This window comes from Prosthecobacter algae (genome assembly GCF_039542385.1).
GTDB lineage: Bacteria > Verrucomicrobiota > Verrucomicrobiia > Verrucomicrobiales > Verrucomicrobiaceae > Prosthecobacter > Prosthecobacter algae.
The window spans coordinates 403,701-865,073 of record NZ_BAABIA010000001.1 but is presented as its reverse complement, the minus strand read 5'-3'; the positions used below and the strand labels follow the sequence as shown (position 1 = coordinate 865,073).

General features: G+C 59.2%; 383 protein-coding genes, 2 tRNA genes and 2 pseudogenes (2 of these 387 running past the window's edge). 171 read left to right on the top strand and 216 right to left on the bottom strand.

Annotated elements, in window-relative coordinates; genetic code table 11:
* On the top strand, positions 1 to 269 hold the final stretch of the coding sequence (locus ABEB25_RS03470; RefSeq protein WP_345734984.1) for a diflavin oxidoreductase. Its footprint begins 892 nt before the window's first position; only the last 269 of its 1,161 coding nucleotides appear in the window; its start codon lies off the left edge, out of view; its stop codon occupies positions 267 to 269.
* Between the two features lie 85 nt (positions 270 to 354).
* Here ABEB25_RS03470 and ABEB25_RS03465 read toward each other — a convergent pair whose 3' ends face one another.
* Entirely contained in the window at positions 355 to 1,698 is a 1,344-nt protein-coding gene (locus ABEB25_RS03465) for a sulfatase family protein (RefSeq protein ID WP_345734983.1), read from the bottom strand.
* Between the two features lie 81 nt (positions 1,699 to 1,779).
* A complete protein-coding gene (locus tag ABEB25_RS03460) occupies positions 1,780 to 2,727 on the bottom strand; it encodes an MJ1477/TM1410 family putative glycoside hydrolase (RefSeq protein WP_345734982.1) in 948 nt (315 codons plus the stop codon).
* A 130-nt stretch (positions 2,728 to 2,857) separates the two neighbouring features.
* Between ABEB25_RS03460 and metK the strand changes: the two genes are divergently transcribed.
* Positions 2,858 to 4,078 (top strand): methionine adenosyltransferase, encoded by a 1,221-nt coding sequence (gene metK / locus ABEB25_RS03455; RefSeq protein WP_345734981.1) that lies wholly within the window; start codon positions 2,858 to 2,860, stop codon positions 4,076 to 4,078.
* Positions 4,079 to 4,181: 103 nt separating this feature from the next.
* Here the strand turns inward: metK and ABEB25_RS03450 are convergent, their stop codons facing one another.
* The 3 genes from ABEB25_RS03450 to ABEB25_RS03440 all read right to left on the bottom strand — a co-directional run bounded on the left by ABEB25_RS03450 (position 4,182) and on the right by ABEB25_RS03440 (position 12,536).
* Entirely contained in the window at positions 4,182 to 6,302 is a 2,121-nt protein-coding gene (locus ABEB25_RS03450; protein ID WP_345734980.1) for a COG1470 family protein, read from the bottom strand.
* Positions 6,299 to 9,280 carry a Calx-beta domain-containing protein gene (locus tag ABEB25_RS03445; RefSeq protein ID WP_345734979.1) on the bottom strand — a complete coding sequence of 994 codons (2,982 nt, stop codon included), beginning with the start codon at positions 9,278 to 9,280 and terminating at the stop codon, positions 6,299 to 6,301. Before ABEB25_RS03445 ends, ABEB25_RS03450 begins: the two co-directional genes overlap by 4 nt.
* 538 nt (positions 9,281 to 9,818) lie before the next feature.
* On the bottom strand, positions 9,819 to 12,536 hold the full coding sequence (locus tag ABEB25_RS03440) for an AsmA-like C-terminal region-containing protein (RefSeq protein WP_345734978.1): 2,718 nt from the start codon (positions 12,534 to 12,536) through the stop codon (positions 9,819 to 9,821).
* 188 nt (positions 12,537 to 12,724) lie between these two features.
* On the opposite strand from ABEB25_RS03440, the gene ABEB25_RS03435 reads away from it, so the two are divergent.
* The 6 genes from ABEB25_RS03435 to ABEB25_RS03410 all read left to right on the top strand — a co-directional run bounded on the left by ABEB25_RS03435 (position 12,725) and on the right by ABEB25_RS03410 (position 16,797).
* Positions 12,725 to 13,417: a 3-keto-disaccharide hydrolase gene (locus ABEB25_RS03435; RefSeq protein WP_345734977.1), complete on the top strand. Its 693-nt coding sequence runs from the start codon at positions 12,725 to 12,727 to the stop codon at positions 13,415 to 13,417.
* Positions 13,418 to 13,502: 85 nt separating this feature from the next.
* Positions 13,503 to 14,300: an Hsp33 family molecular chaperone HslO gene (locus ABEB25_RS03430; RefSeq protein WP_345734976.1), complete on the top strand. Its 798-nt coding sequence runs from the start codon at positions 13,503 to 13,505 to the stop codon at positions 14,298 to 14,300.
* Between the two features lie 17 nt (positions 14,301 to 14,317).
* A complete protein-coding gene (locus ABEB25_RS03425) occupies positions 14,318 to 14,701 on the top strand; it encodes a HesB/IscA family protein (RefSeq protein ID WP_345734975.1) in 384 nt (127 codons plus the stop codon).
* A gap of 8 nt (positions 14,702 to 14,709) precedes the next feature.
* Positions 14,710 to 15,279 (top strand): hypothetical protein, encoded by a 570-nt coding sequence (locus ABEB25_RS03420; RefSeq protein ID WP_345734974.1) that lies wholly within the window; start codon positions 14,710 to 14,712, stop codon positions 15,277 to 15,279.
* 54 nt (positions 15,280 to 15,333) lie between these two features.
* A complete protein-coding gene (locus tag ABEB25_RS03415) occupies positions 15,334 to 16,296 on the top strand; it encodes a 3-hydroxy-5-phosphonooxypentane-2,4-dione thiolase (protein WP_345734969.1) in 963 nt (320 codons plus the stop codon).
* A 114-nt stretch (positions 16,297 to 16,410) separates the two neighbouring features.
* Complete coding sequence (locus ABEB25_RS03410; protein ID WP_345734973.1) at positions 16,411 to 16,797, top strand: ApaG domain-containing protein; 387 nt, start codon at positions 16,411 to 16,413, stop codon at positions 16,795 to 16,797.
* Positions 16,798 to 16,880: 83 nt separating this feature from the next.
* On the opposite strand, the gene ABEB25_RS03405 is transcribed toward ABEB25_RS03410, so the two are convergent.
* On the bottom strand, positions 16,881 to 19,226 hold the full coding sequence (locus tag ABEB25_RS03405) for an FAD-dependent oxidoreductase (protein WP_345734972.1): 2,346 nt from the start codon (positions 19,224 to 19,226) through the stop codon (positions 16,881 to 16,883).
* Positions 19,227 to 19,462: 236 nt separating this feature from the next.
* Here ABEB25_RS03405 and ABEB25_RS03400 point away from each other — a divergent pair, with 236 nt between their 5' ends.
* On the top strand, positions 19,463 to 21,094 hold the full coding sequence (locus ABEB25_RS03400) for a right-handed parallel beta-helix repeat-containing protein (protein ID WP_345734971.1): 1,632 nt from the start codon (positions 19,463 to 19,465) through the stop codon (positions 21,092 to 21,094).
* 91 nt (positions 21,095 to 21,185) lie between these two features.
* Here the strand turns inward: ABEB25_RS03400 and dhaL are convergent, their stop codons facing one another.
* Both dhaL and ABEB25_RS03390 read right to left on the bottom strand, forming a co-directional pair.
* The gene (gene dhaL / locus ABEB25_RS03395; protein ID WP_345734970.1) at positions 21,186 to 21,815 is read right to left on the bottom strand and encodes a dihydroxyacetone kinase subunit DhaL; all 630 of its coding nucleotides are present in this window, start codon (positions 21,813 to 21,815) and stop codon (positions 21,186 to 21,188) included.
* Positions 21,816 to 21,825: 10 nt separating this feature from the next.
* On the bottom strand, positions 21,826 to 22,788 hold the full coding sequence (locus tag ABEB25_RS03390) for a 3-hydroxy-5-phosphonooxypentane-2,4-dione thiolase (RefSeq protein ID WP_345734969.1): 963 nt from the start codon (positions 22,786 to 22,788) through the stop codon (positions 21,826 to 21,828).
* Positions 22,789 to 22,890: 102 nt separating this feature from the next.
* On the opposite strand from ABEB25_RS03390, the gene ABEB25_RS03385 reads away from it, so the two are divergent.
* Positions 22,891 to 23,709, top strand: coding sequence for an AraC family transcriptional regulator (locus ABEB25_RS03385; RefSeq protein ID WP_345734968.1), 819 nt, complete (start codon positions 22,891 to 22,893; stop codon positions 23,707 to 23,709).
* 53 nt (positions 23,710 to 23,762) lie between these two features.
* Here ABEB25_RS03385 and ABEB25_RS03380 read toward each other — a convergent pair whose 3' ends face one another.
* A complete protein-coding gene (locus ABEB25_RS03380; protein ID WP_345734967.1) occupies positions 23,763 to 24,419 on the bottom strand; it encodes a 3-keto-disaccharide hydrolase in 657 nt (218 codons plus the stop codon).
* Positions 24,420 to 24,534: 115 nt separating this feature from the next.
* Between ABEB25_RS03380 and ABEB25_RS03375 the strand changes: the two genes are divergently transcribed.
* From ABEB25_RS03375 to ABEB25_RS03360, 4 genes are all read left to right on the top strand, one after another.
* Positions 24,535 to 25,155, top strand: coding sequence for a L,D-transpeptidase (locus ABEB25_RS03375; RefSeq protein ID WP_345734966.1), 621 nt, complete (start codon positions 24,535 to 24,537; stop codon positions 25,153 to 25,155).
* A gap of 49 nt (positions 25,156 to 25,204) precedes the next feature.
* On the top strand, positions 25,205 to 26,455 hold the full coding sequence (locus ABEB25_RS03370; protein WP_345734965.1) for a 4-hydroxy-3-methylbut-2-enyl diphosphate reductase: 1,251 nt from the start codon (positions 25,205 to 25,207) through the stop codon (positions 26,453 to 26,455).
* A 53-nt stretch (positions 26,456 to 26,508) separates the two neighbouring features.
* Positions 26,509 to 26,958 carry a hypothetical protein gene (locus ABEB25_RS03365; protein ID WP_345734964.1) on the top strand — a complete coding sequence of 150 codons (450 nt, stop codon included), beginning with the start codon at positions 26,509 to 26,511 and terminating at the stop codon, positions 26,956 to 26,958.
* 89 nt (positions 26,959 to 27,047) lie between these two features.
* Positions 27,048 to 28,940, top strand: a complete 1,893-nt coding sequence (locus ABEB25_RS03360; protein ID WP_345734963.1) for an adenylate/guanylate cyclase domain-containing protein — start codon at positions 27,048 to 27,050, stop codon at positions 28,938 to 28,940.
* A gap of 35 nt (positions 28,941 to 28,975) precedes the next feature.
* On the opposite strand, the gene ABEB25_RS03355 is transcribed toward ABEB25_RS03360, so the two are convergent.
* The 32 genes from ABEB25_RS03355 to ABEB25_RS03200 all read right to left on the bottom strand — a co-directional run bounded on the left by ABEB25_RS03355 (position 28,976) and on the right by ABEB25_RS03200 (position 53,703).
* Positions 28,976 to 29,536 (bottom strand): response regulator, encoded by a 561-nt coding sequence (locus ABEB25_RS03355; protein WP_345734962.1) that lies wholly within the window; start codon positions 29,534 to 29,536, stop codon positions 28,976 to 28,978.
* A 599-nt stretch (positions 29,537 to 30,135) separates the two neighbouring features.
* Complete coding sequence (locus ABEB25_RS03350; protein WP_345734961.1) at positions 30,136 to 30,627, bottom strand: hypothetical protein; 492 nt, start codon at positions 30,625 to 30,627, stop codon at positions 30,136 to 30,138.
* A gap of 582 nt (positions 30,628 to 31,209) precedes the next feature.
* The gene (gene map, locus ABEB25_RS03345) at positions 31,210 to 32,040 is read right to left on the bottom strand and encodes a type I methionyl aminopeptidase (protein ID WP_345734960.1); all 831 of its coding nucleotides are present in this window, start codon (positions 32,038 to 32,040) and stop codon (positions 31,210 to 31,212) included.
* Between the two features lie 8 nt (positions 32,041 to 32,048).
* Positions 32,049 to 33,557, bottom strand: a complete 1,509-nt coding sequence (secY, locus tag ABEB25_RS03340; RefSeq protein ID WP_345734959.1) for a preprotein translocase subunit SecY — start codon at positions 33,555 to 33,557, stop codon at positions 32,049 to 32,051.
* 98 nt (positions 33,558 to 33,655) lie between these two features.
* Positions 33,656 to 34,096, bottom strand: coding sequence for a 50S ribosomal protein L15 (gene rplO / locus ABEB25_RS03335; RefSeq protein ID WP_345734958.1), 441 nt, complete (start codon positions 34,094 to 34,096; stop codon positions 33,656 to 33,658).
* Positions 34,097 to 34,133: 37 nt separating this feature from the next.
* Entirely contained in the window at positions 34,134 to 34,667 is a 534-nt protein-coding gene (rpsE, locus tag ABEB25_RS03330) for a 30S ribosomal protein S5 (RefSeq protein ID WP_345734957.1), read from the bottom strand.
* 18 nt (positions 34,668 to 34,685) lie between these two features.
* Positions 34,686 to 35,042 (bottom strand): 50S ribosomal protein L18, encoded by a 357-nt coding sequence (rplR, locus tag ABEB25_RS03325; RefSeq protein ID WP_345734956.1) that lies wholly within the window; start codon positions 35,040 to 35,042, stop codon positions 34,686 to 34,688.
* Positions 35,043 to 35,058: 16 nt separating this feature from the next.
* Complete coding sequence (gene rplF / locus ABEB25_RS03320) at positions 35,059 to 35,598, bottom strand: 50S ribosomal protein L6 (RefSeq protein ID WP_345734955.1); 540 nt, start codon at positions 35,596 to 35,598, stop codon at positions 35,059 to 35,061.
* A 16-nt stretch (positions 35,599 to 35,614) separates the two neighbouring features.
* Positions 35,615 to 36,004 carry a 30S ribosomal protein S8 gene (gene rpsH, locus ABEB25_RS03315; protein ID WP_184212351.1) on the bottom strand — a complete coding sequence of 130 codons (390 nt, stop codon included), beginning with the start codon at positions 36,002 to 36,004 and terminating at the stop codon, positions 35,615 to 35,617.
* Between the two features lie 26 nt (positions 36,005 to 36,030).
* Positions 36,031 to 36,618, bottom strand: a complete 588-nt coding sequence (rplE, locus tag ABEB25_RS03310; protein WP_345734954.1) for a 50S ribosomal protein L5 — start codon at positions 36,616 to 36,618, stop codon at positions 36,031 to 36,033.
* A gap of 84 nt (positions 36,619 to 36,702) precedes the next feature.
* A complete protein-coding gene (rplX, locus tag ABEB25_RS03305; protein ID WP_345734953.1) occupies positions 36,703 to 36,978 on the bottom strand; it encodes a 50S ribosomal protein L24 in 276 nt (91 codons plus the stop codon).
* Positions 36,975 to 37,343, bottom strand: a complete 369-nt coding sequence (gene rplN, locus ABEB25_RS03300; RefSeq protein WP_133797521.1) for a 50S ribosomal protein L14 — start codon at positions 37,341 to 37,343, stop codon at positions 36,975 to 36,977. Before rplN ends, rplX begins: the two co-directional genes overlap by 4 nt.
* Positions 37,344 to 37,387: 44 nt before the next feature.
* The gene (gene rpsQ / locus ABEB25_RS03295; protein ID WP_184212357.1) at positions 37,388 to 37,669 is read right to left on the bottom strand and encodes a 30S ribosomal protein S17; all 282 of its coding nucleotides are present in this window, start codon (positions 37,667 to 37,669) and stop codon (positions 37,388 to 37,390) included.
* Between the two features lie 35 nt (positions 37,670 to 37,704).
* A complete protein-coding gene (gene rpmC / locus ABEB25_RS03290; RefSeq protein ID WP_345734952.1) occupies positions 37,705 to 37,914 on the bottom strand; it encodes a 50S ribosomal protein L29 in 210 nt (69 codons plus the stop codon).
* A 20-nt stretch (positions 37,915 to 37,934) separates the two neighbouring features.
* Positions 37,935 to 38,354 carry a 50S ribosomal protein L16 gene (gene rplP / locus ABEB25_RS03285; RefSeq protein ID WP_184212362.1) on the bottom strand — a complete coding sequence of 140 codons (420 nt, stop codon included), beginning with the start codon at positions 38,352 to 38,354 and terminating at the stop codon, positions 37,935 to 37,937.
* A gap of 46 nt (positions 38,355 to 38,400) precedes the next feature.
* Positions 38,401 to 39,240 (bottom strand): 30S ribosomal protein S3, encoded by an 840-nt coding sequence (gene rpsC / locus ABEB25_RS03280; RefSeq protein ID WP_345734951.1) that lies wholly within the window; start codon positions 39,238 to 39,240, stop codon positions 38,401 to 38,403.
* A gap of 25 nt (positions 39,241 to 39,265) precedes the next feature.
* The gene (rplV, locus tag ABEB25_RS03275) at positions 39,266 to 39,661 is read right to left on the bottom strand and encodes a 50S ribosomal protein L22 (protein ID WP_345734950.1); all 396 of its coding nucleotides are present in this window, start codon (positions 39,659 to 39,661) and stop codon (positions 39,266 to 39,268) included.
* Between the two features lie 4 nt (positions 39,662 to 39,665).
* On the bottom strand, positions 39,666 to 40,346 hold the full coding sequence (locus tag ABEB25_RS03270; protein WP_345734949.1) for a hypothetical protein: 681 nt from the start codon (positions 40,344 to 40,346) through the stop codon (positions 39,666 to 39,668).
* 148 nt (positions 40,347 to 40,494) lie between these two features.
* A complete protein-coding gene (rpsS, locus tag ABEB25_RS03265; protein WP_184212377.1) occupies positions 40,495 to 40,773 on the bottom strand; it encodes a 30S ribosomal protein S19 in 279 nt (92 codons plus the stop codon).
* 32 nt (positions 40,774 to 40,805) lie between these two features.
* Positions 40,806 to 41,645, bottom strand: coding sequence for a 50S ribosomal protein L2 (gene rplB, locus ABEB25_RS03260; protein ID WP_345734948.1), 840 nt, complete (start codon positions 41,643 to 41,645; stop codon positions 40,806 to 40,808).
* Between the two features lie 42 nt (positions 41,646 to 41,687).
* Positions 41,688 to 41,972 (bottom strand): 50S ribosomal protein L23, encoded by a 285-nt coding sequence (gene rplW / locus ABEB25_RS03255; RefSeq protein WP_345734947.1) that lies wholly within the window; start codon positions 41,970 to 41,972, stop codon positions 41,688 to 41,690.
* 1 nt (position 41,973) lies between these two features.
* The gene (rplD, locus tag ABEB25_RS03250; RefSeq protein ID WP_345734946.1) at positions 41,974 to 42,582 is read right to left on the bottom strand and encodes a 50S ribosomal protein L4; all 609 of its coding nucleotides are present in this window, start codon (positions 42,580 to 42,582) and stop codon (positions 41,974 to 41,976) included.
* 17 nt (positions 42,583 to 42,599) lie between these two features.
* Complete coding sequence (gene rplC / locus ABEB25_RS03245) at positions 42,600 to 43,253, bottom strand: 50S ribosomal protein L3 (protein ID WP_345734945.1); 654 nt, start codon at positions 43,251 to 43,253, stop codon at positions 42,600 to 42,602.
* Positions 43,254 to 43,291: 38 nt separating this feature from the next.
* Complete coding sequence (rpsJ, locus tag ABEB25_RS03240; RefSeq protein WP_133797533.1) at positions 43,292 to 43,600, bottom strand: 30S ribosomal protein S10; 309 nt, start codon at positions 43,598 to 43,600, stop codon at positions 43,292 to 43,294.
* 36 nt (positions 43,601 to 43,636) lie between these two features.
* Positions 43,637 to 45,787 (bottom strand): elongation factor G, encoded by a 2,151-nt coding sequence (gene fusA / locus ABEB25_RS03235; RefSeq protein ID WP_345734944.1) that lies wholly within the window; start codon positions 45,785 to 45,787, stop codon positions 43,637 to 43,639.
* A 51-nt stretch (positions 45,788 to 45,838) separates the two neighbouring features.
* Complete coding sequence (gene rpsG / locus ABEB25_RS03230; protein WP_184212389.1) at positions 45,839 to 46,312, bottom strand: 30S ribosomal protein S7; 474 nt, start codon at positions 46,310 to 46,312, stop codon at positions 45,839 to 45,841.
* 52 nt (positions 46,313 to 46,364) lie between these two features.
* The gene (gene rpsL / locus ABEB25_RS03225; RefSeq protein WP_133797536.1) at positions 46,365 to 46,775 is read right to left on the bottom strand and encodes a 30S ribosomal protein S12; all 411 of its coding nucleotides are present in this window, start codon (positions 46,773 to 46,775) and stop codon (positions 46,365 to 46,367) included.
* 575 nt (positions 46,776 to 47,350) lie between these two features.
* Positions 47,351 to 47,827 (bottom strand): Fur family transcriptional regulator, encoded by a 477-nt coding sequence (locus ABEB25_RS03220; RefSeq protein WP_345734943.1) that lies wholly within the window; start codon positions 47,825 to 47,827, stop codon positions 47,351 to 47,353.
* 76 nt (positions 47,828 to 47,903) lie between these two features.
* Positions 47,904 to 49,637: a lysine--tRNA ligase gene (locus ABEB25_RS03215; RefSeq protein WP_345734942.1), complete on the bottom strand. Its 1,734-nt coding sequence runs from the start codon at positions 49,635 to 49,637 to the stop codon at positions 47,904 to 47,906.
* A gap of 129 nt (positions 49,638 to 49,766) precedes the next feature.
* Positions 49,767 to 50,870: a radical SAM family heme chaperone HemW gene (hemW, locus tag ABEB25_RS03210; protein ID WP_345734941.1), complete on the bottom strand. Its 1,104-nt coding sequence runs from the start codon at positions 50,868 to 50,870 to the stop codon at positions 49,767 to 49,769.
* A gap of 125 nt (positions 50,871 to 50,995) precedes the next feature.
* Positions 50,996 to 52,936: a transcription termination factor Rho gene (gene rho, locus ABEB25_RS03205; protein WP_345734940.1), complete on the bottom strand. Its 1,941-nt coding sequence runs from the start codon at positions 52,934 to 52,936 to the stop codon at positions 50,996 to 50,998.
* 17 nt (positions 52,937 to 52,953) lie between these two features.
* A complete protein-coding gene (locus ABEB25_RS03200) occupies positions 52,954 to 53,703 on the bottom strand; it encodes a YebC/PmpR family DNA-binding transcriptional regulator (protein ID WP_345734939.1) in 750 nt (249 codons plus the stop codon).
* Positions 53,704 to 54,022: 319 nt separating this feature from the next.
* Here ABEB25_RS03200 and ABEB25_RS03195 point away from each other — a divergent pair, with 319 nt between their 5' ends.
* The 4 genes from ABEB25_RS03195 to ABEB25_RS03180 all read left to right on the top strand — a co-directional run bounded on the left by ABEB25_RS03195 (position 54,023) and on the right by ABEB25_RS03180 (position 59,451).
* Entirely contained in the window at positions 54,023 to 55,966 is a 1,944-nt protein-coding gene (locus ABEB25_RS03195) for an NAD(+) synthase (protein ID WP_345734938.1), read from the top strand.
* A 60-nt stretch (positions 55,967 to 56,026) separates the two neighbouring features.
* Complete coding sequence (locus tag ABEB25_RS03190) at positions 56,027 to 57,463, top strand: glycoside hydrolase family protein (protein ID WP_345734937.1); 1,437 nt, start codon at positions 56,027 to 56,029, stop codon at positions 57,461 to 57,463.
* A gap of 114 nt (positions 57,464 to 57,577) precedes the next feature.
* Positions 57,578 to 59,083, top strand: coding sequence for a peptidylprolyl isomerase (locus tag ABEB25_RS03185; RefSeq protein WP_345734936.1), 1,506 nt, complete (start codon positions 57,578 to 57,580; stop codon positions 59,081 to 59,083).
* 26 nt (positions 59,084 to 59,109) lie between these two features.
* Entirely contained in the window at positions 59,110 to 59,451 is a 342-nt protein-coding gene (locus tag ABEB25_RS03180; protein WP_345734935.1) for a tetratricopeptide repeat protein, read from the top strand.
* A gap of 47 nt (positions 59,452 to 59,498) precedes the next feature.
* On the opposite strand, the gene ABEB25_RS03175 is transcribed toward ABEB25_RS03180, so the two are convergent.
* Genes ABEB25_RS03175 through ABEB25_RS03165 form a run of 3 tightly spaced genes read right to left on the bottom strand, consistent with a single transcriptional unit; the run spans position 59,499 to position 61,143 of the window.
* Positions 59,499 to 59,879 (bottom strand): rhodanese-like domain-containing protein, encoded by a 381-nt coding sequence (locus ABEB25_RS03175; RefSeq protein ID WP_345734934.1) that lies wholly within the window; start codon positions 59,877 to 59,879, stop codon positions 59,499 to 59,501.
* A gap of 45 nt (positions 59,880 to 59,924) precedes the next feature.
* The gene (locus ABEB25_RS03170) at positions 59,925 to 60,500 is read right to left on the bottom strand and encodes a hypothetical protein (RefSeq protein ID WP_345734933.1); all 576 of its coding nucleotides are present in this window, start codon (positions 60,498 to 60,500) and stop codon (positions 59,925 to 59,927) included.
* A gap of 4 nt (positions 60,501 to 60,504) precedes the next feature.
* A complete protein-coding gene (locus ABEB25_RS03165) occupies positions 60,505 to 61,143 on the bottom strand; it encodes a superoxide dismutase (protein WP_425571958.1) in 639 nt (212 codons plus the stop codon).
* 187 nt (positions 61,144 to 61,330) lie between these two features.
* Between ABEB25_RS03165 and trmB the strand changes: the two genes are divergently transcribed.
* Entirely contained in the window at positions 61,331 to 61,924 is a 594-nt protein-coding gene (trmB, locus tag ABEB25_RS03160; RefSeq protein ID WP_345734931.1) for a tRNA (guanosine(46)-N7)-methyltransferase TrmB, read from the top strand.
* A 9-nt stretch (positions 61,925 to 61,933) separates the two neighbouring features.
* Here the strand turns inward: trmB and ABEB25_RS03155 are convergent, their stop codons facing one another.
* The 4 genes from ABEB25_RS03155 to ABEB25_RS03140 all read right to left on the bottom strand — a co-directional run bounded on the left by ABEB25_RS03155 (position 61,934) and on the right by ABEB25_RS03140 (position 68,203).
* A complete protein-coding gene (locus ABEB25_RS03155; RefSeq protein ID WP_345734930.1) occupies positions 61,934 to 62,716 on the bottom strand; it encodes a hypothetical protein in 783 nt (260 codons plus the stop codon).
* Positions 62,717 to 62,755: 39 nt separating this feature from the next.
* The gene (locus ABEB25_RS03150) at positions 62,756 to 64,171 is read right to left on the bottom strand and encodes a DUF1501 domain-containing protein (RefSeq protein WP_345734929.1); all 1,416 of its coding nucleotides are present in this window, start codon (positions 64,169 to 64,171) and stop codon (positions 62,756 to 62,758) included.
* A 448-nt stretch (positions 64,172 to 64,619) separates the two neighbouring features.
* Positions 64,620 to 66,899, bottom strand: a complete 2,280-nt coding sequence (locus tag ABEB25_RS03145; RefSeq protein ID WP_345734928.1) for a hypothetical protein — start codon at positions 66,897 to 66,899, stop codon at positions 64,620 to 64,622.
* Positions 66,900 to 66,937: 38 nt separating this feature from the next.
* Positions 66,938 to 68,203, bottom strand: a complete 1,266-nt coding sequence (locus ABEB25_RS03140; RefSeq protein WP_345734927.1) for a DUF3142 domain-containing protein — start codon at positions 68,201 to 68,203, stop codon at positions 66,938 to 66,940.
* A 111-nt stretch (positions 68,204 to 68,314) separates the two neighbouring features.
* Here ABEB25_RS03140 and polA point away from each other — a divergent pair, with 111 nt between their 5' ends.
* From polA to ABEB25_RS03120, 4 genes are read left to right on the top strand one after another with little or no spacing between them, the layout of a single operon-like run.
* Positions 68,315 to 71,206: a DNA polymerase I gene (polA, locus tag ABEB25_RS03135; RefSeq protein ID WP_345734926.1), complete on the top strand. Its 2,892-nt coding sequence runs from the start codon at positions 68,315 to 68,317 to the stop codon at positions 71,204 to 71,206.
* 45 nt (positions 71,207 to 71,251) lie between these two features.
* Positions 71,252 to 72,298 (top strand): hypothetical protein, encoded by a 1,047-nt coding sequence (locus ABEB25_RS03130; protein WP_345734925.1) that lies wholly within the window; start codon positions 71,252 to 71,254, stop codon positions 72,296 to 72,298.
* An 8-nt stretch (positions 72,299 to 72,306) separates the two neighbouring features.
* Positions 72,307 to 73,836 carry a molybdate ABC transporter substrate-binding protein gene (gene modA, locus ABEB25_RS03125; RefSeq protein WP_345734924.1) on the top strand — a complete coding sequence of 510 codons (1,530 nt, stop codon included), beginning with the start codon at positions 72,307 to 72,309 and terminating at the stop codon, positions 73,834 to 73,836.
* A 47-nt stretch (positions 73,837 to 73,883) separates the two neighbouring features.
* Positions 73,884 to 74,318: a rhodanese-like domain-containing protein gene (locus ABEB25_RS03120; RefSeq protein WP_345734923.1), complete on the top strand. Its 435-nt coding sequence runs from the start codon at positions 73,884 to 73,886 to the stop codon at positions 74,316 to 74,318.
* A gap of 29 nt (positions 74,319 to 74,347) precedes the next feature.
* Here ABEB25_RS03120 and ABEB25_RS03115 read toward each other — a convergent pair whose 3' ends face one another.
* From ABEB25_RS03115 to ABEB25_RS03105, 3 genes are all read right to left on the bottom strand, one after another.
* Entirely contained in the window at positions 74,348 to 74,692 is a 345-nt protein-coding gene (locus ABEB25_RS03115; RefSeq protein ID WP_345734922.1) for a DMT family protein, read from the bottom strand.
* A gap of 8 nt (positions 74,693 to 74,700) precedes the next feature.
* On the bottom strand, positions 74,701 to 75,405 hold the full coding sequence (locus ABEB25_RS03110) for a zinc ribbon domain-containing protein (RefSeq protein ID WP_345734921.1): 705 nt from the start codon (positions 75,403 to 75,405) through the stop codon (positions 74,701 to 74,703).
* A 114-nt stretch (positions 75,406 to 75,519) separates the two neighbouring features.
* Positions 75,520 to 97,962 carry a beta strand repeat-containing protein gene (locus ABEB25_RS03105; RefSeq protein WP_345734920.1) on the bottom strand — a complete coding sequence of 7,481 codons (22,443 nt, stop codon included), beginning with the start codon at positions 97,960 to 97,962 and terminating at the stop codon, positions 75,520 to 75,522.
* A 981-nt stretch (positions 97,963 to 98,943) separates the two neighbouring features.
* Between ABEB25_RS03105 and ABEB25_RS03100 the strand changes: the two genes are divergently transcribed.
* The 6 genes from ABEB25_RS03100 to ABEB25_RS03075 all read left to right on the top strand — a co-directional run bounded on the left by ABEB25_RS03100 (position 98,944) and on the right by ABEB25_RS03075 (position 107,407).
* Positions 98,944 to 100,476, top strand: coding sequence for a LysM peptidoglycan-binding domain-containing protein (locus ABEB25_RS03100; protein WP_345734919.1), 1,533 nt, complete (start codon positions 98,944 to 98,946; stop codon positions 100,474 to 100,476).
* A gap of 106 nt (positions 100,477 to 100,582) precedes the next feature.
* The gene (locus ABEB25_RS03095) at positions 100,583 to 102,199 is read left to right on the top strand and encodes a sialate O-acetylesterase (RefSeq protein ID WP_345734918.1); all 1,617 of its coding nucleotides are present in this window, start codon (positions 100,583 to 100,585) and stop codon (positions 102,197 to 102,199) included.
* Between the two features lie 89 nt (positions 102,200 to 102,288).
* Entirely contained in the window at positions 102,289 to 103,929 is a 1,641-nt protein-coding gene (locus ABEB25_RS03090) for a fumarate hydratase (protein ID WP_345734917.1), read from the top strand.
* A 39-nt stretch (positions 103,930 to 103,968) separates the two neighbouring features.
* Positions 103,969 to 105,306, top strand: a complete 1,338-nt coding sequence (locus ABEB25_RS03085) for a hypothetical protein (protein WP_345734916.1) — start codon at positions 103,969 to 103,971, stop codon at positions 105,304 to 105,306.
* Between the two features lie 161 nt (positions 105,307 to 105,467).
* On the top strand, positions 105,468 to 106,901 hold the full coding sequence (locus ABEB25_RS03080; RefSeq protein ID WP_345734915.1) for a DNA-3-methyladenine glycosylase 2 family protein: 1,434 nt from the start codon (positions 105,468 to 105,470) through the stop codon (positions 106,899 to 106,901).
* Positions 106,898 to 107,407, top strand: coding sequence for a methylated-DNA--[protein]-cysteine S-methyltransferase (locus ABEB25_RS03075; RefSeq protein ID WP_345734914.1), 510 nt, complete (start codon positions 106,898 to 106,900; stop codon positions 107,405 to 107,407). The genes ABEB25_RS03080 and ABEB25_RS03075 overlap by 4 nt, the downstream gene beginning before the upstream one ends.
* On the opposite strand, the gene ABEB25_RS03070 is transcribed toward ABEB25_RS03075, so the two are convergent.
* Positions 107,394 to 109,268 (bottom strand): monovalent cation:proton antiporter-2 (CPA2) family protein, encoded by a 1,875-nt coding sequence (locus ABEB25_RS03070; RefSeq protein ID WP_345734913.1) that lies wholly within the window; start codon positions 109,266 to 109,268, stop codon positions 107,394 to 107,396. The genes ABEB25_RS03075 and ABEB25_RS03070 overlap by 14 nt on opposite strands.
* A 322-nt stretch (positions 109,269 to 109,590) precedes the next feature.
* On the opposite strand from ABEB25_RS03070, the gene ABEB25_RS03065 reads away from it, so the two are divergent.
* The 3 genes from ABEB25_RS03065 (at position 109,591) to ABEB25_RS03055 (ending at position 113,437) form a co-directional block, all read left to right on the top strand.
* Positions 109,591 to 110,550: a class I SAM-dependent methyltransferase gene (locus ABEB25_RS03065; RefSeq protein WP_345734912.1), complete on the top strand. Its 960-nt coding sequence runs from the start codon at positions 109,591 to 109,593 to the stop codon at positions 110,548 to 110,550.
* A 314-nt stretch (positions 110,551 to 110,864) separates the two neighbouring features.
* Positions 110,865 to 112,187, top strand: coding sequence for a sensor histidine kinase (locus ABEB25_RS03060; protein WP_345734911.1), 1,323 nt, complete (start codon positions 110,865 to 110,867; stop codon positions 112,185 to 112,187).
* Positions 112,184 to 113,437: a hybrid sensor histidine kinase/response regulator gene (locus ABEB25_RS03055; protein ID WP_345734910.1), complete on the top strand. Its 1,254-nt coding sequence runs from the start codon at positions 112,184 to 112,186 to the stop codon at positions 113,435 to 113,437. The genes ABEB25_RS03060 and ABEB25_RS03055 overlap by 4 nt, the downstream gene beginning before the upstream one ends.
* Before the next feature lie 66 nt (positions 113,438 to 113,503).
* Here ABEB25_RS03055 and ABEB25_RS03050 read toward each other — a convergent pair whose 3' ends face one another.
* From ABEB25_RS03050 to ABEB25_RS03040, 3 genes are read right to left on the bottom strand one after another with little or no spacing between them, the layout of a single operon-like run.
* Positions 113,504 to 114,085, bottom strand: coding sequence for a DUF1802 family protein (locus ABEB25_RS03050; protein WP_345734909.1), 582 nt, complete (start codon positions 114,083 to 114,085; stop codon positions 113,504 to 113,506).
* Between the two features lie 26 nt (positions 114,086 to 114,111).
* Positions 114,112 to 114,459, bottom strand: coding sequence for a rhodanese-like domain-containing protein (locus ABEB25_RS03045; protein WP_345734908.1), 348 nt, complete (start codon positions 114,457 to 114,459; stop codon positions 114,112 to 114,114).
* Between the two features lie 23 nt (positions 114,460 to 114,482).
* A complete protein-coding gene (locus tag ABEB25_RS03040; RefSeq protein WP_345734907.1) occupies positions 114,483 to 115,109 on the bottom strand; it encodes a L,D-transpeptidase in 627 nt (208 codons plus the stop codon).
* A gap of 136 nt (positions 115,110 to 115,245) precedes the next feature.
* Here ABEB25_RS03040 and ABEB25_RS03035 point away from each other — a divergent pair, with 136 nt between their 5' ends.
* Entirely contained in the window at positions 115,246 to 116,232 is a 987-nt protein-coding gene (locus ABEB25_RS03035; RefSeq protein ID WP_345734906.1) for a metallophosphoesterase, read from the top strand.
* Positions 116,233 to 116,328: 96 nt separating this feature from the next.
* Here ABEB25_RS03035 and ABEB25_RS03030 read toward each other — a convergent pair whose 3' ends face one another.
* From ABEB25_RS03030 to ABEB25_RS03020, 3 genes are all read right to left on the bottom strand, one after another.
* The gene (locus tag ABEB25_RS03030) at positions 116,329 to 120,561 is read right to left on the bottom strand and encodes a DUF7453 family protein (RefSeq protein WP_345734905.1); all 4,233 of its coding nucleotides are present in this window, start codon (positions 120,559 to 120,561) and stop codon (positions 116,329 to 116,331) included.
* A gap of 697 nt (positions 120,562 to 121,258) precedes the next feature.
* Positions 121,259 to 122,107 carry an SCO family protein gene (locus ABEB25_RS03025; RefSeq protein WP_345734904.1) on the bottom strand — a complete coding sequence of 283 codons (849 nt, stop codon included), beginning with the start codon at positions 122,105 to 122,107 and terminating at the stop codon, positions 121,259 to 121,261.
* Between the two features lies 1 nt (position 122,108).
* Positions 122,109 to 122,564 carry a thioredoxin family protein gene (locus tag ABEB25_RS03020; protein ID WP_345734903.1) on the bottom strand — a complete coding sequence of 152 codons (456 nt, stop codon included), beginning with the start codon at positions 122,562 to 122,564 and terminating at the stop codon, positions 122,109 to 122,111.
* Positions 122,565 to 122,623: 59 nt separating this feature from the next.
* On the opposite strand from ABEB25_RS03020, the gene ABEB25_RS03015 reads away from it, so the two are divergent.
* The gene (locus ABEB25_RS03015) at positions 122,624 to 123,799 is read left to right on the top strand and encodes a hypothetical protein (RefSeq protein ID WP_345734902.1); all 1,176 of its coding nucleotides are present in this window, start codon (positions 122,624 to 122,626) and stop codon (positions 123,797 to 123,799) included.
* 43 nt (positions 123,800 to 123,842) lie between these two features.
* On the opposite strand, the gene ABEB25_RS03010 is transcribed toward ABEB25_RS03015, so the two are convergent.
* Entirely contained in the window at positions 123,843 to 124,094 is a 252-nt protein-coding gene (locus ABEB25_RS03010; RefSeq protein ID WP_345734901.1) for a hypothetical protein, read from the bottom strand.
* A gap of 152 nt (positions 124,095 to 124,246) precedes the next feature.
* Between ABEB25_RS03010 and argB the strand changes: the two genes are divergently transcribed.
* From argB to ABEB25_RS02910, 20 genes are all read left to right on the top strand, one after another.
* Positions 124,247 to 125,098, top strand: a complete 852-nt coding sequence (gene argB, locus ABEB25_RS03005; protein ID WP_345734900.1) for an acetylglutamate kinase — start codon at positions 124,247 to 124,249, stop codon at positions 125,096 to 125,098.
* 69 nt (positions 125,099 to 125,167) lie between these two features.
* A complete protein-coding gene (locus ABEB25_RS03000; protein WP_345734899.1) occupies positions 125,168 to 126,469 on the top strand; it encodes an aspartate aminotransferase family protein in 1,302 nt (433 codons plus the stop codon).
* A gap of 59 nt (positions 126,470 to 126,528) precedes the next feature.
* Positions 126,529 to 127,428 (top strand): ornithine carbamoyltransferase, encoded by a 900-nt coding sequence (gene argF, locus ABEB25_RS02995; RefSeq protein ID WP_345734898.1) that lies wholly within the window; start codon positions 126,529 to 126,531, stop codon positions 127,426 to 127,428.
* Between the two features lie 69 nt (positions 127,429 to 127,497).
* Positions 127,498 to 127,917, top strand: a complete 420-nt coding sequence (locus ABEB25_RS02990; protein ID WP_345734897.1) for a hypothetical protein — start codon at positions 127,498 to 127,500, stop codon at positions 127,915 to 127,917.
* 93 nt (positions 127,918 to 128,010) lie between these two features.
* A complete protein-coding gene (locus tag ABEB25_RS02985) occupies positions 128,011 to 128,463 on the top strand; it encodes an acyl-CoA thioesterase (protein ID WP_345734896.1) in 453 nt (150 codons plus the stop codon).
* Positions 128,464 to 128,484: 21 nt separating this feature from the next.
* Positions 128,485 to 129,120 carry a DUF4339 domain-containing protein gene (locus tag ABEB25_RS02980; protein WP_345734895.1) on the top strand — a complete coding sequence of 212 codons (636 nt, stop codon included), beginning with the start codon at positions 128,485 to 128,487 and terminating at the stop codon, positions 129,118 to 129,120.
* 32 nt (positions 129,121 to 129,152) lie between these two features.
* Positions 129,153 to 129,692: a dihydrofolate reductase family protein gene (locus tag ABEB25_RS02975; RefSeq protein WP_345734894.1), complete on the top strand. Its 540-nt coding sequence runs from the start codon at positions 129,153 to 129,155 to the stop codon at positions 129,690 to 129,692.
* Between the two features lie 98 nt (positions 129,693 to 129,790).
* Positions 129,791 to 130,432, top strand: coding sequence for a DUF4339 domain-containing protein (locus tag ABEB25_RS02970; protein WP_345734999.1), 642 nt, complete (start codon positions 129,791 to 129,793; stop codon positions 130,430 to 130,432).
* A gap of 102 nt (positions 130,433 to 130,534) precedes the next feature.
* The gene (locus ABEB25_RS02965) at positions 130,535 to 131,116 is read left to right on the top strand and encodes a hypothetical protein (protein WP_345734893.1); all 582 of its coding nucleotides are present in this window, start codon (positions 130,535 to 130,537) and stop codon (positions 131,114 to 131,116) included.
* Positions 131,116 to 132,429 carry a CCA tRNA nucleotidyltransferase gene (locus ABEB25_RS02960; RefSeq protein ID WP_345734892.1) on the top strand — a complete coding sequence of 438 codons (1,314 nt, stop codon included), beginning with the start codon at positions 131,116 to 131,118 and terminating at the stop codon, positions 132,427 to 132,429. The genes ABEB25_RS02965 and ABEB25_RS02960 overlap by 1 nt, the downstream gene beginning before the upstream one ends.
* Positions 132,430 to 132,567: 138 nt before the next feature.
* Positions 132,568 to 133,038 (top strand): SMI1/KNR4 family protein, encoded by a 471-nt coding sequence (locus tag ABEB25_RS02955; RefSeq protein ID WP_345734891.1) that lies wholly within the window; start codon positions 132,568 to 132,570, stop codon positions 133,036 to 133,038.
* Positions 133,039 to 133,389: 351 nt separating this feature from the next.
* Positions 133,390 to 133,977, top strand: coding sequence for a thioredoxin family protein (locus ABEB25_RS02950; RefSeq protein WP_345734890.1), 588 nt, complete (start codon positions 133,390 to 133,392; stop codon positions 133,975 to 133,977).
* 168 nt (positions 133,978 to 134,145) lie between these two features.
* The gene (locus ABEB25_RS02945; protein ID WP_345734889.1) at positions 134,146 to 135,840 is read left to right on the top strand and encodes a GspE/PulE family protein; all 1,695 of its coding nucleotides are present in this window, start codon (positions 134,146 to 134,148) and stop codon (positions 135,838 to 135,840) included.
* A 40-nt stretch (positions 135,841 to 135,880) separates the two neighbouring features.
* Positions 135,881 to 136,120, top strand: coding sequence for an addiction module protein (locus ABEB25_RS02940; RefSeq protein WP_345734888.1), 240 nt, complete (start codon positions 135,881 to 135,883; stop codon positions 136,118 to 136,120).
* Between the two features lie 316 nt (positions 136,121 to 136,436).
* A complete protein-coding gene (locus ABEB25_RS02935) occupies positions 136,437 to 137,675 on the top strand; it encodes a type II secretion system F family protein (protein WP_345734887.1) in 1,239 nt (412 codons plus the stop codon).
* Between the two features lie 111 nt (positions 137,676 to 137,786).
* Positions 137,787 to 138,239 (top strand): type II secretion system major pseudopilin GspG, encoded by a 453-nt coding sequence (gene gspG / locus ABEB25_RS02930; RefSeq protein ID WP_345734886.1) that lies wholly within the window; start codon positions 137,787 to 137,789, stop codon positions 138,237 to 138,239.
* 106 nt (positions 138,240 to 138,345) lie between these two features.
* Positions 138,346 to 139,020, top strand: a complete 675-nt coding sequence (locus tag ABEB25_RS02925; protein WP_345734885.1) for a pilus assembly FimT family protein — start codon at positions 138,346 to 138,348, stop codon at positions 139,018 to 139,020.
* 71 nt (positions 139,021 to 139,091) lie between these two features.
* The gene (locus ABEB25_RS02920; RefSeq protein WP_345734884.1) at positions 139,092 to 139,451 is read left to right on the top strand and encodes a type IV pilus modification PilV family protein; all 360 of its coding nucleotides are present in this window, start codon (positions 139,092 to 139,094) and stop codon (positions 139,449 to 139,451) included.
* Positions 139,426 to 140,406: a prepilin-type N-terminal cleavage/methylation domain-containing protein gene (locus ABEB25_RS02915; protein WP_425571957.1), complete on the top strand. Its 981-nt coding sequence runs from the start codon at positions 139,426 to 139,428 to the stop codon at positions 140,404 to 140,406. Before ABEB25_RS02920 ends, ABEB25_RS02915 begins: the two co-directional genes overlap by 26 nt.
* Positions 140,403 to 141,344 (top strand): hypothetical protein, encoded by a 942-nt coding sequence (locus ABEB25_RS02910; protein WP_345734882.1) that lies wholly within the window; start codon positions 140,403 to 140,405, stop codon positions 141,342 to 141,344. Before ABEB25_RS02915 ends, ABEB25_RS02910 begins: the two co-directional genes overlap by 4 nt.
* 25 nt (positions 141,345 to 141,369) lie before the next feature.
* Here the strand turns inward: ABEB25_RS02910 and ABEB25_RS02905 are convergent, their stop codons facing one another.
* Genes ABEB25_RS02905 through ABEB25_RS02895 form a run of 3 tightly spaced genes read right to left on the bottom strand, consistent with a single transcriptional unit; the run spans position 141,370 to position 143,614 of the window.
* Positions 141,370 to 142,221 (bottom strand): amidohydrolase family protein, encoded by an 852-nt coding sequence (locus ABEB25_RS02905; protein ID WP_345734881.1) that lies wholly within the window; start codon positions 142,219 to 142,221, stop codon positions 141,370 to 141,372.
* Positions 142,222 to 142,223: 2 nt separating this feature from the next.
* Positions 142,224 to 143,009, bottom strand: a complete 786-nt coding sequence (locus tag ABEB25_RS02900; protein ID WP_345734880.1) for an amidohydrolase family protein — start codon at positions 143,007 to 143,009, stop codon at positions 142,224 to 142,226.
* Between the two features lie 8 nt (positions 143,010 to 143,017).
* The gene (locus ABEB25_RS02895) at positions 143,018 to 143,614 is read right to left on the bottom strand and encodes a hypothetical protein (protein ID WP_345734879.1); all 597 of its coding nucleotides are present in this window, start codon (positions 143,612 to 143,614) and stop codon (positions 143,018 to 143,020) included.
* A gap of 139 nt (positions 143,615 to 143,753) precedes the next feature.
* Here ABEB25_RS02895 and ABEB25_RS02890 point away from each other — a divergent pair, with 139 nt between their 5' ends.
* Complete coding sequence (locus tag ABEB25_RS02890; RefSeq protein WP_345734878.1) at positions 143,754 to 144,956, top strand: magnesium transporter; 1,203 nt, start codon at positions 143,754 to 143,756, stop codon at positions 144,954 to 144,956.
* Positions 144,957 to 145,103: 147 nt separating this feature from the next.
* On the opposite strand, the gene ABEB25_RS02885 is transcribed toward ABEB25_RS02890, so the two are convergent.
* From ABEB25_RS02885 to ABEB25_RS02875, 3 genes are all read right to left on the bottom strand, one after another.
* The gene (locus ABEB25_RS02885; protein ID WP_345734877.1) at positions 145,104 to 145,625 is read right to left on the bottom strand and encodes a hypothetical protein; all 522 of its coding nucleotides are present in this window, start codon (positions 145,623 to 145,625) and stop codon (positions 145,104 to 145,106) included.
* A 94-nt stretch (positions 145,626 to 145,719) separates the two neighbouring features.
* On the bottom strand, positions 145,720 to 146,652 hold the full coding sequence (gene fabD / locus ABEB25_RS02880) for an ACP S-malonyltransferase (RefSeq protein WP_345734876.1): 933 nt from the start codon (positions 146,650 to 146,652) through the stop codon (positions 145,720 to 145,722).
* A 104-nt stretch (positions 146,653 to 146,756) separates the two neighbouring features.
* Positions 146,757 to 147,866 (bottom strand): glycerate kinase, encoded by a 1,110-nt coding sequence (locus ABEB25_RS02875; protein ID WP_345734875.1) that lies wholly within the window; start codon positions 147,864 to 147,866, stop codon positions 146,757 to 146,759.
* Between the two features lie 223 nt (positions 147,867 to 148,089).
* On the opposite strand from ABEB25_RS02875, the gene ABEB25_RS02870 reads away from it, so the two are divergent.
* Positions 148,090 to 149,493 (top strand): AI-2E family transporter, encoded by a 1,404-nt coding sequence (locus ABEB25_RS02870; RefSeq protein WP_345734874.1) that lies wholly within the window; start codon positions 148,090 to 148,092, stop codon positions 149,491 to 149,493.
* Positions 149,494 to 149,544: 51 nt separating this feature from the next.
* Here ABEB25_RS02870 and ABEB25_RS02865 read toward each other — a convergent pair whose 3' ends face one another.
* Together ABEB25_RS02865 and ABEB25_RS02860 are read right to left on the bottom strand one after the other, a co-directional pair.
* Positions 149,545 to 150,702 (bottom strand): right-handed parallel beta-helix repeat-containing protein, encoded by a 1,158-nt coding sequence (locus ABEB25_RS02865; protein WP_345734873.1) that lies wholly within the window; start codon positions 150,700 to 150,702, stop codon positions 149,545 to 149,547.
* Positions 150,703 to 150,937: 235 nt separating this feature from the next.
* Positions 150,938 to 152,203 (bottom strand): polysaccharide pyruvyl transferase family protein, encoded by a 1,266-nt coding sequence (locus ABEB25_RS02860; protein ID WP_345734872.1) that lies wholly within the window; start codon positions 152,201 to 152,203, stop codon positions 150,938 to 150,940.
* A 126-nt stretch (positions 152,204 to 152,329) separates the two neighbouring features.
* On the opposite strand from ABEB25_RS02860, the gene folD reads away from it, so the two are divergent.
* Positions 152,330 to 153,202: a bifunctional methylenetetrahydrofolate dehydrogenase/methenyltetrahydrofolate cyclohydrolase FolD gene (gene folD, locus ABEB25_RS02855; RefSeq protein WP_345734871.1), complete on the top strand. Its 873-nt coding sequence runs from the start codon at positions 152,330 to 152,332 to the stop codon at positions 153,200 to 153,202.
* 219 nt (positions 153,203 to 153,421) lie between these two features.
* Here folD and ABEB25_RS02850 read toward each other — a convergent pair.
* A pseudogene (locus ABEB25_RS02850) lies at positions 153,422 to 153,664 on the bottom strand (VF530 family protein); the annotation flags it as partial.
* Between the two features lie 120 nt (positions 153,665 to 153,784).
* Between ABEB25_RS02850 and ABEB25_RS02845 the strand changes: the two are divergent.
* From ABEB25_RS02845 to tnpA, 8 genes are all read left to right on the top strand, one after another.
* Entirely contained in the window at positions 153,785 to 155,449 is a 1,665-nt protein-coding gene (locus tag ABEB25_RS02845) for an ABC1 kinase family protein (protein WP_345734870.1), read from the top strand.
* Between the two features lie 73 nt (positions 155,450 to 155,522).
* Positions 155,523 to 156,701: a BtaA family protein gene (locus ABEB25_RS02840; RefSeq protein ID WP_345734869.1), complete on the top strand. Its 1,179-nt coding sequence runs from the start codon at positions 155,523 to 155,525 to the stop codon at positions 156,699 to 156,701.
* Positions 156,698 to 157,333 carry a class I SAM-dependent methyltransferase gene (locus tag ABEB25_RS02835; protein ID WP_345734868.1) on the top strand — a complete coding sequence of 212 codons (636 nt, stop codon included), beginning with the start codon at positions 156,698 to 156,700 and terminating at the stop codon, positions 157,331 to 157,333. Before ABEB25_RS02840 ends, ABEB25_RS02835 begins: the two co-directional genes overlap by 4 nt.
* A gap of 203 nt (positions 157,334 to 157,536) precedes the next feature.
* Positions 157,537 to 158,217, top strand: coding sequence for a hypothetical protein (locus tag ABEB25_RS02830; RefSeq protein ID WP_345734867.1), 681 nt, complete (start codon positions 157,537 to 157,539; stop codon positions 158,215 to 158,217).
* A 44-nt stretch (positions 158,218 to 158,261) separates the two neighbouring features.
* Positions 158,262 to 159,104 (top strand): prephenate dehydratase, encoded by an 843-nt coding sequence (locus ABEB25_RS02825; RefSeq protein ID WP_345734866.1) that lies wholly within the window; start codon positions 158,262 to 158,264, stop codon positions 159,102 to 159,104.
* Between the two features lie 98 nt (positions 159,105 to 159,202).
* On the top strand, positions 159,203 to 161,749 hold the full coding sequence (locus ABEB25_RS02820) for a PVC-type heme-binding CxxCH protein (RefSeq protein ID WP_345734865.1): 2,547 nt from the start codon (positions 159,203 to 159,205) through the stop codon (positions 161,747 to 161,749).
* A gap of 82 nt (positions 161,750 to 161,831) precedes the next feature.
* Entirely contained in the window at positions 161,832 to 162,869 is a 1,038-nt protein-coding gene (locus tag ABEB25_RS02815) for a BPSS1187 family protein (RefSeq protein WP_345734864.1), read from the top strand.
* 449 nt (positions 162,870 to 163,318) lie between these two features.
* Positions 163,319 to 163,765 carry an IS200/IS605 family transposase gene (gene tnpA / locus ABEB25_RS02810; RefSeq protein ID WP_345734863.1) on the top strand — a complete coding sequence of 149 codons (447 nt, stop codon included), beginning with the start codon at positions 163,319 to 163,321 and terminating at the stop codon, positions 163,763 to 163,765.
* 139 nt (positions 163,766 to 163,904) lie between these two features.
* Here tnpA and ABEB25_RS02805 read toward each other — a convergent pair whose 3' ends face one another.
* Positions 163,905 to 164,828, bottom strand: a complete 924-nt coding sequence (locus ABEB25_RS02805; protein ID WP_345734862.1) for a LysR family transcriptional regulator — start codon at positions 164,826 to 164,828, stop codon at positions 163,905 to 163,907.
* A gap of 71 nt (positions 164,829 to 164,899) precedes the next feature.
* Here ABEB25_RS02805 and ABEB25_RS02800 point away from each other — a divergent pair, with 71 nt between their 5' ends.
* The 3 genes from ABEB25_RS02800 to ABEB25_RS02790 all read left to right on the top strand — a co-directional run bounded on the left by ABEB25_RS02800 (position 164,900) and on the right by ABEB25_RS02790 (position 167,515).
* A complete protein-coding gene (locus ABEB25_RS02800) occupies positions 164,900 to 165,823 on the top strand; it encodes a metallophosphoesterase (RefSeq protein ID WP_345734861.1) in 924 nt (307 codons plus the stop codon).
* 18 nt (positions 165,824 to 165,841) lie between these two features.
* Positions 165,842 to 166,456 (top strand): histidine phosphatase family protein, encoded by a 615-nt coding sequence (locus ABEB25_RS02795; protein ID WP_345734860.1) that lies wholly within the window; start codon positions 165,842 to 165,844, stop codon positions 166,454 to 166,456.
* 63 nt (positions 166,457 to 166,519) lie between these two features.
* A complete protein-coding gene (locus tag ABEB25_RS02790; RefSeq protein ID WP_345734859.1) occupies positions 166,520 to 167,515 on the top strand; it encodes a 3-keto-disaccharide hydrolase in 996 nt (331 codons plus the stop codon).
* Between the two features lie 81 nt (positions 167,516 to 167,596).
* Here the strand turns inward: ABEB25_RS02790 and ABEB25_RS02785 are convergent, their stop codons facing one another.
* Positions 167,597 to 168,898, bottom strand: coding sequence for an outer membrane protein assembly factor BamB family protein (locus tag ABEB25_RS02785; protein WP_345734858.1), 1,302 nt, complete (start codon positions 168,896 to 168,898; stop codon positions 167,597 to 167,599).
* 81 nt (positions 168,899 to 168,979) lie between these two features.
* Here ABEB25_RS02785 and ABEB25_RS02780 point away from each other — a divergent pair, with 81 nt between their 5' ends.
* Complete coding sequence (locus tag ABEB25_RS02780) at positions 168,980 to 169,861, top strand: hypothetical protein (RefSeq protein WP_345734857.1); 882 nt, start codon at positions 168,980 to 168,982, stop codon at positions 169,859 to 169,861.
* A 20-nt stretch (positions 169,862 to 169,881) separates the two neighbouring features.
* On the opposite strand, the gene ABEB25_RS02775 is transcribed toward ABEB25_RS02780, so the two are convergent.
* A complete protein-coding gene (locus tag ABEB25_RS02775; RefSeq protein WP_345734856.1) occupies positions 169,882 to 171,009 on the bottom strand; it encodes an aminotransferase class V-fold PLP-dependent enzyme in 1,128 nt (375 codons plus the stop codon).
* A gap of 111 nt (positions 171,010 to 171,120) precedes the next feature.
* Between ABEB25_RS02775 and recO the strand changes: the two genes are divergently transcribed.
* From recO to ABEB25_RS02755, 4 genes are all read left to right on the top strand, one after another.
* On the top strand, positions 171,121 to 171,678 hold the full coding sequence (gene recO / locus ABEB25_RS02770) for a DNA repair protein RecO (RefSeq protein WP_345734855.1): 558 nt from the start codon (positions 171,121 to 171,123) through the stop codon (positions 171,676 to 171,678).
* A 24-nt stretch (positions 171,679 to 171,702) separates the two neighbouring features.
* A complete protein-coding gene (locus tag ABEB25_RS02765; RefSeq protein WP_345734854.1) occupies positions 171,703 to 172,857 on the top strand; it encodes a cysteine desulfurase family protein in 1,155 nt (384 codons plus the stop codon).
* 139 nt (positions 172,858 to 172,996) lie between these two features.
* The gene (locus tag ABEB25_RS02760; protein ID WP_345734853.1) at positions 172,997 to 175,471 is read left to right on the top strand and encodes a U32 family peptidase; all 2,475 of its coding nucleotides are present in this window, start codon (positions 172,997 to 172,999) and stop codon (positions 175,469 to 175,471) included.
* A gap of 139 nt (positions 175,472 to 175,610) precedes the next feature.
* A complete protein-coding gene (locus ABEB25_RS02755) occupies positions 175,611 to 175,925 on the top strand; it encodes an HPF/RaiA family ribosome-associated protein (RefSeq protein ID WP_345734852.1) in 315 nt (104 codons plus the stop codon).
* Between the two features lie 183 nt (positions 175,926 to 176,108).
* On the opposite strand, the gene ABEB25_RS02750 is transcribed toward ABEB25_RS02755, so the two are convergent.
* Positions 176,109 to 177,572: a right-handed parallel beta-helix repeat-containing protein gene (locus tag ABEB25_RS02750; protein WP_345734851.1), complete on the bottom strand. Its 1,464-nt coding sequence runs from the start codon at positions 177,570 to 177,572 to the stop codon at positions 176,109 to 176,111.
* Positions 177,573 to 177,809: 237 nt separating this feature from the next.
* On the opposite strand from ABEB25_RS02750, the gene ABEB25_RS02745 reads away from it, so the two are divergent.
* Positions 177,810 to 179,555 (top strand): SUMF1/EgtB/PvdO family nonheme iron enzyme, encoded by a 1,746-nt coding sequence (locus ABEB25_RS02745; protein WP_345734850.1) that lies wholly within the window; start codon positions 177,810 to 177,812, stop codon positions 179,553 to 179,555.
* 193 nt (positions 179,556 to 179,748) lie between these two features.
* Here the strand turns inward: ABEB25_RS02745 and ABEB25_RS02740 are convergent, their stop codons facing one another.
* The 3 genes from ABEB25_RS02740 to ABEB25_RS02730 form a co-directional block, all read right to left on the bottom strand.
* Positions 179,749 to 180,651, bottom strand: coding sequence for an anti-sigma factor domain-containing protein (locus tag ABEB25_RS02740; protein ID WP_345734849.1), 903 nt, complete (start codon positions 180,649 to 180,651; stop codon positions 179,749 to 179,751).
* Entirely contained in the window at positions 180,651 to 181,217 is a 567-nt protein-coding gene (locus ABEB25_RS02735) for an RNA polymerase sigma factor (RefSeq protein ID WP_345734848.1), read from the bottom strand. Before ABEB25_RS02735 ends, ABEB25_RS02740 begins: the two co-directional genes overlap by 1 nt.
* 173 nt (positions 181,218 to 181,390) lie before the next feature.
* Positions 181,391 to 181,909, bottom strand: a complete 519-nt coding sequence (locus tag ABEB25_RS02730; RefSeq protein ID WP_345734847.1) for a glutathione peroxidase — start codon at positions 181,907 to 181,909, stop codon at positions 181,391 to 181,393.
* Between the two features lie 160 nt (positions 181,910 to 182,069).
* On the opposite strand from ABEB25_RS02730, the gene ABEB25_RS02725 reads away from it, so the two are divergent.
* Positions 182,070 to 184,427 (top strand): DUF1592 domain-containing protein, encoded by a 2,358-nt coding sequence (locus ABEB25_RS02725; protein WP_345734846.1) that lies wholly within the window; start codon positions 182,070 to 182,072, stop codon positions 184,425 to 184,427.
* 11 nt (positions 184,428 to 184,438) lie between these two features.
* On the top strand, positions 184,439 to 185,701 hold the full coding sequence (locus ABEB25_RS02720; protein ID WP_345734845.1) for a DUF1552 domain-containing protein: 1,263 nt from the start codon (positions 184,439 to 184,441) through the stop codon (positions 185,699 to 185,701).
* A 172-nt stretch (positions 185,702 to 185,873) separates the two neighbouring features.
* On the opposite strand, the gene ABEB25_RS02715 is transcribed toward ABEB25_RS02720, so the two are convergent.
* From ABEB25_RS02715 to ABEB25_RS02700, 4 genes are all read right to left on the bottom strand, one after another.
* Positions 185,874 to 186,752, bottom strand: coding sequence for a metallophosphoesterase family protein (locus tag ABEB25_RS02715; protein WP_345734844.1), 879 nt, complete (start codon positions 186,750 to 186,752; stop codon positions 185,874 to 185,876).
* 197 nt (positions 186,753 to 186,949) lie between these two features.
* Complete coding sequence (locus tag ABEB25_RS02710) at positions 186,950 to 188,581, bottom strand: outer membrane protein assembly factor BamB family protein (protein WP_345734843.1); 1,632 nt, start codon at positions 188,579 to 188,581, stop codon at positions 186,950 to 186,952.
* Between the two features lie 27 nt (positions 188,582 to 188,608).
* Complete coding sequence (locus ABEB25_RS02705; RefSeq protein ID WP_345734842.1) at positions 188,609 to 190,882, bottom strand: outer membrane protein assembly factor BamB family protein; 2,274 nt, start codon at positions 190,880 to 190,882, stop codon at positions 188,609 to 188,611.
* A gap of 577 nt (positions 190,883 to 191,459) precedes the next feature.
* Positions 191,460 to 192,926: a DUF3482 domain-containing protein gene (locus ABEB25_RS02700; protein WP_345734841.1), complete on the bottom strand. Its 1,467-nt coding sequence runs from the start codon at positions 192,924 to 192,926 to the stop codon at positions 191,460 to 191,462.
* Between the two features lie 112 nt (positions 192,927 to 193,038).
* Between ABEB25_RS02700 and ABEB25_RS02695 the strand changes: the two genes are divergently transcribed.
* Positions 193,039 to 193,221: a hypothetical protein gene (locus ABEB25_RS02695; protein ID WP_345734840.1), complete on the top strand. Its 183-nt coding sequence runs from the start codon at positions 193,039 to 193,041 to the stop codon at positions 193,219 to 193,221.
* A 12-nt stretch (positions 193,222 to 193,233) separates the two neighbouring features.
* On the opposite strand, the gene ABEB25_RS02690 is transcribed toward ABEB25_RS02695, so the two are convergent.
* The 3 genes from ABEB25_RS02690 to ABEB25_RS02680 all read right to left on the bottom strand — a co-directional run bounded on the left by ABEB25_RS02690 (position 193,234) and on the right by ABEB25_RS02680 (position 198,715).
* Positions 193,234 to 194,820 (bottom strand): hypothetical protein, encoded by a 1,587-nt coding sequence (locus ABEB25_RS02690; protein ID WP_345734839.1) that lies wholly within the window; start codon positions 194,818 to 194,820, stop codon positions 193,234 to 193,236.
* Between the two features lie 68 nt (positions 194,821 to 194,888).
* Positions 194,889 to 197,972, bottom strand: a complete 3,084-nt coding sequence (locus ABEB25_RS02685; protein ID WP_345734838.1) for a WD40 repeat domain-containing serine/threonine protein kinase — start codon at positions 197,970 to 197,972, stop codon at positions 194,889 to 194,891.
* Between the two features lie 29 nt (positions 197,973 to 198,001).
* Positions 198,002 to 198,715 (bottom strand): RNA polymerase sigma factor, encoded by a 714-nt coding sequence (locus tag ABEB25_RS02680; protein ID WP_345734837.1) that lies wholly within the window; start codon positions 198,713 to 198,715, stop codon positions 198,002 to 198,004.
* A 228-nt stretch (positions 198,716 to 198,943) separates the two neighbouring features.
* Between ABEB25_RS02680 and ABEB25_RS02675 the strand changes: the two genes are divergently transcribed.
* The 5 genes and pseudogenes from ABEB25_RS02675 to trpE all read left to right on the top strand — a co-directional run bounded on the left by ABEB25_RS02675 (position 198,944) and on the right by trpE (position 206,258).
* Complete coding sequence (locus ABEB25_RS02675; RefSeq protein ID WP_345734836.1) at positions 198,944 to 202,177, top strand: LamG-like jellyroll fold domain-containing protein; 3,234 nt, start codon at positions 198,944 to 198,946, stop codon at positions 202,175 to 202,177.
* Positions 202,178 to 202,286: 109 nt separating this feature from the next.
* Entirely contained in the window at positions 202,287 to 202,658 is a 372-nt protein-coding gene (locus tag ABEB25_RS02670; RefSeq protein ID WP_345734835.1) for a hypothetical protein, read from the top strand.
* A gap of 184 nt (positions 202,659 to 202,842) precedes the next feature.
* Entirely contained in the window at positions 202,843 to 203,145 is a 303-nt protein-coding gene (locus tag ABEB25_RS02665) for a hypothetical protein (RefSeq protein ID WP_345734834.1), read from the top strand.
* A 65-nt stretch (positions 203,146 to 203,210) separates the two neighbouring features.
* Positions 203,211 to 204,666: pseudogene (locus ABEB25_RS02660) on the top strand (L-lactate MFS transporter).
* 80 nt (positions 204,667 to 204,746) lie between these two features.
* Positions 204,747 to 206,258, top strand: a complete 1,512-nt coding sequence (gene trpE / locus ABEB25_RS02655; protein ID WP_345734833.1) for an anthranilate synthase component I — start codon at positions 204,747 to 204,749, stop codon at positions 206,256 to 206,258.
* A 100-nt stretch (positions 206,259 to 206,358) separates the two neighbouring features.
* Here the strand turns inward: trpE and ilvD are convergent, their stop codons facing one another.
* Together ilvD and ABEB25_RS02645 are read right to left on the bottom strand one after the other, a co-directional pair.
* Positions 206,359 to 208,080: a dihydroxy-acid dehydratase gene (gene ilvD / locus ABEB25_RS02650; protein WP_345734998.1), complete on the bottom strand. Its 1,722-nt coding sequence runs from the start codon at positions 208,078 to 208,080 to the stop codon at positions 206,359 to 206,361.
* 62 nt (positions 208,081 to 208,142) lie between these two features.
* Positions 208,143 to 208,787: a 3-keto-alpha-glucoside-1,2-lyase-like domain-containing protein gene (locus ABEB25_RS02645; protein WP_345734832.1), complete on the bottom strand. Its 645-nt coding sequence runs from the start codon at positions 208,785 to 208,787 to the stop codon at positions 208,143 to 208,145.
* A 44-nt stretch (positions 208,788 to 208,831) separates the two neighbouring features.
* Here ABEB25_RS02645 and ABEB25_RS02640 point away from each other — a divergent pair, with 44 nt between their 5' ends.
* The 13 genes from ABEB25_RS02640 (at position 208,832) to ABEB25_RS02580 (ending at position 220,704) form a co-directional block, all read left to right on the top strand.
* Positions 208,832 to 209,212, top strand: coding sequence for a nucleotide pyrophosphohydrolase (locus tag ABEB25_RS02640; protein WP_345734831.1), 381 nt, complete (start codon positions 208,832 to 208,834; stop codon positions 209,210 to 209,212).
* Entirely contained in the window at positions 209,202 to 210,278 is a 1,077-nt protein-coding gene (gene rsmH / locus ABEB25_RS02635) for a 16S rRNA (cytosine(1402)-N(4))-methyltransferase RsmH (protein WP_345734830.1), read from the top strand. The genes ABEB25_RS02640 and rsmH overlap by 11 nt, the downstream gene beginning before the upstream one ends.
* A 33-nt stretch (positions 210,279 to 210,311) precedes the next feature.
* The gene (locus tag ABEB25_RS02630) at positions 210,312 to 210,926 is read left to right on the top strand and encodes a redox-sensing transcriptional repressor Rex (protein ID WP_345734829.1); all 615 of its coding nucleotides are present in this window, start codon (positions 210,312 to 210,314) and stop codon (positions 210,924 to 210,926) included.
* Between the two features lie 451 nt (positions 210,927 to 211,377).
* A complete protein-coding gene (locus ABEB25_RS02625; RefSeq protein ID WP_345734828.1) occupies positions 211,378 to 211,734 on the top strand; it encodes a hypothetical protein in 357 nt (118 codons plus the stop codon).
* Between the two features lie 155 nt (positions 211,735 to 211,889).
* The gene (locus ABEB25_RS02620) at positions 211,890 to 212,270 is read left to right on the top strand and encodes a hypothetical protein (RefSeq protein ID WP_345734827.1); all 381 of its coding nucleotides are present in this window, start codon (positions 211,890 to 211,892) and stop codon (positions 212,268 to 212,270) included.
* 104 nt (positions 212,271 to 212,374) lie between these two features.
* Positions 212,375 to 214,513 (top strand): multicopper oxidase domain-containing protein, encoded by a 2,139-nt coding sequence (locus tag ABEB25_RS02615; protein ID WP_345734826.1) that lies wholly within the window; start codon positions 212,375 to 212,377, stop codon positions 214,511 to 214,513.
* Positions 214,514 to 214,554: 41 nt separating this feature from the next.
* On the top strand, positions 214,555 to 214,803 hold the full coding sequence (locus tag ABEB25_RS02610) for a hypothetical protein (RefSeq protein ID WP_345734825.1): 249 nt from the start codon (positions 214,555 to 214,557) through the stop codon (positions 214,801 to 214,803).
* 34 nt (positions 214,804 to 214,837) lie between these two features.
* Complete coding sequence (locus ABEB25_RS02605; RefSeq protein ID WP_345734824.1) at positions 214,838 to 215,116, top strand: TRASH domain-containing protein; 279 nt, start codon at positions 214,838 to 214,840, stop codon at positions 215,114 to 215,116.
* A 97-nt stretch (positions 215,117 to 215,213) separates the two neighbouring features.
* Complete coding sequence (locus ABEB25_RS02600; RefSeq protein WP_345734823.1) at positions 215,214 to 215,948, top strand: heavy-metal-associated domain-containing protein; 735 nt, start codon at positions 215,214 to 215,216, stop codon at positions 215,946 to 215,948.
* A gap of 86 nt (positions 215,949 to 216,034) precedes the next feature.
* Entirely contained in the window at positions 216,035 to 217,348 is a 1,314-nt protein-coding gene (locus ABEB25_RS02595) for an ATP-binding protein (protein ID WP_345734822.1), read from the top strand.
* Positions 217,345 to 217,875 carry a response regulator transcription factor gene (locus ABEB25_RS02590; RefSeq protein WP_345734821.1) on the top strand — a complete coding sequence of 177 codons (531 nt, stop codon included), beginning with the start codon at positions 217,345 to 217,347 and terminating at the stop codon, positions 217,873 to 217,875. The genes ABEB25_RS02595 and ABEB25_RS02590 overlap by 4 nt, the downstream gene beginning before the upstream one ends.
* A gap of 52 nt (positions 217,876 to 217,927) precedes the next feature.
* Positions 217,928 to 219,373, top strand: a complete 1,446-nt coding sequence (locus ABEB25_RS02585) for a cytochrome c (RefSeq protein ID WP_345734820.1) — start codon at positions 217,928 to 217,930, stop codon at positions 219,371 to 219,373.
* Positions 219,374 to 219,378: 5 nt separating this feature from the next.
* Complete coding sequence (locus ABEB25_RS02580) at positions 219,379 to 220,704, top strand: c-type cytochrome (protein WP_345734819.1); 1,326 nt, start codon at positions 219,379 to 219,381, stop codon at positions 220,702 to 220,704.
* A 1-nt stretch (position 220,705) separates the two neighbouring features.
* Here the strand turns inward: ABEB25_RS02580 and ABEB25_RS02575 are convergent, their stop codons facing one another.
* Both ABEB25_RS02575 and ABEB25_RS02570 read right to left on the bottom strand, forming a co-directional pair.
* Positions 220,706 to 221,635 (bottom strand): sugar phosphate nucleotidyltransferase, encoded by a 930-nt coding sequence (locus tag ABEB25_RS02575; protein WP_345734818.1) that lies wholly within the window; start codon positions 221,633 to 221,635, stop codon positions 220,706 to 220,708.
* Positions 221,636 to 221,690: 55 nt separating this feature from the next.
* Positions 221,691 to 223,307, bottom strand: coding sequence for a formate--tetrahydrofolate ligase (locus ABEB25_RS02570; protein ID WP_345734817.1), 1,617 nt, complete (start codon positions 223,305 to 223,307; stop codon positions 221,691 to 221,693).
* 135 nt (positions 223,308 to 223,442) lie between these two features.
* On the opposite strand from ABEB25_RS02570, the gene ABEB25_RS02565 reads away from it, so the two are divergent.
* The 4 genes from ABEB25_RS02565 to ABEB25_RS02550 all read left to right on the top strand — a co-directional run bounded on the left by ABEB25_RS02565 (position 223,443) and on the right by ABEB25_RS02550 (position 225,967).
* Positions 223,443 to 224,357 (top strand): metallophosphoesterase family protein, encoded by a 915-nt coding sequence (locus ABEB25_RS02565; protein ID WP_345734816.1) that lies wholly within the window; start codon positions 223,443 to 223,445, stop codon positions 224,355 to 224,357.
* Positions 224,358 to 224,393: 36 nt separating this feature from the next.
* Positions 224,394 to 224,723, top strand: coding sequence for a hypothetical protein (locus ABEB25_RS02560; RefSeq protein WP_345734815.1), 330 nt, complete (start codon positions 224,394 to 224,396; stop codon positions 224,721 to 224,723).
* Positions 224,724 to 224,826: 103 nt separating this feature from the next.
* Entirely contained in the window at positions 224,827 to 225,426 is a 600-nt protein-coding gene (locus ABEB25_RS02555) for a nitroreductase family protein (protein ID WP_345734814.1), read from the top strand.
* The gene (locus ABEB25_RS02550; protein ID WP_345734813.1) at positions 225,419 to 225,967 is read left to right on the top strand and encodes a DUF456 domain-containing protein; all 549 of its coding nucleotides are present in this window, start codon (positions 225,419 to 225,421) and stop codon (positions 225,965 to 225,967) included. The genes ABEB25_RS02555 and ABEB25_RS02550 overlap by 8 nt, the downstream gene beginning before the upstream one ends.
* Positions 225,968 to 225,973: 6 nt before the next feature.
* Here the strand turns inward: ABEB25_RS02550 and ABEB25_RS02545 are convergent, their stop codons facing one another.
* The gene (locus tag ABEB25_RS02545) at positions 225,974 to 226,345 is read right to left on the bottom strand and encodes a hypothetical protein (RefSeq protein WP_345734812.1); all 372 of its coding nucleotides are present in this window, start codon (positions 226,343 to 226,345) and stop codon (positions 225,974 to 225,976) included.
* 191 nt (positions 226,346 to 226,536) lie between these two features.
* Here ABEB25_RS02545 and ABEB25_RS02540 point away from each other — a divergent pair, with 191 nt between their 5' ends.
* The 5 genes from ABEB25_RS02540 (at position 226,537) to ABEB25_RS02520 (ending at position 230,832) form a co-directional block, all read left to right on the top strand.
* On the top strand, positions 226,537 to 227,532 hold the full coding sequence (locus ABEB25_RS02540) for a hypothetical protein (protein ID WP_345734811.1): 996 nt from the start codon (positions 226,537 to 226,539) through the stop codon (positions 227,530 to 227,532).
* Entirely contained in the window at positions 227,533 to 228,258 is a 726-nt protein-coding gene (locus ABEB25_RS02535) for a MotA/TolQ/ExbB proton channel family protein (RefSeq protein ID WP_345734810.1), read from the top strand.
* Complete coding sequence (locus ABEB25_RS02530) at positions 228,255 to 228,701, top strand: ExbD/TolR family protein (RefSeq protein ID WP_345734809.1); 447 nt, start codon at positions 228,255 to 228,257, stop codon at positions 228,699 to 228,701. The genes ABEB25_RS02535 and ABEB25_RS02530 overlap by 4 nt, the downstream gene beginning before the upstream one ends.
* An 83-nt stretch (positions 228,702 to 228,784) precedes the next feature.
* Positions 228,785 to 229,351, top strand: coding sequence for a peptide deformylase (gene def / locus ABEB25_RS02525; protein ID WP_345734808.1), 567 nt, complete (start codon positions 228,785 to 228,787; stop codon positions 229,349 to 229,351).
* Between the two features lie 98 nt (positions 229,352 to 229,449).
* Positions 229,450 to 230,832 (top strand): neutral/alkaline non-lysosomal ceramidase N-terminal domain-containing protein, encoded by a 1,383-nt coding sequence (locus ABEB25_RS02520; RefSeq protein WP_345734807.1) that lies wholly within the window; start codon positions 229,450 to 229,452, stop codon positions 230,830 to 230,832.
* A gap of 98 nt (positions 230,833 to 230,930) precedes the next feature.
* Here ABEB25_RS02520 and ABEB25_RS02515 read toward each other — a convergent pair whose 3' ends face one another.
* The 3 genes from ABEB25_RS02515 to ABEB25_RS02505 all read right to left on the bottom strand — a co-directional run bounded on the left by ABEB25_RS02515 (position 230,931) and on the right by ABEB25_RS02505 (position 233,717).
* Positions 230,931 to 231,233, bottom strand: a complete 303-nt coding sequence (locus ABEB25_RS02515) for a hypothetical protein (protein ID WP_345734806.1) — start codon at positions 231,231 to 231,233, stop codon at positions 230,931 to 230,933.
* A gap of 172 nt (positions 231,234 to 231,405) precedes the next feature.
* Positions 231,406 to 232,920 (bottom strand): sugar ABC transporter ATP-binding protein, encoded by a 1,515-nt coding sequence (locus ABEB25_RS02510; protein ID WP_345734805.1) that lies wholly within the window; start codon positions 232,918 to 232,920, stop codon positions 231,406 to 231,408.
* Positions 232,917 to 233,717 carry a Fic family protein gene (locus tag ABEB25_RS02505; protein WP_345734804.1) on the bottom strand — a complete coding sequence of 267 codons (801 nt, stop codon included), beginning with the start codon at positions 233,715 to 233,717 and terminating at the stop codon, positions 232,917 to 232,919. The genes ABEB25_RS02510 and ABEB25_RS02505 overlap by 4 nt, the downstream gene beginning before the upstream one ends.
* 179 nt (positions 233,718 to 233,896) lie before the next feature.
* Between ABEB25_RS02505 and glpX the strand changes: the two genes are divergently transcribed.
* Complete coding sequence (gene glpX, locus ABEB25_RS02500; protein ID WP_345734803.1) at positions 233,897 to 234,946, top strand: class II fructose-bisphosphatase; 1,050 nt, start codon at positions 233,897 to 233,899, stop codon at positions 234,944 to 234,946.
* Between the two features lie 36 nt (positions 234,947 to 234,982).
* Here the strand turns inward: glpX and ABEB25_RS02495 are convergent, their stop codons facing one another.
* The 5 genes from ABEB25_RS02495 to ABEB25_RS02475 form a co-directional block, all read right to left on the bottom strand.
* The gene (locus ABEB25_RS02495; RefSeq protein ID WP_345734802.1) at positions 234,983 to 235,432 is read right to left on the bottom strand and encodes a hypothetical protein; all 450 of its coding nucleotides are present in this window, start codon (positions 235,430 to 235,432) and stop codon (positions 234,983 to 234,985) included.
* Between the two features lie 81 nt (positions 235,433 to 235,513).
* A complete protein-coding gene (gene aroE, locus ABEB25_RS02490; protein WP_345734801.1) occupies positions 235,514 to 236,422 on the bottom strand; it encodes a shikimate dehydrogenase in 909 nt (302 codons plus the stop codon).
* A gap of 53 nt (positions 236,423 to 236,475) precedes the next feature.
* Positions 236,476 to 238,005: an MFS transporter gene (locus tag ABEB25_RS02485; protein WP_345734800.1), complete on the bottom strand. Its 1,530-nt coding sequence runs from the start codon at positions 238,003 to 238,005 to the stop codon at positions 236,476 to 236,478.
* A gap of 224 nt (positions 238,006 to 238,229) precedes the next feature.
* Positions 238,230 to 238,664: a hypothetical protein gene (locus ABEB25_RS02480; RefSeq protein ID WP_345734799.1), complete on the bottom strand. Its 435-nt coding sequence runs from the start codon at positions 238,662 to 238,664 to the stop codon at positions 238,230 to 238,232.
* Positions 238,665 to 238,677: 13 nt separating this feature from the next.
* Entirely contained in the window at positions 238,678 to 239,583 is a 906-nt protein-coding gene (locus ABEB25_RS02475) for a TIM barrel protein (RefSeq protein WP_345734798.1), read from the bottom strand.
* Between the two features lie 465 nt (positions 239,584 to 240,048).
* Here ABEB25_RS02475 and ABEB25_RS02470 point away from each other — a divergent pair, with 465 nt between their 5' ends.
* Positions 240,049 to 240,606 carry a hypothetical protein gene (locus tag ABEB25_RS02470; protein WP_345734797.1) on the top strand — a complete coding sequence of 186 codons (558 nt, stop codon included), beginning with the start codon at positions 240,049 to 240,051 and terminating at the stop codon, positions 240,604 to 240,606.
* 450 nt (positions 240,607 to 241,056) lie between these two features.
* Here ABEB25_RS02470 and ABEB25_RS02465 read toward each other — a convergent pair whose 3' ends face one another.
* On the bottom strand, positions 241,057 to 241,707 hold the full coding sequence (locus ABEB25_RS02465; protein ID WP_345734796.1) for a lipid-binding SYLF domain-containing protein: 651 nt from the start codon (positions 241,705 to 241,707) through the stop codon (positions 241,057 to 241,059).
* 185 nt (positions 241,708 to 241,892) lie between these two features.
* A complete protein-coding gene (locus tag ABEB25_RS02460; RefSeq protein WP_345734795.1) occupies positions 241,893 to 242,735 on the bottom strand; it encodes a sterol desaturase family protein in 843 nt (280 codons plus the stop codon).
* 116 nt (positions 242,736 to 242,851) lie between these two features.
* Between ABEB25_RS02460 and ABEB25_RS02455 the strand changes: the two genes are divergently transcribed.
* Together ABEB25_RS02455 and dnaG are read left to right on the top strand one after the other, a co-directional pair.
* The gene (locus ABEB25_RS02455; protein ID WP_345734794.1) at positions 242,852 to 244,156 is read left to right on the top strand and encodes an MFS transporter; all 1,305 of its coding nucleotides are present in this window, start codon (positions 242,852 to 242,854) and stop codon (positions 244,154 to 244,156) included.
* 234 nt (positions 244,157 to 244,390) lie between these two features.
* The gene (dnaG, locus tag ABEB25_RS02450) at positions 244,391 to 246,211 is read left to right on the top strand and encodes a DNA primase (RefSeq protein ID WP_345734793.1); all 1,821 of its coding nucleotides are present in this window, start codon (positions 244,391 to 244,393) and stop codon (positions 246,209 to 246,211) included.
* 85 nt (positions 246,212 to 246,296) lie between these two features.
* Here the strand turns inward: dnaG and ABEB25_RS02445 are convergent, their stop codons facing one another.
* Both ABEB25_RS02445 and ABEB25_RS02440 read right to left on the bottom strand, forming a co-directional pair.
* Positions 246,297 to 247,760 carry a class I adenylate-forming enzyme family protein gene (locus tag ABEB25_RS02445; protein WP_345734792.1) on the bottom strand — a complete coding sequence of 488 codons (1,464 nt, stop codon included), beginning with the start codon at positions 247,758 to 247,760 and terminating at the stop codon, positions 246,297 to 246,299.
* A 9-nt stretch (positions 247,761 to 247,769) separates the two neighbouring features.
* A complete protein-coding gene (locus ABEB25_RS02440) occupies positions 247,770 to 248,375 on the bottom strand; it encodes an acyloxyacyl hydrolase (RefSeq protein ID WP_345734791.1) in 606 nt (201 codons plus the stop codon).
* Positions 248,376 to 248,484: 109 nt separating this feature from the next.
* On the opposite strand from ABEB25_RS02440, the gene ABEB25_RS02435 reads away from it, so the two are divergent.
* A complete protein-coding gene (locus ABEB25_RS02435) occupies positions 248,485 to 249,141 on the top strand; it encodes a L,D-transpeptidase family protein (protein ID WP_345734790.1) in 657 nt (218 codons plus the stop codon).
* 40 nt (positions 249,142 to 249,181) lie between these two features.
* On the opposite strand, the gene ABEB25_RS02430 is transcribed toward ABEB25_RS02435, so the two are convergent.
* The 6 genes from ABEB25_RS02430 to ABEB25_RS02405 form a co-directional block, all read right to left on the bottom strand.
* Entirely contained in the window at positions 249,182 to 250,030 is an 849-nt protein-coding gene (locus ABEB25_RS02430; protein ID WP_345734789.1) for an ATP-binding protein, read from the bottom strand.
* Positions 250,031 to 250,088: 58 nt separating this feature from the next.
* A complete protein-coding gene (locus tag ABEB25_RS02425) occupies positions 250,089 to 250,916 on the bottom strand; it encodes a hypothetical protein (protein ID WP_345734788.1) in 828 nt (275 codons plus the stop codon).
* 248 nt (positions 250,917 to 251,164) lie between these two features.
* Positions 251,165 to 252,310, bottom strand: a complete 1,146-nt coding sequence (locus ABEB25_RS02420; RefSeq protein WP_345734787.1) for a 6-phosphofructokinase — start codon at positions 252,308 to 252,310, stop codon at positions 251,165 to 251,167.
* A gap of 96 nt (positions 252,311 to 252,406) precedes the next feature.
* Positions 252,407 to 253,900, bottom strand: a complete 1,494-nt coding sequence (locus tag ABEB25_RS02415) for a histidinol-phosphatase (RefSeq protein ID WP_345734786.1) — start codon at positions 253,898 to 253,900, stop codon at positions 252,407 to 252,409.
* Positions 253,901 to 253,917: 17 nt separating this feature from the next.
* Positions 253,918 to 254,748 carry a hypothetical protein gene (locus ABEB25_RS02410; protein WP_345734785.1) on the bottom strand — a complete coding sequence of 277 codons (831 nt, stop codon included), beginning with the start codon at positions 254,746 to 254,748 and terminating at the stop codon, positions 253,918 to 253,920.
* A gap of 68 nt (positions 254,749 to 254,816) precedes the next feature.
* Positions 254,817 to 254,891: transfer RNA gene (locus ABEB25_RS02405), tRNA-Thr, on the bottom strand.
* Positions 254,892 to 255,040: 149 nt separating this feature from the next.
* On the opposite strand from ABEB25_RS02405, the gene ABEB25_RS02400 reads away from it, so the two are divergent.
* Positions 255,041 to 255,244 carry a DUF4032 domain-containing protein gene (locus tag ABEB25_RS02400; RefSeq protein WP_345734784.1) on the top strand — a complete coding sequence of 68 codons (204 nt, stop codon included), beginning with the start codon at positions 255,041 to 255,043 and terminating at the stop codon, positions 255,242 to 255,244.
* A 136-nt stretch (positions 255,245 to 255,380) separates the two neighbouring features.
* Here ABEB25_RS02400 and ABEB25_RS02395 read toward each other — a convergent pair whose 3' ends face one another.
* Entirely contained in the window at positions 255,381 to 257,432 is a 2,052-nt protein-coding gene (locus ABEB25_RS02395; RefSeq protein WP_345734783.1) for a sodium-translocating pyrophosphatase, read from the bottom strand.
* Between the two features lie 250 nt (positions 257,433 to 257,682).
* On the opposite strand from ABEB25_RS02395, the gene ABEB25_RS02390 reads away from it, so the two are divergent.
* Positions 257,683 to 258,123 (top strand): DUF5069 domain-containing protein, encoded by a 441-nt coding sequence (locus ABEB25_RS02390; protein ID WP_345734782.1) that lies wholly within the window; start codon positions 257,683 to 257,685, stop codon positions 258,121 to 258,123.
* Between the two features lie 72 nt (positions 258,124 to 258,195).
* On the opposite strand, the gene ABEB25_RS02385 is transcribed toward ABEB25_RS02390, so the two are convergent.
* From ABEB25_RS02385 to ABEB25_RS02330, 12 genes are all read right to left on the bottom strand, one after another.
* Positions 258,196 to 258,984, bottom strand: a complete 789-nt coding sequence (locus ABEB25_RS02385; RefSeq protein WP_345734781.1) for a 3-keto-disaccharide hydrolase — start codon at positions 258,982 to 258,984, stop codon at positions 258,196 to 258,198.
* 43 nt (positions 258,985 to 259,027) lie between these two features.
* On the bottom strand, positions 259,028 to 260,092 hold the full coding sequence (locus tag ABEB25_RS02380) for a PA0069 family radical SAM protein (RefSeq protein WP_345734780.1): 1,065 nt from the start codon (positions 260,090 to 260,092) through the stop codon (positions 259,028 to 259,030).
* A gap of 86 nt (positions 260,093 to 260,178) precedes the next feature.
* Positions 260,179 to 261,405 carry a type II secretion system F family protein gene (locus ABEB25_RS02375; RefSeq protein WP_345734779.1) on the bottom strand — a complete coding sequence of 409 codons (1,227 nt, stop codon included), beginning with the start codon at positions 261,403 to 261,405 and terminating at the stop codon, positions 260,179 to 260,181.
* 18 nt (positions 261,406 to 261,423) lie between these two features.
* Positions 261,424 to 261,903, bottom strand: coding sequence for a type IV pilus modification PilV family protein (locus ABEB25_RS02370; RefSeq protein WP_345734778.1), 480 nt, complete (start codon positions 261,901 to 261,903; stop codon positions 261,424 to 261,426).
* Complete coding sequence (locus tag ABEB25_RS02365; protein WP_345734777.1) at positions 261,900 to 263,489, bottom strand: hypothetical protein; 1,590 nt, start codon at positions 263,487 to 263,489, stop codon at positions 261,900 to 261,902. Before ABEB25_RS02365 ends, ABEB25_RS02370 begins: the two co-directional genes overlap by 4 nt.
* Before the next feature lie 9 nt (positions 263,490 to 263,498).
* Entirely contained in the window at positions 263,499 to 264,497 is a 999-nt protein-coding gene (locus ABEB25_RS02360; protein ID WP_345734776.1) for a pilus assembly FimT family protein, read from the bottom strand.
* A complete protein-coding gene (locus tag ABEB25_RS02355) occupies positions 264,494 to 265,225 on the bottom strand; it encodes a hypothetical protein (RefSeq protein ID WP_345734775.1) in 732 nt (243 codons plus the stop codon). The genes ABEB25_RS02360 and ABEB25_RS02355 overlap by 4 nt, the downstream gene beginning before the upstream one ends.
* 29 nt (positions 265,226 to 265,254) lie before the next feature.
* Complete coding sequence (locus ABEB25_RS02350; protein WP_345734774.1) at positions 265,255 to 265,836, bottom strand: hypothetical protein; 582 nt, start codon at positions 265,834 to 265,836, stop codon at positions 265,255 to 265,257.
* A 19-nt stretch (positions 265,837 to 265,855) separates the two neighbouring features.
* The gene (locus ABEB25_RS02345) at positions 265,856 to 266,407 is read right to left on the bottom strand and encodes a hypothetical protein (RefSeq protein ID WP_345734773.1); all 552 of its coding nucleotides are present in this window, start codon (positions 266,405 to 266,407) and stop codon (positions 265,856 to 265,858) included.
* Positions 266,408 to 266,426: 19 nt separating this feature from the next.
* Positions 266,427 to 267,296 carry a hypothetical protein gene (locus tag ABEB25_RS02340; protein ID WP_345734772.1) on the bottom strand — a complete coding sequence of 290 codons (870 nt, stop codon included), beginning with the start codon at positions 267,294 to 267,296 and terminating at the stop codon, positions 266,427 to 266,429.
* A complete protein-coding gene (locus tag ABEB25_RS02335; protein ID WP_345734771.1) occupies positions 267,283 to 268,347 on the bottom strand; it encodes a type IV pilus twitching motility protein PilT in 1,065 nt (354 codons plus the stop codon). The genes ABEB25_RS02340 and ABEB25_RS02335 overlap by 14 nt, the downstream gene beginning before the upstream one ends.
* Positions 268,348 to 268,364: 17 nt before the next feature.
* Positions 268,365 to 269,972, bottom strand: a complete 1,608-nt coding sequence (locus ABEB25_RS02330; RefSeq protein WP_345734770.1) for a choice-of-anchor K domain-containing protein — start codon at positions 269,970 to 269,972, stop codon at positions 268,365 to 268,367.
* 335 nt (positions 269,973 to 270,307) lie between these two features.
* Between ABEB25_RS02330 and ABEB25_RS02325 the strand changes: the two genes are divergently transcribed.
* Complete coding sequence (locus tag ABEB25_RS02325; RefSeq protein ID WP_345734769.1) at positions 270,308 to 272,263, top strand: type II secretion system protein GspD; 1,956 nt, start codon at positions 270,308 to 270,310, stop codon at positions 272,261 to 272,263.
* A 105-nt stretch (positions 272,264 to 272,368) separates the two neighbouring features.
* On the opposite strand, the gene ABEB25_RS02320 is transcribed toward ABEB25_RS02325, so the two are convergent.
* Complete coding sequence (locus ABEB25_RS02320) at positions 272,369 to 273,028, bottom strand: hypothetical protein (RefSeq protein ID WP_345734768.1); 660 nt, start codon at positions 273,026 to 273,028, stop codon at positions 272,369 to 272,371.
* Positions 273,029 to 273,279: 251 nt separating this feature from the next.
* Here ABEB25_RS02320 and ABEB25_RS02315 point away from each other — a divergent pair, with 251 nt between their 5' ends.
* Complete coding sequence (locus ABEB25_RS02315) at positions 273,280 to 273,759, top strand: peptidylprolyl isomerase (protein ID WP_345734997.1); 480 nt, start codon at positions 273,280 to 273,282, stop codon at positions 273,757 to 273,759.
* 68 nt (positions 273,760 to 273,827) lie between these two features.
* Here the strand turns inward: ABEB25_RS02315 and ABEB25_RS02310 are convergent, their stop codons facing one another.
* Positions 273,828 to 275,570 carry a hypothetical protein gene (locus tag ABEB25_RS02310; protein WP_345734767.1) on the bottom strand — a complete coding sequence of 581 codons (1,743 nt, stop codon included), beginning with the start codon at positions 275,568 to 275,570 and terminating at the stop codon, positions 273,828 to 273,830.
* Between ABEB25_RS02310 and ABEB25_RS02305 the strand changes: the two genes are divergently transcribed.
* Positions 275,551 to 278,049 (top strand): hypothetical protein, encoded by a 2,499-nt coding sequence (locus ABEB25_RS02305; protein ID WP_345734766.1) that lies wholly within the window; start codon positions 275,551 to 275,553, stop codon positions 278,047 to 278,049. The genes ABEB25_RS02310 and ABEB25_RS02305 overlap by 20 nt on opposite strands.
* Before the next feature lie 236 nt (positions 278,050 to 278,285).
* Here the strand turns inward: ABEB25_RS02305 and ABEB25_RS02300 are convergent, their stop codons facing one another.
* From ABEB25_RS02300 to ABEB25_RS02275, 6 genes are all read right to left on the bottom strand, one after another.
* Positions 278,286 to 281,657 (bottom strand): beta strand repeat-containing protein, encoded by a 3,372-nt coding sequence (locus tag ABEB25_RS02300; protein WP_345734765.1) that lies wholly within the window; start codon positions 281,655 to 281,657, stop codon positions 278,286 to 278,288.
* A gap of 231 nt (positions 281,658 to 281,888) precedes the next feature.
* Positions 281,889 to 282,674 carry an MlaA family lipoprotein gene (locus tag ABEB25_RS02295; protein WP_345734764.1) on the bottom strand — a complete coding sequence of 262 codons (786 nt, stop codon included), beginning with the start codon at positions 282,672 to 282,674 and terminating at the stop codon, positions 281,889 to 281,891.
* Positions 282,671 to 283,258, bottom strand: a complete 588-nt coding sequence (locus ABEB25_RS02290) for an MlaC/ttg2D family ABC transporter substrate-binding protein (protein WP_345734763.1) — start codon at positions 283,256 to 283,258, stop codon at positions 282,671 to 282,673. The genes ABEB25_RS02295 and ABEB25_RS02290 overlap by 4 nt, the downstream gene beginning before the upstream one ends.
* On the bottom strand, positions 283,255 to 283,731 hold the full coding sequence (gene mlaD / locus ABEB25_RS02285) for an outer membrane lipid asymmetry maintenance protein MlaD (protein ID WP_345734762.1): 477 nt from the start codon (positions 283,729 to 283,731) through the stop codon (positions 283,255 to 283,257). Before mlaD ends, ABEB25_RS02290 begins: the two co-directional genes overlap by 4 nt.
* The gene (locus tag ABEB25_RS02280; RefSeq protein ID WP_345734761.1) at positions 283,728 to 284,534 is read right to left on the bottom strand and encodes an ABC transporter ATP-binding protein; all 807 of its coding nucleotides are present in this window, start codon (positions 284,532 to 284,534) and stop codon (positions 283,728 to 283,730) included. The genes mlaD and ABEB25_RS02280 overlap by 4 nt, the downstream gene beginning before the upstream one ends.
* The gene (locus ABEB25_RS02275) at positions 284,534 to 285,223 is read right to left on the bottom strand and encodes an MlaE family ABC transporter permease (protein WP_345734760.1); all 690 of its coding nucleotides are present in this window, start codon (positions 285,221 to 285,223) and stop codon (positions 284,534 to 284,536) included. Before ABEB25_RS02275 ends, ABEB25_RS02280 begins: the two co-directional genes overlap by 1 nt.
* A gap of 183 nt (positions 285,224 to 285,406) precedes the next feature.
* On the opposite strand from ABEB25_RS02275, the gene ABEB25_RS02270 reads away from it, so the two are divergent.
* Entirely contained in the window at positions 285,407 to 286,111 is a 705-nt protein-coding gene (locus ABEB25_RS02270) for a M90 metallopeptidase family protein (RefSeq protein WP_345734759.1), read from the top strand.
* 77 nt (positions 286,112 to 286,188) lie between these two features.
* Here ABEB25_RS02270 and rplQ read toward each other — a convergent pair whose 3' ends face one another.
* The 5 genes from rplQ to ABEB25_RS02245 form a co-directional block, all read right to left on the bottom strand.
* Positions 286,189 to 286,677: a 50S ribosomal protein L17 gene (rplQ, locus tag ABEB25_RS02265; protein ID WP_345734758.1), complete on the bottom strand. Its 489-nt coding sequence runs from the start codon at positions 286,675 to 286,677 to the stop codon at positions 286,189 to 286,191.
* Positions 286,678 to 286,708: 31 nt separating this feature from the next.
* On the bottom strand, positions 286,709 to 287,827 hold the full coding sequence (locus ABEB25_RS02260; RefSeq protein WP_345734757.1) for a DNA-directed RNA polymerase subunit alpha: 1,119 nt from the start codon (positions 287,825 to 287,827) through the stop codon (positions 286,709 to 286,711).
* A gap of 501 nt (positions 287,828 to 288,328) precedes the next feature.
* The gene (locus ABEB25_RS02255; RefSeq protein WP_345734756.1) at positions 288,329 to 289,975 is read right to left on the bottom strand and encodes a hypothetical protein; all 1,647 of its coding nucleotides are present in this window, start codon (positions 289,973 to 289,975) and stop codon (positions 288,329 to 288,331) included.
* A 63-nt stretch (positions 289,976 to 290,038) separates the two neighbouring features.
* The gene (locus tag ABEB25_RS02250) at positions 290,039 to 290,872 is read right to left on the bottom strand and encodes an SDR family NAD(P)-dependent oxidoreductase (RefSeq protein WP_345734755.1); all 834 of its coding nucleotides are present in this window, start codon (positions 290,870 to 290,872) and stop codon (positions 290,039 to 290,041) included.
* Positions 290,873 to 290,884: 12 nt separating this feature from the next.
* Positions 290,885 to 292,414: a cryptochrome/photolyase family protein gene (locus tag ABEB25_RS02245; RefSeq protein ID WP_345734754.1), complete on the bottom strand. Its 1,530-nt coding sequence runs from the start codon at positions 292,412 to 292,414 to the stop codon at positions 290,885 to 290,887.
* Positions 292,415 to 292,509: 95 nt separating this feature from the next.
* Here ABEB25_RS02245 and ABEB25_RS02240 point away from each other — a divergent pair, with 95 nt between their 5' ends.
* The gene (locus ABEB25_RS02240; RefSeq protein ID WP_345734753.1) at positions 292,510 to 293,241 is read left to right on the top strand and encodes a CorA family divalent cation transporter; all 732 of its coding nucleotides are present in this window, start codon (positions 292,510 to 292,512) and stop codon (positions 293,239 to 293,241) included.
* 49 nt (positions 293,242 to 293,290) lie between these two features.
* Here the strand turns inward: ABEB25_RS02240 and ABEB25_RS02235 are convergent, their stop codons facing one another.
* Together ABEB25_RS02235 and ABEB25_RS02230 are read right to left on the bottom strand one after the other, a co-directional pair.
* Positions 293,291 to 295,732, bottom strand: coding sequence for a VIT domain-containing protein (locus tag ABEB25_RS02235; RefSeq protein WP_345734752.1), 2,442 nt, complete (start codon positions 295,730 to 295,732; stop codon positions 293,291 to 293,293).
* 18 nt (positions 295,733 to 295,750) lie between these two features.
* On the bottom strand, positions 295,751 to 296,218 hold the full coding sequence (locus tag ABEB25_RS02230) for a MerR family transcriptional regulator (protein ID WP_345734751.1): 468 nt from the start codon (positions 296,216 to 296,218) through the stop codon (positions 295,751 to 295,753).
* Between the two features lie 111 nt (positions 296,219 to 296,329).
* Between ABEB25_RS02230 and ABEB25_RS02225 the strand changes: the two genes are divergently transcribed.
* Positions 296,330 to 297,631 (top strand): nucleotide sugar dehydrogenase, encoded by a 1,302-nt coding sequence (locus ABEB25_RS02225; RefSeq protein WP_345734750.1) that lies wholly within the window; start codon positions 296,330 to 296,332, stop codon positions 297,629 to 297,631.
* 48 nt (positions 297,632 to 297,679) lie between these two features.
* Here the strand turns inward: ABEB25_RS02225 and ABEB25_RS02220 are convergent, their stop codons facing one another.
* The gene (locus ABEB25_RS02220) at positions 297,680 to 299,857 is read right to left on the bottom strand and encodes a transglycosylase domain-containing protein (RefSeq protein ID WP_345734749.1); all 2,178 of its coding nucleotides are present in this window, start codon (positions 299,855 to 299,857) and stop codon (positions 297,680 to 297,682) included.
* 159 nt (positions 299,858 to 300,016) lie between these two features.
* Here ABEB25_RS02220 and ABEB25_RS02215 point away from each other — a divergent pair, with 159 nt between their 5' ends.
* Both ABEB25_RS02215 and ABEB25_RS02210 read left to right on the top strand, forming a co-directional pair.
* Positions 300,017 to 300,982 carry a S1C family serine protease gene (locus tag ABEB25_RS02215; protein WP_345734748.1) on the top strand — a complete coding sequence of 322 codons (966 nt, stop codon included), beginning with the start codon at positions 300,017 to 300,019 and terminating at the stop codon, positions 300,980 to 300,982.
* A complete protein-coding gene (locus ABEB25_RS02210; RefSeq protein WP_345734747.1) occupies positions 300,979 to 302,088 on the top strand; it encodes a PDZ domain-containing protein in 1,110 nt (369 codons plus the stop codon). Before ABEB25_RS02215 ends, ABEB25_RS02210 begins: the two co-directional genes overlap by 4 nt.
* Here the strand turns inward: ABEB25_RS02210 and ABEB25_RS02205 are convergent.
* Entirely contained in the window at positions 302,069 to 303,265 is a 1,197-nt protein-coding gene (locus ABEB25_RS02205) for an MGDG synthase family glycosyltransferase (protein ID WP_345734746.1), read from the bottom strand. The two genes, ABEB25_RS02210 and ABEB25_RS02205, sit on opposite strands and share 20 nt — an antisense overlap.
* Positions 303,266 to 303,293: 28 nt before the next feature.
* Between ABEB25_RS02205 and ABEB25_RS02200 the strand changes: the two genes are divergently transcribed.
* Genes ABEB25_RS02200 through ABEB25_RS02185 form a run of 4 tightly spaced genes read left to right on the top strand, consistent with a single transcriptional unit; the run spans position 303,294 to position 306,667 of the window.
* Positions 303,294 to 304,040 (top strand): peptidoglycan recognition protein family protein, encoded by a 747-nt coding sequence (locus ABEB25_RS02200; RefSeq protein WP_345734745.1) that lies wholly within the window; start codon positions 303,294 to 303,296, stop codon positions 304,038 to 304,040.
* Positions 304,041 to 304,052: 12 nt separating this feature from the next.
* A complete protein-coding gene (locus ABEB25_RS02195; RefSeq protein WP_345734744.1) occupies positions 304,053 to 304,952 on the top strand; it encodes a hypothetical protein in 900 nt (299 codons plus the stop codon).
* Between the two features lie 18 nt (positions 304,953 to 304,970).
* A complete protein-coding gene (locus ABEB25_RS02190) occupies positions 304,971 to 305,540 on the top strand; it encodes a peptidoglycan endopeptidase (protein WP_345734743.1) in 570 nt (189 codons plus the stop codon).
* Between the two features lie 14 nt (positions 305,541 to 305,554).
* Complete coding sequence (locus ABEB25_RS02185; protein WP_345734742.1) at positions 305,555 to 306,667, top strand: BPL-N domain-containing protein; 1,113 nt, start codon at positions 305,555 to 305,557, stop codon at positions 306,665 to 306,667.
* 1 nt (position 306,668) lies between these two features.
* On the opposite strand, the gene ABEB25_RS02180 is transcribed toward ABEB25_RS02185, so the two are convergent.
* Entirely contained in the window at positions 306,669 to 307,697 is a 1,029-nt protein-coding gene (locus ABEB25_RS02180; protein WP_345734741.1) for a Gfo/Idh/MocA family protein, read from the bottom strand.
* A 68-nt stretch (positions 307,698 to 307,765) separates the two neighbouring features.
* Here ABEB25_RS02180 and ABEB25_RS02175 point away from each other — a divergent pair, with 68 nt between their 5' ends.
* Positions 307,766 to 308,239, top strand: a complete 474-nt coding sequence (locus tag ABEB25_RS02175; RefSeq protein WP_345734740.1) for an MOSC domain-containing protein — start codon at positions 307,766 to 307,768, stop codon at positions 308,237 to 308,239.
* A 95-nt stretch (positions 308,240 to 308,334) separates the two neighbouring features.
* Positions 308,335 to 310,539 carry a redoxin domain-containing protein gene (locus tag ABEB25_RS02170; RefSeq protein WP_345734739.1) on the top strand — a complete coding sequence of 735 codons (2,205 nt, stop codon included), beginning with the start codon at positions 308,335 to 308,337 and terminating at the stop codon, positions 310,537 to 310,539.
* A 6-nt stretch (positions 310,540 to 310,545) separates the two neighbouring features.
* Here ABEB25_RS02170 and ABEB25_RS02165 read toward each other — a convergent pair whose 3' ends face one another.
* Positions 310,546 to 312,405 carry an N-acetylmuramic acid 6-phosphate etherase gene (locus tag ABEB25_RS02165; protein ID WP_345734738.1) on the bottom strand — a complete coding sequence of 620 codons (1,860 nt, stop codon included), beginning with the start codon at positions 312,403 to 312,405 and terminating at the stop codon, positions 310,546 to 310,548.
* A gap of 155 nt (positions 312,406 to 312,560) precedes the next feature.
* Here ABEB25_RS02165 and ABEB25_RS02160 point away from each other — a divergent pair, with 155 nt between their 5' ends.
* Positions 312,561 to 315,203: a hypothetical protein gene (locus tag ABEB25_RS02160; RefSeq protein WP_345734737.1), complete on the top strand. Its 2,643-nt coding sequence runs from the start codon at positions 312,561 to 312,563 to the stop codon at positions 315,201 to 315,203.
* Between the two features lie 20 nt (positions 315,204 to 315,223).
* Positions 315,224 to 316,645 carry a hypothetical protein gene (locus ABEB25_RS02155; protein WP_345734736.1) on the top strand — a complete coding sequence of 474 codons (1,422 nt, stop codon included), beginning with the start codon at positions 315,224 to 315,226 and terminating at the stop codon, positions 316,643 to 316,645.
* 42 nt (positions 316,646 to 316,687) lie between these two features.
* On the opposite strand, the gene ABEB25_RS02150 is transcribed toward ABEB25_RS02155, so the two are convergent.
* Together ABEB25_RS02150 and ABEB25_RS02145 are read right to left on the bottom strand one after the other, a co-directional pair.
* Entirely contained in the window at positions 316,688 to 318,889 is a 2,202-nt protein-coding gene (locus tag ABEB25_RS02150; protein ID WP_345734735.1) for an efflux RND transporter periplasmic adaptor subunit, read from the bottom strand.
* Between the two features lie 2 nt (positions 318,890 to 318,891).
* Positions 318,892 to 319,626 (bottom strand): efflux RND transporter periplasmic adaptor subunit, encoded by a 735-nt coding sequence (locus tag ABEB25_RS02145; protein ID WP_345734734.1) that lies wholly within the window; start codon positions 319,624 to 319,626, stop codon positions 318,892 to 318,894.
* A 169-nt stretch (positions 319,627 to 319,795) separates the two neighbouring features.
* Here ABEB25_RS02145 and ABEB25_RS02140 point away from each other — a divergent pair, with 169 nt between their 5' ends.
* Positions 319,796 to 320,260: an RDD family protein gene (locus ABEB25_RS02140; protein ID WP_345734733.1), complete on the top strand. Its 465-nt coding sequence runs from the start codon at positions 319,796 to 319,798 to the stop codon at positions 320,258 to 320,260.
* Positions 320,261 to 320,287: 27 nt separating this feature from the next.
* On the opposite strand, the gene purT is transcribed toward ABEB25_RS02140, so the two are convergent.
* Together purT and ABEB25_RS02130 are read right to left on the bottom strand one after the other, a co-directional pair.
* Positions 320,288 to 321,469 carry a formate-dependent phosphoribosylglycinamide formyltransferase gene (gene purT / locus ABEB25_RS02135; protein ID WP_345734732.1) on the bottom strand — a complete coding sequence of 394 codons (1,182 nt, stop codon included), beginning with the start codon at positions 321,467 to 321,469 and terminating at the stop codon, positions 320,288 to 320,290.
* 30 nt (positions 321,470 to 321,499) lie between these two features.
* Complete coding sequence (locus tag ABEB25_RS02130) at positions 321,500 to 322,846, bottom strand: LysM peptidoglycan-binding domain-containing protein (RefSeq protein ID WP_345734731.1); 1,347 nt, start codon at positions 322,844 to 322,846, stop codon at positions 321,500 to 321,502.
* Between the two features lie 190 nt (positions 322,847 to 323,036).
* Between ABEB25_RS02130 and ABEB25_RS02125 the strand changes: the two genes are divergently transcribed.
* The 4 genes from ABEB25_RS02125 to ABEB25_RS02110 all read left to right on the top strand — a co-directional run bounded on the left by ABEB25_RS02125 (position 323,037) and on the right by ABEB25_RS02110 (position 326,199).
* Positions 323,037 to 323,765 carry an N-acetylmuramoyl-L-alanine amidase family protein gene (locus ABEB25_RS02125; RefSeq protein ID WP_345734730.1) on the top strand — a complete coding sequence of 243 codons (729 nt, stop codon included), beginning with the start codon at positions 323,037 to 323,039 and terminating at the stop codon, positions 323,763 to 323,765.
* A gap of 71 nt (positions 323,766 to 323,836) precedes the next feature.
* On the top strand, positions 323,837 to 324,586 hold the full coding sequence (locus ABEB25_RS02120) for an amino acid ABC transporter permease (protein WP_345734729.1): 750 nt from the start codon (positions 323,837 to 323,839) through the stop codon (positions 324,584 to 324,586).
* Positions 324,576 to 325,313 (top strand): amino acid ABC transporter ATP-binding protein, encoded by a 738-nt coding sequence (locus ABEB25_RS02115; RefSeq protein WP_345734728.1) that lies wholly within the window; start codon positions 324,576 to 324,578, stop codon positions 325,311 to 325,313. The genes ABEB25_RS02120 and ABEB25_RS02115 overlap by 11 nt, the downstream gene beginning before the upstream one ends.
* 175 nt (positions 325,314 to 325,488) lie before the next feature.
* On the top strand, positions 325,489 to 326,199 hold the full coding sequence (locus ABEB25_RS02110) for an AMP-binding protein (RefSeq protein WP_345734727.1): 711 nt from the start codon (positions 325,489 to 325,491) through the stop codon (positions 326,197 to 326,199).
* Positions 326,200 to 326,211: 12 nt separating this feature from the next.
* On the opposite strand, the gene ABEB25_RS02105 is transcribed toward ABEB25_RS02110, so the two are convergent.
* Positions 326,212 to 326,286: transfer RNA gene (locus tag ABEB25_RS02105), tRNA-Val, on the bottom strand.
* A gap of 154 nt (positions 326,287 to 326,440) precedes the next feature.
* On the opposite strand from ABEB25_RS02105, the gene ABEB25_RS02100 reads away from it, so the two are divergent.
* Genes ABEB25_RS02100 through ABEB25_RS02090 form a run of 3 tightly spaced genes read left to right on the top strand, consistent with a single transcriptional unit; the run spans position 326,441 to position 329,454 of the window.
* Complete coding sequence (locus ABEB25_RS02100) at positions 326,441 to 327,949, top strand: class I adenylate-forming enzyme family protein (protein ID WP_345734726.1); 1,509 nt, start codon at positions 326,441 to 326,443, stop codon at positions 327,947 to 327,949.
* Positions 327,950 to 327,955: 6 nt separating this feature from the next.
* Positions 327,956 to 329,194 (top strand): type III PLP-dependent enzyme domain-containing protein, encoded by a 1,239-nt coding sequence (locus tag ABEB25_RS02095; protein ID WP_345734725.1) that lies wholly within the window; start codon positions 327,956 to 327,958, stop codon positions 329,192 to 329,194.
* An 8-nt stretch (positions 329,195 to 329,202) separates the two neighbouring features.
* Complete coding sequence (locus ABEB25_RS02090) at positions 329,203 to 329,454, top strand: phosphopantetheine-binding protein (RefSeq protein ID WP_345734724.1); 252 nt, start codon at positions 329,203 to 329,205, stop codon at positions 329,452 to 329,454.
* On the opposite strand, the gene ABEB25_RS02085 is transcribed toward ABEB25_RS02090, so the two are convergent.
* The 9 genes from ABEB25_RS02085 to ABEB25_RS02045 form a co-directional block, all read right to left on the bottom strand.
* A complete protein-coding gene (locus tag ABEB25_RS02085) occupies positions 329,451 to 330,437 on the bottom strand; it encodes a hypothetical protein (RefSeq protein ID WP_345734723.1) in 987 nt (328 codons plus the stop codon). The two genes, ABEB25_RS02090 and ABEB25_RS02085, sit on opposite strands and share 4 nt — an antisense overlap.
* Before the next feature lie 36 nt (positions 330,438 to 330,473).
* Positions 330,474 to 331,451, bottom strand: a complete 978-nt coding sequence (locus ABEB25_RS02080; protein ID WP_345734722.1) for a hypothetical protein — start codon at positions 331,449 to 331,451, stop codon at positions 330,474 to 330,476.
* 68 nt (positions 331,452 to 331,519) lie between these two features.
* Positions 331,520 to 332,941 carry a DUF1501 domain-containing protein gene (locus ABEB25_RS02075; protein ID WP_345734721.1) on the bottom strand — a complete coding sequence of 474 codons (1,422 nt, stop codon included), beginning with the start codon at positions 332,939 to 332,941 and terminating at the stop codon, positions 331,520 to 331,522.
* 72 nt (positions 332,942 to 333,013) lie between these two features.
* Positions 333,014 to 334,831 carry a hypothetical protein gene (locus ABEB25_RS02070; protein WP_345734720.1) on the bottom strand — a complete coding sequence of 606 codons (1,818 nt, stop codon included), beginning with the start codon at positions 334,829 to 334,831 and terminating at the stop codon, positions 333,014 to 333,016.
* An 18-nt stretch (positions 334,832 to 334,849) separates the two neighbouring features.
* Positions 334,850 to 335,350, bottom strand: a complete 501-nt coding sequence (locus ABEB25_RS02065) for an RNA pyrophosphohydrolase (RefSeq protein WP_345734719.1) — start codon at positions 335,348 to 335,350, stop codon at positions 334,850 to 334,852.
* Positions 335,351 to 335,403: 53 nt separating this feature from the next.
* Positions 335,404 to 335,934: a 2-amino-4-hydroxy-6-hydroxymethyldihydropteridine diphosphokinase gene (folK, locus tag ABEB25_RS02060; protein ID WP_345734718.1), complete on the bottom strand. Its 531-nt coding sequence runs from the start codon at positions 335,932 to 335,934 to the stop codon at positions 335,404 to 335,406.
* A 19-nt stretch (positions 335,935 to 335,953) separates the two neighbouring features.
* Positions 335,954 to 336,691: a 4-hydroxy-tetrahydrodipicolinate reductase gene (gene dapB / locus ABEB25_RS02055; protein ID WP_345734717.1), complete on the bottom strand. Its 738-nt coding sequence runs from the start codon at positions 336,689 to 336,691 to the stop codon at positions 335,954 to 335,956.
* Positions 336,692 to 336,733: 42 nt separating this feature from the next.
* Positions 336,734 to 338,083 carry an MFS transporter gene (locus ABEB25_RS02050; protein WP_345734716.1) on the bottom strand — a complete coding sequence of 450 codons (1,350 nt, stop codon included), beginning with the start codon at positions 338,081 to 338,083 and terminating at the stop codon, positions 336,734 to 336,736.
* 132 nt (positions 338,084 to 338,215) lie between these two features.
* Entirely contained in the window at positions 338,216 to 339,646 is a 1,431-nt protein-coding gene (locus ABEB25_RS02045) for a hypothetical protein (protein ID WP_345734715.1), read from the bottom strand.
* Between the two features lie 201 nt (positions 339,647 to 339,847).
* Here ABEB25_RS02045 and ABEB25_RS02040 point away from each other — a divergent pair, with 201 nt between their 5' ends.
* Complete coding sequence (locus tag ABEB25_RS02040; RefSeq protein WP_345734714.1) at positions 339,848 to 340,231, top strand: hypothetical protein; 384 nt, start codon at positions 339,848 to 339,850, stop codon at positions 340,229 to 340,231.
* 57 nt (positions 340,232 to 340,288) lie between these two features.
* Here ABEB25_RS02040 and ABEB25_RS02035 read toward each other — a convergent pair whose 3' ends face one another.
* From ABEB25_RS02035 to ABEB25_RS01940, 20 genes are all read right to left on the bottom strand, one after another.
* Complete coding sequence (locus ABEB25_RS02035) at positions 340,289 to 342,136, bottom strand: heparinase II/III domain-containing protein (RefSeq protein WP_345734713.1); 1,848 nt, start codon at positions 342,134 to 342,136, stop codon at positions 340,289 to 340,291.
* Between the two features lie 3 nt (positions 342,137 to 342,139).
* Positions 342,140 to 344,287 (bottom strand): bi-domain-containing oxidoreductase, encoded by a 2,148-nt coding sequence (locus tag ABEB25_RS02030; RefSeq protein ID WP_345734712.1) that lies wholly within the window; start codon positions 344,285 to 344,287, stop codon positions 342,140 to 342,142.
* Between the two features lie 30 nt (positions 344,288 to 344,317).
* Positions 344,318 to 346,729: an aminotransferase class I/II-fold pyridoxal phosphate-dependent enzyme gene (locus ABEB25_RS02025; RefSeq protein WP_345734711.1), complete on the bottom strand. Its 2,412-nt coding sequence runs from the start codon at positions 346,727 to 346,729 to the stop codon at positions 344,318 to 344,320.
* 16 nt (positions 346,730 to 346,745) lie between these two features.
* Positions 346,746 to 347,546, bottom strand: a complete 801-nt coding sequence (locus ABEB25_RS02020) for a PHP domain-containing protein (protein ID WP_345734710.1) — start codon at positions 347,544 to 347,546, stop codon at positions 346,746 to 346,748.
* Positions 347,547 to 347,622: 76 nt separating this feature from the next.
* Entirely contained in the window at positions 347,623 to 348,420 is a 798-nt protein-coding gene (locus ABEB25_RS02015) for a hypothetical protein (protein WP_345734709.1), read from the bottom strand.
* Between the two features lie 105 nt (positions 348,421 to 348,525).
* Positions 348,526 to 349,701, bottom strand: coding sequence for an acyltransferase family protein (locus ABEB25_RS02010; protein WP_345734708.1), 1,176 nt, complete (start codon positions 349,699 to 349,701; stop codon positions 348,526 to 348,528).
* Positions 349,691 to 351,388, bottom strand: coding sequence for an exosortase/archaeosortase family protein (locus tag ABEB25_RS02005; protein ID WP_345734707.1), 1,698 nt, complete (start codon positions 351,386 to 351,388; stop codon positions 349,691 to 349,693). Before ABEB25_RS02005 ends, ABEB25_RS02010 begins: the two co-directional genes overlap by 11 nt.
* Positions 351,385 to 352,392 (bottom strand): glycosyltransferase family 4 protein, encoded by a 1,008-nt coding sequence (locus ABEB25_RS02000; RefSeq protein ID WP_345734706.1) that lies wholly within the window; start codon positions 352,390 to 352,392, stop codon positions 351,385 to 351,387. The genes ABEB25_RS02005 and ABEB25_RS02000 overlap by 4 nt, the downstream gene beginning before the upstream one ends.
* Before the next feature lie 56 nt (positions 352,393 to 352,448).
* The gene (locus ABEB25_RS01995; RefSeq protein ID WP_345734705.1) at positions 352,449 to 353,642 is read right to left on the bottom strand and encodes a glycosyltransferase family 4 protein; all 1,194 of its coding nucleotides are present in this window, start codon (positions 353,640 to 353,642) and stop codon (positions 352,449 to 352,451) included.
* Positions 353,642 to 354,337: a class I SAM-dependent methyltransferase gene (locus ABEB25_RS01990; protein WP_345734704.1), complete on the bottom strand. Its 696-nt coding sequence runs from the start codon at positions 354,335 to 354,337 to the stop codon at positions 353,642 to 353,644. The genes ABEB25_RS01995 and ABEB25_RS01990 overlap by 1 nt, the downstream gene beginning before the upstream one ends.
* A complete protein-coding gene (locus tag ABEB25_RS01985; RefSeq protein ID WP_345734703.1) occupies positions 354,337 to 355,149 on the bottom strand; it encodes an FkbM family methyltransferase in 813 nt (270 codons plus the stop codon). The genes ABEB25_RS01990 and ABEB25_RS01985 overlap by 1 nt, the downstream gene beginning before the upstream one ends.
* A complete protein-coding gene (locus tag ABEB25_RS01980) occupies positions 355,146 to 356,717 on the bottom strand; it encodes a hypothetical protein (RefSeq protein ID WP_345734702.1) in 1,572 nt (523 codons plus the stop codon). The genes ABEB25_RS01985 and ABEB25_RS01980 overlap by 4 nt, the downstream gene beginning before the upstream one ends.
* A complete protein-coding gene (locus ABEB25_RS01975; protein WP_345734701.1) occupies positions 356,714 to 357,799 on the bottom strand; it encodes a glycosyltransferase family 9 protein in 1,086 nt (361 codons plus the stop codon). Before ABEB25_RS01975 ends, ABEB25_RS01980 begins: the two co-directional genes overlap by 4 nt.
* Positions 357,778 to 359,070: an oligosaccharide flippase family protein gene (locus tag ABEB25_RS01970; protein WP_345734700.1), complete on the bottom strand. Its 1,293-nt coding sequence runs from the start codon at positions 359,068 to 359,070 to the stop codon at positions 357,778 to 357,780. The genes ABEB25_RS01975 and ABEB25_RS01970 overlap by 22 nt, the downstream gene beginning before the upstream one ends.
* A 1-nt stretch (position 359,071) precedes the next feature.
* The gene (locus tag ABEB25_RS01965) at positions 359,072 to 359,848 is read right to left on the bottom strand and encodes an FkbM family methyltransferase (RefSeq protein WP_345734699.1); all 777 of its coding nucleotides are present in this window, start codon (positions 359,846 to 359,848) and stop codon (positions 359,072 to 359,074) included.
* Between the two features lie 22 nt (positions 359,849 to 359,870).
* Complete coding sequence (locus ABEB25_RS01960; RefSeq protein ID WP_345734698.1) at positions 359,871 to 360,650, bottom strand: FkbM family methyltransferase; 780 nt, start codon at positions 360,648 to 360,650, stop codon at positions 359,871 to 359,873.
* Between the two features lie 56 nt (positions 360,651 to 360,706).
* Positions 360,707 to 361,282: a D-sedoheptulose 7-phosphate isomerase gene (locus tag ABEB25_RS01955; protein WP_345734697.1), complete on the bottom strand. Its 576-nt coding sequence runs from the start codon at positions 361,280 to 361,282 to the stop codon at positions 360,707 to 360,709.
* A gap of 5 nt (positions 361,283 to 361,287) precedes the next feature.
* Positions 361,288 to 362,274, bottom strand: coding sequence for a D-glycero-beta-D-manno-heptose-7-phosphate kinase (rfaE1, locus tag ABEB25_RS01950; protein ID WP_345734696.1), 987 nt, complete (start codon positions 362,272 to 362,274; stop codon positions 361,288 to 361,290).
* A gap of 72 nt (positions 362,275 to 362,346) precedes the next feature.
* A complete protein-coding gene (locus ABEB25_RS01945; protein ID WP_345734695.1) occupies positions 362,347 to 363,411 on the bottom strand; it encodes a 3-deoxy-7-phosphoheptulonate synthase in 1,065 nt (354 codons plus the stop codon).
* 366 nt (positions 363,412 to 363,777) lie between these two features.
* Positions 363,778 to 364,209, bottom strand: coding sequence for an RNA-binding regulator (locus ABEB25_RS01940; protein ID WP_345734694.1), 432 nt, complete (start codon positions 364,207 to 364,209; stop codon positions 363,778 to 363,780).
* A 207-nt stretch (positions 364,210 to 364,416) separates the two neighbouring features.
* Between ABEB25_RS01940 and mnmM the strand changes: the two genes are divergently transcribed.
* Complete coding sequence (gene mnmM / locus ABEB25_RS01935) at positions 364,417 to 365,052, top strand: tRNA 5-(aminomethyl)-2-thiouridylate-methyltransferase MnmM (protein WP_345734693.1); 636 nt, start codon at positions 364,417 to 364,419, stop codon at positions 365,050 to 365,052.
* Here mnmM and ABEB25_RS01930 read toward each other — a convergent pair.
* Positions 364,985 to 365,812 (bottom strand): sterol desaturase family protein, encoded by an 828-nt coding sequence (locus ABEB25_RS01930; RefSeq protein ID WP_345734692.1) that lies wholly within the window; start codon positions 365,810 to 365,812, stop codon positions 364,985 to 364,987. The genes mnmM and ABEB25_RS01930 overlap by 68 nt on opposite strands.
* A 37-nt stretch (positions 365,813 to 365,849) precedes the next feature.
* Complete coding sequence (locus ABEB25_RS01925; RefSeq protein WP_345734691.1) at positions 365,850 to 366,986, bottom strand: coiled-coil domain-containing protein; 1,137 nt, start codon at positions 366,984 to 366,986, stop codon at positions 365,850 to 365,852.
* Positions 366,987 to 367,143: 157 nt separating this feature from the next.
* Here ABEB25_RS01925 and ABEB25_RS01920 point away from each other — a divergent pair, with 157 nt between their 5' ends.
* The 3 genes from ABEB25_RS01920 to ABEB25_RS01910 all read left to right on the top strand — a co-directional run bounded on the left by ABEB25_RS01920 (position 367,144) and on the right by ABEB25_RS01910 (position 374,621).
* Positions 367,144 to 368,178, top strand: coding sequence for an AraC family transcriptional regulator (locus tag ABEB25_RS01920; protein WP_345734690.1), 1,035 nt, complete (start codon positions 367,144 to 367,146; stop codon positions 368,176 to 368,178).
* A 51-nt stretch (positions 368,179 to 368,229) separates the two neighbouring features.
* A complete protein-coding gene (locus ABEB25_RS01915) occupies positions 368,230 to 373,815 on the top strand; it encodes a LamG-like jellyroll fold domain-containing protein (protein WP_345734689.1) in 5,586 nt (1,861 codons plus the stop codon).
* Between the two features lie 107 nt (positions 373,816 to 373,922).
* On the top strand, positions 373,923 to 374,621 hold the full coding sequence (locus tag ABEB25_RS01910; RefSeq protein ID WP_345734688.1) for a metallophosphoesterase: 699 nt from the start codon (positions 373,923 to 373,925) through the stop codon (positions 374,619 to 374,621).
* Positions 374,622 to 374,640: 19 nt separating this feature from the next.
* Here ABEB25_RS01910 and ABEB25_RS01905 read toward each other — a convergent pair whose 3' ends face one another.
* The 24 genes from ABEB25_RS01905 to rfbA all read right to left on the bottom strand — a co-directional run bounded on the left by ABEB25_RS01905 (position 374,641) and on the right by rfbA (position 403,274).
* Positions 374,641 to 376,917 carry an O-antigen ligase family protein gene (locus tag ABEB25_RS01905; protein WP_345734687.1) on the bottom strand — a complete coding sequence of 759 codons (2,277 nt, stop codon included), beginning with the start codon at positions 376,915 to 376,917 and terminating at the stop codon, positions 374,641 to 374,643.
* Between the two features lie 248 nt (positions 376,918 to 377,165).
* Positions 377,166 to 378,638 (bottom strand): MraY family glycosyltransferase, encoded by a 1,473-nt coding sequence (locus ABEB25_RS01900; RefSeq protein WP_345734686.1) that lies wholly within the window; start codon positions 378,636 to 378,638, stop codon positions 377,166 to 377,168.
* Positions 378,639 to 378,642: 4 nt separating this feature from the next.
* The gene (locus ABEB25_RS01895; protein ID WP_345734685.1) at positions 378,643 to 379,857 is read right to left on the bottom strand and encodes a glycosyltransferase family 4 protein; all 1,215 of its coding nucleotides are present in this window, start codon (positions 379,855 to 379,857) and stop codon (positions 378,643 to 378,645) included.
* A 4-nt stretch (positions 379,858 to 379,861) separates the two neighbouring features.
* Entirely contained in the window at positions 379,862 to 380,599 is a 738-nt protein-coding gene (locus ABEB25_RS01890) for a glycosyltransferase (RefSeq protein ID WP_345734684.1), read from the bottom strand.
* Positions 380,599 to 381,438 (bottom strand): glycosyltransferase family 2 protein, encoded by an 840-nt coding sequence (locus tag ABEB25_RS01885; protein WP_345734683.1) that lies wholly within the window; start codon positions 381,436 to 381,438, stop codon positions 380,599 to 380,601. Before ABEB25_RS01885 ends, ABEB25_RS01890 begins: the two co-directional genes overlap by 1 nt.
* The gene (locus ABEB25_RS01880; RefSeq protein WP_345734682.1) at positions 381,438 to 382,091 is read right to left on the bottom strand and encodes a class I SAM-dependent methyltransferase; all 654 of its coding nucleotides are present in this window, start codon (positions 382,089 to 382,091) and stop codon (positions 381,438 to 381,440) included. Before ABEB25_RS01880 ends, ABEB25_RS01885 begins: the two co-directional genes overlap by 1 nt.
* The gene (locus ABEB25_RS01875) at positions 382,088 to 382,654 is read right to left on the bottom strand and encodes a WcaF family extracellular polysaccharide biosynthesis acetyltransferase (protein WP_425571956.1); all 567 of its coding nucleotides are present in this window, start codon (positions 382,652 to 382,654) and stop codon (positions 382,088 to 382,090) included. Before ABEB25_RS01875 ends, ABEB25_RS01880 begins: the two co-directional genes overlap by 4 nt.
* Before the next feature lie 80 nt (positions 382,655 to 382,734).
* Positions 382,735 to 383,907 carry a glycosyltransferase gene (locus ABEB25_RS01870; protein WP_345734680.1) on the bottom strand — a complete coding sequence of 391 codons (1,173 nt, stop codon included), beginning with the start codon at positions 383,905 to 383,907 and terminating at the stop codon, positions 382,735 to 382,737.
* 14 nt (positions 383,908 to 383,921) lie between these two features.
* A complete protein-coding gene (locus ABEB25_RS01865) occupies positions 383,922 to 385,139 on the bottom strand; it encodes a glycosyltransferase (RefSeq protein ID WP_345734679.1) in 1,218 nt (405 codons plus the stop codon).
* Positions 385,136 to 386,449 carry a hypothetical protein gene (locus ABEB25_RS01860; protein WP_345734678.1) on the bottom strand — a complete coding sequence of 438 codons (1,314 nt, stop codon included), beginning with the start codon at positions 386,447 to 386,449 and terminating at the stop codon, positions 385,136 to 385,138. Before ABEB25_RS01860 ends, ABEB25_RS01865 begins: the two co-directional genes overlap by 4 nt.
* The gene (locus ABEB25_RS01855) at positions 386,443 to 387,549 is read right to left on the bottom strand and encodes a glycosyltransferase (protein WP_345734677.1); all 1,107 of its coding nucleotides are present in this window, start codon (positions 387,547 to 387,549) and stop codon (positions 386,443 to 386,445) included. Before ABEB25_RS01855 ends, ABEB25_RS01860 begins: the two co-directional genes overlap by 7 nt.
* 54 nt (positions 387,550 to 387,603) lie before the next feature.
* Positions 387,604 to 388,731 carry a glycosyltransferase family protein gene (locus ABEB25_RS01850; protein ID WP_345734676.1) on the bottom strand — a complete coding sequence of 376 codons (1,128 nt, stop codon included), beginning with the start codon at positions 388,729 to 388,731 and terminating at the stop codon, positions 387,604 to 387,606.
* A 12-nt stretch (positions 388,732 to 388,743) separates the two neighbouring features.
* Entirely contained in the window at positions 388,744 to 389,433 is a 690-nt protein-coding gene (locus ABEB25_RS01845; protein ID WP_345734675.1) for a class I SAM-dependent methyltransferase, read from the bottom strand.
* A gap of 27 nt (positions 389,434 to 389,460) precedes the next feature.
* Positions 389,461 to 390,273 (bottom strand): FkbM family methyltransferase, encoded by an 813-nt coding sequence (locus ABEB25_RS01840; protein WP_345734674.1) that lies wholly within the window; start codon positions 390,271 to 390,273, stop codon positions 389,461 to 389,463.
* Positions 390,274 to 390,341: 68 nt separating this feature from the next.
* The gene (locus ABEB25_RS01835; RefSeq protein WP_345734673.1) at positions 390,342 to 391,112 is read right to left on the bottom strand and encodes an FkbM family methyltransferase; all 771 of its coding nucleotides are present in this window, start codon (positions 391,110 to 391,112) and stop codon (positions 390,342 to 390,344) included.
* Positions 391,109 to 392,353, bottom strand: coding sequence for a glycosyltransferase family 4 protein (locus ABEB25_RS01830; protein ID WP_345734672.1), 1,245 nt, complete (start codon positions 392,351 to 392,353; stop codon positions 391,109 to 391,111). The genes ABEB25_RS01835 and ABEB25_RS01830 overlap by 4 nt, the downstream gene beginning before the upstream one ends.
* A gap of 47 nt (positions 392,354 to 392,400) precedes the next feature.
* Positions 392,401 to 395,253: a hypothetical protein gene (locus ABEB25_RS01825; protein ID WP_345734671.1), complete on the bottom strand. Its 2,853-nt coding sequence runs from the start codon at positions 395,251 to 395,253 to the stop codon at positions 392,401 to 392,403.
* Between the two features lie 12 nt (positions 395,254 to 395,265).
* Entirely contained in the window at positions 395,266 to 396,204 is a 939-nt protein-coding gene (locus tag ABEB25_RS01820) for a glycosyltransferase family 2 protein (RefSeq protein ID WP_345734670.1), read from the bottom strand.
* Between the two features lie 66 nt (positions 396,205 to 396,270).
* The gene (locus ABEB25_RS01815) at positions 396,271 to 397,416 is read right to left on the bottom strand and encodes a glycosyltransferase family 4 protein (RefSeq protein WP_345734669.1); all 1,146 of its coding nucleotides are present in this window, start codon (positions 397,414 to 397,416) and stop codon (positions 396,271 to 396,273) included.
* A gap of 108 nt (positions 397,417 to 397,524) precedes the next feature.
* Entirely contained in the window at positions 397,525 to 398,703 is a 1,179-nt protein-coding gene (locus ABEB25_RS01810; protein ID WP_345734668.1) for a glycosyltransferase family 4 protein, read from the bottom strand.
* A gap of 117 nt (positions 398,704 to 398,820) precedes the next feature.
* Positions 398,821 to 400,389, bottom strand: a complete 1,569-nt coding sequence (locus tag ABEB25_RS01805; RefSeq protein WP_345734667.1) for a lipopolysaccharide biosynthesis protein — start codon at positions 400,387 to 400,389, stop codon at positions 398,821 to 398,823.
* A gap of 26 nt (positions 400,390 to 400,415) precedes the next feature.
* Entirely contained in the window at positions 400,416 to 401,393 is a 978-nt protein-coding gene (locus tag ABEB25_RS01800) for a GDP-mannose 4,6-dehydratase (RefSeq protein WP_345734666.1), read from the bottom strand.
* Positions 401,394 to 401,403: 10 nt separating this feature from the next.
* Positions 401,404 to 402,378 carry a dTDP-glucose 4,6-dehydratase gene (gene rfbB / locus ABEB25_RS01795; RefSeq protein ID WP_345734665.1) on the bottom strand — a complete coding sequence of 325 codons (975 nt, stop codon included), beginning with the start codon at positions 402,376 to 402,378 and terminating at the stop codon, positions 401,404 to 401,406.
* Positions 402,375 to 403,274 (bottom strand): glucose-1-phosphate thymidylyltransferase RfbA, encoded by a 900-nt coding sequence (gene rfbA / locus ABEB25_RS01790; RefSeq protein ID WP_345734664.1) that lies wholly within the window; start codon positions 403,272 to 403,274, stop codon positions 402,375 to 402,377. The genes rfbB and rfbA overlap by 4 nt, the downstream gene beginning before the upstream one ends.
* A gap of 286 nt (positions 403,275 to 403,560) precedes the next feature.
* Between rfbA and ABEB25_RS01785 the strand changes: the two genes are divergently transcribed.
* Positions 403,561 to 405,207, top strand: coding sequence for a formylglycine-generating enzyme family protein (locus tag ABEB25_RS01785; protein ID WP_345734663.1), 1,647 nt, complete (start codon positions 403,561 to 403,563; stop codon positions 405,205 to 405,207).
* Positions 405,208 to 405,236: 29 nt separating this feature from the next.
* On the top strand, positions 405,237 to 406,964 hold the full coding sequence (locus ABEB25_RS01780) for a tetratricopeptide repeat protein (protein ID WP_345734662.1): 1,728 nt from the start codon (positions 405,237 to 405,239) through the stop codon (positions 406,962 to 406,964).
* Between the two features lie 6 nt (positions 406,965 to 406,970).
* On the opposite strand, the gene ABEB25_RS01775 is transcribed toward ABEB25_RS01780, so the two are convergent.
* A complete protein-coding gene (locus ABEB25_RS01775; protein ID WP_345734661.1) occupies positions 406,971 to 409,370 on the bottom strand; it encodes a serine/threonine-protein kinase in 2,400 nt (799 codons plus the stop codon).
* 98 nt (positions 409,371 to 409,468) lie between these two features.
* Here ABEB25_RS01775 and ABEB25_RS01770 point away from each other — a divergent pair, with 98 nt between their 5' ends.
* Positions 409,469 to 410,374 (top strand): RluA family pseudouridine synthase, encoded by a 906-nt coding sequence (locus ABEB25_RS01770; protein WP_345734660.1) that lies wholly within the window; start codon positions 409,469 to 409,471, stop codon positions 410,372 to 410,374.
* 13 nt (positions 410,375 to 410,387) lie between these two features.
* Here ABEB25_RS01770 and ABEB25_RS01765 read toward each other — a convergent pair whose 3' ends face one another.
* A complete protein-coding gene (locus ABEB25_RS01765; RefSeq protein ID WP_345734659.1) occupies positions 410,388 to 410,831 on the bottom strand; it encodes a GAF domain-containing protein in 444 nt (147 codons plus the stop codon).
* Between the two features lie 66 nt (positions 410,832 to 410,897).
* Between ABEB25_RS01765 and ABEB25_RS01760 the strand changes: the two genes are divergently transcribed.
* Positions 410,898 to 411,515, top strand: coding sequence for a hypothetical protein (locus tag ABEB25_RS01760; RefSeq protein WP_345734658.1), 618 nt, complete (start codon positions 410,898 to 410,900; stop codon positions 411,513 to 411,515).
* Between the two features lie 31 nt (positions 411,516 to 411,546).
* Here ABEB25_RS01760 and ABEB25_RS01755 read toward each other — a convergent pair whose 3' ends face one another.
* Positions 411,547 to 413,478, bottom strand: a complete 1,932-nt coding sequence (locus ABEB25_RS01755) for a protein kinase domain-containing protein (protein WP_345734657.1) — start codon at positions 413,476 to 413,478, stop codon at positions 411,547 to 411,549.
* A gap of 245 nt (positions 413,479 to 413,723) precedes the next feature.
* Between ABEB25_RS01755 and ABEB25_RS01750 the strand changes: the two genes are divergently transcribed.
* From ABEB25_RS01750 to ABEB25_RS01670, 17 genes are all read left to right on the top strand, one after another.
* Positions 413,724 to 414,464: an RNA polymerase sigma factor gene (locus ABEB25_RS01750; RefSeq protein ID WP_345734656.1), complete on the top strand. Its 741-nt coding sequence runs from the start codon at positions 413,724 to 413,726 to the stop codon at positions 414,462 to 414,464.
* Between the two features lie 232 nt (positions 414,465 to 414,696).
* Positions 414,697 to 414,996, top strand: a complete 300-nt coding sequence (locus tag ABEB25_RS01745; RefSeq protein ID WP_345734655.1) for a hypothetical protein — start codon at positions 414,697 to 414,699, stop codon at positions 414,994 to 414,996.
* An 86-nt stretch (positions 414,997 to 415,082) separates the two neighbouring features.
* On the top strand, positions 415,083 to 415,454 hold the full coding sequence (locus ABEB25_RS01740) for a hypothetical protein (protein ID WP_345734654.1): 372 nt from the start codon (positions 415,083 to 415,085) through the stop codon (positions 415,452 to 415,454).
* Positions 415,455 to 415,470: 16 nt separating this feature from the next.
* Positions 415,471 to 418,158 (top strand): TraG/VirB4 family ATPase, encoded by a 2,688-nt coding sequence (locus ABEB25_RS01735; protein ID WP_345734653.1) that lies wholly within the window; start codon positions 415,471 to 415,473, stop codon positions 418,156 to 418,158.
* Entirely contained in the window at positions 418,155 to 418,664 is a 510-nt protein-coding gene (locus ABEB25_RS01730) for a hypothetical protein (RefSeq protein WP_345734652.1), read from the top strand. The genes ABEB25_RS01735 and ABEB25_RS01730 overlap by 4 nt, the downstream gene beginning before the upstream one ends.
* A gap of 30 nt (positions 418,665 to 418,694) precedes the next feature.
* Positions 418,695 to 419,591, top strand: coding sequence for a hypothetical protein (locus tag ABEB25_RS01725; protein ID WP_345734651.1), 897 nt, complete (start codon positions 418,695 to 418,697; stop codon positions 419,589 to 419,591).
* Between the two features lie 77 nt (positions 419,592 to 419,668).
* Positions 419,669 to 420,667, top strand: coding sequence for a hypothetical protein (locus ABEB25_RS01720; RefSeq protein ID WP_345734650.1), 999 nt, complete (start codon positions 419,669 to 419,671; stop codon positions 420,665 to 420,667).
* Between the two features lie 18 nt (positions 420,668 to 420,685).
* The gene (locus tag ABEB25_RS01715) at positions 420,686 to 421,312 is read left to right on the top strand and encodes a hypothetical protein (protein WP_345734649.1); all 627 of its coding nucleotides are present in this window, start codon (positions 420,686 to 420,688) and stop codon (positions 421,310 to 421,312) included.
* Between the two features lies 1 nt (position 421,313).
* Complete coding sequence (locus ABEB25_RS01710; protein ID WP_345734648.1) at positions 421,314 to 421,946, top strand: hypothetical protein; 633 nt, start codon at positions 421,314 to 421,316, stop codon at positions 421,944 to 421,946.
* Positions 421,943 to 422,875: a hypothetical protein gene (locus ABEB25_RS01705; RefSeq protein WP_345734647.1), complete on the top strand. Its 933-nt coding sequence runs from the start codon at positions 421,943 to 421,945 to the stop codon at positions 422,873 to 422,875. The genes ABEB25_RS01710 and ABEB25_RS01705 overlap by 4 nt, the downstream gene beginning before the upstream one ends.
* Positions 422,876 to 422,890: 15 nt before the next feature.
* A complete protein-coding gene (locus tag ABEB25_RS01700; protein WP_345734646.1) occupies positions 422,891 to 424,096 on the top strand; it encodes a TrbI/VirB10 family protein in 1,206 nt (401 codons plus the stop codon).
* On the top strand, positions 424,093 to 424,788 hold the full coding sequence (locus tag ABEB25_RS01695) for a hypothetical protein (RefSeq protein WP_345734645.1): 696 nt from the start codon (positions 424,093 to 424,095) through the stop codon (positions 424,786 to 424,788). The genes ABEB25_RS01700 and ABEB25_RS01695 overlap by 4 nt, the downstream gene beginning before the upstream one ends.
* A 30-nt stretch (positions 424,789 to 424,818) precedes the next feature.
* On the top strand, positions 424,819 to 425,715 hold the full coding sequence (locus ABEB25_RS01690) for an AAA family ATPase (RefSeq protein ID WP_345734644.1): 897 nt from the start codon (positions 424,819 to 424,821) through the stop codon (positions 425,713 to 425,715).
* Positions 425,690 to 426,127, top strand: a complete 438-nt coding sequence (locus tag ABEB25_RS01685; RefSeq protein WP_345734643.1) for a hypothetical protein — start codon at positions 425,690 to 425,692, stop codon at positions 426,125 to 426,127. Before ABEB25_RS01690 ends, ABEB25_RS01685 begins: the two co-directional genes overlap by 26 nt.
* Before the next feature lie 25 nt (positions 426,128 to 426,152).
* Positions 426,153 to 426,554: a hypothetical protein gene (locus tag ABEB25_RS01680; RefSeq protein WP_345734642.1), complete on the top strand. Its 402-nt coding sequence runs from the start codon at positions 426,153 to 426,155 to the stop codon at positions 426,552 to 426,554.
* A gap of 21 nt (positions 426,555 to 426,575) precedes the next feature.
* Positions 426,576 to 426,947 (top strand): hypothetical protein, encoded by a 372-nt coding sequence (locus tag ABEB25_RS01675; RefSeq protein ID WP_345734641.1) that lies wholly within the window; start codon positions 426,576 to 426,578, stop codon positions 426,945 to 426,947.
* Between the two features lie 5 nt (positions 426,948 to 426,952).
* The gene (locus tag ABEB25_RS01670; RefSeq protein WP_345734640.1) at positions 426,953 to 427,276 is read left to right on the top strand and encodes a hypothetical protein; all 324 of its coding nucleotides are present in this window, start codon (positions 426,953 to 426,955) and stop codon (positions 427,274 to 427,276) included.
* 78 nt (positions 427,277 to 427,354) lie between these two features.
* Here the strand turns inward: ABEB25_RS01670 and ABEB25_RS01665 are convergent, their stop codons facing one another.
* Positions 427,355 to 429,496: a protein kinase domain-containing protein gene (locus ABEB25_RS01665; RefSeq protein WP_345734639.1), complete on the bottom strand. Its 2,142-nt coding sequence runs from the start codon at positions 429,494 to 429,496 to the stop codon at positions 427,355 to 427,357.
* 226 nt (positions 429,497 to 429,722) lie between these two features.
* On the bottom strand, positions 429,723 to 429,866 hold the full coding sequence (locus tag ABEB25_RS01660) for an entericidin A/B family lipoprotein (protein ID WP_345734638.1): 144 nt from the start codon (positions 429,864 to 429,866) through the stop codon (positions 429,723 to 429,725).
* A 195-nt stretch (positions 429,867 to 430,061) separates the two neighbouring features.
* On the opposite strand from ABEB25_RS01660, the gene ABEB25_RS01655 reads away from it, so the two are divergent.
* Complete coding sequence (locus ABEB25_RS01655) at positions 430,062 to 430,826, top strand: dienelactone hydrolase family protein (protein ID WP_345734637.1); 765 nt, start codon at positions 430,062 to 430,064, stop codon at positions 430,824 to 430,826.
* A 99-nt stretch (positions 430,827 to 430,925) separates the two neighbouring features.
* On the opposite strand, the gene ABEB25_RS01650 is transcribed toward ABEB25_RS01655, so the two are convergent.
* The 5 genes from ABEB25_RS01650 to ABEB25_RS01630 form a co-directional block, all read right to left on the bottom strand.
* Positions 430,926 to 431,360 (bottom strand): cyclic nucleotide-binding domain-containing protein, encoded by a 435-nt coding sequence (locus tag ABEB25_RS01650; RefSeq protein WP_345734636.1) that lies wholly within the window; start codon positions 431,358 to 431,360, stop codon positions 430,926 to 430,928.
* A gap of 172 nt (positions 431,361 to 431,532) precedes the next feature.
* Positions 431,533 to 434,871 carry a hypothetical protein gene (locus ABEB25_RS01645; RefSeq protein ID WP_345734635.1) on the bottom strand — a complete coding sequence of 1,113 codons (3,339 nt, stop codon included), beginning with the start codon at positions 434,869 to 434,871 and terminating at the stop codon, positions 431,533 to 431,535.
* A 270-nt stretch (positions 434,872 to 435,141) separates the two neighbouring features.
* On the bottom strand, positions 435,142 to 436,635 hold the full coding sequence (locus ABEB25_RS01640) for a type IV secretory system conjugative DNA transfer family protein (RefSeq protein ID WP_345734634.1): 1,494 nt from the start codon (positions 436,633 to 436,635) through the stop codon (positions 435,142 to 435,144).
* A 470-nt stretch (positions 436,636 to 437,105) separates the two neighbouring features.
* Positions 437,106 to 438,032 carry an amidohydrolase family protein gene (locus ABEB25_RS01635; protein ID WP_345734633.1) on the bottom strand — a complete coding sequence of 309 codons (927 nt, stop codon included), beginning with the start codon at positions 438,030 to 438,032 and terminating at the stop codon, positions 437,106 to 437,108.
* Between the two features lie 88 nt (positions 438,033 to 438,120).
* Complete coding sequence (locus ABEB25_RS01630) at positions 438,121 to 439,248, bottom strand: M20 family metallopeptidase (RefSeq protein WP_345734632.1); 1,128 nt, start codon at positions 439,246 to 439,248, stop codon at positions 438,121 to 438,123.
* Between the two features lie 109 nt (positions 439,249 to 439,357).
* Between ABEB25_RS01630 and ABEB25_RS01625 the strand changes: the two genes are divergently transcribed.
* From ABEB25_RS01625 to ABEB25_RS01595, 7 genes are all read left to right on the top strand, one after another.
* Positions 439,358 to 440,251, top strand: coding sequence for a hypothetical protein (locus ABEB25_RS01625; protein WP_345734631.1), 894 nt, complete (start codon positions 439,358 to 439,360; stop codon positions 440,249 to 440,251).
* Positions 440,252 to 440,323: 72 nt separating this feature from the next.
* Positions 440,324 to 442,570 carry a glycosyltransferase gene (locus ABEB25_RS01620; protein WP_345734630.1) on the top strand — a complete coding sequence of 749 codons (2,247 nt, stop codon included), beginning with the start codon at positions 440,324 to 440,326 and terminating at the stop codon, positions 442,568 to 442,570.
* An 11-nt stretch (positions 442,571 to 442,581) separates the two neighbouring features.
* A complete protein-coding gene (gene asnB, locus ABEB25_RS01615; RefSeq protein WP_345734629.1) occupies positions 442,582 to 444,531 on the top strand; it encodes an asparagine synthase (glutamine-hydrolyzing) in 1,950 nt (649 codons plus the stop codon).
* Positions 444,532 to 444,575: 44 nt separating this feature from the next.
* On the top strand, positions 444,576 to 445,838 hold the full coding sequence (locus ABEB25_RS01610) for an O-antigen ligase family protein (protein WP_345734628.1): 1,263 nt from the start codon (positions 444,576 to 444,578) through the stop codon (positions 445,836 to 445,838).
* A gap of 143 nt (positions 445,839 to 445,981) precedes the next feature.
* Positions 445,982 to 446,155, top strand: coding sequence for a hypothetical protein (locus ABEB25_RS01605; RefSeq protein ID WP_345734627.1), 174 nt, complete (start codon positions 445,982 to 445,984; stop codon positions 446,153 to 446,155).
* Positions 446,156 to 446,257: 102 nt separating this feature from the next.
* Positions 446,258 to 446,668 (top strand): YlbF/YmcA family competence regulator, encoded by a 411-nt coding sequence (locus ABEB25_RS01600; protein ID WP_345734626.1) that lies wholly within the window; start codon positions 446,258 to 446,260, stop codon positions 446,666 to 446,668.
* 67 nt (positions 446,669 to 446,735) lie between these two features.
* A complete protein-coding gene (locus tag ABEB25_RS01595) occupies positions 446,736 to 447,449 on the top strand; it encodes an ABC transporter ATP-binding protein (RefSeq protein WP_345734625.1) in 714 nt (237 codons plus the stop codon).
* Between the two features lie 13 nt (positions 447,450 to 447,462).
* On the opposite strand, the gene ABEB25_RS01590 is transcribed toward ABEB25_RS01595, so the two are convergent.
* Together ABEB25_RS01590 and ABEB25_RS01585 are read right to left on the bottom strand one after the other, a co-directional pair.
* On the bottom strand, positions 447,463 to 448,680 hold the full coding sequence (locus tag ABEB25_RS01590) for an MFS transporter (RefSeq protein WP_345734624.1): 1,218 nt from the start codon (positions 448,678 to 448,680) through the stop codon (positions 447,463 to 447,465).
* Between the two features lie 6 nt (positions 448,681 to 448,686).
* The gene (locus ABEB25_RS01585; protein WP_345734623.1) at positions 448,687 to 449,457 is read right to left on the bottom strand and encodes a creatininase family protein; all 771 of its coding nucleotides are present in this window, start codon (positions 449,455 to 449,457) and stop codon (positions 448,687 to 448,689) included.
* A gap of 189 nt (positions 449,458 to 449,646) precedes the next feature.
* On the opposite strand from ABEB25_RS01585, the gene ABEB25_RS01580 reads away from it, so the two are divergent.
* Positions 449,647 to 451,203: a phospholipase D-like domain-containing protein gene (locus tag ABEB25_RS01580; RefSeq protein ID WP_345734622.1), complete on the top strand. Its 1,557-nt coding sequence runs from the start codon at positions 449,647 to 449,649 to the stop codon at positions 451,201 to 451,203.
* Positions 451,204 to 451,209: 6 nt separating this feature from the next.
* Here the strand turns inward: ABEB25_RS01580 and ABEB25_RS01575 are convergent, their stop codons facing one another.
* On the bottom strand, positions 451,210 to 452,613 hold the full coding sequence (locus ABEB25_RS01575; protein WP_345734621.1) for a DUF1501 domain-containing protein: 1,404 nt from the start codon (positions 452,611 to 452,613) through the stop codon (positions 451,210 to 451,212).
* Between the two features lie 20 nt (positions 452,614 to 452,633).
* A complete protein-coding gene (locus ABEB25_RS01570) occupies positions 452,634 to 455,693 on the bottom strand; it encodes a DUF1553 domain-containing protein (protein WP_345734620.1) in 3,060 nt (1,019 codons plus the stop codon).
* A gap of 156 nt (positions 455,694 to 455,849) precedes the next feature.
* On the opposite strand from ABEB25_RS01570, the gene ABEB25_RS01565 reads away from it, so the two are divergent.
* Positions 455,850 to 456,695: an AraC family transcriptional regulator gene (locus ABEB25_RS01565; RefSeq protein WP_345734619.1), complete on the top strand. Its 846-nt coding sequence runs from the start codon at positions 455,850 to 455,852 to the stop codon at positions 456,693 to 456,695.
* Positions 456,696 to 456,704: 9 nt separating this feature from the next.
* Here the strand turns inward: ABEB25_RS01565 and ABEB25_RS01560 are convergent, their stop codons facing one another.
* The 5 genes from ABEB25_RS01560 to ABEB25_RS01540 form a co-directional block, all read right to left on the bottom strand.
* Entirely contained in the window at positions 456,705 to 457,166 is a 462-nt protein-coding gene (locus tag ABEB25_RS01560) for a VOC family protein (protein WP_345734618.1), read from the bottom strand.
* 130 nt (positions 457,167 to 457,296) lie between these two features.
* Complete coding sequence (locus tag ABEB25_RS01555) at positions 457,297 to 459,324, bottom strand: FAD-dependent oxidoreductase (RefSeq protein ID WP_345734617.1); 2,028 nt, start codon at positions 459,322 to 459,324, stop codon at positions 457,297 to 457,299.
* Positions 459,325 to 459,390: 66 nt separating this feature from the next.
* Entirely contained in the window at positions 459,391 to 460,266 is an 876-nt protein-coding gene (locus tag ABEB25_RS01550; RefSeq protein ID WP_345734616.1) for a DMT family transporter, read from the bottom strand.
* Complete coding sequence (locus ABEB25_RS01545) at positions 460,263 to 461,282, bottom strand: DUF4886 domain-containing protein (protein ID WP_345734615.1); 1,020 nt, start codon at positions 461,280 to 461,282, stop codon at positions 460,263 to 460,265. Before ABEB25_RS01545 ends, ABEB25_RS01550 begins: the two co-directional genes overlap by 4 nt.
* 59 nt (positions 461,283 to 461,341) lie before the next feature.
* Positions 461,342 to 461,373, bottom strand: the final stretch of a protein-coding gene (locus ABEB25_RS01540; protein ID WP_345734614.1) for a TetR/AcrR family transcriptional regulator. It continues 577 nt past the right edge of the window; 32 of the gene's 609 nt are visible here — the last part of the coding sequence; its start codon lies beyond the right edge, outside the window — the gene reads right to left on this strand; its stop codon occupies positions 461,342 to 461,344.

The following is a 461,373-nucleotide window of genomic DNA, read 5'->3' as shown; positions in this document are numbered from 1 at the left end:
TGACCAAGCTCACCACGGCCTGGAGCCGCGACCAAGCCGAGAAAATCTACGTGCAGCACAAGATGCTGGAAAACAGCGCCGAGATCTTTGCTTGGCTTGAGCAGGGTGCCATCGTCTATGTCTGCGGCGACGCCGCCCGCATGGCGGTGGATGTGGACAAGGCCCTGCACACCATCATCGAAAAAGAAGGTGGCAAGACCCCTGAAGAAGCTGTCGCCTACATGACCGCCTTCAAGGAAGCCAAGCGCTACCGCCGCGACGTGTATTGATTTGTTTCCCCGCCAGGGGTTGAACTTCAAGGGCCTCAACGGTTTTCGTTGAGGCCCTTTTTGTTAGGCGATTACGCGAAATGAATCACTCCACATCTGCCCGCCATTTCAGAGCCATCTGTTTCAGGCGTGCAGCCACTTCGGGCTCGCTCTCCGTGCGGTTCATTGTTTCATTGGGGTCGGAGTTAAGATCATAGAGCTCAGTCCCGCTGCCATCGGCATTGACCAGGAGTTTCCACCGGCCCTCCCGCACCGCGACATTGGGCGATTTGGCATCGGCTTCTTTCGGATAAGGAAAGGTGCGTATTCCCTGCCCCTTTAGCGCCGGTTTGCGTCCGTATTCCCAGAACAGAGGATGGCTACGTTCGCGGGGCACGCCTTTGAAGGCAGTGGTCATGTCCTCACCATCGGAGGCATAGTCCGCAGGCAGCGGGATGCCGGTCAGCGAAGCCAGCGTGGGGAACAAATCCACCGCGCCCACCAACGTCGTTTCATCCACTTGGCCAGAAGGGATCACGCCAGGCCACCGCGCAATCAAGGGAGTGCGGATGCCCCCCTCATAGAGGCTCCATTTCATCCCGCGAAGACCGCCAGTGCGGGCATGATCAAAGGAAGGCTCCGGCCCATTGTCTCCGGCCAAAAGAATCAGGGTGTCCTTCTCAATTCCAAGCTCGCGCAGCCCCTCCAGCAGCCGGCCAATCTGGCGATCAGTCTCGATGAGGACTGCCCGGAATTTCTCCAACTGATCGCGCTCATCGGTGCCATCCACCGGGCGAAAGGGCGTGTGCGTATCATCCAGCCAGAGATTGACCAGGCAGGGTTTGCCTGACTTGGCTTTCAGGAATGCCAGCGTCTCATCCACCATCCAGCGGGTGCGATCATGACGTGCCACCTGCTGAGGTTCACGCTCCATCGTCCAAGGCATCGTTTTCAAACCGAGGGCGGCGGCAGGTTCCGGGCTCTCATAAGTACCCAGTCCCATATCATAACCATAGGCGGCAAATTTGGGCGCATCCGTCACATCGCGCCCGCCCCCCAGGTGCCATTTGCCAATGTGGGCCGTAGCATAACCAGCTTTTCTAAAAAGCCGAGGCAGCGAGGGAGCCGCAGGATCCAGGTAATCCGCCTGCTCACAGAGGCGGTTTCCCTCCCGGGTCTGTAGGTAACTCGTGAGGTGCCAGCGCGCCGGATATTGCCCAGTGACGATGCCACAGCGCGAGGCCGAACAGATGGGTGAAGCGACATAAAACTGGCGAAACTGCATCCCCTCCCGGGCGAGGCGATCCAGATTCGGCGTGGCAATCTTGCCCCCGTAGCTCGCGGGATCTCCCCAGCCGAAATCATCCACCAAAACAAATACCACGTGCGGCGGTGCCGCCTGCGCCGTCAGAGCCAACAAAAAAAGGAATGAGAGAATGCTTCTGATCATGCCATCCAAACGTGATTTATCTGAACTAAAATTCCAGCCATTCACTCCTGAGGATATTCAAAGAACACCTTTCACCGACAGTCAGCGCGATTCACCCAATGTGGTCAGTTCACGGTCCGTCAACAGAAGGCTGAAACCCAGCTTGGCCGCCTGATCAAAGGCTGCGGCGTGAATGGAATCCGACTTTGGATAATCAATCAGCAGGATGGGTTTGCCCTCCGCCTTCAGTTTTTCGAGGAAGCCGATGACATGCCGCATCTCCGTTTCACGGCTCAATCTTTTTCCTTTTACCAACAGGTCCTCCACCCCGATACCGCTGATCATTTGCCGATATTTTTTGTCCTGCAGCAAGGCGGCGGCATTTTGAGGAATGACCCAAAAGCGGGGATTCTTCGCCCGAGCCCGTTTGGCGATCGTCTCCACCCACGCGATCATGTCCTGCCGATAAGGGCGACCTGTTTCCGAGTTCACCCGGTTGTCCTGCCAATCTTTGGAGACAGCATCGTATTCGTAAAACTCAAACGCATCCACGATGTCCAGGTAGATGCCGTCAAAGCCCTGCTGGACGACCTGATCCACGGCCGGAAGCATGATCTTCTGCCACTCGGACTGCCAGAACCGCACTCGATAATTGCCCTTCCAGTCTGGATTTTCCGTATTGAGAAATGCAGGCGCAGAGGCATCGGGCTTGCCGTCTTTGTCCGCATCCCAGTTTTTCTGCCAATACGGACGGTAGTCTTCCGCCTCGCCAATCGAGACGTACGCCAGCACACGTCGGCCTGCTTTGCCCTGGCGAATCTTGGCCAGTTCCTCCACCGTCCAGGGTCCCTTAGCAGCCGTGTTGTAGGCTGCATCCAGGACGATGACGTCGCGTCCACAGGAAGCGAGCCGTTCCACCACGGCCTCACGGCTGGCCGCTAGACTGTCCGCCTGCAAGACATAGGCCATGGATTCTGGCTTGAGAGCGACCGTCTCTGCCAATCCACACACACTGAAGCCCCACAAAATGGGTAAAAGGATCCTTTTCATGCGAATCATTCTGAAGAACTGCCACCGTGCAGACCAGCCTTAATTCCACATTGACGCCACCGCACACGGCGATACTCTGCACAGGACGCATCAACGCATCATCATTCGTCCATATAACCAACACAGCACCATGTCCCGCTCTTACATCTTCTCTTCTGAGTCCGTCGGCGAAGGCCATCCAGACAAAGTCTGCGACACCATCTCCGATGCCATCCTCGACGCCTGCCTTACCGTGGATCCGAAGAGCCGCGTCGCCTGCGAAACCTTCGCCAAGAGCAACATCGTGGTCGTCGGTGGTGAAATCACCATCCCCAAGCTCCAGGACAAAAAGAAAGGCACCACCAAGCCGATCGACGAAGTGATCAACGTCGGCAAAGTCATCCGTGACGCTGTCCGCGGCATTGGTTACACCAACAACGACGACGTCTTCCACGCCGACCAGATCTTCATCAACAACTACCTCACCATCCAGAGCCCCGACATCGCGCAGGGCGTGGACGAAAAGGCCGCTGAAGGCAAGAAGCACGCTGAACAGGGCGCTGGTGACCAGGGCATCATGTTCGGTTATGCCTGCGACGAAACCGAAGAGCTGATGCCTGCCCCGATCATGTATGCCCACCGCCTGGGCCGTGAGCTGACCAAGATCCGCAAGGCCGGCAAGGCCGCCAAGTGGCTGCGCCCGGACGCGAAGAGCCAGGTCTCCGTAGAATACGTGGACGGCCGCCCAACCCGCATCGTCAACGTCGTCATCTCCACCCAGCACGCCGCCAGCGTGGAGCACGCTGAGATCGAGAAGTTCTGCATCGAGCAGGTCATCAAGAAGGTCCTTCCAAAGGGCATGCTGACCAAGGACACCGAATACCTCATCAACCCAACCGGCAAGTTCGTCGTCGGTGGTCCTCAGGGCGACAGCGGCCTCACCGGCCGTAAGATCATCGTGGACACCTACGGCGGCATGGGCCGTCACGGTGGTGGTGCCTTCTCCGGCAAAGACCCGTCCAAAGTGGACCGCAGCGCTGCCTACATGGGCCGCTGGGTCGCGAAAAACGTCGTCGCCGCCGGCCTCGCTTCCAAGTGCGAAATCCAGTTTGCCTACGCCATCGGCCACCCGCTGCCAGTCAGCGTGCATATCGACAGCTTCGGTACCGGCACCATCAGCGATGACGCCATCCTGGATGCCGTCCTGAAGACCTTCTCCTTCAAGCCTGCCGACATCGTCAAGCAGCTCGACCTCCTCCGCCCAATCTATTCCAAGTCCACCAACTACGGTCACTTCGGCAAGATCGGCGATCCTGACCTCACCTGGGAAATCGCCAGCAAGGCCGAAGCCCTCAAGAAGGCTGCGAAATAACACTTCCAGTTAGGCGAATGCCTATCTTATCAGCCGCGTGGGGTCAGCCCTGCGCGGCTTTTTTGTGCCTGCATTTCCAGGTTACCCCCGCAGGGTCGTACGGTCAGTAGTTCACCGCGCTCACTGCATCCAGGTCAAAGCCGGAGCTGCCGCTGCCGTTGATGGAATTGTTTTCTTCCGTGTGGCGAACTAGCCTTCCGGCCGCATCGCGAATGGCGCGATCGCCGGTCGAGGTAAGCCGCATGAAACGAAACCACTGCAGGTCTGGCCGACCCAGGGCGCTCACGTCAAAGCTGTCGCCCCCGCTGCGGGACGGATTGGTGGGATCTTCCCCGGTGGAGGCATTCACGCCGGCAAATCCCTGGGCATAGTAGGCAGGCTGGGAAAGATCCGCCGTGCCATCCGCCGCTACATTGACCCGAAAGGGGAAGCGCTGCCACTGCCCTTCAAACAAAGCCACCTCGACGGTTGCCGGCTCCATGAAACGCTGGTTCGGATCCTTGTTCTTGAAGAACACATTTTCGAACACCGTGAAGTCAGGACCGGCGGACGACTCGACAATGTTGTCTGTAAATTCCAACACGATGCTGCCCCCTCCGGCGGAGCTGGCATGCAGGGACAACAATTGGTTAGGCAGATAGGCCGGAGTGAAGGTGCTGGACCCTTCGGGTGGGCCCGTGACATTGCCCGGCACGCTGCCAGAGCCAAAGCCACCCGCAGATAGCGGAGAAAAATGCTGCACCTTGTCTGCAAAGGGGTCACCGGACACGCCCGCCTGTCCACGCTGACGTGTCATGGGCAGGATCTGCGTAACTGCGGCCGCATACGGCAGCCAGCGACCGTCCGGTGTCAGTGCCGTGAGTTCGTAGGAATAGCCCATGCCAGTGATGAGCTGGCGGTCCACCACATTGGTCCCCTGCCCCCGATAGATCTCCACCCCGTTTCTCTTCAGGCTCACTCCGGCCACGGGTGTGCCCAGGGCGGCACTCATGGCCTCATATTGCCAGGCCAGGCCCGCCTTGTCCCGAGAAGGGATGACCAGCAGCCCCTTGCTAACCGTAATCTGGAATGTTTTTTGAAACGTCAGCCCCAGGGAGTCTTCCACCTGGATCTGGAATTCAAACCTTGCCTCTGCATCTGGGGCGAAGCCCGCCAGGGCACCCGCTTCTGTCAGCGACCAACCTGGGGGGATCTGGCCGCCTGTCAGGGTCCAGCGATAGGGGGCCGTACCGCCGGTTGCCTCGAACTGGCCGCTGTATTGTGCGGCCGGTGCCGCAGGTGGCAGCAGGGTCTCATTCACAATCTCCAGCCCGCCTTCCGCCACCACTCTGAAAGCACGCTCCACTTGCGTGAGAGAGTCGCTCACCGTGACCCGCAGCTCATGCTCCCCCGGTTCATCGAATCGCCCGGTGATCACTCCCGTATCCTGATGGCAGGTCCACCCAGACGGTGCCGCCGTCAGCATCCATGCATAGGGTTGCGCACCTCCGGTGGCGTTCAGCGTTGCCGTGTAAGCCTGACCCGGCTCTCCAGGGGGCAGTTCCACCGTCACAATGGAGAGGGGGTCTTCAGAGGCGATCACCAGCATTGTCGCAGCGGAAACCTGCATGCCCTCGGCATCGGTCACATACACATTCATGGGCACATTCAGCGGTTTTTCCGCCATGCCCGAAAACTCGCCCGTCAGGGCATCCAAGGAGAATCCGGGAGCGTCCTCCTCGGTCTGAACACTCCATACATACGGCGGCAGCCCGCCCACCACCGCAAACCGATGCGACAGCCACTCCTTCGCCCGCACAGGGGCTGGATGAGGGGCCACAATCATCAGCGGCACGCGGTTCAGCTTCACCTGACCAGATTCCGCCGCGCCTTCTCCCGAAATTTGGGACAGATCGAACACAGGAAACCACAGCCCGTGCGAGCGCACCTGGCGGTTCAGCCCGTGCCCGCCGCTGCCGCTAATTTCCGTGATGCCACGGGGCAGCAGGTCATCCAGAGCACGGTCATCCTTGCCGTGTAGAAAGCGGTCTAACAAACTTTTCAATCCAAGATCACCATCACCCGCTGCGGACTTGCCGCCCGAGCTACCTGATGAAGAAGGGGCCCCGCGATCCGTCGCAGAGCCCCCGTTGTCAAAGCCCAACCACGCCCCTCCCATCGCCAGGACCGCGAGCACTGCCAGGGCCAAGGCTTTGAGGGAAGAGCGTGGAGGACCGGAGGTCATGAGTCAGTCACGGCAGACAAGATCACAGCCCCCGAGCGGGTGACGCCCGGTGCAGCCGATGGCAGCAGGAAATGGCCGAAACCTTCGCAGTCAAAGGCATTGGCCGTAGCGGCATCCGGCACCAGCAATCCCTGCACCGGGATGACCTTGCGGGCAGCCCCTTCGCCCAGCGTGATGCTTCCGCTGAAGGCACCCGTCGCGTTGACGATCTTCAACTTCTGGGGTGCTGCCATCGTCGCGCTGGCGATGCTGACGATGCGCACGCCAAAGGTCTTCGGATTGGTATTGCCGCCCACGGCTTCGATGCCGCCGTCCTGCAATACCAGTTCCGCATTATTGGAGGCGGACTCCTGGGCATCCAGAGGCAGCGTAGCGCCGCCCGCCGGACGATATTTTCCGCCCAGGGCAACCAGAGTGATGGGAGATTCCCACCCGTCCTGATAGACGGGTCCTTTCGCCTGCTCAGGCTTGCTCCAGGTCAGCGTTCCTGTGATGGAATGGGCCAAATCATCGGCCAGATTTACCCGGCCAGCCAGACTGCCCACCGTGGTGTAAAGAGACTGATAAAGGACCACATCACCCTGGATGGAAAGAGGGCTGCTGCAGGTGAATTTGCTGCCATCTGCCAGCACGCCGGTGACCGTTGCCACGGCCTTTGGCGACAGTTTCAGGCAGCCATAACTGGCCCCCTGGGGCACGTTGGCAGCCGGAGATCCGGCCTGGGCTGCACGGAAGTTATAAATTCCCGTACGGGTCGTCGCGGGCTGTGCGCGCCAGCCTGCCAGGGTGGCCCCTTCAGGCAAGGTACCCGTGAAAGCCCCGGTCGTGGCATTGAGAGTAAAGCTCAACGGCTGGGTGGCGCTGCCCACCTTCAGATCGCTAAAACCGGTAGGGTTCACCGTTGCGGCATCCAGATTGCCTTTGATGGCATAGGTCTTTTTGCCGATCACCACTTTGCCAGTGTAGGTGGCCTTGGCCGTGGTGGTGACCGTGACGAAGCCGCCGAGACCTTCCGTTACGCTGCCAGAACGATTCACCAGGCCGCTGAAGGTGCCCACTGCGCCTGCGGGGAATTCTTCCACATTCATCAGCAGCACCACGGAGGTGCTTACACCGTAAGCATTCGTCGCCGTTAGGACCACTTGGTCATATTCACCTGAAGCTGTCGGCGTGCCGGTGATCGTGCCATTGGCATTGATCTTCAACCCTGGAGGTAGGCCCTTAGCGGACCATTTCACCGCCGTGCCGCCAAAGGTCAGAACGGACACATTCAACGCAGCACCCACACGCAGTGTACCAAACTCCTGGTTAGCCGCGATGCGTGCCTTGTTCTCATCATCCTGGATTGTCAGGGTAAACTGGCGGGTCGCAGGCAGGCCCAGTCCGATTTGATTGGCCGTCAAGGCACCAAAATTGACGATGACAGTTTCATCAGTCTCCAACGTCGTCGTATCATTCAGCACCTGGATGGCCAGGGTCTTGGTGAGATCACCCGGCTCGATCACCAGTTCGCTAACGGTCGTGAAGTCCGCACCGCTTGTAGCAGTGCCAGTAATCACCAGAGGCACTGTCACCGTCTGAGTCACCGTGGGAGAGACATTCACCGTCACATTCACCGTGCCATCGGCCTCATTGACAGTACGGGTAGCGGAGGCAAAACCGATGATCGGCAGCGGATCATTGTCCTGAATCGTGAGTGTGAACTTTTCCGAGTTCAGCGCACCGAGGCCCGCCAACGCCGTCGGGGTCGGTTCACCCAGAGTCACGGCCACCGTTTCGTTGCCTTCACCTTTGAGCGAATCGTTGACCACGGCGATGTCGAAGGTCTTGCTGGTCTCACCGGCGGCAAACACCAGCGAAGCCGGGGCCGTGGTGGTGTAGTCACTGGCCAGCGTCGCCGTTCCGGCCAGGGTGACTGGCACCGTGACTTCCGCAGAGGCGGCAGGCGTCAGCGTCACCGTCACGGTCGTCGTGCTCGCGTCCCCTTCAGAGACGGACTGGGAAGCCGTGGTGATCTGGGCCGCACGAACAATCAATTCCGAGGCTGGACGATAGCCCAGCACCAGGTCCGATGTGGTGGTGTAAAAGCTGTCGTTGGCCAGGAAGCTCACATACTCCGTGGCATCTTTGGAGAAGACTTTGACTGCATATGCCGCAGGGCCGCCAGCATTCGCCAGCGCCGGATGGTCTGGCGTGAACCGCCGATTCGCTCCGGTGGCAGGGTCATAGGCCTGGAGGTGATTGATCTGGTAGCCCGTGATCCACAGACGACCAGCAGAATCCGCTGCCAGACTACTCGAGGCATCGGCGGTGAAAACCGGTGTGGAAGCGGCCACAGTCAGAGGCGAAGCTTCATCCACCAGCACGGCGGCCACAGCGGCATCCACTTGAGCGGAGGTGAATTTGATGACCTTGTTGTTAACCGATTCGTCAAAGTCCGCGAGGCTAACGAACACATTTCCTTCCGCGTCGGTCGCCAAGCCGCCCGAAAAGGCGCTCAGAGCTGCCGTCAACGCCCGGACGGTCTGGCCATCCGTGGAAACAAACGTGAGGTTGCTGGAAAAGCCTGCATTGGCTCCGCCGATGAGCCAGCCTTCACGGCCAGAGGTGGGATGCTTCCAAAACACGGCATTGTAATTTTGCAGGGTTGCCAGGGCTGGCGTCACCAGCGGTGTGGCGGGGGAGGAAGGATCAAAAAGATACACGCCGGATGGGCCGGAAAATCCGCCACCGCCCACCAGGGCCTGCGTGCCGGAACGGCTGATCACGAAAGATGGATCCAGAAGGATGCTTGTTGGATTGGCCACCTGAGTGGCCGCAGCCGCCCCGAAGGTGTCCTGAACAAAGGCTTTGCCCTCAGTGCCAAACAAGAATCGTCCATCCGGCAGATGGGCGTGGCTAAAGGAAAAATTGGCGAGTTCGCCAACCTTGAGGCTGGTCCACTCCTGGGCAAAAGCTGCGGTGGACGCGAAGGCCATGGCCGACGCGCACAGGACCGCAGCCCGTTTCATAAGGCTGATGTGCATAGATAGGTGCTGTATGTCTCTGACGGGTTTATGCGAGAGACGGGCACCTGGCCGTGAGGCCAGCCGATCACATCTCTCACTCTTCATTGTGCGATGAAGTTTTCTCACCTCTCCGGGCGGGAAAGGCGGAAGTGAGCATTCGCAGCGAGATATTCGGACTCCGGGTTTGTGGTGGCCTGATGAAGGAAAAGACCGAATACGGACCTTTCTTCTCTCAGAACCACACGCCTTTCTCACTCGCCTTCACCGCAGGTTGCCCCGCGATTGACTTTGCCTGACCGTCATCACTGACGGCCACGTTGTGAAATTGTGACCCGATACCGCAGCGCAACTGTGACCGAATCTAACGGTCTTCCCTGCATCTGTGAATGGCTGCCAGAATCACTCATGCATGATTCCGGTCTTGATAAAGAAAACGCGCCCGCACTGCTGCACAGGCCCGCCATGAAATGCAGATAGATTGCATCAATGCCCTGCGCAACGTGAAACCTCACCTTCCTCCCGGACGGCTGAACATGGAAGCAGGCCTTTTGGGTTCCTCCTTTTTAGATGGAGGCAGCGCCTCCCCGGCGATCCTTTCCGCCGCCTGCATGTTGGCGGCGCTCGGTGGCGCACGGTCCGTTGCCTTCCTGCTACCGCTCAGCAGGTTGGATTTCCAATTCGTGTCGCTGACGGAACCCGTGCCCCGATACTCCAGCAATTCACTGAAGGGCAGAAATACCAGCCCCGGGAGACCACGGATGCGCACCTGCGCCGTCAGATCCACCGCATCGCGGATGAAATCAATCTTTCCGCCCATGGCGATTTTAAACACACTGGTCAGAGCTTCGAAATTCTCCGTCACCACATACCCATCGGCGATCTCAAAGGTGCAGTTGGCCTCCTTCGCCAGATTGTAGCCCTTGATCTGCCCCGGCAGCACACTGCCCAGAATCGGGGTCAGCGGTCCCAGGATGGGAATGGCATACAGGTTGCCATTGACGATGATGGCCGCACCGCCGCCCTTCAGCGCCATCCAGTCATTTTGCCGCCCGGCGAAACGGAAATGCCCCGTGATGTCACCCTCTGTGTCATTCGTCTTGGAATACACCTGGGCAAAGCGCTGAAAGCTCACCCCGTCCACCCGCAGTTCCCCGGAGTAGGGCTGCGGCAGTTTGGTTTCATCCATTTTACCCTTCAGGGAAAACGTTCCGCCCATCAGGGAGGAATCAATGTCAAAGGCCGTGGTGCCACCCGTGCTTGAGACATCGGCCGTCAGCTTTTCAAAAGGCACCTTTTTGCCAAAGATCTCATAGGGGAACTCGCCCGCCTTGACCACCACATCGAAGTCGTTCGTGCCGGGCGACACATCCACGCTGCCTTTGGCAGACAGGGCCTCGCCAAACAGCTGTCCGCGAATGTCGAATTTCATGTCCAGGCCCTTGAAAATCAGCTCCCCTTCAGGAGAAGCGATGAGAAAATCATCTCCCCACAGGGAGTAGCGGCCCGTGCCGGTGGGGTGCCTGAACTTCACCTGAAAGTCGCTCTTCGATCCCTCCTTGTAGTAGATCACTCCGTCCATCTCCACCGCCGTTGTATTTGGCAGGCGATACTTGGCAATCTGGTCTGCCACTTTGGGGGCAAAGCAGCTCGTCACAGCCACCGGGTCCAGTCCTGCGCGGATGCCTTCCAGCCGCACCCACTTCTCGCCCACCGCATCATTTACATGCACGTGGGCCACTTCGCCCACACCTTCTGGCCGCCGAATCTTGGCATTGCGGAAATGCATGATCGGTCCCTGGAATTCCACCTCCGCCTCCAGTTGCTCAACATCGACACCTCGGTAGCGAAGGTTGCGCAGATCTCCCCGCCCTTTGTTAACACACTCTTGCAGGTCCGCCTTTGGCCCGGCCCCTTCGACCTCAAAGTAGATACTCGACTTCGGGTTACACTGAAAGCGGCTGATGAGCTCCCGCGTCTGCTTCATCTTCGCAAAGGGCATGAAGGCATTCGGATCCATCTGTAGCACCGCCCGATAACGAAAGCCGCCCACCTCATGCGACAGAGCCTGGGCGGTGAGAGTGCCGGTTTCATGTTTCAGCACTAGATCCCGCACATAAACGCCCTCTGGAGCAACCCCAATGTTGGCTTCCAGCCCGTCAAAAACCGCCCCGCGTGTGCTGAAGCGGCCACAGTCCAGCCGCCCCGTGGCCTGCACAGGCCTTTTTCCCTGAGCCAGTGGCCCATCCACATGCCACACTCCATTCAGAGCCAGGTGGGGCGTGCCGTAAAAGACGATTTCGCGCAGGTTATCGCTGTTTAAAAAAGCCTGCGCCATCCCAGGCAGATCCGCGCTGGAGGTCAGTTGAAACCGCATCTCAGGCGTGCCCATCCGCCAAGTGGCACTGGCATTCACCTGCCCGGTAGGATCTTTGAGGTAGAGACGGGTGAGATCAATGAGGCCCGCATTGTACTCGGCCTCGGCCACCAGTTCCTGGCACAGATAGGAATCGTAACGCATGCCAGTTGTTTCAAAAAACAGCCGGGCGGCCAGTTCCTGCGGCCGGTCCAGCGCCCCGTTCACTTCCAGGCGAAGCTGCGGCACGGTGTCAAATTTGAACCGCTGCAACCAGTCCAGCGCGCGCTGGATGCGGCGGTGGTGGGCATTCAGCACCTGCATCTGATGGGCCACAGAGAGGCTGTCTATCTTGGGTTTTGGAGGTTCGTCCGCCTTCTTTTCCGGCAGCGTCAGCATCCCCGTGATGCTGAGATGGATGCCCGACAGAGTGCCCTCGGCCTGCCTCACCTCGAGAACGCCTTCACGCAGAAAGGCACGTGCGCTCAAATCTTCCAGGGCGATCACCGTCTGGCCTCCGCCAGGATCATCCACCGGCAGGGAGACGCTGGCATGGCTGAGTTCCAGACCATCCACCACAAACTTTTTCTCCATCAGCTTGCCGTAATCGAAGTCCAGATTCAGCCGGTCCACTGAGGCGAGTACATGAAGCCGATCCGGCCCGGTGAAAACCCGGACTTCCCGCGCGATCAGGCCGCCAAAGGGATTCAGCATCAGACGCTCGAAATCCAGGTGCAGTCCGCGCTCCGCCATCTGCCCCACGATGAACTCCCGCCACTTTCGCGAAAAAGAATCCGTGCCCGCATACAACAGTCCCCCCAGCAGGGCACTCGCCATGCCGAGCTTGAACATGCGTCGGATCATCCGTTTCATCTGTTTCTAAGCTAACCCTCATCCCCTGCATGACAAGGTTGAGGAAACCTGATTCGAGAAGGTTTCGATCGCATGCATTTTTCCCGGTGGCCTCCTGGCACCCGTCAAAACAACAGCAGAACCACCTGTGGGATCGGCCTTCGTCCCCCTTGCCTCCAGGCCAGCCAACGTGTAAGTCACAGTTCTCCATGAAAATCAACCACCTCACTGCCATGGCCGTCCTTCTTGGGCTGGCCGTTTGCCAGGCCGCTGACGACAAGTCCGCCGCCGCTCCTGCCGCCACTTCCGCTGCCGCCCAGGCAGAGGGCTGGGTCTCCATGTTCAATGGCAAGGACCTCGCCGGCTGGAAGTCCAATGAAGAAACCCCTGGCAGCTTTTCGGTCGAAGATGGCAGCATCAAGGTCAGCAATGGCCGCTCCCACCTCTTTTACGTCGGCCCAAATGGCGACGCGAAGTTCACAAGCTTCGAATTCAAGGGCAAAGTGAAGCACATGTCCGGCTCCAATTCCGGCCTCTACATTGCCACCGAATATCAGGACAAAGGCTGGCCTGAAAAGGGCTATGAGTGCCAAGTGAACAGCACCGAGCACAAGGACCCGAAGAAAACCGGCGGTCTCTATGCCGTGAAGGACGTCCTCAACACCGCCCCTGTGGGTGATGGCGAATGGTTTGACTACAGTATCAAGGTCGAAGGCAAGCACATCACCATCAGCATCAACGGCAAAGTCACCACCGACTGGACCGAGCCTGAAGGCTGGGATCCTGCCACCGCCCTGAAAAACATGGCTGGCCGCAAACTCAGCCCCGGCACCATGGCCATCCAGGCCCATGACCCGAAGAGCGTCGTTTATTACAAGGACCTCTTCATCAAGCCTCTCTGATTATCCTGGATGCGGCTTTCTGCCGTCATCTCTACCCCTGAGTGGGGGCTGAAAAGCCCTCACTCCCCCCTCAAATACGACGATTATGAGCCAGATGCTCAGCCCAGACCTGTCCGCCATCGAAATCCGCTGCTACTTTGTGCGGAAGCGTAACTGCCTGCTCGTACGCGGCCGTTTTGGCCCCCTGTACATGGATTACTACCTGCATCTCATGCAGCACGGCATCAAGCATCCGGACAAGCTGGACCAGATGCTCAAGGACGGCCTAACGGGCGTGGCCCTGCACCTGGCTTCACGTCCCCATGACGAAGGCTGCGCCTGGACCATCAATCTTCATGACCCGCTGCTGAACATCTTTGTCACCGGCGCCACCATCCCTGGCCGCGTCACCGGGCGGCTGTTCACGGAAGACGTCAAGGACACGGGCAAATCCCTGTTCATTGCGCAGACCACCCGCACCCACATGCAAAACCGACAGAGCATGATCGAGTTCCAAGGGAACGATGTGCTCGCTGCCGTGGAGCAGTTTTATACCCAGAGTGAGCAGCGGCTCACTCGCATTTTCCGTCTGGAGGACGAAGACTTCGTCCAGATTTCTGCCGAGCCTGATGCCGATGAAGAATGGCTGGCCGGGCTCACCGATGCCGATATCCTCACCTTGGATGAAGCAGAGCACCTGACATTGCTTGAAACCCGCAGTTATGTGTTTGACTGCGGCTGCACTGCCGAGCGCATGTTTCCCATGCTCAGCCGCCTCAATGAAGAGGACCTGGGCTACATTTTCGAAGACGGCTCCGCCACCATCACCTGCCCGCGCTGTGCTGCCATCTTCCGCACACCGAAGTCCGACTTCGACGAATGGAAGTCCCGCCAGACCTCCTGACCGTATCCATTTGCATCATGACTACCACCGCCGCTCCCCAAGCCGCCCCTAACTACAAGATCGGCAACGAGAAGCTCATCAAAGTACTGCCCAATGCCGCCCGCAAGCTCACCAGCCTGCTGACGAAACAGGGCCGTGCTGAAAACGGCGCGCTGCGCGTGGCCGTCGTCGGCGGCGGATGCTCCGGTTTGCAATACAAAATGGACCTCGTGGATGGCCCAGCCAACCGTGATATCATGGTGATCTCCAGCGAGGTCCGGGTGGTGATTGATCCCAAAAGCGCCCTCTTCGTCAGCGGTTCCGAACTGGATTTCAGCGACGATCTGCAGCAGGGCGGTTTCAAGGTCACCAATCCCAATGCCATCGTCACCTGCTCCTGCGGCGAAAGTTTCGCGGCCTGATCCGAGCTATGTCTGCTGATGCCTTTGCCCTCCTCGGTCTGCCGCCCCGGGCAGCGCTGGATGAGGATACCCTGCAATCAGCCTACCTCAGCGCGACCCGCAGAGCGCACCCCGATCAAGCGGGTGGTGACGCCACTTTGAGCGCTGATTTGAATGCTGCCCTGGAGACCCTCAAGTCCCCGGTTACCAGGCTGAAGCATCTGCTTGATCGTCACTCGGACACTCCCTGGCGTGCCGTGCCTTTGGACTCGGCCCTGATGTCCCTGTTTGAAAAAGTCGGCCCACTGCTGCAATCGGCACAGGCTTTTCTCAAAAAGAAACAAACCGCCACTACGGCGCTGGCCAAAGCCTTGCTGGCAGGTGAGGAAATGCGTCTGCGTGAAGCCTTGGAAGAACTCGGCGTACAGATCGAGGATGCATGGCAGCAGATGGAATCCCAGTTAGGTCCGTATGACGCCCGCATCATCGCTGGAGATGTCACTGTCTGGGCCGAACTCCAGGCTGTGCAGGCGCGTCTGGCCTACCTCTTCAAATGGCGAACACAAATCCGAGAAGCCCTGCTCGGTTTGATGCTCTGAAGGTTGCGCTCAGCCAATTCATGCCGACTGTGCGGGCCCAACTTATTACCCATTATGGCCGACATCAGCACCAGCGCAGCAGACAAGAAAGAGAAGGAATACTTCGCCAACATCCCTCAGGAGGCCCCGGGCTTCTTCCTCAAGGGCTCTCACCAGTATGACTGGGGTCTCAAGAACCGCCTCAGCCAGGTCTTCAATCCCAAGGACGGTCGCACCGTCATGCTCGCTTTTGACCACGGTTATTTCCAGGGCCCCACCACCGGCCTGGAGCGTGTGGACCAGACCATTCTCCCCCTGGAGCCCTACGCTGATTGTTTGATGCTCACACGTGGTATCCAGCGCAGTGTCATCCCAGCCTCCACTCGCAAAGCCATCGCCCTGCGCGCCTCCGGCGGCACCTCCATGGTCAGCCCCTTTGAAGAGTGGGAAGGCGAACTGGACGGCAAGAAGATCAAGTTTGGCCGCCCCGGCTTTGAGCCTCTTTCCAATGAGAGCACCGCGCTGAACATCGAAGAGGCCATCCGCCTTAACGCCAGCATCCTGGCCGTGCAGGTCTTCATCGGCAGCGCCTATGAGCGCCAGTCCCTGAAAAACCTGACCGATCTGGTGGATGCAGCGAGCCGTTACGGCATCGCCGTGATGGGGGTGACGGCCGTGGGTCGTGCAATGGCACGCAACGCCCAGTATTTCCGTCTGGCCACGCGCATCATGGCGGAGCTGGGAGCCAACGTGGTGAAGTGCTACTACACGGAAGAAGACTTTGAAACGGTGACGAGCTGCTGCCCGGTGCCGATCGTGATTGCCGGTGGGAAGAAGCTGCCGGAGCTGGAAGCGCTGAGCATGTGCTACAACGCGATCCAGCAGGGAGCCAACGGGGTGGATATGGGACGGAACATTTTCCAGAGCGATGCGCCGATCAGCATGATGCAGGCAGTGCGCGGGGTGGTGCATGAAGGGCTGACGCCTGAACAGGGCTACCAAATGTACAACGACCTGAAGGCCAAGGGCACCAAGTAAGTGTCATCGCCGGCACGATGGCAGCTCCCGCTGCCACCGTGCACCTCCGGGCCGACCGAGGGAGAAATGGCCATTCCTTGACCCCCGGCCCCTTTGCCGCTATTCTGCGAGATAATGAACGTTAGCTTCGAGCATCTCACAGGACTCTCCGTCACGGTAGACGAGGTGCAGTATGATCCGACGCGGCCCGCGCCGCCCGACCGGCCCCACCCGTTCGTGTATCACGTCTCCATTCACAACGACTCTCAGGAGACGGTGAACATCTTTGGACGCAAGTGGATCGTCCGCGACACCGATGGCGACACCCTCGTGGTGGAAGGTGATGGTGTGGTAGGCCAGTTCCCAAAACTGGAGCCCGGCCAGACCTTCAGCTACAATTCCTATCACGTGATCAAGGCCGAAAGCACAGCCACGGGTTCCTTCTTTGGCACCACGACTCAAGGCCGCCCTGTCTGCGCGCGCATCCCCCGCTTTGAGATGCACCCGCCGCTGCTGGCCTAACCAGCAATTGGCAAAGCCGATTCCCAAAGACACAAAAAAGGCCGATTCCGCAAGGAATCGGCCTTTTGAATAAATCCAAAGAACTACTTCTTCACCACCTGCACAGCATCCAGGTGCACGTTGCCCTTGGCACCTTCGGTGCGAATGATCACAGCGGCCTCTTCACCTGCATTGAACTTGAAGGTGCCGATCGTATGAGCTCCCTGCTTGCCATTGGCAGGCTTCGTCTGGTCCACTGGCACGGTCTTCTCGCCATCGGCACTCAGCACGGTGACGGGGACAGACTTGCCACGGTTTTCATGGGGCTGCCAGTAAACGCGCACTTCGTAGTCGCCGCTTTCTTTGACGGCAAAGGAGAACTTGGCGCTGGCACCTTTGTCCTGGCCATAGCTGTAGTGGTCGCCCACAAAAGGCTTCAGGCCTTCACCCTTGGTCCACTTGCCCGTCAGTTCGGCATCTTCATCATCAATGACCAGACCTTCCAGCTTTTTGGGATCCAGCGTTTCATTGACGATCTCAGGTAGCTTCTTGGCATTGGCAGGCAGATAAAGCGGACCTTCCAGACTGTCGCGGCGCATCGCACCGGGCTGGCTCATGAGGTCCTTCAAGATGTCCAGATACTGCTCATAGACGCCACGCGGGGTGGTGTGATGGCGGACGCTGATCCAGGCGGCCTTGCCGACCACTTCGCCGAACATGCCGCAGGTGCGCATCACGCGGGTGCTACCCAGGGCATAACGGTCCACACTGATGTTGCGGCCAGCCATGAACAGGTTGCCGATGTCCTTGGAATAAAGGCAGCGGTAAGGAACTGGATAACCATTTTTGCGGTCAGTGTGCTTGCCGAACTGGGCGCGGGAAATGAAGGGATTCTCAGGAAACTTCACGGCATACTGCTCTTTCGGATAGTGCAGGTCCTGGTCCCAAGTCGTGGGCACGCAGGCATCGGGATGGACGATCCCCTTCACCATGTCTTCACCTGGAAGGATGAGATCACCGACGATGCGGCGGGATTCACGCGTGCCACCCACATAGGCCAGCCACTGCATGTCATAGTCCTTGTATTTCTCAGGAGCCAACTTCTTCAAGGCAGTCACAGCCCCGTAAACGGCGCGGAAGTTCCAGTCACGGATGCGCTCCAGGCCATCAATCGGGTCCTGGTCAAAACCACTCTCCCAGAACCATTCGCCATGCAGATAGTCCTCGGAGTTTTCCACGGGGGTGTAGCCCAGGTCATAACCGGTCATGTTCGCCTTGTTCTTGATACCGGCAGGTTCCATCACCTTGGGAGCCGGGAAATCTTCCAGCTTCAGATCCAGTGCCCAGGGGGTTTCTGGCCAAGCTTTGGCATTGGCCGATTTTTTCAGCACCCACATGTTGCTCATGCCCATGCGGCCTTTTTCCTCTTGGAGAATGGTGGCTCCTGCGAGGAAACCCACGCTACCATGACCGGTGCAATCACTGAAGAACTTGCCACGGAAACGAGTCTCCTTGCCCGTCTTGGTATCCAGGCCCGTGACGCTGCGGATTTTCTTGTCAGCGCCCTTTTCCATCTCCACGGCATAGACATGCGTGTTGAGAAAGAGATCAATGGTCTTCTCGGCCTTCACGACTTCTTCTTTGAGCTTGTCATTGAATTCCTCAGGGGTCGCCGCAGGGCTGTTGCTGGCGCGATCCGCGAATTCTTCCACGATCTCGCCCAGGTGCGGATACAGACCACGGCGGGTGCCGCCCATGGCCCAGACCTGCACTTCGCTGGAGCCGTTGCCGCCCAGGACGGGACGATTCTGAATGAAGGCGACCTTCAAGCCCTGGCGTGCCCCGGAAAGAGCAGCGCCCATGCCCGAGTAACCACCACCGACGACGACAAGGTCATACTCCTCAGTCTCAGGAGCCTCAGCAGGCAGGCCTAACAACTTTTTGCGCAGAGCATTGGTCGCTGCAAAATCCGCAGGCGGCGTAAAGGACGCATCCTTGCTGAGGACGATGGCATCCACACGACCGTCAAAGCCGGTGTTGTCCACCAGGGCGATCTTTGCTGTGCCCTTCAGTTCTACGCTTCCAGCTTCCTGCCACAACCAGTCCTTGCCTTCAGTGCCAAGCACTTTGTCCAGGGTTTTGCCGTTCACGCTGACCTGGAACTTACCGGGAGCTCCGGGAGCATCCCAGGGGCCGACCCAGTTTTTCGTGCGCACCCAAACCTTGTAGCTGCCGGGCTCCGCCACGGTGACATCGGTTTCGGCGTTTTTGACAGGAGTGCCCATGCCATGCGCAAGCAGGTATGGCGAACCCATGATGTCAATGAACTGGGTGTCGAGCATCCAGCCACCAGGGTTGGCAAAGGACTCCGCCTCCACCCAGACCTGCTGGGCGTGAGTGGAAAGAGCAGTGGCCGCCAGGGCGGCTAACAAAGTACGACGTAACATCATGTGTAACAAAACGGGGTTGGTTCTTCCAAGCCTCTCATAAACGCGAACCGAGGGCAATTACAATCAGGCGTCTTCTGTTACAGTAACATAAGAGAAACACACTCTGTCCAAATCCCTGCGAGGCAGGAAATCGACAAGTCGGCTTGAACTTTGTGGGGGCATTTGCAGTCAAACGATTGGTCACGGTGGCCTTGGCACCCCGTAGCCATGCTGCGGTTCCCTCTTGCCTCCCGCTGATGATCCTTCTTTCCCCCACCATTGGCCGCCATCTGGCCGTTTGCGTCATTCCCCTTCTCTTCGGATGGGCGCTGGCACAGGGGGCTGTCTATCATGTCAGCCCCACGGGCAACGACAGGAATACAGGCACCATCGAATCGCCCTTCCGCGAAATCCGCAAAGCCATCACTGTTCTAACCGCCGGCGACACGGTGATCGTCGCCGATGGCAGCTACAAAGGATTCGATATTATCGGCAAGGGTGCCGCCAACCTAGACACCACCATCACCGCCCCTGGTCGAAATGCAGTCATCACCCCCACCACGGATCGGGGTATCAACAACCCCTACAACATCCAGATCTGGGAATGCACCCGGTTGATTTTGGACGGTCTGCGCACCTTCAATTCGACCCGGGCGGGCCTGCGTATTGTTTATGGTTCCCATGTCACGGTCAAAAACGGCGTTTTTGGCAACCATGAAAACTGGGGCATCGTCACCAGCCACACCGACGATGTCGTCATTGAGGCCAATGACTGCTACGGTAGCAGACGGGAACACGGCATCTATGTAGCCAACAGTGGCGACCGCCCCATCGTCCGGGGCAACCGCCTGCATGACAACGTCGCTTCCGGCCTGCGGTCGAATGGCGATGTCATTCAAGGCGGTGATGGGATCATCAGTGGCGCACTGTTTGAGAATAACATCATTTACAACAACGGCAGCATTGGTGGTGCCGGAATGAACCTCGACGGCCTGCAAGAAGGCATCATCCGGAATAACTTATTTTATAACAATCAGGCCACAGGCATCGCCCTGTTCAAAGGTGGCGGTGCCGAAGGCCCCAAAGGCATGCAGGTGCTCAATAACACCATCATCGTCCCCGCCGCTGCACGCTACAATCTGCGCATCACCGATGCCATCGGCCCCATCCAGGTGCGTAACAATCTGCTCTACAACGCCACCACGGCCAAAGGCCCTTACTCATGGAACACGCCCACCGATGCCGCCTGGACAGACAGCGATTACAATGTCTTTGGCGGCGGCCAGTTTGTCTCCACAGACGGAGAAGCCACGCGTATTTCCATGGAGACTTGGCGCGCCTCTGGACATGAGCCCAACTCACGGCCTAACGTCATGCTCATCAATGTGGTGGTGGATCCGGCCAGCCATGATTATCGGCTCAAGGCGGGATCGCCCTTGATTGATGCGGGCACCGTTCTTGCCAATGTCCCCACAGACATCCTGGGCACCTCCCGGCCATTGGGCGCGAAACCCGACATCGGTGTCTATGAGTACGGGCAATATGCAGCCTGGAAGGCGGCGGAGGGCTTCTCCGATGAAGTCCCCGATGACTGGGATTCCGATAAAGACGGCATTCCCCTGCTCCTCGAATATGCCTTGGGCCTGGACCCGCAAGAATCATCCGTCATGCAGTTGCCCAAAGTCCGCCTCACAGAAGACCGGCTGCAAATGGATTACGTGCGGCTTCGCACAGATCTTTTCTATGCTGCCGAGCAAAGCCCCAACTTGGTGATCTGGACTCGAAACGGTGTGGACCAGGGACTCCTCGGCCCCAGCACAACAGCCTCCGTGCCACGCGCCTTGTTTCCCAAACGGCAGTTCATGCGACTGCAGGTGACGCTCCCCTGAGAGTCGTTGAATAGCGCCCATAAAAAACGTGGAGCCGGTTTCCCAGCTCCACGTTTGATGAAATCCAGATTTAACCTGGAAACACTTTCAGTTAGTCAGCTTTCACAAAAGCCAGCATCGTCTGCAGCATGATGGTCACAGAGAGAGCACCAGCGTCGGGAAACCCGATGCAGGCTTCACCGAGCGTCTTGGCACGGCCAAACTGGGCGATCATCGCCTTGCTGGCTTCCTTACCGGCTTCTGCCGCGGCGGCCACGGCCGTCAGAGCTTCTACCAGAGGCTGGCCACTGACTTCTTTGGCTTTGTCAGCCGCAGGAGCGAGGGCATCAATCATGGTCTTGTCACCGGGCTTGGCACCGCCACGCTTCATCACGCCTTCCAGCGCAGCTTGAAGAAATAGGGCCAGACCTTCAGCATCCAAAACCTCGCGGCCTGTCACAGCCTTGCCACCAGCACGATAAACCGTACCAAAGAGGGCGCCGGAGGCACCGCCCATGCTGGTCATCATGGCTGTGCCCGTAGCGACGAAGACTTGCTCCACGCTGGCAGGTTCCATGGGCTCAAGTTGGGCTTTCACCGCTTCCATGCCGCGCTTCATGCCAAGGCCATGATCACCATCACCGAGATCGCGATCTGCCTGAGACAGCATCGGCTCGGCCACAATGATGGCGTCCGCCACCTGTAGCATCATGAGCCGGACTTGATTGGGTTTCAGTTCCATGAGGATGATCTTACTTGGTGCCCTTGGCCTTCAGGTCGTTGTACATTTGGTAGCCCTGCTCAGGCGTCAGCCCTTCATGCACCACCCCGCGCACCGCCTGCATCATGCTGATCGGCGCATCGCTCTGGAAAATGTTCCGGCCCATGTCCACCCCGTTGGCTCCCTGCTGGATCGCGTTGTAGCACATGCTCAGCGCTTCCAGCTCCGGCAGCTTCTTCCCACCCGCAATCACGATCGGCACTGGGCAGCAGCTCGTCACCGTTTCAAAATCTTCTTCCGTGTAGTAGCACTTCACCACGTTGGCTCCCAGCTCCGCCATAATGCGCGTGGCCAGACGGAAATACTGTGCGTTGCGTGCCATCGCACGGCCCACGGCTGTCACGCCCATCACGGCGATGCCGTAACGGCTCGCTGCATCCACCAAGTCGGTCAGGTTTTTCAGGGACTGGCGCTCATAGGCGCTGCCGATGAAGACCTGCACGGCCAGGATGCTGGCGTTGAGGCGGATGGCCTCTTCGATGTTCAGCGCGGTGCTCTCATTGGAGAGAGGCTCAAAGCCGGGGCGGCCAAACTTGATCTTCTTGCCGTCCAGTTCGCCTTCCCACTCCTCAAAGGGGCTGACCATGGAGGTGCCTCCGGAGGCGCGCAGGGCGATGGCTTTGCGAGTAGAAGCTGGGATGACACTGCGCTGGATGCCGCGGGTGAGCATCAAGCAGTCAGCGTAAGGTTCCAGGGGGAGAATGGTCTGGTCCACACGCTCCAGGCCGGTGGTAGGGCCCTGGAAATAACCGTGGTCAAAAGCGAGCATGACGGTGCGACCGTCCTTGGGATTGAAGACCTGGCTGAGGCGGTTCTTGAGACCCCAGTCATACTGGTGAGAGCCCTTGAGGAAGAAGCCCGGGGCCTCCTGAGGGATGTTGGCGAAGTATTCCTTCTCTTTCTTGTCTGCTGCGCTGGTGCTGATGTCGGCCATAAGTCGTGGTTAGGTTGGAATTAAGGACGCATATGCTAACCATCCGGCCCTTGTCATCCATGCCACCATTGGCTAGACTTGTGTCGAATTTCGCAATCCACCGTGGAAAAACCCGTTCTCAGCCTCGTCCCCTCAGGCACCGCACACCGTGTGGTGGGAAACCGCGCCGTAGCCCTGCCCGGTGTCACGGTGGACATCCTGACCACCCGGAAGATCGAGCTGGAGCAGTGGGAACTGCGGCGGTTTCACGATCCCTACTGGCGGCTGTATTGGCCACTCATCGCGGGCGGCATCGTCGAAATTGATGGGAAAGAAACAGCCCTCGCGCCGGGCAACGTTTACCTCATTCCGCCCCACACCACCTTCAGCACTAGCACGTACCAGCCCTTCGCCAAATGGTACGCGCATTTCAACCTGGGGCCGCTGGCAGATCGCGCAGCCCCTGGCATCTACCAGTTTCCCATCACTGCCGAGATGCGCCGACTGATGCAGAAACTGGCCCGCCCAGAAAGTGAAAAAGGCCGCTTTCCCTGGCACTCCATTCTGTGGGTGGCGGAGGCTGTGCAATGCCTGCCCGACAGCGTCTGGGAGCAGCAGCGGCTGGATGCCCGTGTGCTGACGGCGATGGAATTCATGAACACCCACCTGAGCCTGAAGCTAACGGCAGAACAAATCGCCAAATACGCGGGGCTGAGTGTGCGAAATCTGAACCATCTCTTTCAGCAGGAACTTCAACAGGCCCCCATGCGCGTTCTGCTGGATTACCGGCTGGATGAAGCCTGCCGCCTTCTGAGACACGGCGATACCAGCATTGACGAAATCGCGGAACAGTGTGGTCTGATCAACCGCCACTATTTGAGCCGGATGATGCGGCAATACCGCAACACATCCCCGGCGGCCTACCGCAATGAGATGGTGTGAACTGCTGCGGAAGCGACGTGCCGAAAGAGGGTCTCTTTACCATCCTGGTTCGGCTACTTGGCCGGAGTAAGCACCTTGAAACGCACGCTTTTGATCGCCGCCATGGTGTTGAAGGTCGTCAGTGACAGTGGGGCATAGGCATCAATAGGCCCCTCGCGCAGGGCGACTTTGCGGCCTTTGATATCCTGATCCACCACCTGCTTGTCATCCACCCAGGCGCTGAGATTGTCCGGAGTCACACGCAGGCGGATGGTGTACCATTTGTCATCTTCATAACGCTGATAGGTGCCCGTGGCATTGTTGGCAGCATCCAGGCCATCAATGCTGCTGATGCCGGTCACGCTGCCGCCCCAGCCGCCGCAAACAAGCGTGGCGCACTTTTTTACATCACCAATAGGAAAGGTAAGCCCGCAGAAGAAGTCCACGCCCTGCAGACGCTTGGCCTGAAGGGTGATTTCATAATGGCTAAGGGGTAATTCCTCGATCTTTTTATACACCACGCCACTGAGGCTCTCGCCCTGATTGATGATCATCTGGCCGCCTTCCATGGTCACCTCGCCGCTGCCGCCCATGTCCACGACCTCCCAATCCTTGAGGGAGGTGCCGTCAAACAGCACCCATTCTACCTTGGCCGGGGCTTCTTTGGCCACCTCCTGGGCCGCAAGGGTGCCAATGACAAAAAAAGTAAGGGCGGAGAACAGAGTTTTCATGAATGCGGCGGGGGATGCTGCTACTAAACGCAACCAGTCGTCAAGAATACTGAGATTTTCTCGACAATAAAAACGAGTGGAGACGCGGCCAGAGCATGCTAACCATTTCCCCTGCATGAAAGCCAATACCCCTCGTCGTCTCCTCCAGGCCATCGCCCTTGTTGCGGTCGCCGCCACCATGAGCAGTTGCGCCACCAAGAAGCGCGGCAATTTCTCCACCAGCTTTGACCCGCCCGCCAAGGCCGTCACCAATCCTTCCGCCGTGAAGGTGAAGCTGAGCACCGGCGCCCAGCGCGTGTACGTCATGCAGGGCAATGAAGTTCTGCTGGCCACCCCTTGCTCCGTCGGCACGGCGAGCACCCCCACGCCACATGGCACTTTCCGCATCTACAGCAAGCAGGCCAACCGCCGCCGCCAGAGCAGCCCAGGCGCTGGTTACCCGATGAGCTTCTGGATGGAGTTCAAGACCGCCTACGGCATGCACTGGGGCTGGGTGAAACCCTACCCTTGCACCCACGGCTGCGTGCGCCTGCCCATCAAGTCCGCCCAGAAAATCTTCTCCATGGTCCCCCAGGGTGCCCCTCTGATCATCGCCTCCAGCCATCCTGAAGACGCCACCATCGGCAAGACCCTGCCTGTGCTGGATGACTCCACCCTGGCTGACCCGCCGATGAACTACATGCTGAGCCAGCAGGTGTTTGATGATGCCAAGAAAGGCAAAATCTACACCTACTAAGCTCACTGCATCTCCTTCCCGCTTCCTTGCCCCGATCCCGTCTCCACCGATGTCCGCCGTCCCCTCAGCTCCCGCCGCCCGCCGTGTCAACGTACGCACGCCGGAAGTCATGGAACGTGTGCAGGCCGAGGTGGAGACTCACTATCGCAGCACCCTGGTCGAGGCGATCCGCGCCCAGGGCAGCGTCATCCAGATCGGCAATACAACGGTCCGTCTGGCCCGTGATTTCGGGTTTTGCTATGGAGTGGAGAGGGCGATTGACCTCGCCTATGCTGCGCGCCGCGTCTTTGCCGACCGGCGCGTTTTTCTCCTCGGGGAAATCATTCACAATCCCGAGGTGAACCGCCAACTGACCGAGATGGGAATCGTCAGCATCCCGGTCAGTGAGCATGAGGAAGAATTGGCCAAACTGAACAGTGATGACGTCGTCATCGTGCCGGCCTTTGGCGCGGAGACGAAGCTGATGAAAATCATCGCCGAACGCGGCTGCATGGTGGTGGATACCACCTGTGGCGATGTAATGAGCGTGTGGAAACGCGTACGCAACTACGCCAAGAACGACTTCACCTCCATCATCCATGGCAAGGCCAGCCATGAGGAAACCCGCGCCACCTCCTCCCGTGCGCTGGGCGACCAAGGCAATGGCCACTACCTCGTGGTGCTAACCCTTTCAGACGTGGACTTCGTCTGTGATTACATCCGCAGCGGCGGAGACAAGGCCACCTTCCTGGAACGCTTCAAAGGAGCAAGCGCCCTGTCTGAAGGATTCGATCCCGACCTGCACCTGCAGCGTATCGGCGTGGCCAACCAGACCACGATGCTGAAGTCCGAGACCGAAGAAATCCAGCGCCGCCTGCAAAAAGCCATCGAAGACCGTGACGGCCCTGAATCCTCGCAAAAGAATTTCCAGGTGTTTGATACCATCTGCGGTGCCACCCAGGAACGCCAAGACTCCCTCTTTCTCCTGCTCCAGCAGCCTCTGGATGTGCTGTTGGTCGTAGGCGGCTACAACAGCTCCAACACCACCCACCTGGTGGAAATCGGCGAGCAGCAGCTTCCCACCTTTTTCATCCGCACGGCCGAGTGCCTGACCTCGCTGGAGCAGATCGTCCACTTTGACCTGCATCTGAAGGCAGAAAAGACCAGCTACTCCAACAAACTGGCGGAAGACGGCCCCGTGATCATCGGCATCACAGCCGGTGCCTCCTGCCCGAACAACCTCATCGAAGACACCTTGCTGCGTGTTTTCCAACTGCGCGGGATTACCCCTGAGCAAGTGCGTGTGGTGGCCGGGGTCTGATTCACCGTCAAAATTGACTGCTGAAAAAGCCATGTTTGGAGCGTTCCTCCAACATGGCGACTCGACTGCTTTTTCTCCTGTGTTTCAGCGCATTGCTCAGTTCCTGCACTCTCGGCTTTCAGCGTGAGTGGAAAGCGGCCCTGAAAAGCGGCCCGCAGCCAGGCATCGAAGGAGCCTGGGAAGGCAGTTGGAAAAGTGAATCCAACGGGCATCACGGCCGCCTGCGCAGCGTCATCGGCCCGGTCAAAAACGAGGAAGGCGACCATGCCTTCCATTATCACGCGACCTGGGCGGGCTTTCTCAGCGGGGCCTACCGGGTGGATCACCGGGTAAAGCCAGGCAAAGGAGCGGAGAATTTCCAGTTTGAGGGCCAGCACCGAATGCCAGGCTGGGCGGGTGGACTGTACACCTACCAGGGAACCGTGAAAGGCGATGAGTTCCATGCCACCTATGAGTGCGCCCTGGACGAAGGCAGTTTTCAAATGAAGCGCGTGAAGAAATAGTGGCCCGATACGAGACAGTTCGCATCTCCTGCGCAGCTTTCGGCTCGACACGGAGTTAAACCTTGCAGCACCATCCAGGGTGCTGCCCGATGAAACTTCTCTCCAGCTTTCGCGCCAAGCTCATCCTGACGATCTTTCCCGTCGTCGCAGGAGTGACGACGGGGGCGCTGATGCTGGCGGAATGGAAGTTCAGCGCGACCTACCAGCGATTGTTTGAGGAGCAGTTCGAGAGCCAGATCACGGCCGTGACGCTGGCCAAGGCCCGCCGCTTCAACGCCCTTTCCACCGTCCTGGAGCGCATGGCCCAAAAGCCAGAGGTGATCCAGGCCATGAAAGAGGGCGACTTTGCCAAAGCGGGGCGAGATCTGCGACCCGCCCTGGAATCTCTGGCCCAGGAGCGGCTGCAGAATGAATTCACCAACCTGGGCCGGCTATCGCCCCCGCCCGGAGAAAATAGGGATGACAGGCAGCGTAACCCTCGGGGAGAGCCGCAGCGGCCCCCAAACGGAGGCCAATCAGCCCCCTTCATCGCCCTGATCAATGCGGAAGGGCAATTTGTCATGAATCAGCGGCCACGCAGCGGCAGTGCGGTGACAGTCTTTCCAGGGCAGTCCGTAGAGACGATGCAAATTCGCCGCAACTCCGACAAAATCCCCTGGCTGAGCGATCACAAGTTTGAAGAGATACTCAATCAGCAAGAGGTGGGTTACCTCCTGGTCGAAGCGGGTGAACGTCGGGGAGAGCAGGTGCGCGAGGTCTTCATCACCCCGGTAAGGGATCCCCAGGACGGCACCTTTCTGGGAGGCCTTGTCTTTGGGCTCCCCCTTCCCGCCATCGCCGACCGAGTATTGTATGAACAGACGCGCCGCAGTGACTACGGCGAGATCATGGGCGGCATTTTTATCGAGGGAAAGCTGGTCTCCACCTCCGTGCCGGAAAACCAAAAGGAGGTCATTGAAAAAGCTATTGCCGAATCGCTCGGTCGCACAGGCCAGGACAATCAGGAAATCCTGCTGCCCATTGGGAATGCCCCGCATCGGCTCATCTACAGGGTGCTAAATCCTGGAAGCCCCTTCCCTCAGGCAGTGCAAGTAAACCTCTATTCGCTGGCTGCCTTGCACTATGAGATCCACGACCTCCGGCGTAGCGCCGTCAGCCTCACGATCATCGCACTCCTGGTGGCATTGGCCCTGGTAATGCTGATTTCTCGTAACCTTTCCGGCCCTATCCGTAACCTGGTGACAGCCGCACAAGAGATCCAGCGCGGCAATTATGACATCCGCGTGCCAGTGACGCGGGATGAGGTGGGCCACTTGGCACACGCTTTTAACGAAATGGCCGCTGGATTGGCCCTCCAGGAAAAATACCGCAGCATCCTGAACGCCGTCGCTGATCGCACCGTAGCGGAAAGACTGATCGAAAACCGCGAAGCCCTGGGCGGAGAGCTGCGAGACGTAGCCATGCTGTTTTGCGATATCCGTGGCTTTACTGCTCTGACTGAAAAAATGCCCCCGCATGAGGTCATTGAGCTGCTCAATGAACACATGACCCTGCTCACGCAGGTGGCTTATGATCACGGCGGCATCGTGGACAAGTTTGTGGGGGACCTCATCATGGTCCTTTTTGGTGCGCCCATCACCACCGGAAATGATGCCCAACGGGCCGTGGCATGCGCAAAGGAGATGCTCGATGCACGGCACAGCCTCAATCAAAATTGCCGACACCCTCTGGAGATTGGCATTGGCATCGCCACCGGAAATGTCGTAGCCGGCTGCATGGGATCCGACCAACGCCTGAGCTACACTGTCATTGGCCACCGGGTGAACCTGGCGTCCCGCCTCTGCAGCATTGCCCAGGCAGGAGAAATCGTGGTGGATGCGGATACCGCCCGGGAACTTGCTCCCGACACCATCATGTCAGCACTCCCAGCCACACAATTGAAAGGTATATCAGCCCCTGTGGAGGTCTTTCGCATCCATTGATGCAAGACGGCTCCACAGGTCATCAATAAGGGCGATCAGACTTCGGCACCCTTGTGGCCGAGCTGCTTCACCGCCTTGTTAAGCTGATCGTATTCGATCGGCTTCTTGATCACGGTCACAGGGCCATGGGAAAGAATCCTGCTCAGGATTTCGCTGTCCGGATAACCCGTGATAACCACAATAGGCAGATCTGGATACATTTCCTTCAACTGGGAATACACCTCGTCTCCAGGCACGTCAGGAAGTTTCAAATCAAGGAAGACAAAGTCAAAGCGCTGCTTTTTCGCCATGCTGATGGCCTCTGCACCCGTACCTACAACGAGGCGTCCAAAGCCAGCTTTCTTGAGGAACTGCTTAAAGAGGGCCTGCAATGCGGGATCATCGTCCACAACCATGACAGTGGGCTGGCCTGACTCATCTTCCTTACGAAGCACATCACGATCAAGCAGACTGCGCTTAATGCGCCAGCGGCCACCAATCTGGACAGCAGGCAACTGGCCGCGCTGGACGAGATAGTACACCGTAGGAAGAGGGATGCGCAGATACTCAGCGGTCTCTTTCACCGTCATGAGTTCGGGGGAGGATAGTTCAGCCATAAAAAGTGTTGTGATAAAAATGAAGATTGCTCGAAGTCATTGCGAGCAATTGAGCAAAATCAGAATTGAGTCGAAGTTGCTATATAATTACCATGACGGCAAGCCTATTTTTGCAGATTTTAGCGATCTTGAAAATAATTATGACTGTCAAATATGCGAAACCCACCACAATTGCGCCTTAATCCAGTTCATTTTCAAGAATCACCTGCTCCTTGTGTCGTTGATAAAGAAGGGCTAATGGCACTCTAAAATTTAGAAACTTGAGAAAAATTAATGTTCAAAGAAACTGATATTCTTGCTTTCCGTCCTTTTTCGCGACTTCATAAACAACGGATTAACACAGAAGAGACTCCCTAACAGAGACTCTAAGGAATGGATTCGTCTAAGCGATTGTCGGATTTCAAACCCATCGAATCCATGAGCCCAGAGAACCACTGAAGAAACAGCATGCCGGCTAGCCGAAATCGAAGACCGACTGGCAGCGGGGCATCGCATCGGGCTTAGGAAGCCTCCAGGGTCTGCTGGATAAGTAAAGTCCCCTCGCAGAAGAAGATGAAATGAACCAGGCTGAAGCTGTGGCCGGGCAACATGGCGGCGTGCTAAAGCTGCATGGACTTCATGCGCGAGATCATTGATGAGGCAATGGCGGGGTGAAGTGGTTCTGATGCGTGGTGATAGCGGCTTTTACACCAAAAATACACAGCGTCCTGGAAGAACGGAGCCATAACTGCATCGTCGCCGCGCGAACTTACGCCAAACGGAAGAACAAGATTTACGGAATGAAGGATGGGGTGGAAGTCTACCCCGACATCGCGGTTAAAGTATGGCGGCACCAGCCTGCCGATCCCAAGGCCAAGGCGCGTCGGCACATCGTCGTGCACAAACAGATAAGCCGCCATCCGCAGGCCAGGGGCAAGTGACTCTTTGAGGACCTGCCCGACTATCGGTTCAGCCTGTATGTGACCAATTTCGATCTGGCGCTCAAGCAGATTTGGAACATTTACAATAACCGCGCGGACTATGAAAAACGGATCAAGGCGCTCAAGCAGGACTTCGGCTAAAGACGTTTTGCCTGCAGGACTTTTGTGCAACGAAAGCCTCCTTCCACTTCATCATGGCGGCTTATAACCTACTGAGCCTGTTTCGGTATTTGGGTCTTAAAAGTCACAACCTAGCGACCTTGGCAACGCTGAGATCTTATTGCTTTGCAACAGACGGATGGTTGGACCATTACGCGGGCAAACGAGTGATCAAGCTCTCACTGCATCGCAAAAAGCACCCTAGCTGGACTGCATCATCCACCATATCGAAGCCTGCCGCCCCTTCATCTAGTCCATTGCATAATCCGGGATGAATTTGATTCTGAGTTGAGGTGGCTGGTTGATTCTCGGCGTGAAAACCACCCACGGATGGCGTCGCCAGCATGATCCTGAAAGCTACCGAACAAAGGTCTTTGTCAATCGCCACTGGGTATTCGAAATAGCGCCAAGACTTACAATCAGAAGGCCAGATATCTTCCTCAATAATCACATGGCTGTTTTTGATGAGATCTCCCCTGCCCTTCTCCCTCCGCACATCAGGCTACAATGATCATGAAAGCCAAAGTGAATAACTAACAACAAAAAGGGTGCCACTTTTCAGAGGCACCCTTTTCATCAAACTTGTGATTAAGCTCAAAACAACTCACTCACCGGCAAAGGTGTCAAATCATTGACTCCCTTGGGGAACATGCGTTTACGGAAGGTTAACAACTCCGGCTCGCCTTCCGTGACCAACACCACGTGCTCATAATGCGAGCTCGGTTTACGATCCTGGGTGATGGCAGTCCATTTGTCAGCGAGAACCCGCGTCTTACCCGTTCCCATGTTGACCATAGGTTCGATCGCGAGTGTCATGCCAGCTTTCAAACGCGGACGCTCTCCTTTGACTCCGTAATTCGGAACCTCGGGTTTTTCGTGCAACTTCCGACCCACGCCGTGTCCTACAAATTCTCGCACGACCGAATAGCCATACTGGATCACGTGCTCTTCAACCGAGGCGCAAAGATCACCGAGCATCCAGCCATCCCGTGCATGGTTGGCCGCAATGTGAAGGGACTCTTCAGTGGCAGCCAAAAGATGCAGGGTTTCCTTGGCCACATTACCGACGGGAACAGTCAGGGCATTGTCGCCGATCCAGCCATTGTACTCGATTCCGACATCAATTTTCACGACGTCTCCATCCTGGATCACACGAGGGCCGCCAATACCATGAATGATCTCTTCATTGATGGAAATGCAGATATTACCCGGGAACCCTCGATAACCGAGAAAGGCACTTTTGCAGCCTCGGGCCTTCATTTCAGCAGCCGCATAGCGGTCCACTTCTCCCGTGGTAACTCCAACATGGGCCTGAGCCGCCGTTTTAAGCAGAACGTCACGGGCCATCTGACAAGCCTCACGGATCCCCTGCTGCTGGGCACCGTGACGAATCGGAATTTTGTTGTTGCTGCTGAGAAGTCCCATGAATCAGATCACATGCCTTTGTTGTAGATCAGCCAAGCCACGCCCAAAAGGGTGATCAAAGCGATACCAGTCCACAGGACAGCAACGGTGGTCGGATTGGCCACTTCACCCGTCTGCTGCGTGCGGTCAAAACGGCCACGGATACGTCCCTTTTTAAGGAAACCGTCATAATGGCTCTTGAGCAGGTGGGTTTCGATCTGACGCATGACGTCAAGAACCACGCCAACAAGGATGAGGAGGCTGGTACCGCCAAAGAACTGAGCGGTCTGCGGGGCAATGCCAAGGAGGGCACTGATCACACCAGGCATCACATAAAGAGCGGTGAGGAAGATGGCACCTGCAAAAGTGAGGCGGCTCATCGTGAAATCGAGGAAGTCGGCCGTTGGCTTGCCTGGGCGAATGCCAGGGATATAACCACCACTCTTTTTCAGGTCTTCAGAGATCTGCGTGGGCTGAAACATGGTGGCGACCCAGAAGTAGCTGAAGAAAAAGATCAACGCGGCGGAAAGACCATAATAGATCCAGCCAGAAGCAATAGCCTGGGAGAAACGCTGCACCCAGCCCACATCTGGGAACATGGAAGCGATGATGGAAGAAGGGAAAAGCAAGATGGCCTGGGCAAAGATGATCGGCATCACCCCAGAATAATTGATTTTCAGGGGCAGATACTGAGTCTGACCGCCATAGACCTTACGACCGACCACACGCTTGGCGTACTGGATGACAATTCGTCGGGTGGCTTGGGTCAAAGCAATGACACCTGCGATGACGATAATCATGAAGGCCAGGAGAAGGACCAGCGTCGCTGGCTTGCTCATGTCACCATCCACGTTACCAACATAAGTCTGCCACACCTGCACCATGGCCCCCGGAAGGTCGGAGACGATGTTCACACAGATCAGTAGGGAAACACCGTTGCCAATGCCGCGATCGGTGATCATTTCGCCAAGCCACATCATCAGCATGGTGCCTGCAGTGATGGTAATCACGGAAGGAACCACAAAGCCCCAAAAACTAAAATCTGGCACCAAAGGACGCTGAAGACGCTCGATGGTTTCATTCAGACCACCCAGGAAGATGTTCTGACCAGGATTCTGCAAGGACTGAGCTAGCAGGTAACCCTGGAAAAGGCAAAGGACGATGGTCGCGATGCGCGTATATTGGGTGATTTTCTGCCGACCACCATCTTCACGGGCCAACTTGCTGAGTCTCGGCACCACGGCGGTGAGGAGCTGTAGCATAATGGAAGCGCTGATGTAGGGCATAATGCCGAGGGCGAAAATGGCACAGTTTTGCAGGCCACCACCGCTAAAAACGTTCAACAGCGCAGCCACCTGAGCAGCTCCGGAGCCGGCGTCCGCCGTGCGGGTCTTGATCCACTCGTCGAGCACGGTGACATCCACGCCCGGAAGGGTGATGGAAGCACCGATGCGGACGATGACGATCATCGCCAGCGTGAACAGAATTCGGGAACGCAGGTCAGGGACTTTGAAGCTGTTGGCAAAAGCAGAAATCATGAGAAAGGGGAGTATAAGAAAGCGGGCCTAGCCATCTAACAACCGGAAAGGTTGATTGGTGACTGGCCCGCTGACGGGTTGAGTTAGATCTGAAATGATCAGGCTGCGACTGTGCCGCCAGCCTTCTCGATCTTCTCGCGGGCCGAGGCGCTGACATTCTTGATTTCGATGGTCAGCTTGCGGCTGAGGTCACCAGAACCCAGGATCTTGATCGCATCGCAGTTGCGGTTGACGATGTTGTTCTCACGAAGCAGAACTTCATTGATCACCGTGCCGTCTTCGAAGGCATTCAGAGCGCTCACGTTCACGACTTCATAGACGTCGCGGAACTGAACATTGCTGAACCCCTTCTTGGGGAGACGACGGTGAAGTGGCATCTGACCACCTTCAAAGCCTGGACGGATACCAGCACCTGCGCGGGCTTTCTGACCTTTGTGTCCTTTACAGGAAGTCTTGCCGTGGCCGGAGCTTTCACCGCAACCGATGCGCTTGCGGCGCTTTTTCGCCCCTGGGCGAGGTTTGACGTCTTGGAGTTGCATACTGATTTGAAAATTAAACTTTGAACTTGGGGATCAATTAGAGAGCTTTCTTCTCTTTGATCTCTTTACCGCGAGCGCGGAAGATTTCGTCTCTCGGGCGAAGGGCGCTCAAAGCAGCCAAAGTTGCCTTGACGACGTTGGCATGGTTGCTGGAACCCAGCGACTTACCAATGACGTCTTTGACACCTGCTGCTTCAAGCACTGCACGTGCACCACCACCAGCAATGATGCCAGTACCAGGAGTTGCAGGCTTCAACATGATGCGACCGCCACCGTGCTCACCGATCACTTCATGAGGAATCGTGTTGTTGTTCAGGTGCACGCGGCTCATGTTCTTGCGTGAAGATTCGGTAGCCTTCTTGATCGCGTCAGCGACTTCGTTAGCCTTGCCGAAGCCCCAGCCGACTTTGCCCTGCTGGTCACCAGCGACAACGAGTGCGGAGAAACTGAAACGACGACCACCTTTAACGACCTTGGCGCATCGGTTGATGTGCACCACTTTTTCAATGGAGTCCGGGCGGGAATCGCCTGAGGATTCACCGTTGGCGGGACTGAATGTAGCTGCTGCCATAAATGGGATTCGTCGAGATTAGAATTTCAAACCTTTTTCGCGGGCGGCGTCGGCAAGTGCTTTCACTTTGCCGTGATAGGTGAAGCCACCGCGATCGAAAACCACGGCTGTGATGTTTGCGGCCAGGGCGCGCTCAGCAACAGCCTGTCCCACCTTGGCGGCGGTAACGCTGTTGGCGCGGCTTTCGCCGAAGCCTTTTTCCTTCGTGGAAGCAGACACGATGGTCTTGCCTGCCACGTCGTCAATGAGCTGAGCATACACGTTGGAGTTCGAAAAATAAACTGCCAGACGTGGACGCTGAGGAGTGCCACTGAGGGTCTTGCGGATGCGCGCGTGGATACGCGAGCGGGTGAGTTTGCGGTTCTTCGCTGCCATGATGACTTTCCTCCTATTACTTCACACTCTTGCCTGCCTTGCGGCGGATTTGCTCGCCTGCATAACGAACCCCTTTGGCCTTGTAAGGCTCTGGCGGGTAATAGGCGCGGATATCAGCGGCGAGCTGCCCGACGACCTGCTTGTCAATGCCTTCAATCGCGATCTTCGTGTTGTCTGCGACAGTGACTTTCACACCGGCAGGGATCGGATGGAGACGTGGATGCGACTGGCCCAGGTTCAGATCAATCACGCTCCCCTTCACCGCGGCGCGGAAACCGACGCCATGGATTTCAAGGTTCTTCGTGTAGCCTTTGCTGACGCCTTCGATCATATTGCTGATCAGGCGCTGGCTGGTGCCATGCATAGCGCGGACCTTGCGGTCTTCGCTGGAACGGGTGACCGAAAGCTCTTTGCCTTCGTTCGTGACTGAAACTCCCTCTGGGAGTGTCCAGGTGAGCTTGCCCTTGGGTCCTTCGACGACCACGCCACCAGTGGCGCTGATCTGCACGGTGACCTTGTCCGGGAGAGAAATGGGTTGTTTACCGACTCGTGACATGATGATGATCCTCGTGTTACCAGATTTGCGCCAGAAGTTCGCCGCCCACTTTGGCTTTCTTCGCACGGGCACCAGTCATGATGCCGCGGGAGGTGGACAGGATGGAGATGCCAAGGCCGCCGAGCACGCGAGGGATCTCGGTGGAGCCGACATATTTACGCAGACCAGGCTTGCTGATGCGGGTCAGGCTGCGGATGACCGGGGACTTGCCCTGGTACTTGAGTTTCAGTTTGAGACGAGGATGAGTCTCCTTCGTATCCACTTCGTAGCTCCAGATGTAGCCTTCTTCCTGCAGGATGCGGGACAGCTCGGCCTTCATTTTGGAGAAAGGCACAAACACTTCCTGCTGGCCTGCGGAGGCTGCATTGCGGATGCGGGTAAGGAAATCGGAAATCGGGTCAGTCATGGGACGCGGAATATCGGCTGTTAGGATTAAGCGGCGGCTTCGGCGGACTCACCAGGCTTGGACTGGGCGGTCTTGCCACGGAACGGCATGCCGAGAGCGCGCAGCAATTCACGCGCATGATCATCGCTGTTGGTCGAAGTCACAAAGGTAATGTCGAAGCCCAGAGTGCGCTTGACCTTGTCGAGCTCGATCTCAGGGAAAATGGACTGGTCGCTGATGCCAAGGGTATAGTTACCACGGCCATCAAAAGCTTTTGGAGCAACACCGCGGAAGTCACGAATACGTGGCACAGCAGTCTTCACCAGACGCATGAGGAAGTCATACATGCGGGTGCCACGAAGAGTGACCTTGACGCCGACAGCCTCACCTTCACGCAATTTGAAGTTGGCGATGGCCTTCTTCGAGAGAGTGATGACGGGCTTCTGGCCGGTGATCAGGGTGACTTCGTTAACGGCATCCTCAATGGCCTGCTTGCGCTCACCTTGGGAGCCGACGGAGCAGTTGATGACGATCTTTTCAAGCTTGGGGACTTGATGGACGTTTTCGAGAGCGAGCTGCGCTTTGAGCGCATCGCGAACGGTATCTTTATAGAGCTTTTGCAGCAGGGGTTCCATGGATCAGATTTGGCTGAGCTTCCTTTCCTTTGCAGGCCACGCGAAGACGGGGCGCGAAACAAAGGGGGTGAGCATATTCGTTGACTACTTCTTCTTCGCAACTGTCTTCTTCGTCGATTTTGCTTTTGTTTCAGCAAGCTTGACGTTGGAGATATGAATCGGGCCTTCTTGCTCGATAATACCACCGTTTGGGCGCTCCTGGGAAGGCTTGACGGTCTTCTTGATCATGCGCACGCCTTCGATAAGAACACGGTTCTTGGCGGTCTGCACTTCAATGATGGTGCCCTGTGCGCCTTTATGGGCACCGGAGGTGACGACGACGGTGTCGCCCTTTTTGACGTGGGTCTTGATCTGGCTCATAGCACTTCGGGGGCAAGGGAGACGATCTTCATGAAATTCTTGTCGCGCAGCTCACGAGCCACAGGACCGAAGATACGGGTTCCTTTAGGATTGTTGTCTTTGTCAATGATGACGATCGCGTTCCGGTCGAAACGGAGGATCGAACCGTCATTGCGGCGGATTGGGTGCGCGGTACGGACGACGACGGCGCGGACGACTTCGCCCTTCTTGACGCTGGCGGTCGGGGTGGATTCACGAACGTGAGCGGTGATGATATCACCGACGTAAGCGAAACGGGTATTCTTTTTGCCGAGCACACCGATCATTTTGGCGACTCGGGCACCGGTGTTATCGGCCACCGGGATTGACGACTCCATTTGCAACATAACTTTTCTTCCTCAGATGAATGGGTTGAACTGTCTCGTACCGGTTAGTGCTTCTGCACTTCGACCAGGTTCCAGCGCTTGAGCTTGCTCAGGGGGCGGCACTCAACGATGAGCACTTTGTCGCCCACCTTGGCCTGCTCGCTTTCGTCATGCGCATAGAACTTGGAAGTCTTGCGGATGATTTTCTTGAACCGTGGGTGTGGCACGCGGCGCTCCACCTCGACCACGATGGTCTTGTTCATCTTGTCGGACACCACCATGCCAACACGTTCCTTGCGGACGGGGGCCTTGATAGGTTGCGCTTCTGCGGTTGTAGCCTCACTCATGATTTTGGAAAAAGGTCAGGGGATTGCGATGGAGCTTAGGCTGCCTTGCTGGCGACGGCTTGAGCACGATCAGTAACGATGGTCTCAATGCGGGCGACTTCGCGGCGAAGGAGCTTCAGACGGGATGGGTTTTCGAGCTGACCGCTCTGCTGCTGCAGACGGAGGTTCAGCATTTCCTGGCGGAGCTCACGCCGACGGGCATTGAGCTCGTCGACAGACAGTTCACGGAGTTCTTGGATCTTCATGATAGGTCAGGTGCGAGGAATTAGATGGAAGCAGCGCGGCTCACGAAACGTGTGCGCAGGCCGAGTTTGTTGGCGGCGAGACGGCTGGCTTCACGGGCAGTGGCCTCGTTCACGCCAGAGATTTCAAACAGCATGTGCCCTGGGAGCACGACTGCCACCCAAAATTCTGGGGAGCCTTTGCCTTTACCCATTCGGGTTTCTGGCGGACGGGCAGTCACAGGCTTGTGAGGGAAAATGCGAATGAACACCTTGCCCTTACGCTTGAGGAAGCGGTTGATCGCAACACGGCAAGCTTCGATCTGATTGTTTTTGATCCAGCCACGATCCAGGGTCTGAAGGCCAAACTCACCGAAGTCGAGTTTGTTGCCACGGGATGCGGTGCCAGAGCGGCTGCCGCGCTGGGTCTTGCGATGTTTTACACGACTTGGAAGAAGGGCCATAAGTCAACTCCTGTTGGGAATCCTGAAAAGGGGGTTACTTTAAAAATTACTGGGCTGCTGCAGGAGCGGCATCTGCTGCTGGAGCGGCAGGAGCCTGGGACTGCTGATAGGAGGACTGGCCTCCCTGCTGATAACGTGGCGGGCCGGAGCGCTCACCACCGCGACGACCGATGCCGCCAGCACCACCGCCACCGCTGTTGCGGTCGCCACCACGATCACCGCGCTCACGGCGACGGTCATTGCGAGGTGTGGTGTTTTCAGGGGCGTTGCCGCGGTTCATCCAGACTTTGACGCCGATGATGCCGTAAACGGTGCGGGCTTCAGTGAAGCCGTAGTCGATCGGGATACGAAGGGTCTGAAGAGGCACCTTGCCCTGACGATATTGCTCAGCACGAGCGATGTCAGCGCCACCGAGACGTCCTGCGACGCGGATACGAATGCCCTCGCCGCCCATGTCCATGGCGGTCTGAACGGCACGCTTCATCGCGCGGCGGAAGGAAATACGACGCTCAAGCTGAACAGCGACGCTTTCAGCGATGAGCTGGGCGTCAAGTTCTGGCTGCTTGATTTCGAAGATGTCGATCTTCACCTGCTTGCCACCACACATTTCAGAGACCTTCTGGCTCATCACTTCAATCTCCTGGCCCTTACGGCCGATCACCAAGCCTGGACGGGCGGTGTGAAGGGTGACACGGACCTGGTTCCAGGCACGTTCGATGATGATCTTCGACAAGGCGGCCTGCATGAGCTTCTCCTTGAGGTACTTGCGGATTGCAAGGTCGCTATGCAGTGCATCGGCGTACTCTTTCTCAGGAGCATACCACTTGGAGCGCCAGTCTTTAGAGACCGCGAGGCGGAAGCCGATTGGATTAACTTTCTGTCCCATAAATCAGTGTGTGGTGTCTGAGTGATTATTCAGCGGCAACTTTGGCCTTTGGAGACCGGTTTTTGCGGACAGGCTTTTCAGCCTCTTCCGGTTTTGCGCCGAGCACGACGGTGATGTGCGTCATGCGTTTTTTGATTGGTGATGCAGAACCGCGAGCACGTGGCGTGATGCGCTTCAGGGCTGGCCCTGGAGTAGCGACGGCACTGCGGACGACGAGTTCATCGGCATCCAGTTCATGATTGTTTTCCGCATTGGCGACAGCCGAACGAAGAACTTTGCCCACCAGGAACGCGGCCTTCTTTGGGGTGAAGTCGAGAACGCTGAGAGCCTGTGACACCGGCATACCGGTGATTGCCCGTGTGACTTGACGCGCCTTCTGCGACGAGATGCGGGCGTATTTATAGATTGAACGCACTTCCATAACCTTAGAATGATCTGTTGATATCCACTTTGCCTCTGTCTCCGACCTTCACCGGATCAGTTGCGTTTGCTAACTCCTGAACCACTGCACCGCTAACAGAGCTGCGCACTTCAGTGACGAGGATTTTTGCGATGGGTTTGTCCTCGCGATAAATTTCAAATGGCATCCCAGGCTTCACGCCATCACGGGATCCGACTGACAAAACTGCAATGCCGAGGTCCGGCTTGAGACTGACGATGCGCGCATCCTGAAGATTTGCTGGTTCGGCAGGAGCCGTACCTTCGGGGGCAGCGGCAGCGATAAGAACCGCTTCTGCTTTGGTGAGTGCCTTGGAAAGACGATCACTGGAAGCAGCGTCCGGGGTCTGGACGGTTTTGGCGAACTGCAAGGAAGCTTCAGCGAGCTCCATCAGGCTGTCAGCCAGTTTCTGACGGGAAGTTTCAGCGATCCGGAGATCGCTGATGGCGGAGAGCAGACGCCCCTGGGTCTGATCCGTCGAGTTTTCCAGGGCGGCAATTCCGAGACCTTCGAGAAGACCACGAAGTTTTTCGTAGCGATCCTTGAGGTCGTTGGCTTCCTGGTTAGCGGCTGCCGCACTCTGCGTCAGCGCATCTGTTTTGTCTTTCGAGGCGGCGAGCTGGGATTCCAGCGCCTGAATCTTCTGGGCGGCGACCTGGAGGGTCATGTTCAACTCCTGAAGCTCAAAAGCGGTCTGCGCCTGGGCACCACCTAACACTGCCACCGCTGCAAAAAGCAGCGAAGCGCGCCGGGCTAGATGGTGATGAAGACGAGAGAACATGAAGTGCAGGAGTAGAACGGAGCGCTTTCGAAGATTACTTAGCAGCCTTGACGGTGTGGGCACCATGGCCCTTGAAGATACGCGTCAGGGCGAATTCACCAAGACGGTGTCCGACCATGTTTTCCGTGACATAAACGCTCACGAAGTCCTTGCCATTATGCACCAAGAAGGTGTGGCCAACAAGGTCAGGAGTGATCATCGAGCTGCGGGCCCAGGTCTTCACCGGGCGCTTTTGGCCGGCGTCGTTGAGCTTGTCCACTTTGTCGAGCAGGGCTTGCTGGACGAAAGGTCCTTTTTTGAGTGAGCGTGCCATAGGGCTATTGAATCAGGATTCGGAAAAACAGGTTACTTCTTAGCGTGACGGGTCTGAACAATAAGTTTGTTCGTCGCCTTCTTCTTGTTGCGAGTCTTCTCGCCCTTCGCGTGGCCCCATGGGCTGAGAAGGTGCTGACGACCACCACCGGACTTGGAACGACCTTCACCACCACCGTTCGGGTGGTCAATCGGGTTCATACACATACCGCGGACGGTTGGGCGGGTGCCCTGCCAGCGTGTGCGGCCAGCTTTGCCAGAAACCACGTTCATGTGCTCCGTGTTACCGACCTGACCGATCGTGGCGTAGCACTCAGCGTGAATCTTGCGGATTTCACCAGAAGGCATGCGCACCAGGGCGTATTCACCTTCACGGTTAGAGAGGATGGCTGCCTGGCCAGCGGCGCGGGCTGCAACACCACCACGACCCTGGGTGAGTTCCACATTGTGGATAGAAGTACCAAGAGGGATCTTGCGCAGAGGGAGGGCATTGCCCACATCTGGAGCAGCCTTCTCACCGGCCATCACGCTGGCACCCACTTGAAGGGCGTTTGGCGCAAGGATGTAGGCACGCTGCCCGTCCTTGTATTCCACCAGTGCGATGCGGGCGGAGCGGTTTGGATCGTATTCGATAGCAATCACCTTGGCGGCTTCGTCACGGCGGACACGCTTGAAGTCAATCAAACGGTAGCGGCGTTCATGACCACCGCCGATGTGACGGGTGGTGATGCGACCAGTGTTATTGCGACCGCCGGACTTACGAAGAGCAACGGTAAGGCTGCGCTGCGGGGTGTCCTTAGTGATCTCCTCAAAGGAGTTCCACTCCTTGTAGCGGTTGGACGGGGTATTGGGCTTGAAAGTTTTCAGCGCCATGGCTCTGCGTCTTTCTGTTTAAAGGGTTACCGAAATTGAGGATTACACGAGGTCGATGCGCTCGCCGTCTTTCAGACGCACGATGGCTTTCTTCCAGTGATTGGTGCGGCCATAATCAGCACGACGTTCGCGACGGGCTTTGCCTGCATAGTTGGCGGTTCGAACAGCTTCAACTTTCTTGCCGAAGTGCTTCTCGACTGCCTGCTTGATTTCCAACTTATTAGCCTTTGGATGCACGACGAACACGTACTCGTTGTTCGTTTCGCCAAGCATCGTGGCCTTTTCAGTGAGACGGATCGTTTGGATGATCGTTTGCGGATCTTTCATATTAGACTGCAGTCCTCCGGGCAAGGATTGGGAGAGCGTCAGCGATCACGAGGACCTGCGGATAAAGCAGGAGATGTTCTGCATTGACCTCTTCAGCGGAAATGAGCTGAACATTCTGCACGTTGCGTGCGGAGCGGAAGGTAAGTTCGTCGAACGCGCCGACGATCAGAGTCTTCTTAGCGGACGAGAGGGCCGACACGGCGCTCACGAAACTTTTGGTTTTGCCATCGGCGACAGAGAAACCAGCGATGGTCGAGATGGCGCCGTCGGTGATACGAGCGGTAAGAGCGGTGCGGAAGGCAAGCTTACGAACGTTCTTGGTGGTCTTTTTGGACCAGTCGCGGGTCTTGGGGCCGAAGACGACACCACCACCGGACCAGATTGGGGAGCGCTTGCTACCCATACGGGCGTTGCCGGTGCCCTTCTGGTTCCAGAGTTTCGAGCCGGAGCCGGAAACTTCTGCACGAGACTTGGTGTGGGCGTTACCCTGGCGGCGGTTGGCGCGGTAGGCGACGAGGACGTCGTTAAGTGCCTGCTTGCCCTGATGACCCTCAACGAGGTTCAAGCTGGCCTGCTTGGCGCTTTCAGTGGAAAGTACGGTTGCTGACATGATTCAATTCCTCGGGGTTACTGGGCTGCTGGAGCAGGCTTCTTCTTGGCAGGGCGCACCACGACGATGCTGCCTTTGTTGCCAGGGATGGCGCCGCTGATGAGAAGCACGCCTTCTTCAGGGCGGCTCTGGATGACTTTCAAATTCTGGGTGGTCACACGATCCACACCGTCATGACCAGGCATCTTCTGGTTTTTCCAGACGAGACCGGGAGTCAGACGGCAACCGATGGAACCTGGACGACGATGCATCATGGAACCGTGGGTCTGCGGCTGGCCGGCGAAGTTCCAGCGTTTCACAACGCCCTGGAAACCTTTGCCCTTGGTGGTGCCGATCACGTCAACCCACTGCCCATTGCTGAACAGGCTAGCGTCGATCTTTGCATCGGCTGCAGGCAACTGGTCGTCAGAAGTGACGCGGAATTCTTTGATGATGCGCTTGGCGCTGACGCCGTGCTTCTTGAAGTGACCGAGGACGGGCTTCGTCATGCGGCTTTCCTTCTGGTCATCGTAACCGACCTGGACTGCGCTGTAGCCGTCCTTGCCCGATGCCTGCTTCACCTGGATCAGTGCGTTGCCGCTGACGTCCACAACTGTGACGGCGATGGCTTCGCCTTTGTCGGTATAGACTTTCGTCATGCCGATTTTTTTGCCAATCAATCCTAAAGACATAGTGATTTACCTCCTGGGGAGTCGTTCGCGGGGTGAGACTAGATTTTGATCGTGATGTCCACGCCGGAAGGGAGATTGAGCTTCTTCAGCTCGTCCACGGTGCGGGAGGTGGGGTCCACGATGTCAAGCAAGCGCTTGTGGGTGCGGATTTCGAACTGGTCCATGGACTTCTTGTCCACGTGCGGGGAACGGTTCACGGTGAACTTCTCGATACGGGTCGGAAGAGGGATCGGGCCGGCCACTTTGGCACCCGTGCGCTTCGCGGTCTCGACGATATCAGCGGTGCTTTTGTCAAGCACGCGGTAGTCGTAGGCGCGGAGGCGGATTCTGATTCTCTGATTGCTCATGGCGTGTGTCCGTGAAGTGTTAACTTGAAATGGGGCTTAATTCTTGGCACCGCCGCGCTGCTCGACGATCTGCTCAACGATCTGCTGGGGAACCTGCTCAAAGTGCGAAGGCTGCATCGAGTAGCTGGCGCGACCAGAGGAGAGAGTGCGGATGGTGGTCGAGTAGCCGAACATCTCGGCCAGAGGCACTTCGCAGCGGACGATCGCGGTGGTACCGCGGGTGTCGATACCCTGGATCTTGCCACGGCGACGGTTAAGGTCACCCATGATGTCACCCTGATAATCTTCGGGTGTGGAGGCTTCCACCGCCATGATTGGCTCGAGCAGGATGCACTTGGCTTTCTTCAGGGCGTCCTTGACGGCGAAGATGGCGGCCATCTTGAAAGCATTTTCGTTGGAGTCAACGTCATGGCTCGAACCGTCAACCAGGTCAATGTGCATATCGATCACCGGGTAACCGGCGATAATGCCATTCAGGGCTGCCTCAATACAACCAGCTTTGGATGGGTTGATGAATTCTTTCGGGATGGTGCCGCCGACAGTCTTGTTTTCGACCACGATGCCGGAACCTTTTTCGCCGGGGCGGACCTTGATCACCACGTGACCATACTGACCGCGACCACCAGACTGCTTGACCAGCTTGCCGTCTCCATCCGCTTCCTGCGTGAGGGTCTCACGATAGGCGATCTGGGGTTTGCCTGTGTTCGTTTCCACTTTGTGCTCGCGCTTGAGGCGGTCGCAGAGAATTTCAAGGTGAAGCTCACCCATGCCAGCGATGATGGTCTGGCCGGTTTCTTCATCCGTCTTGACGAAGAAGGTTGGATCTTCTTCAGACAGACGCTGGAGGGCATTGCCCATTTTTTCCTGGTCACCCTTTGTCTTCGGCTCGACAGCCATGGAGATCACGGGTTCTGGGAAGGTTGGAGGCTCAAGAAGCACGTCCAGGCTTTCATCGCAGAAAGTGTCGCCAGTGCGAACATCTTTCACACCCACAAGGGCGGCGATATCGCCAGAATAGCAGCAGTCGATGTCTTTATGGACGCTGGCTTGGATCTGGATGAGGCGGCCGACACGCTCAGACTTGCGGGTGCGGGGGTTGTAGATCGTGTCACCTTTCCGTACGCAGCCGGAGTACACGCGGAAGAAAACCAGACGACCAAACTTGTCAGACCAGAGTTTGAAGCCCAGGGCAATGAACTTGCCGTTATCATCCGGGATGGCTTCGATTTCGTTTTCAGGTTCATCAATGACGTGGCCTTTCTGAGGGGCGATGTCGAGAGGGCCGGGAAGATAGTCAATTACAGCATCAATCAGATACTGAACGCCTTTGTTCTTGAAGGCGGAACCACCGGCCATCGGGATAATCTTGTTGGCGATCACGCAGCGGCGAAGACCTTCTTTGAGCTGGGCGATGGAGATCGGCTGTTCTTCAAGGAACAGCATGCCGATTTCTTCATCATGGCTGCAAACCTGGTCAAGAAGGCCATCATAGGCTTCTTTGGCCTTGGCGATTTCAGCCCCTTCGAGCTCACGAACGGTGTAAGTCGAACCAAAACGGTCGTCATCATTGTAAATGATCGCCTTGTTGTTCACCACGTCAATCTGGCCGGAGAGGTTGTCTTCAGCACCGATCGGGATAAGAATAGGCCAGGCATTTGCACCCAGTTTCTGACGAACGTCTTTGACCACGTTGTCGAAGTTGGCACCGGTGCGGTCCATCTTGTTCACAAACGCGATACGCGGCACACCATATTTTTCAGCCTGACGATACACTGTTTCAGACTGAGGCTGAACGCCAGCCACACCGCAAAGAACGAAAATGGCACCATCGAGAACACGCAGGGAACGTTCCACCTCAGCGGTGAAGTCCACGTGCCCAGGGGTGTCAATGATATTGACACGCATGTCTTCGTTTTCACGCATCTTATAGATGCCTTCCTCTTTCAACTGCTTCCAGCGAGCCGTCACAGCCGCGGAAGTGATCGTAATGCCGCGCTCTTTTTCCTGTTCCATCCAGTCGGTGGTGGCAGCGCCATCATGGACTTCGCCAATCCGGTGAATCATGCCCGTGTAGAACAGGATACGCTCGGTCAGAGTAGTCTTACCCGCGTCAATGTGAGCACAGATCCCGATGTTACGGGTACGCTCCAGAGGATATTCGCGGTTGGGGGAGTTAGGATTCGACATGTGACAGAAGAAGTGTGGTGTGAACGGGCAGCGTAGTGGGAAGAGCCGCTATTAGAAGCGGAAGTGAGCGAAGGCGCGGTTGGCCTGAGCCTGCTTATGAACGTCGTCACGCTTACGGACGGCAGAACCCTGACCCGTGGAAGCTTCCTTCAGCTCATTGGCGAGGGCGCGGTGCATCGGGACGCCTTTGCGGCCACGAGCATAACCAACGATCCAGCGCATGGCGAGAGACTCAGAGCGGGACTGATTGACTTCGAGAGGCACCTGATAAGTAGCACCACCGACACGACGAGCCTTGACTTCAACCTTGGGCTTGGCGTTTTCGATCGCACGATTAAAGAGATCCAGAGGATCAATGGAATCGGTTTTCTCATTCAACTGCTCAATGGCGGCATATACAATGCGCTCAGCGAGGGACTTTTTGCCGCTCTGCATGACGCGGGCAATGAGGTGAGCCACAAGCTCGCTATCATAGCGAGAGTCTTTGTGAACAGGCTTGTCGTAAACGCGTTTTCTGCGGGCCATAACGGGTAAGGGATCGTGGTGGGCTTAACGGAGGGATGAATTCAGCAAAGGCTTATTTCTTGCCTTTGGCAGGAGCGGCGGCAGCAGCACCCTTCTTCGGACGCTTGGCACCATACTTGGAACGGCCACGACGGCGCTTATCGACACCCAAGCAGTCAAGGGTACCGCGGACGATGTGGTAACGCACACCCGGCAAATCCTTCACACGACCGCCACGGACCAGCACGATGCTGTGTTCCTGGAGGTTGTGGCCTTCACCACCGATGTAAGCGATAACTTCGAAGCCGTTCGTCAAACGAACTTTGGCAACCTTACGCAAAGCCGAGTTAGGCTTCTTTGGCGTGCGGGTCATGACCTGAAGGCAAACGCCGCGACGCTGCGGGCAGCTTTCAAGCGCAGGCGACTTCGACTTCACCGCTTTATCTTTGCGGCCGTGTCTGACGAGTTGATTGATGGTGGGCATGGTCTGAAAAATATTCCGTTCCTTAATGGCCTCATCGGGCATGGAATCAGAAAGCGACAGTGCAACCACCCTCGAGAGGGTCTAGCACAGTGTTTTTCCGGTTCACTGCTCCGATAGCAAAGACTCACTCTCGTGAATCATTAGCCAGCACTCACGGGGAGTGCTTGGGCCGGGGAGCGGGCACTTTGGTTTAGATCCTCTTTTGTGCAAGATCTTTTTCGTTTGTTTGTGAAGTTTTTCACAAGAAAATCTCTAATACAAGTTAATTAAATACGTTTCAATCTAGGGTGTTTTTATCCCAAATGAATTGAAACGCTTTTGGTTAGTCTGCGCTGGAACCCTTATTTCAAGGGCTTTCCAGAGCGGCGGGCAAACCGGAAAGGAGGAAAGATAGGCGACAGCTAAGCAACCTGCGCGAACCACCAGCGTGGAATAATCGCCGTCAGTTATTTACACTGAAAAGCAGTTAGGCAGGCTAAATCGGCACGCCCTTCCCTGCCCTGGCATCTGCATTCGTGCGCCCAGTAGGCGTTTGCAGGCCCCTAAAAGGAGCTCTGGCTGCTGAAAAAGGCCGTTTAGACGGCGCAATCCGGACATTGACCAAAGAATTCAAGCTCATGATAGAGCTTTTTGAAGCCAGATTTTTTGGCAATCTGCTTCTCAAGGGCCTGAACCGGGCAGGAAATATCGAGTTTTTCGATCCTGCCGCAATCATTGCAGATCAGGTAGTCGCTGTGTTCACCTGGAAGAATCATCGTGTAGTAGGCGGCCCGGTCATGCAGGCCTAGCCGACGAATGAGGGTACGCTCTTCCAGCTTCATGAGAAGGCGGTAAACGGTGGCCTTGTCGGCCCCGCTGCCAAGCTGGTCGGACTCAGCGATGTCGGCCAGCGTCAAAGGCTGGCAGGCATGGATGAGAATGGAGAGCACATCCTCCAGCGCCTTGGTGCGTCGCAGCCCGGCGGCACGGGCGCGCTCCAGGGACTCGCGCAGGAGCTTTTCCGGCTCCTGACGAACGCAGCCGTCGTGATGATGATGGTGATGTTTACTCACAATGCTTTTGGTTATGTCAACGGCTGAGCCCGACAAAAGGTTACGCTTTTGCGGGCCCGTGATCAACCTCGCAAAGTCAGTCAGCCTTGCGCTTTAGCTGCGGGAAGAGGACGACATCGCGGATGCTTTCGGCCCCGGTGAGCATCATGATGAGACGGTCAATGCCGATGCCAATGCCACCTGCAGGCGGCATGCCGTGCTCAAGAGCCAGGATGAACTCCTCGTCGATCTTCTGGATCTCTTCGCCGGCCTGGTGCTCCAGGCGCTGGCGCTGAACGATAGGGTCGTTCAGCTCCGAATAACCGGGGCTGATCTCCTGACCATTGATCACTAGCTCGTAGACATCCACCACGGAATCGTCCGCGGTATTCTGCTTCGCCAATGGCACTAGTTCCTTGGGCACATGGGTGACGAAGAGGGGATTGAAGCTCTTTTCTTCGACCAGCTTTTCGAAAATTTTCTGGTCGAGTTCGTAATGCTCATCCCCGGCGTGGATTTCATGAACACCCAGGCCCTGAGCACGCTCCACTTTGGCTTCTTTGCTGAGGGTGAACCAGTCTTCCCCGGCGGCACCTTTGACGAGATCCCGATAAGGCGTGCGCTTCCAAGGGCGGCTGAGATCAATGAAAGCGTCTTCGCTGAGGACATCCAGCTTGGCCAGCATGGCGTCAAAGAAGCCCTTCTGCCCAGGATTCAGCTCCTTTTCACAGACACCGAGGAAGCGGGCCACTTCCGCCCGGGTCGTCTGGGCGATGGAGGCGGCTTTTTCGTGATCCAGCTCATTCAGGGCCTTGTGGGCCATGGCAATGACAGCCTGAAACTCGGTCTGTGCCTCAGCAGAAAGAACGAGGGAATGCTCCTGGCAAAGCCGGGGAATCATGAACAGGATGGCGCGGATTTCGGTCACGCGATTGCGCTTGATTTTGAGGCCTCCGCAGAACTTCTCCGCCAGGTGGCAGACGAGGCTTTCCACCAGATCCGCCATCTGCTCGAAATCAGAGTAGGCCCAGTAGGCCTCCAGCATGGTGAATTCGGGATTGTGACGGCGGCTGACGCCTTCGTTGCGGAAGTTGCGATTCAGCTCATACACCTTGGTAAAACCACCCACGAGCAGCCTTTTCAAGTAAAGCTCCGGCGCGATGCGCAGGTACATTTTCTGGTCCAGCGCGTTAAAATAGGTCTCAAAGGGGCGTGCAGCGGCACCGCCGGGAACGTCCTGCATCATCGGGGTCTCCACCTCCAGGAAATCGCGGCCATTGAGGAAGCTGCGGATCTCGGAAACCATCTTGCTGCGGGTCACAAAGATCTCACGGCTCTGCTCATTCGAAATGAGGTCCAGGTAACGCTGGCGGTACTTGATCTCACGGTCAGCGATGCCATGCCACTTGTCCGGCAGCGGGCGCAGGGCCTTGCTCATTGGCGTGAGAACCTTCACGTGGATGGAGTTTTCACCCTTTTTGGTGACGAAGCTCAGGCCTTCGATGGCCACGAAGTCACCGATGTCAATCTGGTGGACAAACAGATCATAGGCTTCATCGCCCACATCATTTTTACTGAGGTAGCACTGAATGCGGCCGGTGATGTCGCCGATGTCAAAGAAAGTGGCCTTGCCCATCTGGCGACGAGAAAGAATGCGGCCCGCGACACGGACGTCCAGCCCCTCGGTGAAATTTGCTTTCAGAGTGCCTGGGGCATGGGTGACCTCAAACTTGCCGCCGAACGCTGCGATGCCACGTTTCTGGAGCTCCTCCAGCTTGTGACGGCGAAATTGAAGCAGCTCGGATTCGGTGTGTTCAGGGGCAGGTTGCATGGTCAGACGAATAATGGGGCCGTGTCTTTAACTGATTTGCAGCCTTTTACCACTGCAAAACCGCATTCACCGCCCTGGGGCAACACCAACTGGGCTCAGTCACCTCCCAAAAACCACGCGCCCCTTCACCTAGCCCATCAGGGCTACGGCAATGGAGTCCACGAGGGGCTTGCCCTCGCGGGTGAGGATGATGTGCCCGTTTTTCAGGGTGAGCAGGCCTTCACTTTCCAGGGTGGTCATCATCCGCTGCTGTTCTGGCAGCACGAGATCTGCCGGGAGACCGCGGACGGTGCGCAGTTCCAGGCCAAATCGCTCGGTACGGCGGCGATCCTCGGTCAATTCCTCGCCAGGCTGAGCAGTCCCCTGCCCCGCCTGGATGAGTTCCATGTAGCGAGTGGTATCGGCAATGTTTTGCCAGCGCTGGCCCGCCGCAGTGGAGTAGGCACTGGGACCCAGGCCCAGGTATTCTTCGCCTAACCAATAACTCTCGTTATGGATGGAGCGGAAGCCAGGTTTGGCGTAGTTGCTGATCTCGTAATGCTGATAACCGGAGGCTTCCAGGAGATCGAGAGCGAGGTAGAAGAACTCCGCATCGCGGCCTTCGTCCTCCTGATACTGGCCTTTGCGCAGGCGCTGGAAGAACTCCGTGTCTTCCTCGTAGTTCAGATTGTAGGCAGAGATGTGGTCTGGCTGCAGGGAGATGGTTTTTTCGACCGTTTCTTTCCAGGTTTGCAGGCTCTGCCCCGGTATGGAGAACATGAGGTCCAGGCTGACACTGTCAAAACCCGCCCCACGCAGAAGTTGGTACGTTTCTTCGGCATCTGCCGGTGCGTGATCGCGGCCCAGGATCTTCAGAGTGGGCTCGTCCCAGGCCTGGATACCGAGACTGATGCGGGAGACGCCCTGGCTGCGCATAATGGCCGCTTTGGAGGCGGTAATGGTGCGGGGGTTCACCTCACTGGTGTATTCGGTGACCTGGGAGAAATCAAATATCTCACGCAGACCCGAAAGCAGGCGCTCCATGTGTTTTTCACTCAGGGCCGTGGGCGTGCCGCCCCCCAAATACACGGTGCGGAGGTCCAGGGCACGGGTGGCCTGTTCGCGCTTAGCCTCGGCCAAGACGGCCTCAACAAACCCTGCCATGTCCGTGCTGCCGTGCTGGTGCTTGTAAAAGGAGCAGTAAGGACAGATGCGGTGGCAAAAGGGAATGTGGACGTAGAGATGCTGAATCACGGGCCTGCTACTATGGCATAAAATGAGCGGTCGTGTGAGGAAAAGACGAAGCCTAGTTCCAAACAAAACGGACCCAGGTTTTCACCGGGGTCCGCTGGACATTTGATGTGCCTGATGGCCTGAACCTAACTCTTGTTCGGCAGATCCACCAGCATCTGGGCATTGCTGGGGTAGCGCTCCATAAGAGTCAGCACACGCTGGATAGCATCGATCGGCTTATGCCCGGCGAGGCCACGGCGCAGCATGTGAATCTTGTCGAGTTGGAAGGACTGCAGCAGCAGTTCTTCGCGGCGGGTGCCGGACTTGAAGATGTTCACCGCCGGGTAGTAGAACTGCTCGGCAATCTTGCGATCCAGCACCAGCTCCATATTGCCGGTGCCCTTGAACTCCTGGAAAATGAGGTCGTCCATGCGGCTGCCAGTTTCCACCAAGGCCGTGGCCAGAACGGTGAGGCTGCCTGCCTGACGGGTGTTACGCGCTGCGGCAAAAAGACGACGGGGGATCTCCATCGCCCCCACGCCCATGCCGCCGCTCATGGTGGCACCGCCGGACTTCGCATTGTTAAAGGCACGGGCCAGACGGGTGATGGAATCCATGAGCATGAACACGTGCTCACCGCACTCGACGAGACGCTTGGCGCGCTCCACCGCAAAGGCAGCGATGCGGGTGTGGCTCTTGATGTCCTGATCATTCGAGCTGGCATAGATTTCCGCCTTGGGCAGGATGCGCTTGAACTCGGTCACTTCTTCCGGGCGCTCATCCACCAGCAGAATCATGAGATGCATGCCGGGATGATTGGCCACCACCGCCTCGGCGATGTGCTGCAGCATAGTGGTCTTGCCTGCCCGTGGCGGGGCGACAATCAAGCCACGCTGGCCACGGCCCACGGGTGTAAACATGTCAATGACACGTGTGGTCAGGCGGTCCTTCGAAGTCTCAAGCTGGATCTTCTTGGTAGGGTTGGTCGCCTTCAGCTCTTCGAACAAAGGCAGGTCGCGAATAGACTCAGGCACACGGCCGTTCACTTCGGCCACCGAAGTGACCTGAAGACCGCGCTGGCCCTTCTGGGCCACGCCTTTGATCTGCATGCCTTCACGCAGGCCATACTGGCGGATGAAATCGGCCGAAATGAAGGAATCATTCGGGTGCTGGATGTACATCCGGTCACGCTGGCGCAGGAATCCGTAGCCTTTGGGCGTCAGTTCTAGGATGCCATCGGCAGGCTCGGGCGGGCCAAGAGGGATTTCGGAGGGGCGATTGCGCTCCTCATCACCGCCCGCCTGGACTTCCTGATTCTGATGACGCGGCTGCTGGGAATGCTGCTGCTGGCCGTTGCCATTTCCATTGCCACCATTCGCCTGCTGACGGGCAATCTTTTCCTGACGGAAACGTTCGCGACGCTCTTTCCAGCGCTCGAATTTGGATTTGCGGCGCTCTTGGGGCTGGCCGTCTCCCGAAGGACCATTGGGCTGGCCATTGCTGTCCTGGCCCTGGCCGCGCGGGGCATGCTGATGGTCGGCATGGCGTTGTGGCTGCTGGGGCTGTGGGGCCACAGGTTCAGCAACAGCGATTGGAGCCGGTGCGGCAACCACGGGGGCCTCTTCCACCACGGGAGCCATCGGCTCAACGATAGCTGGAGCGACTGGCGCTGGAGCGGAAACTTCGACAGCGGGAGCGCTGGCAACAGGGGCTTCAGCTTTCGGTGCAGCCTCGGCAGCCTGCATCTGGGCCAGCATTTCAGCCGCCTTTTTCAGCACTGCAGACTTGCGCACAGGCTTGGCTTTCTTCGTGCCATTCACCTCGGGTGTCGGTTCCGGGGCAGTCTCTGCCACAGGCGCCACGGGTGCTGGCTGCACAGGCTCCGCTTCAGCCTGGGGGGCGGGTTCCTTAGCTTTCGCCGCCTTTTTCGCCGCAGGCTTTTTCGCCGCCACACTTTTGGTTGGGGCGACCTTTACGGCCGCCGTTTTAACTGCCGCCGTTTTCTTCGGGGCAGCTTTTTTGGCAGCGGCCTTTTTGGCAGGCTTGGATTGGGGGGCAGACAGATCGAGCAGGAGTTCTTCGCTCATGGTTTTTTCAAAATTGGTTAGGACAGTTCATCGGCGATCTCATCGGCGATTTCGAAGTTGGCGTGCACGTTCTGGGTATCGTCGTAGTCGTCGAGGACGTCGTAGAGCTTGATGATGGATCGGCCCAGTTCGACATCGGTGATGGTCACCGTGGTGCTGGGCTGATAAATGAGGTTCTGTGACTTGGTGGTCACCCCTTTCTCACGCAGCGCACTGGCCACCTGGAAGGTTTGTTCGAAAGTGGTGTAGAGGATCCAGTCGTCCCCATCGTCCTGAACGTCGTCAGCACCGGCCTCAAGGGCCAGTTCGGTAACAGCATCCTCAGTAAGGGAGCCTTTCTCGATGCGGATCTCTCCACGCCGAGTGAACATGTAGGCGACGCTGCCGGCATCGGCAAAGGTGCCCTGGTTTTTGCCAAACAGCACCCGCAGGTCATTGGCGGCCCGGTTGCGGTTGTCGGTGACGACTTCCACCATCAGCGCCACACCACCGGGGCCGTAGCCTTCATACGTAATTTCCTCAATGGCGGCCCCTTCGAGTTCGCCCACCCCTTTTTTGATGGCGCGTTCGATGTTGTCATTCGGCACGTTGGCCGCACGTGCCGCCAGAATGGCGGAACGCAGGCGAGCGTTGAGATCGGGGTTAGACCCGCCGTTCTTCGCGGCCACCGTCAGCTCCTTCGAAAGTTTGCTGAAGACTTTGCCACGCTTCACGTCCACCACGGCCTTGATGTGCTTGACCTTGGACCACTTGTTATGTCCTGCCATGTTGCGATGTCTGGGGTTGGGGGAAAATGGAAGGGTACTCCGGCGCTTCGCGGGCGGCGGGTCCCGTTCGGGATGAATGAATGGAAATGGTAAAGAGCGGCCTTGCCGCGGTGTCTGCTCTGAAACGGGCCGAGGCCTGTCGCAGGAAAGGATTTCGTGAGCCTTGGCTTTTTGAAATCACAGCTCCAATCGCCGGAGCAGTCACCAGTGTTCACCTGGTTGAGAGAACCAGGAACAGACCAAGTGTGCGGGAGAGAGGGCGCAGATGCAAGGTGTTTTTTCTTCGATGCCGGATGATGGAGTCGTGTTATCTTCTGTCATGCCCGACCCCAACCCGTCTCTGTGCCCCCGTGAACAACATGGTTTTGTGCGTGTCGCCACGGTGTCTCCAGAGCTGAAACTGGGCGATGTGGCCGCCAACGTGGCCACGCTTCGCACGGAAATGCAGCGCCTTGCCAGCGAGGGCTGCCGCCTCATTGTTTTTCCAGAGCTGTGTCTCACGGGCTATTCCTGCGCGGATCTTTTTTATCAGCGCAGCCTCCAGCAACAGGCCCTGGCCGGAGTCAAACAACTGGCGGAGGCGAATGCCGGCCTGGGCTGCTGCATCGTGGTCGGCCTGCCACTGATCGTACAAGGGCGACTATACAACGTGGCCGCTGTCATTGCCGATGGTGAGGTGCTGGGCTTTGTGCCAAAAACTTTTCTTCCCAATTCGGGCGAATTTTATGAGCGGCGCTGGTTTTCCCCGGCCACCACATTGACGGACACTCATACAGAGGCAGACGGTATCCCTATCGGCACCGACCTTTTGTTTGAAGCCACCGACCTGCCCGGCTTTGTGCTCGGGGTGGAGATCTGTGAAGACCTGTGGACGGTGATCCCTCCCTCCAGCCATGCGGCTCTGGCCGGGGCCACTCTTTTGGCCAACCCCTCGGCCAGCAATGAGGTGCTGGGCAAGTTTACCTATCGCCGCCAGCTCATCTCCCAGCAAAGTGCGCGCTGCCAGGCGGCCTACATCTATGCCAGCGCAGGTGCGGGGGAATCGAGCACGGACACGGTCTATTCAGGCCATGGTCTCATTGCCGAAAACGGTTCTTTGTTAGGCGAAACGGAGCGCTTTGCCTTTGAGACCCGTGCAGCCCTGGCCGATGTGGACCTTCAACGGCTGGAGCATGAGCGCGTGCGCAACACGGCGTTTCGGGATGCCGCCGCCACGCAGTCTTACTCGCGCATCACCTTCTGTCTGGGTGAGACCCAGCCTGGAGTCTCCCCTGCTCTGCTTCGTCCGCTGTCTGCGCATCCCTTTGTCCCGCCTGCCGGATCTGACCGCCAGGCCGTGTGCGAAGAGATCTTTGCCATTCAGGCCACGGCCCTCGCCCGCAGGCTGCGCCAGACGCGCAGCAAGACGGCGGTGCTCGGTCTTTCAGGCGGTCTGGATTCCACCCTGGCCTTGCTGGTGATGATCGAGTCGCTGAAACGTGCAGGCCTGCCGCGTGAGGCCGCCCTGACCATCACGATGCCCGGCTTTGGCACCACCGCACGGACCAAAGGCAATGCCGAAAAACTGGCCGAGGCACTGCACATTCCGCTGCGGACCATTGGCATCGGTGCGGCTGTGGAGCAGCATTTTAAGGACATCGGCCATCCCGCAGGCCTTCACGATGTGACCTATGAAAATGCCCAGGCCCGGGAGCGGACGCAGGTGCTGATGGATGTGGCCAACCAGACAGGCGGCATCGTGGTCGGCACGGGCGATCTTTCAGAATCCGCGCTGGGCTGGTGTACTTTCAATGGCGACCACATGTCCATGTACCACGTCAATGCCGGTGTGCCCAAAACCCTGGTGAAATACCTCATCGAATGGTGCGCCAGCGAGCTGTATGCCACGGAGGCCGGAGCCATCCTGCATGACATCATTGACACCCCGATTTCCCCGGAACTCCTCCCCCTCGCCGCCGATGGCAGCATGAAGCAGAAGACCGAAGATACCGTGGGGCCTTACGAGCTGCATGACTTTTTCCTCTTTCACTTCATCCGCCATGGCTGCGATGAGGCCAAGATCCGCTTTCTGGCCGCGCAGGCCTTTGCAGATCAATATCCGGCCGAGGTGGTGGACAAGTGGCTGGCCACCTTCCTGCGCAGGTTTGTGCAAAGCCAGTTCAAGCGGTCATCCATGCCAGATGGGCCGAAGGTAGGCTCCGTAGCGCTGTCTCCGCGCGGCGACTGGCGCATGCCGAGCGACTATTCGGGCAGCCTCTTTTAAGAGACATTCCAAGGTCTATTTGCAAAGGCAGGCCCGGCGACACGTTTGGGTAGGATCTCCATGAAGATCCTACCCCTTTTGCTTCTGGCCGCATTGACGGCATCCCGGTCCGGACTGCCTGCGGCGGAGGCAGCCAAGCCCATCGCCCTGGGCTCGCGGCTGGAACTGTTCGTGGACAAGTTCCTCATCGAAGACATGCAGGGCACCACGCTGAAAATGCATGCTCCAATCAAGGCCCCGAGGCCAAAGTCCCCGCTGCCCGTGAAGCATATGGTCACGGTCATCAAGGACGGTGCGCTCTTCCGGGCGTGGTATCGAAGCAGTGATCCCGCCTACACTAGCCCCTTCCACAGCGGGCATCCAGGTGAGACGGTGAACTACGCAGAAAGTCAGGATGGCCACGAGTGGACCTTCCCAAACCAGGGCCTGCACGAGATCAGCGACAGCAAGGAAAACAATGTGATCCTGGCCAACCAGCCGCCCTTTCTCACCAACTTCATGCCATTCCTCGATTCCCGGCCAGGCGTGCCTGCCGAAGAACGCTACAAAGCGCTGGCAGGTTACCCAGGTCCCGGCGACAAACGTGGCAGCACCACGCCAGGCCGAGGTTTGTTTGCCTTTGTCTCGGCGGATGGAATCCGCTGGACCCGCAAGGCTGAGGCCATCCCTTACAGCCCAAAATGGCGACATGCATTTGACTCTCCCAATGTGTCTTTCTGGTCTGAGGCCGAACAAAAATACGTGTGCTATTTCCGCACGTGGACGGACCCAGAACGGCTGCGCAGCATCACCCGGGCGACCTCCACTGACTTCGTGACCTGGAGCGACCCTATCGAGATGAAGCCCAACCGGCCGGGCGAGCATCTTTACACCAACATGACCCATCCCTACTTCCGGGCCCCGCACCTCTACATTGCGCTGCCAACGCGCTATGTTCCGGGCAAAGGCGAAGCACGGGACAGTGAGACGAGCGTGAACTCCACGGACATTTTATTCATGACCAGCCGTGCAGGTTCGGAAAAATACGATCGCACTTTTACCGAAGCCTATATCCGCCCAGGATTGGATCCGGAGCAATGGATCAACCGGGCCAACTATGTGGCGCTCAATGTGCTGCCCACCGGGCCGCAGGAAATGTCCATCTACCATCGCAGCGGCGATCGCTATGTGCTGCGGACGGACGGCTTTGCCTCCGTCCACGCCGGAGCAGAAACGGGCAGTTTCACCACACGAGCACTGACATTTTCAGGAAAGAAACTGCTGCTCAATTTCAGCGCCAGCGCCGCAGGCAGCCTCCGTGTGGAAATCCAGACGCCTGAAGGTCAGCAGATCCCGGGCTTTACCCTGGCCGATTGTGAAGCTGTGGAAGGTGACAAAATCGAAACCGCCGTGCGATGGAAAGGCGGCCGCGAACTGTCCGCCCTCGCTGGGCAGCCGGTGCGGCTGCACTTTTCCATGCTGGAGGCAGACCTCTTCTCGTTACGGTTTGGCCCCTGATACAGGGCAAACTCCGCAGGGCCCGATTCCGCCGTCGTCTTAGGTTGTTGAATTTCCGGTTGCCCTATGGAGGCCAGCGGCTTACTTGCGCGCCCGTTTCACACTCCGCCAGCCATGCTTGAATTTTTCCGCCGCCACCGTGGTGCCTTCCTCATCACCGTCACCGTGATCATCATCATCAGCTTCTCCGTCTGGGGTGGCATGCGAAGTGGTCCGGAAAGCCTTGAGGGCCAGCCCACGGACAAAGCCTTCACGGTGTATGGCCGTAACTACACCATCGCCGAAGCCCAGCGTCTGGGCCGCCGGATGCAGGTAATCTACAGTCTGCAAATGTTCGACCTGCTTAGCCTTTCCCGCATCGGCTCCCAGGAAGACCAGACCAACAACATCGTCATCAACCAGCTCGTCCTCCAGCATGAGATGGATCGTCTGGGCATCCACTCAAGTGACGCCGAGGCCAAAGAAGCGATGAAAAAGCTGCCGACCTTCCAGGAAAACGGGGCCTTCAGTGCGGAGCGTGCCTACAGCGTGGAACAGATGATGGCGGCCAATGGCTTCAACAGCGTCGACCTTCTGGAAATCGTGAAGCTGAGCATTGGCTTCAACAAGCTGCGTGACCTCATTGGCAAGAACTACACCGCCAGCCCTCTGGAAGCTGAAAAAGCCTACGCCAGCGAGTATCAGACGCTGAAGGTCAACACCATCGCCTTCAATCTGGAAGACTTCAAAAAGACCGCCGTCGTCAAAGATGACGAGATCCAGAAATACTACGACGAGAACAAGGAAGGCTACAAGACCTCAGGCAAACGTGCTGTCAGCTATGTGTACTTCGAAAACCCCAAAGCCGACGACAAGAAGCCCGCTGAAGAGCAGGAGAAAGCCAGAACAGCCGTGGTGGATCGCGTGAACAAATTCAACGACGCCAGCATCAAGCCTGCAGCTAAGTTTGAAGAAATTGCCAAGACCCTGAATGAAACCGTTCTGAAGGCAGACCTCTTCACCAAGGAGGGTCCCCCAGAAGCCCTCAAGGCGGAAAAGGAACTCGTGGATGCCATCTTCGCCACCAATCCGGAAGTGCGCCCGATCAGCGATCCTGTGCAGGGCAGCAACGGCTACTACATTTTCTCCGTGACCAAGGTGGAAGAACCCAAGCAGCAGGAACTGGCTGAAGTGAAAGACAAGGTCAAGGAAACCCTGGTGAGCCAGAAGGCCCAGGAAGCCCTCACCAAGGCCGCCAATGAAGCACGCACTGCCCTGGCCGATGGCCTGAAGGCTGGCAAGAAAATCGAAGATCTGGCCAAGGAAAAGAAACTGACCCTTTCCCCTCTGACCGACATCACCGTTGCTGAGCCTGCCATGGAAGTGGCCAGCAGCAACGTCATCGCCGGCCAGGCCCGCGACACTGCTGCCGGTGAACTCACCAAGGCGATTGATACGGAAACAGGTTCCCTTCTGGTCTATGTGAGCGCCAAGGAACTGCGCAAGCGCGATGACAGCAAAGCCCTGCGTGAAAACATGGGCACCGGCCGTGCCGACCAGGAGCGCACCCGTCTGTTTGAAGCTTGGTTCACCCGCCGCCGTGGTGAGTCCAAGGCCAAGATGCTGATTACCCAGGCCTGATTTAAGACCTGAAGGAACGTAGAACCATGAGCGACACGATCCTTCTCGAAGATTTGTTTGATGAAGCCAACGGTCATCTGGCCGTTGGCGAACTGGAGGAAGCCATTGCCATCTATCGGCAATGTGTGGCCCGCGACCCTCAGTTTTTCGATGGCTGGCAGGCCCTGGGCATGGCTCTGCTGAAAGTGGGTGAAGTGAAAGAAGCCATCGGTGCAGGCCTGATGGCCACGACACTACAGCCCAATGACCTTCTGGCTTGGACCGGCCTGTCACAGATGTATGTGCGCAACGGTCAGATCGCAGAAGCTGAGGATGCCAAGGGCAAAGCCCGCATCCTTTCTCTGGGCGGCAAAGTGGTGAAGGAATAGCAGGAGCCGGAGTGCCCAGTTCCCTGCCCCACCAATCTGGACGGGCTTTATTTTTCCACGGGTTTGCCCGCCTTCACCCAGTCGGCCATTCCACCATCTAGGTGGTAGATTTCAGTAAAGCCAGCCTGCTCCAATTTAGGCAAAGAACGAGTGCTGCGGCCACCGGCCTGACAATGCACCAGCACGGGCTTGGACTTGTCCACCGTCTCCAGCTTTCTGACGAAGTCCTTTGAGAGAAGGTCCACATTGGCCGCGCCTTTGATGTGGCCGTCCTTGAACTCGTCCTCCGTGCGCACGTCCACGACCGTCACCTTGCCCTCGGCCACCAGTTGGGCCGCTTTCTCGGCATCCACATGCTTGACTTTGTCTTCAGCAAGTCCGGTCAGCGGCAGGACACAAAGTGCAGCGATAAAGGAGAGTCGTTTCATGACGGTCATACTCTACGTAGACGCAGGCCAGAAAGCTTCGTTCAATCAAGCGGGAAGGCGCACTTCCACCACCATTGAGGCCAACCGCTGATACAGCCGACGACGACCAAGCAAAGGCCACCAGCGATACAGGTAAATCTCCAACGGGCGCCACATGGCCACCCAACCAACGATGGTCAGGCCTTCACGCAAAAAAGCCCGAAGCTGGACACTGAGTCCGGGCAGCCCCCACTCATGGACCGGCTGACTCGCCCCAGTGGCTGGGAGATGCAGGAGCCAAATGCCAGCTTGGCAAAGAACCAAAAAGCCAAGGCCCACTAGCAAGCTCAAGCGACCTTCTTTCATCAACTGACGAAACTCACGCCACAGAAGTTCGGCACGGTAGCTGAAGTAGTGTTGCACGGAATTTTCAACCAATTGAGGATCTGGCGGACCATCCGCAGGCGGCCGGGTCAGATGAACAACCAACTTCAGATCCTCCCCTCGGGCGTGTTCCTGCGCCCAACTGACGATAAATTCCTCAGCATCATGATCGAGGTCACGCTCATGGAACGGCGAAGGGTCCATGGAATTGAACAACTGAGCCAACTCCGTGAGCCTGACCTCGATCAAAGCAGCCATAGGATCAGGCCTTGGCGGCTTCGTATCCTTTGGCGACAGCGGTCCAGTTCACCACATTCCACCAGGCGGTGATGTAGTCAGGGCGCTTGTTCTGATACTTCAGGTAGTAGGCGTGTTCCCACACATCCAGGCCCAGGATAGGAGTGCCCAGATCCGTATCTGGCACCAGGCCCTTCATGAGGGGATTGTCCTGGTTCGGGGTAGAGGTGACGGCCAGCTTGCCGTCCTTTTTGACGATGAGCCAGGCCCACCCGGAGCCGAAACGCTTCGTCGCAGCTTCTCCGAAAAGCTTTTTGAAATCATCCACACTGCCAAAGCTGCTCTGGATCGCCTCGCCCAGCTTTCCTTCCGGAGCGCTAGGGCCACTGCCCGCAGGGGCCATCCACTGCCAGAACCAGGTGTGGTTCACATGCCCGCCCCCGTTGTTGCGGATGGCGGCGAGAGAATCGGCCGGCACTTTCGAGAGATCGGAAATCAGGTCCACGACGTTGCTAGTCTGGATTTTAGCCGTTTCCAGGGCCTTGGTCAGATTGGTGATGTAGGCCACATGGTGCTTGCCAAAGTGGATGTTCATCGTGGTGGCATCAATATGCGGCTCCAGGGCCTCAGGAGGGTAAGGCAGGGCTGCCTGCTCCAGGGTGATGGTAGAGGCGGCCTGCGCCCCCGTGGAAATCAGCGAGCCTGCAACAGCGGCTCCCGTGGTGGTGATGAAAAGGCGGCGGTTCATGATAAACGGGTCAGTCTCAGGGTTCGGTTGGCCAGTGACAATTGCCACAAGCATACGGATTACGTTGCATGGCGGCGAAAGTCACGGCTGATTTGTATTCGTAATGTCCCTCTTTATTCCGCCTGACTATTTTCGCGAACTCGCTGCCCATGAAATTTTCCCCGACCCCGCCCGTCCCCTGGAGGTGGAGCTAGGCTGTGGCGACGGCACCTTTTTGGTCGGCATGGCCAAGGAGCACCCCGAGCGGGATTTTCTGGGTGTGGAGCGAATGCTGGGCCGGGTCTCCAAGACCAGCCGGAAGATCAACCGGGAGCGACTGACCAATGCCCATGTCATGCGGCTGGAAAGCGGCTACACCACGGGCTGGCTGCTGCCCACCGGCGGCGTCTCCCGCCTGCATCTGCTGTGCCCTGACCCCTGGCCGAAAAAGCGCCACGCCGCACGTCGGTTGGTGAACCAGGATGAATTCCTCAGCGGTCTCGCTCGCATCCTTCCTCCAGGCGGGGAGTTTTTGCTCAAAACGGACGACCGGGTTTATTTCGAAGATGCGCTCGCCAGCCTGGGCGCACGCCCCCAGTTTGAGCAACTCGACTGGCCTGCTGACGCTTTCTTCTATCCCACGACTGACTTTGAGCAGCACTGGTTGGAAAGCGGCCGCGAGATCCACCGGGCGCGCTGGCGGCGGGTGGCGGACTGAGAACATGCATCACTGCAAGGTATTGAGGCCTTTTTCCAGCCCATGCATCATGGGCTCGATAAAGCGGTACCCCTGCGGAAGTTCGATGCGGGCCAGCTCCCCCACTTCGGTGAAATACCAGCGCACCTCCTCCATCTGCATCACCTTCAAAGTGACGATGTAGCAGCGGCGCTGTTTTCCGGCCAGATCCATGACGCCTTCCCGCGCCGTCAGAGGCACGGACTTGGCCTGCTCCTGAACTTTAGTGAGCTGGCTGAGCCAGTCGTAGTCGCCGCCCAAGGTCCCCTTTACCGCCATCAGCGTCTGCACAAACTGAGTGTTCATCACCAGTTGGCCGCCTTTTTTTATCTCCATCGCGGGCAGCTTGTCTCCTTCCTTCCAGAGGACCGTGGCCAGCATATCCGCCGAGGTGGATTTCAGTTCGAGGTCCAGGCCGCGCCAGCGTTCCCCATCGGCGAGTTCCCCGGTGAGGCGGAAAGTGACGTCATGCCCAGCCTTTTCAGGATCCGGTAGGGTGAAGGTGCCACTGGCAAGGACGGAGTAAACGGCGGGGGTCTCCATTTCCCCTTCCTTGCGGATGGTGAACGTGGTGTGGCCGATCTTTTCCTTCTCATGGTAAAGATGCAGGGTGTTGTTAAACGAAGCCGCCTCGGCCAAAAACAGGTCAAAGACAAAACGCGGAGGCACCACGGCAAAGCGCGACTGGTCGGGAAAATAAGTGTCCCGGATGATGAGCCCGGTCATCACCGCCCAGAAAAGCACAATGACCGCCGATAGGATGCGCCAAAGCATGAATGAGATACTGACGCCGAACCGGGGTGGATGTAAAGATCAGGCGATCAGCTTCTTCACTAAATGTCCGGCCACGCCCGTCAGGCGAACATCCAGGCCCTGGAACTTCACCGTCAGCCGTTTGTGATCAATGCCCAGGAGATGCAGCATGGTGGTGTGGAGATCGTGCACATGCACCACATCCTCCACCGCACGGTAGCCTAGTTCATCGGTGGCTCCATGGCTGTAGCCCGGCTTCACGCCGCCGCCTGCCATGAAGACATTGAAGGCCAGAATGTGGTGATCCCGCCCCGTCCCCTGCCCCATCGGAGTACGGCCAAATTCACCGCCCCAGAGAATGAGGGTATCATCCAGCATGCCGCGCTGTTTCAGGTCCTTGATCAGGGCCGCCGTTGCCTGGTCCACGTCCTGGGCCGAGCTTTTCATGCCATCCACGATGCCGCCGTGATGATCCCAGGCACGATGATAAAGCTGGATCATTCGCACGCCGCGCTCCGCCATGCGACGGGCTAACAAACAGTTCGACGCGAAGCTACCATCCCCCGGCTCCTTCACCCCATAAAGGTCCAAGATGTGCTGGGGCTCGCTCTTCACATCCGTGAGTTCCGGCACGCTGGCCTGCATCTTAAAGGCCATCTCATACTGGGCGATACGGGTCTGGATCTCCGGATCCAGCTTTTCCTCCATGAGCATGCCATTCAGCCGCTGAATCTCCTCCACCACTTGTCGCTGGGTGCTCTGGCAGACGCCGTCTGGGCTGCCCAGATAATGTACAGGCTGCCCCTTTGCCTGAAACTGGATGCCCTGATACTTACTGGGCAAAATCCCGGCGGACCACTGCCGCGCGGACACCGGCTGCTGCCCGGTTTTGCCCGCCGAAGTCAGCACCACAAAGCCCGGCAGGTCACTGGTCTCGCAGCCCAGACCATAAAGCAGCCAGGAGCCCATGCTAGGCCTCCCCTTGATGATGCTGCCTGTGTTCATGAAGGCGTGGGCCGTGTCATGATTGATCTGCTCCGTCTGCATGGAACGGACAATGCACAGGTCATCTGCGATGCTGCCGATATGGGGAAACAGCTCTGAGATTTCCTGTCCGCTCTGTCCCCATTTTTTGAATTCACAAAACGCACCACGGGCCTTCAGCTCCGCACCCTGAAGCTGCGCGAGCTGCTGCCCCTTGGTAAAGGATTCTGGAAAGGCCTTGCCATCCAGTTCCTTCAGCTTCGGTTTCCAGTCAAAGGTCTCCAAGTGCGAGGGCCCACCCGCCATGCAGAGAAAAATCACCCGCTTCGCCTTTATCGGCGTGTGGGGTTGCAGCATTGCCCCCGCCACACCACCCATGGCTTGCGGAGCCAGCCCCGCCATCGCCATGCCGCCAAGCCCGTAGGCCGACTGCGTCAGAAAGGCGCGACGGTTTACATTCAAGGCATGGGTGGTAGGATCGAAAGCTTTCATGCAGGCACAGACAAATACGACTGAGCATACCTTGCCCTTGCTGAGGAAAGCCAGCCTTCCGTGATGGAGATTTCACGCAAGTCCATTGCCTCCATGGCCTTTATAACAAACGGCCCGCCTTTGTCCAAAAGGCGGACCGTCTTTGAAAGCGGTGCCTCACGTGCACCCACGCAAGACAAACAGCACAAGAAGGATGGGAATCGGAATGCCGATGAGCCACAAAAAGATCCAGCCAATTTTGCCCGATTCACGGGCGCGTTTCATTGAGGTTTTCATAACGTTCCTTTCTGGTTGGTTACTCTGTCACCCAGAATTCGGATGAAGCCTCCGCCCCAGCCCTGTTTATTATCAGGGCTCCCGTGCAGGCAGACCCATGAGAGTGTATCCCGTCTTGTTGACGGATAATGAACAACTCAATGTTTTGCAAATTCAGCGCGGCTGAATCCAGTCAGGGATCTTTCAAAACCAAATCGAAGTCCCATTTCACTTCAGGAAACCAGCGTTTTTTGTTGGCCTCTTGAGCCAGCTGGACGTTCGGATTTCGACGCACCAAGGCTTTGTAAAAACGATCTGCGGCAGCCGCATCACGAAGCTGCAGCCAATTCCCCGCAATGCACAGAACCTCAGCGGTCTTCGGGTGATCATCCGGCATCAGGGAAGCCGCATCCCAGGCCAAATCAGCCGCCACATACCGATAGTGATACCGTTTGTTTATCACGGGAGCGTAATGCTTGCCGCGCCACTTTTCAGCAGGCGTCGCAGCCAAGGTGGGAGTCTGCCTCTCCGCCATTAGCAACCGGTTATCCTGCATCCAATCATCCATCCAGACGGTCTGTCGGCGAAAGCTGCTCAGGTCCCGCAGTTCAAATGCACCGCTTACCACGGAGTAGTCTGGCCCTGTTTCAAAACCGAGAATCTCCATGCCTAACAAACGGTGAATTTGTGCGGCCTTCCAAAGCGCCTCCGCCCGCTCAGCCTTGGGTAATTTGCGTTCATGTCCCTGGCGGTAAGCCTTGGCATAATGTCCGAATGCTAGAGCCAACTCATCCGGAAGCATTTTCTGGGCATCCTTAAAATAATGCTCTCTCACAAGCCTTCGGCCAATGAGGTATTTCATTACAGGCAGCCCCTGCGGACGCCCCCATCCGCCATACTTGCGTGCCAGATCACGCATCGTTTTAACCTCCGCCTCCGCGCCCTTTTCGTCTTCGTATCTCCACGCTTGCAGCGGCTGGGAAATCGCGCCCGCCCTCTCCAAAACTAACAACTCCTCCACAGAGAGCAGACGCTCTGCAATGTAGGCGGTGTCTTCCCAGAAATCAGTTTTGGCAAAAGTCGTCAGAGCCCCCGCGAAGTCATTGGTGGCCAATTGAGCCCGGCCATAGTCAGCCAGGAAATGATGCCGCCGCACTTGACTGTAATTTTCAGCGTTTAATGGGCTTGGGTCCATTTGGGCATCCACTTCCATCTGAGCCCGGGCGTCATCCTGCCCTTTAGGCAACCCCTTGGAGAGGGCTCCAAGCACCTTCACGGCCTCGCTCTTACGCCCCTCCATCGCAGCGAGCTTGCCTCGCAGCGACAGCGCGACAACGTCTTGTGCAGGAGCCATTCTGAGCCAGCGCTTCGCTTCGTTGAAACGAGCGGCATTGTAATATAGCCAAGCCAGCAAAACGGCTTCCCTCTGCTCCCGCAGCCCCGCTTTTTCAAAGCTCTGGAGCCAGGCTTCCATATCCTCATTGGGAGAAGCCATGTTGTTTTCATGATGACCAAAATCCCAGCCCAAGGCCCCCTGCGCCACCTCGATGAGATGTAGCATCTGGGCTTGCCGCAAAAATGGATCTGCCAAAGTTTGCTCCGACAAGTCTTCACTCCAGGCACTGTACTGCCAGCGATCTGATTTCAACTGCTCATCAGCCCGGCTATGGCCTAGGATGGCACGCAGGTAGGCCGCCCTTTTCCATTCAGCACGGCTCACCTCTGTCTTCTGCGGCAGATCGCTCCCAGGCCGACCCAAAACATAGGTCGCTTCTATTCCCAGGTGAAGGGAGTCTGCAAACCCCGTTTGTGACAATTCCCGAGTCTCAAAAAGCCAGCGGCCTCTCTCCTTTATTTGGGTGGGATCCGCCGTACGAAATAGCATCCACGCAGCCCAGGTCGAGCGCCACCTCCTCTGGTCAGCAGGCAAAGCCAGAACTTGCTGCCATTTCTCCCGCGCCTGCTGAACCAGCGGGCTGGCATCATCGGCAGCTTCGAGATAAAGCAACGCTCCCTCCAGATAAAGGCGAACATCCGCCGGGAGCTCTCCCAATATTTTTTGGCTTTCGTTTTTGACGGCTTCCAAAGGGCGGGCCTTTTCACGATCCCCCTTGCTCATCGCATGCTCCGAAAGATCGCCCTGTAGAATCATGGCCCTTCGAAGGTCTCTATAACCAGCCAACCAAGTCCGCCTCTTTGTCTCGTCCGGCTGGCGATCTTTCATCATCCCCTCCATCTCCGCCATTTCCAGATCCAACGTGTAGGCTGGCGAACCTGCCTGACGTTCAGCCAAAGCCGAGTCTAACAAACCATGCTTCAATTGATATAGCTCCCCCGTGAATTGAAACACAGGCGGCTGCAAGATGCCTTTGGGCTTATCCAGGGCGTTTTCAGGAAAAAACGGACCACAGGCAAATGTCGGCGCGAGGCACAAAAGCCCCATCCAGCCAATGAATGATCGCCATGTCTGCATGACCGTCGATTATCCCTCAACGGCCTGAGCTTACAAGTTCACCTTATGGCCTTGGCAAAAATATCTACTGGGCCTGTGGAGTCCTCGACCCGCAGCCATCCGATGACTCTTTTTGTGCCAGAGCCCACACGCGGCATCCGCCCAGGATTCACCAATTTCAGAGACAGATACCCCGCCGCTGACTCCACGACCTGATACCCTCCCAGCGCATCGGCCCCCACTGCTTCAGGACCTGCCCAATGAAGAGTCACTAAAGTTGGCAGATCATCCGGCGCATCGCCAGCCTGCTCAATTACGACTTCCGCGTGCCCTGCCTCCTGCTTTTTGCAATGCGCCATCCAGCCACGCTTCAGAGATTGTCCTTGGGCAACCTTTGCCAGCACATCCAGCGGCCAGTTCAGCCGATCCTGTGCCACTGGCAGACGATACCACACCACCGATTGCAACAGCGGTGATGCCTCATTGCGCCATCGTGAAACCAAATCCGCCATTCCATAGGCATCGGCATCCAGTACCACATAATTCGCACTCTGTAGCGGCAGTGCCTGGGGTATATCCTCCGCATAGACCTCACGCACCTTTCCGGCAGAATCGAACTCCACCACGCAAGAATAAGTGGGCAGCGCGACCCGAAAAGGCACGCCGATTGTCACAGCCTGAGTCAGAGCGTTGCGCGTTTCTGCCAGATCCACCAGGGCCACCGCCTTGTCCTGCGTCTTTGGGAGATGCAGCGAGTGCACCTGGAGAACATAACCAGGCACGAGGGCCGCGAGGGTTGAAAATTCCCTTTGGCGCAGCCAGGAGGGCAGAACCGTGCAGGTGACTTTCAGCGGAAACAGGGCAGTCTTCACGGCTGTAAGCAGCCGGGTGTAATCCGCCAGTTTTGAGTCTGGGCAATCATAGTCCAGTTGCAGTTCGGCCACGTTTCCAGCGGGCCAAGCTGAAACCGTTTCTTTGGCCAGATCCACGACCAGCTTGGTGGCGTCGGCATCCCATCCGGTCTTGGCGACCGAAGGAAAAACACGCAGCACCAGCCCCACTTTCTGCGACTTCATCACGGCAGGATCTGCCTGGATCCGGGTGATCTTGCCTTTTCCTTTTTCAAAGCGAACTTCTGCCATCAGGAGATGATAAGTCTGCACCCAGCTTTTGGACTGCTCCACACTTTCAGCCAGTTCAGGCTTCCAGCTTCTCTGCCACACATAAACTTGCGTAGGCAGCGGCACAGACCGCTTCGGCTCCGGCTTACAACCAGCCAAGACCAAGGCCGTGAGTGCGACGCCCCACAGACAAAAGGCTTTCATCTGGTGAAAAACCAACATTGGGAAGGGATACGGGGAGGTCTTGTGGGCTGCAACTGGAGTCGGCTGCGTTTTCACTTCACCCCGGCCTCATTCACGCTAGGCTGACGCCCAATGTCCAAACGTCTCTTTCTGCTCGATGGCATGGCGCTGCTCTACCGCGCCCACTTTGCTTTCATCAAAAACCCTATTCGCACCAGCGACGGGCTGAACACTTCTGCGCTCTACGGTTTTACCAATACCCTGCTCGACATCATCAAGAGCTGGCAGCCGACTCATCTGGCGGTGGTTTTGGACACTTCCGCGCCGACGCCGCGTCACGATATTTTCCCCGAGTACAAGGCCCAGCGCGAAGAGATGCCGGAGGATCTCTCGATGGCGATTCCGCAGATTCACCGTCTCTGCGCCGCCATGAACATTCCTCTCCTCACACGTGATGGGTACGAAGCCGACGACATCATCGGCATCCTGGCCAAACGATCCGAAGGCAAAGACTTCGAGACTTACATGGTGACTCCGGACAAGGACTTCGGCCAACTCGTCTCAGACTCCGTGAAGATCTACAAACCCGGCCGTCAGGGCAGCGATGTCGAGATTCTAGGCGTGGCTGAAGTCTGCGCGCGCTGGGGCATTGAGCGGCCCGAGCAGGTGGTGGACATCCTGGCTCTCATGGGAGATGCGGTGGACAATATCCCTGGCATTCCCGGCTTTGGCGAAAAGACGGCCACCAGCCTCATCCAGCAATATGGCAGCCTGGAAAACCTCATCGCCAATGCGGACAAGCTCAAGGGCAAGCAGAAGGAAAAGGTGGAGCAAAATGTGGACAAGGCGATCCTTTCCAAGCAACTCGCCACCATCATGCACGATGCTCCGCTGGAAGTGGAGCTCGACTCCCTGGCTGTCAAAGCCCACGATGACGAAGCCCTGAAGGCCTTGTTCACCGAGTTCGAGTTTAACACCCTGGGCAAGCGTCTTTTTGGCGATGAGTTCAAAGCTGGGCGTGGCCGTCAACTGGCCAAAGATGCCGCCCCTGCAGCAACAGGCAGCGACCTTTTCTCCATGGAGGAAACCACGCAGCAGACCTCCCATAACTTGCGGACCCTTGCGGATACAGAGCACTGCTATCATCTCATCCGCACACCGGAAGAACGCCGAAACTTCATCACCCAGTTGCAAGGCCAGCCGCGCTTTTGCTTCGACCTCGAAACCACTTCCCTGGATCCCCGCGATACCCAGATTGTCGGCATCGCCTTCTCCTGGCAGGCGAACGAAGGCTGGTTTGTCCTCTTCCCTCGGGACCGAGCCGAAGCAGCCGCAGTTATGGAGGAGTTTCGTGGTGTCTTTACCAATACCGCTCCGGCTCTGGACGTGACCGAGGCGCCCTGGGATGGTGGCGATACCAGCACCACGGCCCAGCTAGCCCCTGGATCTGGCATTGAAAAAATCGGGCATAACCTCAAGTTCGATCTCAGCGTCATGCTGGCCCACGGGCTGGAGGTCGTCGGGCCCTTCTTTGACACGATGCTCGCCCATTCCCTGATCGAGCCCGATCAGCGTCACGGCATGGATTATCTGGCGGAGTCCATGCTGGGCTACACCCCAGTCCCCATCACGGCACTTATTGGCACGGAGAAAAATGATCTCTTCAGCCAGGCCACCATGGCAGATGTCGCCGAGGCAGACCCGCAAAAGATCACTGACTACGCGGCGGAAGATGCGGATGTAACCTGGCAATTGGCGGAGAAACTGCGCCCGCTCCTCCCCCAGCATGGTGCCGAACGTGTTTTCTATGAGATCGAATGTCCGCTGCTACCCGTGCTCACGCGCATGGAGCATCGCGGTGTGGCCATTGATGTGCAGGCCCTGCGGGAATTTGGCCTGGAACTGGAAAAGCGTGCCAATGAGATGCACCGCCGCATTCAGGAAATGGCAGGCGGCCCCTTCAATCTCAACAGCCCCAAGCAGCTCGGCGAGATCCTTTTTGAAAAGCTCAAACTGACCGAGAAACCCAAGAAAACCGCCACCGGACAGTACCAGACCAACGAGCAGGTATTGCAATCCCTGTTAGGCCTGCACCCCATCATCGCAGATATCTTGGAATACCGCGAAGTGACGAAGCTGAAGAACACGTACGTGGACACCCTTCCGGGCACGGTTTCCAAAGTGACTGGGCGCGTCCACACCACCTTTCATCAGCTCATGGCCGCCACCGGCCGCATGGCCTCCAGCAATCCGAACCTGCAAAACATCCCCATCCGCTCCGACTCAGGTAAGGAAATCCGCAAAGCCTTCGTCCCAGGCCAGGAGGGCTGGGTGCTGCTGAGCGCCGACTACAGCCAGGTGGAGTTGCGCGTCATGGCCGCGCTCAGTGAAGATGCCGCGATGATCGAGGCCTTCCAAAACGGTCACGACATTCATCAGGCCACCGCCGCCCGTGTTTATGGTGTCACCCTGGATGGCGTGCTGCCTGAGATGCGGCGCACGGCCAAGATGGTGAACTTTGGCATCATCTATGGCATCAGCGCCTTTGGCCTGTCTCAGCGTCTGGGCATTCCACGTGGAGAGGCGGCGACCATCATCGAAAATTACTTCAAGCAGTTCCCTGGAATCCATCAATACATGGAGCAAATCGTCAAAGATGCGAAGCGCTTCGGTTATGTGGAGACCATCACAGGCCGCCGCCGAGTGATCCGCGATATCGCCAGCGGCAACGCCAGTGTCCGGGGTGGGGCCGAGCGCATGGCCATGAACACGCCCATCCAGGGCACTGCTGCGGATATGATCAAGCTGGCGATGATCAATGTGGACAAGGCCATCGAACAAGCCGGGCTGAAAACCCGGATGCTCCTCCAGGTGCATGATGAGCTTCTCTTTGAAGTGCCCGAAGCCGAGGTGGAACAGGCCAAGGCCATCATCCTCGCCGAAATGAGCAACGCCCTCCCCCTGGGCGATGTGCCCGTGGGTGTGGAGGCCGGTACAGGAAATAACTGGCTCCAAGCCCACTGACCCATGCAACTTTGGCCGCCGCCCGTTCGTTGACGCGAAAGACTCATGCTGCCCCGCCTGTTCATCTTTGGCCTCACCCTCGCCGCTTCCAGCGTCTGCGCCTGCACCATTCCGGTCTTTCGTTATGCACTGGACCGCTGGGAGGCGGACAAGTTTCACCTTGTCCTGCCGGCCTCCGTTTCGCAGGATGCTGCCATCAACGAACTGCTGCGACCACTGCGGGCGAATGGCCAGGCCAATCTGGACATTACCACAGCCCCGGAGGCAGCATCGGCCATCCTGAAGCATTCACGCAAAAGTGACCGGGATGTTTGGTCGGGACCGCTCAATGCTCAAAGCCTGGGCGTGCTTCTGGACTCCCCTGCCCGCCAGCAATTGCTAAAGCAGATCCTCGCGGGTGATTCCGTGGTGTGGGTCATCGCCGAGGGTGGCACTGACGCCGATAAGACCGAGGCAGACCGCATCGAAAAACGTCTGCGCTTTCTGGAACAGGTCGCCGCGCTGCCCGTGCAGAATCCTAATGATCCGGACAGCCAACTCGGTCCAGGTCCGCCTCTTCTTCTCAAGTTCACCGCCCTGCGTCTGCGCCGCGATGATCCTGCCGAACAACCGCTGATCCAGATGCTGGCTGGTCCGCAGGGCAAGGTAGATCCAGCCACCACCAGTTTTGCCGCTGCCGTGTTTGGCCGGGGACGAGTTCTCGGGGCCTGGCCGCTGACAGACCTGGATGATGCCTCGCTGGAGGATGCCTGCATGTTTCTCGTCGGCCGCTGCTCCTGCCGGATGAAAAACGAAAACCCCGGCTGGGACATTCTCATGAATGTGGACTGGGAGAAAGCGCTGGCTGCCGTGAAAAGCAGCGGCGAAACCAGCAGCGAACCAAGCAAGCAGCCCAATGCCGCTTTATCCGTTCCTGTTTCGGTGAGCACCACCGGTTCCGTCCCACCTGCTCCAGGTTCAACAGACATCAACGTATGGATACCTCTGTCATTGGATGACACCTACTTGGTAGGTGTCGACAAGCGTATCCTGGGAGGCCTGGCCGCGGCCATTCTCGGCCTCGTCGCGGTGTTTCTCCTTCGCAAAAAGTAATCCATCCCATGCCTCGGAAACTACTCGCCCTCATCTTGCTGGCTGCTGCCGGTACTTTGGCCTTTTACAGTCTCCGCAGTGGCAGTGGCCAGCCAGGCCAGACGCTCACCGTTTACTGTGCCGCCGGGTTAAAGAAACCCGTCGAAGCCATCGCCGCCCAATATCAAAAGGAGTTAGGCGTCTCCATCTCTCTCCAATTTGGCGGTACGGGCACTCTGCTCACCCAACTCCGAGTGGCCAACCGTGGCGACCTTTTCATTGCAGCCGATGAAGGCTCTCTGGCCGATGCCCGCAAACTGAAGGTGACCCGAGAGGTGCTTCCGCTTGCGATTCAGCGCCCGGTCATCGCCGTGGCCAAAGGCAATCCGAAAAACATTCGCACATTGGCTGATCTGGAAAAACCGAGCATCCGGCTGGCCCTCACGAACCCTGAAGCGGCAAGCATCGGCAAGATCACCCAAAAACTGCTGGGGCCTCGCTGGGAAGGGCTGGCAAAAAAAGCCGTGGTGATGAAACCCACGGTCACCGAAGTGGCTGCTGACACTCAATTGGGAGCCGTGGATGCCTCTCTCGTCTGGGACAGCACCCTCGCCCAGTTCAAGGACCTGGAAATGGTCAAAGTGCCAGAGCTCTCCACCCACGAAGAAAAAGCCAGCGCAGCGATCCTCAGCAGTGCCACATCGTCAACCGAAGCCCTCAAGTTTGCCCGGTATCTGGCCGCGCCTGACAAAGGCGGAGCCGCCTTCAAATCACTCGGCTTCCAGCCTGCAGGAGGTGACAAATGGGCCGTCAAACCTGAACTCATCCTCTACAGCGGCGGAGTCAACCGGCCTGCCATTGAAAAGCTGGTTCAGGATTTCGCCACCCGCGAAGGCATCAGCATCACCACTATTTTCAACGGCTGTGGCATCCTCTGCGCCGCCATGAAGACAATGGGCGACAGCAGCAGCCCCAAGTTTCCAGATGTTTATTACGCCTGCGATGTCTGCTTTGTGCCCCCCGTAGCCGAACACTTTCCCGAAGCTGTTTTGCTGACAGAGGCCCAGATTGTGATTGCTGTGCCCAAGGGCAATCCTAAAAACGTCCAGACCCTGGCAGACCTGGCCCGCCCTGGCCTGAAGGTAGGCCTCTGCAATGCCGAACAATCCACGCTCGGTTTCATGACACAAGGCATTTTGAAGTCCATGAACCTCCTCGAAAGCGTCAGCAAGAACGCCTCCAGCCAAGTCCCGACGGGTGACTTCCTGGTGAATCAGCTTCGCACCGGTTCCCTGGATGCAGCCGTGGTTTACCAGATCAACATCCAAAACCAGGCCGCTCACTTCGACTCAATCCCTCTGCCAGCCGACAAGGCCAAGGCAATCCAACCGTTTGCCGTGCGCGCCAACTCACCTAACAAACAGCTCGGCAACCGAATGCTGGTGTGGCTGCAGGAAAATCAAAAGAGCTTCACCGATGCCGGTTTCGTTTGGAAAGGGGACAGCCCTGCCATCAAAAGCAGCGATTTGGAAATCCCGGAATGGCTGAAGCAGAAGTGAACCAGCGGTTGCAGCGCGTCCCAACCGTGAAGATGATGCCAGTATTCATGCGCCGTCTTCTGCTCCTGCTCACTCTGTCCCTCGCCGCCTGCAAACCAGCTTCCCCGCCCGTGGTGGCTACCGAGCCCCCGCCCGTCATTCTGCCTGCCAGCGCTCGTGAACTGAAACCGGCCGAGGCAGCAACGTGGATGGCAGCCAATCCCGAAGCACTTATCCTGGACCTCCGCATGCCGGAGGAAATCACCCGTGAGGGCAAGCTGCCAGGTTCCCAAAATCATGACTTCCTGCAGGACACCACCCAGGAGTATCTGGCGACGCTCGACCGCACCCGTCCCTGTCTCCTTTACTGCGCCCTCGGCGGCCGCTCCACCCATACAGCCGTGCAGATGCATCATCTCGGATTCACCCAGATCATGATCCTTAAAGGAGGATTAGACGCTTGGCTCAAAGAAGGCCGGAGCGTGGTCAAGCAGCAGCCTTGAGGCGTTCATCCGTCATTAGGAAACTCATCCTATTTCCTGAAGATGAAATAGACCGCTCCGCACATGCAGCAGGCCGCCCACAGGTAGTCCCACTTCAGCGGCTGCTTCATGTAAAAAAACACAAACGGCACAAACACCGTCAGGGTGATGACTTCCTGGATGATCTTGAGCTGTGGCAGATTCAGCGCCGTACTGCCGATGCGGTTGGCTGGCACCTGCAGGACGTATTCAAAGAAGGCGATGCCCCAGCTCAGCAACGCCGCGATGAACCACGGCTTGGCCTTCATGTCCTTGAGATGGGCATACCACGCAAAGGTCATGAAGACATTCGCCACCGAAAGAAGACAGACGGCTTTAACAATCGCCCAGTTCATAACAGCGACTATTCCACCAGATACAGGATGCGTCCGCAGCTTTCACACTGAGTCAGGAGTTCACCCGCGCGCAGTTGCTGCACGGTACCCATCACCACCTTCATGTGACAGCCTCCACAGATGCCGTTGGTCAATGCGACCACAGCCGCATCGCCTTTTTTGGTGAACAGACGGTCGTAGAGACTGAGAGTTCCAGCTTCCACGGGATCAGCCAAAGTTTTGCGCTCTGCCTCCTCGTCCGTCAGGCGGGATTTGACGCCTTCGGCACGGATAGCCAGGGATTTTAGATCTTCATTCACCCGTTCCTGGGTGATGGCTAATTTGGCCTGGGCTTCCTTCAGCACAGCCTTGGCTGTTTCCAAAGCTTCCATGTGCTCCAGTTCCGTGTCCTCCAGGGCACGCACATCGCCTTCATAACGCTTAATTTCGTGGCCGAGCGCCTGGAACTCATCGTTCTTGCGAGTCTCAAACTGCTGATCGTGCAGGCGTTTGATGGAATTTTGACGGGTGGCGATGTCCAGTTCCACCCCTTTGATTTTCACCTCGATCTCTTTGGCCCGCTGATTGGCAGCCTCCACAGCAGCCAAGTCGCCCGCGAGCTGCATTTTGGCCATCGCCTCATTTTTCGGGATGTCCTTGAGTTCTTTCTGTAGCGCGCGGATGCGCTGGTCTCGCTGCTGAAGTTTGATCAGTTGGGTAATTTCGGGAAGCATCTCGCCTACATGATGGCGCAGAGTCACCAGAACACGCAAGAGACATCATCACCGAATAAAAAACCTCCACTCTTGCGAGTGGAGGTTCTTGGTGCCGAATGAAACGGCTTACGATTACATTGAGCGGCGACGGCGGAGACCGATGACCATGAAGGCCAGCAGCATCAACAGCGCGCGGCTTGGCTCAGGAACCACCACAATGATACCGGCTGTGGTGAACAAGCTGGTATCCCAGGTGAGTCCGGCACCGAGAGTCGGCAGAAGAAGGTTATCCATCGAACCTGGATCGAAGGTGCCAATGCCACCGGAATCACGAGTGGTCAGAGTGTTCCAATCGAAGAGGTTGAAGATGTCACCGAAGGCATAGGTGGTGTAACCGTCGGCAGTCACCGCCAGGGTTGGGGCACCCGCAGCACCATTGGTGAGGGTTAGGGCACCGGTCACGCTGATGAAGTCGTAGTTATGAGCACCTGCAGCCTGGGCTGCGTTCCACAGGTCCTTCTCAGCAGGAGACAGCACATTCGTATAGTAGTCGAAGGCGGAGGTCGGGGCCAAAGTATTGGCATCGGCAAACCCAGAGGAGTTCAGGGTCGGCATGGAGATGTTCATGCGAATCTGACCATCAGCAGTACCACCCAGAGCGGTGCCGAGGGTACCCGTGATGCTGAGGTTGCCATTGCGATCCACAGCCAGGACAGCGGTGGAGTCTCCAGGGGAGAGGACAGCACCCGCCGCGATGGTGGTGTTTCCAGCAATGGTGCCCGTACCAGCCAGGGTACCGCCTGCTGCCACGCTGACTGGACCTGCCCCAGTGGTGGCGGTCAGGGAAGTGTTCGTGCCGACCTGCAGAATGCCTCCATTCACCGTCGTGCCACCCGTGTAGCTATTGACCCCCGTGAGGACCCAGGTGCCTGCGCCAGCTTTCACCAAGGAAGTGGCCCCGGTGCCATTGTTGCCCAGAGGAGCCGCAAAGGTATTAGCACCTGTGTTGGTCCCACTCAGGGTGAAGGTGCGTGCCGTGTTGGTCCCAGCAAGAGTCGGAGCAACAGTGCTGGTGAAGTTAACCGCACCTGTGCCAGAGGAGTGGATTGCACCACCAGCAGTGCCGATCGTGAACGAGCGGTCTGTGCTATCGCCGCTGCCCACATAACGGAGGGTGCTGTCAGCCCCGTTGATGACGAGGTTGGCGGCCGTATTGGCGGAGTTACCGATGCTGCTGACGGTGCCGCCGTTGGCCAGTTTGGTGACTTCCAGAACACCGCCGTTGATGGTGGTCGCTCCCGTGTAGTCATTGGCCACATGGCTCAGAGACAGTGTGCCGGAACCAGCTTTGACGAGCGCCAAGCGGCTGCTGGTGTTGACGGTATCGTTATCGGTCAGGACACCCGAGAAGGTGGTATTGGAAGCATCTCCGGCCGTCAGCGTCTTGGTGCTGTTGCCAGAATTCGTAATGAAGCCAGCGCCACTGATGCCAGCCAGCGTCTGGTCGAAGTTATTCAAGTCATAACCTGCACCCGCACTCACGCTGATTGGGCTTGTCGCCGGGATCGCGTTGTTAATGCCATTACGAAGGATACCGCCAGTGACCGCGATTCCGGCTCCGCCCAGGTTGCTGGAAGCACTGGAGAGCAAGAGAGTACCGTTGCCGGTTTTGGTCAGGGCAGTCCCGGTGGCCGTGCTGCTGATCGGGCCACTGAGGGTGGCCGTAACGGCTGGGCTTGGGACGGCGATGCTGCGGCCTGTGGCTCCCAGGTTCATGGCACCCGAGAGTGTCAGGTTATGGCCAGCAAGCACGCCGCCGAAGGTGAAGTCACCATTGACGGTGGTGGCGTTACCGATCGTGCGGGCCGTATTGTCGCTGAGGATTGTGGTGCCACCGGCGATGGTGAGGGTGCCAGTGCCCACAGGGCCGTTGGTGATGGTAGGCACGGTCCCAGTGCTGCTCGCACCAAAGATCAAGGTGCCCTGGCTAAGGGTGAAGCCCGTCGTGAAGGTGCTGGCTCCAGAGAGTGCCAGAGCACCTGCACCCGTTTTGGTCAGAGTCAGCATGTTAGCATGCTGGGTGATCGGGACGCCGATGCTCAGACCAGTTTCAGCCAGGCCCGCGTTCACAAGGATCACAGGATCCGAGCTGCTGAACTGGAGGGCGCTGAAGGGCAAGCCAGCAGTCTCCGCCCGGATCGTCGGGATCGTGGAGTTGCTATTGTTCGTAGCACTGATTGGCGTCGCTGAAGTCAGGACAATCGTGCTAAGAGCCGTTGGCGTGCCATAGGACAGGTTGGGATTCGTGTTGCCGCCTTCGTTGATGAAGTTCAGGCTGGCCAGTGTCTGAGTGGTAGCCGTCGAGTAGTTTGCGAAGGTGATGTTGCCTGCACCGCGGAAGGTGATGTTGCTGGAAGGCGCGATCTGATTTGGCGTTGTGCTCATGGTCACCGCAGCGTTGTCGATCGAGAGATCTCCAGGGATGGCGATGAGCCCGGTAGCAGCCTGAAGGTTCAACGTTCCACGCTGGACGAAGGTGCCGCCCGTGTAGGTATTGGAAGCAAAGGCCGGGCTGAGGCGGAGAGTTGCACCGCCATTGGATACCAAGGCAGCAGAACCGATGATGGCGGTATTAATCTGAAGCACGTTCTGGTTCACGTAGAAATACAGTTCAGCGCCCGTGCCCTGAATGGTGTTCGTGGCATCCGTGGCCGTCAGAGTGGTCGAAAAGGCTGCATTGGTGATGATGCCCACATCCAGGGCCGCCGTGGCACCGCTGCTGAAGGTGATGGCCTGGGTGGCCCCTGGAGCAAAGCGCCAGGAATTCGCCACCTTCGCACCAGTCAAGGTGCGAGCAGACGTGTCGCTGTAGTTCCCGGTGGCCACGGTGGCAAGACTGATATCCGTGCCAGTGAAACCTGGAGCCACAATATTTTGTGTGGTTTGACCCATGACAGAGACACCAAAGCCGTTGACGTAAGTGGCGAAGGTATTGCCATCTGCCACAGCCCATCCGCCGATAAGGCCGTCCACAAGATTGCTGGCCGAGAAGGCCGTGCCATTGATCTGATTGAGAATGATCTGGCCGTTAATGCTCAGGCCCTGGCCGCCGAGGGTGGAGGTGCCACTGGAGTTGTTGGTGGTGAAGCCATTGAAGTTCACACCGCTGCGGTTGTTTACATCGCGGACGAGGTTGCCGATATTCAGACGCACCGTGCTGCCTTCGTTAATGAATGGCAGAACGTTGATGGTGCTGCTGCCACCTGCCGCCGTGACGGTGTTCAGGTTGACCACCGTATCAATGGAGCCACCACCGACGACCTGCAGCGTACCGCCCAGGAGGGACACTGGATTGGAAGGTGCAAGGCGGGTTGGGTTCGGATCGGCCAGGGTATTGAGACCAAAGTTATCCCAGTTCAGGGTACCATAGTTCAGAGCCATCCCAGCGGTGCTGGAGATGCTGCCCGAATCGCGGAGCTGAAGCACACCGCCGCGCACCGTGGTGGAGCCCGTGTAGCTATTCGCACTGGTGAGCAGGAGGGTATTGTTACCTGTGCGGGTGAGGGACAGATTGCCAATGATCTGGCCGCCGAACGTACCGCCGCCAGTGGCAGTCAGGGAGGCCGCCGTGCCGCTGCTGTTGGTAATCGTGCCACCAGTGCCAGGAAGGGCATTGTTCGTGCTAATGCTGCCAAAGACCTGAGTGCTGCCGTTCAGGTTCAGTGTCCCGGCATTCACCTGAAGAGCATTCAAGGCTGGGGTACCCGATGTCGGAGCAACAACAATCGATTTATCGACACCAGCAGGCAGATTCACCGTGCCGCCGTTGATCACAAATCCACCTGTAAAGTAGGTCGCACGATTGAGGTTCAGCGTGCCGTCACCAGCTTTGTTAAAGCCGCCAGTGCTGCCGATGGCAAAATAGCTGTCCACGTTCATGACCGAGCTACCCAGTGTATGCAACTTGATCGTGTTGCCAGCGTTGCCAGCCAAGGAACCGACAGAGGTGGTGACCGAACTTGCATCCAGGGCGAGGAGACCCGCCACATTCAGGGACTGAGTCAACAGAGTACCGCCAGGGCCATAGTTGCCGAACGCTGCATCCAAGCCGGAAGCGAGGGAGGCAGTGCCATCGAAAGTCAGGCTGTTGGCATTGGTGTTGTTGCGAATCAGAGCGGCGGTCCCCAGCACACCAGCGTTCTGGGTGGTTGCCCAGGTGGTAGGTGTCTGGTTGAGTTCCGCCGTGGTCAGGGCGCGCACGCGGTTGGTAGCCACAGAGTCACGCACCAGGAAGCCGGTGCCAATGCCCGAGGCGGAGGAATCCACCACAAAATCTGGACGTATGGCCATGGTGGTCGTGCCGTTGGCACCGGTGCCCTGGCTGCCCTGGACGGTGATGGTGGCAGTGAGAGTGGCTGCGCCGGCGGCAGCAGTGGTGCTGACACCACGGATAAGGCCAGTGCCCGTAGCGTTGGCGTTACCAAGTGTCGTGGTGACATTGAGCTGCTGGGCTGCATCAGGAAGCAACGTCATCGTGCCGCCACCATTCTGGAAGGTGGTGTTGTTGATGAGCTCTGTCGTCGCAGCCGCACTGTTGCCAAGGATGGCGAAGGTGCCGCCTTGGATGGTCAACTGGCCGGCAGCGTTGTTCAAACTTAGGCGGTTGTTCAGATTGGACAGGGTGTTGTCCAGTGTCAGGGTGCCCATGGAGTTCACGGTGAAGGTGACTGCCGAGGAAGGAGCCGTCGCTGTAGGAACCGAGACAAAAGCCTTGCCAGCACCGCTGTAGGTGATGCCGCCACCGCTGACGGTGATGTTACCGGAAGAACCAGTGGTCGCGTTCTGGGCAGAATCCAAAGTCAGCACCCCGGTACCCACCTTGTTGATGATCACTGCGTTCGGTGCAGCGGCATTGAAGCGGCTGAACTGGCCGGAGAAGGTGGAGTTCGTGTTGTCAAAACCAACGTTCAGTGTTGGTGTTCCGATATAACTAAAGATCTCACCCGAGCCGGAGAGGGATCCCCAGGTGGTGGTGGCGTTGGCCAAATCATAGCGAGTGCCAGCGTTGAGCGTCAGAAGGGCAAAGCGTGAACCTGCATTCGTCACACCGTTTCTCAGGCCGCCTTCGCTGACCGTGAGGCCGCCAGTGAAGATCTGCTGGGCACTCAATTGCAGGACACCGGGGCCAAGTTTGGTGATGCCACCAGAGGAACCGACGATACCCTGAACGGCAAGAGCCGCCTGGAGGGGCGCGATGTCATTGATCCCATTCGCATTGATGGTGTCCACCGTGATCGTGTTCGGCGAAGAACCGAAGTCAAAGCGACCGACCAAGCTGCTGGTGACACCAACATTGGAAGACGTGGCCACCACACCGTTGGAACCAATGGTAAGGACTCCATTTGCACCAGAGCCTGCTGTCGGCGTCGTCTGGAAAGACTGGACAACTGGGGTGGTCGCACTGCCAATGTTGTTGAGAACAAAGCCAGCCTGGGTGTTGTTGCCAAAGTAGTTGATCGAGCCGCCCCCATTGAGGGTTACGATGTTACCAGAGGCCACCTGGCCTGCAAAACCGTTCATCTGAACTGCGGCACCATTGATGATGAGGCCATTTGCAGGATTGCTGGCGAGAGGCACCACTGGAGTCGCTGCGGTGTTGGACAAGTTCAGCGTTCCGCCGTTCACCACCGTGCCACCTGTGTAGCTGGCGAGCGGGTTGACATAGGTAATGGCTCCACCAGAAGGCGTGAGGACCACACGAACGGATGAACCGGAACCATTCACGTTATCAATAATGCGTGAATTGACCTGGAGGGTGCTAGTGCGGTTGAACAGATAAAGGTCAGAAATCGCACCAGGAGTAAGACCACCCGCAGTCAGACGACCGGAATCCAGGGTGGCTCCAATGTTCTGGTTCGCATTTGGGCCGATAAGACCACCGCTGGTGATGTTCAATGTATCTGTCGCGGTGACAAAGTTCAGCGGGATGCTGGTGCCAGTCATGCTCAGGGCATTGATGTTTGCCCCGCCATTTGGCACGTTCGTCGTGGCTGTGAGGCGCACGTTGTCAGTCGGTCCAGCTCCCGTGAAGGAGTTGTTGAAATCATACTGGGCCGCGCCCGCCTGGTTCAGGGCAGCGAGTCCAAGACCTGGGATATAGGTGAGGAAGTCGTTACCGTTGATGGCCCAGCCGCCCACGATGTTGTTGGTCAGGCCACTGCCATTGGCAGAATAGGTTACTGGAGTGGTCGCCACGCCGTTCAGCATCCCCACAGTGACTCGGGAGTTGCTGCCGATGGTGCCAAGATTGGTTCCCTGCACAATGAGGGTGGCCGAAGAACCCGCCGGACGAGACAGGCTGGCCAGACTCACATCCATCGAATTGATTCCAGTCCCGCCTGTGAGAGGATTGATGACGTTAAATCCGAGATCCGCAGAAATTGCACCGAGAACTTCCGAAGAGGCCATCTGCGCACGGCCCTGAACCGTCAGTGTGCCGCCCTGGAGGGTGATGGAAGCCGCGTCATTCAGACGGTTGGTCAGGTTGGTCGTGCTGGTATTGTTATCCAGCAAGAGCGTGGCGTGGGCGATGGTCACAGCCGTGGTGCCCGTAAATGCAGCCTCATCACGCAGGGTGGTCGTGCCGCCATTGATCAGAGTCGTGCCTGTGTAGTTGTGACTGCTGTAAAGAGTCAGCGTGTTCTGGCCTGCGCGGGCAAAGTTCACATTGCCCTGGATGGAGCCAGCCCAGTTACGCCCTGCATTGTCCTGGTTCACAAACAGGCTGCCGGTACCGGTGCTGCTGGTGATGATGCCACCTGCATTGGCGACTGAAGCGTCACCAAAGAGCGTCAGGATCTGCTGGGAGTTGCCGTTCAGATCGAGTGTGGCGTTGTTAAGGGCCACAAAGTTATTCGTCTGGAGAGCATTCTTGATTCCCGCGCCCAATTTGAGTGTGCCGCCGTTAAGAACCAACTGGCCGCTCATCGTATTGATGCCCAGGCCGGAAAGACCCGAGACCAGCGATGTGGCAGGTGCCAGGGTCAAGGTGCCTGCGCCTGCTTTGACGAAGCCGATGTTGCCGCTGGTCTGGCCATTGCCACCATTGATGGTTGAGCTGACCGTCAGATCACCCACGGTCCAGAAGTTGAGAGGCGATAAAGTGTTGCCCTGGTTGATCACACCACCCGAAATGGTGGAGGTGCTGCCCGCACGGACCAGAACACCACCGCTGGAGACACTGAGAAGGACACCGTTGCCCATGGCGATCCCGGCATTGCCTTCGATCGTGATGGAGTTCGGAGTTACGTTGGCCGCGACATTGGTGTTACCCGAGGTCAGCAAGGCGTTGTTGTTGGCCACAACAGCGTTGGCTGCATTGTATTCATTGGCAGCCAGTGGGCGCAGAATGGAGGTGGCGGTGCTGGCCGTGGCGAAGGAGGTGCCGGAGCCAGTAGCGCTCGCGTCCACAAGCGCCCAAGGAAGGATGCCTTTGTTAGCTGCTGCCGCAGCCCCCGTCTGACCGACGAAGGTGAAACCCGTGCCACCCGTGGAGGCGATGGTGGCCACCCCATTGGCTGCTGTCGCGCCGAGATTAGAACCACGGAAGAGGACGGAAGCGCCTGAAGGTGCCGTGCCCGAATTCTGGGCCGTTCCTGGGTTGTTGGCCTGGCCGGAGAACACAAGGTTTGCTCCACCACCTGCACCGGCTGTCACTGTGATGACGGAGTAACCGCGGTTGAAGGTCGGTGAACCGAAGCTTTCCGTCGTGGTGGCAGCGCTGTTGCCAATGAGGTTGAAGTTACCACCTGTGAAGTTGATGAGACGGCTGGTTCCCAGGCGGTTGCTGATGTTGTTCGCTGTGTTGTCGACTGTCAGGGTGCTGCGTGGCAGCAGCGAATAGTTGGTGCTTGTGCTGCTAAACGCTCCGGTCCAGGTGCCCGTGCCGTTGAAGAGGACAGTGCCAGCATTGACGCGGAAACCTGTGGCGTCTGAAATGCCCACCGTGTTGGCATTGCCAATGGTCAGCGTGCCTGTGCCGAACTTCTGGATCGCAAAGAATCCAGTGGCGGTTGTATTCGCAGCCAGGGCCGTGCCACTGAGGTTAATGTCGCCTGCTCCGGTGAACCACAATTGGTGGTTAGCCAAGGTATTCGTAATACCGCCTGTGATGTTCAGGGTGGAACCTGCATCTGCACCGACGGCTGTATCCCAAGGCATGGTGATCGGCCCTGCATAAGTATTGTTGCCAGAAACGCTCTGAAGGTGACCACCAAAATTCAGACCACCGATCAACTGATTGCCAATGCCCTGCGTGGTGAGGGGATTGCTGATGGTGACATTGTTTGCGAGCTGGAGTGCAACCCCCAAAGCACTTGAGTTGGGAGCGATCACAATGGCACCCGTGCCAGCCGCGTTGTTGTGGCTGAGCCTCACCGCACCTGCGTGGATGTTAAGCCCGCCGATAGCACCTGCGGTACCCAGCGTAGCCGGGGCTCCCAGGGCAGGTCCGTTCCAGCCAGAGTTGTCGGCTGCGATTTCCATCACGCCATTGTCATACTTGTGCAGCAGATTGGTGGCTGCCGAGAAGGAGAAGGGACTGGTCACCGTGAAAACATTACCGGCAGTGACCTCGAATACGTTGTTCGTTTGGTTCAGATTGAAGGTGCGTGCAGTGCTGAAGGTGCCCGTGGAGCGGAAGCCAACTCCCGAGGCCAAATCAACATTCAGGGTCACAGAGTTCCCCGCATTGCCGAGGGCAGCATCGGAATTGACGGAGAGGACACCATTGAGGATATCAATGGTCTGCCCCACACCACCGAATGTATTGACTCCATTCAGCACCAGGGTGCCAGGGCCGGACTTGATAAGCCCGAAAGTGGAAGCTCCATCGTCCACAGGCCCCGAAAGGATGAGGCCTTGGACCACATTGGAACCCGTGGCCACACCGACAGCAAAGTGGGCCGGACCCGTCATGGTCGTGCCACCGGTGAACTCAAGACCATAACCGTTCTGATTGGAGACACTCAGGATGTTTCCAGGAATGGTCAGGCTAGTGCGCTGCAGAGTTTTGTTACGCGCATTGGGGGCGGAACCGGAACGGTTCACCGTGATCGCCGTATCACCAGTGAGGGTGAGGTTTCCACCCAGAGGAAGGGACTCAAGTGTGCCAAGCCCATTGCCGTCACCTGTAAAGACCAGACCGCCAGCAGCCTGGATGGTACCAGCGTAGTTACCCACCACAAGGATACCGAGGCCGGACTTGTTGATGATGTCCGTGAAGACGGAAGGAGAAGCATCAGCGATGGTAACTGTCGTCTGCGGTGCAGTCACAACAGCATTCCAGACGGAAGGCAGCGTGGTGATACCGTTGAGAGTGATGTTGTTCACACCATTGAAGACGGTGTCGCCCAGGAACGTGAAATTATTCGAAACTGTCACAGCCGTGCTGCCCAGGAGAGTTGTCCCCGCAGCCATCGTGACGGAGCCCGTCCCGAGAGGACCCGTAATGATGCTGTCGCCAATACCACTAGGAGTGCTGCTGGCACCGATGATGAGGCCACCAGCGGTGACATTCACGCCACCTGCAAAGGTGCTCTGGCCACCCAGTTGAAGCACACCAGCGCCAGACTTCACAATGCCACCGTTCTGAATGACAGAGTTGATAGTCAAGCCAGACTGCCATGGAGCGACATCCTTGCCATTGACCACCGTTGCGGCCACATTGACCGAGAAGTTCGCATTGCTGTTAAGGTCAATGATACCGTTACTGACCGTAGAGATGACACCAGCCGCAGTCGGGGTGGAGGTGATACCACCAGTGAGTGTCAGGGTGCCAGTAGGATTCAGGAGCGGGCCAGACCCGCCATTGCTGACGAAATTGAGGCCGCTCAGAGAATTTGCCCCTGCGAGAGTAGCGACGGAACCACCAGTCATGGTCAGCACCTGGGAAGGAATGACGCCGCCTGCCTGCTGAGTGAAGGTGCCCTGGTTCACAGTGATGCCGCCGAGGCCGAGGGTACCTGTGGCACCCACGGTAAGTGTGCCCGAATTCACCACGGTGCCGCCCGTGTAGGTGTTGGTTCCGGTGAGGAACATCACACCATCATTCTGCCCGGAAGCCTTGATGAGGCGAAGCGCACCCGTGCCATTGTCGGCGATGGTCGCACCGATGGTGACCGTGCGGTTGGTGCCGCCGTAGTTGGCCTGCACGAGGTAAAGGTCGCTAGGCGAATTCAGAACACCGCTGGTGAGAGTACCGTTGGTGATGGAGAAATCCACGTTGTCCGTCTGCTGGGCAAAGAGAATACCGCCGCCGCGAACAGTCAGGGTCTTGCCATTGAGGTTGACCACGGTGGCGGCGTTCTGAGAAGCAAAGTTCAGGGTTCCCAGAGTGGTGTCGTTGGCCAGCACGGTGGTACCACTTGTGGAGAAGCGAACGTTGTCCGTAGGAAGCGGGCTGGTATTCAGACCACTGCCATCATAGTTAGCCATTCCAGCCTGACCGAGGGCGCTCACGCCATAAGTGGCATCGTAGGTTGCGTATTCGCGGTCCACGATAGCCCAAGGTCCGATGAGGTTGTTGGTAAGAGGGACTCCACCGCTGAAGAAAATGCGGTTAGCCGATCCAATGACTCCCATGCCACCCAGGGCATTGAAGCGCAATGTAGCCGTCGAGGTCAGGGCGCGGTTGAAGGTGCCGAAGTCCAGCCGGTTGGTGTTGATAGCACCGCCAGCCAAATTGGTGAAGATGCTGTTGTTACCATCTACCAAGGTAAGGTTGCCCAGGGTTTCAGAGGCATCGCTCTGGCCACGGCCATTCAGGGTGATGTTCCCGCCCATGAGGGTGATCGGGGCTGCATCATTGATGCGGTTCGTTAGGCTGTAGAGGTTGCCATTGCTCAGAGTCAAGCTACCACGGCTGACGGTGATGGCCGTCGTGTTGGCGAGGGTGCCTTTGTCGGAAACACTGAGGGTGCCGCCATTGATGAGAGTGGCACCTGTGTAAGTATTGGCCTCCTGGAGGTTGAGGGTGTTTGTTCCCGTCTTGTTCAGGTAGATGCTTCCGGTGATCTGACCGTTGAAACTGGAGTTGCTGTTGGTCACCAATGTGGCCTCCGCACCGCTGTTGGTCACCGTGCCGCCGCTGAGGTCCGTGTTGCCACCACCACCGGCACTGCTGAGGCTGCCGATGAACTGAACGCCATTCTTCAGATCCACTGTCGCACCTGTATTCACCGTGAGCGTGTTGTTGAAGAACAGAGTATTGGTCGTGCCTGGATTCAGATTCAATGTACCGGCGTTCACCGTGGTGGTGCCGCTGTAATACTGCTGCTGGTTGAAGTTCAGCACCCCATTCAGGGACTTGGTGAGGCCACCAGTGCCGCTGATGCCGCTGGAGACATCAAGCGTGATACCTGAACCCACATGGACAATGCCCTCTGCACCTGCCAAGGCGACGACAGGGACCGAGAGGGTCGCATTGGTGCCGGTGCCGTTGACGAGAATACCGCCGCTGGTGATCGTCAGAGTGGTCGGATTCAACCCGGCCAATCCGCCGACATTGAGGCTGCCCACGCCCGTATTCAGAGTCAGTGCGTTCAGAATCTGGTTACCAGTGAGCGAATTCGCCGTGGCAGGAGTCGCGCGGAAGGTCTGTGTCGCACCCACGCTCAGAATGTTCGTGGCCGCTGCATAACCTGTGAAGGTCGTCACGCCATTCGCCCCATAGGTGGCGAATTCATTGTTGTTGGTGAGGACACGGGCCAGCAGGCCTGTCGTCGCAGGGGAAAGGCCAGGAGCGGTGGTAAAGGTGAGTCTGTTCGTGGCCGTGCCAAAGGTGCCGGTGAGATTCAGGGTCGCACCGCCACTCTGGGTCAGGGAGGCAAAAGTGATGGTCTGATTGCCACCCGCTCCCATATTGATCGTGCTGGCTCCCGAATTGATCTGAAGGAGACCCGTGGATACGTGGCTGGAACCAGAGGCGTTTGGCAAGGCATTCAGCGTGCCTCCCAGGAGTTGAACGGCTCGGTTGCTGCCGAAGCGGTTGGCCGTGTTGGTCACCGTGTTATCCAGTGTCAGAGTGCCGTTTTGATATACCTGGGCCTGCAAGCCGCTGGTGCCAAAGCTGCCAGCTCCATTCAAAATGAGGTTGCCGCGATAAATGCGAACCTCGCTGTCTGGCATGGAGTTGGCATTGGTGAGCGTCAGGCTGCCGCTGCCAGTTTTGAAGACGAAGGAATTGCCGAGTGCGGTGTTGGTGTTGTCAAGGGTGCCGCCAAAGCTGATGTTACCTGCCCCGCCCATATACACAATGACGTTGCGGTTGCTGCCACCACTGGCGTGGGTAAAGGAAATGTTCCCGTTCAGGGCCAGCGAAGCCCCGCTGTCCGCACCAAAACCAAAGTTGCGGCCGACGTTATCCGCCGTTGGAGCAGCCACGACCGTGATGTTGTTGGAGATGACGTTGGCACCTGTGAGAGCCTGGATGGCTCCACCGCTGTTGATCCCCGTGAAAGTCTGGCTCGATCCCGTACTTGCAGCCGTGACGGTTGTGTCAATGGTGATCGGGTTGGGCACCGTGATGCCCCCCTGGAGCTGCAGGGCGGATCCCATGTTGATGATCGAGATCGTCCCGCTGCCGAGAGTCGTCGCAAGATTGGTCTTCACGGCACCGCCAGCGATGGTCAAAGGCCCGCTCCAGCCAGTGTTGGCAGTATTCAGAACCAGAGTGCCTCGGTCGGCCTTGATGAGGCCAGCGGCTGCCCCTGCGCCAGCATTCAGATCAAAGGCGCTGTTCAGTTCCAGTGTTTTGCCGCTGGTGACTTCAATGGCACGAAGGTTGGCTGTGTTCGAAAGCTGAATGATGCGGGATGTCGTGACATCATTGGTGAAGCGTAAAGTTGCCGTGCCGACCTGAGGGTTCAGCAGGACCAGATTAGAGGCGTTGCCAAGGTGGCTATCACTATCAACAGAGACCACGCCCTGGTTGATGTTGACGTTACCAGTAAAGTTGTTGCCAGCATTGCCCAGGACAATCGTTCCGGCACCTGTCTTGACAAAGCCGCTACCGCTCATCACGCCATTGAGATAAAGACCCTGGGTCACGTTAGAAGCTGTGGCATTAGTCACCGTGTAAACTGGGGTGCCACTCATGGTAGCACCAGCCGTTACGGCCAGCCCGTAGCCGTTGTTGTTCACCACACTGAGGCCATTGCCCACATTGCTGACGCTGGCTGGAACAAGGATCTTGTTGGCTGCGTTGACGAAAGGACCGTTGGCACCTGCGCGACCGACTGTGATCGTGCCAACAATGCCAGGATTAAACACGACATTGCCGAGAGAGATGGACTCGACAGTAGAATTGCCGATGTTCGGCACATTGCCATCATGGAGGAGGGAAACGGCGGCCTGATTGCCAAGGGCGGCTGCATTGAAGTCGCCCGTGTAGCCGGTCGCATTGAAAATCAGCGTGCCCAGACCTGTCTTGTTAAAGGAGGTGATGGAACCAATGTTCGGGATATTGCCAAGCAATGCGACGGTGAGCAGAGGATTGTTGATCTGCACATTGGCCGTGCCATTGGCGAGGCCGTTGATGTCACCATTCAAGTTCAGTGTCCAGGCTGTATTGGCCGTGCTGTCGAAGAGTGGTGTGCCACCAAAGGTAACGTCGTTACCAATGCTGCGGCTGCCATCCACAAGGATGGTGGTGCCTGCTGCTGCCGTGAGAGTACCGCTGCCCAAAGGACCGCTGGTGATGCCCGTGCCGCCGTAGGTTGGCGTGCTGTTGCCGCTGATGAGGATGCCACCGGCATTCAGATTGAGGCCACCCGTGAAGATGCTCTGTCCGGAGACCTGAAGAACACCGTTGCCCGTTTTATTCAGCGTGACTCCTGGGCTGAGGATAGCTGCCGAGATATTAAGCGTCGGGGAGATACGAGTAACCGTGTTGCCAAAAACCTGGATCTCAGGAGTGTTGATCGTTTTGGCACCCGTGCCGATATCGAGGAAGCCAGCAATCGTCGGCACCGTCAATGGGTTGCTGGAGGTCACGGTGATCGGTGTCGCATTCGACAACGTCAGGATTCCGTTGGTGGTAACAGTTGGGTTGCTTGCACCGCCATTGTTATTGAAGTTAAGGCTGTCCAGCGTGTTGTTGCCGAAAAGGGTGAGGGTGGAACTGCCATTCAGTGTCACCGCATTGCTCGCTGCAATCTGACCCGCATTGGTGTTCATCACCATGGCCGCACCTGTCAGGGTGACGCCGCCAGCAGGAATAACCACGCCATTGCCAATAAGATTGATCGTGCCCTGGCTCACCACAGTGCCACCCGTGTAGGTGTTGTTGGCGGAGAGGTTCATGATGCCGCCACCGGACTTAACCAGGCTGACCGAGTTGCCCAAGCCATTGTCTGCAATGACCGAATTCACAATCAGATTGCTGATACCTGCCGTGAAAGTGATCGTCGAACCTGTTGCTGTGGCTGGACGGCTGACAGTGACCTGAGTTGGGCTGTCCACAGAGACAATGTAAGTACCAGTCGGGATGTTTGTCCCGCTAATCGTCATGCCAGAGGCAAGCCCCACGGTGGAAGACATGGTGACAACCTGCGAATTGACCGTCGTCGCCCCCAGAGGAATGGTGCCGACTGTGAGAGTTTGACTGGTCTGCTGAGCCACGTTCGTGCTTGGCTGGCTCACCGTGATTTGGTTGATCGCATCAATGGAGACAATCGTGGTTCCAGCCGGGAAGTTGGAATTGGTGATGACCATGCCAGGGCGGAGACCCAAGGTCGTGCCGACAGTGACCACAGTGGTGTTTGGATTGATGGTACCACCCGTGTAGCTCGGGTTGCCTGTGGCATTATTGAAAATCACCAATTCACGAACGCCGCTCGTTTCCGTCCCGCCAGCGGTCAGGATACCGCGGGTGGAAAGGGTGCCGATGCTTGTATCAAAAGCGTTGTTGCTGCGCAGGAGGCCGCCAAACTCGAGGTTGAGCACATCCGATCCGCCGGTGAAGAAGATATTATTAGAAGCATTACCAGCGATCTTGAGGAGACCCGTGGAAGTGTTGCCTGCCAATGTCGTATTGACGAGGTAAGTCGCGGGAATTTCAGTGAGATTGCCGCTGCCGAAAGTTGCGTCATAACCCGTAAAGCCACCCTGGCCCACAATGCCCACACCACGGCCAGTGTTGTAAGCCGCATAGTCGGTGCTGTTGACAATGGCCCATGCGCCCAAGGCTCCGCTACCCACGGTTGTCAGCGGATTGGTAAACATGATGCGGGCATTGTTGCCCTGCTGGCCCAACTGAGAGCCAGTGAAGTTCAAGGTGGTGCCAGGATTGCGCACCAGCCCGGCAACCGTGAGGTCCGCCGAAGTGATGGTACCAAGACCCGTGTTAGCAGAAAGGGTGTTGGCTCCCTGCGCCAGAGTGATGGTGCCGACCGTTTCAGTGGCTGCGGTGCTAAGACGTCCAGTATAGGTCAGGTTACCGCTACGAAGGGTGATCGGAGCCGTATCGGAAAGCCGGTTGTTGATGGAAGTTTGGATGTTGTCGTTGTTCGCGAGGAACAAAGTCGCGTAGTTGATGTCCACCGCTGAGGTGTTCAGGATCGTCGCATCATCACGGAGAGTCGTGGTGCCGCCCATCAGCAAAGTCGGACCGGTGTAAGTCTGAGGCATTTCCAGGGTCAGCGTATTGCCACCTGTCCGGGCAAAATTAATGTTGCCCATGATCTGGCCGGCGAATGAGGTGCTACCACCATTCATGTTGGTCACAAGCGTGCCGGTGCCTGTGCTGCTGATGATGCTGCCGCCTGTGCCAGGAAGGGAGCCTGGGCCGCTAAGCTGGGCAAAATACTGGGTATTGCCATTGAGATCCAGCGTCGTGCCGATGTTCATCTGCAGGAGCTGGTTCGGGAACAAAGTATTGAGGCCAGCATTGAGTTTCAGGGTGCCATTCAGCAGGTTCTGAGTACCGGAGATGAAACTTGGAGTGTTGAGCTGAAGAGTGCCGTCGAGAGCCTTGGCCCAGTTAGCAGTTCCAGTCAGCGAGCTGTTCACTTCGAGGGTCGTGCCTGTATTCACCTGAATGAAGCCCGTTCCGGTGCCAAATGCGATTTCAGGAATGCTCAGGGTGTTATTCCCACCTGTGTTCAAGAGGCCCCCCGAAGTCAGCGTGAGGCGGTTCAGTGTAGCACCGCCCAGAGTGAGGCCCGTTCCGTTAATTTTGAGGGCGTTCAGCGTGCGGTTGGCCGTGGTGCTGATGCTAGTCGTCACATTCAGCGTATCCGTGGCAGCCGCCGTGTTCAGGTTGTTGCCATTGTTGTAGGCGGTGAATGGCACAACACCATTGGCACCATAAGTGGCAAAATCACCCCCGACAAAAATGCGTGGAGCAATGCCAGTCGTTGCCGGAATCAGCGTTGGGGCTGTTGTGAAGATGAGCTTGTTGGTGCTGCCCAGGTTTGGGGTCCCAGTGAGATCCAAAGAGGAACCGCTGTTGGCAAAGTTCACCGAAGCGAAGGTTAGCGTATTCGGGCCTGAACCGGACATATTGATCCAGGACTGCACGTTATTGACCGTCAAAATGCCGGTCGTTTCGGAAGTGCCGTTGGCATCACCGATGAAATTGAGCGTACCACCATTGACGGTGAAGAGATTGGCAGCCGTATCGAAAAGACGGCCAGCAGCATTTTCACCGGCTGAGTTGTCCAGAGTCAAAGTACCGCCTGCATTGAGGGTGACGATACCTGCATTCCAAGTGCCACCGCTGGTTCCTGAAAGGATGATGTTGCCGCGGCTTGCTGTCAGAACGCCCGTGGCCAGATTGGTTCCGGTAAGGGTCAAATTGCCGGTACCCGACATCTGCAAACCACTGACGCCAGTTCCCGCAGCGTATGCGCTGTTGATGAGCGTGTTCCCGGAGCCATAGAGAGTAAAGGTGGAGGCTGCACTGTTGGTAATGCCACCAGAAATGATCAACTCGGCAGGCCCCGTCAGGTCGTTTTGAAGGTTACGGCTGGCGTTGAGTGCGACAGATCCACCAAATTCAATGGAGTTCGTGCCAGCAACGCGCGGAGGCGATCCGTTGATCTGAATGGCGTTAGTGATCTTGTTGACTCCAACCAAGCCTCCAGAGAATCCGGTGGTAAGGGTGCCTCCATTGAAGGCGAAAGTGCCAGTGCCAAGCGCCCCAACTTTGTTCAGGGCAAGAATGCCGTTTGAGAGTGTGGTAGGGCCTGAATACGTGTTAGGCGTGCCGCCTGCCATCGTAAAGGTGGCATCTGGAGCCAGGGCGATGTTCCAGGCAGTGAGAACACTGGCCGTGGCCGAGTTGCGGATGACGCCGTTCCAGACGGTGGATCCATAACCGCGAATGTTGACGGTACGTGTGCCTGCCGTCTGATCAAAATTGACGAAGTCACCGTTGATGGTCAGGACAGAGCCGTTTTCGAGGTTGTTGCTGAGTCCTGGAACATCGCTGGTACCCGTGGCCTTGTAGATGTTGGCATTGATGGTGATCGGCGCGGTGCCAGCAAAGGTCGAAGAGGTGTTGTTATTGAGGATCACCGGCTGGCTGAGCGTCAGTCCACCCGCATTGGTGGAGAAAATGCCTGCATTTGAGATCAAAAGGCCACCAAAGACCAGTTCACCACCGGCTGGGATCGTACGCGATGCAGAAAGGGTGAATGAGCTTCCGTTCGGAATGGTGGCGATCGTATCACCGTAGGTGATACCAGGGCCGTTGACGTTCATGCCAACAACCAAGCCGCTGGTATTTCCCGTGGCCAAATTGACGGTCGCAACGTTTGACACAGCCTGCGAAGTCAGGCCCGTAGGTCCGGCTGTACCGAGGGACGCATTGCTGGCAATGCCGAGAAGACCGCCATCCACGCGGGTACCACCCGTGTAGGTGTTGTTGGCATCCAGAATCCAGACACCGCCGCCGCCTTTAAGAATGCGGAGTGAGCCGCCGTTATCTGCCAGGATCGAAGTGACCTTGTTAGCATCCGTGTTGGTGCCCTGCAATTCCAGGGTCTTGTTGCCACCGACCGTATTGACGGAGCCAGCCGTGGTGTTCACCAGATTGGTCAGGATCAGAGCGCCGCTGCCGCTGGAATCAATGCGGCGAGTGCCAGTGGTCCCAACAATGTTGATCTGGCGGGTGGTCGTTTCACCTGGGCCCACATACATCAGGTTGGCCGTGGTAGCGTTGGCCGGGTTGCCCAACTCAATGATACCACCACCCACATTCGTGCCGAAGCTGGAGGAAGTCACGCCAGCAGCCCCGATAGAGGTGGCGAAAACACTTTCCTGACGAATGGCGGTATTGCCGCTGTAGGTGTTGGCGTTACCCAAAATAAGAGTGCCACCGCCGATTTTGCTCAAACCGCCCGTGCCACTAAGGACGCCAGAGATCGTCGCGAAATCGAGATTGGTGGTGCCGTTGTCGTTGACCTGAACTTCACGCCAGCCGTTGCCAGCCGAATTGGAAGCAACACCTGTTCCCGCGAGCACTCCAGTGGTGGTGCTAATGGTGAACTGGGTGGAACTGTTGATGGCGGTGATGTAGGAACCAGCCGGAATGTTAGCATTGCCCGTGATGATCTGACCAATAGTGAGGCCATCCGTGTTTCCAGAGGCGAGGTTCACCGTGGCACTGCCAGCCGTGGTGGTAAGGCTGAGAGCTTTGGCGGTGCCTGCACCCAACTCGAAATTGCCGCGAACCTCGACATCCGCCAAAGAAGTGGAAGAATTCAGAACCAGCACGCCAGCACGAATGAAGTTCGTGGTCGAGCCCCAATTTGGAGTTCCCAGGCCGGACCAATCAACCACCAGGGGAAGCTCGCCTGCGGAAAAACCACCGTTGCCATTGGCCACAAAACGGAACTGGCCAGCACCTGTGCCGAGAGGGCGATTGAAAGTGCCCGTGGTTTCAAAAACGCCGCCATTCAGAAACAGATTGCTGGCTGTCGGCAGGGAGAGCGTATCCTGGCCGCGCAATGCACCGCCGGAGATGGTGGTGGTGCCAGAATAACTGTTGGTATTGTTACCCAAAATCCACATTCCGCCGCCCGTCTTGGTCACGCTCAGTGCTTCACCAGCGGCGGGGTTGTTGATCAGACGGAGGTTGATCTGGTTGTCACCCGTCGAATCGCCCTGAAGGGTCAAGGTGCGGGTGCCTGTTCCACTGAAAGCCACAGGGGCCGTGTTGTTAAAGATCAAAGTGGCGCTGTTGGCGTTCCTTGAAAGGTTAGGTGCACCGTAGCTGCCAGAGGAGTCGATCGTGGCATTGCCAGCCAAGGTGAACAGGCGATTCGTGCTGACGCTAGGCGTCTGGGTGGTCTGGTAGATAGTTCCCGTGGCACCCGTGTATTGAAGAGTGCCGCCATTGAAGACCAGACTTGCTGCGTTGCTCACATCATTGCTGGCATCACCCAGGCCGATTGCGCTGGCAGCACCAATGTTTGAAAGGGAAGTGACCGCCAAAGTACCACCAAGCAGCACCAGAGGGCCGCTGAAAGTGTTGGCTCCAGTGAGCGAAAGGGTGCCCGAGCCAGTCTTGATCAGGCTGAGAGGAGCGGAGCCGTCCTGAATGATACCGGTGAAGTAACCTGAACCGTTGTTGTTGCCCACTCGAAGGGAGGCTGCCACACCGCCATTGTTGGTAATGGTGCCTGCACCATTCAGAACGTTCACCGAATTGTTGCCCGAGCCGACAGTTCCTACATTGATACCATTCAGGTCGAAGGTAGCACCCTGACGGACAGTCAGACCAATATTGGTCGCACCGAGCAGACCACCTGCAGCCATTTGAAGCGTCCCTTCATTCACAGTGACGGTTCCCGTCTGCGCATTAGCACCACTCAAAATCAGGGTACCGAGACCGTTTTTCGTCAGGCCACCCGTGGTGGTGGCGGTGATTGGCGCTACAAGATTGAGTGTGTCACCGGAGGCGTCCACACGCACAACAAGATCACCCGTGCCTGCGGTAGTCACACCCGTGCCATTGATGGAACTGGACCCGCCCGTCTGCAGAATGCCGCCCGACGTATTGCCGCCCACATTGATGGTGAGGAGACCGCTTTGATTGACATTTTGACTGCCGGAAATTTTGAGGGAGCTGATGGTTACTGCAGCCGTGTTGGTTTCGGTCGTGACCAAGTTATGAGAGGTCGGAGCAAGCTCGGAACCTGTAAGAATGAACCCATCATCGACGCCATAAACTGGAGTGACGAGGACACCGCTGTTGGACCGCGCAAAATCTGCACCATTGATGTAAATGCGGCCGTTGCCAGGAAGAGTGGTTGCCGATGTCGTCGCAAGACCACCGATTGAGACAGTCCCGGTACCCGGGACAATGTTAAGCCCGGAGCCCACTGAAGGAGTGGCAAGGCTCGCAAAGGTGAGTGCTGCCGTGCCGCCTGCACCTGGGTTGATCCGCAAAGTGCCAGCACCTGCGGTCAGAGTCAGGGCCCCCACTGTTTCGGTGCTGGCTAGGCCTGCCGCGCCATTGTAGGTCAACGTGCCGCCCGCAGCCTGATTAAAAAGATCCACATTGAAAATCACTGCCGCTGCATCAGGGAGAATGTCGAAATTACCCGCTGCCTCTTGAAGCTTGAGCGTGCCTCCCGAAATGGTGGTGGAGCCAGTAAAGGTGTTGTTTGCGGTCGGATTTAGCACCCAGGTGCCCTGGCCGATTTTCTGCAGGCTGGTGACAGATGCTGGAGTCGTATTGATTGGGATGACGGTATTCACCGTATTGTCCGCCGTACCGCTACCGCCAAGGACCAGCGTGTGGGCACCGTTGACCGTGTTAAGGATCGTTCCCGTCAGAGTCAATGCACCTGTCCCATTGGAATTGATGTAAATGGGAGCCGTGGTGGTGTTAAGCAGAATGGTACGATCAAGCGTCGCCGTCGCACCCGTGTAGGTCAGCGCCGCAGGTGAGGTCGTGGCATTGCCCAGATTGATCTGGCTGGTCTGTGCAACAGCCCCGACATCATTGATGGAAAGGGTGCCTGCGGTGACGGCCGTCACCCCCTTGTAGCTGCTGGCATTGCCGCCGATCACCAATGTACCAGTGCCGTTTTTGGTAAAGTTGTGCAAAGTCGCCACGGGTGCCAAAATGCTGCCAGTGACCGTTGTATCGCCGTTACCACCGATGGACAGAGTGCGCGCGGTGCCATCAGTTTGATTCCAAAGATTGGCATCCAGAAGCAGCATGCCATTGGAGTTGTTGTTGATGCTGGCATTGTTGCTACCTCCAGCGCCGATCAGGTTATTGACACCTGTGAAGGAAATCCCATAACCATTGCGGCCAGAGACGTTCAGGTTGGTGTTGGTATGGAACATCCGCAGATCACCAAAAGTGACCATCTGGTTGATCAGCAGCGAAGAACTGTTCATGCCACGGCCCACAAAAATACCACCCGTGGTGTTGTCACGAACAAAGACATTTCGTGTCAAGAAGCTCGCTGGCGTGTCCGTGCGCACCTCCAAAGTGCCATTGTTGATGTCCACAGACTGTGAGGTTGGATTGATGCCCAGAGCCCCATTATCACCCACACGCACCGTGCCACCGTCGATTCTCAACGTCTGGGCATAGTTGTTGCTATTGTTTTGCAACCAGAGCGTCGTTCCAATGATGTTCCCCGACTTCACGAAACGATCCCCTGCCGTATCAAGCCCCGTCACCTGTCCGCTAATAATCCAATTTCCATTGCCGTAAAAAACGTTGCCGTTACCACCGCCCAGATACACCCCGCCCGTCACATTGGTGATGCCGTGCGTGGCAAGAACACGACTTTCTGTCGCACCTGAAGACAGGGTAAGCCCGCCTGCCAGTGTGTTGTTACCCACGCTGATGAGCGCTGCGCTGGCGTTTGCCGCACCAGGTCCACGACCTGCCACGGAGACTTCCCGGTTGAGGGTGATACCAGGTCCCGTGCCGGGGCCTGCAAGAATCAAAGAGCCACCAGAGAAACCAGGGTTGCCCGTATTCGCGATGCCGGTCACCGAAATGGCCGTCGTGCCCGTTCCCAGCTGCCCAGCATTCGTCACCACCAAATTCCCCGCTTCGATCGAAATGTCCCCGCTGATCGTATTGCCATTGTTGGTCAAAACCAGGGTCCCATTTCCTGATTTCGTGAAACCTTTGGTCCCAGTCAGTAGAGAAGCAATCGTGGCGCGATCCCCAAAAGTGCCACGTGTGCCGACCTGAATAACGGGAGAATTTAGACCTGTGGCCGGAGCCAAAGTCAGTGTGTTGCCACTGAGGGTGTAGCCACTGGAAGTGAAGCGAAGTCCCCCGGCCGAAATTGCCTCCAGCAAGGAGACTGTACCCGAAGGACCACTGAAGACACCCGTGTCCAAAGTGGAATTATTCCAGGCCGCGCCACTCCATTGTAGGGAAGTGGTATCCCAGTTGCCGGGTCCTCCTACCCAATTCAAATCAGCCCCCTGGAGCTGAACGCTCCAGATGCTGAAGGTGCTGAGCATGAGGGTGGTCAGCGGCGTCTTTAAATGACGGCGCATCCACTGGAGGCTGGGGCTCGACTTGGACATGGTGGTTGGTTGGGGTCGGAATAATCCGAATTTTCGGGAATTAAGCCGCGAGTGAAACACAAAGGTTATTCCTATTCTATCAAAAAAAGGGTTTATTTATTCGAAGCCGAAAAGACCGACCTTTTGGAGGGTTAGCCTTTACCCGAATTGTGTTTTACCGAAACATAATTATTTACCCTCCTGAAACAACCTTATAAACTACACGGTTGATAAAAAACCCCCACAAATACCTAAGCTTTTTGCATAAATTTTCGAAAATCACGAAGACAATCATCTTCATGGAGGATTCAATCACCTGACAAGAAAAGCCCCATTTAATAAGCCTAATTCTTAACCATGATTAATTTAAACAACTAAAATTCATTGATCTGAAAATGTATGACTCCATTCTCTTCGGATGACACACTCCGGGCCATGAAAACTGAGACTTATTTTGGAATTGCTGCTTTGTGCTCTCTTCGAAACGAGAATCCCAATCCAAAATCAATTTCTAAAGATTTTCTGCTTCAAACTGAAATCTCCAGATTTGGGGCAGATGCTGGTCTAGGAAGCGGTTTCCATTGTTCTCCTCACCCCATTTCACGGTGATTTGTGGTTTCGACTTTTTGCCCCTATTTTTATTTCCCTCGCAATCAAAGCAGCCACACTGAACTAGGACGGAGATCTCAAAATCCACGGGCTTCCAGTTGGGTGAAAACAACCGCACCAGCAAGAACCACCTGGGTAATGAAGGCAACCTAGACCTGCCCGATGTCAGCGCGTCGGTTCTACTTTGGAATGTGGGCCCCATGGCCAATGGCGGTGTTCTCCCCATCACTCTTGTGCTAGAGCCCAGTCGGCTGCTTTTCCTCATGCTCGGCCTCGCGATCCTTTGCCTGAAACGTCCTCGCAGGCAGCATCGGCCTTTGATTTAAAACGAAAGCTTTGCACACGCACCAAACCATTGCTTGTGCTCCGCACGATTAAGGCTTTGATCTTTTTATGGCTGCGAAATCCTCCCTGTTCGATGCCACCCGCGCCTGCCGGCTGGCTGTTCTTCCACTGAGTTGCCTGCTCAGCCTGGCTGGCCATGCTCAAACCACCCCGCCACCCGCAGTCAAGCCACCCTTACCACGAGTGGAACCTGGACTGGAAAAAGCCGTGCAATGGCGTTGGCTGCCGGAAGCTTCCGATCCCTCCGTCTGGGGCGTGGCTCTGCCGCCAGCCCCTGAGCCAGAGACCGTGCCAGGAAGCCCGGGAACGGATGCACCCAAGAAAGCGACTCTCCCTCAAGGCCCCCCGCAAGCCACCTTGGAATATACCGTGGCCAAAGGGGATTCGCTTTACGTCATCGCCCGTCAGCATGGGGTGACGATTGATCAGATTAAAGCCTTCAACCAGATGAAACGCGACGTCATCGTGGTGGGCCAGGTGCTACGCATTCCCAGTCTGGCAGACATCCAGGCCATGGCACCGCCACCGGAGCCTGCCCCCGTCCCCAAAACAAAGGTTGCGCCGAAATCCCCGCCCAAGGCCCCAAAAGAGGCACCTCCTGAAACCAAGCTGCTGATCAAGCGCCCCCTGCCCTCCCCCGCCGCCAGTGTGGCCCGCATCGTTCTCATGCAGGCCTATTTGGATCGGCAAGCGTTCTCCGCCGGGCCCATCGATGGAACAGATGGGCCGCTTTATGATGCCGCACTGCGCTCCTACGAAATGGCACATCCAGGCGAACTGAATTCCGAAATGGGCCAGCCTGCTGCCGTCCTGCGCGAGATGGGCGGTGCCTACGCCGAGTATCAACTGAAGGAGGAGGACCTGCGCTGGATCACCCCGCAGCCATTGGCCCCGCCTGTACCAGTGCGGAAATCACGCAAGTCCGCGCCACCCCCGCCTGAGCCGCCCCTCACTTTTGAAGATCTCACTGCACCACCTTTCCTACCCTACCGCAGCGTCTGGGAATTCGTGGCCGAGCGCTACCACTGCTCGGAATCCTTTTTGCGCCGCATCAATTCGGGACTGAACACCCCGGTGCAGCCTGGGGCCCTGTTTTTTGTGCCAAACGTGCTGCCCTTTGAGATCGAAAACGCGCTCAAGGAACCCCTGCAACCCACGGCTGATCCAGCGGCTCCGGTCACTGCCACCATCATCAGCAATTCCCGCCTGGAAATCCGCCGCAGCGGCAAGCTTATCGCCAATCTCCCCGTCTCCGTCGCCCGGCCAGGTCTGCGAGGCAAAGGTAGCTGGAAAATCCTCGAGGCCATCGCCCGCCCATGTCTTGTGACATCAGGCGATCCCGCCGCCCCGGTCAATCCTCCCCTGGTCCTGCCGCCGGGCCCCAACAATCCCGTCGGCCCCATCTGGATCCATCTGGCGAAAAGCAGCGAGACCACGCCCCTGCCCTATGGGCTGCACGGCACCAGCATCCCCGGTTACATGAACCGGCAGGAAAGCGTGGGCGGCTTTCGCATGACGAATTGGGACATCGCCCGTGCTGTTCGCCTGCTGCCAGTGGGCACGCCGCTCACCTGGGAATGAAGACCTGGTAGCGGAGGTGCGTATCGTGCGTCCGCTCTTGTGCGGGACAAAAGTCCGTTGTTACGTATCACCTTCGGTGTGCGTTTACTTCGTCTGTCTCCCTGCCATGAAGCGTCTTCTTGTTCCCCTTTTTATCCTCAACAGCCTGCCTGCCTTCGCGGATGTCACCCTTCCGGCTCTCTTCACCGATGGTCTCGTGCTGCAACAAGGGAAGCCCGTGGCCGTATGGGGCAAGGCAGATGCAGATGAAAATGTGGCAGTCAGCTTCGCTGGCCAGACCAAGGTGACCCAGGCCGATCTGGACGGCCAATGGCGCGTCACACTCGATTCGCTCCCTGCCAACGCCACTCCGGCGGAACTGACCGTCAAAGGCAAAAATGCGCTCACCTTGAAAAACATTCTGGTAGGCGAGGTGTGGATCTGCTCCGGCCAGTCCAACATGCAGTGGACGGTTTCACAGTCCGCCAATGCAGAGCAGGAAATCGCCGCAGCGAACTTCCCCCAGATCCGCATGTTCAATGTAGAACGTGCCACCGCCATGGAACCCGCCACGGATGTGAAGGGGGCCTGGAAAGAGGCCAGCCCAGCCCATACCGGGCAGTTTTCCGCCGTGGCTTACTTCTTCGGTCGTCATCTTCACCAGGTGCTCAAAGTGCCCGTGGGGCTGATCAACACCTCCTGGGGTGGCACCCGCATCGAGGCCTGGACCAGCCGTGAATCCTTGGAGGAACGCCCCTGCGCAGCCCAGCTCATCAGCGACTGGAACGGCATCCGCCAGACCTATGACGCCACCGCAGAAGCCAAAAAGTTTGAAGAAGCCAAACTGGTGTGGAAGGAAAAGGTGAAGGTCATCCAGGCGGAAAATGCAAAGCTGCCGGACTCCCAGAAAAAAGATCTCCCGGCAGCCCCACGGCCCTCGGATGATCCAGCCAAAACGCCGCACTACCCCGCCACTCTTTTTAATGCCATGGTGGCTCCGCTGATCCCCTATACCCTCCAGGGTGCCATCTGGTATCAAGGCGAGTCTAACCAAAAGCGCGCCTTCCAGTATCAGGAACTTTTGCCCAACATGATCAATGATTGGCGCACCCGTTGGAACGATGAATTTAGTTTTTACATCGTCCAGCTTGCCAGCTTTGGAAACAGCCAGCCCGTCAGCCCCGATGCAGGTGTGGCCGATACCTGGGCCGAGTTGCAGGAAGCCCAATATTTGACCGCCATCACTCTGCCCAAAACAGGCCTCGCCGTAACCAACGACATCGGCGAGGAAAAGGACATTCACCCAAAAAATAAACAGGAGGTGGGTCGCCGCCTCGCCCTCTGGGCCCTGGCGAAGGACTATGGCAAAACCAGCACCGTCCCCAGCGGTCCCCTTTACAAAAACAGCGTCATCGAAGGCAGCCAGGTTCGCCTCCAGTTCGACTACACCGGAGGAGGTCTCAAGGCACGGGATGGTGCTGCGCTGAAGCATTTTCAAATCGCCGGGGCGGATCAAAAATGGGTGTGGGCCGAGGCCAAAATCGAAGGCAATGAAGTCATCGTCTCAAGCCCCCAAGTACCTGCGCCTGTGGGTGTCCGTTACGCCTGGGCCGCCTGGCCAGTGGGGGCGAATCTGATCAATGCCGAAGGCCTGCCGGCCAGCCCCTTCCGCACGGATGAATTCATCCTCAGCACCATGGGTGTGACGTCTCCCTTTCAGGATGTGATGAAGCCCGGACGTTAGGTGGGGTGGCCAAGGTGGCGCGCGGGCGGAATCGGCGTGGATTCCCCGTTGCCCACGCGCGTATGCTTTTCAAAGTAGCGCCCCACCCCATGCCAACGCCCCCATTTCACTATCAGGAACTCTTTGAACTCGGTCAGGACGATACGGAATACCGGCTGCTGACCCAGGACCATATCAGCGTCCAGACCTTCGCGGGCAAAGAAGTCCTCTGCGTGGATCCGCAGGCTCTGACGCTGCTAGCCAACCAGGCGTTTCATGACATCAATTTCTTCCTCCGGCCCAAGCACCTAAAGCAGGTGGCGGCCATCCTGGATGATCCAGAAGCCAGCGAGAACGACCGCATGGTGGCGCTGACGCTGCTGAAAAATGCCGATGTCTCTTCCGCTGGCCTGCTGCCTTTCTGCCAGGACACCGGCACCGCCATCATCATGGGCAAAAAAGGCCAGCAGGTGTGGACGGGAAGCAGCGATGAGGCGGCTCTTTCCAAGGGTGTGTATGAGGCCTACACAGAGAACAACCTGCGCTACTCCCAGAATGCAGCGCTGGACATGTTCAATGAGAAGAACACCGGCACCAACCTGCCTGCCCAGTTCGATCTCTATGCCACCGATGGCGAGGCGTACAAATTCCTGTTCATCTCCAAAGGCGGCGGCTCCGCGAACAAGTCCTTCCTTTACCAGGAAACCCGCGCCGTGCTGAATCCCAAAAGCATCGTCAAGTTCCTCACCGACAAAATGCTGTCTCTGGGCACCGCCGCCTGCCCGCCCTATCACCTCAGCTTTGTTATCGGCGGGACCTCGGCCGAGGCCACGATGAAGCATGTGAAGCTGGCCTCCACCAAGTATTACGACAACCTGCCCACCACCGGCAATGAGCATGGCCGCGCCTTCCGCGATCTGGAACTGGAAGCCCAGATGCTGGAGGCTGCACGCACTTGCGGCATCGGTGCCCAGTTTGGTGGGAAATACTTCGCGCTCGATGTGCGTGTGATCCGCCTACCGCGCCACGGGGCCTCCCTGCCCATCGGCATCGGCGTCTCCTGCTCTGCCGACCGCCAGGCCAAAGGCAAGATCACCCGCGACGGTGTCTTCATCGAGAAGCTGGAGACCAACCCGCTGCAATACATTCCCGAAGAACTGCGCCATCGCAAAGACACCAACGCCGTCCGCATTGATCTCAACCAACCGATGGAAGCCATCCGTGCGGAGCTGAGCAAGCACCCTGTCACCACCCGCCTTTTGCTCAATGGCCCGATTGTCGTCGCCCGCGACATCGCCCATGCCAAGCTGAAGGAGCGCCTGGATGAGGGAGGTGAACTGCCCGATTATTTCAAGGCCCATCCGGTGTATTACGCAGGCCCGGCCAAGACCCCTGCGGGCATGCCCAGCGGCAGTTTTGGCCCCACCACCGCCGGTCGTATGGACAGCTATGTGGATCTCTTCCAAAGTCACGGCGGCAGCATGATCATGATCGCCAAGGGCAACCGTGGCCACCAGGTCACGGACGCCTGTAAAAAACACGGCGGTTTCTACCTCGGCAGCATCGGTGGTCCGGCAGCTATCCTAGCCAAGGAAAACATCAAAAAAGTCGAGGTCGTCGAATTCGCCGAACTCGGCATGGAGGCCATCTGGAAAATTGAAGTCCAGGACTTCCCCGCCTTCATCCTAGTGGATGACAAAGGTGAGGATTTCTTCCAGAGCGTCGGCACCGGCTGCTCCGTGAAACATTGATGAGGTTGCATTCTAGGATTCGGCCTTCATTTTCAAAGAATGAAGGCCAATCCTGATGTAAAGATTACGCCCGCCACCGTGGCGGATGCGACGGACCTGCCGCAACCTGACAAGGTACTGGGAGTGTCTGAATGTCAGATCGGCATTGCGGATCTGGGCCAAACTCCGGTGGTGGGAACGGCAGGTATGTCCACCTGCACCGCCGCTGTGCTGGTGGACAAATCATCTCCTCCAGGTAAAGCGCTCATCATGCATGTCACCGAACCGGGGGACATGCAGAACGCCAACCCAGCCATTGGCAAATTTCTCGGCGTTCCGAATGCAGAAAAGATGGCGCCGGCCGACCTTCAAAAGGCCATTCAAGACAATCTGGCCTCGCGCTCGCCTGGCAGCTTGCAGTTGGTGACGGTGGCAGGCGATGAGGGCCAGGCGAGATTGAACGGAAATAAAGACAAAAACACTCCCGGCCAGATCTTTGATCATTTAGCCAGCCTGGATTCCAAGGATGCGATCACACACGTGGGCCACGCCGAAGGCCGCGACTTCATGTATGACACCCAGAATGACCGGCTCTACACCAATACGGCAGGGGTGCGGCACGAAGGGCAGACGACCAGCTTTGATGCCGCCGACTATGACTGGGGCCCCTACAGTCTGCCTGTGGTCGCCTCAGGTCCCGCTGCCAACATAGGTCTGGGAGGCGGCCCCTCCTCGCTCAACCGGGCGGCGAGAAATGATAATACCCCCGACGTACTGTTTCTGGTACAGGACAACACCGATCCAGGCTTTGAGGCAACCCAGCGGGAGACCGCTGCCCAAACGCTGGCAAACCGAGCGGTGGACCGCGCTTTTGCCAATAATCCATCCATCTCTGACGAACGAAAAAAAGAGGTGGCGAAAATGATGGCCGACACACTGAAAAATGCGCCCGAATTCAAGGACAATCGCGGACTGCAAAACGAGGTCACCCGCTCCCTCTACGCAGATGCTGCGGCCAAGACCACCCATCCAAAAGTGACCAGCGATGTCAAAAAAAACCTGGCCGAACAATCGCTCCTCAACAAGCTGGAGGAGCTGGCCAAGAACTCTGTCGCCGATGGTGATTCGAAAATCGGCCAACGCCCCGGAACACTCCGTCAAATGTTTGACCGCAAACACACCGATGCTGTAAAACAGGCCAATGACGGCTTCAAAAACGAGGTGCAGAACCTGGTCAAGACTCACCCAGTGGAACAGGAGCCCCTAGCACTGGCCAACAAACGCGATGCTCAAGCCTTGCAACAGAGCCAGGCTCCGAAACCCAAGGTGGGTGACAATTACCAGCGCAATTCAAACAGCAACGCCCTGGGACACTCCCAGTCCATCCCTGTGAAGTGATCATCCATCGGATGCATGGAAACAGTAATTACGAGCGTTTCCACTCATGACAACCTAACTATAAAAGCAGTACCTTTCACGCATCCAACATTCTCAAGAGAGTCTACTGCCATGTCCGAAAACGGCGAGCGTGACGGTAAACTTTGCGGCATGATCGGTGCATGACACTCACGGACGACACCTGCTACACAGCCCTCCAGGCACGCGATGCGCGCTTTGACGGCGTGTTTTTTACTGGAGTGAAATCCACGGGGATTTATTGCCGCCCGGTGTGCCCGGCGCGGACACCAGCGGCAAAGTCCTGCGCATTTTACCCCACGGCGAGTGCGGCGGAGGCGGCGGGGTTTCGCCCCTGCCTCCGCTGCCGCCCGGAACTGGCCCCCGGGTGTCGCGGCACCTCGCTCGCAGAAGCTGTTTTGACTCGGCTGCAGGAACGCGCGGTGGAAGGCACACGACTGGGAGATCTGGAGGCAGATCTTGGCCTGAGCTCCCGCCAAGTACAGCGGATTCTGGGCAGCGAGTTTGGGGTGACCCCGGTGCAGGTCATCCAAACACAACGCCTGCTGCTGGCCAAGCAACTGCTCCAGGAGACAGGCCAACCCGTGAGTGAAATTGCCCTGGCGTCCGGCTTCCGCAGCCTACGCAATTTTAATGCGCTGTTTCAGGAGCGCTACCAGCTAGCCCCGAGTGCCTGCCGTCGCAAAGGCAGTCCCGTGAGTGAAGGCCTGCGTCTGCGACTAGCCTATCGTGCCCCGCTGGCCTGGACTGCGCTGATGGACTATTTCCGCAGCCGTCTGGTACCGGGTGTGGAGGAAATCTGCGGGGTGGAATATCGCCGCACAGTGACTTTGGGCAAAGCCACCGGCTGGCTGCGAGTCTGGCCGCATGAGAAGGAGGCTGTGCTCCTGGTGGAAGTCTCCCCCTCCCTGATGCGGCACCTGGGGGCCGTGCAAAACCGTGTGCGTCGTATGTTCGATCTTGATGCCCGGCCCGATGCGATTGGCAGCGTACTGGGAGCAGATCCGTTGTTGGCAGCGGTTATCACACAATTCCCGGGCCTCCGCGTGGGAGGTGCCTGGGACACCTTCGAACTGGCGGTGCGGGCCGTGCTGGGACAGCAGATCACAGTTGCGGCGGCGACTACCCTTTCAGGCAGGCTCGCAGCCCGGATCGGCAATGAGATGGAGACACCCTTTCCCCAGCTTCACCGCCATGCCATCACCGCCGAGGCTATGCAGGCCCTGACGGTGGAGGACCTGTGCCATATGGGCCTAGTAAGAGCACGGGCGGAGACGCTGAAGCACCTGGCCCAGTTTGCCCTGGAGGGTGGACTGGAGTTCCCACCCGGTCTGGATCACGAAAGCGCTGTAGCCAAGCTCGTCGAGCTGCCAGGCATCGGCCCCTGGACGGCCCACTACATCGCCATGCGCGCCCTGCGTTTCCCGGATGCCTTTCCCGCTGCGGATCTGGGGCTGCGCAAAGCCATCGGCGAAGGCATCTTAATCCCCACCAAACAGGCCGAGCTCCGCTCGCTGGACTGGCGGCCTTGGCGCGCTTATGCAGCCGCGGCCCTTTGGAAAAGTCTCACCCCATGAAACCGACTCTCTATTACACCCAGACCTCCTCCCCCATCGGCGGGATCACTCTCGTCGCCTCAGAGGCGGGTCTGTGCGGCCTTTATCTGGAAGGCCAGCGCCACTGGCCACGCGATACCGACACGTGGGTACGGGATGATGAAGGTGCCCGCTTTGATGCCGTCCTGATGGCCCTCGCCCGCTACTTCATGGGCAAAGACCTGCGCTTTTCCCTGCCGCTGGATCTGGTGACCGGCACCGACTTCCAACAAAAAGTGTGGCAAGCGCTGCAGGAGATCCCCGCAGGCCAAACCTGGACCTATGGACAACTGGCGCGTCATGTGGAGTCCCCCGCTGCCGTCCGGGCCGTAGGTGCTGCCGTGGGGCGGAATCCACTGTCCATCATCATTCCTTGCCATCGGGTGATCGGGCAGGACGGCAGCCTAACGGGTTATGCGGGCGGGCTGGACCGCAAACGCTGGCTGCTGGCCCATGAGGGGGCGGAACTGGCGATCAACGCTCCTTAGGCGGCCCGGCGATGTCCCAGGCATCTTCGGCATCCAGGTGCTGGCGTTTGAGGTCCTGGCGAAACACAGACTCCAGGTTTTCCAAATGCTGGCGGGCCATGGAGATGTAAGTTGCCTGGTCGCCCCCGTAGTGTTTGGCCAGTTCGCGCACGCTTTCTTCATCGTAGCAGCGGAAGAGTTCCACTGCACGCACGGCCCGGTGGGCGCGGTAGCCCAGCGCTCGTAGAATATCCACGCTGAGGTCCAAGGAACTGCCCAACAGATCGCGACGATAGTCGGTGATACCGCGTTTGATCAGTTCATAGGCATGGTTGCGGCTGGTGGCGCGGGCCAGGATGCGCAGGTGGGGGAACTCATGACGCACGAGGTCCACGATCTCCAGGGACTTCGCCTCATCATCCACCGCACAAACAAAGAGCTTGGCCTTCTCTGCTCCGGCGGCCGCCAGGAGATCGGCCCGGGAGGCATCGCCATAAAAAGATTTCAGGCCAAAGCGGCCCAGCATTTCCACCTGATCCGGGTCATTGTCCAAAACGGTGACCCCAAAACCATTCGACTGGAGCAATCGGCCGATGATGTGGCCAAAACGGCCGAAGCCCGCGAGGATGACCGGGTGGTCATGGCTTTCCACCACATCGTGCTCGCGCTTGGGAGTCGTCGAGGCAAAGCGCGGCTGGATGAGACGATCATTGGCAATGAGCATCAGCGGAGTCAGCGCCATGCTGATGGCCACCGCTGCATTCAGCGGACCTGCCAGCTCCGGTCCCACCAGCCCCAGACCTCCCGCAGTCCCCAACAAGACAAAACAGAACTCGCCCCCCTGCGCCAAAGCACAGGAGAAGATGAAGGAGGCGCCCCAGCCAAGCTGGAACACACCCCCTAGGGCCAGCAGCACGAAAAACTTCACCGCGATGAGCCCGAAAACGAGCAGCGCAATCATCCCGGGCTGGGCCACCACCAGGCCGAGATTTAGCCCGGCCCCCACAGCCATGAAGAACAGCCCCAGAAGTAGCCCTTTGAAGGGCTCCACATCCGCCTCCAACTGATGACGGTACTCACTTTCCGCCAAAACCACCCCAGCGATGAAGGTGCCCAGAGCGGCTGAGAGTCCCACCAGTTGCATCAGCCAGGCCACGCCCGCCACCACCAGCAGGGCGACGATGGTGAACATTTCGCGCAGCTTGGAGGCGGCAACGTAACGGAACACGTAGCGCAGGAAGTAATGCGCCACGACGACGACTGCCACCACCGCCCCGATGGTGCACAGGGTCTGCGCCCACTGGGGTAGATGTGCCAGCGCAGACTCATGCCCGTGGCTGTGATCCCCGGCATTTGAGCCACCATGGACCTTCGCCAGCCAAGGCAGCGCCGCGAGAATGGGGATGACGGCAATGTCCTGAAATAGCAGCACCGAAAAGCAGGCCTGGCCACCCCGGGTATTCAGCAGCTTCCTCTCCGCCAACGACTGGATGACAATGGCCGTCGAGGACATGGTCAATATCAGACCGACGGTTACCGCCACAGGCCAGGCCTGCCCACACAAAGCGGCCACACCCGCCACCACCGCTGCCGTGGCCAGCACCTGGGCACTTCCTGTGCCTAAAATAGGCCCCCGCAACCGCCACAGTAGACTGGGTCGCAGTTCCAGTCCCACGACAAAAAGCATCATGACCACCCCGAATTCGGCGAAGTGCTGCACATCCTCCACCTCGCCCACAAGGCCTAGCAAAGAAGGGCCGATGACAATCCCTGCCAGTAGATACCCCAGGACGGAACCCAGCCCCAGCCGCTTGGCGATGGGCACCGCCACGACAGCCGCGATGAGATAGACAACCGCCTGAAAAAGAAATTCGGGAGACATAGAGCAGGAAGCACCTGGAACTTAACAGCAAAAAAGGGTCCGAAAAGCCAGGCTATGACATAACCAACCATCAAAAAGGCTGCTCTTCCACGGCGCTTTTGGAGAATCCAAGGTGATAAGCGGCTCAAATTTGCACGACCTATGCATTTTTGGATTCGAAATTACTCCACCTTTCGGATTCACCAGAATGAAACTGAATTTTCAGAAACAAAGTTGCCCAAACGACACATTTCGCATTTTGCCTGACCTAACATCTCGGTTATTTTAACAAAACGGATCCACTTATTACCAAGTGGCCCCGATATTTTAAAATAATCCCGAGATGCCACCGCCCTACTCCATTCTCACCGCCGAGTCTCCGGTGCTTCATCGGCGCGATTCGCATCTGCTAAACTCCTTCGACGACCTGCTGCACGATTTTTTGAGCAAAGGCGGGCCGCAGCCTCAGGAGTATAGCGTGCTGAACCGGGCCGTGCGTCATTTGGGCGACTCGGTGCGCGGGGGCAGCGTGAGCCAGGAAGAAGTGTCCGAATACATCCGCGAGATCACCCGCATCCATCTACCAGGGACGATGCAGGCAGAGGCCCTGGAACGAAAGTATGGCTACAGCGGCGATTTCGAAATCATTGACCATATTTACACCCGCCGCACTCACACCGATGCCAGCCTGCGGCTATGGGATCTTTATTTCCACAGTCAGGCCGCCCCGGTAGCAGTGAGAAACCGCAAAGCCTACTTTCAGGATCTCATGGAGACCCACTTGGCGGCTCACTCAGGGCGTGGACCCCTGGCCGTGCTGAATGTCGCCAGTGGTCCAGCGCGAGATGTGCGAGAGTTTTTCCTCAACCACCCGGAGGCTGCCGTGCACATGGACTGTGTGGACATGGATGCCCATGCGATCGCGTACGCCCAAAATCTGTGCTCTCCCTGGGAGTCCCAGCTTCACTTTCACCATCGCAATGTGCTGCGCTTCGTCCCCACCCGAGGCTACGATCTCACCTGGTCGGCAGGACTCTTTGATTACCTCAGCGACCGTCTGTTTGTGCATGTGCTGAAGGCCATGATGGCCGTAACGAAGCCCGGCGGCGAGGTCGTGGTAGGGAATTTTTCCGACTTCAATCCGAGCCGCGACTACATGGAGTTGCTGGGTCACTGGCAGCTCATTCACCGCAGCCGAGAAACCCTTACCGCCTTGGCAGCCCGCGCGGGAGCCTCTCCGGACCAAGTCCAGATTCATTGGGAACCTGAAGGCGTGAATTATTTCTTACATATTCGTCGCTAGCTTTATAGGCGCCTAACAGATCTTCGTTAGCTCCAGGATCAGCTTGTCTTGCAGGGGTATGATTGAGCTTTAAGAGTTTTAAAGAGGTCTAAAAGAAAGAGTTGCCACGTTTTCTCAATTCAGTATAATTTACAAAAATTATACAAATTGTGACTGCTCTAACCCAAAGTTCGCCAAACACGGCTCCGCTGCATTTCCCCGCAGCAGCGAGACAGGTGGTGGTGACGCCTAGAGTATCACCACCTCTGGACCCAGAAATCCTGGCTGCAGCAGAAAAGTCTGCTCGTTTTGAAGGAGAGCTCCAGGACTTGAACATGCGAAACGCCCGGCTCGGCGCGTGGTTTGTCATGGTGCTCGTGCCTTTTTGCGCCGTGCTGGATTGGCTGGCCTACCCCTCTCATTTTTGGGAGTTTGTGTTGCTGCGCATCCTCTGTTCAGCAATGTGCATTCCGCTGCTGCTGGCGTTGGACCGTCCCTGGGCAGCCCATTATCACCGCGTTTATCCCGTGATCCTGCCCTTGCTGCCAGCCATGGCCATCTGCCTGATGATCTATTTTTCGGGTGATGGCGGTTCCAGTTACTATGCGGGGCTGATGCTCTGCCTGGTGGGCACCTCCTTTGTCTTCCACTGGACCTTCCGCGAGATCGGCATCACGGTGGCACTGGTGCTGCTGTTTTATTTTGCCGCCACCATACCTAATCTCAAGTATGACGGGAACCTGAGCTCCATCGGCCTGTTCATCAACAACACGCTCTTCATCCTGCTGACCTGCGTGATTCTCTACTGCGGCAGCCGCCAGCATCACGCCATCCGTCTGCGTGAATTTGTGAACCGTTGCAAGGTAGAGGCGCAGCGGGAAGAACTGACCCGCCGCAATGAGGAGCTTTCAGCCACGTTGCAGCGCCTGCGCGAAACCGAGGCCCAGTTGAACCAGAGCGAGAAGCTGGCCTCAATCGGACGGCTCAGCGCCGGCATCGTGCATGAGATCAACAACCCTCTCAACTTCGTCAAGTCAGCCCTTTTTGTCCTGAAAAAGAAGACCCGCAACCTGCCGCCCGAGACGGTGGAGTCTATGGGCCAGATCTTAACGGATATCGGTGAAGGTGTGGACCGCGTGGCCTCGATTGTTTCAGATCTGCGCACCTTTGCCCATCCAGAAAACAAAGGCTCTTCCCCCATCAATCTGCAGCAGGCCGTGGCCAAGGCCAACCGGCTGATGGCCAAGCAGATCGGCGATGCACAGGCGGTGATGCACTGCGATGTTCCAACCGACCTGACTGCGCTGGGCGATGAAAATCACATCATCCAGATCCTGATCAACCTGATCCAAAATAGTCTGGACGCCATTCAAGCACATCCTACCCCCGAGCTTTCCATCCACACCACCCGCGAAGGCGAGGACCTGCTGCTGCACGTGAGGGACAATGGCAGCGGCATACCCGAAGATCACCTCCAGCGTATTTTCGATCCCTTTTTCACCACCAAGGAAGTCGGCCAGGGCATGGGCCTGGGGCTGAGCCTCTGCTACCGGATGATGCAGGGCATGAACGGCTCCATCACGGCCACCAGCGAGCTCGGTAGCCACACTGAATTTACACTCCGTTTTAAACCCGCCGCTGCCCCCGCTGCCGCATGAATTCGCCCGCCCTAGCTCCATATCACGTACTCTACGTGGATGATGAGGAAAAAGCCCTCCACTACTTCAGACAGATGTTTGAAGACGAGTTCGTCATTCACACCGCGAACAACGCGGCTGAAGGCTTCCGCATCCTGGAGTCCTACGGCACCCAGATAGGCTTGCTGCTGACGGACCAGAGAATGCCCGGCGAAAGCGGGGTGGAACTGATGGACCGCGCCCGGCGGTTGCACCCCAATCTGGTCCGCATTTTAGTCACCGCCTTTACCGACTACCAGACCGCTGTAAAAGCGGTGAATGAGGGCCGTGCCTACCGCTACCTGCACAAGCCTCTGGATCCAGAACAACTGGCCACCGTGCTGCGCCAGGGAATGGAATATTATCACACCCTGCAAGAGCGGGAGGGCCTGCTGACCCAGAATGCCGAGCACATCCGCACGACCCTGATGGCGGACCGAGTGGCTGGCATGGGCATCATGGCTGAGGGGCTGAACCACCACCTGCGCAATGCACTCACCGTGGTGCGGGCCTTCATTGACCTAGCCCCGATGAAGCTGATGGAGGAAATCGACGCTCGGCCTCCACGCGACCCGAATTTCTGGGTGGAGACCCAACACCAGGCTCAGGCCCAGATCGAGCGCATCCAGACCCTGCTGAATCATCTGGCCCATGCATCCCATGCAAGAAAGCTCAGCCGCAATGACACCGTGCATCTGCCGATGCTTCTGGAAAACATTTTAGGCACTTACCTGGGCCATTTTCAGGAGAAAAACATCCGAGTTGAGTTCGATATCTCCCCTGCCCTGCCACCACTGCTGGTGCATGAGGAGCGCTTCCGCCAGCTCTGGCGGCTGCTGTTTATCGAAGAGATCACCCACCTGCATCCGGGCGACCGGGTCGTCGTGCGGGCACGCATGGAAAAAGACGCCACCGGCCAGGAGCAGGCGGTGATGATCCTAACCGACAATGGTGGCTGGGGTGCCCAGGACCGTGCGGCGAACCTCTTTGACCCCTTCTTTACCCGCAGCCGCAAGCCGGATGACTTTGGGGTGAACATGATGGCCTGTTATGTGACCCTGCACCTGCATGGGGGCAGCATCGAAGCAAAACGACTGGAGCCGCAGGGGCTAGAGCTCACCATGCGATTGCCACTGGATCCCACCCAAAGCACTCAGGAGGCCGACGATTTTTTTCTGCGCGCCACCCAGCATGAGCAGCGGTGGCAGAAACGCGAAGAACTGGCAGCCTAACAAAGAACGTCAAAGCAGGAGCCGGTGAAAGGACTCTTGCTTCGTTCACTTCGGTGCTTCGTGCTATTATTCGCCCAGGACGGCACGCAGCTTGGCGGCTGATTCTTCCCACGCCGCATCAGACATGGCAGGCAGCGACCGGGCAGCGAGTTCAAGCCCTTCTGCCGGGAGGTTCACCCAGGAACGGCAGCCGCCGTAGCTTTTCGAATAAGGGAAGGACCAACGCTCCGGCAGCTTGTACGCACGCACCAGGGCGACGTGGAGGCAGCTTTCATCGTCATACACGAAGCGTTCTTTGACGATCTCTTCCTTCCAAATGTGCAGGGGGGCGATGGCTTCCATCTGGGCCCAGTCGGTGACTTTCCACACCTGCTCCAGCGTGGCAAAACCATCGACATCCACACTGGTGCGATCCTCTTCTGGAGGAAAGGAGGTGGCTCCTTCGGGCGACCAAGTGAGCCGCTCTGACTGAGTGTGAAACCAGGTGGGAAAAAGGAAAAACTGGCGATGCTTCCACTCAAAGCCGCCACGCCCTTCATGGATGCCGCCTTTGCGCAGGATGAGGGATTGCACGCCCTGGACGAGGGAATCGCAGACGTAGGCCCATTCTTTGAAGCCGACGGAGACAGAAGGGAGTTCAGGTTTCAAATCCAGACAAAGAAAAGGTTTCAGGATCAATAACGGGCCATTTCAGGCTGCACCAGATCAGCCCAGGCATCGATGCCACCGCGCATGGACTGCGCCTGCGGGAATCCACGCTGCCGCAGCCACCCGGCGGCACGCTGACTGCGCATGCCATGGTGGCAATAAATGATGATGTGCTCCGCCGTATCCGAGAAACGCTGAGGGGCCAGCTCCCCGAATTGGGAAAGCGGCACCAGTTCTGCGCCTTCGATGCGGCAGATCTGCCACTCGTCCTCTTCACGGCAGTCCACCAGGCGGGGCCGGGGGCTGTCTGGGCGGTTCAGCAGGTAGCTGGTATCATCCACACTGACTTCGAGCGGCAGTTCTGCAGGAGGCATGGCAGTAAAATCGGCAGTTCGGCTCAGGGGCGCACGGTCACCGGGGTGCCCTGGGTGACATTGTTATAAAAGATGGCCGCCATGTGGGGAGGCATGCGCACACAGCCGTGGGAGGCTGGATAGCCAGGAAGGAAGCCTTCATGCATGCCGATGCCGCCGACAAAACGCATGAAATGGTGCATCTTGGAGCCTTCGAAACGGGTGCCTGGAGGTGCCTTGTCCTTGGTCACGTCCACGTTGGCCACCACGACATTGCCAGCACCATCCACAAAGTCGCCATAGAGGTTGGACTTATGCCACTGGTCCTTTTGAGTGATTTTGAAACGACCCTGTGTGGTGGCATGCTTCTCATCCCCGGTGGAAAGGGCCGAGACGCCCGCCAAGGAACTTCCCTTGTAGAAATAAGCCTTTTGGTCACTGAGATCGATCACAATGCTGGGCGCGCCCGTCATGCCATCACCATCCCAATAGGAGTCCATGTCCTGATTGTAGAGGGCTGAATGAGGGACCGAAGTCGGGGCAAAGGCCTCCAGATACTGAGTCTGTCCCTGCGGGCCGGTGGGGGACACGCAGGAGGCCAGCAGAAGGGCCAGAGAACCGAGTGTGAGCGAACGGAGAGCAGCGAGGGTCATCGGAAAAGGACGGGGCAAAAAAACGTTGTGGGACAAGAGGCCAAATTGCCCCACGGGGCGGGGCCTGTCCAATGCTTCCTCAGAAGGAGGGAGGGTGAAATCCGGGTGATATGTCGTGCAAAACACGCACGTTCATGTTCCCTGCATGGATCCCATGAACCGCCGCCGCGCCCTCAAAACCCTTTTCTGCTCCAGTGCCGCCCTGTCCCTGAACCTGCGCACGCAGGCCCAGGCGGAAGTGGCGCAGGAGGCCCTGCATCTGCTGGCCATCGGTGACTTTGGCACAGGCGGCCAGGACCAGAAGAACGTGGCCCAGGCCATGCAAGCTTTTGTGGGCAAGGAAAAGATCAAGCCCGCTGGGCTGTGGTTCATCGGCGACAATGTCTATGGCCCCACCGAGGGAGGCTTCACCGTGGAGGCCAAACGCTGGAAGGAAGAGATCGAGGACATGTACCCGGCCAGCCTTTTCCCAGGCCCACAGTGGGCAGTCCTGGGCAATCATGATTACCACGACAATCCCGACGGCGAACAGGTACAACTGGCCTATGCCAAGAAGCCGGGCGTGCGCTGGCACATGCCGGAGAAGTGGTACCGCGTGGACCTGGGCGGCGCGAAACCCTTGGTCACCTTCCTGGCCCTCGACACGAATTTCCCGAAAATCAGTGGCGGTAAAAACAAGAAGACGGGTGCGCCCAAGACACACATGAGCTCTGACGAAGAAGCCCGGCAATTGGAGTGGCTGAAGTCGGAACTGGCCAAGCCACGCGCCCCTTTTACTGTGGTCGTCGGCCACCACCCGCTGTACTCGAATGGCAGCCACAAAGATACCCAGCCGCTCATCGAACAATGGGGGGACCTATTTCAGGAGCACAAAGTGCACGCCTACCTTTGCGGCCACGACCATGACCTGCAGCACTTGGAATTGGAGGGCAAGTTCACCTCCTTTGTTCTGTCCGGCGGCGGTGGTGCCCGCATCCGCAAGCTGACCAATGAGACCCGCAAGATGCCTTATGGAAAGGACATCAACGGCTTCACCCATCTGCAAATTCAGCCGGATGCCCTCACCATCTCCCATCGGGGCCTGGATGGCGGCGTGCTGCACCGCTTCACCAAGAGGCTGGATGGCACCGTGGTGATGTAAGCGACACAGGACTGCTCTGGTTCCCTTTTCGAGAATCCGGCCCAGCCACAAAAAAGGCGCGACCTGCGAAGGCCGCGCCTTTTTCATGTAAAGCAATTACGGGATGAGCACCTGGCTGGTGCTGCCATCGCCAAAGGTGACATAAAGTACCATGCGGCCAGCGGCATCCATGACGGGCTGTTCCCAGCGACGATCGGTCTGGCCAGAACCAGGAAGGTCAATCTTCGTCACCACCTTGGCACCTTCAGTGGTCACCACTGTGGCCCCCTTGCGGAAGACCAGGCTCAGAGCCCCCCCGTTCGGGGCGCTTCTCCACAGACCTTGGTTGTTGGAGGTGACTGCATCCCCACCGGCAAGGTTACCAATGATGGCATACTGGTTGTTGCCACCCACGACCGGCAGGTCAAATCCACTGAAGGTCGCCCCCGTGGTGCCAGGCGCGGCATCCCCGACGCGCAGGGTCATTTGCATGGTACCGGACAGATCGGCGAAGATGGCGTTCACATCCGTTGGGGCCGCGCTATTGCCGTCGCCATTGACATCCAGCCAGGCTCTCCAAGCCCCGCGATTGTTGTTATTCAGCCAGCCGCCCCAAGGGTTGCCGACGAGGCTGCCAACGGGAAGATTGGACACGACTGAGGCCCCATCGCCACGGCGGAGGATGCAGGTGAAGCTGGCGGGGTTCGAAGCCGTACCGCGCCAGATGCCGTCGTTGCGCATGTTGGCCGCATTGTCCCCATCCCGGTTCAGAGTGGCACGGAAGGCCACGACGCCGTTATTGCCAGAAGCCGGGCGCTGGAGTCGTGCAAAGGTCGCACCACCGGTGCCAGGAGCCGTTTCACCGGCGTAGAAGACCTTGGATACGGCACCGCCTGCAGGCTGGTACCAGATGCCTTCCTTGCTGTTAGTGGTGGTGAGCGCAGAGTAAATGAAGTTGCCCTGGGCATCCATGCGGCCTGGATCCGTGTAACTGCCAGCCACGTTGGCATACACCGCGGCAGTGCCGGGAGCCGTCGCACTCTCCTGTGCCACCACACTGATGGTGGTGGTCGCTCCGCTGACCTGGGCGCGAAGGGCGGCGGTCTTGGTGCTGGCCCCTTTGAAGGTGACGGAAACAATGGCGTGGCCGCTATTCACCCCGGTGCTGGCCGTGGCATAGATGCCAGAAGCAAAGCTACCGATCAAGACACCCGGCATGCCGGGGACAGCATCCCCCTCACGCAGAAGAAGGCGCAAGCCGCCACCGCCGACCTCGCTCCACAGCCCTGTGTCGTTGGCCGTGGTAACCCCGCCCGAACCCACCGTCATAGTGGCAAGGAAGCTGACCAGACCAGATTCGCTGATCCAAGGCACTTCAGGCAGGGTGGCAAAGGTGGCGCCTGCCACATCAGGCACGGTGGTACCCGTGCGCGCCAGCAAAAACAGATTGCCGCCACTGGTTTTCCAAAGGCCGGAGTTGCTGGTGGCAGGCACTCCCTGGAGGAAGCCTGGGAAAGCGAGGGCACCCGTTTCGGCAAGGAAGCCGCCGCGCCGCAGCACGCCAAACTGACCGATGTTCGAAGTGCCATCCGCGCCAGGGGCTAGACCCGCCGTGACAACATCTCCAAGGGTGGAAGGAATTGGCAAAGGTGCCTGCCCGTTGCCTGTGATGGTGAAGGTGTAGGGCGACTCATCCGCGTCATCACTCAAAAGGGTCACCGTAGCGGTCTTCTGACCGACGGATGCAGGATCAAAGGTGATGCTGAAGGTCGTAGTTCCGGACGTGGCCGCCACAGGAGTGACGGGCTGGGTGGTGACTGCAAAGTCTGACGTAGCGCCACTGAGAGTGACATAGTTGGGGGCCGTGCCAGTCAAATTAAGAGCCGAGGTGCCTGTGTTGGCGATGGTGAAGGTGCGCACCACGGAGCTTCCAGCAACACCCGCATTGCCGAAATCCGTGTGATTGGCCACTGCTGCCGTGACACTGCCATCGACAATCGCATTGCCATTGCCGGTGATGGCGATTTCTGAACTGGCAGGGCTGCCAGTCAACACATTGAAGAACACATCCGCATTGTCGAAATGACGGCCTGAAGATGAGGAGGTGCCGCAGGATTCACATGCATAATTTCCGACCATGATGTCTCCCGCATCGCCCTTATCAATGATGGCGGCGCGCAGGTGATGAGTGCCGATCGGCGAACCCGAAGGAAGCGTGAAGGTGAAATTCAAATCCGAGTGTGTGTTCACTGAAAACTGGCCCGGAGACAGGTTAAAGCTCTGCAAGGTATTCCAGGTGGAACCATTGAAGTGGAATACCTTCAGATGAATCCCGGACGTTGTGGTGTAAGAACCTGAATTGGAAGGATACCAGCGCACCGAGACACTGAGAGTTGTCGGTGTGACGTAGGTGACGTTGACATAGTCAATGTGATCATCACCCTCGGAGGCTGTGGCGGCAGCGCCATCGGCCACCAGGATGGTTGTGCCGGAGCGTGTGCCTCCAAAGACTTCCAACTCTGAATCGGCCCCACCACCTGTGATGGCGAAGGTGTAGGGATTTTCATCGGAATCATTGTTCGCGATGCTGACGGTCGCATTTTTGAAGCCGATGCTGCTGGGGTCAAAAGTGACAACAAAGGTGGTGCTGCCGCTGGCAGCCACCGTGCTGGCGGGCTGAGTGGTAACGCTGAAGTCTGCTGCATTGGCCCCGCTGAGCGTGACGTAATTTGGGGCCGCGCCAGTCAGGTTCAAGGTGCCTGCGCCAGTATTGGCAATCGTGAAAGTCCTAGAGATGGAACCGCTGGAAACCGCCATATTACCAAAGCTTGTGTGGTCCGTGGTGGCGGGCACCATGTCACCGCTGTCAATGATGACACCATTGCCGCGAAGGACGATTTCAGGAGAGGCGGCGGCGACGTTGATGGTCACCGTGATCTCTCGATTCAGAACTGGGGTGCCATTATCCTGAGTCAGGAATTTGACGGTGGTGGCACCAACCTGGCCCGAGGTAGGCGTCCAGGAAAAAGTGCTGCTGACCCCTGCTGACGCAAGGCCCGAAACCGTGGTGAAGGTGGCACCGGAGGGAATCCCTGCATTGGCCGAAAGAGTGAGAGTCTGAGCCAAGTCCACATCCGAACCAGAAACCAAAAAGCTCACGTTTTGCCCGACGGTGACATTGTGAGTCAGCACCGCAGTTGTCACTGGCTGGTTGTTGCCAGCCCCCACGGTGATGGTGATGGCCTCATCATCCGAAAGGTTAGGCACACCATTATCCGTCGCGCGCAGAGTCACGCCTGTAAAAGTGCTATTGTTCTGGCCTGCGGTCGGTGTCCAGGCAAAGGCACCAGCGGAACTGAGTGTGGCTCCAGGAGGTCCATTGAACATCTGATAGGTGATGGCGTGGCCATCGGCATCACTCGCCGAGAGGTTGAACGTCAGAGTGCCGCCATTGGCCACCGATTTACTGCCGACGGCAGCGAGCACCGGAGGGTTGTTGCTGCCCGTAACCGTGAAAGTGACTTCCTCGGAATCAATGAGGGTCACGGAAGCGCTGTCATACACTTCAAAGTTGACCACATAAGTGCCTTCCTGGCCGGCTGTCGGTGTCCAAGCAAAGGAAGAAGATGCTCCGGTATTGGGTCCAGTAGCTTGTGGGAAAGTGGCTCCCGCCGGCAGAGCGGAGGAACGGACCGTCAAGGTCTGCCCAGCATCCGGGTCAGTTCCGCTCACCGTGAAATTCAGAGGGGTGCCAATGTTGACCGTTTTCGGACCAATGGAAGCTAGCACTGGAGGTAGGTTGACGTTGGCTGCAGTGGGATCTGCCGCGACCACAAGAACATCACGAATGGCGGTGCCGCCGGAGCCGTCCGTCACACGAATTTTGTAACCCCAACGTCCGAGAGCCATAGTGGCCGTATTGCTGCCAGGAATACCAACGGTACCTGAAGCACTGACGCTGATGCCCGGCATGAGGCTGGTGGGCGCGTAATCGGGGTAGGCATTGCCCACCAGATTCTGATAGGTCACGGGTGTGCCGTCCGGGTCCTGGCTGTTCAGGTTCTGAGTGTAGGGAAAACCGCGGCCAATAAGGTCAATGGTGGCTGGAATCATGGTCGGGCCCGCACTCGCCTGTCCTGGCGTGTAGGCAATCTTCAGTTCCAGCGACCAGGTGCTCTCGGGCACGTTGTTGATGCCACTCACCCAGTTATTGCTGCTCCACCAAGCGTAATAGAAGCCAGCAGCCTGGCCATTCAGATTGAAGGTAAAGGTGTCTTTGCGAATGGTGTAGGCCGCGCCGCCAAATTCTGTACCAGTCGAGAAAGGATTGACCGCTGTCGCCTGGGTCATCGACCCCAGGGAACTACCTGTTGCCCCTGTTCCTCTGTAGACTTGGAAAAATGGGGTATCCACGAAACTGCCCCATCCCGTGTAGACAGTCACCGTTACCAAACCACTCGCGTTGATGGTGTAGGAAGCAGCACCACCACGATAATGGGAAGCTTCGAGGTTTGACGGCAACAGCATAACTGTCGCCATTAGAAAAAGGACCCAAAATCGAACCCCAGCTTTGCCAATCAACTCAACGAGTGAATCGGTCTTCCTGTTCACGTCTGGTATTTGCATGTGAGCCATGCGGAATCATTGTGTAGGAAGAGCGGAAGATCAAATCCGTTTTAATGCGAATCAAAAATTATTCATTTTAATAAAGGCATATGAATTACATGTTACCAAGCAAGCACAGGACCCTAGTTTACAATCAAAACAGAATTAACCTTACTTCGTTGTTTTTGAACGATTTATGAATATATTTAGCATTTAGATTTCTTCAGCATCCGGTAAATCAGAGTTTTATATTACATTATTTTCTTATGTACTATATTTATTAAACTCAATGTTAACATTTATCCAACATTTCAAATTGCCCGATTGAAAATAATTACCTCTAAACAAAATCAAGCAAGATGCAACATTAGCTCTTCTCCCCGAAGCTTTGCAGCTACCCTTATTCCTACAAAGTCAGCCGTTGATTAAAAAACGCTCTTTATTAACGTTTTTCACGAATCACTATCGATTCGAAAAGGTCTTCGGAAGTCCAGCGATTGTCTGTGTAAAGACGCCGGACTTTGCCGTTTGGATCAATCACCAAAGTGCGTAAAGTGTGGTTGATGAGACCTCCGTCCTCCCAAAAATCAGCCCCACAGCGGGAGGCCAAGCTGCGAATGTCTGGAAGTGAACCGGTGAGGAATCTCCAGAGCTTTGGGTCTGCCTGGCAAGCCTTGGAGTAACTCTTCAGCACCTTGGGGGTGTCATTGAGAGGATCGATGGTGATGCAAAGAAGGGTAACCGCAGGCGCCCCCTCGTCTGTATGGGCTTTGAGGGCTTTTTGAAGGGCTCCCAATTTTGCCACCAGCAACGGACACATTTCAGGGGATGGGCAGCGGGTGAAGAAAAAACTGAGCACCACAGACCGCCCCGCAAGCGAGGAGACATCGAAATCCCGGCCATCCTGCTCCTTCATGGGGATACCAGCCAGGGAGAGGGTGGATCCCACCTTGATCTTGGCCACCTTCGTCTTGGTATCTGGCTGCTGGGGCTGGCCCCGACGCAGGACCTCGAACTTGCTGATGTGATCTTCCTTGGGAGTGACTTCGAGGCTGAAGCGAACTTCATCCCCTGGCCGGACTTCCTTGAACCAACGGTCTTCCTTGACCGTGAAAGGCATGACCATGGCATCCATGTAACCCGGGATGGCCTCATGTTTGATGATCATTTCCCGGCTCTCCGGATGCAGTTCCCGAATGGTGCCCAGGACTAGGTATTGGCGCTTCTCCTCCGCACCATGCAGTAGCAGGGAGAAGAAGAGAACGAGGGTAATGAAAAGGAATGGCCGCATCTCAGTTCCCCTGCCCTGTTTTCGTGGCCTGGGAGATCCAGCCGTTCAAGGTTTTAGTCATGGAATCAACGGTCGCTGAATGGAACTCCAGGCGACCAATCTCGCTGCCATCCGGCCGCAAAGAGATCAGGGTTGGAAAATGGGAAACCTGGAATTTTTCGGCGAGGGCGGTGTTGGCGCTTTGTTGTGTGGCCACCAGCTTCACGCGCTGTGGAAAGTCCACCATCATCAAAATGAAGGAGGTCTCGAGGATCTTTTCAATGGCCTGGTTTTCCAAAAGCTCCTTGTCCAAGGTGACGCTGCGAAGGCTCCAGTCGGAGCCGGTAAACAGCATCAAAACAGGCAGGTCACGAGCTACTGCCTTGGCCCTGGCGGCCTCCAGGGTGGGCTCAAACGGCAGCCTGCATGCGGACAAGGGTGCGGCGAGCAAACTCAGGGCCAGGGTTATTTTCAACATTGGCATTTTACACGAGATTGTGTGATGGATGGGTCTTGTCAATACGATTGACCCTGGGAATGCGCTATTTCGTCAATCTTTCCAACATTTGGTTAGTCGGCTGGCTGGCCCTGGCTTTCACTGCGGCTGCCGAGGGGCCCTCCGTGATGGTCTGCGGTGCCGATGTGGTGACGGTGGGGGATGCCTGGACGAAGATCTCACTGATGCAAAATGAGGCTGAGTCACTGGTGGCTGAACGGAAGACGGACGCCTTTGCCGCCAAAACGACAGCCATCCTGGTGCATCTGCGCTTCATGGAAAAAAACGCCATCATGGTGGTGGGCCGCCGTCAAAAGACCCTGCAACGCAGCCTCCGTTCGGCGGAAAGCCTCAGGGATGAGATGATGCGACTGGCCCATGAGGGAGAGGTCCGGAGTCTGGAGGAAAGATGGATGGAACTGAAGGATGTGCTGAAGCTGGCCGCAGCGCAGTTCCCGGACGAGGCCCTGATGTCCACGGAGCGGTTTGCCCATCTTTTGCCGCCAGTAAAACCCATCCTGCATATCCAGATGGAGCCGTTGACGGAACTGGAGCCCGGCCAGCCCCTGCGCCTGAAGTTTCAAATGGTGCACCTCAAGGACCTGCGCCCCGTGACGGAGGCAGACCTGCTTTTGACCCACGGGGCGCTGCTGCATGCGATCATTTGTGACCAATCGCTGACGGACTACCATCACGAACATCCCAAGCCCACCGGCAAGCCTGGCGAATGGGAACTGACCTTTGTCCCACGCTTCAATCAGCCCTACCGGCTGTGGATCAATGCGGTGCCGAAAGAAACCGGGCGGGAGGAATTTGCGATGAACCAGATCTCCCTTCCAGCCATTCCGGGTGCAGTGGCAGAGAATCAAATAGCCCTCACTGTAAAAACAGCGGGGCTGAGCGCGCAGATGAGCTGGATAACCGAGTCCCCGCCTCGAGCCAAAGCCATCAACCGGGCCAGCCTGAAAATCTCTGAGGCGGAGGGCCAAGTGGTAACGGATCTGGAGACTTACATGGAAGCGCAGGCACACATTGTAGGAATCCATGAAGACTTCCGCACGCTGCTGCACGTCCATCCGGAAGGTCCCCGTGATGATGAGGGGCCGGAGATCCGGTTCAGCTTTAACCCGCCCCAGACTGGATTTTACAAGCTGTTCGTCCAGATCAAAAGGCTGGGCACCATCCAGACGTTCCCGTTCAGCATCCGGGTGGAGTGACACGAAGTTGGGCGTGTGATTCGGTGCGGCGCACCCTTGCGGGTCACTTCGCTTTGGGGCTGATTTTGACCGCTTCCACCTTTTCCACCGGCGGCGGCAAATCCACGGTCGAAGGGGCATTTACCAGGGAGATGAGAATGCTGCCGACCACATAGATGAGCCCGGCTCCCAGTCCAGAACCGATGGCGATGAGACGACGCTGCAAGGTGTTCTCCCGCGAAATGAGGGTGTAAACACGCATGCACAGCAGGCCCCAGAGTACGCAAAGCAAAAGGAGGCCAAGGGTGAAGAGCATGGGGCCAATGAACCAGATCCTGAGAGGGCTGACGAGCGAAAAAGGAGTCGAGGCGGCTCAGGCAACATGGCGGATTTTTTTCAGAAATTTCCCGTTGAAGTGCTTGACGCTGCGCCTGGGTGCCTATCCTTCCCACCTTTCCCCCTTTGCCAATGAACGAGACCCAGATCCAGAAAGCCGATGTCCTCCTCGAAGCCCTTCCATACATGCAGGGTTTCCGAGGCTGCACCTTTCTGATCAAGGTGGGCGGCAGCGCGATGGAAGACCCGGCGGTGGTGGACACCTTCCTGAAGGACGTGGTCTTTCTGGAAGCCGTGGGCATTAACCCGGTGATCGTGCATGGCGGCGGCAAGGCCATCTCCAAGGCGATGAAGGACAGCGGTCTGGAGGCCAAGTTCATCAATGGCATGCGCGTGACCGATGAGGAGACGATCAAAATCGTGGAGCAGACTCTGGCCCGCGTGATCAACCCGGAAATCGTCAACAAAATCAACGCCTTTGGTGGCAAGGCCGTGGGCGTGCCTGGCACTGAGGTTTTCACGGGCGACAAAATGAAGGGCGATCTCGGCTGGGTGGGCGAAGTGAACGACTGCAGGCTCGGCCTCATCCAGGCGGCCGTGGCCGGCGAGTTTGTCCCCGTCGTCTCCCCCGTGGCCCGCGAGCTGGCCAGCGGCAAGACCCTCAATGTCAACGCCGACCTCGCCGCCTGTGCGCTGGCCACCCGGCTGAAGGCTACCAAACTGATTTTCCTGAGCGATGTGCGAGGTGTCATGCGTGATCCCAAGGACGACAGCACCCTGATCCCGAGCCTGGACCCGGCGGGGATCGAAAGCCTGAAGAAAGAAGGCATTATCAGCGGAGGAATGATCCCGAAAGTGGATTCCTCCCTGGAATCCCTCCGAGGTGGCGTGGGCAAGGTGCACCTCATCGATGGGCGCATCCCCCACGCACTCATTTTGGAGATCTTCACGGACGTGGGGATCGGCACTGAGATCCACCTTTGATCTTCCCAGGGAAGACACAGGCAGATGACACGACAGTACGAACGTAAGCAATTTTTTAGGATCAAGAAGATGGACAGAATCAATGACTTTGAACCCGCGTGGCTGGACCAGTATGTGATGCCCAACTACGGGCGCTTCCCCCTCTGGCCGGAGCGCGGCGAAGGGCCGTACCTGTGGGACAACGAAGGCAAAAAGTATGTGGACTTCGCCAGCGGTGTCGCTTCATGCCCCCTGGGCCATGCGAATCCAGAGGTGGCGGATGCCATCGCGGCGCAGGCACACAAGCTGATGCACGTTTCCAACTGGTATTGCAGCAAAGGCCAGGCCCAGCTCGCCCGCGTGCTGGTGGAGGAGATAGTCAAGGTGCCCGGCAAGTGCTTCTTCAGCAACAGCGGGGCTGAGGCGAACGAAGGCATGATCAAGCTGGCGCGCAAATACGGCGTCACCAAACCGCTGGCCGATGGCAGCCCGCGTTATGAAATCATCACCTTCACGGGCAGCTTCCATGGCCGGACTTTTGGGGCCATGAGCGCGACAGCCCAGGAAAAAATCCATGGTGGCTTTGGCCCCATCGTGCCCGGTTTTGTTTATGCACCGTTCAACGATTCGGAAGCGCTGAAAAAGGCCGTTACGGAAAAGACCGTGGCCATCTTCTTTGAGCCCATGCAGGGCGAAAGCGGCGTGAACCCGGCAACGCCCGAGTTTCTGCGCACCGTGCAGGCGCTCTGCAAACAGCATGACCTGCTGATGCTGCTGGATGAGGTGCAATGCGGCCTGGGCCGGACCGGTGACTCCTGCGGCTGGCGCTCCATCATTCCTGGTGATGAGATCCAGCCGGACTCCATCAGTTGGGCCAAGTCCATCGGCAGCGGCTATCCTCTCGGCTCCTTCTGGATCCGCGACCGCGCGCTGGCAGAAGGCGATGAGAGGAAGCTCTGCGACCTCCTGGGCCCTGGCACCCACGGCACGACCTTTGGTGGCAGCCCCTTGGCCTGTGCCGCCGGGCTGGCCACGCTGAATGTGATTCTGCGCGACAACCTGACGGAACACGCCGCCGTGCTGGGCAAAAAAATCGCTGGAGAAGTGGCCTCCTGGAAACAGCCTCTCATCGCCGACATCCGCGCCTTTGGCATGATGATCGGCTTTGAGCTGGATGAAGCCGCACTGACCACCAAGGAAGCGGTGAAGGCCTCGGGCAAGATCCCCTCCATCTATGTGGCCAAGGCCATGCTGGATGCTGGCCTGCTCGTCGTCCCTGCCGGGCCGAAGGTCGTCCGCTGGCTGCCGCCGATGAACATCACTGAAGCCCAGGCCGCTGAGGCACTGGCCATCTTCAAGACCACTCTCGCAGAACTGGCCGTGCTTGGCTAATCAGCGACGCTCCAGCGACAGTTCCTCTTTTACTTCCGTTCCAGAAAGCCCCTTTACAGATGAAGCATCTCCTTTCCATCGAGCAGCTCAGCGCCGCTGAAATCGAAAACCTGCTCGCCCAGGCAGCCCTGCTAAAAAAGAACCGCAAGACTTCCCCGCAGGTTCTGGCGGGGCAGAACTGGGCGCTCATTTTCAGCAAATCCTCCACACGCACCCGCGTGAGTTTCGAGGTGGGCGTGCGCGAGCTCGGCGGCCAGGTCATGTTCCTGTCTTCGGCGGACATTCAGTTAGGCCGTGGTGAACCCATCAAGGACACGGCCCGGGTCATGGGCCGCATGATCGATGGGGCCATCATCCGCACCTTCGCCCAGCAGGACGTGGTGGACTTTGCCGAATACAGCGGCATCCCCACCATCAATGCGCTGACGGATGACGAGCACCCGTGTCAAATCCTGGCCGATTTGCAGACCATCAACGAACGCTTCGGAAGCTGGAAGGGTAAACGCGTGGCCTTCCTGGGCGACGGTGACTGCAATGTCGCCCGTTCCTGGATCTGGGCCAGTGCCCGGCTGGGGTTCGAACTGGTCATCGGAGCACCCAAGGAGTTTCAGCCAGCCGCCGATTTCATGGCCAAGATCCCCGGCAGCACCGTGACGGTAACGGATGACCCGAAAGCCGCTGTCGAGGGCATTGATGCCATCTACACCGATGTGTGGGTGAGCATGGGCAAGGAAGACGAGGCCGTCGGCCGCATCGAAACCCTGCGCCCCTGGCAGATCAATGCCGCGCTGATGCAGCACGCCAAATCCGACGCGATCGTGATGCACTGCCTGCCTGCCTACCGAGGCAAAGAGATCACCGAAGAAGTCCTCGAAGCCCAGGCCCCGGTCATCTTTGACCAGGCCGAAAACCGCCTGCATGCCCAGAAGGCCGTGCTGGTGGAACTGGCGAAAGCCTGAGGCCTGCCAGAGAGTTCGGCGGGAAAGTGAAACGTTCGTTCTGTTGCTATGAGACATCACGATCGGGATATGCCGATCTCACGTCCTCTCGATGAGGACGTGAGGAAGCACCTGACACCGTTGGCTGCAGCACCCGGCATTGGAAGAATCATGTTCCTCACTCTGCTTTGTGGAGTCATTTCGATCTTAAATCATGATTCCCCTAAGTTGGGCTCATTCGAAGGCATCGCTGCAAAGACCTTCTATTTCTCTGCGGCGGCGGCGGCTCTGTGTTATTTTCGACTTAAAAACATGGGTGCTAATCCATGGTTGAGTCTAGTTGCGACCATTCCTTTTGCAGGCGTGCTCGTTATCCTTCCCTGCATCTTTTGTCAGTCACACTTCATGCAGAGCCAAAAAGTGGACAAAGGCCCCCGTATCGTTCTCTCCCTTATTCTTCTTTTGATCGTGGCCGCTGTTTTGATGGCTCTGGTGAGCACAACCACGTAGTCCCTCAAACCCGAGCCTTTTATTAGTCTGAATTTTCACCTAGTGCTGTGGGTTATTCAGCTACAGATTTCCATTGTCATCTCACCCCTGTCCATGCACCGCCATACCCTCACCGACCGAGTCCAGTTCGCCGATACGGACATGGCGGGTATTGTCCATTTCTCCAATTTCTTCCGCTACATGGAAAGGGTGGAGCATGATTTCTTCCGGGTGCTAGGCATGTCCATCTGGGACAAGTCGGCGGAGATTCCGGTGGAGGAGCGTGTGGGCTGGCCGCGAGTCCACGTCTCCTGCGATTTCCGTGCCCCTCTGTTTTTTGAGGAGGAGTTCACCATGGAGCTTCTGGTGGAGCAGGTGCGCCCGCGCACGCTGCGTTACGTCGTACGCTTTTGGAAGCAGGATGGCAACCTGAGCGCCGAGGGAAAACTGGTGGCAGCCTGTGTGCGCAAGGATGCCGAGACAGGCAAGATGAAGGCGGTGGACATTCCTGAACGCATCCGTTCCCGCATCACCGTCGCCCCGCCTGAGTTGCTGAAACTGCCCTGATCCGGGAAGCCCCTAGCTGCAATGATCTTGGAACCGACAACGGAGATCTTCATCGGACGTGGTGAGGAACGGAAGGGCAGTTTTAAACTGACCGAAGTGCGGCGAAAGCTGGCCAATGGCACCCTGCTGCCCACGGATCTCTATTGGACCGAAGGCATGGAAGAGTGGCAACCGCTGCGAAGCCTGCCCCCCGAGCCGCCCCCTTTGCCTGAACGGAGCAGAGAAGAGGACGATGACAATCCTTACCGGCCACCTCTTGCTGAGAGCACCCTTGGACCTCTTCCCCACCCACAGCCGGGCATCGGCAGGCTGGTTTACGTCCTGCTTTTTGCTCTCGTCACGCTCGGCCAGGCCCTCGTCATTGAGCACTATCAACTCAAGCTGGAAAGCTTTTGGGATCGCTTGATCGTTGTCAGCTTTCTGCTGCCCATCATCGCGTTTCGTCTGAAAAACATTGGGTTTCATCCGCTGAATTGCCTGATTGCCCTCGTCCCGCTGCTCAATGTGATTGTTCTCCTGCCCTGCCTATTTTGCCAGGCGGGGTATGCCACGAGCCGGAAGCTCGATAAACCAGGGCGCATCGCGATGGTGGTGTTCTTTGTGATTTTTGTCATCGCCGTTTTGTCGGCGCTGCTAATTCCTGTCTCCGGCCCTTGATCGGCTTCATCCCGATTTGATCCACTCAATCAATGACCTGCACCGCTTTCATCGCCACCAGTTTGGACGGATTCATCGCCAGGAAGAATGGAGGCATTGACTGGCTGGCCGCGGTAGAAATGGAAGGTGAGGACTATGGTTACGCCGCCTTCATGGCGACAGTGGATGTCCTGGTGATGGGGCGCGGCACCTTTGAGAAGGTCGTCGATTTCCCCGAGTGGCCCTATGGTGAGACTCCGGTGGCGGTGCTGACACACCGACCACTGACCGTGCCAGATAGGCTCCGAAACAAAGTCTCCGTGCTGGCGCTGGAACCTGCGGCGGTGATCGAGCATTTTCGTCAACTAGGCGCGGCGCATCTCTATGTGGATGGAGGCAAAACCATACAGAGCTTTTTGGCTTCGGGCCATCTGGACAGACTGGTGATCTCCCAGATTCCAGTTTTGCTAGGCGAAGGAATTCCGCTTTTTGGCCCATTGCCCGCTGACAGGCGGCTGCTTCACCTGGAAACGAAAATTTTTGCCTCAGGCCTGGTGCAGAGCACTTACGAAATCGCCAAACAGGTTTCTTAACCTGAGCACGCGCCTCCAGGATGGCAGGTCCGAATACTCGGATTGACAGCGGCATTTAACCCATGTTCTTTTGAACAAATTTACCCTATTTGTTCTTGATGACCCCGTATTACGTCGCCCCGAATGACCAGCAGCAAGGCCCCTATTCCATGGCGCAATTGCAGGCCATGCTGGATGGCGGGACGTTGCAGCCGACAGATCTGTGCTGGAGGGAAGGCATGGCTGACTGGCAAACCATCGGGACGGCCCTTCCCGGTTTGCTGACGTTCTCTGCGCACGCCACATCGGTTCCTACGCGGCTCAAGTCGGATTACGTCCAGTTGCAGGCCCCCAGGGAATACGGGGGCATTGGGCGTACAGCCTTTGCCTTGATGTGGGTCGGACTCTTTTTTGCCGCGAAACTGCTGATCCACCGATTCAAAGATCACAACACGCTGGAACAAATCATCCTTTGGACATTCGTCTTGCTGACGATGATCCTCATCATCCAGCGACTGCGCAATTCCGGGCAAAACTTTTGGGTACTGCTGCTGATCTCTGTGCCCGTTTTAAACTACATATTCGCGTTAGCCCTCCTGTTTTATCTCTTTTTGGCTCCAGAAGGCTATGCCCAGAGCCGAGAACTGGATCCAGGAGCGAGAAAAGTACTCTGGCTGTTGGGTGCGGGGATTGCCTCCGTCTTTCTCTACCAAGTCTACTTTTATCTGATAACGGCCATTCCTTTGTTTTTTGAGAAGTGAAGGGTTCCAGAAGATGGGAATTTTTGGAACCGTGCCTGACAATCCCTTTGGTTCCGGAAGCTTTTTGATCCAAATAGCGGCTGCCCAACGTTTCTCACCGGCGTGAATCAACCCACCTCCTCCTCAAAAATGATCCCCAACTGGCTTACCTTCGCCCTCCTCACCGTGCTCTCCTGGGGCGTTTATGGCATCATCCTTCACAAGGGCCGCGGGCTGATGCCCGATGGCACGCTGCCCGGACCTGAAACGGCCAATGCCAGCCTGAAAGCCTTTTTGTTTGTCGGCATCGCCTATTTTGTGGTGGCGGTGCTGGGTCCAGTTTTGGTCCTGTGGCAGCGCGGGACGAACTGGAGCTTTACCAGCAGCGGCATGACCTGGAGCTTCATTGCCGGTGTGGCAGGTGCGCTGGGTGCCTTCACCCTGGTGCTGGCCCTCGGCGCTGCGGCGGCCATCTATAAAGGTGCTGCACCAGCGGCGGTGATGCCCATCGTCTTTGCCGGTGCGCCGGTGGTGAATACCGTGGTGGCCATGTTCATCCATCCGCCAGCCGGGGGGCTGAAGACCCTCCCTTGGCAATTCGTCACGGGTATCGTGCTGGCCGCCTGCGGGGCCTTCATGGTGGCCAAGTATGCCCCGACCAACCGCCCTGCCGCCAAGCCAGCAGGCGTCGCCGCCAAGCACTGATGTTAAAGGCCGCATCCCATGTCATCCGCACGCTGCGCAGCCACGGCCACCAGGCACTGCTGGCTGGCGGCTGTGTGCGTGACTTCCTGTTAGGCAAGGAGCCCAAAGACTACGATGTGGCCACCAGCGCCACACCGCAGCAAGTCATCGCCCTGTTTCCAGGGGCGCTCACCGTGGGTGCCCATTTTGGCGTGGTGATTGTCAAGCGCGACCACCACCAGATCGAGGTGGCCACCTTCCGCACGGATGGCAGCTACAAGGATGGCCGCCGTCCCGAAAGCGTGACCTTTGCCACGGCTGAAGAGGATGCGCAGCGGCGCGACTTCACGGTGAATGGGCTGTTCCGCGATCCCGAGGAAAACCGCATCATTGATTATGTGAACGGTCAGCAGGACATCGCCGCCAAGCTCCTGCGGGCGATTGGTGATCCCTCACAACGTTTTGCCGAAGACCGGCTGCGCCTGCTGCGCGCGGTGCGTTTTGCCACCGTGCTGGGTTTTGAGATCGAGCCTACCACATGGCAAGCTGTGTGCGACCATGCGGAGGCCATCACCACTGTGAGTGCCGAACGTATCCGCGATGAGCTGATCAAAATTTTCCTGCACCCGAACCGACTGCGCGGCTTTGACCTGCTGATGGACAGCGGGCTGATGGAGCGTGTGCTGCCGGAAATCTTAGTTTTGAAAGGCGTGGAGCAACCTCCGCAGTGGCACCCCGAGGGAGATGTGTTCATCCATACCCGCCTCATGCTGAGCCTGCTGCCTGAGCATGTTTCCCTGCCACTGGTGCTCAGCGTGCTGCTGCATGACATTGCCAAACCAGCCACCTACACAGTGGATGAAGGCACGGGCCGCATCCGCTTTAATGGCCATGACAAACTGGGAGCTGAGATGACGGGGGACATCCTGCGCCGGCTCAAGTTTCCCAACGATGTCATCGAGCCAACTCAGGTTGCCGTGGAGCATCATATGGCCTTCAAGGACGTGAAGAAGATGCGCAACAGTACTCTGAAGCGCATGATGGCACGCCCGACCTGGGACGATGAGCTGGCACTGCATCGCGTGGACTGCCTGGGTTCCAACGGCCTGCTGGACAACTATGAATTCATGAAGGAAAAGGCCGAGGAGTTTTCTCAGGCCCCATTGATCCCGCAAACGCTGATCAGCGGTCGTGACCTCATCGAACTGGGCTGGCAGCCCGGCAAAGAAATGGGAGAGGTATTGACTGCTGTACAGAATGCGCAGCTTGAAGGTCTCATTGCCAACAAAGAAGAAGCGCTTGAGTGGGTAAAAACACATCACCCGTTAGGCTAGATTTATCCCTTGCCCTCAGCGAGGATATGGAAGGCAATGTATTGGTGACAAGAGCACTCAATCTTGTTGTAGTGGTCACATCACTCGTGGCAGACTCTCCCGAAGCGATAAAAAACATGCCTCCGAGGTCATAACTGCATGAATGTTTATTCCCCTGGCCCGATTACAAAGCCTGAACGCATCACAGAGTTTGAAAAATCCATAGGGCTGGAATTGCCGGAAGATTATAGGGCGTTCTTGATCAAACATAATGGTGGCTGTCCTTGCCCGAGTTCGTTTGAAACCGAAAGCGGCATTGTTGTCAGTGTGACTCGATTGCTGTCTCTCGGAGCTCCACTATCATTTGATCGATTGGAAACAAACTACAAATCGAATGCATGGAGCGAGGGATTCGTTAACGGCATCATCAAGATCGGATATGACCCTGGCGGACAAGAACTGATGATGGCCACATCTGGTACGATCAAAGGAAGTATCTACCTCATCATTGACAATGACGCCCATTTGGCCGCGAAATCATTTACGGAATTTATGCGCCGACTGGAAGAGCAAAGTGGTGCCGAGCCTAACGCTTATGATCAATTGTTGAAACGCCTCCAAGCACGCTAGGCAGCGCTTCTTTTCACGAGTGCAATGCCTGACGAACGAAACCTTGAGAGGTAGTCCGTGGGGCTGACTCATACCTGGAGTTGTTGCAAGGGGCGATTTCTCGTCGTGTGCTCCTGCAATGCTACGCTGAACTGAGCCTGGCTGCCTGAATGGAAAAGAAAAACCACCCGCATGCACGCAACCACACCCGCTACCTTGCGGCCGTGATCTTGGTGGGTGACGAGGGTGGCAATCACCCTCCGCCGTTTCTATCAGAGTAACTTTCGACGGCATGACATGATCTGCAAGGCTTGCAGTCGTCCTGGGAATGCAGGAGACTAGCCTTTCACCGTTTCATTCCCCCTCTTTCCCATGGCTGAAGTCCCCTCCACCCGCATACTCCCCATTGGCAGCATTGCCCCTGAATTTGAACTCGCCGATGCTACGGGGCAGAGCTTCACACTGGATGATGTGCGTGGGCCACGCGGCCTGCTGGTGATGTTTGTGTGCAATCACTGCCCCTTTGTGATCCACCTCGCGCCCGCGCTGGCCGCCTTTGCCAAGGAATTGGATGGCCAGGGCATCGGTGTGGTGGCCATCAATTCCAACGACGTGGAAAAGTACCCCGCAGATGCACCTGAGAAGATGCTGGAGTTCACTGCCAAATACGATTGGCAGCTCCCCTACCTTTACGATGCAGACCAAAGCGTGGCCCATGCCTACGTAGCCGCCTGCACGCCTGATTTTTACCTTTTCGATGGCGAGCTGAAGCTGACCTACTGCGGCCAGTTCGACGGATCCCGCCCGAAAAACACCACACCGGTGACCGGCGACGATCTCCGCGAGGCCGTGCGGGTGATGCTGAATGGGGAAGCTCCCCTGCCCTCGCAGCGCCCCAGCACGGGCTGTAACATCAAGTGGAAGGCCGGAAACGAGCCTGAGCATTTCAAGGCGAAGTAGGACTGAGTATTGGGAAACGGCTTTGCGGTCAAAGGTCAAGAGGGTCAAGAGGGTCGATCCCACCTCGGCCTCTTGCCCCGCATAGACCGCGGGATGCCCTTTTCCTTCCTCGTCGTCGTTTTCTTCCGCAACCTTGACGGATCACGGGCGTTTAAGCACGATTCCCCCATGGCTCTGCTTTCCCTTTCCGATGTGCTTTTTCAGACCGCCAGCCAGGCCGGCTGCCGGGACCAGTCGCGGCTGCGCCATGCGCTGGACGAGGCGACGGACAAACGGCTGCCACTGATTGATGCGGTGTTGGATGCGAATGTGGTGGATGAGGAGAGCTTTTTTTCCAGCCTCGCCACCCACCTGAATCTGCCTTACTCCAATGAAGATTCCGCGGAGCAGGAGGGGCTGCACAACCGCTTTCCGGCGAAGCTAGCGCTGCGTCATCGCATTTATCCCTCCCACGTTTCTGCCGTGGAGGCGACGGTGCTAACCTACAATCCCTTTGACCTCAGCGCCCGCCAGGCCGTGGGGCAGGAACTGCAAAAGCGCGTGCACTGGCAGATCGCCAGCCGTCACCGCATCCTGGAAGCACTGCACCAGGGCTACGGAGTGGGTGCGGAGAACTTCGAGGAACTGCTGGAAGGTCGGGATGGCAGCGAGCAGGACGATGACATGAAGCAGGAGGTGAACGTCCTGGACGAGGCCGATGAGGAGGCCACGGTGATGAACTTTGTGAACCAGGTCTTCCGCGAAGGCCTGAAGGAGCGCGCCACGGACATCCATGTGGAGCCGCTGGAGCGCGACCTGCGCATCCGCTATCGCGTGGATGGCAAACTGATCGAGGTGCCTGTGCCGCCGAACATGCGGATGCTGCAAAACTCCCTGATTTCTCGCCTGAAAATCATGGCGCATCTGGACATCGCCGAACGACGCCTGCCGCAGGATGGCCGCATCAACCTGGAGCTGGATGGCGAGCCCATTGACGTTCGTGTGGCCACCATCCCCAGCGTGAACGGTGAGTCGGTGGCGCTGCGTTTGCTCACCCGCAAAAAGTTCGACATGGCTGCCATCGGCCTGGATGCCGACACCGAGGCGAAATTCCGCAAGCTGCTGGCGGCCCCGAACGGCATCATCCTCATCACAGGCCCTACGGGCTCCGGCAAAAGCACGACGCTCTACACCCTGCTGAAGGAACTGAACACCAAGGACCGCCGCATCGTCACCATCGAAGACCCGGTGGAAAACAAGCTGGACGGCATCATTCAGATCGCGGTGAAGCCGGAGATCGACCTCACCTTTGCCGCCGGTCTGCGCAGCATTTTGCGTGGTGATCCAAACGTGATCATGGTCGGGGAAATGCGTGACCAGGAAACGGTGGAAATCGCCATCCGTGGCGCGCTCACCGGCCACTTGGTCTTCTCCACCTTGCACACGAATGACGCCGTGGGCGGCATCTCTCGTCTGCTCGATATGGGCATTGAGCCCTTCATGGTCTCCTCCTCCGTGCGTGCCTTCCAGGCCCAGCGACTGGTGCGCACCCTGTGCCCGCATTGCAAGGCCCCGGCGCATCATGAGGAAAGCTTTCTCCGCGCCTGCGGCTTCCCACTGGAGTGGAAGGACAAACTCTTCCACCCCGTGGGCTGCCGCTCCTGCCGCAACACCGGTTTCACCGGCCGTCTTGCCATCATGGAGATCTGCCTGATGACGGAGATGCTCTCCGAGAAAATCAACCTGCGCGCCACGACGATGGAACTAAAGGCCCAGGCCCTGAAGGACGGGATGATCCCCATGCGCCAGTATGGCTTCCGCAAAGCCTCCCAGGGCATCACCACCCTGGAAGAGGTGATGACTGTCACAGCCGCGAGCGAGTGAGAGGCATTGCACATCCCTCGAACCCCCTTATTCTTTTCCCATGATTCTCAGTTCAAATCCGCCCATTGACCTGCCGATTGAAAAGCTGACATCGGCCCAGAAATGGGAGTTGTTTCAAACCCTCCTGATCGAACTGGATGCGGGTACCGAGGGTCAGGAGGATATCCCTGCTTGGCACCTGAATGTTTTGGCGGAACGAGATGAACTGTATGCGGCAGGCAAAGTCGAGGTGATGGAGCTGGACGACTTCCTCAAGGAGGCCCGCAACATCATGCCATGAGAATTCAGGTACTCCGGCTGGCCCTTGAAGATCTAAAAAAGTCTTATCATTTTTATGAACGGCAGGAAAAAGGTCTGGGATCCCATTTCCGCACATGCCTGGAACAAGACTTGGTTCTCCTAAAAAACACCGCAGGAGTTCACCGCAAAATCGGCAATTTCACCATGTTAACGCCAAAGTTTTCAAGTCCATCATCTACTACCGGCTCATTCAGGACCGGGCCGTTGTCTTTGCCATCTTGGATGGACGAATTGACCCGGTAAAACGCGACCGAATCTTGAATCGCCGCCGCTGAACCCAGGCCCCTTTTCTCCGCATGCCTTCCTTCACTTACACTGCCCTGAATGCCACTGGTCAGACTGTCACGGGCAGTCTTGCGGTAGGCTCCAAAGCGGAGGCTTTTCGCAAGCTGGAGGCGCAGGCGTTGACGCCTGTTAAGGTGGCGGAGGAGGCCCAGTCCGCGAAAGCCGCTGCAGCTACGGCGGCGAAGGCGGAAGACAACCAGCCTGTGCGGCTGAAGCGTGGTCAGATCATTCTTTTCACCGAGGAACTGGCGGACATGCTGGATGGCGGCCTGCAGATTGACCAAGCCCTGCGGGTCATCGCCGAACGCCAGGAAGATGTGGGCCTGCGCAAGGTCTCCGTCATCCTGCGCGACCAACTGCGCGAGGGTTCCACCGTGGCCAAGGCGCTGAAAAAGGCCTCGCCCAGCTTTGACGAACTGTACTGCAACCTCGTCGCCGCCGGGGAAGTCAGCGGCTCCCTGCCAGAGATCCTGCGGAGGCTTTCGCAGAACCTGAATATTTTGGCTGACCTTCAGGCCAAGGTGACTGCGGCCATGATCTATCCCGCAATCCTGATCGGTGCGTGCGTGATACTCCTGGTTGTTTTCATGACGGTAATGGTTCCACAATTAACTGACCTCTTGGCAAAAAATGGGCAGCAGCTTCCTTTTGCCACCCAAGCCCTGATCAGTTTCAGTAATTTTATGGCCCGCTGGTGGTGGGCACTCCTGGCCATAATAACGATAGTATCCTTATCGTTCAAAGCCTACATCGCCACCCCCAAAGGGCTAATGTGGTGGCATGAGACGCGACTCAAAATCCCTCTCTTTGGTCCAGTGATTGCCACTCGATTCTACGCCCAATTTGCCCACTCTATGGGCAGCTTGGTTGGCAATGGGGTGCCTTTGTTGAGTAGCATCCGCCTGGTCTCCAAGATCTCGGCAAATGTTTACATTCAATCGTTACTGTCGAAGGTCTCTGGGATGGTGGCTGAGGGAGGAGGACTGTCCAACTCGCTCAAAAAAGTTTCCCATTTCCCACTCATGCTGGTGGACATGATCGCCGTGGGCGAACAAACAGGGATGCTCGGGAGGTCATTGGAAAAAGCCGCTGCACGTTACGACAAGGAATTGGACAAACGTATCAAGAGAATGACCGCCCTCATCTCCCCTGTCATTATTGCTTTCATGGCCGTCATCGTTGGAATCGTCGCTTACTCGATCATCTCGGCTGTCTTTCAATCCGTAAACGGCATCAAAAGTCGTGTGTAAGGAGGGTCGCTCACCCCAACCCTGTAAAATTGACCTGTCTCTTTCCAAGCCGTCTCAGTTTCATTATTCTGCCCTTTGATAACTCAGCCCCTTCCCACCGTTAATCATCCCATGAACATCCCTCGCCCTCTCCAACGCGCTCCACGCCCGGCATTCACTCTGATTGAAATTGTCATCGTTTTGACGATCATCGCTATTTTAGGCTCTGGTGTCATGTACATGACCAAAAGCTGGATTGACACATCGAAAGAGACCCGTGTGCAGTCCGATCTGGACAAAATATCCACAGGACTGCTGGGTTACGAATCCAAAGCCCTACGCCTGCCCACCACTGAACAAGGGGTCAAATCTCTTGTGGAAAAACCCACCAGTGAACCCATTCCAGAACGCTGGAGCAATTTCCTGGAGGAAATTCCAAAAGATCCTTGGGGACAAGAATACAAGTATCGCATCCCCGCACAAAAATCTAAGCGCGGGTATGATGTTTGGTCCGTGGGCCCAGACGGTGTGGACGGCAATGAAGATGACATTGGCAATTGGAAATCAACCTCTGTAGCCAAGTAAAGCTTCAGAGAGCAAGGGGCCATCAACCCTTGTTCGGAACCAACGACGAATTCTGGGGTTGGATTGATATGGCAGCCCAATGACAAGTGCCCTTTCCAACCCTCAAATGCCAAAATACGCATCGGTTTCATGGACCGAGATCCAGAGACTGCGCCATGGTTTCACGCTGGTGGAAATGGTGGTGGCATTGACCATTGTTGCCGTCGCTTTTACTTTTACGGTCCCCGTCATACGCAGCCTGAGGTCTGAACAACAAGCACGAGAACCCATCATTGAACTGGTGCGGCTGGCAAAAGAAGCTCGCATCCGGGCAATGAGGGAAAAGCGGCCTTATCAGGTCGCCTTTTATCCAGGCGGCTTTGTCGCCTCACGATATTTTACACCTTACTTGCAGCTCTCCGAACTGACCACCTTCATTCAAGAAGAAGAGGCGGGTGCGCGACGACTGAACCCGAATGCGGACGACAATGATTCCGATCTGGATGCGGGAGCTGGAGAGATACCAAAAACCGATCTGCCACTTGCTCCTGCGGCACCTAAATTAGACGATCACTGGGAAGAGCACTATGATCTGCCACAGGATGTGCAGTATTCGCTGAAGTTTTGGCACGACCTGGAAGAAACCCTCATTGAGGGCGACGTGGTCAGGCTCTGGGTATTTCAGCCCACTGGCATCTGCCAACCCTTAAAAATTCATCTCGACCGTCAGAGCGCCGTCTTCGATGTGGAATTCGGCGCACTCACAGCCGACATTACTCGGGAGGTCATTGATTTGAAATGAAGACCCGGAAAACAGCTCTCGTTGGGCCTAAGCGCAAGGATTCATTCTTTGCACATCAAGGTTACATCTTGATGGAACTCATTATCGCCCTAACCATGTTTTCCATCGGGGTACTGGGGCTGGCACGTGCGCTGAACACCTCCATCGAGGTAGCCAACATTCTGAACAAAGACCAGCGTGTGCGCATTGGTTTGCGTTCGTTTCTTGAAGAGATGCGCCGCAAACCCCTCAGTGAGATGGCGGCCAGCTATGCAGACATCGCCACAGGCATCACCTACGCCAGCAGCATTGATCGTGTGGCACTAACCACGACCCGTGGAGAGACACTAAGCGACCTGTACAATCTAAAAGTCACTGCGACCTACACAGCAGGCAGTGAACAACGGGAGGAAAGCGTGGACGTTTATGTTTACAAACCTTCCGAGAAGTAACATTGCCAAACCCGGATCAGGGCTAAGCCCAGGCCTCACGAGGAGGAAGATGCGGAGACATGCACACTCCGGCTTCACTCTGATGGAGGTTGTCATTGCTCTCATCATTTTAGGGATGATCACTGGCACATTATTTTCGATCATCCAAGGCAGCTTGCGCGCGGCCAGCCGAATTGAGCAAGTCCAGAGGGAAAATGATGCTATCAACCGCTTCCTGGACTTGTGCCGGAAGGCCTTTACCACGCTGCCCAGCACGGCGACGCTGACACTGACGTCGCTGGATCCGAACTCGCCCACCTCTTCTGCGCAGGAGCTGACGATCAGCGGTTCCACCCATTGTTTTGGATTCGGCCTCAGCCCCATTTCCTATGAGGATACCATTCTGGGCCTGCGGCCAGACCCCACTGGTGTCACGGATGCCAATGGGCTACTCGTGCAGTACCTGTGCCTGTCCCGTGAGGACCTGATCCCCGAAAGTGATGACAGCAGCATGGCCCTACGCCAGGAGACCACGGGCCTGAGCGCCCCAGATGAACAGGGCCGCTACTGGATGCCGCTGCTGCCTGACGTCGTGCAGTTGAAATGGCGATTTTACAAAGAGGATGACGAAACCTGGCTGGAAGAGTGGGACGACAGCGATTGGCCGGCCCTCATCGAAGTACAACTGGTGATGCGTGACCGCACCACCCCTATTCGCATGGTGTACAGCGTGCCGACGATCACCATCGTGGCTGGCAATGGCACAGCGACGAGCACCAGCAATGCGACCAACAACACCTCAACCACGGGGCAAAACAATCAAGGCGGCGGGGGTGGGGGACGTCCTGGAGCAGGAAACGGCGGGAACGGCGGCAATCCTGGCAATGGAGGAAATCCGGGCGGAGGCCGCAACCCTGGCAATGGAGGAAATCCTGATGGTGGTGGAAATCCCAGAGGAGGAGGCAATCCCCAATGAACCACCCCGCTTCCAACCTTTTAAAAAGATCTGTGGCGCACAAGCGCGGCTCAGCCCTCATGCTCATGGTGTGGGCGCTGCTGCTGATGTCCGTCACGGTCATGGGTGTGGTGGAGTACATTCGTTTCAGCGCGGAGGAGGCGGTGCTAGCCTCGGCCGAATTTCGCGCTCTGCATTTGGCGGAGAGCGGGCTTGCCGTGGGCCTGCACCCTTCTGCACGGCGTGGGGACAAGGTGCTGAAGCAAAAGATCGGCACCGACAGTGGCTTTGATGTGGTGATCAACTACGAAGGCGCGCGTATCCCCATTAACTACGTGACGGATGAACGGCTGCGCGAGGCAGTCTATGAACTCTTTGTTAGGTGGGGGCTCAACAGTGACGAAGCCAGCATCGCCAGCGAGTCATTGGCAGACTGGGTGGATCGGGATGATGATGTGCGCAGCAATGGGGCGGAGACTGCCTTTTATGAAAGCCAGCGGCTCTTTGAACTGCCGCGCCAAAAGGGTTTCATCAATGTGGACGAGATGCTGCTGGTGCGTGGCATGGGCATTGTGGACCGACTGAAGCCGGACTGGCGCGAGTTTTTCAGTGTGTATGGCGATGGCACCATTGATCTGCGCACGGCCTTTAAGGAAACACTCATCGCGGTCGCCAGGGCCTCCGAGACAGACGTGATCAACTACATCAACCGTCGAGACGGGGCCGATGGCATCGCAGGAACGGAGGATGACCAGCGCATCTCCGACAATGAAGCCTACCGCCTGCTGGGCCTCACCGGGGATCGCGCTCAGGCCATGCAGGGCATCCTGACGAGCGACGATGATCTACGCCGCATCACCAGCACGGGTTACGTGGGTGAAAAACGCGCTCAGATCATCATCATCGCCCGACGTGGGGAGGACAGGTCCTTGACGTATCTAGCGCGGATTGAGGAATGAGGGCCGACTATAGAGGCTCAAGCGCCTAAGACAGCCATGCGCGGGCATTGGCCGACTTCAGGGCAGCGATTTCGGCTTCAGAAAGTTCGGATTCCTGGAGTTTCAGCATTGAAGACTCGGGGTAGAAAAAGGGCGCGTGGCTGCCGAAGACGAGACGATCCTGCGGCCACTGTTTCAGCAGATTTTCTACTCCGGCTACACCTTCGATCATGGCGATGTCCAACCACACATTGTCGAGGCCACGCAAAGTCGTCTGGGCCATGGTGGCATTGGCATTCAGCACCATCACACGCAGTTCCGGCAGGTGTTTCAGCGCAGCGGCCAGTGGTTTAAAATCCACAGGCTTTACCTGCAGCAGCGGGTGCTGGGTTCGGACATTTTCCATCTCGGCGACAATCTGCACGCGCACATTTTTAGCAGCCGCCTGCTCCAGCAGCTTCATCAGGGATGGGTCATCCAGGGTATAACCATGATATCCTGGGTAAAGGCGGATGATTTTCATGCCATGCTCCTCCGTGCAGCGGCGGAGGTCCTCCTGCCAGTCAGGCAGCCCAGGATGCACCACGCCCACTGCCCGCAGAGGGCCACCACAGCGGGCAGCGTGGCGGGCGTTCACACTGGCGAGATCCCGCTGCAGCAAGGCCTCCAGCGGAGCCACCCAGGCCTCGGTAAGGCCACGTGAGGTCAGAGACTCTGTCGTGAGGGGTGGCAGGTCCCGATTCGGATGCGGGCCGAGGTGTGCATTGCAATCAATCCACCCGGCAGCAGGCACGGCGGGCTCGCCAGCAGCCTCCCTGAACACCAGAGGAAGCGCCATCGCAGCAGCAGCCTGGGCGATGAACTGGCGGCGAGGCAAAATCGGCGTTATCTCACTCATGGTTAGGCTTTGATTCCTTTCTGCTGGAGGATGGGCAGCATGAGCTGGCGCAGATTGTCACAAAAGATGAGCTGTTTGTCCTCAGCGGAAATCTGTGCGCCGTGAACTTTGGCCAACTGGCTGGCAAAGCTGCGCCCCCCGGCATCGCTGCCATAGATCACCCGATGTGCGCCCAGTTCCCGCACGGCCATCTCGGTCATGCCTGCGGTCGGGTCGCTGCCGGCGAGGTCGGCATAGAGGTTCTTGTGCTCGCGAATGGCACGGATGCCCAGCTCCCAGGTGCCGCCGGTATGGCCGCAGATCATGGGGACTTTGGGGAAACGGCGAGCCAGGGCCACCAAATCATCCGGGGTGGATTCTCCGGGAAAGTTGCCGCCCGTCTTGAACCAAGTGTGCTGAAAGATCACCGCCTTCAATTCCGCCGCTCGCTGGATCAGCGGATCAATCTCCGGGGAATCACAGCGGCCTGCTACCCACAGCTTGATGCCCACCATGGGGCCCTGAGCCACACATCGTTCCAATTCGGCCATGCTGCGTTCGATGTGCTTGGCACTGAGGTAAACAAAACCGAAGGCACGGTCGGGATACTTCACCAAAGCCCGCAGCACCTCGTCGTTCTGCTTCACCAAGTCATCGGGCGAAGGGTCCAGAGCCCACTTGAGGCCCATGTAAATGCAGAGACGCTCGATGCCTACACGATCTGCATAACGCAGCAGGTTTTGCAGGCGATCCTCTGGGATGAGGCCAGCGACGCCGCTGAGGTGGCAATGGAGATCCCAGATGCGCATAGAGTTCTTCAGGCCGCAGGTTGACGAAAGATGACCGTGATGGACTCCACCTTGGGTTTGGAGACACGCAGCTTTGCGTTCGTGGTAGGAATTTCCTGATCTCCTGACAACGATTCGTCTGTGTTTTTGCCGGGTTCAAAGCGCAGGCTGACTTTGCCGTCTAGTTTGCCGCCTTTGAGGTTAGCGTAGCCGCCGTAGTCCCAGCCAAAGCCAAAGATGATGAAGGGACCTCCGTTGATCTTTTCCACCGCCTCCAGGGACATGCCCAGTTTCAAGCCGTTTTCAAACTTCCAGGCCTTGCCGATGATGCGGATGTCCCACACCTCTTTTTCGTCGCCTTCGGGGTTGAAGAGGATTTCCAGTTCCTTGTCTGTGCCTTCGAAGAGTTTGGCACCTGGGAGTGTTTCGCCCTCACCCACTTCGATGTCTGCGGCCTTCACCTTGCCGCCGCCGAGAAGCGTTTTCAGACCAAAGAGGGTCATGCCTTTTTCAATGGGACCCACGCGCTCGCCAATGACGATGGTGGTGTCATCCGGCGGGATATCGGCTGCCGGGAGGACCGCGACGGTGAGCAAAAGCAGGCAGAGGGAAAAAAGCACACGCATGGGTATAATATGCTAATACAAATCCTGCCGGGTCAATCTGTAACGCGGGCAATCCCAACTCCGATATTTAAGTGTCTTTTCCACCGCACGGAACTCCCCTGGATGGACATAGGGGCAAGTCGGCATTAATTCTAAAGGCATGAACCTGGAAGCCGATGCCAACCTCCTCGAAGACGTGCGCGAGCGTGCGCCCCACGATGCCGCCGACCTTCTGGAAACCCTACCGGCACTGGACGGGGTGCGGGTGCTGGAGGCCCTGAACCCGATGGTAGCCCAGCAAGTGCTGCATGAGATGACGGACGAGCATCGCTGCGCCATCATTGCGGCGGCACCCATCGAAAAGGCACGCCAGTGGATGCGCAACCGCGAGTATCCAGAAGACTCCGTGGGTTGGCTGATGGAGCCACCTGTGGCCGTCTTTCGTCCCTCAATGACAGTGAAAGGCACCATTGAGGCGCTGCGCAAGCTAACGAAGCGCGCATTCATCACTTATGGTTATGTCACCGATGATGCCAATCGGCTGCTGGGGGTGCTGGTCTTTCGCGACTTGATGTTAGGCAAACCGGAAGCGCTGCTTTCGGAGGTGATGTACACCAGCATCTTTGCCCTGCGCCCTGACATGGAGCTGACTGAGGCGATGAAGCAGACGGTGAACCGCCACCTGCCCGTTTACCCCGTCTGCGATGCTGAAGGGCGGCTGCTGGGCCTGGTGCGAGGGCAAAACCTCTTTGAAGCCCGTGCCATCGAGATCAGTGCTCAGGCGGGAACGATGATGGGGGTGAATGATGAGGAACGCCTGAGCACGCCCCTCTGGCGCAGCCTGCGCTTTCGCCACCCATGGCTGCAGGTGAACCTCGTCACCGCCTTCCTCGCGGCGGGCGTGGTAGGTTACTTTGAGCCGACGCTGGATCGCCTGGTCCTGCTGGCCGCCTTTCTCCCGGTGCTGGCCGGCCAGTCTGGCAATACCGGCTGTCAGGCGCTGGCTGTGGCCCTGCGAGGCATGACCTTGGGAGATCTGAAGGCAGGCGATGAGAGACGACTGGTGATGAAGGAAGGCACGCTGGGCCTGCTGAATGGTGCCCTCGTGGGCCTGACGGCAGGCATCGGCATGTTTCTTTATGCGAGCAGTCAGCAAAATCCCAAGGCGTTGATGCTGGGCATCGTCGTCCTGCTTTCCATGGTAGCCAGCTGTGTGGTCAGCGGCCTGTGTGGGGCGCTCATTCCCCTCACCCTGCGAAAGCTGGGGGCAGATCCCGCCACAGCCTCCAGCATCTTCCTCACCACGGCCACGGATGTGGTGAGCATGGGGGTGTTTCTGGGATTGGCGACTTGGTTGGTGTGATGGGTGGAAAAATTGTACCTTTGGTTAGGTGGAGGCGCAGGAGCTTCGAGATTGCTATCCGCACAGGGACTGTGCGGGCTACTTTTGAGCGCAAAAAAGCCCGGTGGGTTCACCGGGCCTGATTGAATTTAGAACTGCCTTGCAAACTTAGACAGCAGTGGTCGTCGTGGCTGTCTCAGTGCTGCCGGATTTGTTGTGGCTGCTGCCATTTTCAGGCAGGGCCGCATTGCCATTGGCCCCTGGGCCGATGAGCTTGCGGAAGATCTTTTGGGGGAAGGACATGCCTTTTTCCTCAGTCTCCATCTGCGAGAGTGCCTGAGATTTGGCCATTTCCCACGCAGGGGCAAAGCCGGGTGCATTGATGAGCATGTGCTTTTCTGCACGGGCCAGCACTTCCAGTTCGCGCTGCAGCTTGTTGTCCGGGCGCTCGTTCAGGCGGTTCACCTGAATGCGCAGGTGCTCATTTTCCTGGGCCAGACGGGCACGTTCCTTATTGGTATCCTGGAGTTGTTTGGCATCCAGCTCCAGTTTGTCGCTGAGGTGGGACTTGTAGCGTTTGAACTCGCCTTTGGTCTTCCAGTGGCTGAAGTAGGCCATGACCAAGAAGATGGCGCCGAGGGCAAAGCCCATGCCAAAGGTGTTCAGGGGACTTTCGAAAATTTCGAGCATAACAGGGTTGGGGGTTCAGGAAGGATAGACGAAACCGACGGTTTGTCGTTCAGATTATTATTCGTCGCTCCCTCCTGCCTCACGTGCATCTGTCTCAAGCATTCAGCTCCGCCACGGCTGCATCCAGCGTCGCGGTGTCCTTGATGGAGATGACTTTCACCGTTTTATCGATCTTGCCCATGAGGCCAGCCAGGGTGGCATCCGGCCCGAGCTCGATGAACAGGGTATGGCCCTGGGAGATGAGGTGCTGCATGGACTCCACCCAGCGGACGCTGCCGGTGACCTGGGCGGTGAGGGTGGCGCGGATCTCTTCTTGACGGTTTACGGGGCGGGCTTCGAAATTGCAAACCACAGGCACGCCGGGGCTGACGATGGTGGCTTTTTCCAAGGCGACAGCCAGCTTGTCCTGGGCGCTTTTCATCAGGCGGCTGTGGTAGGCCCCGGCGACAGGCAGCGGGATGGCGCGTTTGATGCCCTTGTCCTTTGCCTTGGCAGCGGCAGCTTCGATGCCTTCCACGCTACCGCTAAGCACGATCTGGCCCGGGGCATTCAGGTTGGCTACGTCCACATCGCATTCGGCAGCCAGCTCGCGGATGGTGCTTTCTTCGCCACCCAGCATGGCCAACATGGCACCGCGGGTGGTATCGCAGGCCTCTTCCATGAAGCTGCCACGCTGGAAAACGAGGTTCAGACCCGTAGCAAAATCAAAGGTGCCTGCAGCAGCGTGAGCGGTGAATTCGCCAAGGGAGAGGCCCGCCGTGGCGGTGATCTCCAGATCGGGCACTTTGGACTTCAGCACTTCCAGCAAGGCGAGGCCATGGGCGTAAAGCGCGGGCTGGCAGCGGCTGGTCTTCGTCAGTTCCTCCATCGGCCCTTCAAACATGATCTGCGAGAGCGGGTAGCCGATCGCGGCATCAGCCTGGGACAGCAGGTCGCTCACGGCGGGGTAGGCCTCGGCGAGATCTTTTCCCATGCCCACTTTTTGGGCACCTTGACCAGCGAAGAGGAGGACGGCTTGTTTTGGCATCGTGATGTCGGTATTCTGTATTCAGTTTTCAGTGTTCGGGATTCAGCCCCAAAGTCAGGCATGATAGTGACTGAAAACTGACCCCTGAAAACCGAAAACTGCGCTCACCGTCCCAGCAGGCGGCCGATCTCCCCCGAGCTTTCGCGGACGGCGACGGCCAGCAATTCCTCGGCTCGTGCAATCGCCTCAGCCAGAGGCATCGAGGCCGGTTTGGTCGCGCGAGTGAAATCAAACTGCGCCTGCAAGGCGGGGGAGTCCTCGATCCCGCCGGCAAAAGCGGCTACTTTTTTCCCCAGTCTCCGGGCCATTTGGGCGATGCCCACGGGCCCCTTGCCATGCAGGGTCTGGGCATCCAGACGCCCCTCCCCCGTGATGACGAGATCCGCCTGTGCCACGCGGGATTCCAGGCCGATCTGCTCAGCCACGAGGTCAAAGCCGTTGGTCAACCGGGCGCCCATGAAGGCCATCAGTCCCCAGCCCAGGCCACCGGCTGCCCCAGCCCCCGGCACCTCGCGCGGATCTGTGCCCAGGTCCCGCGCGACGAGGTCTGCTAAATGCTCCAGCCTTTCCTCGAACCACAAAGGCTCCGTCACGCCTTTTTGCGGCCCATAAACACGGGTGGCTCCTTTTTCACCTAACAAGGGATTGTCCACATCGCAGGCGACAAGGATGGGGCAAAAAGTGGCGCATGGTGACTGGATGTGGCGTATGCGCAGCACCTCTGCCAGCACGGCGGGGACATCCTGCCCGGCGGTATCCAGGAAACGATAGCCCAGCGCCGCCGCCATGCCGAGGCCACCATCATTCGTGGCACTGCCGCCGATGCCGATGATGATCTTTTTCACCCCACGATCAAGCGCGTGCTTCAGCATCACCCCCGTGCCGTAGGTGCTGGCGATCTGGGGATTCAGCTTCAGGTCATTCACCAGGGCCAGGCCACTGGCCGCGCTCATTTCCATCACCGCCTGGCCAGCGCACCAGCCATAACGGGCCTGACGTTCGCGCCCCTGCGCATCGGCGGTGGCCACGGTCATCCATTCACCGCCGAGAGCGGTGACCATCGCCTCCGTGGTGCCTTCGCCCCCATCGGCGATGGGGCAGAGATCGCAGACGATGCCCGGCAGCGTTTCGCCAAGCCCCTGCGCGATGGTTTGGGCCACCTGAGTGGCAGTGAGGGAGCCTTTGTATTTATCGCTGGCAATGAGAACGCGCATCCTGCCACGCTAGCGGAGGCTGCCTGCTCGGCAACCACCTGTGGATATTTACAAAGCAGGACGGCGTCCAAGCCCCGGCTACAAGATCGCTGCAAAATTCCACTTCCCCATCGTGGGGAAAAGAGCCCTGGTCCCGCCAGATTCCTCTCGGGCATTTTCCTCAGGTCCCTGTGCGAATCCCTCTTCCATCTTTGCAATCCTCTGCCACCATCTCCGGCGTCCCATGAAGAATCTTCCCACGGCCTTTCAGCGTAGCGCCCTTTGGACAGCGATCACCGCTCTCTCGATCACTTTGGTTGGGGCATTGGCCATCGGATTCATCTACCTCGGCACTCAGGTCATCGGCTTTCTCCAGCCCATCCTCATGCCCTTTGCCGTGGCCGGGGTGCTAGCTTACTTGCTGGAGCCGGGGGTCGCTTGGCTGGAACGAAAAGGGCTGAAACGTCAGCGTGCGGTGCTCATCATCTTCGCGGTCTTTAGCCTGGGACTCTTTGGCCTTGGCTGGTGGATTTTGCCGAAACTGGGCGAACAGACCTCCAACCTCGCTAAAAAGATTCCTGGCTACACCGTCAAGGCCCGCGTGGCCGTGATCGACTTTGCCACCCGGATGGAGCGCGAATACGGCATTCCCCTCCCGGCACCCTTGGCTGATTTGGTCGATGCCTCAAAAACCAATTCCCCCGCCCCTGCAACCCAAACGAGCCCCCCCACGCCAGAGGCAGCACCGGCTCCTTCATCTATTCCTGCGCCAGCCTCAACAACGGCCGTTCCAGAACCTGCACCTGTCAATGAACCCGCTCTTGAAAAAGCGGACGACGAGACGACCAGCGAACTCGATTTCGACCTCAAGGCGCTCCTCACCGGTGACTGGGTGAAGACGACGTTACCCACCGTGCTGAGCAATGCGTGGAAGTTCATCCGCTCCACCTTCGGCGGGTTCCTCGGCATCTTCGGCTTCCTCCTCTCACTCATCATCGTCCCGCTATACCTCTACTACTTTCTGATCGAGAGTGCGAAGATCAAGACCCAGTGGTCGGATTACCTGCCGCTGCGGGCCAGTGCCTTCAAGGACGAGGTGGTCTCCTGCCTCAATGAGATCAACCGTTACCTCATCGCCTTCTTTCGCGGCCAGCTCTTTGTCAGTGTCATCAATGGCATCGCTACGGGCGCGGGCCTGATGATCATCGGCCTGGATTTTGGTTTGCTCATCGGCTTGGCCCTGTGTGTGGCGGGCATCATTCCTTATTTGGGCATTGCCCTGTGCTGGATCCCTGCCGTCGTCATCGGGGCCGTTCAGGGGGGCAGCGCTCTCATTCCCGGCGACCCCTGGTGGGCCCTGCCACTGGCGGTGACCATTATCTTTGCCGTCGTTCAGCAGATAGATGGGCTCTTCATCACGCCCCGCATCGTGGGTGAGGCTGTGGGCCTGCACCCCATGACGGTCATCGCCAGCGTGCTCGTCTGGACTCTCCTCCTCGGCGGTCTCTTGGGGGCCATCTTGGCGGTGCCGATGACGGCCAGTGTGAAGGTGCTCTTTCAGCGTTACATCTGGCGTGCCCGCATCGCCCCACGCACGGTGGGCGGCGCACGCCAGGGCAGTGCCCCTCCGCTTTCGGAGGTGATGTGATGGCTCATTCAACAATGCCAGACACCGCATCACGCCTTAATCCGCAGGGGGTCAGCGTGTCACCGCACCACTGATCGCGGAGCTTCGCGCCGCACCATGAAAATCTGCGGGTAACATACGCGTGCGCTCCGCCTGCTCAAAAGGAGCCTCAGCCGAAGGCGTGGCGTCATGTTTAGTGCCATCCCAGCTCAATTCTGGAAGATCTTGGTCCAAGCTTCGACCTACGGCTTGTCCGTGTTTGTCCCCTGCCCCCAGCACCACATTTCCGACCAGAGTTGCACCCTCGCTGCCACTGGGAAAGTGGAGGGCATTGCCTTCACGCGAGTACAGGATGTTGTTGGCTAGCACCAGGCCCTCCCGGCCTTTCCATGAACGACCACTGAAAGCATGACCGGTATTGATGATAGTGTTGTGGATGACTTGCAGATTCAGCGTCTTGCCCTGGTGATCCATGCTGGAAAAACCGGCGTTTTTTCCGGCGATTAGAATGTTGTTTCGCACAATGGCTTCGCCCTGCACCTGCATGACGTTATCGGTACTGCGATAGCAGAGATTTCTCTCGATGATGTTCACTGGTTTACCCGCCGTTCCGTACACCGTGATGCACGGATACTGTGTGTCGTGAATGTGGTTTTCGGCGACGAGATTTCCCCAAGAGCCTTGCTTGACTTCAATGCCATCTCCCTGGCTGCCAGCGCAATCATGAACGTGATTTAAAGCGATGACACTTTCGCTCATGATCACAGAGGCCTCGTTACCGCCGAGATACATGCCCTCGCCATGCCCACCGCCATCGTGGAGGTGATTGCGGGTGAGATACAGTCGGCGAGTATCGGCACTGTTGGCGGTAATGCACGGGCCGCCCGTGTGATGGATATGGCACTGGTCCACCCACACGTCGCTGCAATGCCCCAAACGCATGCCGTGGCTACCCCCGGTAAATTCGATCCCACGAACAACCAGATACGAAACCGGTGCTGACTGGCCGATGTTGACGATGTTCTGTTTGTCGTCCGAACGAGTGATCACCACACGCGCCCCTTTCGCAGGCTCGATCCTGATGGGAGCTTCGGCGGTGCCTGAGACTTGGATGTTCCACATGCGATCCACCGTGTAAGTGCCCGCGCCAACTTCGAGACAATCTCCCGGCTTGAGTGCAGCCACAGCAGAGACGAGGGCAGCACCATCCACTTCACTCAAACGAATCACGCGGCTCGGAGCTATGGATGCCCAGGAAGGCTCATAAACTCCTCCCATAACAGCCTGAGTCAGCAAGAAGAAAGCAAGGAAAAGCCGGTGCATAAATTCAATGGAATGAGGTTGGAGGGATAAGCAGGTGAATGCTACGCCCTTGCCGGAAGACATGTTTCTTCCTACTGCTAAATTCCATGGTTTGCTGCGGGTCCTACCTTGTAAGACCCGCAGCTTGCCTCCATCTGCGGTATCAAGCCTGAATGACCTTTTTCACCACTCTCATCGTCGCGGTTTGACGCTCCTTCACAAAGTCCATGGCCTTCTTCACCTTGGCCTGGGCGGCAGGGTAATCCTTCTCGATGGCCATCACGGTCTGGAAAACCGTTTCCGCCGGGGTGGTATCAATTTCGAGCAGCCAGTCCTTCAGGCCGATGTCCTCGAACATCCAGCACTTGAGACCGTGGAACTCTGAGAACCAGTGAATGATGGGCGTGCCATTGGCCAGCGCGATGATGGGGGAATGCGGCTCATGGCAGACCACCGTGTGGGCACGGGCAAAGATGGAGGCGGCCTCATCAGCATTCCAAAAGGACTCCAGGTTCACCACGTGCTTCTGAATCTCAGGCGGCAGGGGATCATGGATCAATCGTTTGTTATGCTCCATCTCCTTGAAGGTCTCTGGCGCGATGAGCACTTTGTAGCCGGTGGCCTGCACCCATTTCGTGATCAGTTCGCGGAATCCGGCTGCCCGGCGTTGATCGTCCTCCACCTGCTTGGGCGTGGGGTGCAGCGGGTTCAGCTTCTGCGGGCGTGTATCATCCACACCGGGAGCCTTGGGGGTATTCGTCCGCAGCAGCACCGTGATGAACTTGCCTTCCTCCAGCCCCAGCTTTTTCATCGTGGCGAGACCGCGCTCATCATCCCGCACGTCAATGCCGAAGCAGCCATCCGGCGCGAACTCTAGAACGGGAGTTTTCACGCCGGCCCCTTGCAGCATCTTCAGCGTGCGGCTTTCCCGCGTGTAAATGAAGGAGGCCGCATTCAGCAGGGCCATGTTTTCTGCACCTTTGTCACCAGTCACCATGGTGTCAAAATAGGACTGCCCATACACGCCGTAGGGTTTGCCTAGGTCCCGGCAGTGCTTCATCCAGCTTGTGTCCTGGCCCATGCCGGAATTGCGGATGAAAAGGTCGCAGCCCGCAATGGCCGCACGCAGTGCTTCGTCATTTGGCTTTTTGCCCGTGAGATTTCCCTGCAGGAATTCCGCTTTCGGAAAACGGCGCTTCAGCATGGCCAGCACGCGCTCGTCTAATTTCATGGCCCAGACCACCACCTTCAGCTCAGGCAGATGCTGCTCCAGAATGTGCAGGGTGCCCGGGGTATGGCCGATGTCGCCGATGTTTACCGTGTCCCAGGCGGACATCAGGACCACCGTTTTTGGTTGGCCATTGGCAGCAAAAAGGGAGCCGCCCAGGGCAGCGGTGACGGCAGAAAGGAAGGAACGGCGGGTGGTCATGGTGGGTATAAGAGGCAGTCCAGTGCTCGGTTTGGACAAAAATATGGAGCAAGGCAACACCGAATTCCATTCTCCCCTCATTGGGATCGTCGTTGACTCCGCCCCTGGCCTGATTCACCAAAAGAGATGCAACTGATCTCTGGAGCCGCCGTCGCCGAAAAAGTCCTCGAAGAATGCCGCCGTGACATCGCCGCCCTCGCGGCCGTGGGGAAAAAGCCCGGTCTGGCTGTGGTGCTCATCGGTGACGATCCAGCCTCCCGCGCCTACGTTCGGTCCAAGGACAAAAAGTGCCGCGATCTGGGCCTGCATTCGGTGAAGTTGGAACTGCCAGCCACCACCACTCAGGAGGAGGTGCTGGCCCATGTCCACGCCCTGAACAACGATCCCGCCATCCACGGCATCCTGGTTCAAAGCCCGCCGCCACCGCACATTGATGAAGCCGCCATTGTGCGCGCGATTGATCCCGCTAAGGATGTGGACGGATTTCACCCTGTGAACGTGGCCAAGCTGGCCCTGGAAGATCCCACCGGCTTTGTCCCCTGCACCCCGCTGGGCTGCCAGCGCCTGCTCATGGATGCCGGCATCGAAACCAAAGGTGCCAACGCCGTTGTCCTGGGCCGCAGCATGATCGTGGGCAAGCCCATGGCCCTGCTGCTGATGGCCAAAGGCCCAGGCGGAGACGCCACTGTTACGGTCGCCCATTCCCGCACCAAGGACCTCGCCTCCATCACCCAAAGGGCAGACATCATCATCGCCGCCATTGGCCGCCCTGAGTTTCTCAAAGCCGAGCACGTGCGTGAAGGTGCCGTCGTCATTGATGTCGGCATCAACCGCGTGGAAGCCCCTGGAACAGAGAAGGGCTACAAGCTTGTCGGAGACGTGGCTTTTGATGAAGTTGCCCCCAAGTGCAAAGCCATCACACCCGTCCCAGGTGGCGTCGGCCCGATGACCATCGCCATGCTCATGGCGAACACGATCAAGGCCTGCAAGCAGATCTAGGATTTCGTCGCTGCTTTTCCTGAGTGGGGAGTTGAGGAAGCTCAGCCGCTCGGACCACTACACCGGCGGGCGTTCTTCTTCGGCTTCTGGGGCCGCCACCACTTCCTCGGCTATTTCGCCAAGCACTTCCGCAGTTGGCTCAACTGTAGCTGCCACTTCAACCGCAGGCGCAGCCTCCTCGGGGACTTCCTCATCCCGCCATTGAGCGGGAGGCATCGCTTTCCCCTCGGCGGCGGCTTTCATGTCAGGAATCGAGTCCACGTACAGTTCCTCCACTTTCTGGCGGGCCCAGGGGGTCTTGCGCAAGAAAACAAGGCTGGACTTGATGCTCGGCTGCCAGTTGAAGCTGTTGATCTTGATCATCCGGCCCAGCATGTCCCAGCCGTAATGGGCCTGGAGATCGGTCACCATTTTTTCGAGGGTGATTCCGTGGAGGGGATTTTTGGGACCGGCTGCGTGCATAGACAGACAGGTGGATCATTTGCGCCCGCTGTCCAGTGAGGACCGCAGCTTTGCCACCTTCACCCCTGCCCTTCTGCACGAATCTCTTGGAACTTCCCCTGACTGGCTACATTACTCCCAATGAAGATCGAACCACTGGCCCGACTGGAACGCCACGCGAAACGGCTGGGCGAAATCGCCGCCGTCCTGGGCAAATACGGTCTGGCGGATCTCTTCGGCGGCTTTGACTACCCGTGGCTGAACAACCGCCTGCGTAGCGCCGATGGCCAGGTGCTGTCGGATCTCACCACCCCTGCCCGCGTGCGCATGGCCATGACGGAGCTGGGCACCACCTTCATCAAGCTGGGCCAGATGCTCAGCACCCGCCCCGACCTTGTGGGTGCCGAGATGGCGGCGGAACTGGCCGAGCTGCAATCCAATGTCCCAGCCGAGCCCGTCGAATCTGCCCGCGCCATTTTGCTGGAGGACCTCGGCCAGCCTGCCGAAGAGCTGTTTGCGGAATTTGATGACACGCCGTTGGCTGCCGCCTCCATTGCCCAAGTTTACAAGGCCCGCCTGCACACGGGTGAGCACGTGGTGGTGAAGATCCGCCGAGGGGGCATCGAGGCAAAAAGTACCACGGACCTGGAGATCGTCCAGGCCATGGCCGAGCTGCTGGAAAAACATTCTCCTGCCCTGCGCCCGTATCAGCCCGTGGCCATCGTGCGCCAGTTTCGCAAGGCCCTGCTGCGCGAGATGGACTTCACCTATGAGAAGCGAAACATTGAAGAGTTCACGCGCAACTTTGCCGATGAACCCAATGTCCGCATCCCGGCTGTCTATGCGGATCTTTGCTCCAGCCAGATCATCACCATGGAGCGGCTGCAAGGCCTGCCTGGCACGGACATCGGAGCTTTGCGCGCCTCCGGCGAAAACTTGGCTGAGTTCGCTCGGCGTGGGGCCAACATGTACCTCGAGATGGTCTTCCGGGACGGCTTCTACCATGCTGATCCGCATCCCGGAAACCTCATGCTGCTGCCCGGCTGCGTCGTTGGGGTGATTGACTGCGGCCAGGTGGGCCGCATTGATGATGAACTGCGTGATGAGGTGGAGGCCCTGCTGCTCGCCATCGTCGAAAACGATTCCACTCAAGTCACGGAGCAGGTGCTGCGTTTGGGTGCCGTGCCGCCTGACTTTAATCGCGAGCGCCTGCGAGCTGATCTGGATGAATTCATGGCCGATTTCGTGGGCCACCCGCTCAGCGACATCAATGTCGGCCACGCGCTGACATCGCTGATTGAGATCATCCGCCGCTATCACATCACCCTGCCACCGCCACTGGCCGTGCTGCTAAAGACGCTCATCGTCCTCGAAGGTACCAGTCGCCGATTCAGCCCGGAAGTCAGCCTGGCCGAGCTGATGCAGCCCTTTTGCCAGCGCATGGTCCTGCGCCGCCTTTCCCCTACACGTTTAGTTAGGCGCGCCCGCCGCACCTACCGTGACTGGGACCGCCTGCTCAGTGCCCTGCCACGAGATCTCACGGATCTACTGGCCCGCTTTCGGGATGGCACCCTCACTGTCCATCTGGATCACCGTCACCTGGATCCCATCATCAACCGCCTCGTTCTGGGAGTACTCACTGCCGCCATTTTTCTGGGCTCTTCCCAGCTTTGGAGCAGCGGTGCCCAACCTCTTCTCTGGGGTGTTTCCGTCTTTGGTGCCCTGGGTTACATGATCAGCCTTTACCTTGGCTGGCGTCTCCTGCGTGCCATCCGCAAATCCGGCAACATTGATTCCAGGGACTGATCCGCCCCTCTGACGAATTCGTTGCACGAAGCCGCCTGCCAAGCCGCCTCATTCAGGCTCTTTGTGCGGCCCCATGGTCGCACGCACCTCCTCTCATCCACTCGCGCAACGAGCCCACGACGCCATCTTCAACCGGGTCCATGGCGGCAACTTGGTTTACAACACCTGCTGGGAAGATCCTCGGCTAGACCGTGAAATGCTGGACCTACGGGCAGACAGCCGTGCCGTCATGATCACCAGCGCGGGCTGCAATGCGCTGGACTACCTGCTGGACACCCCGGCCGAGATTCATGCCGTGGACATGAACCCGCGCCAAAACGCCCTGCTGCAGCTCAAGATCGCCATGATCCGCCGGGGCCAGTTTGACGATCTTTTCCAGCTTTTTGGGCACGGTTCACACCCTCAGTTCAAAGAACTGCTCGCCTCCCTCCAAGGCGATCTACACCCTTTCGCCCGCCACTACTGGGAGTCCAAGCACTACTACTTCCAGAGCACGCCGCTGAACCCTTCCTTCTACTATCGCGGCACGGCGGGACAGATGGCCTGGATCGCCCTCCAGACCTTTTCGCGCAGCCGTCGTGTGCGTGAGTATGTGGAGGCACTGCTGCAATCTAAGACTCTGGAGGAGCAACGCCATCTCTATGAAAAGGTCAAACCGGCCCTCTGGAATGGCCTCGTTTCCTGGCTGGTGCGGCAGCCCATGGCCATGACCATGCTAGGCGTGCCGAGGGCGCAGATCCGCCTCATTGAGGCCCAGTTCCCTGGGGGATTGACCGGCTTCATCCAGTCCAAAATGGCGCATGTGCTGACAGAGGTACCGTTTCAGGACAACTACTTTTGGCGTGCCTACCTCACCGGACGCTACACCCGCGACTGTTGCCCGAACTACCTGAAGGAAGAACACCAGCCACTGCTGCAATCCCTCAGCGACCGCATCACCACCCACAGCAGCACGGTGGCGAATTTCCTGCGCGAGCATCCCGCTGCCTACTCCCACTATGTCCTGCTGGATCATCAGGACTGGCTGGCCGCCCACAAGCCCCAGGCCCTGGAGGAAGAATGGCAGCTCATCCTCGAAAACAGCCGTCCCGGCACCCGCATCCTCATGCGCTCCGCCAGCCCCGTCATTGACTTCATCCCTGGCTTCGCGCTCCAGCGCCTGCGCATGAACCAACACCTCGCAGATTCCCTTCATCTGCAAGACCGCGTCGGCACCTATGGCTGCACCCTTCTGGCAGACGTCATCGCATGAGCAACAGCGCCCCTAACCAAAAGTCACTCACCAGCTACTACCGCTGGCATGCGCAGATCTACGATCTCACCCGCTGGGCCTTTCTCTTTGGCCGCCGCAAGCTGATCCACCGCGCCGCTGCCCATGTGGTGATGCCGGAACGCATTCTGGAAATCGGCTGCGGCACGGGCAAGAACCTTGTCGAACTTGCCCGCGCCTTCCCCAAGGCGCAAATCATCGGCCTGGACCTTTCCAAGGACATGCTGGAGCGCGCCCGCCCGAAGCTAAAGGAATTCGGAGCCCGTGTCGGTCTCCTGCATCAGGCCTATGACGCGCCGGTGGCCGTGGGGTCCAAATTTGACCTCATCGTCTTCAGCTACTCCCTTTCCATGATGAATCCGGGTTTTGATGAGGTGCTACGAATCTGTCGTGATGACCTGAGCGAGCGCGGCAGCGTGGCGGTGGTGGACTTTCATGAAAGCCGCTGGGGCTGGTTCCGCCGTTGGATGGGCGTGAATCATGTCCGCATGGAGGGCCAAGTATTGGAGTGCCTGAACCAACACTTCCAGCCCCTCACCCGCCAGATTCACACGGGTTACGGCGATCTCTGGCGTTACCTGCTCTACATCGGCAGCCCGGTTAAGAGCACATAAAGAGAGCAGCATTCCGCGTGTATTCACCACGTCAGCAGCTCCAGCACCGGTTTTGAAGGAATCTTCGCACGGTCCTGGTGAGATCAATTTTAAGTTCGGCTCAAATCGGGTCGAACAAAATTCGAGGTAGTCCCATCCAAGAGGATAGACATTCCTGGCACGACCAATGCTTGGAAGGTCTCTCGAATCCAAAACCAAACATTATGATGAGGTTCCCTCGCCCCGGTTGCTGGTATCGTTTCACGTCTGCCGATTGGCAGTTCATCCGAGATGCTTTAGCGCTCACTCAGCGAGAGAAAGAGAGCCTCGTCTCACTGCTGGATGATCCGGACACCGTCCGCATGATCCTGGACCACCCCAAGCTTTTTGAAGCGCTTCTGGTTAGTCGGCAAGCGGCCTTCCTTTCACCAGAGCTGTTCTTTTATGTCACCGTGCGCCACACGCTGAAGCGGGTGGGGGTGGATGACCTGGAGGTGGCCGACTACATCGCCGTGGTCTGTGCGGACTTTGGCCTGCCTGCCACGGCGGAGCAAAACCTGCCGGAACGCAAGCTGGAAAGCCTGTACAGCATTGACTACATCACTGCCCTGGAGAGTGCAGGCAGCCACGAACGGTTCTTCATCCATGTGCAGTGCGCGAACCAGTTCCTCGTGCTGACCAGCCTGTATCCCGACTTCCTGCGCCGACGCGCCGCGAGACGGGGCGCACCAGATCTTGAATTTTATGAGCAGGTGGTGGTGAGCCATCTGGAGGCTGCTGGCAAACATGCACTGGCGGAGGAATTCGCGCTGGATGACACCCTGGCCCACGTGGCGCAGAGCTTCCCCCCCGCCCGTCGTGCCATGAACCACACGGTGCGCGAATACCTCAGCCTCGGTGCTTGACCTCTTGACCATGCCGCCTGTGCAGTAGAGCATGGGCGGCACGGATGAGAGACGCATCAACACCCCAGATCCTGGCCTGCTTGGGCCCCGAAGGCAGCTTTTCACACCTGCTCACGCAGATGCGTTTCCCGGCGGCTCAGGTGCAGCTCATGGCCAGCATTGGCGAGGTGTTTGATTTCATCCGCAGTCATGAAGAGGCCCTGGGCATCGTCCCGATTGAGAACTCCTCCGGCGGCTTCATCATTGATACGGTGGACCGCCTAGTGGATGAGCGCTGCGGCCTGAACATCCTGGAGGAACTGACCCTGGATGTGAAGCTGGCACTGCTGGGCCGAAAAGGTGTGGAGGTGAAAACCATCCATTCCCACGCCATGCCCTTCTTTCATGGCGATGAATGGCTGAAGGCCAATTACCCCGACGCGAAGCGCGTCGTCGAGGCCAGCACAGCGAAGGCGGCGGAAAAGGCAGCCACGCTGGAATGCGCCGCCGCCATCGGCCCCCGCCAGAATGCGGAGCGCCACGCGCTGGACATCCTGCATTTCCCGATTGCCGGGGAGGTGCCGAACATCACACAATTCTTCCTGTTAGGCCACAAGGCCAATGCTGCTTCCACAGACAACAATCGCACCGCGCTGGTGGTGGAACTGCCTGACCGTGCTGGCAGCCTGTGCCGCTTCCTCACTCCGCTGAGCAACAGCGCCATCAACATGAAGCGGCTGGAGTCCCGCCCCATCCGTGGCCAGCCTAACAAGTACCGTTTTTACATCGAGATCGAAGGTTCTCCCGCTGAATCCACGGTGCAGGCGGCGCTGGAACAGACACGGGCAGATGGTGCCGTGATCCGCAGTGTGGGTTCGTATCCTGCCGGCCGCCGATTCGAGTCCTGAAGCTGTTCGTGAGGCACGAAAAGATGCCTACACAGTCCAGAAAGGTGCGAAGTCCTTGCGAAAATGGTCACCTTTCTGCGTTAATTTCCATTCCCCCCATGCCACCCCCATCCCTGAAAAAATCCACGATGGCCCTTGCTGCGGTGGGCCTTCTCGGCCTGCCTGCTCTGGCTTTGCACACGAAAAACGCCGGTCCCGCGAAAGTTGAAATCAAGTTCAACCTGCCGCCGCCACCTCCGCTTTCTCCTGAGGAAGCGCTCAAGGTCTTCAAGATCGAAGAAGGATTTCGGATCGAACTGGTGGCCGCTGAACCCATGGTGGAAGCACCCATCGCCATCAGCTTTGACGACCAGGGCCGACTGTATGTGGTGGAGATGCGTGGATACATGCGCGATGTGGAAGGCACGACAGAGAACGAACCGACGGGCCGCATCAAGCTGCTGGAAGACACCGATGGCGATGGCCGCATGGACAAGGCCAGTGTTTTTGTGGATGAGCTGGTGATGCCCCGCTCCGTCATGGCGGTGAATGGCGGCGCGCTGGTGGCGGCCCCGCCTAACCTTTACTTCTGCAAGGACACGGATGGCGATGGCAAGGCTGACGTGAAAGACATCGTGGCCACAGATTACGGCACCGCTGGAGGCCAGCCCGAGCACATGGCCAACACCCCCACCTGGGCCATGGACAACGCCATCTGGAGCGCGGGCTACAGCAGCCGATTCCGCCTGCGCGGCGGCGTGTGGCAGAAGGACACCGGTCTGGGCCGCGGCCAGTATGGCCTGTGCCAGGACGACAAGGGCCGCCTGTATTTCAACTACAATTCCGACCTCCTGCGCTGCGATCTGCTGCCCACGGAGGCCTTTTCCCGCAACCCGCTGCTGCGCAATGCCGCTAGCGTGAATGCCAAGGTGGTCACCGATCAAACGGTGTGGCCCACCCACCCGACACCGGGCGTGAACCGGGGCTACGATCCCAAGTCCCTGCGTGCCGATGGCACCCTGACCAAGGCCACCGCTACCTGTGGTGCGCTGATTTACCGTGGCGATGCCTTCCCGGCCTCGCATTACGGCAATGCCTTCATTCCTGAGCCTTCGGCGAACCTCATGAAGCGAATGATCGTCACGGAAAAAGACGGCGTGGTGACCGGCGTCAACGCCACCGAAAACAAGGAATTCCTGACTTCGACCGACGAACGCTTCCGCCCAGTGCAGGCAACCAATGCACCGGATGGTGCGGTTTACGTGGTGGACATGTATCGTGGCATCATCCAGCACAGCAGCTTCCTCACCCACTACCTTGTCGCAAACATCGAAGCCCGCAAACTGGACCGTCCTTTCGATCAGGGTCGCATCTGGCGCATCGTGCCGATCAAAGATAAAACGGTGAAGGCCGTGAAGATCCCAGCAACCACAGCGGAGCGTATCGCCAGCCTGAGTCACCCGAATGGATGGGTGCGTGATACCGCCCAGCGGCTGCTCGTCGAGTCCGCCGATGTCAAGGCCGGTCCCGCCCTCACTGAGCTGGTGCAATCGCCCACCGCCAATCCCCTGGCGCGCCTGCATGCCCTCTGGACGCTGGATGGCCTGGGCCTGCTGACGCCTGACCTGCTGCGTACGACGCTGAAGGATAAAGACACCACCCTGAAAGCCACGGCGGTGCGCCTGGCTGGTCGCGATCTCGCTCCCGAGGTTCTGGCCATGACGACCGAGACGGATACGCTGGTGCGCGCACAGCTTGCCATCAAGCTTTCCTCCTTCAACCTGCCCGATGCCGATGCCGCGTTGGCCAAACTGCTGGCCGCAGGTGCGGGTGAAAATCTGCTGGTCCGCGAAGGTGCCATGACCGGCCTGCGAGGCCGTGAAGATGCCTTTGCCAAACTGGTCGCCCAGCAGGCCACCGCTGATAACAAAGCCAGTATTTCCCCCACTCTGGAAATGCTGGGCAGCTTCATCGCCATGGCCGGAAAAGCGCAGCCCTTTGAAGAAACACTGACACTGGCCGCCAGCCAACCCAAAGGCAGTGCGGTGCAGGCAGCGTTGATCAAGGGCCTGGCCAATCCCAGCGGTGGCAATAGCAAATCTGCGCCGAAACCCAAACTGCTCTGGCTGGAAAAAGAGCCGGAATCTCTGGCCGTGCTGAAGAAATCCGTCACGGCCAAAACGGCTGCAGCCCAGTTTGCCAGCATCACCTCCCGCCTCGCCTGGGTGGGCAAACCCGGCGCGCCACCTCCGCCAAAGATCGTCCCTCTGACAGCAGATCAGCAGGCTCGTTTTGAAAAGGGCAAAGTCATCTACGCGGGCCTCTGCGCCGCCTGCCATCAGGCCCACGGTTTTGGCCTGGACGGTCTGGCCCCGCCGCTGGTGGATAGCGAGTGGGTGCTGGGCAAGCCCGATGTAGCCGCCCGCATCGTGCTGCACGGCCTCGCTGGTCCGGTGAAGGTGAGTGGCCGCACGTGGAACCTGGCCATGCCACCCCTACCCCATCTCACGGATGAAGATGTCTCCAGCGTGCTGACCTACCTGCGCCGCGAGTGGGAGCACAATGCCTCACCTGTGGAACCTAAGGACGTGGCCAAACTGCGCGCCCAGTTCAAGGACCGCGTGGGCATGTGGACGGCGGAAGAACTGAATCCGCCGAAGAAATAGCCTTGCCTTTGCGTTGATGTTTGGTGCGTGCCGCATTCCCATTGGGGATGCGGCACCTTTTTTACCGCCCGCTTTTTTCACCATGAAATTCCTCCTGTTCCTGCCTCTGCTCACCCTGACGGCCTATGCCGCCGCGCCTGCTTTCGATGATCCCAAGCCTCAGCGTTACGACATCACCAAACGGGCCAGTGAGATTGATCCACGGGCCAAGGAATACCCGGCCATTGACTTCGTCTTCACGGACAAAAAAGGCAAACCGCAGGACCTGCAGCATGCCAATGTGGACACCCGGGTGAAACCGCAGGGCAAGCTGGTGATCTGGCTCATGGGCTACAGCGGCCCGCTGTTCGAGCGTGTGAACAGCTACGGCCTGCACGCCATCCAGGTGCATTACGCCAACAAGTGGTTTGGCCTCATTCCGGCGGCCCGCCGTGACGATGGCAAAAGCCTGGGCAACATGCGCCTGGAAGCCACCACGGGCCAGGACCACACGGACCTCGCCACCATTGAGCCTCAGGATGGCATGATGGAGCGCTCTTTTCAGTTTGTGAAATGGCTGGCCAAAGAGAATCCCCAGGGCAAGTGGGAACAGTTTCTCAATGCCAAAGGCGACGGTCTCGACTGGGATAAAGTGATCGTCTCTGGGGCCTCTCACGGAGCCACCAGTGCCGCTCGTTTTGCCAAGCAGCAGAAAGTGGATCGTGTGGTGTGCTTCTGCGGGCCGCGCGATAATCTGGACGAATGGCAGGGATACCCATCCGCCACACCGGCGAATCGTTACTTCGGATTCAGCCACGTGCTGGATGGCGGCTGGACGGATGACCACTATTGCCGCTCCTGGGAGATGATGGGCCTGCATCAGTTCGGCCCCTTGGTGGATGTGGACATCAGCGCTCCTCCCTATGCCAACAGCCGCCGCTTGATCACGAATTTCGACGTCAAAGGCGATGCCAAACGCGCCCACAGCTCCGTCACCCCCGGCGGTGCCGCCGCCAAAGGACCGGACGGCAAGCTCCTGCATGAAGACGTGTGGAAGTACCTCTTCAATCACCCTGTGGACCAAGTGGGTAGCGCCGTGCCGCAGGATGGGGAATGCGTGAAGGACCAGAAGAAGAAGTAGGGGATGGAGGGGGGCCTGAGGAAGCTCGACATGGGTTGGGTTATCGACCTTTCCAGCGTCCTTCCAGGACGCCATGAAGATGGGAGTCCCTCGTTGGCAAAACCGGTGGTTCCCGGTGGCTCCGCCACCTCCACCACCGGCTACTTTCCAGGCTCCCTCCGGGAGCAAGGCGGGGATTGATCAACAGCAGTACGACCCTCAGGCCATGCTCCCTCAGGGAACGTGGCAAACACACGCGTGTCTCAAACCGCAGGCTTTGCTCCCGGAGGGAGTGCGGAGGGTAGCCGGTGGTGGAGACTGCGGAGCGGTCAGGAACCACCGGATCGAACGACCCAACGCCCCGATTTCAGAGGCGTCCTGGAAGGACGCTGGAAAGGTCATTGCCGTTGACGACCTTTCATCCTGATGAAACATGCGGGGACCAATTTCCTCCATCCATCCTTTTGGTTATGGCGTCTACGCACACCTCCCTTCACTACCACCTGGTCTTCAGCACCAAGAACCGTGAGGCGTGGTTCGCTCCCTCCACTCGCGACCGTCTGCACGAATATTTGGGTGGGTTGATCCGCACCGAAGGCGGTCTTGCCCATGCCATTGGAGGCACGGGGGATCATGTCCATGTGCTTGCAGGCCTGCGGCCCACCCACAGTCTGGCACAGGTTGTTCAGCGGATTAAAAGCGTGTCCTCACGCTGGATCCACGAGGAATGGCGCTGGGTAGGTTTCGCCTGGCAGGAAGGCTATGGGGCCTTCACCGTCAGCGCATCAAGCCTAGAAGCGGTACGTGCTTATGTGCTCAATCAAGAAGCCCATCATCGGGTCAAAACCTTTCAGGAGGAGTACGTGGAAATGCTGGAGCGAGGCATGGTCGAATACGATGCGAAATACCTTTGGTGAGATCGCCCCGTGCTCCCGGAGGGAGCGCGGAGAGTAGCCGGTGGTGAAGACTGCGAAGCAGTCGGGAACCACCGGACCGAACGACCCAACCGCTCCGATTTCACCAACGTCCTGGAGGGACGTTGGAAAGGTCGATGACCTACTTCGCCGCCGCGTCTTTTAGCAGGCGTGCCACAGCACGGATCTGGGAGAGCTCCAGGCCGCGGCGGCGCATCTGACGCTCGTTCCAGTGCAGGACGAGGCTCCGCCCGTAGTTCCGCATGGGGGCAAAGGGGCTGAGCAGGATCTCCTTTTCATCCAGGCCGCGCACGCCGATCTCCGGCAGCACGGCGGCACAGGCGCCCATCTCCACGAGCTGCCTAACCTGAAGCATGGAGCCGCACTCGAACTGCGGATGGAAGTCCACCCCGGCCTCGGCCATGGCATTGCGCAGGGCCTTGTCCATCTGGCCGCCATCTCGCCCGGCGGCAAAGGGGAGCGTCTGCCAAAGGCTGGGCTGGGTGGCATCACGGACGCCTTTTTTCAACAGCCGCCGGGGGATGCACAGGACGAAACCCAGGCGAGTGAGCTTTTCCACCCGGGCATTCGGGGCCAGCGCATCCTGGCGGATGACGGCGAAGTCCACCCGGCCATCGCTGATGGCCTCAGCTAGGTTGCGACTGCGGTAGGGCACCACGCTGAGATTGGCCCCACCGAGCAGGCTGGCGATCTGCGGCAGGGCGGGCATGACCAGCCACTCCAGCACGCTGGCCCCGGTACCGATGGTGAAGGATTTGGCCTGCCCAGACTGCTCGCGCCGGAAGTCTTCCAGGTCTTGCAACTGCTCCTGAATCAGGGTGGCCAAACGTTCGCCAGCGGGAGAAAGAGAAAGCGTCTTGCCCCGGCGACAAGTCAGCTCCGTGCCGAAGAACTGCTCCAGTTCTCGTATCTGACGACTGATCTGGCTCTGCCGGTTTGTGTCATCCGGCGCGGCCTTGGCAATGCTGCCCGCCTGGGCCATCTGCATGAAACTGCGCAGCCGGTCCAGTGTGAGGCCACCTTTGGAGAAGAGATTTTCAAACATGACTTTTCAATCATGTATCCTGCAATTGCCGATGTTTTTCAAGTCACGTCCTGCGCCATGCTGAGGGTGCAATGAAAGCGCAACCCTACGACCTCATCGGAGACATTCACGGCCAGCATGGGAAACTGGCCTGTCTCCTCCAGCACCTGGGCTACCGGCCACACGGCGACACCCACCGCCACCCGGAAGGGAGAAAGGTGATCTTCCTGGGCGACTACATTGACCGCGGTCCGGCTATCCGCGAGGTGCTGCACACCGTGCGAGGCATGGTGGAGGGAGGCGATGCGCTGGCCATCATGGGCAACCACGAATACAATTGCGTGTGTGCCCTCACCTCGGACGGCCAGGGCGGTTTCCTGCGCAGTGAAAAACAGAACAGGGGCGGCCAGCGTGCCACCCTGGCCCAGTTTGAAAATCACCCGGCTGAGTGGCAGGAATGGCTGCTGTGGATGAAGCGCCTGCCCATGTTTCTAGATCTCGGCGGATTGCGCGCGGTGCATGCCTGCTGGGATGGCAAACGCCTGCCCCGGCTGGCGGGTAAGAGCATCGAAGATCCCGGCTTCCTCCGCGCCTGCGCCACCCGGGGCACACCGGAATTCCGCGCCGCCGAAAATGCGCTGAAAGGGCCGGAGCTTTCGATGCCCGCCGGCCTAGTGTTTCATGACAAAGAAAACATCCCGCGCCGCAGTGTGCGGGTGCGCTGGTGGGACATTCCCGAGGCCTCGCCAGTGACCGCCCTGGCCATGCCAGAGCCCTTTGAGGCCGAAGGCGACGCGGAGGACTGCCACCTCAGGCGCATCCCCTGCTATGCGCCCGAGGAGCCTCCGGTCTTCTGCGGCCACTACTGGATGCCACCCCACAAAGAAAAAGCACCGCTGGCTGACAACATCGCCTGCCTGGATTACAGCGCAGCGCGCGGAGGTCCGCTGGTGGCGTATCGCTGGGAGGGTGAGCAAAAGCTCAGCGCCCAGAAATACCTCACAGCGACTCATTAAATCCCAAGCCCCCCTCGAATGCCCCTGATCCAACTCATCCGCCACGGAGAAAGCATCGCTAATTCCGGTGGTGTCTCCAAAACTCCAGCCTGCATCCCGCTAAGTGCCTTGGGAGAAGCCCAGGCCCTGGCGCTGGTGGCGCAGTTTCCCCAGCCGCCGGAGCTCATCGTGGTTTCGCCCTACATCCGCACGCACCAGACGGCAGCACCTCTCCGTGCCCGCTTCCCGGAGGTCCCGGTGGAGATCTGGCCCGTGCATGAGTTCACCTACCTGAATGAAATCCAGTATGCGAACACCACGGAGGCCCAGCGTAGCCCCGGTGCCCGGGGGTACTGGCAGCGCCGAGATCCCCTGCATTGTGAAGGAGTGGGCGCAGAGAGCTTCGCGAGTTTTATCGGTCGTGTGGATGACCTTATCAAAACACTGGCCACACGGCGGGAGCAGCACATCAGCATCTTCACCCACAGCTTTTTCATCAATGCCGTGCAGTGGCGCTGCCTACACCCCGAGGCGGAAGTGGATGCCGACTACATCCATGGGTACCTGGACTTTCGCCAAGCGAATCCGGTGGCCAATGCTGAAGCGGTGCTTTTCAAGGCCCCGCAGGCACGCCGCCAATCGGCGCTCGTTTAAATTTAGCCGCTTGCATCGCAAGACTACCCCTGTTTCGTGACGTTGTCTCTGTTCGTTCCGACCATGATTACCACACGCCGTCATCTCTTCCTTCTGGCTACCCTCGGTTTCACCACCCTGGCCCAGGCTGCTGAAAATCCTTTCATGGGCCGCTGGGCCCTCACCCTCCAGGGTGATCGCGCTGGCTGGCTGGGCGTGGAAGAAAAAGGCGGAGCCCTTTCCTCCAGCGTACTCTGGGGCGGTGGCAGCGTGCTGCCAACCGATGGCACAAAGATCGAAGGTGACAGCCTCATCGTCACCCGCCTCTCCAATGCCAAGCGCAAGGATAAGCAAGGCAAGGAGATCACCGAAAAAGTGACTGAAACCCTCACGGTAAAAGTTTCCGGCGACAGCCTCACTGGCAGCACCGTGAAGGCCAAAGCTGATGGCAAGACCTTCGGTCAGGCCGAATTCGTCGGCAAACGCATCCCCGCCATCCCGGCAACGCCTGATCTGGCCAAGGTGAAGTTTGGTGAGCCGGTCAACCTTTTCAATGGCAAGGACCTCAGTGGCTGGCGCCTCATCAAGGCCGATGACCTGAATGGCTGGGGCGTCGAGGACGGAGCCCTGATCAACCGCGTGGTGAAAGAGCCCGGCAAACACTTCGGCAACCTGCGCACTGACGCTGAGTTCGAAGACTTCAATCTGAAGCTGGAAGTCCGCACCCAGGAAAACAGCAACAGCGGCATCTACCTGCGCGGCATCTATGAAGTGCAGGTGATGGAAAGCTTTGGCCGGCCTCTCGACTCCCACCACATGGGCGCACTTTACAGCCGCATCACTCCATCTGTAGCCGCTGAAAAGGCCATCGGCGAATGGCAAACGATGGACATCACCCTGGTGGACCGCCACCTGACCGTGATCCTCAACGGCAAGACGATCATCGATAACCAGCCTGTGCTCGGCTGCACCGGTGGTGCGCTGACCAGCGACGAATCTAAACCCGGCCCCCTCTTCCTCCAGGGCGACCACACCAATGTGGACTTCCGCAACATGGTGCTCCGCCCCGTGGTGAAGTAAGCTGACTTCCCTTCCTTAGCCCGCCCTACGCAAGAGGGCGGGCTTTTTTGTGTCGGATTATTGGAGCCCTCTCGCCCGCCTTTACTTTCCGGCGATGCGATACAGCGCCTTGTCCGTGCGCAGATACAGCGCCCCGTCCAGAGCAATCGGGCTGGCCATCAGGCCTCCGTCCAGGGTGTTTTGTGCCAGGATTTTGAACTCACGCGCAGCAGGGATCACCGTGACCACGCCTTCGCGGCTGGCGAAGTACACCTTGCCATCGGCCAGGATGGGCGAGGCGCTGAACTTTCCACCTAACCGTTCGCGATACAAAGCCTCGCCCGTCTTCACCTCCACACAGCTCACGATGCCGCCGTCATCCACGTAAAACAGCAGATCCCCCGCCAGCACGGGTGAGCACATCTTGGGGGCATTCTTGTTGTTACGCCAGGCCACTTCAGGGGTCTTCAGGCCCGCGTACTTCACGGCCATCACCTGGGATTTTCCAAAGCAGGTGCTGATGTAAACCTGGCTGTCATCGGCCACCGGCCTCACGGACATGGAAAAGCCCAGCTCCCCATACGGCAGCTTCCACAGTTCCTTGCCAGTATCCGGCGCATAGCCATACAGCCAGTCCGCCGCCGGACTGACCACCGTGGGCTGCCCGTTCATCGTCACCATCAGCGGCGTGCCATAAGCCTTGCGCTGCTGTGGATTTTCCCGCATCTCACCCGTCCGCGTGGTCTTCCACACCAGCTTGCCGGTGGCCTTGTCAAAAGCGGCGATGAACTGCTGGTCGCTGCCATCGAAGTGGATGATCAGCCTGTCCTCCCACAGCACGGGCGTGGAGCCAGGGCCGTTTTCATGCATGATCTGCACATCCTGGTTCCGCCACAGCACGCTCTGCGTCATCGTGTCCAGGCAGGCCGTACCAAAGCTGCCAAAGTGCGCATACAGCCGCCCCTCCTCGATGATGGGGCTGGGCGAGGCGTAACTGTTCAGTTGGTGCACCCACTGTGGCTCCTTCACATTCAGCAGTTCAATGTCATGCAGGATCTTGCCGCTGGCCTTGTCCACACACACAGCGCGAAGGCTGACGGAATCCAGCACCGTGACTGGCTGGTCCCCGGTGTTCGCCTTCAGACGGCGCTCGGCATCCTCCGGCTTCGCCGCCTTTTCGAGGGCCGTCGTCACCCAAAGGTGCTCGCCCCAGGCCACGGGGGTGGAGTGGCCACGCCCGGGCAGCTCGGTCTTCCATGCCACACCGCTGGTCTCGCTCCAGGTCTCCGGCAGGCCCTTTGCCGTGCTCTGCCCCTGGCCACCTACGCCACGCCATTCGGGCCAGTTTTCAGCAAAGCCGGAGGAAACGAGGACAAAAGGCAGGAACAGGGAAAGACGCATCATGGATGGGAATCAACGCAGGTTCGGGCCCACAACTGTCTTCCAGACTGGACAGAATCTTCCACCTCTGCGTACGCTGCGCGCATGTTTGGGAAAAGCACGCTCCTTCTCACCCTTGCCGCCTCCGTCCTGACCCTTCGCGCGGAAGAAGTTTCCAAGTATGTGGATGTCCGCCCTGGCAGTCTGCCAATCATCCTCACCGTGCCTCACGGCGGCGATCTCAAACCCGCCAACATCCTGGCACGCCGTTATGGGGTGACCGCCAAAGACACCAACACCGCCGAACTGAGCCTGATTATTTCTGAAGAACTCAAGAAGCTCTACGGCGGCACCCCACATCTGGTCATCTGCCGCCTGCATCGGTCCAAACTGGACTGCAACCGCGAGCTGAGCGAGGCCGCCCAGGGCGATCCCATGGCCACCGCCACCTGGAAACGTTTTCACGACTCCGCCGAGGAAGTGGAAAAGCAAATCGCCCGCAGCCACGGTGCTGGCCTCACCCTGGACCTCCACGGCCACCGCCATGAGGATGAGCGCGTGGAACTTGGCTACCTCATCTCCGGCAGTCTGCTCAACACCTCCGATGAAGCCCTCAACAGCGATCCCAAATTTCTCCGCCTGACCAGTGTGCGCGAGCTGGACCTGCGCTCCCCGCAGACCTTTGCCCAGCTCATCCGCGGTCCGCAAAGCCTCGGGGCCATGCTCGAGGCCCGCGACTTCCGCTCCATCCCCAGCCCCTCCAAGCCCTCCCCCGGCAAGGCCATCTACTTCAGCGGTTCCTACGACATAGCCGCCCACGGCTCCCGTGATGGCGGCACCGTCAGCGCCATCCAGGTCGAGTGCCCTTGGAATGGCGTCCGCGACACAGAAGCCAATCAGCGCCGCTTTGCCCAGGCTCTCGCCGCCGCTCTCGGCGACTACTTTAAAACCCACTTCCAGACGCCCCTGGCACCTGCGAAGAACTAAGATTGATCTCCAGGCTTCGCTTATCCCATGCAGGAGCCCAGCACCTCAAGAGCCCGCCGGACATCGGCCTGCGTGTTGTAGCCATGCGCGGCCAGGCGAATGCGCCCGGCGCTGTGCATCACATGCACGTCGGCTTTTTCCAGGGCTGCGTGGATTTCGCCACTGCGTTCATGCATGAAGGCGATGATCCCCGTAGGCAGGTCCACATGCAGCGGACACATGGGTTTCAAACCCAGCGCGATGAGACCTTCATAAAGCTCCCGCACCAGCGGATCCGCATGGGCCGAGATGGTGGCCACGCCTACGCCATCCACGTAACGCAACGCGGCATTCAGGGCATAGAGCGCGGCAAAGTTCGGCATGCCCACGGAGAAACTCAGCGCGCCATGCTTGGTCACGGCACGGTCAAAACGGTCCGCATCAAAGGCGTTGCTCAAATGGTACCAGCCACCCGCATGGGTCGTCAGACGTTGGGCGTTCCGTTTTGGCACGCCGATGATGCAGCCTCCATGTACACCCAGGGTCCATTTGTGGGTGCTGCTGATGAGGATGTCGGCACCGGGACAGTTCAGCTCCACACGGCCAAACGCCTGGGTGATGTCCACGGAGATGAGCGCATTCGGTGCCAGCCTGCGCACGGCCTCATGCAGGGCCGTCCAGGCGATGCGGTGGCCATTGAAAAAGCTCACCAGGGAGACCTGCACCAGCTTCGTCTTTTCATTCAGCAATGGAGCCAAATCTGCCGCGTTTAGCTCTCCCTCCGCAGCCTTCCACAGGCGCACCACCGGCGGCTGCACTGCCCGCAGCCAGGGAGTCGCCCCAGCGGGAAAGTCCAGATCCGTCACCACCACCTCATCCCCAGCTCCCAGATTCAGCGCACTGGCCAGGAGGTTGTAGGCCTCCGAACTGCAAGAGCAAAAGGAAACCTCCTCCGTCGTCAGGCCCAGCATTTTGGCGCTGATCTCCCGGCAGTTTTCCACCGCGGCAAAGTGTCCTTCGCGCCCGCGCATCCCGCGTGTTTTGTCCTGCCAATAGTCCTGCAATGCCTTACCTACGGACAGGGGCGGGATGCTCTCGGCGGCGGTGTTCAGGTAAGTGATGCCTTGCAGCGTGGGAAAATCGCGGAGCCGGGAAGATTCGGTAAGCATGGGTGGAAATACAACGCAGCTTCCTGGCCCATGCAATCAGCGGACCTGTCACCGCCACAGGAAAAATGGCACTGCTTGCAGCGGACCCGTTTGAATGGGACATACTCACCCATGGAAAAAACGGAGGCCATCCTGATCGGGCGCACACGCTACTCGGAGACGACGCTGATCGTCCAGTGGTGCAGTGCGGAGCAGGGGCTCTTCCGCACCATTGCCAAAGGGGCGCTGCGCCCCAAGTCCGCCTTCGCCGGCCTGCTGGATCTTTTTGTCTCCGCCGACATCAGCTACACCCACTCCCGCAGCAGTGACCTCCACACCCTCGTCGAGGCGCATTGGCAAAACCCACGCCTCGGCCTGCGCAGCAGTTACGGGCGCGTGCTCGCTGCTACTTATTTGGTTAAGCTCGTCTCTTTGGTGGTGGAACCGCACGCCCCCATTCCGGCCATCCATGAGCTGCTCATCAAGGCCCTGGACTATCTCAATGACCACGATCCGAGTCGGGCATTGATCGAGCGTTTTGAACTCCGCCTCGCGGAAGACCTGGGCCTGGTGGGCGAAGGGGCGTCTTCCGGGGGCCAGGCTGCGCATGCCATTGAGGACAGCTTTCACCGCCGCCTGCCCGTGCAGCGCAGGCAGGTGCTGACGTGGATTGAAGAACGCCCGGCCTGATTCATTAGTATCTCCCCTGCCACCATGATCTACCTAGATGCCAATGCCACCACACCGCCTGACCCGGCGGTGATCGAGGCGATGCTGCCCTTTCTCTCCCAGCACTATGGCAATGCCTCCTCCTCCCATGCCGCAGGCCGCTTTGCCCGCCGAGCCATGGAACGGGCTCGTGGACAAGTGGCCGCTCTCATCGGTGCCGAAGCCCCAGAGATCATCTTCACCAGCGGTGCCACGGAGAGCATCAACGCCATCCATCTTTCGGCCCGTCACACCTGGCCAGATCGTCCGCTGCTGATCATCAGTGCCACCGAGCACCCGGCCACCCTGGAGTGCGCCGCACGCTGGCAGGCCCAGGGCGGCCAGGTGAAAAGCATTCCTGTACACTCGAATGGCCTGCTGGACATGGAGGCCCTGCAGGCTGCTCTCGTTCCCGGCCAAACCGCCCTCGTCTCCATGCTCTGGGCGAACAATGAAACGGGGGTGATCCAGCCCATGGCCGAGATCGCCGCCCTGGCCCATACTGCGGGAGCCCTGGTGCATGCGGATGCCGTGCAGATGGTAGGTAAGATGCCCGTTGATGTGCACAGCGTAGGCGTAGACTACCTCAGCTTCAGCGGGCACAAGATGCACACGCCCAAAGGCATTGGCGCATTGTTTGTTAGTCACCACGCCCCCTTTCAGCCCCTGATCATCGGCGGTGGCCAGGAAAGGGAACGGCGCAGCGGCACGGAAAACGTCCCCGGCATCGTCGCCCTGGGAAAAGCGGCCGAACTGGCCCTGAACAGCCCTGCCAACATCCGTCCCCTGCACGATCTGCTAGAACAGCAGCTCCTCGCCGCCCTACCGGAGGTGGAAATCCACAGCCAGTCCGCTCCCCGCCTGCCCACCACCTCCTCCATTCATTTCCCTGGTGTGGATGCTGCCGCCCTACTCATTCGTCTGGATCAAAAAGGCATCGCCTGTTCCGGCGGCTCCGCCTGCCACACCGCCTCCCTGCACCCCTCTCACGTACTGGAGGCCATGGGATACGATGCACGCCATGCCGCCAGCACCCTGCGTTTGTCGCTCTCCAGGCTGAGCACCGAGGCCGAAATTCCCCAGGCTGTGCAGGAAATCATCGCCGCCGTCCACCACCTACGCGCCCAGTGGGATCCCTCGGTCGTCGTCACGATGGCGTGACAAATGGCCATTTCTGGCCTATCGTGAGGGTTCGGGGCGGTTTTATGCCGCTCCCCAGGTGCCTTCTCTCGGTTTGCTTCGATATCTGGCACCCGTTTCTCCCGCTCATCACGGCTTGTTTTGAGCCTCCTCACCGCCCATGCCCCGCCCCCTTCATCTGCCTGAACTCCTCTCCCCTGCCGGGAACTGGGAGTGCGCCCGTGCCGCCGTCGCCAATGGTGCCGACGCCATCTTCTTTGGCCTGCCCCGCTTCAATGCCCGCATGCGGGCAGACAACTTCACGGCTGAAGATCTGCCGGAGCTGATGCGCTTTCTCCACAGTCACGGAGTCAAAGGTTACTGCGCTTTCAACGTCCTCATCTTCACCAGCGAACTGGCCGATGCAGAAACCCAGCTCCGCGAGCTGGAAGCCGCCGGGGTGGATGCCGTCATCATTCAGGATCTCGGCCTCGCCCGCATGGTGAAGCAACTGGCCCCCGGTCTGCGCCTGCACGCCAGCACACAGATGACCATCACCTCCCCCGAGGGACTGGAACTGGCCAATACCCTGGGCATTGACCAAGCCGTGCTCGCCCGCGAATTGAGCCTGCGCGAGCTGGAGCGCTTCCAGGCCAATGACAAACCAGACGTCCCTCTGGAAGTCTTCGTCCACGGTGCGCTTTGCGTCGCTTACAGCGGCCAGTGCCTGACGAGCGAATCGTTAGGTCGCCGCAGTGCCAACCGTGGTGAGTGTGCCCAGGCCTGCCGCATGCCCTATGAGATGGTCGTGGATGGCGAGCTGAAGGACCTCGGCGACAAGCGCTACCTCCTCAGCCCCCAAGACCTCGCCGCCGTGCAGGAAATCCCGCGCCTCATCGAGCTGGGCATCCGAAGTTTTAAAATCGAAGGCCGCCTCAAGACCCCCGAGTACGTCGCCGCCGTCACCCGCGTTTACCGCAAGGCCATTGATGCTGCCCTCGCAGACAAAGACCTCAGCGAAATCATCACCGAGGAAGATCGCTATGAACTGGAGATGACCTTCTCCCGCGGCCTTTACAGCGGCTGGATGCATGGCGTGAACCACCAGGAACTGGTGGGTGCCTACTACGGAAAAAAGCGCGGTTATTATGTCGGCGTAGTCCGCTCCGTCGCGCGCGATGCCATCGAGCTGGAAGAAATCCCCGATCACCTCAAGAACGGCGACGGCGTCGTTTTCGAAAACCTCCAGGACACCAACAACGAGCAGGGCGGCCGCATCTATGGCCAGCATGGCAACTGGATCGAATTCCAGCATGGCCGTCTCAGCACGGATCTCATCGCCCCGGGCACCCGCATTTTCAAAACGGGGGATCAGGCCCTCGAACAACGCCTCCGCCAGACTTTCCAGGGTGATATTCCGCTGCGGAAAAAGCAGCCCCTGGACCTCATCATCTCCGGCAAGGCTGGAGAACCGCTGGTCATCGAAGTCAAAGATCAGGGCGTCAAGGTCACCTCCAGCATCCTGCTGGAGCAGGCCCTTCAACGACCGCTCACCCAGGAGACATTGCAAAATCAGTTAGGCCGTCTCGGCGGCACGCCCTTTGAACTCGGCACCCTGGACCTTCATCTGGAAGGCAACGTCATCCTGCCTGTCAGCGAACTGAACCGCATGCGCCGCTCCCTGGTGAGCGCCGACCTGAAGTTCATCGGCTCCGCCCCCGTGCAGCGAACTCCATCAACGCGCTCGGTCACACAAATGCTGGCGGAAGTGGGCAGCCTGGTTTCAGCCGAACACGGCACCGCAGACGCCTCCCCTTCCCTGCACATTCTCTGCCGTGATCAGCAGCAGATCGAGGCCGCTCTGGAGGCTGGCGTGGCTCATCTCTACGTGGACTTCGAAGACGTGCGCCAGTATGCCGATGCCGTGAAATATGTGAAGGAGAACAGCAGTTCCCGCATCTACCTCGCCACACCACGCATCCAGAAATCGGGCGAGGCAGGCATCTTCAAACTCATCAGCCGGGCCGAGCCCCACGGTGTGCTCATCCGCAACCTCGGAGCCATCGCCTTCTTCCGTGATGCAGGCATCCCCATCACCGGCGACTTCTCCCTGAACGTGGCCAATCCGCTCACTGCTGACTTCCTGAAGCAGACCGGCCTGGAGCGCCTGACCATCAGTTACGATCTCAACATTGACCAGGTCCTCGCCCTTATCGAAGGCGCACCACCATCCTGGTTTGAGATCACCCTGCACCAGCACATGCCCATGTTTCACATGGAGCACTGCGCCTTCGCCGCCTTCCTTTCCGAAGGCACGGACTTCACCAACTGCGGTCGCCCCTGCGAAAAGCACAAGGTGCGCCTGCGCGACCGTGTCGGCATGGAGCACCCGTTGAAGGCCGATGTCGGCTGCCGCAACACGCTCTTCAATGCCGTGCCGCAGACCGGAGCCCAATACTTCAATGGCCTCATGCAGACCGGCCTGCGCCACTACCGGGTGGAACTGCTGGAGCAGACCAAAGACGAGTCCCTGCGCATCATCCGCACCTACCAGTCACTCCTCGCCTCCCAGCGCGGGGGCGAAGACATCTGGCGGGATCTCAAGGCCCAGTCCCAGCTCGGGGTGACCCGTGGCACGATGGCGGAGATGGTCTAATACCGGACCGCCATGTCCCCATCTAGGCTGGTCTGCATCTCGGATGCCGATTCAGGAAATCCACGCTTATTTATCTCAACGAGCCACGCCAAACCACTGTCTCAAACGAATACATAAGACAACGACAACCCCAACCACCATGATCATCCAAGTCAATACCGACAATCACATCACGGGCCGTCAGGAATTCACGGCTGAAGCTGAAGCCGTCGTCACAGACGCTCTTTCTCATGTCAGTGACCACGTGACACGCGTGGAAGTTCATGTTCATGACGAGAACAGCAAAAAGAGCGGCCCTCAAGACAAGCGCTGCATGATGGAAGCACGGCTGGAAGGTCATCCGCCCATTGCCGTAACGCATAAGGCGGAAACCATCGCATTCGCCATGGACGGCGCTGCCGAAAAACTAAAGGCCACGCTTGAGCACACACTGGACCGCCTCCAGCGCCATTGAGGAAAAGATTCGACCAGTAAGCAGGGGCGGTCTTCCGCTCCTGCCCGCTGAATCAACCATCCACCGCGATGTTCGTCTTCTTCTCCAATCGGCTCGGCTGTATCAGCTCAATTCTTGTCTCCGTGGCGGGCAGTGCGGTGCTATTTTTCGTTCTGCGCAGTTGCTCAGGCAACGCCTAGCCCATCACTCCGCTTTGAATCCATCAATCGCCCGGATGGTCGCGCCGACAGTCTTGGGATTGATCAGCCGGATGTTCAGCTCAGGGTTTCGCGCACGGTCACTGGTTGAAAAACCAAACTCCATCGCCTGCGGGAACTGCACGTTTTCAGCGCGGCAGTTTTTGAGAGTGATGTTGCGCGGGGATAGACCATCACCGAAGCCGAGTTCAAATCCTGCGATGCCGTTAGAAGGCCGACCAGGGCGCACCCAGTAACCCTGCACTCCAGTTTCCAAAGCAGCACAGTTGATGAATTCGATGTTCTCGCTCTCGGACCCGATGGTGAAACTGCGGTAGCCTGCGCGCTCCGAAGTGCAGTTGATGACTTTGCCGTTCTTTTGCGGATGCGCGTACTTGAAGCCGTAAGCGAAACTGTCGCTGATGCGGATGTTCTCTTGTACAAAGCCATCCACACCTTTGCCTGTGAGATCAATGCCCTCCCAGGTATTCGTGATCACGCAGTCCCGCATCACCAGTCCCTTCACACCGCCCACGGTCACGCCATCGGCCTGCCAAGGCAGGAACTTGCCATCAATGCGGGTACCGATCCGCTCGATCCGTGAGTTAATGATCTCTACATCTTCGGAATTGCCAATCGTCATGCCGGTAAGCTGCTCCTGCACCCGCACGCGGATGAAGCGCCCGGCACGCTCATCAAAATCATACATGGGGCTGTTGTTCCAGCCAAAGTCACGGGCCAGCACCTCGCTGGAAAACGTCACATCTCCTGCATACGGGGCCCAATGGATGTCATGGATGTTCAGCCCATCCATCCGCACCTTCGCACAGCGGTTGAGGTAGAGGCCTGCCCCCTTGCCATCGCCAGTGATCTCGATCTCCTTCAGCGTGACTGGGCCTGCATTCACCAGATAGAGTCCGGCAGAGTTCGAGTGCATGCCAGCCTCGGCGTGATTGCCACGCAGGATTTTCACCTTGGCCAGCTTCACCGGCACCGGTTGGTTGTCGGTGCCATAGATGAAAAGCGTGCGGATGTTTAGCATCGCGCGAATGGCCTGCAGATCGGCCCCAGTCACCAGCGGATCTTCGGCATAGGTGGCCACGGCATCATAGCGCAGCAGCGGCACTCCATTGACCATCTTGGTCAAAGACTCTGGCGGCACCACCGTGGGAGCCGTGGTGTTTTGAGTGGAGCGGATAAACTTCGCCGTGTCCACAGCGCCCATTGTTTGCAGGAGAGTGGCGTTGCTCAGATCCACCGCCACACGGGCGTGGACGGAGCCATGCACGGCATAGGTCAGCCCCTCGCCATCCACCGGCTGGCCGGCGCTTTGCTTCAAAGCAGCCTCAATGGCCGAACGATCATCCGTCACACCATCGCCCTTCGCCCCGAGCGAACGCAGCGTCAGCCCTGCGGGCAGCACGGGGGCGAGAATCCAAAAGAAGGAGGCGGTGAGAAAAAGCAATTTCATCAAGGGTGGACAAATCGTAACAGTGACTCAAAGGAGAAGCGCCAAAGAGCACGATGATCTTGCCAACAAGCAGAATAATACAGATTGGCGTCAGAATCGGCTCGGAAGTGACGTACAAATCGCGGTCTTCAAAAGTTGAAGACCTTTCCCATCCAGAAACCCATCCTCAGCCGCTGTTACCGTCGCCCCCCTCCTGGGTGGACAAAAACGTCCACTCATGCTAAAACCAAGCCTTCCATGTCAGCCCACCGCCCACTAACCTCTGCCCTTCTCGCCCTCGCTGCGATGCCCGGACTCACCGCGGCAGCCGCCACGAAGGTGGATTTCCATACCCAGGTCAAACCCATCCTCGAAGCTGCCTGCACGCACTGCCACGGTGTAGACAAAGACAAAGGCGACTTCCGTCTGCACACGAAGGAAGACATGATCAAGGGAAATGAAAACGGCCCAGGCCTGACAGCGGGCGACCTGAAAAAGAGTGCCATTTACACCACCCTCATCCTTCCAGCCGAAGATGAAATGGTGATGCCGCCAGTCAAAGAAGGCCTCCTGGCCGCCAACCAGATCGAAGTCATCAAAAACTGGATCGAACAGGGTGCCGAATGGCCCGCCGGTGTGACCCTGGAAGTGAAGCCTCGCATTGACTTCGTGAAGCACATCCAGCCCATCCTGGAACAGAACTGTGTGAGCTGCCACAACCCTGAAAAGGACAAAGGAGACTACATCCTCAGCACGAAAAAGGAAGCCTTCGAAAGCGGCGAAAACGCCCCTAACATCGTCGCCTTCGACCTAGCCAAAAGCGCCGTTTATCATCTCACCACCCTGGGTGCAGATGACGACGATCTCATGCCGCCGGCCAAAAGCGGCGGCCCCCTGAAGAAAGAAGAAATCGCCATGCTGAAAGGCTGGATCGAGCAAGGGGCCGTGTGGCCGGAAGGTGTGACCCTCAAGGCCAAAGAAAAAGGCGCCGCCCCCACCAACAATCCAGACACGATGGAACTGGTGAAAAAGATCCACGCCAAGATCGTCGCCACCGCCAAGGAAAAGACTGAGGCCGACATGAAGTCGTATGATGCCAAGGTGCCAAAGACGGGTGCTCCATACTCTATGGTGGCCATCAAGGGTGGTGAGTTCCTGCTTGGCAGCCCGGCAGGCGAAGCGAATCGTGCGGATGATGAAGGCCCGCAGGTGAAGGTGCAGATCAAGCCTTTCTGGATCGGCAAATACGAGGTGACATGGGATGAGTACGAACCCTTCCAGCTCACCGCTGAAGGCCGCAACAAGGATGGCAGCCGCAAAGTGTGGTCGCCTAACGACAAACCGGAAGACCTCATCTCCCAGCCGACCCCGCCCTACCAGCCGATGGACTTTGGCATGGGCCGCAATGGCTTCCCCGCCATCTGCATGACGCAGCACGCCGCCAACAAATATTGCCAGTGGCTCAGCGCCCAGACCGGCCATTTCTACCGCTTGCCTACCGAGGCTGAGTGGGAATACGCTGCCCGCGCCGGCACCACCACCGCCTACTTCTTTGGTGACGATCCGAAAGACCTCGGCGAATACGCCTGGTATTTCGACAACGCGCCTAACTTCCAATACAGCACCATCGGCAAGAAGAAGCCCAATCCCTGGGGCCTCTACGACATCTATGGCAACGTCTGCGAGTGGACGCTGGACCAATACAACGAAGGCACCTACAAAAGCCTGGGCAACGGAGCTGTGGGTAACAAGTGGGTTCCTTCCAAGACCCCCTACCCACACACTGCCCGTGGCGGCACCTACGATGACGATGCCGAATTCCTCCGCAGCGCCTCCCGCCGTGCTTCGGAGCCTGCCTGGAAACAGCAAGACCCGCAGTTGCCCAAGAGCATCTGGTATCTCACCGATGCCACCTGGCTGGGCTTCCGCATCGTCCGCACGCTGGAAATCCCCACCGTCGAGGAAATGTACTCCGCCTGGAACAACGGCGTAGCGCGCGAGTAATCCTCCGCCTCCCGGTAAAGTCCAAAGCCCATGCGAAAGCATGGGCTTTTTTCGTGGATATCGGAGTGGCAACAGGCTGGCCGTACATGGCGGGGACAAGCCCTTTTGCCTCCGAAGTAATGTTGCCCTATCTATCGCGAAGGATGCAAACGAAAATGCCCTCACTAGAGTGAGGGCATTCGTGGCAAAGCTATCAAGGGCCGATGAGGATGATGGGGCCTTCGTTCTTCAGCACACCGCCCTCTCGCTCGACACTGAGAGCAAATTTCGCCGCACTGCTGACATCATCCACAGGCTTGAACTCCACTTTGGCAAAGCCCTGAGCATCCACCTGCACCACCCCTGCATTCACAGGTGTTGGATTCTTCGGGTCCACTACCCAGAGCTGGTAGTCCTTGCCAGATTCCACAGGCGGCATCTTTTCCAGTTTCAGCAGTCCTTGGTGTTTCTCACTGTCCCAGACCACCACAGCCACGCCCTCTTTGTAGGCGGCCACAGTACTTTGCAGCGTCGCGATTTGCACCTGGGCAAAGGCATCCTTTTTCCGCAGCTCGGAGATCTCCTGAGTGAGAGTCACCAACTGCTGCTGAGTGATCTGGCTGCGCTCACGCATGCCTTCGAGTTGGGCGGCAAGCTGCCCCATCTCCTGGGCGGCTTTCGCGTTTTTCTCGTCCAGAGCATCGCGTTCATCGCGCACCCGGATGAGCTGGTTGCGTGCTTCCGCTTCTACTTCTGCCATCGCGGCCACTTGCTGCGCCAGTTGGCTGCGTTCGTTCCAGAGCCAGAAACAACCAGCCGCCAACACTGCAGCCATGCCCCAGGCGATGGGCTGTGCACGTGAAGAAGTCGCCGGGCTTTTCAATTTCTTGGCAGAGGCGCGCTCGCGCACTTGAGCCATGATGGAGGCTTTCAGGGCTGGTGGCGGAGTGACCGCAGGCACCAGGGAGGCGAGTTCCGCCGCCGTCAGTTCAAGCTCAGCGGCCAGATCGTCCAGCTCAGCGTCACGACTGCGCGAAATTTCCAGCGCGCTTCGCTCGGAATCATCCAGGGCATGCAGTGCGTTCAGCGCTGCCAGTTCTTCTTGTTGCTCGTCCATCACGCGCGCCCTCCTTTCATGAGGTCTCGCAGTTTCAGCAGGCCGCGCCGGATATGCGTTTTCACGGTGCCCAGGGGCAGGTGCATGTCTTCGGCAATGGCTTGGTGAGTGAGTCCCTTTAAAAAGGCGAACTCGATCAGTTTTCTCTGCTCGCCGGGCAGGGCCAGCAGGGCAGCGTGCACCTGCTTTTGGCGTTCTTTCATCTGCATGGTTTCGTCTGCACTATTGCCAGAGACCCCCAGGGTGGCGTGCTCGATGGCTGCGGTTTCATTCAGGCGCTGGCGCCGTCCTAACGCCCGCATCCGATCAATGGCCTTGTGGCGGAAAATCATCACGGTCCAGGTGAAGGCGCGGCTGCGGCCCACATCATAGTCACGGGCGTGGTCCCAAAGGTAGAGAAACCCTTCCTGCAACACGTCCTCCGCCTCGCGCTCATCCCCCAGCATCTGGCGCAGGAGGCCTAACAATCGAGGTGAATAACGATCATACAGCACCTCAAAGGCGCGCATGTCTCCAGCACCGGCGCGCTGGAGCAGAGATTCATCGCTGATTTCAGAGGAAGGCATGAGGGAGACTGGAACAGCTTGGGGGCGTCTCGCGACCGTGACAGGAAACACCCATTTTCCGCCCCGAGAGGCGGATGGGTTCATCCATGTCAAAGATTGAGTGTTCACACAAGCATTTGCGTTGCGAAAACACAGACGGATTCAGAAAAGGTTAAAAGTTTTATTTTATAAGCCTATTTTACCAAGGCCGTTTTTACAGCCGCCTCGATGTCCCCACCTTCAGGTTCGGCATCCGAACCATAGCGAGCGATCACTTGACCATCCTTGCCCAACAGAAACTTTTCAAAGTTCCACTGCACTGGTTTGGTGGAGGTCAGCTCAGCAAACAGTGGGTGTTTGTTTTCCCCGGTGATGGAGACCTTGGAAAACATGGGAAAGCTGACCTTGTAGCGGCTGCTGCAAAAGGTCTTGATGTCGGCCTCTGAGCCTGGCTCCTGACCACCAAAGTCATTGCAGGGAAAGCCGAGCACGGAGAACCCATCCTTCGCATACTTTTCATGCAGTGCCTGCAGGCCAGCATACTGGCTGGTGTAGCCGCATTCGGAGGCCACGTTCACGATCAGCAGCACCTTGCCCGCGTAGTCTTTCAAGGAGGCATCTTTGCCATCGATCGTTTTCAGCGGGATGGCCTGAAGATCGGCAGCGGAGACGGAGAGGGAGATCATGGAGAGGAGAGTCAGGAGAGTTTTCATGGATTGGTAAAAGTCGCGGCTTCCGTTCAAGAACGTTTCGGAGTCCTCACCTGCGACAGGATTTTTTGCCGAAGCCAGCATTCTGCGCCATCATCCACCGGATGAACTGGTGGCACGCAAGCCGCTGATAACTGCCCCCGTTTCCTGCGTTCCCCTTAAAATGCCCCCCCGCTTTTCCGTTCTGCTCACCTCGGCTCTACTGCTGAGTTCGCTCCATGCAGCCCCTACTCCGCCACCAGCCCCTGTGTCTGCGTTTCTGGATCAGCACTGCGTGGAGTGCCATGACGACGATGTGCAAAAGGGTGGCCTGAATCTCCAGGCGGTGAGTTTTGACCTGAAGAATCCAGAGAGCCTGCGCCGTTGGGTGCGAGTGTTTGACCGGGTGCATGAAGGCGAAATGCCGCCCAAAAAAAGCGATCGCCCAGAAGCGGCTGCGGTGAAAACCTTCCTGTCCAAGCTGCAAGGCGATCTCACTCGCGCAGATCAAGAAGAGACCGCCAGGCTAGGCCGGGTGCGCAGCCGCAGGCTCACCCGTGTGGAGTATGAACATACGATTCATGATCTCCTGGGCATTGATATCCCACTCAAAGATCTGCTGCCGGAGGATCCTGAATCGCACGGCTTTGCCACCGTGGCGGACGGCCAGCAGCTTTCCCACCACCAGCTCGCCCGTTACCTGGATGTGGCAGACCTAGCCCTGGCCGAAGCCTTTGAGCGCGTGCTGAAAGGCGATGCCAAATTCAGCAAGTCCTTCACCCCCGATCAACTGGCGGAAGTCACCCGTGGCAACTATCGTGGCCCGGAATCCCGCGATGGACGCAGTCTCTCCTGGCCCATCACGCTCCAGTTCTTTGGCAAGATGACCGCCACTGCCGTTCCAGACGATGGCTGGTATCGCATCACGGTGCGTGGGGTGGAGTCCATCAATCCCGGCCCTGGCGGGGCCGTCTGGGGAACGCTGCGCTCGGGTGCCTGCGTCTCAAACGTTCCCATGCTGTACATGATCGGCCTCATCGAGGCCACGCCAGAACCGCGCGACCTCGTCTATGAAGCCTGGATGCACAAAGGCCACATGCTGGAACTGAAGCCGAACGATGCCACTTTGCGCCGCGCCCCCACCGGGGCCCAGGGCGGCAATGTCTCCTTCAAAGGACGCGACCTCGCAGGCGATGGTTTCTCCGGCATCGCCCATCGTGGCATCGAGATGCAGCGCATCTATCCCGTGGCGGATCGCGCCAGCGTGCACCGCCATTTGTTCGGCGAGACGAATCTGAAAAAGGCCGACCCCGCCACCGCGCTGGACAAACTGGTCGCTCGCTTTGCCCGCCGCGCCTTCCGCCGTCCGGTGACAGATGAGCAACTGGCCCCGTATCTGGACATGGGGCGTCAAGCCCTGGCCGCTGGTGGATCCTTAACAGACTCTTTGTTAGTCGCCTACCGCACCATTCTGTGCTCACCACGCTTCCTCACCTTCATCGAGGCCCCTGGTGAGCTGGAGTCCCACGCCCTCGCAGCCCGTCTCAGCTACACTTTCTGGCTCAGCCAGCCCGACAAGGCCCTGCTGAAACTGGCCACCGATGGCAGCCTACAGCAGCCGGATGTGCTCGCGCAGCAGGTGGAGCGCATGCTCGCAGATCCCAAGGCAGAGCGCTTCATCCGCAGCTTTACCGACCAATGGCTCAAGCTCACGAAAATTGACTTCACCTCCCCTGACACCCGGCTTTACCCTGCTTTTGATCCTGTGGTGCAGGAGTCCATGCTGCACGAGACTCGTGCCTATGTCACTGAGCTGCTGCAAAAGGACCTCGCCGTCACCCACCTGGTAGATTCCGACTTCACCTTCCTCAATGGCCGTCTCGCCCGGCATTATCAGGCCGCCGCCGAGGTGACACCGGGCCAGGGCCTGCAAAAGATTTCGCTGACTAACCCCAAGGATGTCATCCGTGGCGGCCTGCTCACTCAGGGTTCCATTCTAAAAGTCACCGCCGATGGTACCACCACTTCCCCGGTCATTCGCGGGGTGTTTGTCAATGAGCGCCTGCTGGGTCAGCACATCCCGCCACCACCGCCAGACATCCCCGCCATCGAGCCCGACATCCGTGGCGCCACCTCCATTCGTGACCAGTTGGAAAAACATCGCTCCAACGAATCGTGCAACTCCTGCCACGCCACGATCGACCCGCCCGGCTTCGTTTTGGAAAACTTCGATCCCGTCGGGGTCTGGCGCGAGCGCTACGGTCTCCGTGGTAAAGGCGTTCCTATTGTGGCCTCCGGCACCACGCCAAAGGGCGATCCCTTCGCCGACCTGCAAAGCTGGAAGCAAATCTATCTTCATAAGCCCGAGCAACTCGCCGTCGGATTTGTCGGCCAGTTCCTCACCTACGCCACCGGTGCGCCCATCCGCTTTGGCGACCGCGAGGCCGTGGAGGCCATTGTCACCCAGGCTAAAGGCAAGAACTTCGGCCTTCGCTCGTTGATCCTAGAAGCCGTGAAGAGCCCCGTCTTCACGCACAAGTAGTCCCTCCCCCCATGAACTCAGCCTCCTTCACCACCAAGCGCCACCTCTCGCGTCGCACCGTCCTGCGTGGCCTCGGCATTTCCCTGGGACTGCCTGTGCTAGAGTCGATGACTCCCGCCTTTGCCGCCGTGCCAGAGGCACGCCAGGCCAAACGTTTCGTCGGCATCAGCCTCGCCCTCGGTTTGCACAATCCCCACCTCGTGCCCGAAACCGCCGGACGTGATTACAAGCCCTCCCAATACCTGCAATCCCTGCAGGACATCCGCCAGGACTTCACCGTCATCTCCGGCTCCTCCCATCCCGGGGTCTCCGGTGGTCACACCGCCGAGGGGAGCATCTTTTCGGCCTGTCCCAACCAGCGCGGAGCCACCTCCCGAAACACCATCTCGCTAGACCAACTGATGGCCAAGCATCTGGGCCACGAGACTCGTTTCCCATCCCTGGTGCTCAACACCAACAGCCAGAGCAGTCCCGCCTACACGGAAAACGGAGCCATGATCCCGGCGGAGAACAACGCGATGAAGCTCTTCGCCAAACTTTTTGTTAACGACAACGCTGCTGAACAAGAGCGGCAGACCGAGCTGATCCGCCGTGGGCGCAGCGTCATGGACGTCGTCGGGGCCGAGGCCAAGACCCTCATGCGTGAAGTCGGTGCCGGGGACCGGGACAAACTAGACGCCTGGTTCACCAGTGTGCGGGACCTGGAGCAGCGCCTTGTCGCCAATGAGGAGTGGATCCGCAAGCCCAAGCCCAAGGTCAATGCCAAGGCTCCCACTCAAATCCCACGCGATAACGAGGTGGCCGTGGAGCGCATCTACCTGGACATCATTCACCTGGCCCTCGCCACGGACTCCACCCGTTTTGTCACCCTGCATGTCACGGGCAATGCGGTCACCGGACTGGATGGCGTGGATGAAAGCTACCACGGCCTCAGCCACCACGGCATGAACGAGGAAAAGCTGCGCCAGCTTGCCATCGTGGAACAGGGCATGATCAACGAATGGGGCGGCTTCCTGCGCCGCTTGAAGGCCGACTCCATGCTGGATGAGACGATGGTCCTCATGACCTCCAACCTGGGCAATGCCTCCAGCCACGACAACAAGAACATGCCCGTGCTTTTCGCCGGAGGCGGTTTCAAACACGGCCAGCATCTCGCCTTCGACCAAAAGAACAACTACCCGCTGCCGAACCTCTACCTCAGCACCCTACACCGCCTCGGCCTGCAGGAGGAAGCCTTCGCCACCAGCACAGGTGGCATGGATGGGCTGGCCTAACTTCCTGTTCGACTACGTTAACCTACTGCTGGCACGCCCTCAGCAGGCAAGCCATTGCCAGTATCGGACCGTGGAATATCGGCGGCGCTGTCTTCATCGAATCAGCTCTTCCAGCCACGATGATTTCCAGCCAGACCCAGCTTCCCAGCATTGGATACTGCTAGCGAACGGATCATTTACGAGGTGCCCAATCGTAACTTATGTAACGATCCTCAAAACGCCCATCCTGATGGCAAGTGATGTGGACAAAGCCTTCGGGGTTGCCGTGAACTGGCCCCTTCCACCACATGCCGCTAACCGCGCCACCTTGCAGATAAGTCACCTTGTCGAACTGAATACGTTCGGAGATATGACCGTGACCGCTGAGCACAAGCCGCAGGTTGTAACCAGCCAGTAATTTCCGAAACTCGCGCACGTTTCCGACCAAAGCCCCCGGGCCTAGAGTGACCTCTGGCCCCTGGATCACCTGATGCCAGACACTGTAGAAAGGAATATGACTGACCAGAATGATGGGAGTCTGCCGTCCTACCTTTTCCAGATCATCCTGCAACCAGGCTAGTTGATCATCATCAATCCAGCCTTTGTAGCCACCATCCTCCCCCAAAGCGATGCTATCGAGCAGGATGAAGTGCCAGCCGCCATGGTCAAAGCTGCGGTATGTCCTGCCCTTTCCATATCGGTCTGCAAAGAGCTTCTTGCCATAGTCAGCATGGTCTTTTTTGAGCACCGCCTTGCGGGACCAACCGCAGACATCGTGGTTGCCAATCGTGTGGTAAGCCTGCGGCTGCAATGTCTTCATGACTTCATCCCATAAGTCCCACTGCAGATGAACTCGCGTTTCACCCACGGCCAGGGCATCCATGATCAAATCGCCCCCAGTGACGACAAAGGCAGGTTTCAGTTCATTCACTTTCGCGAAGCACTGCTTCACTCCTTCCACCGCACCAAGCTCTGGCTGGATATGAGGGTCCGTGAGAAAAACAAACTCGAAGGATGTCGGGGATGATGCAGCCAGAGCGGCGGCAGGAGAGCCGATCACAGGAATAGCCATTACGGAACCGAGGAAATGACGGCGAGAGAGTGGGGTCACGAAATGTGAAAAGCACACCGCAGCCGCTCTCTTGCATCCCGGCAGCAAGTTTTAAAAAATGGGCAGATGGTTTCCTGGAGGCTTCGGATACTGCCAAAAAAAAGTGGGCCAGAGGTTGCCCTCTAGCCCACTTTGAGATTTGGAAAACCGAGTCCAGCTTATTCAGCGCCGGCCGTTTCCACCGGGGTACCGCCTTCTTTGAAGCAATACAGGTGGGTGTGGGTGGCGACGTAGAGGCAGCCGTTGGCAGCGACCAGACCGCCCAGCAGAGGGGATGGGAATTCGATGGTCTTCAGTTCCTTGAGCTCCTTGCCTTCGGCCAGGATGAACAGTTCGCCTTCTTCGTTGCCAATGTACACCTTGCCATCCGCGACGAGCGGGCTGGCCCAGATGTGGCCCTTGGTGTCGAACTTCCAGTATTCCTTGCCGGTTTTGGCATCGAGGCAGAACAGGCGGCCAGTGTAGTCGGCGATGTAAACCAGGCCATCTTTGACGGCGCAAGTGGAGATGGAGCGCTCGATCCCTTTGAAGGTCCAGACAGCTTTACCGGAAAGATCGCCCGTGCCTTTGGGGTCAATGCAGCTCAGCATGCCCACGCCTTCACCGTGCTCAGGGTCCTGGCCGATGGCAACGTAAACGAGGCCGTCATACACCACAGGGGTGCCGATGATCTCGCTCGGGCCGTCGTATTCCACATACTTGATCGGCTCACCCGCATCGTTTTTGCGATACTCAGGCGGGTTCGCGTCATAGCGCCAGTATTCCTTGAGGATGTCGAAGTCGTCCTTCTTCTCGGTCTCCGGGGCCATGGAGTAAACCCAGCCATCGCCGGCGGCGAAGACGATCTGCGGCTTGCCATTGACCTCCGTGTAGGTCGGGCTGGACCAGGAGCAATGAAGCACGCGCTCGCTGGCCACATGGTCCATTTCACCCATGAGCGTGCCATCGTTGGCATTCAGCATGATGAAGCTGGGAGACTGTGGGGATGGAATGTTGGTGTGCGTCCAGTCCACGCCGTTGCAGGTCGGAGCAAAGAGCTTATCACCAATGATCAGCGGATAACCAGCCGTGGCATTGTGCTGGAAGACGCCGAGTTCCTTGTACATGTCATAGACCCAAATGATGTCTGCATCCTGCGGGCCGGGTTCCACCGGGGTCAGCTTGCCATCCTTGTCTGGCACTGCCATGAACTGGGCCTCGTCCTTCATGCCATCGTTGCCGTTGGCCATGCCTTCGACATCCAGGCAGATGATCTGGCAGCGGTTGCCAGGAACATAAGCGCGGTTGCCAACGATGGTCGGGCTGGCGCAGATGCCCAGGTACTCCCAGTCATTAACCTTGCCGCTGCCCATTTTAGGGGAAACGAGCTGCCAGAGAAACTTGCCAGTCTTCTCTTCAAAGCACATCACGATGCCACGGTCACCGATGTTTTTCGGGTCGCGCGGGGTTTCGTTGTTGGTGCCTACGTAGACTTTGCCATCGGCAATGATGGGCGTGCCGTAGGTCTGGGAACCCAGCTTGGCCACCCAGAGGCAGTTCTTGGTGGTGCTCATGTCCACATCTTCAGCGCCGGGGCCTTTGTTGGCCTCTTCAGCATTCGGACGCAGACGACCCGCGATCTTTGGTGCGGCCTTGGGACCGTACTTTTTCCCAGGTTCGAATTCCAGCGGCAGTCCTTTTTCTTCGGACACCATGTTGCGGCTCTTGCCGCCGCCCCATTCGGACCAGTCGGCAGCCTGAAGGGCAGAAGCGCTGAACAGCGCCAGGAGGAGGGTGGATTTTAGCTTCATGGAAAGGGTAGAGACAGAGAGAGAGGATTACTTGTTCGGAGTGATGCTCAGATTGTCCAGAAACACACGCTTCTGATTCATCTGGCTGAAACCAAAGATGCCGGGGCTACCCTGGGTGTGGGCTTTGGCCACCTTGGCCTCCACGGTCCAGGCTTCAGGCTCAGGCTGGCCTTTTTCCCACACCTTGCCACGCACCACGCCACTGCCGTCGGGGTTCACATCCACACGGGTCTTCAGGGTATACCAGGTGTTGGCGGAGACCTTGAAATTGCCTTCGACCTTCAGACGCTCGGGGTTCGAGCTGACTTCCAGCTTGTTAGCATTGCCGCGCAGGCAAATGAGGTAGCGCTGGTTGATGAAACCGATGTCAGATTTCAGACGGGCGCTGCCCTCGGTGCGCACATCGGCCTGCATGGTGTAATTGGACAGGTGGGACGGAGCAACGAAGACTGTGCCACGCTGAAAAAGCAGACGGTCAAAAGTCTTGGCGAACACCTTGTTTCCTTCGAGCTCGCGCACGTCGAACTTGAAGCGCGCACCGATCCACGGCAGCGGCGGGTAGGAGAACTTCACGCCCTCAGAAGGCTGATCCTGATCCAGGTTGTAGCCTTCAAAATCTTCCGTCAGAGGCAGGTTCTTCAGCGCACGACCACGGATGGTTCCGAAGGTGCCGTCGGCAGCAGTGGCCTTAAAGGCACCGGCGCTTTCTTTGGCATTAGCAGCCACCACCAATTCACCCGCATCGTTGAACTTCGCGTCCATGGAGGCTTTCACCTTGGCTGTCGGCGGGATGAAGGATTCCCACTTCACGCCTTTGACGTCTTCGCTGACGACAAAACCATTGGCATCCACGCTGCGGATGCGGAAGGCCTGCTTGCTGCCGTTCATGATGACGACTTCAGCCGGGATGATCTGCAAGGCGGCAGGCTTGCCAGCTTTCGGGATTTCCACCACGGGGGCCGCATCCACCTTGATGCCGCTGTTGGGAATCGGGAAGCTGTAAAGCTTTTCGGTCGTGGTGACATACACCACGCCATCACAAATGGAGGGGGCACCCAGGCACTGGCCCTCGAGTTTGATCTCCTGGACGATTTCCGCATCGGTCTCGCCAGGTTTCACCACCACCAGCTTGCCTTCCATCATGGGGCAATACAGCAGGCCGTCGGCATAAACGGCGGAGGAATGCAGATTCGCATTGCTGAGCTTCTTCTTCCACAGCTCTTTGCCGGTTTCGATATTGATGCAGTAGAGTTCGCCACCGTCGGTGAGCTGATAAAGCATGTCGCCAACCACCACGGGGGAGCTGCTGGTGGCTCCCAGGGGCAGACGCCAGAGTTCGGCACCCGTCAAAACGGTGCCTTCTGGAGTCGTGGGGGCGGTGAGGGTTTCAGGCAGCTTGATGGCGACCATGCGTCCCTTCTCAGAGCTATCGATGTTCTCGTCACCGTGGATGGCGATGAGCTTATTGCCCTTGTGCAGCACGACGGAGGCATTCACCCCGTTTTTGCAGATGGGCATCTTCCAGTAGGCTTTGCCGCTGCGGGCATTCACGCAGACGATGTGGCCGCAACCCGTGGTGTAATACATCACGCGTTTGCCATCGCGGGTTTCCAGCACTGGAGTGGAGAAGGAGCTGTCCACCGGCGGGCTGACGCCAGGAAGCGCCCACCAGACGAGCTCGCCCGTCTTTTTATCAAAAGCATAGGCGCGGTCAGCAGCAGGACCGTCGGCTCCCCAGTTGGAGAAAATGAAGTGGGTGATCACCAGGTCGCCCTCGATCACTGGGCTGCCCACACGAGCATTTGGGAAGGTCATCCGCCCGAAATCTTCCATCAGCGGGATTTCGAACACCTTCTTGCCATCCATCTCATAGCAGACAAACACGCCGGCATTGCTGACGAGGTAGATACGCTTCGTTTCTGGATCCACGGTCGGAGCGCCGATGGAATAGCGGTTGTAGATGGAATCGCTGAGGTAGTCGGCAATTTCCACTTCCCAGAGCTTTTTGCCAGTTTTGGCATCCAAAACGGTCAAAAGTTCGATCAAATCACTCGTTTCGCCTCGATAACCCCAAAGAATCACCTTTCCGTCCACGATCACTGGCGTGCCACGGCTGCGGGCATCGTAGGTCCAGGCGGCAGAATCGGGCAATTTGCCTGCCCCTGTGTAGTGCTCCAGGCTCACGCCGTTTTGGAGGGGGCCGCGCCAGTTGGACCAATCATTGGCCTGGAGCGAGAAAGTCAGCAGGGACGCAGCGAGTGCGGACCACGAGGCAGTGCGGTGAATGCGGGGGATAACCATGTGAAAAATTCCTGGCTGGGGGTGGGACACCAACGTCAGCGCGTCCGGCGCATCTTCAATCAGTTTCGCTGACTGGATCTGGGCCGGCCACAAACCGACAAGGGTGGGGGGCAGAAGGACAAAACGAACTGAAATGAACGCATCTTTCCTCCGAACGGATCCCCTCGATAGGGGATAAAAGGGCCCATTTCTTATTGCACTTATTCACATGAACAGTCATTTATCCACAATGCTGTCAAGCGCCTTTCTTCTAAAATTATCAGAGTTTCACGGAAAATAAGCATCTCAAAAATGATAAAACCTCACGTTTTTGCAAAAAACAACCCCTTGGGTTGACGGGAAGGGTAAAACTTTTTAACCTTCGGATGTCTGTCGAAGCCTTGCGCTTGGCAGGCCACGATGTTGCAGCTTCCTCAGCTAAGACTTTCGTGCCAAACGATCCTCACTGTTGTTGGTTGCTGGATCGCCAAACTAGACCCTCCGGCTCCGCATGCCGGAGGGTCTCTTTGTTTCAAGGGATCACTCAGGCATTCAAAGACCTGTTGAAGCAGTTCATCATGATCACCTCATGACAGCTTCATGCATCAAACATCACATCAGGATACAAGCGTGTGAGCGTGCATGAGAGGCAGTCGTTGACCAGCGGCAAGGCGGACTTCGAAAGAGCATCGGGCATCGCCCCTTTCTCCACACCTTCTTTCCATAAACGGTCCACACCATCGCCGTGTTCATCGAGCACTTGCTCGACGATCTGATTCCAATGCGCAGGCTCCACACACTCCTGCCATTCACCACGGCCACGGCCAAAGTGAGCCACGGCAAGATAAGTGAGCATCGCCAAACGCACCTGCTCGCGGAAGTGCTCACGTGACCAGTGCAGACGATGATCACCACCACGCACGAGGTTGTAACTCTTGATCAAGGCATAAGCACCAAGCCCGGCGGCGAGACCGCCGAGCAAAGCCCCGCCACCAAAGGTCATGCCGCCCATCTTCAAGTCTGCAATGAGACCACCCATGGCCCCGCCCGCCACGCTGCCCACCACGCTCCAGATGGCTTCTGGCACCGGCTGCGGTGTGTGAAACTGATCTTTGGCCAGTGCCCCGAGCGCACGTGCCGACTCTCCTTCCAGCCCATGCAGACGGATGAGGGAGTTCGTCGCTGCGGTGATTCGGTCGGCCAATTGGGTGGCCAGCTTTTCACGGGCCTCCTGGTATTCTTTGTTCAGATCGGAACGGCCAATGCCTACCCGCTCCAGCAAGGTTTCATTGCGCACTGCCACGCCATCCAGCACTGCCGCGGTGAGCAACTCGGATAACACGCGGCAAGACTGGCGAAAGACATCCACATTGCGCTGATGCCAGGCACGCTTCAGGTGCTTGAAGGCATCCGCCTTCCGTTCCGCGAGCAACGGTGCGAGAGAATCCATGAGCCGATCTTCCTGCACCCAGCAGCGGGCAAAGGCATCCATGCGCAGCACATCGCGGACAAAAGTGTAGCTCTTGAGATGTTCGCGCCACGCCGCCATCTCAGCCTCATCGGTTTCTTTCGATTCCAGAGGCCCGGTCTGGTTCAGCAGCACCAGCACCGGTTTGCCGGTCCAGCCCAGGATTTCCATCTCAGGCGTAATGTAGGCGGCGACTTCAGGCGGCTCAGTGGCATTCACCAGATAGAGGACCACATCGGCCTCATCGCGCACATTCTTCAGCGCCTGCTGGCTGCACCAGAGAGGCTTGTCGGTAAGGCGGTCCCAGGATTGGGAAAGGAACCACAGCACAGGATTGCGCTCGCGTTGCAGTCTCTTTAATAAGCGTGCGCTGTCGCCAAAGCCGGGTGTGTCCCACAGCCGCAGCAGCCGCGCGTCCTCTTCTAACAAAGTGTAGGACTCATTAAAGAGCGTCACATGCGCGGCATCCCGCACCTCCCCCACGTCCCGGCGCAGGAGCGTACGGGCGAGCGTGGTCTTGCCCGCATTTGTATGCGAGATGAGACTGAGGGTGACGATGTCCGAGGCTGGCGGAGTGATGCCTGACGGGGGTGGCATGATGACGGGAGATGTGAACCCACTCCGACCACCTTCGCAACAAAAGCGATGAGTTCTTTTATCACAAAAAAACAGTCACCCGTCAGAATGGGCGCATGAGCCTGCCCACTCTGTGCAAACACAGGTGGATTTTCAGATGGCCGAGCGGGCGGAGATCACATCGCTCACCAGCACTAGCACCTCGCTCATGCCCGAAGGATTGGAGGCCGCCATCACGCCGCAGCAGATGGCGGATCTCCACACCTTCCTCACCACGCCCGTTCAGCCTTTGGCCAGAGGCACAGTGAGGAAATAGACAGGATGCAACTCAAGGCGCAGGCAACAGGGTGAAGAGCCCTGCATCTTTCGGACCTATAAGATGCCCGTAAAATCCAGGGGAAAAACCAGCGCCTGAACGCGAAGGGATCAGTATTCCCCGCACAGGATATATGTTTTTGTTCGTCGGACCATTCGGTATCATCACATCCAAACCATCTGCGGTCCCCGTCACAAGCCCCGTTTTGACATCCACTTTGACGAAGTAGCGGGTGAGGTTGATTCCCAGGGGTTCAAGCAGATTGTCAGTCGTCAGAGTCAAGTTGGTGGGAATGTTCACCCCATCCGACTGGGCGTTACCGTTCACTGCGCCAGCATTGGCATTGAAAGCAGCGTCCACCCGATTTCCAGCGGGAGGCACAAAGTAGTCACGACCTCCAAGCCGCATGGCATGGGACTCGCAGCCTAGCGGCAGATACTTAGCCCCCAGTTTTGCTGGCGGTTGACGGAAGAAATCCGCCTTTCCGGCCACCACCGTTTCCACTCGACCCGAGATGATGTTGAAGCTCGAAAGCAGGCTGGCAGTTGCTGTGAGCTGGCTCTTCGTGCCCCCGATGAACATGTGATGGCAGAAGCTCCCATTGTTGGTTAGCGCCTGATCCGGCCCATCGCTATCATTGAGCAGGCGGGTGGAGAAAACAAAGGGAGTCCCTTCCCCCAACCAACCTTTGCCCGTGCAAAGCCCCGTCGGGCTGATGGTGAGTTTGCAGATGCTGTATCCGAAGCCTGCATCATCATCCATGGCATAGTTATACACACCCGTGCGCGGACAAGGGGCCGCCTTGGTGAAAACAGGCGCTAGGCAGGCGAAAGTCACCACCGACTTATCTCCCACGCTGCCAAAGAGGCCCGCCTTGGGTTTCAGACTGCCATTGCCCGTCACCTCCAATTGCATGAGCACATTGACGGGCAACTGGCCCAAACGAGGCAATGAGATGGATACCGCCAAGCTCGGTGATACGGCAGAGACAAAGGGATACGTTTTCGTCCCCATCATCAATTTGCCGCTCACCGCACCTTTGTCCGTTAAAGTGAAGATGACTTTGCCATAGTCTTCCATGGTGGGGTCTTGAAAGTCCACGCTCACAGCCAGCGCAGCCTCAAAAGAAACCGATTGGAATTGAACCAGTGGAGTCAGCAAGAACTCAATGTCCCGCTCCGCAAACGTATCCACCACAAAGTAGTAAGGCGTGCCCTTGGTCACCGCGAAACGAAGTTTAGCGCGGGAGCTACCCTCGTTATCATCATTCTTGGCCAGCAGTGTCAGCTTCGTCAGGGCAGTGCCGCGGTAAACGGCCATGCTAGTGTCCCCTGCACTGCCTGTGGTATCGGCTTGCATGTAGCCATTGAAGTCAGGCGTGTAACGATACCACACCGTGCGCATGGGCAGCACACCGAAACGGCGGTGCCCCGGCTCCCCCGGTTCCACTGTCGCCTCGACAGTCGTGCTGATGGAGGTAACGCCCAAAATCGGGACGGTGGCAGCGGCAAAGTTATCATTGACCGGGGGTGCCGCCAGCGCAGGACTGCCCAAGCGGATGAGCGCAAGAGCACCAAGGATAAGAGAAGAGATTTTCATGAAGTGGAATGAGTCCACTCCCCATCTACGGAACTCTGGATCTGAGGTGGCGCAGTCCCAAAAAAAATCTACGGTTCTGGAGAAGGAGCCACAGGTAGGATGAGGATCTGCCCCGTTTCCGGTGCCGCCTCAGCCTCGCACAGGCCCACCGCTAGCCACCGTCCATCTGGGGAAAAACGCAGCGCCTCAGCCGTCTTTTCCAATCGCAGATAAAACACTTCTCGCAGGGTATCCATCCGCCAAAAACGCAACCCCAGCCCAATCTCTGAAGAGACCAACGTTTGCCCATCTGGAGAAAAAGCCACGCCAGAGACCTCTTCGATGTGACCTCTCAGGACCGCCTTCAGTTGCCCCTGGGGCAGATGGCGCAAATGGATATGGCCGTTGATGCCCGCAGTCGCCATCCACTGTCCCTTTGAAGAAAAAGCGATGTCACGTGCCCAATGCGGATCATTGGGAAAACGCTGGGTCCGATGCGTCTTAAAATCATGCAAGGCCAGCTCATGCCAAGATGCCACTGCCAAGTAGCGGCCATCTGCCGATAGCTTGGCAGCTTTAACCTCAGACTCATCCGCCAAAGGCTGCGTGAGTAGCTGTGGCACGACTTCACGCCGACCACTTTGGATCTCCAACCTCACCCCAAGACCTGGAGCCTGAAGGCTGTAAAAATAGGCCCCATTTTCACTGAATCCCGTTTTGAGAAAAGCGCTTCCCGCTTCTCCCAACGACCATGAAAGCCCGCCATCCCCTCGGCTTAAAACACCTGCACTTCGATTCCACACCCATGGCTGGCCTCGATCATCATAACCAGCCACAGGGGCGGGCAGATTTAACTTGTGGGCTTGTTTATTCAGGAGACTTCGTTGCATCGTTTGTTGGCCCTGAGCCAAACAAATCGCCTTTGAATCCGGGGTAAAGATCAGCGGCTCATACCGGGAGTGTGGGAAGCGGGCCGCGGCCGCCATGCGATCCCCCGCCAAAGGAAAGCCAAACACTTTCAGCACCCCATCCTTATCCCCGGTGGCCAAGTATTGAGCTTGTGGATGTAGGGCCGCACACCAGATTTCATTCTCATGCGCAGCAGTGAGCTGCGCCACTTCTCGGCCCGCCTTCCAGGCACGAATCGACCGGTCGGATGAAGTCGTGATCTGTGTTTGAGAGTCGGCTGAAAACGTCACGGACCAAGGCCGCAAAGAATGGCCCTGCAAAGACGGCAGCCGCTCTGCACTTGGCATGGAAAACCTGAGCACGTCTGCCCCGCCCTGAAATAAGGACACGGCTAAGCTCAGACCATCCGGCGCGAATTGAAGCGACCAAACTGGGCCGGGTGTCGTGAGAAGTCGCGGCTGCTCATTGGCCTTCTGCAAGTTCACCCACCACAGGCCGCTTTCGACATCGGCACGCCCCGCGTGAGGTCTGGAAAAAGCCAATCCATCGCCCTCAGGCGATAGCGCCACCGAACGCCCCGGCTGAGAAAAGGTTTTCAATTTGGAGGGTGCCCCTTCACCCAACTTCCAGAGGGTGATTTCACCCGCCGGTTCATAATAAAAAGGACCGGAGGAACTCACCGCGAGCAGGCCTGCCCGCTTTGCGAGTGAGAACTGAGCGCCGTTGATCTCCCACACGGGTTGATCCCGCCCGAGCTTGCGCAGACGAATGACACCGCCTGATTCGGCGCAGATAAACGACTCTTCATCCAGCCATTTCACCTGATTCAATCGCGGTTTACCTGGAGCCAAAATCTGCTGCACCCTTTGCAGCCGCCCCGCTTTGTCCAGACGCCATAGATTCAGCGATCCATCATGGGCACCGCTGAGCAAGCACTGGCCACTGGGGCTCCAGTCCAGCGTGGTAAGAATATGCCCATGAGCGGCGATGGAAAACAGCTCCTGCGGGGCCATCAAATGCTGCAAAAGATACCATTCGGGCCCTCGCAAATCACGCTCGCCCAGTCCCGGCAAGGAATCCCGAAGCAGGCTGCGGGCCTGGGCGGGCAACCCTGTATTCAAAGCACCTGCTGCCGCAGCAATGTTGCTGGAATAAAGCTCCACGCGCCGAGCTTCAGCCTCCCGTTCTGCGTGCTGCCAACCGAGGAAGGAGCCCAGCGTGCCAGCGATGATCGCCAGAACCAAAGCCACACTTAATCCCGCTAACACAGGCTGCCTTTGTGCCCGGCGCAGAACCCGCACGCAGGTGCTAACAGGCCGCGCCAGGATGGAATCTCCACGGAGGAAACGGTCCAGCTCATCCGCCACTTCCTGCGCACTGGCATAACGGGAAGCTGGTTTCTTTTCTAAACACCGCAGGCAAATGGTCTGCAGGTCGAGCGGGATGGAGGAATTCAGCAAACGCGGGGCCACTGGCTCCTGCATCTCTGTCGCGGCCAGCAAGGCCGCCACGGAGTCGGCCATGAAAGGAGGTCTCCCGGTGAGGCAATGATATAGCACCGCCCCCAGTCCATACACATCTTCAGCCACGGCAGGAGATCCTTCTCGCAGACCCACGCGTTCAGGCGGTAGGTAACCCGGTGAACCGAGACTCTGCGCGCTGCGTGTTAAGGTGTGCCCCGTTTGGGTGAATCGAGCCAGACCAAAGTCGGTCAACATCGGCTCCGTCTCATCCCTCAATAAGATGTTCGAAGGCTTCAAGTCTCGGTGAATGACCCCTCTCTCATGGGCATGAGCTACGGCCCGGCCCACCTGCCTCATGATATGAGCGGAGAGCTCAGGCGTGAGTCTGTCTCTGATCAACCGATCCCCCAATGAAATCCCTTCGACCAACTCCATCGCAATGAAAGGCTGGCCCGACAATTCACCGATTTCGTGGATCGCCACAATGTTCGGGTGATTCAGGCTGGCCGCCGTCTCGGCCTCGCGTTGAAAACGCTGTCGGAACTCTTGCGACGAAAAGGCAGCGCCGGGGAGAATTTTCACCGCTACCACGCGCTTCAGGCTTTCCTGCCGCGCCCGATACACCACCCCCATGCCACCACGAGCGATTTCACCTAACAAGGTATAACGAAGTAAGGGCGGTGATGCCTCCGCATCCTCCAGCAGCACACAAACCGGGCAGAGGAGAGCTCCCGAGCCAGCAGGCAAAATAGCCCCGCAGTCTGGGCAAGAGGTCGAATGAGAATCTAGCACAAGGCTCATGTACGGAGAGGGCGAGGGCAGGTGTCGTTTTAACCTCTGAGAAGCTCCGCCAAGTAGGCCATCTCTGCCTGGACTTCATCTGGGGAGGCCACCGTATCAGCAATCTCCCTCTCCAAAAGCATGCGGAAACGTTTCCGCACACGGAGCGCAAAACTTTTCACCGCATCCTCCGTGCTGCCAAAACGAACGGCCAATTCCTGGTAGCTGCAGGCCCCCGCTTTTTCACCTGCCACATTTTCGAACCATTCCCCCTTGCCTCCAGCGGTGTATTCTTCCCGCAGTCGGGTGGTGGCTCTCTGCACCAGATCCCGCGCCCATTGACGGTCATAGGCACGTTCGGGTTCCGCCTCCGTCGCAAGTTCTGTTAGGCAACCCTCGGTTAGATCTAGCTCAAAGGGCACATGGGTAGCTCCACGGCCTCTCTTAGCAGCCTGGCCTTGGCGATGCACATCCGTGAGATAATTTTTAAACGAGGACAGCAGGAACGTGCGAAACTTCCCACGCATGGGGTCTGCCAACCTCAAAGAATCCCGGGCCAGCAACTGGGTGAAGTAACCTTGCGTCAGGTCTTCCGCATCCGCCCGGCTGCGCCCATTGCCATAACAATAAACAAAGAGCGGTCTCCAGTAGAGCTGACATAACTGAGCCAGCGCCTCGGAAGCCTGAGGATCTCCCTCATCCACCGCACGTCTCACCATGGACCAGCGAGTGGTCTGAAAGGTGGTGGCCTCCGTTTTTTCCATGAGTGATCAAAAGCTCCTTACATCTCTTCCACACGAATCTCCAGCAGCATTGGATGCCATCACCAAGCGGGTGCGGCGTGGCCACACTCGCTATTTAAAGGAACGCTACTCACCCGTCCGAGTTTCATACCTGGAACCCTCCTTCGCATAAAGAATTCTGCCAAGTGATGTCAAAGCCACACCTGCCCGCAACATCCCCCCTTTCAACCGGGTATTGTTTGCCTGACCATGCGCCGCCTGCTCCTCCCAGCCCTTCTGTTTGCTGCCCTTCCTGCCACCGCCCTGCAAGAAACCTGGGAGACTGGCTACACGGGCACCGATGCCTCAGGCAAGCAGGTGCTGGGTTATTGGAAATTCGATGACGGCGCGGAGCTGAAGGACAGCTCTAGCAAGGGCCATGACCTCGTGGTCAATGGTGCCGTTCTCAAAGCCGAAGGCCGACTGGGCCTGGGCTTCGAGTCCTTCCCCGGCTTTCCCCTTTCGGACAAGCCGCACTCGCTGCGTGTCACCGGCACTGCCCCGCTGACTCCCACGGGCCCGTTCACGATGGAGATGTGGATCCGGCCCAAAGCCGACTTTACCAAGACCGGGCGCTGCTACCTGCTGGACAAACGCTATGTGCCCGATAACCACACCGACTACGCCTGGCAGATCCTGGAGCCGGACAAAGCGGGACTTCGTCGCCTGGCTGTGACGCTGGGCTTTGGCAGCACCTCAGAGACGTTTCACTCCGAGCCGCTCACCCTCGCCACCGAATGGCAGCATGTGGCCTTCACTTATGATGCGGCAGGCACCGTCACCTTTTATCGCAATGGGTCCCTGCTCAGCCGGGTGACCAAGCCCGGCTGCACCGCTGTGGCACCGGGCACGAAGCCACTGCATCTGGGGGATCGCGTGGGCAGCAATTACGGTGGCTTTTCCGGCTTCATCGATGAAGTCCGCCTGTGTGAAGGAGCGCTTCAGTTTGAGGCCATCGCCCTCAGTCTCACCAGCCCGCGCCACGTCTGGCAGCGGCAGGAGCGCAGCGATCCCGTGCTGCTCCGCTGCACGAATCTGCGCCGTGAGAAAGTCACGGGAGCCATTTTGGAAGTGACCTTTGGCGACGAGAACCAAACCTACCCATTGCCCGAACTCAGAGCCGGGGCGGAACACGCGGTGCGCTTCGCCATCAATACAGGACTGAAAGCGGGCAGCTACAAGCTGCAGGCCCGGCTGCAGATGGGCACGGCCTTCACCGATGCCACCGAGACCTTTGAGATTGTCCCCCGCCCTGCTCCCTCCATGCCTGTGGTCATGTGGGGGGCAGGGCCTGAGGAAATGACGCGGCTGAAGGATATCGGCTTCACCCACTTCATCGGCCTGCGAGCCCCCGCGCTGGAGGAGATATGGGCCACGCGAATGGACAATCAAAAGACACCTTTCCCCGGCACTCCGGAAGAGATGGACAAGCAGCGCCGCACCCTGGATGAAGCCCTCGCCAAGGGTCTGAAGGTCGTCGCCAGCCTGTCCCCAGGTCACTGGCTGGAGACCAAGCCCGAACTGCTGCGGGTGGACCGCGCGGGCAAGCCAAACGAGCGTCCGGCCATTGCCGCCTCCACACCAGATGTTGCTCCGTTTTTTGAAAAGCTGGGCCGCAGTATGTCCCGCGCTTATGGCCAGCATCCGGCCTTTGCCGCCACGCTCATCAATACTGAAGTGCGCGATGCCTCGCGCCCTTCCTTCAATGCGGTGGACCGTGAAAACTATCGCCAGTTTGCCCAGACCGACATCCCTGCGGAGGTGAACCTGCGTAGCGGGGTGGACTGGACGAAGCTGAAAGACTTCCCGGCCAACCGGGTGATCGCTGATGATCACCCGCTGCTGAAATACTACCGCTGGTTTTGGACCGTGGGCGATGGCTGGAACGGCCTGCACAGCGCCCTGAACAAGGGCATCAAAAGCGGGGCGCACCGCGACCACTGGACCTTCTTTGACCCCGCCGTGCGCCAGCCCAGCATCAGCGGCGCAGGTGGCACGGTGGATGTGCTTTCCCACTGGACCTACACTTACCCGGATCCCCAGCGCATCGGCCTGTGCACGGACCAACTCCTGGCCATGAGCGAGGCCAGCGGCCGCCGCCAGCGGGTGATGAAGATGACCCAGCTCATCTGGTATCGCAGCCAGACGGCCCCCATCAAGGCCGGGCAGCCGGCAGATGGCGTGGCGTGGGAGGATCACGATCCCGAAGCCGCCTACATCACCATCGCGCCCATGCACCTGAAGGAGGCCTTCTGGACCATGATCTCGCGTCCCGTCGAGGGCATCATGTACCACGGCTGGCAGTCCCTGGTGCCCACGGACAGCCCCGGCGGTTACCGTTACACCAACCCTAATACGGTCCATGTGCTGAAAGAGCTGATCCACGATGTCATCCGCCCCCTCGGCCCCACGCTGATGAGCCTGCCAGATGAACGTGCCGAGGTGGCTTTTTTGGAAAGCTTCACCGCCCAGATGTTCGCCCGGCGCGGCGGTTATGGCTCGAACAACGGCTGGGCCGCCGATGTCTGGATGGCCCTGCAGCATGCCCATGTGCGCACCGACATTCTATTTGAGGAAACGCTGCTGAAGAACGGCCTCAGCGGTCGCAAAATCCTGGTCATGCCAGAGTGCGATGTGCTGAGTGAATCCGTGGTCAAACGCATCCAGGAATGGCAGAAAACAGGCGGCAAGATCATTGCCGATGAACACCTCTGCCCGGCCCTGAAGGCCGATGTGCTGCTGCCCAGCTACAAGCGGGTGAAGAACGCGGCGGAGGACAAGGCCAAGCTGCTGGCCCTGGCGGCCACGCTCGGGCCTCAGGTCGCCTCGCTCGGCCACCAGCCGAAGGTCACGGCAGACAGTCCGGAGGTCATCCTGCGCACCCGTCGTTTTGGCGATGCCCTCTACCTCTTTGCCATCAATGACCGCCGCGAGGCCGGCACCTATGTCGGCCAGCATGGCCTCGTTTTGGAAAACGGCCTGCCCACCCAGGCCACCCTGACCCTGCACCAGGACAGCGCCAGCCTCTACGATCTGACTCGCGGCACCCTCATTGTCCCGCAGCGGGATGATACCGGCAGCCTGCGCTGGAAGGTGGATCTGGGCCCCTGCGAAGGCCGCATCTACATGGTCCTGCCGAAGCCTCTGCTGCAAATCCAGGCCGATCTCCCCGCCACTGCCAAACGTGGCAACCGGGCCGAACTGCATGTCCGCCTCACCACCACGCAGGACGCACCTCTGAAGGCCGTGGTCCCGCTGCAAATCGAGGTGCGCGATGCGAATGGAAAATCCACGGAGGGCAGTGGCTTTTACGCGGCTGAAAATGGCATCATCACCCTGCCGCTAGACATCGCGGCCAATGAAGACCCGGGCACCTGGGAAATCCGGGTGAAGGAGCTGGCATCCAAGATGGAAATCACCCGTTGGATGACCATCACGCCTTGAGGATGCCAATCGTTTAAAGAGGAAAAAATGGATGCATCACCCTCTCATTATCTAAAAATATATCTTAGACTAATGTTGTTTAGTTCCAGGAATGCAGGTAAGAGGTCGCATGTCCGATCCACGCAACGCTGCCCACGATAAAAAAGTCAGCCACGACAAGAAGCATCAAGAAACGGCTGAAGCCGCTCCAGTGAATGAACCCGAGGTCACCGAAGCAGCCCCCGCCGCAGGTGGTGCCTCCCCGGAAGAAGTGGCCCACCGTGAAGCATCGCTCGCGGTGCTGACACAGATCAAGGACATGGAGTTTCATTCGCGGGGCAATCTGGCGCGTCTGGGTGCGCTCATGCTCACCGTCGAGGATGAACTGAAACAGAAGGTCTTCGCCGTGGCCCTGGGCGACCTGTTTTCCGCCCAGGATCATTTGCAGAATCAGCTCACAGCTTTCATCACGGCCTACCAGGCTGAATGCGAGAGCCTCTAGAAAACGGGGTGTCTTCCCCCATCACGGCCATGCATTTCGCCCACTTGCATCTTGCAAGATGAGTGCGTCTTGCATGGCCATGATACCGTCCCACCTAGGGCGGCAACGTGGCAAGGAAGTTGCTTGAGATCCTGCCCAGCAGGTTTCCAAATTATTCCCGCAAACGACACCTAATCCTCCCCCTATGAAAGACGCCCTCTACCTCAGCCGCTCCTTTGTTGAATTTGGCCCCTTCCCAACGGCTGAAATGTTCAGCTTCTACAATCGTGGGCTCCTGGCAGACAGCGACTATGTGCGTGGTGCCTCTTCCGATGACTGGGTGCACGTGAATGACTGGGTGGCCAGCCTACCATCTGACGAGCCCCCTGCACCGCAGGCCAAAAAGGCTGTCTCCCCCACGCCGAAGGCTGCTGCACCTGCGAAAAAAGCAGCCGCGCCTGCGAAAAAGGCCCCGGCTAAAAAAGCCGCGACCAAGAAGGCGAAATAGTGACCCTCAGCAGCAGGATAATCTTCTTGCCTGCCACGGATGTGCCCCGCTAGAACAGCGGGCGCATGTCCTTCCTCTCCCGCGACGCCACCATCGCAGGCCCGGGTTTTTCCCGTTGGCTCGTCCCACCTGCCGCCATCGCCGTGCACATGTGCATCGGCCAGGTGTACGGCTTCAGTGTCTTTAAAAAACCTCTGGCCAAAGTGCTGGGCATCACCGCCCCCGGTGCGGGGGATTGGACGGAGGCTGACGTGGGCGTGGCCTATTCCATCGCCCTCGCTCTGCTGGGCCTTTCCGCCGCTGTCTTTGGCAAGTGGGTAGAACGCAGCGGCCCGCGCAAAACGATGGTGGCCAGCATGATCTGCTTTTGCACAGGCCTGGTGCTGGCGGCCCTGTCGGTAAAGTTTCACCAGCTCTGGCTGCTGTATGCTGGGTATGGGATCATCGGTGGCATCGGTCTCGGGCTAGGCTACATCGCGCCCGTTTCCACCCTCATGAAATGGTTTCCTGACCGTCCCGGTATGGCCACCGGGATGGCGATCATGGGCTTTGGCGGTGGGGCCCTCATCGGCGGTCCGCTGGCGGAGGAACTGATGGCCCGTTTTACCTCACCGACCTCCGTCGGAGCCATGGAGGCCCTGCTCATCATGGCGGGCCTGTATGCCGTGATGATGCTCTTCGGGGCCTTGATTGTCCGTGTGCCGCCAGAGGGGTGGAAACCCGAAGGCTGGGTGCCAAAAACGCAGACGGCCAAGCTGGTGACCAATGCCAATGTGGCCGTGGATACGGCCTGGAAGACGCCCCAGTTCTGGCTGCTGTGGATCGTGCTTTGCATGAATGTCAGCGCGGGCATCGGCATTCTGGGCCAAGCCTCGCCGATGATTCAGGACATGTTCAAGGTCACGCCAGCGGCGGCAGCGGGCTATGTGGGCCTGCTATCCCTGTGCAACCTGGGTGGCCGTTTCTTCTGGTCCTCCATGTCGGACATCATCGGGCGCAAGGGCATCTACTGCATCTATTTCATCCTCGGGGCCGGGCTTTACCTCAGTGTGCCCTGGACCCAGGGCCGGGGCAGCGTGACGATGTTCGTCATCGCCACCGGGCTCATTCTCACCATGTATGGCGGCGGTTTTGCCACCATCCCCGCCTACCTGCGGGATCTCTTTGGCAGCTACCAGGTCGGGGCCATCCATGGCCGTCTCATCACCGCGTGGTCCATGGCCGCCATCATCGGGCCTCAGCTTGTGGACCGCCTCTCCGTGGCGAACAAAAAGACCATGCCGCCGGAACAAGCCTACAACTCCATCTTTTACCTGATGATCGGCCTGCTGACGGTCGGCCTCATCGCTAACCTGCTTGTGCGTCCGGTGGATGCCAAACACCACGTCAAAACCATCGCCTGATCGCCCTCCTATGAAAGCTGTCGTCATCTGGCTCGTCGTCGTGATTCCCCTCTCCTGGGGCGTGACCAAATCCGTCCAAAAATCCCTCCCACTCTTCGGCATCGAGGCGAAGAAGTAACCTTGCACCAACCCGCAGCCCGTGGGGAAAGGCGGTTGCAGGGGCACTCGGCTTCTTTATGGTGGCGGCCCTTTCCCGCCATGTCTGCCCCGCATCTCCAGCCTGATCTGACCACCTTCTGCACGCTCGCACAGAAGGGCAACCTTGTGCCGGTGGTGGCGGAGTTGACGGCCGATTACGAGACACCGCTCTCCGCTTTCCAAAAGATCCACGATGGCCGCTGCGGCTTCCTGCTGGAATCGGCAGAGCTCACCCAACACTCGGGCCGCTACAGCCTGCTGGGCAGTTCCCCGCGCATGATCTTCACGGCCCGTGGCAAGGAGATCGAAATCGAGGAGCGCGGCAAGGTCCGCACCTACACCACGACCACCGATCCCCTGGATGAGCTGAAGAAGCTCATGGCCCCCTTCCAGCCGCTGGAGTCCCATCCCATCCCCGTCTTCCACGGCGGTGCCGTCGGCTACCTGGGCTATGACATGGTGCGCTTTTTTGAGCCCACGCTCGCCCCACCGCCGAAGGATGAACTTGGCCTGCCGGAGATGGTGTACATGATCACGGACACGGTGATCATCTTTGATCACCGCACCCGCCGCATGTCCCTGGTGGCCAATGTCCACACGGATGAGCACCCCACACTAGAGGCCGCCTACACCTGGGCCCAGCAGCAGATCGCCATGCTGATGGAAAAGCTGTCCCAGCCCCTCGCCGTGAAGCCCCTGCAGACCATCGCCCCCGTGAGCACGGAGCAGATGCCCGCCCCCGTCAGCAACACCACCCAGGCCGAATACGAAGGCATGGTGCTGAAGATGAAGGAATACATCGGTGCAGGCGATATCTTCCAAGGCGTGCCCTCACAACGCTTTGAGACGGACTACACCGGCACCCCGCTGGATCTCTACCGCGCGCTGCGCCATGTGAATCCTTCGCCCTACATGTTCTGCCTGCAGTTCCCGCAGGGCTTCTCGCTCGTCGGCAGCTCCCCAGAAGTGCATGTGAAATGCCTCAACGGCCGCATTGATATCCGCCCCATCGCCGGCACGCGCTGGAGGGGCAAAACCCGCGCCGAAGACGATGCCCTGGCCGATGAACTCCTCAACGATCCCAAGGAACGCGCCGAGCACATCATGCTGGTGGACCTCGCCCGCAACGACGTGGGGCGCGTGGCCGAATACGGCACCGTCAAGGTCAGCGACCTGATGATCATCGAGCGCTACAGCCACGTCATGCACATCGTCAGCAATGTGGACGGCCGCCTCAATGAAGGCAAGGACGCCTATGATGTCATGCGCGCCACCTTCCCCGCAGGCACCGTCAGCGGCAGCCCGAAGGTCCGCGCCATGTCCATCATCAACGAGGTGGAAAAAAGCAAACGCTGCGCCTATGCAGGTGCTGTGGGCTACTTCGGTTTTGATGGCAATCTGGACTCCTGCATCGCCCTACGCACCTGCGTGCTCAAGGACGGCAAAGCCTACGTCCAGGCCGGAGCCGGGGTGGTGGCCGATTCCGACCCGACCTACGAGTACCGCGAGACTGTGAACAAGGCCACCGGCATGCTCCGCGCCATCGAGTGGGCACGCCAGCTCGGTGCCTGAAGCATGGCCTGCCTTCTTTAAGATGGTTAGGCTGAAAAAAAATCCCGGCCCGCGTGAGCAGACCGGGATGATCAGGCGAGGGGCACGTGGCCCCGCCTAATTAGAATTGCTTGTCCGTCACTGCGCCTTCGCTGGCGCTGGTGGTGAGGGCGGCATACTTGGCCAGCACACCACGGGTGTAGCGTGGCTTTGGCTGCTTCCACGCCTTGAGACGGGCGGCCAGCTCCTTGGCAGGGATGCCGAGGGTGATGGCGCGCTTCTCAGCATCGATGGTGATGGCGTCGCCATTCTTGATGACGGCAATCGGGCCACCGACGAAGGCTTCCGGCGTGACGTGACCGACCACAAAACCGTGGCTGCCACCGCTGAAACGACCGTCGGTGATGAGGGCCACATCTTTGCCCAGGCCTTTGCCCATGATGGCGGAGGTGGGGCTGAGCATTTCGCGCATGCCGGGACCGCCTTTCGGCCCTTCCATGCGGATGACGATGACGTGGCCTTTTTTCACCTTGTCGTTCAAGATGGCATCCAACGCCTTCTCTTCGGATTCAAAGACGATGGCCTTGCCGGTGAACGTGAGACCTTCTTTGCCGCTGATCTTGCCGACTGCGCCTTCGGGGCAGAGGTTGCCTTTGAAGATGACGAGGTGGCTGTCTTTTTTGATCGGGTCGCTCAGAGGACGGATGATCTTCTGGCTCTTCGGATAGACGATCTTGGACTTGCGCACGTTTTCCTTCATCGTGCGGCCGGTGACGGTGAGGCAATCGCCATGCATCAGGCCTTCTTCCACCAGGATGCGCATCAGCGGCACCGTGCCGCCGATCTTCACCAGGTCATTCATGAAATACTTGCCGCTTGGCTTCAGGTCGGCCAGCACCGGGGTCTTCTTGCCGATGCGGACGAAGTCTTCAATCGTCAGCTTCACACCGGCGCTGTGCGCCATGGCGATGAGATGCAGCACGGCGTTCGTGGAGCCGCCTAGGGTGATGATCAGTGTGATGGCGTTTTCAAACGCTTCCTTGGTCATGATGTCGCGAGGCGTGATGCCCAGCTTGATCATGTTCATCACGGCAGCACCGGCGTCGAAGCAGTCGATGAGCTTGTCGTCGCCGACGGCGGACTGGGCACCGGAGTTTGGCAAGGACATGCCCAGGGCCTCGATGGCGCTGGCCATGGTATTGGCCGTGTACATGCCGCCGCAAGAGCCTTCGCCAGGGATGCTGTGTTCTTCGATGTCAATGAGGTCGGCATCGGTGATCTGGCAGTTGGCGTGTTTGCCCACCGCTTCAAAGACGGTGACGATGTCCGCATCCTTCTTCTCATGGCCCACGCAGCCGGGGAGGATGGTGCCGCCGTAAACGAAAACGCTGGGGCGGTTCAGACGCGCCATGGCCATCACGCAACCAGGCATGTTTTTGTCACAGCCGCCGATGGCGACAAAGCCGTCCATGCCTTCACAACCGACGACCGTCTCGATGGAGTCGGCGATGACTTCGCGGCTAACCAACGAGTATTTCATGCCTTCGGTGCCCATCGAGATGCCATCGGAGATGGTGATGGTGTTGAAGATCAGGCTTTTGCCACCAGCGGCATCCACGCCCTTAGCCGTTTCTTTGGCCAGGCGGTCAATGTGCATGTTACACGGGGTGACCATGCTCCAGGTGCTGGCGATGCCGATCTGGGATTTCTGGAAGTCTTCCCGCTTAAAGCCGACCGCATGCAGCATGGCGCGGCTGGGCGCACGCTCGACACCGTCCACGACGATGGCGCTGTGTTTACGATGGAGGGATTCGGGTTTCTTGGATGCTGCTTTCTTGGCCATGATGGGGTGGGCGCGCATCTTGCCAGCAGCGAAGGCGGCTTGCAAGCAGGGAAGATCGCCCATCAAGGCAGAGTTTCCACCTTCACTGCCCGCACACGGGCCTTGGTATTCCAGGTGGCAAAGCCGAACGGCAGGCAGTGATCAATGAAGCCGGAACGCAGGGTCACTTGGCGGCCCTTGATGCTGGCATTCACCACGATGCGGTCATCCACCCAGGCTCGCAGATCATCCGGGCGGACCTCGATCCGCACCTTGTACCAGCGGTTGTTTTCAAAGCGTTGCTCCGCCCGCGTCTGGTTCTCGTTGGCATCCAGGAAATCAATGCTGGAGATGCCGGTGACGGTGCCGCCCCAGCCGCCGATGACAAAGGTGGCGTGGGATTGGTGGCTACCCACGGGAAAGGTGGCCATGCCAAAGATGTCGCCCCCTTCCACCCGCAGAGCTTCATAGGTGAGGGCGTAGTTTGTTTGCGGCAGATCGGGGGTCCAGCCCACCCACTTGGCCCCGGTCATGGGCTGCCCGGCGGCGAGGGTGAGTTCGCCATCCTTCACCTGGATTTCCCCCTCGTCTGGGATGCCTGCCTGCTGCCATTGCGCGGCGGCGGCTCCCTCCAACAAGGACCAGTTGCGCGGGGCCTGGGGCACGGGTTTATCGGCAGGGCCACACCCGGCCAGGAGCAGACTGAAAAGACTGAGACGAAATAGCATGTTCCCACAGTAACGCCTGTCCCTGCTTTTGGCGATGCTTCTGCGTGGACGCCGGGCCGGATGCGGTGTTTGATGCCCGCATGACCATCGAAGCCCTGACTGAACGCATCTGCGCCTTTCGCGATGCCCGTGACTGGCAGCAGTTTCACAATCCCAAGGACATGGCCGTGGCCATCGCGGCTGAGGCCGGGGAACTGATGCAGCACTTTGTCTGGAAAACGCAGGCCCAGACCGAGCAGGTCATCACGGAAAAACGCGCCGAGATCACCGATGAAATCGCCGATGTGGGCATCCTGCTCTTTGAACTAGCGCACAATCTGAACATCCCGCTGGCTGAGGCCATGCAGGCGAAACTGGAGCGCAATGAGCTGCGCTACCCGGCCGATAAAGCCCGGGGCAACAACCTGAAATACAATGAACTCTGAGGCCGCCCCTTCCGCGCCCGATCCCACCCCTGCCGCCCACAAACGCCGCCCTCGCTACAGCGGTAAAAACCCGCGCCGGTTTGAGGATAAGTATAAGGAGCTGAACGCCGACAAGTACCCGGACGAAGTGGCGAAGGTCCTCGCTGCGGGCAAAACCCCCGCTGGCCAGCACGTACCCATCATGGTGGGAGAAGTGCTGGAGTGCCTGCAACTGCAAGCGGGTCAGAACGCAGTGGACTGCACCCTGGGCTATGGCGGCCACACCCGTGCGATGTGGGAGCGGCTGCAACCCGGCGGGCACCTGATGTCCCTGGATGCCGACCCCATCGAGCTCGAACGCACCCTGACCCGCCTGCGTGCGGGTGGCATGGGGGAGGAAAGCTTCACGGCCCGCCGCTGCAACTTTGCCGGACTGGTTAAGGCCCTGGCCGATCAAGGCTGGGCGGAGGGAGCGGATGCCATTTTTGCCGATCTGGGATTGTCCTCCATGCAGATCGATAACCCGGCGCGTGGTTTTACCTTCAAGCACGACGGCCCCCTGGACATGCGCCTAAACCCGCAGCGGGGCAAACCGGCCTCGGCTTGGCTGGCAGAGACCACGCCGGAAAAGCTCACCCTCCTGCTGGAGGAAAATGCCGATGAACCGCGTGCGGCACTCATCGCCCAGCATCTGTGCAAAACCGGACGGCAGACACCCCTCACCCGTACCAAGGCCCTGGCCGAAAGCATCCGCCAGGGGCTGCCACACGCCGTTTCTGCCGACGATGCGGACGCCACCGTGCGCCGTGTCTTCCAGGCCATCCGCATCGCCGTGAATGAGGAATTCACCGTGCTAGATAGCCTGCTGCGTGCCCTGCCCGCCTCGCTGAAACCCGGTGGGCGGGTGGCCATCCTCACTTTCCACTCGGGCGAAGATCGACGAGTGAAGAAGGCCTTTCAGGAGGGTCTACACCTGGGGCAATACAGCGCCGTGGCCCGCGAAGTGATCCGTGCCACTCCTAGTGAACAGCACCAAAACCCACGCTCTGCCCCGGCCAAACTGCGCTGGGCCATCCGCGCAGAGTGATTGACAAACTCACCGGAACGTGAATTTTCACGAGTGCCTAGGATAGACATCCCCCGCAAATCTATTTATCGCCTCTCCATTTATCAGCGCTGCCTGGGAAAGCTGCGTGAGAACGATGTGGATACGGTTTCGTCCGAGGCATTGGCCAAGGCTGCGGGGGTCAAACCGACCCAGCTCCGCAAGGACTTGGCGTATTTTGGCCAGTTCGGCACACGCGGGCTAGGCTACAATGTGGATGTCCTCAGCAACACGATCTCCGAGGTGCTGGGGCACAATCGCCTGCAACCCGTCATCCTCGTGGGTGTGGGGAATCTGGGCTCCGCCCTGCTGCGCTACGGCGGCTTCCGCAAGGAAGGTTTCGAAGTCGTGGCCGCCTTCGACGTCAACCCCAAGCGCCAGCCCGACCTGGCTATCCCCATCCTGGCCATCACTGAGATGACGGATTTCATCCAGCAAAACCAGGTGAAGATGGCCATCCTCGCTGTGCCCGCCAGCGCAGCCCAGATCGTGACCAACCAGATGGTGGAGGCGGGCATCCAGGCCGTGCTGAATTTCTCCCCTTCCGTTTTGGATGTGCCCGAGCACGTGGTGGTGAACAGCGTGGACCTGGCCGTGGAGCTGGAAAATTTGAGCTACTTCATCCGTTAGGCGGTAGCGGTGAAGGGCCTTTGAGGAGGTTCTAGAACTCAGCGACCTTCTGCGAACAGCATTTTTCCTGCTGCGACCTCCCCTCACCTTGGCCTCTCCCCGCAAGCGGGAGAGGGAACGCGCTTGGGGAGCTCGGGATGGGATCGCGAACGAGAGGTGATGTGGTGGTTTTCAGTCTTCGGAGGCCAAACGACTTCCCCCCTCGCCCCGCTTGCGGGGAGCAGGGCTGGGGTGAGGGGCCGTCGAGTGCTCTTGGGTGAGGTCAGGAGATGTATCCACATTCCCCCAAGCACCGCGCACGCTTTCTGCTTCCTTCGACGGAAGGCCCTCCGACCTACATTTTTCGCCATCGCACATTCTAGGAGTGACATCCTGGCTCGGGTTTGCGAAAAAATAGCCTCCGGTTGTCCGGCACGCTAAAACATCACCCTGACACACATCCCCCGAAACGATGAAATCCACCCTATTCATCCTGGCCCTCGCGGCTTTCTCTGGCCTCTCCCTCACCTCCGCCCAGGCGGGTGACATTGAGACCGTCATGAAAGAAGCCATGAAGGGCAACACCAGCCTGCACTCCAAAGTCGCCACCGGCAAAGGCACCCCCGAAGACGCGAAGAAGCTGCTGGCCTATTTCAAGACCCTGCCATCTGACAGCCCGCCAGAAGGTGACTCGGCAAGCTGGAAAGAGAAGACCACCAAGCTGATCGACGCCGCCCAGGGTGTGGTGGATGGCAAACCTGGTGCCACCAAAGTCCTGCAGGAAGCAGGCAACTGCAAAGCCTGCCACAGTGTGCACAAGGGCAAGTAAGCCCTTTCTTTTGAGGGAGCGTCCCAGCCGGGCCGCTCCCTTTTTTTGCCATGGCAGCAATATGGGCGGAATAAAAATCAACCTGCCACCTCTCATGGTTGCAGATTCAACGTAACCATCTGCGATGATGTCCGTGTTCTCTAGCAGACACACCCATGCCACTCGTTCGTTCCATCCTCCTCATCTTCGCGCTTCTGGTGCAGGCCCTGCCTGTAGCTGCGCTGAGCCATGGGGAAGAAATGGAGACGTGCAGCATGAGCTGCTGTGCAACGGTTCGCCAAATGGAGTCCCTGGACTGTGGCTGCATCGAGGCCCCCGTTTCAAACTCGAAGCCTACACCTGCAAGCCCATCTCCAGCTTCCAGCCGAGACCTCCTTTCCCAGCCGCAATGGGTGCTGCTGAGCGAGGCCCTGCAACTTTCCACGGCAGCTAGCACACGCACGCTGCCCGTCGCCTCCAGTCTTCACCTGGAAGCCCCTGCTCTGACCCAGCCGCATGTCCGGCTGCTGGTCCTGTTCTGCTCCTTCCTGACCTGAGTCGGCGTCTTTGACAGACGCATTGTGCCCACGAGCCACGATCCCTGCCCGGGATGCACGTGGCTGGGCATCGGTTCCACGAACCTTCGACGACTCAGACACTCATGAAATTCCTTTTAGCATTCGCAGCGCTCGCGCTGCCCGCAGCCGCATTGGCCTGTGACGACTGCAAGACCCGCCGCCCTCTCACTGGGCCGCTGGTCGAGTATGATCTCTACATCACGGAACAAACCGTCAGCCCGGCGGGCAAACCCGTGCGCGGTCTCACCATCAATGGCGGCATCCCCGGCCCAACGCTGCGCTTTCGCGAAGGTGACTTTGCCCGCATCCGCGTGCACAACCAGCTCAAGGACGAAGAGACCTCCACCCACTGGCATGGGTTGCTTTTGCCTAACCAGGAGGATGGCGTCCCGCATGTGACCACACCTCCCATCCTGCCGGGTAAGACGCACACCTTCGAGTTTGAGCTGCGCCACTCCGGCACCTACTGGTACCATTCCCACACCCACTTGCAGGAGCAAAGCGGCGTCTATGGCTCCATCGTCGTCACGCCACGCGGTGGCGAGCCTGTGAAGGCCGACCGGGAACAGGTGCTGCTGCTCTCTGACTGGACGGACCTGCATCCTCACGAAGTGCAGCGCATGCTCATGCGTGGCAGTGATTACTTCGGTCTCATGCGGCGGAATTCACAGTCCATCCTGGGCGCGGCGCAGAAGGGCATGCTGAAGGATTACTTCAAGCGCGAATGGTCACGCATGCCTCCCATGGATGTGTCCGATGTGGGCTACCACGCTTTTTTGATCAATGGCCAGCGCAGCACCCAGATCAGCGGAAAACCGGGCGAGCGCGTGCGCCTGCGCCTCATCAACGCCTCCGCCGCCACCTACTTTTACCTGCACTCCTCCGCTGGGCCGCTGACCATTGTGGCAGCCGATGGCCCACCCGTCGAGCCTGTGAAGGTGGAGCGGCTTTTCATGGCCATTGCCGAAACCTACGATGTCCTCATCACCATCCCCGCCAGCGGCCAGTATGAACTGCGCGCCACCACCCAGGATGGCAGCGGCCATGCCTCCGCCTTTTTCGGTGAAGGCAAGCTCACACCCGCCAGCGATCCACCCCGGCCTAACCTTTACAAGATGGACGAGATGCTGAACCTGGCCCTGGAGGAAAAGGAGGACGATCCACGCGCCTCGCTGAATCTCCCTCGCCCTGGTTCCCCCTACCGTTTGCTGCGTGCCCCGCAGGATACCACGCTGCCCGCGAAATTACCGCGCCGGAAAGTCACCCTGCATCTCACCGGCGACATGAACCGCTACATCTGGTCCTTCGATGGCAAGACCATCGCCCAAGAGCCTTACGTCATGATCAAGAAGGGCGAGATCATTGAGCTGGAGCTCATCAATGACACGATGATGCATCACCCCATCCACCTGCATGGTCACTTTTTCCGCCTGCTCATGGGTCAGGGGGCGCGCTCACCGCTGAAGCACACCGTGGACGTGCCGCCCATGACCAGCCGCATCGTGGAGTTTGAAGCCAATGAAGAAAAGGACTGGATGTTCCACTGCCACATCCTCTACCACATGATGAGCGGCATGGCCCGCATCTTCCGCTATGAAGATGCCCCAGGCAACGCGTCCCCGATGATGGGCCACGGCGAAACGGCCACCGCATCCTCGGCACAGCCTACTTCCATGAACGCCGAAGATCACAGCCTGCACCATGCCGCAGGCCTGGGCGAACACAGTCATGACATGGCCTACGTGTGGGGCGCGGCCTCCATTCAAAGTCACATGAGCGAGGGCCTGCTGACCTGGATGAACCCGAAGAACGACCTCCTGCTGAGTTGGGAAATCGGCTGGGTAGGCGTGGATAAAACCCAATACGAGGTGGATGCCCTCTACCAGCGGTATTTCAACGCCAACTTCCAAGCCTTCATCGGCGCCCGCCTAACCAATGATCCGGATGCCGAAGACCGCGCCGTCATTGGCCTCAACTACCGCCTGCCGTTCATGACCTGGGCCAGCCTGAGCCTGGATAGTGAAGGCGACGCCCGTATCGGCCTGGCGAGACGCTTCCAGCTCACCCCGCGCCTGGGTGTCTTTGGCAGGGTGGAATACGATACCCGCACCCGCTGGGAATGGACCGCCGGGGCCGACTACACCCTCACCCGCAGCACTTCCCTGATCACCCAGTACCATTCCGAATTCGGTCTCGGTGCTGGGGTGCTCATCCGCTTTTGATGACCCTGGTCATCGTCTCAAAAACCCAACAAACCACATCCATGAAAACGAAACTCACTACCCTCCTCACCACCGCCTTTCTGGGCCTCACCCTCGCCTCTTGTTCCACCACCAGCAGTGCCGGTGCCAAGCCCTACCCGCTGAGCACCTGCATCGTCAGCGACAACAAGCTAGGTAGCATGGGCACCCCAGTGACCAAAGTACACCAAGGCCAGGAAGTAAAATTCTGCTGCGAACCCTGCGTGAAAAAATTCGACGCCAACCCTGCCAAATACATGGCCAAACTCTAAACCTAACCAACTAAACAACTAAAAATACATCCTTATGAAACGCACCTCCTTCCTCACCGTCCTTGCCGCCGCTTTCTTCAGCGTCAGCCTAGCCACCGCTGCCGATAAAACCCCTGAAGGTCTTCCTGCCGACTACCCTTTGAAAAAGTGTGTGGTCTCCGATGAACCCTTCGGCGGTGAAATGGGCAAGCCCGTCAAAGTCACGCATGAGGGCACCGATGTGTACCTCTGCTGCAAAGCCTGCCTCAAGGACTTCAAAAAAGATCCCACCAAATACACCCAGAAGGTGAAGGACGCGGCACCGAAGAAGTAGCGCCTTGTTTCCGCCCCAATACCCGTCCTCTTTTGGCGGGTATTGGGTGAGACCGCCCCTGCCCTGACTTATTTCTCAAACCAACCTTCTCTCCCCCATGAATCTCCCCCAAACCTTTCCTCTCGTCGGCCTGTCTTGTGGCAGTTGTGTGGCCAAAATCACCACCCGCCTCCAGCAGCATCCTGACATCGCCGAAGTCACCGTGACACTCGACCCGTCCGAGGCGCGCATTCGCACCTCCACCGCCTTGAGCGATGCAGACATGAATGCCTGGCTGGCCCCGCTGGACAATGGCCGCTACCACGTAGTGGAGACTTCCATGGATGCCGCGCCGCCCGCCTTGCCACAAAAGAATGCCCAGACTTACCGCCCGCTGATCATCCTCCTGGCCTATCTTTTGGCCATCATCGCGGCCAGCGCGTGGGCTCAGGGCAGCTTTCACTTGGGGGAGGCCATGCGGCTTTTCATGGGCGGCTTTTTCATCGCCTTCTCCTTTTTTAAGCTGCTGGACCTGCGCGGTTTTGCCGATGCCTATCGCAGCTACGACCTCGTGGCCAAAGCCATCCCCGCTTATGGTTTCGTTTATCCATTCATAGAGTTAGGCCTAGGCCTCGCCTATTTAGCGAATGTCCAGCCCACGGTGGTCAATGCTGTAACGGCACTGGTCATGGCGGTGAGCTTGCTGGGAGTACTCCAGGCGGTGCTATCCAAAAAAACCATCCGCTGCGCTTGCCTGGGCACCGTTTTTAATCTGCCCATGTCCACCGTCACCATCATTGAAGACGGTCTCATGGTCCTCATGGCCATCGCCGCACTACTCTTGCCACACTGATATCGTGGATGATCTCCACAGTGCCCCCCTCTGTGGCAAATTGCCGCAGGGCATGGACATCCGTCTCTGGCGGCCCATGATGCAGCATGCGCCCCAGCCCCCACCACGCAGCACCCGGACTGCCCTCTTGGCAGCGATGGACGGGGCTGAGCGAGATTTGGGTGGGGGCAGATCTCTCCTCGCGGCTGCTTCTCCTCCTGCGCTGGCTGGCCGTTTTGGGCCAGGGGCTCACCCTCGCCATGGCGGAAAAATTTGGCGTGGAGATTCCCTGGGGGCCGTGTGGCATCGCCCTTGGGATCACCCTGATTAGCAATGTCATCCTGGCCTGGTGGCATCGGCAAATGCCGGGGCAGCACCTGGGCGGTGGCTTTTTTCACGTGCTCCTGGGGGACGCCGCCACCCTCACCTTCCTCCTCTACTGGACAGGCGGCCTAACCAATCCTTTCGCCATTTTTTACCTCGTTCAGCTCACCCTCGCCGCCGTAGCTTTGCGCAGCTCCGCCGCCATCAGCCTGGGGCTGCTCATGGGCAGCGCCGCCGCCGTTTTGTTGATCCATCATCAGCCGCTGCGTTTGCAGCAGGGAGGTCCGCTTTCCCCCTCCATGCAGGTTTATGGGCAGTTCACTGCGCTCTTCCTGGCTGGTGCATTCGTCTTGGTCATGCTGGTGGCCATTCGCAGGCGTTCGCATCGGCTGCAAATGGAGCGTCAAAAACTGCGCCAGGAGCTGGAGTCCCGAGAGCGCTTCCTCTCTGTTGCCGCCCTTGCCACAGGCTTTGCTCATGAGCTGGCTACGCCCATCGGCACCCTGGCCCTCGCCGCGGCAGAAATGCAGACGCATCCCGATGCGGAAACCGCTGCACTGATGGTGAAAGAAGCCGCCCGCTGCCAGGAGGTGCTGCAACGTCTGCGCACCCTGGGCCAGGAAGCTTTGGGCCAATCCAGCACACCCTGCGAGATCGGCCACGTGATCCAGACTACCCTGGCTGACCTGCCGCCCACTCAGCGGCAGCGCATCACCTTGAGCCTGCCTAAAGACAGTCGTCACACTCAGGTGGCCTGTGCAGGGCTGCGGGAAGCCCTGCTGGTGCTGCTGCGCAATGCCCTTCTTTCTTCCTCCCATGATCTGCCCGTGGAACTGAGCGTGCGGCTTCAAGATGGATACATCTTCTTCATCGTCGAGGATCGTGGCCCCGGCTTCACGACCGAGATGCTGGCGCATTGGGGCGAGCCCTTTCGCAGCACGCGTGCTGCTGGAGAAGGCATGGGCCTCGGGCTGTTCTTTGTGCGCCGCCTCGCCGCCTCCATGCAGGGCAGTGCGGTGGTGGAAAATCGGCCTGAAGGCGGTGCCTGCGTCTCCTTTTCCCTACCTCGCCTTTCACCCGCCCAACCTGCGCCATGATGACCGTCCTCCTGATTGAAGATGACGAAAGCTTCCGCACCACCCTCGCGATGGCCCTGCGCCGCCGTGGCTGCGAGATTTTCCAGGCCGCGAATGGATCCACCGCGCTGGAAACGATCCGCTCTGGTGCCTCCCCCTCCGGCATTGTTCTAGACATGCGGTTAGGCCAGGAAAATGGCATGAGCCTCATCGCCGAGATGCGCCGTCAGGTGCCCCATGCGCGCCTCATCGTCCTCACCGGTTACGGCAGCATCCCCAATGCCATCGAAGCCGTGCGCCTGGGGGCCGATGACTACCTACTCAAGCCTGCCAGCGCCGATCAGGTTCTCGCCGCCCTACAAGGTCACACCACCACATCCGCCCGCCCTGCTGCCAGTGATCTGCCCAGCCTCGCCCGCCTGGAGTGGGAGCACATCCAGCGTGTCCTTAGCGACTGCCACGGCAATATCTCCCACGCTGCCGAAGCCCTCGGCATCGACCGCCGCACCCTCCAGCGCAAGCTGAGCAAACAGCCGCCGGAGATGTGAGCTGCGGCATCTTGCCACATTTTCAAAGGGAGCGGGCGCCTGAAAGTCGGGCATGGACTTTCCTTCCTATTATCTGGACCACGTGGCGGGTGGGCGGCTGATCATCGGCCTCATCGCCAGTCTGCATGTACTGATCAATCACCCTCTGGCCGTGGGGGCTTACCCCATCCTCACCTTCATGGAGTGGTGGGCGCACAAGCATGGGCGCAAGGACGTGGATGAGCTAGCTTACAAGATCACCTTCATCGTCTTCATCGTCACCACCACCGTGGGGGCCATGACGGGCGTGGGCATCTGGCTTTCCACCTCTCTGTTCGCGCCCTTTGCCATCGGCAGCCTGCTGCGCGTCTTCTTTTGGGGCTGGTTCATGGAGTGGCTGGTCTTCATCTCCGAAGTGGTGTTGATCATGTGGTGGTTCCTCAGTTGGAAAAAGGCGGACACACCGGAAAAGAAGAAAAAGCACATCCGCATCGGCCTGGCGCTGAGCATCATGTCCTGGCTCACGATGGCCCTCATCGTGGCAGTGTTGGGCTTCATGATGAAGCCGGGCGAGTGGAGCCAGACGCGCGCCTTTTGGGATGCGATGACCAATCCCCTCTATCTGCCGCAGCTCGGCTTTCGCACCTTCTTTGCGCTGATGACCGGGGCCGTGTTTGTGTGGTTCTCCTCGTTCTTTTTTACCAAGGATACCAGCCGCCTGGAACCGAAGGGGCAGCGCCTGAGGAAATGGCTGGTCTATCGCCTCTCCCACGTGGTGCTGGTGAGCCTGGTCATGACCCTGCTGTTCGGGAACTGGTATTGGCACAATGTGCCGGAGGTGATGAAGGCGAACAGTGCCGTGGCCCTGCTGTCGCAGCAGTTCATGGGCTGGCATTCGCAGTTCGCCAGTTTGTTAGGCTGGACGTTGGGTGCCTTCCTGGTCATCGCCATTGCAGGCCTGTCGTTTTCTTCCCTCGTGCCGCGCTGGGCCCTGCTCATCCCCAGCTTCATGGGCATCTGGCTGCTCGGGCACTTTGAACGGGCCCGCGAGTTCATGCGCAAGCCCTGGGTCATCGGCGACTACCTTTACTCCAATGCCGTGCACAAGGATGAGTTGGCCTTTCTGCAAAGCGAGGGCCTGCTGAAGCATGCCACCTATGTGAAGCATCGCGAGGTGACGGAGGCGAACAGGGTCGAGTGCGGGCAGGACATCTTCATGCTGGCCTGCTCCCGCTGCCACAGCACCACGGGCCTGAACGGCGTCATCGAAAAATTCGGCCTCATGTATGGCGATGACAAGGCCTGGGACAGCAGCGGCATGCTCACCTTCATCCAGGGCATGCATCAGACGCGCACCTTCATGCCCCCCTTCCCTGGCAATGAAAAGGAGGCCCAGGCACTGGTCGCCTACATCCAGCATCTGCGGACCACCCGCGAGCCTCTTCAGGGGGCCCAGACCATCGGCATTGAGGCAGCGCCCTTGCCCGCCACCGCAGAAAATCACGTGACTCAACAATGACCTTTATGACTCTCTCCTTTTTGTTAGCCAATACCCCCATCCCTCGCGATCTCCCGCTGCCACTGCCCCTGCCCGAGGGTTTGCTCAAGACCCTGCTCGTCCTTTTCTTCCTGGTCCACATCCTGTTTGTGAACCTCATGGTGGGCGGCTCCATCCTCGTGGTGGTGGCGGAATGGCTGGGCCGCAAGCGCCAACGCTGGGACACCCTGGCGCACGCGATCGCCAAGACAGTGACCGTGAATAAAAGCCTCGCCGTGGTGATGGGCATCGGGCCGCTGCTGTGCATCAATCTGGTCTATACGATGCAATGGTATTCCGCCAATGCCCTCACGGGCCATGCCTGGCTGATGATCGTCCCGCTGGTGACGGTGGCCTTTCTGCTGACCTACCTGCACAAGTACACCTGGGATCGCTGGGCGCAGGGCCCGAAGAAAACGCTGCACCACGCCATCGGCATCGCCGCCATGCTGCTGTTCCTGTTCATCCCGCTGATCTTCCTGGCCAATATCAACCTCATGCTCTTCCCGAGCGAATGGGAAAAGGTGCGCGGCTTCTTCTCCAGTCTGCGCATCGGCAATGTGCTGCCGCGTTACCTGCATTTCATGGCCGCCAGCATCGCCATGACGGGGCTGTTTCTCGCGGGTTGGTTTGGCCGCAAGTCCTCGGACCTCAGCCACCTGCCCGGCTTCGCCCGTCCCGAGCTCCGGCGCATTTTTTACCGCGTGACGGCGCTCGTCACAATGGCGCAGTTCGGCTTCGGCCCCCTGCTGCTTTTCACGCTGCCTGCCGCCGGTATCACCCCGCAGCTTTATGCCATCATCTTTTCCGGTGCCGCCGTGGGACTGCTGACGCTGATGGTGCTCACCCTCGAACTGCGAGCCAGCGACGAACAAATCGGCCGTCATTACGGGTGGATCTGCGCGCTCTTCACCGTCGTCGTCCTCGGTATGGGCAGTGGTCGCCACGTGTACCGTGAGGCCGCGCTGCGCCCGCATCAGGCGGCGATTCAAGAACGCACTCAAAGTTATGCCGCCGCCCTGGCGGAATTTCAAAAAGCCCAGGCTGGCAAACCTGCCCCCGCAGAACCGGATGCCCATCAGCTCTTCATGAACTGCGCCGCCTGCCATGCGCCTAACACCAAACTCGTGGGTCCGCCGCTGACGGAGATCGCCCAAATCTACGCGGGCAATCCTGAAGGCATTGTCACCTGGGCCATGGCCCCTGGAAAGAAGCGCCCCGAGATGCCACAGATGCCCCCCTTTGCCCACCTGGGCGAGGCCAGTCTGCGCAAGATCGCCGAGCTGATGCTGGAGAAAGGCAAGGTGCCGTGAATCAGAGATCCGTGCCCGCGTGCGTCCCCTCGGCCCGGATGCCGCTGCGAACGATGCACTGCTTCAGGTTTGCCCCGCCCGCCACCACGGCCTCCGGCCAGAGGATGCAGTCCTCCAGCACAGCGCCCGCTTCCACCACGGCCCCTGGCCCGATGACATTCAGCCCACGAAGAGTCGCCTCGGGTGAAACCTGCGCGGTGGGGTGGATGGCCGGTGCGGGGGCGGTGCCGAGCTGATGCAGGGCCTGGTGCGCCTCCAGATACGCCGCACGGCTGCCGAGATCCCACCACTGGCCGTCATCAATGACCACCGCGCCGAGTCGTGCGCCTTCCTGGATCATGCGCAGGAAGATGGGGATCACGGATTCCACCTTGCCGGGCGTCAGCCACTCATGAATCTCCGGCTGGCAGGCATAGATGCCGGTGAAAAGGTATTCACCTTCACTGCCCGTGCCTAACTTGTTGCGGATGTCCGTCACCAGCCCCGTTTTTTCATCATACGAAAGGTGAAGCGCCGGGCCCTGGCTACGAAGCACCAGCGTCACCAGATTGCCCTTGTCCTGATGCTCCTTCAGCAGCGGTTGCAAAGGCAGGTCCGTGAGGATGTCGCCATTGTAAACGATGAAGGGCCCCTCATTCAGCAAGTCGCGCACATTGGCGATGCCCCCGGCTGTTTCCAGACGCACCGGGCTCTCGTTGCGAAAGGCGATGGGCGCCCCCGCATGTTGACCCTCAGGGAAAGCTTCCGCATAGGCTTCGGGGATGTGGTGCGTGTTCACCACAAAGCTCCGCACGCCGGCGGCCCGCAGGTGATCGAAGGCATAGGTGATGAGCGGCTGATGGAAGACCGGAATGAGCGGCTTGGGCAATTGCGCCGTGAGAGGACGCAACCGCTCACCCAGACCTGCACCGAGTACGAAAGCTTTTTGCACGCGCGGCCTGTAAGCAGGAGGAAGGCCGGTGCAAATGGATGTTGTTATTTCGCCCCTAAATCCCTCGGATCACCCCGTCTTCGGTGACTTGGATGCGCTCCGCCGCTGGCACTTTAGGCAGGGCGGGCATGCGCATCATGGTGCCGGTGAGGGCGACGAGGAAACCGGCCCCGTGGGCGATTTCGAAGTCGCGCACGGTGATGGTAAAGCCGCGCGGGCGGCCCAGTTTCTTCGCATCGTCGGAGAGCGAGTTTTGCGTTTTGGCCATGCACAGCGGCAGGTGGCCGAAGTGGTTGCGGGTAAACAGCGCCAATTTTTCCTTCGCCGCATCCGTCAGCGTCACGCCGGCGGCGCCATAAACGCGGGTGGCGATGGCGTGCAGCTTTTCCTCCACGGGTGCGTGGGCATCGTAGAGGAAGGGCATCGGCGTGGACTCCGCTGGCAGGGCTGCGAGGACCTTTTGCGCTAGCTCGATGGCTCCGTCGCCGCCTTGGCCAAAGACATCTGCCGTGGCACAGGGCACGCCGCGCGCCTGGCAGAACTCATGCACGAGGGCGATCTCCTCCGCGCTGTCGTTGGTGAATTTGTTGATGGCGACAATGACCGGGCGGCCAAACTGCGCCGCGCTGTCCAGGTGCGCGGCCAGGTTTTCTAGACCGCGAGAAAGCGCGGTGGGATCTGGCTGGGTGAGGCTGTCCAACTCCACACCGCCATGCATCTTCAGCGCGCGCACGGTGGCCACGATGACGATGGCCTCGGGACGCAAACCAGATTGGCGGCATTTGATGTGCATGAACTTTTCGCCGCCCAGATCAAAGGCGAAACCGGCCTCCGTCACCGCATAGTCGGCATGGGCCAGGGCCATGCGCGTGGCCAGCACAGAATTGCAACCGTGGGCGATGTTGGCAAACGGCCCCCCGTGGAGAAAAGCGGGCACGCCTTCCACCGACTGCACCAGATTCGGCTGCAGCGCATCCCGCAGCAGCGCCAGGAGAGCGCCGGTGATGTGGCACTCTTTGGCAAAGACCGGCTCGCCCTCTGGCGTGAAGCCAATGACGATGCGGTCCAGCCGCTCGCGCAGATCCGCCAGGGATTCAGACAGGCACAGGATGGCCATGACTTCCGAGGCCGCTGTGATGTCAAAGCCGCTGCTGCGCTCCGTCGCCTTGCCCACGCCCGTGTGGATGCTGCGCAGGGCGCGGTCATTCACATCCATCACCCGTTTCCACAGCACGCCCTCAGGGCGCAGGCGGGTCTGCTGGTTGAACAGTTGGTTATCGATCACCGAGGACAGCAGGTTGTGCGCGCTGGTGATGGCATGAAAATCACCCGTGAAATGCAGGTTGATGGACTCGGCGGGCTGCACCGTGCTTTTGCCGCCGCCCGTGGCACCGCCCTTCCGGCCAAACACCGGGCCCATGGAGGGCTGCCGCAGCGCCAGGGCGACACTCTGGCCAATCTTTTTCAGCCCCTGGGCCAGGCCGATGGACATCGTCGTCTTGCCTTCGCCTGCCGGGGTGGGCGTGATGGCGGAAACGAGGATGAGCTTGCCCTGATGTTTCGGATTCTCCAGCGCCTTCAGGGAGACTTTGGCCTTGTCCCGTCCGAAGAGGGAAAGGTGGTCGTCGGAGATGCCAAGAGAACGGGCGACTTCAGAGATTTCAGGGGCCATGCGTGGGAGTGAGTGCGGCGATCATGCCAAGCGAAACATGAAAGGAAAGAGCGATTTCCAAACGTAGCCCTGCTGTCTTGCCAGTGAGACCGCCACTCGCTAGCGTTTTGCTGAAATTCACTGCCCCTTTTCACCATGCCTATCACTCTGCCCGCCCTCAGCCGTCGCCAATGGATCAAAGGTAGCCTCGCTGCTGCCCTGGCCCCGACCTGGGCGGCTGCGGCTGACAAAAACACTGCCACCGAGTCCTGGGTGCTGTTTTCAGACACCCACATCGCCACCGATCCCAAGGCCGAGGCCCGGGGTGTCATCATGGGGGATAACCTCACCCGCTGTGCCAACCAGGTGCTGAAGCTAGGCAGCAAACCTTACGGCGTCTTCGTCAATGGCGACTGCGCCTACCTCAGTGGCCAGGCCTCCGACTACGATACCTTCGTCAGCCTCATCCAGCCCCTGCGCGAGGCCGGGCTGGCCGTGCACTGCACCCTGGGCAATCACGACGACCGCAAAAACTTCACCGCCGCCATGACCAGCGTGCAGGACCCACGGCCCGTGGAGGGAAAACACGTCAGCGTTTTCTCCAGCGCCACCATGAACTGGGTGCTGCTGGATACGCTGGATGAGGTGAACAAAACCCCCGGCGTGCTGGGGGATCTGCAGCGCGGCTGGCTGGACCGCACACTCGCCAGCCTGCCCGCCAAACCCACCGTCGTCATGGCCCATCACAATCCCCAGCAGCCGCTCACGGGAGAAGGCCAGAAGCACACCGGCATGATGGACAGCGACGCCATGTTCCAGGTGCTGGGCAAGCACAAAAAAGTGAAGGCCTTCGTCTATGGCCACACGCACAACTGGTCCCAGTCCCGCCACGAAGCCACCGGCATCCACCTCATCAACCTGCCGCCTGTGGCCTACACCTTTGGTGCTGACCGCCCCAACGGCTGGGTGATCGCCTACGCCACACCAGAGAAACTCGTCTTCGAGCTCCGCGCCCTCAATCCCGCCCACGACCAGCACAAGCAGCAGGTGGAGATTCTTTGGGGAGCGTAAGGGGGCCGAGTCCGTAGGAAGATCCAGCTTCCGCTCATGGACGAGAATCGATTGAGCCTCTCACCGCAAATTGCTGCGAGCCTTGGCTTTAGCCAAATTCAGCAGCCGCTCAATTTCCATCATCCGATCCAGTTCCTCGGTTTCTTCCGGCAACAGTCCCACGGTCTTTCTTTGGCGATCAAATCCTCAAATCGGGCGCGGGCTTCTTCGCTGGGCCGAAACTCAATCAATGACGCAGGCGTCACGCCTCCCGCCAGAAAATCAATGGCTTCGTCATACGCATTCTTCATGTCGAACGCTAGTCCTCCAGAAAGACCCGTCAACTGCGGATGCCACGGACCTTTGCACAAAACGATGACATTCTGAATTACCAGCCCTCCCCCGAGACACAGACATCCACGCGGTCTCGTGGCTTCGATTTACCAGCCCGCAGTGGACGTTTGCGCGTCCCCATCCTACTCTACCCGGCATGAGTTTGCCCTCCCTGACTGACACCACCACTTTGATCCGCCATCGTCGTTCCATCAAGCCGGTGGACATGGATGCGGCGCGGCCCGTGGATGCGGCGCTTTTGACGGAGCTGATCGAGAACGCCACCTGGGCCCCCAATCATGGCCTGACGGAACCCTGGCACTTCCACGTCTTCAGCGGGGCCGCCCGGCAGGGGCTGGCGGACAGCCTGCGCAGCCTCTACCAGCAGACCACGCCCGCCGCCGAGTTCCGCGAGGACAAGCTGAAAAAAATGGGGGATAACCCTTTGCTGGCCCCCGTCATCATCGCCTGCGTGATGCAGCGCAATGGCGGGGCAAAGATCCCCGTGCAGGAGGAACTGGAGGCCATCTCCTGCGCCCTGCAAAACCTCATGCTCAGCGCCACCGCCGCCGGGCTGGGCTCCTTCTGGTCCTCCCCGCCGCTGCTAGACACGGCAGAGTTTCAAACTTGGTTAGGCATCCGACCAGAAGACCGCTGTGTGGGCCTGATGTACCTCGGTTGGCCGAAGGCCGGGCTGAACTGGCCACGCAGTATGCGGCAACCCGTTGAAACCAAAATCTCCTGGCATCATGATTGATTGGCTCACCTCCTCCTGGGATGCCTTGGCCCAGTTTTTCACCAGCATCCCGTTTGAGGTCATGGGCGTGTGGATGCTCACCGGCTGCCTGCTTTTTGTCGGCGTCATCGGCTCCGTCGTACCGCTGCTGCCGGGCCCGTTTTTGATCTTCATCGCCGGCATCCTGCACACCTTTCTGCGGCCGGAATCCGCCATGAGCTGGCAGGGCATCGTGTTGCTGTCCATCCTCCTGGTGCTGGCCTACGTGGTGGATATGGCGGCAGGGGCCATGGGCGCACGCTGGTTTGGTGCCAGTCGCTGGGGTATCGCCGGAGTTTTTGTCGGCGGCATCGTGGGGCTGTTCTTCGCCCCGCTGGGTTTCATCGTCGGCCCTCTGGCGGGCGGGCTGTTGTTTGAGCTGGTCTTTGCCAAAAAGCGCATGGCCCCGGCGGTGAAGTCCACCTGGGGCACGCTGCTGGGCACCGGCGTCGGGCTCATCGCCCGGCTGGGCATCAGCATCGCCATGGTCGCGACGGTGCTGATCGATGCCCTCTGGTGGTAAGCCCGCTTACTTCTTCCGGCGGGAGACGCGCACGCCCATGCGGCTTTCCAGCGGGTTGGGGGACTGCTGGGCGTGGATGCGGTACTCGGCTCCGGGTTCATCCGGGGTCTGGTTGCGGTCCAGCAGGCCAGCAGGCTCGTCGCTGTTGCCCACGAAGCTGCCAAAGAGGGTGCCGTCTGATACACGACCTTCCGCTGCGGGAGCTGTGGCCGGGGCTGGCTCGGGGTTGGTGGTCTTCACACGCACAAACTGCACGCCCATGCGGCTCTGCAGCGGGGTGCTGGCACCGTAATACTTGCGCCCATCGCGCTCCTCCGTGCTGCAGCTTGAGACAAAGGCGAGGGACAATACGACCAGGGACAGAAGGGAGAGTTTCATGGAATCGGAAGATGGAACCACGGCCTCATAACACAGGCTGCGCCGCGTGGAAGAAAAAACTTCGGCCTCCCCGGGCCACTCTGCCTGGGAGAAACCCTGCCAGAGCCACGTCCGCTTTCCCAAGGTTGTCCGCATGGGGCCTTTCCAAAAGGTTGCTTCCCGCCGCAGCTTGCGCATGGTAGGAGTTTCCTGTGACCCTCACCCTCGACAGGCATCTCCAAACAGGCATCGCCGGTTCCGTGGCGATTCATGCCCTGTTGCTGCTGCTCATCGTCTGGGGCATCAGCAGCCAGGCTGGGCGGAATTTTGCGGCGGAAGAAAAAGTGGCCGTCGAAGAGATCCCCGAAGTCACGCTGATCTTTCCAGATCAGATCATCCCGGAACCGCCACCCCTCACGCCGCCGCCGGAGTTCTTCATCAAAACGACCCAGAATGAGGCCGTGGCCACCGCGCCCCAGAACGCCCAATTCCAGTCCGACCGCAATACCGTGGCCGCCAGCATGCTGCCGCCCACCACCTCCACCGCCCTGCCCATGCCCACGCTGGATGGCCGCACCGACGTCAAACCCCAGCTCAACAACAGCGAGCATCAGGACGGCAGCCTCACCCCCAAGCCGCAGCCAAAGCCGGCCTCTCCCCTGCCCGACCTGATCGCCAAAGCGGAGGCGGAAAACATGCCCGCCGACCAAAACCGCCTGCCCCTGGAGGTGCGCAAAGCCGAAGACTCCCAGGCCCCCGCCGCCAAGCTCCAGGTGCGCATCCCGGAGGACACCCCGCCGCTGATGACGAACCCCACGGACGAAGACGACTTCTCCGCCTTTGACCGCATGAGCAAGTCCGAGGGCTCCGTCAGTCGCGAAGGTGAAAATGCCGTGGATGCCGTGGCCACTCCGCGCGGCCTTTACGAGTCCAAGATCAAGTCCGCCATCGAGCAGAAATTTCAGGAGATGCTGAAGGCCAGCACCCATGTCGGCACCGGTCACGTCCACTTCCGTTTCTATGTGGACAAGAAGGGCGTGCCGCAGGATCTCACCATCCTTTCCGATGCCCGCGATGCCGACCCGGCCATGCGCGAGCTCACCCTCCGCGCCATCTTGGATGCCCAGATTCCCCCCATCCCGGCGGATCTGCTGTCCACCCTGGAAGACGGCAGGCAGAAGGCCGAATACAAAGTCATTCTCTACTAAATGCACGCCCACCACCTCCTCGCCGCCGCCGCTGGCAGCAGCCCCGGCCTTTTCACTCAGATCTGGGACTTTTTGGCGATTGGCGGCTTTGTCATGCTCTTCATCGTGCTGTGCTCCATGGCCGCCGTCACGGTCATGATCTCCGCCTGGTTGCGGCTGCGGGATCACCTGGTGCTTCCCGCGTCCGTGGCCAGCCAGCTCCGCAGCCTGCCGAAGTATGCCCAGAAGGGTGACATCAAGCCCCTGCAGGAGTTCTTGGAAAAAGACCCCTCCCTCCTGGCCAGCCTGGGTGCCCTGGCCATCAGCGGCACCTTTTCCAGCCGCCAGGAGTGTGTGGAGACCATCACCGCCCGCGCCAAGGAAGACCTGCACCACCTGGAGCGCGGCGTCTCTATTTTGGAGGTCATGGTCACCGTCGCCCCGCTGCTGGGTCTCCTGGGCACCACCGCCGGCCTCGTCGGCATGTTTTCCGCCTTTGGCAGCGATGCCGGGCCAGATACCGCCACCATTGCCAAGGAGATCGGCGTGGCGCTGCGCTGCACCATCGCGGGCCTGTTCGTGGCCGTGCCCTCCGTCCTGGCCCACACCTACTTCGTCCGTCGGCTGGATAACATCGCCGTGCGCCTGGAGTCCATCCTGCATGAGACCATCCAGACCTTCTTTGCCCACTTCGAAGTGAAGCGCGAGGCCCAATTCCGCAGCCCTGAACCGGAACGCCTGAGATGAACCTGCGCCCCCGTCGCCGCCCCGTCCCGGCCATCCCCATCGTATCGCTCATCGATATCATGGTGATCCTTCTCATCTTTTTCATCGCCACCACCAGCTTCAACGACGCCAAAAAACAGGTCAAAATCACCCTCCCCACCTCCGATTCCCTGGGAGAGACGGCCCCCGTACAAGAAGTGCGCAAAGCCCTGGCCATCACGGAGAAGGAGGAGATCTTTCTGGATAACACCCCGGTGGAAATCACCCAACTGGCAGACGCTCTCCTCGCCCTCAAAAAACGCGAGCCTGCGCTCAAACTGGAACTCCAGGCCGATAAAAAGACTTCTCTCGGGCTGCTTTTAAAAGTCTGGGATGCCCTGCGCAAAGCGGGCCACCCCGTCAATGACGTCCCCGCCCGCATTCTCGGTGGCCAAGGGGCCACGAACATCCCGGCCACCCAATAAAAGAGATTTTCCAAGCCGCGCTTTCAGGCTAATAAAGAGGCCGCCAACCGCCCCTCACCCGTTCTTTCTCGCCCCGTTTCCCCATGGTCCTGCCCATCGTCCGTTACCCAGATCCCGTCCTCCGTGCCAAATGCCGCCCCGTCACGGACGTCACCGATGAAATCCGCCAGTTCTCGGCTGACATGATCGAGACGATGAAGGCCGCCAATGGCGTGGGCCTCGCCGCCCCCCAGGTGGCCCGCGACATCCAGCTCGCCGTCATTGATGTCTCGCACAATCCCCAGTGCATCACCTACCTGCGCATCAATGGCCAGCCTGCTGAGATGCCAGCCCACATGCCCGTCATCTTCCTCAATCCCCAGCTCGAACTCGGCAAGGACAAGGATGTGGATGAAGAGGGCTGCCTCAGCTTCCCCCGCTTGCGTGGCGACATCCGCCGCAGTGAAGACGTAAAAGTCACCTTCCAGACCCTGGATGGCCAAACCCAGACCTGGGAGACCGATGGCCTCCTCGCCCGCGCCTTCCAGCATGAGATTGACCACCTCAATGGCATCCTCTTCATCGACCGCCTCTCCGCCGCCGCTAAAGTCGGCCTGAAGCGCAAACTCGGCCGCCTCATGCAGGAGTGGACCGAAGATGACGGGGAGTAATCCTCAGATGACCTTTAGGGTCTAAAAGCGGACAAAACGGAGCGAAAATACCCAATTCCAGCCTTGGAATCTGGGGCCGTATTTTGCAACCTTGTCAGATGAGGTTAAAAATCTATCTGGCAAATTGCTTAAGCCTGTGCGTTTGGCTGCTCCTCGCCTCCCTCCAGGCCGCCGAGACGCCCGGCTGGAAAGCCGGTGCCGCCAGTGTGGATATCACGCCGGAATTCCCCGTGCGCCTCAGCGGCTACGGCAGCCGCACCGGCCCCCACGAGGGCATCCAGATGCGGCTCCATGCCAAAGCCCTGGCCCTCACCTGGCAGGATACCCCCAGCGCCGTCATCCTCACGGTGGACAACTGCGGAGTGCCCGCCACCATGCGCGCCGAGCTGCTGAAACGTCTGCAGGCCGCCGGTCACCCCATCGAGGACAGCCGCCTTTCCCTCCACTCCAGCCACACCCACTGCGCCCCCGCCCTGCCCGGCGTGCTGCCCTTCCTCTTTGGCACCGAACTGCCCGCCGAAGAACAGGCCGCCGTGCAGCGCTATGCCGATGAGCTCACCGCCAAGCTCGTCACCGTCGTCACCGAAGCCCTGGCCAAGCAACAGCCCGCCCGGCTCGACTGGTCCACCGGCAAGGTCAGCTTCGCCATGAACCGGCGGTTTAAAACGGACAAGGGATACGCCAACAGCCCCAACCCCTACGGCCCCACGGACCGCGCCCTCCCCGTCCTCCGCGTCACCAATACCGAGGGAAAGCTGCAAGCGATCTTCAGCAGCTACGCCTGCCACTGCACCACCCTCGCCATCAACAAAACTCACCCGGACTGGGCAGGCTGCGCGCAAAAGGAGCTCGAACTCCGCTTTCCAGGCATTGTCGCCATGACCGCCATCGGCTGCGGGGCGGACCAAAACCCCTATCCGCGCCGCGAACTGACCCATGCGGAACGTCACGGTGTGGAGCTGGCCAAGGAAGCCGTGCGCCTCATCAATGCCCCGATGAAACCCGTCCTGGGCCCCCTCACCTGCGCCAGCAAAGAGGTGCAACTGCCCTTCGACACTCCCCACGACCGCGCCACCTGGCAGCAGCGCAGCCAGGATGCGAACAAATGGACCGCCCAGCACGCCCGCCATTTCCTCGCCCTCCAGGATCGTGGTGAAAAGATCCTCGCCGCCCTGCCCTACACCGTCCAGGTCTGGACCTTCGGCAACGACCTCCTCACCATCAATCTCCCTGGCGAAGTCGTAGTGGATTACTCCCTCCGCTTCAAAAAGGAGCACGCCCCCGACCGCACCTGGGTGAACAGCTACACCAACGACGTGCCCTGCTACATACCCTCCCAGAGAGTGTGGGAAGAAGGCGGCTACGAAGCCGCCGGGGCCATGATCTACTACGGCCGCCCGAACCGCTTCGCCTCCGGCATCGAGGAGATCATCGCCGCTGCCGTCAAAGACCTCGTCCCCCCCGGCTTCAAGGCCCCCTGAAAAAGGGAAAGCTCCTTTCCCTAGACGCAAAAAGCCCCGTGTCCTGCGGGCCTTGTGGCTGGCGGAACACGGGGAAATTCTAGACTAAAATGTGACCGTTACTTCGGCTGGGCGTCCACGCGGGCCTTCTCAGCTTCGGCGGCGGCTTCGGCCTTCTTCTTGTCAGCTTCAGCCTGGGCCTGGGCGGCTTCCTTGTTGGCTTCGATGTTGGCCTTCTCGATCTTGGCGTTGGCATCGGCCTGGTCCTTGGCAGCTTCAGCCGCCTTTTCCACGGCATCCTTCTGCGCTTCGATGGATTCTTTGGCGGCGTCCTTGCGGTCGTCGATGGCGGCTTTTTCCTTGTTGCAGCTCACGGCGAAAAGGGAGGAGGCGGCAAGGAGGGTAAGAATGGACTTTTTCATAATGATGATGTGGTTGATGCACCAGGACTGGCGGACGCATCCGCATGCCCCAGGTGTGCTTGTAATTCGGAGTCCCCTGAAAAGGTGGATGTACTTTTTGCATGATGGCAAAAAAATCCTCTTCCAGGAGGTCCGGCACGTCGTCATTCCAAAGCCTGTTGGCAGGCTGTTGTCATGCCGCCAGGGTCTGTCCCATGGCTGCTTCCATCAGCTTTTCCTGCGTGGCTTCCGCGCGGGTGAAGCTGCCGCCGATGCGGCCTTCGTTCAGCATCAGGATGCGGTCGCTCATGCCGATGAGTTCCGGCAGCTCGCTGGAGACCAGCAGCACGGCCTTGCCCTCGGCGGTCAGTTTATTGATGAGTTCGTAGATCTCCAGCTTGGCCCCCACATCAATGCCGCGGGTGGGTTCGTCCAGCATCACCACCTGGGGCCCAGTCATCAGCGCCTTGCCCAGCACCACCTTTTGCTGATTGCCCCCGGAAAGGCGGCCCACGATGGCCTCCAGCCCGGTGGCTTTCACGCGCAGGTTTTTGAAATACTCCTGGTTACGCAAAGTCTCCTCGCTGCGATTGACGAAACCCGCGCGGCTGAACTGGCCTAACGAGGAGAGCGACATGTTGAAGCCGATTTCCTGCTCGATCACCAGCCCATAACGGCGGCGGTCCTCGCTCACCAGGGCCAGCCCGGCGCGCAGGATCTTCGCAGGGGGCAGGCCATCCAGGCTGCGCCCGCTCAGCTCCACCTGGCCGCTGCTGCGGCGACCCCAGGCCCCAAAGAGATGCATCAAAAGCTCCGTGCGCCCCGCACCCATGAGACCACCAATGCCCAGGACCTCGCCCGCACGGAGGTCAAAGCTGATGTCGTGCAAGCGTGGCAGGCCCTGCTCGTCCTTCACGGAAAGGTCCTGCACCTTCAGCACCGTGGCCCCTGGCGTGGCGGCCCGGCGCGGAAAGAGGTCGGTGATTTCGCGCCCCACCATGTGCTGGATGACCTCCGCCTTCGTCATGGCCTGGGCATCCTTCGTCACGATGCTGCTGCCATCGCGGATGACGGTGATGCGGTCAGAAATGGCGAAGACTTCGTCCAGCTTGTGGCTGATGTACACGCAGGCCATGCCTCGTGCGCGGAGGTCCTTGAGAATGTCGAGGAGGATCAGCACCTCATGCTCCGCCAGGGCGGCGGTGGGTTCATCGAGGATGAGGATCTTCGAATCCTTCGCCAACGCCTTCACGATTTCCACGAGCTGCTTTTGCCCCACGCCCAGGGAGCCCACACGCGCAGCGGGGTCCAGGTCCACCTTGAAGCGATCCAGCAGCACCTTGGCCTCGCGGTGAATTTTGGGCCAGTCAATGAAACCGCCAAAACGGCGCGGCTCGCTGCCTAAAAAGATGTTTTCCGCCACGGTCATCTCATTCACCAGCGCCAGTTCCTGATAAATGACGGCGATGCCCGCCCGCGCCGCATCCGAGATGGAATGAAACCGCGCCTCCTCCCCGCCGACCTCAAAGCGTCCCTCATAACTGCCATGCGGATGGATGCCGGAGAGCAGCTTGATCAGCGTGCTTTTGCCTGCGCCATTCTCCCCACACAGCGCGTGGATCTCCCCGGCCCGCAGGTCGAACGACACGTCCTTGAGAGCGATGACGCCAGGGAACTTCTTGGTCAGATGCTGGGCGGAAAGGATCATGAGAGACGGCGTTTTTGTTGGAGTTGCAGTACTTCGTCCAGCATCGCTTGAGCAGCGGCCTGCGCTTCGACACAGAGAGCCTGGAAAGGTTGCAGTTTTTCCTCCTGCACCATCAGAGGCTGGCCACGTTTCATGGGCCCGCAAGCGAGCTGCCAAGTGGCGAGGGCCTCAATGTAGGCCAGCCGCTGTTCGGCAGGGATGAGAAGCGGCATCTGCCCACGGTTCAGTAAAGGCAGATTTGCGAGCAGGCGCGCCATGCGGCCATTGCCGTCGGCGAATGGATGGATGCGGACAAAGGTGGCGTGTGCCCACACATAGTCTTCAAATCCGTCAGCAGAATCTGCGAGACAACGCTGGTTCAGCTCCGCCAGCCAGGCGTTCATCAACTCGGGGACATCCGCCGGAAAGGCGTAGGTGTCATTGATGACCGTTTTACCGCCCTGCTTCGCCAGGGTGGAATTCGGTTCCACCTTCCAGGCTCCCACGGGTTGAAAAGCATCCACCACGACGGCCGTCTGCACAGCCTGATGGAGTGCAAAAAGATCCGCCGGAGCCAGGGCTCGGCCAATCATTTGATCCAGCAGGTCCATGGCCCGGCTATGGCCCAACACCTCATTGTGGTGTGCCAGGGGCTTGCCTGCGATGGTCAGGCCGTACTCCAGCACGCCCAGAGTTTCCCCCTCGCTCAGCGTGTTTCCTTCCAGGGCCGTGGAGGTATGGGTCCAGCGCACCCTCAGGCGCTGCGAGAGCACCTGACGCAGATCTGCATCTAGATCAGCCAGCGGGCGGAGGGTCATCCGTGAATAGTGGCAGGAACCACCCGCCATGCCAAGACCTGAAAATGAATGTGAAGGTGTTTTCCATTCCTGCCCTCAGCTTCTATCTTGCCGGGAACTGAACAGGGATTGCCAAATCGGATACACTTCCGTCCTTGGCAGTCTGGGTCGCCTGGGCCTTGTTCCGCTAACCAACCACCATGTCCTCCAACCTTCCGCCCCTGCGCAGTCCTCTCGACCTCGAACGCGTGCTCGAATTTGAATTCGTGCGTGCCACGGAGAATGCAGCCCTTCAGTCCATTCATTGGTTAGGCCGAGGTGAAAAGGAGCTGGCGGATGCGGCGGCCTGCAGCGCCATCTACGGCGTCTTCGACCTCCTGGACATCCGGGGAGAGGTGATCATCGGCGAGGGCATCAAGGACAATGCCCCCGGCATCTTTGTGGGCGAGCACCTGGGCACCTGGAAGACAGGCAGCCCGCGTTTTGACATTGCCCTCGATCCGATTGACGGCACCACGAACATTGCCAAGGGCACGCCTAACAGCATCTCCGTCATCGCCGCTGCGCAGAAGCCGGACGGGGCACCGAGCGCGATGAAAAACATCCCCAGCTTTTACAGCCACAAGCTGGCCTATGGCCCTGCGGTGAAACGTGCTTTGCAGAAGAAAGGCGACCGTAGTTTCCTGGACATGCCTTTGAAGGAAGTCATCGCCTTTGTCGCCGAGGCCCTGGGCAAAAACATGCGCGATGTCGTGGTCGTGACCATGGACCGCCCGCGTCATGGCGCCCTCATTGAGGAGGTGCGCTCCTGCGGTGCGGCCCTACGCATGATCACCGATGGCGACATCACCGCCGCCGTGGCACCCTCCCTGCCAGACAGCGGTGTGGACATGTACGTGGGCATGGGCGGCAGCCCGGAGGCCGTGCTGGCCGCGGCTGCGCTGAAGTGCCTGGGCGGTGACATGGATGTGCGCATGTGGTTCCACGACGAGGCGCACCGCGCGGAAGTGGCCCTCACCACCAGCGAGGCCGAGATGAACCAGGTCTTCCGCAGCGATGACCTGATCATGGGCGAAAGCGCCCTCTTCTGCGCCACGGGCATCAGCGACAGCCCGCTGCTCCCCGGCGTGAAGCTCATCGGCCATCGGGTGGAGACCCACAGCATCCTCATGCGCTCCCGCAGCGGCACAGTGCGCCACATTCATGCAAGCCATGACCTGGACCGCAAGGTGGTGCCTTTGAGGGGTTAAGGCTGCCAGCCTGGTCACAACCAAATTTCACTGGGCCTAACCAATGGCTGGTTCTTCCTGGCCGGGAGTGTCATCGTTAAACAGGGCAGCGGCAAGGCCGATGATGAGCAGCAAGACCAGTCCTCCTAGATAGGCCGACATCCAGTCAAAGTCCCTCCACTCCGCTGCCGACGACCATAAGATCTCTACAAACAACCAGCCTGCGGGCAAAAGATTGACCCCATAAGGCAGTAGCCGATACCCCGGCAGGTCAAACCGATGCGCCATCAAAAGGCTGGCAAGCCAGATGAATGGCCAACTCACCAGGGCCATGAGGCTCACGTTTCGTTGCCAGTCAGGAACTGATGGAGTCTCCACGGGCCCGATGTCCTCCCAACCACTGATACAGGCGATAATGCCTGATACACTGCATACAGCCACCGCTGGGGTGGCTATGGCCAAGTATGACATCCAGGCATGACGGCCAAGGGTGGATGGGCGGATCATAACCAGCAATGAACACCTAGCTGGTTTGTATCCAAACTAAATCTGCTTTGGCCAAGGACATCGTGTCTTTGTGAGGACCTCTTAACTCGCATCCGCCAGCCCCTGCCGCATCGCTTCCAATGGTGCGGTGACACCGGGGAACCAGTGCTCAAAGGAGATCGCACCCTGATGCAGCAGCAGGCACATGCCATCGGCATGACGAGCCCCGACGTTCACCGCAGCCTGGATGAGTTCCGTCGGTCCGCTGGCTCGATACACCATGTCGTAAACACAGTGGCGGGACTCCAGGCAGCCATCGGGCAGCAGCGGGGCATCCTCGGGCTTCATGCCCAGGGAGGTCGCGTTGACGATGAGATCCACGTTCGCCAACTGCGCTGCCAAATCGGCATGATCCAGCGTGCAGGTCTGCACTTGGGCAGAACCTAAAGACGCGAGCTCTTGCACCAGCGGAGCCAGCTTGGCCTCAGTCCGGTTGGCTAACCAAAGATGCTGACATCCCGCCAGCACGCTCTGCACGGCCACGGCGCGCCCGGCACCACCGCCAGCACCGAGAATGAGCACGCGCAAGTCCTTCACCTCCGCACCGAAGGCTTCCTTCACACTGCGCAGGAAGCCTGGGCCATCGGTATTAAACCCGTGCATCTTTCCCTCGCGAATCGCCAGGGTATTCACCGCGCCCAGGCGGCGGGCCAGCGGGTCCACAAAGTCCACGGCATCCAGCGCTTCGAACTTGTGCGGGATGGTGATGTTCACCCCCTGGAACCCGTTTTGAATGAACAGGCCAAAGGCTTCCTTCACCTGGCCCACGGGCACCTGCACCCGCACGTACTGCGCCTCCAAACCGCAGGCTTTCAGAGCCGGGTTGTGCATCTGCGGGGACTTCGAATGGCCGATGGGATCACCGATGACCGCCAGCCGTGCTGGAGGTTGCAGGGTGGAGGCCACATCGGCCCAGTGCTGGAGCTGTTCGTAAGTGTAAAAGGAGGCCACGGAAAAAAGGGGAGCAGGTACTGTGGCCTGCTTGGTTCAGTTCCGCAACTGCCTCAAGCCAGCGCTTTACCCTTCGTCTCCGGGGCGAACCACACCAGCAGCATCCCGGCAATGTAGATCGCGCAGAGGGCGGAGTAAGCATTCGCCGAGGAGCCGAACACGCCCACCAGGTTGGCGATCTGCAGACCGCCGATGGCAGCGATGATGCGGCCCACATTGAAGCAGAAACCCTGGCCGGTGGCGCGCACGCTCGTCGGGAAAAGCTCCGGCAGATACAGCGGGAAGAAGCCATAGAAGCTCGCAGTGAGGCCGCCCATGAGGAAGGCCGTGGCAAAGAACCAGGGGCCAATGATGGTGTTCGTCTTGTAGAAAAGCAGGGCGGAGCCGAGGGCGGCCACGCACATGAGGAAGTAGGTCTGGCGGCGGTTCAGGATATTGGCGATGACCGGGGCGATGAAGGCAAACAGGATGGCCCCCAGGGAGGTGGCGATCTGGGTGAACTGGGCCACGTTGGTGTAGCCATTGGCATTCAGTTCGGACGAACTGGACCACTTCGCACTCTGCTGCGCTGCGCCCCAGGTACCCAGCAGGGCGATGCCTGCGAGAGTTGCGCCCAGGATCAAATTCCGCCGGATGGTGATGCGGCTCTGCTCCGTGATGCTGCCGGCGCTTTCTGCACGGCCCAGGTAACGACGCACGGGCAGCAGGTAGCCCCACACCACGATGGCAAAGCAGGTGACCGTGATCAGTGCGGCGACCACCGTGGTGACCCCGGCATCGATGCCCATGGGCGACCAAGACCAGATGATGACCATGGCGGCGATGGCACCGATGAGCACGCCATTGAGATCCACCGTGCTCCAGTGACTGGTCTTGCCGGAGGCCTTCTCTTCTTCCCACTTGTCGGATTCTGGCACAAAGATTCGGATCAGGAAGATGATCAGTGCAGGCAGCGCGCCGATGATCATGAGGAAGCGCCAGGCCTGGTGGTCTAGCAGATAGTTCGCCAGATTTTCAGAGCCGCCCAGGGCCAGCGTCCAGCTACGCATGGTGCCGATGAAGGTGTTCATGCCCAGGCTCAGCCCAGCCACCAGCAGGTAGCCGATATTGGCCGCCGCACCGATGGCTCCGGCTACAAACGCGCGGTTGCCCTTGGTCCAAAGTTCGTTCACCAAGGCCACCCCCAGGGCCCACTCGCCACCCATGCCCAGGGAGGCGATGAAGCGCAGGATGGCCACATGCCAAGCCTCGGTGGCAAAGCCGCACAGACCCGTAAAAATGGCGTACGTGAAAATGGAAAACGACATGGCCTTCACCCGGCCGATGCGGTCGCCCAGCCAGCCAAAGAACACACCGCCCGTCGCCGCGCCGACGAGGAAGGTGGCGATGATCACGCTGAACCAACGGTCCAGAGTCGCCGTCATCAGCTCCGGGGCGATGCGGGAGGCCAGCAGGTCCTGCAGCGCCGGTTTGCCGATGAGCGGAAACAGCCCCATTTCAAATCCATCAAACAGCCAGCCCAGGAAAGCAGCAATGAGGGCCATGTTGCGGCCTGTGGAGGAAGGAGCTTTGGGGGAGGACATGAGGCAGTTGACAGGGGAAGGACAGGTTTTTCGGAAAAGCGGTCACAAAGAACGCCGGAAAGCGCGGCATTCTTCAAGGAGATGTGCGAGCGAGGGAAGGAGAAATTTGGAAATCTTACCCCGGACTGGAGCGCGAAGAACCCCTGGAAGTACTTTTGTGGCGAAAGCCACCTAAACCTCCCCAGCGACTCTGGTCCTCGAAGTAGGTCTTATGTAATCACCAATCATCGGACTTCAGCCTTCTTTATTTGGCTGGCTGCCATTTGCTGCCGCAGCTTCACCGGGGCTCTAATCAGGAGTTCAGGCACCGCACCACTGGAAGAGTTCTTGAAGCCGCGAGGGGTGAGGGTTCTTTCCAGAAGCCGGATCTGCCCCTGGCCATCGTGAATCCACAGTTCGTTAGGCGGCACAAATTGCAGGGCCCATTTCCCACAGATCATCTTCAGGGAATCGTTCTTACCCAACCCCACCTCTCCTTGGAAACCTGGCACATCAAACCTAGCCAGGATGCAACCCAAGTCTTCGCCACTATCCGTGACCTCCACCACCACGCCGTGCTCTGCATAGGAGTGATTTCCGAAGCTGGTGATGAGACTCTCTTCCGCCACACTCAAGGTAGCACTCAGAGCCAGCAACAGACAGACGAGTGTGTTTTTCATGGTTTGTTAGGCGTTAAACATCACACACCATGCAGGCATGCCTCAGGGCCAGGATGGGATCGTCCCAGGTGGGGATGAACTCATGGGCGACGTAGTCGTGGTAGCCGATCTCGAGGGCGGCCTTCATGATGGCGGGGTAGTTGATCTCCTGGTTCTCGTCCAGCTCGCAGCGGCCAGGATTGCCGGCGGTGTGCAGGTGGCCGATGTAATCCTTGTGCTGGCGCATGCGGCGGATGACATCGCCATTCATGATGCTGACGTGGTAGATGTCGAACAGCAGCTTGAAGTTGGGGCTGCCGATCTGCTTGATGAGGTCCACGCAGAAGTCCACGTCATCGCCGAAGTAGCCGGGGTGGCCTTTCATGGGGTGACTGCTATCTCGGCTGTTCAGGTGCTCCAGCACCAGCGTGATGCCCTTCTTTTCCGCATGGGGCAGCACCGCCTTCCAGGTGTCCAGACAGTCTTGGATGGCCTTGTCGCGGTCCATGCCTTCAAAGCTCATGCCGGTGAAGGTGATGACCTTTTTGCAGCCCACATCGGAGGCCAGATCAATGCCTTCGGTGAGGCTCTTGATGACGAAGTCGCGGTTCTCCGGGTTGCAGGGCCCTTTGGCAAAACCATGCGAGCCCACGAGGCTGATGCCCAGGCCCAGTTTCTTCATATCCGGGTAGTATTTTTTGTCGATGCCCTCGATGCCCACCAGCCCGATGTCCTTGGCATGTTGGGCCAAAACGAGCGTGTCCATCGGCTTCCAGCACCAGCCCATGAGGGTGTGCTTGATGCCGCTGTTCTTGATCTTGTAGGCGGGATCTGCCGCCGCTTTGTCAATGACGGCGGCGGAGGCACGTGGCGCGAGGGTGGCCCCCGCAGAGGCAGCGGCCAGGGCGGTGGAGGAACGGAAAAAGGAGCGGCGGTTCATAAGGCGGAAGAGAACGTCTCCAGAAACAGGAAACCATCACCCCGATGCAAGCCTGGATTTGCCACGCGGGTAAAAAGAGCTTTCGACACCTCCCAAACCCCCACGTCCTGGCGGACGCGGCTACTGTAGCTGCCCGCGCCAGCGGGTGGTCTGGGCGAGAGTTCTCACGCTTTCGACGCCCCCAAACCCCCACGTCCTGGCGGACGCGGCTACTGTAGCTGCCCGCGCCAGCGGGTGGTCTGGGGCGAGGGCTCTTACGCTATCGACATTCCCCAAACCCCACGTCCTGGCGGACGCGGCTACAGGTAGCTGCCGCGCCAGCGGGTGGTCTGGGCGAGGGTTCTCACGCTTTCGACGCCCCCAAACCCCCACGTCCTGGCGGACGCGGCTACTGTAGCTGCCAAAATCTTCCAAGGATGTGCGAAAACACCTTGAATCCTGGGTAGCCCAAAGCTGTCGTCTTTCATGCCCGAAGAGAAAGCGAGAGAGCATCTCCCACGACTCAATGCCAATGCTTATCGTGGCCGGAGTGTCATACACTGGACGTTAACGATGGACCAACGCGCCACGGGCTGGCTTTCCGAAAAGTTTCATGAGGAGTTTCGTTGGGCTCTTTTGCATGGCTGTTCCCGATATGAAGTGGCCTGCCCTTTGTATTGTCTCATGCCTGACCACGCCCATCTGCTGGTGGTGGGCTGGACTGCCCAGGCCGATCAACGAAGATTCATTTCGTTCCTGCGCCAAAAAACTGAGCCTTTGCTGGTGGCTACAAAAGCTATCTGGCAAAAACAACCTTACGACCATGTTTTGCGTCCCCAGGAAAGCGACCGCTACGCCTTCGAAGCTCTGGCTCATTACATAGCTGAGAATCCAGTGCGGGCTGGCCTGGTTTCGGACAAAGTTCACTGGCCCTTCAGAGGCTGCATGATTCCGGGATATCCCGAACTCACGCCATCTTTGTCCGACTATTGGTTACGCTACTGGCGTTTGATGGCTTATCAAAATGGAAGGATGCCCCCGTAGCTGCCCGCGCCAGCGGGTGGTCTGGGGCGGGGGCTATTACGCTTTCGACATTCCCAAACCTCCACGTCCTGGCGGACGCGGCTACACGTAGCTGCCCGCGCCAGCGGGTGGTCTGGGCGAGGGGGCTCACGCTTTCGACACTTCCCAAACCCCACGTCCTGGCGGACGCGGCTACATCGTAGCTGCCCACGCCAGCGGGTGGTCTGGGGCGAGGGCTCTCACGCTCTCGACACTTCCCAAACCCCCACGTCCTGGCGGACGCGGCTACACGTAGCTGCCCGCGCCAGCGGGTGGTCTGGGGCGAGAGTTCTTATGCTTTCGACACTCCCAAACCCCCACGTCCTGGCGGACGCGGCTACATTTTTGCGGACGCGGCGACCCAAAAAAAGCGGCCCAGGAAAACCGGGGCCGCTTTGGGGGGGATCGTCTATCGCAGGGCCTTATCGCGCCTTACAGGGTGCGGCGGAGCTGGCTGGCGCTGGCGGGGGCGCGGACCTTGCCGGCCAGGATGGTGGAGGCTTCCACCGGGCGATTGTAGTAGCGCTGGTTGGCCTTCTTCTTGGTGGCGATCACCGTGCCTTCCAGGGAGACCCCGGCAAAGAGGCCCTGGCTGCGGCTGTAGGCATACACAGCGGCATTGGGCGTGACGCCTGCTTCCGCACTGCGGCCCACGGGACCGGCAGCGACGCTGAGGGCACCGCCGAGCTGGACATTGGCGTCATTCGAGAAAGCGCGCACGGCTTCGGGCGTGTTCAGCACGAAGATGAACTCGGTGACCTGACCACCGATCTGGGGACCAAAGCCGACACCACCGGTGCCGATGAAGGAGGGGCCGGACCAGCTACGACCATTGCGGGCCACGACGACGCCCTGGCCCACTTTGCCCGACCACATGAAGCCACCTTTGGTCATCGTCACGATAGCCAGGCCTTTGGCATGGCGCAGCACGTGCTGGGGGATTTCGGTTTCAGGCATCGACTTAAAGCGGTTCATCACCGCCGCCGCCTGGCGCACCTGTTCGTCTTCTTTGGGACCTGCCATCGTCATCATCGGAGTCAGCAAGGTGAAGGCAGCAGCAAGAGGGAGGAATGTGTTTTTCATGATGGGTGAGGGGTTTGAAATAGGACAGCATCTTCCAAGGGCATGGCGTGTGCCAACTTATCGCCATCACCCATCAAATCATTGATGATCAAGGCTTTGCGAATGCCCCGATTCCGATCCGCTGCCGCCCGCTTAGGGCACTTCGCACGACAAAACCAACCCTGCATTGCAGGACACCACACGGCCTAATGTGAAGATGCCTCCACCTCTTCATGTCGGCTCTTTTGGTTAGGCAAAAGCCGCCGCACCGGTTCCCAAAGCTGGCCCGCCATGTCCTGGGGGAATCCTCCGGCCACACCAAAGTCCTCCGGCACGCGACCACGGGGCATGAAGAAGGTGCCAAAGAACAGATCCCAAAAGGGGAAGAGGCCCGCGAAGTTTTTGTCCCAGGCCTCGCGCAGACGGCTGTGATGCCAGCGATGAAACATCGGCGTGGCGATGACGTAACGCAGCGGCCCGAAGTCCCAGTCCACCCGCGCATGCAGGAAGATGGCGTAGAGGGTGAAAAAGGGCGCGGTGGACAGCGTGACCCAGGGGTTGAATCCCAGCAGCAGGAGAGGCGTGACCTGGATGAATTTGTTCACCAGATCATTCACCGGATGCACCCGGATGCTGCTCAGCCAATCCAGATCTTCCGAGCTGTGATGCACCGCATGGAAGGGCCACCAGCGCCCGCCGTGGAAGAGGCGATGGCTCCAGTAAGCCAGGAAATCTGCCAGCACGTAGATCTCGATCGCTTGCAGCCATAAGGGCTGCCTAGCCAGGGGGCCAAAGCCCGCGTAGGTCTGCTGGCGAAAGTCCTCCGCACTGGCCACCCCGCACCACACCAGCAGCACGGCAGGCAGGATGAGCCCGCCTTTGGAAAGCACCCGCGTAACAAAAGGTGTGAAAAAGAAATACGCCACGTCCGTCAGCCAGCCCCGGCGCAGCAGCGGCCCGCGCGCCTTGCCCAGCACACGCTCCACAATGAGGAAGAGGACGGCGAGGAGGATCAGCCCGACCAGGGTATTTTTCAGCGAAGGTGACATACGCCGGGGCCTAACGGCGGACGTAGGCACCTGGTAACGAAAAAAGGCCAGGGATCTGCTTTGCCAGTCTCGTCCTCCTGCCCCACTCTCACGCACCCTTTCCACTCCCCTCGCCGATGCCTCTCAATGCCCGTCTTTTCATCTGGTTCCGGCTGCTGTTTAACTGCCGCTTCTACTACCCCATCTTCACCGTCCTGTTTCTGGACCTGGGGCTGAGCATTGGCGAATTCGCCGCGCTGAATGTCGTTTGGGCCATCACCATCGTCCTGCTGGAGGTGCCCTCCGGGGCCCTGGCAGACCAGTTTGGCCGCCGCCCGCTCATCGTCGCCGCAGGCTGGCTGATGGTGGCGGAGATGGGCGTGCTGTGCCTCATGCCCGTGGGGAATCACGATGTCGTCCTGTGGCTGTTTGTGCTGAACCGCATCCTCAGCGGGGCTGCTGAAGCGGCCGCCAGCGGGGCGGACGAAGCCCTGACCTATGACTCCCTGCCGGAGGCGGAACGCCCGGTGCTGTGGCCAAAGGTCATGGCCCAGCTCAGCCGCGCCATGGCCCTGGGATTCATCGTCTCCTCCGTCAGCGGCGGTCTGCTCTATGACCATGGCAAAGTCAGCGCCGCGCTCGCGTGGCTGGGCCTGGGGGAGGTGCCCCGCGCCTGGACCATGAAGATCCCCCTGGGGCTAAATTTCCTCACCGGCATCGCCTGCCTGCTGGTGACCCTGCGCATGACGGAACCCGCCACGGCCATCGTCGCGCGCACCGGCGGCTGGCTGCATGAGGCCCGGCTGGCCTTTGCGCGCATTTTGGAAACCGGGCGCTGGATCTGGCGCACAGAGGCCGCCTTCACGCTCATCCTCCTCGGCGTCGTCTTTGACAGCATCATCCGCCTCTTCCTCACCGTCTCCAGCAACTTCTACCGCCTCGTCGGCATCACGGAGGCTTGGTATGGCATCATCGGCACGGTGGCTTCGCTCCTGGGCCTGGCCACGGCGGGGCTGATGGAGCGCATGTCCACCCAGGGCAGCCAGCGGTCGAATTTCACCTGGCTGGCCGTCATGACCCTGGTGGGCCTGCTTTTCGCCGCCTGTCCGCAGCCCGGTTTTCTGGGCGTGGCCCTGGTGGTGCCGCTGATGCTGGCCATGCGCTTCCTGCAGTTCTTTCTCTCCTATTACCTGAATGACATTGTGGACTCCGCCCGCCGCGCCACTGCTCTCAGCTTTCGCGGCCTGACGATGAACCTCGCCTATGGCGTGATGACGCTGCTCTTTGGCTGGCACACCCAGTGGTTGCAAAAGGACCTCGCGCTGCCTTCGGGGGATCTGCGCATCTTCGCCACTAGCCTCACGTGGTGGCCGGGCTGGTTTTTGGGCACCCTGGCGCTGTCCCTCCTGTGGCTGCGCCTGCGGCGGAAAGCGCGGGCGTAGGGGGGCAGGGCTGCGGCTGGGGACCAGCCGCCCTACCAAGACGATGCGCCTGCGGCGGAAAGCGCGGACGTAGGGGGGCAGGGCTGCGGCTGGGGGACCAGCCGCCCTACCAAGACGATGCCTGCGGCGGAAAGCGCGGACGTAGGGGGCAGGGCTGCGGCTGGGGACCAGCCGCCCTACCAAGATGATGCGCCAGTTGCACACTGCCCTGGCCTCCGCCATCTTCTCCACCCCATGCCTCGCATCCCGGAAGAAACCCTGCAGCAAGTGCTCGCCGCCACGGACATCGTGGACCTGGTGGGGCGCTCCGTGAAGCTGCGCCGGGCCGGGACGAACTGGGTGGGCCTGTGCCCCTTTCACAACGAAAAGTCCCCCTCCTTCAACGTCCGTCCCTCCACCAATTCCTACCATTGCTTCGGCTGTGGCGCGGGGGGGAATGCTTTCCGTTTTGTCATGGAGCACGATGGCCTCACCTTCATGGAGGCGGTGAAGCGGTTGGCGGAGCAGGCCGGCATCCGCATCGAGGAAGAAGTCTGGGACGCCAATGCCGAGGCCGCGGCCAAGCTGCGCAGCTCCCTCATCCGCGTGCATCAGGAGATCGCCACCTGGTATCACCAGTTGCTGATGAAGCACCCCATGGCCGATGCCGCCCGGCAGTACCTGAAAAACCGGGGCATCAGCGCCGAGGTGGCCAAACGCTGGAAGCTCGGCTACGCCCCGCCCAATACCCAGCCGCTGCGGGAATGGGCCATGAAAAACAAGATCGGCTCCGGCTTGCTCATCGAGGCCGGCATCCTGGCCACGAGTGAAGAACGCGGCGATGCCTACCCCCGCTTCCGCCACCGGCTGATGTTCCCCATCTGCAATGACAATGGCGAGGTCATCGCCTTCAGCGGACGTGTGCTGGAGGCCGATGCCAAGGCCGCCAAGTACCTGAACTCGCCCGAGACCCCGCTGTTCAACAAGAGCAAGGTCCTCTTCGGCTTCGACAAATCCAAACGCGGCATCTCCAAGGCAGGCCAGGCCATCGTCTGCGAAGGCCAGATTGACACCCTCATGGTCTATGAGGCCGGGTTTCAAAACGTGGTCGCAGGCCAGGGTACCGCCTTCACTGAATTCCACGCCAAAGCCCTGAAGCGCCAGGCCGATGAAATCGTGCTTTGTTATGACTCGGACAACGCTGGCTACAAGGCTGCCGAGCGCGCCTTCCAGGCCCTGGCCCCCTACGGCCTCATTGTCAAAGTGGCCATGCTGCCGAAGGGCGAAGACCCCGACTCCTACATCCGCAAGGAAGGTGTGGAGGCCTTTGGCGAACTCGTCAAACATGCCAAGGACTTCGTGGATTACCAGCTCGCCAGCGTCGGCTCCCGCCGTGACCTGACCGAGATGCGAGAGCGCATCAAGTTCGCCGAAGAGATGGCGGAAAACGTCAAGCTCTTCGACACGCCCATTGCCAAGCAGACCACCATCCAGCGGGTGGCCAACAGCCTGGGCATCTCCGAGGAAATCATGCGCAAGCTGGTGACCAAGGCCGAAAAGGGCCTGAGCAACCGTAACAAGAAGGAAGTAACCAACGAACGCGCGGGGGAAAAGCTGCTGGCTGCGCAGGATGCCACCGCCCTCATGCTCTGCCGCCTGGCCCTTTCCGATCCCGAAATCCTGCTCTGGCTGCGCGAACATGGCGAACAAAATGTGCTGCATGACCTCGTCGGCATGGAGCTTTTGTCACGCGTCTGGTTAGGCGACTTCGAGCCCGCGAACCCGGATTCCTTCAACACCTTCCTCTTCACCCTCGACCGGGACGAAGAGGCCGCACTGACCCAGGTGCAGCACATGGCCCCGCCTCCGGGCAAGCTGGTGGATGCGCAGCACTCCCTGCAAATCCTGTCGCTGAAATGCCTGAAGCAGCAGCACCAGCGCCTGCAGACCCAGCTCAAGCACCCGAACCTGGATCCCCAGGAAGTGGCCGATCTCCAGCGAGAAAGCCTCGACCTCCACCGCGAACTCACCGAGCTGCAAAAGGTCGTCGCCGCAGCCGCCAAGGCCCCGGTTTAGAGAGGTTAGGCTACGACCAAGCAGCTCACCCAGACTACAAATCCGGAGCGGCGATGCTTTGTACACCGCCGCCCGGCTTTTGACTTTAAGCGCGCTTCAACTTGCCGCTGGCGGTCAGGGGCAGTTCCGGCACGGCGCTGAAGAGCAGGGGGATCTTGTACCCGGCGAGGTGGGCGCGGCAGTGGTTGCGCAGCTCCATCGTGGTGGGGGCACCCTCGGGGCTGGCGATGTAGCGCACGATGGGCACCTCCCCATAAAGCGGATGCAGGCGGGCCTCGACGAGGGAGCGCTGCACCTTCGGGTGGCAATCCAGCACGCGCTCCACTTCCTCCGGGAACACCTTCATGCCCCCGACATTGATCAGCGTTTTCCTGCGCCCGCAGATGGTCACGCGGCCCGCAGCATCGCGGCGGCCCAGGTCACCTGTGGCGAACCAGCCTTCCGCATCCAGGGCTTCCGCGCGCGGCATCCAGGGGTCCAGGTAGGCATCGAACATGCCCTTGCCACGCAGGCAGATTTCACCCGGCTCACCCGCAGGCGGTTCGCGGCCCGTGTCATCCTTCAGCAGGCATTCGTAGGCGCTCAGTGGCAGGCCGATGGCCTCGGGGGCCTCTTGAGCCCCTGTAAGGTTCAGCACGGGCAGGCCCAGCTCGATGATGCCCAGGCCCTGCACGAGATCACGGCCAAAACGGGCGCGGAATTTCTCCGCCGTGGCAGCATCCAGCGCAGCGGCGGTGGCCACGGCCAGGCGCAGGGTGGTCCACTCGCCCACGGGCGGTGCCTCCACGAGCTGGCGGTAGTGCACGGGGCTGCCGTACATGACGGTGGCCTTTTGTTCTGCCCCCGCGCGCAGCAGGTCCTCGCCCATGTGGGTTTCCTCGATGATGGTCGTGGCCCCGTGGTAGAGGTACAGGACGATGGAGACGGCAAAGTGATGCGCCATGGGCAGCACCCACAGCACGCGGTCACCCGGGCCGATGCGCAGGCCTTCATTGGCGGCGGTGATGCGCTCCAGCAGGGACTCGTGGGAAAGCAGCACGCCCTTCGATTTGCCCGTGGTGCCGGAGCTAAATCGGATGAAGGCGGGATTGATCCCTTCAAACGCCGCCGCCGGGAAACTGGACGTGGCGACGGGCAGGCGCTGGATCAGCACTTTTTGTTCGGCCACGCTGAAGTCGCCCAGCTTTTGCGTGCCCTCAGGCAGCCAGCCGGCCAGCGTTTCCAGCACCAGCACGGCATCCATGCCGGTGCGGGTGGCGAGGTCGCGCTTTTCCTCATCGGCCAGTTCATCCGGGATGGGCACAAAGCAGGCCCCGGCGGCCAGGGTGGCCAGCGCCAGGGGCACATAGTCCAGGCTGCTGGGGAAGTGCACCCCGATGCGCAGGCGGTCCGCCCGCGCGGGATCACGCGGCAGATGCTGCCGGATCACCGCAGCGAGGGCATCGCACTGCTGGAAAAGGGACTCGTAACTGAGCGTGCGGTCTTTCTGGACCAACGCGACCGCTTGGGGCGTCGCACGCTGACGGATGGCTTCGACGATGCTGAACATGAAGCCGGATTAGAAACTCCAGGTAACGCCCAGGGTGACACCCAGGGAATTCAGCCCCGGATTCGGATCGGTGGCACCCTGGTTGGACAGGTGCTGGAACATCGCGCCCAGGCGCAGGTCCACATTTTGAGCCACGGCGTAGGAGACGCCTGCGGCGGCGAACCAATTGTAGGTCAGGTCCTGGCCCTGGCCGCCGGTCACGCCCTGGGAATCAATCCAGCCCAGACCACCGCCGAGCTGGCCATACACGGACCAGGTGCCGGTGGCATCCCAATACTCCAGGGACGGGGCGGCCATGAAGCCGAAGTAGTGATTTTCAGGACCCTGGAGGATGGCCTGGCCGATGGCGGCAAAGCGGCTGCGTACGACGATGGCAGAACCGTCTTCAAAAACATGGTGCATCATGTAGGCCGGGCGCCAGGACAGCATCACCGGGGCGCTTTCATAGTCCAGCGGCGTGTCACCGCCCACCTTCCACAGGTAGCCCACTTCCAGGTCGATGCTGTTTTGCTGCCAGGGTTTTACCTCTGGCGAAAGGCCGGGTGCCAGGGGTGCAGGTTCCCCGGCCAGGACAGCAGTGGTAAAAAAGGCGAAAAGAGTGAGGAGGCGCTTCATGCGCGCCCATGAAGGCATGGAGCGTTCCCGGATGCAAGAGCAGAAGCGGGACTGAAACTTATCTGTCCAAGCAGGCTATCTTTATGCTTTCATCCGTATCACCCTCCGCATGACCTTCCCCCGCCTACTTTCCGCCTGCCTGCTCCTCCTGCCGCTGCTCAGCGTCAGTTGCTCCACCCAGCCCTATTATGGCGGGCAGCCCGCCTACGGGGGCCAGCCGTCCTATGGGCAGAACCTGTTTCGCTATGGGCAGCAGGGCGTGAATGTGGCCAAAAAACTGCCCTCCCGCGTGATGGGCCTGTTCCGCAGCGATAGCTCCTTTTGGTATGCCGATGGGATGCAGGGCCGCCCGTCCATCCGCATCGTCCTAGGCGAGCAGATGGTCTATCTCTACAAAGGCGGCCACCTCGCCGGCGGCTCTCCCATTTCCTCCGGCTCCGAAGGGTATGACACCCGCCCGGGCCGATACCGCGTGATCGAGAAGGACATCGACCACAAATCCTCCATCTACGGCGACTACGAGGACATGTACGGCAACGTGGTGATGACGAACATTGACAACCGCAAGGACCGCCGCCCACCCGGCACCCGTTTTGAAGGAGCGAAGATGTACTACTTCATGCGCATCTACGGCGGCGTGGGTATGCACCAGGGCTATCTCCCCGGCTACCCCGCCTCCCACGGCTGCATCCGCCTCCCCGGCCACATGGCCGAGAAATTCTTCCTCGCCTGCCCCATGGGCACGCCTGTGACCGTGGTGCCGTGAGGGGTGTCATCTATTTAAACAGAGAACCATATTCCACCCATCAAAACTCAGCCCCATCGTTGGTGGAGCCGCGGGCGCTGGGCCATTCGCCATAACAAAAAGTAACGCCGCCGGAGCGGAGGCGGTCGCTGATGCGGTCGCCCAGCCAGTGGCGAGTTTCCTGGGCGGGCTTGTTGCCCAGTAGGATGCTGCGGCGTCCGGCCTTGTGGCGGCGGTCGAGGATGGCAAAGAGGATCTCTTCACCATCGGCAGGGAGATCGCGCAGGCAGACTTCATCGAGGATCAGCAGGGAGGGCGCGGCGTATCGCGTGAGCAGGGCGTCGCCAGTCTCGGTCTGGTAGGCGCGGTGGAAATTGGCAAAGAGGCGCGCGCACTCGATCCAGCGCACGCGGCGGCCCAGCAGAATTTCATGCCGGGCCAGGGCGGCGGCGAGGTGGCCTTTGCCGATGCCGGGGGTGCCTGCGATGATGAGGTTGCGCAGGCTGCCGGTGGCAAACTGGCGTGCGGCCTCCAGGAACTGCACGGGCGTGTGGTGGCCACGGCCTGGCATCACGCCGGGGAGATCGGTGCGGAAGTTTTCCAGGGTGGCATGGCGCACATCGGCGGGGATTTCTGCCTCCTCCATGCGCTGGAGGTAGCGTTGCTCAAACTTCGCCTGCTCGCAGCCGGGGCAGGTGTAAACGGGCCGCGCGGCCTGGATGGAGGCATCGCGATCCAGCCGCCGCTGGTCGGGGCCATGCATGCCGCAGTGCAGGGTCTGTGGCTCGGCATCGAGCTGCTTCTCGAACTCGCTGGTGCGCTCGGCGATTTTCTGGAGCAGGCGGTCCAGCTTTTCGAGGGCGGACTCGTTCTTGGGTTTCACAGGCGGCGTGGCAGTCATGGCGGTCATGCGGCGTTGATCAGGTGTTGTGTGTTTCGTTTGTTTGAAAAGTAGTTAGGCGCAAAGGTCAGAACTTGCTGATCTGATCCGCCGTGAGGCCGAGCGTGGCTTCCGATGCGAGGTAGGCCTGGTTTCGAGGGCGGGGCTTGTTGCAAAACACGCTGCCTGGGATGCCGTTGCCGCCGTTGTGAGGCCGGTTGAATCCGCCCCCGCTGCCGCTTCCACGCGGGGCGGTGAGGCGTTCCCAGACGAGGCTCTGCCAGCCGTTGGCGATGGCGCAGGGGATGGCCTCCAGGGCGGTCTTCAGGCCGTGGCGAGCGCATTCGGCCAGGGTGTTGCGGGCGGCGAGGGCGGTCCATTGCTTCTGCGGATTCAGCCGGGCCAGGGCGGCGCGGTGGCAGCACCAGTCGGCCCAAAGGGTGCGGAATTCGGCGGTGTCCAGCGCCGCTGGCAGGGGCACTTCCTGGGCTAGGCGGAGGTTGTTTTCGGTTTCCTGCCGCCTTGCCGCCTGGGGGCGGCTCGTACGTGCGGGAGGAGGCACGGGTGTGAGGGCGGGTGTGGAGGATGGGGGAACGGGGGAAGGAGGAGAGGGAGGGAGAGAGGGGCAAATGGACGCAGATTCTGGAAGCGTTTCAGGCGTTTCATTTCTGTTGGCAGTGTCGGATGATGTTTTACACTGTTCAGCAGCGCGGCTTTCCACGGCAGGTTCGGCCTGGGAAAGCAGGCGCTTGTTCTCACGGTGCCTGCGCACCCGGTCGGTGGAGGTGGGGCGTGCGGCGAGGGGGCGGACGGAGAAGGCTCCACGCCTGGAAACGCGGACTTCGCACCCATACTCACAGGCCACCTGGGCGGCGACCTTCAGGAGGGCCGCAGGATCCAGATCAAAGGTCGTCATGGGAGAAACTAAGGGGAGCTTTTCCCCTGTGCAAGGGCGTACCGGGGGTGAAAGGCCTAAGTGCCAAAAAAAGTTTGGTTAACAATGCCCTAAATTGCAAAATGATGTTTGTCGATGCGAACGTTTCGGGCGTTTCACGCGTTTCCGGTGGATTGGCCAGCAAGCAGCCCAGGGGCCGAGGACTGCCCTCTTGGCCCAAAAAAAGGCCTCACTCCCGGGTGGGAATGAGGCCTGGAAAATCCGTCTCCTTACCAGGAGCTCAGGTCATCGTGCAGGCGATCCATGGCCACGGAGGATAGGGCGCGCTCGGGCAGGTCTGGGCAGCCAAAGGGCACGATAGTGGCCTTGTTATGCTGCAGTGCCGTGATGCCATTGCTGCCATTCGGGTCCAGGATGGCCTTCCAGGCTTCTTCCGCAAAACGGGCCGCCAGGATGCAGTCGCCCGGCGTGGTGTGGCCACCCCGCTGAAGGTGACCGAGCACGGAGGGGCGCACCTCCAGATCCTGGAAGGGCGCGCCTTCCCGCTGGAAGTATTTCTGAAAGGCATCCCGCAGGATGTAGGCGCCGTTGCGCGACTGCGGCGGGTCAAACTTCACCCCTTCAGCGATGAGCACGATGGCATGGCCGCGGCCACGGGTCATCGCACTTTCGATCTCTTCGGCATAGGCAATCATGGCCTCTTCCGTCAGCGGGCCGCCTTCTGGCGTGATCACCATCTCCGCGCCGGAGGCCAGGGCGGCCATGCGGGCGAGGTCGCCACTCTCACGGCCCATCGTTTCCAGCACCATCACGCGGCGATGGCTGCGGGCCGTGTCAATGAAATGGTCCACCGCCCAGACGAGCGTGTGCACTGCCGTATCCACCCCCAGGGCCATCTCGGTAAACTGCAGGTCGTTGTCAATCGTGGAGGGCACACCGATGATCTTCAGATTGCTTTCCTCGGCCAGCAGCTTTGCGCCGGTGAGGGAGCCATCGCCCCCGGCCACCACGAGCGCCCGCACGCCCAGGTTCTCCAAAAGCTGGATGGCGCTGCGGCGGACTTCCGGCTTGTGAAAGTCCAGGCAGCGGGCCGAACCCAGGATGGTGCCGCCTTTGCCCATGATGCCGCTGACGCTGGCGTGGTCCATCTGGATGATGCTCATCTTCGCATCAATGAGGCCCCGGTTGCCCGTATTGGCCGTGATCTCCTGCTTCAGCCGCACCAGTTCGTCGGCCTCACCGTTGACTTGTTTGGCGGCACGCACCAGTCCGCGATAACCGCCGCGGATGCCCAGCACGGGCACCTTGTGCCGGTTCAGCCCCAGCCGCACGATGGCGCGGAGGAAGGCGTTCATACCGGGGGCGTCGCCACCGCTGCAGAGCACGGCGACCGGGCTGTCGGGAAAAGGAATCATGGAACCGTTGCCATAGCGATGTGCAGCCCGCCCGCAAGCAACGGCTGGAGACACTTTTCACGAATTCGAACCCATCCCTAAAAGCCCGGCTGGCGATTAGGAATTGGCATCAATCGCTTTCCGAATGCTGGCGAGCACATCGCTGATCTTCAGGTCAATCCGCTGCCGCTTCTTGAAGTAGCTGACTTCCTCGTAACCGGCATCACTGAGGTTGTTCAGCGCGGTGATAAAGTGCTCACCCACGCGCACGGCCTTGTGCGAGTCACTGCCCAGCACCACCGGGATCTTCCGATCCGCCATCATGCGCAGCATCTCGTTGCCGGGATTCATCTCGGAGTAGCTTTTGTTCAGCCCGGAGGTGTTCAGCTCCATGGCCACACCGGTTTTGGCGATGCGGTCCAGAACGGTGGAAACGGTGTTTTTGATGATGGCAAAGCACCAGGAATCCGGGTGATAGTTTTTCACCAGGTCGGGGTGCGCCACGCAGTCATAAAGCCCCGTCTCCGCACTCTGGGCCAGATGCTCCAGGTAGGTGCGGCGGAAGTTCTCGATGGTGCCGGTTTCAAACTTGGCCAGGTAGTCCTTCGACTGCCAGTGCACGGCCCCGAGGATGTAATCAAAGTCGGCCCGCTTGTGCAGGTTTTCGATGTATTTTTCGTAGCCGGGGAAGAACTCGCTTTCCAGGCCCAGGCAGACGTCCAGCTTGCCCTTGTAGGCCTCAGCGGTGCGCTGGACCATGGACACGTAAGTATCGAATTCGCTTTCCGCCATGCGGACCGTGGGCCAAAAGCCATCCGGCATCGGGCAGTGGCAGGTGAAGATAATGCCCTTCAGGCCGGATTTCAGGGCCTGGGCGGCGTATTCTTCCGGCTCGCCCCAGGCGTGTTTGCACAGGGGGGTGTGCATGTGGGAATCATAAAACAGCGCGCCCGATTTCGAGGCCACGGGTTTTTCATCCGACATCACGGGCGGCTTTGGCGGCGCAATGGGATCTGCCGCGACGGCTGGAGTCACCACTTTGGCTCCCGCTTTCCCGCTGGCCGCAGGTTTTGCCGGGGGCTTCGGTGCGGGCGCAGGCGCGGCCTTCACAGGGGCTGGCGGCGGTGGAGCCTCCTGCACGGGTGCTGCGGCAGCTTTTACCGGAGCGGGGGCGGGCTTTTTAGCCTCGGCCTTTTTCGCCGGGGCAGCCACCTTCACCGCCAGCTTCGTGGCTGGCGCTGGGGGGGCAGCTTTTTTCGCGGGGGCCTTGGCAGCCGGTTTCACCGGGGCCGCTTTCTTCGCCACAGGGGCTTTTTTCACAGGCACGGTTTTCTTGGCCGGGGCCGCCTTCTTCGCCGGAGCGGCTTTTTTCACCACGGCCTTCTTGGCGGGGGCGGCTTTCGAGGGGGCGGCCTTTTTCACCGGGGCCGCCTTCTTGGCAGCAGGTTTCTTGGCCGGAGCCTTGGCAGCGGGTTTGGCGGGGGGGGCTTTTTTCACAGGCTTGGAGGGAGCTTTGGACGCCGGCTTGGACGCCGCCACTTTTTTGGCGGCAGGTTTCGCGGTCACCGCTTTTTTAGCCGATTTGGACTTGGGTGGGTGGGTCTTGCTCACGTGGTTAGCTCCTCCTGTCAGTTTAGTATCAACCAGCCTTTGCCTTCACAGCCTACGATCTGGGCCGTGTCGGCGTTCGATTTAGATTCCGAATAACACACTCTGAGCGTTAGCGGAACATTTTTCCACCCCCCCAGTTGAAGTTGGTCAATTAAAGGCTTCAAGGCGGGGTTTTGACGGTCAAAATGGGCCTTCAGCACCGATTCCTGGCCCGGACTGCGGACCTCCAGCCACTCGCCGTCCCCTTCCCCGCCTCCGGCAGGCAGGCTGGCGATCACGCGCAGCAGGATCGGGCGGGTCGGTTTTTCTCTCAAAAAGGTCTCCCATTCCATTTCGCCGTAGCGCACCAGGCTTTCCCAATCCACCCGGAACTGCCCATCCGCCTGCTCTTCCACGATCACGCTCAAGGGTGTTTCTTTGGCAAACAGGGCCTGGATGTAGCCCAGGCGGTAGCCTTTTTCGGCCACGGACTGGCAGGTGCCCAGCCCGGTGAGCGTGCGCGCCTGGAAGGGCCGCTGGCTGTAGTAACTGTGGACCAGGGGGCGCACGCGCTCCGGGCTGCGGGCAAAGGCCAGTTTGTCCTCCACCGTCGCCGCCTTAAAGAAAGCCCTCAATGCCGTTTCGATCTGCGGGCGTTTCTCCTCCAGCCGCTCGATCCCCTGCACCGGTCCGGCGGGTGCCACCGCCACAGCCTTCACTTCGGCAGGCTCCGGCGCTTTTTGGGCGGCTTCGTATTCCGGCTGCACGGGCGGGCTACGTTCCAGCTTATGAATGCCCAAATTGATGATCACGGCGATCAGAATCACCAGGGCCAGGGCGGCGGCCAACCGGGCGAAAAGGCCCAACATAGGCCCCTGCCGACGGTTGCGGCTGGCACGAGGCTTTTCTGGGGCTGGAGTCATTGACTGACACGGAGTGGAGCCGAAGGCGGGATTTGAACCCGCGACCCTCGCATTACGAATGCGATGCTCTACCACTGAGCTACTTCGGCACGTGCAACGTTTCGGTTGAGCCGGAAGGTTATACTCCAGCGTGGGCTTTTGTCATTTTCTTTCTGCTTGGCACGTCATTTTACAGACTGCCGATCTCCCGCCCCTGCTTGCCAAGCGCCTCTTCCCGCCGTATCCACTCCCCCGCCCCATGCCCGTCGCCCCCCTCAATGCCTATTCCGAGTTCAAAGCCGAGCTCGAACAGATCCTGCGGCACAAGTGGCTGGTCAGTGAAAAGGAAAATCGCGATGTCGGGTTCGAGCGCGCCCTCAATGAATGGGCCCAGAACCACCGCGCTGAATGGCGCCGCCACCGCAATAACCGCAACAAAAAGGCTGCCAAGGCCAAGGCCTAACCTCCGTTGGGGCTGGCTTTTCAGTCGAATTAAAAGCCCAGGAAGAGCTGTATCCCGAGCTTTCGCCGCCCCATCCACCTAACAAAAAGCGGGCTGCCCGGTGAGGACAGCCCGCTCTCAAAAGTTGGCAGGTCGTTTACTTGAAGAACAGCGGGATCACCAGGATGGCCAGCACGTTCACCACCTTGATCATCGGGTTCACCGCAGGCCCGGAGGTGTCTTTGTAAGGATCGCCGACGGTGTCACCCGTCACGGCTGCCGCATGGGCAAAGCTGCCTTTGCCGCCATGGTTGCCTTCTTCGACATACTTCTTGGCATTGTCCCAGGCACCGCCGGAGCTCGTCATGGCGATGCCGACGAACAGGCCCGTGATGATGGTGCCGATGAGCAGGCCGCCCAGGGCTTCCTTGCCCAGGAAGGCGACACCGACCACAAACACGATCGGCAGCAGCGCCGGCACGATCATCTGGCGCAGGGCGGCCTTCGTCACGATGTCAACACACTGGCCATACTCCGGCACGTCCTGGCCAGTGAGAATGCCTGGCTTGAGCTGGATCTGGCGGCGCACTTCGCGCACCACAGCACCTGCGGCGTTGCCCACGGCATCCATGCCAAAGGCGGTGAACAGGTAGGGCAGCAGACCACCGATGAACATGCCGATGATGACCTGCGGATTCATGAGGTCAAAGACCAGCACGTCCAGCTTCAGGAAAGCCTTCACTTCTTCCACATAGGAGCCGAACAGCACCATGGCGGCCAAACCGGCAGAGGCGATGGCGTAACCTTTCGTCACGGCCTTCATCGTGTTGCCCACGGCATCCAGTTCATCCGTGATCTTGCGCACTTCTTCAGGCAGGCCGGACATCACAGCGATGCCGCCCGCGTTGTCGGTGATCGGGCCAAAGGCATCCAGGGAAATGATGATGCCGCTGAGGCTCAGCATGGAGACGACGGCGATGGCGATGCCATACAGGCCGCCTAGGTCCCAGCAGCCCCAGATGGAGGCCGCGATGGCCAGCACCGGCAGCAGGGTGGCGTGGTGGCCCACGCTGATGCCCGCGATGATGTTCGTCGCGTGGCCGGTCTCGGAGGCCTTAGCAATCCGGCGCACCGGAGCGTGGGCGGTGCTGGTGAAGTAGTTCGTGATCCACACCACCACAAAGGTCAGCACGATGCCGATCAGCGCGCAGTAGAACAGGTCATTGGCCGTCACCGTCTTGCCCGCCATCACGACAGCTTCCGGGAACATCACATCGGTGGCCCATTTGAAGAGACCGGCAGAAACGACACCGGCAACAGCCACGCCGCTGACCAGGGAGGCCGTGGCCTTCTGCTTCACAAAGTTCACCCAGCCGATGCCGAGCAGGGAGGAAATAATGGACAGGCCACAAAGCACGAAGGGATAGACGAGCACGCTGTGGTTGCCCTCAGGGCCGGTGAGGTGACCCACCAAGATGCCGCCGATGAGGCTCACCGCGTAGGTTTCAAACACGTCTGCCGCCATGCCAGCGCAGTCGCCCACGTTGTCGCCCACGTTGTCAGCGATGGTCGCCGGGTTGCGCGGATCATCTTCGTTCAGATTCTGCTCGATCTTGCCCACCAGGTCAGCGCCCACATCGGCCGCCTTGGTGTAGATGCCACCGCCCAGACGGGCAAAGACGGAGATCAAGGAGCTGCCCAGGGCCAGGCCGATGAGCGCATCAATCGCCGCTTTGGCACCCGACATCTTTTCCACGATGAGGTAAAACACGCCGACAGAAAGCAGGCCCAGGGCCACCACCAGCAGGCCGGTGACTGCGCCGCCGTTGAAGGCCACCTTCAGCGCCGGGTGAGAGCCCACGCTCGCTGCCCAGGCCGTGCGCACGTTCGCACGCACCGCCACCATCATGCCGATGTAGCCGGCCACCATGGAACAAACCGCCCCCACCACAAAGCCCGCGCTGGCCAGGCCGCCGCGTGCATACCAGACGATGAAAAACACGACGATGGCGATGAGGCTCACCGCACGGATCTGGCGGCTGAGATAGGCCTTCGCCCCCTGCTGGATCGCATCCCCGATCACCGCCATGCGGTCATTGCCTGGCGAGCAGGCCATGATTTGGCGAATCAAAAGGATGGCAAAAGCCAACCCCACCACGGCGAGCGCGATGGAGACAAGGATGCCTTGGTCGAGAAGGAGCGAGTTCATGAGAGATGTCTAAAACCGGTTGGTTGGACCGGGGGATAAAGCGCGCGAGTCTAGCGGTTGCCCTTTGCATGGCAACAGCCTTTTCACGCAACTGCGCTTGCTACGTCCCAGCCTAGCCACTTCTCCCAGCGATCGTCGGAAACCTCGGTGTTTTCTGCCTCCGCTTGACCAAAAGCTTTCGTAACCCACGTTCTGGGGACGGCAGCACGTCTGCCGCCGCCAACCTAACCTACTCTATCATCCGTCTCCTATGAGCCAAATCGTCCCCCTTATCTCCTCCGGTGTTGCCGGTCCCCTCGGTGTGCTGCACCTGCCACGCCTCTGGCTGAAGGCATCCCTGGCTGCCGCTGGCAAGCTGCACGCCGACTATCCGGCCTGCGGCAAAGGTTACGATGGCATGACCCTCGGCGCCCTCGGCATCAAGGAAGATGAGTTCCTCGCCTTCATCGCCACCAAGCCCACCTACGTCCAGCTCGAAGCCTGGGTGAAAGCCTATCCTGGCGTGAACCTCACCAAGGCCAACCTCTACAAGCATAACCAGGCCATCCTCGGCTACATCCACGGCGACGACGTCCGCAAGACCATCCTCGACGCCGCTGGCGTGACCGATGAAACCGGCGTCAATCCTGGTGCCGTGGACCTCAACAACCTCGACGACTGGCAGACCCTATGGGCCGCCGAGATCAAATAAATCTCGCCACCGCGAATACCCTTCTCTTAAGCCTCAGGGCACCCGTGGCATCGCCACCGGCCACCCTGGGGCTTATTTTTTAGCCGGTGCCTTTTTCTTGCCGCCGCCCTGTGGCACCACCTTCACCGCATCCGCCGGGATAGGGGCGGCCTCGGCTTTCAGGATCGGCAGATCCTCCGGCAGATGCTGAACAAAGAAGTCCTTGTACTGGATCTTCATCGGCGGGCCCACGTGCACCTGCACGGCGATCACGCCCTCCAGCGCCCGGCCTTTTTCATCCAGGTCCACCACATCCACCGTCGGCACACCATCGATCCAGTGGCGGTGATGGTTCCCCTCCACCCGCACGCGGTAGTCATGCCATTCGCCGCCGGGGAATTTCTGCACCGGCATCTTGCCCACTACCCAGGGCTGGCCCTGCGGATCGATGACCACCTTCTCCCCCGTGTGGGCCAGGATGCGGCGGCCCCGCTCCTCATACAGCATGCCGTTGTAGTCGGCGTTTTTCGGCACCACATCGCACTGGTAGCCCGTCACCACCCACTCGCCCAGGTCCGGGCGCTCCTGGCCCCGGTATTGCAGACCGCTGTTGCCATCCGGCGTCACTTTCACCTTCACCCGCAGCTCGAAGTTTTTCACCTTCCCGGCCTTCCAGGTGATGAAACGATTGTAGTCCAGCTTGCCATCCGCCACGCCCGTCAGGCAGCCGTCTTCCACCGACCAATATTTGTCACTGCCCTGCCAGCCCGTGAGGTCCTTGCCATTGAAAATGGCCACGAAGCCCTCCGGCGGCATCGGCTCAGCCGCAGCGAGTGAAAAGACAGCCGTCAGGGACAGGGAGAGCAAAAGTGGGCGGATCATGGTTGCTACACAAACGCTCCCCGCCGCCCCATGTTGCACGCCATCACCACAGCTCCATCTGCCCACCGCGCTCACGCGGTCGCCGGAAAGCCGCTGCATTCACCTCGGGCCGCCGATGCAGCATCCTGGCACGTTTCAGCGAGACCTTGAAGATCTGGGCGATCTGGTCCGACCACACGCCCACGCCTTTCAGCCGCTTGCCGAATTCCGGGTGCGAAAGCGTGCGCCCCTGCGTCTCCTCAATGCGGCCCAGCACCTTGTCCTTCCTCCCAGGGAAATGCGCCTCCAGCCACGCGGCAAAGACCTCCTTCACGCTGAAGGGCAGCCGCACCACCGTGTATCCGGCGAACTGCGCCCCCGCCTCCCGCGCGGCCTCCAGGATGGCTGGGATCTCGCTGTCATTCAGCCCTGGAATCATCGGTGCCACGGAGACGCCCACCGGGATCCCCTGCCCCGCCAGGGCGCGGATCGCCTCCAGCCGCATCTGGGGGGAGGAGGCGCGCGGCTCCAGCTTCCGCGCCAGGTCTGCATCCAGCGTGGTGATGGAAATGTAGGCAGCCGTGGCCTGGTGGCGGGCCAGTTCCCCCAGGTGATCCATGTCACGAGTGATGAGGTGATTCTTCGTGATCATCACCACCGGGTGCCGGCACTCCGCCAGCACGGCCAGGCAGCCACGGGTGATCTCCAGCCGCTTTTCCGCCGGCTGATAGCAGTCCGTCACCCCGCTCAGGGACAGCCGCTCCGGCACATACTTGTCCCGCGCCAGTTCCGCCCGCAGCAGCGCCGGGGCCTCCGTCTTCACCATGATGCGGGATTCAAAATCCACCCCGGCAGAAAAGCCCAGCCACTCATGCGTGGGCCGTGCATAACAATAAGCGCAACCATGCTCACAGCCCCGGTACGGATTCAGGCTGGCCTCAAACGGCAGATCCGGGCTGCTGTGCCGACTGATGATGGTGCTGGAGTGGTCATGGAAGAATTTCGTCACCACCTTCTCCGGCTCCTCGCCCGGATCATAGGTCATCTGCAGGGCGGAGAACCGCTGCTCCGTATTCGCAGCCGCCCCGCGCCCACGGGGACGATTGACCGGCAAATCATCTGTTCTCATGAACACATGATCTCCGAGATCTTTCCCAATGCAAGCTTTTCAAAAACAGCCCCCGACGCACACGGGCGGAGGCTGCCCTGCCACGCCTACTTCTTCTTCAGGATGACATCGCCCAGGCTGAACATCGGGCCATAGATCGCATAGATGAGGAAGCCCACCATGACCCCGAGGATGAGCATCGTCAGTGGCTCAATCAGCTTGTCCAGCGAGGCCGCCATGTTGTCCAGCTCCTCCTCATAGTCATCGGCGATCTCTGCCAGCATCTCCGTGCCAGAGCCCGTTTCCGAGGCCAGCTCAATGAGACCGCAGAGGTTGCGTCCATCCGAGCCTAACCAATGAGATTCCATGAGGAATCCCTCATGCAGCGTGCGCCCCACGCTGATGTGGTCGCGCAGGCGGTTGAAGAACTCCTTGTAATGATAGTGCCAGGTGGCGGAGGAGGTGATCTCCAGCGCACTGGTGAGGCGCACATTGGATTCCGTGAGCATGGCCAGCGTGCGAAAGCCTGCGGCGGAGGCCGATTTCCGCACCAGCATCCCCACCACAGGCAGCTTCAGCACCAGGTCCTGCACCCAGCGCTGGGACATGATCTTGTTGAAGTTCGAAAACAACACATACAGCCCCACCAGCGGGGCCGCCGCCATGTAGGGTTTGTTGATGAACAGATCCGAAAGCGCAATCAACGCCTTCGTGGCAAAGGGCAGGTCCGCATTGAAGCTCGTGAAAAGCTTCGACATCGCCGGCACCAGCGTGAAGCTCATGATGATCACCACCACCACGCCCAGCACCATCACCACCCCGGGATAGATCATCGCACCCTTCAGCTTCTTCAGCGTCTTCGATGACTTCTTCTGCGCCACGCCGATGCGCTTGCACACGCGGGCAAGCTGCCCCGCCTCTTCCCCGGCGATGACCAGGGACAGAATGTCCTCCGTGAAAAGATCCCGAAAGCGGGCGATCGCATCGCTGAATTTCTCCCCCATCGAAATGGCATGGATCACTTCCGCGATCATGCCCTTGTAGCGGGCGGAGGCCACGCGGTTCACCTGCAGGCGCAGGCTTTTCGTCATGCTGATGTTGCGCTCCAGGCATCGGCCCAGGCCAGAGAAAAACGCCCCACAATCTTCAGATCCGCCCTTGGGCGAAGTCAGCCGCTGCAGCTTTTCATCCGGGCCCGTGATGTCCTCGATGGAGGCCGTCTCATTCGCCGCGATGCCGCAGCCGATCAGCGCCTTCTCATGCGTGTCCGTATCCACCATGGAGATGGATTTGTGCCCGGTATTGACATTGGTGATGGTGACTTTCTTCAGCATGAGCGTGGAGGGGGGAAATCAGGGATTCAGTGCGCCCGTGCGCAGGCTGGCAGGCAGGCTGGGGCGGTAGGCCGTGAGCGTGAAGGTGGCCCCCTCCAGCTCCTTCTTCGGATCGGAAGAAACATTCACCGTCGCCGTGATGGCGGCAGATTGTAGTTTGCCCAGGCCCTCAGGCGTGGTGGTGCCGGTCTCGATGAGGTAAGGCGTGCTGTTGATGGCCTCATTCAGCAGGGCACTGTAATTCTGGCTGGGCATCACCGCGCCGATGTTCGTCGCATCCTTGCTGCCCGCAGGGCTGAGGCCCAACTGCCACAGCCGCACCATGTTTTCCTGATAATTGCGGGTGATGGAGACACGCCATGCCAGCTCCTCCTGCACCATCAGGGAACTGGCCAGACTCGCCGCCGCCGCCATACCCACGGAGATGACGGCCCCGGCGGCCAGCACCTCAATGAGGGTGTAGCCACGGCGCAGCAACTGGAGAGAACGGCATTTCATAAACTGGCTGGGGGGATCGGCAGGAAGTACGACTCCAGCCACGCCTCGCGCGGCAGGAGGGATTCATAGCTGGCCCCCACGACTGGCAGCGTGGGCACCGCGCTGTCGGATTGTAGGATGAGGCGGTCACTGCGCGGGCCGGTGAAAATGTTCCGCCAGACGGACCAGTTCGTCATGATGCCGCCGATCCAGCGGATGTCCGTCGTGGCATTTTCGTGCAGGTTCATCAGCACCGGGAAGCCTTCATTGATCAGCGTCATCCGCCAGCGTAGCTCCCGCCCCAGGATCGGATTGCCAGCCCAGGAAAAAATGAGCTCACGAGTGGTTAGGCCGGCCTTCACCTTGGTGCCCAGGATCAGCCGGCGATTGTTCTCATGCTGAAAGGCGATGTTGCGCACCGGCGAGCCGGACCCCTGCACCAGCGTGACGATCACCGGGCTCATCGCCCCTGCGGCTTCATAGTCCGCCGCATTTCTCTGCCCCACAAAGACGATCTGGTCCACCACACGGATGTCCTGGCGGATGTAAAGATGCTTCAGGCTGGGGTTCGCCAGATTCACATACATCGTCCGGAAGGGCACCTCAAAGCCGCCATTCGCATAGTCCGGCGGCGGCACGGGTGGGGCCTGCGTGTCATACTTCGCCATCCAGTATGGCCCGGTCGGCGGCAGGTTGTCCTTATACACCTCGATGTTTTCATACAGCCCTTTGCGGAGCGTGTGGGCCAGCGAGTTCTCCGGATTGTCCGCATTTTCGATGACGTTCAGGAAGCCATCAAAGAGCTTGCTCGCCGCCGCTGAATCCGGCCCCAGAGAAGCAGGCACCACCGCCAGGTTCGAGGGCAGCAGCACCTTGCTATCCAGCCCGGTGCCCGTCACCGGATACCGCGAAACCGAATCGTGAGACTGGATGTAGAGCGACTTCGTCAGAAACGGCAGATCCACCTGGGAGGTGTTCTTCACAAACAGCGATGGCGGGTGCCGCACCACCGTGCGCCCATGCACCTGGAAGGGCGACACATTCTTGTAGATGTTCAGCTCCGTCACGGCGGCCGCAGGCTTCCGGTAGATCACAAACAGATCGCCATTCAGCACCGGGCTGCGGCTTTTCAAAAACTCATGTGCCGCGAAGCTGTCCAGTGAAACATTGTTAGGCAGATCGGCGCGGATAAAGGTCTCATGCGCCAAATACGAGCTTCCTGGGCGCAGCCCGTTCGGGTTGTAAGGGAAGTTCTCCGTCATCGTCAGCGGCGAGGTCAGCACACTGTAAAGGTTCAGCTTTTTCCAACCGTCCTGCGTGTTCAGCGCACCCGCCTTGCCATTGAAAAGAAGGACCGATTTCTTGTCCAGATCCGCCTCGCGGTCAAAGGCATGGTCCATGGAAGTCTGCCAGGCCAGCAGCCGGGAATTTTCCAGGCCGATTCGCCGTTGCATCGCGCTCTCCAGCCAGCTCACCTGGATGGCGCGCGTGCTCATCATCGTCACCCAGCCCGCCAGGAAAAGGCCGCTGCACAGCATCAATATCAGGGCCACCCCCATGAGGGCACCCTTGCGCGGCGAAGCTGGAAGTTGGAAGCGGACTTTCATGGCTAGGTCTCAGAGCGCCGGAAACATCGGCACGGTAAACATGAAGGAGGTGCGGCCCGCCATGTGATTGTAGGCCTGCTGGGGGGTGCTGGTGGGTGCCGTGTTCTTTTGCTCCCCCAGGTGCCGGGCTGCCGGGTCCGGCCACCACATGAAATAGAAAGGCCGCTCAGCCGCCAGCTTGAAACGGTCGATCGCGGTGGACTCACGCAACGCCAGCCGGGTGGAGCGTTCAAAGGAAACGAACAGCGGTGTAAAGCCATCCTTGGCCATGTCCGCCTCCTTGGTCGCCGCCGGATTCGCCGGGGGATAAAACACCGAGTAACCACCGGAAAAAATGAGGCTGTAGTCCACCCCTGGCGGTGGGCCTGCCGGATCCGTATATCGCTTCACACTGGCATGGAATCCCAGCGGCTGGCTGCCGCCTTTGAAACGGATCACATCAATGTCATAGATGGCCTGCACATGCAGGTAGCCCGAGTAGCCGCCGTAGCCCAGGATGAAGACACTGAGGTTTGGCTGGTCCTTCTCACTGCTGGCCCCGGGATTGCGGTAGTTTTGATACTGGCTGGCGGGCACTCCGGCCACACGGATGATGTGCTCACGAAACTTCTGCGAAGTGTCCAGCTCTTCGTCTGTGTCTGGATTGTATTTGATGTAGGCAGGCTTCCAGGTGTTGTCATCCGCACGCGGCAAGCAAAACACCGCCGTGGCACTCAGCACATCGTGGTAAAACTGCTCCCGCAGCTCCTCTGCCAGCGCTAGGCTGCCATAGCTGGGAGCGGAGGCCGTGTTCTGCCGCTTCGTGTCATTGCTGCCGTAAAAACGAACCAGCCGCGTGCTGCCCAGCGGCACTGCCACCACACTCGCCACCTGCGGCTGGCTGCGCACCAGCGTGCCATAGCTCACCACGATCCCGCCCAGCACCAGGGCCGAGAGGGAGAGGACCATCAGCAGCTCAATGGAGGTAAAGCCGTAGCGCCGCCGCAGAAGCTGGTGGGGAATGCTCATTTAGCCGGAGACGGACGGTTGCCAAACAGCATGCGCAGCACGGAGGCCGCAGGCGCATCCGAAGGCGGCGACGAAGAAGATTTTTTCGGTGCCGCAGCGGGCGCGGCTGGCGGCGTGGCAGATGAAGGGGCAGGTGGCGGGGTCTCCACAGGCTGGGCACGCGCCACCATCGGCTCACCATCCGCCACCGGACGGGACAGGGCGGAAACATCGGGCCGCCGCACCGTGCCCATGCTGCCGCCAGCCGCAGGGTCCGCCCCTGGCGAGGTCGGCATGCGGTAACGGACCGAGGGAGAACCATCCACCGGAATAACCAAAAGTTTGGGTGGCAGCCCCGTCGGTTTTTTCTCCACCCACACCAGCTCGATGGCGGCCGACGTGATGGACTTCACCCGCAGTGTCACCTGCTGGTCTGGGATCACGGGCGGCACGTTCATTCCCTGCTCCAGGCGCATCCCGCCCAGCATCACCCGCACACCGCGCAGGCCGCTCACGGCCCCGCCCACAGGCATGCGCAGCAGCATGTCGCGCACCTGGTTTTCTTCCGTGTCACCCTCGTCGTCCACAGCGCCATCCGCCGCCGTTTCAAAGGGGTTGTTCTCCTCGGGCTTCACCAGCTCGGGCGTTTTTTCATCGGGCAGGATCAGCGCGTATTGCACGCGCTCCGTCCCCTCCCCTTCCACCTCTTCCTGGGCATGGAGGCCCAGGGTGGCAGCAAGCAGGAGCATGAGAGATAAAATGCGTTTCATGGGGGAAATCAGGCTTTCTTCTTGGTCTTCTCGCTCGCTGAAGGATCCGAAGCCAGGTTGATCAACGGGGTCTCAAAGGACACGTCCAGGCGTAGCTGCCGGGCCGTGCTGCCACCCGTGATGCGGCAGGTTTTCACTCGGGCCAATGGCAGGCGCTTTTCCACATCACCCAGCCAATTCAGCACCTTGGCAAACTCATCTTCGATGACCACCGTCGTCAGCACCGTCTTCGGGATCACCTTGTTATCACGCGAGGTTTTCACCTCCGTCTTGCGGGACCTCACCAGCGAGATGCCGCGCTCGCGCAGGCTGAACTCGATCGTGCTTTCCACTTCCTGCTCCGTCTGCGCCTTGTCCACATGCGGGCTCCAGGCCTGCAGAAACCGGCGGACCTCCTCCGTCTCCGCCTTGGTCCTAGCCGTCAAAATCTCCGCCGTCTGCCGCGCCCCTTCCGCGCTGAACGCATCCTGCGCAGCCATGTCCGCAGACTTCTTCATCGCCCCCACCTTCTTGTGGACGATCTGGCCAAAATAAGTGACGCAGCCGATGAACATCATCAGCACGACACAGGCGAGTTGTTTGGGATTCATAAAAGGATTCGGAAAAAGGTCACTGCTCCTGCCGCACCAGCGTGGAGCGATATTCGATGAGATCCCCAGACTTCGTCTGCTGGGGCGAGTAGGAACGGTAGTTCAGGCGTGAGATGCTGCTTTCGATCAGCCCCACCTCCGTCACCGAGCCGCCATTGATTTTCATCGCCAGGGAAAGGTTTGCAGGCACCTGGTCACTGCGCTCGATCGTCAGGTCAGAAATCCGCACCTCCGGTGGGATGGCCCGCGCGATGGCGACGCTGATGGGCTGCAGGTTGCGCGCCCCTTCCATCCACTTGGCCACCTCCTCCGCCTTGGCGGTTTCAGCATCCAGCGCGGCCTTCTCGTCCCCCATCTTTTTGGTCACCGCCTCGTGCTGCTTTTTCACCTCTTCGGAGGCGATCTTCTGCTGCTGGGCATGCTTGTAGGCCATCCAGTCCATCGTCATAAAATAGGCCCCACCGACAAGCGCCAGATAAAAGGCCACCGGCACCATCTTAAAGGAGTTCGGCAGCCGCTTGGACGTGTCAGTGCGCGGCGTTTTGAAGTCGTGGCAAATGTAATCGGACATGGGAATTCTATGGCTAAAGTTAATGAAGGCCGAGGATGCGCCAGAGCAGGTCTTCCTGTGTCAGGTCCTTGGTGCCCAGGCGCTCCAGGTGAACAAAAAGTTCGGAACGGAATTTCGCGTCCTGCCCGTCGCCCATGAAGTACACTGGGCTGCCTTGCGGCACCTTTTGCACCAGCGGGCTGATGATTTGCAGGCAGGTCTCCACCGCATCCGGCCCCAGGCCGCTGCGGCAGCGCAGTTCCTTCCACTGCCCGTCCTGCTGCACCAGCACTGCAATGGAGCCCTCGCAGGCGACGATGAGGATCATGTTCTGCGGCACCGCCCCGCGCATCTCCGCATACAGTTGGTGGATGGCATATTCCGACAGGGCAAAAAGGCCGCAGCACACCCGCCCGGGCCGGATGCCAATGGTCTTCAGCACATCCTCCGTCACCTTCACCATGCTCTCCTCACAGGCCAGCAGCATGCTGGCGGAGCTTTCCGGATGGTGGCAGATGGCATAGCGCTTGCCACGGTCGAACTTCGGCCCCAGCACCGCGCGCGGATTCGTGCGCAGCAGATGCACGCAGTTTTCTCCCCGCATCATGTTGTTCTCCAGGCTGACGATGAAACGGTTGTTCACGGAGACCACGCACCAGCCTCCATCCGCCATCTGCCGCCATTCATCGGCGCGCTGCGGTGCCACGTCGGAGAATTCACCCTCCATGACTCCGCCGTCTTCAAAGCGGCCTTTCTTGTTGATGCCTCGCCAGCTCGTCTGGTTTCGGCTCACGTTCAGCAGCAGGGTCTTGCGCCCTTCAAAGCGCCGGCCCCAGGGTACGCTGGCATCATCCGCCTCCGGTTTGAAGGCGGCAAAGCTCAGTACAGATTTGATTTCATCCAACAGCATAAACGGAAGTCAGGTTTTCTCGGGATAGGAAGTCATAGACCTCATGTTCGGCGTAGCCGGTCTTGCGCGTTTGGGAGGGTTTCCACCCGTCCTGCTGGCGAAAGCCCAGGCACCTTTCAAAGCTCATCATGCCGCGCGTGAAGCCCGCCTCGAGCTCCTGCTCCAGGTTCTTGAACTCACCGCGCCGGATCATGCCGCACACCGAATCATACGGCAGCAGCAGTTCATGAATGGGGAAGCGTTTGCCTCGCGCCTCATCAAAGAGCAGGCGCTGGCAGAGGATACCACGGAAGCTGTCGGCAAAGGAAAGCATGGCGTTTTCCATGCGGTCGCTCGGGATCAACTTCAGGTAACGCTGCACCGTCTGCGCCGCGCTGGAGGTGTGCAGCGTGGCCACCACCACATGCCCCGTTTCCGCCGCCTGCAGGGCGATCTCTGCCGTCTCACCATCACGGATTTCCCCCACCAGGATCACGTCCGGGGCCTGACGAAGAGCAGCGCGCAATGACTTGTTAAAGTCCAGCTCATCCGTGCCGATCTCACGCTGAGACACCAGCGAAGGAATGTCCGAGGGATAAACGAACTCAATGGGGTCCTCAAAGGTCAGCACATGCTCCTGGCGGCGTTTGGCACGCTCCAGGATCATCGAGGCGATGGTGGTGGACTTACCGGAACCCGTGGCCCCGCACACCAGAAACAGGCCGTTCTTGGCCTCCAGGAAAGCCTTGATCGCCGCAGGTGGCACCATCAGTTTGCTGATGTCCGGGATGTTTTCCGGCAGCAAGCGCATGACCCAGCGCGGACGCCCGCGGGTGACCATGCGGTTCACACGGTAACGGCGGCTGCCCAGCACCAGCGCATAGTCCACGCACCCGGCGGTGAACTCCAGCGGCCGCTCCGGCTGGTAGATGAAGGAATCAAAGAACAGTTTGCCGTTCCGCCGGTACGTCAGCGGCTCCCAGGGCGTGATGTAAAAGTCGCTCACCCCGGCATCCTTTGACAGATGCAGCATGCGATAGCCCAGTTGGCTGCGTTCGTTGATGTCTTCCATGGAGAGATGATAAAAAACTATTTGTTAGGCACAAAGCGGCCTCGCAGAAGTGCGCTGGCAGCGGCCCCTTCAAACACAAGAAACTGGTTCCCCTGCGCCACACCGGCACCGGGATCCGTCGTGGCCCAGCCCAGTTCCAGGCGGTATTCCACCCCATCCACCGTGACGGTGAAGTCGGTGCTCGGATTGCGCAGTTCCACGATGTCCGCGCTGGACAGACGGTCGCTCGTATTTTCCGTGCTCACCAGGCCCAGATTGATGTGCACCACCGCGCTGTGCGCTGGCTCTGAAAGCCCCAAGTTGATGCTCAGCGTGACCCCATCGGACTCACTGTTGTAAAAGGTGGTCCCGTTCAGCATCACCAAGTCCCCCAGGGCAAACCAGACATTGGGTACGACGGTCTCAAAAGGCTTGGGGTCAAAGGTCAGCACGTTCTCCACCCCGGCATCCAGAAACTCCCCGTTCCCGAGATCCAGCTTCGTGTTGCCATGCTTGAAGGTAGACTTGTCGTCGCCGTTTTGAACATTCGTGACTAGGCCCGTGCCACCCGTCGCATTCCCCCAGGTCCCCGTGCCCGAGCCGGAAAAGCCGGAAACCAGGCGGAAGTAGGAAGCCGAGGCCACGCTGCTGTTTTTATAGAGCGCCGTGTCCGTGGCCAGATTGCGCGCTTCCAGCTTATCCGCAGATCCCACGATGATCGGGGTGCCCGAGTAAGGAGTCCAGGACCCGGCATTCACCCGGTATTCCAGGCGGGATCCTGCGGCTGGCGCACCGTTCGGGCTCAAAAGAACCTGGCCAGGAAAAGCAGCGAAGGCAAAGGTACCGCCGGAAGGGCTGATGCCCGGCCGTGGCAGTTGCGTGGCCGTCGGTGGGGAAACACCGCCGCCAGGGTCGCCACCGCCCCCGCTGCCACCACCGCCCGTGCCGCCACCACTTCCACCACCGCCCCCAGTAGGGTCGGTCGGTGGCACGGGCGCACTTGCCAGTGGATTGAAGGGCGAGGAAACACCGGAGCCATTGTTGCTGCCCGGACTGTTGTAGGAGGCCGTGCCTGATTTGGAATGTCCCCACACCCAGCCCTGGTTCTTGCCGCTGCCCACATTGTAGCGCACGGCGCTCACCGTCCGGGGTTCCGTGCCAGGATCTGTCCCGGCCAGGGTCTCATCCAGGTAAAATTCACTCACAGCCACACCACTCCCCTTGGTCATTTCAAAGCGCATTTTGCTGCTGTTCCACTTAGCACGCTCCTGGCCGCTCTTTTCCGGCTCGGATGTCACCCGGGCACGCAGGCGGATATCAATCAGCCTTCCAGAAGCCGGGCCCGTGTGGCGCTTCCACTCGACCTGTGGCCGCGTGCGCTTCAGCTTGTCGAGGACCCTCTGCGCGTCCGACAGATTCTTCAGGTCGCCCCCATCAGAACTGTACACTGCCAGCATCTGATTCAGCGTGGCCACATCGGAGGACAGCTTGGTATTCCGCACCGCCACGGGCTGCTGGCCCACCAGAGTCAGCACCACCGTGGCCAGGACCCCCAGCATGGCGATGATCACCACCAGCTCCATCACCGAAAAGCCCTGCCGCTGCCCAGGATGGGAGCGCTGGCGGAGAGAGGGAGGAGGGAGCACGGAATCCATATTGATTATGGTAAATAATTAAACCCAGCGAAATTTATACCCCAAATTCATGAGAAGCAATGTTTTTCCATATTTTCCATAAATTTGCTTTCATGATACACTCAAAGTCCATACATTAAGACCATGAAGCACTTCGCGTTATCGCGAGGCCTCAATAGTTAGGCTTTCCAAAAAATAATATCCTCCCATTGATAAATAACATTTGAGTGAATTAACCAAAGCCACTATATTTATCATAACCCGCTTTTTCAATGCACACTCTGCGCCCACTTTTTTGGATCCTCTGCCTCGGGACATGCCTTGTTCTTCGCCCTGCAGGTGCGCAGATGAGCAGCCCCTCCTTCAACTTCTCCTCTGCCGTGTTCGAGGCGGAAGCTCAGAAGCTGCGGGATGCCCCGCCACAGCAGTATGAGTTTTCCAACGCCATCCTTTCCGATGTGCTGCGCTTTCTGGCCACGGATGCCGGGATGTCCTTCTTTTCCCTTCCCAATGACAGCCCTGAGGGCTCCCGCCAGGTCACCTTCACCATCAAGGCCAGCCCCTTTCGCGTGCTGGAGACCCTCTGCAATGCCAACCAGCTCGCCATCATCCCTGACAATGGCATCTGGTACATCCGGCCTGCGGATGACAAAGAACTCATCGGCAAATCTTACCAGATCCGCCACAATGCCCTTGAGCGTGTGGACCGCGTTAATTCCGGCTCCGGCCTCAGCCTCACTCCCGTGGGGGGCTCCGGCGGCGGTGGTGGGGGTGGCGGCGGCGGTGCATCTGCGGGGGGCGTGAATCTCCAGGGAAACCAGGAAACCTTCTCCGTGCGCCGCAGCGAAATCATCAATGACATCCGCTCCCTCCTCAGCCTGCCCACCGAAGAACAGGAAACCAGCAGCCAGAGCGGCGGTGATCTCGGCTCCATCGCCGGTGTCGGTGGCGATCCCACCAAGGCCATGAACTCCAACGAACTCAGCGCCTTCCGCAAACCCAAAGTCATCTGGAAGTCCGACTCCAACACCCTCTACATCGTCGCCACCCGCCTCCAGCACATGTGGGTGGAAGGCTTCCTCGAAATCGCCGACAAACCCCAGACCCTCATCGCCATCGAGGTGAAGTTCATCGAAACCACCCGCGATCCCAAACGCGAGTTCGGCATCGACTGGACGGGTACTTTCGACACTGGCAACTTCCGCCAGGTCAACCAGGTCACCGAAGAAATCGACGAAGACACCGGTCGCCGTTCCATCCAGGTGGAGTATGACAACGTCGCCACCAATGGCGGCTACCGGGCCGACCTCACCAACCTCCTCAGCCCCACCAACTTAAATGCTGCCGGAGGTGCCCTCGGCTACCCAGCCTTAGGCATCCTCAGTTCTCAAGACATCAATGTGAAACTCCGCGCCCTCCTGCGCGATGAGGAAACGCAAATGACCTCCTATCCCCGCATGGTCACCATGAACAACAGCGAAGTCTCCTTCCGCAGCGTAGTGAACCAGCCCGTCCTCGATGGCACCGCCTCCGCCACCGTCGGCGCAGGGGCCACCACCACCTCATCCATCGCTTACCTGCCCATCGGTACCGTGCTCAACATCCTGCCCAAGCGCATGGAGAATGACAAAATCCTCCTCAACATGGCAGTGACGGTTTCCAGCATCATCAGCACCGAGATCATCAATGGCAACCCCTACCCCGTTGCCTCCTCCCGCGTTTACAATGCCCCTGTCGAGGTCAATTCCGGCTATACCGTCGCCGTCGGCGGCCTGGATGAAGCCCGCGAGCGTGAAGGCAAAGCCGGCATCCCTTTCCTGCACAGCATCCCCGTTTTGGGCAAGGCCTTCAAATACGACAGCAAGAGCAAGAACCACAAGAACCTCATGCTCTTCATCACCCCGCAGATCATCGACGCCCGCGACGGCGGCCTGCCCAATGAACCGCAGTCCGTCATCCCCCAGCGCCCAGACAAAATGCTGCCGAAAATCCCTCAGGTGGATCCTAACAGTGGGGCCATCATCGGCGGACCCGAGGCCCTGCCCAACGCCGTCTCCTACCTCACCCGCGAGACCGACATCCTCCACCACACCATCTACGAAGGCCGCATCACCGCCGATGAAAGCCGCAAGGTGAAGGAGCTGAAAATCGCCGTCGAACAGCTCGCTGCCCAGTGCGAAGTCCTCCAGCAGCAGTATCCCGCCCAGGGAGCCCTCATCTACAGCAATCAGCAGCAGCTCAAAGGCCTGCTTGATCGCAACCAGCAAATGGCCCGGCTCCTCTTCTCCAAGAAATACTTCTGAGAAGGCCGCCGCAGATTCCACGGCAGTTCATCTTCAAAGTCTCAAGAAAAACGGGGTGTCCCAGGGAAAGTTCCCAGGACACCCCGCTTTGCATTTTCAGCAAAATTAGCGCGAACGACGACGATCCGAAGATGCCGCAGGTGCACGACCCACAGATGCTGGAGCCGAACGGGCCGAAGCCGTCGTCACCCGAGGAGCCGAACGCATGCTAGGCGCAGGGCTTGAACGCATCGCCGGGGCTGGCCGAGATTGCACACGCGGTGCCGAACGCATCGTCGGCGCGGGCGAGGTAAACGAACGCGAAGCCCGTGAAGAGCTGCTGGAAGGACGCGTCAACTGGCGGGGCGAAGGCAGCGAAGGCGTCAGCGGCGCACGACCTACCGAACCTCCCAGGGAAGAACTCGGGCGGCTCACCCGAGAGGCATATCTGGAGCTGGCGGACGAAGACCGGTAATAGCCGCCGTCGTGATGGTCATGGTGATCGTGATGGCGGTGGCGGTTGTAATAGGAGCCGCCATAGCCGTAACCGGGAAAGAATCCCCCACCGCCAAAGCCCAGGAAACCGACGCTGGTATAGGCAGGCGCGTAGCCGTAGCCGCCGTAGCCATACCCGCCACCGTAGTAGGGGCCATCATCCACGTAAACAGTGCCGCCCACAGGCGCGACCCCGGAATAACCGTAACCATACTCATCGTAGTTCACACAGGAGCTAAGGGCGGCGGCACACAAGACCACCCCAGCCAGAGAAAGGAATTTTGTTTTCATAACTGAAGCTCAGACGCTGGAATGTTCTGCATTATTCAAAAATGGCCGTTCTTTATGTCACCCCCTGCCATTTGCCCGATGCCGACATTCCCCTTTGCAAATCCGGCCTCTCCATGCCTCATTCAAGCCCCAACTCTATGAAACTCAATTTTCCGCTTCTTGCCGCCCTCGCAGTCACGTTTGTCGGCTCGACCGGTTTAACCCCAGCCCAAGAGACCCCTGTGAGCGAAACCAAACCAGTGAAAGTCGTGATGGAAACCAGCAAAGGTACCATCGAAATCGAGCTCGACGCCGCCAAGGCCCCGAGCACCGTCGCCAACTTCGTCAAATACGTGAAAAAAGGCCACTATGATGGCCTCATCTTCCATCGCGTGATCCCTGACTTCATGATCCAGGGCGGTGGCTTCACCGCTGACATGCAGCAGAAGAAGACGGATGCCCCCATCCAGAACGAAGCCGCCAACGGCCTCAAGAACGTCAAAGGCAGCCTCGCCATGGCCCGCACGCCGGACCCACACAGCGCCTCCAGCCAGTTCTTCATCAACCTCAAGGACAACAGCTTCCTCGACTATCCTGGCCAGGACGGCTGGGGCTACTGCGTCTTTGGCAAAGTCACCAAAGGCCTTGAAGTCATCGACCAGATCGCCGCTGTGCAGACCACCTCCAAAGGCGGTCATCGCGACGTGCCTGCTGAAGCCGTGACCATCAAGAGCGCCAAGGTCAGCGAATAATCTTCGCCGTCCCTTTCCAGGCCAGCCACCCACCAGTGGCTGGCCTTTTTTGTGGGCACTTCAGTAGATCAAACGCCCGCCTGCCGCACCACCATTTGCGGAAAGGGGATCTCCCAGCCATTCCTGCTCGCCGTGGCCAGCACCGCCCGCTGCATGATCCGTGGAATGGAAAGATAGTTAGGCGCCTGGGAACCCGCCAGCACAGCGACCACCAGAAAATTCAGCGACGAAGCCGCCGCCTCCTGAAAGTCCACCACCACATCCGTCAGTTCCTCCTCCCGCATCGTCTCCAGCAAGGCCGCCTTCACTGCCGACTTCAGGATTTCAGGCATCTCCGTCAGCGCCTGCGGCTGATGCCGATAGTCAAACCCCACCGTGATGGAGCGCGCAAAACCGCCCGCCAGACAGGCCACATCCATCTTCACAAAGTCACTGATCGGCAGGCAGCGCTTCAGCCCCCCGCCATAGCGCAGCTCCACCTGGTCCGGCGTGATGTCCGTCACCTGCGCCAGCGTAGCCCCGTTCAGCAAAATCCACGACCGCTTGCTGCACGGGAACCACGGCTCATCCAGCGAGCTCGGGCGCGAAACCATCTTCGAAAGCTCCGCCAAAGGCAGCCGCAGCCCCGGCCCGCCGATGGCCACATTCGTGAGCTGCGTAAACATGTGGATGGCCCCAACGCGCCACGGCACACCGCGAATGTACACGCGCTCTCCCTCGCGCACCGAGCCCAGGTTTAACAAAAATTGCAACTCCTCCAGGTGCTTGCCGATTCCCGACTTCGCCGTCATCAGCAAACCACCCACGGCTAACAAAGCCAGCCCGCCCAGCAGCCAGTCCCCCCGGGCATACAGCACCAGCAGGGCGGAGACGATGGCCAGCAGCAGGCTGCCCCCTTCATGCACCACATCCAGCAGCCGGGCGGAGAAACTCAGCCGCTGGTACTTCTTCACCGGCACCAGCTTCAGGGCATAATAGTAGGCCGCCCGCAGGCCAAAGAGAACCACTAGAAAGGCCAGCAGGGCCAGTGCAATGTTCGTCCCCCGCGTGAAGACAAACCGCTGCACCTGCTTGCCCAATTCCGACCAAAAATTCGCGCCCGAGACATTCAGTTCCTGAAGCTGGTGCTGCACCACCGCCACGCGGCTTTCCGTTTCCCCCAGCCGCGTCTGCCAGCGTTTGCGTGTGTCATTCAGTTCCGTGCGCAGCCCTGCGTCCGGGGCTTTGCTCGCCTTCAGCTCAGCCAGCAGTTTATCCACCTCCTCCATCGCCCGTTTGGCCTGGCCTTTCTGCAGCTCCAGACGGGCCAGTTCATCCTGTAGGGCCCGCACCTCGCGCGGTTTCCGCGTCAGCTCCCGCAGATCGCTGAAGATGGGCGTCAGGAATTGGCCCAGTTCATCCTGCAACTTCAGCGGGGCCTGCACCTCCGGACTGGTGCTGTAGTTTTCCAGCGACTGCAGGCCCGTCACCATCACCGCAAAGTCACGCTCCACCTCCTGGCGGCGTTTCTCCAGCCGTTCGATCTCGGCCTGGATGTCCTTCTTCGCCGTCTCTGCCGTCTCGTTGCGCAGCTTTTGCCGCTGCTCTTCCAGGGACTTGCGCAGGCCGTCACGGGTCGTCAGTAGGGAGCTCAGCGTCTGCCTTTTGTCCGGCGCAGGCTCCTCCACAGGCGCAGGTGGCACCACTTTGGCTGGCTCCACTTTCGCCTCCTTCACATCCTTGCCCTCTTTCGCCTCCGGCGTCTGCGCAGGCAGTGCCGCAGCGATGGCCAGCAGCAGCAGGCCCTTACGAATGATCCATGACAAACCCATGCCGTATTACACGTGGGAGCCCCCGCATTGCAAGTCAGCGTCTCCCCCGCTGCGCCATTGCTCTCTCGCCCGCCATCGCTACACTCCCCAGTTCATGCCAGCCCCGCGCCGACCACGCCCCCCTCAGCCAGCCGCCCGCAAACCTGCCCCCATCGTCCCCCTCGGCACGGTGATCCGGGAGTTCGAAGCCTGGCGCTCTGCCCAGACGGGCAAGCCCAGCCGTGGTGCCTTGCGCGACTACTGGCAGAAGCAGGATGCCCAGCACGCCCAACGGCCCGACTACGCCCTCTGGCGGGAGCTCCATGGCGCTGACTCTCCTCCCCAGCGTCGGCAGGACCCGACCGAACTGGCCCTCCGCGCCCTGAAGTCGCCCGAGTCCGCCATCCTCTGGGCCGTCCTCGCCCTGCTGCCTGAGGTGCTGGAACTCCCCGCCCTTTCCCCGGCCAAAAAGGACAGCCTGCTGCAAACCCTCCGCCAACGGCTGAGCCAGGACCGCCCACCGCTGCTGCCGCTGACCAAAGCCCCCCTGTCCTCCGCCCTCGTGCTGTGGCAGGCCCGCAGTCTTTTGGGCACCGCCACATGGACTGAACTTCAGGCCCTGCTGCAAACCGCCACGCCAGGCTGGAAACCGGGCCGCAAAACGGACCTCGGCTTCTGGGACAGCGAACTCCCCTGGCCCGTTGCTTCATCTCAAATCACCCGTCGGCTCGCCAGCACACTCCATCGGCAGATCCTCCAGCAGCTTGAATCCAAAGCCACCCCTGCTGCGGATCTCGCCCCCTGGCATATCACCGCCTGGATGCTGCATCGCGATGCCCGCCCCGCCCAGGGAGCTGTGCGCGGAGCCGAGTTGGAAACCCTGCTCGCCGCCGCCTCCACCGCCCGTCTGGCAGGCGATGCGGATCAGGCAGCCCGGCTCGCCGCCCTGGTCCTCCACCTTTTGCCGCCCCAGGCTCCAGACTCCTTTTTGCAGCGCTGCCGCGTGGCCGCCTGGCACCTTTCCGAAATGGGTCTCTGCGGCCACCCCGCCCTCCAGATCCCCCTTGAGGATCTCCCCTTCCCTGGCGATCTCCCCACCACGGAAAATGGCCAGGCCGCCGCCCGCCAGTATCTTGATCCCCAGGACGCCGCGCACCCATACCTAACCAGTGAAGTGCAGAATGACCCGGACTGGGAGGTCCTGCGCCGCGCAGGCATCGTGCTACATCACCCCCTCGCCGCCCTGAGCTGGGTCGCCCGCAAGGCCCAGGCTTACGCCCTGAAAAAGCAGCACGAGCTCCTGCAGTCCGCCGCCACCCTCGCCGCACGCCACCACCGCCTCATCACCCTCGGTCGCCTGCTGCCCCACCTGCCGCCCTCCCCTGAACGCATCCTTGGTTATGCCAAAACGCTGCGCCAGAACCAGCGCCGCATGCCCTTTCTTCGCGATCAGGAAATCTGGCAGGATTGGACGAAGTCCCTGCGCACCGCGTGGTCACGACTGGAGCCCGAAGCCATCCAAGATGCCGAGGATCTCTTTCTCCTGCATGAGACGCTGCATGACCGCGAGGTCACCCTCCTGCGTGTGCTTCCCGACGAACTGCAGACCCTCGCCCTGCGCCACCTGCACAGCCGCAGCCAGCCCTCCCCACTGGTGCAGGCCCTGGTGGCAGATCCCCGGCAGATGCAGCAGCTTGAACATCAGCGCCAGGTCGAACTTTGGTCCGTCGCCGCAGAGCTTCGCGAACGTCCAGAACTGGCCCCCACCGCCTGGATCAGCCTGGTCATGCGTGGCGAGGCCGCCCAGGGACGTTACAGCCTCATCGTGCAGGGCCCTGCGGGTCGCGTCATTCATCATGACCGACTGAAACCCATGTCCGCCACCCCAGGCGCGGAGCTGGATTGGGCACCGTTTTTGGAAACCCTCACCCAAGCCATCGCCCAGACCAGCCCGCAGGCCACCCAGCTTTGGGTCGCGGCAGACTCAGGCTTTGCCAGCCTGCCTTGGGCACAGATGACTCAGGAAATCTTCCGGGTCCCGAGTTGGGAATGGGCCTTCCGAGTGCTGCGCGAACCCCTGCCTTCCACCATTCCTCCCGGCACGTACCTCCGCCTGGACCGTACCACATCCATCCCTGAACCGAGCCCTGCTCAGCCCCTTCCCGCAGGCACCTGCGTCCTGCTGCCGCTGGCCGAAAGCTGCAATGCCAACACTCGCTGGTTAGGCCTGGAAGCCGCCACCGAGGAGAAGCCCGCTCCAGCCCTGCGTTCGTTGCAAGTGGGCACTTATGATCACATCATCAGCGCCATCCCGGTGCAGCGTGGAGACTTAAAACAGGACCTCGTGAGAGTGTGCCTCGCACACCAGACACGCACCTTCCTCTCTCCCGTCGCCCCCCTGGCCGATCCAGAGCGTGAAGCCTTCCTGGCCGCCCCCCTCACACCTCCCGCCACCTGGATCAAAAACGGTCTCCCCACCCGCCCCGCCCCCAAGAAGTAACCCCAAGAGAGCAGCGCGGAGACTCCTCTCCGCCTCATGACTCAGCGGCGCAGCCACCACGAGAGGAGCGCGGAGACTCTTCTCCGCCCCATTACTCAGCGGCGCAGCCACCCCGAGAGGAGCGCGGAGACTCTTCTCCGCCCCATTATTCAGCGGCGCAGCCGCCAAGATCCCTCACGGAACTCCCCCAAGCCCCAGCACCCACGAAAGCTCCCCTAACCAAAAACACATCCACCTCACACGCCCCTGCGTCGGCGCAGCACCACCGCGCCCAGACCTAGCACCAGCAGCAGCACGCGCCCAGGCTCCGGGATCAGCGCCACCTTGATCGTGCCTTGCGTGTAAAGACCTGACACATCCCAGGCAAAGCCCATGGCGCTTAGGTCCGGCAAATTCAGATAGTTCGAAGGAGAGGGGCCACTCAGGTTTCCAAAACTTCCGGTTAGGCCACCCGTCAGTCCGCTCCAGTCAATGATCTGCCAGGTCGTGCCTAGCGCCCAGCCTGCCGAGTTCCCCGCATCCACCGGAATGCTGGTGACCACATTCAGCACGGAGCCACCCCCCAAGATCACACCGGCCTCGCTGGCCAGGATGAGACGGTCCGCACTCGCCGCATTGTTCACGCCGCCGCTGCCCTGGCCTGAAAAGAGATCAATCACCACCCGGCCACCGATTTCCACCGTGCCCAGGCCGCTGGTGCTCAGCGTCAGCGTCTGCCCAGAGACGGGACTTGGATTTCCCACCGAGACGATACCATTGATGGATATCCCCTGCCCACTGGCTGGTGCCGCGCGGCCCGTGCCGCTCAGCGTCGCACCGCTGTTCACCGTCAGCGCCCCCGTGCCCGTGGCACTGCCGCTGGCATTGGTCAGGCGCAGATTGCCAGCACTCACCGTGGTGCCGCCGCTGTAGCTGTTGCCGCTCGTCAGCACCAGGGTACCGCTGCCCATTTTCTGCAGCGCCGCCGCATCGGTCACCTCCAGCCCCAGCGTGGTGGTACCGCCGGTGATGTCAAACACGCGCGTCCCCGTGCCCAGATGCAGCAAGGGTTCCACAGCCCCACTAGAGCCCGCCGTAATGGCACTCGTGCCGCTGGCGCTGACATCCCCATCCAGGAACATTTCCGAGCCCGCATTGCCCAGATTCAGCGTGATCGTCCGGCCCTGAAGCAACAGCCCGCCAGCGCCCACCGTCAGCCGGGTGCGGGGATTGCCCGTGCCATTGTTGGCCCCCACCAGGATGTCCGCGCCACGCAGCACCGCCCGGTTAAACTGCCAGTTAGGCGGAGTCGCTCCGCTGCTGTTCAGGGTCATGATGTTGCCACCATCCAGCGTCATGGTCCCGGTCACAATCAGGTGCCCCACATTACCACTGTTGTTCAGCCCGCCAGAGTTCTGCGTGTAGTAGGCCAGTGTCTCCGTCGTGGTCAGAGGCGACAGCAGCCCTCCATTCATCGTGATGCCGGAGCTGTTGGCGATCTGCTCATTCGCGGTCAGGGTCAGCGTCCCGCCCGTCCGGATGTCCAGTCCATTAGTGATCGCATCCGTGCCCACCGTCTGGTTCAGGTTCAAAACGCCGCCGTTCACCGTCGTCACACCCGCATAGGTGTTGGCCAGATTGCCCGTGAAGGTCAGAGTGCCCGGCCCGGCCTTGGTCAGCCCGCCATTGCCCACGATGGCCACGCTGATCGTCGTGTTGCCTCCTGTCTCAATCGTGAAAGTACGCGTCTCCGCTCCCAAGTTCAGCTCCGGCTCCACAGGGCCCGGAATGTTGGCAATGATGGAGTTGCTGCCCGCCCCGGTGAAGTCGCCATTCAGGTTCAAAACCGTACCCGCCGTGCCGCGATACAGCGTCAGGGTACGGCCATTCTTCAGGCTCAGGCCACCACTGCCCACCGTCACCGCCGTGCGTCCCAGCCCCACCCCGTTGTTGCCGCCCACCAGCAGATCCGCCCCGCTGAGTTCCAGGCTGCCCATCTGAAAATGTGCGGGCACAGCATTGCTGTTGATGGTGAAAAGATTGCCCCCCAGCAGCCGCATCGCTCCCGTGATGACCACCTGCCCCGTGTTGCCGCTCGCCGTCACCCCGCCACCATTCTGCGTGTAAAAGGCGATCGTCTCATTCCGGCTCCAGGCCGCGATGGTCCCGCCCGTGTTCACGATGATGCCCGCCGTATCGGCGATCTGGTCATTCGCGCTCATCGTCAGCGTTCCTCCCGCATTCACCTCGATGTCTGCCGCCACGGCATTCACCCCCGGCGTTTTGTTCAGCGTCAGCATGCCGCCATTGATCCGTGTGGTCCCGGTGTAGCTGTTGGCATAGCCACCCGTGAAGCTCAGGTTGCCATTGCCCGTCTTGGTCAGCCCCGCCTGGGTGGAGGCCCCGTTGGTCACTTCCACATTGATGGTTAGGTTGGCCCCGCCTGCCCCGATGTTAAACTCGCGCTCCACCACAGCCGCCGTGCCACTGAGTTCCAGGCGCACCACCCCGGTCGTGCCGCCCGCCGTGTCTTCCGTGATGAATGAAGCCGCCGTGCCCACCGTCGTCACGCCACCATTCAGCACCACCTTGCTCCCGGTCGCACCTGCTCCCCCGCGCCGCATATTGAGGCGAGAGCCGTCCAGCGTCAGCCCGCCGCTGCCCACCGTGATGGAACTCTGCGTACCCGAGTTCCCATAAAGGGTGAAGCTATTGTTCGTCCCCACCACAGCACCTGCCGTGGCCGTCATGGCCGTGAGGCTCAGACTGTCAAAGCTCAGCCGCGCACCGCTGTTGCCCACAAAGATGGTGTTGTCCGCACCGCCGGTGAAACTGCCCGCGCCGGTGATCGTCCAGATGGATCCGCCCCCGGGATTGAAGGCACCGCCTGTGATCGCCAGCCCGGCGATGGTTTCAGAAAAGGAATTCGGCATGCCCGTATTCACAGCCGTGCCATTAAACACACTGCCCGCCCCGCTCATGGTCACCAAAGCCGTGTCAGCCAGTTGGTTAGACCGCGCAAAGGTCACCCGTCCTCCAGCCGTGATTTCCAGATTTCCTGCCACCGCATTCACGCCCGCCGTCTTGTCCAGGTTCAGGATCCCCGCACTCACCGTCGTCAGCCCCGTGTAGGCATTCGCCACCGTGCCGCTGAGGTTCAACGTGCCCGCCCCCGTCTTGTTCAGGCCGCCGTTGCCGCTGATGGCACCGCTCACCGTCAGCGTTCCCGCAGCCGCATTGAAGCTGCGCGTCGCATCCAGCAGCAGCGGTAAGCTGAGCGTTTGCGTGGCCGCAGAGTTGTTGATGACATCCCCGCCCAGCGTGATCCGGCTGCCCGACAGCGTGAACGCCCCCGCGCCGCTGTTGAAGGTGATGCCTGCAAAGCTGATGTCTGCCGCCAGGTTGTTCACTGCGCCCAGCCGCAGGCTGCCGCCAAAAGCCAGCGAGTCACCCGCCAGCGGCACCGCCCCGCCCCAGTTCAGCGCCGTTCCCCAGTTGTTGTCGGCCCCGCCACCATTCCAGGTCACCTCCGCCGACTGCACGCGCACCATCGAAAGCAGCAGCGCAAGACCCACGAGGATCGGTTTAAGCAGGCGGAACTCAGGAAAAAGATGATTGGGGGGAATCATAATCGGGGGAGGTATCAGTACACACCCCGCCCGGAATTTCATCGCCTCTTTTGCATTTCGGCATCATCCCCATGCCATAACAAAGGATACTCTGAGGCTTCGCTAAAGAAACCCGTTTCATCCACGACGCAGGATGAAGATTACCGCGCCCACCTTGCCGGACGGTTCCCCGCACAGCTTAGCTTGCCGGAAGTCTAACCAAGCATGCGACAAATCATCCCTGAAGTAGCCCTACTGGCCCGCCGCCGAGTTACGGTTCTGAATATAGATGCTGCGCACCGACAGGTAGGGATCCACCGAGTTCTTGCAGGCCTCGTCGTAATAGTAGAGTTGGTCAGGCAGGGACTGCACCGTGTTCACCGTCGAAGGGATCCAGACCCAGTCACGGGCATCTCCCTTCAGGAAGAATCCCCAGTTGACTGGATTCAGCACATAGTCACCGGCAAAGCCCACCGTTTCACGCGCCGTGCTCGGACCAAAAACAGGCAGCACGATGTAAGGGCCATGACCGAGGCCCCACTTAGCCAGCGTCTGACCTGTATCTTCGCTAGGCACAGCCACCAGGGAGGGGATCTTGTCGGACACTTTCACCAAACCGCCCGCACCCACGATGGTGTTCACACCGAACTTCTGCACCTCTTTGCCAGCACGGACAAACTTGCCCTGCAAACCGCTGTTCACGAAGCGCACTGGGAACTTCACGTTGTCAAAAAAGTTGGTCAGCCCCTTCCGCACTGGCTGCGGGGCGACGAACTCATACCCTTTGGAGACGGGCCTAAAGACAAAATTGTAGAGACCGTCGTTGAGCTTGAAGGTCGCACGATTGAGCCCTTCCAGCGGATCGGCCACTTCCGCAGCCGCGCCGTAGTCGTCCAGTTCATCCACGGCATCCAGCGGCTTCACCGCTTCACTCCCCGCCACCACAGGGGGCGCTGAAGTCTTGGGGGTGGCGCAGTCCGTCAGGAACGGGACCAAGGCCAGCGTCAGCAAACGAAGAGTGGGGATGCCAGTTTTCATTGGGGGCGGGAGACTGATTGTTCGAGGGACGTGATGACAGCGGCGGCACCGCCTTTTTTAAAGGTGGAATCCAACTGGGTGCGGTAATTGGCGACCATGCTGACGCCTTCGATGACCACATCCACAATGCGCCAGCCGCCACCCACCTGCTCCATGCGGTAGGTCACACTGTAACGGCTGCCTTTGTAAACGAGCGTCGTCGGCACATCCACACGGCCGGCTGCAGGAGCCTGGGCCGTCTGGAAATCCACCGCCGCCTTTTCACCGGGGGTGAACTTGTTGCTGTAAGTGCGGATGACGAGGGTGGTGAAAAGCTGTGTCGCCTTCTGCTGCTGCGCCGCGCTGAACTGCCGCCAGCCCACGCCCACAGCTCGGCGGGTCATCGTTTCAAAGCTGATGTGCTTTTGCAAAACCGGCCGCGCACTTTCCGCCAAGGCGCTGCGGCTGGAGACCCGGTTGGAAACGGAAAGGACTTCATCCACCGCCGTCTTCAGACGCGCCTGCGCCTCCGCAGTGGAGGCAGAAGCCTGCCCGAGCAGGATGGGCGCGGACACAATCAAAGCGAGTAAGGAACGTCGGTTCATGGGGGTGGTGCTTTTTCAGTTTCTTCTGACACGCTGCCGAAGGCCATCTTCCCGATTAAGGACTCAAGATCAACGGAAGACTCTGTCATCGTAATTCGCTCGCCAGCTTTTAGGAAAGTTTCATCCGCACCCGGGGAAAGCGCTAGATATTTATCGCCGATCAGCCCGGTTGTTTTGATGGAGGCCATGGAATCCGTAGGCAGCTTCAGGCCAGACATCACGCTCAGCGTCACAATCGCCGTGTATTCCGTCGGCTCCATGCGGATGGATTCCACCCGGCCCACGGTCACCCCGGCCACCACCACATTGCCACCCGCATTCAGCCCGCTGACGCTGGTGAACCGCGCCTCCAGCATGTAAGTGTCCCCGCCCAGCAGGGAGCCTGCTCCCAGTTTCACCGTCAGGTAGGCGACGGCGGCTAGGCCCAAAAGCACAAAGGCACCGACAAGTAATTCAAGCTTGGTCTGTTTCATACGTCTTCAGAATGGAGGAGTGCGCCGCTGCGGATGGCAGCCAAAGAAGTGCTGAGGGCCGCCGTGTTGTCGCGGAAACTGACCACGACAGAATCGGATGAAGCGGAAAATTGCGCGGGTGTTCCCTGAAAATGCATCCGCCCCTGGTCCAGCAAGGCCACCCGATCGCTCGCGATCAGCGCCTCCGGCACATCATGCGTGACCACCACCGCGGTGAAGCCAAACTGCCGCTGGTAACGGGCGATCATCACGAACACCGCATTCCGTCGCAGGGGGTCCAGGCCCGCCGTCGGCTCGTCAAACAGTACCAGCTCTGGCCGGGTGACAATCGCCCGTGCCAGCGCCAGCCGCTTTTGCATCCCGCCGGAAAGCTGGCTGGGATAGCGGTCCTGGTGAGCTTCCAGTTCCAGTTGGCGCAGCGCCTCCCGGCTTCGCTCGCGGATCTCCTTCTCTGAAATATCCAGCGTCTGCTCCAGCGGCAGCGCCACATTTTCCAGGGCCGTCAGCGAATCAAACAGCGCATTGCTCTGAAATAGGAAGCTGCAACGGCGGCGGAAGTCCGCGCGCGCCGCGCCTGCGGCCAGTTCCTTCCCATCAAAAAGGATACGGCCTTCATCCGGGCGGATCACATCGGCCAGGCATTTCAGGAACACCGACTTGCCCGCGCCGCTGCGCCCCATCACCGTCACCAGACTGCCACGCGGCACGTCCAGGTCTGCCCCGGCGAGAACGACGTTGTCGCCAAAGCGCTTATGCACGCCCTGCACCTGAAGCAGCAATTCTTGAGTGGGATCAGGCATCATCAGACAAGGAAAGAGGTGATCACATAATCCGCCGCCAGCACCGTGATGCTGGACTGCACCACCGCCCGTGTGGTGGAGGCACTCACCGCACGCGCGCCAGTGGCCGAGCGGCAGCGATGCGCATTGAATCCATGGTAGGCGCAGAGAGCGATGGTCAGCAGGCCAAAGGTGCCCGCCTTCATCAGGCACTCCGTCACATCCTGCATCTGCACCGCACGCTCCACCGATGACCAATAGACCCCGGACTCCAGGCCTAACAACCAAGTGCCGGAAAGGCTGCCCCCGAAAAGACCAACGGCGACAAACAACGCCGTCTGCATGGGATAGACCATCAAAGCCGCCAACAACCTGGGCGAGATGAGGTAACCGAGACTGTTCACGCCCATCGTGTCCAGCGCGGCAACCTGCTCCGTATTGCGCTGGATGCCCAGCTCCGCCGCCAGTGCCGAACCCGCCTGCCCCACCAGCATCAGCGCGGCCAGCACCGGCCCCAGCTCCCGCACCAAGCTCAACGAAACCAAAGCGCCTAGCAGGCTCTCCGAACCAAAGCGGTTCAGCACATAGTAGCCCTGCAGACCCAGTACCAATCCGGTGAACAGCCCCACAATGAGGATCACCGGCAGGCAGCGCACGCCCTGCTCAAACATCGCCCGCACCACCCGGCGAAACAGCCGACGCGTGCCAAACACGGACTGGAACGACCTTAACGTAAACAACGTAAAGTCTCCCAAACCGTGGACCAACGCGAGAGTATGAGATCCCAGAGCACGCACCATGAGTGCGCCAACGTCAGCCACCCTGACGCAGGATGCAATGCTCAGATGCTCCTTATTGGAGACAAACGGCCCAGCTTTGGACGTTATACCCCTCGCATGTCCGTCACCACTCTCCTTACCATTTTGGTTTCACTCGTCACCTCGGTTGGCTTGGCCCAGGCCACAACTCATGCAGCCCATCAGGTGGAAGGATGGACCATCCATGTGGATGAGCGCCTGCTGCAGCCAGACCACGCCGCGCTGGGGAAGACCGCACTTGCCCTTCTCCAGGCCCGCCTGGCAGACATCGTCACCGTCCTGCCGAAAGACAAAGTCCCCCCACTTCAGAAGGTCCCGATCTGGCTGGAGCTCGACAGCCGCGACCTCACCTCCATGCAGTATCATCCGTCTGCGAAGTGGCTGACGGACAACGGCCATTCAGCCTCCCTGGCCAGAGCCGTGCACATCCCTGTCGCCGCGCAGTTCGTCTCCGCCCGCCATCAGCACATCCAGCCCTGGAGCCTGCTGCATGAGCTAGCCCACGCCTATCACGACCAGGCACTGGGCTTTGACGAACCCCGCATCGCCGCCTGCTGGGAGGCCTATCAAAAGTCCGGTCATGGCGACAGGAGCCTGCATGTCACCGGCCGCCGGATCCGCCACTATGCCCTAACCAACCACAAGGAGTTCTTTGCCGAGATGACCGAAGCCTACTTCGGCGTCAATGACTTCTACCCCTTCGTCCACGGCGAACTCAAAACCGCCGAACCCTCCATCCATCACCTCCTCCAGGAAATCTGGGGCAAAACAGCGTTGGATTGAACGATCCTGCCTAACAAAAAGCGCGGATACCTTTCGGCATCCGCGCTCAAAGTAGATCTTAGATCCGTAGAGGCTGATTACTCAGCGGTAGCTTCGGCGGCCTTTTTGGTGGCGCGCTTCTTCTTCGGAGCAGCTTCTTCAGCAGAGGCTGGCTCTTCGACGGTCACCACATCGGCAGCGGCTTCTTCAGACTTCGGTGCTGGGGGCACATAAGCGTCAACCCACTCGATGAAAGCCATCGGGGCGGAGTCGCTGCGGCGCTGACCGAGCTTGATGATGCGGGTGTAGCCGCCCTGACGGTCCTTGGAGGCAGGAGCGATGTCTTCAAACAGCTTCTTCACCGTGCCAGTCTGGCGCAGTTCGGAAATCGCGGTGCGGCGTGCATGAAGGTCACCACGCTTGCCCAGGGTGATCATTTTCTCAGCCAGCGGGCGCACGGCCTTGGCCTTGGCCAGGGTGGTGCGGATGCGGCGGTGCTCCACAAGGGCGCAAACGAGGTTGGCCAGCAGTGCTTTGCGGTGGGCTGCGTCGCGCTGGAGTTTGGGGACTTTTCTTCCGTGTTTCATGTCTTCGTTCTCTCTAGTCTAAGGTCAGGGATTATTCGTCGTCGTCACCATCTGGCAGGTGGCTGTCGATCAGGCTGGCGAAACCAGCGGCATCGGCTTCATCATCGTCATCAGCGATCATGCTGCTGCGGGCGAGCAAGGAACTGCCGCCGGAGGTAGGCTCAAGCAGCGATGAATCGAACTTCATGCCGAGAGACAGACCCAGTTCGGCCAGCTTCTCTTTGATTTCGGTGAGGGACTTCTTGCCGAAGTTGCGGTAGCGCAGCATTTCGGCCTCCGTCTTCATGGCCAGCTGGCCCACGGAGGTGATGTTGGCGTTGTTCAGGCAGTTCGCCGCACGGACGGACAGCTCGATTTCGTTGACGCTCATGTTCAGGAGCTTACGCAGCTCGCTGTTTTCTTCGGTCTGGGCTTCTGGAGCCGCTTCGAATTCGATGGCCTTGTCGTCGTAGTTGACGAACACGTCCAGGTGGTGACGCAGGATGGAGGCAGCCTGGAGGAGGGCGTCGCTCGGGGCGATACGGCCGTCGGTCCAAACGTCCAGCACCAGCTTGTCATAGTCGGTGTTCTGGCCGACGCGGGTGTTTTCCACGCCATATTTCACGCGGGTCACCGGGCTGTAAATGGAGTCGATCGGGATCACACCGATCGGGGTGTCTGCACGCTTGTTTTCTTCCCAGGTGGAGAAACCACGGCCGACGCGGACTTCGAATTCGCATTCGAACTTGGCTTTGCGGTCCAGGTTGCAGATGACGAGGTCCTTGTTGATGACTTCGTAGTGGTTGTCTTCTTTGATGTCACCGGCGGTGACAGCACCTTCCTTGTCCACGCTGATGGAGAGGAGGCGGGCTTCTTTGCTCTCGCTGTGGTGCTTGAAACGGACTTTTTTCAGGTTCAGAACGATCTGAACCACATCTTCCAGCACGCCTGGCAGGGTGCTGAACTCATGTTCCGCCCCGCGGATCTTCACCGACGTGATGGCTGCACCTTCCAGGGAAGAAAGCAGGACACGGCGAAGGGAGTTCCCGATCGTGTGACCGTAACCTTTGTCAAAAGGCTCGGCGCTGAACTGGGCGTAGGTATCGGTGGCGGTGGCCTCGTTGCGAACGAGGCGATTCGGCATTTCGAATCGGGCTAGGCGGACGGACATGGATGGATTTGGATATACCGGGTTACCTCCAGAGCGAGCGTCCGTGGCTTCTCAGAAGAGAAAACGGACCTGGAGACCGACGGCGATGTGACTAGGCAGCTCGCAAGGGGCGGGGATTATGGGCTGGCGTCGCCGCTTTGCAAGGGGCTTTTTGGACCCAAATCAAGCTTTCCACCGGACCTGAGATTCAAAAATGAGTGGGAATGAGGGTTAAATGGGGGAAAAGGCGAATTTTTCCCCACCTGGGGATTTTTGGACCTAATCGACTGATCCTCAACTTTTTGTGATGGGGATGACTTTCCCCATCGTCTCCCCAAGACTTCCCCATCGGGGGATTCCTGGGGAAGGTGCGGGGTCAAAAAGCGGGAAGCCGACCCGTCTGATGGCAGGTGCCCACGCCAAGAGCGGGAGCCTCCTGAAGACCAATAAAAAGGAATCACGGAGAGAATATCGGGCCCACCGAGGCCCTATGCAAGCGGCTGAAACCCGACTTGGGACCGTTTACGAGCCGGATGGGGCCGAAGGAAAACCCGGTAACGGAGGCAGCCCCGGACCTTTGGGCGCTGCGGCAGGCACCGCCGGCGGTAGCGCCACAGGCTCATACTGCCAGGTCCAATCACCCTGGTACTGAGGTTTGCTCAAAATGGCCGCCGGATTGTCTCCGGGCCCAGGATTCACCTGCCCCTCATCATCCACGCCATCCATCCCCACGGACCAGATGCGATAGCGGCCTGAATCGGCCTGACGGTAGCGGAGAGGCAACTGATCCACAGGATCCAGCGGCACGGAAGCCAGGTATTGCGGCACCAGTTCCTCCAATCGTTCAGGATACCGCCCCTGTTTAATGAAGTAACGCTCCAGGGCACAAGCGACAAGGGCCTGCCTCCGCAAGACCTCTACATTCAGGGTGCGCAGGGCGACCGCCAGTGAGGCTCGAAGCATGAACCGGGAAAAAAATCGGTCAAACGGCTGTTCAAAGAGTCTTCCACTGCCAAGCGCTGCATTCAAAGCATCTTGCTGTTGAACCACGGCCCAGCTTCCCTGGCTCTTCATCGGGCGAATGAAGTGGGTCATTTGCAGTTCCACCCAACTGGCACTGCTTTCTGTAAAAAAGCTGTCCGGCACTGCCCGCCCAATCCAAGATCGGAAACCTCCCGTCTTGCCCGTGGCCCCGGCCAGGGAAAACATCCCCATTCCCGTGGGATCGCTGGCCAGTGCTTCCAGAGAGTTGAGCCCGAGGAACAGTTCTCCTCGCAGACTTAGCAGGTAAGATTTTTCGGGTTCATAGGAAGCCAGCAGGGTTTGCAGACTGGCCACATCTGCTTCTTGAAGACCCCTCAACCGCAGAAGGCTCCACACCACTTCAAAACCAGACCGATTGCTGACCAAGGATACCAAGTGGCCTATCAGCAAAGGCTCGCGATTCAGGGTTTTGGTTAACAGAGAGATCGCACGATAATCATCCAGGGCGGCCCTGGCATCTCCGGACTCTGCGGCTGCGATGGCGTGCAAAGTTAAAGCCCGGCATATCATCTGCACGGCATTGTAGTGCGGCACCTTCCGTTCCATCAGATGTTTGGGCAAAGTCTGATCGCGCAAAGCTGGCACCCATTCCGCCTGCTGATAACGATGAGAGGATTCGGCGAGAACTTTGAGCAGGGGCCTCTGGGTCTCCAAGGTGCGCTTGAAAAGCTCGGCCTCTTTTCCAGCGGGTGGCAGGTCGGTAATGTAGCTGGTAGATTTCAGTTCGGCCATAAGGCGCGGCCAATCCGGAGGTCTCCCCAGCAAAGACTCCTGGTACATTTTAGGGGTGATCTTTTCCAGACCGCTCACCAGATCCAGCAAGGCCTGGCGTTTGGCTGCCGGAGCTCCTTTTTTATCATCGCCATCTTCGACGATGTTGATGCCGCGCAGTTCCGGGATGGCTGCATAGTTTTCCGCCTCGGGCAGGCGGGGTGGCATCAAGTCCGTCAGCGCGAGGGTCTCCCCTTCCCGTTTGACCATCGCTTGCACAGCCGCCCAGCGCTTCTCCGCTTTCCAATCCAGATAGACATAAACTGAGGAGACAAGGATGAAAACGATCATGCCCGTCCAGGCCGCGTAGCGGAAGAAACGGCCGCAGGCTCGGCGGAAGGGACTCGAGTTCATTCTCGAATGATCTCGCATGGATGCAGCCACTTTGTCGAGACGGTTTTCCTATCTGCATGCTCTTCAGCCATCCGTCTCGCCTGCCGCCTGTTCCCAGGCCTCCAGTTCGCGCAGGCGGGAGGCCGCGACATCGCGGACTTTCTTCACCGCATACTTGCCCAGCGGCAGCCGCAGAGGCGACTGCCCATCCTGGACCATTTTCACGATGAGGGCGGCGGCGCGTTCGGGGTCGCCGGGCTGCTTGCCATCCACCTTCTCTAAATAGGCAGCGAATTTGCCACTGCTGCCCGCATACGTTTCCGTGGCGGTGGCCTGGGCCATGCCTTTGCCGATGAAGCGGGTGCGGAAAGGGCCAGGCTGCACCAGGGTGACCTTAATGCCATGGGCCGCCACCTCCAGGCGCAGGCTTTCGCTCAGTGATTCGAGGGCCGCTTTGGCCGCGCCGTAGATGCCAAAACCGGCATAGTTGGAGATGGCCGCCGCTGCGCTGATATTGATAATGTGTCCCTGCTTTTGCTGACGCAGGATGGGCAGGGCAGCCCGGATGACATTCAAAGCGCCGAAGAAATTCGTTTCAAAGTTTAACCGGATTTGCTCCTCGCTGCATTCCTCCACCGCGCCCAGCAGGCCATAGCCTGCATTGTTCACCACCACATCCAGCCGCCCCCAGACCGCCTGCGCAGCGGCTACTTGTTCGCTGACTTGCGCAGCATCGGTCACATCCAGCGGCAGAATGTGGCAGCGGCCTGCGCCGATGTGTTCCAGCATTTCCAGATCCGCGACCTGACGGGCGGTGGCGATGACGTGATCTCCCGCCAGCAGTGCCGCCTCGGCCATGGCTTGACCGAAACCGGAGGAGCAACCTGTGATGAACCAGACGCGGGGAGAGGTGGACATAAGTGGTGGGGATTACGCCAGACTCGTGCGGATGGACTGCGCCTGTTCCACAATGGCCTCTTTCTCCGCATCGGTGAGGCGGGCCAGGTTGCGCACCTGCATGGACATGCGCTGATTCATCTTCAGCCGAGGCTCATGACGGAGGAGAAACTCCCAGTAGAGCGTGGTGAAGGGGCAAGCTTTGGGCCCGGTGGACTGGGCCGGATCGTAACGGCAGCCCGCGCAGTAATTGGACATGCGCTGGATGTATTTGCCGGAGGCGATGTAGGGCTTGCTGGCCATGATGCCGCCATCGCCATGCTGGGACATGCCCAGAGTATTTGGCAGCTCCACCCACTCCACCGCATCGACATACACCGCCAGGTACCATTCGTGGACCTCCTGTGGCCGTACGCCTAACAACAAGGAGAACAACCCCGTGACCATCAGCCGCTGGATGTGATGGGCATACCCATAGCGGAGGGTCTGGCCGAGGGCATCGCGCAGGCAGTTCATGTCTGTCTCGCCAGTCCAGTAAAACTTCGGCAGCGGCTGCTGCGCCTGGAGCTCATTCATCTCTCCATATCCAGGCATGAAACGCCAATAGATGGCCCGCACATACTCGCGCCAGCCGAGGATCTGGCGGATGAATCCCTCCACCGCCGCTAGGGGGGCGCCGCCTGTGTGGTAGGCCTTTTCCGCCGCTGCGATGACCTGCCGGGGATCCAGCAGTTTCAGATTCATGACCGCACTGAGACGGCTGTGAAAGAGCCACGGCTCCTGAGTCCACATGGCATCCTGGTAATCACCAAAATCCGCCAGCCGATGCGTGATGAAATCCTCCAGGGCGATCTGTGCCTCCGCCGCCGTGACGGGCCAGTCAAAGTCGGCGAGGCTGCCGGGATGCTCCGGGAAAGTGGCCTCCACGGTCTGGATCACTTCCTGGGTGATGGCATCCGGTAAAAAACGTCGCGGAGCTGCATGCAAAGGCGGACCTGCTTTGGCAAAGCTCTTGCGGTTCTCACTGTCGAAATTCCACTCGCCCCCGATGGGTTTGGCACCCTCCATGAGGATGCCGTGGCGGGTGCGCATCTCTCGATAAAAGAACTCCATGCGCAGGCCTTTGCGCCCCTTGGCATGGTTTTCAAAATCCGCATGGGTGGCCATGAAATGGCGGTCTTCACGCTCGTCCAGTTCCACCTTCAAGCGTTTAGCCGCCTGGCGAAAATCTTCGCGCACCTGCCACTCGCCCGGCTCCACCAAGATGAGCTTTTTCGGCTTCAGCCGTTTCACCGTCGCTTCCAGCTCTACGATGAAGTCGCCCTGGTTTTGCGGATCCTCCAGGCGGCGATATTCCACAGGCAGCCCCGCCTTTTTCAGATCCTCGGCAAAGTGCCGCATGGCTGCCAGGAAGGTGACAATGCGCGCCTTGTGCACCCACACCTTGGTGGATTCCCTCGCCACCTCCGCCATCCATACCCGGTCCTGCTTCGGATCGAAACCATCCAGGGCAGAAGATTTGAGATCGAGCTGATCTCCCAGGATGATGACAAGGTGGCGCATGGCTTTCTCTACGTCTGCAAAGCTAAAGCGGAGCGAATCTTGGCACGAAATTGTATTCCCCTGCCCCAGGTCCCTCGGCTAGGATCGCCGCGTTTATGAAACCTGAAGCCAGCATTCTCCCGAAGCTGTGGATCATTCCCGACTCCATCCGTAACCGCCTGGGCCGCGAGCCGGGCCCGCAACGCGCCATGCTGGAGGAGGGACATTTGCTCATCATCCTGCACCAGCTCCCACAGCCCGATGAGCACCAGCGCAAACCGGCGCTGTTTTGGCGCAGCCCGGAGGGCGAGTGGAAGACCAACCTAAATGGCACCGGCCTGGCCGCTTTGAATGACCACATGCGGACCTATGACAACAAACTGACCGAGCTGGAGGATGCTGAAAATCTAGCCAGTACCGCCACCGAATATCATACGGTGCTGGAGAAACTGGCCCCCGTGCTGCGTTCTTCACGCGGCCTGCACCGCACCATGCAGCAGGCACGCGAGCTGGTGAAGGGTGAGCGTGAACTCATCAACTTCCGAGATCAGGCGGCGGCCATCGAGCGGAACTCCGAACTGCTCCTTCAAGATGCCCAGTTCGGCCTGAATTTCACCGTTGCCCGCCAGGCCGAGGCCCAGGCGGCCACCGCCCGCCAGATGGCCGCCACCGCGCATCGCCTGAACCTACTCGCCGCGCTTTTCCTCCCGCTCACGGCCCTGGCCAGCGTCTTCGGCATGGAAATCCACAGCAAGCTCCCCGATACGCAGGCCAACTTTTGGCTCATCTGTGTATGCGGCGTGCTGCTGGGATTGGTGGTCATGAGTTTTCTGGGGAAGAAAAACTAACCGAAAGTTTAGAGTTACGCTGCCTTTCTCCACCCTTTAATGAGCAAGGTTATCCTTCCAATGGTTCCGGAAATGGTTCTGGAGCATACTGGTTTATCTTTTTCAGGTTGTTTAGATCTCCCCCCGTTACCTGCAAGTGCACGAAACTCCAGAAGTGCTCCAAGGGTTTCGAAGCAATGGTCATTTCTTTCACCAGTGTAGCGAGAAGTCGATGACGCTTTCCTGAAGCATCCTCGCCATCCCAACCACACAAAACCACCACGATCGCCCGTGCCACCTCAGAACTCAGCCCTTCCTTCATAAAGAGCGCCAAAAGAGAAAGTCCCCATGTCATGAGACAGCTTTCATCCTGATATTCTAGCTGGCCATAACGACCCTCCATTTCTTTGCAGACGCTTACCCACTTATCACCACGGCTCCTACTCGGTGGACCAGAACTGACAACTTCTGACGCAAAACTAGGATTTACCCCGCCTGCAAGATCATCCGCACTGTATTCATCCCAACTGGAAGTCTTGAGATAATTCTTCAACGCCCCTTCAAAAAAGAAATTCTCTGTAGGTAAAGAGGCTTCATAGCTGGTCTCCACCATTGGCGGTGGCGCAGATTTGCGATATCCAGAGGCTGGCCCCGAGGCGACGGAACCATGGGCAAATGCCGCTGCCGCTACAGCATCCTTCTCAGCCTTCAACGCCAGGAGCGACGGCTGATAGACTTCGCGTTTAGCCACAGGCACTTTTTCGGCCTCGTCCCAGGCGGCAAAGGAGGTGCCTTTACAGACGACGTTGTGCTCTACAGCCAGGGCCACCGCTTCGTTGTCTCGACCATTCGCAAGAAGGTACTGGGTGCGGTTACGGGCCCAAAGCAGGCGCGGGGCTTCATCCCTTGAGAGGGCTTCTTCCAGGTTAAAAGCTTGAGTCCAGGCGCTACCATCGGGAAGGCTTCCTCTCAAAGTCACCTGAGCGGTGCCAGAGATGACCTGCACCGGCATGAGGATGACCTCGCCAGCGTGGAGATCTGGCAAGGTCAGTCGGTCATCCGCCACCACGACGCCCTCACTGAGGCTCAAGTTTGTAAGCACCGGGCTGCGCAGCACTACCGCCAGTTGCTTCACTGCGGCAGGGATATCCTCATGGGGTGTCATGAGCACACAACGCCCACCCGTGCGCCTAGCCATGGCCTTCAGCAGGGCATCATTCACCGCCGTATCAATGCCGAAACAGTGCACCGGCACATGGCTATCACGCAGGGCTTTCATGTGCTTTAGCACTTGGCCCTCATTGCCGACTTGGCCATCGGTGATCAGCACCATACGCGTCGCACGCTCCGCGCTGTGAACAGGGAGCATCTGCATCACATGTTCAAGAGCAGGGAGCAAATGAGTCCCTCCGTCCGTGCTCAGCGAATGCAGTTGGCGGAATTTAGCATCGGTAAGCAGCGTATCCCGCTTCAGAGGTTGCTCCGCAAAGTCCTGGTAATTAGATTCAAAAAATGTGATCCACACTCGATCCCACTGGCCCAACTCCTTTACAAAAGCATGCAGGGCTTCAATGCTCTTCTGCCAGTTCAATCCGGCCATGCTTCCAGATCGGTCTAACAAAAAGTACACATCCTGAGCATACTCCGCCTCATCTACCGTCTTCACATCCACCTCCTGCGGGGCTCTCACCTGGAGAAGTGCATATCGGTACCCCTCCTTTTCCACGGCCCAGGCATGTGCTTTGGGGGTGGCGGCCACTGTTTCTTCCCAGCGCAGCACTAGATCGCGGTCTGGCACATGTTCCTCGCCTAACAGTTCCACTTCGATCCTTCCTGAAAGGCTGCGCATGGTGACCGGGTGAGTGGGGCAGTCCAGAGTGAGCAGGTCCACCTCGCCATCCTCCAGCACGCCGTGAAGATACAGGGTGGCGGCATCTTCATGCCCAGCTTGGATGCGCGGGGGAGTCAGGCGGCTGGCATCTGGTACCTCATCCGTGTCGTCCGCCACCCCTTTGCCACGGTTCGTTCGCAGCAACGGCTTACCGGGAATGTAGCGCACTCCGGGGCAGAAAGGGATGCGAAGGCTGAGCTGTGCGCCCAGCCGATCCAGGCTTTCCACATAAGCAAAACGGATGACCACACGGTCCCCCGGAGCCACATTTCCCAGTTCTAAGGTGAAAAGGTTATCCCGCTCCATCTCCACCAGTGCGGTGCGACGTCCGGCCGCCTTTTGCTCTGCCACTTTCGCACGGGCCTCCTCAGCCTCCAGCACCACCGCGCGAATGAGCCGCCCGTTGACGATCATTTCGCAGCGATAAACTGCAGCGGCACTGGGCAGAGGGAATGTGTAGGTCACATCCAACGACTCGCGGGCCGTTTGTTCGAAGACCTGATCCATTTCAACCACAGCCACTTCGCCCATGATGCGAAATCGGGTTTCAAGATGAACGAGCGGCAGGTGAATGCGAGTCTGGGCAAGTTGAGCGATGAGACCAAAGATACGGGTATTCATAAATAGAGAGGCTTTTTGTTAGGCTTGTATAATGAGGCGAATGGCTTCGAGTTGATCGGCAGTAAGAGTGAGTCCTGGGCGGCGAGAAATGAGCAGGAACTCCGGTGACACGGGCCAAGTCTGCCAAGTCTCCGGCTGCACCCACTTAGAATTTTCGGCCTCAGGCAGTTGCCCGCCCCCTCCCTCAACCGTGTCGAGGATGCCCTGCAGTTCTTCATCGCTACGACCAAACAGCAGCGATTGAATGCGAGTCAGCGGCAGGCCTTGGCTCTGCAATACCCGCACGGAGGCAGCCTGGAGGTAATGATGTTGGGTGTAACCGCTGCCGCCACCTTCCACCGCCGCATCGAGTAGGCCCAGGGTGCGATAATACCTCAGGGTCCTCACCGTGGTATCTGCCGCAACTTGACCATTGGCGGGCACGACGCCGTGACGCGCACACCATTCGGTGACTTGCGAAGCCAACTGCTCCAAAGAGAAACTCATGCCAATGAGATAACATTAACAGTGTTACTGTCAATATTAATGTGTAGCACTTATTTTTTTGTTGGTGGAGGTAAGTTGTCAGCCCTCTCAGGACTGTGCTAAGTGCATGATATGAACGTCAGCATTTTTGGTCTGGGTTATGTGGGTGCGGTCACCGCAGGGTGCCTGGCGGAGCTGGGGCATGGCATCATCGGGGCGGATGTGCAGCAGGCCAAGGTGGATGCGTTTAACACCGGGGTTTCCCCCATCATCGAGCCGGAGCTAGATGGTCTGCTGCAAACGGCGAAGCGTGAAGGCCGTCTGTCTGCCACCACGAGCGCGGCGGAAGCCGTGGCGAACTCCGACGCCAGCATCATCTGCGTGGGCACGCCATCGCTGGAGTCCGGCCGACTGAATCTCGACTTTGTGCGGAAGGTGAGCGAGCAGATCGCCCAGGCGCTGCGCGAGAGCGGCAAAACACACGTGATCCTTTTCCGCAGCACCATGCTGCCGGGCAGTACCCGCACGATGGTGCGCGACTTTTTTGAAGACCTGCGCGTGACAGGCCAGGTGCGCATCTACTACTGCCCGGAATTCCTGCGAGAAGGCACGGCGGTGAAGGACTTTCGCGAGCCCTCCCTGGCTGTGGTGGGCACCCATGATGGCTTGGAACCGGAGAGCGAAGAAGCCCGCCAGCTTCTGGGTGGCACGCCTGCCGTGCTTGCCTGGGAAGGGGCCGAGATGATCAAGTACTCCTGCAACTACTTCCACGCGCTGAAGGTGGGTTTTGCCAATGAGATCGGTCGCCTGTGCAAGTTCCTGGGCGAGGATGGTGCACGGGTGATGGACGTGGTGTGTGCGGACACGCGCCTGAATATTTCAAAGTACTACATGAAGCCGGGCAATCCGTTTGGCGGCTCCTGCCTGCCGAAGGATGTGAGCGCGCTGCTGTCCTTTGCCCGCCAGGAGGGCATCTCCCTGCCGCTGCTGGACAATACGCTGGATACTAACCACGCGCACCTGGACCTGCTGATCAAGCTGATCACCAGCAAGGGCACCCGCAAAGTGGGCCTGCTGGGCCTAGCCTTCAAAGCCGACACGGACGACCTGCGTGGCAGCCCGATGGTGGCGGTGGCGGAAACTTTGTTAGGCCGTGGCTACGAGCTGCGCATCTATGACCCGAGCCTGAACCTATCCCGCCTGATCGGAGCGAATGAGGCCGAGATCCAGCGCCGGATGCCGCACCTGGCCTCGCTGCTGCGGGAGGATGCCCGCGAAGTGGTGGAGGGCAGCGAGCTCATCATCGCCTCCCAAAAATGCGTGAAGCCGGAGGATCTGGCTGCGTGGGTGACGGCGGAGAAGAGCGTGATCGATGTCAACGGCTGGCGCGAACTCAAGACTCTGCCGTGGAGCTACGAAGGCCTGTGCTGGTGAGGTGGCAGCGAATCTGAGAAGGATTTCCGAAAGGACCGTCAACCGTGCCTAACGGAACCAGCCGCGGATGCGATTCAGCAGCCCGGGGCTTCTGCCGCGTGGCTGATCCTCATACTGGGGGGCGGCGATGACGCCCTGGTGTGCGCCGCAGTTGCCCTGGGGAATGAGGTCATACGGCAGCTTTTCATCATAGGCCGTGCCACTCGCCGCACAAGCGGGGGTGGCGAGCTGGCTGCTGAGGTGGCAGAGCTGCACGGCGGCCAGCGGTGGCTCCACACGCGGACCTGCGGGAATGTAGCCCAGCTCGACCGCTTTTTTCACCACATCGGCCCAGATGGGGATGGCGAGGCGGCTACCATAACCCTGGTCCACAATGGTTTGCGGCTTGTCCAGCCCCACCCACACGGCGCAGGTGACGCGATCCGTGTAGCCTGCAAACCAGGCGTCCTTGTAATCATTGGTGGTGCCGGTTTTGCCCCCGGCAGGCTCTTTGAATTTGTGCTCGCTGCGCACGCTGGCGGCGGTGCCACGATCCATCACCTGCCCCAAAATGCGGCGCATGAGATGGGCCACGCCCGGGCTGACGACATCGGCCTCCAGCAGGCTGGTACTGTAAAGGATGTTGCCAGCCTTGTCCGTGACCTTATCAATGAGGAAGGGGCGGCGGCGGATGCCGTCGTTGGGGAAGATGCTGAAGGCGCTGGTGAGGTCGCGCGGTGTACCACCGAGGTTGCCGATGAAAATCTGCGGGGTACGCTCGGCGCTACTGCCGATGCCGGCATCGCCTAACAAATTGAGCACACGGTCCAGCCCCGCGTAGTTGCCCACGCGGATGGTCATGGTGTTGCGGCTTTGCACCAGCCCGTATGTCAGCGTTTGCTGACCGGTGAATTTGCCATCGCTGTTCTGGGGGGACCACCCTGCCCCGGCGCCTTCGATCTCGCCGGGCTGAATGGGGGCATCGTCAATGAAAGTGCCGGGAAGGAAGCCGCTGGCGATGGCCGTAGCATAGACGAACGGCTTCACCGTGGAGCCGATCTGGCGCTGGCCCTGGGTGGCGCGGTTGTACTTGCTCTGCCGATAGTCACGCCCACCCACCAGGGCGAGGATGCCGCCGGTGGCATTGTCCAAAATGGTGACCGCCCCCTGGAGATACGGGGTGGAGGCCACCTCCTGGGTGCCGTCCCAGGTGGCATCAAAGGCGGCCTTCGTGGGGTGCTTGTAGCCGGGCAGTTTTTCCACCACCGCGAGGCGTTTTTCCACGGACTGCTCCGCCAGTGTTTGCAGTTCCTGGCTCAGCGTCGTGTAAACAATGAGGCCGCCGTCTTCGATCTCGTGATCTTCCAGCACGCGGTCGAGATCCCGGCGGACGGCATCGAGCGCGTAACCGCCCTGGCTTTGAAAGGCGGGCTGAGCGTGCAGGGCGATGTCGGCATAACGGGCAGCCAGTTCTTCCTCGGTGGTGATGACTTTGGTGGCCACCATGCGCTTCAGCACATCGTCACGCTCCTTCAGCGCGCCATCGAAATTGCGGAAGGGGGAGAAGCGCACCGGGCTGCGGATGATGCCTGCGATGAGGGCGGCCTCGCTCAGATTGAGCTGGCTGGCGTGCTTGCCAAAGTACACCTGGCTGGCGCGCTGGATGCCGTAGAGGTTCGTGCCGAAGAAGATGCGGTTCACGTAGTGCTCGAGGATTTGATCCTTCGTCCAGTAACCCTCGATGCGGCGGGCCAGCATCATCTCCAGCATCTTGCGGTGAAAGCTGCGGTCGTTGAGATCCGGGTAGCTGTTGCGAGCGAGCTGCATGGTGATGGTGCTGGCCCCCTGCACCACGCGGCGGTCCTTGATGTTCCTCACCGTCGCGCGTGCCACGCCGACGTAGTCAATGCCCCCGTGGTCATAAAAGCGGGAGTCCTCACGAGCCAGGAGCGCTTTGACAAAGAAGGGAGACACCTGGCTGAGCGGCACCACGATGCGGTTTTCCCCATGCATGCGGCCCAGCATCTCCCCCTGGGCATCCAGCACCACGGTGCGCTCCGGCATTTCGCCCAGCTTGCTGAGGTCATACTGCCGGGCCAGGTGGGAATAAAAGGCGATGGTGCCTGCGATGGTGAGGGTGACCAGCAGGCTGCCGCCCATGAGGGCCAGCAACAGCAGCCGCCACCAGCGCCGCCAACGGGACTGTGGAGGCGGCGTACGATGGGGTGCGGGAGGCGGGCGTTTCATGAGGTGGCTTGGACGCAACCGAGGGTTCGAGTATTCTACGGATTCGGGCCTGGGACCCGCCTTCAGCCGGATTTCTCAGGGCTTTGACAGACTTGGCTTGAATCTCGCTTCGGAATTAAGGAGAATTTCGGCCTTCTTGCACGTTAGAATTGAGTCGTTATGAAAAATGCGCTCTTCGCCCGGCTCATGTGGATGCTCCTCCACGTGCCAGGATTTGCTTTCGCTGCGGGGGAGCCGGACTTTGAACCCTTCCTCAAGTTGCAGGACAATGTGCAGTCGCTGCTGCCCAAGGTACGCCCCGCCGTGGTGGCCATCTTTACGGGAGATGGCACGGCCAGCGGGGTGATCATGAGCGAAGATGGTCTCATCCTCACCGCTGCCCATGTGGCGGAACGCCCAGGCCGTGAGCTGCGCGTGATCCTGGAAGATGGCACGGTGGTGCAGGCCACCACCCTGGGTCTGGACAAGACCACCGATGCCGCGCTGATGCAGCTCAACGACACCGAGCGCAAATGGCCGCACGTCAAGGTTTCCCGCCAAGTGATCAAGGCGCAGCCGGGGGAGTGGTGCTTTGCGCTCGGTCACCCGGGCGGGTTTGATGAAAAACGTGGCGTGGTCCTGCGTGTGGGCCGCATTGTGAAACAGACCGCCAACTCCCTGCAAACTGACTGTGTGCTGATGGGAGGCGACTCGGGCGGCCCGCTCTTTGATCTGAATGGCGACGTCATCGGCATCCACAGCCTCATTTGGGAGGGGCGCGATGAGAACATGCATGTTTCCATGGCCCCTTTTCTGAGGTCCTGGGATGAAATGAAAGGCAGCCATGTCATCCACACCTGGGGCATCGGCAGCGGCGGGTACCTGGGCATAGGCACGGAGATGAATGCCAAGGGAGCGCTGGAGGTGGTGGAGGTCATAGCTGGTTCCCCCTCAGAAAAGGCTGGCATCAAAACCGGCGACGTCATCCTTTCCCTCAATGGCGAGGCAATCACCGACCTGCCGCAGTTTACCCATGCCGTGCGGGTGCGCCCTGCCGGTGAGGAAGTGCAGTTGCGCCTGAAGAATGTGAGCGCTGAACGCGACGTCAAAATCACCCTGGGCATCCGCCCGAAAGAAGAAGGATGATCACTCCCCTGCCATCCCCCAAAGTGCTGATCCTGCTGCTGACCACCGTCAGCCAACTGGCCCTGGGCGAACTGCGCGCCCCGCTGAAACCGGAGGAAATGACCAACGGCAACCAGACGCTGGCCCCGCTGGCGGCCCTGCAAGCGCAGGTGGCCCGTAACACGGCCCTGCTGATGAATGCAAAGAACAAGGCCGTGGCCACCTTGACCTGGGTGGGCAAGGAGGGCTACTTCATCACCAAGGCCAGTGAGGTGCCGCGACTGGAGGAATGCACTGTGAAATGGGGTACCGCGCCCAAGGCCCAGGTGCGGGAGATCCGCCGGGATACGCGCCATGACATCGTCCTCGGCCAGGCCATCCACCTGCCTGAGGTGCCAGCCGTCAGCTTCATCTCGTCCAAAAATCTTTCCTTCGGCCAATGGATCGTGTCCCCGGCGGCGGGCAAGGTGCTAAAGATCGGCGTCATCAGCGCCAAGCGCCGGGAGATCAAGGGCTTTGGTGCCGCCATGGGCATCCGCATGGATGACAAGCCCAGCAGTGCCAGCGGGGTGCGCATCATCGGCGTGGCGGAGGACAGTCCCGCAGCCGCCGCAGGCCTGATCGCAGGCGATCTCATGATGGAACTCGCCGGGGAAAAGATCCGCGACTTCCGCCGTGTGAACGAGCTCATCTTCAAACGCCAACCGGGTGAAGAAATCGAAATTAAATACCAGCGCAATGACAAGCTGGGGAGTCTGAAGGTGCGCCTGGCCAGCCGCACCAAGGTATTGTCCAACTGGGATGGCGAGGACTTTGCCAACGGCGGCATTTCCATCCGCACGGATAACTTTGCCGAAGTGCTGCAACACGATCTGCCCCTGAACCCGCTCGACATGGGAGGCCCAGTGCTGGACCTCAAGGGACGGGCCGTCGGCATCAACATTGCGAGGGTGGACCGCATCACCACCTTTGCCCTGCCGGGTGAGCTTTTCTGGCCGATGATCCAGCAATGGATCGAGGCGGACCGTCATCCGCCCAAGGCGCAGCCAGCGAGCGTCGCGACGCAGAAAACGGCAACGGCCACACCGCCTACCCCTGCCGCAGCGGCTAAACCAGCGGTGCCGTAGCCTCCAGCGGTGCGGCCAGTTCCAGGGCTGTCTGGGCGGTGCGTATGGCGGCATCCGGCACGCTGATGGCCAGCATGTTTGCCCGCATCTGGCGGCCTATTTTACCCCCATCTGCTAAGACTTTGGCCACGGCCTCTCCGGTTTCTTTGGAGGTAAAGGTGCGGTAGGCACAATGGCGGGAAAGCAGCATCTCCGCATTGCCTTCCTCCTGGCCAGGGACCACGTAATCAATCACGGCCGGGATGCGTGCGGCAAGCACTTCGTGGAGGATCGCCCCGCCCGCTTTGCAAATCACCACGTCGTGGGTGCGCAGCAATTCTGGGATGCGATTTGTCCAGCCGATGATCTCCACGGGAGCCTGCGGCAGCGCATCGGTGAACTTGCGCAGCACGTGGTAGAGGCGGGAGCTGTGTTTGCCCACCGGGATGGTGAGCTTCACGCCTTTTTCCAGCAGCGGGACCAAGGCCGCCAGCGTGGTGGCCACGCGACGGCCCGTCGTCGAAGGCAGGTAGAGGATGCGTTGCTCGCCTGGCGGACGGGCATCTGGCGGCAGGGTTTCGGTGAACTGCAGGCTCACAGGGAACCCGGTGATGCTCACCTTGTTTGCCGGGATGCCCAGCTTTTCCACCACCTCATGGGTCTCCGCATCCGCCACGCAGTAGAGGTCGCTGGGCTGCATGAGCCAGATGCGATGAACGCTGATGGAATCCGTGATGATGGTGACCAGCCTGGGCAGCGGCACCTGCTGCTTGCGCAGCGCATCCATGAGCGCTGCATACAGAGGGTAGGTGCTGATGATGAGACGGGGCTGCAAGGTCTCGATCTTTTCGCGCAGGCCACGCACCAGGGGGGCCAGCCAAGCGCTGTCCTGGGGATCCACGTCAGATTTTTCCAGCATGTGATAGACCATGCGCCAGCCACTGGGAAAGTGGGTGATGGCCTGCTGATAGAGATTCTTCAGCACCGTGGCGATGCGCGGCTGCACCTCGCTGATGAGATCGCACGTCTGCACATCTTCCCCTGGGCAGAGTCGCCGCAGCGCTTCAGCGGTTGAGAAAGCAGCGGTGTTATGCCCATCGCCAAAGCCTGCTGTCAGGACGAGAATCACAAGGCTATCGCTGGCGGAGAATTGGCGGAACTCAAACAAAATGTCAGTCCACTGACTCCAGACTGGCAAACTTCCGCGCAGCCACCATACTGCCGCCATGAACAAAGGCAGTGCTCTTCTGGCCCTCCCCCTCGCTCTTCTGGCTGTGGTTGTTTTCGTCGCCTGCGGCTCGCCCGCAGGCCGCTCGAAGATTGCCATGTGGGAAGCCCGTTACAATGACAGCTCCCTGGGACGCGTGACGCCGGAGCAATTGCTGCGGGAAATCGGCCTGCGGCCGGACCTCATTCCCGCCGGCAAGGTAGGCCGCTACAAATACCGGCCGATGACGCCGCGATACATCACCATCCACAGCACGCAGAACTATAGCGGCAATGCCTACAACCACGCCCTGGCGCTCAAACGCGGAGCCCTTCGTGCCACCAAGCGCCCAGGCGGCAACCGCATCGGCTTCCTCACCTGGCACTTCACGACGCAATCGAACGTCGCCATCCAGCACCTGCCCTGCCGTGAGCAGGGAGAGCACGCCGACTTCGACGGCCCAGGGAACAACTACAGCATCGGCATTGAGATGTGCGAGCATCGTGGCAACGACATCGCGCTGACGATTGACAAAACGGCCCGCCTCACCGCCTACCTCATGTATGTCTATGGCATCCCGCTGGACCATGTGGTGCCGCACTACCACTGGCCGCGCATCAGCCCAAGCATCAAGGACCCGCACAAGAACTGCCCTCACTTTTTGTTAGACCGTGGCCGTCCGGGCCCCACCTGGCAGTGGTACCTGCGCCGGGTGAACCTGCATTACAATCGCCTCGTCCCCGGCCCCGCGCGCTCCCTCGGCTGATCCTCCCGGCCCATGAACAAGCTGCTGCCGGTTTTCTTGCTCTGCCTCGCTGCACTGCCATGCCGTGGCCAGAAAGCCGCCCGCCTGGAGGCGGACAAACCGGTCATTCTGGCCGACAAACGCATCCACGAAAGCAGCGGCCTCACGCGCAGCCAGCGGCACCCTGGGCTTTTCTGGACGCTCAACGACTCGGGCGGCGAGCCCTGCCTCTTTGCCATTGATGAAAAGGGCCAGACACGGGCCAAGGTGCGCCTGCCCAAAGCCGTGAACTTTGACTGGGAGGACTTAGCCTCCGGTACCGATGAAGAAGGCCGCCCCTGCCTTTTGATTGCCGACATCGGGGACAATCTCAAAGTGCGCGCCAGCCTGCAGATCTACCGCATTCCAGAGCCTGACCTACCCAAGGATCCAAAGAAGGAGACCGAGAGTGCTGAACCTGAGATTTGGCACCTCGGCTACCCTGACAGACGTCACAATGCCGAGTGCCTGTTGGTGCATCCACAAACTCAGCAGGTGTGGATCCTGACCAAGGAAGAGAACGGCGAAAGCACCCTTTATGAACTGAAGGGCAAAAGGCGTTCAGGTGCTGCCATGAAGCTGGAAAAAATAACCACTCTCAGTTTTCCCGCCCGGTCACGTGAAGGCAAACGCCCCGGCATGGCCAGCATGACCACCGGCGCAAGTATTTCACCCGATGGCAAACGGCTCGTCATCGCGACTTACAGCTACCTGCATGAGTGGAAGCTGACGCCAGGTCAACCACTCAGTAAAACCCTGCAATCCCCTGCCCTGATCATCGAGCCCCCGCTCACCCGCCAGATGGAGGGCGTCTGTTACGATGACGACAGCGCCACCTTGTGGTTTACCAGCGAGCAGCTACCAACACCACTTTACCGGCTTCGCAGGAAATAATCTCACCCCCAGCACTCCATGAACGAACCTCAGGACTTCATCCCCGGCCTCCTGGAAGACACCCCTGAAGCCGCCACGGTGAGGAACCTGGGGCGGCGTGATTGGCTCAAGATGAGCGGCCTAGGCGCACTGGCCATCGCGGGCGGTGGGGCCGGGGTCTATTATTACTCGCAGATTCCCCTGCTGCATTTCGATGGCCGATATGCACGGGCCACCGCCTATCACCCGCCTGTTCTTCACCACATCGTCCACTATGCCAACCAGCTTGTGGACAAGCCTTATAAATGGGGAGGCGGGCACAGGCAGCTCTTTGATGACGGTTTCGACTGCTCTGGCTCCATCTCTCACATTCTCTACCGCACGGGTCTCCTCGTGCAGCCGCTGAACTCCCGCGGCTTTGCAGGTTATGGAAAGTCCGGCCCAGGGCGTTACGTCTCCATCTTTGTGAAACCCGGAAACCACGTCTTCATGTCCGTCTGCGGCCTGCGATTTGACACCTCGGGCACGCAGACTGGCGAAGGTCCGCGCTGGCGGTCCACCGCACGCGGCACCTCCGGTTTCATCAACCGCCACCCAAACGGCCTATAAACACACTTTTGGTTATGAAACACCTGCTTCTCCTGAGCCTCTTTGCCTTGTCACTGCACGCCGGGGAAAACCTAGCTCCTGGAATCCAGTATCCAAAACTGGTTGGGGAGTGGGCACCCAGCTCCCTCCAAGGCCGCGAGGAACTGCTGTCGGCGGCCGAAATCACCGCAGGGCATCACTATGTGCTGCATCCCGTCAAAGGCAAAGCCAGCACCGCGCTTTATCACACCACGAATCCGGCAGGCTTTGATCCCGCCAACACCAAGATCAACATCAATGCCCTGCATCTGGTAGCGGAGTTTCCCGTGACTGAGGCCAAGCTCATTCGAACTGGATCAGATGAGCAGCCTCAATGGCGACTGGTGGGCAAACGCGCCAAGACCCAAGAGCTTCAGGCCATCTCCCTCACCTGGAAGGAACTCGCACCACTTCCGCCCCTCCAGCGCGGTGATGGTCCCGTGCGAGTGGCTCTATTTGATGACTACGGCAGCTTTGGCAAAGGTGTGCCACGTTGCACGGAACTGCTCAGCCAAGCGCCTGGGGTCAAAGTCACGATCGTTAAACCGCAACTCATCCGCGAAGGCGGACTCAAGGACTTCGATGTCGTCATCTTTACGGGTGGCAGCGGTGGCAAGCAGGCGGGCACACTGGGCCTTGTGGGCCGTGAACAAGTGCGCCGTTTCATTGAGGCGGGCGGCGGTTATGTGGGCATCTGCGCTGGCAATTACCTGGCCTGCGATGGTTTCTCCTGGGGGCTGCAGATCCTTGATGCCAAGACCAAGTCCTCGAAATGGGCACGCGGTGTGGGCGATGTAAAAATCGAATTTACGCCCAAGGGCCGCGAGATTTTGGGCATGCCCGAAGGCCTGCTGGATATCCGTTACGCCAATGGCCCCGTCTTTAATCCAGCGGGAGATGAAGCCATCCCCGACTTTGAACCTCTGGCCTTTTTCCGCAGCGAACTGGCGGAAAATGGCTCACCCAAAGGAGCCCAAGTGAACTCCCCCGCTATGGTCGCGGGCAGTTATGGGAAAGGACGCCTGCTTTGCAGTAGCCCGCATCCGGAACAGCAGGCCGGGATGGAGGCCTTTATCCTCAAAGCCGTGCAGTGGGTGGCAGGTCCATAAGCTACGCGCACTTCACCGCCGCCCGTTTTTCCATGGCCTCCCACACGGCCTCGACCACCCGCATGTAGCACACGCCTTCGGTGAAGTCCGGCTTTGGCCGCGGGGCCGCTGGGTCCATAATGGCCTGGATGAAGTCACGCTCCACAGTCCACTCCCGCTCCATCTCATAAGGCACAGGCACGACCTCCAGGGAGCCGCCCGGTTTGCCCAGGCACACTTCATCGGTGACAAAGTCATAACTCAGCGTGCCCTCACAGCCAAAGAGCCACAGCTTGTCCGTCGGTGCATGGGCCGCGACACCGCTGAACAGCATCGTCGCCTCTAGACCGCTGCGAAATTTGGCCATGACATGCACAAAGTCTGGCGTCTCCACCGTGAAACCCTGGCGCTCCGGGATGACCACATTCCCCCGCGCCTCCACCTCCACGATGTGACCTAACCAACGTTGCAAAACTTCCGTGTAGATTCCCAGGGTCAGGATCTGGATGCCGCTGACCTCCACATTTTGACGCCAGTGTGCAGGCTGGTTTGCATCCAGCCAGGCGGCGCTGAAGCTGTGTAGCAGTGCCTGGTGTGGTTTCCCGATCGCCCCTTCAGCCAGCAGCTTTTTCACCATCTCTCCGGCCTTCATGCCCTGGGGTGCTGGGCAGATGGCCGTCACTAGATCCGGGCAGCTTTGTGCCCGCTCCCACATGTGTTCCGCCTCCTGCAAAGTGGCGGCCATGCGGGCCTGGGTGAAAACATGCTTGCCGCATTGCAGGCCAAAGTCCGTCGCATCGTGGTGCATGGACGGGTGCGCGCCGATCCACACCACATCCACGTCCTCATTGTCCACCACATCCTCCCAGCGAGCATGGGCTTTGGCCTCCGGCGCGAACTCCTGGCAAAACGCCTCCGCACTGGCCAGCGATGAATTGGCCACAGCCGTGATGCGCACATTCGGCAGCGCCCGCAACCCTGGCAGGTGGCGCTGTTTCACAATGCCGCCTGCGCCCACGATCCCGACCCGGATGATTCTCTCTGAACTCATAGCCGCACTCTTCCCGAGAAAAGGCGGGGGATGCAAAGACTCATTCCGTCCTTGGCGGAGCGCCTGCCATGCGTGAGAGTCCGCCCATGCAGATCCTCCACATCTACATCTCTCCCGCGCACAACTACTTCGGCCATCACGGCCAGCCTGCGGGGCAGGCACCGATCCAGGAAGTGGAAACGGTGGAATGCGTGGCTGGCAAAGGGCTGGTGGGTGACCGCTTCTTCGATTTCAAAGAGAAGTACAAGGGCCAGGTCACCTTCTTTGCCCATGAGGTGTATGAACGGCTGTGCGAAGAGTTCCAGGCCATGGGGGTATCCCCCTCCGTTTTCCGCCGCAACATCCTCACCAAAGGGGTCAATCTCAATGACCTCATTGGCCAGGAGTTTGAAATTCAAGGCGTGCGCTTCAAAGGCACCGAGGAATGCAAACCCTGCTACTGGATGGACCAAGCCCTGGCCCCAGGGGCCGAAGCCGCGATGAAGGGCAATGGCGGTCTGCGAGCCCAGATCCTCAGCAGTGGCGTTCTCAAAAGAGGCTGAGGCGCGGCCTCACCTACCGCAACTTTCCCTCGCCCGTGAGGTTTCTCCAAACGCTGTCATATAAAACCGACGACTGCGTCACCCAGCGATACTGCATGAAACGTCTTTCCCTTTTGCTGCCCTTTCTCCTCACCGCTCCGCTGGGAGCCCAGGTCGCCAGTGTGGCCGAACGCTTTGCAGGGTTCGACAAAAACAATGATGGCCTCATTGCGGGTGAAGAAATGCAGGCCGCGCCCTACCTGCCGAAACTGGATCTGAACGGCAATGGATCCCTCACCCTGGAAGAAGCTGAGAAGGCCGTGCAACTGGCCGAACGTGCCAAAAAACGCGCCGCCGAATCCCCCTCTGCAGGCAAGACAGGCATTGCTGAATTCGACAACCTGGACAAAAACGGCGACGGCCTGCTGACGGAAAATGAGATGCCCCAAAAACGCTGGATGCGTTTTCTGGATCAGGACAGCAACGGCACGGTCACCCTGGCCGAGGCCACCGAAGCCATGGCCCGACTGCGCCGCAAAGGCGGCAGCCCAGAATCCACCACCCCAGCCAAGCCGGCGAGCGAAGACCCAGAGCTGAAAGAGGCCACCGTCGTTTTAAAAGCCTCCGATCACGGTGTAGGCCGCCTCGTCGCCGACCTGACGCTGGAAGACAGCCGCGGTCAGAACCTCAAGCTGAGCGAACGCATTAGTGGCCAGCAGGGTCTCATCGTCGCTTTCTTTGGGGCCACCTGCCCCATCAGCGGCAAACTGGGAGCTGAACTCGCCCGTTTGGAAAAAACAGCCCAGGAACAGAAAGTCGGCATGCTGCTGGTCTGCCCGGTGGCCGTGGAAACCCAGGAAGATATCCAGACCTTCATCACCACCCACGGCCTGAAATCTCCGGTGGTTCATGACCAGGATGGCCGCCTCTCCACCGCCCTGGCAGCAACGACCACCACCGAAGTCTTTCTTCTCGATGCCGCCCGCACGCTGACCTATCGCGGAGCCATCAATGACCAATACGGTCTGGGTTATGCCAAAGAACGGCCTAACAAAACGTATCTTCGCGATGCCCTCACAGCTCTTCTTGCCCACCAGGCACCTGCCATCGCCGCCACCACGGCCCCAGGCTGCGCCCTGGACATCAAGCCAGCCACCGTCGTCGCCCAGACCTCCGTCACCTATCACCATCAAATCTCCCGCATCCTGCAAGCGAACTGCGTGGAGTGTCATCGCAAGGACAGCATCGGCCCCTTCAGCCTGGAGACCTACGAGGACGTTTTGGAAAACGCCGCCATGATCCGCAAACAGGTGGAACGCGGAGCCATGCCGCCCTGGTTTGCCGCCACGCCTCCTGAGGGCACCCACACGCCCTGGATCAATGACAGCTCCCTTTCCCCCCAGGACAAACAGGACTTGCTGACCTGGCTGGCCAGTGACCGTCCGCTAGGACAAATCTCCGATGCCCCCCAGCCCCGCTCTTTCCCCAAGGAATGGACCATCGGGCAACCGGACACGATCATCCAACTGCCCAAACCCATTGCCATCAAGGCAGAGGGCACCATGCCTTACCAGTTTGTCACGACGACCACATCCTTTGAAGAAGACCGCTGGGTGCAGGGCTACGAGATCATGCCGACAGACCGTGGAGTCGTGCATCATGTCATCGTCCAGGTTCACCCAAAAGGCAGCAATGTGCGGGACCGGGGCGAGGGAACTGAGGGCTACTGGGCCGCCTATGTTCCGGGCAATGCCGCCCATGTGTGGCCCGCTGGCTTTGCCAAAAAACTTCCCGCAGGTGCCATCGTCAGCTTTCAGATTCACTACACGCCCAATGGCAAAAAGACCGAGGACCAGCTCCGCATGGGGCTTGTTTTTGCCAAAGAAAAACCGCGCTACATCGTCCACACCGCCGCCGTGGCGCACCCACGTTTAAACATCCCTGCCGGCGCTCCAGACCATGTCGAGGTGAAGGAGCAAACCGTTCCCATGGACATGAATGTGATGGCCTACATGGCCCACATGCACGTGCGCGGAAAGGCCTTCAAATTTGAGGTCACTCCTCCTGGCGGCCAGAGCGAGGTGCTGCTGGACATCCCCCGTTATGACTTCAACTGGCAGCTCCGCTACGACTATGCCCAGCCGAAGTTCCTCCCGCGCGGCAGCAAGGTGAAAATCACGGCCGTCTTTGACAACAGCGAGGGCAACCCGGCCAATCCAGACCCGGCCAAAAACATCCGTTGGGGTCCGCAGACCTACGATGAAATGATGATCGGCTACTTTGAATACTACACGTCGAACGAAGACGTGGCCGCACGCTGAGCTGACTCACTTCAGCTTTTCATAGGCTTCCTTCACCAGCCAGCCGGTCTCATTCAGCGTCTCGCGGGCATTGTCTTTGGTGCAGCCCGTGAGCTCTGAAAGGATGCGCACCGCGCGGTCGCGCAGCTTCACATTGGAGGGGTTCAGATCCACCATCAGATTGCTGATGACCTTGCCCACCTTGGTCATCGCCAGCGTGGTGATGATGTTCAGCACCAGCTTTGTGGCCGTGCCGGATTTCAGCCTTGTGGAGCCGGTGAGCACCTCAGGCCCCACATTCGGGGTGATCATCACCTGGGGTTTCCAGCTCTTGTCCTTCAGCCTGCCCACCGCCCCGCGCATCGCCGGATTGAAAGACAGCAGCACGGTGTAGGTCCCTCGCTGATTGGCCTCATGGATGGCACCCCAGACAAACGGTGTGCGACCGCTGGACGCGATGCCGACAAGCACATCTTCCGGCCCCAGTTCCCGGTGCTTGATGGCCATGGCCCCGGCCAGCACATCATCCTCCGCCCCTTCCACCGCGCTCCACAGCGCCTGCCGACCACCGGCGATGATGCCCTGCACCTGCTCACGCGGCGCACGGAAAGTGGGCGGGATTTCGCTGGCATCCAGCACCCCCAAACGGCCACTGGTGCCTGCGCCTGCATAAAAAAGACGCCCCCCGTTTTGAAAAGCCCGCGCCACCTGCGCCACCACCCGGCTGATGTGGCGCTTCTCCGCCAGGATGGCCGCAGGGATCTGCGCATCTTCACTGAGCATGAGCTCAATGCCTGCGCCTAACGACAAGTGATCCAACGTCATCGACTTCGGATTGCGCCTCTCCGTGGGCGACTCAGCCAGCACGGCCAGATCAGCCAGGCATTCTGGCAGGGCAAACGTCTTTTCCTGCACCACGGTGCGCATGCCTCTCACCAAAGCCCCGGCATTCACCCGCTCCGCCTCATGTCGGGCCAGTTCAACAGCACCAGCCACGGAGGGCAGCTTCAGCGGAGTCACCTGGGAATGCGGCCAGCAGGCGCGGATCTGGCGTGTCACCTGCCGCATGAAGCTGGGATTGCTGAGCAGCACCCCGCCATTAAAGATGAATTCCACCGGCGTGCCCACCGGCACCAACTGGCTGGCGCAGGCACAGGCATCTGCCGCCAGGGTCACGGCAGAGTCTGCCAAAATTTTCTTCGCCAGCGCATCGCCTTTGCCTGCCACGGCAAAGACCGTGATGGCCAGATTGGCGATCTCCGTCTTGGGTGCGTGAACGGACCAGGGAATGAGCTGGTCCGGCTCATTGAACATCAGCGCATTCAGCATCGCGGAGCCGAGCGGTCCCAGGCGGCCCCGATGATCCAGATCTGCCATCACAGCCCGCAGAGCCCGCAGGCCGATGTCGCAGGCGCTGCCCCGATCCCCAATCACATGCCCACGCCCGCCTACCTTGGCCGTGCGGCCATCCGGTGCCCGGCCAAAGCAGCAGGAGCCGGTGCCGCTGAGCACGAGCACCCGAGGGATCGCCTTTTTCAAAGCCGGGGCTGCGGCGAGCGCCGTCTCCAGATCGTTCGTTGCCACACATGGAACGTTAGGCCAGACCCGCGCCACCGCCCGGCGCAGCCTTTCCTGATCGGCCGCCGTGCGTGCCCCGGCCAATCCCACGGCCACCGCCTGCGGCCAGTGAGGCAGCCGCCCGGCGATGTCCTTCAGGTGCCATTGCAATTCGCGATCCGTCAGCAGGGATAGCACAGCAGGGCCTGTCTGAAAACGGGCCAAGATGCCGCCCTGCCCATCCACCAGACGGACACTGGTGCGGGTGCCGCCACCTTCGATGCCAAGGAGCACAGGCACAGGGACGGCGGCAGACTGGGGGCGCTTCATGGCGCGAACTTACAAAATCCTGTCGCCGCTGCCAGTGCAGAGATGGAGAAGATGCGGGGAGGTAAGGAGTTTGTAACGATACGCAACGACTATTGATTCTATAATCTGAGTCGCTAACATGCCCATGTTCTCATTTTTGAAACACAGTGTTGGCCATGTCATTTCCACCCCGCCTCATTTTTAGACTCGCTGTGCTGATGCTGGCGTTTCAGGTGAATGTTTCGGCAGCGACCAATCCCACCCGCCTCATGGTGGATCTTTCGACCAAGCCCGATGCGGTGATGCTGAGCGCCTTCGATCTCTGCATTGTGGATAGCGACGCCAAGGTGGATCTGGAGGCGCAGCAATCCCTGGGCAACAAGATGCTGGCCCGAGTGAATGTGCTGGAAATCCGGCCAAATTCCGCCGCTGCGCGGGCCGCCCGTACCGTTGGCATCCCACTGCAGACAGGCCCCAGACCGGGCCACGTCCGCCTGGATGCAACACACCCGCATTGGGTTCCGCTGGTGGTGTATGAAATCGTCCAGGATGCCGCTGAAAAAGGCTTCGATGGCTTTGTGCTAACCGGACTTTCACAGCTCAGTTTGAGTGCCGAGCGTGCCGCCTGTCTCCAGGTTATTGCCGAGTTGCACAGAGTCTATCCCGACAAGCAACTGGTGATCGAAGGCGCGCTGGATCTGGCTGCCGAATCCCGTCTGGCCCTGGATGGTGTACTTTTCCTGGGCGGTAAGGAACCGGAGCGTGACCAGCAGCTCCGCGAGGTGAAGCGTCTGGGCCTCCTCCCTCTGGTGGTGGAGTATGCCACGCCTGAAATCACGCAGCAGGAAATCGCCACACGCACCCAGCATTTTCGTGCGCTCGGGGCTGTGCCATTTTTCACCACGCCAGATCTCGCCGGGCTGCATCTGGGGCCTTTGCAGGAAGTGACGCGGCAGGTCTTGGTGATTCATTCCGGCCCTGCGAGTGAAAGTTTCACCGCCCGCGTCCTTCAGGGTTCGCTGGAATGGCTGGGCTATCAGGTGCGCTACTGGCAGGCCCCTGCCACCGGCACCCTGGACTGGAAAAGCCAAGCTGCCCACGCCAGCGCCGTGATTGTGGATGCAAGCCTGCAAACCCAGCCATCGCATCAGACCGGGCTGCTGGCTCTGGCCACCCATCTAAAGGGGCAGCACCTTCCCCTGCTGCTCACCGCTGCCCCTTGGGGAAATGCAGATGAGTTCACCGCCTGGGCCCACCTCCTGGGACTCCGTGGCAGCGGAGAGTCCATGACGGTGGCTAAGGGGGCTGTCATCCGCGAGATCGAACACGCCTGGCTCCAAGAATCCGGTGCTGTGCGTCCACGCACCCGTGGTTTCCGCGATCTTCAGGCTCCGGCAGGAGCGAGGGTGATCCTCTCCGTCAAGGCAGGGGCTCAATTTGACCAAGCCTTCCTGGCCACCTGGGGCGGTGTGTGGATGGATGCCCAAGCCGCTGAAGTGGGCCCCCAGCTTCAGCCGATCCCATTTCTAAACACTTGGTTAGGCAAAGCCGCGCAGGCCCCTGTGATGGACATGACCTCGCAAAATGGGCGCAGGCTCATGGTGCCAGTCATCAGCAGCGAAGGCTTTACCCGGCAAACCAGCCTGCAGGGCCTGCCCATCGCCGCAGAGTCGATGACGGAACGCATCCTCTCCCGCTATTCGCTGCCCTTCACCGCCGCCGTTTGCGAAGGGGACCTGCGCAGCACCAATCCCGGCCTCGACGCCCGCGACTCCCTGCGCTACGAAGCAGCCGCACGCGACCTCTTTGCCCTGCCCCAGGTCCACGCCGCCTCCGCCAGCCGCACACGCCCTGCCGACTGGGCCACCAGCCAGGAGATGGAACGCGAAGTCGCCGGCTCCATGGCCTACATCCACCGCCATCTCCTTCCCCCAGGCCGCCAGGTGGAACTGATGCTGTGGCCGGAAGGCAATTCTCCCACTCAGGCCGCCGTCGCCTTCAGCCGTCGCATGGGTGTTGAAAACATGCAGCCTGTCCGGCCGACCAGGTGGTTGGCACACACGGCCCCGCCTGCGCCTCTGATGTGGGGACAGGCGGAAAGCCTCCGCCCGCTCGCCCCCGGCCACCGCCGGGCAGGGCCGCTCAATGCCAGCGAATTCATCTTCGAGGCCGAAGTGGCCGAACAGCAACGCTGGCTCGCTCCCCTGCATGTGTCCCTTTCCTTTGAGGATGCCACCAGTGAAGCCAGCCTGTGGGAAGTGGAGCGCGTGCTGGACTGGTGCGCCTCCCGGCCCCTGCATGCCATGAGCGCCGCCCACCATGCCCGCCTCGTCCGCGATGCCGCCCAGACGCGCATCTTTTCGCAGGGCAGCGGCCACTGGATCATCGTCAATGCTGGCCATGCCCGCACCCTACGTCTCCCCGCCAGCAGTGGCGTGCCGGACCTCAACCGTTGCATCGGCATCGTTGGTTATACCGTCCGGGGCGAGGACCTTTACATTCACACCCAAGGCCGCCGCCGCACAGAATTGGTGCTGAGTCTGGACGGCAGCCCGGACCATCTGCGACTGGCCAGCAGCAGCGGCAGCGTGCGTTACCTGGAATCAGGTCATCGGCGCGCGCTGATTCAGGTGGCCGACCTGCGGCCTGTGGAGCTGGCCTTTGAAGGCATCCAGCCCGGGGCCGTGTGCCAGATCTTCACCACGGAACAGCCCCAGTTCATTATGGCCGATGCTCAGGGCCGTGTGGAGGTCACCGTGCCAGGCCAGAGCACCTTCCGCCTGCAGGTGCTGCCCCCGCAGCAGGCCGCCATGCGCTGAATCCTTTTTAGTCCACTGCCATGAAAGTCACCCGTCGCACTGCTGGTCTTCTGCTTCTGCTCTACGCCACCCTGGCGGGAGTGTGGGTGTGGCGTTTCGCACCTGCCACGGTCGCTTTGCCAGCCCCGGAGGATGTGGACAGGCAGGCCAAAATGGCCGCGTATCTGGCCAAAGCGCCCAAGGACACCGCCATGCCCGCCCTGATCCGCCTCGTCAGGATGCCTGAAGACCAGTTGCAGGCGCTCTCTGCCTGGGTGGACCAGCCACCGCTGACGAAGGTACGGCAACTCACCGTCCAGCCCGCCCCTGTGGCCAAACTAGGCCCTGAATGGGGAGAGTCCCTGTTGCAAACTTTGTTAGCCCACAACCATCCCATGGATCTCATGGAGGCCCACCTGATGATCGCCGCTTCTGGTGACCGTCTCCGAGATGAAGCCCGCCAGGATGCCCTGGAAAGTCTCGCCCGTCGCGCCCTGTCACAGGGAGATGCCGCCGATGCCGCCACCATTCTGGGACGTGCCTGCGAGCTGCCCACTGCCACCTGGGAGACCGTGCAGCAGCTCTGCCTGGCCTGCCGCAGCACCCGCCGCCCGGCCCCTGCCCTGCATGCGCTCACCACCTGGATCAACCGCCGGTCAGCCTCCCCGAATGACCCGACCCTCGAACAGGCGCGTGATCTGGAACTGGAACTCATGCTCGATACCGACCTCACCGCTGAGGCTTTGTCGCTCCAGCTCAGCCATCTTACCGGGCAGGCGCCTTATCCGGAACGCGCCCTGGACCGCGCCTTTCTGGCCGCCCGCCGGGCTCATCAGGGCTCACGCCTGCTGGCCATCCTGGAACGTCATTTGCAGACCTTTCCTGAACATTCCGTGCCTGCTACTAAGCTGGCTTCCGGCTCTCCTGTGAACCCGGACTACCTGCGCTGGCTTTCCGCCCATGCCACCATTTGTGATGAGGAACAGCCAGGCTCCACGGCCTTTGCAGGGTATCTGCGGCTGGCGGCTGCCCGCGTGCCCACCGCGCTGAACCGTCTCTGTGCCCTGGCCTCCACAGCGCCCATGAAAGCCGAGGCAGAACAGGCCCTCGCCACCGCCCTGTTGCAGGCAGACACTCAGCTCACCGTCCTGCAACTGGCGCAAACAGTTCCGCTGGCCAAAAAAGTGCTCGCAGTCCGGCTGCGCGCTGCCCCCGCAGACCGCGCCCTTCATTACGCCGCTGCGCTCGCCGCCACGGTCAGCCAGACGCCTGGCTCCACCGCCATTCTGTGGCAGGATTTTCTGCGTCGGTTCCCCCGCGATGTTGCCGCCCTTCGCCGCCTCATCCAGGCCCATGTCGATGACCGCCAACCCTCGCTGGCCCTGCGCGCTTATGCTGCCTTGCCTGTGAAATCCCTGACCGATGATGATCGCCGCCAGCAGGAACTGCTGCGGCAACTTTGAGCAACGGCTAATCAACGATACTTCATCGCAGAGAATTGCCCATCACAGGCGATAGTCCAGGCTCACAAAGTCCAGAACCTTCATCCAAAGGACCTGCCACACCTGGAGGTGATCCCCGTAAATGCGTGCCCGCCCGGTCATCCCAGGGCGCAGACTGACATCTTCATTGGGCAGACTGACAAGAACCCCATAGGTCACTTCGAGAGGCTTCAGCTTCCCCTCAGCATCCGGCTGCGCGGCAATGTCACCGCCCAGGGTGGCGATAAGGTTGGGCGGCAGTTCGTCCGAGGGCGGCGTCTTCAAATCTTCCGTGACCAGCCCGCTGTAAGTGCGGCCTGAAATCGCCGCGACCCGCAGCTCCACCTTCTGGCCGGCGCGGATGTGCCGCGCCTGCTGTTCATTGAGCGGGATGTAAACTTGGGCCGGGCTGAGCGCGGCAATTTCACACAGGGCATCACCAGGCCGCAGGCTACCTGCCGCAAGCCGGTCCAGATCCGGCGTCAGAACGATGCCGGATTCCGGTGCACGCAGGATCAACCGTTCGGCCAGGCTTTGCGCCTCCTTCAGCGCCAACTCTGCGGCTGCCAGCCCGGCTTTTGCCTGCTGGTAGTACGCCGGTGCAGCAGCCCCCAGCGTGAGATCCACCTGCCGTCGGGCCCGCTCCACCTCCATCCTGGCGATCTCCACATTGCTGGTTAGGCGGAGATTGGTCAGCACGGCAACGGGATCACCTTTCCTCACTTCTTGTCCCGTCGTTACCTTCACTTCCGCCACCCGGCCCGGCACCTCGGCACGCACCCAGCCAGCCTGCATCGGCAGCAGCACTGCAGGCCGCTCCACGGTGATCTGCCAGGGCAGCAGCATCACCAGCGCCCCGAGCAGCAGCAGGCCGCCCAGCACCCAGGCAGGCCGCCGCCAAGCCCCCGCCGTGGTGGCAGACTTGGCGAACTGGCTTTTGAAAAACGTACTCACAGGAACAATCAACATCGATACCAGCGCCCCGGCACCGATGGCATCTCCCAGCCAGCCCAGGCCATAAGGCTCCAGCAGGTAATGGAAGATCATCGCGATGCCCAGAGTGATCTGCAGCATGTAGAGCTGGGCCGCGAGGCTATACAACACAAACCAGCCGCGATTTCGCCGTGGCAGCAGTCTTTCCACCTGCGGCGGTGTGCCCCCGCCAAAGATCCAGCGGCGGAATAAATCACTCACGCACATCTGCGCCTTCGCTCGCAAATTCGGCACACCGAGGATGTCCGTGAGCATGTAGTAGCCATCGAACTTCATGAGCGGATTCGCATTGAAAAGCACCGTCCACACACTGGTGATCAGCATGAGGTTGAAGAGAAGCTGCTGGGTGGGCCCTGGCTGGGAAACCGCCCATAGCAGAGTCGCCACCGCCGCGATGATCAGTTCAATGTAAATGCCGGCCGCCGCCACTAGGATGCGGTGCCGCCGTTTCGGGAACAGGTAGCTGTCGGTGACATCCGCATACAAAAAGGGGCTAAAGACGATGACCATCGCCCCCATCTCATGCACCTCGCCGCCGTAGTGCTTGCAGGTGAGGCCGTGGCCAAATTCATGGATCACTTTCACCGCAATCGTCAGCACCCATACCAACGCCAAGTTGGGCAGCGACAGAAAGTCATTCAGGGAGGGCGCAATCCGGGGGAAATTGACCGCAAACACCGCCGTGCCTGCCAACAGGATCACCAGGCTGATGGCAAAACCTGCCCAAGACCACAGCCAGCGCAGCGGTCGCTCCAGCCGGATCAGCAGCGCATCCGGATCCCACAGCGGAATCTTCAGGAAGAGAGCCTTCATGAACAGGCCCCAGGGAGTCGCAGGCTTGTGCCGCAGCCTTTTCAGTTCCAATTGACGGCGTGCTCCCGCCCCCGTGGCCTCCAGAAATCCCGCTGTCAGCAGCTCATTGGCAAAGGCCACAATGCGAGTGGTGATCGCCTGCGGTCCATCCGCCAGCCCGGCATGTGGATGCGACCGGAGAAAGGCCTCGCGGATCTCTTTCACACTACGAGTCCCATCAAACAGCGCAGCCAGCGCATAGTCCTCTGCAGGTAACCGGAAGTATTTCAACGACAGCGGATCCTTGATGATGGCAAAGGCCCGCCCCTCAAAGAGCTGGTGGCTGATGGCGAGATCCGACCTCAGTGCGGAAGGCACCATGGCATCCACCGGCGGCGCGGCCTCCCCGGTGACCTCCGTGATGGCAAGCGCAGCAGTCATGCTTAAGGTTGGGCAAATTCAGCTTCCACCCTCATGCCGGCCTTCAGCCGCAGGTCCGCATTGTCCACGCGTAGCTTGACGCGATAGAGCCCGCTTTCCGCATCCATGCGAGGGTCCAGAAAAACCACCTCACCCTCGATCTCCCGAGGCTCCGGCAGGGAGGGAATACGGAGCTTCTTCTTGTCTCCGCTCTTCACCTTTTGCGCCTGCGCAGGCTCCAGGTAAAACTGCGCCTCCACCTGCCGGATGTGCACCACCTCCAGCAGCACCTCATGCAGTTGTACCGCTTCACCAGGCTCCTTGCCACGGCTGACGACCACACCTTGCAGGGGGGCCTTCAGCGTTTTCTGCTCCACCCTCACCACGGCTGCATCCCGTTGAATGCGAGCAAGATCATGCTCGATGCTTTTTCTCAGCGCCTCCTCCCGGGTTCCAATGTTTTCCTTGAGGAGCTTCTGGGCCGCCTCGTGGTCGAACTTCGCTTTTTCCAGCACCTTTTCAGCGCGCTCCACATCCAGCTTTTCCAGGTCATCCACCAGCCGCACCAGAGGCTGGCCGGACTCGACGGTGTCCCCCTCGTCCACCAGCACCTCTTTCACCAGCCCTTCCACAGGCGTGCCCATCTTCACCTCATGCAGCGGCAGAATCAGCCCCGGCACCACCCCAGCCTGCGTCATGGCCACGCTGAGCATAACCGCAAAGATGGCAACAGGCAGGTGACGAAGGAGGCGTGGCATTCGCCTGCATTCTACTTCTCAAAAGCTTTGCAGCAACCTTCCTCGTGAAACGGGATATCAGATCTTGTCAAAGCTTCCCACATTTCATAGCCCTGGCCCGAAAGGTGCGCCTCCTTATGGGTGGTTCACCTTCAGGTTAGCCGTCCAGTAACATTCAAATCCGGATCTTATGAGCGAACCACCACCCATCCCCGACCCACAGGAGCCCTATAAAGCCACCTCCACGGTGGCACTGCCACTAGCCTCCCAATGGGTCCGTTTAGGAGCCCAGATCATTGACGTGCTCATTGCCGTCGTTGCCGTGCTCATTTTAAATTTGCTGACTTGGGGCAACCTCCCGCAATTTTTAATGAATCTCTTGTTAGGCGCTGCCCTCGTGGCCATCAACTGGCAGCACCTGCAGAATGGCCAGACCATTGGAAAAAAACTGCTCAAGTTGAAGATCGTCCGCCGAGACGGCAGCCCGGTGGATCGTATGCACATCGTCACCCGCCGACTGCTGCCGGTGTGGATCGTCGGTGCCGTGCCTTATATCGGCTGGATCGTGGTCCTCGCAGATGCCCTGTGCATCTTCCGTCCAGGCCGCAACACCCTGCACGACGACTTCGCCGAAACGAAGGTCGTGCAGTTCTGACCCGGACCGCCTCAACGGACTCCGGCCTTACAACCGGATGTCCATGGCCTGGGCCGCACGGTGGGCCTTAGCGCGGGCTTCATCCACATCGGCCCCACGGGCCAGCGTCACCGCCATGCGACGCTGGCCGCTGACGGTGGGCTTGCCAAACAGGCGCAACTGCGTGTCAGGCTCAGAAAGGACTTTGTCCAACGAACCGAACTGGACCTGGGTGGAATCGCCTTCCACCAGCACCGCACAGCTCGCGCTGGGGCCATGCTGATGGATGTTCGGAATCGGCAGGCCCAGAATGGCCCGCACATGCAGGGCAAACTCCGAAAGATCCTGCGAGATCAGCGTCACCAGTCCGGTGTCATGCGGGCGGGGTGAAACTTCGCTGAAGATAACATCATCGCCTTTGATGAAAAGCTCCACGCCGAAGAGCCCCCGGCCACCCAGAGCCTCCGTAATCGCTCCCGCCATGTGCTCCGCCGCCGCCAGCGCCTTGGCACTCATGGCATGTGGCTGCCAGGACTCGCGATAGTCCCCCTTGATCTGGGTATGCCCCACAGGCGCGCAGAAGGAGGTGCCCCCGGCATGGCGCACCGTCAGCATGGTGATTTCATAGTCAAAATCCACAAAGCCCTCGACGATGACCTTGCCCTTGCCGGCTCGGCCTCCTTCCTGCGCATACTGCCAGGAATGGGCAATGTCCGCCTCCGTCTTCACCACACTCTGGCCCTTGCCGGAAGAGGACATGATGGGTTTCACCACGCAGGGCATGCCGATTTCAGCAATGGCGGCGCGGAATTCCTCCTCAGTCTGGGCAAAGATGTAGGGGGAGCTTTTCAGCCCCAGCTCTTCCGCAGCCAGGCGGCGGATGCCCTCGCGGTTCATCGTCAGCTTGGCGGCCCGGGCCGTGGGGACGATGGTGAAACCCTCGTTTTCCAGTTCCACCAGCGTATCCGTGGCGATGGCTTCGATCTCCGGGACGATGTAGTTCGGCTTTTCCACCTCGATGAGGCGGCGCAGCGCCTCGCCATCCAGCATGGAGATCACGTGGCTACGGTGGGCCACCTGCATGGCCGGCGCATTGGCATAGCGGTCCACCGCGATGACTTCGCAGCCGAGACGTTGCAGTTCGATGACGACTTCTTTGCCCAGCTCGCCTGAGCCTAGGAGCATGACTTTCGTTGCCGTGGAGGAAAGAGGGGTACCGATGCGGGACATGCCCTCACCTTGGCCCGGTGCAGCGCCACGTCAATTCAGAGACACGGCCCCGAGCGAAGGAACCACCACTTCCTCACCTTCCTTCAGCTTGCGGTCGGCTGGCAGCTTGTTCATCTCGCGGATCTTTTCCGGCGTCGTGTTAAACAAGGCCGCCACCGTGTTGATGTCGTCACCACGCTCCAGACGATAGGCCACGATGCCGCGCCGGTTGCTGCTGGTGGGTGGGGCCGCCTTGGGCAGCGGCTCATAGGCTGGGGCCGCCGCCAGATTGGAAGCCAGCGGAGGTGGCGCTGGTGCAGGTGCCGGAGCTTCGGCCATCAAACCTGCACCCGGAAGGGGCGTGGTGTCTGAGTCCGCCGATGGGAACATGGGTGCAGGAGCCGCAGGTCGGGTGGCAGAGCCTCCCGGAATGACCAGCCGCTGGCCGGGCTCGATCATGTTGGCATTCTTCAGCTTGTTGGCCGAGGCGACCGTGGCGGTGGGGATGCCGTGCATTTTGGCAATTGCTCCCAGACTCTCACCCTTTTTCACCACATGGTAGCGTGAGGAAGAAACCGGGGCTGGGTTGTTGGTGCCAGACGAACGAGTGGCCGGGCTGGCCGACTTGCCAGGGATGATCAGCTTTTCACCCACCAGCAGACGGTCTGGATAGGCCGAAGGATTCGCCCGGGCCAGTGCATCCTGAGTCACCCCATTGGCCTGGGCAATCCGGGAAAAGGTGTCTCCAGGCCGCACCACATGGCTACCGCTCTCCCGCACCTCGGCAGGCGCGCTGCCATGACCAGGAATCCTCAAGGTCTGCCCCACCGCAATCGTCTCACCCGAAAGGCGATTGGCCGATTTGAGGGCATTGATGCTCGTGCTGTGCTTGTCCGCGATGCGCCACAGCGTGTCGCCAGGACGTACCGTGTAGAGTTTGCCCGTATCGGGCGCATAGCTGCTGCCTCCCTCAATGGTGGGGCTTGCGGTGCCACGCTCCAGGCTATGAAGACGGCGGTCCTGATTCGCATCATTTTTTTCCAGCCGTGCGACTTTGGATTCCAGACTCACGGGTTTGGATTTGCTGGATGGCAGCACCGGAACCTTGGGCCGGGCAGTGGTGCTGCCTTTGACCGTCGGCGGCTTGTAGCTGGGCGGGGTACCATATCCTGGCTGGTAGCCTTGCGGCGCAGCAGCCGGGGCGGAAGGGCGCGTCTGGGGCGCACGGGCGGTGGTGCCTGGCGGTACATAGGCCGAACCTGGCTGCCGATAGTAGGGCTGCTGCACAGCTCCCGGAGCCGATTGCCCCTGAGCCTGCGCCAGAGAAAGAGTGAGCATCATGGCCGTGAGGGCCAAACGAGGATGCTTCGCAAAAAAGACGGCAGGCTTCGCTTTCATGATTTATATTTTAGTGAATATAATAGTTAAGGCCAATAAATATTTTAAAATTACTGAACAATTTTTGAAAAACGACCTCCTCCATTCTACTTCCCCTCGTGCGTTCCGCCTCGGCAGGTGGGTCCGCGGAGCGGCTTCGTATGCCGCGCTAGTAGGCGGCCTGGCTTCAGCCGCCTGGCTTTCAGCCAAGATGGACACCCTTCCCCAGCCACATCTGGGGCCCTGGGATCTGCAAAAGATCCCCCTCGTCGTGTTGGATGCCGGCCATGGTGGGCATGACGGCGGGGCTGTGGCGGGAGGCACCCTGGAAAAGAAACTGGCCCTGGAGCTGACTCTGCGACTGCGCGAAGAGCTGCTGGCCCTGGGATTGCGCGTCAAAATGACACGTGAGGCCGATGTCTTCCTGCCGCTGGAAGAACGGGCTGCCATCGCCGATCAAAACGAGGCCGACGTGTTCGTGAGCCTGCACCTAAATACCAGCGGCAGTGCCGAAGTCAGCGGCATCGAAACTTACTACACCGAGAACAAGTCGCTTTCAGCCCAGCGGTCTCTCCAGGCCCGCTATGGGCTCCCCGGCGGCCCCATTCAAGATCAGCGCGGCGGGTGGCTGGCAGCCTGCCTACAGCGCCATGCCTGCCGCAGCACCCAGGCGACGGACCGCGGAATCAAGCAGCGCAACTACGCCGTGGTGAGCCAGACCCAGGTGCCCGCCGCCCTGGTGGAATGTGGTTTCCTCACCCATGAACAAGAGGCCGCCCGTCTGAAACAAGACAACTACCAAAAACGCCTCACCGCCTCCCTGGCCGCCGGCATTGCCGAATTTTTGAAAATCCAGCGGGGTCGCCCCCAGCAGGGACTGAAACGGATGGCTGGACAGGCCGCCCCGGTGGCCGAAGAGAGCGAAACGGCAGCCCCCTGACGGAGAAATCCAGACTTGCACTGGCACTGTGCCCACCTCTTGCTACTGACTAGCCCGCTGCCGATTTTCACATGAACGCCTCGCTCTCCCAACGACTGCTCTGGACCCTGGTCCTGGCCGCCGGAGCATCGCTGGCGCTCTACGCCACTTTTGCCACCGTTCACTACTCCTGGAACTGGGAAAGTGCCTGGAAATACCGCAACCAGATGGTCTGGGGCTGGATGACTACACTGCTCATTTCTGTGGGGGCCATGATGGTGAGTATTTTCGTAGGTTTCACACTGATGATCGGTCGGCGCTCGCCCATCCTGCCAGTCCGCCTGTTGTGCAGCGGTGTGGTGGAATTGCTGCGCGGCTCCCCGCTCCTCGTGCAGCTTTTGATCGGCTACTACATCATTGCCACCGCAATGAATGTGAACGACCCCCTGGTGGTAGGCACCATCCTCTTGGGCTGCTTTGAGGGGGCCTACCTGGCCGAAATTTTCCGGGGGGCCGTCGAGAGCATCGGCGCCACCCAGCGCGAGGCCGCCCGGGCCGTCGGCTTCAGCAAGGTACAGACGTACCGCTACGTCATCATCCCCCAGGCTGTGCGGCGTGCCCTGCCAGGAACGACCGGGCAGCTCGTCTCCCTCATCAAGGACTCCTCCCTGCTGTCCGTCATCGGCATTGAGGAACTGGTGCAGAAGGTCAAAATCCTCAACAGCAGCAGCTACACGGCCCTGGAAGGCTACCTGCCGCTAGCCGCCGCCTACCTTATCGTCACCATGCCGCTGTCCTGGTACGCCAGCCGGCTGGAAAGGAGGTTCGCCTATGAAACTTGAGGCGCGCACGGTGGTGAAACGCTATGGCGCATTTGCCGCCCTGGACGGAGCCAGTTTCCAAACGGGCGACGACGCCCGGGTCGTGGCCCTGCTAGGCCCAAGCGGCGGAGGTAAGTCCACTCTCCTGCGTGTCCTGGGCGGCCTGCTGGTGCCGGAGGAAGGGGCCGTGCTCGTGAACGGGCAGGAGCTGCCTCACGACGAGGAAGGCACCCTACAGGTGCTTCGGCAAAACGGGTTTGTCTTTCAGGGATACAATCTTTTCCCTCATCTCACAGCGCTGCAAAACGTCACTCTGCCGCTAACGGCGGTACACGGCCAAGCCCCTGAGGCCGCCCGGCAGCGGGCCATCGAACTGCTCACCCGTCTGGGTCTGGACCGCCACCTCCACAAACGGCCAGCCGAGCTCTCCGGTGGCCAGCAGCAGCGGGCAGCCATTGCCCGTGCCCTCGCCTCCCGGCCGCGGCTGCTCCTGCTGGATGAGCCCACTTCCGCCCTGGATCCGGTGATGACGGGAGAGGTGCTGGATGTCATCCGCGAACTGGCCCAGGAGGGACAGCAGATCGTCCTGGCCACGCACGAAATCAGTTTCGCCCGTCTCGTCGCAGACTGGGTGGTTTTCCTGGCCAATGGCCAAGTCGTCGAATCCTGTCCCGCTGTTAAGTTTTTTGATGACCCAGCGTCATCCTATGCGAAGGAGTATTTGACGGCTCTCACGAAGTATCGTTGAATAAAGCTGGTGCTAAAGCACTCAAATCCCGCGTCAGAAACGATTGAACGATCCGGGCTCAAAAAGCATCAATGCCAGTAACAACCCCAAAGAAAAAGGGTAATGCTTACTGTCAGGACGATAATTCCGATAACAACCACTTGCTAAAAACGAGATTAATTATAAAATCCATACAATGCTTGCTCGTTCAGAATCATCTATGGGACTTTTCCCATGGCAAGATCCTTCGAAAAAAGGACCCTTCCATCTCAGTGCCTTTTTAGCCGACGCTGCTGAGCGCACGCCCCAGACAACATTGACCGTGGATGGCATGGAATTCACCTGCGAGCAGGCCTGGATGAGCGTCCTTCGCATCGCAACCTGGTTGCAGCAGAACGGCGTTTCACGTGGGGACAAAGTCATTACCGTCCTCCGTCACAGTTCGGACCTGCACCTCATCACCCTCGCGGTGGCCCACATCGGTGCTGTGGTTTCTGTGATTTCTCCCCAAATACGCGGCGAAGCTTTCAAGGCCATCTTGGAAGAAGCCCAACCTGTGTGCCTATTCCTGGAAAAAACCAGCCATCACCTCAAGGCCGTGGCGGACAACATCCTCACCGTCTGGATGGGTGAAGGCCTGAACGGCGGCGGCTGGGATGAAGCCGACTTTAGCGAAGTGATGAGCACCCGCCCGGCCTGGGGCATGCGTTTTCCTGGCAAGTCGGAAGATCCGGCTTTTCTCGTCTTCGCCAACAGCCCGAAAGGCGGCCACCAGCATGGCGTGCTGCTGTCTCATGAAAATGTGCGGACCATGCTTTCAGCCCAACCGCAAAAGGGAACTGGATTTTTGTCCCTCTTTGAAGACTCCGAGGGCCCGTCTTCGGACATCGCCGCGCTGGAGGCCTGACCTGCCTTAAAGTGGTACACGGAGAGGGATTCGAACCCCCGACCAACTCGGTGTAAACGAGCCGCTCTACCACTGAGCTATCCGTGCCTCGCGGGAGATGATTATTCGGGATGGTTGGCAGCCGTGCAAGGGAGAATTGTCACTTATTAGATCAGCGCTGAAAGTGACTGCCGACTTCCCTACAAACCTTGAGAAAATCCCCAGCCACACGATGATTTTGGGTTAGACTGGTCACTTTCCCATGCCCCTGCCGCCGTCTTCCCCCACCCTGCCCTGCCAATGGCTGGCCCAGGCCGCTGAGTGCTGGCCGGAAAACAGGTTTTTCACCGGCAGCACACCTCTCACTTATTCCCAGGCACAGCAGCGCGTGATGGCGATCGCCGCCTGGATGCAGGCCCAGAACATTGGCAAAGGAGATTGTATCCTCCTTGTGCTGCCAAACCGGGAAGAAACATTGCTGCTGGCCCTGGCCGCCTTGCAGCAGGGCGTGGTTTTTTCCATCCTCAGCCCCCAGCTACAGCCCGAAGGTCTGCAACGCATCCACGGCCAATGCTCCCCCAAGGCCGTTTTTTTCGAGGCTTCTACCCAGCATCTCCGCACGGCCATCACGGGCAGCCGCATCATTGAGATAGATCAGCCAGAGTGGCAGGCTGCCCTCTCCAGTCCGGTTCCCGCTCTAGCACCTGTGAAGCTGGATGCTAGCGATCTCGCCTTCCTCGTTTTCACTTCAGGCAGCACCGGCACTCCACGCGGGGTCATGCTCACGCAGGGAAACGTCGCCTTTGTCTGCCCCGCTATCCTCACTCGACTCAGCTATGCGCCCGGTGACTGCATCGGCCTGTTCCTGCCCTTGGCCTTTGACTACAGCCTTTATCAGCTCTTTTACGCCTGCCTCACCGGGGCCTGTTTGTACATTGGGCGACCAGAAAATGTGGGGCCAGAGCTGCCCAAGATTCTCGCCCGCGAAGCCATCACCGTGCTGCCCGGAGTGCCGACGGTGTTTGCGGCCCTGATCAAAATGCAGCGCTACCGCCCCACCGCCCTGCCCGCCTTGCGAAAGATCACCAACACCGGCGACCACCTGCCACGCGCCTATGTAGACCAGCTCCGCCAACTGCTGCCACAGGCAAGCATCTACCCCATGTTCGGCCTCACCGAGTGCAAGCGGGTCTCCATCCTGCTGCCGGAGGAACTGGACTCACACGCTGACAGCGTCGGTCGCCCGCTGGATGGCACCAGCGCCTTCACGGTGGATGCGGATGGCCACCGCCTGTCCCCTGGAGAGCCGGGCGAACTCGTCATCCAGGGCCCCCATCTTTCCCCTGGCTACTGGGCAGCCCCGGAGGAGACCGCGAAACGCTTTCGTGAAGTTTCAGGCGTGCGCAGCCTCTTCACGGGAGACCAGGGCAGCGTGGATGCGGCGGGCTACATCACCTTTCATTCGCGGAGCGATTTTGTCATCAAGCACCGCGGCACACGCCTCAGCCCTGCCGAGGTGGAGGAAGCCGCTTGCACGCTCCCCCACATTGTGGCCGCAGGCTGCGTGAAAGATGAAGTGAAAGACATCCTCTGTCTCTTCCTCGCCACCTCTCAGGATGACCTCACCGAAGCCGGCGTCCTCGCTGGCCTCGCCAGCCGTCTGGAGCGCGGCAAGCTACCTGACCGCATTTTCTTCCTCCCCGAGCTGCCGCGCACGGCTAACCAAAAACTCGACCGCAAGGCCCTGCGCCTTTTGCTGGCCCATCGCTGATCTTTTATGGAGGCCGACTTCGCCATCCGTCTCGCCGAAAAGTTCGAGACTCCCTTCTACGCCTATGATCTGGGCGAGGTGCAGAAGCGCACTCAGGAACTGCGCGCCGCCCTCCCCTTAGGTGCCAGGCTGCTGCATTCCTTCAAGGCCAATCCCCTGCCCGCTGTCGCTCAGCAAATTCGGTTAGGCGGCGCCAGCGCTGAAATCACTTCAGACGGGGAGCTGGAGGCCGCCCGCCTCGCCGGGCATGACCTGCGCGAAGCCCTGTATGGTGGACCTGGCAAAACCAACCATGAAATCACTTCGGCTCTGGCTGCTGGCGTTCGCTGGTTTTCCTGCGAATCCTGGCTGGATCTTCAGCGCCTCTCCGGAGCTGCCGAACGGGCCGGAGTGGATGTGCAGATCCTCCTGCGGGTCAACCCGGCAGAGGCCCCGCAGGCCCGCCTGGCCATGACCGGTGTAGAGAGCCAGTTTGGTTTTGATGAAAGCCTCCTGCTCACTGTAGATGCACGTGCCCGGCTCAACCTACCGGGAATCAAAATTCGCGGTGTGCATGTCTATTTCGGCACCCAGGTGGCCTCCGTCGAAGCCATCGCCCAAAACACCCGGCGGGCCTTGGAGACAGCCCTCCGGCTGGAGACAGCCCTGGGCTTTGTGTGCAGCGTGGTCAATGCCGGGGGCGGCTTTCCCTGGCCCTATGCCAACCACGGCCCCACACTCGATTTCAGCGGCATGCAAGCAGCACTGACCGCCGTCTGGCAGGAGTCTCCCCTGCATGAAACGGCCGAGCTTTGGTTCGAGGCAGGCCGCTACCTTTGCGCCAGCTCCGGCAGCCTGGTTTCCAGGGTGCTGGATGTGAAACCCTCCCGCACTCGCACCTTTGTCGTGCTGGATACCGGCATTCATCACCTGGGCGGCATGGCCGGGCTGGGCCGCATCCCGCGCAGTGCCGTGACCTTTCAAAACCTCAGCCCGCAGGGCGGTGCCGAGATCACGGCAGACATCGTGGGCCCCCTCTGTACGCCGCTGGACAGCCTGGCCAGGGGCGTCAAAATGCCCTCGGTGGCCCCTGGCGATTTGCTTGCGGTCCCCAATGTTGGCGCGTATGGACTCACCGCCAGCTTGATCGGTTTCCTCAGCCATCCTGCCCCCATTGAAATCGCCTACCTCCATGGCGAAGTGGTGCAGGTATGGCGGTGGCGCACCGGCCACCAGCAGCTTCCTCAAGTCCCGAGTTCTCTTTGACAGCCCCCATGTCCGACACCGTTCCACGCCTGCTTGCCCTGCTCCGCCCCCATCTGCGCATGCTCGCTGCAGACGCCCCCATCCACCTGGATGATGACCTCGGCAAACTCGGGCTCGACTCCCTGGAGTCCATTGATGTGCTGATGGAAATCGAAAGCGAATTTGGCGTGGCCATTCCTGATGACCAGATCACGGTGGATACCCTCGCCACCGCAGGCAACCTGCTCCAGGCCATCGAATCCCAAATGGCTGCGGCCTAGAGGCCAAAGTCCCCCTCCGCCATCACGGTGTGTTTAGGCACATCCTTCAGCGCAGAAGGCAGCGCATGAAAGTGGCAAACGAGCACCTCATCCCGGATCAGTCCACGGATGTCTTTCCAGCGCGAGTCCTGGGGAAAAGCCAGCAGTGAAAGCAAGTGCGCCGGCGGCCCCGGCAGCCTCACCTCACGTCGCACCAGGGCAGAGGCCAGGGCACGCAGTTCTGCATCGTCGGCCTCAGTCGAAAACGATTCCAACAGCATCCAGAGTTGGATCCCGCAGCGGCTCCTCCGAGTCAGCCACAGGCAGGAAGTCAGCCGACCATCCTCATCCACCACTCCCAGAAACTGGTGCTGGCGCATGCGGGCCGCAGCATACCAGCGCAGGGACGCCGGGCAGGTCCATTTTTCCAATCTTCCCATCTCCTGCCAAGGGCGCGCCAAGCTGTGCACCTCGCCCACCGCCGTAGTAATGCGCCGCCCCTTGGGCAAAGTCGGCCACTGCTGACCAGCGAGCTTGGCAAAAAGCCTCCCGAGTGTCCCGAGAGGCAGCAGGGTACGCCTTGCCCGCATCTCCCCGACCCAGCCGAATCGCGAAATCAGGGCCTGCACTTCCAGGCTGGGGGTGGAGTCCAGCAACAGATGGGTTGATGCCAGCCGCTGCAGCTTCATTCCCATCGGCAGTGCCGCGTTGCGGCAGCCTGGTTTCACGATCCAGCTCGTGGCGATGAGCGCCTGCACGGGCTGCCCTCGCCAGGCATAACGCACCGGAATCAGGCCCAAAAAACCCACCAGAACACGGCCTTCACGCAGCACCCATCCACGCTCGGGAGAATCTCCAGCATGCGGATTTTCGTCCCACCAATGGGCCAAGCGCTCGAGCCACTGCGCCTGCTCAGGGCCATCCTCCAGATGATCCGCCAAGAACGAAGCCAGTTCCGCCCGCATCGCAGGGCAGTCTTGGTAGGGCTCGATCCGATTAGGCATTCGCCACAGGATGCCCAGGGAGGCCGTTGTGACAACCTACAAACCAAGATCACCTTCAGCCAGGACCGTGCGTTTGGGCACATTGCTCAAAGTCTTGGGCAAGAGGAAGAAGTGACTGACCTGTTCCTTTCGGCGGATCAGAGCAGGCATCTCGGCCAGGACAGGATCCTCTCCAAAATCTGTCACGGTCAGCAGACGTTTGCGTCCAGGCAGCAGATCCGGCTCATGGACCAGCGCCCCCAAGAGGGCCAGCATTTCATCGTTTGTGTCCCGGGTTGTAAAGGTCTCCACCACATCCCAGGTCGCAATGCCACGACGGCGGCGCGCCGCAATGAGCAAGAACGAACTCAGCACGCCAGCCGCATCCACCGCGCCGATGAAATGATGCCGCCGCATGGGCGAACGGCAGTACCATTTCAGAGACTCCAGCGTGGTCCACTTTTCCAGTCGGTCCATGCGTTGGTAGGGCCGAGTCAGGGAGGACACCTCGGCCAGATCTGTGACTACCCTCATGGTGCGAGGCAACACCGGCCACGGAGGCTGGCCATTGAAGTAGCCCAGCTTTCCCAAGGCGATGTAATGGCAGGTGACCTGCGTTTCCCCCCGGCCTCCCATTTTCACTAGAGCCGTCTGGATCTTTGGCAGCGGCGTGGAATGCACGATGACATGCCGCTCCATCACTTCCCGCTGATTCAAAAACATCTTCGCCGCCGCTTTTGAGTATTTTTCTTCCACGCGAAAGCTGGTGGCATAAAGGCCCGGCACCGGCTGCCCCTGCCAGGCAAACTTCGCAGGAATGAACCCACCGAAGCCAACAATTTCCTGCCCGGCGAGGGCCGTGTACCCGAGATGGGAGTCTGACTCACGAAAAGGATTGTCGTCCCACCAGTATTGCAGGCGTTGCAGCCAAGTGTGAATGGGGGTCTCCGGCCAGCCTGCATGTAAAAATCCCGCCAGTGCCTCACGCGGCACCAGCCCATCCTGATGGAGGATGACTTGGGTGTTTGAAATCATCGTCTTCACTGTGCCGCTTAAACGAAAATTTCGAACCAGAAAAAAGAATTTAACAATATCCTTACATTTTACGCCAGGATGCCTTTCACAACTTCCCCATGCACGTCAGTCAGACGGAAGTCACGCCCCTGGTAACGGAAGGTGAGACGCTCATGATCCAGCCCCAGCAAGTGCAGCAGGGTGGCATTGAGGTCGTGGGTATGGACCCCGCCTTCAATGACATTGAAACCCATCTCATCCGTCAGGCCATGGGTGATCCCTCCTTTCACCCCGCCACCGGCCATCCACATGGTGTAAGCGTCTTTGTGATGATCGCGCCCGACAGCCGTTTTCGTGCCGTTGCCATCGGCCCCCTGGCGCAGCGGCGTGCGCCCGAATTCGCTGCCCCAGACCACCAGTGTCTCCTCCAGCAAACCGCGCTGTTTCAGATCACGTACCAGGGCGGCCATCCCCTGGTCCACATCCTTAGTCTTGGCCCTCAGGCGTTTATCGAGGCCCCCATGATGATCCCAGTCCGAATCATAAAGCTGGACCATGCGCACCCCGCGTTCCACCAGACGTCGGGCGAGCAGGCAATTGTTGGCAAAGGATGCCTTGCCAGGCTGCGCCCCGTACATGTCCAGCGTGGCCGGATCCTCCTGGGAAATATCCATCAGTTCCGGCACACTGGCCTGCATCCGATACGCCATTTCATATTGGCTGATGCGGGTGCTGATTTCGGGATCTCCCACTAGGCCGAGCTGCCGTTCATTGAGACTCCGCACGGCATCCAGCACCTGCCGCCGGTCTGCACGGCTGTGCCCTTCCGGGTTGTTTAAATACAGCACGGGCTCCCCCGTGCTGCGGAACTGTACCCCCTGATGCACGCTGGGCAGAAAGCCCGTCCCCCACAGCGCGGTCCCTGCCCCTCCCGGCGGGCCTGAAAGCAGCACCACATAAGAAGGCAGATCCCGGTTGCCACTGCCCAGGCCATAAGTCACCCAGGCCCCCATGCTGGGCCGCCCGCCCTGGCCAAATCCGCTGTGCAGAAACATCTGCGCCGGAGCGTGGTTGATCTCATGTGTGTGCATGCCTTTCAGCAGGCAGATCTCATCCGCCACGCCCGCCAGATGCGGCAGCAGTTCCGACATCTCCTGCCCGCTCTGGCCATGTTTTTTGAAGGTGTAGGGAGATCCCGCCAGCGTCATCTCACCGCCGATGAAGGCAAAACGTTTTCCCTTCAGCAGTTCGTCTGGGCATTTCTGGCCATCATGTTTCTGCAGCACCGGCTTGTAGTCGAACAGGTCCAACTGCGATGGGGCACCGATCATGTGCAGGTAGATGACCTGCTTCGCCTTCGGGGCAAAATGCGGGCCGATAGGGGCGATCCCACCACCTGCGGCAGCGGGCAGGTCCCGCGCCAGCAGCGAACTCAACGCCACAGACCCCAGGCCCATTCCCAACTGGGAAAAGAACTGGCGGCGGGAGACATGGAGAAAGTCTGGCGACATCTTCCCCTATAACGTCCCCCCTGGTTGCCGATTATCAGGGGAAAGCCACGGTCACCATGTCTGATCCTGCCCTCACTTTTTAACCGGGACCGCTATGGCAATGCCCAGGTCCACCGTAGGTTCGCGGTCATCCTCCATTGGCAAAGAAGTCACCCGCCCGCCTTCAGCGATGAGGTTTACCCCCACAGAATAAAGCCTTCCGCTGGCAGCCTCATACTGGAGAGACTCGCCAGAAAAAGGATCTATGGGCAATGACAGCAGGTAAGTGGGAGTGAGATCGGTCAATGTGCCGGGCAGTGTCTGCCGCTCGGCCAAATAACGCCTGAGGGCGAACAGGCAGCGCACCAGACCATGCCGAGCCTGGGCCAGGCTGTGATCCTGAGGCAGGGTGAGGTGCGGCTCGATGTGGTTGCTAAAATAAGTCTCACCATTCGAGTTCGGGTGGTAAAAGCGCGGCTTCGTGAGGCGGATGCGGCTGGAGGGGGAAGCGGCCACCGACAGCCGCGTGTAGGGCGGACGGGAGATTTCATCCCGCAATTCACGGAAGGCTGAGGCAAAGAGGCCCAGGGTCTCATTCATCTTGAAAAACAAACGCCCAGGACGCTGATGCAGGCGGCCACCAGGCATGGTGTCCAGCAGTTCACCACTGGCAGTGCCCAGTAGCAGTTTTTTTTCATGGAGGTAATAGGCGGCACAAGCCTGGCGCAGCAGGCCATCATCGGGCTGGCACTGGGTAAATTCCTTTTGAAAACGACCCAGAGTGGCACCGTCCAAGCGGGTGGCCTTCAGCAACTCGGCCAAAGTTTGTGCAGCAGCCGTCTGCATTTCCAGCGCACGCCGCATGTAGCCGGGCCAGGCCCAGACATCCTGCAGGCGGCGGGCCATTTCGGCCTGATCAATGGCGGCGACAAAAGCCGGCTCCTCATCCCCGCGCCGCGCTAGATAGGCGGCCTGGGCCTGCAAAAGGCAGGCCGCATGAGGCCAAGCCGGATGGGTGCTGGCATCTTCCCGGTACCAGGCCGCGTGATGCGGATGCCAGTCGTAGTCCTCCAGTAGATCGCGGAGGTTGTCGAAGGCGGTGCCGTTCACACGGATGAAAGTGGCGAGCGAGGGCGTGTCCCAGGCCCAGGCTGGCTGGCTGCGCAGCGAGACATTTTCCACCGGGATGACCGAGTCTAAAAAAGCACGCAGTTTTAACGGAGCCTGAATGACAGGTGTCTGATCCACCGCTGTCTGTGTGCGCAGATCCTCATCCGATTCGCGGGGGGAATCATGCAGATAAATCCAGGCCAGGAGGGTGAAGCCCAGCGTGCCCAGGCTGAGGGAAATCAGCGTGCCCCAGGACTGGCGGTGCACGCGGTTCCGCAGCTCCCGCTTCCGCTGAGGGTCCGCGACCGGGGCCGTCTCACGCTCCGTCAATCGGGAGCGAGTCTCCGTGCGAGGTTCTGCCGGGGGAGGCAGCACTTCTTTCACGGGTTGAGGAGCCGGGGTCGGGGCTGCCACTGGAGATGGCGGGCGCAGGCCGGGCGGGCGAAAGCGCACATCGTCAGCCTCCTTGGCTACCCTGATTTCCCTGACCTCCTGCTTCACGACTTTGGCGGCAGGTGGAGGCGGCGGCTCCGGTGCTTCCTCAGGCTCGAACGTCAGCACCGTCCCATGAGAAGCAATCGGAGGCATCCTTTCAGCGACCCCAGCGGACTCATCTGCCGTGTCTGGCAAGCCCGCCTGCTGGAGCTCCGCTTCCCGCCTTCTTTCCTCGGCGGATTGAGGCGGCGGCGGCGTCCACTCGCCCTCAAAGCTCCAGGGAGATGTCCAGTCGTCCTCCGGCAGATGCCACGACATGGCCCCCAGCACAGCGCGCGGTTTGGACAAGCTTGAGGGACGGCTCATGCGTGAAAGAGAATGACATCACCCCGCAGCGGGTGCCAACTCCAGGCCAAAGAAATCCAAGAACACCTGGCGGTAAACAGCCCGTTTGAACTTGGGCACCCAGGACATTTGAAATTCATCGGGCCGGATCCAGCGCCAGCGGCTGAACTCCTGATGTGTGGCCGCCAAGTTCACATCGCTGTCCTGGCCCAGGAAGAGGCAGCGGAAGTAGCTCTGATCCTGCCCGCCGTAGATGCCATACTTCAGACGCCCTTTGGCAAAGGCATAACGATAACCATCGCGACGCTCCAGCAACTGCACCTTGTCAGGCGTGACGCCGATCTCCTCCGCCATTTCCCGATACATGGCCGTGAGGGCATCTTCGCCATCGTCAATGCCACCCTGGGGAAACTGCCAGGCCCCAGGAATGTTAATCCGCTCAGCAACGAAGATTTCACCCCGTTCGTTGGTCAGGATGATGCCGACATTGGGACGATAAAGAATGGGGATGGCGATGGGCTGGGCGTGGCTTTCAGACATGAGGGGGGCGGCACAAAATACTTCTTCGCGGCAGGCTGTCACCTGCGGGATCATCAAGCGGGTAGATGATATTTCCAGAGACCAACAAAACGAACACTTTCTGGATCGTCTGTGAGGGCCTCCATGGCCTGCCTAATGGTGAACGACAGACCGGGAAGTTTCAGGCCAGGGCGGATCTCCACCAGCGGCTGCAAGACGAACCGACGCATATGCAGGCGCGGATGAGGCACCGTCAGCACAGGGTCTTCACTGGCATAATCACCCGCATACAGCAGATCCAGATCCAAGGTGCGCGGGGCATTGCGGGCCCGTTCCGCAGGCCTGCCCATGAGAGCTTCCACCGCCACCAGATGCGCGTGCATTTCAACCGGCGAGAAAGGTGCCTGGAGCTCGATCACCGTGTTCAAAAACGCCTGCGTGCCAGGCGCACAGTCCACAGGCTCCGTTTCATAAAGCGAGGCACCCGCCACCAGCCGCGCCTCCGGCATGAGCTGTAGCAGTTCCCCCACCCCGCGTTCCAGATTGTCCCGGCGGTCTCCTAGATTGGAGCCCAGAGCAATGCCGAACGCGGTGACGGGATTCATGGCAGGAGCACGAAGCCGTTTACTTCAGCCCCAGCACATCCTGCATGTCATAAAGTCCTGCTGGCTTGTCCGCCAGCCAGCGGGCCGCACGCACAGCGCCACCGGCAAAGGTGTCGCGGCTGCTGGCCTTGTGGGTCAGTTCCACACGCTCACCTAGATTGGCGAAAACGACGGTGTGATCCCCGACGACATCACCACCACGGAGGGCGTGGACACCGATCTCCTTGGGAGTGCGAGCACCCACGTCGCCAAAGCGGCCATGGCGGCAGTCCGTATCATAGTCCAGACCGCGCACACCGGCCAGAATCTCCACCAGGGTACGCGCCGTGCCGCTGGGGGAATCCTTCTTCATGCGGTGGTGCATCTCCACCACTTCGAGATCAAAGTCCGGTCCGAGAAGCTCAGCCGCTTTGCGGGTCAGCCAGAAAAGCGTGTTCACGCCGACGCTGAAATTCGAGGCAAAGACCACCGGAATGGTTTTGGACGCTTCCTTGATCAAAGCCAGCTCTTCATCCGTGTGGCCCGTGGTGCCGATGACCAGGCCCTTGCCCAGGCGCAGCGACTCCGCCAGCAACTCTTTGGTGAAATGATGCGAGGAAAAATCAATGGTGCAGGAGCACTTCGGCAGCGCCTCCGAAAGGGAGTCACCCACATCCATGGATGCCCCGACAGCCACGCCCTGGGCCTCCGCTGCACTGATGACTGCCTGGCCCATGCGGCCCTTGCAGCCTGTCACAAGAAGTTTGAATTCGCTCATAAGAGCCGTGGAGATAGCCGTTTCTGGCCTGGACGCAACTGTTCAGGTGGGCTCGGTCGTCTTCGGATTGCGTGCGCCCAGCCCCAGGAAGAAGACAATGACCGAGGCCACCAGCATGGAGCTGCCCAGGAAGTAAAAGCCGCTGGTGTAGGAGCCGGTGTTCGTTTTGATCCAGCCAATGATGGACGGCCCCACGGCACCGCCGAGATTGCCCACCGAATTGATGAGGCCAATGCTGCCTGCTGCGGCGGCTTCTGCCAGGAACAGGCTGGGCAACGACCAAAACGCGGGCATGTAGGTCTTGAATCCGGCGAAGGTCACCATCAGGCAGACCATCGTCCAGAACAGGTTACCATACGTGAGCGGGGCCAGCAGCATGGCAAAACCGCCGATGGCAATGGGCACACAGGCATGCAGGCGGCGCTCCTGAAATCGGTCCGAGCTCCAGCCACCGAAAAGCTGCCCGCACAGGGCGAGCAACGGCGGCAGCACAATGAGCCAGGTGAACTGATCCCGGCTGACGGCATACCAGTCCTTCACCACGCTGGGCATGAACAACTCCATGCTGTGGCTACAGGTGGTGATGAAGAAATAGGCCGCGCAAAGCAGCAGCACCTTGGGATGCGAAAAGGCCTCCATCAGGGTCATGCGCTTGCCTTTGGTCTTGAGCTGGCGCTCGCGATCCAGTTCGGCCTCCAGAGCATCGCGCTCCTCCTGCGTCAGCCAAGTGGCCTGACGAGGGCGATCCGTCAGCAGCCAGAGCACCCCGATGCCCAGCACGACCGCGGGAATGGCCCACAGAATGTACACCCACTGCCAGCCGACGAGGCCCAGCAGCTTCGGATGCACCAGCGTTTCCCCATTGGCCATGACCTCCGTGGTGCCGTATTTCAGCACCCAGTTGGAGATGGGGCTGAGCATCTGGGCAAAGGGCGTGGCGACCAGGAAGTAGGACAGCGCCTTGGCCCGATCCCGCGAAGTGAACCAGTGCGTCAAGTAAACGATGACGCCTGGGAAGAAACCCGCCTCGGCCAGCCCGAGCAAAAAGCGCACGGTGTAAAACTCCACCGGAGTGCGGACAAAGGCGGTCAAGCCCGCCATCATCCCCCAGGTGACCATGATGCGGCAAATCCACTTGCGGGCGCTCCAGCGTTCCACCATCAGAGTGCCGGGCACTTCCAGCAGGAAGTAGCCGATGAAAAACAGGCTGCTGCCAAAGCCGATCACCGCATCGGTGAAGTCCGGCATGTCCTTCATCATCGTCAGCTTCGCCACCGCCACATTCACGCGGTCCACATAGGCGATCATGTAGCTGATGAAGAGAACGGGCAGCAAGCGACGGAAGGCCTTCCGCCGGGCGCGGTCGAGTGGGGAGGTGGAATCAGCAGCCATGAGATTGGAAAAGGCGCGATGCTAGCAACCCAGGAACGAATGGCTAGATAAATGCGCTTTTAGTACAGGCCGCTGAGTACGTCAAAATGAAGACGGCTCTTCCCCTGAAATGACGACGTCTCAGAAAGAAGATCAGGCGCTGGCCGCCAGCTTTTCCAAATCCGCCCGGGTGGTCTCGTAGGTCGTTGCAAACTCCAGCGCCTGCGGATCTGGCTGTATGCCCTGGCGCTCGCAGAAGATTTGGTAAAGCCCCGGCCACCAGTTGCGGTGCTGCGTCTTTCCCTCGTCCTTCCAGGCGCTCCAGTTGCTGAGCACCTTGCTCCAGCAGGCGCTGCCAAAATCAATGGCCTCCTTTTGATCCCCGAAGGCACTGACATACCAGTCGCGGCCGATGCGCGCATGCAGCACCTCATCCGCCCAGTCATAGTCCTGGAAGAGCTTGCTCAGTTCATCACCGGAATCGGCGCCCACTTCCCATTCGAAGCGCTTGCCCGTCTTGGTCATCAGCCCTTGCTCGATGAAATACAGCACCGCATGCCGCTCCCAGGGCAGGAGCTGTGAATTGAGGCCCAGCGACCAGGTGAAGTTCACCATCACGTGCTTGGGCCAGTCGATACCCAGCTTCACAAAGCCCACCTCCCCCATCATCGCGTGGCGTGCCTCATCCCAGAGCTGGCGCGTCATGTCCCGGTAGTAACCCCAGGGCTTGCCGACCGTCTCGGTCAGGATTGTGGCCATCATCTCCGGCACATCAATCTCACGCAGCCGCTTGTAGTACATCATCAGCGTTTTGTCCCGGCTTTGAAAACGCGGGTCGTAAAGGAACTCCTCTGCATGCACGCCCATGTTATAGGGATCGGGAAAGCGGTCGTCACGTTTCGGCAGTTTCTCATGGGGCCGAGGGTTCAGGCTGTAGTGAAGACGCAGGGTGAAGGGCTGTTTCTCTGCCGCGCCATCGAGATCCCCTGCCGCATCCAGCAACGATTGCAAGAGCACCTCCCATCCCGCCTCCTGCTGGTTCTGCGCCTCATCCACCAGGCACGTCAATGCCTGGGCTCCGTACTCCACCACTTCGGCGATTTCCAATGCTGCGAATCGGCAGATGCGCAGGCTGGGGTGGTCACTCAGCGGATTGGTCTCCGCGACGTGCCGCTGCAGGCCCCGCAAAAGCGCAGGAAATGCATGCCCGTAGAGACCAATGAGCAGGGCGCCGGTCGTCGGTGCGTTTTGGATCTCATTAAAAAAGAGCTCCAGATGCGGGTCCGGGATCTTTTCCAGCCCCAGCGGTGGCGTGCGCATTTCCGCCACCCGTTCCCGCATGGAGGTACAGTGCTCCGCGCAATAGTGGCTGTGCAGGCTGAAGGCCATCTTCAGCTCATAAAGAGGCTCCGCCGTCAGCCGCGCCTGGAGGATCTGCATCAGCCGCTTCAAGGCAAAGTGATAGCGTTTGATACGATCCACACTCTCATCCACCCCGAGGCCAGGTTTGGCGGCTTCCTCAAAGGAGGCAAGTCCTGCCAGCGGGGGCAAATTCAGGTACGAAGTGTAGCTTGAGACGCTCATTATTATTCATCTTCGTCTCACTGGGGCTTCCGAAACAAGTCCAAGTCAAAAGGCACAGACAAGCGGGCAATTTTTACCAAGGGGACATTCTCATTGTTGCAAACTCCGAGCGATTCAGCCAAAGAACCCTCAAAATCATTTTAAACGGTATATTAATTTTGAAATTTATAGAATTGGCGTCTAAATTTCAAAAAGTTAACCATGACCCTGCCTGCACTGCCCGATCTCACCACACCCCAAGACGACCTCGCCGCGGTGAAGGCGCGTCTCATTGCTGTGCGGGCTTCGCTGCAAAAAGCCTGTCAGGAACTGGATGCTCAGATCCAGGCGCTGGACGAGCTTTATGCCTCACCTCCTCGCGAGGTAGCCGTTCCCAATCTTTTTGAAACCGAGCCTGTGCCGCCGATCAGCGACACGCCGCCGCAGGCCGCCTGGCATGAGCAGCCGACCACTAGCATCGTCATGGAAGCCACTGCGCCAACAGCCCTGGATCCTGCGCTGGAGCAGGCCACCCTGGAAGAACTGAACAAGGCACTTTCCAAGGCCTTTTCCCAGATTTCCGGTCGTCATCAGTGGGCAGGATGAGCACAAAAAAAGACACGAGGTCAAACGTGTCTTGGCCCAGGAAAATGGAGAAGGCGGTTACGGCATTCTGACCAAACTGAAAGTCAGTCGGCCCTTGAGGCTTCTCAGCATCAGACAACTCGCCATTTCGATGCTGCCGTAGGCCGGGGACACACGACACTCCGTCAATGCGTCCCGCTGCCCAGAAACATCAGCCTTGAGAAGCCAGCGTTTGGCCCCACGCCGGATCACCCAGTCCGCACCGTCTTCAGGCGAAGCTGGCAGCACTTGACATTGCGGGCTGAAGATGAGCCTGACGCTGAAGGTCTGGCCACCTGCTTCCACATCCTGAACAGTCACCGTTCCGTCTTGGATGGAGACCGATCTTTGGAACGCGTGGCCTTCATGGCCAAAGGTGGCTTCAAGAGATGACTCGCCTGCTTTGACAGAGGGGGCCGCATGATGCTGCATCCATAAAAAAGCCCCCATTCTTCGCGGTGTCTGGAAACCGCGCACTGGCTGCGGCCCGTTGTGGGCCGTCCAGGCAGCCAGCTCGGCACGCAGCTCCTTGTGGCCATAGTAGCCCCCCGTGCCGGGATCAATCAGCAGCGCCTCCCCATCATCCCACACCGAAACATGGAGGGCATCCCCGTGACCATGGGCCGCTAGGGCCCCGAAGCCGAGGGGGGAAGCATCCAGACGGACCATCCATCCATTCACGGCGGCCACGGCCATGCCACTGGGTGAAAAGGCACGGTGCGCTGGCGGTCGTGCCATCTGCGGCCCACAACCTAACCAATAATGCAACACACCTTCCTTACCCTCAAGCCAATCCAGCCACTCCTGCGTGGCATTTTTCCGGTGGAGAGTGATGGGCAGGACCTGGGCATCGTCATTGTCACCGAATTCCCAGGTTTCACCGCCCTGGGCCAATGACTGAAAATAAGCAGCAGCCGCTAGTAGTCGGTCATGCACAGCTCCGGCTTTGCACCCCACCGTCATGACGGCGAGCCAGGCGAGATCAAAAGCGAACAGGTGATAGTGGAGGGCCTGCTCTTTCGAGCCTCCGTCCGGGGCAAACTGATGCAACACTTCCTTCCCAAGAAGGTCCCAGGCCACATCCGCCGGGCAGCTCATTGAGGCCAGGCACGGCCAGCGCGAGGTGGCCACCACAAGAGCCGACAGTTCCCCTAACAAATGATTGTTTGCCGAAGATCCTGCCGAGCGGTAACGCCAGATCCAGGCGGCATGCACCGGCACCAGCCGTTTCACCAGCAGTGCCTGCGCGGTCCTCACCATCTCCGCCCCCTGCCCTTTCACCGCCTCTTGGACGATGGCGTCAAACCAAGTAAAATTGATCAGGCGCAGGGCCGCTTCCAGCGGGCTCGTCCAGTTGATGCCAAGGCCCGGCGGGTTGCGCTCGCACCAGTCCTCCAGCCATACCTGGGCGGTGCGGATGGCCGGGAGGTCGTCATTGAGCCAGCCATGCATGGCCAGACGGGTCATCTCGGCCCAGCGGTTGATTTCCCAGATGGTCCTGGCATCTGCGCCATCGGGCAACTGGCGATGATTCAGACGATGCGCCGGTTTCTCCGGGGCAATCACCACGCCGCAAACAGCATCGCGATGCCAGCAGGGCGGGGCTCCGACTTCCACCTCGCGCCAGCCAAAGAGCTGCCATTGACCTGCCTGGAGCCGGCGCGCCTCATCCGCCAGATGCGCCCGCAGTTCCATCGTCGCGGCAGCCTTCTCAGGCAACCGTGGGGAATTCACAGACGCACGTCCAGGGTCCGCTTCCTCCAGCCTCTTCAAGAAAGAGGGCTGGGTCCACTGCCGCCACCGCTCCTGCACGCGATGACTCACCTCAGCTGGCGTCATGGCCTGAAAACGGCGGGCGTACCAGGTGATGGATTTCAGCAGGCTCATCCGTCAAAGGGCGATTGCGGCTCCTTGCTGAAGGCTTTCCAGCACCGCAAAGGTGAGCCTCGTGCTTTGCCGGATGTCCGCATAGCTCATGGGATGCTCCGCCGTTCCCTGAAGATAGGCCGCCCAGGACTGCATCTCCTCCGCATGACCCTTGGATGAAAAGGAGCGGGCACTGCGCTTGCGGTTTTGGAAGAGCGTCAGCTTTTGGAAGTTCTCACACTCGGCCACCAGCCCGGAGGCAAAAACGCGGAAGCTTTCCTTGGGGAAGGCAAAGTCGCCTTCGGCTGAATAAATGACCTGGGCCGAAGAACCATCCGCAAACTCGATCTGGGCCGTTACTGAATCTGGAGTAGCGGGACGGCCCACGGTCTGCGCCATCACCTTCACGGGACGACCTAACAGGAAGCATGAAAAGTCAAAAAAGTGGCAGGCTTCCCCCAGGATGCGTCCGCCGCTTTCCTCCACATTGGCATACCAATGATCCGGGGCCAGCGGCCCGGCAAAGACATGAAACGCCAGGGTCTTCGACCCCGGCAAGGTGCCCAGCAGCTTTTTCAATTCGACAGCGGCGGGGGCAAAACGGCGATTGAACCCCACCATCACACTGCCCGTGGTCCCCGCCATGGCCGCATCCACCTGCTCCAATTCCTGGCGGGTCAGGCAAAGAGGTTTCTCCACAAAGACCTGGTGACCTGCGGCCAATCCCCGGAGAACCAGCGGTGCGTGCAAATGATGGCGGGTGCCGATCATCAGGGCACGGCCTGGCTTGGCAAAAACGCCCTCGGCATCCGTCTCCGCTTGGCTGAAACCAAACTTCTCCTTCACATGGCGGGCACTGAGACCCGTGGCGTTGACGATGCTGCCCAGAACTACGCGGCCCTTCAGATGAGGCAGTAGCATCGTGCGGGCAAAATTCCCCGCACCGATGACATCCAGCCCCGGAGCTGGAACGCTGAGCCGGGAGGCACCTGCCTTTGCAACCTCCGAGTGACTAACCAAGGATGCCACACGAGAATCTGACATCTCCTGCGCCGCCCCATACTCCAGCACCACACCGATGTCCGCATTGCCCGCCTGCATCAGCGCATCATAAACAGACACCGCCTCCGCAAAACGGGAACGCCGGGTAGTGACAGGCGCGAGGTATAGCTGACCCGATTTCATCAATTGCAGGCAGGCTTCAAAATTGCGGTTCTCCGTCCAGCGCACATAGCCGATGGGGTAATCCTTCCCTCCCCACTCATACTGCGGATCATACCGCCCCGGGCCGTAGCTGCGGGAATAGCGCACCTGAATGTCCTTCATGTAGGCAGTCTTCCACGACAGCTCAGCATCATAAATGCCGACGATGACCATAACGCCGCGATCCCGCAGGCAGGCGATGGCGGTGTCTGCCGCATCGCTTCCCTGCCCCCCCACACAAAGCAGCACGGCATCCACCCCGTCGCCATCGGTCCATTCACGCACGGCCTCGGCCAGCTTCGTCTGGCCAGGATTGACCACTCGTTCCGCCCCCAGTTTTAAGGCAGTATCGAGACGAGACCCCACATAGTCCGCACCCATGACACGAACGCCGGAAGCCCGCAAAAGGCTGGTCGCCAAAAGGCCAACAAGCCCCTGGCCGAGCACCAGCACCCGGTCTCCCAGTTGCGTTCCGGCCTGCCGCACGGCCTGCATCGAAATGGCGCTGAGCGTGGTGTAGGCCGCCTGCCAGTCCTCCACGCCGTCCGGAATTCTCGAGGCCAGCAAGTCCGGCACGGCGATCATTTCCGCGTGAAAGGCGCACTCCGCACCTCCGCAGGCCACGCGATCCCCCACCCGGAAGCGGGAGTTCATCTCATCCACCGCCACCACCACCCCTGCGGCCGAGTAGCCTAAGGGCGACGGGGATTCCAGACGGTTGCGCACCTTTTCCATCGCTGCTTTCCAGCCCAGGGTGCGGGCCGTATCCAGCACCTTTTTGACCTGGTCTGGCCTTGCCTTGGCCTTTTGCAGCAGGGACATGCGCGCCTGCTCCACCTTCATTTTTTCAGTGCCGGGAGAGATAACCGAGCAGGTCGTCCGCACCAGGATTCCCCCAGGAGGCGGCACAGGCAGGGGCACGTCCTGCAGTTCGAGGCGGCCATCCTGATATTGGGCGAGTTGAAGCATGGAAAGTAAGGAGATTTAATCTAGAGCCTTTCAGCCATCCGTCATCTCACCAGCGGCCTGGGCGCGCCAATATTCTTCAAACATCGCGATCAGGCAGTCGGTGCTTTCCTTTCCGCCAATGGTGATGCGTACACTGTCGGCCAACTGGCCGGAGCGGTCGCGAATCAAAATACCCTTGGCTTCAAACCAACGCGCTAGGGCTGATGCCTGCGGCATTTGGAAAAGAACAAAATTGCCATGAGAAGGGAAGCATTTCACCTGATGCGACTGAAGAAAGGCAATGAAACGGCTGCGCTGCACCTTCACTTCCTCGATGTGCGCCTTCACCTGGGGCCAGTCTTCCAGCACGGTCTGGGCAGCGACTTGAGCAAAAGTGGTTAGGTGCTTGGGGTTGGCGACCCGGCGAATCGTCTCGATCACCCCCACGTCGCCCAGGAGGTAGCCCACGCGCAGCCCCGCCAACCCAAAGGCCTTGGAAAAAGTGCGCACGATGACGAGGTTCGAAAACTGGCTGATGAGGGAAACACAGTCCGTTTCGGCAAACTCGGCGTAGGCTTCATCCACCACCACCAGGGCGGACTCTTTGGCCGCCGCTGAGCAAATCGCCGCAATGCTTTCAGGAGAAAGCACGTAGCCGATCGGGTTGTTTGGATTCGTCAGGTAAATCAGCCGAGGGAGTTCCGCCTGGATCGTGCGCAGCATTTCCTGCAGCGGATACTCGCCCTCGCCATTGAAGGTGAAATGCAGGGCCTGACCGCCCCGCTGTTCCGCCACTGCGCGGAAATTGTCGTACCCAGGGGCGACGATCATCACCTTGTCCCCGCTGGTGACATAACATTGAGTGAGGTAAGCCAGGGCCATGTCGGACCCATGCGTGGCCAGCAGATTGGCCTCGGCCACCTGATGATGCGTAGCCAGGGCCTGATGCAGCGCAGCCGGGTAGGCCTCAGGGTACCAGATGATGGAATGCGGATCCTGCACCAGGGCCGCCAGCCGCGCCCGCACACGCTCCGAAGGCAGCCTGTCCGCCTCATTCCAATCGAGTTTGAGGATGTCCTCCCCTGCCCTGGAACGCGACCATGCGACCTGCGAGGACAGCACGTATTCTTTGCGCTCCTCCACAGCCTTGTTGGCCCGGCGTCGGACGACCACGGGCGTCTTGCCATCGCGGTTCGTTTCAAAACGCTGGTTGATGCGATACTCCACAGCCATGGCATCGCCAAACCGGGAACGCAGCTCTTCCTTCACCTTCGTGAAGGCAGGATGCCGCTCAAAGGTGCCCTCGGTGCTTTCGATGTTCACCACGATGTCCGATGCCCCATATTGGACGATCTGAAATCTCACCACCCCAGGGGCCGAACGGAAGACCGAGTAGAAATTCACCGAGGGCAGGCGGCGGCCATCGGGCGTGAGGATGACGTCATCTTTGCGCCCCTGCACACGGGCAAGCTTGCGAGGATAGAGGGTCGCCTCACTCTCCGAGGCATGGCGCGTGACGATGTCGCCCGTGTCATATCGGATGAAGGGCATCACCGGATTTTGCAGGCTGGTGGCGATGAGGCGGCAGTCGCCTGGAGCCAGGGTGTCATCCGGCAAAAACTCCGCATGACCATACTGCCAGACGATATTCAGCCCATCATGATCCGCCCCTTCATAGGCGACGAGGGTGGGCTCCGTCATGCCATACCAGTCAAAGAGGATCTTGCCAAACACGCGCTCGATGGCCTCGCGTTCGTGAAGAGCTAACGTTTCGGACGCCGTGAACAAACCCTTCACTGAAGGCAACTTCTGGCCTGTGCGCTCCAGATATTCTGCCAGCACCAGGAGGGAAGAAGGATAAGTGCGGATGAACTTGGGCTGAAAGTCCTGGATGGCCCGCATGTACTCCTCCGCCAGACGCGGGGAGAAATGATAGGCCGACATGAACAGCGTGTTCTGCGCCTTGTCATGAATCCACAGCGGGTCCCCGACACGGGATGGAACGTAACTGCGCAGCGCCAGGAAAGGATCGCGAAAACGATACCCGGCCTGCGCCCACATTTCATACATGCAGGCATAGTCGAGCGCGATGTAGCTCTCGTTCAGCAGCATGCGCATGGGCTTGCCCGTGGTGCCACTCGTCTCGGCATAGGCGCTTAGGCGGCGGTAACGCGGGTCCACGAGGTCCTCAAAACGCTCGCGGATGATCTCCTTGGTCAGCACCGGCAGCTTCGCCAAAGTCTGCGGACCTTCGAAGTCGGTACGGGGGTCAAAACCGATGCCTTTAAACACCTCCGCATAATAACGGGTGCCCTCATAGGCGGCGACGAGGGTCTTCTGCATCTGCTTGCGGATCCAGGCTTGGCGCTGATCCTCCGACCAGGTGCGGGTGCGCTTCAAAAAGGACTGGTAGGTCCACCAGCCGTGAAGCTGGGCCAATTTGCGGATGGACTTTTTATGCATGGTCGGTGGCAGGATGCTAGGCGATCTCGGTGAGCGAGTGCGGCCGATTTCCCTGACGGGCATTCCAATAAAGGCGGTAGGCTTTTTTCGCCAGCGGAAGCAGCGGCTTCGGCACCTGGACAAAGCGCTTCACGGCGTAGTATCCCGAGGCATACTTGCGCTCGCCCGAACTGGCGTGCTGGGCCTTGGCGAGGATATGGAATGGAGTGCGGCGGGCCAGCATGGCGCGAACGGTCGCCTCGGCCGAGCCGCAGACCTCCATCTCGTTCACACACTGGCCCACATCGGCCTCATAATGAGCGTCGCTGCCGCCAAAGATGCCACAGGGCAAGCCCGGCATGTCCTCACGCATGCGTGTGTTGTCTGCGTGGCTGCCTTTGGCATTGTGGATTTCAAAGGCATCGACCGAGGCCAGGCCGGAAAAGCCAAGACCACGCGGGCCTAACAAACCGTCTTTCAAGCGATACGGATGCGGCACCAGCACCAGGCCGCCCTGGGCGTGAATCTCATCCATGACCGGCTGCAGTTCCGTGGAGGCAATGTCCCCCTGGAGAAAAAGGCCGATGATGTGGCATTTGTTGGCCAGCGTGCGCTCTTCACCAATGAGGATCTCCGTGGGCGAATTCTTCCTGCGAAACCATTTCTTGAATTCAAACGCTCCCACGGTGGTGTCGTGATCCGTGATGGCGATGATATCCAGCTTATGCAGACGGGCCGCCTTCAGCAGTCCATCCGGCGTGATCATGCCATCACTGGAGGCCGTGGTGTGGCAGTGCAGTTCCGCCCGCAACAGAGCGGATGTTTGGGAGAGCATCATGACTGCGAAAACCCCCTTAAAGGAAATGGAACCCGATCCTTTTCACCGGATCAGACACCCGGCCACAAGCCAGGAATCAGATCAGTCGGCGCCAGCGGCGAACCATCACGGCGAGCCCACAGCAGGCGATCAACAACGCCCCGCTAGGCTCAGGAACAGGCGCGACGATGATCAGCGCATCCTGCCAATTGTAATCGCTAGCAAGGGGATCGGTGTTGTTCAAAGAGTACAGCGTGTTGGCAATGTAGTAACTGTTGATCGCCGTGTAGGTGTCAAAAAAATTGGCCCCATCCTTGGACGCCACATCGGCCAGAATGCTCTGGTAAAGGTCCGAACGTGCAATGCCTGCAGCCGTCAGATCAAGCTCCCAGCGGTCTGCATAACCCGTCATGTCGGTGAAATCCACCTTGGTGGTCTTGCCGTAGGTCTCCGACAAGAAGTGCTGCACCACGGACATGGAATTGTAAAAGGCCTCGTTGTTGCCGTAATGGGCCGAGTTTTCACTGCCCTGCAGCAGCGCGCCGGGCGTGGTCAGGGTGCTAATCGGCAGGTAGCTGTCCAGCACATACTGCATCACGGACACCTGCTTGGCCAAAGCGGCCTGGGCGGCACCATTGGCGATGTAGTCGTCGCGACGCTCCGTATTTTGCTGATCCCAACCTTCCAGAAAACTGACAGCATTGGCAATAAAACCATCGCCAGGACCAGCGGCAGGTGTGCCTTCGGGCTCGATGCACAACCACCAAAAATGCTGGTCGTTGATGTCATAAACTCCGATATAACCATCATTGTCCACGCCGTTGAAAACGGATTGCCCCTTCAGAGAGGGGGCTGCCGATAACAAAAGCGCGCAAAACAAGACGATGTACTTCATAAGCCTAAGGTTCTCTAAATTTTATGATAAATCTAGGAGATATTGAATATTTTTTGAAATTTCTTTTTCGTCCAGGACTACATTGAGTAGTTGCTTGCGCAGGTCTTAGACTTTCACCGGGGGGCGAGTATTCCCCAGAAATGACGCCCGCCAGCGCATCGTCAGCCTTTCCAGCCGTGGCCCCAGCCAAGCCAGCAGCAGCAATACCACCCCGAACTCAAGGGCAGTATGCCACAGCGGGTGCTTGTGCACCCATTGCCCTGCGTATTCATCCACCCAATGGTCCAGAAGAAGAAGAAGCTGCATGTGCAGGATGTAACAGGGGTAGCTGAACTGGCCCAGCCAGGCGCACACAGGCCGCGCCCTGACCCAAGAAGCCAACCGAGCATGACGTGCACCCGCCAGGAAAAGCATCAGTCCCGGAATGGAACTCCAACCCGCCATGTGGACGGCCCAGGCTGGGTATTCCTTGAACTTCATCACGACAAGCAGCCCCTCAGACAGCAGACATAGCAGGATGGACATTTTCCAGGTGCGATGAGAAATCGAAAGCCTGTCACTGCCCCAGTTTGCCGCCAGCCAGGCCCCGCAAACCCAGACTGGAAAAAGCACCGCCACCGTCCAGGCCCCTTCCACAAAAGCGCTGGTCTCCATCTCATGCCCCACCTTCCACAGGACCATGATGCCGCCTATAACTAGGAGCACAGAAATCAGGGAGAAAGCCGAGGCCCGGCCCACGTGCCCACGCATCAAAAAGAGGATGATCGGCCAGGCGGCGTAATAGATCATCTCGCAGCTCAGGCTCCACGAGGTCTCATAGGCAGGAAAGGGCGTGGTAAAGATCTGCAGGCTGAACAGGCTGGCCGCCAGCTCCCGCCAAGGCGTGGCATTGTATCCTTCCCCGAAGTCCTCATGAAAGGCCCAGGCCAGCAGCGCCAGCCCCAGCCCCAGGAGGAACAAGGGATAAATGCGGGTGATCCGTGCCAGTGCGTACTGTTTCCAATTAAACTGCCCCCGGGCCAGGCTCTGGGAGATGGACTGGTGAATGCACACCCCAGAAATCATAAAAAAGCACCAGACCAAGAAACCTGCATGCCCCAGGCTGGCTCGTGCCCAGCGCCAGCCCTCCGGGTTGCTCGCATAGTTCCAGCCATAGGCATCCGAAACAGCCAGATCAAAGGCGTGAGTGAAAAGCACCAGAAGTGCCGCGATGCCGCGCAGGGCATCAATCAGCAGTTCGGTGTCCTTGTCCAGGCGTCTGGGGGCAGTCTCAACGGGCATGGGAAACCTCCGGCATCAGGGATTTTTGAAAACGGGGGGCCAGGTCGCGTATCAGCCCGGTAATGACTTCCATCGTCTCTTCTGAACCACGACGGCGCTGTCCGGTTTCGGACGGATCCAGATTTTCTGTTACCCAGGCGCTGATGCTCGGATAGGCCCAGCGATGATTGACATTGCGGCTGATGTTGTCCCAGCTACTGAGCCACACCCGTGTGGCATTGTGCGGTGTGGTGACATCCGTCCCCACAAACCAGTACACGTAATGCGCACGCAGCGGCTTGCGTGTGCCATCTGGGGCCACCCACACTCGCTCGATCAGCAGGTCCTTCACCTCCAGCACCTGTCCTGGGGCGATCTCCACTGGCACCACTCGCGAATTCAGAAGCGTCCACCCCTGCCCGTCCAGGCAAACTTCAGGACGGTGAATGCTGCGCCTTTCCGCCCCAGAGAGCACAAGCGTGACGTTGGCCACATCGCGCCATTCAGGCGAGGACAGCGTGCGATAGCGACGCTTCACAATCTCGGTATCCGCTGGCAGCAGTTCCTTTTCCACCTTGTCGGGGGCTTCCTCATCCCCGATGAAGCGGCCAATACCAGCAGGCAGTTCCATCAGAACCCCGGCCTCATTACCGGCCTTCACCTCGGGCGATAGACGGCAGGCCACCAGCGTGCCTGCCACCATCAAGGGTAGCAGCCCCAGGGCGATCCAGGAAAAAGCAGGCAGGGCTGCGGAGGGCGTGGCAGTCTCACGCGTGGCTGGCAAAGTGGGTTTGCCCAGCATACGGTTCATCAGTCCCCCAATCTTTTGCAACCCAGCAAGAGCCACCAGGTAAACGACGATGCCTGAGGCAAAATGGAAGTTGGAGACTTTCTGTTCGGCATTGCCGATGGCGAAGTCTGCCCCCCACAGGACGGTGCCGCCTAACAAAATGAAGATGCGCACCATGTTCGCCAGAATGGCCAGAGGAAAACTGCAGGCAAAAAGGGCCAGTCTCCTCCCCCAGGTCCGCTGACTGAAATAACCAAACAGGGCCGAGACCATCAGCAGCGCAAAGAGCGAGCGCATGCCGCTGCACGGCCCATCCACCCGCAGATGAAAGAGCTGCCCCAAAACACGCCCGGCCTCAGGATCAGGGGCGGAGACCAGGGCCGTGCCATCGCGGATCGTATCCACCTGCAGCAGGTTCAGTACGATGGAGACGCTCTCTACCATCAGCACCTGCAACCGATAGCCCAGCGTCTCTTCCAGAAACACCAGCGGCCACATGAATCCCAACATCAGCCAAGCGAAGAAAAGCCGTTTACCTTGCTCCCAACCCCACAGCCACAGCACGCTTCCGGCCAACAGACACTGCACGCCGAAAGCACCTAAGTAATAGTTGTTCGCCTTGTACCCTGCATAATAGAACAGCAAAGCCAAACCCGTGCCGACCAGTCCCCAAAGGCTGCCTTTGACCGGCAGTGCCGCCAGGGCTGCGCGCTGCCGCCAGACCAGCCAGGCAGCGATGATGGGAGCCAGGAAGCCGTGCTGCCAGGTGGGGTCCCTCCACCGGATCAACAGCTCTTGCCAAAGAGTGAGACGAAAGTCCCCATACCCCGCCGCATAGGGCTGCCAAAATAGCAGTGCCGTCAGTAGCAAGCCCAGCAGCGCCAGCACCTTTCCATGAGTGTGAGTGAAAGCCGTCATGCGTGCTGTAGTTCCTGGTAAATTTGGCGCAGGCCCAGCCAATGAGCGCGCCAGGTAAACCCCGCTGCACGCGCACGGCCTGCGGCGATGCATTGGTTTCGGGTTTCCGCATCCTTCAGCACCCGCAGGCACTGGGCAGTGGCTGCGCCCGCATCCTCAGGATCAAAACCCAGGCCAGCGTCCCCGGCCACCTCCGGCAGGCTGGTGGCGAGGCTGTAAACCACCGGGCATCCCGCCTGCATGGCCTCCAATACCGGCAGGCCAAACCCCTCCTGCAACGAAGGCACAAACGTCAAAGCCGCGCTGGCGTATGCCGCCGCGAGCTCCGCATCATTCACCAGGCCCAGCTCCACCAGTTCGCCATGCTGACGGATGGCCGCAGCCAGCGATGCTTCCAGCGAGGCCCCAGCACGGACGATGCAGACACGTTGTCCCTGCTCCGCCAGATGACGGGCCAGCGGAACCAGCATGCCGAGGTTCTTGCGAGGACGCGTGCCACCCACACTGAAGATAAATGGCGGCAGTGCGGCCAGTCGTCGGGTCATTCCGTCGTCCGGCATCGCCAGCTCTGAAGTGCCATTCGGCAGCACATGCAGCTTCTCCTCGGCGACCCCGAGCAACCGCTGCACCTCCCCGCGTGTATGCTGGGAGACGCACACCACCTTGTCCGCCCGTGCCACCCAGGCCACGGTCTTTTGAAAGCGTGTCCGTTGGGCCGGTGTCAGATCGGCGGGATCCGTGAGCGGGATGAGATCGTGCACGGTCACCACCGTTTTTACCTGCGCCCCCACACAGGCCAGGAGATCCGCAAAACTGTGATCCAGAACATGCAGCACGCCTTCTTTCACTTGGCCACGCACCTGCCACGGGTAGGCCACACGCCGAGTCCACTGCCTCAGTAGCCAAGACAGTGGTGCCCCCTCCACCGGGCCTGCCGTGACGAGTGAACTAACGTCCCTTTCCCCGGCCGATTCATTCCTCAGCGCCTGCCAGTAACGATTCATGCTCACCCATCCCATGCACGGATGTGCAGGGGCCAGATGAATGTGTACCGCAGGTTTCATAGGGACCTTTCGCGAATGATCTCCAGGTAGGTTTGATCCAGCACTTCGGCATAACCGGAAGCGTGGATGCAACGATCCGGCCCAGGCTTCAGATAATGTCGATCCGTCTTCAAAAATTCGCCAATGCGCGTCGCCATGCCTTCGGGCTCCCAGGGCAGCAGGCAACCGTTGACACCCTCCTTCAGATACATCTCATGCCCGTCGTAAGGCGTGACCAGCAGCGGCAAGCCGCAGGCGGAAGCCTCCAGCGCCACCAGAGAAAAAGTTTCGTATCGGGAGGGAAACAGAAAGGCATCCGCTGCGGCATACCATCGCTCCACCTCCGGTGTGGGAGGCATCAGGCTGACCCAGTCTCGCCAGTCCGGGGCAGTTTGATTCAGTTGCGGGATTAGGCTTGCCTGCGCCTTTTCTCCCGCCCCCACGATCAGGAAGCGCAGCCGCAGGCCACACTCATTCCGAGCCATGGTCCGGCAGACATCAAGGCTGCGTAGGGCTGCCCATAGACCTTTTCTCTGATAGTGCCCCGTACTGACAAAAATGAAGATGAAGTCGGTCTCCGCCGCATGAACCTGCGACCGGGCGGCCTCGCGGTACTGCTGCCTGACACCCGTATGAAAGCGTGTCTCATCCAGCAGATTGGGCAGCACCTGAATCCGCTTTTCACTCGCCAACTGAGGACGGATTCGTTCGGCCAATCCCTCGGAGACCGGCAGGATCACCCGCCATCTTTTGGAATGCAGCACCACCGTTTCTTGCAGCAGTCCGATCATCGTATGCAGGATCCTCAGCTTCTCCTTGATGGACCAGGCTTGCTCCCGCCACTGAAGGCCGATCCAGGTGCGGTTGTGAAAGTGCAGGGACATCACATCTGCTCCTGGAATATCCGGCCCGGTGGTGTGGACGATGTCCCACTTGCCAGCCCACAGACGCAGCCAAGTAAGCCGCAGCCAAGCCAGAAACCAAAACCAAAGAGGCTCCAAAAGACGCAGCCAGCGTGCACGGGGCAGCCGTTTCACCTCGGCCCGTGCATCCACCTCGTCATGGTCTAGACACCAGATCTCGATCTGCCATCCCCTGTCCAGCATCCAGGGCAGTGCACGGTGAATGCTCTGCGTGGTGGGTCTCCCTCCTTGAAAGAAAGGGTCCAGCCAGAGCACACGTCTCCCCGTTTGCTGTTTGGATCCGGCCATCAAGCGTTTTTCTGAAACACTGCCAGCAACCCATATGGGCGCAGGGCCCGCCGCTCCTTCGGCGTCAGTTGAGTCTCCGCATCCACCAGGGCCACTGGCACAAACATGCCGCGCAGAGGCAGGCGGGCGCAGTTCATCATGCGATCCACCGTATCCCGTGTCAGGAACCAGTCATTGCCCAGCACCTTCATGTCATAGGGGGCAAACAGGGCCGTGAGCTGCTCCTCCGTGTAGCCTTCACGCATGTGCTCCGGATTGGGAAAAGGCTCCGGTGGACGCGGTACCGTGATCACGGCATAACCACCCGGCTTGAGAATGCGGCACAGTTCTGAAGCGGCCTTTTCATGATCGGTGATGTGCTCCAGGACCTGGGTGGAGAGGACCACATCCACACTTGCATCCGGCATGGGGATCTCCAGCAGGGACTCCCGCATCGTGCGGACATTCGGCAGCCGTCCGGCATTGGCTTGTAGCTGCGCATAGTTCCCCTCGTCATATTCCAGTGCGACAGCCTGCTCGAAACCGAGCGCGAGACAGCGGCGCACAAACTCTCCCGAGCCAGCCCCTCCGTCAAAGATCACCCCCCGGCAGGGAGTCATCCGCATGGCCTGCTCGATGCGCGGCCACTCCACCCGGTAGCGGATGGTATTGAAGGTGAAAAGCCAGCGGCGGGCCAGTGAACGGAGAAGAGACATCAGGGGGAGGAATGGATGAAGTAAAAATTGCCATCGGCAGGCCGGGCTTCCTGGTAGCCGAGATCGAGAATGAACTGCTTCAACTCCGCCGCCGTGCAGCCGAATTCACGAAGCTGATGATCGTAGGCCTCCACCACCAATGCCGGCTTTTGCCGCTGAAAAAAGGCCTTCATCCCGCGCAGGGCCAGCAGTTCGGCGCCCTCAATGTCCATTTTCACGCAATGGATTTTTGGCTCAGGCTGCTTCTGCGCCCACCAGGCATCCCAGACGACCACCGGCACCTCAATGTCCCCGGCAGAGCCGTCTGCCGCAAGACGCGAGTGCCCCGTATTCGTATCATGCAGACGGAAAGGCAGCACTCCCGCCTGATTCCCAACAGCCAGACGATTCACGGTCACACGGTCGGTTAGGCCATTCAGGGCCACGCTCTCCTCCAGGAGACTGGCAATGGGAGGATTCGGTTCAAAGGCCTGCACGTGGGAGCCCGGACGTTTCGCAGCGACCAGCAGGGAGAAGTAGCCCACGTTTGCACCGATGTCCGCAAAGCCGCCCCCCTCAGGAACATGCGAAAGGATGAAGGCCTCTGTGACCGGCTCGATGTTGCCAAAAAGCTTCAGGCCCATGGAAATGAAATCATTGCCAGGATTCACCTTCATGGGAAACCCGGCCCTAGTCGGCACCTGGGAGCCTTCACCTGCCAGGGCATCTCGCCAGGCCGGCCTGCACAGGATGTTTCTCAGCATGAAGTCACGCCCCCGCACCAGCGGCCACAGGCGGGCAAAACGTCGGAGGACAGAGAAGGAAATTTTCATGATCTCATCCCGATACGGCGGATCCGGGGGCGCATGGGCTGCACAAGGGGTTGCGCTGGCCGGGCAATCGGTGAGACCGCCTGCTTAAACTTTTCCTGCCTTTCTGCCCGTGCAGCCAGCGCCTGCTGTCGCGCCAGCACGGCCACCCCGGCCAGGCAAAGCCAGAAGAACACGTTGTTAGGGAAAACCGTGAGGATGCTGCCGCTGATCAGGGACACCGCCACCAGGGCAAAAGCCAGGCCGATCATTCGCGCCGCAAACTGGCGATCTGGCTCGGCGTGCAGACGCCATGCCTGGCGGTGGCTGAGCATGAGAAAAAGAAACCCCGACACCAGCAGGAACAAGAGTGCCAGCGTCCCGAAACGAACCAGCACCTCACTCAGCGGATCATGGAAATGAAAGCGCCCCTCGCCATGCTCATCAATGCCCCAGCCGAGAAGCGTGTAGGCATCCGCATTCATCAGCACCGTGGCAAAGCCTTCCAGACGGTCCCAATAGGTGCCTACCGTCAGCATCCGTCCCATGAAGCTGCCCGGGGTCGCCAACCGGCCAATGAATTCATTCACCAGATCAATGCGCTGAACCAGCCATGGCGAGGCCACCACCAAGGCCAGGAAGCTGCCTCCCGTCACCGCATAAAAAACCCGTGTGCGCGGCTTGGAAAAGAAACACCAGCCGCCAAAAAGTGCGATGGGCACAATGAAGATCGGCGTGCGGCTGGTGGAGGCGATGAGACCGGCGAAATGGATGGCGAAACATAGCAGCGCCAACGCAGGATGCAGCACCGCCTTCCGGCCTTTTTCCCGTCGGGCATAACCTAAAAACAGGCTCACCACCGCCAGCGCAGCGCACACTACCGAAAGGGCACTCGGTGAATTGAGGGTGGAAAAAGCACGCACCTCCCCGGTGCCGAGCTGCTTGATCTCAATGCTCAGGTTCGTCTGCAAATACTCGATTTCAAACTCCGCAAACCCTTGCAACTGCTGGATCACGCCATAGATCGCCACTGGGAGAAAAGCGAACACCAGAAACCGCCACAGCCGCTGTAGTTCATCCACATTGCGAAAAAGCATGGGCAGCACGAAGAGCAGCAGGGCGTAGAGTCCGTTGTTTGCCATGGCCTGCAGGACACCGTTCAATCCAACGCCCCCCTTCATGTAGGCCAGCGCGCCGGTGCCCACCATCAGTACACCGCCCGCCACCAGTGCCACCAGATCGCGAAAAACCAGCCGCCGGGTTCCCATCAGCCCTCCCAGGGCGAGAGCTAAAACGACGCCGCCAAACATGGCTGGAGTGATGCCCAGCACAAAAGGCAGGTCCCCATGGCTGACTCGCCCGCCCATGATCATGAGCCGTTTCAGCAAATCATTGTAGCCACAAAAAGTCAGCCACACATAAAAGCCGATGCGCGGCGAGACGACACTCAGCAGAAAGCCCCCCACCAGCAGGTAGCGGCAAAATTCGCCGATGGTGTTGCCTTCCGTGAGCAGGATGGAGGCGAGGGCAAACATGCCCACCCCACCGAGCACAATCATCGGAAACACAGCGCCTGCGCGTCCTTCATTCATGAGCGGGAGAAATGTTTGATCGCACGTTCACACACAGTTTCAGGTGTGAGCGAGGACAGGCAGAACGGACGGTCCTTTTCTTCACGGCCCTCCGCCGCCACCGTACATTGGCTGGCACAGCAGGGCACACAGGGCAGCGCAGCCGTCAGTGCCAGCCCATGCGGCGAGCGGAAAGGGCCCGTGCGGGCCACTGCCGTAGGGCCGAACAGACCCACCGCCGGTGTGCCGAGCGCCATCGCTAGATGATAGAGGCCTGAATCATTGCCAATCAGCCCTGCACAGCGCGAAATGTAGCGCGCCGCCTCGGTGACGCTTTGCCGCCCCTGCATGTCCAGCGTTCCTGGAGGCATGGAGGCCATGTCAAAGTCCCCTTGGCGTCCCATCACCACCGGCGTCCAACCCTGGTTCAGCAGGTGGGCCGCTAGCTTGGGCCAGGCCTGCATCGGCCATTGTTTCAGATCGCCCGGCACCAAGTCATTCCCAGCCTTGGGGACCAAGGCCACATGCCGTGCCAGCCGGGTGGAGCGGGCCTCGCGGAGATGCCCCAGCTCCGGCCCGAACCCAAAATCATTCATGTCCGTCGGACCTAACCATAAGCGCAGAAACCAGAGAGAAGTGTGGTCCGCATTGCGCGCATAGTCCAGCGGGACGGTCACGGTAAAATCCAGCGGGCTCCACGGCTTCCATCCTTCCGTGCGAAAGCCGATGCGGCGGCTGGCCTTAACCCGACCGGAAAGCAATGTGCGGGACCATGAAAGGTCCAGACAAAACAAGGCATCGAAGCTTCCCTGCTGTCGGACCTTGGCCCAGAGCTGGCTCAAAAAAGGAGAACTCCGCGTGGCGACAAAATCAGCCACAGGAATGGCGTGCACGCGGTCCACCCATTCGGATCCCTCAAGCAACGGAGCCACATTGGCATTCAGAAAAACCTCCACCACGGCCTGCGGGGCATCGTGGCGGATCTGCTGCAGCAGCGGCGTCATCTGCGCCACATCGCCCAGCCCGCAGCAGCGGACGATGGCCACGCGCCGGAGATTCACTAGATCCAAAAGTTCGCCCTTCATGACATCAGCAGCTTCCATCGCCGCGATTCGCGCCAAAACCAAACGGGAGATGCCAGTCCCGCTAATTGTTGCAGCCCCACAGGTCTGAGTGCCGGTAGCACCAGGGACGATCCGAACCAGACGAGAGTGTAGGCGATCGCCGTGGCCCAGGCCGCCCCCACAGCGCCATGATCCCGCACCAGCCACAGATTCAGCAGCACATTCAGCACCAACCCCACGAGCGCACAGCGAATGCTCCACACCGTCTTGCGTTCGATCACCAACAGGGCGCTCCTCAGTTCACCATGCAGATAAGGCAGCGTGGCGATGCCATGCACCAAAAGAACCATAGCAGCCTGCTCAAACGCCTTTCCATACAGCAGCTCCACCACCGCTCCGCCAGCAAGCCACCAGAAGACGATGGAACCGTAAGCAACCAGACTGAGTGCGCCAAACAGCCAGGCGCACTGCCGCAGGTACTTCGCAGGCTCATTTTGAAACGAGCGGGAAAGGATGGGCATGAAGGTCATGATGACAAGCGGTCCGGCAGCATACACGATTTCCGACAAACGGGTAGCCGCCGCATAGACGCCCGCCTCCGCCGCGCCGCGCATCTGGTAGATCATCAACTGATCCACCCTCAGTAGCAGCAGGGTGCCCGAGTGCGCCAGAAACAACGGCAGCGACTCCGCCAGCAAGGAGCGCGCCACCTGGGTATCCCAAGACCGGAGTTCCGCCCACCAGCCGTGCCGCAAGGCCCAGGCGAAGGCGACGGCGGCCGAAATGGCCACCTCCAGAACGATGGTGAAGGCGGCCCAGCACAGATCCGCCCCGGCCAGAATGCAGACCACCCGAGCCAGCGCCGCCAGCCCATTGGCCAGGATACCCAGCCGCGCCGTCCGCTGAGACTGCTGAGCCGCATCCCAGCGGGAAAGCACAGCCAGGTAGGCGTTCAGAGGCAGCGAGGCATACAGGATGCTGCCCACGGCCAGCATCTCCGCCCCGCCCCACCACCAGGCCACGGCGCAGGCTAGGCCAAAACACACCAGCCCCCAGCCCAGCATCAAACGCGCCGCCGTACCCAGCACCAGCCCCGCATCATCGCCCCGCGTGGCCAGTTCCTTGATCAAAACCTGCCGCAGCCCCAACTCTGCCGTGAATCCCATCAGGGAACTGATGACCAAAGCCGTGCCTAACAAACCATTCTGCTCCGGCCCCAGCGCACGAGTCAGCCACGTGCCGACAAACAGGCCCGTGACCAGACGCACGATCTGCGAAACCGTGAGCCAGGAGAGATTGCGCAGGATCATATCAGCTCACCCGTGACCACCACATGGTTCGCCCGTGGAAATGCCGCAGGCCAAACCCGCTGCGTGAAAGCAAATCAGCCGACTGTGAAAGCTCCTCCGCATGGTGGGTCTCCACCACCACCCAGGGCACCGTTTGCAACAGTTTGTCAGCCCCACGCAGAGCGGCTGCACCATGGCCCTCAATGTCGATCTTCAGCAGCAGGGGAGGCAGTTGCGGCGCACGCTGCAGATAGGCATCCAGCGTATTCACCTCCACTGTGCGGCGGTGGCCGCCCTGGGCATTGTCCAGGCTGTTGGTGCCTTCCAGAGGATCGTCGAAGACCACCCCCATGCTGCCGAAGGAATCGCCCACTGCCCCCACAACAGGGTGCCAGCGGCGGGCCTGATTTAATTCCGCCACACAGCGACCAGTGTAGTCCAGGGCCTCCTGCATCATGTCCACGCCGATGACCTGCACCGCCGAGTTTTGTGCAAGCCACCAACGGCTGGTAATGCCCACATTGACACCCACCTCAATCACCGCTCCAGGCTGGCTCTGCACCAGCTTTTCCACGTCGGGATGACGCAACTCACCAAGGATGAAGTTGTCCATGTAGTTGGCCGCCTCCCGCCAATTGGTCAGCCGGATGACAGGCCCCATCTGCACCGGGAACCAGAGGCGACGAAACACAAAAACGGCCAGGGCCAGATACCCGCCCTTCATCCCATGCTGGCGTAGGCTGGCCAGCATGGCATAGGGCATCGTGGCAAACAGGCTTCTCCAATAGGCGCGATCCATAGGATTACATTCTGTTAGGCCATCAGGGCCGCTTTTCGGTAAAAAGAATCCGCGCCTCCGGCGAGCGGGAAACATCACTCAAAACCGTGTGCCCGGCATCGGTCAGCAGCCGGATGCAGGCGGCATGAAGATCCGCCGAATGGGTCTCCAGCACAAAGGCGCGTACTTGGGAGAGATAAGAACCAAACCCCTGTAAGGCCATCACCTCGGCCCCCTCGATGTCCATCTTCACCAGATCCGGCACCGGCACGACGCCTTCCTTGATGAGGCAGTCCACCCGCCTTGCAATGACCTGGATCTCTTGCCAGTCTCCAGAGTCCCCTTCCCCCAGCACATGCTGGCCGCCGGTGCGATCTGGATGCACGGCGAAACGAAGATGCGCACCGTCCACATCACCAATGGCATTTTGAAAAGCCCGGCAGCCCGGCCATTCCGCATAATTAGCGGTGAGCATTTCAAACTCCGCCGGGGAGGGCTCGAACCCGGTAATGTCAGCCTCCGGAAAAAGCGACTTCAGATAAAAGCTGCCCAGGCCAATATTGCCACCAATGTCCAGAATGGACGCAGGGGTGAACGAAAGCGACTCCAGGCAGCGGTAGTCCTGTTCCATCAGCACTTCTACCAGCAGGATGGTATCGGGCTGGGCATGGCGGAGGTGCAGTCTGGGTGCTCCTGGTGCGGTGGTTTCAACCGTTAAGAGCCCCCCACGAAACGGGCTCAGCCCGCCGTAGCAGGCGCACAGACGCAGGAGCTCCGCCTTGTCCTCAAACCGCCGGCCCAGTCGCAGAGCGACGGTAGCCATGGAGATTTTTCGGCCCAGTCCCATGAGGAATCATTACCCAAAAAGGCAGCAGGGACTCAGTCTTTGAAGGCCGCTTCCACATACTCGCACAGCACATGCCCGGCCAGCAGGTGGCATTCCTGAGCATAGGCGGTGATGGGGGTGGGCACGCAGTAGGCGTGGTGGGCCAGGGCCGCACAATCGGCCCCTTTTTCAGCGGTGAAGGAAACGACCACACAGCCAGCCTCACGGGCCGCTTTCAGCCCGGCAACCACGTTCTTGCTGGTGCCGGAGGTGGAGATCCCCACGACGACATCACCCGGTTGAGCCAAGGCCTCCACCTGACGGGAGAAGACGGTTTCAAAACCGTAGTCGTTGCTGTGGGCGGTAAGAACCGATGTATCGGTCGTCAAAGCCAGCCCCGCGAGAGCTCGGCGATTGATGCGATAACGCACGCACAGTTCCGCCGCCAGATGCTGGGCATCCGCCGCGCTGCCGCCATTGCCAAAGAACAGGATTTTCTTTCCAGACTTCAGCGCCGTCACCCAGGCATCGGCGATGGCCGCCAGTGTCTCGCGGCATTCATCCAGGCGCTTGAGCGTGGCGAGGTGGCCATCGAGATGGCCCTGAAGCATGGAGTTAAATTCGGACATAGAGATCAGTCTTCGAAGGATTTCAGCAGTTCATCTTTCATCACGCGGGCAGTGCCCAGCTTGCCCACCACGATGCCGCTGGCATGGTTGGCCACGTTCGCGGCTTCTTCCGCGCTCAGGCCCACCGCCATCGCCAGTGTGAGGAAGGCAATGGCCGTATCCCCTGCCCCGGAGACATCAAACACCTCGCGGGCCTGTGTCGGGATGTGGTGCGGTGCCGCATCGCGTTGGAAAAGGATCATGCCCTGCTCGCCCAAAGTGATGAGTACTTTGCCCACGGCCCATTGATCCAGAAGCTGCTCACCGACTTCCAGCAAACGTTTGTCTTCCAAAGGCGGGCCTGGCGTACGCTGGTCCTGGATGCCTGCCGCAGCAAAGGCCTCCAGACGATTGGGCTTCACCAGGGAAGCTCCGCGCCAGTTCAGCGGATTGTGGGGAGACGGGTCCACCGTCACCAGCTTACCTGCCGCTTTGGCCAGGCCGAGAACCCGGTCCGCAAAGGCCTGCGTGACGAAGCCTTTGCCGTAGTCCTCAATGATGAGACCATCGAGCTCCGGCAGCATCGCCTCGACTCCACGGCAGACTTCATCCAGCTCTTCGGGAGAGAGCTTCTGGATCGTCTCACGGTCCACCCGCACCACATGCTGCTGGCGGGCAATGATGCGTGTCTTGGCAATGGTGGGCAGGGTGCTGCTTTCCAGCATCGGGTCCGTATTGACCCCTTCTTCGTGCAGCAGGCGGCGCAGTTCCCCCGCAGCGCTGTCTTTGCCCACACGCCCCATCAGGTAGGCATGAGGTGTGAAGGCGGATAGGTTGCGCGCCACATTGGCCGCGCCACCCGGAAAGGTCGTTTCCTTGGTCACCTCCACGATCGGCACCGGGGCCTCCGGTGAGATGCGACGCACCGCGCCCCAGATGAAATGGTCCAGCATGACATCCCCGATAACGAGGATGCGAGCACGGGAGAAAGACTCGATAGGGTCGGCGATCACTGGAAAAGAAAAGCAATGAACCAGAAGCGCCAGCGGGAGCGGGCAACAGAAAAATGAAGCTCAGGAACCACCTCACGCCAACCGGCGAGCACGCACGGCAGCAGCCAGGGTATCCAGCATGGACTCGGTGGCGGGCCAGTTCACACAGGCGTCGGTGATGCTCTGGCCATAGGTCAGGGCCTGGCCGGGCTTGGCATCTTGACGGCCCTCAACCAGATGGCTTTCGATCATCACCCCGGTGATAGCTTTGCTGCCCGCACTCATCTGCTCCGCCAGAGACTGGGCCACGCCCGGCTGCTTGCGGTAATCCTTGAGGCTGTTGCCGTGGCTGCAATCCACCATCACACTTGCGGGCAGGCCGCGTGTGCTGAGCTGGTTCACCACGGACTCGATGGACTGGGCATCAAAATTGGTCCCCGTTTTGCCACCACGCAGGATGACGTGGCAGGCCTCGTTGCCACGGGTTTTCACGATAGCAGCGACGCCATCCTTGGTCACGGAGAGGAAGCAATGCTGCCCGGCGGCAGCCTGGATGGCATCCAGAGCAGTCTGAATGCTGCCATCCGTGCCGTTTTTGAAACCGACCGGCATGGACAAACCGGAAGCGAGCTGGCGATGCACCTGGCTCTCTGTCGTGCGGGCGCCAATGGCCCCCCACACCACCACATCGGCGATGTATTGAGGCGTAATGACATCCAGAAACTCCGTGGCGGCCGGCACGCCCATTTTGGCCAGATCCATCAGCAGGCCGCGTGCACCACGCAAACCGGTGTTGATATCGTAACTCTCATTGAGGTGCGGGTCATTGATGAAGCCCTTCCACCCCACCGTCGTGCGGGGTTTTTCAAAATACACCCGCATCAGGATCTCCAGATCCGCCGAGTATTTTTCACGGGCAGCGACGATCAACTGCGCATATTCCAGAGCGGACATGCGGTCGTGGATGGAGCAGGGCCCCACCACCACCAGCAGGCGGTCATCCTTCAGGTTCAAAATCGCCTCGGAACTGCGACGTGCCTGTTCCACAAAAACCGCCTCTGCTTCGCCGAGCGGGATGTCGTGCATCAGCAGGGCAGGCTGGATCAGCGGCAGGATCTCCGCCACGCGGAGGTCATCAGTAGGATGGGAATGGCTCACAGGACAGTCAGGTTGGCAAAAAGGGCGCGCAACGTGGGCTCTTTTGCCGAAATCGCAAGCAGGCGAATCATCGCGGCTGAATTCGTGGTAGCTGCCGCCCTCGGTCGAGCAACTTGCGCTGCCACCGCTCGCAACTTCTTCAAGATTACCGGGTGCAGATCCACGCGGGGCAGCTTCACCACCCTTAGTTAGGCATGGCAAATATGTCTGTTACGGAAATTTAGGCTCCAGCCGTCGCTTTGCAAAGCCTTAAATTTAGGTTTATCAAAGCAATCAGACTGTCAGCCAGCCCCGATGGGACATCAGCCAAAACGCATTGCAGACCTTACTGACCTGCAATGCCTCACCGCCCACGAATCCTTGGGATCAGTCCCAGTCGTTTTCTGGATTCTTGCGGCCGCGATCGCGTGGTTTGCCTTTTTTACCGCCGCGGTCCCGATCATCCCAGTCGTTGTAAGTCGGCTCGGGTGCACTGCGAAAGCCACCAGCATGGCCGCGATCGGACTTCTTCCGGTCGGGATAGCCGCCGCCACCCACCATCGGGCGAGGACGCTCCTCCTTCGGGCGGGCCTCCACGATCTTGATAGCGCGGCCCGCCAGATTGCTGCCCTCAAGACTCGACATCGCCGCCTTGGCCTCGGCATCATTGGGCATGTCCACAAAACCAAAGCCGCGTGAGCGCCCGGTTTCGCGATCCATCACCACACGGGCGATGGAAACGTTACCATAGGCAGCAAATTCGCTGCGCAGTTCATCATCAGTCACGCTGTACGCAAGATTGCTGACGTATAAGTTCATTGAAGGGTCTGAGTCAGGAGCCGCCAGTGGGATAAATGACACCGAAGCCTGACCCATGGCGTCAGAATCAGACTTCCAGCCTCCCCGGCAATAAGCAGGTCAGCCTCGGGAGATTAGGCGTCTGAATTTCTCCTGTCAATTCTCCCGCGAGGGACAAAACACCTTCCCGGCCACTTGTCAGGAGGCTGGAGCGCGACAAAATCCCGGATGGAAACACCCACCCGCCCCCCCCAACTCGCCAGCCAAACCGGCGGCCTGCCCTCAGCCGTGCGCTGGGCACAACTGCTGCTCGCAGACCGGCTGAATACGGGTGACGTCGTCCTAGATGCCACCGCAGGCAACGGCCACGACACCCTTTTCCTCGCGGGCAGTGTCGGCCCAGCAGGTCATGTCTATGCCATGGATGTGCAGGCCCCCGCCGTGGCAGAAACCCGCCGCCGTCTTCTGGAATCCGGCATCTCGGAGGACCGATTCACTCTCGCCCAGGCAGGCCACGAGACGATGCTGGATCTCGTGCGCCCAGAGCACCACCAGCAACTTTCGGGCATCATGTTCAATCTCGGCTACCTGCCCGGATCCGACAAAACGGTGATTACCCGTACCGAAACCACCCTCACCGCCGTGAACGCCGCCATCCATCTGCTGCGGCCGGGCGGCTTGCTGACCATCGCCGTTTATCCCGGCCATGACGGCGGTGCACAAGAACTCCGGGCCCTCACGGAATGGGCCACCTCTCTGCCTCCAAGGGCCTATGAGGTGCAGCACCTGCGCCCGGTCAATCGCAGCGCGAATCCACCGGAGTGCTGGGTGATTTGGAAAACGGCACCTTCTCTCGGGAGGTGACCTCACAAAACCGCCGCTCATACTCCTCATGGTTCGTGCCCATGAGCCGGTCCCAAAAGTTGAAATACAGCCCGTAGTTTCCGCGCATCTTTTCGTGATGCATGATGTGATTCGTCGGTGTGTTCACGATGTACCTTAACGGCGAGCGCATGAGCCAGCGAGGGTGAAATTCATACCCCATGTGGCCGGCGATGTTAAAGGCGATCTGCCACATCATGAAGAGCCCAAAGGCATAGGCATGCATCGGCATCACCACCACCAGCACCGGAAAGATCAGCGCTTGCACCAGAGCCTCTAGCGGTGAAAAAGAATAGGCAGCCCAAGGTGTGGGATTGTGGGACAGATGATGCACCCGGTGAAACCAGCGAAACAGCTTCCGGTGATGCATCAGCCGATGAGTCCAGTAAAACCACCCATCATGGATGACGATGGCGCAGCCAATGCTCAGCCAGAACCACACCAGCCCATACTCGGAGATCTTACGATACATCTGCGTCCAGCCCTCCCGAGTGGCATAAACGGTGGCCGCACCGACGAGCCCAAAGATGAGCATGGACAGGGCCGAATAGCCGACCTCCCGCCACACCTCACCGGGCCGGGGAAACTTAGCGATGATCTTGCGGTGAAACCAGCTTTGCTTGAATAGCCAGTACCCCAGCAGCCATGCAATGCCCGCAAACAGCAGGTATCGCAGGCCCAGCCCCACCGTGCTCCCATAAGTGAGTTCCCAAAAATTCAGAGGCTGCCGGGCAATCATCATGGATCATGAAACGTTGCCGATCCCACCATCTGGCAAATCATTTGCCGGGCAGATCATCATCCATCAGCAGAAAGCCCTGCTCCAGAACTTCCGGCACTGGCTCCACCGACCTGGCTTTCACCATCTTCAGCGTCTCCAGATCATCCGCCAGCGCCGCCTTCTCAGCCGTCAGCTTTTTCACCTCCTCGCGCAGGGCCTCCGTCTCCGCCGCTCCGGCTTCAGGTGCCTGCATTCCGGCCAGGGCTTCTTTTGCCTCTGTGAGACGGTATTCCAGCTCTGCGATCCGGTAGCCATCCTCCCGCGCCTTTTTCCGAGCCTCAGCCTCCGCCTGTGTTATTTTCGACTCCAGCTCCTGAACACGCTTGTCGTTAGGCGCAGCCGTCGTTGCCGCAGAGGGCTCCGGCAGCACGCCCACCGCACTCATGAATTCCTTCTGCACGAGGGCCGCCTTGGCCTCCGCCGCCGCGAGCTGCCGCTGTAGTCCGGTGATGCGGTTTTCCGCCGTGGTCTGGTAAGCGGCTTGGGTTTCCTTCAGACGGGAAATCTCCTCATCCACCGTGCCCAACCGGGCCTGGTCAACCGCCAGGATCTGTTCCTGGTCAGCCAACTGCTGCACCAGTTCCGCTTCACGCGCCCGTGTTTTCTCCAGGTGCTGTGTCAGCCGATTTTGGGTTTCCAAAAGCTGGGATGCCACTTCGCGGGCACGATCTGTCGTCACTTGCAGTGTTTGTTCCAGGGCTGCCACGCGGCCACGCTCCGCTCTCAAAGTCGTCTCCAAATCTCCCACCCGCGCCTCTGTCGGCGCAAGTCGGGCTGCAATCTCACGGGTCTCAGCAAGATCCGACTCCAGGGATGCGATTCGGGCCAGCAACTCGCTTTCCCGCCGCTCTGCCGCCTCGCGATGTGTGGCAAAGCGTTCCTCCACCAGCACCCGCGCGGCAATCGCCTCATCCAGACTTTTCCGTGCCTGGGCAGCCTGCTTGGCAGACTCTGCCTTTTCTTGTTCCAGCAGGGCTGCCGACTGCTCCAGCGCCTGCTGATGCACCGCCCGCAGTTTCACCTGCTTTTGCTTCTGCAGCCACCACGCTAGAGCAAAGGCCCCCAGGCCCGTCACAGCCAGGACAGCCACTGTCTGCATGTCAGCCAAAGAAGCCAGAAGCACGGTAAAAATCATCCCCTCAGTGATAAGGACATCCTGCCCGGTGTCGAGCACAGATCACATCTTCATCCTCCCTCTGCGGCTAGCCACCCAGACATGGAGTGCTGAAGTGCCGCCGTCCCGTTGTTTTACACTGGACCTCCCCCCCGGCCTTTCGCTAGCCTCACTCTTCGTGGTCCGCACTCCGAAGCTCCCGTCCTCCTCCGTCCCCTCTGCACTCGCCACCCTGGCGACCACCGATCCGCAGCCTTTTGAGATCCACCCGCTAATTGACGACCGCCGTTACTTGCGCCGGGACTTTGATCCCGATCTTCCCCTCCAGACCAAGCTGTACTCCTTCCCCACCTATCAGGGCATGGTGGGGGAAAACTGGATGCACTGGCATGACTATCATGAAATGATCCTGCCGGTGGATGGGGCTGGCCGCTTTAGTATGGGCAGTTGGGATGTGGATTTTGCTCCCGGAGATCTGCTCATTGTGGATACCCTGCGCCTGCATGGCGTTTCCCGGCTCAGCGGACCTCATCGTTCGCTGGTCATTTTATTTCCCGCAGACTTCATCACCAGCAACGGCCACTTGTCAGGCGATGCCGCCTTCCTCGATCCCTTGCGCGCCCGTCCCTCAGGCGTGCCCCCGTTGCTGAAAAGCAGCCACCCTCTGGCCCATCGTGTGCATGAATCCCTCCTCGCTCTGCATGAGGCCGCTACGGCACCCGGCAGCGCACGGGAGCACTACCCCGCCTGCAAGCTGCACCTGCTGACGGTGCTGCATCACCTGCGAGAAGCCTTTGGCGTGCGGCAGGCGGACCCGCGTGCACTGGCCCGTGAGGAGACCCGACGTGAACAGTTGCGGCGCGTCTTCAAACTGCTGGCTGAGCGCTTCACCCAACCTCTCAGCCTAACCGAAGTTGCGGCAGCGGCCGGCATGGGCGGCACCGTCTTCCGCACCTTCTTCAAGCACACCACCGGCCACACCCTGGTGGACTATGTGAGGGACCTCCGGCTGGCCCGAGCCGCACAGCTCCTCAGAGAAACAGACAACCCGGTGGCAGACGTCGCCGCAGCAGCAGGCTTCTGCGATCAAAGCTACCTCAACCGCTGCTTTGCACGTCGTTATCACTGCACGCCGCTCGCCTACCGTCAAAGAGAGCAAATGGCAGCACCCGTCAGATTGTCCAAAAAATCCGTCACGAAGTCCAAGCGTTAGTTAGGCCAATTCTGATAGATCCATGGGTGTCAGCCAACCCGACACCCAACCATGATTCGCTCCCTTGTTACCCGCGGAGTTCTCGCCCTGGCGTCTGCCGCCGCCCTTCAGGCCCAGGTGCCTGTTCCCCAGTCCACCTACACCACCGGCCAGCTTTACGTGCCGTTGCGAACGTTCACCTCACTGGAGATCGGCATCACTCCCACCTATGCCCTCATGCACAAGGGGCACCTGGTCATCGCAGGCGGGCGCAGCGGTGCCGCCGATCCGACAGGCTACGCACGGCTCACCACCTGGCGGCTTTCACAGGCAGCCTCCCCCGCCGTGGTGAATCCCAGTGTGGTCGGAACCCACCTGAATGACAACATCTTCAAAAGTCACAACATGGGTTTCTCAGGGGACCTCACCCAGGTTCGTGCCGGGAAATTTGCCATCTATAACATCAGCAACCCGGCAGCCCCTTCTGTGACTGTCCAGGGTTCCGGAGGCAAATCGTCCAGCCACTCTTCCTGCTGGGCCGGCAAGTACCTCTACACCGGCGGCGAAGGCTACGGCACCGCCAGCGGCTGGATCGACATCTTCAATGTCAGCAATCCCGCCGCCCCCACCCTGGTCCGCTCCGTAGACATTCCCACCCTTACCGGCTTTCGCTGCGCCTCGGTGTATGTGCTGGGCAATGTCCTCGTCGTCTCCGCCAGCCTAACCAATGGTATCGCCACCTTTGACCTGAGCGACCCCACCAACCCACTCCTCATCAGCGTCTATCGGGGCGATACCGGGGCCAACACCTACACCTCCTACCTCAGCGGTCATCGCCTTTACGGCGGCGGCCAAGCAGGCGGCCTCTACATCTACGACATCCAGAATCCGGAAAACATCCAGCTTGTGGATCAGGTGACCACCCTCGGCGGTGCCCCTCGTTACCCGGTCGTGCAGGATGAATTTGTCCATCTGGGCAATGTCGGCAACGGACGCTACCAGAAAATCCGTGTGGATACCGTCCCGGCACAGATCGTGGCCAATGTCGCCCTCCCAGGTCGCATTGAGGCGGGCAGCCCCACGCCCAAGCCTGAGGTGGCCATCCCCATCGGCAACCTCGTCTTCATCGGATGTGTCAACGGCTCCAACACCGGCACTTCCGTGGACAATTCCGCCGGGTGGATCCTGCCGCATGATACCGTGCCCGATACACGTGCCCCTGAAGTGAATGCCGTGCGCCCCCTGGATGGCGAAACCAGCGTAGCCACCACCAGCATGATCGGCGTCTCCTTCACCGACCAACTGGACACCCCCTCCATCGGCAGCAGCAGCATCATCGTCCGTCCCTTCGGCGGCAGCGCGATCTCCGGCACGTACTCAAACATGGGCGGCATTGTCAATTTCACCCCTGCCTCAGCTCTCGCTTCCAACACCACCTATGAGATCGTAGTGGCCTTAGGTGGAGTCAAAGACACCCAGGGAAATGCCGTTTCAGCCGAGCGCGTGTTCCGCTTTTCCACCGGAGCCAGCGTGGATACCACAGGTGCCGGCCTAGTGCTGCACTATCCGCTGAATGAAACCTCTGGAACCGTAGCCGAAGATGTGGCCGGCAGCAATGACGGCACTCTAACTAACTTTGCTCCAAATCCATGGACCCCAGGCCTAGTGGGCCGCAGCGCCGTGGCCTTGGACGGCACGGACGACCACATCACCACCGCCAGCCTGGACGTGGGCAACACCTTTTCCTTCAGCACCTGGGCACGCGTGAATTCTGGGAACACCGGGCTGCAAACCCTCGCAGGCAATTGCGCTGGCGGCTTTGCCACCGCCGGATTCAAGCTTTTCGTCTATGGCTCCGCCCATGCCACCACGGCCGGGCGCATTCAGTTAGAAACAGGCAATGGCACTCTGGGCAATGCCGCAACCACAGCCATCGGCGTCATGCCTTTTGACCAATGGGTGCACATCGGCCTCACCGTGAACCGCAGCACCGGCACTGCCCGCATCTATGTGAATGGAACCGACCGCACGACGGATAGCAGCATCACCACGGACTTCACCACCAGCGCCGTTTTGGCCCTGGGGCGCATGGGCAGCGGACCCTACTACATGGGCGGCCATCTGGACGACTTCCGGCTGTATAACCGGGTGCTCAATGCGGCAGACTTTGACCAGTTGCGCAGCCTTTGTGAAAATCCCGTGGCCCATTGGCGGGTGAACAGCTCCAACGCCAGCTCGGCACCCAACGGTGCCGCGCTCACCCTCAGCAGCACTGGGGCCACCTACAACACCACCGATTCAGCCGAAGGCTCCGCCTCACTCAGCCTGGATGGCAGCAGCGGATATGCCACAGCCCCGGCCAGTGACCTGGGCAACAGCTTTGCCGTGGCCACCTGGGTGCGTGTCGCCTCCGGCACCAACACACTGGAAACCATCACCTCGAACTCCAACTCCGGGCTCAACACCGCAGGCTGGAGGCTCTATGCGACCGGCTCCACCCACACCACCCCAGGCCGCCTCATTCTGGAAACGGGCAATGGCACCAACGGCACCCAGGTGCAGACCGCCAGCAATGTGCTGCCTTACAATGCGTGGACGCACGTCACGCTCATGATCGACCGCACCCGCGGCCTTTCCCGCATCTATGTCAATGGCATAGACCGCACACCCGCCGGGACGGCCCGCACCGACTTCACCACCACCGGAGTCCTGCAACTCGGCCGCACCGCCAATGGCAGCAGCCTGCTCAATGGCCAGCTCGATGACTTCCGCATCCATCCCCGCTGGCTCACCGAGACGGAGATCCGGGTGCTGGCCATCAGCAAACTCCTGGCCCATTGGCGCTTCGACAGCAGCGGCAATGACGAATCCGGATTTGCCCGCAATGCCACCCTGCTCAATGGCGCAGGCTATGCCTCCGACCACGCCCGCGGCACCGAGTCGCTGAATCTCGACGGCATTGCCAATGGCCTGGACGACCATGCCACCGCAGCCGCCCTGGACCTTGGGAACCAGTTCAGTATTTCCCTCTGGGCCAAGGTCACCAGTTCAGCCCTAGGCTCCCGCACCCTGCTTTCCAATGCCGCTGGTGGCAGCATGGGCAACGGCTTCCGCTTCTTCATCAACACCTGGGCGACAGCCGATGGTCGGCTGCTTTTTGAAACTGGCAATGGCACATTGGGCGACTCCGCCTCCAGCGCCACTGGTGCTTTCCCCTTCAATCAATGGAACCATCTGGCCGTGGTGGTGAACCGCAGCGCAGGCACTGCCAGCATCTACTGCAACCGCCGACTCGTCAGCACGGACAGCACCATCCGCACGGACTTTGCCAACAACCTCGCCCTCTACATCGGCAGGCTCGTCACCAGCGGCAACTTCCACGGCCAGATAGATGACCTGCGGCTGTATAACAAACTCCTTAGCAACTCCGACATCGGGGCCTTGGGAGAGGGCAGTCCCAATGCCACGCCCGTCCTCAGTACGCTGGCCTCCACCGCAAGCGCCACCACCACCGGTACCGCCGTCACCTTCACTGCCACCGCGAGTGATCCGAATGTCGGCACCGAGCTCTTTTACCGCTATGACTTTGGCGATGGCACCAGCACCTCCTGGACCACCAATCCCGCCGTGGGCCACACCTACAGCACGCCAGGCCGCTATGTGGTGACCGTCTTTGTCAGCGATGGCAGTGCCGACGTCAGCACCACGATGACCCAGATCATCTACAATGCGCCTACCGCATCGCCTCCCTCCATCTCAGCAGAAATGGCCTATGACACCAGCCGGAACAAGGTCTGGGTCGTGGTGCCAGATGGCAATGACCACGACAACAATGCCGGCACCCCGGCGCAGGGGATCGTTGTTCGCTTTGATGCCGTCACTCGCACCGTCAACAACCGCATCAACCTCGGTGCCAACAGCGAGCCCGTGGCCTTGGCCATGCGCCCCGGCAATGCCGAAGTGTGGGTGGCTAACAAACAGGCTGGCAACGTCAGCATCATCAATGCGGACACCGGAGCCCTCCTCACCACCCTCAACACAGGTCGCGGCTCCTTGCCTGTGGGCGTGGCCTTTGCTCCTGATGGCACCGCCGCCTTCATCGCCTGTGAAGGCCTGGAAGGCGTGCTGAAATACAACCCCGCCACTCGTGCCCAGACAGGTGCCGTGGACACGGGCGCCGCACCACGGGGGATCGCCGTCACCGCCGACTCCACCCGTGTCCTCGTCAGCCGCTTCCGCTCCCCTGACAACCGAGGCGAAGTTTGGGAATACACCCCGGCCTCCATCGTGCTCACCGGCAATGCCACCCCCGTGCGCACCTTTGCCATCAACCGCGACACCACCACCGTGGATGCCCCCAATGCCGCTCGCGGCGTGGCCAACTACCTGTCCCAGGTCGTCATCTCCCCGGATGGGCTCAAAGCCTGGATCAATGCCAAAAAGGACAACATCTCCCGAGGTGAATCCACCGTGCGGGATGGCAATCCGCTGAACCACGAAAACACCGTCCGTTCATTGATCGCCCAGCTCAGCCTAACCACCAATGCCGAATTGACCGCCAACCGTATCGACGTTGATAACACCGGCCTCACCGTGGCGAGCTGCTTCTCCCCCCGGGGAGATCTCCTCTTCGCCGCCGCCATCGGCAACGAGCAGGTGGTAGTGATCGATGCCAACTCACGCAACACCTTGCCTGCCATCTCAACGGCGACTGGCACCCAGGTCCTCGGTTATGGCCCCAGCGGGCTCTGCACCAGCCCGGATGGCACCCGGCTGTATGTGCACAACTTCCTGGAACGCAAAGTGCGTGTCTTTAGCATCACCGCGCTCACCGCCGGCACTGGCTCCGGGACCACGCTCGAAGGTTCGGTGGATCTCACCACCACAGAACCTCTCACCGCCACCGTGCTTCAGGGGAAAAAGCTCTTCTACAACTCCGAAGACACCCGTCTGGCCTCCGAAGGCTACATCTCCTGCGCTTCCTGCCATCTCGGCGGTGACCAGGACGGCCGCGTGTGGGACCTCACCCAGTTTGGCGAAGGCCTGCGCAACACCATTGATCTGCGCGGTCACGCCGGCATGGGCCATGGAGCCCTGCATTGGAGCGCCAACTTCAATGAAGTGCAGGATTTTGAGAACCAGATCCGCGAGCTGAGCGGCGGCTCCGGCCTGATCAATGGGGCCGTGAATCCCCCACTTGGCACCACCAATGCAGGCCTGAGCACAGACCTGGATGCCCTCGCCGCCTATGTCACTTCCCTGAACACCTTCCACGTCAGCCCTTACCGGAATCAGGATGGTAGCTTCACCACGGGGGCAGTGGCCGGGGCGGCCCACTTCACCAGCAAAGGCTGCGCCACCTGCCACACCGGTACGCCGATGACAGACAGCAACGCCACCACCTTCCCCCTGCACAATGTGGGCACCCAAAACACCTCCAGCGGGCAGCGCATCTTCGGCACCCTGACGGGTCTCGATACGCCGACACTGAGGGCCGTGTGGAGCACGCCGCCTTACCTGCATCGAGGGCAGGCTGCCACGCTGGATGTCATCTTCAACACGACCAACGCACCCGGCACCACCAACCACGCTCGCTTCCGTGAGTTGACCGCCCCTCAACAGGCCGAACTTCTCGACTACCTCGAAGAGCTGGAATAATCATCGTCCCTCACGCCACAGCCCGGACTGGTCACCTCAGTCCGGGCTGTTTTCTTTACCGCCGCAATCTCCAGTTTCAGAGGCTTCATTCGGACGTATCAATGGGCGTGACCGCTGCCCCTCCACCTGCCATCACCGCTGAAATCGCGCCCGGCATCCTGCTGGATTCGCGGCGCGCATTGGTGCATCAGACTCAGGGTTGGATGGCCGTGGCAGATCTCCACTACGGCTACGAAGTCCACCGCAGCCGTCAGGGGGCCCTCTTACCCAACTGGGGCATGGGCCAGTGCCGTGCCACCCTACTCGCTTTGATTCACGATCACCGCCCGGAGAGGCTAATCATCGTCGGCGATATCATGGACGGCAGCGGATCCGTCGCCCAAACCGGAGCTTTTCTGGACAACCTCCGCACCTATGTGCCGGATCTAATCCTCATCGAAGGAAACCATGATCGCTCAGGCCTCAAAAAAGGCTGGAATCTGCAAAAGGCTCATCGTGAACAGGACATCCTTTTCCATCACGGCCATCACGGCATAGCTCCGCCATTATTGGTCGAGGACCTGTTTGCCACCCACCCGCAGGTGACTCTTGTCACCGGTCACGAGCACCCGGCAGTCTCTCTGCGGGATGGGGCTGGCTTTAAGCTGAAGCTGCCCGCCTTTGTTCAGCAGCGAATCCGCCCCGAGATGCAGAACTGGATTCTACCCGCCTTTTCCCCCTGGGCCTCTGGCGGCGAGTACACTTCTGAATATGAACCTCTGGCCACCTGGGCCTGTGCACCCGCCAGAGTTTGGCGACTCGCCTGAAATCCGCCCGCAAGGCATCTCAACCCTCAGGGTTGGTCAGCATGACCTGCTCCATCAGTTCCCAGGCACGTCTCATCTCAAGGAGGTCTGCGTAAATGGAGGCCAGTTCCAGCTTCATGTAGGCAGGGGATTCCGGCAGGGCCACCACCTTCTCCGCCGTCGCCTTGGCCGCGCTGGCATCCCCGGCAGCACGCTGAGCATAAAACAGCTCAATGCCTGGACGTGCGTCCGTAGGATTAAATACAAAGGCTTTTTCCAGCCTCACCAGATCGATCGCCCTGGAGGTGGCGGGCCTGTCAGGGCGTTTCAGGTACTTGGCCGCCAGCAGTACAGCTTCCTTATACCGGCCTTCGCGTGCATAGGTCTGCGCCACCACCCGCCACCCATAGGCCATCAGTCGGGGATGCTCCAGCATCCATTTGACCAAGGCCACCGGGTCTCCCTTGTCATGCCAGAGTTTAAAAAAGATCTGCAATTGCTCAGGCTCCAGCATCTCCAGTTTGGCATGCTCCGCCAAGAACTTGGCCAGATACGCCTCCCACTCAGCCCCTCGCTCGGTCGCTTTCAGGAAGATGATCTGCATTTCAGGGCTGTCGGCCATGGCCCACAGAGGCGGCCTCAGCTCTGGATAGAGCCCCGTGCGGCTCAGCATGCCATCGTAGGCCCCGTTCAGGGCCGATGACTCACGGGGGTGCCGTCGCAGGCATTCGCGCCAGGGAATGATGGCCATCTCCGGGGCAAATGGCAGCCAGTAATCGCCCTCTTCAAAACACGTGCTCGCATAGTGAGGTTCCAGTGTCCGCGAGCGCCCAAAGTCCAGCAGCGCCCGTTCAGGCCGCTGCCTCAATTGCAGCAGCAACTGCGCCCGAAAATAGTAAAGCTCGTAATTTAGGGGAGCCAGCCAAATGGCACGGTCCACCAGCGCCAAGGCTTCACGATAACGACCTTGCTGCGTTTCGCCAACCGCCTGCTCCCGCAGAACGGGCACTGTGGTAGGAAGATTGGGCGACCACCGGGCTGAAGCAATACCTAGCCACATGATCCCCAGGGCAATGATGCCAACGCCTGCACTACGAAAGCAAACTTGCTCAAGCCCACCCGTGGCCGTCTTCAGCCGCCGGGGCCGGATCGCCAGTCCCAGCAGCAGGGCTGTATGCATCCCATACGCCACCCCATGGTTGGGAACATCAAAGATCGAATGCACCAGCGCCATGCCTGCACCAATCGCCGCAGTCTGGCGCCAGCGCCTGGCAGAGCGCTCATGCGACTTCTGTTCCCCTCCCCCTTTTTTCCAGGGACCGGAAGAGTTCAACAGCCAAACCAGCAACAGCCCGCACGGCACCAACGCCAGCAGCCCGCCCTCAAAGACCAGCAGCAGGACATCACTCTCCGGGTGCAAAAAACGCACGTCCGAAACGTCCAGATCCGAAACGATCGGAAAAATCGTGCTGAAGGTGTCAAAGCCACGGCCTATCCATGGCCGCTCCACCATCAGCGACAAGGTTTCCCGCGCAAGGTCTATGCGCATGGAGGAGGTCAGCACCGACACCTTCTCCTCCTTCACCAGGCTTCTCAGTCGTTCCCCCAGCTTGCCGGTGGAAACCAGCGCCACAGAGAACACAGCCAGGAGAATGGCTACCCCCACCACGACCTTGCGGAAGAACCCTTGTTTCATCGCGGCCGTGGTGATCCAGGCCACCATACCTGCGAAAAAAATCAGCAGGCCACCCCGCGATGTATTCATGAAAATAGCCCCTAAAGGCAGGAAAAAAAGCACCGCAAAAATCCACCCCAGATATGACTTCCGCCGGTAAGTGTCATAAGTCGCCGCAGCACATAGGATGCAGCTAATCGCATTCAGGCTGGAGGTATGATTGCGATTGGCGAACGGGCCAAAGCTGCCTCCATAGGCATCCTGAGGCCACCATGAAAACGGATGCATGGACTTGTCTATCCACGACGCCGCAGCCACGAGCGCACCACCCGCAGCCAGGGTGTAAAGGCACCACCGCCTCCCATCATCCGAAATCTTCTGCCCCAGGCAGGTCCACAGCCATACCACCCCGGCAGCCACCACCAGCCACGATTCAAAACTCGCACGCGGATCGGGTGAAATGGTGCTAGCCACCGGGATCCCCCAAGACTCCCGCAACATCTCCCTCCACGTGGAATGAATGCCAAACCAGGAACTCGGTAGCAACCCCACCAGAGGTACCAGGCCAAACACCACCAAACTCAGCGTAGCGACCGTGGGCAGGCGAAATCCAGGTGGGGCCAAAAACACAGCGGCACCCATCAGGCAACAAACAGCCCCCAGAGACCACGTCCCCGATCCGGATCCGAGCAAGAACGAAGCCGTCACCACCAGCGCCAGCAACACACCTCGCCAGCCTGCGACGGCCTCATCCGGTCCGCGGCTTTCGGAAGAAACCCTTCTCCTCTTGAATATTTTAACCTTTTCGGGAGGCAACTCTGTCTCAGGGTGGCTTGAGCTGGGCTGGTTCAACGACATCAGATTAAAAAGGTGGAGCAAGGAGCGCAGGCTTAACGCACTTCAGGCACTTCGGTGTTTTCATTCAGCACGGGCAGGCCCTGCCATCTCTCCAGGCAGCGTTCCAGCACCGTCACCAGTTCCTCGGCCCGGCGCTGCCACTCATCCTCATCATACAGACCGGCCGGCCGACGAACCAGCAAAGAGCGGCCTTCGCTTAGCGAGATCTTCAAAGGCATCCCGCCAGGGACTTCCTCAGGCAGGAACCCCATCCAGCGCATCCGATGCTTGAACAGACTTTCAAACTCCTTCAGGCTTCCGCACATTTCGATGTCAAAATCCAGCACCCGCGCATGGGCCCGCGCATGCTCCAGGCGGTGCCTGCGCTCCATCGCAATGTCGATCTGTTGCCTCAGATTGGACCAGCTCCGCACATAGCCCAGGTAACGCGCCGCACCGATCGCCAGCAAAAACAGCACTGCACCCGCCACTGGCAGGGCCACGCCTTTCGTCAGCAGGATGCTGATGCCCACCAAGCTCAGCACCACGCAGACCGAATACATCGCCACCAGCGCACGCCCCTTGCTGTAGCCCAGAAGAATCAAACGGTGGTGGATGTGCTCCGCATCCGCGCGGAAAATCGGCACGCCACGGATGGAACGGCGCAGAATCGCAAACGCCGTGTCCAAAATGGGCACTCCCAGGGCAATCACAATCACCAGCAACGCCGCGATGATGGAACCTTTGTTCGAGCATTTCAGTGACACGGAAGCCACAAAAAAGCCGATCAGATAGGCCCCTCCATCCCCCAGGAAAATCTTCGCGGGAGGAAAGTTGAAAAACAGGAATCCTGAAAGCGCACCCGCCATCACGATGGATACAATCATCACATCGGAAAAGCCGGAAATATAACCCACGAAGGCCAGGGTCAGGGACAGGAACAACCCAAAGCCACCCGCCAGACCATCCATCCCATCAATGAGGTTGATGACGTTCGGGATGGCCACCAGCCAGAGCAACGTCAAGGGCAGGCTCCACCAGCCAAGCACCACGCCACCCGATCCGAACGGATTGCTCAGCACATCAATGGACAAACCAAACGAGTAAAGGATCAGCGCGGCACCAATCTGCCCCACTAATTTCACCCTCGCTCCCAGCGGCTTCAGATCATCCACCAGCCCGACGGAAAACATCAGCGAATTGCAGAGGATCAAAGGCAGCCACCCGTCAAAGGCCACACCGCGGAACCAAAAAGCCGCCCCGATGCCCAGGATCAACACCAAATAAATCGGTGCCCCGCCCAGTCGAGATACGGGCCGCTCATGCAATTTCCGGCGGCCATCCGGCTTGTCCATTCCCAGCCTTCCTTGCCGCTTTACGACCATCAAGGTCCCCACCCAGCTCAGTGCCAAAGCACCGAGAAAGAAGGTCAGCATTTCATGCCAGCTAAAAAGCTGGGGTCGCAGCGGGCCTACAAATTCAGAGGCTTCTGCAGCTAAAGCCAGCATGGCGGTTCGCGAATCCATCAGATCACTTTTCTTGGCAGGCCCCTTCAATCACGCGAATCAGCCTGGAACGCAAGACTTCCATCGCAAATTCCCGGGCCAATTGCCTAGCCTCAGGCATCTCATGACGGCTGCCAGATGCCACCGCCTCCCTCAGGCAGTTCACCACCGCACTCACTTCCCCTGCACCTGCACAATAGCTGGCATGGGCGGGCAGTCGGCTGGCGAGATCTGTGAGGTGACTTTCCTCAGGCCCGATGGCCAAGAAGGGGATGCCCAGAGTCAGGATGTTGTAGATTTTGCAGGGATGCACGATGCCCACAAACGGTGCCCCAAGAACCACCACATGTAGATCGGCGGACGAGAGTGAACCCGCCAGTTTGGCCATCGGCTGGTAAGGTAACGTCGTGATGTTTCCCAGCCCGTGACGTTCGCGAAAGCCTTTGACCTTCTCAAACTCACTGCCCCCGCCTACGAAGAGAAAATGCAGATCTCCCTCACCTCGGAGTTCCTGCGCAGCCGTCAAGAGTGTGTCCAGGGGATGGCATGGGCTGTGGTTTCCAGAATACATCACCACAAATTTCCCCGACAGTCCGTGCTCAGCTCGGAAGGCTTCCCTACCCGCTTCATCATAACGAACCGCATCATCGTGGGACCACGGAGGATCGGTATGGATCACCGATGCCGGGACGCCCTTGGCCATCAGGCGTCCGGCCATAAAACGATCCAGCGCAATGATGCGCGCAGCATGCCGGAAACTCCATTTTTGAAGAAGCGTCATCACCCTTTCCATCACTCCACCTTGGCGCAGCCAGCCTGCGGCCACCGCCTCATCGGGATTCAGATCCATGATCCACGGCACCACCACCCCGCCTTTCAGCATTACCACCAAGGTTCCCAAGGTCGAAATCAGCGGCGGTGAAGTCAGGCACACCGTCACATCAAACCTCGGCAGCCGCAGCAGGATCAGGCTCGCGCTCAGCCAAAAGCCCGCGAAATTCACATAACGCCGCCACTTCGCACTCTTGCCCAGGCCCGGCGTCCAGATGCGGCGGATCTCGATGCCCTGCCAGGTTTCCTGGGCAGGATAGCGATTGAGAGGATTGTCATATCCCCGTGATGAAGCCACAACCGTCACCTCGTGCCCGGCGGCCTTCAGCCCCAGGGCAAGATCAGTCAGATGTTGCGCGGTCGCCACATGGTCGGGATAAAAGCATTGGTTTAGTAGCAGAATACGCATGGTCTCAGTTGGTCACCTTGCCCCTCCCTGCGCGGATGTTCCACACATCCTTTGCCATCCGCACGGAGTCGTGAATCAGGCTCACCTTACCACCCGGTATCTCTTGCCAATCGGTCGGCACCTCCTCGACCTCGCAGCCACTTTTCAGCAAAGCCACCAGCAGCTCCACATCAAAGGCGAAGCCCATGATCTGCAAAGAGCCCGCCACCTTCTCAAAAGCCGCTCGCGGCACCAACTTCAGGCCGCACTGGGAATCATACACCGGAATGCCCAGCATCTCCGACACCAGCGTGGCATAGATCCGACCTAACAAATGACGCTTCAATAACCTCTGCACCTTCCTCCCCAGCATTTTCACCCGCGAAGCAAACAAGGCCCGGTGCGGCTGCCCCTGAGCACGGGCCAGTTGCACCAGCCGCGACACCTCAGCCACCGGCGAGGCGCCGTCTGCATCTACAAAGGCCACCCAGCCCGCCTCTCCCGCCTGTGCCCACCCGGCATAGACGGCACCGCCCTTGCCCAGATTCTCCGCCAGCAGCAGTGGCTCCGCCAGACAAGCGTATTGCCGACGCCAGCCCGACAGTAGGGCCGTCATTTTGGCCTGCTCCTCATCGCCGGAGCCATCTTCCACCACCAGCACGCGAATGCCGCCCAGGCGGTCCATCTCGGCGCACAGCTCCGGCAGAAAGTGGCCGATGCGCGCACTTTCACGGAAGCAGGGAACGACAAGGAGCATTTCCATCAGGCAGGATTTCCGGTTCTTCGTATTTCTTGAATCTTCAGGCGGATCTCCTGAAAATAGCGCCGTTTCATCTGGGCAAAACGAAACCCATTCCGCCCATCCAGAAAGCCCTTCTTCAGCCACAAGGAAACAGCCCAGTAGAGCCAGGCCAGCCACCAGCGGTCCAGTGCCCGGTATTTAAACCGTTGCCGCCCGTTCAGTGCCGCCCAGGCATCGGGCCCGGCAGTTTCCAGCCACACATAGCGGTTGGCCTCCCAGGATGAATACTCATTGTGTTTCCCGAGGTAGCTTTTCAGCCCCCGGTAGTCCTGATGTTCCAGCCTGGTCTTCAGCTCGCCTGTGCTGCCTTGCAGCACAGGGTGCTCATGCACCTCCATGTCCAGTTTGCTCCAGGCATCTTCAGGAAAGCGTTCATACTCGCCCGCCCCGACCTTCAGTAGCGCCAACTTGTGAAACACATCCCCATGATGCAACGGCGCGCCCATGAACCAATTGGTAAACGAGATCCAAAATCCAACATGCGATGTTCCAGCCAACACCTCGCGGAGTTCCGCCACAAAGCCGTCGTTCATCCGCTCATCTGCATCCAGAAAGAGCACCCAGGGATGTTTGAAAGCATGGTTCCGCAGAGCCCAGTTTCGCTTCTTCGGAAACTGCCCGTTCCACTCAAAACTCAGCACCGTCGCACCCGCCTCCTGGGCCAGCTTCACGGTGTCGTCCGTGCTCCCGGAATCCACCACCACCACCTCATCAAAGTCGCTCAAGGCGGCAAGACAGGCAGGCAGATTCACGGCCTCGTTCTTGACCGGGATGCAAATGGAGACTGGCAGCGGCTTCATCACTTCTCCTGGTGGTCCTGGATTTTCTGCGCCACCACCATCATCGTCATGGCCAGCGCAGGCACCCGGCCCAGCCGACGAATCCTCAGCACTCGGAATCCCGCTTCTTCCAACAGACGTGTGATCGTTCTTGGGGACCAAAATTTGATGTGCCCATGATCCCACAGCGCCGTGAAATGCGTGTCCATCTTGCCAGTCAAGGCAAGCATCAGGTTCTTCCAATAACCATGATAGGGAGTGCTGAGAATGAAATGCCCACCGGGCTCCAAAAGATCATTTACCCGCCGCACCACCAGGCGTGGATCATAGACGTGCTCAATCACCTCCAGCGAATACACTGCGGGGAAACGGCCATACTTCGCAGCTAGATCATCGTAACCAGATCCCTCGGCCAACTTTAAATGAGGCCAAGCTCGCCCGGCCTTTTCAATGCCCGTAACGGAGGGATCACAGCCCAAAACTTCATAACCTGCGGCCGCCACAGCGGCAGTCACACTGCCATTGCCACACCCCAAATCAAAGACGGGCCGGGCCGAACCTCCGCCCGTTGTCTTCGCAAGCTCGTCCAGCAAGGCCGGCATCAGCAGTCCATGCATGTGCCCACACTCGCTATCGGCATAATTATAACCATCAATGCTGTTGTTCGAACTCATGATTCGGGTCCCTGACCATTTATTTCCCGGCGCTTCAAGATCTTCGCCGGATTGCCGCCCACCACCATCCATTCGGGCACATCTTTGACCACCACCGCGCGAGCCCCGACCACCGCCCCCTCCCCCACCTTCACGCCAGGGCCGACAAAAGCATCGGCACAGATCCAGGCCGATGATCCGACCGTGATCGGCAGCCTGATCAAAGGCATCGCCGCATCCCGGTAATCATGCGTTCCCGCACACAGGTGTACCCGCTGAGAGATCGTCACCCGCTCCCCGATAGTCACCTCACCCAGGTTATAAACCAGCGCCCACTCGCCGATGCAGGACCAGTCACCGATCTCCAGATTCCAGGGATAATAAATGAGTGCCGAAGGATAGATGTGCACCTCACGGCCCACCTTTGCGCCAAACAGCCGCAACAGCCAGGAGCGAAAGCCGAACAAAGGCCGGGGGCTGCACTGAAAGATCACACGCCCCACCGACCAAAGCAGGCGCAGCCCCATCTCACGACGGCTATACTTCGTCGAAGATCGGTTTTCACCTGTGGCAGGAATGTTCATATCATTCATTTGGTTAGACCCGCAGGCCATCACCCTTGACTCCATCAAACACGAGGCCGCACCTATTCTCCAAGTAGAATTTACCTTTGCACGCAGTCTGGGACTGCTCCGCCGTGCACCAGCCATTCATTCACTTGGTGCATCTGCTGCGCCACGCGCCCCCAGGTAAACTTGTCCCGGACAAGCTGCCGCCCCTTGGCCCCCATCTCAAGCCGATCAACGTCACTGGCCGCCAACAAAGTTCGGATTCCTACAGTCAGATCATCCGCCTCCAGCTTCGCCTCAATGGCAGCCCCCGCCGCAAAACCTTCAGGCAGGTTGCAGGCGGCAGTCATCACCACCGGCTTGCCGTGCGCCCAGGCATCCAGGATGACCATGGGCAGCCCTTCGCTGAGGCTGGGTAAAACAAAGGCTTCACTCGCCGCATACAGCCGGTCTTTCTCCTCCCCAAAACGAGGCCCCGTAAAAACCAGCGGTGCAGATCCCTTTGGCATCTGGCGCACATCCAGCCACGGCAGCGCAAGAGCATCCGCTTGTGATTTGAGTTCCTCCTCATGCCCCCCCTGGTCCCAGCCCGCCACAGCCAGCACCCAGCCCTCCAGGCCCCCTGCCCTGTAGAGATCCGCCCAGGCTTGGAGCAGTGGCAGCAGACCTTTCTTCGGATGTAGGCGCCCCAGATAAAGCAGCACTTTTTGTCCCTGCATCCAGGGTTCGCGTACAGATGCTGCCGAGGGCTCGGGTAGGTCCACCCCATTGGGAATGATGCAGACAGGATTCACCAGCCCCAGGGCACGGATGGATTCCAGTTCCGACTCACACAAAGCCCGCAGACAGGAGGCACGCTGCAAATGACGCCGCTCAAACAGGCGCAGCACCAGCCGTTTTTTCCAGGCTGAATTCTTCAGCGCCCAGGGATCCAGCATCCCATGCGGGTGGATGCATTCTGGCCGTCCGGCCCGCCGACTCCACCCGCCTGCAGCCGCCGAAGTGTAAGTCCACAAACCCTGCGTATGCACTACATCGGCATCAAAATGATGCAGGCCGGCACCTAGTGTCGGGGCATACCCCAAACGACGGTCAAACCGGCAGCGATGCAGCTCAGCCGCCGCAGGTGCCCAGGCTCCCATATCAGCCTGCGAATGACCATCCTCCACGCCAAAGACACGCACCTCCTCGCCCAGCCCGCACAGGCCCTGCGCCAGACGGCGTCCGGCATCAAACATCCCCCCCGCATTGCGGGAAATGGAGTCCATGACAAAGGCAGTTCTCACCGTGACATCAAAATTTTCAGAAGCACACGATCCACAAGCGAAGGCTTCTTCGCACCTGTCTTCAGGGCAGTGATGGCCGCCTGCCGCATCCCTTCCGCAAAGCGGGCCGGCCCCCAGTCAGCAATGATCCGCTCGCTCTCACGGCCCATCTGCCGCAGCTTATCTTCAGGCAGCGCCGCCATCCGCCCCATCACCGCCGTCATGCCTTGCACATCCTCAGGATCAAAGGTGAATCCGTTGATCCCCTCCTCCACCAGATCCTCGGCACAGCCGCATCGGTTGGAAACGAGCACCGGCAGACCACTCGCCATTGCCTCATTGACCACCAGGCCCCACTGCTCCGTCGTGCTCGCATGGATGAAGGCCGACGCCCGCGCATAGTAGCACGGCAGCTCCTCATACTGGAGGAACCCCGGCATGGAAACGAAAGGCCGCAGCCCCAGTTCATGCACTTGCTTTTCCACTTCCCCACGCAATTCACCATCGCCCAGCAATACCAGCCGCCAAGGCTTGGCATCACCGCAGACCTGACGGTAGGCAGCATAGGCCGTCAGCAGACGACTGATATTTTTCTTCGGGATAAACCGCGCACTGGCCAAAAAACAAGGCTCTTGAGATGAATCCAAAGAGCGTCGCAGGCGGGGGCCCTGCTCCGCAAACCAGGCATTGTCTACCGCATCATAACCCAGTGAAATTTGATCTTCCCCCATGCCTAGCAGCTTCAGATACCGGGCATGCAAAGTCCCCCCGGCCAGAGCCGCAGAATGACAATCGATGATCCGCCGCTTCACCCACTCCTTCCAGCCCACACGCACCTCGTCATGAGCACAGCTTTCAGACATCAATATCGTCGGCACTCCCTGCCTCAGGCACCAGCTCAGCGCCACCAGAGCTTCGCGTGAGGCCCACCCAGGAATCGCCACCACCTCAGGCTGGATCTCCTCCAGGGTCTTTTCGAGCACCCCTTGAAACTCACGCGCGGCCTCCGGACCTTCGCTTTTTGTGGGGGGCACCGAAACCAGGGGTAACACGCCCAGCCGGGCAGGCTCCCAGGCGTAGTCCCTGCTGCGCGGATGAAACTCCACCCCGACCACTTCCATCCCCTCCGCAGCCGCACGCAGGCGCGCTTGATGATAGGGACCAAAGTGATCAAATAATAAGGCTGCTTTCACGGCAAAAACGGAGGCTTCCTTCAAAAATCGGACGGGGCTCACACGCCCTGGCTTCCACGCACCGGCCTTTGCATGTATCGGCTGCCTCTTGGCGGTTGGGCTCTTGGCTCGGGTGCCCTCGCATACAGATAGGCCGCGCCCAGGAAGATAAGCTGATAAAAGACACCCGGAAGAAAGTCCACCGTCTGATGGGTGACCGACCGCATCGCCGAGGTGCAAATCATGATGTAAAACAACTGCGCAAACAAGGCGTGAGGATACAGCGCCGCCGTCCAGATGGAACGAAACAGCATCCCCACCCCGGCAAAGAACAGGCAGCCCAGCCAGCCAAACTGTTCATAGGAATCGGCCATGCCCGTTCGGGTCGAGCCTGCCGGGATTTCATAACGCCCCACCAGCTTTCCCACATACATCCTGTCCACCGTGGCACCGATCAACATCGCATCCTTTGCATCCTTCCCAATGACCTGCGCAGGGATGAAGCGGTAGACGATCTGATTCCAATATCCCGCCCCCAAGCCATACTTTCCTTCCATGCGCGTTGACTCGAGAATGGCTGCGGCGTTTCTCAGCTCAAGAATGGACTCCTGATTGATGAAGTTTTTGAAGTTCTGGACTATGTCCAAGCGGTTGATCCGACGCACTTCACCGGTCTGGACCAAGCTCCGATACGCCCCCGTGGCCGGAATCGCGAGAGTGGCAAACAACAGGGAACTGAAAATGATAATGCGGCTGGGAGCCTTCCGTTTGCTGAAGTAGGCCGTCATCGCAATCGAAAGAAAAAAGATCACGGCAGCCTCACGCCGCCCCGTATAAACTGACAGGATAGGCGAAAGAGAGCTGAGCAGCAGCCCAGCCAGACGCAAAGTAGTAAACTTCTGGCGTATTAATTGCAGGAACACTGCAAATCCCGGAAATGAGAGCCCCGCAAAGAACAGATAGATGGTCCCGACACCCGTCATGCCACCACGGCTACCAAACTGGATCTGCTGCATGGGGATAAGAACAATGGAGGCAATACCAACCAAAGTGAGCGCCAGTCCAACATGGAACATTCGAGTCGGGTCCGCTGGTTTGGAAATGAACCGAACCATGGTAAACGAGGGAGTGAGCTTATAGCCGAGAAAGCAGCAGACGATACAAAGGGTGCAGATCAGCAGTATATCACCTATCTCGCCGATTTTGACGCCCCCCGGAAAACGTATGAGCGAGTAAGCCTGAGGAAGAATGAAGACGGCAAAAACCGCCGCCATGAAATAGGGGTACTCGAAAATTCTCGCAGGTTTATTGGCCGCCAGAACCAGGGGAATGACCACCGCAATGATTAACAAATAGAACAAAAAATCTAGCATGATGGATGGCCGGTTAATATCTCCGAATATGTGTGAAGGATCTTATCCACAGATCGGTCCCAAGAAAAATTTTCACAAAGTGCTTCCCTGATCTCAGCAAATTTTGACGCTGGTTTCAAGAGCAACGACAAGGCAAGATTCCCCAAATCGACAGGGTCACGGAATTCCAGAATGGGAGCCTGGATAAACTTCATCAGATCATTGACGCCTCCCTCTGCCTTAAACCCGGCCACAGGCAACCCGCAGGCCGCAGCCTCCAGCACCACCAGCCCAAAAGGCTCATAAGAGGACGTCATCAAAAACACATCACTGGCATGATAACACGCTGTGGCAGGATTCAGCAGACCTGTAAAGTGGACCCGATCTGAGACTTTTAATTCGACTGCCAACTGGCGAAGACTGAGGTCATCCACACCAGTGCCCGCAATGAGGCCCCAGACATGCCCAGGCATCGCCGCCACCGTGCGGATAAAATCATCACACCGCTTCATCTCATTGTGCAGTCTGCCAACAAAACTAAAAACGGTGGCCTCTGAAGGGATGTCAAAACGCAAACGCGCAGCTTGCCGTTGCTCCTCAGTAGCTGGTGCAAAAACTTCTGTATCCACTCCATTCGGAATCACTTCAATCCTGTTTCCAGGATAGCCGCTGCGCCGCCAAGATTGCGCCGCATCTTCAGAAACACAAAAGAGATGATCATAGGTCCTGCGGTGGACATACCCTGCCAGCCGGTGTTTCCAATGCGCGGTGGGCAGCGGCGTACCTAGATGCCCGTGCCCGATGCACTTGCCGGCGGAGGCTGTCCGAGTGACCAAGTGTGTCCAGATCAAGCCGTCATGATGGTGAATGATGTCAGGTTTTTCCTCCTTCAGCAGACGGTAGAGATTCCAGGCAGCCGAGACGCGGTGGGAAGATGGCCCTTGCTGCAAATAGAGCGCCTTCCCTGCCAGCCCCTCGCCAAAGACTCCCGCACCGCCATAGGCAAAAACACATTTTGCATCCACTTGCCGGGCAACCTGTCGCTTGGCCAGTTCCACAGCCACTCGCACAGCACCACCACCGGCGGCATCATCCTGTTGGCAAATATGCAGGACCTTCATGATTCCAGATTTACCCCGGCGTTTTCGTCGCTGCCGATACAGCCACTGTTTAAATCACTGCCCATTCAGCAAGGACACTCCCATCGTCTTCAGCATCCGAGTTGCACGGTGGTCCCACGTTTCTAACTTTGCCGCCGCGATCTGCGCCGGAGAGAAATCCTCGGACGGGCGTTTCAACACCAATTCCACCCGTTCGCAGACTTCACGGGCAGTGTGCCCGATGCTGATCAAAGGTTCGAAACTGGCCATCTGTGCATTGAATGCAGTGCCCACCACAGGCTTACCAGAGGCGAGATGATCAAACAGGCGCATGGGAGAACAGGCACGGTTCAGAGGCGTATCCCGATATGGAATCAGCGCCACATCGAGAGCCTGCATCCATGCAGGCAACTCCCCATGCGGTCGTGGGCCGACGAAGACACATTTCGGATTTTGCCGCAGCCTCCGAAGTCCTTCGTCCTGACACGTTGGGTCCACCGGGCCCACCATCACCACACTGCCGACGGAAGGCAGACTGCAGCAGGCCTCGATCAAATCAAAATCCAGCCGCGAATTAATAGCCCCCACCACGCCCACCCAAGGGTGCCGGAGTGCTGGGAAAGCACGGTGCAAGGCAGCCCGCTGCTCGTCCGTGCTACGCTGCAAAAAGGTAGAATCCGTCGCATTGGGAGACACGCTGACACAACCTTCTTCCAGACCGTATTCAGAAACGGCCCGATCTGCGAGGGGTCGCGAAACAAAAAAACAGTGATCCACCCGTCGGGCCAGTTCGGCCTCCTTTTGCAAAATGGCCGTCCCTCCCCAGTCGGCATACTGGGCGTAGTCATCCGAGCAGTAATAGAAGGTCCGCATGTGCGGGGCTGTCCTTTTGACCAATTCCAAATAATGAGGCGAAGTGACGACTAGCCCCTGAATTTTTTCTCCTGACCTGCGGGCCTGCTGCTGGATCTTCCACCCCAGGTAGGGGGCGACGATACCGGCCAGCCGGGAGGCCCAGCCAGGCGGAAGCGTCAGAGGCAAGGTTGTCAGTTTCCTAGCCGTTTCAGGGGCAGGCTTCGCGTCCTTATTTCGCCAAGCCGCCACCACATCCTGCGGCATGAGGCCCAGGACCGGGGTGTGCAAAGAAAGCGCCTCGAAAGGTTTTCTCCGCCAAAGTGTGTTGATGTCGGCAACGGCGATCAATGAGCCATCCGTTCAAATTCGTTGCAGCACGACCAATCCATCCACATGAGCGAACAGGGCATATTCGCCGGATTGATGCAGCAGTTCCCAGACGGCCCGCTGCACTCCCGCAAAGCCGATGTTGTCCGTATCGTGGAAGGCCAGCAGACCGCCTCGCACAAGCTTGCGGCCCCAAATAAAGCCGTCAAAGGAGGCGTTCACATAGTCATGCACGGCATCAATGAAAACCATGGAAACCTTTGTGACCTCGCTGGATGCAGCGGCCTCACCCGAGGTCATGCGAAGGTGCCTCACGTGAGGCAAGCATCCCACTCTCTGCTGCATTTTTTCAAAGTCTGATTGGGCACCCCCGTAGCCGATGTAGGGATCCACCGCCACATAGTCACGCGTCGTGTGTGCAGCCAGAATGGAAGTCGTCACCCCACGGTAAACGCCAATCTCTACACGGGATGCTTCAAGCGTTTCCGTCACCAGCAAAGCCTGGATCAGCACCTGCATCTGCTGCGGGGTCACCGCCGTGTCAGCCGTTTCATAGGGCTGAAGATTCGGAATTTCCAAAGCCGGGAGCAGCCGAGGAATCGGGAACTGATCAAAGTTCCGGAATGCCGATTTCTCAGCGATTCGGGCTTTGGCCGTAAACCAGAGACGCGCAGGATTCAGCTTGGAATACCGCTTGAAAGAAAAGGGATCAACAGGGGTCATAGGCAGGAACGGGCAACAACAGGGACACTATTTGGCAGATGCGAATGAAACCATCACATCCGTCCGGCTTTGCAACTCACGCACAGGGATGTCCTGCCAGCGGCCCTCCGCCCAAACGAGGGTCTTGGCGGCGCATTCGGTAAAGATTTGATCAAGCTGAATGGCATCATCTCCAGGGGTCACCTCAATGATCATCTGCCGCACCTGACCAGATTTGAGAAGCGAGATCGCCCCTTTCATGACGGACACTTCATGCCCCTCGACGTCAATTTTCAGGAAAGCAATCGGGCCCGTCACTTTTTCGCGCCGCAGGAAATTTTCCAAAGTGACGCACTTCACCCGACTGTCTGGAGCATCAAGATCTGACTCAATCAAGCGCACCTGATTGAGGGTGCTATGGAGCTGGCGCTCGATCACCAGCTCCCCTTCATCAGCGGAAATCGCCGCCTGATGTGGGGCGATGTTCAAGCCATCTTCCCTGGCTAGGCCTGCATTGATCTTCAGCGCAGCAAAGGTGTCCGGCACGGGTTCAAAGGCAAACACGGTGCCGGTTGGCCCTGCGGCCCGGGCCATGATCATGGAAAAATAACCAATGTTCGCGCCGATGTCCACGCACACATCCCCGGCCCTCACAGAAGAGGCAATGACTGAGGTGACGTGGGACTCATGCACACCAGCAAGAAAGCCAAAGTAGTGAGGATCGCCAGGAATGAACAGCCGGGCTCCGGTAGGAATATCCACATACTGGTCCCCGCCAAAGAATCGCTCGTGGAATCTAGCCAGAGTAAACAGGCCATGTTTTCGGCTAAGGCCGAGAATGAACCGATAGAGACGCGGCAAGATCCGGAATCTGGGCAGGTGAGGAAGATCGTTGTTCAAAGCAAAAAGTCGGGAAAAGGACGACAAACTCAGTCCGCACGCACAAAAAGTGCATCGGCCCACAGCGGGCCTTTGGGACCGCCGTAAGGGGCAGAGATGCCAAAGGTACGAAAGCCATGCGCACGCACAGCTTCACAAAGATCGTCAAAGGTAGCACCACCTTCATAGTGGGGCACATAGTTCACTTCCATCAGCAGAGCAGCCGTCGAGCGCAAGGTCTCGCGGGCGCCTTCCAGCACAGGCAGTTCATAGCCTTGAACGTCAATTTTCAAAAGGCCGATCGGAGTCCCTGCCGGAATCACATCATCCAGCCTCACCAAGGGAACTTTCAGGTGCTGCTGGACATTGAAATCCCCCCCGCCATAACCGTCCGCCACATTCGCCGTCGGTTTCAGGACGCTGGCCAGTTTCGAATTGGCAGTGCACAGCAGTTCAATCTCCCCAGCTTCGGCCCCAACGGCGACCGGGTGCAAATGGCTGTTTGAAAGCCCCGCCAATGCCTGCTTCAACTCTGTATGACAAGACGGCTGAGGCTCAAACGCATGCACACCAGCCAATGCGATGAGGGAAGAAACGGCACGTGTGAATTCGCCCGTGTTTGCCCCCACATCCAGCAGAGTCCAGGGCTGGCCCGGCTGTCTCAAAGCCGGTGGCCAAAGGTCAAACCGGCATGTCGCCACCGCCTCTGCGATGGCCTTGGATCCAGGCAGGCCCAGACGGCCCATTTGAAACTTTCGCCGATGCTGCTCAATGAGCACATGAGGGGCAAGGGAACGAAGGGTATTGGTAATAAGACTCATGCGGGTATGGACTCCAGCGCGCTGATGAGCCGCTCGCCATAGCGGTCCCAGGTGTATTCTGCGGCCCTTTGACGTGCAGCCGTGGCAAACTGGGTGCGCAACGCCCGGTTTTCGACGATGGATTCGATGGCATCTGCCAAGGCGATGGGATCGCGCTCGGGAATGAGGATCCCCTCGATGCCATCCCTGGCAACGGAACCTGCGGAGGCGGTGACCACCAGGGGCAAGGCGGCGGCCAGGGCTTCGTAAGTCACCTCAGCCGATCCCTCCGCCAAAGACGGTAGCGTAAAAACATCCGCCTGCTGAAATTCCTCATGGATACGCTCCCGGGGCACGCGCCCCAAAAATGTCAGGTGACGGCACGCGGGCTGGTTGCGCACCAGCTCTTCCACATGCCCGGCCACGCGGAACTCATACTTACGGCCGCGCCTAACCAATTCTTCTGCTGCCATGGCCAAATAATGGATGCCTTTGCGGAGATCCGCCGTCCCGACAAAAAGAATCCGTCCCGGCTTCGTTTCCGGCACGAGCTGCAGCCAAGTCGGGCTCATGCCGTAAGGGACGACCGCCGTGCAATCCTGGGCGATGTTCCAATTTTTCACCAGATCCTGCGCAACACTTTCAGACGGGCAGATGTAAAAATCAGCCTGGCTAAGAAGGGCGTCTTGGTGGTTAAACTCACGCAGCACTCCCTCCCAGTCAGGTGGCTCCGCTTCCCATCCTGGAAACAGGCGGCGCTCCTCAGCAACCAGTCGGTTGGTGCTGATGAGGATGTAAATTTCTGAAACCACCTTCAGCCCTCGCTCCCGCGCCAGCCACATCAGCGGGGTAAATTCACTGAACATGAGATACAAGTGAGTAGCCCTGCCAAAGTCACACCCGGCCACAGCCTCGCCCAACTCCTGATGCCGCCGCACATCCTGCCGGAACACGTTTGTTGGCTCCTTGGATGCCCACACAGACCGCCAGAACCATCGTAAGTTAGGCCAGACAAAGGTCACCGTTTTTTCTCGGATCACTTCCTGCACACGCCGGTTGGCCAGTCGGCGGAGCTTTGTCCCGATCCAGGGCAGTCTCCCCCCGGCAGACAGCCAGCGGCCCCAGCCCACATTGCCGCAAACGTCCGTGTAAAAACGCTCCAATAGACCGGCCTGATGGAGAATGAAAGGCACCGCGTAACTGCGTCGAGCCCCACTTTGGGCCACGATGTACCGATGCTTGGAAGATGTCTGCCTGGACATGCGAAAAATAAGAAATCAGAAATCCGCCCTATCTGGGGATCCACCGTTCACGGTTGAGGAGAAACCTGCATGATCTGCAGCTTCACAAATCCGGTGTGCAGAAAAGGACTGCGTACGACGACCTGAACAAGCTCACGATCTCCAGCTTGGCTCGTCACCTCCTGCTGAACGATCTCCGCCGTTTGCCACTGCGCCAGATCACCACTGATTTGCAGCTCAAAGCTCAGATCCGAAGGCCAGATAGAACGCTCATAACTCACGGTTAACAAAAAAGGTGTCTGCTCAGCCGTGGTGGCCAATGACATCTGCAAGGGTGCATGAGCGACGGTTGAAGGCTCGATGCCCAGAGCATACTTCAACAAATTCGGCTGCCCATCTGCCAGATAGTCGGTCTCCGGGCCGGACACTTCAGGATCTGCCAGTTCAGCCAGAGTGAATTTTTCATTCATCCACGACTCGTAGGTGGCTGGCGGTGCTTCATAAGCGCCCATGTCATTGCGGCGATAGAACAATCGGCCACTCCGGTCTTTCATGACGCCCAGTTCAATGCCCGCATCAATCAAGGGGCTGCCTGGCACAGGCTTCAACCCGTTCAGGCTAAAGCTGGGAGAGGTAAGGCTGTGAAGATCCTGCCCACGTTCCTGCCACTGGGCTAGATTCAGATCTTCAATGCTTGCGCCATCCTGAAAACGGTAAAACAGGGTGGAGCCACCCAATTGATAAGCATTATGATCCAACTGAAGAGAGTCAGTGTTGCGGACATGACTGAAAACATTCGCCGCAGGCACATGGCTTGGCATGAGGACCAGGTTGTTTTTAAACAGCAGATCCAGAGGTCCTTCCCGGGTGAACAAAGACGATTGGGGCACCCCTCCCTGAATGCCAGTCACCTCACGGGCATCAATGGTGCAGGCCTGAATGTCCACGTAGCCAGCCGCAGGATTGCGGCGGAGTTCGCCCTTGATCCTATGCACGCAGTTACGCTCCGTCAGCCGCCAGCCAGCAGTGGCAATGTTCATTCCCTGAAAAGTACATCGGTCCGCTATGACATCCGACTCAAATGACAAGGAACCGCATCGTGTCCCCTCCACTCGCACGCGCTTGACGGAGAGGCCCTGGATATTGCCGATGCCAAAATCACAGTCGATGAACTCAAATGCCCCAAACTGCGCAGGCTCTCCCGGATGCCCCATATTATGAGAATAAAACACGGGATAGGACTGAGTCATCGTCCCGGAGGCCGAGCCGATGAGCCCCGCATTCGCCACACTGCGGCAGCGGATAAAACGATGACGGATGTTCAGATCGAGAGGCTGGTGGTTGAAAGAGACAAACAATGTCTGCCCGCCGGAATTCGCATAGGGGGATCCTTGCTCGCACTGCACATCTTCCAGCAACACCTCATCCCCTGCATTCCCCTGAACAATCCCAATGTTGTGCTTGGAGCCGTAATACAGATAGCAGTGCTTGACCGTCGTGTAACCGGAGGTGCCTGTGAAACCCATGCAGTAACCACCGATGGGATCGTTATTGGTCGCATCCGCAAGGCACGTTTTCCCAGCATGAATATCCTGTATGTTCAAATTCGCCGCGTTTAACAGGATGGCGCTTCCTTCCACAAAGCGGTAGCTGCGCTCGTAGCGTTTGCCATCCTGGCGAGGATCTGTGCTGCCAAACGGGTGAACATACAGTGTGGTTCCATCCGTCCAAAAGGAACCTGGGGTGGATGACAGTTGTCCTGCGACGGCAGAAAAAGTCCCGCCCATCGGGTGATGCATAAACTTGTCGTCTTCCCAGAGAACGATGTCCGCCTGGGTATCCGCAGTGGAAAACACATTGGGAGTCGAGGTCACCTGCCACATCGGGTTGGGCAGGCTGCGATAGCTTTTCACCCGCACCCACTCCTGGCCTTCGGCAGCTTTGACGTTCAAGCCATTCGTTGAAAATGCCAGAGCCTGCCCTTCCAGATCCAGTGGAAGCCCTCCAGTATGGATCACCAGGGTGTCCCCTGATTCCTGACTGTTTGCAGAGAACATGCCGGCATAGTTGCTTTCCAGGTTGATTTTGGCTGCCGTTTTCCACGCAGTCATGGGCGAGGTTCCATCGGCCGAGTCATCTCCGTTGAGGGGATCACAATACCAAGTCAGTCTCGTTACTGGCTCGATGACATCGGCAGGGTAGACGATGTCGGAGAAGTCATTGTTATCGAAAGTATAGACCGAAGCAGCTCCCAGGCGGCCCTTAAACAAAGTTCCAAAAGTCCAGCTTCCGGCCACCATTTGTCCAATTTCAGCGATGCCGGTCTGCACATCGTTCAGAGGACTCCAGGACTGCATGGGCTGACCTGGCAGCTTGCAGTAAAAGCGCACATCGGCCGTGCTGCCAGACTTCAAGTGCGTCGCAATCCCCAGATAGATCCATCGATTTTTCCACTCGATATTGGACGGATAAAACGAGTTGTACTTGATGCCCCCGCCCAAAACACCGTCTGTAATCGAAAGGGTGGGAGATGCATTTCCATGAATGTCACACAGGCTCAGAAGATCCACCTGCTCTCCCTGGACATCCTTGAAGAAAAACCACCCCCCGATGAAGACCTTCGAAGGAGACGATGGGATTTCAAATCTGCCAATGGCCGGGAGTCCCTGCTCACGCAGATCCGCACTTGCTGGAAGCTCGTTGACAAGATGCGGGCCTCCTGGCCGCCCCACCAAAATGCCGCGCACCTCCTGAAAATTGGCCCCCGGCTCTTCCGCAGTCAAATCCTCCGTAGGATTGAACATTTCACGCTGCTGTAGGTGCATCTCCGCCGAAGCCCCCGTCAAGCCAGCAGCCCACATAGCTAGACAGAGAACTGTCTGGCAGCAGAAGCTTTTGGTGATGACAAAAGGTGAAGGCATCAGAAACCTATATCAGGAACAGTAAGGGCGTTTCTCCGGCTCTGCGGCTTGGGCTGTGTCTCCAGAAACAAAAATACGTTTAAAGTCATTCGCCTGATACAGCGGCCAGCGTGCCAGTTGCATCCAGGCAAGGTAAGTTTTCCAAGGCACTGGCCAGCGGTTTTTCCAACACTCGTTCCACCCTTTGAGGGCAGACAGCCACCATCGTGGCTCCTGAATCACCCAACGCCCCCCGTTTGAACAGGCATACGTGAACTGCCGGAGGATGCGAAACAAAGACACAAACGGCAGCCATGGCCAGGGGCACCGCATCCAGACACTCCAGAGTTCATTGCGTGCATTGAAGTGGTGCGTGCGCAGATTGTTCCGATTCGTGGGTGAAAAGTGGTGCCGGATCACCAACGAGGGATCGAACCAAACCGCTTTTCCAAGGGCATAGATTTGCAGGGCATAGTCAGGCTCTTCGTAAGCATGAAAAAAGCTTGCGGGATAGCCCGTGGTTTTCAGGTAGTCACTGCGCCGCATGGCAGCCGCCCCGTTCGGATAAGCCGAAACGTAGTGCCCTGGACTCGATGGAGATTTTGACGCCGGAACAAAGCTGCCATCATCTCGCAACTCAGGAAAGGTGAGGACGGAAACCTCGGGGTGAGCCAAAAACAACGCGGGCAGCTTGGCGAAAAAATCATCTTCCAAGGGATAGCTGTCATCGTCCAGGCACATCACCACATCTCCGATGGCCTCGCGCAGCATACGATCCCGTGAGCGGATGGATCCCTGGCAAGCATCGTTCACCGTGAGGCGGCAATGACGGAACTCTTCCTGCACGAGGGCAACCGTCCCATCCGTGCAGCCATCAGCAGTCACCAAAATTTCTAAAGCAGGAGGGTTCATCAAAGCCAGACGGCAAAGGGTCTGCCGCAGGTTCGCGCAGCGATTGCGCGTTGTAATCATCACCGAGATTTGCATGCAACGGTCAAATCATTCAGGCTAACCGGGTTTGTGGAAGACGTAGTCTCATCATCCCCTGGCAGCATCAGGCCGTTGCTGGATAGATTGCAGTGTCCGAGTGAGCGTAGCGCCATGTTTTTCCCAGGTGTATTCACGGGCTCTCAGGCGCGCAGCAGCTCCCATCTTTTCTCTCAAGGCCCTGTCATTAATGATGGTTGAAACAGCTCTCGCCAGCGCCTCGGTGTCCCTCGGTTCCACCACAAACCCGCTCACACCATGCTCGACTATTTCAGCGCAGTGAGGTGAGGCAACCACAGGAATGCCCGCAGCCATAGCTTCCAGAATCACGGCCCCAAAAGAATCCGACAGCGTGGGGAAAACCAGCACATCGGCATTTTCATACAGTTTGTTAACCCTTCCTCTCGGCACCCGGCCAAGAAACTGCAAGGACGAACACAGCGGATTTTTACGCACCAAGTCCGTAACCCCACCTGCGGCGATAAAATGAGGCTGCCGACCGCTGGCATCACGGATGATCTGCGAAGCGGCCATAGCTAGGTAATGGATCCCTTTCACAAGGGTGCAGCTTCCGACAAAAAGCACCTGCCCTTCAATTGGGCGGTTCTCAATTTCAAAGAATGACTCACTGATCCCGTAAGGCACAACGTGGATTCGGTCTTCCGGGAACAGCCCTTCATCGACAATGTCTTGTTTGACGGCCTGCGTGGGAACGACCAGTTCATCGGAAATGTCACAAGGCCCCCTCCGCAACTTTTCAGACTTCAGCAGACGGGCATAGGGCATCTCGCATTCCCATCCAGGAAACAGGCGGTGTTCATTTTGATGAACTCGCCACAAAGACGGCTTAACAAAAAATTCGGTCACCACACGCACTCCACGCTTCCGGGCTTCTCTCAAAAACCAAGGGGACCACCCCATGGACGAGTATATCAAACTGGCATCGCCCCCATCCTGAGTTTTCATGCAATGCCCAAGAAAGCAAGAACTGTCCACCGCATCCATCTTTCCAGAACACACTCTGTCTATCCATGATGCGAACGGGAAAGATTGGGTGAGGGGCAAGACCTCTTCAGGAACCTTCCGGTTCGCCAGCAGCCCCAGCGTGTGCCGCAAACCAGGAATGCCCGCAAATGCCGAGAGCGTACGACCAGTTCCTTGATTTCCGCAGGCATCCGTAAAGAATCCGGAAAGCATGCCACTTTTCGCCAACGCGAGAGGTACTGCATAATTGTGACGTGCACCATTTTGCAAAACCAAGACGCGACAATCGGGGGGGGATGTACGAGTCATTATGGTTACGGCCTACATTGAAAGCAAACCTTGGCCCGAACCTGCGGCCTCTGGTTTTATTGAATGTGAGGGGATGGAAGAAATCGATTGGGAGTCATCGGCAATGAATGACCTCCAAAGAGCCGCCAGCCTGGAATATGAAAACTTCTCGAAATAGAACTGCTGCAACCGTTCTTGGTCCAGAGTTCCTTCAGTCAGCCGCAGGGCCGCCTGTTTCACGGCATCCAGAAAAGTTGTTGGGGAACCTGGATCGACAATGAAGCAGTCAGGATTCTCGTAATCAGGAATGCCCCCGACTCCATACGATACAAAAGGCACCCCGCAGGCCATGGACTCCAGCAACACCAGCGGCGCACCTTCCGCCCCCAGGGTAGGGAGCAGCGTCAAATCAAACGTTGAAAGCAGGTCCGCATAGGCTTGCCCATCTGGGTATCGTCCGTGGCAAAAGACACGGTCCTGCCATTGATTTTCACGGATCAAATCACGGATCGGTTCTGCCTCTGGGCCACTGCCATAGATGTGCAGTTCAGCCAAACAATCCGCCAAGACTGGCCACTGCCGAACCAGCCATAGAGCACCTTTATGGGGAACCAGACGGCTAAAAAAACCGGCCCGCAGACCAGCGGTGATTTGGCGCCGACGGACGGTCGGGATCGTAGCTGTAACTTCCAAAGGCTCCGGAAAAGCCGGAAGCACCGGGACCTCCGCTTTCCAGCCAAAGACGCGTCTAAACGTGCGAGCCACGGGCGACGCCTGTGCCACCACCTGATGAAAGCCAAACCGGATGGAGTGGCGGGAATCACGCGGCCCGCAAGAATCCCCAGACATCACCTCATGAAACACACGACGAGGGCAGGCCCCGCTCAGAATGGCTGGGAGAAACAAGTTCCATCCAGTCCCACAGGCCACATAGACTTGCGGCCGAATTCGGCGCAGTTGGCAGATCAAGTTCCAGGCCGTTTTAAGTGTTCCTTCTGGAGCATTGTCCGGCCCGGCCTGCGGGCAGAAAACCTTGAATTTTCCCAGCGCACTTAACGTGGCCACACGGTCTCTATCTTCAGAAGAAAGCAGTACTCCAAGAGAGACGATATGAACCTCATGTCCCGCCTCAAGCAAGGCTCGAGCAAGCCAGTAGTAGTGCGTCTGGATGCCGCCCTGCCCGCCAAAAGTTCCTGCTAGAACAACTCTCATTTTATAAACAATTCAAATCGCCTCTGCATGCTTGGTGGAGACTTTTCGATAAGACATCCACGGTCTGCCTGCGGATCTAATTTTTGGGATAATACAGACGATGAGAACGCACATCCTTCAGACAGCACTTCCCCGCCATGACAAATGACAGCAGGACGCCAGACGGGACAGCAGCCTGCTTCTCTGAGGAGGAGTCAGCACCAGCACCCAAAAAGACACTCCCAATACCAGCCCGGAAGCAGCCACCACGGCCAAAAGAATCACCCAGTCGGGACGGGTTGCCGCCACAAACTGGGCGGCGTAGCAAGCACTTGAGGCGGCAGCCAAGACGGCTGTGGCAGGCAGAAAAACGAGGCGCAGATAGTCTTTCAAGGGAATGGCCAGGCGTTTCAGGCCCTGCCACACAACAAACCAGTGCGCGGTCAAAAGTTGTGCCACCAAGGTTGACAAGGCCAACCCCAGCACTCCCAGCCAGCGAATCATCGGCAGAGCCAAGGCCAATTTCAAAAGCCCGCCCGTCATCATCAAAACGGCGAAGGGCTCATGATCCGTAGCACGGCTGCTACTGGAAATGATGAAAGATTGCTGCTCCAGCAAAAAGACCAGGACCAGCACTGCCACAGTGAAGGGCCCGACGTAGTTCCCCTGACCTAACCACACATTGAACAAGGACTCACCTGCAAAAAAAATACCCGCCCCTCCACACAGCATGAAGCAGAGGCCCAGGCGAAGATTGCGCATCACGATGCGGCGCACCTCATCTTGCTGCCCCGCCTGCCAGAGCTGGCTGATGAAAACTGTGGAAGACTGGGCAAATACAGACGCCAAAATATGAACATTGATGATAGCCAGAAAGGCACCCCGATAGGCGGGGATGTTGCCGGCCCCTTCCGCTGAAGCGATGAAAAAACCGTCTGTATTAAACACCAGCACTGTGCCCAAGGAAGAAAGCCACGCACGTAGAGCCAGCCCAGGAACACCTTTGAGAACCGCCGGATTCCAGCTTCCGCTGAGGTTAAAAAGCTCCGGGCTCCGTCGCACGCTGAAACGGCGAATCACCACTCTCTGGACGATCGCGCCCACAGCGGCGATGGCCGCCAGTCCACCCACTCCCGAACCGCAGATCACCGCGACGATCTGGGCCAGCAAAGTCAGTCCACTCAAAAGGGTGGCCAGCAAGGCATCCCAACCCACATGGCCCATGCCCTGCAACACGGCGAGCCAGATGGAAGACCACACTGTCAGGGCCTGACAGACACAGAGAATGGTCCAGGCCATCCAGACAACGCTGTGGCTGGTGGTTTGCAGTTCCAGATTGCGGAGATAAAAGAATCCCAGTCCCCAGGCCACCAAGAACACCCCCGCCGCCATAAATCGATAAATGCGACGACCCGTAGCGATGAGATCGGCAATTTCGGCCAGCGATTCTTGCGTGAGCTGCGCATCAGGAGCCCCCCCACTTTTCCCTTTGGCCAAGGCAATGCGACGAGTGAGAACAGCCCCAAAGCCCAAATCCAAAATGCCCAGCACTGCCCAGCTTTGACCTAACAGCAGCCACAGGCCCACCTCCTCTTTGGAAAGATTCCCCAGCAACACTGGCATGAGCACCAGCCCCAGCACGATGGACATTCCACGGCTGATCCACTGGGCAGCGGCACCGAAAGCAATGCGACGGGTGGTGGACATGCGGATAAAGAAACCCCCAACTTAGATCAGGCAGTTTTATGCCCCAGGGAACTGCATGCGGATTCAAAAAGCAGTTTCATCATCTCATCGAATGAGGTGGTGGCACGCCACCCCAGCACACGGGCTGCCTTGCTCGGATTGGCCCGGCTGACTCCGATGTCATAGGGGCGAAACAACGTGGAATCTGCCACCACGTGATCATTCCAGTCCAACCCCGCCAATGCAAAAGCCTTCTCCACAAAATCCCGCAGCCGGTGGGTCGTTCCAGAACCGAGAACAAAGTCCCCAGGCACAGGCTGCTGAAGCACCCGCCACATGGCATCCACGTATTCGGGGGCCCAGCCCCAGTCCCTCTCAATCTCAAGGTTACCCAATCGCAAGGTCTCCCCGCTGCCGGCAGCAATCCGGGCCGCAGCGGCAACGATTTTCATCGTCACAAAGCGGTCTGGGCGAAAGGGTGATTCATGATTGAAGAGGATGCCATTGCAGGCATGCAAGCCATAGGCCTCCCGGTAGGAGGAAACGAGCCAATAGGCTGTGGCTTTGGCAATGCCATAAGGGCTGCGAGGACGAAACGGCGTCTGTTCATCCGCAGGCTCGGGAGTTTCGCCAAAAGCTTCCGAAGAAGCCGCGTGAAACAGCCGGGCGGGCATCTTCAAAAACCTCATCGCCTCCAGCAGATTCATCACGCCTTCCGAGATGCTTTGCATGGTCTCGATAGGCTGGTCAAAGGACAGGCCCACAGAAGACTGGCCGGCTAAGTAATAGATCTCAGCGGGCTCCACACTGGTCAGCACCTGCAGCACGCTGCGAAAATCATTGGGTGCCAGCGAACGTGTCTCCACGCGTTCGCGAATTCCCAGGCGATGCAGGTTGGAAAAAGAATGCGTGTAGGCATCTCTTGAAGTGCCCACCACCCTGTAGCCTTTCTCAAGAAGCAGACGCGCCAGGAAGGAGCCGTCCTGGCCGGACACGCCGCAGATCAGTGCCGTTTTCTGACTCATTCGGTTTTGCCTAACAAAAAGTGGTGAATTTACGTGAAAGCGGAATGGAAGCCTCCCAGCCAACCGCAGCCCTGATCTTCGACACATTCACCGCATAGCGTGAATCATGGCCTGGGCGGTCAGTGACCAATGAGACAAGGGCACGGGAATTTCCACCTGATCCAGGTAACTGGGCGTCAAACGCATCACACAGCCAATTCACCAGATCCAAGTTTGTCCGCTCCTCTCCGGTGCCGACGTTATAGATCTCCCCTGTCTCGCCATTCATCAGCACCTGCCACAGGGCTTCGGCATGGTCGGTGACGTGGATCCATTCGCGCATCTGCTGGCCATCGCCATAAACAGGGATGAGGCAGCGATCACGGAGGCACTTTAGCACGGTGGGGATGAGTTTTTCTTCGTGCTGGTTTGGGCCGTAGTTGTTGCAGCAGCGGGTGATGATGGCAGGAAAGCCGTGGGTCTTGATGTAACTTCGGACGAGACAATCGGCTGCGGCTTTGCTGGCCGCGTAAGGGGAGTTTGGCAGCAGTGGACTGTCTTCGGTGAAGGGGGCTTCATCCATGGCCAAGCTGCCATAGACTTCATCGGTGGAGACTTGGATAAAACGATGTTCTTTCTCCTGCGTTTTTTCTCCCCACTGGCTGCGGCAGGCGTCCAGCAGATGCAGCGTGCCCAGCACATTCGTCTCCATAAAAACACCGGCGCTGGCGATGGAGCGGTCCACATGGGATTCCGCCGCCAGATGGATCACGTGGGTGATGCCGTGCATTTGCACCACCCGATGCACTTCGGGGACGTTTCGAAGGTCCACTTGCTCAAAAGCATACTTGGGATGCTGGTCATGGATGCCCTCCAGGTTGCCCAAATTCCCCGCGTAAGTGAGGGTATCGAGATTGATCAACTGGGCGACTTCAGGCCGGTCAATGATGTGACGGATGAGGTTGGAGCCAATGAAGCCTGCGCCTCCTGTGATGAGAAGGTTCATGCAGGCATGGACATCTGGGCAGACTCCGCACGACGGAAATCGGTCCCGATGCCCTGAAGGTAGTGGCGATACTCGCAGTCGGGCATCTTCTGAATGAGATTTTCGAACTGTTCCAGCGACAGGAATCCGCGGCGCAGAGCCGCCTCTTCGGGGCAGCCCAGTTTGATGCCCTGCCGTTTCTCAATGGTCTGCACAAAGGCCGCCGCATCAAACAGGCTTGTGCTCGTCCCGGCATCCAGCCAGGCAAAACCCCGACTAAGCCGCGTCACCTGAAGCTGCCCCCGGCGCAGGTATTCGCGATTCACGTCCGTCACCTCCAATTCCCCTCGGGAAGAAGGTTTTAGGCTCCGTGCGATCTCCACCACCTGCCCATCGTAAAGATAGACGCCTGGAACAGCGAAGGGGCTGCGGGGAGACGCCGGTTTTTCCTCCAGCGAACGTGCCTGCCCGGAAGCATCCAACTCCACCACTCCGTAGCTCGAAGGATTCGTCACGTGATAGGCAAAAATGGAGGCCCCGCCTTGAAAAGCCGCCAGGGCACGTGGCAGGGCATCCCCGCCAAAAAACAGGTTGTCGCCTAGAATGAGGGTCACTGGCCCATCTCCAATAAAGTCTGCCGCGATCAGGAAGGTCTGAGCGATTCCCTCTGGCCGCGCCTGCAAGCGATATTCCAGGTGGATGCCCCACTGGCTGCCATCTCCCAGCAACTGTTGAAAACGCGGCAGATCCTCCGGGGCGGCGATGAGGCAGATCTCACGGATACCCCCTGCGATCAGCACCGTCAGCGGGTAATACACCATGGGTTTGTCATAAACCGGCTGCAGTTGCTTGTTGGCCACCAGACTCAGCGGATAAAGCCGCGATCCGCTGCCACCCGCCAGTAGGATGCCCTTCATGATAGGAAAGCCGTTTGCACTAGCTTTTCAGCCACGCTGCCGCCCTTGGTCGTCCCTGGCGGGGCACCGTTCAGCGAGGGTAAATGGAGGTTTTCAGCCTCACCGGACATGAGGAAAGACAGAGCATGTACCATGCTCATTATCAGCGCAGAGCACAAGCCTCTCCTTTAAAATACGCGGCCCGGCAGCCGCCTGTTCAAAGACCGTCCCACCCCCTTCCCGCCCAGCCCGGGGAATCTTTTTGAATGAAGGCGGACCGTGAGTGTTATATCAATGAACTGTGATTGTGCGTTTCTTCCCATTCAGCCTGCTTGCCCCCGCGCTCCTACTCTCGTCCGGCTTCATCCCCCTTTCCGGTCAGATTCCTGATGAGAAGCGCGAACACGACAGCTCCCTGGGATTGCATTTTGTCTCCATCCCCGGCACCCCGGCCCTGCTGGCGACCCATGAGACGCGTGTTTCAGACTGGCAGGCCTTCATCTCCGCTAGCGGTCGCGAATGGTCCTACAAGCCGCACTTTGAGCAGGGGCCCGACCACCCTGTTGTCGGCATCACTCTGGAGGATGCACGCGCTTTTTGCACCTGGCTGACTGAAAAAGAGAGGGCCGAGGGCAAACTCAATGCCGCCCAGAGCTACCGCCTCCCTGGCCGGGCCGACTGGGATGCCGCCGCCGGGCTGCTGCGGACGCGGAAGCCCGACCTGACCGTCGAGGAAAAAGTGGCAGATGAACAGGTGTTCCCCTGGGGCATGGCCTGGCCGCCACCTGCGGGTGTGGCCAATCTCGCCAACGGCGAAATCCCAGGGTACGACGACTCCTTTCCCTTCACCGCCCCCGTGGGCCAGTTCAAACCCAGCGCCGAGGGCCTTTACGACCTGGCCGGGAACGTCTGGGAGTGGTGCTGGGATCCTGAGATCCGGGCGGAACAGGTCGGCGTTTTGCGGGGCGGCTCCTGGGCCTATTTCCGGCCCGAGTGCCTGCGCTCAGATTATGTCTATGCCGTCCCTGTGGACATGCGCATGCCCACCATCGGCTTTCGCTGTGTCTTTGAGGACAAGCAGCGCACCGCCACCATGCTAGCCGCTGCCGAAAAAATCAAAGCCGAGATCCGCAGCCAGCGCCGGGAAGAGATCATGGGAGGAGCCGTGACCAAAGACGACCTCGCGGCCATGAAGGAAAAACTGAAAAACGCACCTGCCACTGCGGCGACTTCCAGTGCCCCTCTGAAGCCTGCCGAGGCAGGACAAGCCTTTGTCAACGCCCTCGGACTGACCTTTGTCCCCCTCCCCGGTTCCAGCATCCTGTTAGGGAGCACGGAAGTACGCGTGCAGGATTACGAAGCCTGGCTGAAGACCAAGGGAGGCACCTGGGAAAACAAAGCCCCCTTCCTCAGCCTCGATCATCCCGCTGTGGGTGTGACCTGGGAAGAAGCGACGGCTTTTTGCAACTGGCTGACGGAGCAGGACCGCGCGAGCAAACTCATCTCCGTCAACGCCTCCTACCGCCTGCCCACCGACCTGGAGTGGAGCCAGGCGGCCGGTCTGACCGATGAAACCGGGGCCGATCCCTCCCAGCGGCATGAAAAGGCCAGCCGCCACTTCCCCTGGTCTGCCGAAGGCACCTTCCCGCCTCCGTCCTCCAGCACTAACCTGGATGCCACCCGCATCGAAGGTTACCGCGACAGCTATTCCTACACCGCCCCCGTGACCACGGAGGTGGCCAATGCCAAGGGCATCCAGGGCCTGGGTGGCAATGCGTCCGAATGGTGCCAGGATCCCTGGCCCGGTGCTAAGTCCGAGCGGGTCATTCGTGGTGGTTCCTGGCTCAGCCGCGATCAGGACCAGCTCCGCACCGGTCACCGCCAGCACGCCCCGCAGGACAGCCGGAACAACAGCATTGGCTTCCGTCTGGTGCTTGAGCTGCCTGCCCCTTAGGCGATAGCGATTCCCTTTGCCTAGTGCCGATGTCCGCCCCCGCCCCATCCCCCACAGATCATCGGCCCCGCCGCCGACCCTGGCTGACGTGGATCCTCGGGGCGTTGTTCCTGGTCGCGGTTCTTTACTGGTGGGGCGGGGCACGCGGCATCTCGGCAGCACGTGCCACAGTGGCCGGGGTCTATGCCAAAAAGGCACAGGAAAAGCGCCGGGAAAAGGACTGGCCCGCCGCCTGGCAAAACTTGGCCAAAGCCCGCTCCTGGCAGGTCAATGCCCCCCAAGTCCTACGAGCCTATGCCGATCTACTGATCGCCAGCCGCAGCGACGATCCATCCCTACTTCAGGTGCTGAGGCTGCTGGAATCTCAACACCTAGCCACCGCTGAAGACCGTCTCAAAATGGGGCAGATCCTCATTTCCCTTGGCCATGTGGGGGCGGCCCGGGCCGAATATGAAAAGCTGACCGAAGCCGAACGGCAAAACTTGGAAGGGCTTGAGCTCCAGGCCCAGCTTCTCCACGCCGAAGGGCGACCCGACGAGGCAGAAAAACTCCTGCGCCACGCCTTGTCCCAGGCACCGGCCAACCCCGACTCCCGCCTGCGCCTGGCCATCCTGGATCATCGCAACAGCTTCCCCGAAGTCCAGGCACGCGCCCGGCAAGAAGTCTGGGAAATCGCCAGGCAAACAGATTCCACCGGACTCAGCGCCCTCGATTTTTTGGCCACTCAGGTGCAACTGAATGGCGAAGAGGCCGCCGAGCTTATCACCCTCGTCGAGGCCCACCCCACCGCCCCGCCAGCCACCCGTTTTGCAGCTCTTTCGGCCCGCATGCGCGCCCGCCCCCAAGACCGCACCGCCATCCTCGCAGCCGAGGTGGCCGCAGTTCGTGGGCAAGGAGTCGAAATTCTCACCCCCGCATTGAGCTGGCTGTTGCAGGAACAGCAGGCCGAAAGTGTCCTCGATCTCCTGCCCGACGGCCTTCACCTCAAGTCCGGCCAACTTTTGCAGGCCCATCTGGCCGCCCTCAGTTCACTCGGCCGCTGGAGCGACATCGATGCCCTTTTACGCACGCAGAAAACGCTGCCCATCCCAGAAACCTACCTGCATCTATGGAAGGCACGAACAGCGGAAAAGCTTGATTCCGGCATCCAGACCGTGCGTCACCACCTCGAAGCCGCCTTTGCCCAGACAGGTCGCGGACAGGATGACACCGCCGCCCGCCTTACCGCCGAGACGGCCGAAAAGATGGGCCTCTGGGACCTCGCCCACCACTTCTATGCCGAAGTCGCCACCCAGCAGCCTTACCGCCAGCTCCCGCTATGGGAAAAAGTGCATGAGATGGCCCTGCGTGGCCGGGACACCTCCGCCGCCCTCGCCTCGGCACGCAAGCTGGCCCAGCTCCAACCCGAAAACCTCGTTTATACCACACGCTCTCTTTACCTAGCCCTCATCGCCGGGGACAAGATCGAGACCACTCTCCAGGCCATCGTAGCTTTAGGTCCCAGTTCCCAGGATCGCACTCCTTCGGTCTCCCTGCTCCAGGCACTGGCTGCCTACCGCATGGGGGATATGGCCCAGGTCCGGGAACATCTGGCTGGACTGTCGGCAACGCAGGATCTCGCCGCAGGGCAGCGCGCCACCTGCGCAGGTCTGATGGCCAGCATCGGCCAAACTGGCCCAGCCTATCGGCTGGCCGAAAGCATCCCTGCTCTGCTTTTGCTGCCAGAAGAAATACGCTTTCTCAAACGAGCGCTGTAACCGCCATCACTGCACCACTTTCATCCAGCGGGAGCGGAAGCTGCGGTTCTCCTCCATCAACTGCGCTGCCACCGTGGCGGAAAGATTGTGCAGCCCGGTGACCCTAGCAAAAACGGCGATGCGCTCCTGCCGCTGGTAGTAGTCCGTGCTGTCGGTCGTCTGCGCCGCAAAGAACTGTGCCGCCTCCAGCAATGTCTCGGGGGCTAGGCTGTCCAGAGGCAGGGTCAGCACACCACGCTCCAGCGTCACCGTGACCTGCGTCATGTTGGCCTCCGTGACTTTCCCCTCGACCGTGCTACCAGCCACCCGCTGCAGTTTCCCCTGGTATCCCTGCGCCGCAATGTCGGCAAAAAGCTGGTCCAGGAAAGCCTGCCCCTGCGTATACAAATAACGTCGCCCTTCCAGCGCGGATTGTACTTCCGGAGACTCAAAACGCACATCCTTCAGCAGTTCCATCACCCGGCTGTAGTCATACCCCTGGACGAGGGAAGGCAGCACCGCAATCATCTCGGAAAGCTGCGCCAGCTCCCGTTCCCGCAGCACGCGATCTCCGGCCATTTTTTCTCTCTGCACCCCCAGGCGCAGACGCACCAGCTCATGCTTGAGCTCGTCCTCGCGCTTGGTCAGCGATTGTTTCAGGGTGCCGCCTGTGCGCAGACTGTCGCGGGCCTTTTTGACCACGGCCAAAGCCGTCTGGCAGCTTTTCAGGTCCTGGGGAGCCGCCAGATTTTGCACGCTCTTTGCCACAGCCAAATCCTTTTTATATAGTTCAGAAATGGAGGCGTAGCTCTGCACCCAATCCAGCGATGAGGCACCCGCTCCCGTCTTCACATCCGCCAAATGCTGGTCGAAAAACTCCAGTTCTTCCACCCCGAGGGAGGCATCGCCAAAATGCCACTCCGCCAGTCCCTGCAGCAGGTAGCCCAGCACAGGTTCCTGGGTGGTGGCGTAACCCAGGTCGCCCGGCACCGTGCCCAGCCCCAGATTCTCGCCCATTCGGGTGCCCAGAGACTTGAAAAATGCGGCCAGCTCGGCAGATACCAGACTGCTGCCTTCCCCCGTATCCTCGGCCATGTTTTTAAGATGCGCTGCCGCATCCTCCTTCCTGCCGATCACGATGCTGCACAACGCCGCATTGAAGCGCGCCCAGTTCAGCGTCGGCTGCCGCGCTTCGCCTGATTCGATCAGCCGCTGAAACTGCTGCCGCGCTTCGGCAAACCGCTTCTTTTGCAGCATGGTTTCACGAGCTTCCAAAAACTTTTCGCCCACCGTCTTGCGCCCGGCCTGGAGGGTCACCCCATCCCCGCTCAAGTCATTGTGGGAAGTGTCCACCGTTTCTGTGATGGCCACAGCGGCGCGGTCGCCCGTGCTGCGCACCAGCCAGCCCACCACAAAAGTCGCCACCACCGCAGCCGCCGCACCGGCCAGCCAGCGCAGCTTGCGGCTGCTGAAGCGGGTCTTGTAATTTTGCCCCACCAGCCCCTCGGCCAGGCGCAGTTCTTCCACCGTTTCATCGTAGTTGGCACAGCGCTCCTGCGGGCGAAAGGCCACCATGCGGTTGATGACGTGAATGGTGCGGGGGGCAAAGCGCAGACCGCTGTCCTCCAGGGCCACACGCTTGCATTTGATCATGCGCAGCTCCTGGATGTTGTTTGATTCCGCCTTGTGAGGCGGGCGCCCGGTCAGGGCGTGAAAAAGCGTCGCGCCCAGGCTGAAAATGTCGCTCCGGTAATCCTCGCGGTTATCGATGATCTTCTCCGGGGCCACGTAGTAAGGCGTGGCCCAGATCTCGCTGGAGGAATCTGGCCCACGCTCCACGAACAAGGCCAGACCGAAGTCCACCACCTTGGAAGTGCCCGTCTCGGTGAAAAGAATGTTCGCTGGCTTCACGTCGCGGTGGATCAGGCCTAACTGCTGCGCCGCGCGCAGGCCCTCCGCCACCTCGCGCCCGATGCGCAGGCCCTCTTCCTCTTGGATGGTCCCTTCACGGCGGATGCGCTGCTCCAGGCTGCCACCGTTCACCAGCTCCATCGCAATGTAGAAATACCCCTGGTCATAGCCCACGGAATACAGCTTGATCACGTTGGGATGGTTCACATTCGCTGTGATCAGCGCCTCTTGGCGAAACTGCTCCACCCGGGCTGCATCACGGGAATACTGACGGTTCAGAATTTTCAGGGCCACCCGCCGGCCCAGTGTTTCATCTTCGGCCTCGAAAACCCGACTCATCCCGCCTTCGCCGATCTGGCGCACGATCATGAAGTGGTCGAACTTCCGCCGCACCCGCACCATCTGCCCGCAAAAAGGGCACTTCAGCTTGGTGAACGGCTCCAGCGATGTCACATCAATCTGGTTCTGACAGACGGGACAGGTGCTGAGGTAAGACTGTTCGGGGGTGGGGATCACTGAGGAATTAATGCCTTTCACAGGCTGTTTACTTCCATCGCACAGGAAATGCCAGAAATTACAGATTGCCTAATTTATTCGAATCATGACTATGTGACGTGGACTGGATCATCACTGAGCAGAGCGATATTGGGCAACGATTGGACAAGCATCTCACGGGACGTCTTACTGACCTGTCACGCTCACGGTTGCAAGATTTGATTCGTGACGGGCACATCACACTCAATGGCCGCGCCACAAAAGCCAGCATCTCACTGAAGCCCGGAGATGCCATTTCCGTCACCATCCCGGACGCCACGCCGGTGGCCGTGGTTGCGCAGGACATCCCTCTCGAAATCTTGTTTGAGGACAAAGACATCCTGGTGCTGAACAAGCCCCCCGGACTCGTCGTCCACCCCGCCGCAGGCAATCCCGACGGCACCCTCGTCAACGCCCTCCTCCACCACTGCGACGACCTCAGCGGCATCGGCGGTGAAATGCGCCCCGGCATCGTCCACCGTCTCGACAAGGACACCAGCGGCTGCATGGTCGTGGCCAAGAACGACATCGCCCATCGCCGCCTCTCAGAAGCCTTTGCGGAGCGACGCATGAGCAAAATCTACCTCGCCGCCATCAATGGCGTGCCCAAGGAAAAAAGCGGCCGCATCCAGAACCTCATTGGCCGCCACCCCGTGGACCGCAAGCGCATGGCCATCCTCTACGACGGAGCCGGCAAAGACGCCATCACCGAGTGGGAACAGCTCTCCGTTTACAAGGACACCGCGCTCATCCGCTGCAAGCTCCTCACTGGCCGCACGCACCAGATCCGCGTCCACATGAAGGAGGGACTTGGCTTCCCCATTTTGGGCGACCCGATCTACGGCCACCCCAATCGCCAAAAGATCCCCACCCCACGGCTCATGCTGCACGCCTGGAAACTCAGCCTTCATCACCCCATCCATGACCAGCCCATGAACTTCGAGGCGACGGTGCCGGTGGAATATGGGCCCTGGCTGGCCAAGTGACCACCAACCCTTTTTAAGGAACCAGGGCAGACGCTATTTCCGCAGCCAGGGCCATGAGGCGCTGTTTTTCAGCTTCGTTAAAATCATAGGCCTCGCGTTTGCCGATGCCTAGCGCCCCGCACAGACGCTCCCCATCCAGCACGGGCACCGCCAGGCTGCCCTGCACCTGCGTCTGCTTGGCGCCTTCACGTGCCACCCCGCTGGTGTCCGTCTGCAGGTTGCAGAGTTCCACGGGCTGCCGCCGTTCTGCCGCCGCTCCCGCGATACCCTTGCCAATCGGGATGGATTGGATCACCGGCATAAGCTGCGGAGGGATGCCCATCTGTGCCACCAGTTTCAGATGCTGGTCCGCCGGGTCAAAGCGGTGCAGGGTACCAGTCACGCAGCCAAATTCGGCAGCCGTGGATTCAAGGAAGCGGCTCCAGTCATCGGAGGAAGGGTTGGAAGGAAGGATCATAGGCAGAAAACGTGATTGTCGAAAAAGGCGTGTCAGGCTAGTCTGGCTCAACGTTTCCTGGAAACCATGAAAAACTGCGCCGTCATTCTTGGCATTTGTTCCCTCCCCCTAGCGGCCCTCTCTCAGGGCACAGCCGGTGGCCAGCCTGTCGTAGGCCGCACCATTTACCATACCGATGACTCGCGCACTGAATCCGTGCGCGATCCCAACAACCGGGAAATGACCGAGATGACCTACAACACCGCTGGGCAACTGACGGTCAAAAAGGTCTTTCTTCTGAATGACAAGGGAGAACCCCTCCAGGGCAATGTCTATGACGGGCGCGGCAATCTCGTGGCCCGCTGCCAGTCCGTTTATGACGAATTTGGCCGCCGCAAGGAGGACCGCCTCACCAACCTCAAAGGCCAGCTCTTCCAGCAGGTCATCCATGAATACAGCAAGGACGGTAAGGCCCTGACCCCCAAAGTGGTCAATGTGGACACGGCTGCCGAGCCCATGATCAAGCCCGCCGCAGTGGACTACACGGGCAGCGGCGCAACCGCCCCCCCGGCTGGCAATTCCTCACGCTTTGCCCCCATTCAGATCCCCGCAGACGGCGCTCAGCCGACCGCGCCTGCGGCAGTACCGGAGGCAAAAGAAGAAAAGCCGAAAGCCAATTTCTTCAAAAAGCTCTTCAAAAAATAGGCCTCTAGCAAAACCTGTCGCTGCACGTTTTTCAGCGCCTGGCCGCAGGCCCTGTGGGTGCACGACGAATGAGGGACCACGCTGTGCGCCGCTGGACATCCAGCGTCCATCTCCCGTCAAAGTCTGGCAGTAACAGGACTGCCATAGGCGTGGATGACGTGGATGGCCCACTGTGGAAACCTTGATTCTCCTCAAAAGGTGGGTTCTCTGCTCCAGGGGTTGGCTTTGTAGCCCAAGCCCAGTTTTGCCCTTCGGCATCACACACTAGGCTGCCATCTGCCGGAAAGAGTTCCCAATCCGTCTCAATGGATTGGATAACCTGGCCATAAGGATCGCACCAACGCAACCGCCCCACCTGCGCCTCCAATTGGAAACCAAACATCAGCCCGCCGTCCTGGGGCGTTTCAGATTCAATGCAATAGATCACTTTGTATTCCCCCGGCTGGATGACCAGATTGTCGGTAGGGATCTGGCTGCGCACACCACCCAGCCTACCCTCAAAAGCATACCTGCCCGTGAGATGTCTGAGGTGCCATCCGGTGATGTTCATTGGCTTCGATCCAGAATTGTGCACCTCGATCCAGTCCGGCGTATTGCCCTGCGCATCCTTCAGAGTAGTGCGGTTTTTTGCCTGAATCTCCGTAATCCGCAGAGGCGGAGTCTCCGCACGCGGCATCCAGGCTTCAAAGTCAAAGGCACTGCCATCATCCCAGCTCACACGGCCAGTTTCCGGCTCCACTTTGCCCCCCGTCCACACCGGAGAATTCACGCCCATTTCCCGCAATTTTTCAGTCACCTCATCCACTTCCTTCTGGGAGTGAAAACTGGCCATTTCCACCCCTGATGTCACCTGAATTCGCCGCCGCGCCTCCTCCCAGCTCAGCTTCAGCCGCACCAGAGAAAACTGATCGTTCAGTCTCACCACTGTGGGGCCATGCTCGCTGTCCACATAGGTGGCGCTGACGGGCTGCGGCTTTAGCAACAGTTCATTATTCAAAGCATCCAGTAAATAGATAAAACCTGCCCCCACGATCACCGAGGTCATCATGGAAACCATGGGCCGTTTCGCGATGGCTCGGTGCATCACGGACCGCTCCATTTGCTCAGCCACTTTGGCGAGCGCCTGCCGCATGTCGCTGGCGCGCTGGTATCGGTCCGCAGGGCGCTCACGCAGCGCCCGCGTCACCACTTTGTCCAAAACCACCGGGGCCTCAGATTTTTTGGAAGGTGGCTCAAACACGCCCACCGGCAGGTGCCCCGTCAGCAGTTCATACAGAGTCACCCCCACACTAAAGATATCGGCCCGATGGTCCAAGTCCGCCTCAGCACGGCGCTGTTCTGGCGCGGCATATCCTGGTGTGCCCATCACCATGCCAGACCGGCTCTGCGTCGTCGCATGCTGGGAGCTTGCAGCCAGTTTGGCCAGGCCAAAGTCTGCCACCCTTGCTCGCCCCCACACATCCAGGAGGATATTCGTCGGCTTGATGTCACGGTGGATCACCCCATGATCATGGGCAAACTGCAGCGCCTCACACACCTGGGTGATGACTTCCAGCACCTTGCTCAAAGGCATCTGCCCCTGCTTCATCACGTCCAGCAGCGAGGTCCCCTCCACATACTCCATGACGATGAAGAGATGCCCCGATGCATTGCGCCCAAAGTCATACACGGCCACGATGTGCGGATGCTGCAGGCGAGCCAGAAGACGGGCCTCCTGATGGAAGCGGTCCACAAAGGCCATATCCTGACCCATCTCCGGCGGCAGGATCTTGATGGCCACCCGCCGTTCCAAAGACTTTTGTGTGGCTGCATACACCGCCCCCATACCACCACGGTCAATGAACTGGAAATCATGGTAACCCGGAAACAGCGGCTCCAGCTCCTCCGCCATGGGCGGCTCCCAGTCCGTTGCCTGCCCACCCAAAACTCCGTCCAGCAGTCCTAACGGATTGAGTCCGTTCAAGGTGGCTGTAGGTTTTTTGTGAGCGGGCTTTCTTCCCATGATGCAGTTGAATGTGGATTTTAGATGATTGTTTTTTTAGAAAAAACCAGCGTCCTCGTCTAGGACCCCAGATTGTCAAAAAGCGTGGACAACGGCGTTATTAGCCACATAACCAAGCTTTTGTGACGGATTTTTCTTCAGAAGTTGCAGCTCACAAGTTGCCAAATGCGGCTTTCACAGGAAAATTCCTCAGACTCCCACTGCACATGAATTCACACACACATCATGGAGGTTTTCCCGCGACCCGGTGGAGCGTCGTTTTAGCCCTGCGTGACGTGGATGATTCTCGCCGTGGACGGCTGGCCCTGGATGAACTCTGTCAGATCTATTGGCGCCCCATCTACTCTTATGCCCGTTATCAGGGCCTCCCCCCGGCTGATGCTGAAGATCTGACGCAGAGTTTCTTCAGCTTTGCGCTTGAGAAGGACCTCTTCTCCATGGCCGACTCATCGATGGGGAAAATGCGTAACTACCTGCTTACGGCCTTCAGTCGCCACATCAAGCACTGGCAGCGCCAGGCCAACGCCCAAAAACGCGGCGGCGGGCGCGAAATCGTCTCCATCGAAGCCTCCCAGGCCGAAGACGAAATCACCATTGATCCGGCAGACCACCGCACCCCAGAATCCATCTACCAGCGTCTTTGTGCCCTGCGCATCATTGAGGCCGCTGTGGATCAACTGGCCAAAGAACAGGCGGCGGCCGGCAAAGAAGAGCACTTCCGCCTCCTCCGTAGCCGCCTGGACCCTTCGCAGGCAGGCTCTGGCAATGATGCCGAGATGGCCGCCCAACTCGGCATCAGCCATGATGCCGTGCGCCAATCCATTTCACGGCTGCGCAAGCGCTTCCGGGAAATCATGCGGGACCTCGTCGCTGCCACCCTTGCCGATCCTACGGACGAGTCCGTGCAGGAAGAACTCGCCGCCCTGCGCAATGCGCTGGTGGGCTGAGGTTTGCCATCCCGGGTGACAGCCCGCCGAGCCACCGAAAAACTGCCGCCACGAACGCGTGCGAGGCCCCCTCTTCGTGTGGGCGGACTGCGGCGGCCGTACTTTATAAAAAAAGTCTGTCACACCCGGAAACAGAAAGCATAACCACTGCCAGCAGAAGGCCGCCGTGCCCGCAAGCTAACCCAAACACAACAAACACCATCGCAATACTATGAGCCCAGTCGCAATCACAATGGCAGGAGTCAACATCCTCCGCTTCACCATGCCGCTTGCCCAGGCAGGCACAGAAGAATCTCTCGCCGGCAGCATGAGCGGCGTCGTCAGCATCCTCAACATGGTTGGTCTGGTCCTCGCCTTCGGCGGCCTGCTTTTCTCTGCCGTCATGTTCATGATGGGCCAGACTGAGCGTGTGCTTTACGGCCTGGTGGGTGCCGGTATCGGCGGTCTTTCCTTCATCATTGTGAAGGTCATGTTCAATGCTTCCGGCGGTGGCCAAAACATCGAAAACGTCAACATGGGCGAGGCTCCGTAATCGTTAGACGGTTCTCTCCTCCCGAACCCCTTGGGTAAGTGGCTCTCGCTTATCCAAGGGGAACTCTGGCACAACTGCCCACTGTCATGGAACAGCAGTCCGTACGGCTTCACGAAACCAATGAAGGCCGCGAAACCCAGCAGGGCATCGCCGGCTTCGAGGGTCTCAACGCCCTTTTCTTCATGCTCGCCCTCGGGCTGTCCATGCTCATCTTTCGCAAATTCGCGGGTGAGGCCAATCCGAATATGCTGCTGGCCATCATCTTTGCCTCCATTCCCCTCATTGTCGTCTCAGCCTACTGCTTCGGCCTGAAGCAGGGCAAGCCCCCCTCCTACGACGTTGAACTGGGAGAGTGGCTCATCATCAAGGCCAGCAACAACCCCTATTTCTCCCCCAAACAGGTCGAGCCGATCTCCCTGCCTTGGGTGGATGATCCGACCAAGGAGAAAGACATTTAAAGCGATGGCGAAATTCGTGAATTCTTACCTCGACGAGGACCTCATCATCTATCGCGGCCTCGCCCGTGGAGGTGCCATCGGCAAAGGGTACAACGTGGAGATGCCCGACACGGAAAACACGGATGCCTCCTGGCTCATGTCCCTGGAGGACAACCTACGGGTGCTCCTGCGCATGATCCGCCCAGAACTGCGCATGCAGGTCTCCTGGAGTGTGGACAGCGACTACCGGAAGGAACTGGAGCGCTACCGCCAAAACACCGAGGAACTGCCGCAGGACCGCTGGTCCACCCGCCAGCGTGAAGAACGCTACAACCGCTACGACAAAAAGATCCGCGACCACCAACTGCGACGCGAGCATCTGCAATTTTACTTCACCTCCAAAATCCAGGGCAAGTCCATGGGTGGCGGCAGGGCCTATTACGAGGAGCTGCTGCAAGCCGCCAAACGCGAGCAGTCCGAGCTGGAAGAAACACTCCGCCAGCAACTGGGTGGCCTCGGCGGCCGCATCGCCCCCATGGACAACATGGAGCACTTTGAGGCTTTCTACCGTTACTTCAATCCCAGCGCCTTTGAGAACGAAGCCCTGAAGCTGGAGGACATTTACGACCCCTCCAAGACCGTCTGCGAAATGTGCTTCAACAGCGATGCGGCCCCTTACCGCATGGGCACATCCACCTTCAAGATGGACGGCTTTTACCAGGGCATCTGCGTCATGAAGACGCTGCCCAAGTTCACCTACATCGGCATGATGCGGCTGCTCACGCAGATGGACATTCTGGATTACCAGATCGTCGCCAACATCGAGGCCGGCGATGTCGAAAAAGACCGTGTCGCCACCGAAGGAAAAGTAGCGAGGCTGGAGCGTGGCAAGATCACCCCCTCGCTGGAAGCCACGCTGATGAAGCTGCGCACCCGCATCCGCCGCCTCACCACCAACGAGGTCGTGCCCTACCGCATGCACCTCATCGTGCGTGTGTGGGACCGCAATCCGGACAACTGCGCCAGCAAGCTTTCCGCCATCAAAAATTCCATCCTGAAACTTGGCGGTGCCCAGGCCTATGAGCCCACCCTGCCGACCAGCGTACGCAACTACTGGCAGCTCTGCATGCCCGGCTGGACGTGGGCCAACTACAACGATTTCAAGCTTTACGTCGAGGACGTCAACCTGGCCGATCTACTGCCCGTCTCCAGCACGCCGACAGGAGATCTAGCCGAGGCCGAAGCCATCTATGACGGCCCGCGCGGGGCTCTCGTCGGCACCACCACCTTCGTGGGCAACAAAGGATCCATGCGACCGGAGCACGGCATCATGTTCGGGGCCTCTGGCGCGGGCAAGTCGGTCTTCACCATCGACCTCCTCACCCAGACCGCCCCTTACTATGACTACACCGCAATTGTGGAGGAAGGCCTATCTTACAACCTCTTCACCCGCCTCTATGGCTGCAAGCCGATCATCGTGCAGCCCAATGGCAACCTCACCTTCAACTACTTCGACACCCGCGGCCTGCCGCTGACCTCCGACCAACTTGGCGGAGCCACCGCCATCGCCCACCTGATGGCGGGCCCACCGCCCGACATTGACAAGGACCGTATCCGCCAGGCGCTGCTCTCTAAGCAGATCGAACGCATCTATGTGGACCAGTTTGAAACCTGGGCCAGCCGCAGTCCCGAAGGCCGCTTTGAGGCCGCACGCCGGGTCAACGTCGCCGAGGAATGGCGCCGGCGCAAAATGCCCCAGGGCACCGTCCTGGCCGATGCCTGGCTGGACTTCAGCGCGGAGATGCTAGAAGGCAACGCGGAGGCCCATGAGCTGAACCGACTGGCCATTGATCCGGGAATCGTCGAGGACTACCTCAACAACCCCGGCAACCAGTGGGACCTGATGAGCCTCGCCTACACCCTCATGAAGGCTGAGGACATGCCCACCCACAGCCAGTTCGTGGAATTGCTGAATCTGGAAAGCCGCCAGCGCCGTGCCCATGAGGATCTCGGCCTGTTACGCATGTTGTTAGAACCCTGGAGCCGAACAGGCCGCTACGGTGCCATTCTTGACGGCGTCAACAACGTGGATTTGAGCGGCAAGGTGGTCCACTTTGAGCTGTCCTACATCCCTGAATCCGCGAAAGAGCTGCGCACCGTCGCCGCATTCCTCATTACCAATGACCTGAGGAAGGAGATCATGAGCCGCCCGCGCTCTACCCGCAAACGCGTGATTCTCGAGGAGCTCTCCGCCTTCCTCGCCATGCCGGATGGTGACCGTATCACACGCGAATACTACGAGCGTATGCGCAAGTATTCCTGCTGGGTCTTCTCCATCATCCAGCAGTTCCAGCGCATCAAGGACCACCCTGTGCGCTCCTCAGTCGTGGGGAACTCCCGCATCATGTTCATGCTAAAGCAGCCGGACCAGCGCGATGTGGACAGCATGAGCGAGGGCTTCCGCATCCCATCCATCACGAAAAAGCAGGTCACCAGCTTCCCCGACCCATCGGAAATGAAGACCGACCCCTACGGGTCCTTTGTTTACTATCACGAGGCCACCGGCCGCCCCCGCATCGCCATCGGCCGCCATCAGGCCTCCAAGGAAATGATCCTCGCCTCCGCCACTTCCGGGGAGGCCTTTGAGCGCCAGAACGAAGAGCTCAAAGAATTCGGCGGTGACGCCTACAAAATGATCCTCAGCCAAGCCAAGTCCAAAGCATGAAACGACACTTCATCCTCCTCAGCGGTCTCAGCATCGCGCTGGCCTCCTGCACCAGCAGTGACGGCACCATGAACAAAGGCCTGCTCGGCGCCGCCTCGGGCGGACTCATCGGGGCCCTCATCGGCGACAACCTCCTCAATGGCGACGACGATTCCTCATCGGGCAGCTCTGGCGGCAGCGGCAGTGGCAGCTCCGGTGGTGGCAGTGATGGCAGCTTTCTCGAAGACAATTCCGGACTCATCACCGGTGCCGCCGCAGGCTATGCAGCCGGGGCTATCAGCGACAGCTTTGCGAAAAACGAAGTCCGTCAAAAGTATCTCGACGGATACAACAAAGGCCGTAGCGATGCCATCAAGGAACTTTATTGGGTGAAGCGCGATGCCGAACGGCCCAGCGAGGATTCCTCCATCCAGCGTCGCTATTATGAAGTTCCTGTCCCTGAGCACGTGACGACTGACGGCGTGCTCGTCGAACCCCGCAAGGTGGTCATCGAAGTCGTCGAATAACACCGGCCACATCCCTCACTCGCGCACATCATGAAAACATCTGCCCTCATCCTTGCTTCCTTCCTGGTCGCCTCGGGCGCTTTCGCCCAGGGTGCCGTCGTCGTCTCCAGCGCACCCACGCTGGAAATGGGTCAGTCAGAGCTTTCAGCGAAACTCACCCAGATCCTCAACGAAGCCCAGCTTCAGAATGAAAAGCTGCAGACCAGCCTGGATCGCATGGGTGAGCCGTCCACCATCAATCTGGGGTCTGTCCAGATCATCAAAAATGATGTCATCTCCTCCGCCACCACGCTCAAAACTAAAGATGAGCAGCGTGCGATGCTGGGCGCCCTGACCGGAGCCGAGGTCTTCGCTGATGACGCTTTCGGGCTCATGGAACCCATCGGTGCCACAGTCACCCGCAAGGATGGAGCCGAGGTGGACCGCGATCCGGCAAAATACCGCCTGGAATCCGCCGTCATGGCCCAGTTCAAAGAATTCAAAGAAGTGCGGGAAAAGGCCTTGGCCCGAAAGAAGACGCTCAACGACGAAGTGGCCCAGGTCGTTCAGGAAATCGAGGAAGCCACGGATCTGGCCTCCATCCACAAGCTCAATGCCATGCTCACCGTGCTGAGAGGCCAGATTGAAGAGTGCAACCAGACCATCCTGGTGGCCCAGGCTGATGCGGACATGACTCACAAAGAGCTGACCACCCAGGCCCAAATCATCGCCAAGGGCAAACAAGAAGAAGCCCAGCACATGAACCAGACGGGAGATCCCGACGCGCCCCCCACACCTGTAGGCACCTACACGCCCATCCCCTTTGGCGGTGTAGCCCCCGGAGGCACTGCCAGACCTCTCATCCCGAATCTCACCTGGGGCCGCCGCGATGCGGGCGGAGGCGCAGGGGCTGAAAATCCTGAAGCATCCGGCGGAGACGCCAACTGATGTAAAAGGATACCGCCCGCCTTTTTCCACCCTACCACAACAGTCACCGCTTACCCAGACGCACCATGGACTTCGACATGTCGTTTTTTTATGACAACTTGGCGGATGTCTGTGCACGTTGCAGCGAGGTCCTGCAGTTGCTGATGTTTGTGCTGGTCTTCGCGGGACTGCTGATCCAAAGCTACAAGGGAATCATCGGCGGAGATCTCTCAGGCATCGTTAGGCATATCATCGTCTCGGGTCTCCTGGTCACCATCATGCCGTTCTACGGCCCTTGGATGCTTTCCACCCAGGCCACCTTGGGCAATGACCTTCTTGTGGAACTGGGCGTGGATCCCATCTCCATGCTGACCAATGTGGGTGACAGCTTTGCCTCCGCCCCTTTTGATACTGGCAGCGCCCCGGAGATCGTCCTTGGCATCTTCAATCCCCTCACCTGGGTGGAGTATTACATCAAGGTCGTCATCGCCTGGGCAATGGCCCTGGTGGCCATGATCATGTATGTCTTTTTCTGGATTGGATTCCAGATCCAGATCATCGCCCTTTACCTGGGCAGCGCCGCAGGCCCCCTCTTTCTCGGTATGCTCGTTTTTGAGCAGACACGCGACACCGCCGTGAAATACCACATTGGTATGATCGGCATCTGCTTCTGGCCACTGGGCTGGGGGCTAGGCATGCTCTTCGGCATTGCCGTCATGGAATCTGGCCCGGACTTGTTTGATTCCATCCTCGGTCCAGTAGCAGGCGTCGGACAGATCGCCACCTTGCTCACAATGTTCACCAGCACCCTGCCCATCATCTTGGGCATTCTCTGGATGCTCGTCACCCTTTTCGTCGCCCCCAAAGTGGTGAGCAAAGCCGTCACCACTGGCGCACAGATCGGCATGGGCTTGATCTCCGGCTCTTCCAGCATGGCCAGTGCGGGGGTACAGGCAGCCTCTGGGGCCGCGATGGCCGCCGGCGGGGCCGCCCTCACCGCTACCGGAGCGGGGGCCGCTGTGGGCGTGGGCATGATGGCCGGAGGGGCAGGTGCCATGGGCGGGGCAGCCTCCACCGCATCAAAAGCAGGCAGTTAAGAGCAGACTTCGATTTTCATGAAAGGCGTCACTGACATGTTCATAGCCAAGGACAAGCTGGCCATTTTTTGGTTTCTTGTTTCCTGCGGCTGCATCATCGGCACGGGCTGGTATCTCCACGGGCAGGCCCTCCTTGGCCGTGGGCGCATGCTCTTTGTACCCATTGAGCAGTACGATGTTTTCATGGCCCGGGACATGAAGCCTCAGGACCTCAACGAAGCCGCAGACTTCCATACCCGGCTGCTGATGGAAACCTTGCTCAACCGTGGCCCTCAGGGCCCCGTGAACACAGGCCGTCTCGAACAGCTTTTCATCGGCAACGGGCTAGATCAAGCCCGCCTCGACATCCGCGACAACAGCTTCGACTTCGACAAACGCAAAATTCACCAGATGGTCGAACTTGGCCGTGTGGACATCGTCCACAATCCTGACGACGGCAGCGCCATCACCAGCACCGAAGGCCAGCTCATCCGCGTCAGCTTCGATCCCACGCTGAAGGAGACCGTCGTCCAGTCCTTCCTGGTCAGTGCCACCATGCAATGGCAGCGCAACCCCAGCCTGAGGGCCAACAAACGCTTCATGTTCGTCTGCTCAGACATCAACTACACCCTGGAAGAGTTCTCCAGTTCTGAAAAGAAACCCTGACATGGCCACTGCCCTACCCAAGAAAAAAAGTGCCATAGACACGCTCATTGCGCGTGACCAAACGGCGGTGTTCTGGTTCGTCGTCGCCTGCATCGTCGCCTCCACCTGTGCTTGGTACCTCGTCCTCATGTCCGAGGAGCTGAAGGCCCGCCCCCCCTTCGTCGTCATGGACACCGGCGGCGGCTACTACATCGCCCCTGGTGTGAATTACAACAAGATGAAGCCCATGCACCTGAACCTCTCCGAAATGGCGGTGGAGGCCATTTTCGACCGGGGACCTGAGGGCATCACCCACGCCCAAAGGCTGCCCCTTTTGTGCACCAAAAAGAGCTACAGCCTCATACGCAAAAAGCTGGAAACCGAAAGCCTCTACTTCAGGAACCAAGATGTGCACCAGACCTTCAGCATCGAAACCAACGCCCTCCTGGGCACGGCTGACACCGTATGCATCACGGAGGCGACTGGCTTTGTCTATCGTCGCAGCCGATTCAACAACAAGGAACAGAACGAGACCTATCGCTTCCGCCTGCAGCTCTTCTGGCGCCTGAACCCGGATATCCGCCGCAATAAAGCCTTCCCCTCCGTCATTGATCAGATGGTGAAGTACGAATTGGAGAAAATCAGCGACTCATGAGACCCTTCCTTTGCTTCCTTTCCCTCACTCTCCTCTCCGCCTTCACCACACAGGCACAGGTGCAGCAGGGGCGTGAGCTCGTCATGCTGGACTCCAAAAAACTGGTCCATGACATCTCTATCAATGCCACCGTTGCCACCACCATCACCTTCCCGGAAAAGATCACGCTACTGACAGGTTTCGGACTGGTGACGGACCCCAATGCGGCCGCACAAATGACCCAGGCCAAAGTCGCCATCGTCCACTATGAAAACGTCATCGGAGACACCCTTGTCGTCCGTTTAGTAAAACCTGGCGAGCCCTGCCACGCGACCGTTCGCACCTCCCGCCACATCCATCTGCTGCGCTTCGTCCCTTCCGATGAGGCCAACCTCGCCGTCATCGTCTCCCCCCCGCAGGAAAAGGATGCTGCCGCCCCCACCACCCCTGAACAGGTGGTCAAAAACCGCATCGATTTCAGCTCGGAAGAACTCGTCGGCATGCTCAGCAAGATCAAGAGCCGCAAGGCACTCCAGTCACTCAATCCCGGTCTTTTCCAGGGCTGGCTGGAGCGCAATGGACTGGACATGACCTCCACCTACAAAGGCGTCACCGCGACCATCTATGAGATCCAACGGAATCCGTCCAAAGACATCACCGCCTTCCGCTGCCACCTCGTCAACACCGGAACGGAAACCTACGAGTTCGACCCCAGCGGCGTGAAAGTCCGCGTGGGGGAACGCAGCTACAATGCCCAGATGGTGGATTGCAGCGGCGTCGCCCCTCCCGGCCAAAAGGTTCTCATGGATGTCCTACTCCAGGGCGGCCCAGGAGGCGGGCGTGAGGGCCTCTCCATCAATCAGGACTTCCGCATCGAGCTGCCTGAAGCCGGCCGCAGCCAGATCTCCCCTGCCCTTTTCGGCGATGCCACGGCGGACAACAGCAAATAGCCTCCCATTCCTGCCATGACCAAGTATCTCCAAAAAACCGGCGTGCAGATGGGCCTTCTGGTCGTCGTCGTCGGTATCGCCGGCGGGGCCTTTTATCTCACCAAAAAGCAGCCGCTACCAGTCAATGCCGCACCAGCCTCCGCTGGCCCCCAGGCACAGGTCGCCCTGGAGGAAAAGACCGTCGCACTCGGTGAAAAACGCACCGCCACGGTCGGCAGCGGCCAGCAGGTGGACAAACTCGTCGTCGCGCCCAAAAAGCCACCAGCCCCCACCTTTATCCCCACAACCAGCAGCCAAAAGAAACCCCAAAAGGCTCCCCCTTTCCCCAAGCTCGTACACATCTCCAACACTGCGCCCGAGCCTTACGTCGCCAAGGAGCCCAAGCTTTTCGCCCCACGTGGCCTGCTCATCAAAGCCGCTCTCGTCATTACCGTGGATTCCTCTTCTCTGGACACTCCCGTGCTCGCGCTGGTGACAGAAGACATCTACTGGAATAAGCGCCTCATCGTCCCCGCAGGCACCCAAGTGCAGGCTAAGGCGGGCAAAGGCAGATCCCGTGACCGCATCGAAGTCTCAGGCAGCTTTACCTTTGTCTGGGCCGATGGCCGGGAATACAACATCAGCGCAGTCGCGCTGGACCACGAACGTCTTTCCGACGGCACCTACGCCATCACCGACGGCTCTGCCGGCATCCGTGGCCAGATCATCAAAAACGACCAATATGCCGAGCTTAAAATCCTCGTGGCCGAAGCCCTCGAAGGCATCATGAACAACAAGCAGGACCAGTTCCAGTCCGTCTACGGCCTGGTCCCACAAAACAACAGTCGCAATGCCGCCCTAGGAGGTGGCTCCCAGGCCGCCTCCGCCTACTCAGGCCTCCTCACCAAAAAACTGGAGCAGGATCTGGACTTCGTCCGAGTCGGTGCCGGCACCCAGTTTTACATCTACACTCAGGACGTCTTCGAACCCGAGATGGCCAGCATCGCCGGACTCAAGCAGGGCAACAAGGCCACCTCCAGTTGGCAACTGGCTGAGGAAGCCTACAACCGCGCCCAGACCGAGACGGCTGCCGCCTCCGAGCAGGCCACCAAAGTCGCCGAAGCCACCCGCAAAGCCGAAGAACAAAAACGCACGGCTGAACGCGCCGCCCGCGTCAGCAGCCTGGTGTCAGAGGACTCTGATGCCGACGACACCACCACTCCTCCCAGCACCACGCCATGACACCCTTCACTCGATTTGCCCTCGCCGCCACCGGTGCCCTGCTCGCCTCCTGTGCCACCAAGGAAGTCCCCCTCTCGGATGATCCGTTTGCCCTGCCGCCGGACCAGCAGGAGCTGGCCTACATCCCCACCTACTCCAAAACCGTCGTCGGCGGCTGGCCCAAAGGCCGGGCCCTGGATCCGCACGACAGCTCCCGCGTGCGGCTGAACGAAGAAGTACATGCCTATCATGTCGGCAGGCTTCCCAGCAAGGACCGCCGTGAAATGCATGAAGCGCACACCGTTTACCGAGTGGAACAGGATGCCCGCTGGGACACCCGGCTGCCCGCTACGCCAATGGAGTCGCGCGGTGTCGTGCTCGGCGTCGTCGAGCCCTCCCGCAGTGAGGTTCCCAAAAGCAGCCTCCTTGATCAGGAGCGCCAAAGCCTCGTGGCCAAGACACAGTCGCTGCAACTGACCATGACCAAGCTCACCAACCTCCAGAAAGACCTGGAAAAGAAGCGGCTTGAGTTCAAGGAAGCTGAAGAAGAGGCCCAGGAAATCCAACTCTACCTCGCCAAAACCATCCAAGAACGCGACCAAGCCAGCTCCCAACTGGAAAAAGCCAAAGAGCGCATCACGGAACTCGAAGAGGCGGAGCGCATCCGCATCCGCACCTCCTCTCAGGGCTTCAGCGGCGGAAAGAAAAAGTGAACCCTGCACACCGCCTTCTCGAACACAAGCATGGTTGACCTAGAGCACATTCGCGGCCTGCCGCCCTTTCTTCACGAGCGCATCATCGGGCAGGATCATGTCATTCCGCGAGTCGTCCCCATCGTTCAAAATGGGGAGCTGGGCCTCAGCGATCCCAGCCGGCCCAAAGGCACCTTCCTTTTTCTGGGGCCCACGGGCGTGGGCAAGACGGAAATCACCCTCTTGCTCTGCGAGTATCTTTACAAGGACGTTGGCAAGCATTGCATCCGCCTGGACATGTCCGAGTACCAGAACCAGGAATCCCTGGGCTTATTGTTAGGCCAGGGCGAAACAAGCCGAGGCAACATGGGCCGCTTTTATGACCGGGCCGAGGGCCGTGGCATCATCCTCTTTGACGAAATTGAAAAGGCCCATCCGCGCGTGCTCGACATCTTCCTGCAGGTGCTCGATGCCGGCCGTATCACCGTTGCCAATGGCGAGACGCTGAACCTCTGCAACTTCTACATCGTCGCCACCTCCAACATCGGAGCCGATGCCCTCATGGAGCTGAAGAACAGCCCCATGGCCACCATCGAAAGGTTCATTGAAGATCTCGCCGCGGCAGAACTCCGCCCCGAAGTCCTGGCCCGTTTCAATGTCCGCTGCGTCTTCCAAAAGCTGGGCTATGCCGCCCAAAAACAAATCGCCAGCATCATGCTCAATAAGGAGCTGAAAAACCTGCGTAACAAAGGCTATGAACTGACCGCCGGACAAGGGGTGATCGACCTTCTGGTGTCACAGGGCGTGGAACCCCGCCTGGGTGTGCGCCGGATGCGGACCACCGCCGAAAGCCAGTGCCGCCACGCCGTGCGCGAGGCCCTCATGGCAGGCAAACCCACATCAGGAATCCTCGTCGCCGAAAATGGGCATCTGGTCATCCATTCTTGAATTCTACCGCCGGTGGAAGCCCCAGATTGATCTCTATGGCGTCGGCTTTCTGCTTTTCGCTAGCGCCATCGCGACCGAAAGGCACAAGGCAGCCGGCCTTATCCTCGTGCTCGTCCTTCTGACCGCAGCCGTGCGTCGCTGGGGGGAGCCCTACCTCCAGATTGGCAAAGAGGAGATGGAACTCAAGCGACGGGCCAGCAAAGCTTATTGGGACGACCGTTTTGGCCAATGGTTTGGCCGCCAATACCAGGAACCCCCAGCCTCGCCCTCACCTGCCGCCATGGCGCCTGTCACTCATCTCATCCCACGTCCCGGCCGAGATGGGGAAGACCCGCCCGAGAGCCCTGGCAGCCCCATGCTCCCGGACAGGCCCCCTGTCATTATCCCCCCGCCTGTCACACACGAGACCTGACTGGCTAATTATCCTCTGAGCGCACATGCAGCCTTCCTCATCCAGCACCTCCCATCCACTTCGCCTTCTGCTTGGCTTGTTCACCCTGCTCCTCCTCGGGGCCTGCGCCACACCGCCATCCTTCCTTGCGGATACCGATGTCATTCCCGTAGGCAGCCGCATCGAATTCTGGGTGGATCATGACGACCGTGGCTGGCGCAATTCCAACCTCCACATCGCCTTTCTTCCGCGTGAAATGACAGGTGCCGAAGCACGCCGCTGGGCCGAAGGCATCGGCAGCCGCGATGCCGGGCTGCATTGGACTCGTTATTACCTCCTCGTCACTCATCCAGGCCACGAAAAGAAAACCTATCGCAGTTCCGTTCATCCTTTGCGCGCCCAGCCCTATGAAATGACCAGCCACCCCGCTGGGCACGCCTCCCGCTAACCCCCTCAAGCCTTCATCATCATGTCTGACAATGTCATTGCCACCGCCGCCGAAGAGCTGAAAAAATGGCTCGAAACCCTCGAAAAAATCCTCTCCAAAATGGAGTCCGACAAAATGGCTGCTGGAAAGGCCAAACTCGACGGCGAGCGGTTCGACTCCATGATGAAGGAGTTGAAAAGCATCAGCAAAAGCGCTGAAAACGGCCCCAAAGGCCCGCAGATGGACGAGCTGAACAAGAAGATCGATCTTGCCCTCGACAAGATGAACGACCTCAGCCCCAAAACAGGCCAGGCCATCGGTCGCAAACTCAACATTGAAGGTAAGCACGTCAATCCCGCCGCCAATACCCAGGGCATGCAGCAGGCACTCAAAAGCGTGAAAATCGGCAAATAATTCTCATGCCTCCCCTGCCATCCCGCCCCAAGAACAATTCCCTTCGTGACCTCGACGGGGATGGCGATGTGGACTTGGCGGATGATCCCACCCATGATCTGGACCGCGATGGCCGCATTGATGCGGCAGACCGTGAGAGCGAGGACCTAGACCGCGACAACGACATCGATGCCCGCGACCGCGAACTCAAAAACGAGCAGCTAGAAGAAGCTGCCCAAGAGCAAAAAGAGAGCGTCGGAGCCGCCCTTGGTAAGACGAAGGACTCAGAGGGCAAATGGCAAAAAGCCAACGCTCCCGCCCTGCCGCAGCAAGGCCCCAAAGTGGGTTGAGCTGTGCATAGCCACAAGACCCAACCCTGGGGTTTATTGCACCCTACTTCAGGAGCCTTAGTTTTCACCCAAACTCTGTTACTTCCCGAACGGATTCAGACGCTTAAGGGTGTCTCCCGTCTTCTGAAGGAACCCTGGCTCCTCCTTGGTCGTCGTGCGGCGACGGGGCCCATTGCCAGATGAACCACTGCCCGAAGGAGAATTCCAGTCCGCTTTATCCTCTTCAGCAGATAGGTTCAAGGCCGCCAGAGTCGGCAGATCCAGAAGGCCATTCGGCAGCAAGCCGCTGCGTACCTGGAAAAGCACGATGGCATTGTGAGTGCTTTTGCCCTCGGCTCCGTCCACCGTCGCCGTATAAAGACCTTTCTCCTTCAGCAATGACTGGGTCCGATAAAGCAAGTAGCGTTTGCCCTTCGGTGAATAGGTCGCGTGTGGCAACACAGGAAACACCTGCTCCAGGGTCCAGTAGCCTGTGGTAGGCTCGGGCACCGTCGGCTGGGTCAGCACTAGACCGGTCGGAGGAACTACAAATCCGGGCGGTAGTGGCGGTGTTGTCGTTGCCGGAGGCATAGCCCCGGTCAAGGCACCCTGGGTAGCACCGGCAGGATCAGGCGTCAGCGAAAGTCCGCCCACAGGCATCTGGGAACTTGCCACGAGAACAGGCGGTTGTGCTGCAGTTGTCCCAGGAATGGCACCAGGCTGGGCCGTCATCGCTGGAAGTGAGGGCGCAGGTGCCGTAACTCCAGGCAGGGCCAGGGGATCTGGCTGGGTGGGCATTCCTGGAGCGGGATTTGGCAAAGGGCTTGCAGGAGACGGGACCGTGGTCAGCGTTGGCGACTTGTAGCCTAGCGGAGTCCCTGGCACCGAACCTTCGGGCGGCGTGGCTGCTGGGTTATCAGCCTTTGGCAGCTCCGGAGTGGCTGGCGTAACACGCGGCACTTTGGCCAGAGTAGGCTCAGGACTGGAAGCGGCCTTTTTGGGCTCCCCTTCATCACCTTTTTCTACCGTGTCTTTTTTGGGCTGAGATGCTGTAGCCACCGTGCCTGCCGGTTTTGTCTCCGAAGGCTTTTTGGCTTCAGTCGGTGAATTGACAAAGAAATAGGCGGCAGCACCCGCCCCCAGGATCACCGTCGCCGCGGCGGCGATGAGAGGTGCGCGGCTGCTGGCCTTTTGGGAAAGGCTGCGCGAGTGAGCCGCAGCCGCTGTTGCCGCATAGGATCCCGTGCGAATGGTCACCGTAGCTGGCCGCAGGCCCAGCATTTCGGCCAGGGCACCGGCACAGCTAGGCCGCAGAGTCGGCTCCTTGTGCAGGCAGGCGGCGATGGCCTCTTCCCAGGCTTTGGGAATAGATTCCTTTGAGAGGATTTCCAGTTCCGTACGTCGTTCCTGCACGGAAGGCGGGATCTTCGAATTGATCTGCGTGGGCAGGTCTCCACGATAGAAAGGGGGCTTGCCCGTGAGCAGTTCGTAAATCGTCGCACCCAGGGAGTAAACGTCATCCGTCGGTTGCGGGCGCTCGCCCATGGCCTGCTGTGGGCTCATGTAGGGGAGAGTGCCGCTGGTGCCCAGATTGGCCACGGAGAGGCGGCTCATTGTATCAGACAGGCTGCGCGCAATCCCAAAGTCCGCGATCTTGGCCACCGACTCTTTGGAGGTCAGCATGATGTTCGCGGGCTTCAGGTCACGATGGATCAGCTTCCGCTGGAAATGCGCGTAATCCAGCGCATCGCAGACGCCTAGCAGCCATCTCGAAATATCGTCCACCGTGAAGACGCCAAACTCTGTGCCCATCCGCAGCTCAGACAGCGTTTTGCCATCCACAAATTCCATCGAGATGGCCGCAGCATCTTCATCATCCACAAAGTCATAGATGCGCACGATGTGCGGGTGCGAAAGTTCAAGCCCACGGCGGGTTTCCGTCTTCAGTTCCTTCACCGCAGCGGGATCAAGTCCGATCAGACTCGGCAGGAATTTCAGGGCCACTGGGCGCTCTAGCTTCAGGTCATCCGCCAGCCATACCACACCCATGCCCCCACGGCCCAAAACCCGCTCCAGCTTGTAACGATTAAAAACAGTCATCCCTGAACCCGGCGTCTTGAATTTGATCGTCTGGTCATAGTCCACTTCAGGGGCACCACCTGGATACAGCGTATGGGAGGTGACCGCCGCAGACTGCGGGGCGACCACTGGGCCAGAACCAGATGGAGTGGGGGTATCCATAACAACGAAAATAACGTGCTTTAGTTTAGGTTCCTCAGGTGGTCCTGTCATCGGAATATTTCATGACGTTTGCTCCTGTTTTAATTGCAGGACCCAATCAGTTAATTTCTCCAAAATAGGCTCATTCTGGCGATGCTACGCCCTGGGGATGCCCTATAGATACAAAAAGAGCGCTGTCGCAGGCCTCCCGGACCTGCGAGCAACGCTCTGAACAAGCAGGTTTCTGCTAGCTGGCGGCTCTTTCGATTTTGTCGCCCGCTTTTTTCACATCGCGACCCAGGCCGCGGGTGGTGTTGCAGCTAGTGCCAAGCACAGCAAAAAGCCCGGAGACGAGCACAAGGAGAGACAGACGTTTGAAGGATGTTTTCATGGGATGTGAGGTTGCGTTAAAGCTGGTGTGACCAGCCTCCCGGCAATCAAACCGGGACATTCCTATTTCGCATGAACGGAGACAACTGGCTGTGCACGCTTCAAAAAAACCAGTTGGCTCAAGCTGCCCATCTCAGAGCTGGAGCGAAAACCAAGCCATCCTCTCCAGGCAGGACAGCCGTTTAAGAGGTAGCTTATGAACCGACGCACCCTCTACGCAGGCTTCTTGTTAGGCCTTTGTGCCCAGATCCACACAGGCTGTACCACCCGGCCAGCCTCCACCCCCGGGCCTGTGCGCCAGACCGATTCTTTCACCACACAAGGCCGTAAAATCAAAGTGGAAACCTTCCTCCCAAAAGCCTCGGGCCGTTTCCCCGCTGTCCTGGTGCTTCATGGCTCGTCTGGCACCCTGGTGGGCAAAGGTCCACTAGTGAAGCTCTGCCACCAGCTTGCAGCTCAGGGCCAAGTGGCCATTCTTGTGCATTACTTTGACCGTACAGGAACGGTCTGGAGTGGGGACAAATCCATCCATCAGCACTGGCCCGTCTGGGTGGAAACCATCCGGGCGGCGGTGGATTACGCCGGTGCCCATCCCTCCGTTCATCCCGATTCCATCGGCCTCTTCGGGTTTTCTCTCGGGGCCTATCTGGCCGTCTCCGAAGCTGCCGATGATACACGCGTGAAGGCGGTGGCCGAGCTGGCAGGCGGTCTTTTTGACCGCCAAAAACCCACCCTCACACACCTACCTCGCCTCCTGATCCTCCATGGCCGCGATGACGAGAGAGTACCGGCCACGCAGGCCCTCGAACTAGCGGCCACGGCCCGCCGGTTGGGGACTCCGCACATCCTGAAGCTCTACGATCAAGAGGGCCACGTCCTCTCAAGTGAAGCTATCGCCGATGCCATGTCACGCACTCTTGTGTTCTTCAATAAGCAGCTCCCAACTGCCCACGCAGACTAGAAGTTGCCAAACAAACACACAGCAAATCCACCTAACCATTGATCATGTAGCTGTGGAACTTCAGCGAGGAAAAATCCACAGCTGACATTCCTCCCAGACTTAGCGGTTCACCAAGTCCACCACCTTGTCATTCATCTGGCGCAGCCTTTTGGACAGGCAGGTGGCAATGCGGCTGAGCAGCCGGTAAGCCACCTTCGGATTGGCGGTGTGCAGACGATCGAGACTGTCACGGGTGATCAGCCAGACTTCCGTTTCCGATGCTGCCGTCACCGTCGCACTCGCGGGTCCAGGATCGAAAACACTGACTTCGCCCAGTGAGTCGCCCGACTCCAGGAAGGCGACCTTTTTGTTCGTGCCATCCACGTCTTGATAGACATCCAGACGGCCCTTCAGGACGAGATACAAATGGTCGTTTTCTTCTCCCTGACGGATCACCACTTCTTCCGCCTGGTAGGAGCGCGAGTCTCCAAAGCTGGACAGCAGGCTAAGTTCTTGAGGGGAAAAATTGGCAAGGAGGGGCGTGAGAGAAGGCATATGGAAAGGGTAACGGGCGATGGCTGAGTGGCAAGAAAAGACGGTTATGGAGGAATACGACGGAAGAGCGGTTCCAGGCTCTGCCAGGAATCTGGCAGGTGCTCGGTCTAGTTTAAAAACAGCGCATAGCTGTTTCTAAAACAGAGGGCCGGACAACCCGCAAAAATTGACCTTAGACGCTGTGCCCCTTGGAATTGGAAGTGGCGGGGGCAGAAGGGCCTGTGTTGCCGAGCGCCTGACGCACCTGAAGGGCTTTTTCCCCCTGCTTGACTTCAGCCCCCAGCTCCTTGACGTCCTTCTTCATGCTTTCCTCCTGGGGCTTGAGAGCTTCGCGAACATTGATGGCCTTGTTCATTTCCTTAACCAAACTATCCCTTTCGGAGGTACTCATGTTGCCTCCGAGGGAGGCCTCCTTCAACGAACCGTCGAGGTCCACCTTGCGCTCGATATTGGTGAGGATTTTTTCCGATTCACGAAGGTCTTTGAGGCCCTGCTTGTTTTCCTGCAGGCGGGTTTTCATGCTGTCCAGATCCTGCTTTTGCTGATCAATGCTGACGCCGGACTGCGCCTGAGAGCGGGCGAGATTAATAGCGGCAATCTCTTTGTCGATTTTTGCAATCGCGGCCTCGGTACCTTTCGGCCCATGCTGTAAAAAGGCTTTGATGCGGTCAGTCGTGTCAGGGTGCTCCAACTTGAGACGTTTTTCGATGAGCTTATCCACTTTAGCCTGGAAAGCTGAGTCGTCAGGCCCTGGGGGGAGGGCGACCCGGGCGGGAGCTTCCTGGTCCACCTGGGCACCGTTAACATCCATGTCCCCAGCCAGGACCTGCGGCTGATCCACATCCAAAGGCGGCGGGGCGACTCGAGGGGCCTGGAGGTGCTGCTGCATTTCCAAGCAAAGCTGGTTGGCGACGACACGTTCCTCCAGGTAAGGAAGCTGCTTCTGGACATGGGCGAGGTCTTCCGTAGCCGTCTGATGAGCGGCCTTCGCGGCCTGTAGTTCCTGGGTGGCGGCGGTGACTTCTTCGGTGTGATCACCGCCAACTTCCAGGACCTTGTCCCAGGCGGCGCTCTCGGCCTTTTGCGCCGCTTCCAGACGGGCACTGGTTTGAGCAACCTGCTCCTGGAGAAGAGGTTCCTGTTTGCGGTAGCTCTCCAAGGTCTCCGCCATGGCCTTCTGCGCGAGCTCCGGCTTGTGGGGTTCCAGGGCTTGATTGATGGCCGTATCCAGCTCCTGCTGTGCAGCTTTGAGTGCTTGCAGGTTTTCCTGACGTGTCTCAGAGGCACCGCGCACGGCATCCTTCAAAGGGCCGATGAGAGCCACATTCTGAGTAGCAATGGCATTCTGCAGCCGCATTCCCACGGCCTTAAGATCCTGGGTATTTTCGGCGAGTTGCTTCTGTGCAGCCGTAATTTTTCCTTGAGCCTCAATAACGGCAGCAGAGACGGCTGGGTTCTCAATCTCCTTCGGGTTTTCGAGGAATTTGTCCCGGGTTTTTTGAACCTCTGCCTTGTAGGCGGCAAAGGCATCATCTGGTCGTGGGCTATGGACATCCTCTGCCTTGACCAGGGTGCGATGGCTGTTGGCATTGCTGCTGAGGTTGAGCCTTTCCGTATTGGCACTTTCTAGGATGGCCGTGCCGATATAGGAGGTGGGCGTCACCACCCCCTGCTGCATCTGGGTGGCCTGGCGAAAGGTGTCCTCATTGAACTGGGTGACGAGCTTTCCCTCAGTTCGCAGTTCTTGGACATGCGCTTGCAGGTCTTTCAGGCGCTTGACGGCACCGTCAATGGCAGCTGGCTCAAGCGGGGCAATACCTTTTGGCGGCTGGAGGCTCTCCAAAGTTTTGCGGAGCTCGACCGGGTTCAGCGCCTCTATTTTGTCCGCCGTGTCCACATGAATGAGATCAGGCATGCCAGCCACGGCCTTTCCCCGCACGGTAGAGTCCTTTTGGATCATCGTTTCACGATCCACGACCGGAAAGGCGAGATCGTTGTCGATGCCGCGCACTTCCTTGGTGCCAGGATCGACGAAGATGTTGCCAGAGTGGCGGTCGATCTGGCCTGTGATGTAATCCTGGACCTGGAGATCGGACAGGCCTTTCTGGATGGCAGGATCGCTGTAATCAATGTCCAAGTAAGCAGGCAGGACATCGCGTTTATCGCTGGCTTGGAGGATTGGCGCCCCGGCAACCCCGACACTCAGGCCCACTCCTTTGCCAGATTCATCCAAACCAAACTTTTCCGTCGCGAGGCTGTTCATGCCCAGAGCCTTATCCACAGCGGAACTGGCGACGGAGCGGGTGATCAGACTCGTGGCATCCCCATTCAGCGCTTTCAGCTTGGCATGGGCGTCGCTCTGCATGGATCCGTTGCCCATCGCAAAGTTCACCTGCTCGCTCGTCCCATAGAGGGGGGCTACTGTGCCGATGAGCTGGGAGTCCTTCAATGCGGCGTTGTCGACCTGACTTTCATTGAGCCCTGCCGCCTTGAAACGTTCCACCCGGCTGCCGATCTGGTTCTTGCCAAAAGCGACCTTGGCACCGGATTCGTCCAGCACATGATTGGTGCTCACTTTGAAAGTGTCACTGGCCTGGACGAGCTGAATACCGGCGGGAACGGCACTTTTCGTCATGTCCGTGCCCACATGCGGGATGCTGGGAGCCTGAAACTGCTGGTGCACCATGACGGCAGGAGCCAGGACGACATTGTTTTGGAGGGCCGCTGCCTCGATGTTTTTGTTGGCCTCACTGGCGCTGAAACGGCCATAGGAACTGCCCTCAAGAGCAGGCTTGAAGCGCTGCTCACCATCCAATTCTGCCAGCAGGCTGTTGTTAAACGCCTGAGACATCGCGTTGTGGATCTTGCTAGCATTGATGTCCAAAACCGACATCTGGGTGGTGTTTGTCTGGAGGTTGCGTGCCATCTTGGCAGCAAGGTCATTGGCCATGCCCTGATCCGTTTTGAGATCCGCCATGATGCCCATCAGTTGGCGGGTCGTTGCCTCACTGAAGGTCTTGATCTCCACGGGGGAATAACCGCGTGCAGCGAGCTCAGGAGTAGTCGCGGCAGAGATGGCCTGAGAATACATGTCATAACGGATGGCCTCCACCTGTTGGGAGATGTCGTCAGCGATCCCTTTCTTTTCCTTGAAGGTCTCCAAGGAAGCCTGGATCTTGGCCAGCTTGGCAGCGTCCGAACCTGGGTTGGGGTCTTCCAAAAAGGCCACAATGTCCGTCACGGCGGCCGCCTGAGACTGATAAACGCTGGCGCGGGTGGTGGAGGCCTTGGAATCAATCTCTGAGAGTGCAATGGCGGCCTGTTCGTTGAGATTCCCCACATACACCTCAGCATTGCCGACCAGGGCTTTCAGACGGCTTGCATCCTTCAGCTTGTTCTGGTCATTCGTCAGTTCCAGCGTCTTCGGATCCAGTCCGATGCTCTCGGCAAGAGCGTTAACTTCTGCCAAACGGGCTTCACGCGGGCTGAGCGGGGGACTTTCGTTGTTCATGACGATGTGGACGATATTTGGTAACTGGATAGCGAAATGGGCAGGCCGATGAACTGAACAGTGACGGCTTAACAGGAGGTACTAGGCCAAGAGGCTCGAAAGTGTGACGAGATAAGCTGAGTTTTTGCCGCGCCATCGTCACAGAACGGAGGCACGATTTCACTCGGCCCTGCCGGCTAGGCTGAGTTCCAAATGTCCGCTAGGAGGAAGACGACCGATGAAGCTGGAAGAATCCTAACTCCCAGCCGAAGGCAGCCAAGAGGCGGCAGATCACTTCCACCAGTCCGGGATCTTCCCCGCACCATCCATCGCCGGAATGCGCATCAACACCTTCTTTTTAGAAGGGTGAACGATCCAGGCTGTCGCATCCGGCATCTTCATCAGTTCGCCCGGCTGCACCTCGTAGTCCCACTCCTTGCTCACGGATTTGCTCGCATCCTTGCCCATGAATCCGGACGACTTCGACACCTTCTTCTTCTCCACTTTCGCAATGAACTCTGCCACCGCCAGCGCCCCCTCGGGATCTGGTTGGCGGAAGGCGATGCGTGAGCGGCAGTTCAGCGTTAGCACCTGCGCTGTTTCCTTGCCCAGCACTGGAAATAGCGAGGCATCGCTCTGCATCCCCAGGATGAGGCAGCAGTTCGCTGCACGCAGACGGTCGATCACGTTGTGGTCCGAAATGCCGTCTTCACTCGCCGTGGCCAGTGCCTGAAACTCATCCATCAGGGCGATCAGCAGATTCTCATTTTTTCGCTCTGACTTCGGCTTGTCAAAACGCATCATCGCGTGCGTGTAAAACAGCAGCTTGATGTACGTGTTGATGTAGCGCCGCTCCGTCTGGAAAGTCTGCGGCAGCGCCGTGCAAAAGATGCGTCCCTTGTCCACATCCGTGATGTCGATCGTGTTAGGCTCGTCAGAGCAAAACACCTCCGCAATGTCCGGGTGCGTGAAGAAGCCCAGCATCACCTTCAGCGTGCCTACCAAGCCCTCCTTCTGCTCCGCCGCCTTGGCACTCAGAAAGGTCTGGTCAAAGTATTTCGCCAGCTTGATGCGCTCCGGCGTGCTGTCCGCATCCAGCAATTCCTCAAACATTTTCTCCATCGCGGAGCTGTCCGTGAGGATCTCATAGGCCCGCAGCACATTCACAGGCTTGCCCAGCGTCTCCAGCATTTCAAAGGCGCTCGTCAGTGCCTGCTGCGCCGCCGGTTTGAAGAAGGACGACTGCTCCCCCTCCGTCAGCGACGCCCCCGTATCCACCAGGTTCTTCGCATGTGTCGTGTAGGGCAGGCGGGGATCTGAAACGAGGTTGTAGCGCTCCTTCGGTTTCCAGCTCCGATCCAGGCGGTCCGGCCGCACCGCCAGCACGCAGATCGCCTCCGGGCGGCCATGCCCCGCCGCATGCTCCATCGCAAAAAAGTGCTCATCCCCCTTCGCGCCCAAAATCAGCCCGCCCCAGTTAGGCCGACTCATGCTAATCTGATGCAGCAGCGGGTTAAACCCCGAAGTCGTCTTCCCCACCCCCGTATCCCCCGTGATCAACCAGTGGCGGGTAAACTCCCCCGGCAGCCATTTCAGATTTTTGTACTGAACAATGTACTCCTTTTTGCTGAGATCCGGCTGCCATTTCAGCAGGCAAAACGCCACCACCACCGAGACAAACGCCACCCCGCCCGTGACCTCCGTGATGGTCTCATATTGAAAAACATACCAGATGCCAAAAGTGGCGATGCCCGCCGCAACGAGAAATTTCAGAAAGGAAAACATGATGGAAAAACCTGGGTGGTGAACCCAATTAGCCATCCCCACGCCAACTGTGACAGGGTATTTTTAGACTCTCGGGTCATGGCCCAAGTGAAGAGGCGATACACTCCCTCTTGGGTCTTCCTGCTTGGATAGGCGATGAGTGCGATGCGTTTTGGTTCGAGAGTCCAGGCGAAAATCTATGTGTATACATTCAGTTTCCAGATTTTATGCTGAATCACAATCTCACCGGGGGGGCGATTTGGAGTATTCGGCAAATACGAGCAACCAATGATCAGCAACGTCTATGCTCCCAGCAACACCGCTCCGAAGCCTGATCTCGTAGTCATCCGCAAGGTCGATGACTCGTCACGCAGCAGGTAACCTACCTCCTGCAACTCCAACTCATCGCGCCGTTCCTCGGCTCCGCACCATTGCCAGCCGCACGAATGCTCCGCCCGAGCCGAGAACAAGCCTCAGACTTCATGCTCACACTAAGCGCCAAAAAAGACCCGTTCGGCGGTTTTGCTGAGGATGGCGGCTTTTTCGCTTGGGGTGAGGAAGGCGAGGTGCTCGCGGATGAGAGAGATTGAGTCGTTGTAGGTGTGGCCGGGGTCCACCTGGAAGGGGCAGTCGCTGGCCCACATGAGGCGGTCGGCGCCGAAGTAGTCGCGGCACTCTTTGATCATGGGGGCGAGGTCGGTGTAGGGCGGGGTCTTTTTGCCAAGGGCATAAAAGGCGGAGGTCTTGAGGGTGACCTTTTTATGGACGGAGAGGTGGAGGAGGCGATCGAGATGGGCGCGGGTGACGGGGCCGGCCATGCCGACGCGGGCAAAGTGGTCCACCACGACGGGGGTCTGGGGATACTTGATGCACATCTTGTCCACGGCGGCGAGGGTTTCGGGATTGATGAGGAGGCAGATGTTCAGGCCTTCATCGGCGGCGACTTTCCACATTTCCTGCATGCCGGGGGTGGCGAGCCAGGCTTCAACATCCTTGCTGGCGGTGTAGATGCGGAAGCCGCGCACGCCTTGTTTGGCCAGGGCCTTCATGCGGCCGCGGACGTCGGGGGCGTTTTCGTCAATAATAGCAACGCCGGAGAAGGTGCCGGGGTGGGCGGCGATGGTATCGAGCATGTAGCGGTTGTCGTACCGGTAGAAGCTCATCTGAATGAGGACGATGCGGCTGACGCCTTCGGGTTTGCAATGGGCAAAGAGCTGCTCGGGCGTGAAGCTGGCGGGGGCCATGTTTTTCTTTTCGAAGCCGGGAGCGAGGGGATAGCGCTGGGTATCAGGCGTCCAGACATGGACGTGGGCATCAATGGCGCTGCCGCTGGCGAGGGTGGCGCAACTGCTGATCTGGGTGCCAAGGGCGGCGGTGGCGGCGGTGGTGAGGAACTGGCGGCGGGAGAGGGAGGACATAGGAATCGGTGTTCAGTGTTCAGTGCGAGGGGCAGGAGCAGGAGTGAGAATTCATTTTGCTGGCACTGAAGGGTGGAGCTGAGAGGTGCTACGTGAAGCTGAGGAGGAATCTTCGCTGGAACTCGTAGGCGAGCTGGACTTGGTCGAGCTCGATGTATTCATCGACGGTGTGAGCGCGGTCGATGCTGCCGGGGCCGAAGACGATGCTGGGGATGCCGGCGCGGGAGAGCTTGCTGGCATCGCAGCCGAAGGGGACGCCGCCGGGGGCGGGATCGAGACCGAGCTCGGTGAGCACGCGGCTGGCGGTGCGGACGACATCGGCCTGGGCGGGGGTATCCAACCCTTCATCCACGAGAAGGAGGGGCAACTCGACTTCGGCCTGGATGCTGGGGATGGACTGTAGCAGGGACTGGTATTGGCGCACGGCATCGTCGGCACGCTCACCGGGGAGGAGGCGGCGGTCGATCTCGATGGCGCAGCGGTCGGGGACGAAGTTTACCTGCACGCCGCCGTGGATGACGCCGATGTTGCAGGTGCCCTCGCCAGCGAGGGGATGGCGCAGGGTGGCGAGGCGGGCATTGTCGGCCTCGATGGCTGCGATGACGCGAGCCATGCCGGTGATGGCATTGATGCCGAGGTGGGGCTTGGAGCTGTGGGCGGCTCGGCCATGGACGATGATGCGGCAGCGCAGCACGCCTTTGGTGGCGATGATGGCGCGGAGTTCGGTAGGCTCGGCCACGATGGCGGCATCGGCTTTTAAGTCTTCGCACAGTTTCACCACGCCCCGGTAGGAGTACTCCTCGTCCACGACGGCGGCGAGGAGGATCTCACAGGGCGGGGTGAGTCCCTCTTCTTTCAGCGAGGCGAGGGCGTGCATCATGGTGGCGAGTCCGGCCTTGGTATCACAACTACCTCGGCCATACATACGGCCCTCGCGAATGACGGGGTCAAAGGGCGGGATGGTCATGCCCTGGACGGATACGGTGTCCGTATGGGCCTCGAGGACGAGGCGGCGGTTTGGGTTTTTCCCTGGCAGGCGGGCGAGGACATTGGGGCGGCCAGGGAAGACCTCCTGCTCCCAGGTTTCGATGCCGCGCTGCTGGAAAAACTGGTGGACGTAGGTGGCCACCTCGCGCTCGCCAGGGCCGCCGTCATAGGAGGAGTTGACGCTGTTGATGCGGACGAGATCTGCCAGAGTCTGGATGACGGGAGTCATGGTGATTGTGCAGCATGGGCAAGGCGCACTGGTTTGACAATGACACACACGCGCATTCTTGTGACCGCAGTTGCAGACGGGCAGGTTTTGCCCTTAGCTCCAGGCTGCGATGATTTCATTTCTTTCTGCCGTCCGCCATAGGGTCCTTCTGGCTGCCCTGCTCACCAGCCCTGCCCTGCTGGCCCAGGAGGGACCTGTTTCTCTGAATCTGCGCTGGCTGCCAGGAAAAACCTACACGCAGGAAACCACCACCGAGACCTTCACCGGGTTGCCCTCCACCAAAAAAGCGGAAGAGGTGAAGATGAAGGTGAAGCAGACGACGGTGATCCAGGTGACGGGTGAACCTGAAGGCACGAAGGAAGCGAGGGTTACCTTCGAGGCGATGGCGGGCGAAGTGATGCTGCAGGGGAAGAAGCAGGCCTTTGACTCAGCCAATCTCAAGGACGCGCACCCGATGATTCAGTCCTCCATCGGCCAGAGTGTGGGCAAGTCCTTCATCCTTGTCTATGACGGCAAAGACAAGTTTGTGGAAGTGAAGGACACGGGGAGCATGTCCCCGACGACTCTGGGCAACCCTTCCCTGTCCGGCATCGCTGAGGCCAAGGAAGTGGCGGAGCTGTATCGGCGATCCCTGGAGATGGGGCTGCCGCACATCCAGGTGAAACCGGGTGACCGCTGGACCTCCCAGGAGACGATCAAATTTCCCAGCGCGGGCACGGTGAAGGTGGACCTCCGGGTGAAATTCGACGCCATCGTGAACTATGACACCGGACCACATGCAAAGATCAGCTTTGAAGGCGACATGACGAACGATGCGGATGCCATCGAGGCGCGGCCTGTGAGCATTGGCAAAGGGTCCAAGACCTATGGCCAGATCCTTTTTGATATTGAGCGCGGCACGGTTTCCTTTGGAGCCTTCCGGGCGGACATCACGCTGGATGTGCAAGGACAGAAGGTGCCGGTGCGCCAGCAGGTTTCCACCAAGCTGGTGAAGATCGAGTAGGTGCAGCGGGAGAGGGATTGTTCGCATTCCTTAATTGCCAGTCGGCCATTATGGAGATTATAGTTCCAGGCAATGCCCGAATGCCATGCGCCATGCCGACTCGCCTTCCTCATCCGTGACCTCGGTCACGGCGGAGCGCAGCGGCAATTGGTGACGCTGGCCAAGGCGCTGGTGGCCCTGGGCGGTTTCGAGATCTGCGTGGTGCATTTTTACCCAGGCGTGTTTGAGTCGGAGTTGCAGGCGGCGGGGGTGCGCACGGTGTGCGTGGGAAAACGCCATCGCTGGGACCTGGCGGGCTTTTTTCTCCGCCTGGTGAAGACGATGCGCGCGCTGGGGCCGGACGTGATCCACGGCTACCTGCATGAGTCCAACCTGATGGCGCTGCTGCTGAAGCCGCTTTGCGGTTTCCCCAAGGTGCTGTGGGGCATCCGCGATTCCCAGACGGATGCGGAGACCTGGGGGCTGCTGGGCAGGCTGAGCTTTCGGCTGAACTGCCTGCTCTCAGGATGGGCAGACGGCATCATCGCGAACTCACGTGCGGGCCGTGACTACTATATCGGCAAGGGTTACCCGGCAGCCCGTTTTGAGGTGGTGCCCAATGGAATAGACACGGCACGATTCAAGCAAACCTTGTTAGGCAACAGCGGGCAGACCTTTACGCTCATTGGCAGGCTGCACCCGATGAAGGATCACGCCACCTTTTTGCGCGCCCTTGCCGAGGTGCCCGAGGCCCAGGGGCGAATCATTGGCAGCGGAGATGCGGCGTATGCCGAGGAGATGCGACGTCTGGCAGCAACGCTGGGGCTGACGAACCGCCTGACCTGGGAAACCGCTCGCGATGACCTGCCGGAGATGTACCCCACGCTGGACTGTGTGGTGTCCACCTCCGCCTACGGTGAAGGTTTCTCCAATGTCCTGGGTGAAGCGATGGCCTGCGGACTGCCGTGCATCGCCAGCGATGTGGGGGATTCAGCCTGGCTGGTGGATGACCGAAGGTGGATCTTTCCGGCTGGAGATGTGGCGGCTCTGACGGGCGCGATGAAGAGCTTCCTCGCGCTGAATCATGAGGGGCGCAGGGCCTTGCGGGAGCAGAACCGCCAGCGGATTGCCGATCATTTCACGGTCGAGAAGATGGTGGCCAAAACGGCGGAGATCGTGCGGCGGCAAGGGCCAGTGCTTTGGATCACCACAGGTCTGGGAACGGGTGGGGCGGAGATGATGCTGACGCAACTTATTGGGGGGCTTAAGCACCATTCACACACCGTCATTTCGCTGACTGCGGGTGGCAAATACATCGAGCCGCTGCGGGCGGTCGGGGCGACGGTCCACACGCTGGACATGCCGGTGGGAAAACCCACGGTGGGGGCTCTGTGGCAGCTGCTGAAGATCTCACGACTGACACGGCCGACGGTGATCATGGGGTGGATGTATCACGGCTGCCTGGCGGCCCTGATCGCCCGAATGGGGACCCAGGCAAAGGTCATCTGGAACATTCGGCAATCGCTCTATGATCTGAGCCTGGAAAAACGCGGCTCCGCCCTGGTCATTCGCGCGTTGGGCTGGCTCTCCTTTTGGCCCAAGCTCATCACGTACAATTCCCAGGTCAGCGCCCGGCAGCATGAAGCCATCGGCTATCGCCCCAACAAAACACGGCTGATCCCCAATGGCTTCGATCTAGAGAAATGGCAGCCTGCGAAGCCCAGGGCGGAAGATGTGAAGAAGCCGATTTTGATCGGCCGCTTTGGACGCTACACAGCCATGAAAGACTACCCGACGTTTTTACGCGCTGCGGCCCTCATCGTTCAGCAAAGGCCAGATGTGCAATGCCTGCTCGCAGGCACAGGTGTGAATGCGGACAATGCCGAATTGGCGGAGCTCGTTCAGCAGCTCGGTCTAACCAACCATGTCCAACTTTTAGGTGAACGGCAGGATCTTCCGGAAATGACGGCTTCACTGGATTTGGTGGTTTCGTCTTCAGCCTTTGGTGAAGGTTTTCCGAACGTCGTCGGTGAAGCGATGGCCTGTGCCGTGCCTGTGGTGGCAACGGACATTGGCGACACGGCCTGGGTGATGGGAGAGACCGGACGGCTGGTGCCTGCCAAAGATCCGGCGGCACTGGCAGCCGCCTGCCTGGACGTACTGCGACTATCCCCTGCGCTGCGCCATCAAAGCGGCCAAGCGGGGAGAGCGCGCATCCTTGCCCACTTTTCGCTGAACCGTGTGCTAGCCCTGTTTGAAGAAGTCCTTTCCACCCGCGCTCATATCGCCACATCATCAGAGGCTATCGCGCCCCTGAAACCTGCCGTGACCTCCAACTGACCCTCCCCCCTATGTGCGGCATCTCCGGCTACCTTACCCTTCCCCGCTCGCGCTCGTCTGACCAGATGACAACTGAGGTCACGCGCATGACGGATGCCATCGTTCTTCGTGGTCCCGATGACAGCGGTGCCTGGGTGGATGCTGATTGCGGCATCGCCCTGGGGCATCGGCGGCTTTCCATCCTCGACCTTTCGCCGCTGGGGCACCAGCCCATGAGCAGTGCGGACGGGCGCTATGTCATTGTTTTCAATGGAGAGATCTACAACTTCCAGCAACTGCGGGCCGAACTAGAGCCTCACGGCCATACCTGGCGGGGACACTCGGACACGGAGATCATGCTGGCCGCCTTTCTGCAATGGGGAGTGGTGGAAGCCACGCGGCGATTTAATGGCATGTTCGCCTTTGCGCTCTGGGACAAGCAGGAGCGTGCTCTGCACCTGGGCCGCGACCGGATGGGCGAAAAACCTCTGTACTACGGGTGGTTAGGCGACACCTTTGTTTTTGCTTCGGAACTCAAGGCTATACGCCAGTTTCCAGGCTTCGATGCGGCCATCAACCGGGATGCGCTGTGCAGCCAGCTACGGTTCAACTACATTCCCGACCCGCAATGCATTTATCAGGGCTTTCACAAACTGCCGCCTGCTTCACTGCTGAGTTTGCAGACGGCACAGGACATGCCCGAGCCAAAGCTTTACTGGTCGCTGCGTGAGGTCATCGAGCATGGTGTAGACCACCCCTTCACGGGGACGGAAAAAGAAGCTATTGATACGTTTGAGGCGCTCCTCAAAGAATCCGTGGGGATGCGCATGATCTCGGATGTACCTCTTGGGGCCTTCCTTTCAGGTGGCGTGGATTCATCCCTCATCGTGGCCCTGATGCAGGCTCAGAGCAGCAGACCCGTGCGCACCTTCACCATCGGGTTTGATGTGCCAGAATACAATGAGGCCCAGTTTGCCAAAGAGGTGGCGAATCATCTGCGCACGGACCACACCGAGATGTATGTGACGGGCAAGGATGCCCTAGATACCATCCCTCTGCTTCCGGGCCTGTATGACGAGCCCTTCTCCGATTACTCTCAGATCCCCACCCACCTCGTCTGCAAAATGGCGCGTCAGCACGTCACCGTCGCCCTCAGTGGCGATGCAGGTGACGAGCTTTTTGGAGGTTATGAACGTTACTTTGTGGGCCGGAACCTGTGGGACAAATTTGCCTGGATGCCACCCGTCTTGAAAAAGACGGCTGCCGCAGCTATGACGGTCCTGCCTCCGCAAACGCTTAATTCGTTAGGCTCAATGGCCCGCCCGTTGTTGCCCAAACGGCTGCGCCATGTGCCATTTGGGGACAAATTGCACAAACTGGCGGAAGTCGTGGCCGCACCGGGCATGGAGACATTGTACCTGAACCTCATGTCCCACTGGAAGCAGCCCGAGCAAGTCGTCATCGGCGGGCAGGATCCTCAAACCAGCATCACCAACACGGCAGGCTGGCCACGGGTGAGTGACTTCACTCATCGCATGATGCACCTGGACATGGAGACCTACCTGCCAGGAGACATCCTTACCAAGGTGGACCGTGCGGCCATGGGCGTGAGTCTGGAAGGGCGTATCCCGCTGCTGGATACGAACCTCATCGAGTTCGCATGGCGAATTCCCTTCTCCATGAAAGTGAGGGATGGCAAAGGCAAATGGCTGATGAGGGAGACTCTGTATCGCCACGTGCCCAAGGCTTTGATTGACCGGCCTAAACGTGGATTTGGCGTGCCTCTGGAGCACTGGCTGCGCGGAGAGCTGCGCGAATGGGCGGGGGACTTGCTCAGCGAATCCCGGTTGAAACGGGAAGGTTATTTCCACCCTGCACCCATCCGGCAAAAATGGCAGGAGCACCTCAGCGGCACACGCAACTGGCATTTCTATCTCTGGGACGTGCTGATGTTCCAGGCCTGGCTGGCCGACAAGAAGTGAGATTTCAAACTTGCGGCACGCTTTCCATGCATTCCCCTCATTCCATGCCCCCAAGCCACCCGATGACCACCCCTGTGTGGCAGGATGGACTAGGGGTATCTGCACCGGATGCACCGGAGACTTTTTTCCAACGCATGATTGTCTGGGTCTGTGGCACCATCCTGGGGCTGCTGGCTGCAGATGTGGTGATCGGCTCTTACAACGCGGGGATTTCACCTTTGAAGCCCGCCCTCTTCACCCTGGTTGCCTTCGCTTCGTGCGTGGGATTGTCTTTCATCAGCAGCGTCAGGCTGGCCCCGGTTTCATTTCTCATTTTGCTGCTGCCTGCCGTGCGGCTGTTTGATGCCGCATTGCTGTCACGCTCAGTCACCACTTTGCAGGGTCAGGCAGGGATGGACCACTTGCGGGTCATGCTGGTCATCGTGGCCATCCTTTGTGTGCTCTCCACCGCCCAGGGCATGCGTGCCGTGCGCTGGGCGGCCATTCTGGCCATCTTCATGACGACGGGTTCTGAAGTGGCCGAGATGCTGGGCATCTTCAAATTTTCCAGCATTCAGGGACGGTACGCAGGCTTTAATAGCCACCCGAATTTCCCGCCAGTGCTGTTGTGTGAGATGCTAGGCATCACCTTTGCGCTGTGCCGCAGCTTCAAATTCAACTGCCTGCTCATTGGCGTGGCCTTTGTCGGTGTGGCACTGACCTACGGTCGCAGCGGCTTTGTCGTGCTGGTCCTGATGGCAGGAGTCTATGTACTGATGAATGCACGGCGGAATTTGCCATTTTTGCTCATCATGGCCGCCATCGCCATCCCGGCGGCTGGGGTGGGTTTTGCCATCCTGCAAAGCCGGACTGAGCAGGGCATTACCAAAGACAAAAACACTTCCGAACGCCTCCAGGCCATCTACGAACTGGACTTTGAAAAACTGAAGTCCCCCGAACGTGCCAAGGATCTGGCTGATGCCTGGGAAGGTGTGATGAAGAAGCCCCTGTTAGGCCATGGCACAGGCGTTTCAGGTGTCCTGTGGGCACCGCACAATGAGTATGTCTCGCTGTGGCTGGAACTTGGCATTCCCGGTCTGCTGCTGTTTGTCGGCACACTAGGTGCACTGGTCGTACGCAGCGTCATGACAGGGGGCAAGGCCGGTTATCTGCTCTTTGCCATCATCGCTTACACCCCTGCCGGACAGGGGAGGATCGAGATGCCGCATTACTACCTGGCCCTGGCAACGGCGGCCTTCATCCTGTGGCCCAAGAAATTCCGCCTCACGCTCTTTTCTCCGCCGACCCGGACTGCTTCGCCCACGTGAATCCTCCCGCAGTCGGCGTATGAGGCTGCATGATGTTTCGCGGATCCTCGCCATCTTCTTCGTCGCTTCCTGGGCCTCCGCCCAGTTGGCCAATCAACCGCCCACACCGCAGTGGCTAAGTTCTAGCCGGGAGAGAACAGGTGGTGCTAAAGCCCAATCCGCTGAGTCCCGAGACGGTGGAGATCGGCAAAAGCCTGATTCGCAGTCGTACTCAGGCCGAAGCCTCCCCCATGCCTGCCGGGTTGCTGAATGCCCTGCGCCTGGAACAGATCCTAGATCTTTTGGACTTTATGGAAGCAGGTGGGAAAAAGAAATAGCGATGACGGCCATCCACCCCACCCATCAGCGCCGTTCCTTACTGTGACAAACTCCAATCCGCCATTCGACAATTTCCACTTTTCCAGCTAGCCTCCCCCTCCATGAACGCCGCTATCGACCCCGTCATCGCCTCCCACATTGAAGCTCTGTGCGCAGCCATCGCCGCAGATCCCGAAGTGCAGGCCGCCCGTAACCAAGCCGAATCTTTCCTGGCTGACGAAGGCGCAGTCTCCCTGTACCGCGATGTGATGACCCTAGGCCGCAGCCTGGAACAGCGCCACCGCAGCGGTGCTGAGATGGAACCCTCCGAAGTCAGCCGTTTCCAGTCCCTCCAAGACCAGGCCGATGCCAACGAAGTCATCCAGAGCTTCATGGCTGCCCAGGACCTGCTGCAGGACGTGGCGAACAAGGTGAACGGCTTTGTCACCAAGACCCTGGAAAAAGGCCGCGTTCCGACCCATGACGAAGTCTTTGGCCAGGCAGGTTGCGGCGAAGGCTGCGGCTGCCACTAAGGCGCCTTCCGTTTGAACAACAGTGTTCAGGAAACCGCCTCAAACTCCCCCTGAACACTGATTTCCCATGCCCCCTTCCGCCCCCATTTTCGAGGCCCGTGCCCTGCGAAAAGTTTACCATACCGGTGAGCTGGACGTGGTGGCCCTGCATGGGGTGGACATCCAGTTTCATTCCAGCGAGCTGGTGGTCCTGCTGGGGGCCTCAGGCAGTGGCAAATCCACTTTGCTGAACATCCTCGGCGGACTGGATACTCCCACCAGCGGCCAACTGCGCTACAAGGGCTGGGATCTCACCGGGGGTGATGAACGGACGCTGACGCTCTTTCGCCGGAACTGCGTGGGCTTTGTCTTCCAATTTTACAACCTCATCCCCAGCCTGACCGCACGGGAAAATGTAGCCCTGATCACGGATATTTCGCGGGACCCCATGAAACCCGAGGAGGCTCTGGCGCTAGTGAACCTGCAGCACCGCATGGATCACTTTCCCAGCCAACTAAGCGGTGGTGAGCAACAGCGGGTGGCCATCGCACGGGCGATTGCCAAAAAGCCGGAGGTGCTGCTCTGTGACGAACCCACGGGAGCCCTCGATGTGAACACGGGCATCGCCGTGCTGGAGGCCGTGGAGCGAATCAACCGGGAACTGGGGACCCTGACGGTCATCATCACGCACAATGCCGACATGGCCGGCATGGCGGACCGGGTGCTGCATCTCAAAGACGGGCAGATCGTCAAGTCACACCGCAACGAAACGCGCGTGCCTGTGACGAGCCTGAAGTGGTAAGATAGCACTATCCTCAGACCAACCGCGCCTGAGGCCGCCACAGCCACTTCATGGCGAAGACACCGATCCAGGGCGCAAGACCGGCAATGACCAGACCGAGGTCGTAGGAGCCGGTGCTGTCTGCCAGTTTGCCGAACCAACGATGCAACGGTGAAGTGATGACCCACACCCAAAAACTGAGCAGCCCGGTCAGACGCCCCACGTGCTCTTCGGACAATTCCTGGACGAAGGTATAGTAGCAGGGGAAAAGTGCCAAAGCTCCTGCCCCAATGAGCAACAGCACGCCAAGTAAAGGCCATCCCTGGCCTAGCCATGGCAAGGCCACACTGAGTGATGTCAGCCCGCAAGCGGCGGCATACACCCAGCGGCGCGACTGATGCGGTGAGCAGTGAAAGCGCCGTACCAGCCACAATGAGGCCACGCCTGCCATGACACAGCCGACATCCGTAGAGATGTAATAGAGCGAATTAAAATGCAAGGCTTCGCCCTCAGCATACCCGCGTCCGGTTTGCAGAAACTTCATCATCCACACGCGGTACATGTGCCATACGGTCTGGGTGCCCGTGATGAGCAGGGCCAGGGCCCAAAAGCTGGGGCTGATGAGGATGCTGCCCAGGCTGACAGGAGCCACCTTCACCTCACGAACAGGCACATCCAGGTCACGTGGCCGCAGCATGAGAAACCAAGCCACCACCCACAGCAACCCCGAAGCCCCCACCACGACAAAGGCAGAACGCCAGGAACCGAGCTCATCGGTCATCAGCAGCATCATTACCTGGGGCGTGATGATGGCCCCGATAGAGGCCCCACTCTGCAACACACTGTTGCCCATGGTGCGATCCTTTTCCGTCAGGACGGCAAAGGTGGTCTTCAGGGCGCAGGGCCAGTGACCCGCCTCAAAGAAACCCAGCAAGGTGCGGCAGACCAGCAGGCTGGTGTAATCCTGAGTCCAGCCCGAAAACATGCCCATGAGTGACCAGCCTGCGAGTACACAGGGATAGAGCCAGTAGATGCGCATGCGGTCCGCCAGGAAACCAAAGACCAGCGAACCTGCGGCAAAGGCCCAACCAAAAGTGAGTTCGAGATTGCCATACTGCTCATCATTCAGGCCGAACTCCTGCGTGACACGAACGGAGGCATTCGCCAGCGTGACGCGGTCCATGTAATTGATCGTCGTGGCCAGCAGCAGCAGGCCCGTAATCCACCATTTCCAGTAAGGGGAGCGTGTCATAAGTCATCAACCATCCCAGCTTTTTCCGTTCCAATCGATGACGCGCCGCAGCATCGCCACCACATCGCGGGTGAAGACCTGGAACAAAGCCTCCCCCTTTTCCGCACTGGCCTGAGTCGGATTTCCCACGTGGCCAGGGACGGAGCGGTCCGTCATGATCCAGCCACGGGTGGCTGGTTCGAAGCTGTTGCCAAAGGGCACTTCCGTGACGGTTTCCGGTGCCTTGACCAGATGCGGGGCCAGCCTCAGCACCATGGAGGTTTCCCACTCGCAGGCATGGCCCATGACCTTCTGGGTCAGCTTCGGATGGGCACCACCAGCCTCCGGACTCAGGCTCCAGTAGGTGGCAAACAGGAGCAGCAAATCATCACGCAGACGATGGCGCTGCCGCACCTCAAACACGGCCTGCTTCCCCGGCACATCATTGCCGCCGTGGCCATTGAGCAGGATCAGCCGACGGAAACCGTGGGCAATGAAGTTTTCGAGCACCCCTACTAGCATATCTAGGTACACCCGGGGCTCCGCCGAGAGAGTGCCGGGAAAATCAAGATGATGGTGGGAATTCCCCAGCCACTGCAGCGGGGCAAACAGCACTTTCTTTGTCAGTTCAAGTTCCGCCCGCCTGGCGATCTCTCCCATCAGCATCGAGTCGGTAAAAAGGGGCATATGCCAGCCGTGCTGCTCCAGCGCCGCAATGGGGAACACCACTGGGGTGTTTTTGTCGAGAGCGGCAATGTCAGGCCAAGTGAGATCCGTGAGATGCATTCGGAGAGGCATAGAACGGCGTTCAGAACGAGTTTTCAAAAAATGCGGACATTCGTATCACAAATCATCGCAATCGGTTTGAATCACAAAAAACGGGAGCATTTGAGAAACTTCGTGCGAAGTGCATGTGTCTTTCTGCACGATTCCAGCCTAGCCCAGCCCTAATTTGCTATGCCATCCCCTGTTTCACGCTCCCTTATCATGAACGTCATGTTGCGAATGCTGACTGGTGTGGGCTGTCTTGTCATGATTTCCTGCGCAGGCCCTTCTGCCACGCAGCCAACGGTGCCGAGTTCATTTTTGGCGAAGCAGGAAACCATTGCCCAAGCATCCCGCCAGCGTACAGTCCGCCGTGAAGGAACCTCCGGCTTTGAGATGATGGCCGATGGTAAAGAGGCTTACCTAGCTCGTCTGGCCGTGGTGGAAGCAGCGCAAAAGACCCTCGATTTCCAGTATTTTATCTGGGCCGACGACGTGTGCGGAACCGTGTTTGCAGATCGTCTTCTGGCGGCTGCCGACCGGGGAGTAAAGGTCCGCATGCTCCTGGACATCACTCATGGGGCGCAGACCGAGGTCAAATCTGCCATCCTGGCCGCGCACTCGAACATTGAGATCGCTTTCTTCAACCCAATGACCGCGCTGAAAGGGGTCTTTGCGGGCAACCCCATTCCAGTGATTGGAGAGATCGACCGCATGCAAAGCCGCATGCATAACAAGATCCTCATCGCTGACAACAGCCTCTTGATCGGAGGTGGCCGCAACTTGGCGGACACCTACTTTGGCGTGGATCAGAAGCACAACATGCGAGATCTGGATTTCATCGCCAAAGGCCCAGTGGTGAGCGCGGCGGCCAAGTCTTTCAATCTGTATTGGAATTCACCGCTAACACGCAAAGGAGACCGCACCAAACTGACTGGCAAGGATCAAGACAAGCTACGAGCTATGCGACGTAGCATCGAACGCAAAAAGCACCATCTCGCCCATCATCACCGCTGCCCCTATCCCGTCACCCTGGCGCGTCAAGATGCCCTCAAACTCCTGGCAGATCTCTCGGGCCGCATGATCTGGGCAGAGTATGAATTCATCGCCGATCCACCCGAGCGAATGCTTCGCAAGGGCAAGATCGCCTCTCCGGTTTGGAGGACGGTGGAGGATGCCATCGAAGGCTCTCAAAAAAACATGGTGATGCACGCCGCCTACCTCATTCCCCAGGAGGAGACTTTGGCACTGCTTGAAGAAACCTCGAAACGAGGCGTCACGATCCAACTGCTGACCAATTCGCTGGCCTCCATTGACGGTCTGCTGGCCATGACGGGCATTGCCAACCGGAGAAAAGAGGTGATCCAAACCGGCGCAGAATATTACGAACTCAATGCCCGGGCCCCGGCCCGTAAAGATTATATCCATTCCCCGAAAATCACCCCTCTGGGAATGCACACCAAAGGTTTGGTGGTGGATGACCGTATTTCCTTCATCGGCTCCTACAACATGGATCCGCGATCAAAGTACATCAATACCGAAACGGGTGTGATCATCAACAGCCCTGCCTTTGCGAAGCGGCTGAAAAAATACCTCATGCAGGACCTCCAGCCCGAGAACTGCTGGCATGTGACGCAGGAAAAAAACGGCTGCCTGAACTGGAGCGGTCGGACGCAGCAAGGCCAGCCCATCCAGCATCATCGGGACCCTGAGGTTCCGCTCAAAAAACGGGTGTCCTACTGGCTGCTCACACATCTGCCGTGGGAAGACTTGCTCTAATATTCGTTAGGCCAGCAGACCCTTTACCACATGCCCGTGAACGTCCGTGAGACGATAGCGGCGGCCTTGAAACTTGTAGGTGAGCCTTTCGTGATCAATCCCCAAAAGGTGCAGCAAGGTGGCGTGGAAGTCGTGGATGTGAACGCCGTCCTTGGCCACGTTGTAACCGAATTCATCCGTCTCCCCATAGACACTGCCAGGCTTGATCCCACCACCTGCCATCCAGGCCGTGAAACAGCGCGGATGATGATCGCGACCAAAATTGGCACTGATTTTTCCCTGACAATAATTGGTTCGGCCAAATTCGCCTCCCCACACTACCAGCGTGTCATCCAGCAACCCGCGCTGCTTGAGGTCTTTGATGAGGGCTGCTGACGCCTGATCCGTCTCCTTGGCTAGTTTGGGCAGATTTCCAGGAAGGCCACCGTGGTGGTCCCAATCTTGGTGGTAAAGCTGGATGAAACGCACACCGCGTTCCGCAAGTCGGCGTGCTTGTAGGCAGTTTGCAGCAAAGGTGCCGGGGGTCTTTACATCCGGCCCATACATGTCCAGGACGTGTTGCGGCTCATCCTCAATGCCTGTCGCCTCTGGGATGCTGCTCTGCATGCGATAGGCCATTTCGTAATGGTCAATGCGGCTGGAGATTTCCACGTCTGGCGTGCCGGCAAACTGATGCTCGTGCAATTCCCGCAGTCGGTCCAGCATCATCCGGCGACTGTCTCTGCTGATGCCATCCGGATTGCCCAAATACAGCACGGGATCCTTTGCCGCGCGGAAGAGCACGCCTTGATGTTTGGTGGGCAGGAACCCGCTGCCCCAAAGATGTGCGCCTAGGGGCTGGCCGCCTTTGCCTTTGGTAATGAGCACCGTAAAAGATGGCAGGTTCTCATTCTGCGCACCCAGGCCATAACTTAACCAAGCACCCATGCTGGGACGCCCGGCGATCTGAGAACCTGTTTGGAAAAAGGTGACTCCAGGTCCGTGATTGATGCTCTCCGTAAACATCGAACGCACCACACAAATGTCATCAGCGATGGAGGCCGTGTGCGGCAGCAATTCACTGTACCACCCGCCAGCCTGCCCTTGCTGGGTAAACTTGAAAGGTGAGCCCACCATGGGAATCGAGCTTTGATTTCCCGACATGCCCGTTAGCCGCTGGGTACCCCGCACACTGTCTGGCAATTGCTCACCATGCCGTTGATTGAGCAGGGGTTTGTAATCATACAGATCCAGATGTGAAGGCCCACCGGACATGAAGAGATAAATGATCCGCTTGGCCTTCGGAGCGGCGTGGGGTGCACCCAGGATACCTGGATCTGCGGCATGGGCCTGTTCCTTGCCGAGCATCTCAGCCAGGGCCACACCACCCAGGCCCATACCAAAACGATTCAGCAGGGTGCGGCGATTCATTAAAGGTGAAGGGTGTATATTCATCGTTTCACAACAGCCGCATCGTGGTTCAAAAGTGCCTGGGCCAGCACCGTGGCGGCGGCGGTGGGTGCAAGTGGCAAGGCGGCATCCTGAGGCGCTTGGCCTGTCTGTAGGAGAGCTCTAGCTTCCTTGGGATTGGCCTCAAAATGCTTCAATTGCTCCTCAAAAAGTCGTGAACAGATTTCCACCTCATGGGCATCAGGCTGGCGGCTAAGGCAGCGCAGAAAGCCATATTCGATCATCTTCACCAAATCCCCCTGACATTCGCGCTGCATCTTTTCTCCCAGCACACGAGCAGCTTCCACATACTGCGTGCCATTGAGCAAAATGAGGGCCTGGAGCGGACTGTCCGTGCGCTCTCTTTTGGCCGAACAGACCGCTCTTCGTGGTGCATCAAAGGCGACCATGGCGGGAGGTGGGCTAGTGCGACGCCAAGTTGTATAGAGACTGCGACGGTACACGCTGCCATCCTTTGCCACATCCCCAGGCTTGAACGCCTCCGACATTTCATACGGATTCACAGGCACCCCACCGATCTGTGTTTTCAGCAATCCAGCGCTAGCCAGGGCATTGTCGCGAATCATTTCCGCTGGCAGGCGGAATCGTGGACCACGGGCCAGCCACTGATTGTCTGGATCATCCGCCATCGTCGTCGCATCAGCTATGCTTCGCTGCTGATAGACATCGCTGGAGACGATTTCTTTGATCAGAGCCTTCATGTCCCAGCCTGTCTCCATCAGACGCAAGGCCAAGTAGTCGAGAAGCTCCGGGTAGATGGGTTTCTCCCCTTGGCTGCCGAAGTCTTCACTGGTTTTCACCAGTCCACGACCAAACAAACTTTGCCATAAACGGTTCACGGTCACCCGGGCCGTCAGTGGATGATCCGGCGCCGTCAACCAGCGAGCCAACCCGAGGCGATTCAGCGGTGCATCCTTCGGAAACGGCGACAGGAAAGCCGGTGTCACGGGCGGAGCCTCTTCACCACGCTTGTCATACTCCCCCCGAAACAGAACATAGGCCTTTTTGGGTTGCGGCAGTTCCTTCATCACCATGATCTCCTTTTGAGCATCATTAAAGGCAGTCAACTCCGCCCGTGCCACCTGAAGCTGAGCCAGCAAGGGCTTGAGCGTGTCATTTGGCGGTCGAGACACATCCCGGTCAAACACCCGCAGCTCATCCACCCAGCCGCCTTTGAAACCTCGGTCACGGAAGCGTTCCCCAAGGCTAATGTAATCCCCGCCGCCACCGGTGATGTCGCGAGTCAGATGATCCCGGATCACCTCAATCTCCGCCCGTTTGCCGTTTACATAAAGTCGCAGACCAGATGCGCGGCTGCTGCCGTCATTCGTCACCACCACATGCACCCACTCATTGATCGGCAGGACGTCCCTGGTCCGAATGGAAATAGCATCACCCGGCCAAAAATGAATGAGCGACCACTTCAGCTTGCCCTCTTCAATCAGCAGTTCATACCCACGGCTGGCCGCATCGGTCCAGGCGCGGGAACGATGGAGCACGACCGCCCGCTCTTTCACATCGGGGGTTTTCATCCATAAGGACAGGCTGAAGGGATCATACCGATGAAAACTGCCAACAGGGGTATCCACCGGATCATCACCCGTGAACTGAATGGCCTTGCCCACGCGTCCCTCGACCACCTTGTTTTCACCTTTCAAGATGGCAGCAGGATCTGCCGCTTTGTCTTTCGGGTTTTTTGCAGCAGGTGAGGGATGCAGTGCATCGGCCAGCTTGTTTTTCTCCAAAACATCAAAGGTAAAATGGGCCACCTGCCCCTCTCTCTGCGGAGGCACTCCTTCAGGCCAATCGAGCATCTGTAATCCCTCACCATAGGTAACCCCGCCCACCTCACGAATCTGTCGCTCCAGTTGAGCAACTTTCTTCTCCAGACCTGCCTTCTGGGATTTCTGGCCCTGATTCATCAGCATAAGCGCAGGGGTAGGGGCCGAATTCGTGAAGTAGGAGTACAGGCCCGCCTCATCAATATTCTGGAGAAAGGCCGACAAGCCGTAGTACTCCGTCTGCTTGATAGGATCATACTTGTGATCATGACAGCGCGAACACTCGAACGTCAGCCCCAGGAACGCGGTGGCAAACGTCTGCACACGGTCCGCCACATACTCGATGCGGTATTCCTCCTCCACGGAACCACCCTCGGATTCCTGCTGATGCAGACGATTGAAGGCCGTGGCCAGAATCTGCTCATCCGTGGCATTTGGCAAAAGGTCCCCGGCCACCTGCCAGGTGATGAATTGATCAAAGGGTAAGTTCCGGTTAAAAGCCTGGATCACCCAGTCACGCCACATCCAAACATCCCGCAGACGATCCACCTGAAATCCGTAGCTGTCCGCATATCGGGCCACATCAAGCCAATCCACCGCCATGCGCTCTCCGTAAGCAGGCGAAGCCAGCAACTTCTCCACTAGAGCCTCGTAAGCCCCTTCCTGCTGCTTGCCGGAAAAAGCTAAAACTTCTTCCGCTGAAGGAGGCAGGCCCGTCAGGTCAAAACTGACACGTCGCAGCAGGGTGGCTGCATCCGCCCTCGGTTGCAGAGCTAATCCCCGTGATTTCAGGCCTTGAGCCACCAGATGATCTATCGGCCCCTTTGCCCCGGCGGCCTTAGCATCCGCTTTCCATCGAGGCAGCTCATTCAGATCCGGGGCAATGAAACTCCAGTGCTTTTGATATTCGGCCCCTTCATCCACCCACTGCTTCAGCTTGGCAATTTCACTTTCGGTTAGGCGACCCAGCTTAGACTCCGGTGGCGGCATCACTTCATCCTCATCATGAGAAAGCACGCGCTCGATGATCAGGCTCTTCAGCGCATCCCCTGGCACGATGTGGCCATCGGCAACAGCCGCAGCCCGTTCGTCCAGGCGCAGGTCTCCTTTGCGCGTCTTCGGGTCAAAACCATGACAGTGAAAACACTTGTCTGAAAGGATGGGGCGGATATCCCGATTGAACTCCATCTTTTCCGCCCGAGCAGAGGTCGCACAGACCAGCCCGGCAGCTGCCAACGCAGGGCCAAGAATAGCGCTCAAGGAAAATGAAACCTTCCAAGTCATGCTGCATTATACGCAACACCCTGTTGCCTCTTTGAGATTTATCTGTGTCTAATCGTGATACACCCGGAGTCCACCTCCCTTGTGGCATCATCTTGCCAAGAGGCTTTTCATGTCGGATTCTATGGAAAGGCCATGCCGACGAAACGCAAATACCTGAATTACACCACCCCTTGGGGCGTCAGTCTGTCTCCCATTGCCAAGGCTGGCTGGTCAGCCTTTTTGATTCATGAGAGCGGATACCAGCCTGCCTTGGAAAACTGGAACCACGAAGGTGTGGACAGTCCTTTTTGGCGTTTTTACCACAACCCTCAGACGGGCTGCCACCTCCGCTACCAGGGGCGCGATATCCCGCTACTGCCGAATGAATGCGTCCTCATCCCTGCAAACACTATCTTCGATTGCTGCGCCCCCACCACTGCCTGCCACTACTGGCTGCATTTCACCGTCACCCGGCTCGCTGGCCCCGTACCCGTGGGTCCAGTCATCCTGCCCGTGGATCAAACATTGCATATCCTGATTCAGGCCGTCCTTCGCACTCATGGCGAGGCATCCCATGGCCAGCGCGATCATCGCCTCTATCATGAGAGTGCCGCACTGCTGCACACCACCTTTGCCCACCTGGAATTGCCACCATCCGCCTCTTTGCCAGATCGTTTGTTGGACGTGCTGGATCTCATTCAAAAGGCTCCTCATTCCCATCTCTCCAATCCCTTCCTCGCAGATCGGGCGGGTATGAGCCTGGAACGTTTTATCCGCGCTTTCCGCGAGCACACCGGACAGACTCCGGCAGCTTATGTCACGGCCACCCGATTACGTCTGGCAGGAGAGGCCCTGGTCCTGACGGATAAAACCATCGACCAAATCGCTGTCGAGCACGGGTTCCCCAATCGCCATTATTTCACCCGCATCTTCACCCAGCACCTGGGCTGTGGCCCTGCGGAATTTCGGGCACGGCAGCATCGGCGGAGAGGGCGATAACCTACCGCATCACCCCTGCCAATCTGCGGCCAGACGGGCAATTTCTGCCTCAGGCACATCCTTGATTTTTTGCGCCAGAGTCCAGCGATAACCAAAAGGATCGCCCACTCGTCCGGTACGGTCACCCCAAAATTGGTCAGCAGGACGATCAATCTCGCTGGCACCCGCTGCCAGAGCCTGCTCAAAGGCAGCCTCAATATCTGGGATATAAATCATGAAGGCCCCGCCCCTGCCCTCAGCGGGCGTCAGACAGCCAAATTTAGGGTATTCGTCGGAAATCATCAGCATGCTGTTGCCGATGCGGAACTCCGCATGGGCAGTTCCTCCGGTCTGAGGATCCGTCATCTTAAAGGTCAGCACAGCCCCGAAAGCCTGCTCATAGAATCGGATCGCCGAAGCGGCGTCTTTCGCCGTGAGCGATGGAGTCACTGTCTGATAACCTGCCGGAACATGGGAAAGATCGCTGCTCATAAGAGGACACAAGTTGAATTTAGAGCAGGGAGCCTGCATCACGCATGATCGAAGGATAACCAGCCCTCACTTAATCAACGGAAGGAACCTCTCCTTTGGCTGTATGCCAAAGGCTTCGTCACATGAATATTCACGCCGGAGGGGGACTCCCTTTCAGCAAATCAAACACGGTCACCATGCCTAACAAACGATTTTCCGCATCCACCACCACTGCCTTGCTGACGCCCGTGCGCATGAGGGTCTGAACCAGTTCAGGGACAGGCATGTCTGCCCGCACACAAAAGGGTGTGGTGAGAGGCAGCGTCTTTAGCAAATCACGGCAAGTTAGACCGTGATTCTTTAACCAATCGTAAGCAATAGAGCGGCGCAGTAAACCGATAACTTTGCCATCCTCCGTGACTGGGTAAGTGCTGTGTGGATGTGCCTGAAACTCCGCCACCGCATCTTGCACCGTCTGCTCCGCTGTGAGGGAGGCGACTGATCGCGTCATCACATCTGCCGCTATAGCCTGCCGTGTGGCCTCAGGCATCGCAGAGACCGTCTTCTGGATTTCCTCCGGCAAATGGTACTGCTGGGCGGTGGAGCGAAAAAGGCTGTCCAGCGAACCAATGCTTTTCACCAGCGTCTTGAATGTATCCCCATCAATCGCAACCAGTTCTGTGGACTCCTTGGCCGTGGCATCGAAGCGCCAGATCCCATCGCCTAACAAAGCGCGTTCGCCAAAATGCTCTCCCGCCACAGCGGATTTCACGATCTGGCCATTCGCATCGGTGATCTCCACACAGCCTTTTTTCACCGCATAAAGCGACTGGGCAGGCTCACCCGAACGAAACAACGAATCGCCTTTTTCCAAATGCATCTCCCCGAGGGGGGAAGAAAAACTAGGCGTCAGCAGATTGATATCGCGAGGGAAAAACACCTCAAAGGTCCACTCTGCCATCACACGGAGTTTACGGTCCAGCCCCGGCAGCTTCATGAGGTAAATGCTGCGCCACATGAACCATGCGAGCAGGCCGGAAAAACGCAGGCCCATCACCATAGCCACCGCCTTGCGGTGACCGATGGTAGCCAGCTCACCCAAGCCTGTAAACTTGAAGGCTTTCAGCGGCTTCTTTTTCAGCGTCGCAGCAATGTTGTCCCCGATCAAAGCGCCCTGCCGCATCGCAAATTGAGCTGTCTCTGGGCACAGGCCCCCATCGGCCTTGGGAAAGGCCGCGCAATCACCCGCTGCCCATACTTTGTCCACGCCTTTCACTTGACCAGTGGACTCCACAATGACCTTGCCGCGTTCCAGCGGCACCGCACCACGGGCTCCCAATGCCTGCAGAATCGGATGCGGGGCATTACCGACCGTGCACACCACAAGATTGGAGACGATGGTGCTTTCATCATTGAGCTGCACTGTGCGTGCAGTCACCGCCCGCACGCGTTTATTGAAGATCAAATTTACGCCCATCTTCTCCAGACAGCGACGAGTGTAATCCCCCAGCCCGGGCCCTAACATGCCGAGCAAACGCTCCCCGCTATGTACCAGTGTCACGCTAGGTTCATCCGCCCGGATGTTGTCGTAATAACGCAGCACTCCCGCGATCAAATCCTGGATCTGTCCCGCTGTCTCCACGCCAGAGTAGCCCCCACCCACGACTACAAAGGACAGCATCTCTTTGCGCTGCTGGTGCTTGGTGATGAGGTTTGCCTCCTCCATGCGGCTGATGATAGCGGCACGCAGTTTCATCGCATCCCCCACCGTGCGCATGAGGTAGGCATGCTCCGACATCCCCGGGATGCGGCTCAGATCCACTCCGGCCCCAGGGGCCAGCATCAGGTGGTCAAAGGTCACTGTCACATTGGGCGTAAAGCGTCCGCCATCCAGCGTCAGCACCCGGCTTTCCAGGTCCAGGCTTGTCACCTCCCCCTTCAGAACATCCGCCGCTTCGCAGATCATGCGGATAGGATTCACCACATGCTGGGGCGAAAGCGAGCCGCCCACCACCTCAGGCAGCATAGGCTGGAAAACCATGTGGTTTTCACTGGCAATGATCCCCACCCTCATGGATTGCCCGCGTAGCCGCTTGAGAACCTGCTGCGCGCAGTAAACTCCAGCAAACCCTCCACCAATGATGGCAATATCAAAATGTCGTGAGGGCGCTTCGTGCATGGTTAACCAATGGTTGTAAAAACCACTACCAACGCACGCAACGGGCCAGGATTGGGGGAAAGTGAATCACCTTCCCCGCGCCAGCCACACGCCGAGCACCGCCACCACCATTCCCACCAAGGACAGACCAGTGAGAGTTTCACCAAAGATGCCCCAGGCCATCAGCGCGGTGACCGCTGGGACGGTGTAAAAAAGGCTAGCTACATTCACTGCTGTGCCGCTGCGGATGAGGTGATTCAAAAGGCTGATGGCACCGATGGAAAGAACCAGGGCCACCCAAAGAAGGGCAAAGACAAACTGGCCCGTCCACTGCACCTCGCGAGTCTCGGTGACCAGGGAGAGAATGGCCGTGATGACGAGGCTGGCGGCATACTGCACCACGGTGCTGGTACGCAGGTCAAAGGCGGGACAAAAACGCTTTTGCCAGAGGGTGCCCGCAGTGATTCCAATGAGGGCCAAAAGCGCAGGCACGGTGGAGATAAAGGTGAGGCCGCTACCCGTTTTGTGAGCGACCACCAGCACCGTGCCGATGAAGCCCAGCGCCAGTCCGCCCCATTGCCGGGGCATCACCTTTTCGCCCAGCATCATGCCAGCCAAGGCGGCTGTCAGCAGAGGCTGCAGGGAGACAATGAGACTGACGATTCCTGCTGGCAGGCCTAACCGCAAAGCGTACACACAGCCACTGAGATACAGGGCATGAATCAGCAAGCCCGCCAAAATGAGATGGGCGATCTGTCCCCTGCCCTGCGGCCATGGCGCACGCGTGAGAAAAGCGATTGGCACCAATACCGCCAGCACGATGACATAGCGCAGCGTCAGGAATGTGAAGGGCTCGGCATACGGCACACCCAGCTTGGACCCAATGAAGCCGCTACTCCACAGCAGGACAAACAGCCAGGGGATGATGGCCGCCCAGCGCGGAGCACGGGTGCCTGGATTCATTGAGGTTGAGAGGTCAAGTCTGCCAAAGTTTGCATCTCTTTGCTTTGGAGAGCCAGGCCATTTCCCCGTTCACGAAGATGACTAGCAGACGCTGACTTCGCCGCAGCTTGTGTCACAGCCAGATGCGCGGTCTCTTGAAGGAATCGAGCATAGTCTGCCGCCAGCCCTTTGGGCACATAGGCATTGCCGACGGGGCTTTCGCCAAACAGCACTTCATACCACACGCAGGCCCCCAGGTATTCCCCGGCTAGATTCGCGTGATGGCCATCCATGCCCAGGTTGATTTTCCCATCTTTTCCCTTCTTCCAATTCCAGCCCACATGCAGAGAATGCTTTTGGTTAGGCAGGGCCGGACGCTTCAGACTTTTGGGATCAAACGAAGGCCCAGGCTGAAAGCCCCACTTTGCATCGGTATCGACCATGTACATCGCATCTCCCACGGGCAGACGTTTGGCACCCAGTTCTTGAGTGATGGCTGCATAGGCCTTGCTCAGCATCTCATGCATTTCCGCCTGGGTCTTTGGCTCGCCGGGTTTGCCATTGGGTTTGGTAAAACGCGGATCGTCTTTCCGGTAGGCCCAGGTCTGGTGCACCAGCAGCTTTGCGGAAGGAGCATTCTTCTGGATTAGCTTCCAGAGACGACTTGCGTGCGGTTGGTAAGTCGTCAGATCATGGCTTTTGATGCTGGCCTGCTGGATCGTCACGTAATCCCATTTTTCGGCCTTCAGTTCCTGGACCAGACTGCGGCCATTCGTGTAGAGGCCCGCCTTGTCCTTCGGGTCTTTAGCATGGGCTATGGCCCTTCCGGAATGCAGTTCCAACGAAGCGCCCCCGACCACGATGGGTGTATGAATCAAGGTGTGGCCACCGGCCAGGGCGAGGTCATCGAGATGGTTGGTCGCATTGCGGGAAAAGCTGTTGCCGATGGTCAAGATGCGGACCGTCTTTCCCTCCGCAGCCTGCATCGAGGCAGTGAGAAAAAGAATGAGGGTTAGAATTTGGCAGAAAACGCGCATGGGGGTCTCACAGTGTGGGGAGATGCCGAGTTAAATCAAATGACAGGATGCACCGGGCCTCACACAGGCAGGGTCTTCAAAGCAAACTCCA

What these genes read in the sequence shown, in the direction of transcription:
- ABEB25_RS03465 (WP_345734983.1), bottom strand. Translation starts at nt 1,698, where the DNA reads ATGATCAGAAGCATTCTCTCATTCCTTTTTTTGTTGGCTCTGACGGCG.
- ABEB25_RS03460 (WP_345734982.1), bottom strand. Translation starts at nt 2,727, where the DNA reads ATGAAAAGGATCCTTTTACCCATTTTGTGGGGCTTCAGTGTGTGTGGA.
- metK (WP_345734981.1), top strand. Translation starts at nt 2,858, where the DNA reads ATGTCCCGCTCTTACATCTTCTCTTCTGAGTCCGTCGGCGAAGGCCAT.
- ABEB25_RS03450 (WP_345734980.1), bottom strand. Translation starts at nt 6,302, where the DNA reads ATGACCTCCGGTCCTCCACGCTCTTCCCTCAAAGCCTTGGCCCTGGCA.
- ABEB25_RS03445 (WP_345734979.1), bottom strand. Translation starts at nt 9,280, where the DNA reads ATGGCCTTCGCGTCCACCGCAGCTTTTGCCCAGGAGTGGACCAGCCTC.
- ABEB25_RS03440 (WP_345734978.1), bottom strand. Translation starts at nt 12,536, where the DNA reads ATGAAACGGATGATCCGACGCATGTTCAAGCTCGGCATGGCGAGTGCC.
- ABEB25_RS03435 (WP_345734977.1), top strand. Translation starts at nt 12,725, where the DNA reads ATGAAAATCAACCACCTCACTGCCATGGCCGTCCTTCTTGGGCTGGCC.
- ABEB25_RS03430 (WP_345734976.1), top strand. Translation starts at nt 13,503, where the DNA reads ATGAGCCAGATGCTCAGCCCAGACCTGTCCGCCATCGAAATCCGCTGC.
- ABEB25_RS03425 (WP_345734975.1), top strand. Translation starts at nt 14,318, where the DNA reads ATGACTACCACCGCCGCTCCCCAAGCCGCCCCTAACTACAAGATCGGC.
- ABEB25_RS03420 (WP_345734974.1), top strand. Translation starts at nt 14,710, where the DNA reads ATGTCTGCTGATGCCTTTGCCCTCCTCGGTCTGCCGCCCCGGGCAGCG.
- ABEB25_RS03415 (WP_345734969.1), top strand. Translation starts at nt 15,334, where the DNA reads ATGGCCGACATCAGCACCAGCGCAGCAGACAAGAAAGAGAAGGAATAC.
- ABEB25_RS03410 (WP_345734973.1), top strand. Translation starts at nt 16,411, where the DNA reads ATGAACGTTAGCTTCGAGCATCTCACAGGACTCTCCGTCACGGTAGAC.
- ABEB25_RS03405 (WP_345734972.1), bottom strand. Translation starts at nt 19,226, where the DNA reads ATGATGTTACGTCGTACTTTGTTAGCCGCCCTGGCGGCCACTGCTCTT.
- ABEB25_RS03400 (WP_345734971.1), top strand. Translation starts at nt 19,463, where the DNA reads ATGATCCTTCTTTCCCCCACCATTGGCCGCCATCTGGCCGTTTGCGTC.
- dhaL (WP_345734970.1), bottom strand. Translation starts at nt 21,815, where the DNA reads ATGGAACTGAAACCCAATCAAGTCCGGCTCATGATGCTACAGGTGGCG.
- ABEB25_RS03390 (WP_345734969.1), bottom strand. Translation starts at nt 22,788, where the DNA reads ATGGCCGACATCAGCACCAGCGCAGCAGACAAGAAAGAGAAGGAATAC.
- ABEB25_RS03380 (WP_345734967.1), bottom strand. Translation starts at nt 24,419, where the DNA reads ATGAAAACTCTGTTCTCCGCCCTTACTTTTTTTGTCATTGGCACCCTT.
- ABEB25_RS03375 (WP_345734966.1), top strand. Translation starts at nt 24,535, where the DNA reads ATGAAAGCCAATACCCCTCGTCGTCTCCTCCAGGCCATCGCCCTTGTT.
- ABEB25_RS03370 (WP_345734965.1), top strand. Translation starts at nt 25,205, where the DNA reads ATGTCCGCCGTCCCCTCAGCTCCCGCCGCCCGCCGTGTCAACGTACGC.
- ABEB25_RS03365 (WP_345734964.1), top strand. Translation starts at nt 26,509, where the DNA reads ATGGCGACTCGACTGCTTTTTCTCCTGTGTTTCAGCGCATTGCTCAGT.
- ABEB25_RS03360 (WP_345734963.1), top strand. Translation starts at nt 27,048, where the DNA reads ATGAAACTTCTCTCCAGCTTTCGCGCCAAGCTCATCCTGACGATCTTT.
- ABEB25_RS03355 (WP_345734962.1), bottom strand. Translation starts at nt 29,536, where the DNA reads ATGGCTGAACTATCCTCCCCCGAACTCATGACGGTGAAAGAGACCGCT.
- map (WP_345734960.1), bottom strand. Translation starts at nt 32,040, where the DNA reads ATGGGACTTCTCAGCAGCAACAACAAAATTCCGATTCGTCACGGTGCC.
- secY (WP_345734959.1), bottom strand. Translation starts at nt 33,557, where the DNA reads ATGATTTCTGCTTTTGCCAACAGCTTCAAAGTCCCTGACCTGCGTTCC.
- rplO (WP_345734958.1), bottom strand. Translation starts at nt 34,096, where the DNA reads ATGCAACTCCAAGACGTCAAACCTCGCCCAGGGGCGAAAAAGCGCCGC.
- rpsE (WP_345734957.1), bottom strand. Translation starts at nt 34,667, where the DNA reads ATGGCAGCAGCTACATTCAGTCCCGCCAACGGTGAATCCTCAGGCGAT.
- rplR (WP_345734956.1), bottom strand. Translation starts at nt 35,042, where the DNA reads ATGGCAGCGAAGAACCGCAAACTCACCCGCTCGCGTATCCACGCGCGC.
- rplF (WP_345734955.1), bottom strand. Translation starts at nt 35,598, where the DNA reads ATGTCACGAGTCGGTAAACAACCCATTTCTCTCCCGGACAAGGTCACC.
- rpsH (WP_184212351.1), bottom strand. Translation starts at nt 36,004, where the DNA reads ATGACTGACCCGATTTCCGATTTCCTTACCCGCATCCGCAATGCAGCC.
- rplE (WP_345734954.1), bottom strand. Translation starts at nt 36,618, where the DNA reads ATGGAACCCCTGCTGCAAAAGCTCTATAAAGATACCGTTCGCGATGCG.
- rplX (WP_345734953.1), bottom strand. Translation starts at nt 36,978, where the DNA reads ATGAGCCAGATCAAGACCCACGTCAAAAAGGGCGACACCGTCGTCGTC.
- rplN (WP_133797521.1), bottom strand. Translation starts at nt 37,343, where the DNA reads ATGTTGCAAATGGAGTCGTCAATCCCGGTGGCCGATAACACCGGTGCC.
- rpsQ (WP_184212357.1), bottom strand. Translation starts at nt 37,669, where the DNA reads ATGAGTGAGGCTACAACCGCAGAAGCGCAACCTATCAAGGCCCCCGTC.
- rpmC (WP_345734952.1), bottom strand. Translation starts at nt 37,914, where the DNA reads ATGAAGATCCAAGAACTCCGTGAACTGTCTGTCGACGAGCTCAATGCC.
- rplP (WP_184212362.1), bottom strand. Translation starts at nt 38,354, where the DNA reads ATGGCCCTTCTTCCAAGTCGTGTAAAACATCGCAAGACCCAGCGCGGC.
- rpsC (WP_345734951.1), bottom strand. Translation starts at nt 39,240, where the DNA reads ATGGGACAGAAAGTTAATCCAATCGGCTTCCGCCTCGCGGTCTCTAAA.
- rplV (WP_345734950.1), bottom strand. Translation starts at nt 39,661, where the DNA reads ATGGAAGTGCGTTCAATCTATAAATACGCCCGCATCTCGTCGCAGAAG.
- ABEB25_RS03270 (WP_345734949.1), bottom strand. Translation starts at nt 40,346, where the DNA reads ATGACCCTCCAGGTCGCCGCCCAGAAGATTCAGGCGCTGGAATCCCAG.
- rpsS (WP_184212377.1), bottom strand. Translation starts at nt 40,773, where the DNA reads ATGGCACGCTCACTCAAAAAAGGACCTTTCGTCCAGCAAGCCCTGCTC.
- rplB (WP_345734948.1), bottom strand. Translation starts at nt 41,645, where the DNA reads ATGGCGCTGAAAACTTTCAAGCCCAATACCCCGTCCAACCGCTACAAG.
- rplW (WP_345734947.1), bottom strand. Translation starts at nt 41,972, where the DNA reads ATGAAAGATCCGCAAACGATCATCCAAACGATCCGTCTCACTGAAAAG.
- rplD (WP_345734946.1), bottom strand. Translation starts at nt 42,582, where the DNA reads ATGTCAGCAACCGTACTTTCCACTGAAAGCGCCAAGCAGGCCAGCTTG.
- rplC (WP_345734945.1), bottom strand. Translation starts at nt 43,253, where the DNA reads ATGTCTTTAGGATTGATTGGCAAAAAAATCGGCATGACGAAAGTCTAT.
- rpsJ (WP_133797533.1), bottom strand. Translation starts at nt 43,600, where the DNA reads ATGAGCAATCAGAGAATCAGAATCCGCCTCCGCGCCTACGACTACCGC.
- fusA (WP_345734944.1), bottom strand. Translation starts at nt 45,787, where the DNA reads ATGTCGAATCCTAACTCCCCCAACCGCGAATATCCTCTGGAGCGTACC.
- rpsG (WP_184212389.1), bottom strand. Translation starts at nt 46,312, where the DNA reads ATGGCCCGCAGAAAACGCGTTTACGACAAGCCTGTTCACAAAGACTCT.
- rpsL (WP_133797536.1), bottom strand. Translation starts at nt 46,775, where the DNA reads ATGCCCACCATCAATCAACTCGTCAGACACGGCCGCAAAGATAAAGCG.
- ABEB25_RS03215 (WP_345734942.1), bottom strand. Translation starts at nt 49,637, where the DNA reads ATGCAACCTGCCCCTGAACACACCGAATCCGAGCTGCTTCAATTTCGC.
- rho (WP_345734940.1), bottom strand. Translation starts at nt 52,936, where the DNA reads ATGAGCGAAGAACTCCTGCTCGATCTGTCTGCCCCCCAATCCAAGCCT.
- ABEB25_RS03200 (WP_345734939.1), bottom strand. Translation starts at nt 53,703, where the DNA reads ATGGCAGGACATAACAAGTGGTCCAAGGTCAAGCACATCAAGGCCGTG.
- ABEB25_RS03195 (WP_345734938.1), top strand. Translation starts at nt 54,023, where the DNA reads ATGCCCGACCCCAACCCGTCTCTGTGCCCCCGTGAACAACATGGTTTT.
- ABEB25_RS03190 (WP_345734937.1), top strand. Translation starts at nt 56,027, where the DNA reads ATGAAGATCCTACCCCTTTTGCTTCTGGCCGCATTGACGGCATCCCGG.
- ABEB25_RS03185 (WP_345734936.1), top strand. Translation starts at nt 57,578, where the DNA reads ATGCTTGAATTTTTCCGCCGCCACCGTGGTGCCTTCCTCATCACCGTC.
- ABEB25_RS03180 (WP_345734935.1), top strand. Translation starts at nt 59,110, where the DNA reads ATGAGCGACACGATCCTTCTCGAAGATTTGTTTGATGAAGCCAACGGT.
- ABEB25_RS03175 (WP_345734934.1), bottom strand. Translation starts at nt 59,879, where the DNA reads ATGAAACGACTCTCCTTTATCGCTGCACTTTGTGTCCTGCCGCTGACC.
- ABEB25_RS03170 (WP_345734933.1), bottom strand. Translation starts at nt 60,500, where the DNA reads ATGGCTGCTTTGATCGAGGTCAGGCTCACGGAGTTGGCTCAGTTGTTC.
- trmB (WP_345734931.1), top strand. Translation starts at nt 61,331, where the DNA reads ATGTCCCTCTTTATTCCGCCTGACTATTTTCGCGAACTCGCTGCCCAT.
- ABEB25_RS03155 (WP_345734930.1), bottom strand. Translation starts at nt 62,716, where the DNA reads ATGCTTTGGCGCATCCTATCGGCGGTCATTGTGCTTTTCTGGGCGGTG.
- ABEB25_RS03150 (WP_345734929.1), bottom strand. Translation starts at nt 64,171, where the DNA reads ATGAAAGCTTTCGATCCTACCACCCATGCCTTGAATGTAAACCGTCGC.
- ABEB25_RS03145 (WP_345734928.1), bottom strand. Translation starts at nt 66,899, where the DNA reads ATGCAGACATGGCGATCATTCATTGGCTGGATGGGGCTTTTGTGCCTC.
- ABEB25_RS03140 (WP_345734927.1), bottom strand. Translation starts at nt 68,203, where the DNA reads ATGAAAGCCTTTTGTCTGTGGGGCGTCGCACTCACGGCCTTGGTCTTG.
- polA (WP_345734926.1), top strand. Translation starts at nt 68,315, where the DNA reads ATGTCCAAACGTCTCTTTCTGCTCGATGGCATGGCGCTGCTCTACCGC.
- ABEB25_RS03130 (WP_345734925.1), top strand. Translation starts at nt 71,252, where the DNA reads ATGCTGCCCCGCCTGTTCATCTTTGGCCTCACCCTCGCCGCTTCCAGC.
- modA (WP_345734924.1), top strand. Translation starts at nt 72,307, where the DNA reads ATGCCTCGGAAACTACTCGCCCTCATCTTGCTGGCTGCTGCCGGTACT.
- ABEB25_RS03120 (WP_345734923.1), top strand. Translation starts at nt 73,884, where the DNA reads ATGCGCCGTCTTCTGCTCCTGCTCACTCTGTCCCTCGCCGCCTGCAAA.
- ABEB25_RS03115 (WP_345734922.1), bottom strand. Translation starts at nt 74,692, where the DNA reads ATGAACTGGGCGATTGTTAAAGCCGTCTGTCTTCTTTCGGTGGCGAAT.
- ABEB25_RS03110 (WP_345734921.1), bottom strand. Translation starts at nt 75,405, where the DNA reads ATGCTTCCCGAAATTACCCAACTGATCAAACTTCAGCAGCGAGACCAG.
- ABEB25_RS03105 (WP_345734920.1), bottom strand. Translation starts at nt 97,962, where the DNA reads ATGTCCAAGTCGAGCCCCAGCCTCCAGTGGATGCGCCGTCATTTAAAG.
- ABEB25_RS03100 (WP_345734919.1), top strand. Translation starts at nt 98,944, where the DNA reads ATGGCTGCGAAATCCTCCCTGTTCGATGCCACCCGCGCCTGCCGGCTG.
- ABEB25_RS03095 (WP_345734918.1), top strand. Translation starts at nt 100,583, where the DNA reads ATGAAGCGTCTTCTTGTTCCCCTTTTTATCCTCAACAGCCTGCCTGCC.
- ABEB25_RS03090 (WP_345734917.1), top strand. Translation starts at nt 102,289, where the DNA reads ATGCCAACGCCCCCATTTCACTATCAGGAACTCTTTGAACTCGGTCAG.
- ABEB25_RS03085 (WP_345734916.1), top strand. Translation starts at nt 103,969, where the DNA reads ATGAAGGCCAATCCTGATGTAAAGATTACGCCCGCCACCGTGGCGGAT.
- ABEB25_RS03080 (WP_345734915.1), top strand. Translation starts at nt 105,468, where the DNA reads ATGACACTCACGGACGACACCTGCTACACAGCCCTCCAGGCACGCGAT.
- ABEB25_RS03075 (WP_345734914.1), top strand. Translation starts at nt 106,898, where the DNA reads ATGAAACCGACTCTCTATTACACCCAGACCTCCTCCCCCATCGGCGGG.
- ABEB25_RS03070 (WP_345734913.1), bottom strand. Translation starts at nt 109,268, where the DNA reads ATGTCTCCCGAATTTCTTTTTCAGGCGGTTGTCTATCTCATCGCGGCT.
- ABEB25_RS03065 (WP_345734912.1), top strand. Translation starts at nt 109,591, where the DNA reads ATGCCACCGCCCTACTCCATTCTCACCGCCGAGTCTCCGGTGCTTCAT.
- ABEB25_RS03060 (WP_345734911.1), top strand. Translation starts at nt 110,865, where the DNA reads ATGCGAAACGCCCGGCTCGGCGCGTGGTTTGTCATGGTGCTCGTGCCT.
- ABEB25_RS03055 (WP_345734910.1), top strand. Translation starts at nt 112,184, where the DNA reads ATGAATTCGCCCGCCCTAGCTCCATATCACGTACTCTACGTGGATGAT.
- ABEB25_RS03045 (WP_345734908.1), bottom strand. Translation starts at nt 114,459, where the DNA reads ATGCCTCCTGCAGAACTGCCGCTCGAAGTCAGTGTGGATGATACCAGC.
- ABEB25_RS03035 (WP_345734906.1), top strand. Translation starts at nt 115,246, where the DNA reads ATGAACCGCCGCCGCGCCCTCAAAACCCTTTTCTGCTCCAGTGCCGCC.
- ABEB25_RS03030 (WP_345734905.1), bottom strand. Translation starts at nt 120,561, where the DNA reads ATGACCCAGGCGACAGCGGTCAATCCTTTCTCGACTGGTACAGAATTT.
- ABEB25_RS03025 (WP_345734904.1), bottom strand. Translation starts at nt 122,107, where the DNA reads ATGCGGCCATTCCTTTTCATTACCCTCGTTCTCTTCTTCTCCCTGCTA.
- ABEB25_RS03020 (WP_345734903.1), bottom strand. Translation starts at nt 122,564, where the DNA reads ATGTTGAAAATAACCCTGGCCCTGAGTTTGCTCGCCGCACCCTTGTCC.
- ABEB25_RS03015 (WP_345734902.1), top strand. Translation starts at nt 122,624, where the DNA reads ATGCGCTATTTCGTCAATCTTTCCAACATTTGGTTAGTCGGCTGGCTG.
- ABEB25_RS03010 (WP_345734901.1), bottom strand. Translation starts at nt 124,094, where the DNA reads ATGCTCTTCACCCTTGGCCTCCTTTTGCTTTGCGTACTCTGGGGCCTG.
- argB (WP_345734900.1), top strand. Translation starts at nt 124,247, where the DNA reads ATGAACGAGACCCAGATCCAGAAAGCCGATGTCCTCCTCGAAGCCCTT.
- ABEB25_RS03000 (WP_345734899.1), top strand. Translation starts at nt 125,168, where the DNA reads ATGGACAGAATCAATGACTTTGAACCCGCGTGGCTGGACCAGTATGTG.
- argF (WP_345734898.1), top strand. Translation starts at nt 126,529, where the DNA reads ATGAAGCATCTCCTTTCCATCGAGCAGCTCAGCGCCGCTGAAATCGAA.
- ABEB25_RS02990 (WP_345734897.1), top strand. Translation starts at nt 127,498, where the DNA reads ATGCCGATCTCACGTCCTCTCGATGAGGACGTGAGGAAGCACCTGACA.
- ABEB25_RS02985 (WP_345734896.1), top strand. Translation starts at nt 128,011, where the DNA reads ATGCACCGCCATACCCTCACCGACCGAGTCCAGTTCGCCGATACGGAC.
- ABEB25_RS02980 (WP_345734895.1), top strand. Translation starts at nt 128,485, where the DNA reads ATGATCTTGGAACCGACAACGGAGATCTTCATCGGACGTGGTGAGGAA.
- ABEB25_RS02975 (WP_345734894.1), top strand. Translation starts at nt 129,153, where the DNA reads ATGACCTGCACCGCTTTCATCGCCACCAGTTTGGACGGATTCATCGCC.
- ABEB25_RS02970 (WP_345734999.1), top strand. Translation starts at nt 129,791, where the DNA reads ATGACCCCGTATTACGTCGCCCCGAATGACCAGCAGCAAGGCCCCTAT.
- ABEB25_RS02960 (WP_345734892.1), top strand. Translation starts at nt 131,116, where the DNA reads ATGTTAAAGGCCGCATCCCATGTCATCCGCACGCTGCGCAGCCACGGC.
- ABEB25_RS02955 (WP_345734891.1), top strand. Translation starts at nt 132,568, where the DNA reads ATGAATGTTTATTCCCCTGGCCCGATTACAAAGCCTGAACGCATCACA.
- ABEB25_RS02950 (WP_345734890.1), top strand. Translation starts at nt 133,390, where the DNA reads ATGGCTGAAGTCCCCTCCACCCGCATACTCCCCATTGGCAGCATTGCC.
- ABEB25_RS02945 (WP_345734889.1), top strand. Translation starts at nt 134,146, where the DNA reads ATGGCTCTGCTTTCCCTTTCCGATGTGCTTTTTCAGACCGCCAGCCAG.
- ABEB25_RS02940 (WP_345734888.1), top strand. Translation starts at nt 135,881, where the DNA reads ATGATTCTCAGTTCAAATCCGCCCATTGACCTGCCGATTGAAAAGCTG.
- ABEB25_RS02935 (WP_345734887.1), top strand. Translation starts at nt 136,437, where the DNA reads ATGCCTTCCTTCACTTACACTGCCCTGAATGCCACTGGTCAGACTGTC.
- gspG (WP_345734886.1), top strand. Translation starts at nt 137,787, where the DNA reads ATGAACATCCCTCGCCCTCTCCAACGCGCTCCACGCCCGGCATTCACT.
- ABEB25_RS02925 (WP_345734885.1), top strand. Translation starts at nt 138,346, where the DNA reads ATGCCAAAATACGCATCGGTTTCATGGACCGAGATCCAGAGACTGCGC.
- ABEB25_RS02920 (WP_345734884.1), top strand. Translation starts at nt 139,092, where the DNA reads ATGGAACTCATTATCGCCCTAACCATGTTTTCCATCGGGGTACTGGGG.
- ABEB25_RS02915 (WP_425571957.1), top strand. Translation starts at nt 139,426, where the DNA reads ATGTTTACAAACCTTCCGAGAAGTAACATTGCCAAACCCGGATCAGGG.
- ABEB25_RS02910 (WP_345734882.1), top strand. Translation starts at nt 140,403, where the DNA reads ATGAACCACCCCGCTTCCAACCTTTTAAAAAGATCTGTGGCGCACAAG.
- ABEB25_RS02905 (WP_345734881.1), bottom strand. Translation starts at nt 142,221, where the DNA reads ATGAGTGAGATAACGCCGATTTTGCCTCGCCGCCAGTTCATCGCCCAG.
- ABEB25_RS02900 (WP_345734880.1), bottom strand. Translation starts at nt 143,009, where the DNA reads ATGCGCATCTGGGATCTCCATTGCCACCTCAGCGGCGTCGCTGGCCTC.
- ABEB25_RS02895 (WP_345734879.1), bottom strand. Translation starts at nt 143,614, where the DNA reads ATGCGTGTGCTTTTTTCCCTCTGCCTGCTTTTGCTCACCGTCGCGGTC.
- ABEB25_RS02890 (WP_345734878.1), top strand. Translation starts at nt 143,754, where the DNA reads ATGAACCTGGAAGCCGATGCCAACCTCCTCGAAGACGTGCGCGAGCGT.
- ABEB25_RS02885 (WP_345734877.1), bottom strand. Translation starts at nt 145,625, where the DNA reads ATGCTCGAAATTTTCGAAAGTCCCCTGAACACCTTTGGCATGGGCTTT.
- fabD (WP_345734876.1), bottom strand. Translation starts at nt 146,652, where the DNA reads ATGCCAAAACAAGCCGTCCTCCTCTTCGCTGGTCAAGGTGCCCAAAAA.
- ABEB25_RS02875 (WP_345734875.1), bottom strand. Translation starts at nt 147,866, where the DNA reads ATGCGCGTTCTCATTGCCAGCGATAAATACAAAGGCTCCCTCACTGCC.
- ABEB25_RS02870 (WP_345734874.1), top strand. Translation starts at nt 148,090, where the DNA reads ATGAAGAATCTTCCCACGGCCTTTCAGCGTAGCGCCCTTTGGACAGCG.
- ABEB25_RS02860 (WP_345734872.1), bottom strand. Translation starts at nt 152,203, where the DNA reads ATGACCACCCGCCGTTCCTTCCTTTCTGCCGTCACCGCTGCCCTGGGC.
- folD (WP_345734871.1), top strand. Translation starts at nt 152,330, where the DNA reads ATGCAACTGATCTCTGGAGCCGCCGTCGCCGAAAAAGTCCTCGAAGAA.
- ABEB25_RS02845 (WP_345734870.1), top strand. Translation starts at nt 153,785, where the DNA reads ATGAAGATCGAACCACTGGCCCGACTGGAACGCCACGCGAAACGGCTG.
- ABEB25_RS02840 (WP_345734869.1), top strand. Translation starts at nt 155,523, where the DNA reads ATGGTCGCACGCACCTCCTCTCATCCACTCGCGCAACGAGCCCACGAC.
- ABEB25_RS02835 (WP_345734868.1), top strand. Translation starts at nt 156,698, where the DNA reads ATGAGCAACAGCGCCCCTAACCAAAAGTCACTCACCAGCTACTACCGC.
- ABEB25_RS02830 (WP_345734867.1), top strand. Translation starts at nt 157,537, where the DNA reads ATGATGAGGTTCCCTCGCCCCGGTTGCTGGTATCGTTTCACGTCTGCC.
- ABEB25_RS02825 (WP_345734866.1), top strand. Translation starts at nt 158,262, where the DNA reads ATGAGAGACGCATCAACACCCCAGATCCTGGCCTGCTTGGGCCCCGAA.
- ABEB25_RS02820 (WP_345734865.1), top strand. Translation starts at nt 159,203, where the DNA reads ATGCCACCCCCATCCCTGAAAAAATCCACGATGGCCCTTGCTGCGGTG.
- ABEB25_RS02815 (WP_345734864.1), top strand. Translation starts at nt 161,832, where the DNA reads ATGAAATTCCTCCTGTTCCTGCCTCTGCTCACCCTGACGGCCTATGCC.
- tnpA (WP_345734863.1), top strand. Translation starts at nt 163,319, where the DNA reads ATGGCGTCTACGCACACCTCCCTTCACTACCACCTGGTCTTCAGCACC.
- ABEB25_RS02805 (WP_345734862.1), bottom strand. Translation starts at nt 164,828, where the DNA reads ATGTTTGAAAATCTCTTCTCCAAAGGTGGCCTCACACTGGACCGGCTG.
- ABEB25_RS02800 (WP_345734861.1), top strand. Translation starts at nt 164,900, where the DNA reads ATGAAAGCGCAACCCTACGACCTCATCGGAGACATTCACGGCCAGCAT.
- ABEB25_RS02795 (WP_345734860.1), top strand. Translation starts at nt 165,842, where the DNA reads ATGCCCCTGATCCAACTCATCCGCCACGGAGAAAGCATCGCTAATTCC.
- ABEB25_RS02790 (WP_345734859.1), top strand. Translation starts at nt 166,520, where the DNA reads ATGATTACCACACGCCGTCATCTCTTCCTTCTGGCTACCCTCGGTTTC.
- ABEB25_RS02785 (WP_345734858.1), bottom strand. Translation starts at nt 168,898, where the DNA reads ATGATGCGTCTTTCCCTGTTCCTGCCTTTTGTCCTCGTTTCCTCCGGC.
- ABEB25_RS02780 (WP_345734857.1), top strand. Translation starts at nt 168,980, where the DNA reads ATGTTTGGGAAAAGCACGCTCCTTCTCACCCTTGCCGCCTCCGTCCTG.
- ABEB25_RS02775 (WP_345734856.1), bottom strand. Translation starts at nt 171,009, where the DNA reads ATGCTTACCGAATCTTCCCGGCTCCGCGATTTTCCCACGCTGCAAGGC.
- recO (WP_345734855.1), top strand. Translation starts at nt 171,121, where the DNA reads ATGGAAAAAACGGAGGCCATCCTGATCGGGCGCACACGCTACTCGGAG.
- ABEB25_RS02765 (WP_345734854.1), top strand. Translation starts at nt 171,703, where the DNA reads ATGATCTACCTAGATGCCAATGCCACCACACCGCCTGACCCGGCGGTG.
- ABEB25_RS02760 (WP_345734853.1), top strand. Translation starts at nt 172,997, where the DNA reads ATGCCCCGCCCCCTTCATCTGCCTGAACTCCTCTCCCCTGCCGGGAAC.
- ABEB25_RS02755 (WP_345734852.1), top strand. Translation starts at nt 175,611, where the DNA reads ATGATCATCCAAGTCAATACCGACAATCACATCACGGGCCGTCAGGAA.
- ABEB25_RS02750 (WP_345734851.1), bottom strand. Translation starts at nt 177,572, where the DNA reads ATGAAATTGCTTTTTCTCACCGCCTCCTTCTTTTGGATTCTCGCCCCC.
- ABEB25_RS02745 (WP_345734850.1), top strand. Translation starts at nt 177,810, where the DNA reads ATGTCAGCCCACCGCCCACTAACCTCTGCCCTTCTCGCCCTCGCTGCG.
- ABEB25_RS02740 (WP_345734849.1), bottom strand. Translation starts at nt 180,651, where the DNA reads ATGGACGAGCAACAAGAAGAACTGGCAGCGCTGAACGCACTGCATGCC.
- ABEB25_RS02735 (WP_345734848.1), bottom strand. Translation starts at nt 181,217, where the DNA reads ATGCCTTCCTCTGAAATCAGCGATGAATCTCTGCTCCAGCGCGCCGGT.
- ABEB25_RS02730 (WP_345734847.1), bottom strand. Translation starts at nt 181,909, where the DNA reads ATGAAAACTCTCCTGACTCTCCTCTCCATGATCTCCCTCTCCGTCTCC.
- ABEB25_RS02725 (WP_345734846.1), top strand. Translation starts at nt 182,070, where the DNA reads ATGCCCCCCCGCTTTTCCGTTCTGCTCACCTCGGCTCTACTGCTGAGT.
- ABEB25_RS02720 (WP_345734845.1), top strand. Translation starts at nt 184,439, where the DNA reads ATGAACTCAGCCTCCTTCACCACCAAGCGCCACCTCTCGCGTCGCACC.
- ABEB25_RS02715 (WP_345734844.1), bottom strand. Translation starts at nt 186,752, where the DNA reads ATGGCTATTCCTGTGATCGGCTCTCCTGCCGCCGCTCTGGCTGCATCA.
- ABEB25_RS02710 (WP_345734843.1), bottom strand. Translation starts at nt 188,581, where the DNA reads ATGAAGCTAAAATCCACCCTCCTCCTGGCGCTGTTCAGCGCTTCTGCC.
- ABEB25_RS02705 (WP_345734842.1), bottom strand. Translation starts at nt 190,882, where the DNA reads ATGGTTATCCCCCGCATTCACCGCACTGCCTCGTGGTCCGCACTCGCT.
- ABEB25_RS02700 (WP_345734841.1), bottom strand. Translation starts at nt 192,926, where the DNA reads ATGCCACCCCCGTCAGGCATCACTCCGCCAGCCTCGGACATCGTCACC.
- ABEB25_RS02690 (WP_345734839.1), bottom strand. Translation starts at nt 194,820, where the DNA reads ATGAAAATCTCTTCTCTTATCCTTGGTGCTCTTGCGCTCATCCGCTTG.
- ABEB25_RS02685 (WP_345734838.1), bottom strand. Translation starts at nt 197,972, where the DNA reads ATGAGCCTTGTGCTAGATTCTCATTCGACCTCTTGCCCAGACTGCGGG.
- ABEB25_RS02680 (WP_345734837.1), bottom strand. Translation starts at nt 198,715, where the DNA reads ATGGAAAAAACGGAGGCCACCACCTTTCAGACCACTCGCTGGTCCATG.
- ABEB25_RS02675 (WP_345734836.1), top strand. Translation starts at nt 198,944, where the DNA reads ATGCGCCGCCTGCTCCTCCCAGCCCTTCTGTTTGCTGCCCTTCCTGCC.
- ABEB25_RS02670 (WP_345734835.1), top strand. Translation starts at nt 202,287, where the DNA reads ATGTCCGATCCACGCAACGCTGCCCACGATAAAAAAGTCAGCCACGAC.
- ABEB25_RS02665 (WP_345734834.1), top strand. Translation starts at nt 202,843, where the DNA reads ATGAAAGACGCCCTCTACCTCAGCCGCTCCTTTGTTGAATTTGGCCCC.
- trpE (WP_345734833.1), top strand. Translation starts at nt 204,747, where the DNA reads ATGTCTGCCCCGCATCTCCAGCCTGATCTGACCACCTTCTGCACGCTC.
- ilvD (WP_345734998.1), bottom strand. Translation starts at nt 208,080, where the DNA reads ATGGCCAAGAAAGCAGCATCCAAGAAACCCGAATCCCTCCATCGTAAA.
- ABEB25_RS02645 (WP_345734832.1), bottom strand. Translation starts at nt 208,787, where the DNA reads ATGCTATTTCGTCTCAGTCTTTTCAGTCTGCTCCTGGCCGGGTGTGGC.
- rsmH (WP_345734830.1), top strand. Translation starts at nt 209,202, where the DNA reads ATGAACTCTGAGGCCGCCCCTTCCGCGCCCGATCCCACCCCTGCCGCC.
- ABEB25_RS02625 (WP_345734828.1), top strand. Translation starts at nt 211,378, where the DNA reads ATGAAATCCACCCTATTCATCCTGGCCCTCGCGGCTTTCTCTGGCCTC.
- ABEB25_RS02620 (WP_345734827.1), top strand. Translation starts at nt 211,890, where the DNA reads ATGCCACTCGTTCGTTCCATCCTCCTCATCTTCGCGCTTCTGGTGCAG.
- ABEB25_RS02615 (WP_345734826.1), top strand. Translation starts at nt 212,375, where the DNA reads ATGAAATTCCTTTTAGCATTCGCAGCGCTCGCGCTGCCCGCAGCCGCA.
- ABEB25_RS02610 (WP_345734825.1), top strand. Translation starts at nt 214,555, where the DNA reads ATGAAAACGAAACTCACTACCCTCCTCACCACCGCCTTTCTGGGCCTC.
- ABEB25_RS02605 (WP_345734824.1), top strand. Translation starts at nt 214,838, where the DNA reads ATGAAACGCACCTCCTTCCTCACCGTCCTTGCCGCCGCTTTCTTCAGC.
- ABEB25_RS02600 (WP_345734823.1), top strand. Translation starts at nt 215,214, where the DNA reads ATGAATCTCCCCCAAACCTTTCCTCTCGTCGGCCTGTCTTGTGGCAGT.
- ABEB25_RS02595 (WP_345734822.1), top strand. Translation starts at nt 216,035, where the DNA reads ATGCGCCCCAGCCCCCACCACGCAGCACCCGGACTGCCCTCTTGGCAG.
- ABEB25_RS02590 (WP_345734821.1), top strand. Translation starts at nt 217,345, where the DNA reads ATGATGACCGTCCTCCTGATTGAAGATGACGAAAGCTTCCGCACCACC.
- ABEB25_RS02585 (WP_345734820.1), top strand. Translation starts at nt 217,928, where the DNA reads ATGGACTTTCCTTCCTATTATCTGGACCACGTGGCGGGTGGGCGGCTG.
- ABEB25_RS02580 (WP_345734819.1), top strand. Translation starts at nt 219,379, where the DNA reads ATGACTCTCTCCTTTTTGTTAGCCAATACCCCCATCCCTCGCGATCTC.
- ABEB25_RS02570 (WP_345734817.1), bottom strand. Translation starts at nt 223,307, where the DNA reads ATGGCCCCTGAAATCTCTGAAGTCGCCCGTTCTCTTGGCATCTCCGAC.
- ABEB25_RS02565 (WP_345734816.1), top strand. Translation starts at nt 223,443, where the DNA reads ATGCCTATCACTCTGCCCGCCCTCAGCCGTCGCCAATGGATCAAAGGT.
- ABEB25_RS02560 (WP_345734815.1), top strand. Translation starts at nt 224,394, where the DNA reads ATGGACGAGAATCGATTGAGCCTCTCACCGCAAATTGCTGCGAGCCTT.
- ABEB25_RS02555 (WP_345734814.1), top strand. Translation starts at nt 224,827, where the DNA reads ATGAGTTTGCCCTCCCTGACTGACACCACCACTTTGATCCGCCATCGT.
- ABEB25_RS02550 (WP_345734813.1), top strand. Translation starts at nt 225,419, where the DNA reads ATGATTGATTGGCTCACCTCCTCCTGGGATGCCTTGGCCCAGTTTTTC.
- ABEB25_RS02545 (WP_345734812.1), bottom strand. Translation starts at nt 226,345, where the DNA reads ATGAAACTCTCCCTTCTGTCCCTGGTCGTATTGTCCCTCGCCTTTGTC.
- ABEB25_RS02535 (WP_345734810.1), top strand. Translation starts at nt 227,533, where the DNA reads ATGCACGCCCACCACCTCCTCGCCGCCGCCGCTGGCAGCAGCCCCGGC.
- ABEB25_RS02530 (WP_345734809.1), top strand. Translation starts at nt 228,255, where the DNA reads ATGAACCTGCGCCCCCGTCGCCGCCCCGTCCCGGCCATCCCCATCGTA.
- def (WP_345734808.1), top strand. Translation starts at nt 228,785, where the DNA reads ATGGTCCTGCCCATCGTCCGTTACCCAGATCCCGTCCTCCGTGCCAAA.
- ABEB25_RS02520 (WP_345734807.1), top strand. Translation starts at nt 229,450, where the DNA reads ATGAGGTTAAAAATCTATCTGGCAAATTGCTTAAGCCTGTGCGTTTGG.
- ABEB25_RS02515 (WP_345734806.1), bottom strand. Translation starts at nt 231,233, where the DNA reads ATGAAAAAGTCCATTCTTACCCTCCTTGCCGCCTCCTCCCTTTTCGCC.
- ABEB25_RS02510 (WP_345734805.1), bottom strand. Translation starts at nt 232,920, where the DNA reads ATGATCCTTTCCGCCCAGCATCTGACCAAGAAGTTCCCTGGCGTCATC.
- ABEB25_RS02505 (WP_345734804.1), bottom strand. Translation starts at nt 233,717, where the DNA reads ATGACCCTCCGCCCGCTGGCTGATCTAGATGCAGATCTGCGTCAGGTG.
- glpX (WP_345734803.1), top strand. Translation starts at nt 233,897, where the DNA reads ATGTCCTCCAACCTTCCGCCCCTGCGCAGTCCTCTCGACCTCGAACGC.
- ABEB25_RS02495 (WP_345734802.1), bottom strand. Translation starts at nt 235,432, where the DNA reads ATGATCCGCCCATCCACCCTTGGCCGTCATGCCTGGATGTCATACTTG.
- ABEB25_RS02485 (WP_345734800.1), bottom strand. Translation starts at nt 238,005, where the DNA reads ATGTCCTCCCCCAAAGCTCCTTCCTCCACAGGCCGCAACATGGCCCTC.
- ABEB25_RS02480 (WP_345734799.1), bottom strand. Translation starts at nt 238,664, where the DNA reads ATGAAAAACACACTCGTCTGTCTGTTGCTGGCTCTGAGTGCTACCTTG.
- ABEB25_RS02475 (WP_345734798.1), bottom strand. Translation starts at nt 239,583, where the DNA reads ATGAACCGCCGCTCCTTTTTCCGTTCCTCCACCGCCCTGGCCGCTGCC.
- ABEB25_RS02470 (WP_345734797.1), top strand. Translation starts at nt 240,049, where the DNA reads ATGCCCGAAGAGAAAGCGAGAGAGCATCTCCCACGACTCAATGCCAAT.
- ABEB25_RS02465 (WP_345734796.1), bottom strand. Translation starts at nt 241,707, where the DNA reads ATGAAAAACACATTCCTCCCTCTTGCTGCTGCCTTCACCTTGCTGACT.
- ABEB25_RS02460 (WP_345734795.1), bottom strand. Translation starts at nt 242,735, where the DNA reads ATGTCACCTTCGCTGAAAAATACCCTGGTCGGGCTGATCCTCCTCGCC.
- ABEB25_RS02455 (WP_345734794.1), top strand. Translation starts at nt 242,852, where the DNA reads ATGCCTCTCAATGCCCGTCTTTTCATCTGGTTCCGGCTGCTGTTTAAC.
- dnaG (WP_345734793.1), top strand. Translation starts at nt 244,391, where the DNA reads ATGCCTCGCATCCCGGAAGAAACCCTGCAGCAAGTGCTCGCCGCCACG.
- ABEB25_RS02445 (WP_345734792.1), bottom strand. Translation starts at nt 247,760, where the DNA reads ATGTTCAGCATCGTCGAAGCCATCCGTCAGCGTGCGACGCCCCAAGCG.
- ABEB25_RS02440 (WP_345734791.1), bottom strand. Translation starts at nt 248,375, where the DNA reads ATGAAGCGCCTCCTCACTCTTTTCGCCTTTTTTACCACTGCTGTCCTG.
- ABEB25_RS02435 (WP_345734790.1), top strand. Translation starts at nt 248,485, where the DNA reads ATGACCTTCCCCCGCCTACTTTCCGCCTGCCTGCTCCTCCTGCCGCTG.
- ABEB25_RS02430 (WP_345734789.1), bottom strand. Translation starts at nt 250,030, where the DNA reads ATGACCGCCATGACTGCCACGCCGCCTGTGAAACCCAAGAACGAGTCC.
- ABEB25_RS02425 (WP_345734788.1), bottom strand. Translation starts at nt 250,916, where the DNA reads ATGACGACCTTTGATCTGGATCCTGCGGCCCTCCTGAAGGTCGCCGCC.
- ABEB25_RS02420 (WP_345734787.1), bottom strand. Translation starts at nt 252,310, where the DNA reads ATGATTCCTTTTCCCGACAGCCCGGTCGCCGTGCTCTGCAGCGGTGGC.
- ABEB25_RS02410 (WP_345734785.1), bottom strand. Translation starts at nt 254,748, where the DNA reads ATGTTGGGCCTTTTCGCCCGGTTGGCCGCCGCCCTGGCCCTGGTGATT.
- ABEB25_RS02400 (WP_345734784.1), top strand. Translation starts at nt 255,041, where the DNA reads ATGCCCGTCGCCCCCCTCAATGCCTATTCCGAGTTCAAAGCCGAGCTC.
- ABEB25_RS02395 (WP_345734783.1), bottom strand. Translation starts at nt 257,432, where the DNA reads ATGAACTCGCTCCTTCTCGACCAAGGCATCCTTGTCTCCATCGCGCTC.
- ABEB25_RS02390 (WP_345734782.1), top strand. Translation starts at nt 257,683, where the DNA reads ATGAGCCAAATCGTCCCCCTTATCTCCTCCGGTGTTGCCGGTCCCCTC.
- ABEB25_RS02385 (WP_345734781.1), bottom strand. Translation starts at nt 258,984, where the DNA reads ATGATCCGCCCACTTTTGCTCTCCCTGTCCCTGACGGCTGTCTTTTCA.
- ABEB25_RS02380 (WP_345734780.1), bottom strand. Translation starts at nt 260,092, where the DNA reads ATGAGAACAGATGATTTGCCGGTCAATCGTCCCCGTGGGCGCGGGGCG.
- ABEB25_RS02375 (WP_345734779.1), bottom strand. Translation starts at nt 261,405, where the DNA reads ATGCTGAAGAAAGTCACCATCACCAATGTCAATACCGGGCACAAATCC.
- ABEB25_RS02370 (WP_345734778.1), bottom strand. Translation starts at nt 261,903, where the DNA reads ATGAAATGCCGTTCTCTCCAGTTGCTGCGCCGTGGCTACACCCTCATT.
- ABEB25_RS02365 (WP_345734777.1), bottom strand. Translation starts at nt 263,489, where the DNA reads ATGAAAGTCCGCTTCCAACTTCCAGCTTCGCCGCGCAAGGGTGCCCTC.
- ABEB25_RS02360 (WP_345734776.1), bottom strand. Translation starts at nt 264,497, where the DNA reads ATGAGCATTCCCCACCAGCTTCTGCGGCGGCGCTACGGCTTTACCTCC.
- ABEB25_RS02355 (WP_345734775.1), bottom strand. Translation starts at nt 265,225, where the DNA reads ATGCTCCTGCTTGCTGCCACCCTGGGCCTCCATGCCCAGGAAGAGGTG.
- ABEB25_RS02350 (WP_345734774.1), bottom strand. Translation starts at nt 265,836, where the DNA reads ATGAATCCCAAACAACTCGCCTGTGTCGTGCTGATGATGTTCATCGGC.
- ABEB25_RS02345 (WP_345734773.1), bottom strand. Translation starts at nt 266,407, where the DNA reads ATGTCCGATTACATTTGCCACGACTTCAAAACGCCGCGCACTGACACG.
- ABEB25_RS02340 (WP_345734772.1), bottom strand. Translation starts at nt 267,296, where the DNA reads ATGCTGTTGGATGAAATCAAATCTGTACTGAGCTTTGCCGCCTTCAAA.
- ABEB25_RS02335 (WP_345734771.1), bottom strand. Translation starts at nt 268,347, where the DNA reads ATGGAAGACATCAACGAACGCAGCCAACTGGGCTATCGCATGCTGCAT.
- ABEB25_RS02325 (WP_345734769.1), top strand. Translation starts at nt 270,308, where the DNA reads ATGAGCAGCCCCTCCTTCAACTTCTCCTCTGCCGTGTTCGAGGCGGAA.
- ABEB25_RS02320 (WP_345734768.1), bottom strand. Translation starts at nt 273,028, where the DNA reads ATGAAAACAAAATTCCTTTCTCTGGCTGGGGTGGTCTTGTGTGCCGCC.
- ABEB25_RS02315 (WP_345734997.1), top strand. Translation starts at nt 273,280, where the DNA reads ATGGAAACCAGCAAAGGTACCATCGAAATCGAGCTCGACGCCGCCAAG.
- ABEB25_RS02305 (WP_345734766.1), top strand. Translation starts at nt 275,551, where the DNA reads ATGATCCATGACAAACCCATGCCGTATTACACGTGGGAGCCCCCGCAT.
- ABEB25_RS02310 (WP_345734767.1), bottom strand. Translation starts at nt 275,570, where the DNA reads ATGGGTTTGTCATGGATCATTCGTAAGGGCCTGCTGCTGCTGGCCATC.
- ABEB25_RS02300 (WP_345734765.1), bottom strand. Translation starts at nt 281,657, where the DNA reads ATGATTCCCCCCAATCATCTTTTTCCTGAGTTCCGCCTGCTTAAACCG.
- ABEB25_RS02295 (WP_345734764.1), bottom strand. Translation starts at nt 282,674, where the DNA reads ATGAAAACTGGCATCCCCACTCTTCGTTTGCTGACGCTGGCCTTGGTC.
- ABEB25_RS02290 (WP_345734763.1), bottom strand. Translation starts at nt 283,258, where the DNA reads ATGAACCGACGTTCCTTACTCGCTTTGATTGTGTCCGCGCCCATCCTG.
- mlaD (WP_345734762.1), bottom strand. Translation starts at nt 283,731, where the DNA reads ATGAAACAGACCAAGCTTGAATTACTTGTCGGTGCCTTTGTGCTTTTG.
- ABEB25_RS02280 (WP_345734761.1), bottom strand. Translation starts at nt 284,534, where the DNA reads ATGATGCCTGATCCCACTCAAGAATTGCTGCTTCAGGTGCAGGGCGTG.
- ABEB25_RS02270 (WP_345734759.1), top strand. Translation starts at nt 285,407, where the DNA reads ATGTCCGTCACCACTCTCCTTACCATTTTGGTTTCACTCGTCACCTCG.
- rplQ (WP_345734758.1), bottom strand. Translation starts at nt 286,677, where the DNA reads ATGAAACACGGAAGAAAAGTCCCCAAACTCCAGCGCGACGCAGCCCAC.
- ABEB25_RS02260 (WP_345734757.1), bottom strand. Translation starts at nt 287,827, where the DNA reads ATGTCCGTCCGCCTAGCCCGATTCGAAATGCCGAATCGCCTCGTTCGC.
- ABEB25_RS02255 (WP_345734756.1), bottom strand. Translation starts at nt 289,975, where the DNA reads ATGAACTCGAGTCCCTTCCGCCGAGCCTGCGGCCGTTTCTTCCGCTAC.
- ABEB25_RS02250 (WP_345734755.1), bottom strand. Translation starts at nt 290,872, where the DNA reads ATGTCCACCTCTCCCCGCGTCTGGTTCATCACAGGTTGCTCCTCCGGT.
- ABEB25_RS02245 (WP_345734754.1), bottom strand. Translation starts at nt 292,414, where the DNA reads ATGCGCCACCTTGTCATCATCCTGGGAGATCAGCTCGATCTCAAATCT.
- ABEB25_RS02240 (WP_345734753.1), top strand. Translation starts at nt 292,510, where the DNA reads ATGAAACCTGAAGCCAGCATTCTCCCGAAGCTGTGGATCATTCCCGAC.
- ABEB25_RS02235 (WP_345734752.1), bottom strand. Translation starts at nt 295,732, where the DNA reads ATGAATACCCGTATCTTTGGTCTCATCGCTCAACTTGCCCAGACTCGC.
- ABEB25_RS02230 (WP_345734751.1), bottom strand. Translation starts at nt 296,218, where the DNA reads ATGAGTTTCTCTTTGGAGCAGTTGGCTTCGCAAGTCACCGAATGGTGT.
- ABEB25_RS02225 (WP_345734750.1), top strand. Translation starts at nt 296,330, where the DNA reads ATGAACGTCAGCATTTTTGGTCTGGGTTATGTGGGTGCGGTCACCGCA.
- ABEB25_RS02220 (WP_345734749.1), bottom strand. Translation starts at nt 299,857, where the DNA reads ATGAAACGCCCGCCTCCCGCACCCCATCGTACGCCGCCTCCACAGTCC.
- ABEB25_RS02215 (WP_345734748.1), top strand. Translation starts at nt 300,017, where the DNA reads ATGAAAAATGCGCTCTTCGCCCGGCTCATGTGGATGCTCCTCCACGTG.
- ABEB25_RS02210 (WP_345734747.1), top strand. Translation starts at nt 300,979, where the DNA reads ATGATCACTCCCCTGCCATCCCCCAAAGTGCTGATCCTGCTGCTGACC.
- ABEB25_RS02200 (WP_345734745.1), top strand. Translation starts at nt 303,294, where the DNA reads ATGAACAAAGGCAGTGCTCTTCTGGCCCTCCCCCTCGCTCTTCTGGCT.
- ABEB25_RS02195 (WP_345734744.1), top strand. Translation starts at nt 304,053, where the DNA reads ATGAACAAGCTGCTGCCGGTTTTCTTGCTCTGCCTCGCTGCACTGCCA.
- ABEB25_RS02190 (WP_345734743.1), top strand. Translation starts at nt 304,971, where the DNA reads ATGAACGAACCTCAGGACTTCATCCCCGGCCTCCTGGAAGACACCCCT.
- ABEB25_RS02185 (WP_345734742.1), top strand. Translation starts at nt 305,555, where the DNA reads ATGAAACACCTGCTTCTCCTGAGCCTCTTTGCCTTGTCACTGCACGCC.
- ABEB25_RS02180 (WP_345734741.1), bottom strand. Translation starts at nt 307,697, where the DNA reads ATGAGTTCAGAGAGAATCATCCGGGTCGGGATCGTGGGCGCAGGCGGC.
- ABEB25_RS02175 (WP_345734740.1), top strand. Translation starts at nt 307,766, where the DNA reads ATGCGTGAGAGTCCGCCCATGCAGATCCTCCACATCTACATCTCTCCC.
- ABEB25_RS02170 (WP_345734739.1), top strand. Translation starts at nt 308,335, where the DNA reads ATGAAACGTCTTTCCCTTTTGCTGCCCTTTCTCCTCACCGCTCCGCTG.
- ABEB25_RS02165 (WP_345734738.1), bottom strand. Translation starts at nt 312,405, where the DNA reads ATGAAGCGCCCCCAGTCTGCCGCCGTCCCTGTGCCTGTGCTCCTTGGC.
- ABEB25_RS02160 (WP_345734737.1), top strand. Translation starts at nt 312,561, where the DNA reads ATGTCATTTCCACCCCGCCTCATTTTTAGACTCGCTGTGCTGATGCTG.
- ABEB25_RS02155 (WP_345734736.1), top strand. Translation starts at nt 315,224, where the DNA reads ATGAAAGTCACCCGTCGCACTGCTGGTCTTCTGCTTCTGCTCTACGCC.
- ABEB25_RS02150 (WP_345734735.1), bottom strand. Translation starts at nt 318,889, where the DNA reads ATGACTGCTGCGCTTGCCATCACGGAGGTCACCGGGGAGGCCGCGCCG.
- ABEB25_RS02145 (WP_345734734.1), bottom strand. Translation starts at nt 319,626, where the DNA reads ATGCCACGCCTCCTTCGTCACCTGCCTGTTGCCATCTTTGCGGTTATG.
- ABEB25_RS02140 (WP_345734733.1), top strand. Translation starts at nt 319,796, where the DNA reads ATGAGCGAACCACCACCCATCCCCGACCCACAGGAGCCCTATAAAGCC.
- purT (WP_345734732.1), bottom strand. Translation starts at nt 321,469, where the DNA reads ATGTCCCGCATCGGTACCCCTCTTTCCTCCACGGCAACGAAAGTCATG.
- ABEB25_RS02130 (WP_345734731.1), bottom strand. Translation starts at nt 322,846, where the DNA reads ATGAAAGCGAAGCCTGCCGTCTTTTTTGCGAAGCATCCTCGTTTGGCC.
- ABEB25_RS02125 (WP_345734730.1), top strand. Translation starts at nt 323,037, where the DNA reads ATGGACACCCTTCCCCAGCCACATCTGGGGCCCTGGGATCTGCAAAAG.
- ABEB25_RS02120 (WP_345734729.1), top strand. Translation starts at nt 323,837, where the DNA reads ATGAACGCCTCGCTCTCCCAACGACTGCTCTGGACCCTGGTCCTGGCC.
- ABEB25_RS02115 (WP_345734728.1), top strand. Translation starts at nt 324,576, where the DNA reads ATGAAACTTGAGGCGCGCACGGTGGTGAAACGCTATGGCGCATTTGCC.
- ABEB25_RS02110 (WP_345734727.1), top strand. Translation starts at nt 325,489, where the DNA reads ATGCTTGCTCGTTCAGAATCATCTATGGGACTTTTCCCATGGCAAGAT.
- ABEB25_RS02100 (WP_345734726.1), top strand. Translation starts at nt 326,441, where the DNA reads ATGCCCCTGCCGCCGTCTTCCCCCACCCTGCCCTGCCAATGGCTGGCC.
- ABEB25_RS02095 (WP_345734725.1), top strand. Translation starts at nt 327,956, where the DNA reads ATGGAGGCCGACTTCGCCATCCGTCTCGCCGAAAAGTTCGAGACTCCC.
- ABEB25_RS02090 (WP_345734724.1), top strand. Translation starts at nt 329,203, where the DNA reads ATGTCCGACACCGTTCCACGCCTGCTTGCCCTGCTCCGCCCCCATCTG.
- ABEB25_RS02085 (WP_345734723.1), bottom strand. Translation starts at nt 330,437, where the DNA reads ATGCCTAATCGGATCGAGCCCTACCAAGACTGCCCTGCGATGCGGGCG.
- ABEB25_RS02080 (WP_345734722.1), bottom strand. Translation starts at nt 331,451, where the DNA reads ATGATTTCAAACACCCAAGTCATCCTCCATCAGGATGGGCTGGTGCCG.
- ABEB25_RS02075 (WP_345734721.1), bottom strand. Translation starts at nt 332,941, where the DNA reads ATGTCGCCAGACTTTCTCCATGTCTCCCGCCGCCAGTTCTTTTCCCAG.
- ABEB25_RS02070 (WP_345734720.1), bottom strand. Translation starts at nt 334,831, where the DNA reads ATGAGCCGTCCCTCAAGCTTGTCCAAACCGCGCGCTGTGCTGGGGGCC.
- ABEB25_RS02065 (WP_345734719.1), bottom strand. Translation starts at nt 335,350, where the DNA reads ATGTCTGAAAGCCACGCCCAGCCCATCGCCATCCCCATTCTTTATCGT.
- folK (WP_345734718.1), bottom strand. Translation starts at nt 335,934, where the DNA reads ATGAATCCCGTCACCGCGTTCGGCATTGCTCTGGGCTCCAATCTAGGA.
- dapB (WP_345734717.1), bottom strand. Translation starts at nt 336,691, where the DNA reads ATGAGCGAATTCAAACTTCTTGTGACAGGCTGCAAGGGCCGCATGGGC.
- ABEB25_RS02050 (WP_345734716.1), bottom strand. Translation starts at nt 338,083, where the DNA reads ATGGCTGCTGATTCCACCTCCCCACTCGACCGCGCCCGGCGGAAGGCC.
- ABEB25_RS02045 (WP_345734715.1), bottom strand. Translation starts at nt 339,646, where the DNA reads ATGAGCGTCTCAAGCTACACTTCGTACCTGAATTTGCCCCCGCTGGCA.
- ABEB25_RS02040 (WP_345734714.1), top strand. Translation starts at nt 339,848, where the DNA reads ATGACCCTGCCTGCACTGCCCGATCTCACCACACCCCAAGACGACCTC.
- ABEB25_RS02035 (WP_345734713.1), bottom strand. Translation starts at nt 342,136, where the DNA reads ATGAGCCTGCTGAAATCCATCACCTGGTACGCCCGCCGTTTTCAGGCC.
- ABEB25_RS02030 (WP_345734712.1), bottom strand. Translation starts at nt 344,287, where the DNA reads ATGCTTCAACTCGCCCAATATCAGGATGGCCGCCTCGAACTGCAGGAC.
- ABEB25_RS02025 (WP_345734711.1), bottom strand. Translation starts at nt 346,729, where the DNA reads ATGCATAAAAAGTCCATCCGCAAATTGGCCCAGCTTCACGGCTGGTGG.
- ABEB25_RS02020 (WP_345734710.1), bottom strand. Translation starts at nt 347,546, where the DNA reads ATGATGCTCTCCCAAACATCCGCTCTGTTGCGGGCGGAACTGCACTGC.
- ABEB25_RS02015 (WP_345734709.1), bottom strand. Translation starts at nt 348,420, where the DNA reads ATGAAGTACATCGTCTTGTTTTGCGCGCTTTTGTTATCGGCAGCCCCC.
- ABEB25_RS02010 (WP_345734708.1), bottom strand. Translation starts at nt 349,701, where the DNA reads ATGCCCGTTGAGACTGCCCCCAGACGCCTGGACAAGGACACCGAACTG.
- ABEB25_RS02005 (WP_345734707.1), bottom strand. Translation starts at nt 351,388, where the DNA reads ATGACGGCTTTCACTCACACTCATGGAAAGGTGCTGGCGCTGCTGGGC.
- ABEB25_RS02000 (WP_345734706.1), bottom strand. Translation starts at nt 352,392, where the DNA reads ATGAATCGTTACTGGCAGGCGCTGAGGAATGAATCGGCCGGGGAAAGG.
- ABEB25_RS01995 (WP_345734705.1), bottom strand. Translation starts at nt 353,642, where the DNA reads ATGGCCGGATCCAAACAGCAAACGGGGAGACGTGTGCTCTGGCTGGAC.
- ABEB25_RS01990 (WP_345734704.1), bottom strand. Translation starts at nt 354,337, where the DNA reads ATGTCTCTTCTCCGTTCACTGGCCCGCCGCTGGCTTTTCACCTTCAAT.
- ABEB25_RS01985 (WP_345734703.1), bottom strand. Translation starts at nt 355,149, where the DNA reads ATGAAAATTTCCTTCTCTGTCCTCCGACGTTTTGCCCGCCTGTGGCCG.
- ABEB25_RS01980 (WP_345734702.1), bottom strand. Translation starts at nt 356,717, where the DNA reads ATGAATGAAGGACGCGCAGGCGCTGTGTTTCCGATGATTGTGCTCGGT.
- ABEB25_RS01975 (WP_345734701.1), bottom strand. Translation starts at nt 357,799, where the DNA reads ATGGAAGCTGCTGATGTCATGAAGGGCGAACTTTTGGATCTAGTGAAT.
- ABEB25_RS01970 (WP_345734700.1), bottom strand. Translation starts at nt 359,070, where the DNA reads ATGATCCTGCGCAATCTCTCCTGGCTCACGGTTTCGCAGATCGTGCGT.
- ABEB25_RS01965 (WP_345734699.1), bottom strand. Translation starts at nt 359,848, where the DNA reads ATGGATCGCGCCTATTGGAGAAGCCTGTTTGCCACGATGCCCTATGCC.
- ABEB25_RS01960 (WP_345734698.1), bottom strand. Translation starts at nt 360,650, where the DNA reads ATGGCTACCGTCGCTCTGCGACTGGGCCGGCGGTTTGAGGACAAGGCG.
- ABEB25_RS01955 (WP_345734697.1), bottom strand. Translation starts at nt 361,282, where the DNA reads ATGTCCGAATTTAACTCCATGCTTCAGGGCCATCTCGATGGCCACCTC.
- ABEB25_RS01940 (WP_345734694.1), bottom strand. Translation starts at nt 364,209, where the DNA reads ATGAACTTATACGTCAGCAATCTTGCGTACAGCGTGACTGATGATGAA.
- mnmM (WP_345734693.1), top strand. Translation starts at nt 364,417, where the DNA reads ATGGAAACACCCACCCGCCCCCCCCAACTCGCCAGCCAAACCGGCGGC.
- ABEB25_RS01930 (WP_345734692.1), bottom strand. Translation starts at nt 365,812, where the DNA reads ATGATGATTGCCCGGCAGCCTCTGAATTTTTGGGAACTCACTTATGGG.
- ABEB25_RS01925 (WP_345734691.1), bottom strand. Translation starts at nt 366,986, where the DNA reads ATGATTTTTACCGTGCTTCTGGCTTCTTTGGCTGACATGCAGACAGTG.
- ABEB25_RS01915 (WP_345734689.1), top strand. Translation starts at nt 368,230, where the DNA reads ATGATTCGCTCCCTTGTTACCCGCGGAGTTCTCGCCCTGGCGTCTGCC.
- ABEB25_RS01905 (WP_345734687.1), bottom strand. Translation starts at nt 376,917, where the DNA reads ATGGGTGCCGCTGTGTTTTTGGCCCCACCTGGATTTCGCCTGCCCACG.
- ABEB25_RS01900 (WP_345734686.1), bottom strand. Translation starts at nt 378,638, where the DNA reads ATGGATTCGCGAACCGCCATGCTGGCTTTAGCTGCAGAAGCCTCTGAA.
- ABEB25_RS01895 (WP_345734685.1), bottom strand. Translation starts at nt 379,857, where the DNA reads ATGCGTATTCTGCTACTAAACCAATGCTTTTATCCCGACCATGTGGCG.
- ABEB25_RS01890 (WP_345734684.1), bottom strand. Translation starts at nt 380,599, where the DNA reads ATGGAAATGCTCCTTGTCGTTCCCTGCTTCCGTGAAAGTGCGCGCATC.
- ABEB25_RS01885 (WP_345734683.1), bottom strand. Translation starts at nt 381,438, where the DNA reads ATGAAGCCGCTGCCAGTCTCCATTTGCATCCCGGTCAAGAACGAGGCC.
- ABEB25_RS01880 (WP_345734682.1), bottom strand. Translation starts at nt 382,091, where the DNA reads ATGAGTTCGAACAACAGCATTGATGGTTATAATTATGCCGATAGCGAG.
- ABEB25_RS01875 (WP_425571956.1), bottom strand. Translation starts at nt 382,654, where the DNA reads ATGAACATTCCTGCCACAGGTGAAAACCGATCTTCGACGAAGTATAGC.
- ABEB25_RS01870 (WP_345734680.1), bottom strand. Translation starts at nt 383,907, where the DNA reads ATGGACTCCATTTCCCGCAATGCGGGGGGGATGTTTGATGCCGGACGC.
- ABEB25_RS01860 (WP_345734678.1), bottom strand. Translation starts at nt 386,449, where the DNA reads ATGCTAGATTTTTTGTTCTATTTGTTAATCATTGCGGTGGTCATTCCC.
- ABEB25_RS01855 (WP_345734677.1), bottom strand. Translation starts at nt 387,549, where the DNA reads ATGAAGGTCCTGCATATTTGCCAACAGGATGATGCCGCCGGTGGTGGT.
- ABEB25_RS01845 (WP_345734675.1), bottom strand. Translation starts at nt 389,433, where the DNA reads ATGACCCCTGTTGATCCCTTTTCTTTCAAGCGGTATTCCAAGCTGAAT.
- ABEB25_RS01835 (WP_345734673.1), bottom strand. Translation starts at nt 391,112, where the DNA reads ATGAGTCTTATTACCAATACCCTTCGTTCCCTTGCCCCTCATGTGCTC.
- ABEB25_RS01830 (WP_345734672.1), bottom strand. Translation starts at nt 392,353, where the DNA reads ATGTCCAGGCAGACATCTTCCAAGCATCGGTACATCGTGGCCCAAAGT.
- ABEB25_RS01825 (WP_345734671.1), bottom strand. Translation starts at nt 395,253, where the DNA reads ATGCCTTCACCTTTTGTCATCACCAAAAGCTTCTGCTGCCAGACAGTT.
- ABEB25_RS01820 (WP_345734670.1), bottom strand. Translation starts at nt 396,204, where the DNA reads ATGATTACAACGCGCAATCGCTGCGCGAACCTGCGGCAGACCCTTTGC.
- ABEB25_RS01815 (WP_345734669.1), bottom strand. Translation starts at nt 397,416, where the DNA reads ATGCTTTCCGGATTCTTTACGGATGCCTGCGGAAATCAAGGAACTGGT.
- ABEB25_RS01810 (WP_345734668.1), bottom strand. Translation starts at nt 398,703, where the DNA reads ATGAGAGTTGTTCTAGCAGGAACTTTTGGCGGGCAGGGCGGCATCCAG.
- ABEB25_RS01805 (WP_345734667.1), bottom strand. Translation starts at nt 400,389, where the DNA reads ATGTCCACCACCCGTCGCATTGCTTTCGGTGCCGCTGCCCAGTGGATC.
- ABEB25_RS01800 (WP_345734666.1), bottom strand. Translation starts at nt 401,393, where the DNA reads ATGAGTCAGAAAACGGCACTGATCTGCGGCGTGTCCGGCCAGGACGGC.
- rfbB (WP_345734665.1), bottom strand. Translation starts at nt 402,378, where the DNA reads ATGAACCTTCTCATCACAGGAGGCGCAGGCTTCATTGGCTCCAACCTC.
- rfbA (WP_345734664.1), bottom strand. Translation starts at nt 403,274, where the DNA reads ATGAAGGGCATCCTACTGGCGGGTGGCAGCGGATCGCGGCTTTATCCG.
- ABEB25_RS01780 (WP_345734662.1), top strand. Translation starts at nt 405,237, where the DNA reads ATGTCCGCCCCCGCCCCATCCCCCACAGATCATCGGCCCCGCCGCCGA.
- ABEB25_RS01765 (WP_345734659.1), bottom strand. Translation starts at nt 410,831, where the DNA reads ATGATCCTTCCTTCCAACCCTTCCTCCGATGACTGGAGCCGCTTCCTT.
- ABEB25_RS01760 (WP_345734658.1), top strand. Translation starts at nt 410,898, where the DNA reads ATGAAAAACTGCGCCGTCATTCTTGGCATTTGTTCCCTCCCCCTAGCG.
- ABEB25_RS01750 (WP_345734656.1), top strand. Translation starts at nt 413,724, where the DNA reads ATGAATTCACACACACATCATGGAGGTTTTCCCGCGACCCGGTGGAGC.
- ABEB25_RS01745 (WP_345734655.1), top strand. Translation starts at nt 414,697, where the DNA reads ATGGCAGGAGTCAACATCCTCCGCTTCACCATGCCGCTTGCCCAGGCA.
- ABEB25_RS01740 (WP_345734654.1), top strand. Translation starts at nt 415,083, where the DNA reads ATGGAACAGCAGTCCGTACGGCTTCACGAAACCAATGAAGGCCGCGAA.
- ABEB25_RS01730 (WP_345734652.1), top strand. Translation starts at nt 418,155, where the DNA reads ATGAAACGACACTTCATCCTCCTCAGCGGTCTCAGCATCGCGCTGGCC.
- ABEB25_RS01725 (WP_345734651.1), top strand. Translation starts at nt 418,695, where the DNA reads ATGAAAACATCTGCCCTCATCCTTGCTTCCTTCCTGGTCGCCTCGGGC.
- ABEB25_RS01720 (WP_345734650.1), top strand. Translation starts at nt 419,669, where the DNA reads ATGTCGTTTTTTTATGACAACTTGGCGGATGTCTGTGCACGTTGCAGC.
- ABEB25_RS01715 (WP_345734649.1), top strand. Translation starts at nt 420,686, where the DNA reads ATGAAAGGCGTCACTGACATGTTCATAGCCAAGGACAAGCTGGCCATT.
- ABEB25_RS01710 (WP_345734648.1), top strand. Translation starts at nt 421,314, where the DNA reads ATGGCCACTGCCCTACCCAAGAAAAAAAGTGCCATAGACACGCTCATT.
- ABEB25_RS01705 (WP_345734647.1), top strand. Translation starts at nt 421,943, where the DNA reads ATGAGACCCTTCCTTTGCTTCCTTTCCCTCACTCTCCTCTCCGCCTTC.
- ABEB25_RS01700 (WP_345734646.1), top strand. Translation starts at nt 422,891, where the DNA reads ATGACCAAGTATCTCCAAAAAACCGGCGTGCAGATGGGCCTTCTGGTC.
- ABEB25_RS01695 (WP_345734645.1), top strand. Translation starts at nt 424,093, where the DNA reads ATGACACCCTTCACTCGATTTGCCCTCGCCGCCACCGGTGCCCTGCTC.
- ABEB25_RS01690 (WP_345734644.1), top strand. Translation starts at nt 424,819, where the DNA reads ATGGTTGACCTAGAGCACATTCGCGGCCTGCCGCCCTTTCTTCACGAG.
- ABEB25_RS01685 (WP_345734643.1), top strand. Translation starts at nt 425,690, where the DNA reads ATGGGCATCTGGTCATCCATTCTTGAATTCTACCGCCGGTGGAAGCCC.
- ABEB25_RS01680 (WP_345734642.1), top strand. Translation starts at nt 426,153, where the DNA reads ATGCAGCCTTCCTCATCCAGCACCTCCCATCCACTTCGCCTTCTGCTT.
- ABEB25_RS01675 (WP_345734641.1), top strand. Translation starts at nt 426,576, where the DNA reads ATGTCTGACAATGTCATTGCCACCGCCGCCGAAGAGCTGAAAAAATGG.
- ABEB25_RS01670 (WP_345734640.1), top strand. Translation starts at nt 426,953, where the DNA reads ATGCCTCCCCTGCCATCCCGCCCCAAGAACAATTCCCTTCGTGACCTC.
- ABEB25_RS01665 (WP_345734639.1), bottom strand. Translation starts at nt 429,496, where the DNA reads ATGGATACCCCCACTCCATCTGGTTCTGGCCCAGTGGTCGCCCCGCAG.
- ABEB25_RS01660 (WP_345734638.1), bottom strand. Translation starts at nt 429,866, where the DNA reads ATGAAAACATCCTTCAAACGTCTGTCTCTCCTTGTGCTCGTCTCCGGG.
- ABEB25_RS01655 (WP_345734637.1), top strand. Translation starts at nt 430,062, where the DNA reads ATGAACCGACGCACCCTCTACGCAGGCTTCTTGTTAGGCCTTTGTGCC.
- ABEB25_RS01650 (WP_345734636.1), bottom strand. Translation starts at nt 431,360, where the DNA reads ATGCCTTCTCTCACGCCCCTCCTTGCCAATTTTTCCCCTCAAGAACTT.
- ABEB25_RS01645 (WP_345734635.1), bottom strand. Translation starts at nt 434,871, where the DNA reads ATGAACAACGAAAGTCCCCCGCTCAGCCCGCGTGAAGCCCGTTTGGCA.
- ABEB25_RS01640 (WP_345734634.1), bottom strand. Translation starts at nt 436,635, where the DNA reads ATGTTTTCCTTTCTGAAATTTCTCGTTGCGGCGGGCATCGCCACTTTT.
- ABEB25_RS01635 (WP_345734633.1), bottom strand. Translation starts at nt 438,032, where the DNA reads ATGTCCTCCCTCTCCCGCCGCCAGTTCCTCACCACCGCCGCCACCGCC.
- ABEB25_RS01630 (WP_345734632.1), bottom strand. Translation starts at nt 439,248, where the DNA reads ATGACTCCCGTCATCCAGACTCTGGCAGATCTCGTCCGCATCAACAGC.
- ABEB25_RS01625 (WP_345734631.1), top strand. Translation starts at nt 439,358, where the DNA reads ATGATTTCATTTCTTTCTGCCGTCCGCCATAGGGTCCTTCTGGCTGCC.
- ABEB25_RS01620 (WP_345734630.1), top strand. Translation starts at nt 440,324, where the DNA reads ATGCCCGAATGCCATGCGCCATGCCGACTCGCCTTCCTCATCCGTGAC.
- asnB (WP_345734629.1), top strand. Translation starts at nt 442,582, where the DNA reads ATGTGCGGCATCTCCGGCTACCTTACCCTTCCCCGCTCGCGCTCGTCT.
- ABEB25_RS01610 (WP_345734628.1), top strand. Translation starts at nt 444,576, where the DNA reads ATGCCCCCAAGCCACCCGATGACCACCCCTGTGTGGCAGGATGGACTA.
- ABEB25_RS01600 (WP_345734626.1), top strand. Translation starts at nt 446,258, where the DNA reads ATGAACGCCGCTATCGACCCCGTCATCGCCTCCCACATTGAAGCTCTG.
- ABEB25_RS01595 (WP_345734625.1), top strand. Translation starts at nt 446,736, where the DNA reads ATGCCCCCTTCCGCCCCCATTTTCGAGGCCCGTGCCCTGCGAAAAGTT.
- ABEB25_RS01590 (WP_345734624.1), bottom strand. Translation starts at nt 448,680, where the DNA reads ATGACACGCTCCCCTTACTGGAAATGGTGGATTACGGGCCTGCTGCTG.
- ABEB25_RS01585 (WP_345734623.1), bottom strand. Translation starts at nt 449,457, where the DNA reads ATGCCTCTCCGAATGCATCTCACGGATCTCACTTGGCCTGACATTGCC.
- ABEB25_RS01580 (WP_345734622.1), top strand. Translation starts at nt 449,647, where the DNA reads ATGAACGTCATGTTGCGAATGCTGACTGGTGTGGGCTGTCTTGTCATG.
- ABEB25_RS01575 (WP_345734621.1), bottom strand. Translation starts at nt 452,613, where the DNA reads ATGAATCGCCGCACCCTGCTGAATCGTTTTGGTATGGGCCTGGGTGGT.
- ABEB25_RS01565 (WP_345734619.1), top strand. Translation starts at nt 455,850, where the DNA reads ATGCCGACGAAACGCAAATACCTGAATTACACCACCCCTTGGGGCGTC.
- ABEB25_RS01560 (WP_345734618.1), bottom strand. Translation starts at nt 457,166, where the DNA reads ATGAGCAGCGATCTTTCCCATGTTCCGGCAGGTTATCAGACAGTGACT.
- ABEB25_RS01555 (WP_345734617.1), bottom strand. Translation starts at nt 459,324, where the DNA reads ATGCACGAAGCGCCCTCACGACATTTTGATATTGCCATCATTGGTGGA.
- ABEB25_RS01550 (WP_345734616.1), bottom strand. Translation starts at nt 460,266, where the DNA reads ATGAATCCAGGCACCCGTGCTCCGCGCTGGGCGGCCATCATCCCCTGG.
- ABEB25_RS01545 (WP_345734615.1), bottom strand. Translation starts at nt 461,282, where the DNA reads ATGCGCGTTTTCTGCCAAATTCTAACCCTCATTCTTTTTCTCACTGCC.